Raw genomic sequence first — 413,680 nt, forward strand, 5'->3', positions numbered from 1 at the left:
GCAAAGCCGGCCAGGGCTGCGATATCTGAGGTCTCCGCCCTGTCAGGCTTTGCTCCCCTCTGTGCCCAGGTGGGACATTTCTACTTTGCAGACCGGGTGACATTTCTACTTGGTTGCAACAGCGGCAGCCACCCGGGTGCGCGCCACACTCGACTGCGACTTTTGAAACGTAACAGGCTGTTAAGAACGGACAGGACATGGTTCGCTCGGATCGGTCGGCAGGTGGTCAGCGGTGCTCATTCGGCATCATCCGGAGTGACGGAAAACTCGATATCCAGAGAAAAATCGCGTTGGATCTGCCCGCTCCAAGGCATCAGTCCGGCCAGCAGCGTCTCCCGCGGAAGCCGGTCGTGACTGACAGGTTCGATGCAGAACAGGTCAGGTCTGAGCACCGGATTGCGATGAAACTGGATAAAGGGCAACTGATCGCGGCTCTGGGTCAACGTCAGGCGCGCCGTCTGTCCCGCCGCAGCGCGGCAAAGGGAAATCGTGGCGCTCTCGCCCGGGAGAGGTTCGACAAAGGTCGCGCCGGGCAGCGCGCCGATGTCGTCGCGGCGGCGCTCACCTTGGGTGACCGTCAGCCCCGGCCCGACAAAGGTTGAGCCAAGATTGATGTGGTAGAGCGCGAATATCGCGGCCGCCCTGCCCTCAGACGTCAGCGTGACGCGGTCGCGCAACCGCAGCCGGTTCGCATGCAATGGCATCTCGATACGCCGTTCAAGGCGATAGACCGCCCGTTCGTCGCTCCTGTCCAGCACTTCGGCCGTACCGATCAGCGCCGGCGCGCCGTCCAGGCCGGTGCCGGTTTCCAGCGTCACCGATTTGGCCGGGCGAAGGGCCATGTTTCCATGCAGCGGATAGGCACGCCCGTCAGGGCCGGACCAGGGCTGGCGGATATGGTCGAACCCGCAGGTGCACAACAGCCCGCCAAGGGCGGTTTCCATCTCTCCGGCACCGGCGGGACCTATGCCGTTTGTCCCGATCCAGCCGAATGGAACCCCGTGCAGCGTGACCTGCCCCAGGTCCAGACAGCGTTCCGGCACCAGTTCGACCCGGAGTCCCGTGCGGTTGGACAGGTCCAGCACTTCGGTGTGACGGCCCGGCAGGTCGCCCGCCGGCCGCCGCACGGCCGGATCGCGGGCCTCAGACATTGCTCAGGCAGTCGCCACTTTCGGAATCGAAGGCGTGCCAATGGTCGGCCATGACCGCCGCGTGAAGATTTCCACCCTTGGACAGCCGATCCGACAGGCCCGGATCGCTGCGCAGGTCGATACGGATCGTCAATTGCCCGATTTCGCTGCCGCCCGTGACGAACGCATCCTGCCCGGTAAATTCGACGGCAACGATATCGACCGGCACGGCACCGTCGAACGGGGTTTCAGAGACGCTGAAATGCTCTGGGCGCACGCCGATTTCCACGCTCCGCCCGGCCTGGATCGCCTCGCGCAGCTTCGGCCGGGCCGCGCCTGCCGGAAGGGCAAGCTGACCCGCGGCGAAGGCGTCGCCCGCAAGGGCCGGGGGCTGGGTCAGCATGTTGATTTCGGGCGATCCGATGAAACCTGCCACGAAGCGGTTCAGCGGGCGATGATAGATATCCTGCGGTGTGCCGATCTGCTGAATCCGGCCGTGGTCAAGCAGGACGATCCGGTCGGCCATGGTCATGGCCTCGATCTGGTCATGTGTGACGAAGATCGACGTCGCGCCCAGCCTGTCGTGCAACTGGCGCAATTCCAGCCTGGTCTTTGCGCGCAGTTTCGCGTCGAGGTTGGACAGGGGTTCGTCGAACAGGAACACGGCAGGTTGGCGCACGATGGCCCGGCCCATGGCCACGCGCTGGCGCTGCCCGCCGGACAGCTGGCCGGGCTTACGATCCTCCAGGCCCTCCAGCGCAAGGATGCGCACTGCCTCTGCGACCCGCCGGGCAATCTCGGCCGCATCGACCTTGGCCATTCGCAATGCGAACGACATGTTTTCGGCCACCGTCATGTGGGGGTAAAGCGCGTAGGACTGGAACACCATCGCCATGTCGCGTTCACCGGGGTCGTTTTCGGTGACATCGGTTCCGTCGACCGTGATCGTGCCGCCATTGATGTCGCCCAGGCCCGCGATCACCCGCAGCAGCGTTGATTTGCCACTGCCGGACGGTCCGACCAGCGCGATCAACTCGCCCGACTGGATTTCGAGGTTCAGTGGCGGGATGACCTCGGTTTTGCCGTAGCTTTTCCTGACGTCCCGAAGTGTGACCTGGGCCATTGGAGGTTTCCTTGTTCAGAATTCTGCGGTCATTTGACGGCGCCAGCCAGCAGGCCGCGCACAATGAATTTCTGGCCGACCAATATCAGCGTGATCGCAGGCACAATGGTCAGAAGCGTTGCCGCCGCCATTTCACCATATCGGATCTCGAATTCCTGCGCGTAGGTCGAGATCGCCACCGGCGCGGTCATGGTGTCGCTGTTGGACAATGTCAGCGCAATTGCGAAATCGCTCCACGAGAATATGAACACCAGCGCGGTGGTGGCAATCATGCCGCCGCGTACCAACGGGAAGGCGATCTTCCAGAACACCTGATCATAGGCGCAGCCATCCATTCTTGCCGCTTGGATAAGTTCCGGCGGCAAGCTGGCCATGAAGCTCATCATCAGGAACAGCGCAATGGGCAACAGATTGACGATCTGGGTCGTGATCAGCGCGAAATAGGTGCCGGTCAGGTCGGCGCTTGCGAACATCAGGTACCACGACCCGACAAAGGTAAGCGTCGGCAACATGTTGAACAGCAACGCCCAACCCAGGATCGACCAGCGCACCCAGTTGGGCACGCGCATCACCGTCATGGTAAAGGCGGCCATGGTGGCCATGATGATGATGACGATTGTCGCGGTGCCCGACACGATTGCACTGTTGGCGAGCGCAGACGCAAAGTTGGACTGGCGCGAGAACAGCAAGGCCTCGAAATTGGACCAGGTGATCGGCGCAAAGACCGTGCCGGTGATGATATCGATCTTGTACTTGAACGCATTGGTCATCACCCAGACCATCGGCACCAGAATGATTGCGGCATACAGCCAGATCGTCAGGGTCGAGACTGCGCGGCCGAGGCTCCGGGATTTCATTGTTCCAGTTTCCGTTCGTCATTCTTGCGTTTACGGACGAGAAGCCCCCGCCCCACGATAATGGCCAGGGTCATGCCGAACAGCGTGATGACAGCCATTGCCGATCCATAGCCGACGCGATCCTGATTGAAGAAAACCCGATAGATGGAAAAGTTGACCACCTCGGTCGCAGTGCCCGGCCCCCCCGAGGTCAGAAGATAGACTTCGTCAAAGACCTTGAACGACAGGATGATGCGGAACATCAGGGTGATGACGATTGTCGGCAGCATCATCGGCACGATGACGTGGCGGATTTCCTGCCAGCTGCTGCGCACGTCCATACGGGCGGCTTCAAGCACCTCTTCGTCGATCGCTTCCAGGCCGGCCAGCATCAGGATGAACACGAAAGGGGTCCAGTGCCACACGTCGACGAAGATCACGGACGCCAGGGCAATATCCGGGTTGCCCAGCCAGTCGACGGGCGGAATGCCGAACAGCCCGAGAAACCCGTTGGCGAGGCCGAATTCACGCCCCAGCACAAGCCGCCAGACCGACCCGATCACGATGGGCGGCACGACGATGGGCAACAGGAATATCCCGGTCAAGAGCGTCCGGCCCATGGCTCCGGCCCGCTTCACGGCCAGCGCCATGGAAAACCCGAGTATCATCTGTGCAGTGACCGCGCAGACGGCAAAGATCAGCGTGTTGCGCAGACCCGCCCAGTAGATGACTTCGGTTGAGAAAAGCTGACGATAGTTTTCAAGCCCGATGAAATGGTAAGTTGAATCGCCGCCAGACCAGCGCACGTCGTAGAGGCTGGTCCCGATCAGGTTGAACACCGGGAACACCGACAGCACCACGAAGAACAGAACCACCGGCAGCAGAGAAAAGATCATCCAGCGGCGATTGCGGCGCGCCTTGCGCGGTGCGCCGCCGCGACCCGTCGGCGGTATGCCCGCCGACGGTTTGCCCGCTGTCCTAGAGTGCAGGGAGGCGGCTGACATCATAACCCTCACGCTCAAAGATCTCGGCGATGGCGTCGGCGGCATCGTTCAGCGCGGCTGCGGGCTCCAGCTCTCCGATGACCGCCTGGTTCAGCCGAAGCGCAAGCGCGTCCGACACCTCGTTGGCCTGCGGGAAGGGCAGCGCCATGACGGCATTTGCAGCGTTCTCGGAATAGGCTTCGATGAAACGGAACTCCTCGGACTGGCCCAGGTCGGTCTTGCCAAGATCCCCGCGCACCGGCACACCGCCCGCGCGGACATAGGCCGTTTGAACGTCGAGTCCCTGGAACCAGTCAAGGAAATCCAGCGCCGCGTCCTGGCGTTCCGGCGATACGTTGCCGGCGATGCCCGCGACCCAGTGGCCGGCGCTGGACGCGCGTGTGCCGGTTGGTCCGGCCGGAATCAACGTCGCCTCGATCTTGCCGGCGACCCGCGACTCGTTGGGGTTTTCGAACGACCCCCATGCGGCGATCACGCCGATTGTCTGTGCGCCCCGCCCCGTGGACATCAACTGGATCATCTCACCCTGGGCAATGGCGCCGGGATTGGGCGGCCCTGCCTCGTTTGCCAGGGTCAGGTAGACTTCCAGGGCCTTCAGAACTTCGGGGCTGTTGATGGACACCTCAACGCTCTTGTCCCCTTTCACGGTGACGTATGCGCCGTTCTGCGTATAGGCGTAGGGCGTGAAGTTGTAGACGATCGACCCGCGCGCGGCACGCGGCACAAAACCGTAGGCGTCGCCCTCGGCCTGAATCGCCTTGGCGTTGGCAATCAGCCCGTCCCAGTCCTGCGGAACCTCAAGGTTCAGCCGGTCATAGATTTCACTGTTGTAGTACAGAACCTGCACATTGCCGTTCAATGGCACGCCGAGAAGCTGACCATCCTCAGAGAATGTCCCGGTTGTGCTGTCCCAATAGGTTGTGCCGCCATAAGACAGCGTGCCGTCGCCCAGCTTGTACCCTTCGCGGATTTCTGCCAGTGGCTTCAGGTATCCGGCCGAATAGATTTCGGGCAGCCACAGCGCGTTGACGTTGACGATGTCATAGTCGCCGTCGGCCGCACGCAGGGAATTGCGGATCTTTTCCAGAAGCCCGGTGAACGGCACGACGTCGAGTTCGACGGTGTTGCCGGTTTCGCTTTCGTAGAGATCGACCATCTCGATGAAGGAATCCAGCCAAGGCGACTGGTTGATGGCGATACGCACGGTATCCGCGGCATTGGCCGCAGCGGCAAAGGTGGCGACCGCCGCTATCGCAGTCGATCCGGCGAGCAGTCTTGCAGTGATCGTTTTCATGTCTCTCTCCCTAGGTTGATTGGATCTTTCGCCGGGTTGCAGTTTTGAGATTCATCCAATCGTAGTATTCCGGCGGTGTATCGTGGCGGTCTAGAATGTCGTTGATCTGCTGTGCCAGACGATGTTCCAAGGCATCGTCCGAGAGCGGATACAACTGGCAGGGGTCGTCGTGGTTGTTGTAAATCGCAGACACGAAAGCCTCGAACTTTCGCCCGTCGAGACCTGGCGGGCGGCGGGCATCGCTGAGCGCGTCCAGACGCATCACCGGCATGCCCTTGGTGAAATCGAACCCGTTTGACAGGGTCATCGTCTTGAGCTCGCGCGGCTCAAAGAACCCGACCAGATGTGTGGGCATCAGGGTGTATTCGCCCAGCCCTTCGGATGCGATGTTTTCGGGATACCTGAAATAGGAATACTGACCGTCGGTTATGCCGATGGGCCCGCCAAACATCCCAAAGGCCACGGCGTCGCGCGCGACCCTGCCATCGGCCAGATCGAAGATATCCTCGCCGGTGACTTCGTCAGGACGCGCGACATCGTGCAAACCCAGGATCGTCGGCATCAGGTCGGGCGTCTGGGTCAGGGCATTCGTGCGCATGCCGGCGTCTTGCGGACGTGCGGGATGATGCACGATCAGCGGAATATGCGAGATTTCCTCGTAATAGGGCGTCAGGTTCTTGCCCCACCAATCGTGTTCCGACAGCAGGAACCCGTGATCGGTGGTCAGTATCAGGCAGGTGTCCTTCCACAGGTCGTACTGGTCGAAATAGTCCAGCAGCTTGCCGAAATAATCGTCGCACATGGCGACCAGCGCGGCATAGTTGGCGCGGATCGTGGCGATTTCCTCGGGGCGTTCCGCCACAGGCGCATAGTGTGGCCAATCGAGTATCGGGCCATCACGGTCGGTCTTGAACGCGTCGTGAAACCGCTTCGGGGCATGGAACGGTTCGTGCGGGTCGAAACACTCCAGTTGCAGGAACCAGTCATCCGCACTGCGGTTCTGGTCGAGGAAGTGAAACGCCCGCTCGAAACACTGAGGGCCGGGGAAATCCTGCTCCTCGCGGATGAATTCGCGATTGATCTGGTTTTGCAGCCGCTTGGCGTTTTGCGGCACGTCATAGTGACGCGTGTCGTATTGCGCGCGGAAGCGTTCAATCGGTGGTTCCACCATGGCGACCCACGGGTCGTTTTCCTGCCCCCGCACGAATTCCCATGTCTTGAAGCGCGAATGATAGGTGGCGCCGCCATCCTCGAAATAATGGAAATGGTCGCTGATCAGATGCGAGTGAACGCCGGACAGGCGCAGCATTTCGGGCATCGAGTTGTCGAACGGTTCCAGCGGCCCCCACGAGCGGTGCATGAAGTTCAACCGCCCCGTATGCATGTCACGCCGCGCGGGCATGCAGGGCAAAGAGCCAACGTAATGGTTGTCAAACGACATCGCACGCCGGGCGAACCTGTCGAAATTCGGAGTGGCCAGCTGCGTGCCGCCGTAACAGCCCATGGCCGTACGGTTGAGCGAATCGAAAAGTACAAAAACTGTGCGCATATTGCCTCCCCTGTCATCAAGAGTAGACAAGCCCGAAGCGCCTCGCTAATACATTTTTTGATAAGGGGTATGTGGAAAGTTGATAATGCACGGTATTGGCCGGCTCGATCATTTTCTTGCCGTAGTGACGGCCGGCAGCGTCCAGGCCGCCGCACGCACGCTGAACATCAGTCAGCCGGCCCTGTCGCGGTCGATCCGGCTCCTCGAGCAGTCGTTGGACACGATCCTGTTCGAACGCTCGACCAAGGGCATCACGCTGACGTCGGCGGGCACTGCGTTTCTGGCCAAAAGCCGTGAGATTGCGCAGACCTGGGACGAATCCCTGATCGAACTCAACGCGATCACATCGGGCGCGGCCGGCAGTCTGCGTATAGGCATGGGCCCCACCTATGCCCTGCTCGTCGCGCCCCAGGTCGTGGAGGGGCTGACACGGCGTTTCCCGAACATGGTCGTGAGCTTTGAAATCGGTGTGGCGAGCCAGTTGCTGTCACAGGTCGAGAGCGGCCAGCTGGCACTCTATCTCGGCGCGATCGACGAAATCCCGATGCAGAACGTCGACCATGTGGTTCAAGTCGAGCTTTCGGCGCATCGAAACGTCCTGGTTGCATCGCGCGATCTGGTTCTGCCCGAGGACAGGCTAGACCGGCTGAAACTGTTGGGACAGATGCGCTGGATCGGGCTGACCTATGACCAGAGGTTGCGCGATGCGGTCAGGCAGCTGTTCGTCGGCGCTGATCTGCCGGTGCCGTCGTTCTCGATCAACACCCATTCCTTGCGCATGGCGCTGGACCTTGCCGCGCAGCCGGGATTTGTCACCGGCATTCCCGAACCGATCCTGCGCCATCACGACACCGGCCGCATCCGGCAGCTTGAGGTTGCGGGCTATGACTGGAAGGTCCGCACAGGCATCACCTATCGCCGGTCACTTGAGCGGCTGGAACCGTTCCGCTGGCTGAAGTCGGCCCTGATGGCCTGAAGCCGCCATTTCGGGCCCCTCGCCCCTGCCCGGCCCAGCCATGCAATGCGCCGTCCTGTCTTGTCCGACACAATGTCTGGCACAGCCAGCCACGGCGCGGCAGGAGGTGATCGGCAAAGCGCCGACGAAAGAAACCCCGGAACCGAGGCTTGGGCAGGCCCGCGATTGCCCCGATCACGGGATCTGGTCCGCTTCGCGTTCGGGGTTCTCTTCCTGAATGCGGCCCCTCATCCAGTCCAGGAACTTGATCAGGGTCCGCGAGGGGGCAGAGTTCTTGGGCCAGGTCAGGAAATACCCTTCGCCGCTATAACAGGCCAGATCGCCAAACGGAGCGACAAGATTGCCGTTCTGCAGCTGGCGCTGGACAAAAATCTTGACCGCCAGTGCGACCCCACTGTCCATCGACGCCGCCTCGTAGGCCAAGGCCGAGCTTTCGAACCGGATGCCCGGCTCCGGGTCGACATCGGCCCCGACGCGCTTGATCCATGCGGCCCAATCCGTCGGCCGGGCCATGGAATGCAGCAGGCGCACGCGCGACAGGTCGTCGGGCTCTGAAATGTCATGTTGTTTCTGGTACTCAGGCGTGCAGATCGGGATGAGTTCCACCTCAACCAGTTTTTCCGAATGCAGCGCTGGCCAATCGCCCTTGCCCGCGCGGATCGCGGCATCGAGGTTCTGGCTTTCGAAATCGACCGGGGCAATCGAAGAGCTCAGGCGCACCTCGATCCGGGGGTGCTTGTCGTGAAAATTCGTCAGGCGCGGAATGAGCCAGCGTTGGGAAAATGTCGTGTAGGATTGAATCGCCAGGATGTCGCGCCGCCCGCGCCGCGAGACCCGCCGCGACGCCGTGGCGATATCCTGGAAAGCATGAGTGATGCCTTCATGCAGTTGACGCCCCTCGTCAGTCAGCTCGACACCCCGATGCAAACGCCGGAACAAGGCCACGCCAAGGTAGTCTTCCAGCGTCTTGACCTGGCGGCTGACGGCAACCTGACTGACATTCAGTTCTTCAGCGGCCAGCGTAAGGCTGCACAGCCGTGCGGCGACCTCGAAGGTCCGCAGTGGGTTGAGAGGTGGAATAGGGCTCGTCATGTTCCGTTGCGCCGATAACGATGCCTCACGCCGTGGTTTGATGCGGCGTCAAGAGTCAGCAAAAGAGTCCCTGGCCCGCGCACGCCTTCCATTCGCCTGAACAGATGTCTACACCGTGCCGGGGTCAAAAATCTATAGCCGTTCCAGCGCGATCGCTATGCCCTGGCCGACCCCAATGCACATTGTCGACAGCGATCTTTCGCCCGGTTGCAGGTCCAGCATCGCGGTGCCGGTGATCCGGGCTCCCGACATTCCCAGCGGATGTCCCAGTGCAATCGCCCCGCCATTGCGGTTGACGCGCGGGTCATCGTCGTCGATGCCGAGGTCGCGCAGCGTCGCCAGCCCTTGCGAGGCAAAAGCCTCGTTCAGCTCGATCACGGCAAAATCCTTCTGCGACAGCCCGAGCCGCGCCATCAGCTTCTTCGAAGCGGGCGCGGGACCGAAACCCATGATGCGCGGCGCGACCCCGGCGGTGGCCCCGCCGAGAACCTTGGCAATCCGGGTCAGGCCATACCGCTCTGCGGCCGTCTTTGTGGCAAGGATCAGCGCCGCCGCGCCATCGTTGACACCCGACGCATTTCCCGCCGTGACGGTCCCGTCGGCCTTGACGAAGGTCTTCAACGCCTCAAGGTCCGCCAGCGTGGTTGCGGGACGCGGATGCTCGTCGCGGGTCACCACCACCGGGTCGCCCCTGCGCTGGTGGATGGTGACCGGGGTGATTTCCTGCGCAAGCCGTCCGCTATCCACAGCCGCCCGGGCCTTTTGCTGCGAGCGCAGGGCAAAGGCATCCTGGTCGGCGCGGCTGATGTTGAAATCCTCGGCCACGTTCTCTGCCGTCTCGGGCATGGATTCCACCCCGTATTGCGCCTTCATCAGCTTGTTGACGAAGCGCCAGCCAATCGTGGTGTCATGCAGCTCGCCGGCACGAGAGAAGGCTGCGGCGGCCTTGGGCATGACAAATGGCGCCCGGCTCATGCCCTCGACACCGCCAGCGATCATGACCTCGGCCTCGCCCGCCCTGATGGCACGGGCGGCGGTGATCACAGCATCCATTCCCGACCCGCAGAGGCGGTTCATGGTGGTGCCGGGCACGCTCTCAGGGAAACCGGCCAGCAGCAGGGACATGCGGGCAACGTTGCGGTTGTCTTCGCCCGCCTGGTTCGCGCAGCCAAGGATCACCTCGTCCACCGCGGCCAGGTCCAGCCCGGCATTGCGCTCGATTAGGGCCCGAAGCGGAACGGCACCAAGGTCGTCGACCCGGACCGAGGAAAGCGCGCCGCCGTAGCGGCCGATGGGAGTGCGGATGTAGTCGCAGATGAATACGTCGTTCACGGGAAATGTCCTCGCAGAGGGGACCCGGCGCCGATGAGGACGCCGCCGGGAGAGTCGGGAAGATTGGGATCAATCCAGAACGATCAGGCTGTCACCCGCCCGCGTGCCCTGCCCTTCGGGAAGAACGAAGACCGGGTTGATTTCGGCCTCGCACAGACGGTCGCCCAGCGTTTCCGCCATCGAAGAAAAGGCGATCATCGTGTCGATCAGCGCCTCGATGTCGGCCTTGGGGCTGCCGCGGAAACCTTTCAGCAGCGCACCCGCCTTGATCTCGTCGATCATGTCGCGCGCGCTGGCGCGATCGAGCGGCAGCAGCCGGATCGCCGCATCCTTGTACAGCTCCGTGGTCACCCCGCCCGCACCCAGCAGGGCATAGGCACCGAGCTGGGGATCGCGGTTGAAGCCCAGGATCATCTCGACCCCGCCCGTGACCATCTCCTGGACCAGAAAGCCGTCGACCCTGGCAGTGGTGGCGGCGCGGACCCGCGCCAGCATCGCCTCGCATTCCGCGCCGACGTCCGGGGGGGCGACGTTCAGCGCGACGCCACCGATCTCGGACTTGTGCAGAATTTCGCTCGACAGGATCTTGATGACCACCGGTCCGCCAAGCGCCGTGGCCTTTTCGGCAGCCTCTTCGGGCGTTGTCGCGGTGACTTCGCGGGTGACGGTCACACCGAAGCGCGCAAAGAGCTTTTTGGCCTCGGCCTCGTTCAGGGAACCCGGCGCGATGTCGCTGCAATCCATATCCCTGGCGTTCGAGGCCCCGTCCTGCCTGGAGCTGGTCCGCGGGGCGAGAGATTGCAGCGCCGAGGCGCAGCTTTCGGGCGCAGCGAAGGCGGGAATGCCACGTCCATTGAGGGTGCGCACGATACCCGGTGCATCCGGGCTGACATAGGCGAGGATGGGCTTGTCAGTCAGGGCCAGCGAGTCAAGCACCGGCTGGGCGACCAGATCGGGCTGCGCGATGGAGGAGGACCCGACCACGACGACGATGGCGTCGTAGCTGGGGCTTTCCACCAGGATCTTCAGGATCGACCGGAACAGGTCGGGGCGCAGCCCGGCCAGCGTCACGTCGATCGGGTTGCGGTCAAGTTCGGCCTCCTTGAGGTCCAGCGCCTGCAGCTTGGTCCCGGTGTCCTTGTCCGGCGCGGGCATGTCCAGGCCGCCGAGCCCGACATTGTCCGCGACCACGGTGGCCGCGCCGCCGGTGGAGGTGACGATGGCCACACGGCTGCCTTTCATCGGGCGACCCTGAGCCAGGGCTGCGGGGATATCGAGCAGGTCGGCAAAGGTTGTGGCGCGAATGATGCCAAGCTGCTTGAACAGGGCGTCATACACCTCGTCCGCCCCGGCCAGAGCACCCGTGTGCGACACCGCAGAGCGTGCGCCGGATTCCGAGCGGCCGACCTTGTAGGCAACAATGGATTTGCCTGCGGCAATCGCCTTGGCCGCCGCGCTGCGGAACCGGGTCACGTTGCGGATGGTTTCAAGATAGAGCGCCACGACATGGGTGGAGTCATCCTCGGCCAGCGCTTCGAGAAAGTCGGAAACCTCAAGGTCGGCTTCGTTGCCGGTCGCCACCAGCTTGGAAAAGCCGATACCCCGCGCCACGCCACGCGACAGGAGCGATCCGAGGATGCCGCCCGATTGCGACAGCAGCGCGATCTTGCCCGCCGGGATATCGTCGACCTCCATCGCGCCCGAGGCGGTCAGCGGGATGCCGTCGGTCAGGTTCACCAGGCCGATGGTGTTTGGCCCGAGGATGCGCATGTCGCCGGCGGCCTCGCGCAGCTGCTCCTGCCGCTTGCGGCCTTCTTCGCCCGCTTCGCCGAAACCGGAGGCAAGGACAACCGCCATCTTCGTGCCGCGTGCGGCCAGGTCTCGCACGGCGTCGATCACCCGATGAGCGCCGACCAGCACGAGTCCCAGATCGGGCGCTTCGGGCAGATCCGCGATGTCGGCATAGCTTTTCAGCCCGGCGATCTCCTCATAACGGGGATTGATCGGATAGATCCTGCCCGCAAAGCCCCGCTTCTGCAGAAAGGCTATGGGCCGCCCGGTCAGCTTGGCCGGATCGTTCGAGGCCCCGACAACGGCAACGCTGGCGGGATTAAGGATGGCTTGCATGGTCGACATTGCTGCGTCCCTTATTTCGTCAGCTTGTTCAGGAAATCCTCGACCGACTTGCGGTGCTCGGCCGTTGTGTAACAGACCGCCTGCGCTTCGCGACCCAAGGCAAAGATTTCGTCGTCGGAGCGCTCGAAGGTCTTGTCGATGATTTCCTTGGTGAGGGCGATTGCCGTGGCAGACCCCACGGTCAGCTCCTTGGCCCAGGCGTGGGCCTGCGCCAGCAGCTCCTCAGGGGCGGCGACACGGTCGATCATGCCGATGGCCAGCGCCTCGTCGGTCTCGACGATCCTGGCCGAAAAGATCAGTTCCTTGGCCTTGGACAGACCGACCCGGCGCGGCAGGAAGTACATGCCGCCGCCATCGGAGACGAGGCCGCGCTTGACGAAGCTCATCGACATCTGGGAGCCTTGGGCCGCGATGATGAAGTCGCAGGCCAGAGCCATGTCGAGGCCCAGCCCGAAGGCCGCGCCGTTCAACGCCGCGATCACCGGCTTGGTGACGCCGTGAATGGCGGCGACGCCGCGATGCGTGCTTTTCTGCCGCTTCCAGCCGTTGAACGCCACCTCGCCGGTCGGAGCGTCGAGCCGCGCCATCATGCCGCCGATATCGCCGCCCGAGCAAAAGCCCCGGCCTGCGCCGGTCAGGATGATGGCGCGCACCTCTTTGTCCGCATCGGCCGCGGCAAAGGCCGCAATCAGTTCGGCCCGCATCTGGTCGTTGATCGCGTTGCGCTTGTCGGGGCGGTTCAGCGTGATGGTCGCGATCCCGTCGTCAAGCGACACGGTGATGAACTCTGGCAGGGAAACTGCGGTGTCCATGGGTATTCCTTCTCGTCTGTCCGCAGCCGCAGCCGCGATTTCACGTGTTATGCCTTGACCCTTCTGGTGACGGCATCGGGCAGGTCGGTGCCGTCGAAGATGGTCTTGCGCAGGCGTTCAAGTTCCGAAGCGGTCAGGATCGGCGCGACCAACTCCTCGTACTTGGCCTCCAGATCGGTGCGAGAGATCGGGTTGTCCGGATCGCCCCGCCGCGAGGGCTGAAAATGGGTCCATGACCGCCCGTCCTTCAGCGTGACGTGCAGGCGCGCCATGCGTTTGCGGGGATATTCGGCGGCCAGATCCTCGGCACGGTCGACGGTGATGCGGGCCATCAGCGCGCGAATGTCGGGATTGCGCAGGGCCTCGGGCTCGAAGGCGGCCAACCGGACACCGCCCAGCACCATCTGCGCCGAGAGACAGTATTGCGCGCTGAACCGGGCCTCCTGTGCGACCTGCGGATCGGGCCGGTCGCAGATGTCCTTGGTCGGCCCGTAGCCTTCGATGCGGATCGCCTCGATATCCCCGGGGCCAAAGCCGTGCGTGCGGCGCAGGATGTCCAGTGCGTCGAGTGACGGAAAGATGTGCCCGCAGCAGCCATGAATCTTGACCGTCATGCGGGTGATCGGGGTCCACTCGCCCGCCCCGTCAAAGGCCGCGCCCCAGTTGCCGGTCCCGTCGCTGGTCGCCGCGGCATAGCCCCTGGGGCCGTCGAGACTGTCCCGGGCGCCGGTCGCACCGGCAGCAGCGGCATAGGCCGCAAGGATGCCCGCGTCGGCAGCATGGCCGGGATGCATGGCCTTGACCATGCTTTCGCCTTGCAGGTTCTGCTGCACGCCCCCGGCAAAGCTGGTCGCGATGGCGATTGCATTTGCGATCCCGGCGCGGTCGCAGCCCAACAGCATCGCGGCGGCGGCGGCTGATCCGAACGTCCCGACCGTGCCGGTGATGTGCCAGTTCACATAATGGCTGGGTTGCAGCGCCATCGCCACTCGGCAGCCGACCTCGTACCCGCCGATGACCGCACGGTCGAACGCGTCGCGGGACGCCTCCAGGTCCTGCGCAACGGCAAGCGCGGCGGCCAGGGTGGGGGATCCGGGGTGATAGCCGCCGTCACGAAAGATATCGTCGAATTCCACCGTGTGGCTGGCCGAACCGTTGATGAAGGCGGCGCTGCGCGGATCGATCCTGCGTTCGCCTGTATAGCACCACGCCTTGCCGCCGGACCGGCCAAGCCCGCTGGCGGCCAGCAGCGTCGCGGGCCGTTGCATCGTTCCGGGCAAAGTCGTCGCGAACCAGTCCAATGTCGCGCAATGCACCGCGTCGCGGACCTCGGCGGTGACGGGGGCGTCGATCCAATTTGCTGCAAGATCCGCCAGTCGGTCGATTGCGCGCGTCATTGTCCCGCCATGTCCCCGGCATCCGGATGCGGGGCCTGAAGCGCCAGGCCGGCCAGACACAGCGCTTCGATCTCGTCGTCGCCCAGTCCGATGGAGCGCAGGATGTCGGACGTCTGCGCGCCGACCGGCTGCGGCGGCAGGCTGACCCCGGTTTCGGACTGCGACATTCGAAAGGCCACCGAAGGCACCCGCAGCCCCTCCAGGCGACCGCTCGGGTCGGCGAGCTGCAGGAACTGCGCGCGTGCCTCGGCCTGGGGGTCGGCAAGGGCCTCTTCAAGGCGGCGGATGCGGGACGCGGGGACGCGGCGTTCGTTGAAGAACTCTTCCCAATAGGCGGCGGGCATGGTTTCGATGATGGAGGCCAGCACCTCGTGCTCGGTCTTGTAGTCGTCGATCCGGGCAAGGTTGTCTGTCTTGACCAGATCCTCGCGCCCCAGACCGACCCAGAGCCGCCGCTGCTGACGCAGGTTCGATGCGGCGATCATCAGCGGCCCGTCGGCGGCGTGGTACATGCCCAGCGTGGCAAAGGCGTAGGCGTTGCCCTTTGCCTGCGGATGCTTGCCAGTCCACAGGAAGTCCGTCGCCGGGGCGGTCATCAGCGTCATCGCAACATCCAGCATCGACACCTCGATGTGCTGACCTGTCCCCGAGCGTTCACGCTGGTACAGAGCCGCGGATATCGCAAAGGCCGCGGTCAGGCCGGTGGCATAGTCGACAACGGGCGCGCCGCATTTCAACGGGCGCTCGTCACCGTGCCCGGTCATGTCCATGATCCCTGAAAACGCCTGGATCACGTTGTCATAGCCGGTCTGATACCGGCGGGGCCCGGTGGCGCCAAAGGCCGAGACCGAGCAATAGATCAGGCGCGGATTGGACGCGGACAGGTCTTCGTAGCCCAGACCAAGGTCCGTAAACGCACCGGGGCGATAGTTTTCGACAAAGACATCGGCCGTCTCCACCAGACGCAGCAGGGCCTCGCGCCCGGGCCGGGATTTCAGATCCAGGGCCAGAGCCTTCTTTCCGGCACCCTGTGCCAAGAAAGCCGTACCCATCGCCGCACGCACGAGATCGCGGTCGGTGCCGTTGAAGCGCGCCTGATCGGGGTCGTTGGGCGCTTCGAGCTTGATCACCTCGGCGCCCAGTAGCGCCATCTGATAGCTTGCATAGGGTCCGGCCAGAACATGGGTCGTATCGATGACCCTGAGGCCGCTGAACGCGCCAGACATTTCGTCGTCCTGTTTGATGCAGATTGGCCCCCGCCCGGGAAAGCCGGGCGGGGTTGTGCGTGACTCAGTTCGAGATGAGGCCCGCGGCCGTGAGCTGCTGTTCAGCCAGCGTGGTCAGGTTCTTGACGAACTCCGAATATTCGACCGGACCGAAATCGCTGTCTTCCACACCCGATGCGCGGGCATAGGTCTGGTAGCTCTCGGTTGCCATCGCCTTGTGGATGGCATCGGCGATCTGCTGTTGCAGCTCAAGCGGCATGCCCTTGGGGCCGAATACGCCGCGGACTTGCAGCCAGTTGGTGTCGACGTCGTAGCCCTGTTCGCCAAAGGTCTGCATGTCCGGCAGCGTGCCAAGGCGCTTTTCGCCAAGAACGCCGAGTCCCTTCAGGCGGTCGGCCTCGAAGAACTCCAGAGCCGGCCCGAGGTTGGACACGCCGATATCCACATGCCCGCCCAGGACCGACGCAATGATATCCGGGGTGGATTCAAAGGCGACCCAGTTGAACTTCACACCGGCGGCCTCTTCCAGCATGGTCATACCGATATTCTGCATCGATCCGACCGGACCGAAGCCGCCGATGTTGACTTCGCCGCCATTGGCCTTGGCCAGGTCGACCAGATCGGTGATCGAATTCAGCTCTGAATCCTTGGCCACAAAGAACAGGATCGGATCGATTTGCGAAAGGGCAATCCATTCGAAATCATCGGGCGAGAACGTGCCGCGCAGGTTGGTGAGCATCCCGGTGAAATGCGTGACCGTGTTGACGCCCAGGGTCAGGCCGTCCGGCTTGGCCGCGCGCACCTTGGCCATCTGCGTGGCGCCCCCGCCGCCGGGTGCGTTCACGACAACGACCTTCTGGCCGATGAGCGGCTCCAGCTCCTTGGCAAGGGTGCGGGTGTACACATCGACGCCGCCGCCGGGTTTCGTGTGCAGGACGAATTCGACGGGCCCGTCCGGCGCCCAGTCTTCGGCTGCGGCGCCTTGGGCCAGCCCCAGGGCCAGAGTCGCGGCGCAGGACACGCTCAGCATCAGTTTCTTGAGGTTCGAGATTGTCATGTTTTCCTCCCATAGCAGTCTTAAGATTTGTGGCGCTTTCGCACTGGTTCAGTTTCCGTTTTCCCGTTGCCCGCGTGAACTGAGGGTTTGTCAGGCAACGGGGACTCGAAACTTGGTCAAAGGGCCGCGGCCTTTGCGCGGCGCGCGCGCAGTTGCGACAGGCCGGGCAGAGCAAAGGCCAGAATGGCAATCAGGATCAGGATCACGGTCATCGGCGAGGTGTAGAAGATGTCCCATTCGCCCTTGTTCGAGATCAAGGCGCGGCGGAAGTTGGTTTCCATCATCTCGCCCAGAACCAGCGCCAGGATGATCGGGGCCAGCGGAATTTCCAGCTTGCGCAGGATGTAGCCAAGCACCCCGAATGCCGTCATCACGTGGACCGGGAACATCGTGGTATGCGATGCATATGCGCCGACGTAGCAGATGCCCGCAACGATCGCCGCGATTGCGGGTCGCGGGATATTGGCAACGCGCGCCCAGATCCTTGCACCGGCCAGACCGATCAGCACCATGATCGGCACGCCGATCCAGAGCGAGACAAACACAGTGTATGGGATTTCGGGCGACTTGGTGAACAGCAGCGGCCCGGGCTGGATGCCCTGAACCATCAGCGCACCGATCATGATGGCCGTCGTCGGCGACCCGGGAATACCAAGCGCCAGCAACGGGGCCAGCGCGCCGGCCACGGCAGAATTGTTTGCCGCCTCTGAAGAGGCCACGCCTTCCAGGGATCCCTTGCCGAATTTTTCGGGCGTCTTGGACAAGCGCTTGGACACCGCGTAGGACACGAAGGACGCGATGGAAGCGCCTGCGCCCGGGATCACGCCAATTGCATACCCCAGCACCGAGCTGCGGAGGATCGCGGTCTTCAGCCCCAGGATGGCCTTGACCGGAAGGGCCAGAAGACCGCCAATCGGCGTGCTCTTCAGTTTTTCCGAGGGGCCGTCCTCGATCATGAACAGGACTTCCGACAAGGCGTAGAGGCCGAGCAATACCGGCACCAGCGGAAGCCCTTCGAAGAATTCCGGGTTGCCCATGGTAAAGCGCGGTGTGCCGGTCTGCACATCCAGCCCGATTGTCGCCAGGGCCAGGCCGATACCCATCGCGACCGTCCCCTTGAGTGGCGAGCCATCCGACAGGCCGGCAACCAGGCTCAGGCCGACGAGCGCCAATGCGAAATATTCACCCGGCCCGAAACGCAGGGCGAATTCCGACAGCGGCACTGCGGTAATGACAAGCAGGAGGGTCGAGACGAATATGCCCGCGCCCGAGGACAGGATCGAGACGGTCAGCGCCTCGCCCGCGCGGCCCTGCTGGGTCAGCGGGTAGCCGTCCCAGGACGTCGCCACGGCTGCGGCCGTACCCGGCGAGTTGATCAGGATCGCCGTGATCGCCCCGCCATATTCGGCTGCCGCGTAAAGCGCGACGAGGCCGACGATAGAGACCACCGGATCCATTCCGTAGGTGAACGGGATCAGCAGGGCAACGCCGAGGCTGGGACCGAGACCGGGGATGGCCCCGATCAGGTAGCCCGCCAAGGCGCCGAAAACGAGGGCGAACCACACCATCGGGTCGCCGAACGCGGAAAAGCCGATTGCAAGACTCTCAAACATGTTTGTTCCTCAAGGCAGGTTGACCGCAAGCGCCAGGTTGAAGACGACGTAGATGAAGGCGCCCAGGGCAAAGGGCACGCCGATCAGGTGCAACGGCCGCCGCTCGCCGCAGGCCAGCATGGTCAGGAAGGCAAACATCAGAACGCTCGGCAGCGTGCCCAGCTGTTCGAAATATATCGACTGGAGAACGAGCAGCCCCACCGTCGCCAGGACGTACAGGGGCCGGCGGACCGAAACCCATGTGACGGGCACCGGATCGAGAACGCGCACGACAGCGGAAACGGCCACGGCGACAATCGCGATCAGCGTCGCGACCGCCAGCAGCGTTGGAAAGCCCCCGGCGCCGATGTCGATCTGGTTCAGCGGCGCCGGCAGCGCTCTAGCCTGAGCGTAATATTGCCAGAAGACGGCCAGCAGGGCGGCGCAGCCTATCAGGTCCAGCACCGGCAGGGAGCCGCGCACCACATCCCAACGCAGCCGCCATCCAAGGGCTTTCTTGTAGTCTTCCATTCGATCCTCCCTCATCAACGCCCGGACAGGACGTTGACTGAACTCCTTGCCGCCAGTTTCTCAAATCGGCATCCGGGTCGTGAACTGAGTATTTGTTTGCCTTGCTGTCACTTCGCTTTGGCCTTGGTGCGAGCCGAACCGGCGCATGGCTGCCGTCAGCCTGGTGTGCCCGCCATGTACATCGGTCCGCCCCGGTGGCGCGGAAAGCCGTAGCCGGTGATCATCACCACATCGATGTCGCCGGGCGTTTCGGCGATCCCCTCGTCCAGGACCGCCTGCCCCGCGCGCTGCATCGTCGACAGGATGCGCTCCATGATCTCCTGTTTGGTGAATGCCTTGCGCGTGCGGCCTGCCCTTGCGCTTTCCTCTTCGAGGATCCGCGTGACCTCCGGGTCGATTTCGGCCTTGCCCGAGCTGTAGTCATACCAGCCCTTTCCCGCCTTGCGCCCCAGTCGCCCGGCTGCGCAGAGGCGGTCGGCGATATGGGCATAGCGCTCGGAGGGATCGCGATGCGCGGCGCGGGCCCGGCGCCAAGCCCATGCGATGTCCAGTCCGCTCATGTCCTGAACGGCGTGAATCCCCATAGCAAAGCCGAACGCCTGCATTGCCGCGTCGATCTCGTGCGGCAGGGCACCCTCTTCCAACATGAACTCGCAGTCGCGCCGGTAGGACGCCATGATCCGGTTGCCGATGAACCCGTCGCACACCCCGGCGACCACCGGGATCTTGCCCAGAAGCCTGGCCAGGGCACCGCCCGTCGCCAGAGCACGCGCGCCGGTTGCCTCGCCACGCACCACTTCAAGCAGCTTCATGACATGAGCGGGCGAGAAGAAATGCAGCCCCAGAATGCGCGCAGGATCCCGTGTCGTCCGGGCCAGCTCGTCCACGTCCAGATAGGAGGTATTGGTGGCAAGGACCGCTTCCGCTGGCATCACGGCGTCCAGCTTCGCGAAGACCTCGCGCTTGATGTCCATGTCCTCGAACACCGCCTCGATCACCAGCGGACAGTCCGTCAGCGCCGCATAGTCCGTGCCGGTCCGCAGCAGGGCAAGAGCGGACTCCCCCCCGGATGCTGCGACCGCGCCACGCCTGACACTGGCGGCAATGGTTTCGGCCACGCGGGCCCTGGCGGCAGCGGCGGCCGTGGCGTCGCGCTCGATCAGGCGGACCTGCGCACCCGCCAGCAGCAGTGCCGTGGCGATACCCGCCCCCATCGTGCCGCCGCCAATCACGCCCACGGACGACAGGTCGGCCGCCGCCGCATCCGCCTGTTTCAGGGCCCGCCCCGCCGCGCGCTCGGCAAAGAAGACATGTCTGAGGGCCGCGGCCTCGTCCGACGCGGCCAGCCGCAGAAAGCGGTCCCGCTCTCCTGCAAGCGCCAGGTCGACCGGCTCCTGTGCCGCGCATCTGAGGGAGGCGAGCGCTTCGAGTGGCGCCTGCGCACCACGGCTGCGCCTGCGCAGCTGTGCCTCCTGCGCGGACCAGTCGATGGCTTCGCCCGCCACCAGGTCGCGCAGAAGCGCCGGATCGGGTCGCCCCGTTGCGGCCAGTTCATTCGCCATGGCGGCGGCCTCGGCCAGAAGGTCGCCCGTGGCCAGACGGTCGATCAACCCGGTCTCAAGGGCCTCTTGCGCGCCAATCGGCTTTCCACCGGTGGCCAGTTTGATTGCGGTTGCCATCGGGACCAGACGCGGCAGGCGCACCGTTCCACCCGAACCGGGAATGATCCCGATATTGACCTCGGGCAGGCCGAGCTTGGTGTCGGGCGAGGCGATCCGGGCGTGGCAGGCCATCGCCACCTCCAGCCCGCCGCCAAGCGCCAGACCGTTCATGGCGGCCACCCAGGGCACGGTTGAATCGGAGATCGCCGCCAGCACATCGGGCAGGAACGGCGCAACCGGCGGCTGGCCAAGCTCGCGAATGTCGGCCCCGGCCACAAAGCCGCGACCGGCGCCGCTCAACACCACCGCCCGGACGCCGGCGTCCCGCAGGTGCAAGACGGCGTCCTGCAATCCCTGACGGACGGCACGACCCAGGGCATTCACCGGAGGATTGTCGATCGTGACCCAACCAAGCCTGTCCCTGATGTTCACAGCCACGTCAGCCATGCACTGCCCCTCCTGCGCAAACGCCACCACCCGGCGGATTGTGCGTGTATACTGTGCAGCCGGTTTGCCGTGACCAAACCATTGGTTGGGTTCAGGCCAGCCCTGGATGAACTATGCTGTGAGCATGTTGCGCACCGCCGGAACACACCGCAGGACGGTTCCTGGCTCTGCAAGAGGACACAGCACCATGGGTGGTTCAGACCAACCGCAAACCGGCGACCCGGCCCTTCGCACCATCGCGATGTCGACTGGCCCCGACCCTGCCGGCAGGCCCGGTCCTGTCCCGAACGCGCCGAATACGGTTTAGCGCGGCCACCGACCTGCCACCCCATCCGGGCCGCCCTGAACCGGTGGCTTCGAACGGCTGTGCACCTGAAACACCCCCAAGACTCCCAAGGACTTCGCTGTGTCGCCGCGCATCAAGACCCTGCTTTCCCTTTCCGCACTTTACCTGGCAGCCGCTTGCGCCGGGTGGGTCTTCGCCTGGCTGGGCATCCCCCTGCCCTGGATGATCGGACCGCTTGTCCTGTCGGCAACGTTGTCGATCTCGGGCTTTCTCAAGGTCATGGTTCCGGTCAAGACGCGTCCGTTCGGTCAGATGGTCATTGCCGCGCAGGTGGGTCTTGCATTCACGCCGGCCGCGCTGGCCGCATTGCTGAACCTCGCTCCGGTCATGATCGGGACTGCACTTGCGTCGGCGGTTTGTGCCGGCATGATTGCCGTCCTCGTGGCGCGCACCACGCGGATCCGTCTGTCGCAGGCGTTCCTGTCGACATTTCCGACAAGCCCGGTCGAAGCCGCGATCATGGCCGAACGTCACGGGTGCGACCCCGCGCCGGTCATCCTTGCACAGACCACGCGCATCGCGGCGGTGGTGATCCTCGTGCCGATCGCGGTGTTTGCATTGGACGGCTGGCCTGACCGTTCCGGCGCGGTAAGCGGCGGCAGCTTCGATCCGATTGGCAACGGGTTCCTGGCGCTGCTGGCCCTCACGGGTGCGTTGCTCTTCAAGCGTGTCGGACTGTCCAACCCCTATTTCCTGGGGCCGCTGACATTCTCGGCGGCGGCCAGTGCCATCGGTCTGCACCCCGCGGCCTTCCCGACGGAACTCCTGTCCCTCGCGCAGATCGTCCTGGGAACCTGGCTGGGCAGCACCTTTCGGCACGACCTGTTCCTCAATCAAAAGCGCCAGTTGTTTGCGATCATTGCAAGCACGCTGGTGTTGCTGGGTCTGGTTTCCGGGATTGCGGTCGCGATTGCCCTGTTGGCCAGTCAGCCGTGGGAGGTCCTCGTTCTGGGGGCCGCGCCCGGCGGTGTCACCGAAATGGCGCTGACGGCCAAGTTCCTGGGGATCGACCTCGCCCTTGTGACGGCCTTTCAGCTGACCAGGATCTTTCTGTTCATGTCGAACATACCGTGGATCATCCGCATGATCGACGCCTACGAGCAGCGGAGGGAGGCGCGCAGGTAGACCCGGGAGGATCTCAGTCGCGGCGTGCGCGCATGCCGCCATCTCCGCCGATTTCCGTACCGGTGACAGAACCGGCTTCTTCCAGCCCCGGTTCCCGCCACCGCACACGGTGCTTGACGGTGCGGTCCGCCCGGCGACCTAGCGCAGGTCCACCCCGTCCAGGTCACCCGGTGTCAGCCGGTAGCGGATGACATTGCCTTCATGCAGACCCGCGATCTGCTCGCGGACATAAGCGACAACATCCGCCCGATCCGCATCGGGTATGCCAGCGGCCAGGGCCATCGCGTCAACCGCATCGTTTCGGAAGGCCTTGAATTCGAGAACGCAACGCCGGACCGCGGCACGGACAAAGTCCCGATAGGCAAGGGCTGCCTTTTCCGGGCTCTCGACCTCGGCGCGGAGAATTCGGTACTTTTCGGCGGACGCCAGGTACGCGTCTACGTAGACCTCGCGCAGCAGCGCCACGTTGTTCAGTTCATAGACCCCGATCAGCCCGTCGACATAATCGCCGTCGTCCATCGTCGTGAAGGACATCGGCGCAAGATCCGACTTCAGCAGCGGGATGTTCGAAGCCACGCGCGAGGTGCGCTTGTTCACGTCGGCAAAGGCCTGCAGATACGGGATGTGCACCAGGAGGAAGAACGACTGTTCGAACGGATCGGCGATCCGGGCCGCCTTGTGCAGCAGGATGTCGAATTCCTCTGCGATCGTGACCGCATCGTCGAGCGGCCGATAGCTGGAGTGCGAGATCGCGACCGGCATCGCCCGCAATCGGCCCGACATCGCCGGATCCGCCAGCAGACCGTCTGAAAGCAGCGCATGAATCGCGAACAGATCGGCACGCCGCAGCGCGATCGCATCGAGATTGTCGACCACATGCTGGATGGCGTCCTTGTGGTTGAGGATCATCAGGGCTTCTTTCCGATCCTTTCCCGCAGCTTCTTCGCCAAACCTGATCAGTCGCTCGGTCTGCAGAATATCGTAGGTGTTGCCCTCCATCCTGGACGACGCCCAGCTGAGATCGACCAGAAGCTGTTCGAGGATCCGGCGCGCATATGTTCCGGCCGGAAGCGCGCCACCCTGCGGACGGCCAGCCTCCAGCAGTCTGTCGCGGTCCGGTGCGGACAGATACCAGGTCTTTCCCGGGACATATGCGTCCAGAAATTCCGGTCGATAGGACACCGGCGCGCGCCTGTTGTAGGGCGTCGACAAATGCGCCCGGACGACCGCACCACCGGCAAGCCTGTATCCCGTCGCCCTGCCCTTGCCGGATACCTCGAGGCGACCGTCCTCCACCATGCGCCGCAGGAGACGCCATATGGTGGTTTCGCTCACATCCTGCGCGACACCCTTCCGGATGGCATTGCGTCCGGCGCCCGGGTTCTCTCGGACAAAGTCGAGGATGTCTTGATCCGACAAGGCCATGAAACGATATCCCGCAAGTATGAGACGATTATAGCATTGATACACCTACATTTTTCATGGGCGCAAGGTTTCGTTTCACGGATTTTGCAACGATACGGACGGCAGGATGCAGAAGCGGCCATCACCGGAAGGGTGAAACGACTATCATATTGAAATTATGTGTTTTTCCTGACCTTCGGCTGAATCGTTGCACAGCGCATGAAACGATAGCCCGGGACCGCATGGCGGGCTCCGTTGCATCGACGTGTCCGGCGCGCACCACGGGCCGCCCCCTCGCCCGTTTCAGGCAGCTTGCGGAAAGGGTTTGGCCACGCAGTCGACCTGATGGGCAACCCCGCTCCCGCAGGTCCCGAACTGGCGCTTTCGGATCCTGCGGAAGGGCGTCTGCCGTCATGCCGCGCTCGGCCAGCATATCCATGTGCGACACCAAATGGCGACAGCACCGGCGAAGGGCCATCCGGACGATCTCTTGCCGACACCGATGCCGTTTGACCAGGACACTGCGCCACGCCATCGGCCCCTTCATCTTCACAAGCAAGCAGAGACGGCGATTTCCGCCGAGATCATGCAACGGACCCTTTAGTTGGCGGAGGCGTGGATCTCGGTGATCGAGCCATAGATCATGTTGCGCAGGATCCCGCGGAGGCCGGCGCTCTTCCTGGGCGCCTGAAGCATCCAGATGACAAACATGTCCTCCGCCGGGTCGCCCATCATGTAAGTCCCCGCCGAACCGCCCCAGAAGAAGTCGCCGGGATTGCCGTTCAGAACGCCGCCGCCCGCCTCGCGACGCACCGCGACGCCCAGGCCAAAGCCGTAGTCGCGACCGGGAATGTCGAACTGGCCCTTGGCAATATCGCCAAGCTGGTCGGTCAGCATGTACTTGACCGTCGCGGGTGACAGCAGCTGCACCCCGTCGAAGGATCCGCCGTTCATCAGCATGGCCATGAACCTGGCATAGTCCTGCGCCGTGGAGACCAGCCCGCCGCCGCCGGTTTCAAAGGGCCGCGTTTCCCGGGGATCGAAAACGGCGATGTTGCCGATCATGCGGTCGTCGTCGAACGGCTCGGCGATCAGGGCCTGGTCCGCGGGATCGTCGATGCTGAACCCCGTGCGCGTCATGCCGAGCGGGTCGAACACCCGGGCCTTCATCACCTCGCTCAGTTTTGCGCCCTCGATTACCTCGATCACGGCCCCCAGCACATCGGTGGCGCGGCTGTATTCCCAGACCGTTCCGGGCTGATGCTCCAGCGGCAGGCTGCCGAGCACCTCCGCCACCTCGCGGTTGGTCTTCTCGCCATTGCCGGGGTTCTCGGCCTTCAGGGCGGCGCGGGCCGGGCCGGTTCCGAAGAAGCCGTAGGTGAGGCCGGCCGTGTGCCGCATCAGGTCCAGCACGGTGATCTTCCGTCTGGCGGGTTCGGTCCGGACGCTCCCGTCGGCGGCGGTGGTGGCGACGGTCATCTCCGCGAATTCGGGAAGGTATTTCGACAGCGGTGCCGCCAGATCCAGCTTGCCTTCCTCGACCAGCATCAGCGCCACGACCGAGGTCACCGGCTTTGTCATCGAATAGATGCGAAAGATGCTGTCCGTGGTCATCGCCTCCCCCTCCGGGCTGCGCTTCCCGAGGGCCGAGAGATGGGCGATCCTGCCGTCCCGGGCGACCAGAACCACCGCGCCGGGAAAGGCTCCGGCGGCAATCTTGTCTTCCAGCAGGGCGTCGATGCGGCCGAGTTTTTCGGCAGACATGCCGACCTCTGCCGGTTCCGCCATCGGCAGGTCCGCGGCCAGCGTGGCGGTCGCGATGGCAAACACCGCTCCCGCGGCCGCAAATCTGATTGCAGCTTTCATGGTAATTCCTCCATCTGGTTGTCCGCCGCTGCCTCCCGCAGGGCGGTGTCGTGCAGCCGTCAGTCGGCTGTTCTGCCACCGGCCTCTGCCGGATGTCTGCGCCGCCAGGCGAATGCGGCCGGAAAGCACGCGAGGATCAGGCCGAAGATCGACACCTGCGTCGTGCTGAGGCCCATCACCCCGCCGAAGGGGGCTGCGACAAGCAGGCCCGCCAGGGCGAGCACGACCCGCATCGCAATGGCGACCGCACCGGACCCGAGCGTGCCGACGAAGGCCAGGTAGCCCTGCATCCCGGCCGCGATGAGCCAGACGCCGAAGAACGCGCTGATGATCGCGGGGACGACCTCTGCTGCGGGCCCCTGCCCGATCAGCGCCGGGTTCAGGACGAAGAAGAACGGGATCACGTAGATCACCACGCCAAGCCGCGTCGCCTGCCACGCCGCCGCCATCGGGTTGGCCCCGGCAAGGGTGGCGGCGGAAAACGCGCCAAGCGCCACGGGCGGGGTGATGAAACTGACCATCCCCCAGTAGAGGATGAACAGGTGCACGGCGAGTTCGTTGAGCCCCGCCTGAACCAGCGCGGGCGCCAGAACCACGGCCAGGAAGATGTAACAGGCGGTGACCGTCATCCCCATGCCGAAGATGAAGGACGTCAGCGCGCCCATCAGCAGCAGCATCGCGGTCGAACTGCCGGCGGCATGAACCAGCTCGTTCGCCAGCGGTCCGGTGAGGCCGGTCGCCTGGAACGCCCCCATGATCATGCCGATGCCGAGGAGGATCGAGACGATTTCGGCCAGGGTTCTGCCGACGGAGACGATCATGTCCACGAGCCCGCCCGCCGTGAACCTGTCCCGCCGGCTGACCTGATTGAACAGCAGCAGCAGGGCAACGGAATAGAACGGCGCGGTCGTTTCCCACCTGTAGGCCGTCATCAGGAAGATGAGCAGCGCGAAGACCAGAAGGTAGGGCCAGCCGTCCCGCATCACGCCGCCCAGCTTCGGCAGGTCCGCCCGCGACAGGCCGGTCAGGCTGCGGCGCGCCGAATAGGCGTCGATCTGGACGAAAAGCCCGAAGTAATAGAGCGCGGAGGGGATCGCCGCGGCGATCATGATGTCGACATAGGGCATCCCCAGCCACGAGGACATGACGAAGGCCGTGGCCCCCATGATCGGCGGCATCAGCACGCCCCCGGTGGAGGCGCAGGCTTCGGTCGCGGCGGCGAAACGCGCGGTGAAGCCGCTGGATTTCATCGCAGGGATGGACACGGCGCCCGTGGTCAGCACGTTCGATATGACCGAACCCGACATCGACCCCATGAAGCCCGACGCGAAGATCGACACCTTGCCCGCCCCGCCCCGGTACTGGCCGACCAGTCCCAGGGCGAGATCGTTGAAGAACCGTCCGCCCCCGGTGAACTGAAGCACCGCGCCGAAAAGGATGAAGCCGATCACCAGCGTCCCGAAGGCCTGCATCGGGATGCCAAAGGAGGCCTCTGCCGAGATCATGAAATAGGGGACCACGTCCGTGAAGGGCTGGGTGAAGCCGCTCAGCGGATCGGGCACGCTGCTTGCGAAGGTCGGGTAGAGCGAGAAGACCAGCACCACGGCAAAGAGGATCAGGCCCCCGGCCCGGCGTGTGCCTTCTAGGATCAGAAGGTAAAAGACGATGGACATCCACATCGCCGTGTCCGGCGCGGCATATTCCCATCCGTTCTGCTGGCTGGTGTCCGAGTTGGCGGCGAAATAGCCGCCGACGATCAGCGTCAGGATGGCCAGGATCCAGTCGTACCACGGAATATCGGCGGACCGGCGCCCCGTGATCCGGAACCCGAGGAAGGTGACGGACAGGAAGATGCCCGCAAGAAGGTAAAGGTACGTCCCCTCAAGGAACACGAAACCGAACCGCAGGTTGAACAGCTGCTTGATGGCCAGCAGGATCGCGGCAGTCGTGACGATGCCGATGTACCACCGGGCGGGGCCGGTGAAGGTCAGCCTTTCGCTGACGAGCTCCTCTTCAAGAACTCTTGCCGTACGGTCGGTAACCGCGCTGTCGCCCATTGTCGCAATCCTGCCCGTGGAGTCTGGCCGATGTCAGGCCCGGGCGGGGATCTGCCCCGCCCGCCTGCTCAGAAGGCGACCTGAAAGCCGCCGGCCTTCAGCGCTTCGCGCCGCTTTTCGGGCCAGGCCGCGTCCCAGTCGGCGGGGCCGGCGGCCTTGAGCTCTTCCCAGGCGGCGGCAAGGGTGTCCTGGCGGGCGATCAGCATGTCGTTGTGCGCCTGCGCCGCGTCGGTCCAGGCTCCGGCTTCCTTGTAGTAGCGGATCGCGCCGGCGTGGTAGGGAATGACCCATTCGAATTGCTGGAACTTCATCGCCCAGCCCTCGATCCCCGGTGTCTTGCCGGAAAAGGCGGGAAGCAGTTCGAAGATGGCCTTGGTCATGTTGTAGACGAGGTCTTCGTCGGTATCGTCAAGGCCGATGAGGATCGGATAGGGAAAGGCGGCCATGTCCCGGCCATCGGTTCCGTCGATATTGGCGCCGACCGTCCCGCGCGACTTGATGTAGTAGGGCGCAACCTCTGTCAGCCGGGCGAATGCGGCGTCGTCGGACGGATCGAAGGGCGGCCAGTAGAGCCCGCGCGGGCTTGCCGCCGCCTCGTAGGTCACGCCGGAATTGGTGGAGGAAAAGGCGACATCGACGGTCCCGTCGACCATGCCCTTCCACGCCGCACCAAAGCCGCCGAATTCCACGATGTCCACATCGCCCCAGCCCAGCCCGCCATAGGCCAGCCAGGATGTGGTGTTGGTGTTCAGCGCCGGCGCGCCCTTGATCTGCGCGACGCGGAGCCCCTTGATATCGGCATAGGTGAACCCCTCGCAATCGGGCTTGCCGACCTTGTCGCAGGCCTCTCTCGCGACACCGACCGACATGGCGACGCCGCCGCCCGAGTTGGTGCCAAGCACGCGGATCTTCTGCGGCCCCCAGTTCTCCGAGCCAAAGTCCAGCACGCCCTCCTGGGCAAGGTAGACCCCGATCCCGTTCAACGAGAACTGGACCTTGCCCTGACGCAGCGGCTCCATACGGGATACGTCATTGCCGGCAGGCAGGATCCGCAGGTTGATTCCGGCCTCGTCCTGAAGCGCGGCGCCCATGGCCACGGCTTCGTTATACCCGGCGGATCCGGTTCCGTAGGCTGTCCAGGCGACCTGGCCGGGCAGTTTGAAATCAGCGGCATGCGCGCCGGTTGCGGCCAAGCACAGCGTGGCAGCCTGGAATAACTTTTTCATGATGTCCTCCCTTGGTGTCCAGCGTGTCAAGACGCCGGTTCCAAGGCCGAGCCTTGCACATTGCCAACCGAGCTTCAAACCAAATTTCTATTTATTAGTTCGTTGTCTTGTATCGTTCCAATTATTGGAACAAGTATCGTGAGTACAATGGTCCGCTGGCCCTGACAGGCCGCAACGTCGCACCGAAATGTCGGGGGGTGTCAGCTCAGCGGTGTCGCCAGTTTGAAGACGCCGGAAAGACGCATGGACGCCGCCGCCTCGGCCAGCCTGGGGCCAAAGTCGTTTTCGAAATATTCCGCAACCGCGCGATAGCGTGGGACGGCGCAGGCGATGGCGACATACAGGCCGTCTTCTGTCCGCCCGATCGGTGCGCCGGCTGCAACCAGTTCCGGCCGCCAGTCGCCATAGGACACGCAGAAGCCTTCCGCCCGGCACCGGGCGACGGCTGCTTCCATGACCGGACGGGACTCGTCGAGGTCCTGTCCGTGGATCGCGCGGATCTCCTCGATCTTGGCGCTGTAGTCCGTGTCCGACAGCATCGACAGGATGGACCAGCCTAGCGCGGAATGGTGCAGCGGCCCGGATTGCCCGATATCGGGAACATGCGGCCAGCCGGGCGGGAGACCGGCGGTCTGGACATGCACGAAGGAATCCCCGGACATCACGCCGATGGAGGCATTGCCAGAGCACATCTCGGCCATCTCGCGCATGGGCCCCACGACATTGTGGCGCCAGGGCATCGTCGCCAGGACGGGATAGTTGAGAGAAAGCAGACGGGGCGCGAGGCGGAAGGCGCCTTTCTGTGTCTTCCGCAGATAACCGAGATGCAGAAGCGTCTTGCACAGGCGCGATACCGTGGGGCGTTTCAGACCCATCCGCCGCGCGATCTCGGCATTGGACAATTCCTGGTCGGAGGCAGAGAAGCACTGAAGGATTTCGATCCCGCGCATCAGCGTCGATGACATGGATGCGTCGAGCTCGGCGTCCTGCTCCGTCGCCTGATCCTTCGACCTGTCCTGTCCTCTTGCCGCGTTCATATGATCCCTTTTTCCTTCAACTGTTCGATACGAGAGTCATCGAGACCAAGAAGGTCTTTGTAAACATATTCGTTGTCCGCCGCGATACCCTTGGCGGCCCAGCGAATCTTGCCCGGGTTGTTGCGGAAGCGCGGGACAAGACCCTGCATGCGGACCTCTCCGAAGTCCTCGTCCGCGACCCGGGCGATGGTGCCGCGCGCGATGAAATGCGGGTCGGCGAAGATCTGGTCGATGGAATAGATCGGCGCAAGCGTACCGCCCGTCGCGCGAAAGGCCGCCACCACTTCGTCCTGGGTGTGGGACGCGATCCAGCCGCCGAAGATGCGGTCCAGTTCCGCGACATTGGCCACGCGTGAGGTGTTGTCGGCAAAGCGCGGGTCGTCGATCAGGTCGGGGCGACCGATGGCCCGGGCGTTGTTGGCAAAGGTGCGCGCGGTGCTGCCCGCCACGGTCACGTAACGCTTGTCCGAGGTCAGGTAGACGTCGGAGGGGGCGGAATAGGCATTCCGGTTGCCTGCCCTTTCGCGGATCGCGCCAAGCTGGTCGTATTCGATGGCCAGCACCTCGATGATGCGCAGCAGCGCCTCGGTCAGGGACAGGTCGATTTCCTCACCCTGCTGGTCGCCCTGCGCCACCCGCCAGAGCGCGGCCATGATCGCGAAGGCGCCGAACAGCCCGCCGATCGGGTCGCCGATGGGGTAGCCCGTGTGCATCGGCGCGCGGTCGGCATCGCCGGAGATGGCGGTCAGCCCGCCCATGGCTTCGAAGATCCGGGCAAGGCCGGACATCTGCCGGTAGGGGCCGTCCTGCCCGAAACCGCTGAGGCGCAGGATCACCAGCTTGGGATTTGCCTGCCAGAGCGTTTCGACATCCAGCCCCCATTTTTCAAGCGTCCCGGGGCGGAAGTTCTCGACCAGCACGTCGGTCTTCGCGACGAGGTCCAGGAACAGCTCCTTGCCCTCTTCGCGGCGCAAATCGAGCGTGCCGAAGTATTTGCCCCGGTTGGTGACCTTCCACCAGAGCGACTTGCCCTCCTTCAGCGGCGGGAATCCACGCAGCCCGTCGCCCACGCCCGGCAGTTCCAGCTTCACCACCTCCGCCCCGAAATCCGCCATCATCGTGGCCGCCATCGGCCCGGCGATGATCGTTGCGATATCCAGCACGCGCAGCCCGGCAAGCGGCCCCTGTCCCTTGGTCTCCGACACGGTCAGTCTCCTCAATTGCTAAAATCCGCATAACATTTCATTCTATTAATTCAAATGAATTTATGTCTTGATCTACTATGTGGTCATTCTCTCGGGGGAAAGGCATCGCGTCACGCAGGAGGGGGCCGTGAAGAACCGTTCCAGAACAAAGGCGTCCTGATCTCCGGGACCAGCCTCGGGATCGGTCGGCCGATCGCGCTGACCGCTGCCGATCAGGGTGCAGCCCTGCCGGTCGCCCCCGACGGCCCCGGGACGCGGAACGCGATTGGCCCGGACGTCCAGGCCGGGTTGCAAGGGCGGATGCTGAACGCCGCGCCCGATGCGGGGATATGAGCCGTCGTCCTGACCGGCGCCGGCGGAGTCTTCCCTTCCGGCGGCGATGTCATGGTGCTGAAAGCCAGCGGCGCGGCCGGGCGACTTCTTGTGTCCGTCTAGGCCTCTCGTGCGGCCGGCGGGGCAGCTTGCAGGCGGGCCATGTCAGGCGCGATGGACCGCAGGTCGCTTGAGCCGGCGATGACCGACTCCAGCGCGGCGCCAACCGAAAGGACGCCCAGATCGTCGTATCGTCGACCCACGATCTGCAAGCCGAAGGGCATCCCGTTGGCGTCCCGCCCGCAGGGGATGGTGAGCGACGGACAACCCGCCAGCGTCGAGGCATAGGCCAGTGCGAGCCAGTGGTAGTAGGATTTTGTCGGCACTCCGTCGATTTCGACCGGATACAATTCATGCCAGTCGCGCGGCCCGATGCAGACTGCCGGGCTGAGGATGTAGTCAGCCGTTTCGAAATGCGCCAGCCAGCGCAGGGCATAGCGTTGTTGCGCGATGAAGGCGGCGGTCACCTCTTCGGGTTTCAGCGCCAGCCCCTCCTCAACGTTGGCCGTGACGTTCGGCCCGATTTCTCCGGGATGCCTGTTAACGAGATCGCGGTTCTGGCCGAGGAACAACAGGCCGCGCAGGGTCGAAAAGATCCGGTCGGCATCGTGGCTGTCGGGTGTGCCGGGGTCGAGCATCGGCAGGTCGGCGGCAAGCGCTGTCACGATCCTTGCAAAGCAGTCCCGGATCATCGACTCGGTCGGCGCGAAACCGAAATCGGGGGTGAAGGTGAAGCGAAGTCGGGACAAATCTGCAACCGGCAAGGCTGCGAAGCTGGCCGAGTCCCAGGCCGTGCGGCCACCGGCCACGGCAGTAAAGGGATCCCCGGCATCGGCGCGGGCCTGCACCGACAGCAACAGTGCAGCGTCTTCGACCGTGCGGGCCATCGGCCCGATGGTCGAAAGTGGGATCAACCCCACCGCCCGGCTGGCCGCGGGCACGACACCGGGGCTTGGGCGAAAGCCCACCACCCCGCAAAATGCCGCCGGGTTGCGCAGGGACCCGCCGGTATCCGATCCGGTCGCCAGCGGCGCCATCCTCGCGGCGAGAGCGGCCGCCGAACCGCCTGATGATCCGGCCGAGCTGCGCGTCAGGTCGTAGGGGTTCTGCGTCACACCATAGACCCGGTTGCGCGTATTGGCCCCGGCGCTGAATTCGGGGCAGTTGGTCTTGCCGAACGGGATCGCCCCGGCCGCCCGCAACGCGCTGACCATGACGTCATCGTTTTCGGGGATGTTGTCGCGGAACAGAGTTGATCCGAATGTTGTCGGCAGCCCTGCCACGTCGACCATGTCCTTGACCAGCAACGGCAGGCCCGCCAGAGGTCCCTCGTCCCCCCGGATATGTCGGGCCGCGTTGCGGGCGCGCGGCACGTCCATCGCCACGATCGCATTGACGGCCGGGTTTGTTGCATCGATCTGCTCCAGGCAGTCGTCCAGCAGTTCCAGGGCGGACAAGTCGCGGCGCTGCAGAAGACGGCGCGCTTCCATCGCGGTCAGCTCTCTGGGCTTCATTGCGGCACTCCCGCGGCTTGGGTATCCCCCGCCGGGGCCAGCGCTTTCAGCCCCGCGATGAGAACCTCGACATAGAAGTCGAACCCGCCATCCAGTGGCGCCGTCGCGCCGTTTTCCCACCGCAGAATGAACGACCGGTTCACCATCAGGTCTTTGTGCGCGGTCAGCACCGGATGGTCGTCCGGGTCGATCCTCGCCACGATCCCGGACATGCGCTGCATCCAGTCTTCGACATCGTTGTCGAGCACCATCGCGAATTCCTGCGTCACGAACCCGACCATCGTCCCGATCACCGAATTGTAGGCGGACACCAGCGGTTCGCCGGAATACCCCGCCTCCGACAGCTTCTTCAGCACGCCCTCGACCATCGTCAGGTCAACGCTGGCGTTGGACAACAGCTGCACGCCGATCAGCGGCGCGACGTTGGGATGGCGCCGGATCACCGTACGGTAGCTGGTGATGAAACTGCGCAGCCAGGGCTCCCACGGCAGGTCCCTCGGCGGCACGACCTCGGACAGCACATGGCCGATCACTTCGACCACCAGCGCGTTCCGGTTCGGCACGTGCCAGTAGAGCGCGGTCGGATAAACGCCCAGTGCCTTGGCCACGGCACGCAGGCTGAAAACGTCCAGCCCCTTCTCGTCGATCAACTGCAGGGCGGTTGCCACGATCCGCTCACGCGACAGCGCGGGTTCCTCGTCATTCCGGGCGCGCTTTTTCCGGCGGGCGCCAGAGGGCTGATAGACATCCATGTCGAAAATCCTGCGTCGTGACACCCGCGCCGGACTGCCGGTCGACAGGGTTTCGCACCATTAGTGACCGCTTGGCAGACCAAATACAAGGCATCGATGTACAACGTTCATGTACGCCGTACAATTTTATTGAACGCTGTACATGAAAGGGCTAGCGTCCGGTCAGCCAATCACGCGCACGGAGGTCGGGGCACGACATGACCGCAAGGGGAATCCACGACGCCGGGCGTGCCTTGAGCCGCCTTTCAGGCCACCGGAGCGGAGGCGTGCGATGATCCTGCTGCTGGCCATTGCCGCGTTGCTGCTGGCTGGCGGCGTGGCGCTGTCCTACGTGATCGGGGCGACGGCGGTGCTGAGCTTCGTGGCGGCAGATCGCACGATGTTCCTGGCCGCGATCCCGCAGAAGATCGTCGCCCACATAGATAACTTCACCCTGATGAGCATGCCGCTCTTTATCCTGGCGGGCGAGATCATGAACCGCAGCGGCGTGACCCAGGCGCTGCTGCGCCTTGCCATGCTGATGTTCGGCGGGCTTCGGGGCGGGCTCGGCCATGTCAATGTAGCGACCAGCGTGTTCTTCGCCGGGATCTCGGGATCGGCGGTGGCGGATGCCGCGTCGCTGTCGAACATGCTGGTGCCGCAGATGCGCAAGGAAGGCTATCGCGACACCTATGCGGCGGCCATCACGGCGGCCTCCTCGGTCATCGGGCCGATCATCCCGCCGTCGATCGTGATGATCTTCTACGGCGCGCTCATGGGCACCTCGGTCGCGGGTCTCTTTGTTGCGGGCTTCCTTCCGGGGCTGCTGCTGGCGGCGGCGCTGATGCTCTTGAACGCCGTCTATTCCCGCCGCGAAGGCTATGCCAGCCAGTCCACACCCATGTCTGACAAACGCGCCGTGATCCGCGATGCGCTGCCCGCGCTGCTGATCCCGGTCATCATCATCGGTGGCATCGTATTCGGCATCGTCACCCCGACCGAGGCCGCCACACTGTCGGTTTTCTGCGCGCTGATCGTCGGGAGGCTCTACGGGCCGTTTGACCGGGCGGGGCTTTTTGCCGCCTTCCGCCGCACGGCGGTCCTGTCCGGCTCGATATTCCTCATCCTCTCCGCCGTTGCCGCCTTCGGCTATCTGGCCGGTCTGCAACAGCTTCCGACCCGGATGGCGGAATGGCTGATCGGGCTGGGGTTCGACGGCTGGACATACCTGCTGTTGCTGAACGTGGTGTTCCTGATCGCGGGCATGTTCCTTGAGGTCCCCGTGGCGCTCGCGCTGTTGGTGCCGTTGCTCGCCCCGACAGCCGTGACGATGGGCGTGGACCCGGTGCACCTCGGAATCGTCATCTGCCTCAACCTGACCATCGGCATGGCCTCCCCGCCCTTCGGCGCCTGCCTGATCATTGTCTCGACCGTCACCGGAGTCGGCTACTGGCGGCTCTGCCGGGCGGTCATCCCCTTCGTGCTCGTCGAGATCGTGATCCTGCTGATCGTCACCTATGTGCCCGGCATCTCGATGGTCCTGCCGCGCCTGTTCGGGTACGCGGGATGAGCGCGCTGCTGACACTGTCCCGCCGCCTGAAACGGTGCGACGACGCGCTGAACGCGGCCGTCACGGTCGCCTGCGTTGCCTGTTTCGTCATAATGCTGCTCACCGTCGCGCTGCAGATCCTGTCGCGCTATGTGCTGGCTTCGCCGCCGTTCTGGACCGAGGAACTGGCGCGATGGAGTATGGTCTGGGGCGGTCTCCTCGGCGCGACGGTGGCATTCCACGAAGGCGCCGATCCCAAACTCTACCAGCCGCCGCTGCGCCGGCCCTGGGTCCGGGTCGCGCAAGCGGTCGCGCGGCTTGCCGGGGCATGGATCTTTCTGGGCACGGTGCTGTGGTTTTCTGTCCCGTTCCTTGCGCGTCAGGCCCAGCAAGTCTCTGAGGGTCTCGGCATTTCGCCCGTCTGGGTGGCGCTCGCCGTGCCGGTCTCGGCGGTGGTGATCTGCCTTCACGCCCTGGCCCTGGCGCTGACCGCTCCGTTTCTGCCGCCCCCCATCAACCACGATCCGGAACAGGATCTTCACTGACCACAGGAGAGGTATCAATGCATTTCAACCGAACTCTGACCGCCGCGCTCGCTGTCTCTGCCGCGCTGTTGACCGGCGCCGCCCCCGCGGCCGCGCAGTCGGTCAGCCTGGCCTACGACACGCCGCCATCCTATGACGTGCAGCCGTCCTACCGCTGGGCCAAGAACTTCACCGACAAGCTGGCCGAAGCCGGGTTCGAGGTCGAGACCTTCGCCAACAACTCAATCGGCGGCGAGGCCGAGCGGTTCGACCAGATGCGGTCGGGTCTGCTGAATGTCGACATGGGCGGCTATGCCTTCGGCATCCAGCTGGTGCCCGAAATGGAGGTCATCCGCCTGCCCTTCGTGTTCGACAGCATGGAGCACCTGAGCAACTACCTGAAGACCTCGGGCTTCATCGACGAGATGAACGAGAAGATGAAAGGCTCGGGCGTGCACGTGCTGGCGATCATCCCGCTGACCGGGTTCGCCGGCTTCTTCAACAACAAGAAGCCGATCGCCACCTTGGCCGATTTCGACGGCATCCGGATGCGGGCCCTGGACGCGTCTCAGTTGAAGCTGATCGAGGCCATCGGGGCCAACGGCGTCGTCATCCCCTTCAGCGAGGTTCCGGCCGCCTTGCAGACCGGCGTGGCCGACGGCTACATCAACCCGGTCAACGTGCCGCTGACCTTCGGTCACGGTGACCTGCTGAAGTACTACACCGATTCCGGCATGTTCGTCTCGGTCCGGCTGGCCATGGCCTCGGAGTCGTGGTGGGATGGCCTGTCGGACCAGGACAAGGCCAAGGTCGACGCCGCCGTCGCCTATGCCGATAACGATCTCATGACCTGGACCACCGGCGCGGTCGAAGTCGAGAAGCAGAAACTGCGCGATGCGGGATTCGAGGTTACCGAACTCAGCCCCGACGCCCGCGCAGAATTCGTTGCGGCCACCGCCTCGGTCGTGGACCAACTCGATATTCCGAACAAGGACGTCTATCTGCAGGCGATCGAAGCCGCCAAACCCTGATCGACCGCGCCGGCTGCGGCGGCTCCTGCCGCCGCACATCCCGCGCATGCCAGACCTCACGACCGGAGACCGTACCGTGCAAGCCCAGGAACTTCCCCCCGCCCTTGCAACCGCGCTGGCCGGGGCCGAGGCGGCCTATGCCCGCAGATGCGCCGGCAGCGCCGCCGCCAATGCCCGCGCCGCCCGTGTCATGCCTGGCGGCAACACCCGCACCTCTCTGTGGAACGATCCGTTCCCGTTGTGCGTCGCATCTGGCGAAGGCTGCCGGATCACCGATGTGGACGGGCACACCTATGTCGATCTCCTGGGCGAATTCACCGCGGGCATTTACGGCCACACACCGCCCGAACTGGCCGCCGCCGTCGCCGCCGCGCAGGCGGACGGCATCAACCTGTCCTCCCACAACACGCTCGAATCCAGGCTGGCCGAACTGCTGGTCGCCCGGTTCCCGTCGTTCGACCTCGTCCGCTTTGCCAACTCCGGGACCGAAGCGAACCTGATGGCGCTCGCCACCGCCAAGATCGTCACCGGGCGCGACCGGATCGTGGTCTTCGAAGGCGGCTATCATGGCGGCGTCCTGACCTTCGGCGACGGCGGATCCCCGGTGAACGTGCCGCACGATTTCGCCGTTCTGCCCTATGACGACAGTGACGCCGCGACGGCGTATTTCGCTTCCCACGGCACCAGCATCGCCGCCGTGCTGGTCGAACCGATGCTGGGCGCGGGCGGCTGCCGCCCGGCCTCTGCCGCGTTCCTGGCCTCGCTCCGGCGTTTGACGAAAGACACCGGCGCGATCCTGATCTTTGACGAGATCCAGACCTCGCGCATGGCCTACGGCGGCTACCAGGGCCGGTTCGGCCCCTGCCCCGACATGACGACCATCGGGAAATTCTTCGGCGGCGGGCTGGCCTTCGGTGCCTTCGGCGGGCGGCACGACATCATGTCCCGGCTCGACCCCCGGCGGCCTGACGCCATCGGACACGCCGGAACGTTCAACAACAACACGCTGACAATGGCCGCCGGGATCGCCGCCATTGAAACCTACCTGACAGCCGATGCCCTGGACGCGCTCTTCGACCGGGGCGAGACGGTCCGGGCACGCCTCTCGACCCTCTTCCGCGACCGGCAGGCCCCCTATTCGGTCAGCGGCCTGGGTTCGATCATGAATATCCATGGCCACGGCGACCGCGCCACCGACACCGCGCTGCGCCGGTTGATGCAGTTCGACCTGCTCGAGGCCGGGTATTATATCGCCGCGCGTGGCCTCATCGCACTCAGCCTGCCTCTGGGCGAGGGCGAAATCTCGGGTTTCGTCGACTGCGTCGCGGCATTTCTCGACAGGCGCAGCGACGCGCTGGCCGCGGCACATCTGCGGACTTGACGGACCGACCCATGATCGTCTTCGCCTGAGACGCCGCCTTGTCTCGGTTCCTGCCCTCGCTCGAACCCGACGGGGGCAGCATTGCGTTTCAAGCGGGCTTGCGCAATTGCAGGTGCCGCCCAGCCAGCGGGATCAGCCCGCCTTGCGCGCGATGTCGGAAATGGCTGCAATCTCGGTATCGCTGCTCGAAAACGAGGTCACGAAACGCACGAGAACCTCATGATCCAGGTCGACCCGGTCCGGCAGAACCGCATCGTCGTACCATTCGGCAAAGCCAATTCCCGCATCGGCCAATTGCGCGCCTGTCTGGCGGGGCAGCACCGCAAAGACCTCGTTCGCCTGCGGTGGCAGGGCAATGCGCACCCCGCCTATAGACAGCAAGGCCGTGGCCAGCTCCTGTGCCCGCGCGTTGGCATGACCCGCCAGCGCCAGCCAGTGATCATCTTGCAGCCATGCCCCGAATTGGGCGCCCAGAAAGCGGCCCTTGGACACCAGATGGCCACTGCGTTTCATCCGTTCGGGAAAGCCCCGCGCGAGTGTCTTGTCAAAAAAGATGACGGCCTCGGCGGCGACAGCCCCGTTCTTGGTGGCCCCCAGACACAGCACATCCACCCCCGCCCCGACAGAGATGTCGGCCGGGTGACATCCCAGATGGACCACCGCATTGGCAAAACGCGCACCGTCCATATGAACACGCAGCCCCGCATCACGCGCCACGTCGCACAATGCGCGCACCTCGTCCGGCGCGTAGACCTGACCGTTTTCGCTGGCCTGTGCGACAGACAGGACCTGGGGGCGGATATTGTGCGGTCCGTCGTCCGGCATGGCGCGGATGTGCGCGGCAAGGCCCTGTGCCTTCAACCGCACATCAAAGGGCGCCACCGGCATCAGACGCATACCACCTGTCAGAAACTCGGGCGCTGTTGATTCATCGCGCAGGACATGCGCCTGATGATGGCACAGGATCGCCCCCCAGGGATCGCCAAGCGCAGATAGCGCCAGGCAGTTTGCCGCCGTCCCCGAGGTGACGAAATAGGCGACAAGATCGCAATCAAACACGTCGCGCAGCTTGTTTTCCGCATGTTTTGTGGCTTCATCGGTGCCATATGACGCGCCATTCTGGCTGAACTCGCGGATCAGTGCATCCAGCACAGCGGGCGATGCGCCAGATCGGTTGTCGCTGCCAAAATTCATGACGGTCTGCTGCCTCCCTGCAGGTGCGCTGCGTCACGAATATACTAAATGAATAGCGTTGACAATTTGTATAGGACGCATAGATTGAGACCATGCGAATAATCTTCCAAAACTATGTCCCCGTCGCCGACAGCCTTGCGGCCCTGCTCAGCCCCCACGCCGAGGTGGTTCTGCATGATCTGGAAACCGACACGGTGGCCTATATCGTCAATCCGATCTCGGGGCGTAAGGTTGGTGACCCATCCGAGACCGCGATGGACGAGAATATCTCGCTTGATCTGGATGTGATGGGCCCCTACCCCAAGATCAGCCGCGACCTGCACCGGATGAAGTCGACGACAGCCGTGCTGCGCGACGAAAACGGCGCGGCAACCGGGCTGTTCTGCGTCAACCTCGATGTCTCGCGCTTTGATGCTGCGGCCGAGATGCTGCAATCCCTGATCGGGATTCCTGAACAGGCCGATCAGCCATCGGTTCTGTTCGAAACCGACTGGCGTGAACAGATCAACACGCGCATCTACGAGTTCCTGCGCGAACGGCGCACGTCGCTCGAAGCGATGACCCGTGACCAGCGCACCGAGATGATCCAGGATCTGGATGCCGACGGAGCCTTCAGCATCCGCAACTCGCCGACCTATGTGTCACAACTGCTGGGGATTTCGCGGGCAACGCTGTACAAGGCGATGCGCCCGGCCCGTGACAAGTCCAACGATCTGGGAAGCGGGCTGTGACACCGCGTCTGGTCTGGTCCGGCGCCCAAAACGATGCAGCGCAACAGGCCGCGCGCATTCTGCGCAACACTCACGGGCGCGCGGCCGACCTGCTGCCGGACGACCTGCGGAACTCGACCACCATCACCGCCACGATCAACGGCGCAGGTCCACTCTTGCTGAAACTGGAAAACCTGCTGCCAACCGGATCGTTCAAGGTGCGCGGTGCCATGACGACTGTCCAGGGCATCCCCGCTGTTCTGCCTGCGGTACAGGGCGAGGTTTTCACCGCCTCGTCCGGCAATCACGGGCTGGCGGTCGCCTATGCGGCGGCGCGCAACGGGCTGGCCGCGACCGTGGTGCTGCCAGAGGACGTGTCGCTGGCCAAATACGAAGTGGTGCGCCAGATCGCGACGCGCACCATCATCTACGGCGCGGATTGTCTGAGCGCCGAGCGTCACGCCGCAAGCCTCGCCGCGCGCAACGGTGCCACGTATATTTCCCCCTACAACCACCTTGGCGTCCTGCTGGGCCATGCGACGATCGCCGCGGAAATCGTTCGCGATTACCCCGATGTGACGGATGTGTTCGTCTCGGTCGGCGGCGGCGGGTTGTTTTCCGCCCTGGCCGTCGTGTTGCAGCATCTGCGGCCCGATATCCGGCTGCACGCCTGCTTTCCCCAGAACTCGGCGCCGCTCTACTGGCGCAAGGTGCCCGCCGCCCTGCGCAGCCATGAGCCGACCCTGGCCAGTGCCGTGGCGGGCGATATCGACCCCGGCAGCATCACGATACCGCTGTCGCTGGACCGTCTGACCAGTTCCGTCACCTGCACCGAGCCCCAGATCGCGGCGGCGATGAAACGTCTGATGACCGATTGCGGGCAACGCGTCGAAGGGGCCGCCGCCCTAGCCGTCGCCGGGTGGCAAAAGCTGTCGCAGACCCGGGACATGCCGCGCCCGCTGGCCGTGATGTGCGGCGGAAACATCACCGAAAGCCGCCACGCGAAAGCGTTGGAACAGATCGCCACGCCCTAGCTGCGCATGCCCCCTCAGGAGAGCCGAATGGAAACCGCGAACTTTATTGACGGCAGCTTTGTCCCCGGAGGTGGCGACGGGATCGAGCTGATCAATCCGCGCACCGGTACGGGCATCGTGACCGTGCCGTCCGCCAGCGCCGAGCAGATCGATGCGGCTGTCATGGCGGCGCGGCGCGCCTTTCCGGCATGGTCGCAAACCACCCCGTCCGAGCGCGCCACCCTGCTGCTGCAGATCGCCGACCGGATCGAGGCGGATGGCGACAGGCTGGCCGGGCTGGAGGCACTGAACTGTGGCAAGCCGTTGCATTGCGTGCGTGACGATGAAATCCCCGCCACCGCCGACTGCTTTCGCTTTTTCGCAGGCGCGATCCGGTCGATGAGCGGCCCGTTGGCCGGTGAATATCTCGCTGGCCACACATCCTTTGTGCGCCGCGATCCGGTCGGCGTGGTGGCCGCGATTGCCCCCTGGAACTATCCGCTGATGATGCTGGCGTGGAAGCTGGCCCCCAGCCTTGCGGCGGGCAATACCGTGGTGCTGAAACCGGCCGAACACACACCGCTGACCGCGCTGCGATTTGCCTCGCTGGTGGCTGACATTCTGCCCAAGGGCGTGTTGAGCATCCTGACCGGCGACGGCCCCCACGTGGGGGCCGCGCTGATCGGGCACCCGCAGGTCGACATGATTTCGCTGACCGGCGACGTGGGCACCGGCAAGGCCGTGCTGAACGCCGCCGCGACCACGATCAAACGCACGCACCTTGAACTGGGCGGCAAGGCCCCCGTGCTGGTCTTTGACGACGCGGATATGGATGCGGCGGTCGACGCGATCCGCAATTTCGGCTTTTACAACGCCGGTCAGGATTGCACCGCCGCCTGTCGCATCTATGTGCAAAGCGCGGTTCACGATGCCTTTGCACAAAAGCTGGCGGATGCGGTCAAGACCCTGCGATATGACTGCCCCGACGATGCCGACAACGAAATTCCCCCGCTGATCACGGCAAGACAACGCTACCGCGTTGACGGCTTTGTCCAGCGTGCCCGCGCGCGCGACGGGGTGACCGTGCTGTGCGGCGGTTCAGTGGCCGATGGCAAGGGCCACTATTACCAGCCGACGGTGATCAGCAATGTCACCCAAGACGACGAGATCGTGCGCAAGGAGGTGTTCGGCCCCGTGGTGACGGTCGTGCGCTTTGACGACGAAGCGCAGGCGATGGACTGGGCCAACGACACCGATTACGGCCTGGCCTCGTCGGTCTGGACCCGCGACGTGTCACGGGCGATGCGGGTGTCGAAAGGGCTGCGGTTCGGCTGCACCTGGGTGAACACCCATTTCATGCTGGTGAACGAGATGCCTCATGGCGGGCTCAAGGCATCGGGCTATGGGCGGGATATGTCCCTGCATGCGCTTGAGGATTACACGGCGATCCGGCACATCATGATAGCGCATTAGGATGTCCCGACGCGATCCGTTGCTGCCGGTCTGGTCCCATGCCTTGCCTGGCTGGCTTGACCCGCAACGCGAGGAACAACCGCAAGAGATTCCTGACACGCCCGCCGCCAGCCTGCTTGCCCTGAAGGCCAGATCGGGCGGTTCAGGGCCGCAGGTCGATGCAACCACATTGCCCGCTGCCGAAGGCCGGGCGCTGGTCGCCAGGCGCGCGCGGGTCTGGAATACGGATCTGCCGCCGATGCAGCGCTGCGAATATGTTCTGCCCCCCGCCCGGGCCAATGCCGCCCCATGTCGCGTGGTGGTGCTGACGCCGGATAGTCCTGCGCCGGGCGCGACCCTGATGATCCCCGGCGGTGGCTTTGCCTTTGGTGCGCCTGAAACCGATGAACACGCCGGGCGCAGCCTGGCGCAAGCCGCCGGCATGTCCGTTGTCCTGCCCGACTACCGCAAAGCGCCCGAGCACCCCTTTCCCGCAGGGCTGCTTGATGTGGCCAGCGTCTGTGTGACCCTTGCCAAGCAGCCTGAAACCATCGGCTGCACCGCAGGTCCGGTGCTGGTGGGCGGCGATTCCGCCGGGGCCAATCTGGCCATCGCAACCCTGCTGCTGGAACGGCAGATACCCGCCGCGGGATTGCTGCTTTACTACGGCATGTTCGCGCCGGGGCAGCAACGTGCCTCGCACCTGCGCTTTGCCGATTACCCCGGCTTCACCGCGGGCAAGCTGCAGCGGTACACCGAATGGTATCTGCCCGATCCCGCCCGGCGCAGCGACCCGCTGGCCGCGCCGCTTCACGCCAGCGATACCGCTTTGACGACCCTGCCGCCGGTGCACATCTTGGCGGCCGAATTGGACCCGCTGTTGTCTGACAGTCTGGCCCTGTGGCGCAGGCTTCTGGCCCTGGGACATTCCGTGCGGCTGGATGTGGCACAGGGGATGCCGCACGGCTTTTTGCAGATGTCGCAACATCTGCAAGATGCGCGACAGGCCCTGACCCTGTGCGGGCATGTCGCGCGGGACTTTGCCTCAGGTCTGTGACACCTGCCGCGCCAGTGCGGTCCAATAGGCGATGCCGTGCGGGATGGCCTCGTCGTTGAAATCATAGGTCGGCGCGTGCAGCGCATCGCCGCCCGCGCCTTTTTCAACGCCATTGCCGATCAACATGAACGAGCTGGGCACCGCCTGCGTCAGATCCGAAAAATCCTCGGCCCCTGTGGTCATCGGCGCTTCGTCCAGATCGCGACCCAGGGTTCGGACAGCCGCGCGGGCAATCTCGGTGGCCTCGGGATCGGTGACCAGCGGGCGCGCTTCCCATTGCGCGTCCAGCTTGACATCACAGCCATTGACCAGCGCGACCCGCTCGGCGAGGGCGCTCAGCGCGGTGTCGATCAGGTCGCAATTGTCCTGGGTAAAGCAACGCATGGTGCCGGTCGCCTTGACCCGCGCGGGCATCACGTTGGACGCGTTTTCGTTCCCCCCTTGCACCGATCCAAGTGTGAGAACGATCGGATCGAGCGGTGCGAAACCGCGCCGGATCACGGTTTGCAGGCCGATGGTGAATTCCGCCAGCGCAAGTGTCAGATCGGCTGCCAGATGCGGCCTGCCGCCGCCATGCCCGCCGGTTCCGGTGAAAACGACCGAGAAGATGCCCGCGGCCGCCATCATCGGGCCGGTGCGGGTTGCGAATGTGCCCACAGGCAGGCCCGGCGCATTGTGCAGGCCAAAGGCCATGCCACAGGGAAACCGCGTCAGCAGCCCGTCGTCGATCATGCGCTGCGCGCCGCAATAGCGCTCTTCGGCGGGCTGGAACACGAAATGAATGTCGCGCGTGACCGCCGGATCGTCCGCCAGCGCCCGCGCCGCCCCCAGCAGCATCGCCGTGTGACCGTCATGGCCACAGGCATGCATGACCCCGGCAGTGCGCGACGCATGGGCCACGCCCGAGGCTTCCTCGATGGCCAGCGCATCCATATCCGCGCGGAACATGATGGCCGGCTGATTTCCCCCGCGCCGCAAGGTGCCCACGACCCCGTGGCCGCCAATGCCGCGCGTCACATCCAGCCCGCTTTCTTGCAGATGACGGGCGACGACATCGGCTGTGCGTACCTCGTCCAGCGACAGTTCAGGGTGGGCATGCAGATCGCGGCGAACCTCTGTCATGGCGGCGCACAGCGCGTCGATGTCGGGCAACATTGTCATGTCGGTTCCTCTTGATGAAGCTTCCACGCCACAAGATAGACAATTTGTATAGTATTGACAATTGATAAAGCCTCATGCACCTTCTGCTCATGCCGGGCTTTGCAGACGGCACAAGGTCATCAGGTTCCGAAAGAGGAATGAATGCTCGAATCTCTGACATTGTTCGGTTTCGGACCCGACAGTTGGGGCCCGGCCATGCTGCGCGCCGCGGCAAACACCGTGGCCGTCGCCGCGGCGGGATTTGCTCTGGGCGGCAGTCTGGGCGTTCTTGTCGCCTGGGCCAAAATTGCCGGAAACGCGCCTGTGCGGTGGCTGGCCGCGGGCTACACGACCGTGCTGCGCGGCATCCCCGATCTGCTGGTGATCTATCTGTTCTACTTCGGGTCGGGCCTGTTGCTGACGCCGATTGCGCAAATGTTCGGGGCCGAGGGCTTTGTGTCGCTTCCGGGATTTCTGGCAGGCATGGGTGCCATCGGCGTTGTCTCGGGCGCCTATCACGCCGAGGTCATTCGCGGCGCCTTCTATTCGGTCAAGACCGGAGAGCTTGAGGCCGCAACCGCGATAGGCATGCCGCGCCTTTTGAAATTCCGCCGCATCACCCTGCCACTGGTCGCGCGTCATGCGCTGCCGGGTCTGGGCAACGTCTGGCAGATGGTGCTCAAGGAATCCGCGCTGATTTCGGTGACCGGACTGGTTGAAATCATGCGGCAGGCCCAAATCGGGTCCAGTTTCACCCGCCAGCCTTTCACCTTCTACTTCGCGGCCGGTGTGCTGTTTCTGACCATCACGATCCTCAGCGGGCTGATCTTCAACCGGCTCGAACACCGCTATTCGAGAGGAAGGGCCTGAGCCATGGATTTTGAGTTTCTCAGCCAGACCTTTGTCGCCCTGCTGCCCGGCATTCCCGTCACCCTCGAACTTGCCACGCTGTCGCTGATGCTGGGGGCCGGTCTGGCACTTGCCTTTGCGGTGGTCCGCGTGCGCCGGCTCAGACCGCTGAACTGGCTGGTGATCGGCTATGTCTATGTGTTTCGCGGCACGCCGCTGCTGGTGCAACTGTTCATTATCTACTACGGGCTGGCACAATTCCCGGAAATCCGCAGCAGCTTTGCCTGGACCTATCTGCGCGAGCCTTATTGGTGCGCGCTTCTGGCCCTGGCGCTGAACACCGCCGCCTATGGCTCTGAGATCCTGCGCGGCGCCTTGCTGTCGGTGCCACGCGGTCAGATCATGGCGGCACAGGCCTGCGGCATGTCAGGCTTCCTGCTGTTCCGGCGCATCGTTTTTCCGATCGCCCTGCGCCAGGCCCTGCCCGCCTATGGCAACGAATTCATCCTGATGATCAAGGCGACCTCGCTGGCGTCGCTGGTCACGCTGGCCGATGTCACCGGCATCGCCGCCCGGATCATCGCCGAGACCTATCGCCCCGTCGAAGTCTTTGTCGCCGCCGGCACGATCTATCTGGCGATCTCCTACGGCCTGATCCTGCTGGTCCGTGTGGCCGAAACCCGCCTGAACCCCGATCGACGCGATCCAGCCCCGGTGGCAGGCGTCGGCGCGGCCCGAAAGGAAGTGACCCCGTGAACCAGATGACCCCGCCTGCGCAACCCGATCCCGCCCTGCCCCCCGCCGTTTCCGTGCGCGGCCTGCGCAAACGCTATGGCAAGCTCGAAGTGCTCAAGGGCATCAACTTCGACGCGCATCGCGGCGAGGTGGTGTCGATCCTCGGGTCGTCCGGTTCCGGCAAGTCCACATTGCTGCGCTGCATCAACATGCTGGAGATTCCCGAAGCCGGCACCGTCACCGTCGACGGCACCGAAATCGCTCTGGTGACCAGGCGCGATGGCGGGCGGCGGCCTGCGGACCCGCGTGCCATGGACCAGCTGCGCGCGCGGATCGGCATGGTCTTTCAGGATTTCAACCTGTGGTCCCACAAGACGGTTCTGGGCAATGTGATCGAGGCCCCCACCCATGTCCAGAAACGCCCGCGTGCCGAATGTATCGCCGAGGCGCGCGCACTGCTGGACAAGGTGGGCATCGCGGACAAGGCCGACCAGTATCCGTCGCGCCTGTCCGGCGGCCAGCAACAGCGCGCGGCCATCGCCCGCGCCCTTGCGATGAACCCGGCCGTCATGCTGTTCGACGAACCCACCTCGGCGCTTGATCCCGAGCTGGTCGGCGAAGTGCTGCGGGTGATCCGCGCGCTGGCCGAGGAGGGGCGGACCATGCTGATCGTCACCCATGAAGTCAGCTTTGCCCGCGACATCTCGGACACGGTCGTCTTCATGAACGACGGCGTCATCGAGGAATCCGGCCCCCCCGAAGAGGTTTTTGCGGCCGGCAACAACACCCGCCTTGCGCGGTTCGTCGAGGGGTGAAGGCCCCCAAAACCGGCCCCGTCGAAGGGCCAACCCAACACCGGAGGAAGACCACCATGAAAGTCACGCGTCTGACGCAGGGCACGGCTGCGGCTTTGATCGCACTTTGCGCACATACGTTCCTGCCCGCTCAACTGCAGGCACAGGAGAAATCCTGGGACACCATCCGCATCGCGACCGAAGGGGCCTTCCCTCCGTTCAACCTGACCAGACAGGACGGAACGCTGGACGGGTACGATGTCGATCTGTCCAACGCCCTGTGCGAACGGATGAAGGCCAAATGCACCATCATCGCCCAGCCCTGGGACGGGATCATCCCGGCGTTGAACGCCGGCAAATACGACGCGATTGTCGCCGCCATGTCGGCCAATCCCGAACGCGCCAAGGTCGTATCGTTCACCATTCCCTATGCCGCAGGCGGTGTGACCTTTCTGACCAGCAAGGACAACAGCCTGGCCGATGTCCCCTATGTCGACACGCTGATCCGGCTGCAGGACCCCAAGGACGCAGACAAGCTAAAGGCAGCATTGGCCGAATTGAACACCGCTTTTGCGGGCAAGGTGGCCGGGCTGCAGGCCTCGACCATCGCGACCGAGTTCTTTCACAAATATCTGCCGGACGTGAAAATCCGCGAATACAAGGGCAACGAGGCCGAGCTGGACCTGGCCGCCGGACGGGTCGACATGATCATGGCGTCGCTGATGTACCTCAGCGATTTGGTCAAGCAGGACGGCAGGGAAAACCTCGTGCTGTTCGGGCCCCGCTTTGGCGGCGGCCTGCTGGGTCAGGGAGCCGCCATCGCTGTGCGGCAGGACGACGACGCTCTGCGTGAAAAGCTGGATGCCGCATTGGAAGAGCTGAAAGCCGATGGCACCATGAAAGAGATTTCCATGAAATGGTTCGGCTTTGATGTGACGCCCTGAACCTTCGGCGCAAGATCGCCGCGCCCGCATAGGACGCGGCATGTGCAAAGCAGGACGTCCCGGGCCGAAACCGCCCGCCCCCTGCGGCCCGCAACATGTCACGCGGCGCGTCGAAAGCCGCGCAAGGGGGCTGGCGCAAGGTCCGGGGGCGGGTCACCAGAGACGGGCCCGTTGCAGTAGCGTCTTTGCCTCACACCAAGGGCCGCTCCGCGCTCCTTTCAGGCTGCCCCGGGTCCCGGGACGGCCGTTGCTCCCGCCGATGACCTTGGCATGGCTGTGCGCTTTGTCCGTGACGATCGTCAGCGGATGATACGGGCGGATCGCCTCTCGCGCTTGTTTCAGACAAGCCCTTGCCGCCCGCGCCATCGACCCCTCCGTCATCACAACTTAGCGGAAACAGCGACCCTGCCGCGTTGATGCAGCGGGCCCCTAGTCCAGCGGCACGGTCATCTTCTTTATGATCTGGCCGGTTTCGGGACGAACCCCGCGCCACCAGTGGAATGCTTCTGCAGCCTGCTCGACCAACATTCCCAGGCCATCGGCGATGTGGGCGGCCCGGGACAATCGCGCGAACGAAAGGAACGGGGTCAGGCCTTTGCCGTAGACCAGATCATAGGCCAGGCAGTCCTTGCCAAAAACCTCGGGCGGGATGTCGGGCAACTCTCCGAAAAGGCTCGCAGCCGTGGCGTTGACCACCAGGTCAAAGCTCTCCTCCCCCAGATCCGCCAGCGCGCAGGTTTCGATCCGGCCGCGCCATGCTTCGGTCGCCCCAAGCGCGCTTGCCTCTTCCAGCGTCCGGTTCGACACCACAAGCCGCGCCGGCCCCGCGTCCAGGAACGGCTGGATGGCGCCCCGGGCCGCCCCACCCGCGCCCAGCAGGAGCACGGATTTCCCCGCCAGCGGAACGCCGAGGTTGACCTCGATATCCCGCGTCAGTCCGACACCGTCGAAATTGTCCGCGATAATCCTGCCACCCTCGAACTTCAGGCAGTTTGCCGCCCCCGCCAGCGCAGCGCGGTCCCGGCAGTCATCTGCCAAGGCGCACGCGTCGAGCTTGAACGGAGCCGTCACATTGGCGCCCGCCCCGCCCTCCTGCATAAAGCCGAAGATCGCGTCCTGAAACGCACCCGGCTGCGCCTCGATGGCGCGATAGGTCAGGGTCTCTCCGGTCTGTCGTGCGAAGGTTTCATGTAACCAGGGCGACTTGCTATGCGCCACCGGATTGCCAAAAACTGCGTAGGCGTCAGGCATGGCTCTGCTCCTTCTGTTCAGACGTCGAATGGATCGAAGAGGCCGGTCGCGCCCTTCAGCATCCCGCGCGCCATGACGGCGCGGTGGATCTCGGACGCGCCGTCAAAGATGCGGTACACGCGGGCGTCGCGGTAATATCGTTCTATCGGCAGGCCCTTCGCATAGCCCAGCCCGCCGAAAATCTGCATCGTGCGGTCGACGACGCGCCCAAGGGCCTCGGAGGCCTGGACCTTGACCGCAGAAATCCGTTCGCGCGGATCGAGGCCGCGGTCGATCTCGGCCGCAGCCTGCCACAGCGCAAGCCGGGCCGCGTTGATCTCCATCGCGCTGTCCGCAAGCATCTGCTGCACCATCTGGAAGTCGCCGAGCCGCTGGCCGAACTGCTTGCGTTCCCGGGCATGATCCAGAGCCATCCGCAGGATATGCGTCGCCTTGCCCACGGCCCGCGCCCCGACCTGTGCCAGCCGGACCCGTCCCAGGACGGACAGGGCCAGCTTCAGCCCCGCCCCTTCCTGCCCGAGCAGATGCTCCGGCCCGAGCGCCACATCGTCAAACGCCAGCTCAAGGTGGCTTGTGCCGCGCAGCCCCATCATCGGCTGGTCGGCGCCGGGGCGAAATCCGGGCATGCCCTTGTCGACCAGAAACAGGGAAATCCCCTTTGCGCCCGCCTGCGGATCGGTGACGGCAGAGACGATGAAGAAATCCGAATGCGCGCCATCCGAAATGAAATGCTTGGAACCGGAAAGCCGCCACCCGCTGCCGTCCCGCACGGCCCTTGTCTGGATGCCCGCCGCGTCCGATCCGGCGCCCGTTTCTGTGAACGCGATCGAGCAGGTGCGCGCTCCGGTAACGCAGGGCTTCAGCCAGCGGTCGATCTGCGCGCCCTCGCAGGACAGAAGCACCTCGTAGACATTGCCGAAGGCCCGGCGCACAAGGATATCGGTCGTATGCCCGAATTGCTCCTCGACCAGCATGGTCTCGAAGGCAGACAGACCGCCCCCGCCGAACTCCTGAGGGATATTGGTTGCATAGAGCCCCAGGGCGCGAGACGCCTCATAGATCCTGCGCGCATCAGCAGGGTCGAGCGCGCCGCGATCCTCGACGTCCTGTTCCAGAGGGCGCAGCTCACGGGCGATGAAGTCGCGCACCGTCTTCACCAGGAGACTTTGTTCGTGGGTCAGTGCAAGGTCCATTGGTGTTCCCGATCACTTGCTTGAGACATCCGCCGCGAGGGGCGGACTGTCAGCGTTGCGGCATGCCCTTCGGCCTCAGCAGCTGCTTTTGCGCCGCGGTCCGGAATGGGGCGTTGGGTGCGCCATAGCCGTCATACGCCCCGACCCGCTGCACGATCTCGAAGAACAACCCGCTGGCGAAGGGCCGGCTGTAGAACTGGTAGAACGCCCCTTGCGCGGTTTCGTCATAGAGGATGTTGAGCGATTTCATCTCGTCCAGGCGCCCGGGCTCCAGGCTGAAACGGGCCCGGAGATCGCCATAGTAGTTCTCGGTCAGAACAAGCGGGTCGAAGCCCGAGTCCCGCATCCGACGGGCCGTCGAAAAGATGTCACCGGTGGCAAAGGCGACATGCTGAATTGCGCCCCCGAAGCTGTCGGCCAGAAAGTTGCCGACCAGCGTGCGATGCGTGTCGGCACCGTTCAGGGTGATCCGCACCGCACCGTTGGCTGACTTCATCGCAACGCTGCGCACCAGACCGTCGGGATCCACCACATCGACGATCTCCGAACGCGACATGTCGAAGATCGAGGTGTGGAACAAGGCCCAGCTCAGCATGTCCTCGTAATGCATGGTCTCGGCCAGGTGATCGATGCGCGACAATCCGGCGTCGGGTGTTGCGGCGACGACGGGGCGCCGGAACTCGACCGACCAGACATCCGCCAGATCGCTCGTGTCATCAATGAAATGCATCACACTGCCACCGACGCTGCGGATGGCGGGGATGTCCATTTCGCCGGGCCCGACGCTCTGATTGAAGGGCGTGGCACCCAGGGCGCGCGCACGTTCTGTGGTGGCCCCGGCATCGTCAACCCGCAGGCCCACGTCGCAAATGGTGGTGCCGTGCATGTTATAGGCCGAACTGGCGAACCCGGTTGTCTCCTGGTTGAGGATCAACCGAATATCGCCCTGTTGCCAGAGCGTGACCGCCTTGGACACGTGATCGCCCAGATGAGAAAACCCCATGCTGCGGAGCATGCCGGCCAGTTGCCCGGCCTCTTCTGCACGTGTCGCAAATTCCACGAACTCGACCCCGCCCACCCTGGTACGCGCGGGCATCGGCGGGATGTCGACAAGCACGTCCGGCTCGGACCGCCGCACATCGTCCATCAGCACGTGCAGGGCCCGGTAGCCGTCCCGCGCGATCCCCTCGGGCTGGGCGCCCCTGAACTGATCGTTGAAGATTTCAAGGCTGACAGTGCCGTCATACCCGGTGGCCGCGACCGCGCGCATGAAGTCCTGCACGCGCAGATCGCCCTCTCCCGGCATGTTGCGAAAATGGCGGGACCAGTAGAACAGGTCCATGCTGATCTGCGGCGCGTCGGCCAGTTGCACGAAGAAGATCTTGTCGCGCGGGATGCGGCGTATCGAGTCCGGGTCGATCTTGCGGGCGAGCGTGTGAAAGCTGTCGAGGATGAGGCCGATATTCGGGTGATCGGCGCGCCGCACGATTTCCCAGGCGTCCCGGTGATCGTTGACGTGCCGCCCCCAGGCCAGGGCCTCGTACCCCACACGCATGCCGAACGTGGCGGCAAGCTCGCCCAGCTCAGCGAAATCCTGGGCGGCCCTGTCTATTCCGCCCAGAGCGTTTGGATGAAGTGACGAGCAGACCAGCATGAGGTCGGCCCCCAGCTTGCGCATGGTCTCGAACTTGTAGCGTGCGCGGTCAAAGGCCTTCCTGCGTTGGTCCCCGACCAGCCCTTCGAAATCCCGAAACGGCTGGAACAGCAGGATCTCCAGCCCGTGATCCCGGATCATGGTGCCGATGTCGCGCGGCGAGCCTGCATCCGCGATGAAATCCTGCTCGAAGATCTCGATCCCGTCGAACCCGGCCCTGGCGATGGCGGCGAGCTTTTCTTTCAGGGTCCCGGACACCGATACCGTCGCTATTGCTGATTTCATGACCGGGTTACCCGAGGTTGTTGCGTTGCAGTGAATGCGAAAGCTGTCCTGGCCGCCCGTGGCGGCCTAGGCGTCGACGCGTCGCGGCGAGAACAGTGCCCCCTGTGCCTCCATCGCCTCGATCTCACGCTCCGAGAAGCCCAGTTCCGCGGCGATCTCGGCGTTGTGCTGCCCGAGATCCGGCGCGATCGAGGGCGTGGCCTTCTCGCAGGCCGAAAAGTTGAACGGCAGGTTCGGCAGGCGGATCCTGCCCAGTTCGGGGTGATCCTGTTCGAGGATCATGCCACGCGCGGCGATCTGCGGATCTGCCATCACCTGATCTATGGTCTGCACCTGCGCGGCGGGCACACCGGCGGCCTCCAGCGCGGCCATGCAGGCGGCCACCGAGGGCTGCGCCCCGGTCCAGGCCCGCACAAGCCCGGTCACCTCTGCGCGGTGCGCGTTGCGCCCGGATGCGCTGTGGAAGCGGCTGTCGGCGGCCAGGGCCTCGCCGCCAACGAGCCGGGCGAGTTTTGCCCAGATCTCGTCGACCTGCGCGGCGATCACCAGGTAGCCATCCGGCGCGGGAAAGGCACCGTAAACGGTGGAGTCCGGCTGATCGGAGCCGGCCCGGACCGGCATCACCTCGCCGCCCGACAGGCTGTAGGCCTGCACCGCGAAATCATGCATCGAAACCATGCAGTCATAGAGCGCGAGGTCGAGGTGCTGGCCCTCGCCGCTGCGTTCCCGCCCGAACAGGGCAGCGCAGATCGCGGCAACGCCGTGGGCGCCGGTGTACATGTCGGCCAGCGGCATCCGGAACAGCGGCGGCGCCTCGCCCGGCGTGCCGACCATGGCCATCGCGCCGCTCTTGGCCTCGGCGATCAGGCCGAAGCCCGCACGCTCGGCATCCGGCCCGGTCTGGCCATAGGCGGAGACCGAGCAGTAGACGAGGCGCGGGTTTATCCTGCTGAGGTCGTCATAGCCCAGCCCGAATTTCTTCAGCGCGCCGGGGCGGTAGTTCTCGACGAACACATCGGACGTCTTCACCAGCCGCTGCATCAGTTCGCGGCCCTGCGCCTGCCGCAGATCGAGGCACAGCCCCTTCTTGCCCATGTTCTGTTGCAGGAAATAGCCGCTGTGATCGCCTGCGAAATAGGGGTGGCGGCGACCGGCGTCGCCCAGTTCGGGGCGCTCGACCTTGATCACCTCGGCCCCCATCGAGGCCAGCGCGCGCGACATGAAGGGGCCGGCGAGGTAGTGCGAATAATCGACGACACGGATGCCGGTGAGCGGGAGCGGTTGTTGTTTCATCGGTCTGTCCTCAGATCATGCGGCGGCGGTTGATTTCATCGGGATCATCAGCTTGTGGACGCCGGTCTGAACGACCTCGCCACGCTGGTTCACCAGTTCGGAGGCGATGCGCAGGATGCCCCAGCCGCCTTTGCTGGTTTCGCGTTTGCTCTCGACGGTGAAGCGGCAGAACAGCTCGTCGCCAATCGCAATGGGCAGCTTGAAATCCCATTCCCAGCCCAGCGACATGCCGGGCACGAAGCGCAGATCGGCCTGTGTCTTCAGCCCGTCGGTCAGCGACAGGCCAAGCAGCCCGTGCGCCACGCGCTGGCCAAAGGAGGACTGGCGGGCAAATTCCTCGTCCGTGTGCACAGGCGTGTGGTCGCCGGTGAGGTCGGCGTAGCTCATGATCATCTCGCTGGTCATCGTGACCTTGGGCGAGGTGCCGGTGGCGCCGGTCTCGACCTCGTCGAAATAGAGTTCGGGGATGGTCTCAGCCATGGTGGCCTCCGTTGTGATGCGGTGCTCCAGCCCTTTCACCGCGGCCACGAGGGTCGCGTTGACGGGGGTCGCAATGTCATGTTGCGCGCCGTACCGGACGACGGCGCCGTGGATGAAGTCGATCTCGGTGCGCCGCCCGCGTTCGAGGCTTTGCAGCATCGAGGCCTTGAACCCCGATGGCAGCCCATCTGCGGCCATTGCCCAGGGCTGGCCCGGATCGGTGAAGTCGAGCCGCGCCCCGGCGGCGCGGGCGACGGCGATGCCCTCGGCGACCGCTGCGCGCGCGCATTCCTCGACCTCGGGCACCGCATAGAGCGGGCCGTAAGAGAGGCCGGTCAGCGCACTCAGCCCACTGGTGGAGATGTTCACCAGCAGCTTGTTCCAGGCGAGATCCCTGATGCGGGCGCTGGCCTCGCAGGCCAGCCCGGCCCCGGTGAAGGCATCCGCCACGGCGCGCATCCGCCCGGTCACCTCGCCCTCGGCGGGGCCGATGAAGGTTTGCCGGCCCGCCGTACCGCCAATCACGACGCCCGGCTCTGTCATGGTGCCGCCAACGTATGTCTTGCCGAGGAGCACCCGGTCGGGCGTGGCGAAGGGGGCCATCAGCTCTTCATGGCCCATGCCGTTCTGCAAGGAGAGCAGCAGGGTGTCCGGCCCGATTGCGGAGCGGGCGCCGGAGAGGGCGGCGGCGGTGTCGAAGCTCTTGACCAGCACGATCAGCAGATCGACCGGCGCATCGGGGGCGCAAGTCGTATCGGCCCGCACCCCGATCACCCGCCGCCCGGCCTGGCCCAGATCAAGCGTGAGGCCATTGGCGTTCAGCCGGTCGACCAACGCGCGGTTGCGGTTGACCAGCAGCACCTCGTGCCCGGCCTCTGCCAGCAGCCCGCCAAAGACGCAGCCCAGCGACCCCGCACCCAGAATGGCAATGCGCATTGCTCAGGCCTCTTCCATGTGGCCGCCGAGGAAGAGCTGGCCCACCCGCGGATCGGCAAGCAGCGCGTCGGCTCGGTCGTGCATCCGGGTCTGGCCCAGTTCCAGAACAATGCCGAAATCCGACATCGCCAGCGCGGCCTTGGCGTTCTGCTCGACCATCAGGATCGTCACGCCGTCGTCGCGCAGCGCCTGAAGCGTGCGAAAGACCTCGGCCACGAGGTTGGGCGACAGCCCGATGGAGGGCTCGTCAATCAGGATCAGCTTAGGGTCCAGCAATAGGGCGCGGGCCACCTCAAGCTGCTTCTGCTGCCCACCCGACAGCTCGATCGCCTTGCGGTCGCGGAACTCGCGCAGCATCGGGAACTGGTCCATCACCTTTTCGATCCGCGCCCGCACCGCCGACTGGTCGCGCGCGGTGATCCCGCCCAGTTCGAGGTTGTGATAGACCGAAAGCTGCGGCACCACGTTGCGCCCCTGCGGCACGTAGGTGACGCCCTCGCCGATCATCTGTTTCGGCGTCCTGCCGGTCACGTCGCGGCCTTCCAGCAGGATCTGGCCGGAATGGACGTTGAGCAGCCCGAAGATCGCCTTGAAGACGGTGGATTTCCCGGCCCCGTTCGGCCCGATGACGGTGGTGATCGTGCCTTTCGGGATCTCGAACTCCACCCCGTTCAGGATGGTGATCTTGCCGTAGCCGCCGTAGAGGTTTTTCAACTGCAACATGGCTCAGCTCCCCAGATAGGCGTCGATGACGGTCTGGTTGGCGCGGATCTCCTCGGGCGTGCCCTCGGCGATGATCGCGCCTTCGGCCAGCACCACGATCCGGGTGCAGAGCGACATGACGAATTCCATGTTGTGCTCGATCACCACAAAGGTCGTTTCGTGCTCGCGGTTGTAGGTCTTCAGCCGCTCCTTGAGATGGCCGAGCATGGTCAGGTTGACCCCGCCCGCCGGCTCGTCGAGCAGCACCAGCGCCGGGTTGGCCATGAAGGCCATCGCCGCATCCACCAGCTTCTGCTGTCCGTAGGACAGGCTGCCCGCCAGCTCGTCGCGCAGGTGGCCAAGCCGGAAGAACGAGATCATCCGGTCGGCCTCTTCCGTCAGCCCCGCGTCGGAGGGGCCGAAGAGGCGGCTGAACATGCTGCCCCTGTGCTCCTGCCCGGCAAGGATCAGGTTGTCGAGCACGCTCATCTCGGGGAAGACCGAGAGCTGCTGAAATGTGCGCCCTACACCCAGCTTGGACAGCTCGCAGGCGCGCTTGCCCGCCACGTCCTGGCCGGTCACGGTGACCCCGCCCGCATCGGGCTTGAGCTGGCCGAGCACGCAGTTGAACAGGGTGGACTTGCCCGAACCGTTCGGCCCGATCAGCCCCAGCACCTCGCCCTTGTAGACATCGAAGCTCACGTCGCGCACGGCGTGGATGCCGCCGAAGCTCTTGGAGATGTTGCGGATCGAAAGGACGGTCTCGGTCACAGCTGGGCTCCTTCCTTCAGATCGCCGCGTTCGGCCGGTTCGCGCGAACGGATCGCAGCGATCCCGCGCGAGAGCAGGCCAAGCAGTCCGCTCGGGCAGACCACCATCAGGAAGACCACCAGCGCGGCATAGATCATCAGATAATAGGCTTCGGCGAAGCGCAGGAATTCGGGCAGCATGATCACCAGCCCGGCCCCGAGGAACGGCCCGAAGAAGTAGCCCGAGCCGCCCACCACGACCATCAGCAGGATCTTGAGCGAGATGATGAGCGTGAAGGACATCGGGTCGATGTACTGGACCAGCGGCGCCATCAGCGCGCCCGACAGCCCGCCGTAGGCCGCGCCGATGGCGAAGGCGAGCAGCGTCACCAGCCGGGTGTCGACCCCGAGCGAATTGGCGCGGATCGGGTTTTCGCGCAGCCCCTTGAAGGCCCGGCCCCAGGGCGAGTTGACCAGCCACCAGAAGCTGAGCGAGGCCAGGATGAAAACGCCGAGCGTGAAGAAGTAGTAGCGGGTGCCGTCCATCAGGCTCAGACCCGCCACCGAGGGGCGCGGCACACCGACGAGGCCATAGATGCCGCCGGTCAGCCACTCCTCGTTGCGCATCACGAGAAAGGCGAGCGTGGTGAAGGCCAGGGTGACGAAGGCCAGGAAGTGGTTCTGCACCCGGAGCGCCGGGTAACCCAGGATGAGGCCGACCACGAAGCACAGCCCCATGCCGACCACGACCGAGGCGATCCAGGGCAGGCCCGCCATCGTCATGAGCGCGGTCGAGTAGGCACCGATCCCCATGAAGGCGGCCTGCGCAAGGCTGATCTGCCCGGCATAGCCCAGGGTCAGGTTCAGCCCCATCGCGGCCACGGTGAACACCAGCCAGGACGACAGAACGTAGGTTCCATAGGTCGCCTGGGTGAAGGGGGCGATGATCAGGCCGGCCAGAATGGCGACCAGCCCCAGGATCTTGAGCTGTTTCATACCGTGCGGCCCTCCGAGGTGCCGAGCAGCCCCTGCGGGCGCAGCAGGATGATGACGATGAGAAGGATCATCGGGCCGGCGATCCGGTACTCCGACGAGAGGTAGGCGGCCGAAAGGTTGTCGATCACCCCGATCAGCAGGCCGCCGACCAGCGCGCCGCGCACCTGGTTGAAGCCGCCGACGATGGCCGCGAGAAAGGCGACGAGGCCGATCGGTTCGCCGTTGGAAAACTTGGCGAGGTAGATCGGCGAGATCAGCACCGAGGCCAGCGTGGCGAGGGCGGCGTTGATCATGAAGGTATACAGCACCATGCGCTGCACGTTGACGCCCAGGATCTCGGCCACGCCGGGGTTCTGCGCCGTGGCCTGCATCGAGCGCCCGGTACGGGTGCGGCCCAGAAACAGCTGGAGCGCGATGATCGCGACGGCAGAGACGGCGAGGTTGCCGATGTCCTGATGCGAGATGACTGCGCCGAAGACATCGAAGGTCTGTTCCGAGAACAGCGCCGGAAAGGTCTGGGCCTCGGCCGAGTAGAACTCCTTGACCAGCTCGCGCATCAGGATGGCCAGCGCGATGGTGGCCATGACGATGGGCAGATGCCCGTGCGGCAGCATCGGCTGGATGACAAGGCGCTTGAAGACGAAGCCAAGCGTGAACACCGCCACCGCCAGCCCGAAGCCGATGGCGATGGGAAACGGAAGGCCAAGCACCCGGGAGCCGATGAGGATGAAGAAGGCCGGAACCATGACGAACTCGCCCTGGGCGAAATTGATGGTCTGCGAAGCCTGCCAGAGAAGCGTGAAGCCGATTGCGGCAAGCGCATAGATCGAGCCGGTCGACAGGCCCGAAATGATGAGCTGCAAGAAGTCGGACATGGGGATGACCTTTTCTACGAGTAATCCTGGCACAGGGGGGCTGGATGCCGGCCGCCATGTGGCGACCGGCAGGCGCGCACCCCAACTGCGGGAGGGTCAGTTTGCGGGGAGCATGTCCTTCACGATGGTCTCGTCGCCCTGCACTTCCACGAGGAAGCTTTCGCGCGACACCTCGCCGGTTTCATCCCAGCTCACGTTCAGCAGGATGTTGGGCACGTCCTCGACCGTGATGGTCATGTTGTGCAGGGTGTCGGCCACCTTCTGACGGTCGAGTTCACCGGCGCGTTCGATGGCGGTCGCGGCGGTGTAGATCGCCACGTAGCCCTTCATCGCGTTGTGATCGGCCTTGTAGCCATAGCGATCCGAGAACCGTTTTGCGAAAGCCTGGATCTCGGGGTTGGGAGCATCGACCGTCAGGCCGACATGGCCCATGATGCCGTCGGCCGCACCCTCGGACAGCTCGATCACCTTCTGGTTCAGCAGAGTGGTTTCGCCGATGATCGGAGCCTCGACATTCTGCTTGCGCAGCTCCTTGAGCAGCCGGGCGCTCTCTTCTTCGTGCAGGTAGACAAAGATCGCATCCGCATTGGCGGACTTGAGCTGCGTCACGTCGGAGGCAAAGTCCGCCTGGCCGACTTCGCTGGAGACATCGGCCACCACCTCGATGCCGCGGGCCTCCATCTCGGCGACGAAGGCGTCGTGCCCACCCTTGCCGAACTCGTTGTTGACCCAGCTCACGGCAACCGACTTGGCGCCGAGACCCTCGTCGAGATAGGCCGCGATCTTGGGCATCGACTTCTGCGCGCCGAAGCTGGAGCGGAAGACGTAAGGGTTGCCCTTCTGGGTGATCGAGGGCGACTCCGACCCGACGATCTGCGGAATGCCCTGCTGCATCGTCACCAGCATGTTCACGATGGTCGAGGACGAATAGACCGTGCCCAGGATCAGGAAGGCACCGTCGTCGATGGCCTTTTGCACCAGCGCGCGCGAGGTCTGCGCGTCTGTCTGGGTGTCGTAGGTGTCGATCTCGAGCTGCATGCCCAGCACGCCGCCGGCCGCGTTGATCTCGTCGACGCCCATGTTGATGGCGTCGGTCCAGGCATTGCCGACCGTGGCGCCGGGGCCCGACAGCTCGGCCACATTGCCAAGCTTGAGGGTTTCGGCGCTGGCCGCGCCTATGATGCCGAAGGTGGCGAGCGCCGTGGCAAGGGTGATTGTCTTGAACATGGTCTTCCTCCCATATCTGCGCCGGGCCGCCGCGAACCTCGATCCGCGGTTATCGTCCCGGCCCTCCCCGCAGATTGCTCTGCGTTGTGTCTCGACACCGATTGGCGGCACCGATTGACATCCAGATAGACAGACAGGACCGGCCTGTCGGAATAGAGCGAAGCGCGCTTCGATGCATCAACGCCAAAAAATTACATCAGAACTTGCGGAAACGACGAGTTGATGCATCAAATCGCGCCTCTCCTGCGCAGAGGCCATCACGCCAAATGGCGCGGCGGCTCAGCCGTGCTCTGAAAGAATCATCTCTCTGGAGCCGCGGATGTCGCGCACGTTTTCCTTCATGATGATCTCGGACGGGGCCCGCTCCGGCTCGATTGGCAGGCCGGCATGGAAGTTGCCGATCGCACGCATCGCCATGTCACTGATGCGCATCATGTTCTGATGCACAACGGCATCCACCGTACCGGCAAGCAGCGCGTTGCGCGTCAGGGGTGTCAGGTTGAAAGCGACATAGGCCATGTCCTGTGCCCGGTTTTTCTCAAGGAGCGCGCGTTCGATTCCCCGGTTGCCAGCGCCCAGATTGCAGATCGAGGTGAGGTCGGGATGGCGTTCGAGCAGGTCCAGCGCCCGGCCATAGAAGGCGGCAGGATTGTCGCCCATGGTGATGACATCCAGCACCGTGATGTCAGGAAATTCCTGCCGGAGCAGCGTGCGCACCCCGCTCTCCCGCTCCTCGTGGCTGCGATAGAGCGTATCGCTCATGAAGATCGCCGCCTTCCCGACGCGCCGTGATATATGCCCCATCAGCGCCCCGGCGGTTCGGCCGGCGGCGCGATTATCCATTCCGGCGTAAAACACCACGTCGGCATCCGGCAGAGGGGTCAGGATCGAGACCACCGGAATCTTCCGTGCCGCCAGGTCGTTGACCTTGTCGCGGATGAGCGGGTGCTCGATGGGCTCCATGATCACGCCGTTGGTCCCATCCGCCAACGCCTCGTCAAGGGCGGCGGCCAGTTCCGGCACCTTTGCCTTTTGCGCGTGGCGCATGCGCAGGGTCACGCCCAGGTTGCGCGCGGTGCGCCGCAGTCCTGTGATGAGCATGTCCTTGGCAAAGCCTGGTTGCCCCCCCAGCATGACGTCCAGGGTGAACCCGGTCAGTTCCGGCGCCATCACCTGGGGCCGCCCGCCACTCTGGCTGAGCCATTGCGCCGCCTCGAGCACCTTTCGGGCGGTCTTTTCCCGCACGCCGGGCCGCTGGTTGAGAACGCGATCGACCGTCGCCGTGCTGACACCAGCATGCAGGGCGATGTCGATGATGCGGGCTTTGTGATCGGTCACGCCGGTCTCCTGATGCATCATTGCAGAACTTGAACCATCATTTCTGACTTTTCCGACAATTCCAAGCCGCCTGCGATGCTTCACACGGTGACACCACCACGGGGCTTTCGCATCTTTCGGCGGATCGCCACGCGAACGTCGGCGCCCGACAGTTGGAGGAACAGAATGCCCGAAACGATCGCAACCGATGCCATCGAACATTTCGCGGACCAACTCGCACAAGCCTGGGTCGATCGCAGACCCATCGTGGATGCCCCGCCCGTGCTTCTGACAGACCGCCAGGACGGCTATCGCGTGCAAGACATGATGGCGCGCCGCATTGGCGAACCCGTGGTCGGCTGGAAGGCGGGCGCCACCAGCGAGGGGATGCGCCGGCGTGACGGGCATGACGGGATCGTCCCGGGCAGGGTGTTTTCCAGCGGGCTCTTCGTGGGCGCCGCGCACAGGCTGGATGCCGCCAGCTATCCCGGGGGCATGCTGGAGCCGGAGTTTGCCTATCGCTTCCTCGAAAGCCCGGGGCTGCGCACGGACTGGACAGCAGAGGATCTTGGCCCCCTCGTCGCGGCGCATGTCGCCATCGAGATCATCGGCAGCAGGATGGCCCCTGCCCTGCCCCCCGAATGCCGCGGGACGGCGATGACGATTGCCGACAACGGCAACGGCTTCGCGCTCGTCATCGGGCCAGAGATCGCGACCGACGCGGAATATGATCCGCTGCGGCATCCGGTCGATCTGCGCATCGACGGCGGCCCCCCCGCCAGAAACTCACCGCCGGACATCCGGGCCGACCCGCTTGCCGCCCTGGCCGATACCGTGAACCTTCTGGCCGCACGAGGGATCAGCCTGGACTCCGGAAACTTCGTGACCACCGGTTCGGCCACCGAGACGCTCCCGGTGCAGAAAGGAAGCACCGTCACCGCCGACTTCGGCGGCCTGGGGACCATCCGTCTGACATTCAACTGAGCGGAGCCCGCCATGAACAACCATATCTCAACCGAACGGCGCGGCCGTGCGCTCTGGATCACGATCGAACGCCCCGAGGTGCGCAACGCCCTGAATCCGCCAGCCCATCGGGAGCTTGCGGCGGCCTTCGATGCCTATGCGGCGGATGACGCGCTTTGGGTGGCGGTGCTGACCGGCCGCGGAGACAGGGCCTTTTGCGTCGGTTCCGACCTGAAGCACCGCGTCGAGGCCGGCTCGAACGAGACGCCTGACACAGGCTTCGCGGGTCTTTGCGAGCGTTACGATCTGGACAAGCCGGTCATCGCGGCGATCAACGGCGATGCGCTCGGCGGCGGGCTGGAGACTGTCCTTGCCTGCGATCTGGCTGTCGCCGTCGACACCGCGCGCCTCGGCCTGCCAGAGCCGCGCGTGGGCCTCTGTGCGCACGGCGGCCTACATCGCCTGATCCGTCACCTGCCGGGAAAGACCGCCTCGCGCCTTGCGCTCACCGGCAAACTGTTCAGCGCTGCGGAGGGCAAGGCCATGCATCTCGTGAACGAGGTGGTGCCCCGGGACGCATTCGAGGCCTGCGTGGAGGCGCTGGTGGAAGAGGTCACCGCCTGCGCGCCGCTGGCCCTTCGCGCCACCAAGCAGATGATGCAGCGCGGCCTGTCCGCGCCCGACGTCAAGGCCGCCTTTGCGGGTGACTATCCGGCCTATCGCCATATGCTCGCCTCCGAGGACGCCCGCGAGGGGCCGCTCGCCTTTTCGCAGAAGCGCCCGCCGGTCTGGACGGGCCGGTGATCCGGTGCGCGACCGGGCAAGTGGAGGAGCAAGACGATGACGATCATCGAGAACCAGGCCGCCGTCACGCCCGCCGTCCTGGAGGTGATGCGCCGCACCGGGGATCCCCGCCTGCGGGAGATCATGGAAAGCCTGGTGACGCATCTGCATGCCTTCGTCCGCGAGGTGCGGCTCAGCGAGGCAGAGTTTCAGCAGGCCACGCGGCTGCTCAACACCATGGGCCAGCAGACCACCGAGAGCCATAACGAATTCGTCCTGATGGCGGGCTCGCTCGGGGTGTCGTCGCTGGTGTGCCTTCTGAACAATGGCGACGGGGGGACCACGGAAACCACGCAATCGCTGCTCGGGCCGTTCTGGCGGATGCACCAGCCGGTCACCGCGCAGGGCGGCTCCATCGTGCGCTCCGATACGCCCGGGCCGCGCCTCTATGCCGAGTTCAGCTTTGTCGACCCGGAAGGCGCGCCGGTGGAGGGCCTGGAGGTGGACATCTGGCACGCCTCCCCCACCGGGCTTTACGAGAACCAGGACGAAAGCCAGGCCGACCACAACCTGCGCGGCAAGTTCCTGACCGGGCCGGACGGCACCGTGCGGTTCCGCTCGGTGCGCCCCATCGGCTATCCGATCCCGACGCAGACCACCGTGGGCAAGCTGCTCGCGGCGCAGAACCGCCACCCCTACCGGCCGGCGCATGTGCATGTGCTGGCCTTCAAGGAAGGCTACAAGACACTGATCAACCAAACCTACGTGGACGAGACGGAGTATCTGACTTCGGATGTGCAATTCGGCGTCACCCCGGCGCTGGTCGGCCACCTCGAACGCCACAGCGAGCCGCACCCGGAAGATGGCGAAATCGGCGCGTGGTACACCCTAGCTCACAGGCTACACCTGGAGCACGGAGAGGCCCGACTGCCGATCCCGCCGATCAGGTAGGGCAACCCACCGTCAGCGCGCCGCGATATGGACCGGCCCGGCGTGGTCAAGAGCGTTTGGCCCGTTTCACCGGCCCTGCGCCGGTCTGCGATGCGGCGCCGGCAGCCGGGCGATGACTGCCGGGACGGGATTGTGGACCCCGCCGATGCACCTGGCGACTGCGTTCGCAGCCCTCCGCCGTGAGGTCCGGCGCCACGAGATGGGGGCGCCCCAACTCATCCCCATGACTGGCGCTCTTGATATTCAATAACATTATCACTGTCGGGTTCGGACATCATGGTGGAACGGGATGCCGGATCCTCTCAGCGGCCCTTCACGACTGCGCAAGGTTACCTGCGCGCCACGCCAACTGTCAGACGCCTGTCGCCCGCTCCAGCGTGTCGCGGAACCTGTACCAGCCTGTGACAGCCGGCAGGAACCACGGTGTCTCGCGGTAGAAGGGCACGGTCGGAAAGTCGAGGTCCCAGAAGGCCGATCGCTCTTTCCCGGCCATGCCGCGTCCGGCCATATGGCCTAGGTAGCTCTGCATCGCGACGCCGGAGCCATTGCAGCCGAGCGCGTGGACAATGCCCTCATGCGCGCCCAGATGCGGCAGGAGGTCGAAGGTGAATGCAATCCGCCCGGACCAGGCATAGCGGATGGGAATGCCCTTTGTCTGCGGAAAGACCTCGTGCAGCCGTGCGGCCAGTTCCCTGGCCACCAGCGCGGCGTCGCGCGGACGCAGGCTGGCGCGCCCGCCAAAGAGGATACGGCGGCGGTCGGGGGTCGGACGGAAATAGCTGAGCAGCCGGCGACTGTCGACGGCGGTGCGGCCTTCGGGCAGCAGCTCGTCGATCAAGCCTGCGGGCAGTTCGTCGGTGACGATGATGTAGCTCGCGGCCGGGATGACCCGCCGCCGGACCCAGGGGCGCAGCCCGTCGGAATAGCCGTTTGTGGCGATAAAGACCTGTTCGCAATCAATCGTGGCATCGCCGGCCCTGACGCGGAAGCCGCCCGCGCGACGCTCCACGGCGCTCACCCGGCGGTCGCTGCACAGATGCGCGCCTTCGGCTTGGGCCAGATCGACCAACCCCTGGACATAATGGCCCGGATGCAGCTGCCCCGCACGGTCGATGGTCATCACGCCGTGGTAGAGATCGGTGCCGATGGCCTGCCGCTGCTCCGTCCGTTCCAGAAGCCGCGCGCCATCGCGGCCAAGCTTCTGCGACTTTGTCCTGAAGGTCCTGAAATGACCGGGGAGCGAGGCGCAGACGACGCGACCGGAGCGCCGGTACCGGGCGTCGCGCGCCAGCTCTCCGACCCGGTGTTCGACAAAATCGAAGGCGGCGGCGGCCTCGTCCCTCAGGCGGTCAAAGACGCCTGCGGGCAGGCGGCTTTCCAGCGGGGAACGGACCTTGGACGTCGCGGCCGACTTGCCCAGGTTCACCCCGCTTGAGACATGGCCGGCATTGCGGCTGCTGGCGCCGTGGCCAAAGGCCTCGGCCTCGATCACGGTGACATCGACTCCTGCGCGGCGCAGGGCGATGGCGGCATTCAGGCCGGTGAAGCCACCGCCGACGATCACCACGTCCGACCGGGCAGGCGGATCGTTCGGCAGGCTGCGCGGCGGGGCCTCTTCCCACCAGAAGGGGGTCTTGATCAACTCGGTCATCAGTCACGCTCCACGAAGAACTGGATGCCGATCACCCGGTCTAGGATGAAGACCATCGCCGAGGTGAAAAGGACAAGGGTGGCGGAGACGGCGGCGATCACCGGGCTGGCGCTTTCCAGCACTTCGGAGAAGACCTGCACCGGAAGGGTCATCACGAAGGGTCCGACAAGGAAGAGCGTCACCGTCACCTCGTCGAAGGAGATGATGAAGCTGAAGAGAAGCGAGGTCACCAGACCCGGTCGCACCGCGGGCAGCGACACCAGCCAGAAGGTGCGCCACGGCCTGGCGCCGAGGCTTGCCGCCGCCTCCTCCAGCGCCGGGTCGGCTTTGCGCAGGGCGGCCGCGACGGGGCGGTAGGCGTAGGGCACCGTGAGGATGCAATGCACCAGAACCAGCCCGGCAAAGGTTCCCAGCCAGCCGAGACCTGCCAGCGTGACGATCATGATCACACCGATGGCCGCGTGGGGAAAGATCAATGGCGTCAGCAGCAGGGTTTCCCAGGCCGTGCCAAAGCGGATGCGATGGCGCACGACCGCCCAGGCCGCGGCCAGCGACGCGGCCGTGCTGACCAAGGCGCCGATCAGGGCAAGGAGGGCCGAGGTGCCCATGACGCTCAACCAGTTGGCGGAGCCCAGGAACTCCGCGTACCAGCGCAGTGACAGGCCCTTGATCGGAAACGAGAGATAGCCCGCCGAGGTGAAGGAGGAGAGCACCACGATCACGATGGGAAGCGGCAGGAACATCAGGACGAGGATGGCGATGGCACGGGTCATCAGAGGTCACCTCCGTCCGAAAGGCGCCGTGTCAGATGACGTTCGAGGATCTGCAGCGGCAGGACCACTGCCAGCGCCGTGGCCAGCAGGACCGTCGCCAGGGCGGCGGCCTTGGGATAGTCGAAAAAGTGCATGACCTCCTGAAAAATCTCGGTGCCGATCATGGTATTGCCAAGGCCGCCCAGAAGCAGCGGCGTCACGATCGCGCCGGTCGACATGAGGTAGACCAGCGTGATCCCGGTCAGCACGCCCGGCAGCGCCAGCGGCAGCACGACGGTGCGGAAACTGTAGGCGGGACGACCGCCGAGGCTCATCGAGGCCTCCTCCAGCGAACGCGGGATCTGCAGCAGCACCGACAGGATGGCAATGATCATGAAGGGCAGCAGCACATGCACCAGCCCGAGGATGACGCCGAAGTCGTTGTACATTAGCTTGAGCGGACGGTCCGCCAGCCCGGTCGCGGTGACGATCCCGTTGACCAGCCCCCGCGGCCCGAGGATCACGACCCAGCCATAGCTGCGCACCACGATGGAGACGAGCCAGGGAAAGATGATGAGCAGCAGCAGGAAGTTCCGGTTGCCGCGATAGCGCGCCACGAAATACGCGGTCGGAAAGCCGATCAACACCGAGACGAGCGTGGTCAGCGCCGCGATGCGCAGGGTCCGCCCCAGCATCGCGACATAGTCGGCGCGGTGGAGAATGTCGGAGTAGAGCGACAGGTCGATCTGGCCGTCGATCACCATGGAGGAGGCGATCAGGCGGACCAGCCCGACGGCGAAGACGCCCATCAGCAGGGCCGACGGTGCCAGCAGCAGCGCGATGCGGAAAGGTCTTGGCAAGGAATATCCCCCGAGGCAGGAGCCTGTCCGGCCCGGTCGGGTGCCGGGCCGGACCGGATCAGAGACTGGCGAGCATCTGGTCGATTGCGGCGACCGTGTCCTTCTGGTGCTCTGCGATGTAGCCCCAGTCGGGCTGGTAGAGCCGCGCCTTGAGCGCCGCATAGTCCATGCCCAGCTTTGCCTTGATGTCCTCGGGCGCGACGGCGTCGTTGTTCGCCGGGATATAGCCCGAGATCGCCATCCCCCGCTCCTGCGGGGCGGCGCCGGCGATGTAGTTCAGCCAGTTCGCCACCTTTTCGCGATCCGCCACGCCCTTGGGGGCGACGACGACATAGGGCAGCAGCAGCGCGCCCTCTTCGGGGATGACGATCCTGACGTAGTCGACGCCCGCCTCGTTCAGCGACCAGACGCGGACGGAATAGAAGGGCATGGCCGCGACTTCCCCGCGCTCCAGCATGGTGTTCTGCTGCGCGAGAGAGGTCGCCACGTTCAGCACGTTGCGCGCCATGCCCTCAAGCAGCTTCATTCCGCCTGCGGTGTCGTATTCATCCCCGCCCGCGGCCTTAGACAGGATCGTAAGGTCGTAGGTCGACAGATAGATCGGCCGTGTCATGCCAAGCCGCCCGGCCCATTTCGCGTCCTCCAGGTTCTTCCACGAGCTGAAGTCATCGACGGAGGCCTCGTTGGTGTTCACGGCGATGCCGTAATAGGCGAAATAGGGCGTGATGCCGGCAAGGCGGCCGTCCTCGGTCTTGAGCCAGTATTTCTCGTCGATGTTCCGCATGTTCGGGAGTTCGTCGATGCTGAAGGTCTCCAGCACGCCGTCGCGCATCATGTTCACGCCCTGAACGAAAGTGCCGATCCCGCTGTGGTACTGCGGGTTGCCGGCCTGGGCGCGGAACTGGGCTTCGGGGTTGGGAACCTCGACGATGCGCACGCCGATCCCGGTTTCCTTGGTGTAGGGGGCCGCGAAGGCGCCGGTCCAGGTGTCGCCGACCCCGCCGCCCCAGGAGGCATGCAGCAGTTCCCCGGATTGTGCCATCAGCCGGGACGGGAGGGAGAGCACGGCCGCCGCTCCGGCGGCCCCGAAGAGGGTCTGGCGTCGAGTAAAGGTCATGTCGTGTCCTCCTTGTGGGTTTGAATGCCCCGGTCAGGCCGGGATCAAAGTGATTGCGTCGTCCTGCCAGCCCGCCGACACGGCCATGCCGGGTGCAAGCGGATGTCCCTTTCCGGGCTGGAACGGCACCTGGGCCAGCAGCGGCCCGGCCCGGGAGTCCAGTTCATAGGTGATCGTGGACCCCGAGAAGCTGTGAGACCGGATCGTGGCCGGCACCATCAGTTCGTCCACCGCGCCAAGCCGGACATGTTCGGGCCGGATCGACACCGCCAGTCGGGTGCCGCAATGTCGCGCTTCGGCCCCGGCGGGGATGGCAATCCGCGTGTCCGTCCCGTCAAGGTCCAGCGCCGCCCGATCGCCCGACACGACAGACACCGACCCGCGCAGGAAATTCGTCTCGCCGACGAACCGCGCCACGAATTCCGTCCTGGGCCGGTGGTAGACTTCGACGGCACTGCCGTATTGCTCGACCCGGCCCGCGTTCATCACGGCGATCCGGTCGGACATCGACAGCGCCTCTTCCTGGTCGTGGGTGACGAAGATGAAGGTGATCCCGGTCTCGCGCTGGATGCGCTTGAGCTCGCCCTGAAGCTGGCGGCGCAGTTTCAGGTCGAGCGCGGAAAGCGGTTCATCCAGCAGCAGCAAATCCGGCGCGGTGACAAGCGACCGCGCCAGCGCGACCCGCTGCCGCTGCCCGCCGGAAATCTGTCCGGTCCGGCGATCCTCGAACCCTTCAAGCCCGACCATCGCGATCATCTCGCGCGTGCGGCGGTCGAGGTCCCGGGTCCGTTTGCGGGCCCGCAGACCGAAGGCCACATTGTCGTAGACGTTCATATGCGGAAACAGCGCAAGGTTCTGAAACACCATGCCGATTTCCCGCGCATAGGCCGGATCGCGCGACATGTCCCGGCCCCGCATCAGGATACGGCCCGAGGTCGGCGTCTCGAACCCGGCGATCATGCGCAGCAGGGTCGATTTCCCGCAGCCCGACGGACCCAGAAGCGTGACGAATTCGCCCTGTTTCACCTCGAGGTTGACCCGGTCGACGGCATGGGTGCCGTCGAATGCCTTGATGACATCATCGATCTGCAGGATGGCTTGGTCGTGTCCGGCGTCAGGCAAGGTCGGGCTCCGTTCCTCTCGACCGCCGTGGCGACCGGGTGTCGTGTGGGCCCAGTTTGCGGGGCGAAACCCCCGCCAAGTCAAATATCAAGTCGGGATGACATCATTCCCGTTTGGAATATTGAACCGCCTTAAATCCGGCCAGTTCAACCCAATGCTTTTTATGAGGTTTTCCAGAATTGAAATCCATAACTGGCGGTAATGTTTTTCTCGTCATTAGCAATTTGTCCTGGTGCCGGGCATCTGGCTACCAAGGTTTGAGACAGCGCAATCCGCGTGCCCCAAGCCAAGGTACAGGACCAGAAGATCCCGATGACGACCGTGCCGATTACACGTCCCGACCAATCCGCCGCCGAACGCCGCGTCGCCATCGAGTCCACAGATCTGCCCCGCACGGTCCCGCACCTTCTGGACATGGCCGCAGCGGAGTCCGCTGACAAAATTCTGTGGGAGTTCTTCGACGAAGGTACGGAGGCCTCTTATCGCCGGGTCCGCGACGACAGCCTGAGGTATGGCGCGCTGTTCGCCGCCTTGGGCATCTGGCGCGGGGACCGTGTCGCCGTCATGTTGCCGAACGTGCCGGAGATGCCGCTGACATGGCTCGGCCTGGGCCGGATCGGGGCCGTGATGGTGCCGGTCAACACCCGCTATTCGGCAAGGGAGCTCGCCTATGTCGTGGAAGACTCCGGTGCGCGGCTGCTGCTCATCCACGAAGACCTGACCGATGTCCTCGCCGATGGCGATCTGGCCGCAGAGGTCGTCATCGTCGGCGGGGCGGAGTGGGAAAAGCGGCTGACGACGGCCAATCCTGCCGCCTGTCCGTCGCCTGCGCTCGACCGGGACGACCTGCTCAATATCCAGTACACCTCAGGCACGACGGGCCTGCCCAAGGGATGCCTGCTGTCGCATCGCTACTGGCTGACGACCGGGCTTGTGAACGCTTGGCGCGACGGTCGGCGCTTCGGCCGGATCCTGGCCACAACGCCCTTCAGCTACATGGATCCGCAGTGGCTTCTGCTGATGGCGATGTATCAGCGCGGCACCCTCGTGGTCGGCCGGAGGCAGAGCGCGACGAAATTCTCGCGCTGGCTGTCGGAACACCGGATCGAATTCTGCCTCTTCCCCGAGGCTGCCAGCAAGCAGCCCCCCGCGCCGCACGATGCCGACAACCCGGTGATCCGCGCCAATATCTACGGTGTCCGTCCCTCGGCCCATGCCGAAATCGAGGCGCGTTATGACCTGACCGCGCGGGAAGCCTTTGGGATGACGGAAATCGGCTCCGGCCTCTACATGCCGATGGAAGCGGAGGACATGATCGGGTCGGGCAGCTGCGGCATCGCCTCGCCGTTCCGGGAAACGCGCATCGTGGACGAGGCGGGCCGCGACCTGCCGGACGGCGAAATCGGCGAACTGCTGATCCGCGGCCCCGGCATGTTTCAGGGCTATTACCGGAACGACGAGGCGACGGCGGCCGCGCTTAGGGACGGCTGGTTTCACACCGGCGATCTGTTCCGCCGCGACGCGCGCGGGTTCCATTTCATCGTGGGACGCAAGAAGGACATGATCCGCCGCTCCGGCGAGAACATCGCCTGCCGCGAGGTCGAGGCGGTGCTGCGCGACATGGACCAGATCGAGGAAGTGGCCCTGATCGCCGTTCCCGACGACATGCGCGGCGAGGAGGCCAAGGCCTATCTTACCCTGCAGAACGGCCACGTGCCGGATGCGGATCTGATCGACCGGATCGTCGCCTATGCCGACGGCCGCCTCGCCGCGTTCAAGATCCCCCGATACTTCGAATTCATCGACACGATGCCGCGCACCACCTCGTTCAAGGTGGCCAAGGCCGATCTGGTCAAGGCGCGGACCGACCACAGGGTCGGCGCCTTCGACCGCGTCGACCGGGTCTGGCGCTGAAAGGATACTCATGATCATCGACTATGGCGCGACGCCCCCGATCAAGACACTCTCGCTTGGCGATGGCAGCCATCTCACCAATTACCGGCGGGTCTACGCCTCGTCCGAAAAGGCCGCCGCGCGGGGCGAGGTCGACCTGGATGAATGGTTCGCCGAATGCGACAGTGCCGGGATTGGACTGACCGTGATCAAGGCCCGCGACGTGGAAACGACCTTTGGCGGGCGTGTGACAAACGAAGCGGTGGCCGAAGCGGTCGCCGCCCATCCCGGGCGGTTCATCGGTTTTGCGGGCGTCGATCCCAACAAGGGCATGACCGCCGTTCGCGAGCTTGAGCATGCGGTGACACATCTCGGCCTGCGGGGCCTCAACCTGCAGTGCTTCGAAAACCGCCTCGCGATCGACGACCGCCGGATGTATCCGCTCTATGCCAAGTGTATCGAGCTCGACATCCCGGTGAACATCCATGTGGGCGTGAACTTCTCGCTCAAATCCTCGCCGGATTTCGGCCGGCCCGAGATGCTTGACCGGGTGCTCTGCGACTTTCCCGAACTGCGCGTCTGCGCCGCCCCGCCCGGCTGGCCCTGGGTGCAGGAGCTTCTGTCGGTCGCCTGGCGCCACCCCAACCTGTGGATCGGCCTGGTCGCGATGCGGCCCAAGCTGCTGAACGTCGACCATTCCGGCTACGGCCCCCTGCTGCAGTACGGGCGCACCGTGCTCAAGGATCGCATGATCGCGGGCACGGCCTGGCCGATGCAGCCCATGCAGCGCGTGATCGAGGAGATCCGCGCGCTGCCCGTCGAACCCGAGATCGCGGATCGCTGGCTGGGCGGCAATGCCAGGGCTTTTCTGCGGCTCTGAACGGCTGGCGTCCGCAAGACCAAGCGCTAGGGTGACCTGATATGGGGAGGACCAAGAATGACCGATGATGAACTCTGCCGGATGACGGCAACCGATCTGCTGCCCGCGCTCCGCGCGGGCGAGGTCAAGGCGGCCCGGCTGATGCGCGCCGTGCTCGACCGGATCGAACGGCTGGACACACAGACCAATGGCATCGCCCATGTCGATCCGGAGGCCGCGATGGCCGAGGCGGAGGCCCGGGATGCCGCACTGGCCGGGGGCGGAACGCCCGGCGCGCTGCAGGGCATACCGGTCACGGCCAAGGACCTGCTGAAGATGAAGGGCCTGCCGGTGGAAATGGGGTCCTTTGCCTACAAGGGCGTGATCGCCGACGCGGATGCAGAAGCGATCGCCCGGCTGCGCCGGGCCGGGGCCATCCCCTTTGCCAAGACCGCCACCCCGGAATTCGGCCACAAGGTGCTGGCGGACAGTCCGACCAACGGCGTCAGCCGCAATCCCTGGGACCTCAGCCGCAGCTGCGGCGGGTCTTCGGGCGGGTCGGGGATCGGGGCCTCCATGGGCTTCGGCCCGCTGCATGTTTCCTCCGACGGGGCCGGATCGGGGCGCATTCCCGCCTCGGCCTGCGGTGTGACCGGGATCAAGGCCACATGGGGTGCGATTCCGCATGAGACGACGACGGATGTCTTCGGCTCCTTCACCTGCATCGGCGTGATGGCGCGCTGCGTCTCGGACCTGGCACTGGGCCTGAACGCGATGAAGGGACCGGACCGCCGCGATCCCTGGACCTTCGGTGGCACGGCGGATCCGATCTCGCTGCCCGGGGATCCCGTTGCGGCGCTCAGGGGGCTGAAAATCCGCGTCGTCATGCGCACCGTGAACGACTGGGTCGATCCCGAGATCGAAGCCGCCGTCCGGGCCGCGGTCGACGCCCTCGTCGACGCCGGGGCGCAGGATGTGGGCGTGATCGAGGACCCGGTCTACGACAACACAAGCGCATTGGTCTACATGCGCGCCTATCAGTACGCCCGCTTCGGCCACCTTCTGGACAAGCACGGCGACCGGATGGACCGGACCGCGCGGATGTCCCTGACGCCCGGCCCGCAGCACACCTACGATATCCTCGCCCGCGCGATGAAGGCGCGGACCGACATCTTCCACGAGGTGGAGCGTCAGTTCGACGGCGCGGATATCTACGTCACGCCAACCATCGCGACACCGTCGCTTCCGGCCGATCAGAAACAGGACGAGCCGCTGATCGTCGACGGGGTGGAACGTGGTCCGCTGCGCGAGGCATGGTATCCCTATACCGTACCGCAGAATGCCAGCGGTCACCCGGCGATGTCGGTCCCGGTGGGCATGTCCAGCGGCGGCATCCCGATCGGAATGCAGATCGTCGGCCCGTGGCACAGCGAGGCCCGGCTTCTGGCGGTCGCCGCCGCGGTGGAACGCCTGATGCCCTGGGCCGACAGATGGCCGCCCGCCGCGCGCTGAACCGGTTGCGCACCAGTCCGGCCCGGGTCTTGGCCCAGGTCGGGAAAATCTTTGTATCTCAGCGGTCTGCCGTTACAATCGGATGACGGAGAGCGGACAAGATGCGGATCACACACAGACAGCTGGAAGCCTTCATCCAGTTCATGGAAACCGGCACGGTCACGGCGGCGGCAGAGCGGATGTTTGTGACCCAGCCCGCCATGAGCAAGATGCTGGCCGGGCTTGAAATCGACCTCGACCTGACGCTCTTTCACCGCGAGAAACGCCGCCTGATCCCGACGGACGAGGCGCGGCTGCTGTACAAGGAGGTGCGGCGGCTCTTTGCCTCGCTGGCCGACGTGGAACGCTTTGCCGAGGACCTGCGCACGTTCCGGACCGGTGAGTTGCGGATCATCACTGCCTCGACCATCGGGCTGACGCTGGTCGCGGATGCGCTGGCGGAGTTCTCGAAAGAGAACCCGGATGTCGACGTGCTCATGGACATGTCCTCCAACGTGGGCCCGGATGTGCTGGCCGCGAATGTGGACATCGGGTTTTCCGTCACCCAGTTGCAGCACCCGGCCCTGAAGATCGAACCGTTGTTGCATGCGAATTCGGTCTGCATCGTGTCAAAGGATCACCGTCTGGCCGGGCGCAGCCGCGTCGGGCCGAAGGATTTCGAGAACGAGGAGTTCATTTCCTTCACCCGTGACAGCCGCATGCGGCACATCACCGACGGCGTTTTCGAACAGTACAGGGTGATCCGGAAGATGCGGATCGAGGTTTTCGCTTCTGCCGAGGCCAACGCGCTCGTCTCGCGCGGGGTCGGCGTCGCGATTGTGGAACCGCTCGGCGTGCGGCAGCGGTTCTGGCCGGATGTGGTGGCCATTCCCTTCGATCCGGCGATCGAATTCACGTTTTCCGCCTTTCGACCCCGCGACCGCATCGCCTCGCCCCTGGCGAACCGGTTCATGCAAATGCTGCGTCGGCAGATCGTCGACATGCATGCGGGCACGTCCTATCTGCCCGACTGGATGGAGGTGCGGCTTCCCGGCCAGGCGCGGATCGCCGAGACGCAGAACAGATCCGGTTGAGCTAGGCGCCCCCTGCCCGCGCGGCGCGCAGTGCGGCATCGACATCTTCCACAGTCGTGTCGAAGGCGGTGACAAGACGTGCCCGCACCATGCCATCGCCGTCCGGACGCGCCGAATAGCGCACGCCGGCGGCCCTCATTGCGGCATCCACGGTCCGGCCGAATCGGGCGAAGACCATGTTCCCATCAACACGGTTGAGGACGGCGACCTCCGGGAGCGCGGCCAGACCCTCGGCCAGCCGCGTCGCGGTCGCATTGGCCCGCGCCGCCAGGCGCAGCCACAGCCCGTCGCCGAACATGGCCTCGATCTGGGCAGAGACGACGCGCGTCTTTGACAGCAGGTGACCGCCCCGCTTTCGCCGGTAGCCAAAGTCCCGCGCCAGTTGAGGATCGAAAAAGATCACCGCCTCTGCCCCCAGGCCGCCGTTCTTGGTCGCGCCAAGGGACAGGACGTCCACACCGGCGCGCCAGCTTGCATCTGCCGGGGTGCAACCGAGATAGGCAACGGCATTGGCAAATCGCGCCCCGTCCATATGCACGCGCAGGCCCGCCCAATGGGCAACTGCGCTGAGTGCGGCGACCTCTGCCGGCGAATAGGCCGCACCGAGTTCGCTGATCTGAGCGATGGAAAGTGCGGCGGGCTGGACCGCATGGACATCCCCCGCGCGGCCGCCGGTCAATGCCCGGTCCAGCGTCCCCGGATCGACCAGCCCGTCGGCATGATCCAAAAGACGCAGTGTCGCGCCGCCGGTAAAGAACCCCGGCGCGCCGCATTCGTCCACGTCCAGATGGGCCGATCGCGCGGCATAGACCGACCCCCAGGGCGGACAGATCGTTGCCAGCGCCAGCGCATTCGCCGCTGTGCCGGTCGCAACGAAAAAGACCTCTGCCTCGGGTGCCTCGAAGAGTTGGCGGATCACCTCGACCGCCCGGGCCGTGACCGCGTCATGGCCATAGCTCCGGTCCCGGCCCTTCTGCGCGGCGATCATGGCTGTCAGCACCTCGGGCGCGGCCCCGGCGCAATTGTCGGACATGAAATCCGGGGTCGGCGCTGTCACCGCTTGCCCGCCCGGGTGCGGTCCTCCTGCCCCAGCACCCGCGGCATCAGCGCCAGAAGCTCTGCCGTATAGGGATGCTGCGGCGCCTCGAACAGCTGCTCGGCGGGCGCAAGTTCGACCAGTTCGCCCGCTTTCATCACCCCGATCCGGTCGCACATCTGGCGGATCACGGGCAGGTCGTGGCTGATGAACAGAAGCGTCAGGCCCAGCTCGTCCTGAAGGTTCTTGAGCAGGTTGAGGATCTGCGCCTGGATCGACACGTCCAGAGCCGAGGTCGGTTCGTCACAGATCAGGAAGCGCGGGCGCGTGGCCAGGGCGCGCGCGATGGAGATCCGTTGACGCTGCCCGCCTGAGAACTCGTGCGGATAGCGGTTCGCCGCCTCGGCGCCGAGGCCGACATGATCCAGTAGGTCCGCGACAATGCCGTCCGCCTCGGCTTGGCCAGAGGCAAGGCGATGGTGGCGTATCGGTTCACTGACAATGTCGCTGACGCGCTTGCGACGATTCAGAGACGAAAAAGGATCCTGAAAGATCATCTGGATCTGCTGACGCATCGCGGGCGAGATCGGGCGCGCCTCCGGTCCCGCGATCTCTGTCCCGTCGTAGCGGATGCGCCCGTAGCTTGGATCGTAAAGCCCGGCGATCATCCGGGCCACGGTCGATTTCCCCGACCCGCTTTCCCCGACCAGGCCAAAGGTCTCCCCCCGCCGGATGTCGAAACTGACATCGCGCACGGCCGTGAAACTGCGCCGCCACGCGGGAATTATGGACCGGTTCTGAGCAAAACGCATGGTCAGGTGGTCGACCTGCACCAGCGCCTGGCCTGTCGTGTCGCCCGCGCCGGACCGACGGCCCAGCCAGTGCGTGCCAAGGTCGATGACCGTCCGGTCCGCGCGGTCCGCCCCGGCCTCGTGGTAATCGAGCTGGGGAAACCGGTCCAGCCGGACATCGGCGCGCGGCACCGCTCCCAGCAGGCTCTTGCTGTAGGCGTGGCCCGGATGGCCCAGCACATCACCCGTCCGTCCGGTTTCCACCACCCGGCCCCGGTACATGACCGCCACCCGGTCCGTGACTTCTGAGATGACGCCCATGTCATGGGTGATGAAGATCGCACCCAGGTTCCGGTCACGGCAGAGCCTGCGCAACAGCGAGAGGATCTGCGCCTGCACAGACACGTCGAGCGCCGTCGTCGGTTCGTCGCAGATCAGCAGGTCGGGATCGGCACAGAGCGCAAGGGTGATCACCACCCGCTGGCGCATCCCGCCAGAGAACTGGTGGGGGTATGCGTTCAGACGGCCCTCCGGGTCAGGAATGCCGACCTCTCGCAGCAGCTCGACCGCGCGGGTCATGGCCTGCGTATGGGACATGTCGCTGTGACGGCAGATGGTTTCGGCGATCTGGTCGCCGATGGTCAGCAGCGGGTTCAGGCTGGTCATCGGGTCCTGAAAGATCATGCCGATCCTTCGGCCTCTGATGCGGCGCATCTCCGGCTCGGACAGCTGGTCGATGCGCTGGCCGTCGAACCAGACTTCCCCGCCGGCAATGCGTCCGGGCGGTTCAAGCAGGCCAATGACGGCATTGCCGATGGTGGACTTTCCTGCGCCGGATTCCCCGACGACGCCAAGGATCTCTCCACGCTCCACGCTCAGGTCGATGCCGCGCACCGCCTCGACCGTACCCCGGCGGGTATCGAAGTGGATTTTCAGGTCTTTGAGGTCAAGAAGGCTCATCAGGTCATCCCAGTGTCGGGTTCAGCGCGTCGCGCATCCAGTCGCCCACGAGGTTCACCGTCAGGACGAGAAGGGCGAGGGCCACGCCCGGAAAGATCGTGATCCACCAGGCGCCGGAGAACAGGTAATTGGTGCCGTCGTTGATCAGCGTCCCGAGGGACGGCTGCGTCGCCGGAACACCCACGCCGAGGAAACTGAGCGTCGCCTCGGTCAGGATCGCGCCGGACAGGTTGAGCGTGGCGATGACGAGGATCGGGCCCATCACATTGGGCAGGATGTGCCGGAACATAATCGCCAGCTGGCCGATGCCGATCAGCCGGGCGGCCAGAACGTATTCTTGCCCCCGCTCCACCATTGTGGAGGCGCGCACGGCCCGCGCGAACTGCACCCAGTTGGACAGGCCGATCGACAGGATCAGGACCAGGATCGCCACCTTGTCCATCGTCGAAGGCGGCGCGACCGCGCGCAGGATTCCGTTGATCAGCAGCGCGACAAGGATCGTCGGCAGGGACAGCTGGACCTCGGCGATCCGCATGATGATCGCGTCGATCAGCCCGCCCCGGTAGCCGGCGATCAGTCCGAGCGTGACACCGATCAGAAGCGACAGGGCCACGCTGACGACGCCGATGAAGATGGACATGCGGCTGCCGTAGAGGATCGTCGACAGGATGCCGCGGCCGATGGCGTCGGTGCCCAGCAGGAATCGGGTGTCGCCCCCTTCCTCCCACGAGGGGGGAAGCATCGAGTCGAAGATGTCGATCGACCCCATGTCATAGGGATTGTGCGGCGCGACGAGGGATGCTCCGACCGAGGCGAGGATCATCAGCAGCGCCACCACGGCGGCGGCCACGGTCACCGGCGAGGACAGGAAGCTGATCGCCAGGTCGCTGTGCCGGATGCGATGCCAGCGCGACGGGACGGGCTTGGACAGGGTCTCAGGCATGGGCGGTCCCCTTCAGGGCGTTCGACCGCAGCCGGGGGTCGATCGCGTAATAGGCCAGATCGGTGATCAGGTTGATGACCACGAAGAAGAACGCGATCATGATGAGGTAGGCGGACATGACCGGGATATCGACCTGCTGGATCGCCTGCAGGAACAGCCGTCCCATGCCGGGCCACTGAAAGACGCTTTCGGTGATGATGGCGAAGGCGATGACATTGCCAAGCTGCAGGCCGATCACCGTGACCACCGGCATCAGCGTGTTCTTCAGCGCGTGGCGGAAATTGATGGCCTGGGTTCCCAGCCCCCGGGCGCGGGCGAACTTGATATAGTCGGTGCGCATCACATCCAGCATCTCGGCCCGAACCAGCCGCATGATCATCGTCGTCTGGAACAGGGCCAGCGTGATTGACGGCAGGATCAGCGACTGCAGGCCCGAGGTCGTAAGGAACCCGGTGCGCCAGAAGCCGCCCAGCACGGTCACCGTCTCGCCCCGTCCGAAGGACGGCAGCCAGCCAAGGATCACCGAGAAAAGGTAGATCAGCATGATTCCGATCAGGAAGGTGGGGATGGAGATCCCGACAAGCGACAACGCCATCAGCGCCCGCGCCCCGCGCCCGAACCGGTGGAGCCCGGTGTAGACGCCAAGGGGAATGCCGATCAGGATCGACAGCAGCACCGAAAGCCCGGCCAGTTCGAAGGTCGCTGGCAGGCGTTCGGCGATCAGCGCGCCGACGGGCCGCTTGTGGAAATAGGACACCCCGAAATCGCCGTGCACGGCGCCGCTGATGTAGCGCCAGAACTGCACGGTGACGGGATCATTCAGGCCCATGACCTCTCTCAGCCTCTCGATCTCGGCCTGCGAGGCATCCTCGGTGATCATCTGGCGGATCGGATCGCCGACAAAACCGAAGAGGGAAAAGGCAACCGCTGCCACGAGGAACATTACCAGTAGGGATTGGGCCAACCGGCCCGAGACATATCGGATCATGCCCGCCTCATTTGCCTGAAGGGGGCCGGAGCACCTGAGCGGCGCTCCGGCAGCGGGCGGCGCGGGAGGCGCGCCGCCGGACGGGGATCAGCGGGTGATCCTTGCCGTCTTGAATTCGAAGTCATCGTCGGGTCGCTGCACGACCTCGACACCCTTGCGCACACCCCAGACCACGGCCTGCTGATGCAGGGGAAGGTAGTAAACCTCGTCATGAACGATCTGATAGGCCTCCTCGATCAACGCATCCCGCTTGGCCTGATCCGTCTCGCTTTCCACCGCCGCGATGATTTCGTCGATCCGCGCGTTGGAGAAGTCGCCGTTGTTGATCCGGCCCCGGCCAGAGGCCTCGTCCCACGTGCCCATGAGGTTGAAGAGCACGGAGTAACTGTCGAGACCGCCGGGCGTCCAGCCCATCATGTACATCGCAAATTCCTGCACCGGGCGGCCGACGACCTTCCAGTATTGCGACACGTTCATCGTCCGCAGGTCCACATCGATCCCCACCCGCGCCAGCATCGACGTGACGGCCTGGCAGATGCGCTCATCGTTGACATAGCGGTTGTTGGGGCAGACCAGCGCGGTCTTGAAACCGTCGGGATAGCCCGCCTCGGCCAGCAGCTTGCGCGAGGCATCCGGGTCATAGGGATAGCGCTGCATCTTCCCCGCGGGCGCGAACAGCAGCGGAGAGATCAGCGTGGCCGCCGGTTCCGACAGCCCGTTCATGATTTTCTGCTGGATGCCGTCGATGTCGATGGCCTGATAGATCGCCTGCCGGACGCGCTTGTCCTTGAACGGGTTGCCCTCCGGCTCGGTCTGCAGGGCGTCGTCGCGCCGCTGGTCCATGCCCAGCATGATCGTCCGCAGCTCGGGCTGAATCAGCACCTCGGTATCGGCATTGTCCTGCAGCCGGGCGATATCCTGAAGCGGCACGGGGAACATCATGTCGATCTCGCCCGAAAGCAGCGCCGCGACGCGGGTCCCGTCCTGGGTGATCGGCAGATAGACCACGCGGTCGAGGTTATGCTCCACCTTGCCCCAGTAGCCGGCATAGGGTTCAAAGACGGTCCGCGTCTCGGGCACCCGCTCGACCACCCTGAAGGGACCGGTGCCGTTCGACTGCTGGCCCGCGTAGCTTTCGATGTTCTCGACCGAATTCGACGGGACGGTGGCGTTGTTCTCTTCGGACCATTCCTTGTCCATCATGTAGATGGAGGTCCACATCTGCGGCAGGATCGGATAGGGCACGTTGGTCACGAACTCGATCGTCAGATCGTCGATCTTGTTCATCTCCTTGATCATCGACACCCGGTCGCGCAGGAAGGAATACTTGTTTCCGACCCGCTGCATCGAGAAGATCACGTCATCCGCGTTGAAGCTGTTGCCGTTGTGGAAGGTCACGCCGTCGCGCAGTTTGAAACGCCATGTCGTCGGGTTCACCACCTCCCAGCTTTCGGCCAGGACGGGTTCAAGCTGCATGTCCTTGTCGCGCCCGACGAGGGGTTCATAGACGTTGCCGAGGATCGACAGCGGCAACGCCCCGGTCGTGCCGTGGGGATCGAGATTGGCGATGGCGGCCTGCGACGACCAGCGCAACACCTTCTCTTGCGCCGTGGCCTGTCCGGCGAGGGCGCAGACGGACAGGATCGCAAAGGCCGATGCTGCCAGCTGTTTCGTGAATTTCATTGGGTCCTCCCTTTTCATGCGCTCAGCTGTCTTGGCGCAGTTGATCCTCGACAAGGGCAGCGAAATAGGACGCCCCTATCGGCAGAATGTCGTCGTTGAAGTCGTAGGCGGGATGATGCAGGCCCGGGTCCTCGGCCGTCCGGCCCGCCCCGATGTGCACATACGCCCCCGGAAGGACGGCCAGCATGTCGGCGAAATCTTCTCCGCCCGCGGTTGGCGGCACGTTCCGCAGGATCTCGCTGTCACCCAGAACCGCGCTCAGCACGCGGTCGGCGGCGGCGGATTCCTCGACCCCGTTCACGGTCGGCGCGCAGCCCATCCGGTATTCAAGGTCGATCTTCACGCCATAGACCGACTCCATGCCTGTGCAAATCTCGTGGATACGCCTGCGAATGGTCTGGCGAACCGCTTCGCTGAACGTGCGGATCGTGGCGTGAAGCTCTGCCGTCGGCGGCACCACGTTCACCGCGGTCCCGGCATGAAACTGCGTCACGTTCACCAGCGCCGTCTCGACCGGGTCGATGTTCTTGGTGACCACATGCTGAAAGGCGGTGTGCAGCTGGACACCCACGGAAATCGGATCGTTGCCCGCATGGGGCCGCGCGCCATGCGTGCCCTTGCCGGTGATCACGATCTTCATGCCGTCGACCGCCGCCATCACCGCACCGGGCCGCACGGCGGCCTTGCCGAACGGAAGGGTCGGCGCATTGTGCAGGGCCCAGACGGTATCGCAGGGAAACGTGTCGAACAGCCCGTCCTTGATCATCCGCTTCGCACCGGATCCCTTTTCCTCTGCCGGCTGGAAGATGAAGACCACGGTGCCCGAGAAATTCCGCGTCTCGGCAAGGTACCGGGCCGCGCCCAACAGCATGGTGGTGTGCCCGTCGTGGCCGCAGGCATGCATGACGCCGTCGCGGGTCGACCTGTGCGGCAGGTCGGACAGCTCCTGCATCGGGAGCGCATCCATATCGGCGCGCAGCCCGATCGCGCCCGGGCCGTTGCCCTGCCGGAGAATGCCCACCACACCGGTGCCGCCATAGCCCCGGTGCACCTCGATCCCCCAGCTCTCAAGGCGCTCGGCCACGCGGGCCGATGTCCGCTCTTCCTCGTAGTTCAATTCCGGATGGGCATGAAAGTCACGGCGCCAATCCGTCATCTCGTTATGGAAGTCAGCTATCTGTGGTATGATCGACATGGGCCAGCCTGTGCTCCTCGCGGATGCTGCAATTAAGGTTACATCCGAGCGTAGCCTCCGGGAGTTGCGAGTAAAAATAGCGATTAGCGGGCAATCCATAACTGTAGCTCATGGACTTGCCCCGCACCCGTTGCGAGCGCGCTCATAACCGCAGGTTCTGATCTGATGACCCGGTTTCATTTGCCGCCGGCAGGGGGCCGGACACATGCTGCGGACATCATGAAGGATGCCCGCTGATGCCCTATGACAAGACGTCGATGCCAGACACGCCCCCGCCCGAAGGGACGACGATCATCCCCGACATTCCGTTTGGAGAACATGAGCGGCAGCAGCTGGATCTCTACCTGCCACCCTCGCCGATGCGGGGAGTCGTGGTCTATATCCACGGCGGCAGCTGGTTGAAACGCGACCGGAAGATCGTGCGCGCGTGGTACCTGATCGAGGCGGGTTATGCCGTGGCGAGCCTGGGCTACCGGCTGTCCCAGCACGCGCCTTTTCCGGCGCAGATCCAGGACGTGAACGCGGCGCTTGCGCTTCTGACGCGGATCGCACCGGCCCATGATCTGGATATGGAACGTCTCGCTCTGCTGGGCCTGTCGGCGGGCGGACACCTCGCCGCGCTGGCTGCGCTGGCGCGGAACGAGCGCGATTTTCATCCGCCCTGCGGTCTGAAGGTCCGCGCCGTTGTCGACTATTACGGGCCCTCGAACCTGATCACCCTCTGCGCCGGCGTCGAGACCGTACTGGACCGTCCGGTGACGCAGCTTCTTGGCCGCTCGGTCTTTGCCGATCCGGTGGCGGCTCTCAAGGCAAGCCCGGTCAGCTACTGTTCCTCCGACAGCCCCGCCTTCCTGCTGATCCACGGCGATGCGGACACCGTCGTACCGGTCACCGAAAGCTACAACCTCATGGGGCGGCTCATCTCGGCTGGCGCCACGGCGCAGATGATCCATGTCCCGGGCGGCGGTCACGCGACCCCGAACATGCACACGCCCGAGATCAACGACCAGATCGTCGCCTTCATCGACCACCACCTTGCCGACTGACGGGCCCCGCTGATGCGGGGCCCGTTCCGTCATCCCGCCGTCTGATCGGCATCCTCGGCGGTCAGCCAGCGCTGCGCGATCCGGTCCCAGGATCCGGCACGCGGATCGGCCCCTTCGGGCAGGATGTCCTTCTTGCGGATCTTGTTGGACACCGTGCGCGGGAATTCATCGAGATAGGCGATGAAGCGCGGCGTCTTGAACCTGGCCAGCCGCGACGCGCAGTGCTCGATCACGGCCTCCGGCGGGACGTCTTCGGGCCGCGTCCCCTCCGTCAGGACGAGGTAGACCTTCACCTCCTGCCCGCGCATCGGATCCGGGACGCCGACCGCCGCGCTTTCCATGACGCCCGGCATGGCGTTCATCACGGCCTCGACCTCCTGCGCCGCGATGTTCTCTCCCGACCGCCGGATCATGTCCTTGATGCGCCCGACGATCTGGTAGAACCCGTCCGCATCCTGCCGGAACAGATCCCCGGTCCGGAACCAGCGCCCGGAAAACCCCTCTGCATTCGCGTCCGGGCGCTTGTAGTAGCCCCAGAGCAGGCCACGACCCGCAACCCAGAGCTCGCCGATCTCGCCCTGTGCGACATCCTTCCCGTCCTCGCCGACGATGCGCGTCTCGCGAAAAGCAGAGGGCAGCCCGCAGACCCGCTGATAGGCCTTTTCCCCGGCCTCTTCAGGCACCATCAGGCCACCCCCGATCTCGGTCATGCCGAAGCTTTCGCGGGCGATACAGCCGAAACGCCGTTCCACCTCGCGCCGTGCCTCCTCGCGCCAGCCGAAGATCGACACGAAGCGCAGGCTCAGCGCCTTGTCCTTCGGACCCTCGGGCCAGGCCTTGAGCACGGGTTCGGGGAAGATGCAGTAGTGGATCTCTTCCTCCACCAGATAGTCATAGGCCCGGCTGATGCTGATCCGGGGCGCGATCTTGGCCGTGCCGCCCAAACGCATGGCCATCAGGAACTGCCATTGCGGGTCCATGTAGTAGAAGGGCGCCCAGATCAGCACATTGCGGACATGGCCCGACGCTCCGCGCCAATGCGCGGCGAGCGAGCCGAGCAGCACCCAGTAGTCATGGCTCAGCATGCAGCCCTTGGGAAAGCCGGTGGTGCCCGAGGTATATTGCAGGTTCAGCATGTCGGTGCGCGAGACCTCGGACGGGGCCACGAAATCCGGATCGCCGGCGGCCAGCAGCGCCTCCCAGCTCTGGCCCGCCTCCCGCGTGCCGCCATGCACGATGATGCGCGAGGGGGAGAGCAGCGGCGGCAGCGTCTCCATCCCCTCAAGCGAGGGCAGCGCGCCCGCGTCGATCACGACGAACTGGGCATCTGCGTCGGTCAGCACAAAGGTCAGTTCCTGCTGCGTATAGCCGATGTTGACCGGGATCATCACCGCACCGATCCGCCCGAGCGCGGCCCAGGTCAGCGGAAAGGCCGGGACGTTCGGCAGCATCACCGCGACATGCGTGCCCTTGCGGATCCCCTGCCGAAGGAGGGCAGAGGCCAGCCTGCGCGTGGCATCCGCGAAGGCGGCATAGGTCATCGTCTCCCCGCTCTCCAGCCATTTGGCCAGGATCGCCTCGCCATGCTCCGCCGCCGCCCGGTCGATGAAATCGCCCAGTGTTTCGGGATAGGTCTCGGCCTCTGCCGCCGCGCGGCGGTCGCGCATCGCGGCGCGGCCGTAGTCTTCGCTTGTCATGGAGGTCTCTTTTCAGGTTTTGGCCAGCGGCAGGGACTGGTGTTCGCCCCGCGCCATCAGCGCGGCCCGTTGCAGCCGGTAGAGATGCGCGGTCAGGTTCAGCGCCTCGGCCCGCGGCAGGTCCATCGCCTTCTTGGTCACCTCCATCTCGACCCGCACCGAAATCGGCGGCAGGGCGGCGATGCGGTCGGCCATCGCGCGGGCGCGTGCCATCAGCTCCTCCGGCGCGACGATCTCGTTGTAAAGGTCGTGTTTCAGCGCGTCTTCCGCCGGCATCCGTTCTCCCAGAAGGACCATCTTCATCGCGACGGCGGGCGGCACCTGCTTGGCAAGCTGGGTCGACCCCCCTGCCCCGGCCATGCCGTATTCGATTTCGGGCAGGCCGATGAAGGCGCCGGGCGTGGCCACCCGGATGTCGGTGAGATTGAGCATGTAGATCACCCCCATCCCGACCGCCGGACCGTTGATCGCCCCGATGATCGGCTTGTACCGCTCCATCGTCCGCAGCTCTCGTTCCCAGCCCGGGCGCAGATGGGCCTCTTCCTCGGTCGAGGGGAAGAAATGCGCCGACATGGCCTTGCCCTGATCCTGATGCCCGTGCGGGTTCTTGATGTCGTCCCCCGCACAGAAGGCCTTGTCCCCCGCGCCGGTGAGGATACCGACATGCAGGGACCGGTCGGCGCAGAAATCCGAAACGGCGTCGTAAAGCTCCTTGTGCATTTCCGGCGTTAAGGCGTTCACCTTGCCGTTTTCGATGGTGAAGGTCGCGACGGCTCCGTCTTTTTCGTATCTGATACCCATTGGGTCCTCTCGGCTTGTGACAATTCAGGGGGCAAGGGTGCGCAGGGCGCGACGGCGCAGGGTCTCGGCGCAGGCCATGGCGATGGTGGTCACGACGATCAGCAGCCCTGACACCGCCGCGACGACCGGGCTGATATCCAGCCGCAGGTCGGCCCAGATCCGCATGGGCAGCGTCTCGCTTCCCTTCATCAGGAACTGGGCGATGATCAGCTCGTCGAAGCTGACGAAGAAGGCAAAGATCGCGGCGGCGACAACGGCCGGGATCAGCGGCGGCAGGGTCGCGACGCGAAAGGCGCGGACCGGTCCGGCCCCCAGCACGCGGGCGGCCCGCTCGATGGTCGGGTCGATCTGCCGGATCGCGGCAGAGGTGATCAGCACGACGAAGGGCATGGCGACCGCCGCATGGGCAAAGGCCAGCGCGACCTCGTTGTCCGTCAGTTTCAGCCGCAGGGCCAGGATGAAGACACCAAGCGCGATGAAGATATGCGGTATCACGATCGGCACCGTCGCGGCATAGGTCAGCGGCCCCTGCGCGCGGCGTGGCGACCGGCTGATTGCCAGCCCGGCCAGTGTGCCCGCCGTGGTCGCGATGACCGTCGACAGCACCGCCACGCGGAAGGAGGTCACCGTGGCCGCGACCCAGACCGGGTCCGACACATAGGCCCTGTACCAGCGCAGGCCGAAACTCTCGGGCGGAAAGCGCAGGAACTCGCTGTTGCCGAAGGAAACGGGGATCACGATCAGCACGGGGAAGATCATGTAGATCACGATCAGCCAGAAATAGGCCGTGAGGCCCCAGGACGCTTTCAGCCCCTGCATCTCAGAGCCCTCCCTTCAGGACACGCCGCGCCAGCAGACGGCCTGCCCCGCGCAGCAGGACGATCATGGCGACGGTCAGCACCAACAGCACGACGCCAAGGGCTGCGGCAAAGCTCCAGTTCAGGCGCTGGACCTGAAATTCGATGAGGTTGGCGATCATCGTGTCCTGTCGCCCGCCCAGAAGCGCCGGCGTGATGAAAAACCCCATGGACAGCATGAAGACGATGACGAGGCCCGTCAGCGTCCCGTCGAGGCTGAGGGGCACGAAGACCCGCGCAATCGCCTGCCGCGGCCGGGCGCCAAGGACCCGCGCGGCGCGGATGAGGTCGAAGTCGATCTCGGTCATCGCGGCGTAGCAGGTCAGGATCTGGATCGGCAGCAGGATCTGTACCATCGCCGCCAGAACGGCGCCGGAGGTAAAGAGCATCTGCACCGGTTCCTGCGCCAGCCCGAGCGCGGCGAGGGCCTGATTGACCAGCCCGTCCCGCCCCAGAACGACGATCCAGGCATAGGTGCGGATCAGGATCGACATCCACATCGGGATCAGGATCAGGAACAGCAGCAGGGTCTGGCGCCGGCTGGGCTGGAGGTTGATGAAGAAGGCCACGGGATAGCCAATGACCGTGCACAGGACGGCCACGATCAGCGACACCCGGATCGTCCGCCACATCACGTCCAGATAGACCCCGCGGTCCACCAGCCGCTGAAAGTGCTGCATCGTGAAATCCGGATCGAAAAGGCTGGCCCGGAACAGATCAAGCGACGGCGCCAGGATGAACCCGGCCAGCAGCACGGCAGCCGGCAGGAGCAACCACAGGATCGGTCGGAGTTTCATGCGCTGACTTTCCAGGTTCGGATGACGGGCCCGGAGGGGAGCAGCGGCGCCGCCCCCTCCGGACAGGATCACTCAAGCAGCCATTCGTCGAAGCGTTCGCGGATGCGGTCGATATTGGCCGCCCAGAATTCGTCATAAGCCACGAACTGAACCTCTGCGTTGGCCGGATAGGTGGGCATGTTCCGCGCGACCTCCTCGGACATCTCGTCGAAGAGGCCCGGCGCGAAGTTCGGATAGGGCAGCTGCCGGACATACTGGATTTCCAGATCGGGCCGCATGGTGCGCACCCGGATCCAGTCATGCGCTTCCTTGTAGTTCGGCGCGTTCTTGGGGATGCCGACATAGCTCGTATGCAGGGCGCCGCCGTTCCAGACGATCTCTGCCGGGATCCCGCTTTCCTGCAGCTTGGTGACCCGCCCGTTGTAGGTCGAGGAATAGAAGACCTCGCCATCCGACAGAAGCTGCACAGATTGCGCGCCTGAGGTCCACCAGACCGGAATATACGGCTTGATCTCGTCCAGTTTGGCAAAGGCGCGATCCAGCCCCTCGTCGGTGCCCAGGACGTCGTAGAGGTCCTCCTTCGCGACGCCGTCAGCCAGCAGCGCGAATTCCATCGTGTATTGCGGCTGGCGGTTCAGCGACCGTGGCCCGGGAAAGGTCTCCACATCCCAGAAATCCGCCCAGCTCTGCATCTTCTTGCCTTCGGGCGTCTTGTCCAGACGCTGTACCAGCACCGTGGAATAGGCGGCGGCGACCACCCCGAATTCCTTCTTGGCCTTGTCGGGAAGCTGGTTGTCGGGGTCGAGCAAGGCATAGTCGATCGGGGCAAGCAGCCCTTCCTGCACACCGATCGGATAGTTCGATGCCGACACCTCCATCGCGTCGTAGAGCATATTGCCGCTGGCCAGCATGGTCCTGACCTCCAGCATGATGTTGCTCTCGGCGGCGATGAACTTCGTCGTCCAGCCGGTGTCCTCCTCGAAGGCCGGGATGAACACCTTCTCGGTGATCTCCTTCACCACCCCGCCGGACCCGGCGATGGTCAGGACCTTGTCCTCGGCCGCCGCCGGTCCTGCCAGCGAAGCCGCGATGGCCGCATGCAGCACAAATCTCGTGTAGTTCATGTCAGTCCTCCTTGTTGGGTTTCACGCCACATCGAGCGCGACCGGAACGGCGTCGCCCGGATCGAATCCCAGCCGGATCTGATCGCCGCTTTGCATGAGCCGGGTGCCGGGGCCCCGGTGGTCCTGGAAAATGAGGGGGGCGCCGTTCGGCGACGTCGCCTCGTACTGGACATGGTCCCCCTGAAAGATCACCTGCGTCAGGCGCGCGTCGAAGGTCACCTGTCCCTCCTCTCCGCCCCCGACCGGATGGATCTTTTCGGGGCGCACGGACAGGCCGGTCTTTTGCGGGTCCACCCCGTCGACCGGGGCGACCTCCATCCCCAGCTCTTCGATATGCCAGCGTCCGGATCCGCCACCTATGCGGAACAGGTTCGTGCGCCCGATGAACTCCGCCACATATTGAGAATTGGGCCGGTCGTAGATCTCCTGCGGCGTGCCGACCTGCGCGATACGGCCCTCCCGCATGACGGCAACGCGGTCCGACAGGGCCAGCGCCTCTCCCTGATCGTGCGTAACGAAGATGATCGTGCAGCCGATCTGCGCGTGGTAGCGCTTGATCTCCAGCTGCATCTGCTCGCGCAGTTTCAGGTCCAGCGCGCTGAGGGGTTCGTCCATCAGCAGCACCGGCGGGTCGAAGATCACGGCGCGCGCAAAGGCGACCCGCTGACGCTGCCCGCCCGACAGTTCATTGGGCATCCGCTGCGCGAAGTCCTCAAGATGCACCATCCTGAGGACCTCGCGCACCTTGTCGGTCAGCTGTGCCGCCCCGACGCTCCGCAGCCGGAGGGGGAAGGCGACGTTCTCGAACACGGTCAGATGCGGGAACAGCGAATAGCTCTGGAACACCATGCCGACGTTGCGCCGCTCGGGCGGCAGCTTCACGACCGAACGCTCGCCGATCAGGATGTCGCCCTCCGTCGCCTCGGCGAACCCGGCAAGGATATTCAAGGCAGTCGTCTTGCCCGAACCCGAGGGCCCGAGGAAGGTCACGAACTCTCCCGGCTCGACGCTCAGGTCGAATTTGTCCAGCGCTGTGACCCTGCCGTATCGCTTTGAAACCTGGCGGAAGCTCAATCCGGCAACAGACATGTGATTTTTGCCCTCGACGTAATATGACATCAATGTCATTTATGACGATACTGTCATTTATTAGTGAGTCAACGGGGTTCTGCGCCATTCTTGAAACAACCGCAGGGCTGTCGGATAAGGTTGATATGGAACCAGTGGACGCCCCCAACCTCATCGAGATTCTCGATGCCCGTGCCGTTCAGGCGCGTCATCGGCCCAAGCGCCAGCGCACACGGCTGAGCCTGCTGGCCGCGACGGCGCACGAGCTGGAAGAAAAGGGTTACGAGGCTCTGACCATCGACGGCATCGTGCGGCGGGCCGGGCTCGCACGGGGGACCTTCTACCTCTACTTTCAGAACCGTGCAGAGGCCGCGACGGCAGTGCGCCGCAGCTTCACGGCCACGTTGCGCAAGTTCCGCCCGCGCGGCGCGGCCAGGCTCTCCCGTTGGGAGGCGATCTATCGGATGAACCGGTTCTACGTCGCGTTCTACGCCCGCAATGCCCGGCTTCTGGCCGGCACCGGCGCGCTATTCCACGAACGACCGGACCTCATGCGGTCGCGGGATGCGATCAACCACAGATGGGCGCTCATCCTCCTGCGCGACATCCGGCGTCGCGAGCCGGACAGCTGGTTGCAGCAGGTCGACGAAACCCAAACGCTGCTGGCCCTCCGCTTTGTCATCCTGATGACGGACGAGGCGCTAAGGCTCGTCTACATCGACCCGCCCCCCCGGATCAGCGCGCTGTCCTGCTCGGAGGTGCAGGTCACGGAGACGCTCACCGTTCTGTGGTACAACTGCCTTTACGCCGACATACCCCGACAGGCCTGAGTCCGGGACCCGTCAATCCTTGTGCCGCAATGGTTGTTCGATCAGTCGACGACGGCAGTGTGGCCAGAGCCGTCCCTCCACCGGCTGCCGGGCGCGCCCAAAGTCTGCTGCGCCAGTTGGCGGCCCGGCCTCAGACGTCGATTTGGCCGCCCCTGCGCCCCCTACCGGAACCCATGTGCAAGCAGGGCTTGCCGCAATGCCTGCCTCCGGTCCTCGTTCTCGAAGGGGAACGCGGCAAAGAAATGATCGATCGAGGCATCCGGGCGCCGGAGGCGGGTCTGACCGGCCCAATAGGCGGCCTCGTTGCCTTGGCCGGCGATCTCGCACAGGGCCGAGGCGACCGCGGCGATCAGGTAATGGGCGCCGGGCTGCCGCGCGCCGCGCACGGCCCAATCCGCGGCGGAGTCGAGGTCGTCGACATGGAAATGGGCGAGCCCGGTGGCCGACTCCATCCCGTAGCGAAAGGGGTCGAGCGGGCTCAGCGCCATCGACCTGCTCAGGTCGCCGATGGCGCTTTCCCCCTTGCCGGCCATGACGTCGGCCCAGCCATGTGCGTAATGGCCCTGGGCAAAGCTGGGACTCAGGGCCGTGGCACGCCCGATCCAGGCCTGTCCGGCCTCCGGATCGCCGGTCAGCCAGTGCGACCGCCCGTAGTTGAAGTTGACGAAGGGGTCGTCGGGATCGAGCGCCAGCCCCGCCTCGGCATGGGCGCGGGCATCGGCGATGGCCCGGTCCCGGTCCGACCCATAGCGCAGGAACGCCGCCTGGAAGCGGGTGAAGGATCGCGCGCCATAGGCCCGGGCGAAGTTCGGATCGAGCGCCAGAGACCGGCCGAAGTAGACGTCCGCCAGAGCATTGTCCGCCTGGTTGAAGCGATACATATGCAGAATCCCGGTATGGTAGAGGGCCCAGGCGTCAAAGGCTTCGGGGCCGCGCAGCCGCGCGATATCGGCTTCGTTGCGCGAGACCTGCAGTTCCAGCACCGAAGTGACAAGGCCGACAACGTTCTCCCTCAGCGCGTGAATGTCCTCGATCCCGCCAGACAGCCGTTCGGCCCAGACCACGTGACCGCTTCGCGCATCGGTCAACTCGATCGTGAGCGAGATCTTCCAGTCGAACATCTCGACTGCGCCCGACAGGATATAGCCGACGCCAAGCGCGGCACCTATCGCCTCTATATCAGCCGCGTCCGACCGGAACCTGAAGCTCGACCCGCGCGCGATGACCTTGAGCCAGTGCAACCGTGACAGGGTCGCGATCAGTTCCGCAGGGAGTGCGTCGGGAATGGCGCTGTAGGGCCCGTCCAGACCTATTGGCGTGAACGGCAGGATGGCGATGGCGGGGCGGTTGTCCTTGGGCGGCGGAAGGGGGGCGGATTCCGGGCTGGCAGGCACATCGGACATAACCATCGCCGGGACGGCCGCAACCTGGACATCGCCGACAAAACGGAAGCCCCGGCCGTGGACCGTCCGCACCAGGCGCTGCGCGCTGCCGCTGTCCCCGATGGCCTTGCGAACCGACTTGATGGCCGAGGAAATCGCGGAGTCGCTGATGAAACGCCCGTTCCAGACCTTCTCGACCAGCTCTTCCTTGGGAATCAGGCGGTCGGCGTTTTCCACAAGGTAAGCCAACACCAAAAACGTCAACTGATCCGCAGCCACGACGGTTTCCCGATTGCGCAGCTCTCCGGCAGCGAGATCGAGCGTGAAATCGTCGAACCGATACTTCAATCGCGTGTCCCGGCAATATCTCAAGGATTTCCCACGATCTTCCCATGACCTTGCCAAGCGCACAAGGGCCGAGCGGTTTAGCACGGTTTCATCACACGGCCCGACCGGCCAAGGCACAGCAAGGAACCGCAATCATGACGATCATGCCCGCAGAGGTCCGCCCCGAAGCACCAGCAAGCCCGCTGGTCGATTTCTGGAACGAGGTCCTCGCCCCGAAATTCATCCGTTACCGCCATGTCCTCGTCGGCGGCCTGTCGCGCCATTCCGAGGCGGTCTTTCCCCGTCTCGACATCCGGAAAGGCGAGCGCATCCTCGATGTCGGCTGCGGTTTCGGCGATACCGCGATCCGGCTGGCAGATGCCACGGGGCCCGAAGGCGCGGTGGTGGGTGTCGATTGCTGCCAGGCCTTCCTCGATCACGCCTGGCACCTCGCCGAACTGAGTTGGACGCCGAACGTCCGCTTCGCCTGCGCCGATGTGGAGCGCGGGATTGACCAGCCTCAGTTCGACATGGCCTTCGCCCGTTTCGGAACGCAGTTCTTCATGAACCCCGTCGCCGGTCTGCGCGCCATTCGCTCCTGCCTGAGACCGGGTGGACGGCTGGCCCACATCGTCTGGCGCGACCGGATCGACAATCCCTGGGTCTTCGAAGCCCGCGACGTCGTCCGCCGCTTTCTGCCCGCTCCCGGCGACGATGCGCTGACCTGCGGTCCGGGGCCGTTCTCAATGGCGGACGAGGCCGTGACCCGCGCCCAGATGGAGGCCGCCGGCTTCACCGACATCCGCTTCGAACGGATCGACGCCAAGGTCGAGGTCGGCCGCGACATCGCCGACGCGATCGCCTTTCAGCTGGCCATCGGTCCGGCCGGCGAGACCTTCCGCGCAGCCGGCGCGCTGGCCGAAGAGAAACGCCCCGAGATCGAGGCCGCGCTGGCCGCGATGTTCGACGGCGTCATCGCGCGGGAGGGCGGTCTTTGGATGGACAGCTCATCCTGGCTGATCACGGCGACGACCCCCGCCTGATCCTCAACTCGGATCACCGGGCTCCGGCTCAGCCGAACGCCCGCAAGAGCCACCCCCGGCGCGGTCCCCGACCGGTCCGCGCCAATACCCTGACACGACCAAACCAAACCCGACCAAAGGAAAAGAGCTATGAAACCCCCTCTCCTCGCGCTGGCCTTCGCGGCCTTCTCCGCGACCACCGCCGTTCAGGCTGACGACATGCACAGCCCCAAACCGTTCACCGCAGACGGTATCACATACGCACCCGCCCCGCCGGTCCTGCCCGCCGGAGCCGAGATTGCCGTGCTGTCCGGCAACCCCTTCGCCGAAGGCCAGTTCGTTCTGCGTCTGAAGTTCCCCGCCGGGTATGACGTGCCGGCCCATACCCATTCGGGCGATGAGCTGATCACGGTCATCACGGGCGAGTTCAACGTCGGCCACGGCAAGAAGCTCGACCGCGACGCGGGCACGCTGCTGACCGCCGGCGGCTTCGTCGAGATGCCTGCAGGCCACCCGCACTTCGCGTGGACCACCGCCGAGACGATCGTGCAGATCCACGGCCCCGGTCCGTTCGACATCACCTACATGGACCCGGCGGATAACCCTGCCGGCCAGTGAACCCAATGGCTTCCGTGGTGTCACGGCATCGCGGAGCCGCAGGAGCCACCTCATGAAACATTACCGTTTCGATCTGACGACCCCCGGTTTCGGCAAGGGCTTTTCGCGCCTGCGCAATCTGCTCGGCCCCGAAGTTTTTGTGGACTGGTTCGTCAGCCGCAACCTCATCCGGCCGAAACTGGACGGCATGACCCTCCCCACCGACCAGGCGGATCCGCGTCCGCTTTCTCAATCCCAAACCCAAAAGGAAACGACCATGAACACCGCGACCCAAACTGCCAACAACGGCGTGAACACCGAAGCTCTCATCGGCGCCCGTGGCGCGTTCGAGCAAGCGCCCCAGGCCGCCCAATTCACCTTCCGGTCCAGCTGCGACTGGGTGGAAGGCACCTACAACGTCAATACGCTGAACGGCTACTTCGGCCTTGGCCAGGAGCATGAGCGCGAGAGGACCTTTCGCATCGAAAGCGATCACCCGGCGGTCTTCGCCGCGGCGGATCGGGCGCCGACCCCGCCGGAAATCGTGCTGTCCGCACTGGCAAGCTGCCTGACCGGCGGCGTGGCCTCGGTCGCCCAGCACCGTGGCATCCAGCTGAACGCCGTGCGCGCGACCGTGGAAGGTGACATCGACGTGCAGGGGATCCTCGGCATGGATCCGGACATCCGCAACGGGTTCAACGCCATCCGCGTGTCCTTCGACATCGACGCCGAAGCCTCGCGTGAGGATATCGCCGCCCTCGTCGCCCAGTCCCAGAAGCGCTCGGCCGTGTTCGACCTGCTGACCAACCCGACGAACGTCGCCGTCTCCCTGGCGTGACGTTCCCCCTCCGCCTGCCGGCTCCTTCCCCCGGCAGGCGGACCATTTCCCCGGAAAGATCAGGACAATGCCCCGCATCTCCACCGTCATCATCGGCGCCGGCCAGGCCGGACTGGCCATGAGCCGCTGCTTGAGCGAAGCCTCGGTCCCTCACGTCGTGCTCGAGCGTGGCGAGATTGCCAATTCCTGGAAAACCGAAAGGTGGGACAGCCTGCGCCTGCTCACGCCCAATTGGCAGAGCCGCCTTCCGGGCCAGAGCTATTCCGGGCCCGACCCGGACGGTTTCATGACCATGCCGGACCTGGTCCGCTATCTTGAAACCTACGCCGACGTCATCCGCGCCCCGGTCGAGGACCGCACCCGCGTGACCTCCGTCACCCGCGAGGCCTTCGGGTTCCGGGTCGAGACGGATCGCGGGCCCTGGACCTGCGACACGGTCGTGATGGCATCCGGTGCCTGCAACATCGCCGCGGTGCCCCGGCTGGCCGCCGGTTTGCCGCCGCATATCGCCCAGACGACTCCGCTGGACTATCGCACCCCCTCGCAGATCGCCCCGGGCGGCGTCCTGGTCGTCGGGGCGTCGGCGACCGGCGTGCAACTGGCCAGCGAACTGCGCCGGGCGGGACACGAGGTTGTCCTGTCTGCCGGTGATCACATCCGTGTCCCGCGCAGCTACCGGGGGCGCGATCTGCACTGGTGGATGGATGCCACCGGCCTGCACGATACGCCCCTGGACGAGGTCGACGACATCGACAGGGTCCGGCGGGTGCCCTCTCTCCAGCTGGTTGGCGGAAATGACGCCAGGTTCACCGATCTGAACGCCCTTCAGGACGCAGGCATCGAGATTACCGGCCGCCTCGTTGGCCTGCGCGACGGGGTCGTCAGCTTCTCCGGCGCGCTCGCCAATTGCTGCGCCATGTCCGACCTCAAGATGAACCGCCTGCTCGCCACCTTCGATGCCTGGGCCGAGACCGCGCGCCTTCCGGCGATGCCCCCGCCCGAACGGTTCGTCCCCACGCGCGTTCCGGCCAGCCCCCGCCTGTCGCTGGACCTGCACTCCGGGCGCATCGGAACCGTCCTATGGGCGACCGGATTCCGGCCGGATCACGGCTGGCTGCACCTGCCCGTCTTCGACCGCAAGGGACGGCTTGCGCATGCCAAGGGGCTGGTCGCGCCCGGTCTTTACGCCCTCGGGCTGCCATTCCTGCGCCACCGCAACTCCGCCCTGCTGGACGGGGTCGGCCGCGACGCGGCGTTCATCGCCGAACATATCGTTCAATCCCGCGCAAACCGCGCCGCCTGAAAGGAAACGACCCATGACGACATCCGACCGCACCGCACGGATCCGGGAGGCTCAGACCCTCGTCATCAAGCGGATGAAAGCCGACCCCGCCGCAGCCCGCTCGACCATCGTCACCACCGGCCGTATCGACGAGGGCCTGACCTGCCACGTCGAGCAGGGGCGCTTTACCGCCGTTGCCGATCTCGGCCGCGGCATGGGAGGTGATGCAGAGGGGCCGTCCCCCGGTTTTTATGGACGCGCGGCGATCGTGGGCTGCGTCGGGATGGGGGTCAAGATGCTCGCTGCCCGCGAGGGGCTGGTCTTCGACTCCATGACGATAACGGTAGAGACGGATTTCGATGATGCCGCCCTCTTTGGCCTGGGGAATTCGAGCGCCGCTCCGCTGGTCACGCGCATCGAGATCGAAATTACGTCGGACGCAGATCCGGCGCAGGTGTCGGATTGCGTGGGCCGGGCACTCGAAATGGACCCCTGGTTCCTTGCCCTGCGGGACGCGCAACTGGTGCAGCCGAGGACGACGCTCCGCCGGACCTCTCCGCAAGACATCGGCGACTTGGGCACGGGTGCGAAGAGTGATGCAGACAGGACCGCGCCCGCAATGGCAGGCACGGATGCGCGACAGCGCGACTCTGCAGAGCATGGCTAACCCGTCCTGTGAAACGGTACGGATCCGTTGCATGAACGGCTGAGGACTGCTTTGACGTTCGCACCGTCCGAAAAAAGGTGGATTCCGCCGGTGACAGGATCGATGAGATTAGGCCGCTGAACTGGGCACAGCGGACCCCTGTCCGCAGTGCGGGAAGAAGCGGACTCTCATCTGCGCCTCTCAAGATCCTCCCACTCGGTCTTCAGCAGGGCATAGACAAATTCGTCGCCCCATGTCCCGTTGAAACGGTCGTTTTGCAGAAAGTGGGCTTCGCGACGCAACTTCAGTCTTTCGACAACCCCGACCGACCCTTTGTTCAAAGGGTCGAGCCGCGCGAAGATGCGGTGGAATCCGCACGGACCAAACCCGAAATCGAGCATAGCCCGGACTGCTTCGGTGGCGTATCCAGCCCCCGCATAGGTTGGATTGAAAATGTACCCGACTTCTGCTTGCAGAGCCGCCTTGTTCGCCATCTTCAAAAGGACTTCCCCCAGCAGCGAAGAATCCTGCAGCCGGATCACCGCCAGCCGCAATGTATCGCCATCTTTTTCCAGACAGGGAGACATGGCGGCTGTGAATTTTTCGTCACGCGCGTCTTCATTGGGGACAGGGGCGTAGAGGAACCGGTAGACCTCAGGCCGCGTGTGATAGGCATCATAGGCAGGACGATCGGAAGGCTCGAAAGGGCGAAGCGCAAGGCGTCCGGACAGAATGGGCAAGCGGGTCTGGATGTTCATTGGGCCTCACTCCATATGTTCAAAGCATACCGTATCTACGAGGGACCGTTGCATGAACGGCTGAGGGCTGTACTTGTCCTCGTTTCGCACGCCTGTCACGCCGCCTTCTGGGACAGTTTGGTGGCCAAGGCGATCTCGCCACTCACCTTTGCATGGCTGTGTGCCTTGCCGGTGACGATTGCCAGCGGCTGATACCTCCGAGCGGTGTCTCGTGCTTGGCGCAGAAATGCCCTTGCTGCCCTGGCATCACGCCGTGCCGACAGGCGGAAATCGTTCGGCTGGCCGACCTGATCCACAGCCCGCCAAAGGAAGCGCCAGCGTCCACCCACGCGCAGGCAGGGCCACCCCGACCGGCACGCGGATGGATGCGAGGCCGCCATCCGCACCACTGACCGTTCAATGATGATTGATTGAACTGAGATGGAAAATCCCTGCCTCTCGGCATGAGCCGGGCACATCACACGCGCGCATCCTCCGGTCTGGCGGCAAACCCGCGGCCGGTGAGGGTGCCCGTCGCGATCACCTTTCCGGCGGGCGCGAGCAGCCTGCCCTCGCACATGGTTTGGAACCGGCCCCGGTCGGCAGGTCGCACGCGCGGTCCGGCAGGGTATGCGGGGTCGACGGACCATCGCACGGATCGCCGAAACCGCCTTCGGCCCGGTCGAAGGATCAGGCCGGATTGTTTGTTTGCAGCGTCCGAAGCGTCACCCAAGATTGACAATCAAAAACAATCATGAATGCTTGTTATGAGCGTTGCGCCCCGGCGCGGCGAGGGAGACGCGTCCCGTGGCCAAGGGGTCGGGACCACCAGCCAGAAGCGAGTTGAGACCTTGACACCGACGCAATCCGCCAGCCCCGACCGGCTCTGTGACCTGATCCGGAATGTTCCCGCCGATGCGCCACTGTTCCTGCTGCCGGGGCAGGCTAATTACACCTACGGAACCCTGCGCGAAGAGAGCGCGCGGCTGGCGGCGGTGTTTCATGCCCGTGGCATCGGCAGGGGCGACACTGTCGCTCTCTGCCTCGGCAACCGGCCGGAATGGATGGTGACGGCCTTTGCCGCATGGCAGATCGGGGCGGCGATCCTCGCGCTGAACCCGCGCTTCGGCGCCAAGGAGATCGGCGATCTGATCCGCCGCACCGGTGCCCGGGCGCTGGTCCTGGCCCCCGGCTATCGCAACGGCGCGGTGGCCGACACCGTGTCCCGCGTCACGGACGAGAACCGCGCGAGCCTTGAGCTTGTGCTGTCGGCCGACGGCGCCTCGCCCGAGGGGCTGGTGCCCGGCACCGAAACGCTCATCTTGTCGGACCTGCCCGACGCGCCCGCCGTCGAGGTCCTGGCCGAGCCGGGTGATGCCTGCCTCTACCTCGCCACCTCGGGAACGACGAGCCTGCCCAAGATCGTGCGCCACATCCAGGACCGGGTCGTGCGCCACTGCCGCAACGCGGCCGCCGCGATCGGCTACGGCCCTGACAGCCGGACCGTTCTCGCCATTCCCTTCTGCGGCGGCTACGGCTTTGCGGTTGCGATGACCTCCATTGCCAGCGGCATTCCCATCGTCCTGCAGGATGCCTTCGACCCCGAAGAGGTCTCGCGCCAGATCAACGAGCTGGGCGTGACCCACGCCATGGGCACCAATGACATGCTTGACCTGCTGTTGAAGGTCACGCCGGGCGACCGGCCCTTCCCCGGGCTGAAGATGTTCGGTCACGCGAACTTCACCCCCGGCCTGACCGAGCTGCCCCCCGAGGCGGAGCGGCGTGGCGTGCTGATGCGCGGGTTCTACGGTCTGTCCGAGACGCTCGCCTTTGTCGCGGCCCGGTCGGCCGATGCACCGCTGGCCGAACGGCAGGAGGGCGGCGGCACTCTGACCACGCCCGGAGCCCGTCTCAGGATCGCCGATCCCGAAACAGGTGCCGAACAGCCCGAGGGCGAGGCGGGCGAGGTGCAGATCCTTTCGCCCAACGTGATGGCGGGCTACCTGAACGACCCCGCCCGGACCGCAGCCGCCTTTACCGGGGACGGCTATCTCCGCACCGGCGATCTCGGGGTGCGGGGGCCGGGCGACAGCTTCACCTTCCTGACCCGTATGAACGACATCCTGCGTATCGGCGGCTACCTTGTCGCGCCCGAGGAGATCGAGGCGGTGATCAAGGAAGACCCGGCCGTCGCACAGTGTCAGGTCGTCTCGGTCACCCTGAAACAGGGTCCCCGTCCCGTCGCCTTCATCGTGCCCGCCACGGCCGCGACGCCGGACCACGCGGCATTGACCGAACGGTGCAGGTCGCAGCTTGCGATCTACAAAGTTCCGGTCCGCATCTTCGAGATCGCCGAGATCCCCGTGGTCGACGGCCCCAATGGCCTGAAGGTCCGCAAGAACGAGCTGCGCGACATGGCCCGCGAGAGCCTGTCGGACGAGCTCGCCTGATCCGCGACCCAGGCCCCGGGGAGCGGCAGCCCGGGGCCTGCATCCGTCGATCAACGCCCGGTGCAGACGGGTGACCCGTTGCGGGCGCCAGGCCAAGGGCGAGACGCCGCGGGTACTCGGGGGCCCCGGCCCTGTGGGCATGGCGGCGAGAGATATCGGACGCTTGGGCCGCGAAATGCACCGCCTGCTGGCCCGAGCCGCACTTGCGGTCGATGGTGGTCGAGGGGACCGAGGCGGGAAAGCCAGCCGCCAGCAGCGCCCAGCGTCCGGGGGTGGCGGATTGCTCGCCGACCTGGCTGACGCAGCCGATCAGCACGTCGTCCACGCGGGCCGGGTCGATACCGTTGCGCTCGACCAGGGCCTTGAGGACCTGGCCCAGCAGGTCGGATGGGTGCAGGGCGCTCAGGCAGCCGCCCTGCTTGCCGCGCCCCATGGGCGTGCGCAGCGCGTCGACGATGACGGGGTGTCTCATGGTGTTCTCCGTTTTTGGCCTGATCCGGATCGCGGGGCCAGTCGCCCCGCGCCCGGACCTCGAAGGATCAGACCGGCATCGCCGCCAGGCGCGGCGCATCGGCCGGGGTGTCGCATTCAGGTCCTGCACGGCCGTATGGGCGTCGTGGACCGCATCGCCGATCCGGCACACGTCGCGGCAGCCGCCGAGCCTCCGTACGTCGCGGCCATGATCGATCGGTCTGGCAGGGTCAGCGTACCGATGCGCCCGGGCCGGACCAGGGCGGGAAAGGCGACCATCAGGCGCCGCCTTTCATCAGGGACCGCCCGATGATCAGCTTCTGCACCTCGGACGCACCCTCGTAGATCCGCATCGGGCGGACATCGCGGTAGATCTGTTCGACGATCGAGCCATGCGCGACGCCAAGCGCCCCGAAGAGTTGCACCGCCTGATCCGCCACCCGCTGCGCCGCCTCGGTCGCGCCCAGCTTGGCCATCGCCACGGCATCGGAATGACGGCCTTTGCGGGTGTCCCGCAGCCAGGCCGCGCGATAAACCAGAAGACTGGCCTGCTCGGTGTCGAGCGCCATATCGGCCAAGGCCGCCTGAACCGTCGGCATCTGGCCCATGGGCTGGCCGAAAAGATGCCGCTCCCGCATCCTTGCGACCGTCGCGCCGAGCGCGCGGCGGGCCATGCCGACCGCCGCCGCACCGACCGAGGTCCGGAAGATGTCGAAGGTCTTCATCGCGGCCTTGAACCCCTCGCCCGGCGTCCCGATCATGTTGCCTGCGGGGATCCGGCACTCCTTGAACGCCAACTCGCCGATGGGATGGGGCGCAATCATCCGCACCTCAGGCCCGACGGACAGGCCCGGCGTATCCGCATCGACCATGAAGGCCGACAGGCCGCGCGCGCCGGGCCCCTCGCCCGTACGGGCCACGACGATATAGTGATCCGCCGCCCCGGCGTTGGTGATCCACCGCTTTGCGCCGTTCAGCACGAAGACGTCGCCATCCCGCGTCGCCGTTGTCTCGAGCGCCGCCACATCCGAGCCGACATTGGGCTCTGTCACCGCGAAACCCGCGATCTTCTTCCCCGCCCGGCAAGGGCCCAGATAGGTCTGCGCCAACGCCGTCGAGCCCGACAGCCAGAGCGGCGCCGTCGCCAGCCCCTGCATGACGAAGACGCTGTCCACGAGCGCCGACCGGAACCCCAGGGCCTCGCGGATCAGGGACAACGCCCGCACGTCGACGCCGGGCGCGGGATCGTCCGCCTCTGGGACGACGTAGTCGAGGAACCCCCACTGCGCCATTTCGGCCGCCACCGCCCGGCATTCCTCGCGGAAATAAGGCGAGCCGTCCTCCGCCGGCTCCTTGGCCTGTGCCACCCAGTCCTCCAGCCGGGCGCCAAGCGCGCGGTGCCGCTCTTCGAAAAACGGCAGATCCGGCATCGTCCAGCCTTCGGTCATTGTGGTGGTCCTCCCTTGGGAGCGCCGCGGCCAAATCGGCGCGCAGTATGCCATAACAAACAATCATGACTTATTTTTTTTGACAAGGCACGTCAAGCGCAGCCAAAATGCAGGAACGAAATCGGCCGGGTATCCGCCCCCCAGGCAAGGGGCTTTCCAGACATTCGCATTGAAGATCAAAGCCCACTTGCCCAGTGGGCGGGTTAGAAAGCAAAATGGCCGAACGACAGTCAATCGGGACCAGATCCTTGGGGCGACGCGCACGCCCGCAACAGTCCGGACGAAGGAGACAAGAAACGTGACCGAGAAAAAGGCGCCCCGCCGCGCCCGCGGCGGCACCGGCGGCCCGGTGACCAAGCCGCAGCAGGAACGAAGTGCGGAAACGCACGAAAAGCTCATCAGGGCCGCCATCGCTGTGCTGGGCCAGCGCGGCTATGCCAATTTCTCGACCTCTATGGTCGCGGAAAAGGCCAAGGTGTCGCGCGGGGCGCTGCAATACCACTTTCAGACCCGCGATGACATTCTCGTCGCCGCCCGCGATCATGTCGCGCGCGAACTGAACCTGCCGTGGACACCGGACGAGTTGCAGAAAAGCCCGGTGGACGAACGCATCCGGATGATCATCCGGCATTACTGGGCGGTGATCGGGTCCAAGAACTACATCGCCGCGCTGGAGATCCGACTGTACGAACGATTCAACCGCGGGATGCACAAGACACTTCTGGAACGCATGAACGTGCTGACCGAGGAGCGCAATATCGAATGGCAGGCGATCTTCTCGGACACCGGGATGCCCAAGACTCAACTGATCCCCTACCGGCTCTACATGCTCGACAGCCTGCGCGGCCTTGCCCTGAGGCGCATAGAACAGGGGACCAGCGTCGATGTCACGCCCCAGCTCGACATCCTGACGGAACTTCTGATTGATCGGCTCGACACCAAAAACAATCAAGCTTGACCGATTTATTATGCTGTGACAATTTCCTCTGCGCCAGGCGCGGGCGACGCCGGGTTGCGCATGTGCGCGCCCAGCCTGTCCCCGATCAGACCATGCCACGCAGGAGGAGAATGATTTGGCACTGACCCACGCACAGCAATCCGCGAAAATTCTGCCAACCGCCGATCCCGACTGGCTGGCGCTGCATTCCGAAGAGATCCGCGAACCGGCCCTGCCGATCGTCGATCCGCATCACCACCTCTGGGACCTGCCCCGCGTGCCGCGCTACCTGCAGGAGGAATTCTCGGCCGACCTGACCGCGGGACACAACGTCATCGCCACGGTCTTTGCCGAATGCACCGAGGGCTACCGCGAGGACGGGCCGGAACGGCTGAAACCGCTGGGCGAAACCGAATTCGTCGTCGCCTTTGCCCAGGACGCGGCGAACGGACCCGCCGCCGACCGCGGCGTCTGCCGCGGGATCATCGGCCGGGCCGACCTTCTCGAAGGTGCCTCGGTCGAGGAGGTCCTGCTGATGCACCGTGAGCTGGGCCAGGGCATGTGGCGCGGCATCCGCCAGTCCACCGCCTACGACGAGTCCGGCACGGTGCGCACCACCGCCCGCACGCCCCCGGCCGGTGTGCTGATGGATGCCAAGTTCCGCGAGGGCTTCGAAAGGCTCGTCGCCCTTGGCATGACCTTCGACAGCTGGGTCTACCACCCGCAACTCGGCGAAGTGGCCGACCTGGCGGCCACCTACCCCGACGCGAACATCATTCTCGACCACGTGGGCGGGCCGATCGGCGCCGGGGCCTACGAGGGCAAGCGCGACGAGGTCTTTGCCGTCTGGAAGAAGGGCATCCAGCAGGTCGCGGCCCAACCCAACGTCACCTGCAAGATCGGCGGCCTGGGCATGAAGCTCGGCGGCTTCGGCTTCGAGACCCTGCCCCGCCCTGCCCCCTCCGAAGAGCTCGCCCGCGCCTGGGGTCCCTATGTCGAGACATGCATCGAGGCCTTCGGGCCCGAACGCTGCATGTTCGAAAGCAACTTTCCCGTGGACATGATCACCTGCACCTACGCGACCCTCTGGAACGCCTACAAGCGCATCACGGAACACTACTCGGACAGCGAGAAGGCCGCGATGTATGCCGGGACAGCGCAGCGCGTCTATTCGGTCTGAAGGGGGCACCGGCATGCAGGGCCCCCTGACAGGACTGACCGTCATCGAGATGGCTGGGATCGGGCCGTGCCCCCTGGCCGGCCAGCTGATGGCCGACCTGGGCGCGGACGTGATCGTCATCGACCGTGCGCCCGGGGGCGAACGGCCCAACGACGTGAACAACCGCAACAAGCGCAGCATCGCGGTGAACCTCAAGGCGCCGGGGGCTGCCGGGCTGGTGCTGGACCTCGTTGCCGGCGCGGACGTGCTGATCGAGGGCTTCCGCCCCGGCGTGATGGAGCGCCGGGGTCTGGGCCCCGATGTCTGCCTCGCGCGCAATGCCGGGCTGGTCTACGGGCGGATGACAGGCTGGGGTCAGGCCGGTCCGATGGCGCAGATGGCCGGGCACGACCTGAACTACGTCGCACAGACCGGACTGCTGCACATGATGGGGAACGCCGACCGCCCCCCTGCACCGCCCCTGAACCTGGTGGCGGACTATGGCGGCGGCACGATGTTCCTGCTGCTCGGCGTGCTCTCGGCCCTCTGGGAGCGGTCCCGCAGCGGCCAGGGCCAGGTGATCGACGCGGCGATGATCGACGGGGTCGCGGCGCTTGGCGCGGTGTTCGCCGGGATGACCGCCACCGGCATCTGGTGCCCGGGCCGCGAAGCCAACCTGCTCGACGGCGGCGCGCCCTATTACCGGGTCTACGAGACCCGCGATGGCGGGTTCGTCTCGGTCGGAGCGATCGAGCCGCAGTTCTTCGCGGAACTGGTTGAGAAGGCCGGCATTCCCTCGCAACTCGCCGCCCGGCGTGACGACCGCGACAGCTGGCCGGAACAGCGGGCCGCCTATGCCGCGATCTTCGCCGCCCGCAGCCGCGACGACTGGGCGGCGATCTTCAAAGGCTCCGACGCCTGCCTCGTCCCGGTCCTGACCCCGGACGAGGCGATGGCCCATCCCCACGCGACCGCCCGCGGATCCTATGTCGAGGTCGGCGGCCTCAGGCAGGCCGCTCCGGCCCCGAGGTTCGGACGCACGCCTGCACCCGCGCCGCGCGCACCCCGCCCGGCCGGGAGCGATGGCGCGCAGGTTCTCGACCGGTTCGGCATCGGGCCGGAGCGCCAGGCGCAGCTCCTCTCGGACGGGATCGTGATCCCGCCTGCCCCCTCCTGACGCATCCCGGATCGCGCCGGCAAGAAGGGCCCCGCCGTCAGGGCGGGGCCTGCATCGTTGCGCTGCCGTCAGCCACGGATGGCACGAAAAAGACCGGCCGCCCGAGAGCGACCGGCCGAATACGTCCCGGGATCGGTATCGGTCAGGACACCGAACCGACGCTCAAGCCGCCGCAGATATAGAGGTTCTGCCCAGTGACGAACCCTGCCCCTTCGGACAGGAAGAAGGCGATGGTGGCCGCGATCTCCTCGGGCTTGCCGACGCGTTTCATCGGCACCTTGGCCATGAACTTCTCGCGCGCCTCCGAGCCGACAGGCTGGAGAGAGGCGAACATCTCGGTCTCGAACGGGCCGGGAGAGATGACATTCACGGTCACACCGTCCGGCGCCAGCTCCAGCGCCGCGGTCCGAGCGAGCCCGGTGAGCGCCGCCTTGGAGGCAGAATAGGTCGACCGCTCCGGCTTGCCCAGCGAGGCGCGGCTGCCGATCATCACCACCCGGCCGAACTGCGCCGTTCGCATGGCGGGGATCATCGCCTGCATCGCCCAGATCTGGGATTGCAGGTTGACCCGGACCGTCTGGTCGAACCCCTCGTCGGTTACCGCTTCAAGGGCCTTGGCATCCACATAGCCGGCATTTGTCACCAGCCGTGTCGGCGCGAACTCTTGGGCGATCTCGGCAAATACGTCTTTGCACGACGGATCCGACAGGTCGACCTTCCGGAAGGTGCCGTCGAAATCCACCGGCTCTGTCCGGGCGAGGCCGATCACGTGATAACCCTGTCCGGTGAGATACGCAGCGGTGGCGGCCCCGATGCCGCGACTGACCCCTGTCAGAACCACGCTTGGTTTGTCCATGTCCTACTCCTTGCTTGTTACTCTGGCCGTCACATTTGCGATGGCAGCCAGAGGCTGATTACCGGGAAAAAGATCAGGAGCGCGGTGATGACGATCTCTGCCGCCAGGAACCACATCACGCCCTTGAAGATCGTTTCGACGGGGATGTTCGGGTCGACCACGCTTTTGACCACGTAGACGTTCAGGCCCACGGGTGGAGTCAGCAATCCGATCTCGATCAGCTTGACCACCACGACGCCCATCCAGATCAGGTTGAGGTCCATCGCATCGTAGACCGGCAGCAGGATGGGCAGCGTCACCAACATCACCCCGATCGGGTCGAGGAACATCCCCAACACGAGGTAAAGCACCACGGTGAAGCCTATCACCATGAAGACGGTCACCTCGCCTTCGGTCACGATCCGGCCCATCGTCTGGGGCAGGCCCGCCAGCACCAGGAACTTGGACAGCAGAGCGGCACCGACGGCGATGATCAGGATCGAGGCGGTGCTGTTCACGGCGTCGCGGATACTGTCGCGTATCACCTGGAGGGTGAGCGTTCCCCTCAGCGCACAGATCAGCAGCGCGGCCACAGCACCGATGGACCCCGCTTCGGTCGCTGTCGTGAAGCCCGAATAGAGCAGCCCGATGACCGCCCCGATCAGCACCGGGATCGGCCAGACCGAAACGAAGGCCGACAGGCTTTCGCGCAGGGTCGGGCGGTACTCGGACCGCGGTGCCAGCTCCGGGTTGATCAGGACCCGGATCACCACGGTCGCCCCATAGACAACCGCCGTCAGGATCCCGGGCAGGACACCGGCGATCAGCAACTGGCCGATCGGAACCGCAGTGTACCAGCCGTAGATGATGAAGGCGACCGAGGGCGGGATCATCGCCCCGATCGTGCCAGCCGCGGCAACCGTGCCGGTGGCCAGCCCCGGGTGGTAGCCGCTCTTGAGCATCTCAGGCACCGCGATCCGCCCCATGGCCGCGGCTGTGGCGAGGCTTGACCCCGAAGCAGCCGCGAACATGGCGGATGCAAAGTTGGCCGCGATGGCCAGCCCTCCGGGCAGCCGCCCGAACCAGATCCGGCAGGCCGCGAACAGCGATGTGGTCAGCCCGCCGCGAAAGGCGATGGTGCCCATCAGAAGGAACATCGGGATCGCCGAGAGCGACCAGTGCGCCGCAAAGTCATAGGGCAGCTTCCCCACGACGACCCAGATCGTGTCCAGCCCCCGAAGGGCCGCGATTCCACCCAAAGACGTCACGATCAGCGCGACGGCAATCGGGACACGGACGATCAGCAGGATGAGCAGCAGGCCAAGAAAGACCAGGGAAATGGCGGTGCCGGACATGGGTACCTTTCAGGATTTCAGAGGTATGGCGTCGCGCAGGCGACCGTCAGTCGATCGCGCCGTGACGGGTTCCGTCATCCTGCGGATCGGGCCCGACCAACCGGTCGCGCAGGGTCCGGACCAGGACGACCAGCGCCGCGAGGGCGGCGAAGGCAAACCCTGTGGCGGCGATCCAGCGCGTCGGCCAGATCAGCAGGTCGAAGAAGACGACATCCATGAACTCGCCCCGCAGGGTCTGTTTCCAGGCGTATTTGGCTGCGCTGACCGCGATCAGCCCCATCGCTCCAAACGCCAGCAGTCGGGCGAAGGCATCCATCACGCGACGCCGCGACGCCGACATTCGCGCGGTGAAGACTTCGACGAAGACCATGTCGCGCGACAGCTCGAGCGCTGCGAGCGGCAGGAAACTGACCGCCACCATGTAATAGCTCGAAACGATCTCCAGCGTGCCCGTCAACGGCTTGTTGAACAGCCCGCGCAGCAGCACGTCGAGAAAGATGTGCACCATCATCGCCACCATGCAGGCCCCGGCCACCGCGAAGGCGATGGCCGAGGCGATGCGCACGGCACTGGCAAAGGCTTTGCCGATCGTGTTCATGCCGATCTCCTGCAGCTCCGGATCAGAAGCTGACCTTGCCGTAGATGTGCTCGCGCAGCAGCTCTTCATAGCGGGCCAGCTCGGGCGCGTCGGTGCCCAGCAGGTCGGTCCACTTGTCCAGGATTGTCAGGAAGGTGTCGAGGTTCTCGCCCGGCGACTCGACGCCTTGCTTGACGGCATCCTCCAGGCTCACCTCGCGCGCGGCGACCTTGGCCGTGTCGATCGAAGCTTTCAGGTCTTCGCCTGCTTTGGTGTAGACTGTGCCGTTATCCAGCGCCTTCTTCTTCGAGGTCTCAGAGCTGTCGTAATAGGCCTGCACGTTCTGGGTAATGTAGCCGGGCATCTTGTCCAGGATCAGCGCGCGCTGATCCTCGGGCAGCTCGTCCCAGACGTCGCGGTTCACGACGAAGCTGTGGAAGCCGTGATAGGTGCCCATCGGGAGGTCGACGACCGTGCTCACCACGTCGTAGAGCCCATAGTCCTCCATCGCGCTTTCCGGTGCGAGTGCACAGTCGATCTGACCGCGTTGCATCCCCTCGTAGACGTCGTTGAAAGGGATGTTCACCGGCGCGGCACCCCAGGACACAACCAGACGGCTCCAGGGGCCTGCGGCCTTGATCTTCTTACCCTGCAGGTCCCCCACGGTCGAGATCGGGCCATTGCACAGCAGCTTGTAGGTCGAGGTCGACTGGAACCCCAGATTGGTCACCCCCATCTTGTCGAGGTCGGACTGGCAGCCGGGGCACTCCAGCATGGCGTATTCGGCCATCGCGGCCGCCATCACCCAGGAACTCTCGCCTTCGAGTGCCAGGCTGGAGGCGATCACCGTGTGCGGCAGGTCGCCCGGCACATAGACGTCGGTCACCAGACCGGCATCGATCAGACCGTCACTGATGAACGACAGCGTCGCCTTGCCCGAGGCCACCGCGCCGCCGGACAGGACGTCGATGCCAAGGTCGCCTCCGGTCGCTGCGCTCAGGGCTTCGCCCAATGCTGCGGTGTTCTTCGTCACCTGGTGCGTGCCGGGTTGATAGGTGTTGTATTTCAGTTCCTTAGCCACGCCCGCGACGGGCATGACGACCAACGCCGCGGCCAGGCCACAGATGGCGGAATTCACAAGAGTCATCAGGTTTCCTCCCTTTCATCCGGGCAGACATTGCCGTCGCACCGGGTGATGTTCCTTTGCAGCCGGTCCGCCCTCCAGCGGGATTCTGGTTGCCAAAACAATCATTCATGAATTATTTGTATCGTCAATCTAAAAGCACCCGGACACCTCGGTCCGCCCGACTCGGGTACAGTCTGGGGCTTGCGTCCGAAGAAGATGAATCATTGACTTCAAACGTGCCGGATCGTCGGGGAAGAAAGGAACACTGATGCAGGACATCGTTCTGGACATGGGCGGAAAACTCTTCGCGGAACATGCGGAAGCCGCGTTCCATGCTCACCCCAAGGATACCACGGAAGGCGCGGCCAGCTGGATGCCCGGGCTCTGGGCGCAGGTCGGGGAACTGGGCCTGCCGCTGGCGCTCCTGTCCGAGGAGCATGGCGGTTTCGACCTGCCGGCCGCAACCGCCATGGGCCTGGTCCGCCTGGCCGCCGCGCATGCGGTTCCCCTGCCCCTGGGTGAGACGATGATCGCCAACTGGCTGCTGGCTCATGCCGGACTGCCGCTGGCCGAAGGCCCCGCAACCCTGGCACTGGGCCCGGAGCTTGACGGCGACAGGCTGAACGGCCCGGCCGCCCGCGTCGCCTATGGCCGCCATGCCGCGACCGTCGTGCTGCTGGCCGGTGACAGGCTGGTCCGCACCGACGCAGGCACCGTGACCGAAGCCTCACACAATGTCGCCGGAGAGCCGCGTGATACGCTTGTCTTCGCGGGCGAAGTCACCTCGGCCCCGGCTCCCGTCAATAAGCAGAACTTTCGCCTTCTGGGCGCGCTGTTGCGGGCGCAGGGCATGGCCGGAGCGCTGGAGGCGGCCCTGTCGATGACCGTGGACCACGCCAACAGCCGCGAACAGTTCGGGCGACCGCTGGGCAAGTTCCAGGCCATCCAGCAGAGCCTCGCAGTCATGGCAACCAACGTGGCTGCGGCCGGCGCCGCGGCCGTAATGGCGACTGACTTGCTCTCCGACGCCCTGGCGGGTACCGGGGCCTTCGCCACCGCCGCGATGGCGGCCAAAATCCGTACCGGAGAAGCCGCTGGCATCGGAGCGTCTATTGCCCACCAGACGCATGGGGCCATCGGCTTCAGCCAGGAATACCGCCTGCACCCCCTGACACGCCGCTTGTGGGCCTGGCGCGACGAATGGGGCCGCGAGGCAGAATGGTGCGAAACCCTCGGCACCGAGGTCTGCGCCCGGGGGCCTGATGGCTTCTGGCCCTTCCTCACAAGCACCGGATCCGCTGCATGAGCGATTTCCTGACCTTCCCCGCCCCGCCCGCCCTGCCCGGCCAGGACGATCTGCGCCGGGACGTCCGCGCCTTCCTGGCCGAAACGCTCGGACCGGATTTCGGAGCCACGGACCAGGCCCGAAGCTGGAACGGCCACGATCCCGAATTTTCGCGCAAGCTGGGTCGCCAGGGCTGGCTCGGGATGACCTGGCCTACCGAATACGGCGGCGGCAACCGCTCGCCCCTCGAACGCTATGTCGTGATCGAGGAGCTTCTCGCCGCCGGCGCGCCGGTGGCCGCCCACTGGATCGCCGATCGCCAGTCCGGCCCCCTGTTGCTGCGATTCGGCTCCGAGGCGCAGCGCCGCGACATCCTCCCCCGCATCGCGGCCGGTGAATGCTACTTCTGCATCGGGATGAGCGAGGCGGGCAGCGGGTCCGATCTGGCCGCCGCAAAGACACGGGCGCGCAGGGATGGCGACGAATGGGTGCTGAACGGCACCAAGATCTGGACCACTTACGCCCACCACGCCCATTACATGATCGTCTTCTGCCGGACCGGCCACAGCGAAGACCGCCACGGCGGGACCAGCCAGTTGCTGGTCGATCTCTCCACCCCCGGCATCACCATCAGCCCGATCCTGGACCTTGCCGGAGAGCACCACCTGAACGAGGTGCAATTCGACAACGTCCGCCTGCCTGCCACGGCGCTTCTGGGGCAGGAGGGCCAGGGCTGGGATCAGGTGATGGGCGAACTGGCCTTCGAACGCTCGGGGCCGGACCGTTTCCTGTCCTCCTTCGCCCTGCTAAACGACCTGGTTCGCGTTCTGGGCACCGCGCCCGATCAGGCCTCGGCCCGCGCTGTGGGGCGGATGGCGGCGCATCTCATGGTATTGCGCCACATGTCGCGCTCGGTCGCGGGCAAGCTGGCCCGCGAAGAAAACCCGACCCTTCAGGCCACGATCGTCAAGGACCTCGGTGCCCTGATCGAACAGGAGATCCCCGAGATCGCGCGCACCCTCGTCCCGGTCGAACCGGTGCCCGGGCCGCAGAACGACTTTGCCTGCGCACTGGCCCGCACGCTGATGTCCGCGCCCAGCTTCTCGCTGCGCGGCGGCACCCGGGAAATCCTGCGCGGGATCATCGCCCGTGGCCTTGGCCTGCGCTGAACCGCATTCCATTTTTTTCAGAAAGGACCCAAATGACCCTCGTACTGAGCGAAACCGACGAGCAAGGCATCGTCACGATGACCCTGAACGACCCGGAGACCCGCAACGCGATCTCCGATCTTCCGATGATCGAGGCGCTGGAAGAGGCGGTTCATGCCGCCGAGGCCGACCCCCGGTCGCGCGTGATCATCCTGACCGGCGCGGGCAAGGCATTCTCGTCCGGCGGAAACATCAAGAAGATGGGCGCAGGCGGCGGGCTGAACGACCCGCTGCCCGCCAAGACCCGCGCCAACTACCGCACCGGCATCCAGCGCCTGCCGCAGATGTTCGAAGCGATGGAGCTTCCCGTCGTCTGTGCCGTGAACGGCGCGGCCATCGGCGCCGGCTGCGACCTGACGCTGATGTGCGACGTGCGCATCGCGGGAGAGCACGCCAAGTTCGCCGAAAGCTTCGTCAAGCTGGGGATCGTGCCCGGCGACGGCGGCGCCTGGCTCCTGCCCCGTGTGGTCGGGTGGTCCCGGGCCTGCGAGATGGCCCTGACCGGCGATCTCGTCGATGCGGAAGAGGCAAAGGCAATCGGCCTGGTGTCGCGCGTCGTCCCCCAGGGCAAGCTGATGGAGACCGCCCGCGACGTTGCCCTGCGGATCGCAGCCAACCCGACCCATGCCGTCCGGCTGACCAAGCGGCTGCTGCGCAAGGCCGGTCAACAGAGCTTGTCCGAAATCCTCGAAACCTCGGCCGCCTACCAGGCGCTGGCCCATGCCACCGCCGACCACGAAGAGGCCGTCGCCGCCATGCTGGAAAAACGCCCGCCCGTGTTCAAGGGCGTCTGACCCGGCCCGCACCGGCCTGCGGGAAAGTGGACGGAGGCCGCTGTCACCTGTCCGGCAAGGAACGGCCCACCGTCGCCCTGCCTGGCCCGAACTCCGTCGATATGCTGGTCTGCCTGATGGCGGTACATGCGGGCGGCGCGGTGATCGTGCCGCTGAACGGGCGCAATGCGGGCCCAAAGCTCGACGCCCGGATTGCACGCACCCGCCCGGACATCGTCGCCGTCCATCCGTCCGACGCGCCGTGCGCCAGCGGGCGCGTGCCCATGCGGGCCTCTTGCCCCGCCGGGTTCTCAAGGTGACCCCGCAACGGTCCCTGCATTGGTCAGGGTCCGCAACAATGCCCATCCGCAGTTCGCCGGTCCCGGCGATAGGATCACCCGGGCATCATCGACAGGCTCCGCACCAGCTCCAGCGAATTGCGGCTGCCGAAGCGGGCCATAAGGCGGCTCTTGTGGACATGCACCGTGCGGGGCGAGATGTTGAGCCGCCGGGCGATTTCCTTCGCGGTCAGGCCCTCGACCAGCAGCATGCCGACCTGCCGTTCGCGCCGCGACAACGGCACCACTGCCCGCTCGGCCGACAGGTCCGAAAACGACCAGACCGCGCGCGCCAGCGGGTGCGCGGTGTCGATCGCCTGGCCCCGGACGCGGCACCAGAACAGCTCTCCCGACTTGCGGCGCATGATGCGTTCGTCGGCATATGCCCCGGTGTCGCCCAGGGCGCGGGTCCAGTGCTGCCCGGTCAGGTCGAAATCGTCGAGCGAGGGATAGAGCGCGGCCAGCGACTGCCCCACCAGCGTCTCCGCCTCGTAGCCGAAGATCGCCGCGAACCGCCGGTTGCAGCGCAGGATCACGCGATCCTCGGAATAAAGCAGCCCGACCGGCGCGTGGTCGAAGATCGCGGTGTCCAGATCGGCACGGGTCACGGTTGGCCCCAGATTAGGTAACCTTGCGGAATAGGCATCCATGCGCGTCGCTGTAGCATGGGGGCCCGCAAGGAGGAAAACCAGATGCAACCATGTATCGTCGGCTGGGGCCATACCAAATTCGGCGCCCTGAAAGAGCAGAACCTCGAAGACCTTATCATCGCCGCCGCAGGCGAGGCGCTGGAACATGCCGGCGTCCCGGCGGCGGATGTCGACGGGATCTGGCTGGGCCATTTCAACTCGGGCATGGTGCCCGATGCCTTCGCCTCGTCGCTGGTGCTGGGGCTGGACGACGACCTGCGTTTCACGCCCGCCACCCGGTGCGAGAACGCCTGCGCCTCGGGATCTGCCGCGATCTACGCGGCGCTGGACGCGATCCGCGCGGGCACGACGAAAATCGCACTGGTGGTCGGGGTCGAGAAGATGACATCGCTCGACACCGCCGGGGTGACCGCCGCGCTGGCGGGCGCCTCCTACCAGAAGGAAGAGGCCAGCGTCAGCTTCCCCCAGATCTTCGGCCGGATCGCCGGGCAGTATTTCCAGCGCTACGGCGACCAGTCCGCGGCACTGGCCCGGATCGCCTGCAAGAACCACGAGAACGCCCTGTCGAACCCGCTGGCCCACATGCAAAAGAAGGTCAGCTTCGATTTCTGCAACGCGGTGTCCGAAAAGAACCCGATGATTGCCGCGCCCCTGCGGATGACCGACTGTTCGCTGATCTCGGACGGGGCGGCGGCGCTGGTGATCGTGGCGCCCGAACTGGCCGGGGAGTTCCCCCGCGCGGTGCGGTTCCGCGCGACCAGCCAGGTCAATGACTTCATGCCCATGTCTCGCCGCGACATGACCGAGCTGACCGGCGCGAAGATGGCGTTTTCAAGTGCCTTCGGCACGGCAGGCGTGAGTGTCGGCGACATCGCCTTTGCCGAGGTGCACGACTGCTTCACCATCGCCGAACTGCTGATCTACGAGGCCATGGGGCTTGCCCCCAAGGGCCAGGGCTCCCGCGTCGTCGAGGACGGCTCGACCCTGCGGGGCGGGCGTCTGCCGGTGAACCTGTCCGGCGGGCTCAAGGCCAAGGGGCATCCGGTGGGCGCGACTGGCGTGTCGATGCATGTGATGGCCGCCCGGCAGCTGAGCGGCGATGCCGGCGACATGCAGGTCCCCGATGCGGGGCTGGGGCTGGTGTTCAACATGGGCGGATCGGGCGTGGCCAACTACTGCTCGATCCTGGAACCCGCGACATGAACCCGGCGGAATGGCTGGCCCGCACGGCGCGGGCAAGACCCGGCGCCCCCGCCCTGCTGAAGGGGCACGAGGTGGTCGCTGACTACGCCGCCTTCGCCCGGCAGGCTGCCGGGCTTGGGGCGGCGCTTGTGGAACGCGGGATCCGTCCTGGCGACCGGGTGGCGATCTTCCTGCCCAACACGATCGAGTACCTGCCGATCTTCTTCGGCATCCTGTGGGCCGGCGCCACCACGGTGCCGATCAACGGCAAGCTGCATGCCAGGGAAGCGGCCTGGATCGTCTCGCATTCCGGCGCCAAGATCGTTCTTGCCCGCGACGCGGGGCTGGATAGGGAATGCTCTGCCACCCGCATTGACCCGGCAGACCCCGCGTTCGCCGCCATGCTGGCCCATGCGCCGCTGGACCAGCCGGTGGCGCTGGCGCCCGATGACCCGGCGTGGCTGTTCTATACCTCGGGCACGACGGGTCGGCCCAAGGGCGCGGTGCTGAGCTGCGGCAACCTGCTGGCGATGTCGATGTCCTACCTCGCCGATGTCGACGAGGTCGGCGCCGACGATGCCGCGCTTTATGCCGCGCCGATGTCGCACGGGGCCGGGCTTTACAACCTGATCCATGTCCTGCGCGGCGCGCGTCACGTGGTGCCCGTCAGCGGCGGCTTCGATCCGGCCGAGATCTTCGACCTGGCCGCCGGGCTGGGCAACGTCTCGATGTTTGCCGCACCGACCATGGTCAAGCGCATGGTCGATCACGCCCGGCGTAGCGGCGACACCGGCACCGGGATCAAGACGATCGTCTACGGCGGCGGGCCGATGTACGTCTCGGACATCCTTGGGGCGCTGGACCTCTTCGGGCCGAAGTTCGTGCAGATCTACGGCCAGGGCGAGGCGCCCATGACCATCACCGCCCTGTCGCGCGCGGATATCGCCGACAGCGCGCATCCCGACTGGAGGCGGCGGCTCGCCTCGGTCGGCCGGGCGCATTCGGTGGCCGAGGTTCGCATCCTCGACGCCGAGGGCAACCCCCTTCCGGTCGGCGAGGTGGGCGAGATCGCGGTGCGCGGTCCTCAGGTCATGCAGGGCTACCTGAACGACCCCGAGGCCAGCGCGAAGGCGCTGCGCGACGGCTGGCTGCTGACCGGCGATCTGGGTCACCTGGACGCCGATGGCTATCTCACGCTGCACGACCGGGCCAGGGACATGATCGTCTCGGGTGGGTCGAACATCTATCCGCGCGAGGTCGAGGAGGTCCTGCTGACCCACCCCGAGGTCAGCGAGGCCTCGGTCGTCGGCATGGCGGATCCGGAGTGGGGCGAGATCGTCATCGCCTTTGTCGTCGCCTCGGGCGCCCGGCCCCCCGAAACGGCCGATCTGGATGCGCTCTGCGTCGGCTCCATCGCCCGGTTCAAGAAGCCGAAGCGCTATGTCTTCGTGACCGAGCTGCCCAAGAACAACTATGGCAAGGTGCTCAAGACCGACCTGCGCGCGCGGCTTGAAGCTCCGGCCGCTTCGGATACAGCCCCGGCCGACAGTTGAGACGCGGAACCGGCGGCCGGCCCCGACGGGGCCTGCGCGCCTCTGCCGTCAGGCCGTCCGCCCCGCAACTCTAGGAAAATCAGACGCTTCAGACATCCGGCGCCTTCAAGAAGTATGGTTGATCCATATTTAGTTTTAAAGCTACCGTAGAGACCGATAGGCCCGATTCCGGGCCGGACTGGGGCAGATGATGCATGAGCTGATCCAGGACCGTCACGACGGTATCCTGACCCTGACGCTGAACCGGCCGAACCGCGGGAACGCGACGACGCACCCGATGATCCGGCAGCTTCGGCTGTGGCTGGAAGAGGCCGCCGTGGACCCCTCCGTGCGCGTGGTCGTCCTGCAGGGCGCAGGCGCGTCCTTCTCGGTCGGCGGCGATGTCGCGGCGCTCAGCCATGCGGATGTCGACGACCCTGTCGTTGCCCGCAACCAGGATCACCCGGCCTGGCACGACACCGAGCTGCGCAGCGACAGGATCCGGCTGAACAGCCGCGCGGCCGAACTGCTCTATACCATGCCGAAGCCGACCATCGCGGCGCTGCGCGGGCACGCAATCGGCGCGCCTCTGGGCATGGCGCTGGCCTGCGACTTCCGCCTTGCCTCCGACACGCTGAAGCTGAGGACGGGCTTCGCCGGGATCGGCCTTTCGGGCGATTACGGCGTGTCCTACCAGCTTCTGAAGCTCGCCGGGCCGACCCGTGCGCGCGAGATCCTGATGCTGAACGAGGTGCTGGACGCCGAGGCGGCGCGGCGCGACGGCCTTGTGGGCCGCGTCCTGCCCGATGCGGAGCTGGACGACGCCGCAAGAGCGCTCGCGCAGCGCCTGGCCGAGGGGCCGGGGCTGGCCTACCGCCATATCAAGTCAAACCTCGTCGACGCGGAGACTGCAAGCTTCGGCGCCGCGCTCGACATGGAATCCCTGCGGCAGGCGCGCGCCGTCTATTCCGGCGACGCGCAGGAGGCCATCGCGGCCTTTCAGGAAAAACGCCCGCCCCGCTTCCGGGGGTATTGAGCACATACGGCACCGCCCCGCGCCTCGCGGGACAGGCCGACGGGAGGAGGAGACCCAGATGGCGAAATGGTTTGACGGCAGCGACACGATCACCCTGTCGGTTGCCGATGCGGTGGCGACGGTCACCCTGTCGCGCCCCGACAAGCGCAACGCCCTGACCCTGGCGATGATGCAGGACCTGCGTGCCGCCCTGCTCGAGGCCGACGACCGCACCGACGTCAACGCGATCCTGCTGCAGGGCGCCGGGCCGGATTTCTGCAGCGGCTACGACATTTCCGACAATTACGACCGCATGGCGCGCGAGGCCGGGATGGCCCAGTCCTATCGCAAGGGGTTCGGCGCCAGCATGGACGACGACATCTGGCGGATGGAGCGCAACCAGGAGCTGCTGCTGACCGTCGTGCAGATCCACAAGCCGGTGGTCGCCAAGATCCACGGGCGCTGCCTGGCCGGGGGCATGGACCTCGCGCTCTACTGCGACATCGTCATCGCCGGGGACACCGCACAGATCGGCTTTCCCGCGACCCGCGCCAACGGCACCCCGCCCAGCCAGATGTGGAGCTATCACCTCGGGCCCCAGTGGGCGAAGCGGATGCTGTTCACCGGCGACAGTCTCAGCGGGCGTGACGCTGCGGTGCTGGGGCTGATCATGGACAGCTATCCCGACGACACCCTGGATGCCGAGGCCGACGCGCTGGTGCGCCGCATCGCGCTGACCGATGCCGACCTGCTGGCCGCGCACAAGCGGATCGTCAACCTGTCGCTGGAGCTGCGCGGCGCGAACACCATGACACGCCTCGGGCTTGAGATGGATGCGCGGGCGCATCTCAGCAGCGGCCCGCGCACCCGCGCCTTCCGCGAGACGATGGAGGCCTCGGGCCTGCGTGCCGCGCTGCACGCCCGCGACGATGACTACGGTCCCTCGATGATCCGGCTGGGGGCGGCGCGCAGGGGCGGCGTGGAATGACCGGGCCCGGCGCAACGGGGCGGCTGCCGCTGCAGGGCATCCGCGCGATCAGCCCGCCGCGCGGGCCAGCAGCATCCGGCCGCTTTCGGCCCTGGCCGGACCGGCGAGGTTCATCAGGTTGGCGCGCTTGAGGAAGAAATGCGCGTCGAACTCCTGCGTGAAACCGATGGCGCCGTGCACCTGGATGTTGGCCTCGCAATTCAGCCAGGCATAGTCGCGCGCCACGAGGCGGGCGGCGCTGACCTCGGCCGGCGCCATCGGCGTGCCAGCATCCAGCATGATCGCGGCATAGCAGACCTGGGCACGCAGGGCCTCGGCCCGGGTCGCCATCTCGGCGCAGATATGCTTGATCGACTGGAAACGCCCGATCGGCTGGCCGAACTGTTCCCGCGTTCCGGCATAGTCCGTCGCGCGTGCGGCGGTTTCCTCGGCGATGCCCAGCAGGACCGCCGCGGCGCAAAGCTCGGCCAGGTCGACCAGCGCGGGATCCTCGCACCGGCGCACGCCGTTGCCCGGGGCGATGAAGCGGTGCAGGGTCAGGCTGGGATCGGCCGAACCGCGCGGCTCCATCGACACGGCGCGCGCGTCGATCAGCTGCAGGCCCGAGGCGTCCCACGACAGGAAGACGTCGGCGCCCTCGGCCTGGATCACCCGGCCCGACCCGTCGCCGGCGGCGCCAAAGGCCAGCGCGGCACGGCTGTCGCCGGCCAGCAGGGCATCGCGCAACGGCGCGTCGTTCAGCGCATCCGCCGCCCTGACTGCAAGGATCGTCGCCAGAAGCGAGGGCGTGACCAGCCCGCGCGCCGCCTGTTGCAGCAGGATCGTCTCCTCGACCGGGCCATATCCGATGCCGCCCCGATCCCCGGGCAATCCCAGGCCGAACCATCCCTGCCCCGCCATCAGGGCCCACTTGTTCAGATCGCCGCCGCCCGACGGGGTCGCCAGCCGCCTGAGCGGGAATTCCCGGGTGACGAGGGCTTGGATGGACGAGGCCACCTGTGACTGCTCGTCGGAATATGTCAGGTCGATCATGAGGCTGTCCCGCGTGGTGAGTGGCATGTCGGCGCGCGCTGTGGCGCACAAGTATCTTTTATAATACTACCAGCCCCGAGGCAGGCAACACGGAACCCGAGAAAGCCGAAAATCTTTCTAATTTTCTCAGCTTCCGTTGATATTGTCCGATGGGTCGACAAAGATGCAATCACATCACTTTTACCGGTAACCGTGCCGGACCAGGGAGGATAGCATGGAATACAGGGAAACCCCGGACGACCGGCAGTTCCGCGAACGGGCCCGGACGTGGCTGGACGAAAACATCCCGCGCGAACCGCGCCCCGCCTCCGGCGCCGCGCTCAAGGCCTTTGACCGGGACTGGCACCGGCGGCTCTATGACGGAGGCTGGGCGGGCATCACCTGGCCCGAAGGCGCGGGCGGCCCCGACCTGTCGCTCAGCGAACAGCTCACCTGGTTCGAGGAATGCGCCCGGGCCGATGCGCCGACGGCCGGGATCCACTGGCTTGGCCTGGCGCATGCCGGCCCGACGATCTTTGCCGTCGGGTCCGAGGCGCAGAAGGCGGCCTATCTCGAACCGGTGCTGAAAGGCGAACACGTCTGGTGCCAGGGCTTCTCGGAACCGGGCGCCGGATCCGACCTGGCCGGGCTCAGGACGCGGGGCGTGGTGGACGGTGACGACCTGGTGGTCAATGGCACCAAGATCTGGACGACCTTCGGCCAGTACGCGGATTTCCAGGAACTGCTGGTCCGCAGCGACCCCGAGGCCGCCAGGCACAAGGGCCTGTCGTGGATCATCTGCCCGATGGACACGCCCGGGATCACCATCCGCCCGCTGACCACGATGGCGGGCGAGACCAAGTTCTGCCAGATCTTCTATGACGATGTGCGCATTCCGCTGGCCAACCTCGTCGGCGGCCTCGACAACGGCTGGAAGACCGCGATGGTGACGCTCGGCTTCGAGCGGGGGCCGTCGTTCCTGCCCGAGCAGCTGCTTGCCGAACGGGCCCTGGACCGCCTGATCGAACGCACGGCGCGGCTGGCCGGAGGACGTGACCGGATCGACGCCGTCGCCGCCGACAAGCTGGCCACGGTCAAGGCCGAGATGATGGCCATGCGGTCGATGACCTACATGCATGTCTCGCGCGCCAGGAAGGACGGCGCGCTTGGCGCCGTCTCGTCGATCAACCGGCTTTACAGCTGCGAGGTGATCCGCCGCGCGGGCAAACTGACGCAAGAACTGCTGGGTGAGGCCGCTTTCGACACCGAGGTGTCGGACGGCGTGTCGTCCTTCGACTACTACGACACGTTCCGCTACGGCATCGCCGCCGGCACCACCCAGGTACAGAAGAACATCATCGGCGAACGGGTCCTGGGCCTGCCGCGATAGGCCGGGCGTATCGGCTTCCGGCCTGGCGGACTGATCCCGCCGGACCGGACCCGGCCCCTTTGTTCAGGCGGTTTGCGGCGTCGGGCTTGCGCGGTCGCGGAACACCCGGATCAGGGCCAGCCCCGCGACAGTCGGCACCACGCCCAGCATCAGCCCCGTCGCGCGGTCGATCCCCAGGATCGCCACCAGCGGCGCCGCGATCAGCAGGCCGCCGACCACCACCAGCACCCGGGCCAGCAATCCGATGGCATGATGGCGCCGCTCGACATGGCCGACACCCAGCACGTGCCCGTCCAGCGCGCCTGCAATCAGGGTGACGCCGACGGTGGCCTCGGCCAGCCGGAAGAGGATCGTCGCCGTGTCGCCTCGCAGGATCAGCGCCGGTTCCAGCACGAAGAAGAACGGCACAACGTAGATGACCGAGCCGAGCCGCATGGCCGCAAAGCCGGTGCGTATCGGGTTCGCCTTGGCGATGGCCGAGGCCGAGAAGGCCGCCAGCGCCACCGGCGGGGTGATGTAGCTGAGCATGCTCCAGTACAGCACGAAGAGATGCGCCGCCATCGGGTCCAGCCCCGCCCGCGCCAGTGCCGGCACCAAAGCGATGGCAAGGAAGATGTAGGCCGCCGTCACCGTCATGCCCATGCCCAGCACGAAGCAGGCCACGGCCCCCATGATCAGCAGCATCAGGGTCGAACCGCCCGCCAGGTGCAGCAGGTCGTTGGCGATGGTGCCGGACATGCCCGTCACGGCCAGCGCGCCGACGATCAGCCCGATCCCGCAGAGGATCGCCACCAGTTCGGCAAAGAGACGCCCGACCGCCCTGAGAAACCCCATCGCCTCGGCCAGACCCCAGCGGTTGTGCGGAAAGATCTGGTTCAGGAGCAGGACAAAGGCGGTGGCGATGAAAGGCGCCGTTGCCTCGCGCTGGAGGGAGACGATCATGTAGATCAACACGCCCATGGCTATGAGGTAGTACCATCCTTCGGCCAGAACCTTGCCGAGCCGCGGCAGCTCGACCCGCGGCAGGCCCTTCAGCCCGTTGCGCGCGGCATAGGCGTCGATCTGCACGAAGAGCGCGAGGAAATACAGGAAAGAGGGCACGATGGCCGCGAAGACGACGTCGGCATAGCCCACGCCCAGGAACTGCGCAATCAGGAAGGCGGTCGCCCCCATCACCGGCGGCATCAGCACCGCCCCGGTCGAGGCGCAGGCCTCGATCCCGCCGGCGTAGTGCGGCGCGAAGCCGGTGCGTTTCATCGTGGGGATGGTCATGGTTCCGGTGGTCAGCACGTTGGTGATGACGCTGCCGCTGATCGACCCCATCAGGCCGCTGGAAAAGATCGCGACCTTGGCCGGGCCGCCCCGCACGGTGCCGAGCAGCGCGAAGGCCAGGTTGATGAAAAACGGCCCGCCCCCTGTCTGCTGCAGCGCGACGCCGAAGATGATGTAGCCGATCACCAGGGTCGCAAAGGCCGCCAGCGGGATGCCGAACACGCTTTCCGTGCTCATGACGTAAAAGATCGCCGTGTCGCGGACCGACACGCTGGCCGCCGAGATCGGGCCCGGCATCACGCCCGCCACCAGCGGATAGATCGAGATCACGGCGGCGATGATCGTGATGACAGTGCCCCCGACCCGGCGCAGCGCTTCCAGAACCAGGACCCACAGCAGGATGCTGACCCAGATCGCCGGTTCCGGCGCGACGTATTCCCAGCCTTCGCTGCTGACGCGCCGGGCGTTCCAGACCATGAAGGCCATGCACCCGAAGGTCAGCAGGCAGAGCACGGTGTCGAGGCCGACCTCCCAGCCCGCGCGGCGCTTGCCGCGCAACGGCCAGATGACAAAGACCATAGGCAGCGAGAAGAAGACGCAGAGGTAGTAGAACTGGTTCAGGATGATCGTGTAGCCCACAAACAGCCTGAGATTGTAGATGAAGTTCAGCGCCAGGGCGCAGAGCACCACGGCCGTGACCGCCGCCGCGATGCCAGCGGCACGTGCGGGTCGGGCGGCATCGTGGTGGACGCCGCCCTGTTCTTCGGTTGCCGATACCATGGCGCCGGTCGCGTCAGAGCTTGGCGGCGTCGAGGGCGGCCTGGCGGGCCTTGAGCCAGCCGGCCTTGAAGGCCTCGTCATCGTCGGGCGCGCTGGCGGTATAGTCGGTCCAGGCCTGGGCGAGGACCTCCTGGCGTTTCAGCAGCATGTCCTGATGGGCCTGGGCCTCGTCCGTCCACATGCCCTGTTCCTTGAAGTACGCCACCGCGCCCTCGTGGAACGGAAAGACACCGTCGAACCGCTGGCGATCCAGCTTCCAGCCGGCGGGTGCCGGGGCGGCCTCGGCATAGGCGTCATAGTCGTCGGCCATGAAGCTGGTGACGTCATGGGCCAGGCCTGGCGCATAGTCCGGCTTCACGATCAGGATGGGATAGGGATAGATCGCCCCGGCATGCGGGTTGTCCGCCGACATGGTGGCACCGACGGTGATCTGGTGCGCGCTCAGGTAGGGCGCGACGGCCTGCAGGCGGGCCCAGCCTTCGGTATCCTCGGCCGGAAGCGGGACGTAGTAGATGCCCCGCGGGCTGGTCTGAAGCTGCATGATCGTCGGTGTCGCGACCGATCCCGCCGCCATCAGGTCGGCCTGGCCGGATCCGATCGCCTCGACCCCCTGGGTATAGCCCGGGATTTCGACCCGTTCGACATCGTCCCAGGTCAGGCCGGCGAAGGCCAGATAAGCGGTCGTGATCTCGTTCTGCGAGTCGCTTCCGGGAATGTAGACCACGCGCTTGCCGGCGATGTCGGCGGCATCCTTGATGCCCGACTTGGCCGAGCTGAGCGGCGCGAAGCCGTAATCGCCATAGCCCGCGCGCAGCACGCGATAGGGTTGCGGACCCCAGTCCCGGCTGGCGAAATCGCCCAGCCCCTCGACCGCGGAATAGGCGCCGATCCCGCAGATGCAGAGATCGGCCCGGCCTGCCTTGAGCGGCAGCAGCCGCGCCACGTCGTTCTGCCCCGGCAGCACGCGCAGGCTGCTGCCGTATTTCGTCTGCAGGACATTGCCGAAGGCGACGGCATGGGCATAGCCCATGGCGCCCGTCGGATAGGCGCTCCAGACCATCGTGGCGGGGAACTCCAGCTCCTGCGCCGACGCTGTCATCGGGGGCAGTGCGGTCATCGCGGCCGCGAAGACCGCAAGCTTTGTGAACTTCATCGTTTTCCTCCCTGAGCGACCCGATCCGATGCGGGCCATACAGTCCCGTCGCGATCTCGAGTCGCAACAAGGATTAAATATAGACCTACCATACTTTACCGACTTGAGCCAAGTATTCAGTAGGTTTTGGGCATGCCCAACACCTGCTCTCCCAGGTACGAAAGGATCATGTTCTCCGAGATCGGCGTGATCCTGAGCAACCGCGCCTCGCGGAAGTACCGTTCGACATGAAACTCGGAGGCATAGCCATATCCGCCCATGGCCTGCATCGCCCGGTCGGCAGCCATGAACCCCGCCTCGGCCGCCAGGAACTTGGCCATCGAGGCCTCAGGCCCGCAGGGCAGACCGTTGTCGTAGAGCCACCCGGCCTTCATCGCCATCAGCTCGGCCGCGTCCAGTCGCATGGCGGCATCGGTCAGCGGGAACTGCACCGCCTGGTTGGACCCGATGGCCCGGCCGAAAACGGTGCGATCTTTTGTATAGGTGACCGCCTTGGCCAGCGCCGCCCGCCCGACGCCGATCGCCTCGAATGCCACGAGAATGCGCTCGGGGTTCAGCCCGTCGAGCAGCAGCTTGAAGGCGCGCCCCTCCTCTCCGACCATGTCCGAGGCCGGCACGCGGTAGCCGTCGAACACCACCTCGTTCGTGGTGACGGCATTGCGTCCCATCTTGCGGATCGGCCGGATGTCGAGCTCTGCGTGCCGCAGCTCGGAAAAGAACATCGTCAGGCCGTGGTAGGGATTGCCCTCGCGCGCGCGCGGGGCCGTGCGCGTCAGGATCAGCACCCGGTGGGATTCCGAGGCGGTCGTCAGCCAGGTCTTGCGCCCGGTGATGACGTACCCGTCGCCGTCCCGCACGGCACGGGTGCGGATATTCGACACGTCGGTCCCGAGGTCCGGTTCGGACACGCTGAGGCAGACGCGGGTGTCGCCCGACACGACATGCGGCACATGGGCGCTGCGCATCGCATCGGTGCCGTGCTTCACCACCGGGTTGATGCCGAACATCCCGATATGCACCGCGCTGGCCCCGTTCATCGCGGCGCCCGAGGCCGCGACCTCCATCAGGACCAGCCCCGCCTCGACGATACCCAGGCCCGACCCGCCCAGGGCCTCGGGGATGGCCGTGCCAAGGAACCCGGCATCGGCAAAGGCCCGGTAGAACTCTTCCGGATATGTGTGTGTCTCGTCGTGCTCGGACCAGTAGGCATCCGGGAAGGCGCGCATCATCTCGCGCACCGCGCCCCGGATCGCCGCGTGGTCCTCGGAGGGGCGAAAATCCATCAGCCGGCGCCGTCCAGCCTGGCGTAACCGTTGTTCAGCACGACCTTGTCCCGCTGCAGCGACGTCGCGCGGAAGCTGGCGGTGCCGCCATCGCGCCAGATCTCGATCTTCAGCGTCTCGCCCGGATAGACCGGGGCCGAGAACCGGGCGGCGATTTCCCTGAGGCCCTGCGCGTTCCAGTCCAGCACATGTTCCACCAGCGCCCGCCCGGCCAGGCCAAAGGTCGCCAGCCCGTGCAGGATCGGCGCCTCGAACCCGACCTTGGCGGCAAGTGCCGGGTCTATGTGCAGGGGGTTCAGGTCGCCGGACAGACGATAGATCAGCGCCAGTTGCGGCAGCACCGGCACCTCGGCCGTCACGTCCGCGGGACGGTCGGGGATCGGATGCACGGCCGGCGTGTCGCGCGCGGGCGCGCCCTCGACCCCGCCATCGCCGCGGCAGAAGGCCGTCATCTTCACGGTCGCCAGCAGATCGCCGGTCGCCTCGTCATGCAGGTCACGGTCCAGGTAGATCAGCGCGCCCTTGTCGGCGCCACGGTCGATCACGTCGCGCACGGTCGTCGTTCCGATGACGGTGCCCGCAACCGGCAGGGGCTTGTGGATCACCAGCCCCTGTGCGCCATGCACCAGCCGCGAATAGTCGATTTCGAGCGGGATATCCCGCATCGAGCGGAACGCCAAGGCCACCGGCATGGTGGGAAAGGCGGTCAGCTTTTCCTCCCACAGGTAGGCCAGCTGGCCGGGATCGGTCGGCGCGTCACCCAGGCCCAGCCCGAGGGCATAAAGGATCGTGTCGCGCGCATCGTAGGTCTGGCGGGCCGGGTCGATCTTTAGCGCGAGGGCGCGATCATAAGGTATCACGTGACGGTTCTCCTGGCGGGGTCAAAGGGTCGCGGCCGAGCCGAGCAGCAGGGTCGCCTGGCTGGACAGCACGCCGCCGTTGCCATGCGACAGCGCCACGTTCACATCGTCGACCTGGCGGTCCCCGGCCTCTCCGGCGATCTGGCGGCAGGCCTCGACCATGGTGAAAAGGCCGTACATCCCCGGATGCACGCAGGACAGGCCGCCGCCGTTGGTGTTGACGGGCAGCGTGCCGCCCGGCGCGATGGCGCCGCCCTCGACAAAGCGCCCGCCCTCGCCCTTGGGGCAGAACCCCAGGTCTTCGAGGAAGAGGATGACGTTGATCGTGAAGGCATCGTAGAGCTGCAGCACATCGACATCCGACGGCGCCAGCCCGGCATGGGCGAAGGCGCGCGGCCCGGACTGCGCCGCCGCCGTTACCGTCAGGTCGGGCATGGCGGCGATGTAGCGATGCGTCGTCGCGGCCGCACCGCCCAGCAGGTAGGCGGGCGCGTCGCGCAGATCCCTGGCGCGGTCGGCACGGGTCATGACGACCGCCGCCGCACCGTCGGTGACAAGGCAGCAATCCCGGACGGTCAGGGGCGAGGCGACCATGGGGGCCGAGATCACGTCGTCGATGGACAGGTCGCCGCGCTTGTAGGCGTCGGGGTTCAGGTTCGCCCACTTGCGGGCCGCCACCGCGACCTCGGCCAGCTGTTCGCGGGTGGTGCCGAACTCGTGCATGTGCCGCCGCGCGGCCAGCGCATAAGAGGCCGGAAGGTTGGGCCGGTAGGCGGTTTCGTAGGGCGACTCTCCCGGCGGGGCCGGATAGCGCCGCGTGTTGGTCCGCGTGTTCGACCCGTAGGTGATCAGCGCCACGTCGCAAAGTCCCGCATCCAGCGCCAGCGCCGCCTCGATGGCGTGGGACAGGAAGGCCGACCCGCCGGTGCGGTTGTTGCCTGTGACCTTGGGGTGGATGCCGTAGTATTCCGCCAGCGAAAGGCCCGAGAGCATGTCGTCCGGCAGCGCCACGTAAAGCGCATCGACATCGGCCAGCGTCAGCCCCGCGCTGTCGAGCGCCAGGAGCCCGGCCCCGGCGGCCAGGTCCATCGAGCTCTGCCCCGGCGCTTCGCCCATGCCGTGGGTGGCCCAGCCGACCATCGCGGCGCGGCCCCTTGGAAAGCGTGCCTCGGTCATTGCTCTGCCTCCCCTTCCGCGACAAGACGGAAGACCAGCAACGGGTCGCCGCCTTCGGGTGTCTCGATCTCGGCCCGCACGGCCTGTCCGATCCCGGGCGTGTCGGCGCCCGGCCCGACAAGGCGCGTCATCAGGCGCGGACCCTCGGCCAGGTCGACGAGCGCGATGTTGTAATCCGGCGCATCGCCGCGCTGCGTGACCACAGTAAAGCTGTGCACGGTGCCGGCGCCGCTCGCCTCGACCCATTCCAGATCGCGCGCGCCGGTGCCGGGCTCGGCAATGCGTGGATAGAAGACATGGCGCCCGCTGCTGCGGCTGCGCTGGATCATGAACCGGTTCTCGGCAAGGAATGCGCGGAACTCGGCTTCGGGGTTCGGTTGGTTCACGGCACCCTCCGTTGCGACGCGTTCAGGTCGAAATGTGGTAGCCGCCGTTGACCGAGATATGCTGCCCGATCACGTAGGAGGCGGCATCGGACAACAGGTAGCAGATCATCGAGACCGCCTCGTCCGGCTGAGACCAGCGGCCCATGGGGATCTGCGCCAGCGTGTTGTCGCGGAATTTCTCGCCGCGGACGACCTCGGTCATCGGGGTCTCGACCACGCCGAAACACACGGTGTTGGTGCGGATCTCGAACTTGGCCCATTCCCGCGCCGCGCTCATGGTCATGCCCATCAGGCCGGCCTTGGCGGTGGCATAGTTGATCTGGCCGATGGACCCGCGCTTGCCCGCATCGGACGAGACGTTGACGATGGCGCCGGGCGCCTGTTCGCCGTCCTTGGCGCGCTGCAGCAGGTGCGATCCGACCGCCTGCAGAAACAGGTACGACCCGGTCAGGTGCACGTCGATCACGTCGCGCCACTGTTCGATGGCCATCTTGTGGATCATCGCCGGGCGCGTGATGCCGGCGTTGTTCACCAGCCCGTCGACGCCGCCCCATTCCCCGACCATGCGCTGCACGACGGCAGGCGCCAGATCCGGTTCGGCCACGTTGCCGGCGATCCCCATGGCCGCGTCGCCGTGGGCGGCGGCAAAGTCCTGCACCGCCGCCTCGTTCAGGTCGACGGCGGCAACCTTCGCCCCCAGGCCGATGGCCATTTCCGCAGCCGCACGGCCGATGCCCTGCCCTGCGCCCGTGACGATGATGCGTTTCCCTTCGAGGGACACCAGGTTCTTCATGTCTTGCTCCTTGAAACCCCGGGCGCCTGTCAGCAGCCCTTGAAATCCGGCTGCCGCTTTTCCAGAAAGGCCTTGCGGGCCTCGGCGTGATCCTCTGTCAGCGCAAGGCGCAGCTGTGCCGCCTTTTCCGCCTCCAGCAGGTCGTCCAGCGACTGTGGCGCGGCGCCCAGCAACGCCTTCGTTTCGGCGATGGCAAGCGGTGCCACCGCGGCATAGCGTTCGGCGCGGGCCACGGCCGCATCTACCGCGCCGCCCTGCGGCACGACCTCGTCGACGAGACCGAGGGCCAGCGCCTCGTCGGTCTGGATACTGCGGGCCGAGAACAGGATGTCCCGGGCCACGCCCGGCCTCAGGCGCATCGGCAGGGTCCAGAGCAGCCCGCAGTCCGCGACGAAGCCCACCTTGCCGAAGGCGGCGCCGAACCGGGCGCCCTCGCCCGCCACCACGACGTCGCAGGCCGCCGCCAGCGACAGGCCGGCGCCGAAGGCCGCGCCCTCGACCGCAGCGATCACCGGCTTGGGACCGGAGATCAGCAGCCGGACCGTATCATGCAGGATCTGCAGGCGGCCGGACGCGATCTTCTGGTCCGACGTCATCTCGGTGATGTCCCCGCCGGCCGAGAAATCGCCGTCGGCGCCGGTCAACACGATGGCGCGCACGGACGGATCCGCGTGCAGCGCGGTGACCTGTTCCAGCAGTTCGGTGCGCATCTGGGTCGAGATCGCGTTCTTGCGGCCCGGAGAGCTGAGCGTCAGCACCGTGACAAGGCCGCGGGAGGTTGGGATGACCTGGGGCAATTCGCTATCCGTGTTATGCAAAAATATACTGTAGGACTATCTTTGGGTAAACATTGAGTCAACATGACTTCGCCACGGTGGCCGGCCTCAGCCCGAGGCGGCGCGCGGCCGGTTCAGCGCCTGCAGCGCCTCGGCGCATTCGGCATCGAGCCGGTCGACCAGCTCTGCCACCGCGGGCACGTCCGAGATGGCGGCGACGCCGTGGCCCGCACTCCAGATATCCTTCCAGACCTTGGCCTTGGAGCCGGAGTCCGAGAATTTCATCCCCGCCCCGGCGGAGCCCGCCACCTGCAACGGGTCAAGCCCCGCCGCCGCTATGCTGGGCGCCAGGTAGTTGCCCGACACGCCGGTGAAGTAGGACGAGGTCACGATGTCCGCTGTCCGGGATGCCACGATCATCTGCTTCTGCGCACCGGGCGCCGTCGCCTCCTGCGTGGCGATGAACCGGGTGCCCATGTAAACGAGGTCGGCCCCCAGAGCGCGGGCCGCCACGATGTCCCGCCCGGACGAGATCGACCCGCCCAGCACGATCAGCCCGTCGAACTGCTGCCGCAGCTCGCTGACAAAGGCAAAGGGGTTGAGCGCGCCGGAATGCCCGCCGGCCCCCGCACAGACGGCGATCAGGCCGTCGACCCCTTCGCCGATGGCCTTTGCCGCGTGGCGCAGGTTCGTAACATCGTGCAGGACGAGGCCGCCGTAGCCGTGCACCCGCTCGACGATCCGGCGGGACGGACCCAGCGAGGTGATGATGACGGGAACCTCCTGCCGGACGCAGGCATCGAGGTCATGGTCCAGCCGGGCGTTCGTCCGGTGCACGATCAGGTTGATCCCGAAAGGCACATCCTTGCCCTCGGCCTTCAGCGCGTTCCGGATCCCGGCCAGGGCAGGCTCCAGCTCCTCGGCGTGGCGGATGCTGAGCGAGGGCATGGTGCCCACGATCCCGGCGCGGCATTGCGCCAGCACCAGCTCGGGCCCCGAAACGATGAACATGGGCGAGCCGATGACCGGCAGGCGCAGGCCACGGAACATGTCGCGCGGGAGGCCCATCACAGGACGGACCTGTCCCGCAACGCCTTGAGCGCCGCCGCGTCATAGTTCAGCACCCGGCCCAGCACGTCGTCGGTGTGCTGGCCCAGCGTCGGCGCCGCGTGATCGTACCGCACGGGCGAATCGGACAGGCGGTAGGGGCTTGCCACATTGGGGATGTCGCCGCCCGTGCTGTGCGGCACGCTGACCTTCATCTGCCGGTGCTTGACCTGCGGATCCTCGAACACCTGATCCATCCGATAGATCGGCCCGCAGGGCACGCCGTGCGGTTCGAGGAAGTCGATCCACTCCAGCATGGTGCGCTTCATCATCTCGGACTCGAGCTGCGGGATCAGGTCGTCGCGGTTTTCGATCCGCCCGGCGCCGGTGGCGAACCGCGGGTCGCTCACCAGGTCGCCGCGCCCGATGGCGTTGCAGAACTTCTCGTACTGCGACTGGTTGCCGATCGCGAGGATCAGGTTGCCCTCGGCGCAGCGGAAGACCTGGTAGGGCACGATATTCGGATGGGCATTGCCCAACCGGCGCGGCATGCGATCCCCGATCAGGTAGTTCAGCGCCTGGTACGAGGTGAGCGAAACCACGCAATCCAGCAACGACATGTCGATATGCTGGCCACGCCCGGTGCGGTGGCGCTGTTCGACGGCGGCCAGGATCGCGCTGGTGGCGAAGGTGCCGGTCAGGATGTCGCCAATGGCGATGCCCACCTTCATCGGCCCGCCGCCCGGCTGGTCGTCCGGGTTGCCGGTCATGTCCATCAGCCCGCTCATGCCCTGGAGCACGAAGTCGTAGCCCGGAAGCCCGGCATAGGGGCCGTCCTGTCCGAAACCGGTGATGGAGCAGTAGATCAGCCGGGGATTGACCTGCGCCAGCGACGCGTGGTCCAGCCCGTAGCGCGCCAGCGTCCCGGTGCGGAAGTTCTCGACCAGGATATCGCATTCCGCCGCCAGGGCGCGAATGATCTCTTGCCCCTCGGGGTTCGAGAAGTCGATGGTCACCGATTTCTTCCCCCGGTTGGCAGAGACGAAATAGGTGGAATCGAAGGTGTCCCTGCCGTCCGCATCCTTCACGAAGGGAGGGCCCCAGGCGCGGGTATCGTCGCCCAGGCCCGGACGCTCGACCTTGATCACCTCGGCCCCGAGATCGGCGAGGTTCTGGGTTGCCCAGGGTCCGGCAAGCACCCGGCTGAGGTCCAGGACCCGCAATCCCGTAAGGCTTCTGTCCAGCTGCATCTCGTCTCCCCCCCCGCAGGAATCATCCAGGCGCCGGCAGCAGCGCGCCCGTCTGGCGCGGTGCACGGCCGCCACCGGTCACGTACCAAAAGTATTATCAATAGTTCTTCACTGGCAAGACAATTAAAGTGTGTAATTTCATGTATTTGAAGGATCACATGTCAACAAGATACGCGTGCCACCATGACGGGTGTGGTCATTTACCTGCATATATGTCTAACTTTGGGGAAGGCCTCCGACGGGGCGGCACCGACGACCGGGGATGACTTCATGAACGCCACATCGCACCCTCTTCCGTGGGAAACGCTGGACATTCCGGTGATGGCGGCGCCCATGTTCATCGTCTCGACACCCGAGCTTGTCATCGCCCAGTGCCGCGCCGGGATCGTCGGCACCATGCCCGCCCTGAACATCCGGGACGGCGCGGGGCTTGGGGACGAGATCGCCCGCATCCGCGAGGCGATCCCCGACCGCCGCCGCTTCGGCATCAATGTCAGCCTGCGTCGTGACAACCCGCGCCGCGGCGCGGACATGGCCGCCTGCATCGACGCCCGGGTGCCGATCGTCATCACCTCGATGGGCGTCGACCCGGATTTCGCGGGGGCGGTGCGCGGCTATGGCGGGGTCATCCTGCATGATGTCACCACCATCCGGCACGCCGAAAAGGCGCTGGAGTCCGGTGTGACCGGCCTGATCGCGGTGGCCAACGGGGCGGGCGGGCACGGTGGCCGCCTGAACCCGATCGCCTTCGTTCGGGAACTGCGCGGCCTTCACCACGGGCCGCTTGTCCTGGGCGGCGGCATCGCCGATGGCGCCGGGGTGCTGGCCGCGCGCGCCATGGGCGCCGACCTGGCCTATATCGGCACGCGGTTCATTGCCTCGACCGAGGCGAACGCCCCCGACGCCTACAAGCAGGCCCTGCTGGACGCCGCCGCCGCGGATATCGTCTATACCCCGCATTTCTCGGGCGTGCCGGCGAACTACCTTGCGGCCTCGATCCGGGCGGCCGGCCTGTCGGTCGACGCGCTGTCGGTGTCCGGCAAGGGCCCCGGCATGGACGCGCCGGATGCCCCGCGCGCCTGGCGCGACATCTGGGGGGCCGGACAGGGTGTGGGGCTGGCGCAATCTGTCATGCCTGTGGCCGAGATCGTCGCCGAGATCCGGCGCGATTACGCGGCCGCGCTCCGGTCCCTGTCGGGCGCATCGGACGCCAGGGCCACGATGGAAGGTGCCAAGGCATGAATGACACGGCACAGCAGGACGCCCGCCCGCTCGACGGGATCCGCGTGATCGAGATGGCGGGGCTGGGTATGGGTCCGCTTGCCGCGCAGACGCTCGGGGACTACGGCGCCGAGGTGATCAAGGTCGAACCGCTGGAGGGCGACCTGTTCCGCAGAACCTCGCCCCGCAGATCGGCAGGGATGGGGCACACCTTTTTGCAGTTCAACCGGAACAAGCGCAGTATCGCCGTCGACGTGAAATCGGCGCGCGGCAGCGACCTCGTGCGGCGGCTGGTCGAGGGGGCGGATGTCTTCCTGTCCAACACGCGGTCGGCCGCGCTGACCCGGCTTGGCCTGGACGGGGCGAGCCTGCGCGCCCGGAACCCGGGCCTGGTGTACTGCCTGTGCAACGGCTTTGCCGATGGCGGGCCCTATGCCGGCCGTCCGGCGGCGGACGACACGATCCAGGCCATGTCGGGGCTGGTCGACCTGCAGAACCGGGCCGGCGGCGGGGCGCATTTCACCGCGACGGTCGTGGCCGACAAGGTCGTCGCGCTGACCATCGTGAACACGGTGCTGGCGGCCCTTCTGCGGCGCGCGCGGACCGGCACCGGGATCGCGGTCGAGGTGCCGATGTTCGAGACAATGGTGGCCTTCGTGCTGCCGGAACACATGGCCGGCGCGGCCTACGACCCCGCTGAGGGCGGGACCGGCTATGCGCGCCTGCTGAACCCGAACCGCGCGCCCTTCGCCACCAGCGACGGGCAACTCTGCGTGCTGCCCTATACCGACCAGCAATGGCAGAGGTTCTTTGCCCTGATCGGCCGGCCCGAGCTGGCCGAGGACCCGAGGTTTGCGACGCTCGACCAGCGGGCCCTGCATTTCGAGGATGTCTACGGCATCGTGCGCGCCGCCCTGCCGCAGAAGACGACCGCCGAATGGATCGCGCTGCTGGAACGGTCGGATATCCTCTACGGGCCGGTGAATACGGTCGAGGACCTGCTGGCGGACCCGCACCTGGCGGCCCGGAACATGTTCCCGGAACACGATCACCCGACCGAGGGGCGCATCCGCCTGCTGGGGTTTCCGGTCAGCGCCTCGGCCCCCTTCGCTGGTCTTGACAGGCTGCCGCCCCGGCTGGGCGAGCACGGCGCCGCCATCGCCGCCGAGGCCGGTCTGGGCGGCGACGAGATCCGGGCGATGATCCGTGACGGAGAGCTTCTTGCCCCGCCGGACTGAAGGCGCCAGAGCCGAAAGCCCCCGGTCCGCGCCGCGAAACGAGATTGTGGTTTCCTCCGGGGAAAGACTAGAGATAGATCAATGGAAGCTTCGGAGCCGCGGGGAGGCGGCGGGCCACGGCGGCACATCCGCCCGGCCCTGCCGGCGCACGGCGCCGCCTGAGCGGAAAACGGACGGGAGGACCTGTAGTTGAGACACCTGCGATTCATGATGAGCCGGATCGAAGTGGTTCTGGGGACCCTGGCGGCATTGATGCTTCTGGGGATCATGGTCGCCATGTGCGCCGACACCTTCATGCGCTACGCATTCACCGCGCCGATTGCCGGCGTGCAGGACCTGGTCGGACGCTACCTGATGGTCGCGGCCTATTTCCTGATCCTGTCGCTCAGCTACACGGCCGGGTCGCAGGTCAGGATCGACTTCCTGAACGTGGCTCTGCCGCCGCGGCTGCGGCACCTGATCGAGGCGGTGACCTGCGCGGCGACCGCCGTCCTGTTCGCGCTGATCGGCTGGCTGGCCGGATCGCGGTCGCTGGTCAGCCTGGAGCGGGCCGAGATCATGCCGGGCCCGATCCCCTGGCCGGTCTGGGTGACAACGGCTGTGGTTGCCTTCGGAACCGGCCTTCTGGTGCTGCGGCTGATCCTGGATGCCGTCGGGCATGCCGCCGCCGTCCTGGGCGCGCGCGACGCGCCGCCCCTGCCTTCGGCCGAAGGGGGGCACTGATCCCATGCTGGTCTTGCTGATCACAATTCTGATGCTGGGGCTGCTGGTCCTCGGGATGCCGGTGGGCTTTGCCATGGGCGTGGCCGGCGCGACCGGACTCTATGCGCTCGGGGGCACACGGTTTCTCTATGCCATCCTCGACACCACACCCCTGTCGACCGTCGGCGTCTACGAACTGGTGACCATTCCGATGTTCCTGCTGATGGCCGAACTTGTCCTGTTGAGCGGTGTGACCGACGACCTGTTCAAGGCCGCCGCCGCATGGCTCAGCCGGATCCGCGGCGGCCTGGCCATGGCGACATCGGTGGCGGGTGCCGGTTTTGCCGCGATCTGCGGATCCTCCACCGGATCGGCGGCCACACTGGCGGCGACGACGATTCCGTCCATGCTGCGGCAGGGTTACGATGCGCGACTCGCCAGTGGCGTGGTCGCCATCTCGGGCACGCTTGCGATCCTGATCCCGCCCTCGGTCGGGATGATCGTCTACGGTTTCATGGCCGAGGTCTCGATCGCCAAGCTCTTCGTCGCCGGGGTCCTGCCCGGGATGCTGGTGATGTTCACCATCATCCTGACGGTGGCGATCCTGGTGCGCATCGACCCCGACGCCGCCCCGCCGGTGCAAAGCGTCCCCATGCGCGAGCGGTTCCGGCTGCTGACCGGGGTCATCCCAACACTGGTACTTTTCGGCTTCGTGACCGGAGCGATCTACAGCGGCGCCACCACCCCGACCGAAGCCTCGGCCGTTGGCGCCGCCGGGGCCTTCATCCTGGCGCTGGCACGCGGGCGGTGGCAGTTCGGGCTTTTCGCCCATGCCTTCCGGCGGGCCGCGATGACAAGTTGCATGATCCTGACGATCATCCTGGGGGCGCATATCTTCGGCTACTTCATCACCATCACCCGCCTGACGCAGGACATCATCTCCTACGTGGCGGCGCTGGAAGCCAACCGGTGGGTCATCCTGCTGATCATCCTGGCCGGCTATGTCGTGCTGGGCATGATCATGGACCAGATGGCGATCCTGGTTCTGACGGTGCCCATCGTCGTGCCGCTGGTCGACAGCCTGGGGTTCGACCTGATCTGGTTCGGCGTGGTCTTCATCATCGTGGCCGAGATCGGGCTGGTGACGCCACCGCTGGGGCTGAACTGCTTCGTCGTCGCCCGCTATGCCGAACGCCCGCTGGGCCAGGTCTTTCGCGGCACCTTCCCCCATGTCATCGCCCATTTCATGGTCATCGCGATCCTGCTGATGTTCCCGGCGATCGTCTTGTGGCTGCCCAGCCGGATGTAGGCCGAAATCACGGTTTAAAGCGCTATAGTTCTGCTTTTAGAACTTGCGGGGCCGGATCGCGCTCAATATCCTTGAATGGATGGCGCGCGGACAGGCGCGCCGATGGGAGGAGAACACGATGATGACCGCTAACCTGACTATTGTCGGCGGCGTGGTGCTGGCCGGTGCGATGCTGCTGCCGGGGCTGGCCACCGCACAGGACTACGACCCGATCACGCTGAAGCTGGCGGACTCGTTCCCCACGACCCATGTGATTTCGGAGGAAGGCGCACAGTACTTCATGGATCAGGTCAAGACGCTGTCGGACGGCAAGATCACGATCGAGTATTTCCCGGCCTCGCAACTGGGCAAGGCAGGCGACTTCCTCACCCTCCTGCAGACCGGTCTGGTCGATATCGCCTATGTGCCGCCGGCATACGTGTCGGAAAAGATGCCGCTGTCCGATGTCGGCAGCCTTCCGGGCCTCTTCTCGGATGTCTGCGCGGGCAGCAGGGCCTATCGCGAGCTGGCAACCGAAGGGCCGGTCGCACAGAACGATTTCCAGGACCAGGGGATCCGCCCCCTGTTCGCGACGCCGCTGCCCCCCTACCAGATCAGCGGCCCGGATGTTCCGGTAAACTCGCTGGACGACCTCAAGGGCCGCAAGATCCGGTCCACCGGCGCGGCCACCAACCTGGTTGTCGAGGCCCTGGGCGGGGTGCCGGTGAACATTCCCGGCGCCGAGACCTACGAGGCGCTGGACCGGGGCACCATCGATTTCAACCTCGGGCCCTACAGCTCGTACAAGGGCTATGACCTGTACGACCAGACCAACTTTGGCACCGTCGGCTTCGGGTTCGCCAACATCATCATCACCTATTCGGTCAGCCAGGAAACCTTGGACAACCTGCCCGAGGCGGCCCGGGCCGTCCTGACCGAGGCGGGAACGGCGACCTCGGATCACCTGTGCAGCGCGCTGGAGACCGAGAACGACACCGCCATCAAGGAGATGACCGACCTCGGCGCCAAATTCTACAAGGCGACGCCGGAAAGTCTGGCGGATTTCGCCGAGAAGGCGAAGACCATCCAGCAGAAATGGGCCGAGGGGCTGGACGGACGCGGGTTCAAGGGCACCGAAACGCTGGAAGCCATGAAAGCGGCCCTGTCGGAATAAGGCCGCCGCGCGTCGGGTGATCCCGCCGCACGGACGGACACAAGGGCCGGGAGGTGTCGTACCGCCCGGCCCTTTTCATGCGCCGCCCGTGCAAGGGCGCACGGGGTCAGGTGCTGGTAAAGCCGCCATCGACGGCCAGCGCCGCGCCGGTGACATAGGCCGAACGGTCGGACATCAGCCAGACCGCCTGATCGGCGATCTCTTCGGGACGGGCCAGCCGCCCGATGGGTGTCTTGCGCGCGATAGCTTCCAGCTTGTCCGCGCTGCTGTGCGCGATCAGGGGCGTTTCCACGTAGCCCGGGCAGATCGCGTTGACCCGGATCCCGGCCCGGCCATAGTCGATGGCGGCCGATTTCGTCAGCCCGATGACGCCATGCTTGGCCGCCGCGTAGTGCGATGCCATCGGCATGCCGACCAGCCCGGCGATCGAGGCCATGTTCACGATGGACGCCCCCGCGGTCATCGCCACCAGCTCGTGCTTCATGCAGAGCCACACGCCGGTCAGGTTCACGTCGATCATCAGCCGCCAGGACTCGTAGTCCAGTTCGCCGGTTCTCAGCCCGGTCGACCCGGTCTCGTTCGATCCGATACCGGCGTTGTTCAGCGCGGCATCCAGCCGGCCGAAACGGTCGACGACGCCCGCGACCATCGCGGCCACGCTGTCCCGGTCCGCGACATCCACGGCCAGGGCCTCGGCCGTCGCGCCGGATTGCGCGATCTCTTGGGCCAGGGCGCGGGCGCCATCCAGGTTGCGGTCCGCCAGGGCCACAAGGGCACCGTCCCGGGCCGCCGCCCGGGCCGTGGCAGCGCCGATCCCCGAGGCCGCGCCGGTGATCAGAACGATCTTTCCCGCCAGCAGCCCCTGCCCCCCGCCCTGCATGTCGGGTTGCCTGTCGCTCATCTGTTTGTCCTCCTCGCGGTCCGGTTGGCACGCAGGATAGCCGGGTTTCGGCCGGATGACCTGTCCCAAGGGAAGTGACCGGACACCCCCGCCGTCAGCCGGCCGCCACGCCCATACCGCCCGAGACGCCCAGCGTCTCGCCGGTAATGTAGCCGGCCTCGCGCGAGGCGATGAAGGCGACTGTAGCGGCGACCTCCTCGGGCGTGCCGAGGCGGCGGGCCAGGGTCGCGTTCTCCATCGCCTGCAGCAGCTTGTCGCCGCCGTCCTGCACCGCGCGGCGCAACAGGGGCGTGTCGATGGGGCCCGGAACGATGGTGTTGCAGGTGATCCCGTAGCGGGCGTTTTCCATCGCCAGCGACTTGGTGAAGGCGATCAGCCCGCCCTTGGCCGCAGAATAGACGGACCCGCCGCGCGAGCCGAGGCGCCCCGCCTCGGACCCGATGTTGACGATACGGCCGAACCCCTTCTGCTGCATCGCGGGCAGGGTGGCATGGGTCACGGCAAAGACCGCTTCGAGGTTGATCAGCAAAAGGCGGCGCCAGTCCTCCTCGGTCGTCTGGGTGAAGAAGGCATGCTGGTCGACGCCCGCATTGTTGATCACGATGTCAAAGGGACCCTGTTCGGCGATCAGCTCGCGCAGGCGGGCAAAGTCGGTCAGGTCCACCGCGGCGACCTGCGCGCCGCCGCCGCAATCAGCGGCCAGGGCGGTGGCGATGTCCGGGTTGCGGTCGAAGATCGACACCCGCACGCCCTCGGCCGCCAGGCGTCGCACGATGGCGGCGCCGATGCCCTTGGCGCCGCCGGTGATCATGGCCGACAACCCGGCCAGCCGGGTGTTCAGGTCCATGTCATTCACCCCGGAACACCGGGGCACGGCGTTCGATGACGGCCTTCAGCCCCTCCATCGAATCCTTCGTGCCCGACAGCGACGCGGTTTCCCGCGCCTCGTCCGGCAGGGCGGATTCGAATCCGCGCGCCAGCCCGTTCCACATCAGCCGCTTGGTGGCCGACTGCGCCTTGGGGGCGCCTGCGGCCAGCAGGCGCGCGGTCTCCCTCACCTCCTCGTCGAGCCGGTCGTCGGGGACCATGCGCGTGACAAGGCCGATGCGCTCGGCCTCCTCGGCCTCGACGATGCGGTTGGTCAGGACCATGTCCATCGCCCGGCGGAAGCCAACGATCTTGGACAGGGTCGCCGTGGCCCCGGCATCGGGCGACATGCCCACCCGGGTCGCACCGGCCATGAATTTCGCGCTTGCCCCGCAGATCACGATGTCCGAAGCGCAGACCAGCCCCAGCCCGGCCCCGCCCGCGGCAAAGCCGTGCACCCGGGTCACGACCGGCACCTCCAGGTTCACCAGCGCCGAGACGCAGACCTGCAGATAGGCCGTGGCCATGCGCAGGTAGTGCGGCAGGTCATCGCCCTTTGAGACGAAGTCCTTCACGTTGCCGCCGCCCGAGAAGATCTTGCCGTTGCCCGACAGGATCACCGCCCGGACGCGGGCGTCGCCGTGCACCCGCATGACGACATCCTGAAAGACCTTCATCAGGTCGACGTCAAAGCCGTTGCCCGTTTCGGGCCGGTTCAGCGTGACATGCGCGATGCCCGCGCCGTAGCTCAGCAGCACCGGTCCTTCGCCGACCAGCGTGTCCGTTTCGCCTGTCATGGGCTCCTCCCCTCCTTCCCCGGTCAGACGAGGAAGGACAGCGTGTAGATCGCCTTGTTGTTGTTGATCAGAACGACCTTCTTGTAGGCCATCCGCAACTCTCCCCCGACCCGCCGCAGCGAATACTCGTTGCGCGAGGCCCACATGGTGTCACCACGCATGTTGGTCTCGAAAATCTGGCTGTTGCACATCACCTTGAGGTCCTCGCTGTCGGACTTCAACAGCTCGAAGTTCGAGATCACCCGCGCCAGCTGTGACGGCGGTGTCTGCGAATGCCTGCGCCCGGTCTTGAGCTGCCGCACCCGCAGCGCGATGCGCGAACGGTTGTCGTAGATCAGCGACATCTGCCGCTCCGGATCCGTATCGGTCCCGTTTGCCGGCACCCAGTAGAGCGCGTCATCTGTCCACAGGGCCTCCCACGCGTCGTAGTCGTGGATGTCCTGAAGCCGCGCCTCGCGAAAGATGAACTGCTGCACCTCGTGGTAGAGCTCGGGGTTGAACGCCTTTTCATAGACGCGCGGCTTGCCGACCCATTCCTTGAGGATGTCGGGGCCTTCGATCTCGGCTGCTTCGGTGCTCATTTGTCTTCCATCACTTCGCGGTAGTGTTCCCAGATCGCGCGCGACGGCAGGTCGTCGGTCGAATGACCGATGCGATAGCCGTCCTCGTCGCGCCGTTCGCGGTGTTCGCCGCGCTTGAGGAACAGGTATTCCGGTTCGCGGATTTCCAGGCCGCGCTGGTTGCGCTCGTACATCTCGGTGTCGTCGGCCAGCAGGAAACCCGCCGGCCCCACGGATCCCATGGTCTGCTGGCGTAGCCGGCGGTTGATATCGGGCGCGCCCTTGAACTGGATCGCGGTCGAATGCTGGATCGACTCACTGGCCGAGACCGGCTCGATGACGAAGATCTGGATCTCGGCGATGAAGAGGTTCGGAAAGATCATCGTGTGCGGCGTGCCGTCGATCATGATCTGGCGCGCACGGTCCGCGCCATAGGCCTCGTTCATCTGGGCGACATAGTCGGGCAGGCGCTCGGGCGTGGTGCCGAACCACGACATCGGCTTGTCGCGGCGGCGGAATTCGGGGCGCGGATCGACCTCAGTATGGCCGTTGCCCAGGTCGCGGGTCACGGCCACGGCGTTGTCACCGTAGAGGTCGCCGATGGCACTGTCCGAGACCGAGAAGATCGAGGAATGCACGAAGGCCGGGTGATAGCCGTCGCATTCGTTTTCCAGGATGAACTTCCAGTTGGCGCGGGTGCGGTGCTTGAGGAATCCCGCAGTGATCTCGATCTCGCCGGTCGGGGAATTGTCGCAGAGCTGGTCGATGCAGCGTTTCGCCCCGGCCAGGTGTTCCTCGATCGTCGGGCCCTCGGGGGCCATCGAACCGAAGATGAAACCGCGGTAGTTCGCGATCCGCGTGACCTTGCCCAGGCCAAGCTGCGACTTGTCGGTGCCCTTGTAGCCCTCGGGGAAGGCATAGTTGATCAGCTCGCCGGTGTTGGCGAAGGTCCAGGAATGATACGGGCAGGTGAACCGCGCGCGGTTGCCGCGTTCCTGCACGCAGACGGCATTGCCCCGGTGCGGGCAGCGGTTCAGCAAGAGCTGGATCTCGCCTTTCATGTCGCGGACCATCAGCACCGGCATCGGGCCGATGGACTTGGTGACGAAGTCGTTCTTCTGCGGCACTTCACTTTCGTGACCGATGTAGACCCAGGTGCGGAACCAGATCTTCTCGACCTCTTCCTTGAAGATGCCCTGGTCGTAGTAGAGCGACCCGTGAACCCGGCCGGGCTGGATCAGCTCGTCCCACTTCGGTTTGAAGCCTCCGTCCATCGTCTCTCCCTCCCCGGGTTGCCTGCCGACATCTGCGTGCGGATTTTGATAAAACCGGACAGCCATCCTAATAATTGCCGACGGGCGCCAAGTCAATGCCGTGCGACGGGCCGTTCCGGCGCCGCCTAGCGCCCTGTGAACCGCGGCTTGCGGCCCTGGAGGAAAGCCGCGATGCCCTCGGCCGCGTCCTCCGAGGCAAAGACCTGGTTCTGATAGACCGCCTCCCGCTCCAGCGCCGCGTCGGCGTCGCGCTCTTCCCTGAGGATGCGTTTCGACAGCCTGAGCGCGACCGTGGGCCCGGCCGCGAGCGAGGTGGCCAGCTCCTCGGCCCGGGCATCGAGCTCGTCATCCGGCAGCACCTCGGCGCAGAGCCCGAGGGACAGCGCCTTGTCCGCCGACAGCAGCCGGCCGGTCAGGATGAGGTAGGCCGCGCGCTGGTATCCCAGCGTCTCGCGCAGGAACAGGTGCAGCCCGGCGTCGCTCATTATGCCGATATTTCCGTAGGGAGAGCCAAATCGCGCCGAGGATCCGCCCAGCACGATGTCGCATGTGGCGGCGATCCCGAAGCCACCCCCGACGCAGGCCCCCTGTACCGCAGCGATCACCGGAACGGGCACGTTGCGCAGGGCACGCAGGGCCGGGTTCACCAGGCCGTCGATGATCGCAAAGGCATCGGCCTTGTCCGGTTCGATCTCGCTGATGTCGAAGCCCGAACAGAAGGCCCCGCCCGCGCCCCGAATCAGAAGCGCCCTGGCCCCGCTGTCGGTCACGCGCGCCGCGGCCGCGCCCAGGGCCGCCCAGTCCTCGCCGCGCAGGGCGTTCTTTCGATGGGGCCGGTTCAGCACGATCTCGGCCAGGTCGCCCCGGAACTGCAGGTCCACTTCCTTCATGGCGCCATCGCCTCCCCTATTACTGAATAAACCGGCTAGCCGTTCGTCTTATCTAGCAATGACCCATCCGATGTGCAATTTGTAGGACCGTCCACCGGGGCATGCACCCCCGATCAGGCACGAGGAGGACTCGCCATGAACATCACCCGCAGCTCCGACCAGATGGAAGCGGGCTTTCGCCTGAACGACCCCGTCTTCGTGACCGAGGACCTGGTGATGCTGCGCGAACAGGTGCGCCGCTTCGTCGAGCGTGAGGTCGTGCCCAACGGCGAGGCCTGGGAACGCGAGGGCAGGATCCCGCGCGAGATGTACCTGAAGCTGGGCGAGATGGGCCTGCTGGGCATGCAGCACGAAGAAGCCTATGGCGGGACCGAGATGGGCTCCCTCGCCTCGGTCGTTTTCGGAGAGGAACTGTCGCGCTCGACCTTCGGGGGGTTCACCGCCTCGGTGACCGTGCACACCGACATGTCGGCCAGCCACATCACCCGGGTCGGCACACCCGAACAGAAGGCGCGGTTCCTGCCCGACATCATCGCCGGCAAGACCGTCTGCAGCATCGGCGTGACCGAGGCCGGCGCCGGGTCGGATGTCGCCGGGCTGGCCACCCGGGCCACGCGCGACGGTGACGACTGGGTGATCAACGGCACCAAGATGTTCATCACCAACGCGGTCTATGGCAACCTCGTGATCCTGGGGGCGCGGACCGACGGGCCCGGCTCGGGCGCGCGGGGGATCTCGCTGTTCCTCGTGCCGACGGACACGCCGGGCTTCAAGGTGGCCGCCAAGCTGGACAAGCACGGCTGGCTCTGCTCGGACACGGCCGAACTGGCGTTCGAGGACATGCGCCTGCCTGCCGATGCGATGCTGGGGGGCGAGAACCGGGGCTTTCACGCGATCATGAAGGGGTTCGAACACGAGCGCCTGATGATCGGTGCCTTCTGTGCCGGCGAGGGGGCCAAGGCGATCGAGCTGACGCTCGACTACGTGCGCACCCGCCGGGCCTTCGGCAAGACGATCTGGGATCAGCAGGCGACGCGGCAACGCCTGGCCGACCTCGCGTCCAAGGTGGCGATGATCCGGGCGCTGACCTACCAGACCGCCGCCGCCAAGGATGCGGGCCAGCCGGTCAGCCGCGAGACGGCCATGATCAAGTCCGTGGGCCCCGAGATCCTGCACGAGGTGGTGCACGGCTGCCTGCAGTTGCACGGCGGCACCGGCTACATGCGCGGCACCCCGATCGAACGCATGGCGCGCGACGCCCGGATCCTGCGGATCGGCGGCGGCGCGACCGAGGTCATGCTGGAAGAGGTCGCCAAGCGGATGTGACCCCGGCGGCCCGGCGCCTGCCTGGCGCGCCGGGCCGGACCGCGTCAGGTCAGCGTGCCGTCCGCCCGCATGGCGGCGATCGCCTCGGCCGAAAAGCCGGCGGCCGCCAGAATGGTTTCGGAATCGCCGCCGGGGGCACGCGGGCTGCGCAGCGCTCCGGCGGGGGTCCGGTCGAACCGCGGCGCGGGTGCGGCCTGCATGATCCCGTCCTGCCGGACAAGGACTCCCCGCGCGCGCATATGCGGGTCGGCTTCGGCCTCGTCCAGCGTCAGCACGGGCGCAACGCAGGCATCGCCGCCGTCGAACAGGGCCACCCATTCGTCGCGGGTCTTGGTGCGGAACACCTCGGCATAGGCGGCGCTGAGGCGGGGCCAGGTGTCCTTGTTCATCTGCTCGTGCGGGGGCACATGCTCCAGCCCTGCCTTCGCGCACAACTCGGCAAAGAACTGCGGTTCGATCGGACCGACGGACACGGCCTTGCCGTCGGCAGTCTCGTAGCAGCGGTAGAAGGGCGCCCCGCCGTCCAGCATGTTGCGCGCGCGTTCCAGGTCCCACAGGCCCTGGTGGCGGAACATGTGAAAGACGCTCATCATCGCCGGCACACCGTCGACCATCGCGGCATCGACCACCTGCCCCCTGCCCGAGACCTGCCGTTCCAGCAGGGCCGCCAGCAGCCCGAAGATCAGGAACATCGTGCCGCCGCCGTAATCGGCGGCCAGGTTCAGCGGTGGCACGGGCGGTCCGCCGGCCGGTCCGATCGCGGCCAGCGCGCCGGTCAATGACAGGTAGTTGATGTCGTGCCCCGCCGTCTGCGCCAGCGGCCCGGTCTGCCCCCACCCGGTGATGCGCCCGAAGACCAGGCCCGGGTTGCGATCAAGGCAGACATCCGGGCCCAGGCCCAGCTTCTCCATCACGCCGGGGCGGAACCCCTCGATCAGGGCGTCGGCCCCGGCGATCAGCGCCAGCGCCGCATCGCGCCCGGCGGCGGACTTGAGGTTCAAGGCGACCGAAACCTTGTTACGCCGGTTGATGTCGCTGGGATCGGCCGGGCCCGAGGCACGGTCGATCACGATCACCTCGGCCCCGAGGTCGGCCAAGAGTTGCCCGGCCAGGGGCCCCGGCCCGAGGCCCGCCATCTCGACCACCTTGATATGCGCCAGGGGTCCGGTTCTGTTCATGTTGTCCTGCCTTTCCGGGGTATCCGAGTCGTCGGGCCGCGACAGCCCAATAACATAACGTTCGTCCGGTTTTTATATCGCCGGATCGGGTCGACGGCAATGTGCGCGGCAGCGAAAGCGTGGGCCGGTTGATGCGCCCTGCGCGCCGCCGCCCTGCGCAACGCGGTGCCATGTCCCCGCCTACCCCATGTATGCTTGGCGATTCTGCCGCCGTGGCAAAAACCGAAGCGATTCGCGGTATTCGCGGCCCGACCGCGCCCGGTCGCCCGGTCTGCCCCTGCGGGCCGCCCGGGAAAGTCGCGTTTTCCCCGTGCAATTAACCGAACACTCCGCAGGTTTTTCACCCAAGGCACTTGATCGGTAAGCGATATGTGATACTCAAGTAAAAAAACCGGTCGACTGGACGGTAATTGGGGAGAGCGGCACGCCCGGGCGATCCGCGATCACCCCGAAGGGAGGAGAAACGACATGACTCGGCCATTCACGGGCGCAATGTCCCTTTCGGTCGAAGGCGGTGCCGCATGATGGCCGGCCCGGTCGCACCAGCCGGTCGCACCCGGATCGCCCCGCCCCTGCTGGAGATCCGGAACGCCCAGATCATCTATGACAACGCGGTCGAGGCCGTGCGCGACGTGTCGCTCTCGGTGCCCGAGGGCAGCGTCGTGGCGCTTCTGGGATCGAACGGCGCGGGCAAGTCCACGCTTCTCAAGGCCGTCACCGGCACGCTTCACCTGGAAGAGGGCGTGCTGACCAAGGGGTCCGTCCATTTCGCGGGCGAGGATATCGGCCACGCCCGCACGGAACGTATCGTCGGCAACGGCATGGTGCTGGTCCCCGAGGGCCGCCGCCTGTTCGCCAACCTCACGGTCGACGAGAACCTGACCATGGGCGCGCACCTCAAGTCGACCGCCGAGATGAAGCGCCTCAAACAGATGGTGATGGAGCTCTTTCCCCGCCTGGCGGAGCGGCGCAGCCAGATATCGGGCTACCTGTCGGGGGGCGAACAGCAGATGGTCGCCGTCGGCCGCGCCCTGATGGCCGAGCCGCGCCTGCTGGCGCTGGACGAGCCGTCGCTGGGGCTGGCCCCGCTGATCATCGACTCGATCTACCAGACCATCGGTCGCATGCGGCGCGAGATGAACATGACGATCTTTCTGGTCGAGCAGAACGCCAGCCGGGCGATGGAAATCGCCGACTATGTCTACATCATGGAAAACGGCCGCATCGTTCTGGATGGCCCGGCCGAAAAGATGCGCACCAACCTCGACGTGCAGGAATACTACCTCGGCTTCTCGGGCGGGGACGGCGCACGGAAGAGCTTCCGCGACGTGAAACATTACAAGCGGCGCAAGCGGTGGCTCTCGTGACGCAGAAACTGCTTCAACTCAGGGACGTGACCAAGAGCTTCGGTGGCATCCAGGCGGTCGGCGGCGTGACGCTCGACGTGAACCGGGGCGAGATCGTCTCGGTCATCGGGCCGAACGGGGCGGGCAAGACGACGCTCTTCAACCTGATCTCGGGGGTACTGCCGGTCAGTTCCGGTTCGATCTCGATCGAGGGGCAGGACCTCGCCCGCGTGCCGGGGCACCGCTACGTGCGGCTTGGCATCGGGCGGACGTTCCAGAACCTTGCGCTGTTCAAGCACGGCACGGTGGTCGACAACATCCTGGTCGGGCGGCACTGGCGGATGAAGACCTCGGTGCTGGAGGCCGCGCTGCATTTCGGCCGCGCCCGCCGGGAAGAGATCGCGCACCGCCAGAAGGTCGAGGAGATCATCGACTTCCTCGAAATCGAGCACATCCGCGACAAGGTCGTGGGCACCCTGTCCTATGGCCAGCAGAAGCGCGTCGAACTGGGCCGCGCGCTGGCCACCGACCCCAAGGTCCTGCTGCTGGACGAGATCGTCGCCGGCATGAACCAGGAAGAGACCGAGGATATTGCCCGCTTCATCCTGGATATCCGGGACGAACTGGATATCGCGATCCTGCTGATCGAACACGACATGCATCTGGTGATGGACATTTCCGACCGGGTGCACGCGCTGAACTTCGGCAGGACCATCACCGAGGGCCGCCCGCAGGAGGTTCAGAGCCATCCGGGCGTGATCGAGGCCTACCTGGGCCACAAGACTGAGGATGCCGCGCCACAGGACGCGCGCGCCGCCGGAGGCCTGGCATGAACGATCAATCGCGCGCACCGCAGCTGGACGTCACGCAGCTTTTCGACGACGCGAAGGGCCGCCTGTCCCCCGATTTCGATCCTTTCGCCGTGGACAATCTGCGCAGCGGCACAGGCACCCTGCCCCGCCTGCTGCGCGAACATGCGCTGCGCCACCCCGGCCAGCTGGCCCTGCGCGAAAAGTCGTTCGGCGTCTGGCGGCGGATGGACTGGGCGCAGTACCACAGGCAGGCCCGCCGCTTCGCATTCGCGCTCCTGTCGGTCGGGGTCCGGCGCGGCGACCGGATCATCATCGCCTCGGAAAACACGCCCGAATGGTATTTCTCGGATCTCGGGGCCGAGATGATCGGCGCCATCCCGGTGGGGGTCTACCCGACGAACCCCTGGCCCGAGCTGCAGTACATCGTCCGCCACTCGGCCGCGCGGCTGGCCGTCTGCGGCGACCAGGAACAGACCGACAAGGTGCTGGACGCCCAGGCCAACGACGGCGGCCTACCGGACCTGGAGCATGTGCTCTGCGTCGACATGAAGGGCCTGCGCGACTACCGCCAGCCCTACCTTTCGTCGTTTGAAAGCTTCCTTGAAAGGGGCGACGCCCATGCCGCGGGCCTGCCCGACGCCGAGGCGATGCTGGACGCGATGATCGAGGATACCTCGCCCGACGACGTGGCGCTGATGGTCTACACCTCGGGCACCACCGGTCCGCCCAAGGGCGCGATGATGACCCATCGGAACATCATCTATTCCACCTACAACTACGCCCGCGCGGTCGGCGCCGATACCCGGCGGATCGAGGCGGTCGGATACCTGCCGCTCTGCCACGCGGCCGAGCGGTGCTATTCCATGGCGATGTTGCTCTGCGTCGGCGGGACGGTCAGCTTTGCCGAAAGCATCGACACGGTGAACGAGAACGTGCGCGAGATCGCCCCCAGTTTCATGGTCGGCGTGCCCCGCATCTGGGAAAAGATGAAGGAAAGCTTCGAATTCCGGCTAAAGGAAAGCGGCCCGGTGCAGAAGCGCGTCGCCGGCTGGCTGATGCGGCAGGGCCGCAAGCTGGACGATGCCCGGCAGGCCGCCGACGGCAAATTGACGCCAGCGCAATCGGTCTGGGCCTGGGTGCTGCACTGGGCGCTGTTCCGCAACATCCAGCGCTACATGGGGCTGGACCGGACCTATCACCGGCTCTGTGCCGGGGCGGCGGTCTCGCCCGAGACGATCCGCTTCTTCTCGATCATCGGGCTGCCGCTCAGCCAGGGCTACGGCATGACCGAGGTCGCGGGCTGCGTCTTCGTCCAGACTCCGGGGCATTTCCGGCTGGGCGGCTGCGGCCTGCCGCTGGAGGGCACGACCTACGAGGTGGCCGAAGATGGCGAGATCCGCCTGGGCGGCCCGGCGATCTTCAAGGGCTACTTCCGCGATCCCGAGGCAACGCAGAAAACGATGCAGGGCGACATGCTGCTGTCGGGCGACATCGTGACCGTCTTCGACAATGGCGAGATTTCGGTCATCGACCGCAAGAAGGCGATCATCATCACCTCGGGCGGCAAGAACATCGCGCCGTCCGAGATCGAGAACGCCCTAAAGGACAGCCCCTACATCAAGGAAGTCATCGTCACCGGCGACGGGCGCAAGTTCCTCGGCGCGCTGATCCAGATCGACTACGACAACGTCGGTCTGTGGGCCAGCGACCGGAACCTGTCCTACACGACCTACAAGTCCCTCAGCCTGCTGCCCGAGGTGCGCGAGCTGGTGCAGGGCGCGGTGGACGAGGTCAACACCCGCTTCGCCCGGGTCGAGAACATCCGCCGCTTCGTGATCCTGGAAAAGGAACTGGACCACGACGACGGGGAACTGACGGCCACGCAGAAGGTCCGCCGCTCGATCATCGACACCAAGTTCGGGAAGGAACTCGAACAGATCTACGGAAAGGTCCCGGCATGAACTACCTGGCCGAGCTGCTGGCCTCGGGCCTGGCCGTCGGGGCGGTCTACGGGCTGATCGCGATGAGCTTTGCGATCATCTACAAGTCCACCGGCCTGCTGAACTTCGCCCAGGGCGAGATGGGCATGATCATCGCCTATGTCGCCTGGTCGATCTCGACCAGCGTCGACGGCAACCCGTTTATCGTCGCCCTGGGCTCCATCGGGTTCGCGGTGCTCTTTGCGCTGGCGGTCGAGCGGATCGTCATCCGCCCCATGATGAGCGAGCCGATCCTGTCGCAGATCATGGTGACGATCGGGCTGTCGGTGATCTTCCGGTCCGCGATCATCCTGATCTGGGACGGGCTTCCGCACAACATGGCCATTGCATCGGGCAACCAGCTTGTCGACCTGGGCGGCGTGCGGGTGCGCGCGGCGCAGATCGCGGTCCTCGTGGCGCTTTTCGCGGCCATCGCGGGGATGTGGGCCTTCTTCCGCTACTCGCGCTTTGGCGTGGCGATGCGGGCGGTGGCGTCGGACGACGCGACGGCGCAACTCATGGGCGTCAGCAGCGGCAAGGTGCAGATGGCGGCCTGGGCGGCGGCGGCGGTGCTGTCGGGCGTGGCGGGCGTGCTCTTCGCCATCGCCTATGAGCTCTCGCCCAGCCTTTACGCCCTCGGCCTCAAGGCCTTCCCGGCGACGATCCTCGGCGGGCTGGACGCGGTCATCGGCTCGGCCGTCGGCGGCCTGATCATCGGCGTCACCGAGAACCTCGTCGGCGGCTACATCAGCTCCGGCCTCAAGGAGGTCGCGGGCTTCGTCATCATCATCCTGATCCTGATGGTCCGTCCCTACGGCCTGTTCGGTGAGAAACGTATCGAGAGGCTCTGATGCGCAGCGGCTATTACAAGGAAACCATCGTCGAGCACATCAACCTGACGGATTCCACGCTGCAACGCGCGTGGATCGGCATCGGGCTGCTGCTGGTCATCGCGGCGCCGTTCCATTTCGAATTCTACGGCCTGTCGCTGATCACGCTGATGATGATCACCGCCATCGGGGCCATGGGCCTGAACGTGCTGACGGGCTGGACGGGGCTGATCTCGCTCGGGCAGACGGCCTTCATGGTGCTGGGCGCCTATGCCTATGCCATCAGCACCGAAAGCTGGGGCTGGCCGCCGCTGCTGGGGTTCGTGCTGGCGGGCATCGTTCCTGCCATCGCCAGCGTCATCGTCGGCGTGCCCTCGCTGCGGCTGACGGGGCTCTACCTCGCCATCACGACGCTGGCCTCTGCCTTCATCGTGAACCACCTGGTGCTGGAATTCGACGGGCTGACCAACGGATCCTCGGGCATCTTCGTGAACCGGCCGGTGATCTTCGGCTACGCTTTCGATACCGACGCCAAGTTCTATTACCTGACCGCGGGGTTTGGCATCCTGACGATCCTCGCCTGCCTCAACCTGCGCCGCTCGCGCATCGGGCGGGCGCTGATCGCGATCCGCGACAACGACAACGCCGCGCGGGTGATGGGCATCGACCTGCGCGCCTACAAGCTCTACGCCTTTGTCGCCAGCTCATTCATCGTCGGCATCTCGGGAGCGCTCTACGGCATCTTCCTCAGCTTCGTCACGGTCGACGGGTTCCCGTTCCTGCTGGCGATCGAGGCGCTGGCGATCCTGATCGTCGGTGGCATGGGCAGCATTGCGGGGGCGATCCTCGGCGCGGTCTTCCTGGTCGGCCTGCCCGAAGTGACCTCCTTCGTCTTTTCCTGGATGGGCAGCAGCGCGCAGTCGCTCCTGTCGACCAGCGCGCACGAGATCAAGGGCCTGCTCTACGGGCTGATCATTATCCTCTTCCTCAGGCTGCAGCCGCACGGGCTGATGGGCCTCTGGCAGGACGCCAGGCGGACATGGACGCTCTGGCCACTAAAGTATTGAATTCATTCACTAGGGAGGAGTAACATGAACTACGTGAAAGGACTTGCAGCCGCCGCGCTGCTGGCCTTGCCCGCGGGTATGGCCACCGCCGACCAGGGCGTCACCGACACCGAGATCCTGCTGGGCGAGGTCGAGCCGCTGACCGGCCCGCCGGGCCTGCTGGGTGTCGCGCACAACCTGGGCGTGCGTCTTGCGCTGGCCGAGGTCAACGCCAAAGGGGGGATCGGCGGACGGCAACTCAGGCTGATCGCCGAGGATGACGGCTATGTCACCTCGCGCACCATCCAGTCCCTGCGCAAGCTGATCGGGGTGGACAAGGTCTTTGCCCTGACATCGCTTTCCGGGTCCGGCCAAGCGCTCGCGTCGATGCCCATCATCAAGCAGTCGGGCATCCCGGCCATGGTCCCCATCGGCCCCCTGCCCCCGCTCTACGAACCGCCGTCGGACAACATCTTCGTCGTCGGGCAAAGCTACACCGAAGGGATGCACCAGCTCGCGCTCTACCTCGCGAAGGAATACCCGGGCGCCAAGTGGGGCATCATCCTTCAGGACGACGACTACGGCAAATCCCTGGGCGAAGGCATCGAGCAGGCCCGGGAAGAGGCCGATATCAATGTCGTCTTCGAGACCGAATATGCCCGCGGGCAGAAGGACTTCGCCTCGGAGATGCTGCGCGTCAAGGACGCGGGCGTCGAGGTCCTGATCGCCGGAGGCATCATCTCGGAAAACATCGCCATGGTGAAGGAAGCCGAGAAGCTGGGCATCACCCCCGTCATCGCCACCTTCTGGCCCGGCCGCGTGCCCGAAGTCCTCAAGGCCATCGGCCCGGCCAGCGACGGCATCTATGGCGTGGACTACGTCGCCCCGATCCAGTCCGAGGCCGGGCAGGCATTCCTCGAACTGGCGCGCAAGTACCTGACCGAGGACGAGGTCGCGCGGGTGAACCGCTACACCATGACCGGCTATTCCTCGACCCGGGCGCTGATCGAGGCGATGAAGGGCTGCGCAGACGATCTGACCTGGGCCTGCACCATCGAAAAGCTGGAAACCAACCCGCCGATCGACACCGGCGTGATGGATCCCATCGGTTTCGGCCCGGACAACCGGTTCTCGAACTCGGGCGTCACGATCATGCGCGCCGATTACGAAACGCTCAGCTTCGCGCCGGTTGGCGAGTGAACCAAAGGGGCCGGCGCCTGACGGGCGCCGGCCCGCACAACCAGGGGGCAAAGACGGCATGAGCCAGACCATCGTCACTGCCGGAGCCGGACAGGGCGGGTCCAAGGCCACCGCCGGGACGTGGAGGCCTGCGGCTATCAGCGCGCGGAGCTGTTGAAATCACGCAAGACAATGTCTGCCTGACGGGACTGCGTCACGATCACGCAAAACCCGATCACGCAAGGGAGGAACACATGGCCGAAGCTTACATCGTCGATCACTGCCGCACGCCGCGCGGTATCGGCAAGGTCGGAAAGGGTGCGCTGGCCGAGCTGCACCCGCAGAACCTCGGGGCGCATGTCCTCAGGGCGCTGCGCGACCGCAACGACATCAGGACCGAGACGGTCGACGACGTCATCTGGGGCTGCTCGAACCAGCAGGCCCGGCAGGGCAACGACCTGGGCCGCATGACCGCGCTGACGGCGGGCTACGACGTGCGCGCCTCGGGCGTGACGCTGGATCGGTTCTGCGGCTCGGGCATCACCACGGTGAACTTCGGCGCCGCGACGATCATGGCGGGGATGGAGGACACGGTGATCTCGGGCGGGTGCGAGATGATGTCCTACAACTACTCCGCCCCCGAGGCACGGCGGACGAAGCTGCTGGACGGCGACAACACCGACCTGCGCAACCTGCATCCGCAGATCAGCCAGGGGATCTGCGCCGACGCCATCGCGACGATCGAGGGCATCTCGCGCGATGCGACCGAGGAACTGGCCATCGAAAGCCAGCGCCGCGCCGATCACGCGATCCGCAACGGCTATTTCGCGGGCTCTCTCGTGCCGGTCAGCGACGCCGGGGGCAATGTCGTGCTGGACCGCGAGGAATACCCCCGTCCCCAGACCACGCGCGAGGGGCTGGCGGGGTTGAAACCCTCGTTCGAGGCGGTCGCGCGCCATCCCGTCGACGAGGACGGGACGACCCAGCTCGACCTCATCCACAGGGCGATGCCGGGGCTCGAGATCGACTTCATCCACCATGCCGGCACCTCGTCCGGGGTGGTCGACGGGGCGGCGGCGATCCTGATGGCGTCCGAGCGCGCGGTGAAGGCCAACGGCTGGACGCCCCGCGCCCGCATCGTGGCGATGGCCAATGTCGGCGACAGCCCCGAGCTGATGCTGAACGCGCCCGTCCCGGCGGCGAAGAAGGTGCTGGAAAAGGCCGGGCTGACCCTTGACGACATCGACCTCTTCGAGGTGAACGAGGCCTTTGCCGTGGTGCCCGAGAAGTTCATCCGGGACCTGAACATCGACCGCGACAAGATCAACGTGAACGGCGGGGCCATCGCGCTCGGCCATCCCATCGGGGCGACCGGGGCGATCCTGATCGGCACCCTGCTGGACGAACTGGAACGCCGCAATCTGAGGCGCGGGCTGGTGACGATGTGCGCCGCCGGCGGCATGGCACCGGCCATCATCATCGAACGGGTCTGACACTCCCGTAGATCGCGAAATCCACACACCGCCGCCCGCGCCGGGCGACGGACAGGGGGTCTGTGCCCGCAACCAACCCCCGGCGCAACAAGGGCTTGGGCCGGGTCACGTCCCTCGGGCGGGGACACACATGACAGCCGCTTCGGCGGTACGCTCGGCACAGGCCACGGCATCGTCGCGAGGGCTTTCGGACCTCCGCGACACGGGCGCCACGGGCCACACGGTACGGAGGGCCGCAACGATGAAAACCGACTTGGCAGACAACCTCGCCACGGCGAAGCGCGACATTGCGGCAGGGCGCTGCGTGCTGGTGCATGGCGCCAACGGCACGCGGCGATCCGCCGTGATGGTCGCCGCCGGAACCCGCGCCGACGCCGCCTGCGTCAACCTGATCGCGAAACACGCGCGCGGGCTGATCTGCCTGGCACTGACCCGCGCCGAGGTCGACCGCTTGGGCCTTCGGATGCAGCCCCGGCGCAGCGGCCTGCCCGCCACCACCGGCTTCACCGTCTCGATCGAGGCCGCCGTCGGCGTGACCACCGGCATCTCGGCCGAAGACCGCGCCCGGACCATCGCCGCCGCCATCGACCCGGCCAGCGGCCCCGAGGCGCTGCACACGCCCGGCCATGTCTTTCCTTTCGTCGTCGCGGATGCCGGCGTGCTGGAACGCCCGATGCTGGCCGAGTCCGCACTGGACCTCGCGCGGATGGCGGACTGCGGGCCCTACGCGGTCTTCTCGGAGGTACTGGACGACAGCGGCGAGCTGGCCGACATCGACCACGTGCGCAAGCTGGCGGCCCTGATCGGTGTGGCCACGCTGGACATCGACGAGGTCATCCGCGACCGCCGCCGCACCGAGCGCATCATCGCGAGAAGCCATTCGACCTCGGTCGACACCGAGGAAGGCGGAGCCTTTCGCCTGCACATCTACCGCAACCTGATCTCGGGCGCCGAACACATCGCGCTGGTCAAGGGCGATCCCGACGGGGCCGAGCCGATGCCGGTGCGGATCCACGGGCTGAACGTGACCGACGACCTCCTCCGGTGGCGCAACTTCGGCCAGCCCGACCACCTGGGCCGTTACCTGGCTGCGGCGGACCGGGCCGGGCGCGGCATCATCATCCTGATCCGCGAACATTACAGCACCACCCTGGTCGAACGCTTCATCGCCCGCGAGCGCGAGGAAGAGAGCGGCTATGGCCGGACCGAGCTGGTGGACCTGGGTGTCCCGGCGCAGATCCTCGGCGACCTTGGCGTGCGGGACATCATCCTGCTGTCCGGGGACGAGACCGCATTGCACAACCTGCGAGGCTTCGGGATCAACTGTGTCGCCACCCGGCCGGTGGACGATGCGTGACGCGGGCGGCATCCCGGGCCTGCCCCTGTGGCGGACCGACGGGCTGGGCCCCGCCCTGGCGGATTTCCTGTCGGCCCAGGCCGGCGCGCCGGTCGCGGTGACGAACCTGCGGCGCTTCACGGCGGGGCTGTCCTGGGTGACGGTCGCCTTCACCATGACACCCTCCGACGCTCCGGCGCGGGACCTGATCCTGCGCATCGGCGACCCGAACGGGTTGCTGGCCCCCTATTCGACCGAACCCGAGGTCCGCGCCTTCACCGCCTTGGCCGGGACGGACGCCCCGGTGCCCGGCGTGCTGTGGCACAGCGACGACCCCGAGGTTTTTGGCGCGCCCTTCATGATCGTGACCCGGATGCCGGGCGAGACACTGCTGCCGCGCTGGCCCGGCCTGGGCGACCAGGCGCCCTACCCCCATGCCGAAACGGTGGCCGAGGATTTCGCCCGCCACCTGGCCACGATCCACGGCTGCCCCTGGCGGGGCACGTCGGCCGAGGCGCTGAGCCCCGGCGTGACCGCCGACACCTGCACCCATGCCGAGATCGACCGCTGGGTCCGCCACGCCTCGGGCCCCTCGGGCGGACTGGAGGACAACGCCATGCGCTTCGCCGCGGGCTGGCTGCATGCCCATGCCCGCCCGGCCGGGGCGGTGACGCTGCTGCACGGCGATTACCGCGTCGGCAACTTCCTGGTGGACGGCGGCCGCATCACCGGGCTGCTGGACTGGGAACTGACCCACCTGGGCGACCCGCACGAGGACCTCGCCTGGGCCTCGCTGCGCACCTTCGGCGGGACAGCCACGACGCTGTCGGGCCTGCTGGACCTCGACCGCTTCCACATGACCTATGCCGCCGCCTCGGGCCGCAGGGTCGATCCCGGGCTGATCCGGTATTTCCACGTGCTGGGGCAGTTCAAGATGGCCGCGATGCTGATCGGGACGGAACAGCGGCTGATGGCGGGCGACGTGCACGACGTGCGGCTGGCGGTCATGGCGCTGCAGAAATCCACCACCCTGCTGGGGATGCTGAAGATGATCGAGGTCGCCTCATGAGCCTGCCGCTGAAACTCTATCTCGATGCCGTGCGCGCCGCGCTGGCCAACGAGGTGCTGCCCCATGTCGCCCAGGACCACGCGCGCAGCCAGCTTCTGGGCGCGATGGACGTGATCGACAAGCTGACCGCGCTGGCCGACTGGTCGCCGGAACTGACGGCAGAGCAATCCGCCGCGCTGGCCGAGGGGCTGGCCGGCATGGGCACCGCGCCTGTGCGGGACGAGGACCCGCGCGCCCGGCTGGCCGCGCAGGAGGCCACGCTGCGCGCGGCGATCGACAGCTTTTACGCCGCGGCCGGCCAGGACGACCCGACCACCGAGGCCGCCATCCGCAAGACCCTGCAGGCCTACCTGGCCGCCGAGCGGTCGCGGATCGCGGCCGCCAACTACTCTGCGATGACCTGAGGAAAGGGCCGAGATGCTTTCGGAACAGGACGACAACATCGGTCACCAGCTGCCGACCACCTTCAACCACGTGGTGTCGAGCGACGACCGCTGGACCGAGCGCTACTGGTACTCGGGCGCGCCGATCGACAGCGGCGACGTGCTGCTGGACATGGGGCTGGGTTGGTATCCCAACAAGAACGTCATGGACATGTTCGCGGGCATCACCGTGGACAACGTGCAGTACAGCTATCGCGTGTCGCGCACGCTGGGGTCGACCCCGCTGGAGACCGCCGCAGGCCCGCTGCGCTACGAGATCGTCGAGGGGCTGAAGCATCACCGCATCACGCTCGGGCAGAACGACTCGGGCCTCAGCTTCGAAATCGACTGGCTGGCCAGCTTTGCCGGGCTGGAGGAACACCAGAGCTTTCGCCGCAAGCGCAACCGGGTGGAAGAGGACCTGATCCGCATGACCCAGTTCGGGCGGATGCAGGGCTGGATCCAGCTGGGCGACCGGCGCATCGAGGTCACGCCCGACACCTGGTACGCGCAGCGCGACCACTCCTGGGGCATCCGGTCGGTCATGCAGACCGACATGATGTCGAACGACAGCCTGCCGGCCTACAAGGATTTCTTCTGGTTCTGGCTGACCTACCAGTTCGAGGATTTCGCCATGTCGCTGTTCCTGAAGGAACGCGAACCGGGGCACCCGTTCTTCCTGTCGGGGCTCGAGGTCGACAAGGCCGGTGAGGAACGCGAGATCACTGCCATCGAACATGACATCGAATGGGCCGACGACCCGCTGGGGCAGACCTGGTCGGGGGGCACGCTGCTGTTGAAATACGCCGACGGCGGCACGCGCGAGCTGACGCTGCATCCCCAGCCGGCGCGCTTCTTCCTGAAGGGCGGCGGCTATGGCGGGCATCGCGGCTGGAACCACGGCGACAACAAGGGGCGGCTGCACAGCGACCACTACGTGTGGGACCTGTCCGACCCCGAAATCCGGCGCCAGGCCCGGCAGCTTGGCGATCACTTCACCAAGGTCACCTGCGACGGCCGCACCGGCTATGGCATGAGCGAGTACGGCGTGGCCCGGGGATATCCGAAATACGAGATTGCCCAGAAGCACGAACCGCTATGACCGGGTGCCGTGCGACCCCGGGCCATCCGTGACCGTATTCGGGAGGAGACGATGCGCTTCACATCCGCACTGACCAGGGCCGTCCAGATACGCGGCCGCTACCCCGCGACGATCTTCGCCGACCGCACCCGGACCTGGGCCGAGGTCGGCGACAGGGTCCGGCGCTGCGCGGGCGCGTTGGCGGCACGGGGCCTGGGCACAGGCGATCACGTCGCCATCCTGGCCCTGAACAGCGACAACTACCTGGAGGCGTTCTACGGCATCGCCTGGGCCGGCGGTGTGTCGGTCCCGCTGAACACCCGCTGGTCGCTGGCCGAAACGGTCTTTGCGCTCAACGACTCGGGCGCGCGGATCCTGCTGGCGGATGCGAACTTCACCGAAGTCCTGCCGTCCATCCTGGCGGACACCAGGGTCGAGACGATCATCTGGCTGGACGAGGGCGCGGCACCGGATGGCACCCTGCCCTACGAGGCCCTGCTGGCCGATGCCAGGCCCGCCGCCGACCGATCCGGGTCGGGCGACGACCTGTGCAGCATCTGCTACACCGGCGGCACGACCGGGCAATCGAAGGGGGTGATGCTGTCGCACACCAACCTGGTGATCGCCTCGGTCAACTGGATCGCCTCGCTGCATTTCAGCGACGAGACGGTTTTCATGCACTCGGCCGGGTTCTTTCACCTCGCCGGGTCCATCCCGTTGTTCGCGATGACCATGGCGGGCGGCACGAATGTCTGCCTGCCCAAGTTCGATGCCGAACTCGGGATGCGGATCATCCAGACGCACAGGGTCAACTACTGCCTGTTCGTGCCGACGATGATCAACATGATGCTCAACCACCCCAACGTCGACGACTACGACCTGTCCAGCCTGCGCTACATCGAATACGGCGCCTCGCCGATGTCGGAAAGCGTGCTGGCCGCCGCGTTGAAACGGTTGCCGGACTGCACCTTCATCCAGGGCTACGGGCTGACCGAATGCACCGCTCTGGCCCTGTCACTGCCCTGGCGGTTCCACTTCGACGGGCCCGACTGGACGGAGAAGCGCACCGTCACCGGCCGCGCCGCCTATGGGCTGGAGGTCAGGATCACCGCCCCCGGCGGCGGGGCCGAACTGCCGCGCGGCACGCACGGAGAGATCGCCCTGCGCGGCCCGCAGATCATGCTGGGCTACTGGAACCGGCCCGAACAGACGCGCGAGGCCTTCACCGACGGATGGCTCTGCACCGGCGACGGCGGGTTCATGGACGAAGACGGCTTCGTCACCCTGACCGACCGGGTCAAGGACATGATCGTGAGCGGCGGCGAGAACGTCTATTCCAAGGAGGTCGAGAACGCCGTCTTCAAGCATCCGGCCGTGAAGGACTGCGCCGTGATCGCCATCCCGTCCGAGGACTGGGGCGAGACGGTGCATGCCATCGTGGTCTGCAAGGCCGGCCAGCACCTGTCACTGGAGGCGCTGCAGGACCACTGCCGCGGACTTCTGGCGCACTACAAGTGCCCCCGCAGCATGGAGCTGATGGACAGACTGCCGGTCTCGGCCGCCGGCAAGACCCTGAAGGCCACGCTCAGGGAACCCTACTGGAAGAACGCCCGCAAGATGGTGGGCTGATGCCACCCCCGGATGAGAAGGACGCCATGCCCCTGCCAGCCCCCGTTGCCCGCAAGGAAAACCACCTTCGGACCCTGTCCTATCAGGTGTTCGAGAGGACCGATGGCCTGTGGGATATCGACGCCACGATCCGCGACAGCAAGAGCTATCCCTATTTCGACCATGTCCGGGGCCGGATGGCCCCGGGGGACTACATCCACAACATCGCGGTCCGCCTGACCTTTGACGAGGGCTTCGGCGTGCATGCGGTCGTGCCCAGCTTCGACGATGTGCCCTATCTCTTCTGCCAGGGCGGCGGCGACAACGCGCACCGCCTGGTCGGGGCGAACCTGATGACCGGCTGGCGCCGCAGCCTGAGCGAGGCCCTGGGCGACACCGGGGGCTGCACGCATCTGCGCGAGATGCTGCAGAACTGCGCCACCGTCGCGTTCCAGGCCATTTCCGCGGCGCGCGAGGATCGCAGCCAGGCCCGCAGCCTGGACACGCACGAGATCGAGGCGCGGCCGCCCTATATCGGGCGTTGCCATGCCATGGCCGAGGATGGGCCCGTGATCGCCCGGTACTTTCCGCAATTTCACATCCCGACCGGCGACGACTGAGACGGCGCGCGACCCGCCGGTCGATTGAACGCACATCCGGATCACTGATCCTTCGCGACAGGACAAGGCCATGACACTCAGGACACGCCTCACCGACCTTCTGGGCATCGAGCATCCGATCGTGATGGGCGGGCTGACCTTTTACGGTCGGGCCGAACTGGCCTCGGCCGTGTCGAATGCGGGCGCGCTCGGGATGCTGACGGCCCTGACCGCCGGCTCGCCCGAGGCGCTGGCGGCGGAAATCGCCCGCTGCCGCGAGATGACCGACCGCCCCTTCGGCGTGAACCTGACCCTGTTGCCGACAATCGATCCGATCCCCTACGACGCCTACCGCGCGGCCATCATCGAGGGCGGGGTCAAGGTGGTGGAGACCGCCGGCCGCGCACCGACCGATCACATGGCCGACTTCGGGGCCGCCGGGGTCAAGGTGATCCACAAATGCGCCTCGGTCCGGCACGCGCTGGCGGCGGAACGGATGGGGGTCGACGTGATCTCCATCGACGGGTTCGAATGCGCCGGCCATCCCGGCGAGGATGACGTCGGCGGCCTGGTGCTGATCCCTGCGACGGCCGACCGCGTGTCGATCCCGATCATCGCGTCGGGCGGGTTCGCGGACGGGCGCGGGCTGGCCGCCGCGCTCATGCTGGGGGCCGACGGCATCAACATGGGCACGCGGTTCTGCGCCACGCAGGAGGCCCCGGCCCATCCCGGGATCAAGCGCCTTTTCGTCGAAAAGGACGAGCGCGACACCAACCTGATCTTTCGCAGCCTCGGCAACACCGCCCGTGTCATGCGCAACCGGATCTCGGACGAGGTCGTGACCCGCCTGTCCCGCCCCGGCGCGGCCTTCCCCGAGGTGGCAGAGCTTGTCGCCGGCACGCGCGGCCGCGCGGCGCTGGTCGGCGGCGATCCGGAGGGCGGCATCATCTGGGCGGGCCAGGTCATGGGCCTGATCCATGACCTGCCCACCTGCCGGGACCTTGTCGCGCGCATCGTGGCCGAAGCCGGCAGCCGCGCAACGACCCTGGCCGCCATGACCGGAAAGGGGGAGACGTCCGATGCCAGGGCCTGAACTGCCGGCCACATGGACACCACGGCCGCAACGCGGCCCGTCCGGCCTCCAGATATCCACCAACTGCTGGCTGGGATGTTGCAGCAAGCGCGTTCTGCTGCTACGCGCGAGACACCCGAATGAAAAACCGAACATCCGACGTATAAATGGCCCGCACCCAATCCAAAGACTACTTCGACATCCGTCAGGGGATCCTGCGGTCCGCTGCACGTCTGTTTGCCGAGAAAGGGTTTTCGACGACCACGATCGTCGACCTTGCCAACGCCTGCAATTCGTCGCGCGGCGCGCTCTACCACTACTTCAACTCCAAGGAAGAGATCCTGAACGGGATCATCGGAGAGCATGTCAGCACCATGCTCGAGGATCTGAACACCATCGCCGAGGCCCGGCTGGAGCCGCAGGCGCACCTGCGCGCGGTGGTGCGCAAGATCATGGAGCTGAACGCGGTCAACAACTCGGAACAGATCGTGCTGCTGAACGACTGGAACCAGCTGGACGACGAAACCCGCGCCGAGATCGGCGCATCGCAGCGCAAGATCATCGCCATTGTGCGCGACGCGCTGGCCCGGGTGGATACGGCGCATCGCATGACGCCCAAATTCGCCACGACCTACGCGATGTCGCTGCTCGGCTCGATCAACTACACCTATGCCTGGTACGACCCCAATGGCGTGGTGACGCCGCAGGACTATGCCGACCAGGTGGTCGATGTCTTCCTCAACGGGTTTCTCTCGAAGGACGGGTAGCGTCCGGGCGCTCCGGGGCAACCACATGACGACACGACCGATCGACAAGGTCCGCGACCGGATCGCCGCGACCATCGGCACATGGGGGCGCGGAACCACGCTGGACGAGATGCGCGACGGTTTTGCCACGCTGGTGTCGGGCGGGCGCCGCCCGGTGTGCCTTGCCGCCGATGCGGGCGGCATCCCCGCCGTGTGGTTCGGCCAAGGCGACGGGGTTGTCTTCTACTGCCACGGTGGCGGCTACCAGATGGGCTCCATCGCCTCGCACGGGGCGCTGATGGCCGACATCGCCGCCGCATCGGGCACCCGGGTCCTGGGCTTCGACTACCGCCTGGCGCCGGAACACCGCTTTCCCGCCGCGCTGGAGGATGCCGTCGCCGTCTACCGCTGGCTGCTGGACCGGGGCACCGACCCCGCGCGCATCGCCTTTGCCGGCGATTCCGCCGGGGCGGGCCTTGCCATGGCGACGATGCTGCAGGCGCGGGACACCGGCCTGCCCCTGCCCGCCGCTGCCGCCTTCCTGTCGCCCTGGATCGACATGGAAGCCCGGGCCGAGACCTACGACAGCCGCGCTGAGCTGGACCCGCTGACCCAGCGATTCAAGGTGCAGATGATGGTGCGGACCTACATGAGCCGCGATGGCGACCCTTCGGTGCCGCTTGCCTCGCCCGTCAACGGGGACCTTGCGGGCCTGCCGCCGATGCTGGTGCATGTCGGCGATCACGAGACGGTGCTGGGCGATACCCTGTTGCTGCGGACGCGGGCCGCCGCCGCCGGCGTGAAGGTCGAGACGGTGATCTGGGACGAGATGATCCACCACTTCCAGGTCTTTCCCGAGCTGCCAGAGGCCCGCGCCTCGATCGAGCAGATCGGCAACTGGCTGAAGGCCCGGATCGGCTGAACCGACCGGGCGGCCCCTGCTTTCAGATCGCCGCCCGCTTGCCCTGCCAGTAGGGCTCCCGCAGCTTGCGCTTGAAGATCTTGCCGCTGTCCTCGCGCGGGAGGCTGTCGTGGAAGATCACCGATTTCGGCACCTTGTAGCCCGTCATCTTCTGCTTCAGCCAGTCGCGGATGCTGTCTGCATCGGCGCTTGTCCCCGGCCTGAGTTGTACCGCCGCCATGAGGGATTCCCCCATCTCGTCGTCGGGGATGCCGAAGACGGCGCAGTCCTGCACGTCGGGATGCGTCAGCAGGGTCATCTCGGTCTCGGCCGGGTAGATGTTCACGCCGCCAGAAATCACCATGTCCTTCTTGCGGTCGCAGAGGTAGAGCGCGCCCTCCTCGGTCACGTAGCCCACGTCGCCCAGGCTGATCATGCCGTCGATCTCGCATTCGGCGCGGGCGTCGGGGCGGCCGACATAGGTGAAATCGCCGAAGGCCTCGTTGTGGGCATAGATCTCGCCGACCTCGTTCGGACCCAGCCGATTGCCATCCTCGTCGACGATGGCCCATCTGGTGCCCTCCAGCGGGACACCGACCGAACCGGGGTACTTCAGCCATGTCGCGGAATCGCAGGCGAAGGAGATCCCCTGCTCCGTCCCGCCGTAGATCTCGTGCAGCACCGGGCCGAACCAGTCGATCATCCGGCGCTTGACCTCGATCGGGCACGGCCCGCCGGTATGGGTGACCTTGCGCAGGGAGGACACGTCGTATTTCGCGCGCACCGCCTCGGGCAGTTTCAGCAGGCGGACAAAGACGGTGGGCACGGTGGTGATGTTGGTGATGCGGTGCTTTTCCACCAGCCGCAGCACGTCCTCGGCATCGAACTTCGGTTGCAGCACGGCGATTTCCGCCTCGTCCACCGCGGCCCGGCCGGCCGAATCGGGCGCGGCGTGATAGAGCGGGCCCAGCACCAGCACACGCGCCCCGGGGCCGATGCCGTAGGCGTCGAAGATGAAGCGCCGGAACTCGGCCATCTGCTCGGGCGTCATGGTGGGCTTGCGCACCGCCTTGGGCCGCCCGGTGGTGCCCGAGGTATAGAGGATTGCCGCAGGGGGCACCCGGGACGGGCCGTCGTAGGGTGCGAAGCCCTCGATCCAGTCGCCCCAGACCCTCGCGTCCTCGAACACGTTCAGCGCCTCCTGCGTGGCGGCACAGGTGTCGGCGGTCTTGCCTTCGACCGGAACCAGCAGCACCGGCAAGCCGCCGGGGATCGCGTCGCGCACACCCAGCAGGATATCGGAATGCCCGACGATGGCCTTGGGCCGCGCGTCCTTGATCACGTAGTCGATCTCGTCTGTCTTGTTGTGCCAGTTCAGCGGCACGGCATATCCGCCGGTGCCGCCGATGCCCCGGCTCGCCTCGAAGAAGGCGATGGTGTTGCGCATCAGCAGGGCCACCGGGTCCTCGGGGCCGATGCCAATGGAAAGAAAGGCGCTGGTGGCCTTCAACCCCGTGGCGAAGAGCGCATCGCGCGCCACCACCTCGTCTCCAATGATCACGACATCTTTCAGCATGCAGCTCCTCCTCCCGCCTGCGGCGCGGTGCCAAGGAACCGACCGCGCCACCCTGAGCACGCGATGAGGCTATGCAGCGACAGGGGTGCCGCCGTCCCGTGATGCGGGGACAACCGCCGCCAGGGCGCAATTATTTAAATGGCCATTGAATTTGACGGGTCCGGGCGCGACACATCGCGGGCCCCCGGCCCTGGCCCTGCAGCGCCCCGAGGGGGGGTCACGGCCGCAGGCTAGTCAACACCATGTCGGTCAGGAAATCGGAATAGCTGCGGCGCTGGACATCATCCATCGTCTCGACCCCGAACAACACGGGCAGGGATTTCCGGCGGGCGAAGATGTGGTCGCTTGCCCCGACGATCAGCATGTAGAGATGCATCACTGAAACCTCGCGAAAAAGCCCCTCGGCCACGCCCTGGGCCAGGACCTTTTCGTAGAACCTGACGATGGGCTGCGAGAATTCCCGGAAAACCGCCTCGGTCTCGCCTTCGGGGGCCAGGTCCGACAGGTGCCGGAACAGCGCATTGACATAGGGCGCCTGGTAATAGGCATTCACGAGCCCGCGGATATGCGCCGCCAGCTTGCGATCCGCCGGCATATCGAGCCCGGCGAGTTCCGTCAGTTGCGCGACGGAGCGATCCGTCCCCCGCCGCATCAGCGCGCGCAGCAGGCCGTCCTTGCCGCCGAAGTGGTATTGCACCACGGCCGGGCTCTGCCCCGCGCGTTCGGCGATCTCCATCACCGAGACGTCGACGGAATCCTTGGCGATCATCGCCTCGTGCGCGGCGTCGAGCAGAAGCTGCCGCGCGTCGCCGCGCCGGGCTGTCTCCTGTTTCGAGGGGCGGCCCCGCCTGGAACGGGGTTTTTCGTCCGTGGCCCGTGGCCGGGGGCGTGCCGCCGTCATGCTGCCTGACGCACCGTCTGGTTCTCCTGATCCGATGACGGCACCAGGCCGTCCGCTTGCCGGATAGCAATAATTGAATCAGAAGACAATAAATCGACGCGCGCGCAGAAGGGAATGGCCGGCCCGGCGGCCTTGCAGATCGTGCCAAGGGCAGTCTGGCCCGGGCCGCCACCCTAACCCGCAGGCATGCCCGCGCGCCGATAGTCCAGCGCCTGGCCGACGGCGACCCGCGCCGATTCCGCGCAGGCCTGGGTGCCGCCGTTGCCGTAGTCCTTGACCGCGTCGCCCACGCACCAGAGCCCGGGGATCCCGGTTGCGACATCCATGTCATGGCCCGCGCCGGACCGCTGGGCCGGCCAGTCGTCGCGCATGACACGGATCGACAGCATCTTGACCCTATCGTCGAAACCGGGGAACTGCTCGCGCAGATCCTCATGGGCCAGTTCTACCTCCGCCGCGCTGTCGAAATCGCCGATGGCGGGGCGCGGCACGGCATAGGCCACGTACTGGTGCCAGCCCTCTGGCGCCAGTTCCGGGCAGGTCGCGGTCAGGTTCGCCATGTTGCACAGCCGGTTGTTCCGGGTCCGACCGAACGTCATGATCCCCGGCGCCCGCGGCATCAGGTCTTCGCGCGCGGCAAAGTTGAACACGATGTTCGCCGCAGGTTTCAAGACCTCCCGGGTCTGGCGCAGGTAGTCGTCGCCCAGCACTTCGGCACCGACCAGCCCCACAAGGGCGCGTGGCCCGCCGTTGAAGATGATCGTCTCGGCCTCGACCCGGATGGGTTCGCCGTTCCGCCGGATGGTCACAGAGGCAGCACGGCCGTCCCTGACCTCGATGGTTTCGGCCGGGCTGGACAGCCAGACCTCTCCGCCCAGCCGTTCGACCGCATCGGCCAGGGCCTGCCAGGCGCCCATCGTGCCCTCTGGGTGGAAGCCGAATTTCTTGAACGCGCCCTTCTGGGTGAAATAGGTCAGGAAGGCCCGGGCCGGGATCTCGTCGGCGTTCATGGCAAAGATCGCGGCGCAGAGGTTGCGGAACACGGCGTGCACGGTCTGGTTCGACGTGTAGCGCTTGAGCCAGTCCTCGGTCGACTCGCGCCCGTCGGGCATGGAGCCGGTGCGGGCCCTGGCGAACTGGTCCAGCACGCGCGAGGCCTGCTTGGTCAGCCCGTTCAGCAGAAGCCCCAGACCGCCCCGCCGGACATCGACGATCTTGCGGTCGATGTAGAACACCGTCGCCGGCTCGGGCTCGCGGATGTCGAGCCTTGCGCCGCACAGCTCGAAGGTCTCTTCGAAGACGCCACCGGGCTCCAGCGCGATGGCGCCCATGTTCACGCGGTGACCGTCGATGATCTCGGTCCCGGCCCGGCCGCCAAGGTAATCGTGGTCATCGATCAGCAGGGTACGCTGGCCGGCCGCCGCCAGCCGCGCCGCGGCGTGGCAGCCGCCCGCCCCTGCCCCGATCACCACGGCGTCGAACTTCTGGGTATTGGTCATGACCGGCGCTCCCCCTCCTGGAATGCAGTTGGCCTGCCCGAAGATTAAACCGGACATTCGTCCTATTAATTCCACGCCAGCGAGCGTGACGCAATAGATACATCGCCCGCGCGGCATTCCGGCCGCGCGGCGTGACGTTCCGTCAGAAAGGGTAACGGGCGGTGCGGATCAGCCTTCGGTGGCTGTCACCGTCATGAATTTGCCGTTGGTCGCGATGGTCTTCAGCTCGCCCCGCCGCACGAGGCGATTCACGTGGGCCAGCGTCTCGGTGAAGGCGAAACTCATCTGATGCGGGTCCAGCTTCTGCGGGAAAAGCACCGGAACCAGCGCCGCCGCCGATTGCGGACCTTCCTTGCAGGCCTTGCGGATCCGCTCGCAGCGCTCCTCGTGGTGGGCCTCCAGCTCGGCGCAGCGATGATGCAGGCCGTGGAACGGCCGCCGGTGGCCCGGCAGCACAAGCAGGTCACCGGGCAGTTCCGACCGCATGTAGCGCAGCGAGCGCAGGAAATGGCCCAGGGGATCGCCGTTCGGCTCTCCGGTGAAGACGCTGACATTGGGCGAGATCTTTTCCAGCACCTGGTCCGCCGCGAAAAGCATCCCCTCTTCCTCGCAGTAGAGCATGACCATCTCGGGCGCATGGCCATCCCCGGTCAGCACGCGGAAGGTGCGGCCGCCGATATCCAGAATGTCGGCCAGCAGCAGGCGGCGATAGAGCATCGGCAGGTCCGACACCCGGCGCAGGTACTCGTTGCCCTGGATCGCGACGACGCCCGCGACCTCTTCGGTCATGCCGTGCTGGAGGTAGAAATCGAAGGTGTGCCGCGTCATCCGTTCGTGACCGCCCAGCGAGATCACGCGGCTGCCCATGAAGGTGGAATAACTGGTCAGAAGTTCCGCATCGAACTTGTCGCACATCCAGCCCGCCAGGCCGATGTGGTCGGGGTGGAAATGGGTGATGATGACCCTGGTGATGGTCTTTCCGGCCAGCGGCCCCGCGAACAGACCTTCCCAGACCGCGATCGCCTCGTCCGTCTGGATGCCGGTGTCGATCACCGCCCAGCCGTCGCCGTCGCGCAGAAGATAGACGTTCACGTGGTCCAGCCGGTAGGGCAGCGGGATCCGCGTCCAGATCAGCCAGTCGCGGATCTCGATGATCTCGCCGTATCCCGGCATGTCCTCGTAGGGAAAACTGAGCCCGCCCGCCTGGATGGATGCGCTGTTCGACATGGTGTCTGTCCTTCCGTTTCCGCTGGCCACACCGAAACGCCGAATGCGCCGTGGTTGCAAGCCCGAACCCTGCACCGGCGTTGGTGCCATGTGTGCAAGTGCAAGGCACCCGCTTGCCGATGCACGGTCAAGAGTCATCCGTCCGGATCATTCCCCGCCACGGCGCTGCGGCAGGTTTCCGGTCAGAGCAATTCGTACACCTCGTACCCCGGACCCTGCGCCCCGTTCGACCCGATCCCGACCGCGACGATATCGTTGAGCCAGGCCACCCGCGCATCCGTGGCGGCCTCGAACTGCACAAGCGTCCGGAAATACATCTCCTCGGCGCCGGCCGACCCGCCGGCGGCCATGCGCCGGCGCACGTCCTCGGGCGCGATCAGCCGGCCCGTGTAGGTCATGTACAGCGTGTCGCCATCGTCGGTGCGCAGCATCAGCCGCACGTCAAGCGCCAGGCCCTTGTCCGGACGCTGGCGCGGCCAGTCGCCGCCGCCGGGCAGGACCGCTCCGCTCAGCCGATCGCCGCTGAAGCGCCCGCCGGTCACGATCCCGGCGCGGCGGGCATAGCCCTCGGGCACCTGCCCGACGATCTGCCGGGTCACGGCCACATCCATGCGGAACAGGTGCCGGGTCCGGGGTTCGGGGCGCGCGGGTGTCACCGGACGATCCGCCTCAGGCCTCGGCCGCGACAATGATGCCGTCGCGGGCCATAGCATCGATCTCTCCGTCGCTCAGCCCGGCACCGTTCAGGATTTCCCGCGTGTGCTGGCCCAGCTTGGGCGCCTCGCCGATGGACAGCGACGCATCGTTCCACACCATCGGGTTGGCGACGGCGCGGGTCCGGCCCTCTGTCGGATGATCCCGCTCGACGACAAGGCCCGAGGCCAGCGTCTGCGGATCGGCCAGCAGGCTTTCGATCGTGTTCATCGGGGACACGGGAATGTCGAGCCGGTCGAAGAATTCCATCCAATGCGCCGTCGGTTCCTCGATCAGGATCCCGGACAGGAAGGCGGACACCGTGTCGATATGTTCGACCCGCGAATTGAGAGAGGCAAAGCGCGGATCGTCCAGGATGTCCTCGCGCCCGATGGCCGGAAGGAAACGGCGCCAGTGGTTGTCGTTATAAACGGCCACACAGATATAGCCGTCGCGCGTCGCAAAGGGGCGCCGGTCGGGCGACAGCAGGCGCGGATAGCCGAGCGCGCTGCCCTGCCCGACCGCTGTGGCGCCGTAGAGATGATCGCCCAGCACGAGCGAGGCCAGCACCTCGAACATGGGCAGCTCGACCTTCTGCGCGGTGCCGCTGCGCCGCGCTGCATGCAGGCCGATGGGAATGGCGATCGCGGCATAGAGCCCGACGATGCGGTCCGCGACGTTGACCGGCACGAAGCGCGGCTTGCTGGCACCGGCGCGCGCGAACAGCGCCGGCAGGCCGCAGGCGCCCTGGATCAGGTCGTCATAGGCCGGGCGGTCCTTGTAGGGGCCATTCTGGCCATAGCCGTACAGGTTGCAGTAGACGAGCGCGGGGTTGATCGCCTTCATCCGTTCGAAATCGAGGCCCCGCCGCTGCGCGACCTTGGGGCGGAGGTTGTGGATCAGCACGTCGGCCCCGGCGATCAGCCGGTCCAGGGCATCGCGGCACCGCGCGTCGCTCAGATCAAGCGAGACGGTCTTTTTCCCCCGGTTCAGGTTCATGAAGAGCGGCCCCATTCCGGGGGTCACGCTGGGCCCGATATGACGGGTGGTGTCGCCGATGATCGGCTCGACCTTGATGACCTCTGCGCCGCTGTCGGCGAGGATCTGGGTGCACAGCGGCCCCATCAATACCGTGCTCAGGTCCACGATCCGGACACCGTCCAAGGGTTTTCCCGCCGAATTGCCTGTCACCGTATTCTCCTCCTCTGTTTGCCTGTTCGGACCGTTCCGTCAGGCCGCCGCCTGCGCCGTATCCAGACCGCGCAACGCGAAGCGATGTGCCAGCGGGCCCAGCCTTTCCGCCTTGGGGTCGGATGCCGTGCCTGCCAGCGCCCGGTCCGCGATTCCGACAAAAATCACGGCGAAGCGGAACAGGGCGAAGGCGGTGTGAAACGGTGTCAGCTCTCCGGCATCGCGGGCATGGGCCTGGTAGCGCTCGACGAATTCCTGCTGTGACGGGATGCCGAGCGTGGCCCGGTCGAGGTCGAGCGCCCCGCCGTATTCGTCGGATGCCGTGTGCCAGGGCATGCAGCAGAACCCCAGGTCGGCCAGAGGGTGGCCCAGCGTCGAGAGTTCCCAGTCGAGCACGCAGATCACGCGCGGCTCGGTCGGGTGGATCAGCATGTTGCCGACGCGGAAATCCCCGTGCGAGATCGCGATACGACCGTCGTCTTCAGGCTTGTTCGCCTCAAGCCAGTCGCGCAGGCGGTGCAGCTCGGGTGTGCCGCCAGATGCGGACTGCTCCAGTTGCCGCCCCCAGCGGGACATCTGGCGCGAAAAGTAGTCGCCCGGCCGTCCGTAATCGCCCAGCCCGACGTCTTCGGGCCGGACGTTGCGCAGCCGGGCCAGCGTTTCCGCCAGCGACAGGTAGATGCCCCGCCGTTCATCGGGGCTGAGCCCGGGCAGGGCCGCATCGCCAAAGACGCGCCCCTCGACCCGTTCCATCACATAGAAGGGCGTGCCGATCACCGTGGCGTCGGCCTCGAACGCCAGGACCGGCGGCACCGGCACCTCCGTCCCGGCCAGCGCGGCCATCACCCGGTGTTCGCGGTCGACCGCATGAGCGCCCTTCAGGATGGGGCCCGGCGGTTGCTTGCGCAGGACCAGCCTGCGGTCGCCCCAGTCCAGAAAGAAGGTCGGGTTCGACTGCCCGCCGCTGATCCGCGACAGCTCGAACCGGTCCTCGGGCCCCAGCAGGTCCGAAAGCCACCGGCGCAGCGCGCCCGCATCGAATTCCAGTCTGGTCACCTCAGCCATGCGGGATACCACCGCCCACGGGCCAGGACCAGAAGTCCCGGTCGAGTTGGCCCAGGTGCCGGTTCAGCACCATCTTGTGCACTTCGTCCGCCCCGTCGACCAGCCGCGCCTGCCGGGCATAGCGATAGATCCACTCCAGCGGCGTGTCCCTGGAATAGCCGCGCGCACCGTTGATCTGGATCGCTACATCCGCGGCCTTGTGCACCAGGTTCGCCACGTGGATCTTGGCCATCGAGACCTCTTTCTGGGCATGGCTGCCGCGGTCGATCTCCCAGGCGGCCTTCATCACCAGCATGCGCCCGATCTCGATCTGCATCGCCAGATCGCCGAACATGAGCTGAACGCTTTCCCGGTCGGCCAGGCGGATGCCGAAGCCCTCACGCCGGTTGGCATATTCGGTGGCGATCTCGACGCAGCGCTTGGACAGGCCCAGCCAGCGCATGCAGTGGGTCAGCCGCGCGGGGCCAAGCCGGGTCTGCACCACCTTCATCCCGCGCCCCTCCTCGTACAGAAGGTTGGCATGCGGGATGCGCAGCCCGTCGAAGTCCAGCTCGCAATGGCCGCCGTGTTCCTCCGGGCCCATGATCTCGATTCGGCGCAGGATTTCCCAACCGGGATCGTCGCGGTGGAACAGGAAGCAGCTATGCCCCCGCCGGGGGTCGTCCGAGGTGCGCGCCATAAGAATGAAATGTGTCGCGGCCTCGGCCCCGGTGATGAACCACTTGCGCCCGTGCACGACCCAGTCGTCGCCATCGCGCCGCGCCCAGGTTTGCATCATTCCGGGGTCGGACCCGCCGCCCGGATGCGGCTCCGTCATGATGAAGGACGAGCGCACCGCGCCACTGGCGATCGGGTCAAGCCACCGGTCTTTCTGCGCCTCGGTCCCCAGCTGTTCCAGGACCATCATGTTGCCGTCGTCCGGCGCGGCGGAGTTGAAGACCACAGGCCCGAAGATCGACCGGTTCATCTCTTCGTAGCAGACGGCCATCCCGGCCTTGCCCAGGCCCCGTCCCCCGCGCTCGGGGCTGAGCTGCAGGCACCAGAGACCCTGCGCTTTCGCTTTTTCGCGGAGTGCCTGAAGCGGGCCCTCGGCGATGTTGCCGTGGGCGTCGTAGCTTTCCGGACGGGACTCGTGCGGGATGATCTCTTCGGCGACAAATGTCACGATCTCGCGGCGGAGCTGATCAAGGTCGGGGGTAATCGTGAAATCCATGGCGTGCTTTCAGAGGCTGGAACAGAGGTGGCCGCCGTCGACCACAAGGGAATGGCCCGTCATGTAGGCGCCGGCATCCGAGCAGAGCAGCAGCAGCGGCCCGTCAAGGTCTTCGAGCTGGCCCAGCCTGCGCTGCGGAATGCGCCGGATCAGCGCCTTGCCGGTGTCGGTGGCAAAGAAGCCCGCGTTCAGCGGCGTTTCGACATAGCCGGGCGACAGGGCGTTGACCCGGATGCCATGCCGCGCCCATTCCAGCGCCATCGCCTTGGTCATCTGAACCACGGCGGCCTTGGTCGCGGTATAGGCCACCACCTGCCCCGCCACCCGGTGCCCCAGGATAGAGGCGGTGTTCACGATGCTGCCGCCGCCCCTTTCCGCCATTCCCCGCGCTGCGGCCTGCGCCATGAGGAAGGCGCCGCGCAGGTTGGTGCCGACCACCGCGTCGAACGACGATGCCGGCATGTCGAGCGCCGCACCCTCCCCGGTGATGCCCGCGTTGTTCACAAGGATATCGACCGCGCCCGCCCGGTCGAGCGCCTGCGCGACCGACCCTTCGTCCGTCACGTCCAGCGCCACTGCCCCGGCCTGTCCGCCGGTGGCGCGGATGTCCGCGGCCGCCTCCTCGACCTTGTCGAGCCGCCGGGCCGCCAGCGTCACATGCGCCCCGGCCCCGGCCAGCACCTGCGCGAAATGCAGGCCCAGCCCGGACGAGGCGCCGGTGATCAGCGCGCGTTTGCCGGTAACGTCCAGCTTCATGCCACTTGCCCTCGCCCCATCAGAAATTGGTCCGGTCCGCGCCCTTGAGCTGCAGCAGCGCGCGCGCCTCGTCCGGCGTCGCGATCTCCAGCCCCAGCCCTTCGAGGATGCCGCGCACCGCCGTCACCTGCTCGGCGTTCGACTTCGCCAGCCGGCCCTTCTTCAGCCAGAGCGAATCCTCCAGCCCGACGCGGACATTGCCGCCCATCAGCGCGGCCTGCGAGGCGATGGTCATCTGGTTGGCCCCGGCCCCCAGCACGGACCAGACGTAATCGTCGCCGAACAGCCGGTCCGCCGTGCGGCGCATGTGCATCACGTCTTCGGGGTGCGGGCCGATGCCGCCCAGGATGCCAAAGACCGACTGCACGAAGAACGGCGGCCTGATCAGTCCGCGGTCGATGAAATGCGCCAGGGTGTAGAGGTGTCCGATGTCGTAGCATTCGACCTCGAACCTTGTGTCCTGTTCGGAACAGGCGGTCAGGATATGCTCGATATCCGCCAGGGTATTGCGGAAGAAGCCGCTGCGGCTGCCTTCCAGGTAGTCGCGTTCCCAGCCCGACAGGTCGGTATAGCGGTTCAGCATCGGGTAGAGGCCGAAGTTCATCGTCCCCATGTTGAGCGAGGCGAGCTCGGGGCTGAACTCGACCGCGGGGCGCATCCTGTCCTCGATGGTCATGGTCTGCGAGCCGCCGGTGGTCAGGTTCAGAACCGCACCGGACTGCTGCTTGATCGCCTGCAGAAAGGGCCGGAACAGGGCCGGGTCCTGGTCCGGCTCGCCCGTGTCGGGCTTGCGGGCATGCAGGTGGATGACCGCCGCGCCGGCCTCGGCCGCCTCGACCGCGCTCTGCGCGATCTGTTCGGCCGTGATCGGCAGGTGCGGCGACATCGAGGGCGTATGGATGGATCCCGTGATGGCGCAGGTGATGACGACCTTGCGGCCGGATTTCGCGGATTTGCTCATGACACTCCTCCGTTGCTTGCCTGGCCCCGCCATCCGGACGCGGGCGTCCCTGGCGGTGACCGGGCCGGCCAGCAGCCGCCCCAACTAGTCCTATAGTAGATACTTGTTTGCCTCGCCAGCACTCTTGCGACTATCCCCCCGCAGGGTGACCCACGGTTTCGCCGGACTGCGAAAGTGCAGCCCATACCAATGCCGCGCCCGCGGCCCCGTAAAACTCCGTTGTCAGCAAAGGGAAATCGTCATGCGCCGCCAGCCTACCGCCTGTGCCGCCACCTGCCGCGCCAGGCGGCGGGAACCCGAGGGACTCCAATAGTCCTATCAAAAGGTATTATCTGGCCTCACAAGATGCCTGACGCCCCGCGCCAAACCACCATCGCCGAAAGGGACCCGCCGATGACCGAGAACCTCAAGATTGTGCTCAGGAAACGGCCGGACGGCCTGCCCCGCCGGTCGGATTTCGACTTTGTCAGAGAGCCTGTGCCCGAACCCGCCGAGGGCGAATTCCTGATCCGGCACGAATACGTGGGCCTGTCGCCCGCCGCGCGAATCCGGATGGATGACCGACCGTCCTACGCGCCGCCCCTGAAACTCGGAGAGGTCGTCTATGCCGGTATCGCCGGAGAGGTGGTGAAGTCCCGTCATCCGGATTTCAGGGTCGGCGACAAGGTCAACAGCTTCGGCGGCTGGCAGGCCTGGTCGATCAGCGACGGCCGCGGCGCCGAGGTCTGGGACACGGCGATCGGCACCCTGCCCAACTCCCTGGGCCTTTTCGGCCTGTCGGGCAACACGGCCTATGTCGGACTCATGGGAATCGGCGACCCGAAACCGGGCGAAACCGTCGTCGTTTCGGCCGCCTCGGGCGGCGTCGGGTCGCTGGTCTGCCAGATGGCCCGGATCAAGGGCTGCCGCGTGGTGGGCATTGCCGGCGGGCCCGAGAAATGCGGCTTCGTCACCGGGGTGCTGGGCGCGGATGCCTGCATCGACCACCGTTCGCCCGATTTCGCCGCCGAACTGGCCGCCGCCTGCCCCGACGGAGTCGACATCGACTTTGAAAATGTCGGCGGCCCGATCCGCGATGCGGTGCTGGATCTGATGAACCGGCACGGGCGCGTCGTGCTCTGCGGGCTGATCGCCGAATACAACGCGTTGGCGACATCCACCGGCCCCAGCTGGTTCCGTATCCTGCACAAGTGCCTGAAGGTGCAGGGCTTCCTGCTGCGCGAGTTCCCGGAGCTGCGCCAGCCCTTCCTGCGCGACATGTCCGAATGGAACCGCTCGGGCCGGATCGTCTACCGCGAGGATATCCGCGACGGGCTGGACCGCACGCCCGAAGTCTTTGCCGACATGCTGCAGGGCCGCAACTTCGGCAAGACGATCATCCGGGTCTGATCCGGCGCGGCCCGGTCAGGCGATCGCCGCCAGCCGGTCCAGCAGTGCGGGATGCGGCGCGGGAAAGTCCAGCGCCGCCTCGATCGACGCGGCGGCCGCGATCAGCGCGCGGTCGTCGTATCGCCGCGCCATGATCTGCAGCCCCACCGGCAGGCCCTCCGCCAGCCCCGCCGGGACCGAGATAGCCGGCTGGCCCGTCATGTTCGCCGCCAGGACATAGGCCGTGGCCGACCAGCGGGTATAGGTGCCCTCGTGGTAGGGATGGTCGGCGGGCGGCGCGGTGTCCAGCATCGTGGGGGTGATCAGGAAGCGGTGCGCCTCGTGGAACTCGGCCAGTTCGGCGGTCAGGGCCAGCTGGTCGGTCAGGCCATTCCAGATCGCCTCGGGCCCGATGTCCATGCCGCTCTGGCCGATCTCGACCAGACGGGGATCGACCAGATGCAGCCGGTCCTGCGGCAGCGAGCGGACAGCCTGCGCCATGCTGGCCAGCCAGAAATCGCCGAACCGCGGCTCCATCGGGGGGATGACCGGGCCGACCTCGACCACGTCGGCGCCGGCCTCGCGCAGGCGCTGCACCGCAGCTTCGATGACGGCCAGCGTCGCCGCCGCGGGCTCGGCCCCCGCGAAGCCCGGGGCATAGGCCAGGCGCAGCCCGCCCAGGGGACGCGGCCCGGACGGCACCCAGGACCGCGCATCGTGCGGCAGCCCGAGCGGATCGCGGCGATCCGGGCGGCGCATGACATCCAGCATCAGCGCCGCATCCGCGACACTGCGCGCGACCGGCCCCTCGACCACCAGCCGCGCGGCGGGGCCCGCCTGCGGACGGAAGGGCACGGTGCCGTTGGTCGGCTTGATCCCGACCACGCCGCAATAGCTGGGGGGCATCCGCAGGGATCCGCCGCCGTCGTTGCCATGAGCCAGCGGCCCCAGCCCCGCCGCCACCGCCGCCGCGCCGCCCCCGGTCGACCCGCCCGAATTGCGCGACAGGTCCCAGGGCGTGCGCGTGGCGCCGTTCAGCGGCGATTGCGTCAGGCTCTTCCAGGCGAATTCCGGCGTGGTCGTCTTGGCGAAGATCACCGCACCCGCCCGTCGCAGGTTGGCCACCGACGGCGAATCCCCGGCGGCGAGCCTGTCCGCGTCCGACAGGCGGGAGCCCTTGAGCGTCGGCCAGCCCGCAACGTCGACGGTGTCCTTGATCGTCACCGGCACGCCATCCAGCGGGCCCAGGGGCGCACCGTGCTGCCAGCGTTCCGCCGATGCCGCGGCCGCGTCCAAGGCCTTGTCGAAGCGCACCGTCTGGAACGCGTTGAGCGCCGGGTTCAGCCTGTCGGCCCGGATCTGCAGCGCCTCGATCACGGCGACGGGCGACAGGCTGCCCTGCCGATAGCCCTCCGTCAACGCGGTCGCAGAGGCCCAGTCGATGTCGTCCATGTCGGTTACCTTCCTGTCGCGCCGGGCCGCACTCCGGCAGCCGCCTTGCCTCTGTCCTAGCGCGCCATCCGCCCCGGCCTGCCCCCTTTGCGGTGACGCAAACCCGGGTGACGCCTGTCCGCACCAGCCGGAGCGCCTTTACCGATTGCACATGCGAAACGAAAAGGACTATTTATAGGTCAACCTCAACCATGCAGCCACCCTGAATGGACACTCCTCTCATCCCGGTGCCGGGCCGACCTGCGCCGGGTCCGCAACCGTCCATCCTGTTCCTCGCCGCGCTGGCGGCGCTCGCGACGATAGGGATGCACATCTTCATTCCCGTGCTGCCCGAGGTTGCCGCGGATTTCGGCACGACCACCGCGCAGATGCAGATGACCATCACGGTCTACATGGTGGGCCTCGGCACGGGCCAGGTGATCTACGGCGTTCTGTCCGACCGGTTCGGCCGGCGTCCCGTCCTGCTGGGCGGTCTTCTTGTCTTCGTCTTCGGCCTGCTGCTGGCGGTGCCGGTCACCTCGTTCTGGCTGCTGCTTGCGGCACGCTTCATCCAGTCGGTCGGCGCCTGCGCCGGGCTGGTGCTGGGGCGCGCGATGATCCAGGACAGTTCGGAAGGCGCCGGCATTCCCGCCCGGCTGGCCGTCGTGACCATGGTCATGTCGATGACCCCCATGCTGGCGCCCCTGCTGGGCATCGCCATCGCGGGCATCGCGGGATGGCGCGCGGTCTTTCCCGTACTGGCCGCGCTGGTGCTTGTGCTGATCCTAAAGGTCCTGCCCCGCATTCCCGAAACCCACATGAACCGCGGCACGCCCGAAACCTTCCGGCAGCTGTTCCGGGGCCTGCTGCGCCTCGGCACCAGCCGCAACTTCGTCGGCTTCGCCCTGTGCGGCGGTTTCCTGACCATCGGCGGCTTCGTGATGCTGGGCGCTCTGCCCTATTTCGTGAAAGACGTGATCGGCGCGGGCGATGGCACCCTGTCGATGCTGTTCCTGCTGGTGGCCAGCGGTGTGACCGGCGGGTCCATCGTGTCGCGCGTCCTCAGCCGGTGGGTGACGCCGCTCGGCATGTGCCGCATCGGGTGCAGCATCGCCGTCCTGGCCAGCGCCGCGATGATCTTCGCGGCCACCCGCGACACGCTGAGCCTGCCGGCCATCTTGCCGGCCTTCATCCTCGCGACGCTCGCGGCGGGGCTGGCCAGCCCGAACGCGGTCGCGGGATGCATGGCCAGCGCGCCGGGCCGGGCCGGGACGGCCTCTGCCGGCTACGGCCTGTTCCAGATGACCGTCGGCGCGCTGCTGACCGCGGCGCCATCGCTCATCGGCAACCAGTACCCGCCGACCATGGCGGGGCTGCTGTGCCTCACCTCGGCGATGGCGCTGGCGGGCGCACTGTTCGTCGTGCGCGGCCCGGGCCGTCGAGCGGCCTGACCGCGCCCGGTTTTCCGGGCTGTCCGCCCCCATGTCCCCCTGCCGCAGGACAGCGTAGCGCCGTCAATCCCCGAGACTGACGCCCGACACCGTCTAATGTTGTCCAAGGGAGGAAACCATGAAACTCAGACAAGCTGTCCGCACCACGCTGGCCGGGGCCCTCACGCTCGGGTTCTCTACGGCCGCGATGGCGCAGGACGTCACCATCCGCTATTCCAACTGGCTGCCCAACGGCTTCTGGCTGAAGGAAGAGGTCATCGCCAACTGGATCGACCAGGTGGCCGAGGTCACCGACGGGCGCGTGGTCGTGGAAACGATGCCCAAGGTCGTCGGTTCGGTCCAGGGTCAGTACGACGTGATCCGCGACGGCCTGGCCGATCTGAGCTGGATCGTCACCGGATACACGCCCGGCCGCTTCCCTCTGATCGAGTTCGGAGACCTCGGCCTGCAGGGCGAGAAGGCCGGCGTGATGGCCCCGGCAATGGACCGGATCTACCGCGAGCAACTGGCCAGCTACGATGTTTTCGAAGGGGTCGAGCCGCTGTCGGTCCTCGTCATCTCGCCGCTGCAGATGGTGCTGAAGGACAAGGTGATCAACAGTGTCGATGACCTGAAGGGCCTGAAACTCCGATCGTCCTCGAACACCCTGACCGCCGCGATCGAGGCCGTCGGAAGCGTGCCGATCCTGAAATCCATGGCCGAAGTCTACGAGATGCTGTCTTCGGGGACCATCGACGGGCAGATCACCAATCTCAACTCGGTGATCGGATTCAACGGCCTCGACCTGACGAACTCGCAGTATTACATCCCCGGCGGCATGTCGAACGCGGTCATCCTGTGGGGCCTGAACAAGGACACCTGGAACCGCATCTCGCCCGAGGACCAGGAGGCCATCCGCGGCATTTCGGGCGAGGTATTCGCCGGCAATGTGGGCGCCGAATACGACACGCAAGACGCCGCCGCGCTCCAGCAGATGAAGGAAGCCGGCTACACCCTGACCAGAGCGTCCGACGCCGACATGGAGGCATTGCGCAGCAAGCTGAAGCCGATCGAGGATGCCTGGATCGCGCGGGCCAAGGAAGCCGGGCTCGAGAATGCCGAAGAGATCCTGAAGATGTACAAGGAAGCCGGAAGCGGCGCGATGTGATCGCCGCACCCGCAGGGACGAACCCGAACGGGGGCCGGTTGCCGGCCCCCGTCTTTCATCCTCACCCGTCGCCCGGTCGGCCGGGCCGGAGCAGCGCCATGACCCAGATGAACGCGATCCTGATCCACCGCAACGGCGGGCCCGAGGAAATGGTGCACGCCACCCTACCCCGCCCGGTGCCCTCGGCCGGACAGGTGCTGGTCCGGCACACGGCCATCGGTGTAAATTTCTCGGATATCAACGTGCGGCGAGGCGGGTTCTACACCTCCATCCTGTCCGACAGCGACCAGGCCTTTCCGCTCGTGCTGGGCAACGAGGCCGCCGGCGTGGTCGAGGAAACGGGCCCCGGCGTGACCGGGTTCGCGCCCGGCGACCGGGTGGCCTATGCCGGAATGCACGGGCAGTTCTTTGAACAGTCCGGCGCCTATTGCGACTGTCGTGCCGTACCCGCCGACCGGCTGGTGCCGGTGCCCGACACTGTGACCGACCAGCAGGCGGCGGCGGTGCTTCTGAAGGGCAGCACGGCGTCCCTGATCATCAACCGCCTGCGCAAGCCGGCGCCCGGCGATGTCGTGCTGGTCCATGCCGCGGCCTCGGGCGTCGGCGCGCTGCTCGCCCAGTGGGCGCATCACCTGGGCGCGCGCGTCATCGGCACCGCCGGATCGGACGCAAAGGCCCGGATCGCGCGGGACAACGGCTGCGAGGCGGTCGTGCTCTACAAGCAGACCGAATTCACCGATGCGGTGTTGGCGCTGGCACCCGGCGGCGTGGACATCGTCTATGACGGTGTGGGCGCCGACACGTTCCACAAGTCGATTGGCGTCGCCGCGCCGTTCGGGACGCTGGTCAATTACGGCAATGCCTCAGGACCGGTGTCGCCGCTGGATATCCAGCGGCTGGCGATGCGGTCGCTGTCGGTCGCGCGCGCCGGTGTCACCGGGCACATTGGAACCGCGGACGACCTGCGCCGGGTCGCGGCAGAGCTGTTCGAACTGGTGGCCGCGGGCGCGTTGCGGCCGAGGGTGCACCAGGCAATGCCGCTGCGCGATGCCGCCGAAAGCCACCGGATGGCGGAAAGCGGTCAGGCGGCCGGCGCGCTGCTCCTGCTGCCCTGACGGGGCGGCGTCATTTCATCAGGTGGGTGATGTCGCGCTGCGTCTCGTAGCGCGAGCCCAGGTAGGTCAGCTTGCCCACGTAGAGTACCGTGCCTTCGACATCGGCACAGATGCGGGTGATCCGGGCGACAGGCGTCAGCTGGGCACATCCCAGCAGGCGCGACTCGTCCTCGTCGGACATGCCCACGGTCACCTTCTCTTTCCAGACGGAGACCATGTCGCGACCGTATTCCGACACCAGCCGCGCCACCTTGATCCGCTCGAAGGCGCCTTCCGGGAAGCGGTCGAACAGCTTGCGGGCGATGAAATTCTTCGACACCGAATAGGTCGACCCGGCGTCCATGTCGGCCTTGCTGATCAGCCAGTACGCATCGGACAGGCGACCGAAGAACAGGTCCTCGCGCGCGGGCATCCCGGGTTCGGAGGAAAACACCTTGAGCCGGAAATCCGGCGTGTCCCGTTCGACCGACCCGACGGACATGAAGATCGGCTGCGTCTTAGCGTCGTAGATGACCGTCGTCCGCCGGCCGCGATGGCTGGACAGCAGCCCCTCGGCCGAAAGCATCTGGATCGCCTGACGCGCGGTGACCCGGGCAACCTCGTATTCCTCGGCCAGCTCCTCGAGCGTGGGAATGGGATCGCCGTAGGCCCAGACCCCCGCCACGATCTTGCGCCGCAGGATTTCCGCCAGCTGCGCGTAAAGTGTCACCGGTCCCGCCTTGAGCAGGGAAGATTGCGTCTGGTTTGTCACGTGGCCTGTGCTCTTTTGGTAAGTCCTTGAATGATACTTATCGCACACGGTGTCACAGAACAACGTCTGATGTACTGCCGTGCCGTCGGGTTCTTTTTCACAATGGAAAGCCGATGCGGGACAACCCGCAAAGCCGCCGGAAGTCCGAAGATTGCTTATCGTCGACAACCATTGCCGGCAAGGCGGGCTCTTGCATTGAAATCCCGCCGGACCCGCAACCGATCACCGTGCAGGTGCGGCATTCGCAGGTGTATCCGATAAAAGATATAAAGGACGAACTACCACTCTTTTATTGCATCCGAAGCCTGCGCTGGTAGGCTTGGCACAGGTCCGAAGGCAGGTTGAAAAGGGGTCGCACGATGTTCAAGCCACTAGCGGGAATGCGGGTGCTCGACTTCAGCCGCGTGCTGGCCGGGCCGCTCTGCGCGCAGTACCTCGGCGATCTCGGGGCCGATGTGATCAAGGTGGAAACCGTCGGCGACGGCGACGAAAGCCGGACATGGCCGCCGTTCCACAACGGCATGGCCACCGCCTACATCACCGCGAACCGCAACAAGAAGAGCATGGCGGTCAATCTCAAGCACCCGGACGCAGCCGAGATCGTCGCCCGCCTGGTGCGCGACTGCGACATCGTGGTGGAAAGCGCCGCCACCGGGGTCAGCCAACGGCTGGGCGTGGACTACGACACGCTGTCCGCCATCAACGACAAGCTGATCTACTGCACAATCTCGGGCTTCGGCCGGACCGGCCCGATGAAGGACGCGCGCGGATACGACATGATCCTGCAGGCCTACAGCGGAATGATGAGCGTGACCGGCGACGCGACCTCGGGCGCGATCCGGATCCCGTTCTCTCCCATCGACCAGGCGACCGGCTACCATGCGGTGATCGGTGTGCTGTCGGCGGTGATCGAACGCGGTCGCAGCGGCAAGGGCCGGTTCATGGAGGTCTCGCTCTACGAAACGGCGGCGAGCTTCCTGGGCTTCATGGTGCAGGCCTATCTGGAAACCGGCACCCTGCCACAGCGGAGCGGATCGGGCCACGCGGGCATCGCGCCGTACCAGGCCTTCGACTGCGCCGACAAGCCGGTGCTGGTCGGGGTGGCGAACGACAAGCTGTGGCGCCTGTTCTGTGCCGAATTCGGGCGCCCCGAACTGGCCCGGGACCCGCGCTTTCTGCGCAACCGCGACAGGGTGCTGAACCGGACCGAGGTCGTCGCCATCGTGCAGGAACTGGTCGGCGCGCTGCCCTCGGCCGAGGTGCTGCAAAAGCTGCTGGCTAACGGCATTCCCTGCGCCCCGATCAACACTTTCCAGGACCTGCTGAAGGATCCGCAGGCGACCCACCGCGCGATGATCCAGACCATCACGGGCGAGGGTTTCGACGGCATGAAGGCCGTCGCCATGCCGATCCTTTTCGGCGGAGCGGAACGCAGCATCGGCACCGCCCCGCCCAGGCTGGGCGCCCATACCGCCGAGATCATGGCCCGGCTCGGCTATGACGCGGCGACCATCGAACGGATGCAGGCCGACTGCGCGATCGGGTGCCTCGATGCCGCGGCGGCCGCGGTCTCCTGAACCCCGCGTGGCAGGCCGGCGGCACAGCGCCCCGGCCAGCCGATGTCCGGTCCGCAAACCGCCCTAACGGAACCCCGGCAGCGCCCCGCCGTCGGCCATATGCTCGACCTCCTCGGCCGTCAGGCCGAAGTCGCGCAGCACCTCGGCGGTATGCTCGCCCAGCCGGGGCGCGAGCGAACGCGTCCGGCGTGGCAGGTCGCCACCGAAGATCGGACCGGGCAACAGCAGGTCGGTGCCGTCCGGCAGGACCATCGGGTCGACCACACCGGCCTCGGCCAGCGAGCGATCCTCCAGCAATTCGGGCAGGGTCTGGACCGGGGCGGAGGGCACGCCCTGTTCCTCCAGCGCCGCGCTCAATGCGTCCCGGTCCCACTCCGCCGCCAGCACGGCCAGCCGGGCGTTCACGGCATGACGGTTGGCGACCCGTTCGGCCAGCGTGGGCCAGGGTGCGGCCTCGCCCCGCCCGCGGTCGAGAACCGACCACAACCGCGCGAAGAGCCGGTCGTTGCTGGCGGCCAGCAGGATCGGGCCGGTGCGCGTGTGGAATGTCCCGTAGGGCACCAGCGAGATATGCCCCGAGCCATAGCGCTGCGGCACGCTGCCCCCCAGGCTGTAAGAGGCGATCTGGAAATTCATCAGGTTGACGGCAGACCGCAGAAGCGCCGGTTCGACATAGCTCCCTTCGCCGGTGCGGTCGCGCTGGCGCAACGCGGCCAGCACCGCCACGGCCGAGGCCATGCCGGTCGACAGGTCCAGCACGCTGGGTCCGCAGCGGACCGGGTCGCCGTCGGGTTCGCCGGTCAGGCTCATGACGCCGGAATAGGCCTGCATCGTCGCCTCGTATCCCGGCAGGCGTTCGTCGCGCGTGCCGGTCGGATGCGCCCGGACCGAACAGTGGATCAACCCGGGATTGGCACGGGTCAACTCTGCGCGCCCCAGGCCCAGCCGGTCCATCCCGCCGTGGCGGAAATTCTCGATCAGCACGTCCGCCCCGGCTGCCAGCCGCAGCAGAAGCGCGCGCCCCGCATCGGTGCCGAGGTCGAGGGCGATGCTGCGCTTGGAGTGGTTCAGCGCGGTGTTGGCCCCGCTGTATTCCCCCTTCACCGGCGGCCAGCGACGGGTCTCGTCGATCTGGTCGGGGTGTTCGACATGGATCACGTCGGCGCCCAGGTCGGCCAGGATCGCCCCGGCGAAGGGCCCGGCCAGCACCCGGCTGAGGTCGAGCACCCGGATCCCCGTGCAGGGCAGCGTCGTTTCGGTCATCTCCCGTCCCTTCCCGTTCAGTCCGCGCGGTAGCGGTCGGCCATGGCAAGGATGGTGCGGGCGCGGCGCATCATCGGCTCGTCCACCATGTCGCCTTCGAAGAGAAACGCGCCCCGGTCCCCGACAGCGGCCAGAAGACGGCGGCTGCGGTCGACATCCGCGTCGCTGGGCATGAAGGCGGCGCGCACGGTGGCGGTCTGGGACGGGTGGATCATGAACTTGCCGACGCAGCCTAGCGTCGCCGCCTCGCGGGTGTCCCTCTCCAGCATCGTGCCGCCGTCCGACAACTCTGCCGTGACGGTGTCATAGGCCGGCACCCGGGCGGCGGCGGCATGGATCAGCATGGTGTTGCGCGCCTGAAGCAGGATCGGCAACAGGGCTCCGGCGTCGTCGCGCACGGCGCGCATTCCCATATCGGCGGCCAGGTCGTAGGGGCCCCAGCTTACGCCCGCCACGGCCTCGTGCGACAGCAGCTCCGGCAGGGCCAGAAGGCCCCGGGCGGATTCGATGGTCACGATAATCGCCGGCGGCGTGGCGCCGGTGCCTGCCACGGCGTCGATCTGGGCCACGGTCTCGGTCTTGCCGATGACGACCGCCCGGGCACCGGCCGCCAGGATCGCGGCGGCATCGGCCTGCCCGGTCTCGGTCGCCGGATCGTTGATCCGGATCAGCACGTCCGTCGACACGTCGCGCAGGTAGGCGCAGACCGCGTCGCGCGCCGATGCCTTGGCATCCGCCGCGACGGCATCTTCCAGGTCGAGCACGGCGATATCCGCGGCGGCGGCCGCCTTGGCGAAACGGTCGGGCCGGTCGCCGGGGCAGAACAGGATCGAAGGTCCGAAGATGGTGGTCATGCTGGTCCTTTCAGACTTCCGCCGCCGCGCGCAGCAGGTCCTCGCGGTGATCGGGGTGGGCGATGCCGGCCAGGGCCTCGGCCCGTTCGCGCATCGACTTCCCGCGCAGGTCGGCGGTGCCGTATTCGCTGACCACGACCTGGGTCAGGGTTCTTTGCCCGGTGACCGGTCCGGGGGCGAGGCGGGGCACGATACGGCTGCCGCCCTTCTTGGTCGCCGAGCGGATGGCGATGACCGACAGGCCGCCCTCGAACATTGCCCCGATGGCGAAATCCGAACTGCCGCCGGTGGAGCCCACCTGACGCCCCCCCAGGGTTTCCGAGTTGGTCTGCCCGTAGAGGTCGATCTCGAGCGCGGAGTTCACCGAGACGAAATTCTTCACTTTCGCCAGTGCGGCGGGGTCGTGCGTCTCGAAGGCGCTGGCCATCTGCAGATCCGTGCGCCTGTCGGCCCAGCGGTAAAGCTCGGTCGAGCCGATGACCTCGCCGATGATGCAGGCCGGGCCCTCGCCGCCGCAGGCGCCGCTCTCGATCAGCTCGACGCCCGGGTCCGACAGTTGCGAAAAGATCGTCAGCCCCTTGCGGTTCATCGCCTTCAGCTCTCCCAGCATCGCCGTCGGGATCCCGCCGATCCCGAACTGCAGGGTGGCATTGTCCGGAACCAGCCGCGCCGCGTTCTCGGCCACCAGCCGGTCGGTGTCGTCCCCGCTCCGGTGCGGGAACGGGATCAGCGGGTGATCCACCTTCACCAGGATATCCAGCTCGGAATCGTGCACCAGCGCACTGCCGCCGGTATAGGGCATGTTCGGATTGACCTCGGCCACCACCAGCCTGGCACTGCGCAGCATGGGCAGCTGCTGACCCACGTGAATCCCCAGGCTGTGATACCCCGAGGCGTCGGCCTCGGAGACCTGCACAAAGGCCACGTCGATATCCGCGGCCATCAGCATCCGTGCCGTCTGGGTCCAGTTCAGCGGCAGGTAATCCGCCTTTACGTCCCGCGCCGCGCCGCTGAGCAGCGTGCCCGGCATGAACCAGGTCCGCAGGCGGAAGGCCCCGGCATTGTCGCCGGTCAGGAAGCCATAGCCCGTCAGCAGCATCCCCGTCAGGATCGTCACGTCGGTCAGCCTGTCGCCCCGCTGCCAGAGCGCGGCGGTCAGGTCGGTCGGTTCCGCCCCGATGCAACCCAGCCCGACGGTCATGCCCGATGTCACCACGTCGACGGCATCCTCGACGCTGCGCCATTTCGATCCGCTCATGCCGTCACCTCCGTTGCACCGGCCCGGAACCGCGCGAGCGATCCGGCCTTCATCACCTTGCCCGGCACGGGGTGGCCGACGATCTCTTCGGCCAGCCGGGCGGCCGCGATGGCGCGGTCCAGGTCGACGCCGGTGTCGATCCCCATCTCGTGGCAGAGAAACACCAGATCCTCGGTCGCGATATTGCCGGCAGCCGCCCTGTTGCCCGCGAAGGGGCAGCCGCCCAGCCCGCCGATGGAACTGTCGAAACGGGTGACGCCCAGCTCCAGCCCCGCCACGGCATTGGCCAGGCCCAGGCCCCGGGTGTCGTGCAGGTGCAGCGCCACGGGCACGTCGGGCCAGTCCTCGCGCACCGCGCCGACCACGCGGCGGACAAGCGCCGGGTTGCCCGCACCGATGGTGTCGCAGAGGCAGATGTCGGTCGGGCGCTGGCCGCTTTCGGCCAGCATCTCCATCAGGTTGCGCACCGTGGTCCGCACCTTGTCCACGGGCACGTCGCCCTCGAAGTTGCAGCCGAACGCGGTGAAGACGTAGAGCGGCCCCGGCCCCAGACCCGCCGCGTCATAGAGGGCCCGCATCTCGCGCTGATCATGCAGCCCGGCCTCGGGCGTGCGGTTGTTGTTGCGCAGCAGGAAGGTGTCCGACGCGCTGCCCGACACCACGGGCCGCAGGGCGAACGGCGTGGCCTGCGCTCGCCGGAACCCCGAGGCGCTGAGCCAGAGCGCGCCGTATTCCACCCCCTCGCGCATCGCCAGCCGGGCGCCGATCTCCTCGGCATCCGCCATCTGGGGCAGCACCTTGGGATTGACGAAGGACGCGCAGGTGACATGCCGCAGCCCGGTGTCGGCCAGCGCATCGATCAGGCGGATCTTGTCGGCCACCGCGATGCCGGGCGGTTCGCTCTGAAAGCCCTCGCGGGGGCCTTCCTCCAGTATCTCGATGCGGGCGGGAAGGTCTGTCATCGCGTCGCTCCCGCGTCACTTGCCGGGCCAGTCCGGCTTGCGCTTCTCGTTGAAGGCGGCAAGGCCCTCCTTCGCGTCCTGGGTCATGCCGAAGATGCCAAGCTGCGCTTCCATGAAGGTCAGGGATTCCTCGACCGTCATGTCCCGCGTCGCCCGCAGGGCGTACTTGCCGCGCCGGATCGCGGTCGGCGACTTGTCGATGATCCGCCCGACCAGCCAGTCGGTCTTGGCGTCCAGCTCCTCGGCCGGGACGGCGTAGTTGATCAGCCCCATCTCCTGCGCCTCCTGCGCGGTGACGGGTTCGCCGGTGATCGCCATCTCGTCGAACTTCCGCGGCGGGATCAGCCGTTCCAGCAGCGCGGCGACCTGCACGGGGAAGAGGCCGATCTTGACCTCGGGAAGGCCGAACAGCGCCTTGTCCGAAGCGACGGCCATGTCGCACATCGCCAGCAGGCCCATGCCGCCGGCCAGGCAATGGCCGTTCACCCGCGCCACAATGGGCGCGTCACAGGCCCGCGCCACCCGCAGCAGGCGGGCAAAGGGCGTGCGCGGTTCGGAGGGGTCGAACCCGAAGGTGTCCGAGCTGGGCTTGAGGTCGCCCCCGGCGCAGAACGCCTTGTCGCCCGCGCCGGTCAGCACGATGGCGCGGATGGTGCGGTCGTGCATGTTCTCTTCCAGCGCGACACGCAGGGCGTCCATCACCTCTTCGTTCAGCGCGTTGCGTCGCGCCTCGCGATTGAGGGTCAGCTTCAGGACTGTGTCCTGCCGGTCCACCAGCAGATCGGTATAGCTCATCTCAGGTCCTTTCCCAGTCTTGGTCGGCCCGGCCCGCCGCCCAGTCGTCGAGCAGCGTGGCCAGGTCGGTCTCGGTGTTTCCTTCGGCCTGCATGCGCTGCCCGGCCATCGAGCCGAACCGGGGTGCCGCCAGCGGCAGCACCGCGCCGTCTGCCGCGCGGGCAAAGCTGGCGCGCGCCTGCGCCTGCGGATGGTCGATCGCCTCGTCCAGGGTCAGCACGGGGCTGAGACAGGCGTCGCGCCCTTCGGCCAGGGTGACCCATTCGTCGCGCGCGCGGGTCGCGAAGCGCGCCGCGAAGAGGCGCCGCCCCTCGGGCCAGCGGGCCTTGTCGTGCTGCGGTGGCAGATCCGCGGGCGCGAGGTCCAGCACCTCAAGCAGCGCGGCATAGAACTTGGGCTCGATCGCGCCGACGGCGACATGGCGGCCATCGGCGCAGGAGTAGGTGTCGTAGAAGAACGCCCCGCCATCCAGCAGGTTGGTGCCCGGCGCCCCGAGGTGCCCCTGCCCATGCCAGGCGTATTGCTTGGCCATCAGGGTGGCGGTGCCGTCGACCATCGCGGCGTCGATCACCTCACCCCGCCCGGTCGCCCTGGCCTGCCAGAGCGCCGTCATCAGCCCGAAAAGCAGCGGCATGGTCCCGCCGCCGTAATCGCCCACAAGGTTGATCGGCAGGCCGGGCCGCCCGCCCTCGCCCACGATACGCCCCAGGGCACCGGCCACGGCGATGTAGTTGATGTCATGCCCGGCCTCCTGCGCCAGCGGACCGTCCTGACCCCAGCCGGTCATCCGGGCATAGACCAGCGCGGGGTTGGCCGCGTGGCAGTCGGCGGGGCCGAGGCCCAGCTTTTCCATCGTGCCGGGCCGGAACCCTTCCATCAGCGCATCCGCATGGGCCACGAGGTCCAGCAGCATCGCCCGGCCCGGCCCGGACTTGAGGTCAAGCGTCATGACCCGGCGCCCGCGTACCACCGGATCCGGGGTCGCCGCGGCGCCGGCCCGGGTGATCCGCACGACATCGGCCCCGAACCCGGCCAGCAGCGTACCGGCCAGCGGCAACGGGCCAAGCGCCTCCATCTCAAGGATGCGCAGCCCGGAAAGTGGGCCCGATGGCGGTATGCTCGTCTCCCCGGACATGGCCGCGCCGGGATCAGTAGGAGCGCGGCAGGCCAAGCACATGCTCGGAGACGTAGTTCATGATCATCTCGCGGCTGACCGGCGCAATGCGGGGCAGCATGATCTCGCGCAGGTAGCGTTCGACGTTGTACTCCTTGGCATAGCCAAAGCCGCCATGCGTCCGAACCACCTGGTCGCAGGTGGCAAAGGCGGCGTCGGCGGCAAGGTATTTGGCCGCATTGGCCTGCGCCCCGCAGGGTTGGCCGGAATCGTAGAGCTTGGCCGCCAGCCAGACCATCAGGTCCGCCGCTTCCAGCGACATCCAGCTTTGCGCCAGCGGGTGCTGGATCGCCTGGTTCTGGCCGATGGGTCGGCCGAACACCGTGCGGTCATTCGCGTACTGGATGCCGTGCGCCAGCGACCGGCGGCCAAGGCCGATGCATTCCGCCGCGATCAGCACCCGTTCGGGGTTGAGGCTGTCCAGCAGCATGCGGAAGCCCTTGCCCTCTTCGCCGATGCGGTCTTCCTCGGGGATGACGAGGTTGTCGATGAAGATCGCGTTCGAGTTGACGGCGTTGCGGCCCATCTTGTCGATCTCGCGCACCTCGATCCGGTCGCGGTTGAAATCGGTGTAGAACAGCGTCATGCCGTCGGTCCGCTTGGCGCAGTCCTCAAGCGGCGTGGTCCGGGTCAGCAGGAACAGCTTGGTCGCCTGTTGCGCCGTGGTGGTCCAGACCTTGCGCCCGTTCACCACGTAGTTGTCGCCCTGCCGGACCGCCCGGGTGGTGATCGCGGTGGTGTCGAGGCCGGCGTCGGGCTCGGTCACGCCAAAGGCCACCTTGTCCTCGCCCCGCACCAGCGGGGGGACGATCCGGGCCTTCTGTTCCTCGGTGCCGTAGATCAGCACGGGATGCGGGCCGAAGAGGTTGATGTGAAACGTCGAACAGCCCGAGATCGCGCCGGCCGAATTCGCCACCGTCTGCATCATCAGCGCAGCCTCGGCCACGCCCAGACCCGCCCCGCCGTATTCCTCGGGCATGGTCAGTCCCAGCCAGCCCTGGTCCGCCAGAGCCTTGTGGAATTCGTGGGGGAATTCGTGCTTTCTTTCCTTCTCGCGCCAGTATTCGTCGTCGAACCCGTCGCAGAGCTTCTTGATCGCGCGCTGGATATCGGCGCGTTCTTCGGTCGGTTCCAGTCCGACGGGAAGCGCTTCGGACAGCAGATTGACGTTCATGTTCAGGATACTCCCAATTGGCGCAGTCAGAACGCCGCGATGGCGGCGCGGAAAGTCGGTTCGGTCTTCGCCACGCACTCAGGCCGTGGCGAAACGGCCCTTGCGGCCGTCGAGATAGACCATCGGGTCGAGTTCGGCGTCGGCGCGGACGGCCTCGACCTGTCCGACGAATATGGAATGGGTACCGTAGCGCCACCGCTCGGCCACACTGCAGAAGATATTGGCCTGGGCATCGGCCAGATAGGGCAGCCCGCCCTCCTCGCGCCAGTCGCCAAGGGAAAACCGCGCCTCGCCCTTCAGCTCTCCGCTGAAGGCGCCCAGCAGGTCGCTGTGCGCGCCGCCCATCAGGTTGGCGCAGAACCGTCCCTCGGCATCCAGGGGGTCATGGATGCTGGCGCCGGTGTTCACGCAGACAAGGATGGACGGCGGCTCGAAGCAGAGAGAGGTGACCGATGTCGCGGCCATGCCGTGCCGCCGTCCATCGCGCAGCGTGGTGACCAGGCAAGGCGTTGCCGCCAGCCGGCGCATGGCCTTGCGGAAGGCATCGCCCACGGCGGGCGAGTCCCCGGCGGCCAGGGGCCATTCCACATGCGCCCTGATCGCCGCGCCGTCGGCACTGACCCAGCCCATCGGCCGGGCCTTGTCCAACATCAGTTCGAACCGGGCCAGCCAGTCGGGGTCGGCCGGCCCGGCGGCGCGCAGCCAGGTGCAGGACACCCAGGCGGTGTCCGCGTCATCGAAGGTCAGCGCGGAGCGAAGATCGGCTCCGAGCGACGCGAACCCCGCCGCAGGGCGGTCAGACATCACCACCTTGAACCGCTTGAAATCGTTCGCCTCCGCGAGGGCCGCGGCGTTTCCGGTCACGTGCACTTCCATGACGTCGTCCCTTTACTCCCCGGCCTTGCGATGCGCTTTCTTCTCGGACTGCTCGGCTTCGTGCTGGGCGAATGCCGCATCTGACGCGGTCTTGCGCCGATCCTGGAAGTTCGTGTTCTGCTCGATCATCCAGTCCTGGGTCGCGCGGCGGTTGGCGTTGGTCTTGGCGAAATGCGGCATCACGTACCGGGCGTAAAGCTCATAGGATTTCCGCGTCGCCGCGGGGTCGGCCCAGTCGACATGCTGCGCGAGGAAGACGCCGAATTCGCCTTGCTTGCCCTGCATCCGCTCGATCATCTCGATGGCGTCGTCGGGGGTTCCGATCACGGCGCGCTTGGACTCCACCAGCTTCTTGGGCAGTTCCTTGCCCTTCGCCTTGAACGGGTTGGGCGAGACCAGCTCGTAGTAGTCGCCCCATTCGTCGAGCCCCCATTCGACGTTCTTGAACGCCTGTTCGCGGGTTTCGGCAATGTGAATCGGCGCGACCAGCCGCAGGTTGCGGCGGTCCATCGTGTTGCCGTACTCGGCCGCCGTCTCGCAGGCGATCTGCCAGTTGGTATCCAGCACGTTGAACCCGCCGGAATCCGACGCGGCGACGCAGAGCATGGACGCCCCGTACTTGCCCGCCGCCTTGCCGCCCGAGGGCGTGCCGGCGCTTGCAACGGCGATTTCCGGCAGGGGCCGGGTATAGGGCAGCAGGTGCGCACGTGCGTTCTGCAACGTGTACCATTCAGATGTCTCGGTGACCTCCTCGCCCTTCAGCAGGCGGATGATCACGTCCAGCGCCTCCAGCATCCGGTTGCGAGTCAGCTTGGGTTCGATCGCCTGCATATGCGCGTCGCCCATCAGCAGACCCGGGCCAAAGCCGAAGCTGACCCGGCCCTGCGTCTGGTGATCCAGTTGCGCGATGCGGTTCGCGACCATCAGGGGATTGTGATAGGGCAACGAGATCACGCCGGTGCCGAACCGGATTCGCGTCGTGGCCTCGGCGGCCGCCGCGATGAAAAGCTCGGGCGAGGCGATGATCTCCATCCCGCCGGAGTGGTGCTCGCCCACCCAGACCTCGTTGTAGCCCAGGTCTTCCCAGAGCTTGCAGTACTCGATGTCCCTGCGGAGGAGCGTTGTCGGGCTTTCCCCGATTGGGTGATACGGTGCCAGAAAGATCCCGTGGCGCAGCTGAATATCCGACATTTCCTCTCCTCCGGAAGCGTTTTGAACGCCATGCGCATCGCGGCATTCCCGGACGATGGCTATGGTATGGCTAAGTGATGGTCAATAGTACTTTTCGGGAATCAGCCGGCACTTCGCGAAGAAGTTCCGGCAGGGTTCCCAGGGTCTCAGTGGCCCGAGTTGCGTTCGGCCCGTCGTTTGCGCGCCAGGTTGATCATCGCCTGGACGACGTCCTCGCCGTTTTCGCGCGCCTCGCGCTTGGCGGTGGTCCAGAGCTTGAAATCTTCCTCGGCCGTGTCGGTGTGATTGTTCCAGTCCGCATCGAGCGGCGTGGTGATCTCAAGGCGGACGCCGTTGGGATCATAGAAGTAAATCGACATGATGATGCCGTGATCCGTGGGACCCACGATGTCGATGTCGTTCGACTTCAGCCACTCGTACCACTCCATCAGCTTCTCGGTGCTGTCGACTTCCAGCGCGATGTGCGTGAACACGTCATAGGCCGGGTGGGTCGACTTGGCCGGTGCCGGCAGGCCCGGCGCCTCGAAGAAGGCAAAGGTCGATCCGTCCTTCATCTTGAAGAAGACGTGAAAGTAGGGAAACGCGTCGCCGGTCGAGGGCACCGCGTCGTCGATCACCGTGCTTGCGATCTCCATCCCCATGATGCGGGTGTAGAAGTCGTACGTGGCCTCGACGTCGTGGGTGACCCAGGCCGCGTGGTTCAGCATCATCGGCGTCAGGCCGGGGTTGCGGGGCTGCAGGTCTGCAGGGCGGTCTGTCTGGAGTTCCGCATTTGCCATGACTTACCTCGTCTCCTTGATATCCGTATGGGTCCATCTCTGAAAATCAGGCTAGCATCGGGGCTTTCCGGCACTTGTCCCCCCTGATGGTACGCCGCCTGTGCGGCAGGCCTCAGCCGTCGAAAAGGCCCCGCTCGCGCAGCCACGACAGCTGCGTGTCGATCGCCTCTTTCAGGTGCTCGGGCTGGCCCGCGTAATAGTGCGAACCGCCCTTGATCACGTGGTAGGTCTTGTCGGCGCTGGCGGCGGCGGCGTGGATGGCCGGCGTGTGATAGGGCGGCACGGCATCGTCGGCGCTGTTCTCGATCGCCAGGAACGGCACCTTGATCCTGGCGGCATTGGCGACGCCATCGGCATTGCTGTCCGCGACCGACCACTGCGACAGCCAGGACCGCAGCGTCGCGAAGCGGCCAAGCGCCACAGGCCCCGAATTCACCGTCTCGGGATTGCCGAGGTAGCTGGTCCCGGGCGTGCGGTCGTTGGGATCGAGCGTGGGGTCGATGAACCGCGGGTCGGCAAAGGTGCGGTGCGTCAGGAACGGGCGCTCGACCTCGCCGGTGCCGCGCGATTTCAGGTCTTCCAGCGTCTCCAGAACGGTGGCCCGGATCCGGTCGACGCGGGCGCGCTGCGCGGTGCGGTAGCGCTCGATGTAGGCGGCGCTGAAGGGCGGCTTGTGCGGGTTGGCCGGGTCGTAGATGTCGAGCTCCGGGTCGCGCCTGTCGGGGTTCATCTCGTCCAGCACCGAGGGGTCGATATTGTCCAGCAGCAGCCGCGCGCGCGAGATATGGGCGGCCTGGAACACCAGCGCATCGGCCGGGATCAGGCCGGCGCCCTTCACGTTCACCGGATCGCCGGCGGGGGTATGGGTGATCGAGGGCGCCTCGGCCTCGGCCTGGTACATCAGCGTCAGCGAACCGCCGCCGCTCCACCCGACCAGGACGACCTTGCTGTAGCCCAGCACCTCCTTGGCGTGGCGGATGTAGGCGCCGAGGTCCAGCAGCACCTTTTCCATGATCAGGGCGGTGTCGTTCTTGGCATAGCGGCTTGCGGCGCACAGCACGTGCAGCCCCTGCGCCACCAGGGCACGCGGCACCGGCAAAAGCTGCAGGGTCGAGGCCGGGTGCATCATCACGCAGAGCGTATCCGACGGCCGCCCCTCGGGCGTGATCAGGATCCCTTCCAGGTTCACATTGCCCTGGTTTCCGGAAAATCCATAAGTTTCAACGAACTGGCTGTTGTCGGCATAGTGCAGGTGCAGCCATTGGAAATTGAGCTCATAGGGGGGGCTGGTCATGGTCGCTCTCCGGAAATCATGGTGCGGGAACCTTAGCCGGGCACCCCTGCGGCGATGTCCCCCGCGCGTGTTACAGGTGCCGGTCCCTGCGCGCGGGGGCAGCGCGCCCCCCTGCCCCCGGTAGTCTGGGCCGGTTGCAACAGGATCGGAGAGGGCCCCGTGCTGGACACCGTGCAAGACCCCGTGAAAGACTACGACGCCATCGTTATCGGATCGGGCGTGAGCGGCCTGACCGCGGCCATCGTCGCCGCGCAGGGCGGGCTGGACGTACTGGTGATCGAAAAGGCCAAGGTCTTCGGCGGAACCACGGCCTATTCCGGCGGGGTCGCCTGGATCCCCAACAATCACCTGATGCACCGTGCCGGGCTGGAGGACAGCCGCGAGAAGGCCGAGACCTACCTGCGCGCGGTCCTCGGCAACTATTACGACGAGGCCAAGATCGACGCCTTCCTGGAATACGGCCCGAAGATGCTGGAGCACATGGAGGCGACGACGGAACTGGAGTTCCTGGTCGCCCCCACCCCGGATTACGAGCCCGACAAGCCCTGTGCCTATCACTCGCGCGGGGTTCTGGTACGCGAATTCGACGGGACCAAGCTGGGCGATCACCTCAAGCTGCTGCGCCAGCCGCTGGATACCCTGACGGTGCTGGGCGGCATGCAGGTGGCGGGCGCCGACATCACGCCGCTGCGCACCGCATTCCAGAGCGGGGCGAGCTTTGCCTACACGACGAAGACCGTCCTGCGCTATGCCCGTCAGAAGGTCACGCACGGGCGGGCGACGCGGCTGGTCAGCGGCAACGCGCTGGCGGGGCGGCTGCTGAAATCGGCGCTGGATGCGGGCGTGACGCTCTGGAACGACTGCCCGGCGCTGGAACTGCTGAAGTCCGGCGACCGGGTCACCGGCGTTCGGGTCCGCCGCGCGGGGCGGGAGCTGGCACTGACGGCCCGGCGCGCGGTCGTGCTGGCCTCGGGCGGGTTCGGCGCGAACGAGGAGCGGCGAAAGGAATTCATGCCGAACCCCGCGCATCACCGTTCGATCCAGCCGGCCGAGAACGTGGGCGACGGCGCCACGATGGGCGAGTCGGCGGGCGGCACGCTGGTGCGTGACAACCCGATGAACGCGATCTTCATCCCGATCTCGGAACATCGGGGGGCGGATGGCAGGATGCAGCGCTTTCCGCACATCATGATCGACCGCTACATGCCCGGCTCCATCGCCGTGAACCAGGCGGGCGAACGCTTCGTGAACGAGGGGCTGTCGTACCAGCATTACGTCACCACCATGCATGCCGAAGGGATGGACCGGTCTTTCCTGATCGGCGACCGGACCTTCCTGCGCCGCTATGGCATGGGGCTGGTGCGCCCCTTCCCCTACCGCATCGGCAAGTGGCTGAAGAACGGCTACCTGACCGAGGGGCGCACGATCGAGGACCTGGCCGGCAAGCTGGGGATCGACCCGGCCCGGCTGAAGGCCACGGTCGAGCGGTTCAACGGCATGGCCCGCAAGGGGGCCGATGACGACTTCGGGCGCGGGGCGGATGCGCATTCGCGTTTCCGGGGCGACCAGACGGTCAAGCCGAACCCCAGCCTCGCCCCGCTGGAAACCGGGCCGTTCTATTCCATCACGCTCTACCCCGGCGACCTGAGCTCCGTCGCGGGCCTGGACACGGATGCGCGGGCGCGTGTGCTGGGGCAGGACGGCAGGCCGATGCAGGGGCTTTATGCCGTCGGCCTCGACATGAACTCGATGACCAAGGGGATGTACCCGGCCGGCGGGTCCAGCCTCGGGCCGGGGCTGACCTTTGGCTATATCGCCGGTCTGGATATCGCCGCACTGCCCTGACGGGACGGCACGCGCGACGGCCCGTCAGCCGCCGGTGACGCTGGTTTCCGGCATCGCGGCCATGCGGTCGCGATGCGCCAGGTAGATGCCGCTGGCCACGATGCAGCCGCTTCCGACGATCATCCACAGGTCCGGCAGGTCGCCGAACAGCACGAACCCGTACAGCAGGACCCACAGGATCTGGGTGTAGAAGTAGGGGGCCAGCCCCGAGGCCGTGCCCTGCCGGTAGGCGTGCACGGTCAGGATATGCGCGATGGCCCCCAGCATCCCGACGCTGCCCAGGTTGAACCAGGTCCAGAATCCCCCCTCGACCCGCAGGAGTTCCGGCGCAAAGGGGGTCAGCACCACGGTCAGCAGAACCGCCGGGATGAACATCAGCGTGTCGGTCCGTTCGGTCCGGGTCAGCACACGGGTGAGAATGGTGAAGACGCAGTAGGACAGCGTGGCGCAGAGCGCATAGAAATGCCCAGGGTTGATCTGCTGCGACCCGGGGCGGGTGATGATCAGCACGCCCAGCATGCCGAGCGCCACCGCGAACCAGCGGCGCGGCTCGACCGTTTCGGCCAGGGCCAGGCGGCCGATCACCATGGTGAAGATCGGAATGGTGAAGACGATCGAGACGAATTCGAACAGCTGCAGGTGCATCAGGGCGAGGTAGGCGAAGACGCCTGCGGTCAGGATCATCGCGCTGCGGACGACATGCAGGCCCCAGCGTCGGGTGCGGTAGCAGCTCGGGTTGCGCCAGGCGCGGAAGATCACCGTCACCGTCACAAGCTGCACCATGTAGCGCGCCCAGAGGATGAACGGCACCGACGCCCCGGCCAGGACCAGTGTCTTGGCCATGGCGTCGGTTGTGGAGTTCAGGAAGGTCGCCGCAATCAGGCACAGGATCGCCGGTCCGGGCACGGCCGGCGAGACCGGGAAGGGCGTCGCTCCGCGTGTGTGGGTCACGAGTCCGATTGCCACTTCTGGACCATCAGCGCCTGCGACAGCCCGCCGTCGCAGCAAATCTCCTGCGCGGTGATGTAAGAGGCCATGGGCGAGGCAAGGAAGACGGCAAGGTCCGCGATCTCGCGCGGGGCCCCCATCCGGCCCAGGGGGATGCGCTCGGCCCGGGCGGCCTGCGTCTCTCTCGTCATGTTGGCCAGCAGCAGCGGGGTCAGGACGGATCCGGGGCTGATGACGTTGACCCGCACGCCGTGCTCGGCCCATTCCACGCCCATGGTCCGGGACAGATGGATCAGCGCGGCCTTGCTGGTGCCGTAGGACCCGCCGTTGGCATAGGCCCGCCCACCCGCCAGGGACGAGATGTTCACGACCGAGGCGACGGGGCTGGCCTTCAGCAGCTGCAGGGCGCTGCGGGCGAGCATCAGCGCGCCTTCGACGTTGACCTCGAACGAGCTGCGCCATTTGCCCAGGTCCGCGTCCACCAGCGGCTGCGGTGCGATCACCCCGGCCGAATTCACCAGCATGTCCAGTCCGCCATAGGCGCTTTCGGCCTTGGCCAGTGCCTGGTCGATATCCTCCTGCTTGCAGACGTCCATGCCGACCGCGGTGGCCTCTCCGCCCTCGGCCTTGATCGCCCTGGCGACGCCGTCGGCCATGTCAGGGCGCAGGTCGGCGACGATGACACGCACGCCGTTGGCAGCAAAGGCATGGGCGATGGCCTCTCCGATGCCGCTGCCGCCGCCGGCGACAAGGGCCACCCGCCCCTCCAGCGTCGAGGTTCTCATCCAGTCGCGGCGCAGGGCCTTCGGATCGCGGTCGTCCGTCATCTATGGTCTCCGGTCATGGGAATGCGGCGCGGGCTGCCGGTGGTGGCGCCCGCGCAGGGTCAGAACAGCAGGTGTGGCAGGAAAAGCGCGATGGCCGGGAACAGCGCCACCAGCGCCACGCGGATCAGGTCCACCCCGATGAAGGGTATGATGCCACGGATGATGCGCGAGATCGGCACCTCCGGCGTCACGCTGCGCATCACGAAGAGGTTCACCCCGATGGGCGGCGTGATCAGGCCGAGCTCGCACAGGATGACCAGCAGGATGCCGAACCAGACCGGGTCGAACCCCAACCCGGTGACCACCGGAAAGAACAGCGGCACCGTCAGCAGCACCATCGAGATCGACTCCATCAGCATGCCGAGGATGATGTAGATCACGCAGATCACCAGGATCACCAGCGCCGGGGAGAAGCCCGAGTTGGTGACGAAGTCCAGCAGCGCCCCGTGCGCGCCCGAGTAGTTCAGGAACTCGGTAAAGAGGCCGGCGCCGATGATAAGCGCGAACAGAACGGCCGTGGTTTCGGCGGTGTCGACCAGGATGTCCAGGAACTGCGCCATCCCCAGCTTGCGCCGCGCCAGCGCGATGACCAGCGCCCCGAAGGCGCCGAAGCCCGCCGCCTCGGTCGAGGTGAAGAAACCCGAATAGATGCCGCCGATCACCACTGCGAACAGCAGCACCGCAGCCCAGATGTGCGACAGGGACGCGATCCGTTCCGACCAGGGCGCGCGCTCTGCGGCGGGGGCGATGTCGGGATAGCGCCAAACCGTCCAGCGCACCGCGACGATGTAGAGCACGATACCCAGCAGCCCGGGGATCAGCCCCGCGGCATAAAGCATGCCGATGTGCGTTTCGGTGATGATGCCGTAGATCACCAGCAATACGCTGGGCGGGATCAGGATGCCCAGCGTCGCGCCCGCGGCGACCGAGGCCGTCGAGAGCCGGTCGTCGTAGCCGTACTGCCGCATAGATGGCATCGCGACCTTTCCCATGGTGACCACCGTGGCGACCGAAGATCCGCAGATCGAGGCAAAGCCGCCGCTGGCCACCACGGTGGCCACGGCCAGTCCGCCCTTGCGCGCCCCCAGGAACGACTGCGCCGCGCGATAGAGTTCGCGCGAGATGCCGGTGCCGGCGACGAGGTTGCCCATCAGGATGAACAGCGGGATGACGACCATCGAATAGGTCATCGTGCTGTCCTTGGACACCATCGCCAGCATCGACGACGCCGGACGCCAGCCCACGAGGTAGGCAAAGCCCAGGAACCCGATCACGCCCATGGCCAGGGCAATCGGGACACGCATGAATATCAGGGCGAAGGCCGCCCCGAATCCGACGAGTGCCACTTCCATATTTCTACCCTCCGGGTCGTTTGTTGTCTTGGGCGCCGCGGCGACGGCCTCAGCCGTTGGTGCCGCCGGACGCCAGGTTCGCCGCGTCGACGTCGCGTTCGGCAGGACGCCGCGCGCTCGGTCGCCACAGGTGGCGCACACCGATCGCCAGAATGCAGACGGCCGTGATCGCGGCAAAGACCGCCATGCCGTAGACCAGCGGCGCGATCGGCAGCTTCAGCGTCGGGGTCAGGTCGTTGTACCGGGCGGTGCTGTCGCCCAGGTGCCACAGGCGCCAGGCCATCATGCCGAAGAAGAACACCCCGACGACGATGCCGGTTATCGCCTGCGCCGCCTTGAAGATACGGCTGGGCACGAAGTCGAAGAGGTCGACCACGATGTGGCTCTGCCGGATCGCGATCAGCGGCAGCATCAGGAAGACGATGGCCCCCAGCGACAGCTCGGTCAGTTCGGCGGCGCCGTTGAGCGGGCGGTTGAAGAAGTTCCGCCCGATCACGTCGATGAAGGTCAGCATCATCAGAAGGAACAGAAGCACGGCCGCGACGAAACGTATGGCCTTCTCGATTTGGCGTAGCACGGCGGTTCCTCCCGTCCCGGATCAGTTCGAGGGTGCGGATTCGGCGTCGCTCACCCGGCGGCGGAACTCGGCGAGCACCTCCAGCGGGTTTTCCATCCCCTTCTCCCTGGCGCGGGCGGCCCATTCCTCTTCCAGCGGCCTGGTCGCTTCCTTGAGTTCGGCCAGGAAGTCGTCGCCGATGGTCTTGACCGTCATGCTTTCCTTGGCTTCCATCTGCTCCATCGCGATGGCACCCGCATTGGCAAAATCGTCGGCCAGTTCCTGGGCCAGTTCGTCACCCGAGATCGCCCAGATCGCCTTCTGGTCCTCGGGCGAGATGCGGGCCCAGCTGTCCTCGTTCATGATCATGCCAAGCGCGGCGCTGAACAGGCCGCCGGGGATGATCGTGTAGTGCTTGCCGAGGTCGAGCATGTTCATGTTGATGACCGTCTCGGGCTGGGCCAGGCTGCCGTCGATCACGCCGGTGGACATCATCTCGTAGGCCTCGTTCGAGGACTTGAGGATCGGCACCGCGCCAACCGCTTCCAGCATCGAGGTCGCATAGGGGCCCGAGCTGCGCAGCTTGACGCCCTTGAGATCCTCCATCGAGTTGATTTCTTTCCCGACGGTCACGATGTTGCCCGGTGCGTTCGAGATCATGGTCATCACCTTGACCCCGTCGAATTCGCCCAGCGGTTCGATATACTCCTTGTAGATGTCCCAGAAGATCGGGCCGAAGGTGCTGGGATCGTTGCCGACCCAGGACATCTCGCCCATCTCGGACAACACGAAGCGGCCGGGGGTGTAGCCGGTCACGATGAACGACACGTCGGCCAGGCCGTCGCGCACGACATCGAACTGCCCCGCTGCGGTACCGACCATCTTGGGCAGGGTCTGGACCTTCACGCGGCCCTCGGTGACCTGCTCGATCTGCTCGAACCAGGGATACATCACCTCGGTGTTGACGTGGTGCTGCGCCGGCAGCCACGACGAATAGCGCAGGGTGACGTCTTCGGCATAGGATTGCCCCGCCGCCAGGCCGAACAGCGCGCCTGCTGCTGCAATTTGCGTGATCTTCATCGTGTTACTCCTCCTGTGCGGGTGGCCGTGTCGTTGAGTCTGGCCGACCCACCGAAAACCTGACCTCATTTGAGAAGACGGGGGCCGACGCGTCTGTCCCTATCTATGTGACAGCTTGCGACGGGGGCCTTGTCCCCGTGGGCGGGTGCATGGCCGGCCGCGGCGCACCCCTAGGCTCGCCACAGGTGAGGGAGCGGGACAGGAGGCCAGTGTGACCAGGATCGCGGTCGTCTATGACAGCAGCACGGGACATGATCACGCCATCGGACAGGCCGTCGCCGCCGGGGCGGACGGTGTCGGTGCCGAGGTCCTGGCCGCAGCCGGGGTGCAGGGCCAGCGCATCGCCCGTTTCGCCGCCGCCCTTGCGGGCCTGCGCGGCGCGCCGGACTAGGCCCCAGATGCGCGCCGGGACGGATCATCGCACCGCAGCGCACCGCCTACCTCCGGGGTGGCAGTTCACGCTATCTGCGGTGGTTCTGTTCCTGGCGCTCTTCGGCAGCCACCTCGCCACGCCGCTCTACCCGATCTGGCAGGCGGATTTCGGGCTGTCGAACACCGACATCGCGATCATCTTCGCGGGCTACCCGGTCGGTGTCACCTTCGGACTGTTGCATGGCGGGCGGCTTGGCGACCAGCTGGGGCGCAAGCCGCTGACCCGGGCCGGGCTGCTGACCATCCTTGCGGCCAGCCTGTGCTACCTCTGGGCCGGCGGCTTCACCAGCCTGCTGGTGGCGCGCCTGCTCAACGGTTACGGCATCGGCCTGCTGAGCGGCCCGGCCGTGGCCGCCATCGTCGAACTGCACCCGACCCGCAACCGCGGCAGCGCCTCGCGCATCGGGGCCATCGCGACGCTCAGCGCCCCGGCCGCGGGCATGCTGACCGCGACGCTGATCGCCCATTACGCCACCGGACCCACCGCCGTGGCCGCGCCCTACATCATCTTCGCCGTGCTGCTCACGCTGGGCCTGATTCTGACCGGGGGCTATCGCGAGACCATCCACCCAGAGGAAAAGCAGAGCCTGCGCAGCGCCTCTTTCCGGCCCCAGGCCCTGCGGGTTCCGCCCGGCATCGCGCTGCCCTTCGCCTATGCGGCCTGCGTCGCGGTCCTGACCTGGGCCAATACCGGGCTTTGGCTGTCGCTCGGCCCCAGCATCATCCCGGCGCTCATGCAGGGCGCGCATCCGATGACCGGCGGCCTGGCGGTCGTGGCCTTCCTGACCACCGCCGGGATCGTCCAGCTTGGCGGCGGCTGGCTGGGCTACCTGCGCGCGATCGTGGTCTCGCTGATCCTGGTGATCGCCGCGCTGACAACCGTGCTGGCATCGCTCCACGCAGGCGGCGTCGCGGGCGTGGCGCTCGGCATGCTGCTTGGCGGGACCTCCCAGGGCCTGGCCTGGATGGGCGTGGTCGAACTGACGAACCGGATCGCCCCGGACTGGAGCCGCGCGACCGTGCTCTCGGTGCTCTACATCTGCTGCTATTTCGGCTCAGTGGTGCCGGTCCTGCTGACGGGGCTGGCGGCAGATGTCTTCGGCCTGTCTCGGGCCTTCGGCGGCCTGTGCGTCCTGTCGATGAGTTCGGCCGTTGCGCTGCTGATCTGGACGGCACGCCTGCGCAGGGTCCTGCCGGACCGGCACGAGATTTTGCCGGATGTCCCCAAAGGCGTGGACAGGACGGCATCGGCGGCTCCGCCAGACTGACCGGAACCGACCCGCGTCCCGACCCGGAGAACCCACATGACCGACAGGCCCTATTCCGGCCCCCTCAAGGGGCTGCGCATCCTCGAGATCGGCCACTTCATCGCCGCCCCCTTCTGCACCCGTGTCCTCGCCGATCTGGGCGCCGACGTGATCAAGATCGAACCCCCCGCGGGCGATCCCGTGCGCAAGTGGGGCGCGGCGGTCGAGGGCCGGTCGCTCTGGTGGTCGGTGCATGCCCGCAACAAGCGGTCCATCGCGCTGAACCTCAAGGCGTCCGGCGCGGTGGATGTGGTCCGCCGGATCGTCCGCGACTGCGACGCGGTGGTCGAGAACTTCCGCCCCGGGCAACTGGCCCGCATGGGTCTGGGCAATGACGTGCTGCGGGCCGACAACCCCGGTCTGGTCATCGGCCATGTCTCGGGCTTCGGCCAGGACGGCCCCTACCGCGACCGCGCCGCCTTCGGCGTGGTGGGAGAGGCGATCGGCGGCCTGCGTTACCTGTCGGACCACGCGCCGGGCACCTCCGACCTGCCCCCGGTGCGGGCGGGGGTCAGCATCGGGGATTCGCTGGCCGGGCTTTATGCCGCGCTCGGCATCGCGGCCTCGCTCTGGCAGCGCGACCGGACCGGGGGCGACGGGCGCGGGCGCACGCTGGACGTGGCGCTGACGGATTCGGTGCTGAGCATGATGGAGGGGATGCTGCCGGAATACGGAGAACTCGGCCGCATCCGCCAGCCCTCGGGCTCGCGCATTCCGACCGCCGCGCCGTCCAGCGCCTATCCCTCGCGCGATGGCAAATGGGTGGTGATCGCCGGCAATTCCGAGCCCCTGTTCCAGCGCCTGGCCGGGCTGATGTACCGGCGCGACCTGATCGACGATCCGCGTTTCGCCGACAACCCCGCGCGGGTCGCGAACGTGGCCGCGCTTGACGCCATCATCGAGGGCTGGACCCGCCAGCACGACGCGGCTGCGCTGCTGTCCCTGCTGGAACAGGCGGACGTGCCCTCGACCAAGATATACGACGCCGCCGATTGCGCCGCCGATCCGCAATACGCGCTGCGCGGCATGGTCCGGCAGGTCGAGGACCCGCACCTTGGCCGGACACTGACCCATCCCGGCATCGTGCCCTTGGTCACAGACGACCCGGGCGACATCCGCTGGTGCGGCCCGGACATCGGCGAACACACCGACGAGGTGCTGACCGGCGCCGGCTACACCCCCGAGGCCATCGGCGCCCTGCGCGCGGACCGGGTGATCGCATGACCGACAGCGTGACCATCGTCGAGGTCGGGCCCCGCGACGGGTTCCAGGGTATCGGCCCCTTCATCCCCACGGCGGACAAGATCGCCTACCTGCAACGCCTCGCCGCCGCCGGGCTGCGCGAGGTCGAGATCGGGTCCTTCGTCAGCCCCCGCGCCCTGCCCCAGATGGCCGACACTCCCGAATTGCTGGCCGCCTGCGACGGTATCCCCGGCCTCTCCCCCCGCGTCCTGGTGCCCAGCGAAAAGCACATGCTCAGGGCGCTGGACAACGGCGCGCGGTTCCCGACCTTCGTCCTGTCGGTCTCGGAAAGCCACAACCGCAACAACGTCCGCCGCCACACCGACGAGTCGGTGGCCGAGTACCTGCGCCTCGTCGCGACCCTGCCCCAAGGCACCGACATACGGCTGGATCTTTCCACCTGTTTCGACTGCCCGTTCGAGGGGCGCATCCCCGAAGAGGCGGTGATCGCCCTGCTCGGGAAACTGGTTCCCGCCCTGCCCGGCGCCGAGATCTGCCTCTGCGACACCACGGGCAAGGGCGAGCCGCAGCAGGTCGAGCGGCTGTTCGGCATGGCGCGCGAGGCCTTTCCCCAGGTGAAACGCTGGGCGATGCACGCGCATGACACCTATGGCCTGGGGCTTGCGAATGTCTTTGCCGCGTATCGCAGCGGGGTGCGGATCGTCGACGCCTCCTTCGCGGGGCTGGGCGGCTGCCCCTTCGCGCCCGGTGCCACGGGCAACGTGGCGACGGAGGATGTCGTCTGGATGTTCCACCGCATGGGCGTGGCCACCGGCATCGATCTCGACGCGCTGATCCCCGTGGCCTGCGACGGCACCGGAATCCCCGGCGGGCAAAGCGGCGGGCGGGTGCGCGCCGCCATGACCGCCGCCTGCGGCTGAAGGGTCAGCGGATGCGCGAGGCCGCGTGCATCCGGTCGCCGAACATGGCCGACCATTGTTCGGGCGTCAGCTCGGCCCGGACCCGGGTGTAGAGGCTCCGGTTCTCGTCCATCAGCGCCGCGCGGGCGGCGGCGACGGCGGGCCGCGCCGCGATCCGGTCGTGCCAGTCCGACACGGCGGGCAGGTCGTCGAGGCCCAGCCCGATCAGCCCAAGCCCGCCGATCCACGGAAAACAGGCGATGTCGGCAATGCCGTAGACACCGGCCAGGTACGGGGCTTCGGCCAAGCGATACTCCATCACGTGCAGCAGACGCTCGGCCTCGCGACGGTACCGCTCGATACCGTATGTCTGGCCCTCGGGCGCGTAGCGGACGAAGTGATGCGCCTGCCCGTGCATCGGCCCGAGGCCCGCGATCTGCCAGGCCAGCCACTGCTGGCACAGGCTCCGCCCGCGCAGATCGGCGGGCATGAACCGGCCGGATTTCTCGGCCAGGTAGGTCAGGATCGCGCCGCTTTCAAAGACGCTGAACGGCGGGCCGTGATCCACGGGCGCATGATCCACGATGGCGGGCAGCTTGCAGTTCGGGTTGATCCGCCGGAACGCCGGTTCCAGGTGGGTGCCCGCGAACATCTCGTACCGCACCAGCCGGTAGGGCAGTCCGGTTTCCTCCAGCATGATGGCGATCTTGAGGTTGTTGCCCGTGGCGACGCAGTGCAGGTCGATCACCGGATCAGTCCACCCTGACGACGATCTTGCCGAAATGCCCGGCCTTGCGCAGCAGGTCGTAGGCCGCCTGCACCTCGTCCATCGCAAAGACATGGCCGATGGCGGGCCGCAGCCCGTGCCGCGCCACCGCGCGGTTCATCGCGTGAAACTGCGCGCAGCTGCCGACGGTCATGCCCTGCAACCGGGCGGATTTCCCGATCAGCAATCGCGGCTGCACCCCGGCACCGTCCTGCGCGACAAAGCCGATGGCGATCGCCGTGCCACCGATCCGCAGCGATTTCAGCGAACGCTCCAGCGTGCCCGGTCCGCCGACCTCGACCACCGCGTCGACCCCCTCGCCGCCGGTCAGGCGCAGGACCTCCTCGTGCCAGTCGGGCATGGCGCGGTAGTCGATGATCGTCTCGGCCCCGAGCTCTGCCAGCTTCGCGCGTTTTTCGGCGCTGCCCGACAGGATGATCGGCCGCGCCCCGGCCATGAGCGCGAACTGCAGCGCATAGACCGACACCCCGCCCGACCCGATGAGCAGGACCGTCTCTCCCGGCTGCAGGCCCGCGACCTCGAACAGCGCGTTCCACGCGGTCAGGCCGGCGCAGGGCAGCGTCGCGGCCTCTTCGTCGGTCAGATGATCGGGCACCGGGATCGCGGCATGGGCCGGCAGCAGGGCGTATTGAGCCAGCATCCCGTCCATGTTCGCCCCCAGCGAACGGGCCCGCGCCGCGGCCGTGATCGGCCCCGTGATCCAGTCGGGGTAGAAGGCACCCGCCACCCTCTGCCCGACCGACAACCCCGAGACACCGGGGCCAAGCGCCGCGATCTCTCCGGCGCCGTCCGACAGCGGGATCACCACATCGGGCAGCGTGCCGTAGATGTAATCCATCACCAGCAGGTCGCGGAAGTTGAGCGAGGTGGCCCGCACCCGCACCAGCACCTCGCCCGGACCCGGTTCGGGCACCGGGCGCTCGGCCACCTGCAGCGTGCCGCCGCCGGTGGCGGTCAGCAGCTCGACCGCTTTCATCTGTTTCATACCTGTGCCTCCGGCCCTGTGCTTCAGTCGATGAAGAGCCCGCCGTTCACCGCGATTGTGGTGCCCGTGATGAAACCGGCCAGCGGCGCGGCCAGGAACGAGGCCGCATGCGCGATCTCGTCCGGGTGTCCGACGCGGCCCATCGGGATCGCGTCCATCAAGGTGTACTTGGCGCCATCAGTTGTGGCGCCCGTCGCCTTGGCCAGCATCGGCGTGTCGATCGGCCCGGGGGCGATGGCGTTGACCGTGATGCCCTGTTTCGCCAGCGCCCGGGCGGCAAAGCGGGTCAGGCCCAGCACGGCGGCCTTGGAGGCAGAGTAGTTCACGCCCGACTGCAGACCGCCGGTCTGCCCGGCCATGGACGACACGGTGATCACCCGCCCGTGCTCCACCGGCGTCGTGCGGCGGCGGCGCGAGAATTCCCGCACGCAAATCATTGTGCCGCGCGCATTCACGCCCATGGTGAAATCCCAGTCCGACAGCTCGGTATCGGCAAAGTCGGGCGCGGTCGCCATGCTGCCGTTGCCCAGCGTGCCGGCGAACTGCGCCAGCACGGAAACCGGCCCCATCTCGCCCTCGACCGTGTCGAATAGGGCGCCGACGGCGGCCTCGTCCGTCACGTCCAGCGCGAACCCGCGGTGGCCCGATCCGGGCAGCCCGGCGGCGGCGGCTTCGGCGGCGGGGCCGTTGAGGTCGGCAACCGCGACGGTCATCCCGTCCTCGGCAAAGCGGCGGGCGGTCGCGAGGCCAAGCCCGCTTGCGCCCCCGGTGACCAGGGCAAATCTCATCGTCGTCATCCTTATCCTGCGGTCCCGCGACGGGCCGCGCCTCAGGCCTGGGTCGCTTCCCAGGCCGCGATCATCTCTTCACTGACGTAGACCGAGGCGGTCTGCCCCCCGTCCACCGCCAGCACCTGCCCCGTCACGATCCGCGCCTCGTCGCTGGCCAGGAAGGCCACGGCCGAGGCGACGTCGCCGGGGTCGCCGGTCAGTCCCATCGGCATGGTGCCAAGCACCAGCGCCTTGAAGCGTGCGGTTTCCAGCCGCTCCTCGGTGCCGGGCGTTCGGATCACCCCCGGCGCCACTGCGTTGACCCGCAGCCCGCGCGCGCCGTAGGTCGCGGCCATCTGGCGGGTCAGGCCGATCACCCCCGCCTTGGCCGCCGTGTAGGGGCCGAAGCCCATGTAGCCCGACAGCCCGATGGAGGAGGCGATGTTGACGATGTTCCCCCGGCTTTCGAGCAGCATCGGCAGCGCATCGCGCGACAGCCGGAACATCGCCCGCAGGTTCACGTCGAGGTAGAGGTCATAAAGGTCGTCGGTCGTGTCGTGGACCTGCGGCGCATTCCCGAGGCCTACGTTGTTCACCAGGATATCGAGACCACCAAACGCCGCCCGGCAGGCCTTGAGGATGCGCTGCGGCGCCTCGTCGGCCGTGGCGTCCTGTACCAGCGTCTCGGCCCCTGCCAGCCTGTCCAGACCGTCGGCATTGCGGTCGACGGCAAGCACGCGGCAGCCCTCGGCCAGCAGGCGCGTGGCGATGCCGTGGCCCAGCCCCCGCGCCGCACCGGTGACAATGACGGACCGTCCCGCGAGACCCCGCATCAGATGCGGCCCGCCATCCAGTCGTCGGCATAGTCCTTGCCGATCTGGACGGTCTGGTTGTCGAACATCAGGATGCGCGTCGCATCCATGTCGAGGAACGCGCGTTCGTCCGCCAGCATCTCGGTCTGGAAGTAGTCGAGCGCGTGCAACTCCTTGCGGGCGTCGAGGCTGGGAAACCAGACCTCGGAAAACCCGTCGTAGTCCAGCGGGCCGACACCCGGCCAGCCCTCGCCGGGAACCATACGGTGCTGGACGTAACGCTTGATGTATTTCCCGACGTCCGGAATGCCGGCGATCAGCGGGCCGTGCACGTCGCGCCAGTGGGCGTGGAACTGGTCCAGCGTCAGCCCCGGCTTCCGCTTGTAGAACCCCAGTGTGATGATCATGTCGCCTCCGCCGGATGCCGTCAGTATGCTGACGCGAGTCCTGCCATGTTCCGCACCGCGCCAAGGCCCCTCGGCGCGGGGACAAGACCTTGGACAGGATCGTCAGCTCCCGGCCATCCACTCGAAAGCGTAGTCGGTGCCGATCTGCACGACCTGCCTGTCCATCATCAGCAGCCGGGTTGCGTCCATGTCGAGGAACTCCGCCTCGTCGGGCAGCATGATCTCTGTCTGGTAGGGCTGGGCGTGCATCTCCTTGCGCGCCTCTTCCGAGACGAACCACGCTTCGGAAAACCCGTCGTAGTCCAGCGTGCCGACCCCGGCAAAGCCGGTGCTGGGCTTGATGTGGTGCTGCACGTAGCGCTTCAGGTAGGTTTCGACATTCGGGGTCGCGGCGACCAGTGGGCCATGTACCTCGCCCCAGTGCCTGTGGAATTCGTCCAGCGTCAGGCCGGGCTTGCGCTTGTAGAAACCCAGAAGAATGAGCATGTGCAGGTCCTTGTGTGGTCAGGGCGCGGAGTCGTCGGAGACGACATCGGGAAGGTCTGTGAAAATCCAGCGCGACAGTTCCAGATTGACCCGGTCCGGCCGCTCCTGCGCCATCCAGTGGCCAGAATGTACGATCCGCTCGGTCAAACGGGTGCAGCTGTCCCGCATCGGTTCGGCCAGGCGCGAGTCGACCGCCTCGCAGGTGACATCGTAACGCCCGGCCAGGAACAGCACGGGCATGTCCAGCCGACCGTTATTCACTGCTTCCAGCGTGTAGGCCTTGTTGGCATCGTCGTTGCGGTAGTAGGCATTCGGGCCGAAGAACCCGTTGCGCGACAGTGCCTCGACATAGATCGCGCGGTCCAGATCGCTGATCACCGCCGCGTCCCGTTCGACATCCGGCGCCACATCGGCACCACCGAACCAGCCGCCGTTGGCGAAGATGTCCGCATGCGGACTGCGCTGGCCCAGCCCTTCGGGTTTGCCTCTGCGGAAGAGCGCCCGGACGGTCCGGTCCGGATCCGCCTCCATCACCGACGTCGCGCGGTCGAACTGTTCGACGTAGAAGCGCTGGTAGGCCCACTGGCCGTAGCGATCGCGATCCTCCGGATAGATCGTGCGGTCGACCAGCGGCAGCAGGTGCTCCATCCCGAATTCCAGCGTCCGGTAGGGTACGCAAAGACCCGCGACGGCGTGGCATCTGTCGGGATGATGGCTGGCGACGGACCACACAGCGGGCGCGCCCCAGTCATGTCCCACCCAGATCGCCCGGTCGATGCCCAGTGCATCGGCAAGACCGACGAGGTCCCCGACCTGGTGGCGCAGGCTGTAGGCGCCGAATTCGGCATAGACGCCAGAGCGGCCATACCCGCGCATGTCCGGTGCGATCGCCCGGAAACCCATTGCGCCAAAGTGGGTCAGGATGTGACGCCAGCTCCATGACAGTTCCGGCCAGCCGTGCACGAAGACGATCGGGACGCCATCCTCTGGCCCGCATGCCAGAAAGAAGACCCGGTGATCGCCGATGAGGTGCGTGCCGGGCAGGATTTCTTGCGACATGGTTTCGCGCCCTTTCGTCTGGCCTGCTGCGGCCCCTGCGGCCGGCGATCCGACCTGTTGGCGAAAACCTCTCACCCGTTTCATTGCTTCCCTGCCCCCTCCCGCGGGGACAGCTGGGCCCGGTGGTCGGCGTCAGGGATCGAAGACAGGCGAGACATGGCGGAGAGGTGCGCACGGATGTACCGGGATGTGGTTTCCATGGATGAACCGGGCTTCAGGCAGCTGCTCGAATTGGAGCCGGACAGACCGTTCGGCATGCTGAACATGTTGGCCTTCCGGCCAATCGCGCTCTACACGCCGGACGATCCGGAATACGGTGCGCCCGAAATCACCGGAGAGGCGGCGTTTCGCCGGTACGTCCGGGAAAACGCCCGCAACCCCGTCCGCGCCCCGGGCGGTATGGCCTGGCAAGGTCAGCCGCTGGCCAGTCTCATCGCTCCGCCCGCAGAACGATGGGATCTGGTCTTCGTGAGGACCTACGACACGGTGTCTTCCTTCGTGGAGATGATCTCGTCGCCCGACTACCGCAAAGCCTGGCGACACCGCGCGGCGGCAGTGGCGGCGTCCCGGTTGATCGTCTGCGCGCAGGACGATCTGCTGTCGATATGGGCCGGCGGATAGCGGTCAGGAGAAATGCAACCCGCCGTTGATGTCGAGCACCGCGCCGGTGGTATAGCCGGCGGCGGCCGAGCACAGGAAGGCCATCGGCCCGCCGACCTCGGACGGGTCGCCCATCCGCCCCATGGGCAGGCGCGACAGGTCGAAGGGCTGGCCCGAGGCGCGCAGCATCGGCGTCAGGATCGGCCCGGGCGCCACGGCGTTGACCGTCACGCCATGCGGTGCCGCCTGACGGGCGAAGTAGCGCACCAGCGACTGCACCGCGCCCTTCGAGGCGACATAGGCCGGTTCCACGTCCAGCGTGGTGCCGGCGTTGCGCCCGGCCTGCGAGGCGATGATGGCGACGCGGCCCCTGCCCCGCGCCATCATGGCGGGCAGCACGGCGCGCAGCATGTTGATGGGCCCCCGGACGTTGGCCTGCATGATCCGGGCGTAAAGCGCGTCCCATGCGCCATCGTCCAGCCAGTCGCCCTTGGCATAGACGCCGCTGCATTCCGCATAGGCGTCGAGCGGGCCGAGTGCGGGGATCAGGCTCGACACCCTGTCCCGGTCGGTGGTGTCGATGCGGACCGCCCGGACCTCCACCCCGGCGTCCCGCAGGTCGGCGGCCAGGTCCGACGGCGTTTCGATATCCGCCAGGATCAGCCGGGCGCCAAGGGCGGCACAGGCCCGTGCCGTGGCCGAGCCGAGCGCGCCCGCCGCGCCCGACACCAGCACGGTCTGCCCGTCGAGGGCGAAGGGATGTGCCAGGCTCATGCCGGTGCCCCGATGCGGTTCCGGATCATTGCGCCGCCACCTCTGCCGCCCCGGGCGCCGCCTTGGGCGCCTGCCGCAGCAGCGCGGTCAGGACCTGGTCCAGCACCGCCCCGGGATCGGCCACCGGCCCGACCGAGCGCCAGGCGACATGGGTGTCGGGCCGCACCAGCAGGGCACCGCCCGCGCCGATCTGGGACTGGATGGACCAGTCCCTGTCCACGTCGGTGAAATCCCTGCCCGCGACGACCGCCCGGAACGGAATGCCGCAGCGCGCGGCGACGGCACGCCCGGCCTCGGCCCAGGCGTCACCGTTCGGACCCGCGATCAGCACGAAATCCCCCCGCCCCGCCAGGTCGAGGGTCGAGAGCACCTTGCCGTCGCGCTCGATCCAGCAATGCGGCAGGCGGTGTCCGGGGCGTGTCGTGGGCACATAGGTCCGACCCAGCGGATCCGGCACCGGCGGCTGCGTGCCGTCGGCCACGACGGCGCCCTGATCGTAGCGGAAGCCGAGCTCCAGGTCATGCGCCTGCCACTCCATCTCCTGCACCTTCAGCACCTGCTTCAGCCGGGCGCGGCGGGTGCGGCCCTCGTCGTCCTCGGCAAAGAACCTGGCAAAGTTCCGGCGGCTGGTCTCGCCATCCCCGCGCACGAGGCCGATGGCGCCATCCGTCAACGGATGGTTCTCGAAGGTCATCAGCGCCCAGCTCACGTTGCGGGCGGCGACGGGGCGGCGCTCGGCCTCGTAGCTGTCCAGCAGCGCGGGATCGGCGCGGCCCGCCAGGACCTCGCGCAGCTTCCACGCGATGTTGTGGGCATCCTGGATGGCCGAGTTCAGGCCCAGCCCGGTGGTCGGCGGATGCCGGTGCGCGGCATCGCCCGCCAGAAAGACGCGGTCAAAACGGTAGCGGTCCGCCAGCACGCCCTCGACCTCCCAGTGACCGATGCCGATGATGTCGGGATCGAGGTCGGGCAGCTTCATCAGCTCGCGCATGCGCGGCAGCAGCGAGGCCTCGTCGAACCGCGCGGGATCGTCGGGACGGAACGAGAAGTGGAACATCCATTCCTCGGAATGCCGGTCGAACCGTGTCGGGCCCAGCTTGCCCAGCACACCGCTGGTCCAGGACCCGCCGTCGGGGTTCACGAACCATGTCGTCATGGCATGGTCATCGTCCCACCACTGCGACAGGTCCGCCCGGAAATAGACCGTGACCATGTCCACCATCTTGCGCCGACCCTCCAGCCGGCTGCCCACGATGGGCCCGACCGTGCGACCGCCGTCGGCGGCGATCAGGTACTGCGCGCGCACGGTCTTGTCCTGCCCGGTGGCGAGGTCGCGGATCACGGCGGTGACGCCGTCGCGGTCCTGTTCCAGCGACTGCAGCTCGTGCGAGAACAGCAGCCCCCCGGGATTGCGGCGTCCGGCCTCGTCGTTCAGCAGAGGTTCCAGCCGGACCTGGGGATAGAGGCAGCTTTCGCAGGGGCTGTGCCGCCGGTAATCGGTCAGCGACCCGCCCCCGAAGGAATCCACGCTGTGGAAGGTCCGCCGGTCCAGCGGCCCGTCGCCGCCCAGGGTCGTGCACCAGCGGATGCGCTGGATGCTGTCGAGCGGCATCGCCCGCTGGTAGACCGCGCCATCCAGGCCGAACTGGCGAAAGACCTCCATCGTGCGCTGGTTGATGTAGCGCGCCTTGGGCAGCGTTCCGGTCACGCCGCGCCGTTCAACCAGCAACGACCGGACCCCAAGTTCGGACAGCGCGATCGAGGCGGTCAGGCCGCAGCCACCGGCCCCGACGATGAGAACGGGAATTTCGATGTCGGGCAATTCGACCTCCGGGTATAGCAGCCGGGCCTTGTCGTTCAGGGCCGCCCGGACCGGTTCGGCGACCTGCCACGTCGATTAATTGTGCCCGCTCGTCTAGACTGTCCCCCAAATGCGTTACACCGGGCGGGTCCTGACAGGGAATGATGCAAGGTGTCAAAGACACATACTTTCCAATGAGCGGCGGATGAATTCGAACGATCAAACCTGGGACAAGGACGAGGCCGACGCTCTGATCGAGCGGATGAAGCTGGCCGAGGATCACGTTTTCCGGTCGGAAGAGAACATTGCGCGGCTGTGCTCTGTCATCGCCAACCGGACAAGCTGGATCATGCAGTCGATGTATGGTGAACGCTTCGGGCTGACCGTGCTGGGCTGGCGGATCCTGGCCATCCTCGGCTCGCAAGCGCCGCTGCCCGCCAAGACGATCGCCGAGATGGTCGCGACGGACCAGGTGACCATCAGTCGGGCGATCGACCAGCTGTCGATCAAGAAGCTGATCCGCCGCCGCGTCGACCCGAGCGACCGGCGCCGCCAGCTGATCCGGCTGAGTGACCGGGGCGTGGAGGCCTATCGCCAGATCATCCCGCTGTTCATCGCGGCCGAGGATGCCCTTCTCAGCCCGCTGTCCGCTTCGGAGGCGGCGGAACTGCGGCGCCTGCTGACCATCGTGACCAAGCGGGCCGAGGCCCGCCTGTCGGAAAACACGCCCTGGCAGGAGGTCCTGACCGAGTTCGGATCGCCCGCCAAAAACGCCGACTGAGTCCCGCCCTCAGGGACAGCACGGCCCGGCACAGCGCCTAGGCTGGCCGCAGTCCGCCTGGGCGGCACATCAAACGCAATCGCAAGAGGAACAGCATCATGCAAACCGACTGGTTGGGCCTGGGCGGCAGGGTTGCCGTCGTCACCGGCGGCAGCGGCGGGATCGGCAAGACGATTGCCGCGTCGCTGGTCGGGGCCGGCTGCAAGGTCGCCATCCTGGACATCAACGCGGACGCAGCCGCGGCCACGGCCAGCGACCTGTCCGCGAATGGCGCAACGGTGATCCCGGCGGCAGCCGATATCTCGGACCGCGACAGCGTGCAGACCGCCGCCGACAAGATCGCGGCCGAGTTGGGCGCCTGCGACATCCTGGTGAACAACGCGGCGCTGGTGCGGAACGGGCCGCTGTCGTCCCTGTCGGTTGCCGACTGGAAGGCCTGCATCGACGTCAACCTGACCGGTTTCTTCATCTGCTCGCAGGTCTTCGGCCAGCAGATGATGGCCGGATCGGGCGGCGCGATCGTGCATGTCTCGTCGATGGCCGGGCTTCACCCGCAGCCCACCAGCGGCGCCTACAGCGTCAGCAAGGCCGGCGTGATGATGCTGTCGCGGAACATCGCGCAGGAATGGGGGCCAAAGGGGATCCGCTCGAACGTGGTGAGCCCGGCGATGGTCATGACCCCGATGTCCGAGGTGATCTACCGCGATCCTGCCGTACGCAAGAAGCGCGAAGAGATCGTGCCCGTCGGCCGCATCGGTGCGCCGCAGGATATCGCGGATTCCATCCTGTTCCTCGCCAGCGACCGCGCCGGTTACGTCAGCGGGCAGGACATCCTCTGCGATGGCGGCTGGAGCACGGTGCTGCTGAAGACCGTGCCGCGCCCCGGCTTCGACCAGCCCGACGACTGAGAGCTGCCTGCAGGTCCCCCGGTGGCACGACAGGGCCGCCACCGGGTGAAACGGGCCGAACCGGCAGGCGGCATGTCCGCCCCCGGGCACGCGGACCTGGCCCCGATACAGCGAAAAGGGCGCGTGCATCGCGGCACGCGCCCTTTTTCTTGATCCGGCTCCGCAGTGGCCGCGAACCCGCCGCGCGTGGCGGTGTCAGGCCGCCTCGGCCTCGGCCTCGCCCGACCTCATGCCGGTGTTCACCCAGGCGTTCCAGGCATCCAGGTACCACATCAGCAGTTCGCGCTGGCTGGCGATGCCAAGGCGGCTGTAGGCGCGCTTGCGGTAGGTCATGACGCTTTCCTTGCCGATGCCCAGGTCGTCGGCGATGGCACAGGACGACAACCCGTGCAGGATGCGCGAGCAGACCTCGCGTTCGCGGCGCGACAGCTTGGACATGTTGACGACGCAGTCCTCGATCATCTCGCGCGAGGCCAGGGCGGGCGTCAGATCGGACTTCTGCTCAAACAGTTCGGTATGGCGCGAGATGATCGTCAGCAGCAGGGCCGCCACGCGTTCCAGCTCCGGCATGCGGTCGGCGTCGAGCGCCTCGCGGCCGGCACGGCGCAGCAGCTTCATGCAGATACCAGCGGTGTTGAGCCGGGCATAGACCAGGACGGTTTCGCAGTCGTCCTCGGCGCTGGACGGACGTCCGGCACCGGCCACTGAAGTGATAGGCTGGATCACGCGGATGCGCACCGAATCCCCTGCCGTGGCGAGGTGCCGCTTCACCTCGTGCACATTGGCGCGCATGGCGCGGGACAGGCGGCATTCGGGCGAGGCCGCGCTTGCGACCTCCAGCAGGCGGTAGTCGCTCAGCCGGTAGCAGGCAACGAAGTCCACACCCACCAGGCGATGCACGACCTCCAGAAGGGAGTCAGGGAAGTTTAAAGTTCCAATGTTGGATATAATATCAATCAGATCGACCGGAACCGCGAACGTGGCCGCGGAATCGAAATCGGATGTGGTCTGCTTGTTCATCTTTGTCCTCCCTGCTTACAGCTCTCGTGAGCCGTTCTCCCTGACCAAATACATACTTTCACTCAGAAATCATTGCAATCCTCAACTAATTTGCGACGCCAAGTAAACGTAAAGTCTTATATTACATACTTTTTTGGCATTCCAGACTAAATCCCTTGGGAAGCTGCCGGGCGGACCTGCGCGAATCGGGGCCTCCGTCACCCCCTGCGCAGGCCGACTCGCCCCCCTCCATGCAAAAAGGCCGCCAGCAATGCGGCGGCCTTTCACGGCATCTGTCCCTGTCGCGTCAGGCAGTCAGAGTTGCGGATCCGCGACCCGGACGACCATGCCGTCCATCTCCTCGCTCATGACAAGCTGACAGCTGAGACGACTGTTCGGCTCGCGCTCCATCGCGGTGAAATCCAGCATCTGGTCCTCGGTCAAGGACATCTCGGGCGTCTTGGCAAGATAGGCGTCATCCAGCACGACGACATGGCAGGTGGCGCAGGACATGCCACCGCCGCAGTCGCCGACGATCCCCTCGATCCCGGCGGCGGTGGCCGCCCGCATGATGCTGTCACCGACCTCGACGTCGAGGTCGATCCGCGAGTCGTCCGGATTGATCAGGGTAACCTTTGGCATTCATTCTCCTTCTGGGGTTGGATGTCAGGCGACCAGCCGCAGCGGCAGCCGGTCCAACGTCCTGAGCGTGTTGATCGGTCTGTAGGTGGCCTCGCCGTCCAGCTCGATCCGGGACAGCCGCGACACCAGCGCCTGCAGCAGGATCTCGGCCTCGAGCCGGGCGATGTTCTGGCCGATACAGATGTGCGACCCGGCCCCGAGCGCGAGGTGCACGCCGGTGCTGCCCCGGTCTATGTCATAGGCGGTCGGGTCGGGGAACCTGCGCGGGTCCAGGTTGGCGGCCCCGATGAAGCAGCCGACCTTGACGTCGCCCTTCAGGGCCAGCCCTTCGACCTCGATGTCCGCGACCGTGGTGCGGTGGATCAGCTGCGAGGGGCTGTCGAGGCGGATCGCTTCGTCAAAGGCCGCCTTGGCCTTGGCGGGGTTCTCCTTCAGCTTCGCCCATTGCTCGGGGTTCTGCGCCAGGCGGTAGAGCGTGTGCCCGATCCCCGCGATGGTGGTATCGGTCCCGGCCCTGAGGAACGAGCGCACCTGCACACCGGCGGTGCCCTCGGGGAACCCGCCGTCGTCCTCGGCGGCATAGATCTTTTCTCCGAACCCGCCCTTCACCATGCTCTCGCGCGAGAAATACTGTTCGTAGTTCTCAAGGTGCGGACCAGCGGCCTCGACGGACTTGCGCGTCAGATCGTTGTAGGGGCCGATCTGGTTGAAGTTCATCTCGCCGATCAGCGGAAAGGCTTCGCGCGGCATGTCGATGCCGAGCGCGTCGGGAAAGACCTTCAATATGAAGGGCTCCACGATGTCCTTCATCGCCTCGACCGAGCCACTGGCAATGATCGCGTCCGCCTGCGCCTCGGCAACCCGGGTGAAATCCTCGCGCCACTGGCGGATGATGATCGGCGACAGGACCTTCTGGAGCGTCTTGCGCACGTTGCGGTGCTCGGGCGGGTCGATCTCGGCGATGGGGCTCGGGGTGCGCCAGGCGCCGGGCTTGCGGATGTCCGACATGCCGATCCCACCCGTGCTGGTGAACCGGGCATAATCCGACAGCGCGGTCTGGACGAGGTCGTAGCGCCCGACCGCGTACATCTCGTAGCGGGTCAGGTAGACCACCGGCGCGGTTTCGCGGATCGCCTCCTGTACCGCCTCGGGGGCGCAGAGGTTCCCGGGCGTGAACGGGTCGATGTCCAGCGCCGGCGGGGCTGTCATGGTCGAACCGGATGTCATTGGCTTGGCCTCCCTCCCCGGGCGGATGATCCCGGGGTCAATTCATGCCGCGACAAGACGGAGCGGCAGGTTCTGCAACATACGCATCTGGTTGATCGGCTTGTAAACGGGTTCTCCGGCCAGCTCGATCCGCTTCACCCGCCGGGCAAGCGCGCCCAGGATGGCGGCGGCCTCGGCCCGGGCGATCATCTGGCCGATGCAGATATGCGCCCCGATGCCAAAGCCCAGGTGGGTCCCGGCCGAGCGGCGCTCGATGATGAAATCGTCCGGGTTCTCGAACTTGCGGGGGTCGCGGTTGGCGGCGCCGAAGTAGACGCCGACCTTGGTGTCGGGGCGCAGCTTGACGCCGGACAGCTCGACCTCGCCATAGGTCGTCCGGTAGGAGACGTGGAACGACGGTTCGAGCCGCAGCGCCTCTTCGAAGGCGAGGCCCGCCTTTTTCGGGTCGGCGTGGATCAGGTCGTACTGCCCGGGGTTTTCGGCCAGCTTGCAGAGCGAATGCCCGACACCGGCCATGGTGGAATCCGCGCCGCCGCCGACCAGGGAACGGGTCATGTTCGACGCCAGCCCCGCCTCGGGGAATTCGCCGCGATCCTCGGCCTCGAACAGGGCGTGGGCAATGGACTCCGGCCGGACCCCTTCGCGCTGGCAACTGTGCTCGAACCAGTCGAGGTAGGGCTGCGCCTTCTGCATCGCCTGTTCGTACAGTTCGTTCTGTGGACCGGACTGGTTGAACCGCATCTCGCCGATGGCCAGGATGTTCGGCCGCGGAAGATCGATGCCGACCGCGTCGGGGAAGACATCGAGGATATAGGTTTCGGCGATATCCGCGACCCCGTCGACCTCGCCCTTTTCGACCAGCTCGTCCGCCAGCACGGCGGCGCGTTCCTCGAACTTTTCCTTCATCTTGCGGATGGCAATCGGCGAGAGATAGCGGTTCAGCACGCTGCGGATTTCGGTATGACCCGGGGGATCGTTTTCCAGCATCCGGTTCGGCACGCGGAAATCGCCGGGCTGGCGGATGTCCTGGATGCCGATGCCGCCCTTGGCGGTGAAGGCCTCGTGATCCTTCAGCACCGTGGCGCATTCCTCGTACCGGCCGACGGCATAGACGTCGTACTTGGGGATCAGCGCGATCGGACCGGCCTCGCGCAGGCGTTCCTGAAAGGCGTAGGGGCTGCGCAGAACCTCGGTGTCGTAAGGGTCGATATCCAGAACCGGCGCCTGGTTCCGATCGCTTTCCATGACGGCTTGTGACATGCCGGGCCTACCTCGCTGCTACCTGCGCGCCGTGGCACGCGTGGGATTTGCACCAGCGGTATCACCCGGAGCCTTGGCCCGGTGTCCCCCTGTCTGGGGAATACCCGGACGCCTGTCCGGGTGATGGTCCGGGAAACCGCCAGCCGGGGATCCCGCCGCATGTACTATGAATTCCGTTTCTACGCCGTCGCCCCCGGCCGCCTGCCCGACGAGATGGCGCTGGTGCGCAGCGTCGCGGTCGACGGCGCGCCGGACGGTGCGGCGCACAGCCTGTGGGATCGCTACGGCGTGCCGCGCCCGGTCGGGTCCTGGATCACGCTGACCGGGCGCAACCGGCCCGGGTTCCTCTACGTGGTGCCCTGGGACAGCCTCGATCAGCGCGACGCGCACCTGCCCCGGTTCTGGACCGATCCGCTCTGGTCCGCGCGGCGGGCCGAGCTGACGGGCGGGCACACGCTGGTCAACGATATCGAGACGACGATCTATACCGCACTGCCCGAATGGGCCGCACTGCGCGACCCGGCCCCCGCGGCGCCGGTGCCGGGGGTGCACGAACTGCGGGTCTACGACCTGGACACCGGCACCCAGCCCGAGGCGCAGCGCGTGCTGGGCGCTGTCGATCTGCCCGCCGCCATGTCGCTGGGCGCCCGGGTCCTGGGCCTGTTCGGCATGGTGCTGGGCGCAGACCGCCCGCGCCTGGCGTGTCTGCTGGCCTGGCCGGACATCCGGACGCAGATGCAGGCCGCCGAGGCGCTGGACCGGCACCCGGATGTGGTGGCGCAGCGCGCGGCCGAGATCGCGGCGCGCGGCGGCGTCATCTACGACCGGATGGACCAGTACCTGTTGCAACCGATGGCATGGAACATGCCGCACACCAACCTGGGGGCCACGACATGACCGCCGATCTCGCCCCGCCCGTCACCATCGATGCCTATTACGAGCTGCGGCTCTACGAGATGCTGCCGGGCCGCATGGACGGGTTCCTGCCGCTGATGGAGGAAACGGCGATCCCGCAGTTCCGCCTGCATGGCATCCCGCGCCCTCTGGCCATCTGGCAAAGCCACACCGGCCCCATGGCCCCGCTCTATGCCTACCTGATCCCGTGGCGCTCGCTGGACGAGCGGATGCGCTGCTGGACCGCCTTCTACGGCGACCGGCTCTGGTCCGAGCGCACCGCCGCGAATTTCGCCGACGGCCCCCGGCTCAGACGGACGCATGTGCTGATCCTGCGGCCCGGGCCGGGCTGGGACGGGCTGGCCGATCCCGACCGCACCGGCCCGCAGGGCGGGGTGCACGAACTTGCGCTGCACGACCTCGACAACGACAATCCCGGGCTCGGGCACGCGGCGCTGACCGGGACCGACCTGCCCTACCTGCAGGCGCGGGGCGGGCACGTGCTGGGCAGTTTCGCCACCTGGTACGGATCGCGCATGAACCAGGCGGTCACCCTGACGGCCTGGCCCGACGCGGAAAGCTGGCGGGCGGCCACTGTCGCGCTGCAGAGCGATCCGGATGTCGCCCGGCGCCACGACGCCGGACGCCGGGCACGCGGCACGACGCTGCTGCGCGGCAGCGCGGTGCACCTGATGCGCCCCCTGCCGGGATGGGAGCCCGAGGCGAACCTCGGGCGGATCTGACCCCGGCGCCTAATCCGGCAGGACGCGGACACTGGCACTGGCGATACGCCAGTCGCCCGCCACCCGGCGGAAGCCCCAGGTATAATGTCCCATCATCGCCACCCGGCCGGCGCCTTCGCGCCAGTCGGTGATCAGCGCACGGCTGATCCCGTGGGCCGTTTCGTCATCCGCCCCGGCGGTGATCACGATATCCGTCATCTGGTGCCGGAACCGCCGGTTGAAGCTGTCGATGATCGAGGACTGGATCATCTGGCGCAGCGCCTCGGGCCCGCGCTTGGTCTCCTGCGGCAGGCCCGACCCGCCCTGGCTGGCGGGTGGAGAGTTCTCGCGCGTCCAGCTTCCGTCTTCGGTGAAGAGCGCGACAAACCGGTCGAGCTCTCCGGCATCGGCGGCATGGGCGTAGCGCGCGATCAGGGTGCGCAGCGCGATGTCGTCCTCTGCCGGAACGCGCGGGCCGTCCAGGATCCCGTCCCGCGTCATTCGGTATAGACGCCCTGCGACAGCAGGGTCTTGCTGGCATAGTCCCCGCCCTGCCCGCGCGTCAGGAAGCCGGCTGTCATACCGCCGTCGACCGGCACGATGGCCCCGCTCATGTAGCTGGCGGCATCGCTCATCAGCATCAGCGCCACGGCCCCGATCTCGTCCGACTGGGCCATCCGGCCCAATGGCGTGCGGTCGAAGACCACGCGGTCGATGTACTTCTGGGGCATGTTGGCGCGCAGCAGCGGCGTGTCGACGAAACCCGGCATGATGGCGTTCACGCGGATGCCGTAGCGGCCCCACTCCAGCGCCAGCGACTTGGTCATGCCCGCGACCGCATGCTTGGACGACACATAGTGCAGCCGCCCCGGATGCCCGCCCAGCCCGTCGATCGAGCCGACATTGACGATGCTGCCGGCGCCCCGCGCGATCATGTGACGCGCGAATTCCCGTGCCGCCAGGAAGACCCCGTTCACGTTGATGTCGAGCACATCGTCCAGGTCAGCCACCGCCAGCGTCTCGGCCGGCGAGGTGCGCGAGATGCCCGCCGAGCTGAAGAGCCCGTGCACCGGGCCCAGGTCGGCCTCGACCGCGTCGGCGGTGCGGGCCATCGCGGCCTCGTCCCGCACATCGAGCGCATAGCCCTGCGCCGCGACGCCAAAGCCCTTCAGCTCTTCGACCGTCTTGTCGATATTGTCCTGGTTGATGTCCAGCACGGCGACCTTTGCGCCGTCCTTGGCCGCTGCCAGCGCGGCCGACCGGCCGATCCCCGACGCGCCGCCGGTGATGGCGATGACCCGGTCCTTCAATCCATAGTTCTGCATTCTCGGGCGTCCTTCCGCTGATGATCTGAGCCTTTGGCCAGGACGCTACGGCGATCCGGGTGCTTGCCCTGTCCCCGGCCTCGGGGACCCGGTGCGCGGCGGTCCGGGCGGATGATCGGCCAGGAGAATGCGGAGGAACACCATCATGGCCCGGATCGACACGCGGCACCTGCTGACGATGCGCTGCGACGTGGACAGCACCAGCCACCTGGGCGCCGTGCCACAGGGATATGAGCGGCGGATCGTGACCGTCAGCGGCGGCACCTTCGAGGGGCACGACCTGCGCGGCCGCATCAGGCCCGGCGGCGGGGATTTCCTGACCATCCGGTCCGACGGGGCCTATCACCTGGACGTGCGGCTGGTGCTGGAAACCGACGGCGGAGAGCTGATCTACATGACCTATATCGGTCGCCGCAACGGCCCGCCCGAGGTCATGGCGCGCTACAAGCGGAACGAGGCGGTCGGCGCGGACGAGGATTATTTCCGTACCATCGTCCAGTTCGAGACCGCCGCCCCGCGCCTGCTCCGGCTGAACGACCTGCTGGCCGTCGGCACCGGCAGCCGTACCGCCCAAGGGCCGATCTACGAGATATTCGAGGTGCTCTGACCCCTCAGGCCGCCGCGCGCAGCACCGCCAGCACCGACGCGGCGTCGGGAAAGGCCCGCCCGCCGGTCTGCAGTTCGGGCGCGGTCATGACCTCCCGCGCGGCGGCCTCCAGCGCCGAGGTATCGGCCCCGGCGGCGCCAAGCGTCGCGGGCAGGCCCAGGTCCTGCGCCAGCGCGGCCACGGCATCGCCCAGCGATCCGCCCGGCGCGCCCATGGCATCGGCCAGCGGCGCGTGCAAGGCGGCGGCCTCGGCCCCGGTATGGCGCAGCACATGCGGCAGCAGGATGGCCGAGACGACGCCCTGCGGCAGCCCGCTGTCGCGGATCACCGGCCGCCCGATGGCATGGCTGGGCCCGTGCGGCACGCCCATGGCCGCCCCCCGGATCGCCAGCCACGCGCCAAGCTGGCAGGCCTGCCGCGCCTCCAGATCCGTGCGGTCGCGCCGGACGGCACGCAGCCCCGCGGTCAGCAGGCGCAGCCCCTGCAGCGCATCGGCATCGGCCAGCGGCATCGCCCCGGCCGAGGCGCACCATGTCTCGATCGCGTGATCCACCGCGCGCAGCCCCGAGGCGAACCACAGCGCGTCGGGCGTTTCCAGCGTCGCCGTCGGGTCGAGGCAGACGATATCCGCCGCCAGGTCGCTGTGCCGCACGATCTGCCGCCCGCCGCCCGGCAGGGCAAAGCCGGCGGCGGGGGTGTATTCCGCCCCCGAAAGCGTTGTCGGGACCGAGATCATGTAGGGCCGCGGAGAGGCGGTGGTGGTCGAGGTCTCGAGCCGCGGCAGGTCGTCCTGCCCGGCGACGTTGTTGGTCAGCAGGATGCGGGCGGCCTTGGCGGCCTCGGCCACCGAGCCGCCGCCGACGGCGACCATCGCCTCGGTCCCCTTGTGACGCAGGGCGGTGGCGATGCGCAGCACGTCGGCGGCGGGGGCATCGCGGCGGATGTCCATCAGCCGGTCGGTGCAGCCATCGCCTAGGATCGCGCTGCAGCGTCCACCCGCCGCCCCCTCGCCCGCGACCGAGGCGGCCGAGACCAGCACGGTCTGCCGGGCCCAGAGCTCGCTCAGCGCGCGGGGCAGCATCTCTTCCAGCGGATCGCCGTAAAGGACGATCTGGCGTTGCGGGGGACTGTATCGCCCTTTGAACATCGGGTACTCCGTCGGGTGTCGGTTGGGTCAGCCCTGCGGCCTGACGCGCAGCCCGGTCGGGGCGCGAAAGGCAAAGGCGGGGTGGAAAGTCATCGGCCCCGGCGCGGCCAGCCGCATGGCGGGGAATGCGGCGGTCAGCTCTTCCAGCATGACCCGCACCTCCAGCCGCGCGAGAGACGCGCCCAGGCAGACGTGGATGCCATTGCCGAACGTCAGGTGCCTGCGCCCGTTGCGCCGGTCCAGGCGGAAGGCATCGGGGTCGTCGAAGACCTCGGGATCGCGGTTGGCGGCGGCAAAACTGACGACGATCTGCGAACCGGCAGGGATGTCGATCCCGCCAGGTTTCACGTCGCGCAGCACCCGCCGGCGCCAGTTGGCCACCGCGCCGTACATCCGCAATCCTTCCTCGACCGCCGCCGGGATCAGCGCGGGATCCGCCACCAGCGCCTGCCAGAGGCCGGGCTCCGACAGGAGCGCGTGAACCGTGCTGGTCGACTGGCTGGTCGTCGTCTCGTGCCCGGCGAAGAGCAGCCCGAAGGTGGCCGAATTGATCTCGTTCATCGTCAGGCGGCTGTCGTCGCCATCGCGCAGCTGCAGCAGGGCGCTGATGAAATCGTCGCCCGGGCGGTCGACGCGGGCCTGCACCAGCGCCACCACGTAGTGCCAGAATTCCAGCAGGTTGCGCGCGGCGGCCATCTGGGCCGCGGCCCCGGTTCTGGAAAAGCCGAGCATCAGCCGGTCGGTGGCCCAGCCCTTGACCCGCGCGGCATCGGCGTCGGGAATGTCGAGCAGGCGAAAGATCACCCGCGCGGGCAGTTCCCAGGTCATCGCGCGCAGCAGGTCGACCTCTGCCTGGCCGCAGATTCCGTCGATTGCGGCGCGGGCCAGCCTGCGCACCTCGGGCTCCAACGCCATCAGGCGGTGCATGTTCATCGCCTGCGCGGCGTAGGTGCGGATCCGCGTATGCCGGGGCGGGTCGCAGTTGACCTGGATGCCCTCAAGCGCATAGCCGCCCCCGGACAGGAGGTCGAGCGCCTCGGGCGGCAGCGGGGTGATCGGTGTGTTGGCGTTGCCGGCCGAAAAGGTCGCGGGGTCCTGCAGGATCGACAGGACGTCGGCATGCCGGGTGACGACCCAGGCGTCGATCGCGGGGGCGTAGAACACCGGCTCGGTCGCCCGGGCCCTGCCCAGCACCTCGTGCATGCGCAGGCTGTCGAACGGGTCCCAGTCGTGACCGATGCTGCCCGCCGGGCATTCCGCTGGCGGCAGGTCCCAGACCCTGGCGAGATCGCTCATGACGTGATGCCTCCTGCGCGGCAGAGGATGCGCGCCCGCCGGGGCGGACGCGCATGGGACAGTGTCCGGATCATTCCGGCGCGAGCATCAGGTCGCCATCCTTCACCACCAGGATTGCGGCGCCGTAATGCGGGTCGAAGTCGTCGTCGTCCATTGTCCAGGTTCCGTTGCCCAGGATGGTCGGCACGTCGCGCAGACCGGCCAGCGCCTCGCGCACCTTCGCGCGCGTGGGCTCCGGCCCGGCCCGCTTGATGGCTTCGACCGCCAGGTCGGCCAGCGCATAGCCCATGGCCGCCCAGTTGTCCGGCAACTCGCCATAGGCCTCTTGATATGCGGTGACGAAGTCTGCGTTGCCCTCTGTCTCGGCCTTCAGGAAATAGTCCGCGATCACGATAGAGCCCTCGGCCGCGCCGCCGGCAGTGTCGATGAAGGCGGGCGTGGCAAAGGACGACGGGCCGACCAGCGGCACGTTCATCGGCAGGCCCGCCTGACGCAGCTGAACAACCACGTTGCCGCCGACCTCGGCCGGGGCGGCGACGAAGAAGGCGTCGATGTCCGAGCTGGCCAGACGGGTCGCGATCGCCAGGAAGTCGGTGTCCGACGACAGGATCCCGTCCTCGGACACGACGTCCACATCGGTGCCGTCGAGCCCCTTGATGAAGGCGTTCTTCTGGCTGACGAAGCCATCGTTCGACCGGTCGAAGATCACCGCGACCTTCTTGATGTCGGTCTTGCCTGCCACATAGGCGGACAGCTCGCCCAGCATGTCGTCGCCGACCTGCTGCACCTTGAACGACCACGGCCCGGCCTCGACGATGCCGCGCGACGAGCCGATGCCGAACAACGCGACCTTTTGCTCGTTCGCGACCGGCGCGCCGGCCGTACCTTCCAGGCTGGTGGTCGGCCCGAGGATGATCAGCAGGTCGTCATTCTGTGCCAGCCGGCTGACCAGCGTGATGGTCTGGCCCTTGTCGCTGGCCGAGTCTCCTTCGACCACCTCCAGCGTGACGTCACCCAGCTCGCCGCTTTCGTTGGCGTGCTGGATGGCCAGTTTCATGGCGTTCTGGATCGGCACCCCGCCAAAGGCGTAGGTGCCGGTCAGCGCGTTGATGACGCCGACCTTGTAGGTTTCGGCCTGGGACATGGTGGCCCCGGCCAGAAGGATCGCCACCGAGGCGAACTTGAGGGTCTTGAGGGGTTTCATTCTTTCCTCCCTTTTGTCCGGATTTCGCGTGGTTCGCCGGTGTCCGGTTGAACCGATTGCATCAGACCGGGTCTTCGGCCCGGCCCAGGTAATGGTCGACGACCAGCGGATCGTGGGCGAGATCGGCCGCCACGCCCCGCATCACGACGCGCCCCTGTTCCAGGATCGCCGCGTGCCGCGCCGTCTCGAGCGCCAGTTTCGCGTTCTGTTCGATCAGCAGGATGGTCAGCCCCTCGCGGTTCAGGCGCAGGAGGGCGTCAAAGACCTCGCGCACAATGACCGGGGCCAGGCCCAGGCTCGGCTCGTCCAGCACCAGGATACGGGGGGCGCCCATCAACGCCCGGCCGATGGCCAGCATCTGCTGCTGCCCGCCCGAAAGCGACCCGGCCAGCTGGTTCCGCCGCTCGGCAAGCACTGGGAACAGGTCGTGCACGTGGTCCAGTTCGGACCCGCCCCGCCCGCTGCTGGCGATGCGGCCGAGCTCGAGGTTTTCGCGCACGGTCAGCGGCGCGATGACCTGACGCCCCTCGGGCACCTGGATCAGCCCGGCCCTGGCGATCCGGTGCGCGGGCATGCCCAGCAGGTTCTGCCCCTCGAAGGTCGCCTGTCCGGCCTGGGCCGGGACGATCCCGCTGAGGGTGTTCAGCAGGGTGGACTTGCCCGCGCCATTTGGTCCGATCAGAGCAAAGATCTCGCCCTGGCCCACGGTCAGCGACACGTCCTGCAAGGCGCGGATCCCGCTGTAGGAAACGTTCAGGCCCGAGACATCCAGCATGCTTCAGCTCCCGAGGTAGGATTCGATGACGCGTGGATCGTTGATCACGCTTTCCGCGTCGCCCTCGGCGATCAGCCGGCCCGAAGCCAGCACGCAGACATGATCGCAGAGCCGCCGCACGAACCGCATGTTGTGCTCGATCAGCAGGATGGCCACGCCGTCGTCGGCCACCTCGCGGAAGATGGCCGCCAGCTTGTAGGCCTCGGCGTCGTTCATGCCCGCGACCGGCTCGTCCAGCAGCAGCAGCCTGGGTTCCGTCGCCAGCGCGCGCATCATCTCGATCCGCCGCTGGTGGCCGTAGGACAGTGACCCGGCGGGCCAGTCGGCCATCGCGGTCATGCCGAACCTGTCCAGCAGCTCGTCCGTCCGTGCCAGCAGGGCGCGGCGTTCGCGAAAGGCCGAAGGCAGGCCCAGCAGGTTCGCCAGCGTCGAGGTCTTCTCGTGCAGGTGGAACCCGGCCAGCACGTTGTCGCGGACGCTGGCATCGCGCACCAGCCGGATGTTCTGGAAGGTCCGCGCGATGCCCATGCGCGACAGCTCCTGCGCCTCGCGGGTGCTCACGTCCTCGCCATCCAGCAGGACCTGCCCGCGCGACAGCTTCAGCAGGCCGGCGATCATGTTGACGACCGTGGTCTTGCCCGCGCCGTTCGGTCCGATCAGCCCGGTGATCCGGCCGCGTTCGGCGCTCATGTTCAGGCTGTCGACCGCCGGAAGGCCGCCGAAATCCCGGCCGACACCCTGTAGCGCCAGCATGCTCATGACGTGACCTCCGCCGCATCGGCCCCGGCCTGCCCGCGCGTCAGGGCGCGGCGGCGCAGCCAGCCCCGCGTCGTGTCCACCACGCCGCTCGGCAGGAAGGTGATCGAGGCCATCAGCAGCGCCCCCTGCACCACCGAGCGGTAGTCCTGGAACCCGCGCAGCAGCTCGGGCAGGCCGGTCAGGATGATCGCCCCGACGACCGGGCCAAAGACCGACACGCGCCCGCCCAGAACCACCATGGCCAGCAGCATCACCACCATGTGGAAGCCGAATTCGTTCGGCGTGATCGAATAGCTGGAAAACGCGTGCATCGCCCCGCCCAGCCCCGCGATGGCCCCTGACAGCACAAATGCGATCATGTGGTGCTTGCGGACCGAATAGCCCAGGGACACCGCCACCGTCTCGTCCTCGCGGATGATGTCGAAGCCGCGCCCGATGGCCGACAGGCCGATCACGTGCAGGACATAACCCACGAAGACCACGGCGATGGCCGCCTCGGTCAGGTGCACCGCCTTGGGGATCGAGTTGATGCCAAGCGCCCCGTCGGTCAGGGCGGTCCAGTTCAGCGCCGTCGACAGCACGATCTGCACCAGCGCCAGCGTCGCCAGCGCCTGGAACACGCCACGCAGGCGGGCCAGCGGCACGGCGGCCAACGCGCCGAAGATGCCGCCCGCCACCACGGCGATGACCACGCAGACCACCGGCGGTACGCCGTACCGGGTCGCCAGGATCGCCGCAGCATAGGCGCCGACGGCGGCGAAGGCCGCACTGCCAAGCGAAAAGACCCCCGCGCGCAGCGGAATGTACTGGCTGAAGGCAAGAACCATGTTCAGCAACGCCAGCTCGAAGAGCGGTTCATATCCGGCGAGACTGCTCATTGCCGTGCCACCCGCGCCGCGCCGCCATGCACGCTGCCGAAGAGTCCGGTCGGCCGGGCCAGCAACACCAGGAACAGCAGCGAAAAGACCACCACATCGGCCAATCCGGCCGAGAGGTAGGACACCGTCAGAACCTGCACGATGCCGATCAGCAGCCCCGCGACCAGAGCGCCGGGTATGCTGCCCAGCCCGCCCAGGATGATGACCACGAAGGCCCTGAGCAAGAGCGGCTCGCCCATCATGAAATGCACCGAGTTGAAGACCAGGCCGATCAGCACCCCGGCGACGCCCGCCAGCGCTCCCGACAGGAAGAAGACCTGGAAGTTGACGGAAAACGGATTGATCCCCAGCAGGCGCGACGTGCTTTCGGAATAGGCCACTGTGCGGATCTGCCGCCCGGCGCTGGTGCGCTGCAGGTACCAGACCAGCCCCACGACCATCAGGATGACGATCCCGATGATGACCAGTTGCAGAAGCTGCACCCTGAGGCCGAAGACCTCGTAGATGCGGATGGGGAAGGTGTCGAAGGGAAAGCGCATGACCCGTGTCGCGGTCATCTGCTGCGCCAGCGACAGCAGGATCAGGTTCGCCCCGATCGACGACACGATGGCCGAGAATTCGGGCGCCTTGCGTTTTCGCAGGGGCCGGAAGGCGACCCAGTCCAGCAGCACCGACAACAGCCCGCCCGCCAGCGCGCCGATGGCCAGCGCGGCGATGAAGGGCAGGTCGAGCATGGTGGCCGCGAAGAGACCGGCAAAGGCCCCCCACATGAAGACCGCCCCATGCGCCATGTTCATGATGTGATTGACCCCGAACAGGAGCGTGAAGCCGAGCGCGAAAAGCCCGTAGACACTTCCCACCACCACTCCGTTCAGCAATTGCTGAGCCAGCATACGTTCCTCCCCGGGTCAGTCCTGCCCTCGCGCTCTGGGCCTGTCCGACCCTATCTCATGGCCGGCACGGGCAGGCGTAACCGCTCCGGGGGACAAGTGTCCGAATGAGCGGCGCGTGACACAAAATGGCTTTGCGGACGTGGCCACTGGCCGGTCGGTCGGCAGGTGCCGCAGCCTGCCCGACGCCGGGAACGGGCGTCGGGTCGCAGGCGGCTCGTCGGCACCCGTGGTCGGAAGATGGCGCGATGCGGACAGCCGCGGGCCGGCGATACCGTCGCGCCGTCAGCCCTGCGAAAGCCGTGCCAGCCGCGCCGGAAGCTCGGCCATCAGACGGGCGCGGTCGGCATCGGACATGGCGTTCCAGGTGAAGACCTCGCGCACCGTGCGACCGCAGCCCTCGCAGAACCCGGCCTCGGGGTTCTGCCGGCAGATGCGGCGGCAGGGGGATGGCGGCAGGCCCGCGCGGTCGCGCATCTCGCCCATCACGCGGCCTTTCCGGCAGTGCCGGCCCGGGTTCTCAGTTGCCGGGGCATCGCGACCAGCAACAGCGCGCCAAGCGCCACCAGCAATACCGCCGCCACCGCGAACAGCAGGCCAAAGCCCGCCCGGTCGATCATCTGGCCACCAACCTGCACGCCGATGGCCTGGGCCAGGAAATAGCAGGTGGCAAAGATCGCCATGGCCGAACCGCGCATGTCGGGCGCCATCTCGGTCGCCATGGTCTGCATCGTGTTGTGCAGCATGTAGAACCCCAGCCCCAGCAACGCGATCAGCGGCGCCGTGACCCATCCGACGGTATTCACCGCCAGCCCCAGGTAACAGGCGGCCACGATCAGGGTTCCGACGAATGGCAGCCTGCGGTTGCCCAGCAACGCGTAGAGCCGCCGCGACTGGCTGACATAGACCAGCCCGCCGATGCAGAACGTGGCGAGATAGGCGCCCACCGTGGCGAAATCGAACCCGAACCGGACGTTCAGCGCGGCGCCCACATAGGTGAATGCGCCGAACATCGCCAGGGCCTCGAGCGAGACGGCGAACAGCACGAAACGGACCACCGGATCGCCCAGAAGCCGGCGATAGCTGCGCAATGCCCGGCGCACCGCGCGGTCGCCGCCCGGGCCGCTGCCCATGTCGGCCGCACCGCGCCGGCGCGCGGTCATCAGCCCGGCAATGGCGATGACATAGACGGCCGCCAGCAGCAGAAAGGTGCTGCGCCAGCCGAACATCTCTCCCATCACGCCGCCACCGATCTGCCCGGCCAGAAGGCCCAGGATCTGGCTGGACATGAAGCGGGCCAGCACCGGCTGGCGGTCCTCGTGGGGGATGGCGTGGCCGACCCAGGCCAGCGACAGCGGCACGATGGCGGCCGCCGAGACCCCGGACAGGAACCGCGCCACCGCGATGCCGTGGAGCGTTCCGCTCAGCGCACAGGCCAGCGTCGCGACGCTCGACGCCATGCAGGCCCAGAGGATCACGCGGAAGGCCCCGAACCGGTCGCCCAGCGGGCCAAAGACGACCTGGAACGCGCCGTAGGCCACCGCATAGGCCGTGGCGACAAAGGCGACCGATCCGATGGTCGTGCCGAATTCCAGCGCCATCTGCGGCAGGATCGCGTCCATCACGCGGTTGGTCGCCGCCGCCGCAAAGGCCGCCATCGCCAGGAACACGATGACATGGCCGGCCTGTGGCGGCGCGCCTGCTTCGGCTTCGGGCAATGCCATGCCGTCACCTGCTCCTTGCTCCGGGATCGCTTGGATATCAGTCTGGTGACGTGGCCCGGCACGGTATGTCCCCAGACGGGTTACGCCGGTCCGGCCCCCGGCAGAGGATAACGGCCAGGTCACGGAAGGAAAGGCCGCCCGATGCTTTACGAACTGCGCCAGTACCTGGTGGACCGGGGTCGCACGATTCACAATCACCGCCGCATGCACGATCACCTGCCGCCCCTGCTGGCCCGGCACGGAGTCACCGTGGCCGGACGGTGGGATGCGCTGGCGGGGCCGCGCTATCCGATGTTCTGCTACATCATGGAATGGACGGACCACGCCGAGCGGGACGCCGCCTGGGGATCCTTTTACGCCGATCCGGAATGGGCGCGCATCCGGTCCGAGACCAACGACGGATTCGAGATGATCCAGGAGAACCGGCTGCAGTTCCTCAAGCCGAACGCGGCGCTGTGCCCCGACGGGCCGTCGTTCACCGGGCCGGAAAGCCTGCACCAACTCGTCGTGCACAAGACGGCCATCGGCCGGACCGGAGAGGTCAACGCCTTTCTCGCCGACACCTGGCTGCCGCACGTGCAGGCGGCCGGCGCCGGCGTGATGGGGGTCTGCGACCTGCTGAGCGGGCCGGACATGCCCGCCGTCGTGATGTTCCTGAACTGGGAGAACGAGGCCGCCTGGCGGCGCGGCTGGCGCGACTTCACCCTGGGCGCGCCGATGGTCACAGCCTATGACGCGCAGCGGGCCGAACTGGGGATGACCCTGCTCGACCGGGGCGAGGTCGTTCTGATGGAGCCCCTGCCCGGCCTGCCACCCCAGGCGAAACTGCGCACCGCGCCGGCCTGAGCCGCCGTGCGGGGCTGTCCCTCATCGGGGGACAGGGATATTTAAACGCGCGGTGAATAAATCCTCCTGCGGCCTTTGACGCTGGGTCACCGTGCCGCCAGTCATGCAGGCGGCCCGCGACGGCCGCTTCAACGGGAGGACCAGATGCTTTCACACACCTACAGGGCCATCGCCCTCGGCGGCGCGCTGCTTGCCGGCGGCGCGGCCCATGCGACCGACCTGCGCTATGCCACCGGCTTCACCCCCGGTTCGACCGGGGCCGAGAATGCCGTGCGCACCGCCGAATACCTGAACGAGGTCTCGGGCGGCGCCATGACCATGGTGCCCTATGTCCAGTCGCTGCTGAGCTTTGGCGAGATGTCGGCGGGCGTGCGTGACGGGGTGGCGGATGCGGGCTTTGTGCTCGTGCCCTACAGCCCGGCCGAGTTCCGCAACACCGCCATGATCGCCGACCTGACGATGCTGTTCACGCTGATGGGCACCGGCGACCGGGGCGGGCTGGCCTGGACCGGCGCGCTGACGGAATACGTGATGCTCGCCTGCCCCGCCTGCCAGGCCGAGATGAAGGCGCAGAACCAGGTCTATACCTCGACCTCGGGCACCGAATACGCGCTGATCTGCGATGCCACGATCGACGGCAAGGCCGATCTGCAGGGCCTGAAAATCCGCGCCCCCGGCGGCAACTGGAGTCGCTGGGCCGAGGCCTTCGGCGCCGTGCCGGTGCAGCTGAACATGGCCGAGACATTCGAGGCGATGAGCCAGGGGATCATCGACTGCACCATCTCGGGCATGACCGAGATCACCGACATGGGCCTGACCGAGGTCACCAAGACGGTGCTGACCGACGTGCCCGGCGGCGGCTTCGGCGGATCGGCGATGTTCAACATCAATCTCGACGTCTGGTCGGCGATGTCCGAGGACGAACGCAGACATTTCGTGCGGGCCGCGAACTTCGGCGGCGCGGACCTGTCCTGGGGCTATCACGAGAACAACCTGAAGGGCCGCGCGGCGGCCGAGGCCGCCGGCATCACCGTCAAGGAGGCCGACAGCGACCTGGCGGACGAAACCGCCGCCTGGGTGCAGCAGGACATCGACGGCATCGCCACCCTCTACGCCGAGAAATACGGGCTTGCGAACACGTCGGGCTCGATCGAGACCTTTCTCGGCATCTTCGAGAAATGGACCGGCCTGGTCCAGGATGTCGACAGCGCGATGGCCCTGTCGGATCTGATCTGGGACGAGGTCGGCAGCAAGGTCGACTATTCCACCTACGGCATGTGATCGCGCGGGCGCCCGGAGCCATCCCGGCGCCCGACCTGTGCCTCCCTGCGCAGCCCTGTGCCCCGGCGGGGGGACACAAAAATTATCCGCTCATTCAATAATTGATCCGACAGCCGTCGCAAACACAGCGATTGCGCGCGGCGGTCGGGGACAGACCACACCGGTCAGGGAGGAAAACATGAACACTATCAAGTTGCGACTGGCAGCGGCGACGGCCCTAGGGCTGGTGCTTGCGGCCGGGTCGACGGCCCAGGCGGCCGAGCTGCGCTATGCCACGGGATTCGGCCCGAACAGCACCGGGGCCAATGCCTCGAACGCGGCGGCGGACTACCTGTCCCAGATCACCAACGGCGAGATGACGATGCAGGTCTTCCCGCAGTCGCTGCTGGGTTTTGCCGAAATGAGCAGCGGCGTGCGCGACGGGATCGCGGATGCGGGCTTTGTTCTGTTCCCCTACTTCCCGGCCGAATATCGCAATTCCAGCCTGATCGCCGACCTGAACATGGTGCTGACGCTGGAACAGACCGGCGACCGGGGCGGGCTGGCCTGGACCGGCGCGCTGACCGAATACATCGTGATGCATTGCGACGCCTGCCGCGCCGAGATCGCCGAGCAGAACCAGGTCTACACCTCGACTTCGGCCACGGAATACAATCTGCTCTGCAAGCCCGAGGTGAACACCGAAGCCGACCTGAAGGGCCTGAAGATCCGCGCCCCGGGCGGCAACTGGAACCGCTGGGTCGAAGCCTTCGGCGCGGTGCCCGTCTCCCTTCCCTTCGCCGAGATGTACGAGGGCATGAGCCAGGGCATCATCGACTGCTCTATCGCCAGTTTCACCGAACTGGTGGACCAGGGCCTGATGGACGAGGTCACCTCGATCGTGACCGACGTGCCGGGCGGCGCCTTCGGCGGGTCGGCCATGTTCAACATCAACCGCGACGTCTGGCAGTCGATGACGGCGGGCGAACGCGAAAGCTACATGAAGGCCGCCAACTATGGCGGGGCGATCACCTCGTGGGAGTACCGCGCCAACAACGCGGCCGCACGCGAGAAGGCCATCGCCGCCGGGATCGACGTGCACGAGGCCGACCAGGCGCTGCATGACAAGACGATGGATTGGATCCGCAACGACATCGCCACGGTGACCCAGCTCTATTCCGAAAAATACGGCGTCGAGAACACCCAGGAATCCGCCGACGCCTTCCTGGAGATCTTCGGCAAGTGGGCTGGCCTGGTCGACGGCATCGACAGCGGCGAGGCGCTGGCCGACCTGATCTGGCAGGAGGTCGGCTCGAAGGTCGACTTCGAGACCTACGGCATGTGAGCCGCGGCCCCCGCCGCCGTCGCGGCGACGGGAGCCCCTTTCGAACGACAATATTGGATAGGCTAAATGACCAGGCTCGGCCGGATAATCTCTCGCGTGATCTCGGTGCTGTCGATGGTGGGCACGCTGCTGCTGCTGGCCATGGTGCTGCACATCACCTGCGACGTCGCTGCCCGCTACCTGCTGAACAAGCCGCTCCCGGGCACGATCGAGATCATCATCAACTACCACATGATCATCATCGGCTTCCTCTCTCTGGCCTTCACCGAAGAGAAGAACCGCAACATCTCGGTCGAGCTTGTCGCCGACCTGCTGCCGCAGGGCGTGCAGAAACGGCTGGACGTGCTGGCCAGCTTCGCGGCGGTGGTGGTCTTCGGCTTCCTGACCTACCGCAACTGGATCGAGGCCATGAAGAAGTTCGACATCAAGGCCTACGTCACCCAGGGCAGCACCGACATCCCGATCTGGCCCGCCTATTTCGTGGTTCCGCTCGGCTGTGCGCTGGTGACGATCGTCGCGCTTTACAAGCTGGCCTGCGGCGTCACCGGCGCGACCTCGGGGCTGGATACCAGCCTGGACGAGGTGGATGAGGTCACCGCCCCAGGAGAAGCGGCATGAGCAACGTCGAAATCGGCTTTTCGGCGCTCGGGATCCTGTTCGTCCTGCTGGCGATGCGCATTCCCATCGGGCTGTCGCTCATCATCGTGTCGTTCGGCGGCCTCTGGGTGCTGATCGGCTGGCGCGGGGCCTACGGCTCCATCGGGATCGTGCCCTACAAGTTCACGGCGAACTGGGTGCTCAGTTCCATCCCGATGTTCCTGCTGATGGGATACGTCGCCTACCACGCCCAGCTGACCAAGGGACTGTTCCAGGCGGCCAGGGTCTGGATGGGCGCGCTGCCCGGGGGGCTTGCGATCTCGGCGGTCATGGGATCGTCGGTCTTTGCCGCCGTCACCGGGTCCTCGCTGGCCTGTACCGCCGCCATGGGCCGGATCGCCGTGCCCGAGATGCTGCGCAGCAACTACCACCCCGAACTGGCAACCGGCACCGTCGCCATCGCCGGCACGATCGGGGCGCTGATCCCGCCGTCGATCCTGCTGATCCTCTACGGTGTGATCGCCAGCCAGCCGGTGCCGGACCTCTTCCTTGCCGGCCTCGGCGTCGGGATCATCAGCGCCATCGGCTACGTGTTGGTCGTGCTGCTGCGCGTGGCCATCGACCCGACGGTCGCGCCCCCGGTGCACAGCGATTATTCCTGGCGTGACCGCTTTGCCGCGCTCGGGGACACCTGGCCGATCCTGCTGGTGATGATCTGCGTCTTCGCGGGCCTGTTCGGCGGCGTCTTCACCGCGACCGAGGCCGGGGCGCTTGGCGCTTTCTTCGCCTGCCTGGTCGGGCTGGCCAAACGCACCCTGACCTGGCCCAGGTTCAAGGCCGCCGCGCTGGAATGCCTGCTGACCACCAGCGCGCTGATCGTCATCGGCATCGGCGCCAGCCTGTTCACCCGGTTCCTCGCCATCTCGGGCGTGGGCACGGTGATCTCGGCCACCATCCTGGGCGTGTCGGACCAGGCCATCGTGATCCTGCTGCTGATCGTGGTGCTCTATCTGCTGATCGGCTGCTTTCTGGAACCCGTCGGGGCGCTTCTGCTGACCCTGCCCATCGTCCTGCCGATCGTGACCAACGGCGGCTACGACATGATCTGGTTCGGCCTGCTGCTGGTGAAGCTGCTGGAAATCGGCATGGTCACGCCCCCCATCGGGATGAACGTCTTCGTCATGAAGGGCGTGGTCGGCGACCAGGTGAAGCTGACCGCGATCTTCAAGGGCGTGGGCTGGTTCATCGTCATGGACCTGGTCGTGGTCGCCGCGATGATCGCCTTTCCGCAGGCGGTGCTGTGGCTGCCCAACCTGTTTCTCAACTGATCCCGCCACCGTGTGAAACCACCGCGCGAAATCTAGGACACAAGACATGATCACAGTGAATACCCTGCAGGACCTGCTCGACCTGAAGGACAAGACCATAGGCCCGTCGGACTGGCTGACCGTCACGCAGGAGATGATCGACGGCTTCGCCGAGGTCACGGGCGACACGCAGTGGATCCACGTCGACGTGGAGCGGGCGAAACGCGAAAGCCCGGCGGGCACGACCATCGCGCACGGGTTCCTGCTGCTGTCCCTGCTGGGAAAGCTGCAGCCGATGATCTTCACCGCGAACGCCAGGCAGATCCTGAACTACGGGATCGAAAAGCTGCGCTTTCTCAACATGGTCCGCTCGGGCACGCGCATCCGCCTGTCGCAGCAGATCGTGGGCATCGAAGAGGCCGGCAAGGGCCACAAGACCACCACCCGCGTCACCATCGAGGTCGAGGGCGAGGAGCGCCCGGCCATCGTGGCGGATCTGGTGTTTCTCTACTTCTTCTGACGCGGCGCGCCGCGATTCAAGAGCATCGGGAGGGATGACGACGTGACAGCAGCAACCGACAGCACCACCTTGGCGCGCAACCGGACCTATCCGACCTATGCGGCGATGCTGGCCGCCCATGCGGACACCCTGGGCGAGCGCACGGCCTTCTGGTTCGAGGACGAGACCTGGAGCTTTGCCCAGTCCCTGCGCCGGGCGAACCGGGTGGCGCAGGGCTTGATGGCCGAGGGGCTGGAGCCCGGCGCGCGGATCAGCTTCATCGGCAAGAACGACTCGCGCTACTTCGACATCCTGGGCGGCTGCGCGATCTCGCGCCACGTGCTGGCACCGATCAACTGGCGTCTTGCCCCGCCCGAGATCGTGGACCTGCTGATGGATTTCGACATCCGCATGATCTTCCTCACCGCCGAGATGGCCCCGCTGGCCGAGGTCATCCGCCGCGAATGCCCCGGCGTGCGGCGGATCATCGGCATCGGTACTGAGATCGAGGGCGGCCCGGCTTTCGACGACTGGATGGCAGACCAGCCCGATCAGGCGCTGGCCTCCTGCCCCGAACCGGACGATATCCTGCTGCAGATCCATACCTCGGGCACGACGGGCCGGCCCAAGGGCGCGATGCTGACCAATCGCAACGTCATGGCGCTTGGCGCCCATGTCGATGCGGGGGACGTGGGCGAATGGGGACATGACGACATCAGCCTGGTGCCGCTGCCCCTCTTCCATTCCGGGGGCACCTGCTATGCGCTCTACAGCATCTACTCGGGCGGCGGCACCTACATCACGCGCGAACCGCATCCCGACCTGATCTTCGAGGCCTGCCGCCGGCAGAGGATCACCAAGGCCGGTTTCGTGCCCGCCGTGATCCAGATGATCCTGAACCATCCCGATTTCGACAGGACACATTTCACCTCGCTGCGGTGCGTCTACTACGGCGGCGCCCCGATCACCGCCGCCCTGCTGGAACAGGCGATGGACGAGATGGGGTGCGGCTTTCACCAGCTTTTCGGCATGACGGAAAGCTCGACCGCCGGCACCTCGCTCTTTCCCGAGGATCACGACGCAAGCCGGCCCGAGCTGCTGAAGTCCTGCGGCCGGCCGCAATCGGACACGCAGATCCGCATCGTCGACGGCGACCGAAAGGAACTGCCGCAGGGCGAAACCGGAGAGATCGCACTGAGGACGCCCTGCATCATGGCGGGTTATCACAACCGGCCCGAAGCCTCGGCCGAGGCGATCGTCGACGGGTGGTACTATACCGGCGACATGGGTTACCTGAGTGCCGAAGGGTATCTTTATATCCGCGACCGGCTGAAGGACATGATCATCTCGGGCGGAGAGAACATCTATCCCGCCGAGATCGAGCAGGCGCTGGCCAAGCATCCCGACATCCTGGAATCCGGCGCCATCGGCGTCCCGTCCGAGAAATGGGGCGAGGAGGTCAAGGCCTGCGTCACCCTGCGCCCGGGCGCGACCCTGACCGAGGCCGAGGTGATCGCGCATTGCCGCACCCTGCTGGCCGGCTACAAGTGCCCCAAGTCGGTCGATTTCCACGACGCCCTGCCCCGCAACGCCAACGGCAAGATCCTCAAGCGCGTGCTGCGCGAGCCCTACTGGGCCGGCGCCGCCCGGCAGGTCGGCTGAACGGGAGTCCATACCTGGTCGGGACCTCCCGCCCGGCCGGGAACCTTGCGGGGGTTCGGATCTTCCGGACCCCCGCCATGTCAACCCAGCCCGCGCGGAGCCCGTCATGACCTTTTCCACCATCGCCTACGAGATCGAGGACGGCATCGCCCGCATCTGCCTGAACCGTCCCGACAAGATGAACGCGATGAACAACGCCATGCGCGACGACATCCTGGCCGCGCTGGACCGGGCCATCGGCGACGACGCGGTGCGGGTGATCCTGTTCCACGGCGCGGGGCGGATGTACTGCGCCGGGGCCGACCTGTCCGCCGGGGCGGCCACCTTCGACTACGACGGCGCGGGCGGCACCGGCCCGGTGCGCCAGGACGGAACCATCGACTACGCCCACCCCGAGGTGCGGGACGGCGCCGGGCTGATCACGCTGAAGATTTTCGACGCACCCAAGCCGGTGATCGCCGCCGTGCACGGCGCGGCGGTCGGGGTCGGTTCCACCATGCTGGCCGCGATGGACGCCCGTTTCGCGGCCGACGACACGCGCTTCGGCTTCGTCTTCACCCGGCGCGGCATCGTGCCCGAGGGCGCCTCGACCTGGTTCCTGACACGGATCGTGGGCCTGCCGACCGCGCTCGACTGGTGCCTGAGCGGGCGCGTCTTCCCGGCCTCCGAGGCGCTGGAACGCGGGTTCGTCCGCTCGCTCCACCCGGCGGACGAGGTGCTGGACGCCGCCCTGGACTATGCCCGCGACCTTGCGGCACAGACGGCCCCGGTGTCGGTCGCGCTGACCCGGCAGATGCTGTGGAAGATGGCCGGCGCCGCCCACCCGATGGAGGCGCACAAGCTGGACAGCCGGGGCGTCTATGCCCGGGGCCGCATGGCCGACGCCCGCGAAGGGGTATCGAGTTTCCTGGAAAAGCGCGACGCGGCGTTCACCGACCGGGTGTCAGCCGACATGCCCGACTACTACCCCTGGTGGGACGAACCGCCCTACGACTGATCGCGGGCGGCCCGGGGGTTTCAGGCGGCGCGCAGGTCCGACAGGCGCGCAAAGCGGGTCTGGTGATATCCCAGGTCGCCGAACATCGGCTCGAAGGCCAGCAGGCGCTTGAAATACTGGCCGACGGCGGATTCCTGGCTCATGCCCATCCCGCCCTGCAGCTGGACCGCGTTGCGCCCGACGTAGCGCGCCGACTGGATGCACTGCACCTTGGCGGCAGAGACCATGCGCATCCGGACCTCAGGCGCCTCGTCCAGCGCGGCGGCCGCGCCCAGCGACATCGCCTCGGCGGCGGACAGTTCGCCTTTCATCTCGGCGATGCGGTGGCGCAGGGCCTGGAAATTGCCGATCTCGGTGCCGAACTGGCGGCGGGTCTTGACGTGCTCCACCGTCAGGCGCAGCGCGGTGCGCATGGCGCCGACCGCCTCGGCGCAGGCATAGACGGTGGCCAGATCGAAGGCGGCCCCGACCGCCGCGCGACAGCTCTCGCCCGCGTCCCCGACACGCTGCGCCGGGGTGTCGTCGAAACCGACATCCGCGCCGCTGCGCTCGTCCACCAGCCGGTAGGCATTGACCGACATCCCGGGCGCGTCACGTGCGACCAGGGCCAGCACGGGCGCTCCGTCTTCCGAGGCCAGCACCAGCAGGCGATCGGCCAGCGGCGCGTCGATGACGACGATCTTGCCGCCGGTCAGGCGCAGGCCCGTACCGTCCGCCACGGCACGCGTCCGGCCGCCGAAGGGATCGAACCGCGCGGCGTGTTCGGCATGGGCCACGGCCAGCCGCAGCTCTCCGCCCGCGATTGCGGGCAGCAGGGCCGCCTTCTGCTCGGCATCGGCCAGCCGTCGCACCAGGTCCGCGCCCAGCACGGCGGTCGACAGGTAGGGATCGACGACAAGGAACTGCCCCAGCGTATCGGCCACGATGTGCAGATCCAGGGGCCCCATGCCGATCCCGCCGTCATCCTCGGGGATCAGCAGGCCGTGAAGACCCAGCCCCGCCAGCCCCTGCCAGCTTGCCTCCGACCCCGGCGGCCAGGCGGCCGTCAGGCGCTTCCATGCGGCGGCATCGTGATGGGTGGCCAGCCAGGATTGCAGGCTGTCGCGCAGCATCGCCTGTTCCATGCTCAGGGAGAAATCCATCGGTCACACCTCGGCGTAGATCAGGTTGGCAAGGATGTTGAGCTGGGTCTCGGAGGACCCGCCGTAGATCGTGGCGGCACGCAGGAACAGCATCTCCTCCATCTTGCCCTGCGCCACTTCCGGCGCGGGGGGAGAGATCTGCGACCCGTCCTGCTGTGGATGGTAGGCCAGGCCCGCATAGCCCATGGCCTCGACGCTCAACTCGGTCACCGCCTGGATCAGGCGGCTGCCGCGCAGCTTGAGGATGCTGGCGGACTGCATGTTCTGGACACCGCTGTCCATTTCCCACGCGACCCGCAGGCCAAGCTGTTCCAGCGTCGCCATGTCGATTTCCAGCGCCGTCATCCGGGACCGGAACCCGGCGTCGTCGGCCAGCGTCCCCTCGCCCGCCGGCATCGCGCGCGCGATCTGCCAGAGGCGGCGGATACGTTGCTTGGACCGGGCGATCTCGGCGATGTTGAAACGCTCGTGGCCCAGCAGGAACTTGGCATAGGTCCAGCCCTGCCCCTCCTCGCCGATCAGGCTGTCGGCCGGGATGCGGACGTTGTCGTAGAAGCTCTCGTTCAGGCTGTGGCCCCGGTCGATCGAGATGATCGGACGCACGGTGACCCCCGGCGTGTCGGTCGGGAAGACGAAGAAGGAAATGCCCTTCTGCGGCTTCACCTCCGGATCGGTCCGCGCCAGCAGGAACAGCATGTTCGAATGATGCGCCATGCTGGTCCAGATCTTGTGACCGTCGATGACATAGTCGTCCCCGTCCCGCACCGCCCGGGTGCGCAGCGAAGCAAGGTCCGACCCCGCGCCCGGCTCGGAAAAGCCCTGGGCCCAGAAGTCTTCGCCCTTCAGGATGCGCGGCAGGTACTGCGCCTTCTGCGCCTCGGTGCCGTAGGTGTAGAGCACCGGCCCGATGATCTGCACCCCGTGCCCCATCATCAGCGGCAGCGGCCCGTCGAGCGCGCAATATTCCTCGTCGAAGATGAAGCGCTGGATCGCGGACCAGCCGGTGCCGCCGTATTCCACCGGCCAGCCCGGCGCGGCCCAGCCCTTGTCATAGAGGATGCGTTGCCAGCGGCGCATCGGTTCGGGGTCGATGTGGAACATCCGGCGCGCGGTGTCGCGGATGTCTTCGGGCAGGTTGTCCCGCAGGAATTCGCGCACTTCCATGCGGAAATCCTGGTGTTCCTGCTTCAGCTTCAGATCCATGGCGCGCCTCCTCTGCCGGGCCTGGGACGGCGGGCGCCGGAACGCCCGCCGGATCGCTCACGATGCCAGCTTGTCCAGCCGCTCCTGGATCTTGCCCTCGGCCCCCGGGGTGCAGGGATCGGCCTTGGACAGGTCGCTGATCTCGGCGAAGTTCTCGGCGAACTGCTCGATCGTGACGCCCGCCTTGGGGTCGAGCTGCACGCCGCGCGTCTCGAACATGTGCACCCGGCCATAGCCTCCGGCTGCGGCGGTGATGGTGGCGCCTGTCGCCTCGCATTCCTCCGAGCACAGATAGGCCACGGCGGGCGAGACCAGCTCGGGGCGCAGCTTGGCCATGAAATCCTCGTCCATCCCGAGGTTGCCGGTCATCCGCGTCAGCGCCCCGGGCGAGATGCAGTTCACCTTGACGTTCTTCTTGAACCCCTCGATGGCCAGCGTGTTCATCAGGCCGATCATGCCCATCTTGGCCGAGCCGTAGTTCGACTGGCCGAAGTTGCCGCTGGTCCCGGCGATGGAGGTGGTGAAGACCATCCGCCCGAAGCCCTGTTCGATCATGTGCTTCCACGCGGCATGGGCGCAGTAGAGCGTGCCGAAGTAGTGCACGCCGAAGACGAATTCGAAATCGTCCAGCTCGGCCTTGGCGAAGCTCTTGTCGCGCAGGACACCGGCGTTGCAGATCAGGATGTCGATCCGGCCCCAGGTGTCGATGGCGGTCTGGACGATCGCGGCCCCGCCCTCGCGGCTGGCCACGCTGTCGTAGTTGGCGACCGCCTCGCCGCCCGCCGCCTTGATCTCGTCCACCACCTGGTCGGCGGGGGACTTGTCGCCGCCCTCGCCGTTCACGGCGCCGCCCAGGTCGTTCACCACCACCTTGGCCCCGCGCGAGGCCAGCAGCAGCGCGTGTTCCCGGCCCAGCCCGGCGCCGGCGCCGGTGACAACGGCCACCTTGCCATCAAATCGGATCATCCTGTCGTCTCCTTGTTGTCTCGTGAAAGCGTCGCCCGGCACGTCAGGGTGCGGCGGGGGTGAACATGGGGGTCGGAATGCCGTCCCGGTCGGCAAAGAGCACGGTCACCGCATCGTCGATGGCGATGGCGTCCAGGTCGCAATCCACGATATTGGTCATCATGCGCGGGCCCTCTTCCAGCTCGACATAGGCCAGCGCATAGGGTGGATCGGCCCGGCGGAAGACGCTGACCGCATAGATGCGGCCCCGGCCCGAACAGGCCTTGAACGCGACATTCTCGCTGCCGCAGAACGGGCAGAGCACGCGAGGGTAGTAATGCGGTTCGCCGCAGTCGCGGCATTCCGCGATCATCAGCGCACCGTCTTCGGTCTGCCACTGGGGCGCCGCGTCACGGGCGGGGCGGGTGGTGTCGCCGTCTTTCATCTTGCTCACTCCCTTTCCAGGATCAGCGTGGCCGAGCCGTGGCGCGAGCCGAGGTAGCCCCCCGTCCCGTGCGCCAACGCAAGGTCGCAACCGGGCACCTGCACTGCCGGATGCGCCTCGCCGCGCAACTGGCGGACGGCCTCGATCACCTTGGTCATGCCGCCGCGGTTGCCCGGGTGGTTGCTGCACAGCCCCCCGCCGTCGGTGTTGAACGGCAGCTTGCCCTGCCCCGAGATCAGGTTGCCGTCCTGCACAAAGCGGCCCCCCTGCCCCTTGTCGCAGAAGCCGAGATCCTCCAGCGTCATCAGCACGGTGATGGTGAAACTGTCGTAGATCGAGACGTACTTGATGTCCGCCGGCGTCACCCCCGCCTGGCCAAAGGCGATCGGGCCCGAACGCACGGCGCCGGAATAGGTCAGGTCGGTCTTGCCGCCGTTGAGGTGCTTTACCGCCTCTCCCGATCCGCGCACCTTGACCAGCGGACGGTTCAGCGACTTCGCCACTTCGGGCGAGACCACGACCAGCGCCCCGCCGCCGTCGCTGATCACGCAGCAATCGAGCTTGTGCAGCGGTTCCGAGATCATGGGGGAATTCACCACCTCCTCGACCGTGACCACCTGCGGCAGCATGGCGTTGGGATTGTGCTGGGCGTGGTGCGAGGCCGCGACCTTGATCCAGGCGAGCTGTTCCGAGGTCGTGCCGAATTCGTGCATGTGGCGGGCCGCGCACATGCCGTAGAGGTTCGGGATGACATGGCCAAAGGGCAGCTCGTAGGGCACGTCGGGGCAGTTCGGGTCATCGTAGAACGCCCCCTCGCCCTTGTTCGGCTTGCCGGTGCGCGGCTTGCCCGCCAGCGTGATCACGGCGACCGAACATTTCCCCTCGGCGATCGCCTGCGCGACATGGCCGACGGCCAGCACGTAGGACGACCCGCCGGTGTCGGTGTTGTCGACATAGGTCGGATGGATCCCGAGGTATTCGGTGATGCTGAGCGGGCCCAGCCCCGGCGCGTCGCTGGCGCAGAAGAAGCCGTCGACATCCTGCAGCGTCAGGCCCGCGTCGTTCAGCGCGCCCTTCACGTTCTCGGCGTGCAGCTGGATCAGCGTCTTGTCCACGGCCTTGCGCGTCGGGTGTTCCCACGCGCCGGCGATATAGGCCTTGCCTGTCGTACTCACGTGTCGGTCTCCTTGATCATGTCGCCCGGATCATTTCGCCTGCGCCGCCGCCTTGCGGAAATCGGGCGCGCGTTTCTCGGTGAAGGCGCGGACGCCCTCGGCGAACTCCGGCCCCAGGCTGGCGGCAAGCTGCAACTCGTCCTCGAGGTTCAGCTGATCCTCAAAGCTGTTGCGGTCGGCGTCCCAGTAGAGCTTGCGGATCCGCGACAGCCCCCCGACCGGGCCGTCGGCCAGCGTCTGCGCGATCTTCATCGTCTCGGGCATCAGCTGATCCGCGTCGAAGACCCGGTTCACCATGCCCCAGTCGAGCGCCGTTTCTGCCGGCAGCTTCTCGGCCAGCATCGACAGTTCGCGCGCCCGCGCCATGCCGACGAGGCGCGGCAGGAGCCAGCTTGACCCGCTGTCGGGCACCAGCCCGATCCGGGCGAAGGCCTGCAGGAAATAGGCCTGACGCGAGGCGGTGATGATGTCGCCCATCAGCGCGATGCTCATCCCCGCGCCGACCGCAGGCCCGTTCACCGCCGTCACAAGCGGCACGGGGCAGTCCCGCAGGGTGCGCAGCATGGGGTGGTAATATTTCTGCAGCACCGCCTCGGCCCGGTTCGGGGTGGCGGCGTTGCCATCATCGCCGCCCGACAGATCCGCGCCCGAGGAAAACGCACGCCCCGTTCCGGTCAGCACGATGCAGCGCGCGCCCTGCCTGCCGGTCAGGTCGAGCACCCCCGCGCCGATGGCGGTAACGGTTGCGGGGTTCAGCGCGTTCAGCACATCGGGCCGGTTGATCCTGAGGATTCCGACCGCGCCGTCCATTTCCGCGGTGACAACTTCCGGTTTCATGCCCGCACCTTTCCTGTCGCGCCACCGGCGAAACGGCCGTGGCTCGATTGGACAAGACCCCGCCGGGCTGCATCCGGTCGCCCCCTGACGAGGGGACATTCCAAATAAATTGAATGGTGAATTAATTTATACGACCCAGCCCCGGGCGCAGCATCGCGGCCCGGTCAGCCCCACAAGGAGACAGCATGCCCAAGCCCTTCTGGACCCCGCACGACAGCGACCTCAGGCTGCCCCTGATCGGATCGCCCATGTTCCTGGTGTCCGGCAAGGAGCTGCTGATCGCCCAGTGCCGGGCCGGGATCGTCGGCACGATGCCCGCCCTGAACGCCCGTACGCCCGAAATCCTGGACGGCTGGCTGAGCGAAATCCGCGATGCCCTGGCCACGCCGCATCAGGGCCGGACCCCCGCGCCCTGGGGCATCAACCTGATCGTGCACCGCACGAACCCGATCCTGGACCAGCACCTGGAGCTCTGCGTCAAGCACGAGGTGCCGGTCGTGATCACATCGCTGGGATGCCGCCCCGAGGTGAACGAGGCGATCCGCGCCTACGGCGGGATCGTCCTGCATGACGTCACCAACATGGAACACGCCCGCAAGGCCATCGACCGGGGCGCCTCGGGCCTGATCGCGGTGGCGGCTGGCGCCGGAGGGCATGCCGGCACGGTGTCCCCGATCGCCATGATCGAGGACATCCGCCGCATCTGGGACGGACCGCTGGTGCTGTCGGGGGCCATGTCCAGCGGGCGCGGGATCCTGGCGGCACAGGCCTTGGGGGCCGACATGGGCTACATGGGGACCGCGTTCGTGGTGGCCAGCGAGTCGCTGGCCAAGCAGGCCTATCGCGACATGATCGTCGGCGCCGAGGCGGCCGACATCTTCTACACCGACCGGGTGTCGGGCACCTACGCGAACTTCCTGGCCGAAAGCCTCGTGCGGGCGGGCATTCCGCTGGACAGCGCCCCGGTCGAGCGCGAGATCGGCGTGATGGATGAGTTCAAGGCCTGGCGCGACGTCTGGAGCGCGGGCCACGGCGTCGGCCCGATCCGGCGCACCGAACCGACCGAAGCCATCGTTGCCCGGCTGGAACGGGAGTACCGCGAAGCCGCCGCCCGCATCGGCGCCATGCAGCCTGAACCCGCCTGAGCGGGTCGCACGATTGCCAGGACAAACGGACGGCGGGCCAGGAGGCCCGGACGAGCGAGCGACCGCGACCGCCCGACGAAGGGGACGTCCTGCAACGACGCGCAGAAGCGGCGCGGCACGCGGCTGATCTGGCTGGACATGGTGTGGCCCGCACCCCGGGCCGGTCGCAACGGCCGCCCTGCCGTCTTCCCGGATGCGGCGATCCGGTTTGTTTGATGCTGAACCTGCTGTTCGTCCTGCCGGCGAGGCAGACGACCGGGGTCTGCACCAACGCCCGCCGGGTCCGGAAACCGGCGTGGCCCCGAAGTCCGGTCAAGCCTGTCGGCCCCCAGCCTTCCCCTGCTCAGACCATCTTGCCCGGGTTCATGATCCCGTCAGGGTCAATCGCCGCCTTGAGGCGCTGCATCAGCGCGTAGGCCGCTCCGTGCTCGGCTTCCATGTATTTGCGCTTGCCGGTGCCGACCCCGTGTTCCCCGGTCACCGTACCGCCCAGGGACAGCGCGATCCGATTGATTGTCCCGGCCAGATCCTGCGCGGCCCTGAGGTCCGCGGCATCGTCGGGATCTACCAGGATGACGAGGTGGAAATTCCCGTCGCCCACATGCCCGGTCAGGGGCGCGACAAGGCCGGAGATCCCGATTGCCTGCTTGGTGCGATGGATGCAGCGCGCCAGCTCCGAGATCGGGACGCAGCAATCGGTGACAAGACCGCTGGCGCCGGGACGCAGGGCTTTGGCGGCGAAATAGGCCTGATGGCGCGCCGCCCAGAGCCGGTTGCGGTCTTCCATGCGCGCGGCGAACTGGAAATCCGTCGCCTCGAAGCCGTCGGCGATTTCGCGAAAGGTCTCGACCTGCTCTTTCACGCCGGTTTCGCTGCCGTGGAATTCGAGGAAGAGGTAGGGTGTTTCCTGCAGTCCAAGGTCGGAGTGGAGCAGGTTCATCCCCCTCATCTGCACTTCGTCCAGCAGCTCGATCCGCGCCATCGGGAGGCCGCACTGGATGGCCATGATCACCGTGTCGACGGCGGCTGAAATGGTCGGAAAGGCGCAGGTCGCGGCGAGGATGCTTTCCGGCAGGCCATGCAGGCGCACGGTCAGTTCGGTGATGATGCCGAGCGTACCTTCGGAGCCGATGAAGAGATGGGTAAGGTCATAGCCGGAGGCGGATTTTCGGGCCCGGCTGCCGGTGCGGATGATCTCTCCGTCCGGGAGGACAACTTCGAGCGCCAGGATATTCTCGCGGATCGTCCCGTAGCGCACCGTGTTCGTCCCCGAGGCGCGGGTCGAGGCCATGCCGCCCATGCTGGCATCCGCGCCGGGATCGACGGTGAACATCAGCCCGGAGGAGCGCAGCGCATCATTCAGCTGTGTCCGCGTCACGCCGGGCTGCACCACCGCGTCCAGGTCCTTTTCGTGAATGTCGATGACCCGGTTCATCCGGCTGAGGTCAAGGCTGATGCCACCGCTGACCGGGATCACCTGCCCCTCCAGCGAGGTGCCCGTGCCGTAGGGGATGACGGGACAGCCGTGACGGGCGCAAATCTTCACGATCTGCGACACCTCCTGCGTCGAGCCCGGAAAGACGACGGCGTCCGGCAGGTGTTGCTCGGCATATCCTTGGTCGCGACCGTGGGCGTCCAGGATCGACGGGCCGGTCGACAGGTGTTCACCGAGCAGTGCCCGCAACTCCTCGATCGCCGCGCTGTTTCCGGGTCTGAGAGGCTTGTTCATCATGCGCCTCAGACTTCGGGGGGCGGTGTCGCCGAGGGCGCGCCCATGTTCATGGCGACGGCTTTCCCGCCGTAGGCTTCAATCATCGCGTCCTGATCCGCGAAGGCGAGATCGTTCATCGCCGCCGGATCGCAGATCTTGCGCAGCTCGTTTTCCATCTCGGCAAGGATCGCCGCGCAGTCCGGGTCCTCCGCCCGGTTCCGCGTCTCTTCGCGGTCTTCCGCCAGGTTGAACAGCTCTGGCCGGAATGTGTGATAGTGGATCAGTTTCCAGTCGCCCTTGCGGATCATATAGGCAGCCGAAACGGCGCCCACGGCGTGGTATTCGCTGAAGATCACCCGGTCGCGGTCCTCCGATTCGCTGGCGATGTCATAGAGCGACCGCCCGGGCCGGTCGCCCTCAAGCGACGCGCCGAAGTGGTCGATGATGGTCTGGGAGACGTCGAGCAGGCTGACCGGCGTGTCGCAGATACCTGCGGCCTTGCCCGGTTCGGCCACGATAAGCGGGACGGCGACCGACTCCTCGTACATGTTCGACTTGCCCCACAGCCCGCGCGCCCCGACGTTGTCGCCGTGATCCGAGGTGTAGATGATCGTGGTGTTGTCGAGCTGGCCGTTCTCCTCCAGCGCCGCGACAAGTTGGCCGATATTGTCGTCAAGGAAGGTGCAGAGCGCGAAATAGCAGGCCGCCGCCAGCTTGCGTTCGTCGTGATCCTTGAAGCCTTCATCACCGGCGAGCGCGTGATTCTGCTTCTGGACCCACGGGTGGTTCACGAAGCCGTCCATGGTGTGCAGCTTGAAGGGCGGCAGGCTGTCCGGCGGATACATGTCGAGGTACTCCTGCGGCACGATCAGCGGGAAGTGCGGCGCGACAAGCCCAACATAGAGGCACCAGGGATCAAGCGGGCGCCTGGCGGCATCGGCGAACCAGTCCCGCGCCCGGTCCACGACGGCGCAATCGTATTTGGTATAGGCGCTCTCGCCCGGCCCGATGTAGGGGCCCAGCATGCGCCCTTCCTTGCGGACCCGCTCATCCTCGCGGCGGATGGAGCCCCAGACCATGCCGTGCCCGCCGACCACCTGCATCGGGATGTGTTCCACGTCGAACCCCGCCGGGTCTTCTTCGGCCCGGTAATGCAGCTTGCCGATGGATTCGACCCGGGTGCCGCTGTCCTGAAGCGCATGGCCCCAGCCCCGCGGCTTGCCGGTGTAGGGCATCGCGTTGTCCCAAAGGCGGATGTCGTGGACGTAGCGGCCAGAGGCAAAGGCAGCCCGGGCGGGAACGCAGATCGGCGAGGGCGTATAGGCATTGGTGAACCGGATGCCCCGCGCGGCAAGCTTGTCGAGGTTCGGTGTCTTGACCAGCGGATGACCCGCACAGGACAGGGCCCGCGACTGGTGCTCATCCGACATGATGACGAGTAGGTTCTGGGAACGTGCCACGGGGTCAGTCCTTGTCTTTATTCAGAAAGTCGATGGTTTCGGCAGCCTTGGCGAGCGCGTGGATCGCGGGCAGGATCATCTCGCGCTGCGCGTCGGTCAGTGCGGCCAGCAGATGCGCCTGCCGGGCGTCCAGTTCCGGAGCCAGCCGGGCATGGGCCGCGATCGCCTTGTCGGTCAGGATGACCTCGAACTGGCGATGGTCGAAGGGGCAGGGCCGGGTGGTGACATAGCCTTCGTCGATCAGCACGTTCACCGTCTTGCTGAACTGGCCCTTGTCGATCCCCGAGCTTTTGCGGACGGCGGTGGACTGGGGCGGCAGGCCCATGGCCACGATCCGGATGATCCGCCACTGCGCCAATGACAGCGTCCCGTGCCGCGACAGAATGGCCCGGGCCTGGGCGGCCAGCTTGCCGCTCAACTGGGTGATCTGGAACGGCAGGAGCAACGCCAGGTCCAAACCGCCTGTTGTCTGCTCCAGCGTCTCGCTTTGATCGTTCACCGCCAAGTCCTCCCGCCCCAAGTTCAGTTCAAGAAAGTGGACATGTCAACCTTTTCGTTGACATGTCCACTTTCTTGGGTGACCCTCCCGCCAATTCACCAGGGAGGAGAAGATGAAAGACATATTCAAGCCGCTCGCAGTTGCGGCTGCTGTTCTTGCCATGCCCGCCGCTGCCGTCGCAGAGGGCTGGACCCCGCCCGGACCGATCACCATGATGATCGGCTTCGCGGCTGGCGGTGGCGCAGACACCCAGGCGCGCCTTGTCGCGCAGGGTCTTGAGGCGAAATATGGCTGGAAGGTTCTGCCCCAGCAGGTCGACGGCAACAGCGGCCTGAACCTCGTGGCCGAGCTGGTCAATGCCCCGACCGACGGCACCGCAATCGGCATGGTGGTGTCCGAGTCGCTGACCTACAGCATGATGGCCGCCGGAAATCCCGATCTGCAGATCGACAAGTTCACCGCGCTGGCGACCACGGCAAGCTTCCAGACGGGCCTCGTCGCGATGGCCGAGGGCAATTTCAATACCTGGGACAAGGTTGCGGCGGCTGCCAAGGCCGGCGAGCAGATCCGTTTCGGCACTGCCTCCGATCGTCAGGCCGACGTGGCCTACCTCTTCGGCAAGGCCGCGGGCATCGACTTCAACATCGTTCCCGTCAAGGGCGGCGCCGGCGTCATGAACGGCCTGCGCGGCGGTGACCTCGACATCGGCTGGGTTGCGGGCGCACAGTCCAAACCGGTCACGCAGGGCGAGATGGTCAACATCGCCTCGGCCATTCCTGCCAAGCTGAAGGACAGCCCGGACGCGCCGCTGGTCACGGACCTCGGCAGCAAATACGTGCTCGACGGGTACTTCATGTTCGTCGCGCCCGGCAATATGGACCCGGAGGCCCGCAAGGCCCTGGGCGACGCGATCCGTGACGTGCTGAACGACCCCACGACCGAGGCAAACGGCCTTGTCACCAAGGTTTTCGGCGGTCCGGACGTCATCACCGGCGAGGCCCTCGATGCCAAGATGAGCGAGATGAACACGGCTGCGGCGACGATGCTGAAGGACGCAGAGTCGAACTGACCGGAGCAGACCGGAGGAGACCCTCATGCACCGCAATACCGCGGATCTGGCCCTGGGTCTCTGCGTTGTCGTTCTGGCTCTGCTGGCGATCTTCGCCTGGGTGCCGAACGACACCGCAACCGGGATCATCCAGAAGATACGGGGCCGTCAGTCCATCGGCGACGCGATGGCCCCGACACTCGCCGCGCTGCTGATTGGCCTGTCCGGCCTCCTGATCACGCTCGAGTCCCGACGCAAAAGCGCGCAAGAAGGGCCTCACGTATCGCTGTTCAACCTCGGCTTTCTGGCGATCCTGACCGGCATTTTCCTCGCCTCCGTCCTGCTGATGCGCTGGTCCGGGCCGCTGCTTGTCGGCCTGTTCGGACCAGAGGGCGCAGTCTACCGGGACCTCCGGGACACGATGCCCTGGAAACTCAGCGGCTTCGTGATCGGCGGAACCTTCCTTGTCGGCGGGCTGATCTCGCTGATGCAGCGCCGCGTCAGCTGGACCGCCGTGTGCGTGGGCCTGCTGACCGCGGGCCTCCTGATCGCTGTCTTCGACCTGCCGTTCTCTGACATCCTGCTTCCACCGAACGGCGACCTATGAGCGAAGTTCTGAACTATATCTGGCTCGGCGTCCTCGCGGTCTTCACCGGCCCCGACCTGTTCAGCCTCTTCGGGATCGGCATTCCCGTCGCGCCCATCATGGTGCTTGGCGGCCTGCTCACCGGCATCGCGGTCGGGGCGACGCCGGGCCTTGCCGGGCCCATGGCGATGGCCATTTCGCTGCCGATCCTGATCTCGATCTTCGGGTTCACCCCGGACGCGCTGCTGCCTGTCTTCGGGTTTCTCATCGGGATCATGAAAGGCGCCACGGTCGGCGGCGCGGTGCCCGCGATCCTGTTCAACATGCCGGGGACGCCCGACGCGCTGATGACCACCCTCGACGGCTATCCGATGGCGCAAAGCGGCCAGCCCCGCCGGGCGCTGCGGATTGCGCAGCTGTCCTCGGTCACCGGCGACACCTTTTCCGACATCGTCCTGTTTGTCTGTGCACCGTTCCTTGCGGTCGTCGTCGAGGCCTACCTCGACCTGCCCGAAAAGACCGCCCTGCTGATCCTGTCGATCACCTTCATTGCCGCCGTCATGGGAAGCTCTGTCGGCAAGGGGCTGCTTGCCGTGGGGCTTGGCCTTCTCGCATCCTTCGTCGGCACCGGGCAGTCACTGACACCGCGCCTGACTTTCGGCGTGCCGGAACTGTCCGGGGGCTTCCCCCTCGTGGCCGCCATCCTCGGCGTTCTCATCGTCGGCGAGATCTTCAAGGGGATCGAGGACCTTGTCCGCGGCGGAAATTCCGGTCGCAAGGGCGCCCAGACCCTTGCAGAAGGCGTCAAAGACCGCCTCCAGCCCGGAGATATCCGCCGCATCGCCCCCTATGTCGGACGGTCCGCGCTGATCGGCACCATCATCGGCGCCTTGCCCGGCGTCGGATCGACCCTTGCCGCAACCCTCGGCTATTCCTACGCGACCCGGCGCCACAAGGCCAGGAAACAGCCGGAGGACACCGCCTTTGGTGCCGGAGCACCCGAAGGCATCGCGGCAACCGAAGCTGCGAACTCTGCCGTGTCCGGTGCCAACCTCATCCCCGTGCTGTCGCTCGGCATCCCCGGCAATGCGGCCGCGGTCTTCCTGATCCTCGCGGCAGACAGCATCGGCGGCTTCAATCCCGGCCCAGCGGTCTTCCGGTTCACCACACCCGAAGTGAACCCGGAACTGGTCATCGCCTTCGGCATCTTCACCCTGATGTCCATCGGCAACCTGTTGAACTGGCTGATCGGCGGCAGCTTCATGCGCTCCATGGGGGTACTGGCCCGCATTCCCCAGCACATCCTTCTGCCTGTTGTGCTGCTGATCACGCTGACGGCGATCTACGTGCAGGAGACAAGCCTGTTTGCCCTCTGGGTGACCTTCGGCTTCGGGATCCTCGGCTACCTCTTCCGGCGCAGCGACATCCCCGTCCTGCCCTTCGTCATCGCCTTCATCCTCGCACAACCGCTGGAACAGACGGCACGCGAAGCCTTTGCAGCCACCGGCGCGAACCCGTGGTTCCTCTTCAGCAGCGTCACGTCGGCCGTCTTCATGCTCGCAAGTCTGGCGGCGGTTGTCTTGCTCGGCCGGAACCGGATGTGAGGCATCTTGCCAAACATCCCCACAGCCTTGCGAATGACCTCGGCGCCTCTTTGCCGATCATGGACGACGGGCCGCGTCATGCGGCCGCCACCCTGTGAATCGCCACGGTTCATCTCATTGGGCGTGGACTAGGTCCGCCACATTTCGAACGCCTGAGGCAACGGCACGACCCGCCGCCCCGGACCGGACTTCGCTGCAAGGTCCGCTGTCATGGGCCCCGGGCGATCAGTCCCGAAACAGGTAGATCGGCGAGGTCCAGGCCTGGTTCCCATCCTCGAGATTGACGCAAAGCCAGACCGGCGTATCGCCGGCCTCACCAATATCGACCTCGGCCTCGAAGGTGGCGGAACGGGGCAGCGGACCGTCGGGCAGACGCTGCCCCACCAGTTTGCGCGCCAGGCCACCGGCGTCCAGCGTCACCGGCTCCACACCCATGTCAGCGGGGTTCAGGGACAATGTTCCGTGGTTGGTGGTGACGTCCAGCGTCGCGCCCGTCCCGCTGAGCCACATGTCGCAGCCCATCCGGTTGCCGGTTGTGATCGTGTCGAAGATCGCGCTGTTGGAGCCGACCTGTCGCAGAGGCTGTTCGGGGTTGAGCAGATTGACGGGCGAAAAGCGACGGATCCTGCCATCCGCGACCTGTACCCGCCCCTGCCAGCGCGTGTTGCGCCCGCGGCCACGGTACTCGGCACCCGACCACATCAGGCGGAGGCGGCTGCCAAGGTCCTCTTCCCCGTAGCCGCGCCAGAGCGTGACCACATCGCTGGCGCGGCGCAGCTCGATGCTCTCGATCCCGACCGGCGCCTCGACCGCAACCGAAACCCGGGCGGTGTTGCCCGTGACCCGGACGATATCCCCCATGATGCAGGAGGTGACCTCTTCGGTTGCGCAATCGGGCTGCGCCAGCGGGTTGCGGTGGAACAGCGTGCCGCCCCCGGGCAGCGCGGCGGTGATGTCGATCGCCAGCCGCGGGCCGGAGGTTCCGTAGGTATGGCGGCGGCGGATCGCCTCGAACACGCTGTCGCGGGTGTTCTCCTGCATCAGAAAACAGGTCAGCCCGCCGTAGGCCCCAAAGAAGGAGGCGCCGGGATAGGACGCACCGGGCCGTCCCTTGTGACCGTCCGAATTCGCCACCACACCGACACGGCGGCGCAGCGGGAAGCCGTCGGTCAGCACCCATTCAAAACTGCCCCAGGCGGAATGAACCTCGACCGCGGCTTCCAGCTTGGGGTCGTGGTCAAAGAAGATGTTGGCGTAGCGGCCACCGACATGGGCGTACATCACGGTATCGACCGGCTCGTCATGCAGTTTCGCATAAAGGTCGGTCAGCGTATGGGCATCGCTATCCAGATCGTCATGCTCGTCCACCAGGGCGTGCGAGCAGCGGTAGATGCGGGCCCCTTCGTCGCGGAAGAACACGTTGTGATCGCCACCCACGGCGGTGTTGCCGGACCATTCGTAGCCAGGCAGGACGGTGAAGACACCGGGCTCGTTCAGCTCTGCGGTCAGCCGGTTCAGCTTGTCCCAGAAGGCGGGCTTGATCTGGAAATCGTTGGCCTGATGAGAGGTCACGTCAAGGAAGGACTTGTTCCGCGCGAAGTCAAAGTAATGCTCGATGGAGTTGGTGCCGACCGTCTCTCCGGTCTGGCCGTGCAGGTCGCCCCAGTAGTGGGCCTGACCTTCGCGGATCTGCAGCGGTCCGGCCTCAACGACATGCCCTTCGGTCGATGTCAGCGTCAAGGTCAGCACGCCCTCTTCCGCCACGCTCAGGCCCTCGATACGCAGCGCGCCATTGTCAGGCGCAAAGTCGATCTCGGCCGGGAGACCGGCCACCGGGACAGAGCTTTCGACGGCGAAGCGCGTCGGCCCCTGCGCTGTCGGATTGCCCCAGAGGTCTTCGGCCTTGAGGCCCATAACGAAACTCTCGCCGGGGCGGCGGCGCGTCGGCAGCACGCCCAGATAGCGGTGCAGCGGCCCTGCCTCCACCGTGAATTCCAGCCGCGTGTCCGGCAGCGGGATGAAGTTGCCGGTGGCCTGAACGTCAGCCAGCACGCGGAACACCCGCGCGCCTTCGTAGAAGGTCGACATCAACAGCCCCGGCGAACCCTGGGACGTGTCGCCAAGTGTGATCTCGATTGTCTCGCCCGGCTTCAGGTAGCCACCGCGCTGATAGATCGTCAGCGTCTCGTTCCAGGGGCGCTGACCGCCATTGCGGTCGTACTTGAGCATAAGCTGCCCTTCGCCCGAAGATCTCACGCTGACATAATTGGGCGCCGTGGGGTCGGTGGTCTGCAATGCTCCCGCATCCGAGATCAGCCGCAGCGCAATCCGGATTGCGCCGGTGTCATCCAGGCCCAGCTTGCCGGTGACATAGGTGATCTTGAACGTCTGATAGCTGCGCACTTCGACGCGCGCAGGTCCCTCCAACATGGCGGTGCCGAACAGGGCCGGATCGGTGCCGGGGATGGTCTTCAGCCGGGACTCGCCGATCAGATCGGGGTCAACATCGCTTTTGACGGTCATGGGAACTCCTGGGGCTTCGTGGCTGCTTGCAGTTAAACTACATAGTATTTTCCCAAGACATCCACTGGATTCTGCAACACGGGCCGATTCGCGACCTTCTGGCGCCAAAATCAACGTGGCCTTGCTGGAATAGACAGCACAGCAGGCCCACGATTTCCGTGAATCCGCGTTTTCTTGGCCCGACATTCGCAAAAAGGTTGCCGGATGGGCATCACACCTTGCAAAACTATAGAGATATTAATTCCACCAACAGGAGCTCACATGCTGACGAAGTTCATCCGGGCAACCTGCGCCGTTTTCGCGCTTGTACTGCCGGGGGCCGTTCAGGCCGCCGATTTCCCCGCCAAACCCATCACGATGATCGTCCCCTACCAGGCTGGCGGATCCATCGAAACAATGGGACGCGTCTTTGCCGAAGAGATGGGCGGCGCCCTCGGGACCAAGATCATCCTGAAAACCCAGCCCGGCGCAGGCGGAAAGATCGGCACCACGGCGGCCTCGAAGGCTGCCGCCGACGGCTACACCATCCTTTTCGCACCGGACCTGACCGTCATGTGGCCGCCCATTGCGGAAGAGGTCGAATACAGTCTGGACAGCTTTGACCCGATCGCCACCGTGGCCGAAACGCAGATGGCCATCGTCGCGTCGAAGAAATCCGGGTTCAAAACTCTCAACGACCTGATCGCGGCGTCCCAGGGCGACTCGCTCAGCTATGCCGACCAGAACGCGATTTCACGTGCCTACATCAACTTCATCGCCAAGAAGGAAGGGCTCGACTGGATCGCCGTGCCGACCAAGGGCGGCGGCGAGATGGTGCCCTTCCTGCTGGGCGGCAAGGTGGATTTCGCCTGGTCGGGCGGCGCACATAACCGCTATCTGGACGACATGGTCGTTTTGCTGGGCATGACGTCCGAACCGCTTCTGGCGTCGCCCGACGTGCCGCTGATGAAGGACGTCTACGGTGTCTCGATGCCGGCAGGCGCATCCATCTGGGCACCGGCCGGCCTGCCGGAGGACGTCCGCGCAGCGCTCACCGAGGCCGCCGTCACTGCCGCCAAATCCGACGCCTTCGTCGACTTGCTGGTCAACAAACTGAGCTTTCCGACGGCAGAGCTTACCGGTGATGACCTCGATGCGGCGCTGTCCGAAGTCGATGCCAACCTGCGCACCGTCTTCGAGAGCACCAAATAATGAGCGACGCCGCACAGCTTGATCGGGACGCCTCAGGGCGTCTCGATTTCCTCGTCGGTCTCGTCGCGCTGGTCGCGGCGGGTCTGGCACTGGTCTGGGTGATCCCCGCCCAGGTCGAGATGCCGGCGCAGACCGATCAGCTGTCGCCGCGATTCTTCCCGAACCTGTCGGCCCTCGTCGTCGCGGTCTTCGCGCTGGCCCTGATGGTCCGGAACAGGCACTGGATTTTCGTCCGACCCCGCCACGACGGATTTCGTATCCTGCTGGAGACAGCCTGCTGGGCGGTCTGGGCCACGGCGACCATGGTTCTGCTGACACGTTTCGGGTTCGTCGTCGCCGGCAGCCTGTCGACATTCGCCGCCATGATCCTGGCGGGACAGCGCCGCCATCTGATCTGGTGCGCCCTCGGGTCGGCCACGCTGGCCTACGGCCTGGATCAGCTTGCCTGGCACGCCTTCTACATTCAGCTTCCCTGAGGGAACGGCCATGATCGATACTGTTCTGAGCGCCTTCACCCTCGCGCTGGACCCAATCAACCTGTTGTTCATCGCCTTGGGCATCATGCTGGGCATTATCATCGGCGTTCTGCCGGGTCTGGGCAGCGTGACGGCAATGGCGGTGCTGATCCCGTTGACCTATTACATGTCCCCCCTGGCCGCGATTGCCTTCCTCGTCGGTGTCAACAAGGGCGGGACATCGGGCGGCGCGATCCCGGCCATCCTCATGAACTCTCCCGGCTCGCCCGAGGCGGCGGCCACCGCATGGGACGGCTATCCGATGGCCCAAAAAGGGCAGGCGTTCCGGGCGATGAAATTCGCTCTGTTCTCTTCGGTGACCGGCGACACCATCTCGGATATCCTGCTGATTGTCCTGGTTGTCCCCTTTGCCGCCTTTGCGTTGCAGTTCGGGCCGGTGGAATATACCGCCGTCCTGCTGTTCTCCTTTGCCCTGATCGCGGGGATCGCCGGGGACAGCCCGCTGAAAAGCGGCATGGCGATCTTTATCGGCATCTTCCTGTCGACTGTCGGGCTTGATCCCGTCTCCTCCACCCCGCGCTTCACCTTCGGCACGATCGCGCTCTACGATGGATTCTCGCTTGCCGCGCTGGCCATCGGCACCCTGGCGCTCGGCTCGGTCGTCATGCAGATCTCGGATCTGTCGACCGGGCGGGCCAGGGACGACTTCGGCGCGAACCAGGCCGACACGCCCGAGGGCCGCCGTCTGCCCGCGCGAGAGTTCTTTTCGTACTGGCGCACCCTGATCCGGGGCGCCCTGACCGGCTCCCTCGTCGGAATGTTGCCGGGGCTGGGCGTGACGCTGGCCTCGTTCCTGTCCTATTCCGCTGCGCGCCGCGCTTCGAAGAACGGCCACAACTTCGGCAAGGGCGAGCCCGAAGGCATCATTGCCACCGAAAGCGCGAACAGTGCCGTGGTCGGATCGAACCTGATCCCGACCATCGCGCTCGGCATTCCGGGCAACATTGCCGCCGCACTGCTCATCGGGGCACTGACCATCCACGGCGTGGTGCCGGGCCCCTTCATGCTGCAGATGCACGGAGACCTGATTTACGGGCTTTTTGCCTCGATGATCATCGCCAACGTCATCCATCTGGTCATCGGACGCGCCGGTCTTTCCCTCTGGGCGCAGTTCGCCCGCGTGCCGCGCCGGCTGATCCTGCCGCCGGTGCTGATGTTCTGCATCTTCGGCATTTTCCTGCCCTCCCAGTCGGTTTGGGACGTCGGCGTTGTCATGGCCTTCGCCGGTATCGGCATGCTGATGACCCGTGTGGGGGTCTCGGTGGTTTGCCTTGTCATTGGCTTCCTGTTGGGCAGTATGTTCGAAACCTCGCTTCGCCAGGCACTCCTGCTTTACCGCGCGGATGGCTTGGCCGTCCTGGCAAGCCCGATTGCAGCCGTGTTCCTGATCCTGACGGTGTGGGTCGTGGTCCGGGCAGCGCAGCGCGCCCGGAAGCAGCCATCGCAACAGGACGCCGCCGCATGACGGAACAGACCGACAAGACCAAGGAGCATCCGGGGCCATCCGCGCCCGACCTCTGCGACACGCTGCTTGCGCGCATGGCGGTCGAGCGCGCGAACAACCCGCGTGAAACCAAGCGGTCGGCGCTGCGTCAGGCGTTCCTGTCAGTCTTTCGTGACCAGCTTGTCGGCCCCGGCGACCGTCTGCCGTCCGAGTCGGAGTTGGCACAGCGCCTGTCGGTGTCCCTGGGAACCGTGCAAAGCGCGCTTGGCCAGCTTCAGGACAGCGGGCTGATCGTGCGCCGCCGTGGCGACGGGACCCGGGTCGCGGATGCCGACACGATGAGCCCGCAGATCTGGCATTTCCGCTTTCGCGTCGCAAAGACAAATCGGTCCCTGCGCATCACCGACACCAAGGTGGAAATCCTGCGCACCAACGAAACCGGATCGTGGAGCACGCATCTGGGTGAAGGCGACCACACCCTGATCCGGCGCCGCATTTCGGGGGACGGCGTCAAGCTGGGCGCCGAGATGTACCTGCCGCCGGATCTGTTCCAGATCGACGATATCGAGTTGAGCGAACTGCAGGGCGTGAATCTTCGGACCTACCTCGAAGCTCAGCTTGGCCAGCGCGCGCGACTGGTGACAACCCAGGTGTCCTTTGTGGTGCTGCCTCTGCGTCAGGCCGCCATGTTCGACATGCGCCCCGATTCCACGGCGTTCAAGGTCGAGGCTCGGACCGTGCTGGCCGATGGCCGCCCATTCTATCATCAGACCATCTATGCCCATGCCGACGACGTCGTGCTGGAATTCTGATGGCGCGGCAGGCGCTGGCGGCCGTCAGAACGACATTTCCAGCCGCACCATGTCGCCGCGGTACGTGACCAGGCCGGAATAGAGCAGGTCGCCCCCGGGTGTCGTCAGGGTCCGTTCCAGACATCCGACCGGCGCATTCAGCGGAATGCCCAGCAGGCGCGAGACCTCCTGATCCGCTGAATCCAGCGTCAGGGTCTGCTGCCGCACCAGCGACTCGGCTTCGGGATAAAGCCTGCGTAGCAACGGCAGGACCATTCGGTCCCTGAAGCCGTCGGGATCCAGATCGAACACCCGGCGCGCAAGGCGGATGTCGACGATGGCATAGGGCATGTCCCCGCGGCTGTGCAGCCGCTTCATCCAGACGCAATCGCCCTGTCCCGGAAACTGGGCAGCGGCGTCGAAATCCAGCAACCGCGCGTCGCGGTCCGACTGGTCGATCGGGCTGGGCATGGATTGCCAGTCAACCTGAAGGTTCAGCCTTTCGCGTCGGCGCGCGTCCTCAGCCACGAAGGTGCCGACACCGTGGCGCGAGACCAGAAGCCCCTCGCCCCGCAGATCGGCCACCGCCTGGCGTATCGTGATCAGGGAGACTCCGAAATCCGTCGCGAGGCTTTGCAGGCTGCCCAGCTTGTGCCCGGCGGGCCAGGCGCCGGAGAGAATTTTCTGGCGGAAGAGTTCGGCAATCTCGAGATAGAGCTTGCCCTTCGTCCTGAGTTCAAAGTCCATCGCCATCCCCTGGGCTTCCCTTCCCCTAACGCCCCCGACCCCTGCTGACCAGCATGGCCGGGAATTTCCCGGTGGATTTGAAGTGCGGCCTTTCAACCGGTCCACACCCATGTCATATAGAGTGCATAATCATATAATGACTAGAGTCGGAATCGATCTCCTTGCATTCCGTACCCTGCCCAACCCCGGAGCACCGGACGATGACAGACACCCCCCTTGAGCGCCGTCCGCGCGGCGCCTGCCTTGCCCGGCTTGCCATTCTTGCGGACACCCATATCCGCCTGCCCGAGGATCTGCCGCGCGCCCAGTGGACCGCCAACAAGCTGGCCAACGACCGCAGCCTGCGCGCGCTGGAACAGATCGCCGCTGCCAGGCCCGACTGCGTGTTGCACATGGGGGATGTCGTCAATCCCGTCCCCTCGGACCCGTCCTACCCCGCGGTCAGCCGCTTTGCCGCAGGGTTGATGGCGCCTTACGGTTTCGAGATCCAGGTCGCCCCCGGCAATCACGACGTGGGGGACAAGCTGGCGTTCGTGACCCCGGCCCACGGCATCTCGGAAGACAGCGTTGCCCTGTTCGAGAAACTGGTGCGTCCGAACTGGTCCGCCTTCGACGTGGGCCCGGTGCGCACCCTGATCATCAACGCCTCGCTGATCGGATCGGGCCTGCCGCAGGAAGCGGCGCAATGGGAATGGCTTGAGGGCGAGCTGGCGGCCAGTTCCGACCGCCGTCTGTTTCTTGCGACCCACTACCCGGTCTTCATGTCCCGCCCCGACGAAGGCTCGCTTTACGACAACATCGAGCCGGACGGCCGCGCCCGGCTTCTGGCCCTGTTGAAACACCACGCGGTCGAGGCCGTTTTCGCGGGCCATGTGCATAATTTCTTCCACCACATCCTGGGGCCGACGGAATTTCACGTGCTGCCCTCTCCCTCCTTCGTCAGGCAGGATTATGCAGAGCTTGCACCGGTCGCTCCGGACACGGCCGGCGGCATGGAAGGCGGGCGCAACGACACGGCCAAACTGGGCTGGGCCATGGTCGAGATCTTCGAACAGGGTCATGTCGTGCACATTCACCGCAGCGAGCAGCCGCAGGACGCGGGGCAGACCAGACCGGCCCGCAATGCCCCGAAATTCCATCCCGAAGGGCAGCCCGGCGTTCACCTGCGCCATGCCTGGGCGGAACCGGACACCATCCCCCTGAACGGCCCGATCGAGCCCTTCACGCGCCGCAGACAGCGCAACGACTATCCGCTGCTCGCCCTGCAGGAGATGGGTGCGCGCGACGTGCACATCCCCCTCTCCGATCTGGACGATCCGCTTTATCTGCAACGCGTTATCGACCTTGGCTCGCTGGGATTCCGCTTCACCTGTTTCAGCCTTGGGGTTCCTGCGCCTGCATTGGCCGAAAAAGCGACCGCCCTGCCCTGCGTATCGGCGTTGGAGGTCATCCTGCCGTGGCGCACCATCGCCGACTTCACCGCACCGCTCGCCGACCTGCGCGAGGTCTGGGACAGGACCCTGACGGTCGCCTGCACCGTCTCTGCCTCGGACCATCGCGAGGGCGGGTCCGAGACCAGCTATCAGGTCGCCTTCGGCTTCGACCACTCCGAATTCGACCTGCTGACGCAGTTCCATGAACAGACCGGCGCCGCATTGAACCTCGGCTACAGTTTCCGGCTGGGCGAGTCCCAGGATGTTCTGTCCCACGGGCGGGACATCGCGGGTTTCGCCGAACGGCTGCAGCTGCCGGCCTTTATGCACGTCACCTTGGGCGGCAATCATCCCGGCCAGATCCAGCGGAGCGAGGCACAGGTCACCGCCCGCGTGGTGGAAGCCGCCGTGCTGGCAAAGACCACCGGGCTCAAGGTGTTTCTTGATCGGTTCACGGATACCGACCGATCCTATTTTCCGGGGTTCGGTCTCTGCGACCGTCTTTGGAACCCACGCCTTCCGGGGCGCGCGCTGGCGGCCGTCACCCGTCTTCTGGCAGACCAACCGGCGGCAGAGCTCCTCTCCACCGACCGGATCGGGACGGCCCGCGTTTGTCGCCTGTCTCTGGGCGACCGGATCGTGGAATTTGCCCTGCCTTCCGATGGCGACATGCCCGACGGCTTTGCCCCCCTGGTCGCCGATGCGCCGGGCCTGCCCGGCTGGCGCGGGCTCGACACACCTGCCGAAATCACGTCGCTGGAAGCAACCAAATGACCCATATCCTTCACCGCAGCACCCGCGAAACCTTTGAAACCGCCCTGTCCGGCGAGGGCAGCTGGCTGACCCTGAAGGCCGGGGGCCGCGTTCTGGACGCCGCCGGCGGGGCCGCCGTCACCTGCATTGGCCACGGCAACAGGCGTGTCGCCTCCGCCCTCGCGGAACAGGCGACGCGGCTCACCTATGTCCACACGGCGTTCTTCACCTCCGAACCGGCCGAGGCGCTGGCGGACCTGCTGACCGACGATGGCCATTTCGCCCGCGCCTTCCTGGTCTCTTCCGGGTCCGAGGCCATGGAAAGCGCGCTGAAGATGGCGCTGCAATACCATGTCGAATGCGGCGCACCGGAGCGGACCCGTTTCATCGCCCGCAGGCAGAGCTATCACGGCAACACCTTTGGCGCGCTCTCGGTCAGCGGCCATACAGGCCGCCGTTCGATTTACGAGCCGGTGCTGTGGGACACGGTCAGCCATGTCTCGCCCTGTTTTCCCTATCACGAACAGGGCACGCAGGAAGACGATGACGCCTATGTCGCGCGGCTCGCCCAGGAACTGGAGGACGAGATTGTCCGCGTTGGTCCCAACACCGTCGCCGCCTTTGTCGCCGAGACCATCGTCGGCGCGACATCTGGCTGCGCGACGGCGTCGCCCGGCTATTTTGCCGCCATGCGTGCCGTCTGCGACCGTCACGGTGTCCTGATGATCGGGGACGAGATCATGTGCGGCATGGGCCGTTCGGGCAAGCGCCACGCCTGGGAATACGAAAACTACCGGCCCGACATCCAGACGGTCGCCAAAGGGCTGGGCGGCGGTTACGTCCCGATCGGCGCCATGCTGATCAACGACCGGGTGCACGACGCGCTGGCCGCCGGCTCGGGCGCCTTCGTGCACGGGCATACCTATCAGGCCCACCCGCTGGCAGCGCGCGGTGCGCTGGAAGTGCAGCGCATCATCCGCGAGGAAAAACTGGTCGAGCGGGTCGCGACCAATGCCGACCCCCTGCGCACCCGGCTGGTCGAGGCGCTCGGCAACCGTCACAGCGTGGGCGACATTCGCGGCCGCGGTTATTTCCTGGGCGTAGAATTTCTGGCCGATCCGGAGGCCCGCATCCCTTACAGCAGTGAGGCAGGATTTTCGGCACGGCTGAAGGCCGCCGCCCTGTCCGAGGGGCTGGCGCTCTATCCCAACGGCGGCACCATCGACGGCAGGACCGGTGACCACGTCATCGTCGCCCCGCCCTTCAACGCGACCGAGGATGAGCTCGACTATATCGCCGAGAAACTGTCGGTCGCCGTCGCAAAGGTCGAAGCCGCCGTTCAGGCCTGAGGCGGTGCCGGTTTGGTTGATTTGTCAACCAAACCGTGACATCAACAGGCTGAGGTTTAGCCCATAAGGGATGTGCGATGTCCAAGCCCCTGTTTCCAAGCCGCCGGACATCCGGAAACCTTCTGTTCCGCTTTGCCGTCATCTCGGATACCCATCTGCGCCTCCCGCAGGACGGCCACCTGACACCGTGGAAAAGCCAGGCAAAAGGTGTCGAACGGGCGGAAAAGGCACTGATGCAGATCGGCAAGGTCAGGCCCGACTTCCTGATCCACCTGGGCGACATGGTTCAGCCCGTACCGCACATACCCAGCTATGCCGAAACGGCGGCCTTCGCCCGGCAGCTGTTCGACGCGCAGCCCTACCCGGTGCATTACGTCGCCGGCAACCACGACGCGGGGGACAAGATCACCCCCGTCACCCCGGCGCATGCCACTGACGCGCATTCGATTGCAGCCTATGGAGCGGCCTTTGGGGACGGATATTATGCCTTCGACCACGGGCCGTGCCGCTTTGTCGTGTTGAACACCACGCTGATCGGGTCCGGCTTGCCGGAAGAGAGCGCCCAGATGGAATGGCTCGAAGCGGACCTTAGGGCCAATGCGGGCAAACGTCTGTTCTTCAACATCCATTACCCGATCTTTGTCGGGACGGCGGATGAACCGTCCTATTACGACAATGTCGAAGAGCCGGGCCGCACCCGCCTGCTGGCGCTGCTGACGGAACACGCGGCCGAGGCGGTCTTTGCCGGTCATGTCCATACCCCCTTTTTTCACGGCATCGGGTCCACCGATTTCTATTCGATGATCTCGACGTGTTTTGTCCGGCACGACTACGCCGAGATGTTCCACACCACCCCGGCAGAGGAATTCGGTCGCAACGACGAACCCAAGCTCGGCTGGGCCGAGGTGGAGGTCTACGAACAGGGGCATTCCGTCACCTATCGCCGGATGATGACCGCGGACGCCCTGGCCCCGGCCCTCAGCGTGCGGGCCGGGCGCAGCGCCAGTCTGGGTGTTCAGCTTCGGACCGCCTGGGCCGACCTCAACCCGATCTCGATCAACGGGCCAGTGGACGAATTTGTCCGCCGCCGTGTCCGCAACGACTATGTTCTACTGGCTTTGTGGGAAACCGGCCTGCGCGATCTGCGGGTCCCGTTGGACGACATCGCGGACGACGCGACATTCGAGCGGCTTTGCTGGCTGGTCTCGATCGGGCATCGCCTGACCTGTTACACCACCCGGACCGACCCGCCGGAGGCGACGCTGGCCGGGCGACTGTCCCACCTCGACGCGCGTACCGAGCTGATTGTCGAATGGCTCCGCATTGAGACGCTGAAACCCGCCATCGCCGCCTTCCGCGCCTCTGTCCCGGGAGAGGTCGCGCTGGCCTGTACCGTCAGCGCCTCGGACCACCGCAAGGATCGCTATACCGGCGGATATGTCCCGATGTCCTTCGGGTTCGACCCCTCGGAAACCGACATGCTGCTGCAATTCCATGCCGACTTCGGGGCACGGCACGACCTCGCCTATGCTTTCCGTTTCGGACCGGAGGTTTCGGCCATCGACGGGGGCGAAAGCATCGCGGCTTTCGCCCGCCGCACCGGCACCCGCGCCACGGTGAACCTGGTCCAGATCGGCCCGGATCCCGCGGCGATGCCGGAGCGCGAAGCCGATGTGATCTGGCGGCTCTGCGAAGGCCAGCTGGCAGGCGCCGCGCATCCGGACATCGTGTTTCACTGCGACACGCTGATCGATCAGGACCGTGGCTACTTCCCGCGCAAGGGCCTCTATGACCGCCGCCTCAATCCCGGGCCGCAGGGCCACGCGGTGCGCAAACTCGCCCTGTGGCTGAATGCGCGCGGGGCCCCGTCGGATTTCGAAAAGACGACGGATGGCCTGGCCTTCACAATCGACGGCGCCCCCTGCAGGCTCATCCGCGCAGGGGATCGCATCGTCGTCGCGGATTCGAACGGGACAACGGCGCTTGCCGGATAGCCGTGACTCATGCTGCGCACAGAAAAACGGTGCATCCCGACCCCGGGATCAGTGCCGGGACTATGCGTGCGGTTGAACGGGTAGCTCTGTCTTGCGGCGCGTAAGAATGTCGGACGACACAAGATAAGACGACGCGACATGGCTGCATACCAGTCTGCGGGTCAAATCAACATCCAAGTCGAGTATCGCGTCGGCGATCTGACGATGCTCGCTACGAGAGGACGCCAGCCGCCTGCTGTCCTCTCGAAAGTTGGCTGTTCTCCAGGCGAAAGTCCGCATGCTTAGCTCGTCCAGCGTCGCGGCAAGTGTCATGTTTCGGGCGCCTAGCTTGATTGCCTCGTGAAACTGCCTGTTGATGTCGCTGTATGTCGTCGGGTCGTCGCAGGCATCGCCGCTCTCGACAATCGCCATAAGCTGGCGGCGTTCGATTTCACTCATGCGTTTGGCTGCAAGTGCGGCGAGAGCGCTCTCTATCTCGCCGGTGGCCTCGAACAGTTCCGCAAGATCTTCAGGTGTCATCTCGCGCACGAAGTAGGCCCGTCTGGTGCCACGCTCGGCAAGGCCTGCCTGGGCCAGCCTGTGCAGTGCCTCCCTCACCGGGGTACGGGATACACCGAATTTCTCAGCTAGCGAGTGTTCGACAAGTGGTTCGCCCGGGGCCAGCTGGCCGGCCATGATCGTCTCTATCAGGCTCTCGAAGATGCAATCTGCTGCACGAATAATCATCAGTCAACCGGTCCAGTCGTTCTGTGCCCTTTTAGCTTCCTTTTGTATACATGTCATTGCAAGCTTCAACCACATGATCCCGAACAACTGGGAGGGTTCGGTCGAAAAATGCCTCAAAACCGGCGTGAGGTGGGCGAACTGGGGGAAACCCAGCGTAAGTATTAGTCGGTCGAAACCAACAAGGGAGGAGACAATGACAACATGGAAACCCAAAAATGGAACCGATCGACCACAAAAAAGTTCTTGCCGAACGTCTTTCTGCGCGTTTCGGACGTAGAACAGTTCTCAAAGGCCTTGGTGCAGGACTTCTGACAGCCGCAACGACCGGTGCACCTTCTCTTGTGCGCGCACAGCAAAGCGGTCACATCAAGATTGCGTCCATCAAGGTCATTGATACGCTGGATCCCCACTTCACCGGCTTTCTGTCTTCCATTCAGATCATCAACAATATCCATAACGGTCTTCTCAAGATCGCATACGATGGCAAGAACGTCACCTTCGAGCCCGACCTGGCGGAAAGCTGGGATATCGAGGACGACAAAGTTCACGTCTTCAAGCTGCGCGACGGCGTGAAATTCCACGATGGGACACCCTGTGATGCAGAAGCCGTCAAATTCTCTCTGCTGCGCGTCAAAGAAGGCGAACCCAAGTCTCCGCACGCGTGGAAACTGGCCCTGCTGGAGAATATCGAGATCGTCGACCCGCTGACGATAAAGCTAACATTCTCGCAGCCTTACGCCTTCCTGCCTGTCGCCTTGAACGGCTCGACCGGGCGTGCGGGCACAATCGTCAGCCCCGCTGCCGTACAGAAATACGGCGCCGACTATGGCCGCAATCCCGTTGGGACCGGGCCATTCAAGTTTGTGTCCTGGAAAGAAAACGATGCGATCGAACTCGAAGCAAACCCCGATTACTTCGAACCCGGTCTGCCAAAGCTTGAGCGCGCCACCTTTGTTCTGATGAACGAGGCGTCGACTGCGCTTGCGGCATTGTTCTCCGGCCAGATTGACGGCATGACCGATTGCCCCATGCAGCTTGTCGATCAGGTCGAAGCATTCCCGAAGGCAACCCTCTACGGTGAAATTGAGGGCAATTACACGTTTGTCGGAATGAATTGCAAACGCAGCCCGTTTGACGACATCAACCTGCGCCGTGCCGTTGCCTGGGCCCTTGATCGCGACACGATCGTGAAACAAGCCTACTTTGGGCGGGCGCAAAAGGCGTATACGCCGATTTCCCCGCCGATGACCGAATTCTTTGATCCCGACATCGCGACAAGCGGCCGTGGCCAGTGGTTCGATCTGGAAAAGGCCAAATCCTACCGTGCGAAAGCGGCCAACCAGGGCGAAATCGAAGCCGTGTACATGATGGCGGAACGCGGACCTGTCGGCACCCGTGTCGCCCAAACTGTGGCTCCGATGCTGGCCGAAATCGGGATCAAGGCGAAACTGGAACTTGTAGAGCCCGCAACCTGGGTGAAGCGCCGCAACGCATCCGACTTTGATTTCTATGACTTCGAATGGGTTGCAGATCTCGACCCCGACGAAACGCTGTATCCGGAATTCAAATCAGACGGGGCATGGAACTTCGGCGGTTGGGTGAACACCGACTTTGATGACCTTTGCGCGCAAGCCCAGGTCGAGCTGGATCCGGCCGCGCGGCGCGCCTTGTACTACAAGGCCGAAGATCTTCTGATGGATGAAGCCGGCATTGCCGTCATGGCCCACATGCCGATCTACAAAGTGTTCTCGACCAAAGTCGAGGGCTTCCAGTACATCCCGGCCGACCTTGTGAACCTGCACACCGTGAGTATCGGCTAATGCTCTTCAAGGCACTGGGGAAAATCGCACAGACATGTGTTGTCCTGTTCGTCGTGTCGGTCGCCAGCTTCGGACTTCTGAAGCTGGCTCCGGGCGATCCAATTCAGATCATGCTCGGGTCGGAATACTCTCAGGAGAGCTACGATTCCTTGAGGTCTGAACTGGGGCTGGATCAACCATTCCTCGTTCAATACGCGGATTGGGCGATCCAGTTTGTACAGGGCAACTGGGGCACATCCTATGTCGCACGCGCAGAGATTTTCACCTATGCCTTCAAGGAGGCGTTGCCTGTCACGCTGACCCTCGCCTCCTTTTCCCTTGTCTTTGCAATTCTCGTCGGTGTTCCCCTGGGCGTGCTGTCGGCCATCAAGAAGGATACGATCTTTGACGCCGGATCGGCTGTACTTGCCCTGACAGGGACGGCATTTCCCTCGTTTCTCTTGGGTATCCTGCTGATCTGGTTTTTCGCGGTGAAGCTGCAGCTCTTTCCCGTGATGGGCTATGTTTCCCCGTGGGAGAACTTCTGGCTCGGCATTTACCACATGATCCTGCCTGGCCTGACGCTTTCGACCTACTTCATCGCGATGATCACCCGCCTGACCCGCGCGACGCTGATCGAAGTGTTGGAGCAACCCTATATCGCTGCGGCCCGCGCTCGCGGCGAACCCAATTGGCGTGTGGTCTGGGTGCATGGTGTCCGCAACATCGCCATGCCGCTGGTTACGATCCTGGGCCTGCAACTGGGCGTGCTGTTGCAGGGGACCGTTCTGACAGAAACGGTGTTCAACCTTCCCGGTGTCGGGCAGATGCTGACTTCGGCTGTTCTTGGGCGCGAATACCTTGTGGTCCAGGCTGGCGTCATGATGACGGCCGTCTTGTTCATCGGCGTCAACCTGCTGGTCGATTTGTCCTATCCCTTCCTCGATCCGCGACTGAGGACCAGCAAATGAGCGTCCAAATGACCAAAGGTGTCGCGGCTGCGCCAATTGCAGCGACCCCTTCGCCCTCTGCAAAATCCCGTCGATCCGTTTTCATCCGGCGGCCTTTCTTTACCGCGGCCCTGCTTGTCGCGGTGGCTTATGTGCTCGCTGCCATCTTCGCGCCCCATGTCGCCCCGTTCGATCCGGTAAAGCAGGATTTCAACGTGATGATGAAAGCGCCCTCTGTGGTGCATTGGATGGGGACGGACAGCTACGGCCAGGACATCCTGTCGCGTGTCATATTCGGTGCACGATATGCGCTCATCATCGGCATCTTCTCTGTCATGATCGGCGCGGTTGGCGGCCTCGTCATCGGGCTGGCCGCCGGTCTTTCCGGTGGATGGGCCGAATGGGGCCTGATGCGCCTGATCGACGCCATCCTTGCATTGCCCTCGCTGATCCTTGCCGTCGCATTCATCGCGATCCTTGGTCAGGGCGTGGACAAAGTGGTCATCGCGGTAGGGCTTTCGATGATCGGGCCCTTTGCGCGCACGGTACGCAGTGACGTGATGCAGGTGCGTGTGCAGCTTTTCATCGAGGCTGCTCAGCTGATGTCCATTTCCTACCTGCGCGTGGTTGTTCGCCATGTCCTGCCGAACGTGATTTTCCCGCTCGCCGTGCAGGTCACGATACGTGTGTCAGAGGCAATTCTGGTTTCCTCGTCCCTCTCGTTTCTGGGTATCGGCGTGACGCCCCCGACGCCTGACTGGGGCCTCATGATCTCTGAGGGGCGCGATTTTGTCAGCTTTGCACCCTGGATGTCAGCAATGCCCGGTTTCGCTCTGGCCCTGCTGCTGATCGCCCTGTCGATTGTCGGCGACGGGGTACGCGAAGAGTTTGACCCCAAACTGGGGAAAGAGTCATGAACGACACGGCCCTATATCATGTCCTGTCGATCAAGGATCTGACTGTCTTTCGGGGGGCGGCCAAGATCCTGGATCGCGTCACACTTGCACTTGCACAGGGTGAAACTCTGGCCTTGGTCGGGGAAAGTGGAGCCGGGAAATCGACCATCGCCACCGCGATCATGCGCTTGCTTGAAAATGCGAGGGTCACGGGGAGCGCCACCCTGGCTGGCGAAGGCGACCTTCTAACCCTGTCAGAACGGAAAATGGTGAAGCTTCGCGGCCGCCGTCTGGCAATGATTTTCCAGGACGCGGGGACTGCGCTCAACCCTTCATACACTGTCGGACGACAGCTGAGCACGACCCTGCAACGCATTCACGGGCTGTCAAAGTCAGACGCCCGGAAACAAGCGATAGACCTGTTCACCTCTGTCGGCATCAACGACCCGGAAGGCCGGATGTCCGCCTTTCCTCACCAGCTGTCAGGGGGCATGCAGCAGCGTGTCATGGTGGCGATCGCATTGGCAGGCAGCCCTGATCTGCTTTTGGCCGACGAGCCGACCTCGGCTCTGGATGTCACGATCCAGGCGCAGATTGTTCGGCTGATCCTGAAGCTGACCCGTGAACGCGGCGCAAGTTGTGTCTTTGTCTTGCACGACCTGGCCCTTGCGAGTCAGGCCTGCGACAGGATCGCGGTGCTGTATGCGGGGCAAGTTGTCGAAAGTGGCCCGGCGCGCGATGTGCTCGAACGCCATCGCCACCCATATACCAAGCAGCTCAAATCCTGTGTGCTGGAAATTGGCGCCAAAGACCTGGTGGCACCCGAAGGCACCGTGCCATCCCACGATCAGATGCCGAATGGCTGCCGGTTTTGCACGCGCTGCCCACGCGCGGTGGCGCGGTGCGCAGATGAAACGCCCCCTCTCGTGCCAGCGCGGCCGACCGCGACAGGCCCCCTTGACCACCATATCGCATGTTGGAACCCGGAATGATCGTGCAAACCTTGTCCGAAACCAAGGCGCCCGTCACCGAGCAGCCCATCTTTGAATTGATCGAGGTTGAGCAGGTGTTCGAGGTCCCCAAACCCGGGCGATCCCTTTTCAGTCGAGAAACGGTCGGGCTGCGTGCCCTGGACGGGGTTCGGCTCAATATTCGCAAAGGCACATCCCTTGCAGTCGTCGGCGAAAGCGGGTCGGGCAAGTCTACCCTGCTTCGGGTGCTGTTGGGGCTGGACAGGCCGACCGGAGGGCGCGCGCTGTACCGCAGCAAACCAATTCTGGAAGGACGGGCGACCGGTGTCGAATTCGCGCGCGATGTTGCGATGGTCTATCAGGATGCCCGCGGATCGCTCGACCCGCGCATGACGATTGGCGCGCTCATCGCCGAGCCGCTGCGGCATTTCAAGATCGTGCCGCGTCAGGACGAGGCCGCGCGCGTGTCGCAACTGCTTGATCGTGTGGGGCTGCCTGCTGACGCTGCCGATCGGTATCCCTCGGGGTTGTCAGGAGGACAGGTGCGACGCGTTGCCATCGCGCGGGCTCTGGCTTCGGAACCCTCGGTCCTCGTTGCCGATGAAGCTGTTTCAGGGCTCGACGTATCGACGCAGGCGCAGCTGCTGATCTTGCTGCGGTCATTGCAGCGGGACATGGGCCTGACACTCATCTTCATTACGCACGATCTTGGCGTTGCGAGCTTTCTGTGTGAGGAAATCGCCATCATGTACCTTGGCCGCATCGTCGAAACGGGTCCGACCGATGCGGTTCTCGATGCGCCGTCTCATCCTTACTCCGCAGCCCTTCGTGCGGCAGCTCCGCAGTTCTTCGAACCGCTTTCAGAGCCATTGTCAGGTGAAATCCCAAGCCCCCTCAACCTGCCGGCGGGATGCCGTTTTTCCACACGCTGCCCGAAGGTGCAGGACAATTGCCGCCTGAAGGATCCGCAGTTGGGCAAGCTCGGCCCCCGGCGCGCTGTCGCTTGTCTGCACCCTTTGGAGCAGCAGTAACCCTTCCCTCTTCCCATGATGCCGGATCATCGCGAGCCCATGCCCGGCGGTGCCAACTACAGGAAACCCTTGATGTTTGACTTCTTCTCTGCCCGCCGCCCCAGCACGCTGGCGTCTTCAGCGATGATCGCAACCTCCCATCCGCTATCGACCTCAGCTGGCCATGAAATTCTGACCAAAGGGGGAAATGCGGTAGATGCGGCGATTGCCTCGGTGGCGGTGCAATGCGTCGTCGACCCCTTGATGACCGGAATAGGTGGAGACTGCTTCGCGCTCTATGCGCCAAAAGGCGGCAAAGTGAAGGCACTTAATGGATCCGGGCGCGCCCCGGCCGCCGCAACGGTCGCCGCGCTGAAGAATGCGGGTCTTACGGATGAGATCCCCCAGACAAGTCCGCATTCGGTCACGATTCCGGGCGCCATTTCGGGGTGGTGCCTGCTCCACAAGGATCATGGGTCGCTCCCGATGGAGCACCTGTTTGAGCGCGCCATCGCTTACGCCGAAAACGGCTACCCTGTGACACCTCGCGTTGCGATGGATTGGGCTGCCAACGCGCATATTGTTGCAGGCGATGAACATGCGGCAAGACTGTTTCTGCCCAATGGAAAAGCGCCCGAGGCAGGTGAAAAGCACGCCCAGCCCCTGCTGGCTGCACGCCTGCGCGACATTTCAAAAAAGGGTGCGGCAGGATTTTACGAAGGAGAGGTGGCAGCTGTAATGGCAGCCCATCTGCAATCTCTTGGCGGTTTGCACACCGAGTCGGATTTTCATGAAGGTCGGGATCAGGCGCATTGGGTTGAACCGATTTCCGCGCGCTACGGCGATCATGACGTCTATGAATGCCCCCCGAACGGCCAAGGCCTGGCGGCCCTGTTGATTCTGCGCATCTTGTCGCGCTTTGACATGGGCAAGGGCCTGTCCGACGCCGACCGCATCCACCTGCACGCCGAGGCGACAAAGCTTGGATACCATCACCGCGATGCATTGATCGCAGACCCTGCGCACTGTCCCGATGTGGTTGAAACACTTCTGTCGGATGAAGTCGTCGACGCATTGGCCTCGCGGATCGACATGCGCCGCGCCTTGCCACCCACGCTTTGGGATGAGCCCGAGCACAAAGATACGATCTATCTGAGCGTGGTTGATGCACAGGGAAATGCACTGTCTTTCATCAATTCAATCTTCCACGGCTTTGGTTCCACTCGTCTGGACCCGACCACAGGTGTTCTTTTCCATTCGCGAGGTGCGTCCTTCAGGCTTATTGAAGGTCATCCCAACGCCATCGCGCCGCGCAAACGCCCCATGCATACGATCATTCCCGGAATGCTTTGCAAGGATGGCGTGGCGGTCATGCCCTTCGGAGTGATGGGCGGGCACTATCAGGCCGCGGGCCACGCAGCCTTTTTGTCTGGCGTGCTGGACCTGGGAATGGACATACAGGAAGCCATGGATGCACCGCGCAGCTTTGCGCATGACGGTGTGTTGGATATTGAACCGAGTGTCGCCTTGGAAGTGCGCGAGGATCTGACTGCGCGTGGGCATGTGCTGGCCGTACAGAAATCCCCGATCGGCGGTAGCCAGGCAATCCACATCAGCCCCGAAACAGGCTTGCTGTCGGGTGGCAGCGACTCCAGAAAAGACGGGATGGCGTTGGGATTTTAACGGCATTCCTTCCGATTGCAGGGGCTCAGAGCGCGAAGGCACCGAGGTCTTTCGGCATCTGGGCCCCGAATTGCCCCCATTCTGACATCTCCGGTACGGCTCATTGACGGCCTGGACGATCTCCAGGCGGCCATTGCCCGGCGTTCGACGCAGCATCTGATCTGGGACCCGACTCTCCCGCAAAGGAGCCGTTGCATTGGGGTCAGAACCCCGGCCGCAGGCCGAGATCACGACGCCCTCCTCCGTTCATCGCGCAAGTTTGCGACAATGCCGCCGAGAGTCAGGATTGGCGTCGGGATCGCCACTCTTTCATCAGATCGGTGCGGCGTTTTGACATCCTGTCCTGCAGCAGTTCGCGGCCCTGTATCCGGTCCGTTCTAAAGTGGCGGAAGCCGCGACTTGCCTCGCACCAGCCGACAAGGACTCGTCCGCTGGAAAAGTAGCCGATGGCTATCGGCCAGATGATCCGTTCCGAAACCGTCTGGTCCGGCTTTTGATAGATGATCCGCAGCTTTCGTTCGCGCCGGATGGCATCCCGAAGGTCGCTCAGGTCTTCCTCGGCGAGCCTGTCCGAAGGCCCCTCGCCAATTCCAAAGGGTATTGCCGAGGCCGCGTCCAGCGCCGCCTCTGGCACCACGCGTTCGACTTTGGCGAGCACCTGCTTCGACGCCTGCGAGAGTGGCCTGTCGCCGAAGCCCGAAACCCACTTCATTCCCAGCATGAGGGCCAGCATCTCTTCTTCGGAAAACATCAGGGGTGGCAGAAAGAAGCCCTTGTTCAAGACATAGCCGACGCCCGGCGAGCCCTCGATATCCGCGCCTTCCGCCTGAAGCGTGGCGATGTCCCGGTAGAGAGTTCGGATGCTTGTCCCCAGTTCCCGCGCAAGTTCGTGGCCGCTGACCGGCGTTCGGGACTGCCGGAGAATCTGAAGCAGGTTGAGGAGCCGGGCGGTTCGCATGACATGCGGGATACTGCCATTTTCTGTCACAGGCAACGATTAGGACGGAGTGGTCACCAACCAAAGAGTTTACACCATGATGACTCCGAACCTGATCATCCTCTACGTTTCAGACCCGCTGGAAAGCGCGAGGTTCTACGAAAAAATCCTTGGAAAACCTGCCAAGGGCTTTCCGACTTACCAATGTTTCGAGTTTGACGGCGGCTTCATTCTCGGCCTCTGGTCGACGAGCGCCAGAAACTTCGTGTCCGGTGGCAACGGGCACAGATCGGAACTGGCCTTTCAGGTGAAGTCCGACGACATTGTCCGGCACCTCTACAGCACATGGAAGGCCGACGGCGTCGAGATCGAGCAGGACCTGGCAGAAGCGGTCTTTGGGCTCACCTTCGTCGCACTGGATCCGGATGGCCATCGCATCCGCGTGAACCTGCCCGACGACTAAGAGACGCCGGATGGCACCTGGTGCCGTCCGGCCCTCACGGCCAGTCGGCGAACCCGCGGCGCAGCTTCTGGATTTCCTCGCTGTTGGCGCGGGAGATCACCGCCCGGTAGGTGCCCGGCGCCATGGCCGTCCGTCGCTTGAAGAAGTGGCTGAACCGCGAGGCATCCACAAAGCCAAGGTCGTCGGCGATCTTCTTCAAGGGATGGCCGGAATTTTCCAGCCGGGCCTTCGCTTCGGCGGTCAGCCGTTCATGCACCAGTTCGGCCGGGGTCCGGCCCGTCTCGCGCTTGCATATGCGGTGCAGGCGGTCGTATTCGACACCCAGACGATCGGCGTATGTCGCGATCTGCCAATGCTCCCGGTAATGCAGTTCGACGAGGTGACGGAACTCCCGAAGGGTGTTCGTGGTCTCGGTCTTGGCGCTGGTCACGTCCGGGCTGTGCACCCTGAGGGCCGCGATCAGCAGCAGCCTGAGGAAGGCCGAGAGCGACATCTGCGACCGGCGCTCGGGCGACTCCAGCTCGTGTTCGAACCAGTCGAACAGCGTTTCGATCTGCGGCACGTCCGGCGCGATGGACAGCCGGGCGCGGAAGGGGCTTTCAACCAGCATCCGAAGGTGAACGGACTCGGACCGGGCGCCGATGGCGTCCATGAGGATGCTGTCGCTGAGACCAAGCAGCCGCGCGGCGGACCCGGCCCTGAGCGTCAGATCGGGTCGCTCGACCCCCGGCCAGAACGCCAGCGCGGGGCCGGTCAGCTCCGATCTGCCCTCTCCGACAATCAGGCTGCCCTGATGCAGGAAAAGCAACGTGCCGAACCCCTCAGGGATTCGCCGCCGCAGAACCCGATCGTGCAGCGCCTCGCGCTCGTCCTGAAGGGTCACATAGTCGCTTGGCATGACTGAATCCAATTTTCCGACAAGTAATGCCCATTTTTGAACATTCTATGCCAATTTTTCGAGAGCTACAAGAACAGCACGGAGGACGGGTTTCGGCCCGAACATGTATGACACCACAGCTTGCCCCAAAAAGATCGGCCACGGATCAAGTGGTTGTGCGCCGCAACCCGGCGACCGGAGAGATCGTGAGCCAGGAGCCCGCCCACGATCTGGCGGCCTGCCGGCGCTTCACGGCGCGCGCCGCCGCGGCCTTTCCGTCGTGGTCTTCGGCTCCGGTTGCTGTGCGCTCCGAGGCCCTGATCAGGATCGCGTCCGAAATCGAAACCATGCGCGACAAGTTCCGCCGCGCCATGATCGAAGAGATCGGAGCCCCGGCGGCCTGGGCCGACCATAACGTGACCTTTGCGGCCCATCTCCTGCGATATGTCGCGGAGGCGGCGCAGGACCTTGGGAAACTGCATCCGATCGGATCGGAACAAGGTTGCGAGAGCTGGGCCGAACGGGTGCCTTGCGGGGTCTGCCTGGGGATCGCGCCGTGGAACGCGCCGCTGATCCTTGGCGTGCGGGCCTTCGCCGTGCCGATTGCCTGCGGCAACACCGTTCTTCTCAAGGGCAACGAAATCGCGCCCCGGACATATCGCCTGATCGGCGAGGCCGTCGCCGGTGCCGGTCTGCCCCGGGATGTGGTTCAGGTGTTCCTCTGCCCGGCGGAAGACAGCGAAAGCATCGTCGACGCGCTGATCGAGAACCCTGTGGTGCGCCGGGTGAATTTCACCGGCTCCACGCGGGTCGGGCGGCGCATTGCCAACCTGTGCGCGCGACACCTCAAGCGCCCGCTTCTGGAACTGGGCGGGCAGGCCCCGATGGTGGTGCTTGAAGATGCCGATCTGGACGCCGCCGCAGAGGCCGCTGTGCGCGGCGCCTATCTGAACCAGGGTCAGATCTGCATGTCGACCGAGCGGCTGATCGTGGCCGAAGCTGTCGCAGACGACCTCATCGCCAGGCTGGAGGCAAAGCGCGCCGCCCTTGTGGTTGGCGATCCCGCCTTGCCCAGCACCGACCTGGGGCCGGTCGTTGGCATCGAGGCGGCCGATCGTCTGGCAGGTCTTGTCGGTGATGCAATGTCCCAGGGGGCGCGGTTGATCGGGGGTGGCGGAACCCGAGACGCCTTCTTCGAGCCGACCCTGATCGACGGCGTCGAACCCGGCATGCGGCTGTACATGGAAGAAGTCTTTGGGCCGATCCTGTCGGTGACCCGCGTGGCCTCGGACCACGAGGCGGTCACCGTCGCCAATGACAGCGAATACGGGCTCTCTGCGGCCGTATTCTCGCAGGATCCGGACCGGGCGAAACGCATCGCGCGCCAGATCCATTCCGGCATCTGCCACATCAACGGCTGCACCGTGGACGACGATCCGCGCGCGCCGTTCGGCGGCGTCAAATCCAGCGGATACGGGCGCTTCGGCGGGAGCTGGAGTTTCGAGGAGTTCACGGAACTTCGCTGGATCACCAGCACACACGACCCCTGAACAATCAGGGACAGAGGGAGGACGCAGAGACATGACAGACAAGATAACCAGACGCGGGATACTGGCCGGCGCGGGCGCGGTTCTGGGCAGCTTTGCCCTGGGGCGAAGCGCAGCCCTGGCGCAGTCCGGCGAGACACTGAAGATCGGCTTCGTCAGCCCCGTCTCGGGCCCGCTTGCCGGGTTCGGGCAGACTGACGGCTATGTGCTGCAGCAGGCCCGCGCGGCCCTTGCCAAGGGCGTCACGATCAACGGCACCGGCTATTCCGTGGAGATCCTGGATCGCGACACCCAATCCGATCCGGCCCGCGCGGGGCAACTGGCGCGAGAGCTGATCAATTCAGGCGGCGTCGACCTGATGATCGCGGTCTCGACACCTGAAACGATCAATCCGGTCTCCGACGCCTGCGAAGCGGCGGGCGTGCCCTGCATATCGACTGTCATGCCGTGGGAGGCCTGGTATTTCGGCCGCGGGGCCAAACCGGGCGAGGAGAGCCCGTTCAAATACGGCTTTCACTTCGGTTTCGGCGTCGATGAATTCTTTCGAGCCTATGTCAGCCAGTGGGAGTTGATCGGAACCAACCGGAAGGTCGGTGTCATGTATCCCAACGATGCCGACGGCAACGCCGTGCGGGCCATCCTGGCACCCAGGCTTGAAGCGGCGGGCTATACCATCGTCGATCCCGGAGCCTATGAGACCGGCACCTCGGACTATTCCCGGCAGATCCGGATGTTCCGCGACGAAGGTGTCGAGATCTTCAACACCTTCCCGATCCCGCCCGATTTCGCGGCCTTCTGGCGCCAGGCGGCGCAACAGGGGCTGCACCGTCAGATCAAGATCGTGCAGGTCGCCAAAACCGGGTTGTTCCCCTCCGATGTCGAGGCACTTGGCGGTCTGGGCGACAATATCGCCTCGGCAGCCTACTGGCATCGCGATTTCCCCTATGTCTCTCCCGCAACCGGCCTGACCGGCGCAGAGCTTTGCGATGGCTACGAGGCCGCAACCGGACGGCAGTGGACGCAACAGCTTGGCGCGAGCCTGTCGGCCATCGACGTCGGCATGGCGGCGCTTTCTGCCGTGGCGAACCCCAAGGACAGAGAGGCCATCGCCGCCGCCCTTCCGGGGCTGAAGGCCGAAAGCATCGCGGGTCCTGTCGATTTCTCCTCCGGTCCGGTCAGGAACGTGGCGCATGGGCCGATCATCGGCACGCAATGGCAGAGGAACGGCAACCGCTTCGACTATGTGATCACCGAGAACGCCACCGATACGAATGTGCCGGTGACCGGCACGCTCCGGCCCTATAACTAAGGGCCGCTTGAGATGACGCCCTCCCCCGTTCTGCGTGCCGAAGGTCTGTCGATGGCATTTGGTGCGTTCAAGGTTCTCGACCGCGTCTCGCTCGATGTGTTCGGGGGTGAGATCGTCGGCATTCTGGGGCCGAACGGCGCCGGCAAGACGACCTTCATGAACCTGCTGACAGGGGCCTACCGGCCCACAACCGGGCGGGTGCATGTCCTGGGAGAGGACGTGACCCATCTGGCCACGGCCGACCGGTGCCGCCGGGGCATCGCCCGGACGCATCAGGTGCCGCGGCCCTTCGGCGGGATGACGGTATTCGAAAACGTTCTGGTCGCCGCCCGGAACGGTCGTGGCGATCCTTCGGGTGATCCGGTCGGGCTCGCCTGGCAGGTGCTGGAGCACACCGGCCTTGCCGGCGTGGCCAATCGCAAGGCGGGGTCCCTGGGACTGCTCGACCGAAAGCGGCTGGAACTGAGCCGCGCCCTGGCGACCGGCCCCCGGGTCGTGCTTCTCGACGAGATTGGCGGCGGGCTTACCGATGCCGAGGCGGACCGTCTTGTCGCCCTCATCCGGGACATTCAGCGCGACGGGGTCACCATTGTCTGGATCGAACACATCATGCGTCTGCTGACGGAATGTTGCACCCGCATGATCTGCATGGCCGGGGGCGCGGTGATTGCAGACGGCCTGCCCGGCGATGTGATCGACGCCCCGGCGGTCCGGACGGCCTATTTCGGGGCGGCGGCATGAGTACGCTGGACGTCAGGGACATCCGGGCCAGCCACGGGCAGCTCGTCGCGGCGCAGGGCATCTCGTTTCGGGTCGAGGCCGGCAGGATGCTGTTCCTCGCCGGGGCCAACGGGGCGGGCAAGACAACGCTGCTGCGCACAATCGCCGGGGATCACCGCCAGGACGGCGGCACGATCCGATTGTCGGGCGTCAACGTCACGGACATGCCCGCACACATGCGGGCGCGCGCCGGCCTGTCACTGGTGCCGGAGGGACGCCGGCTCTTCCCGCAGATGACCGTGCGCGAAAACCTCCAGCTCGGCGCGTCCACCTCTCGCGAAGGACCCTGGTCAGTGGAGGCGATCTATGACGCTTTTCCGAACCTTGAAAAGCTCGACAGGTCGCCCGCCGGAAAGCTGTCGGGTGGTGAGCAGCAGGCGGTGGCCATCGGGCGCGCCCTTATGGGCGACCCCGTTGCCATCATGCTCGACGAGGTGTCGCTTGGCCTGTCTCCGGCCGCGGTTGAGCTGGCTTACCAGGCCCTTCGCAAGGTCAGAGATGCGGGCATTGCCCTGCTTGTCGTGGAACAGGACCTGACCCGCGCGCTCGCCTGCGCGGACGAGCTGATCGTCATGTGCGAAGGGCGGGAGATGCTGCGCTCCCTCCCCGGGGAGACCACGCTCGATGCACTCGTGTCCGCCTCCCTTGGTCATGGCAAGAACGAAGAGGTCGCGGCATGAGCGCGCAGATCATCAACGCCGTCCTTCTGGGCGGATATTACGCGGTGCTGGCAACGGGCCTCGCTTTCATGTTCTCGGTCATGAACATCATCAACCTTGCCCACGGCAGCCTGATCATCCTGTCCGCCTACGGGCTTTACATCGCGGGCCATATGCTCGGCATACCCCTGGCCCTTGCGGTCCCGCTGGTCTGCGCGGTAATGTTCGGGCTCGGCTGCCTCCTCTATCGCGGTGTGCTCGCGCGGGCCTCCGCCGGGAGCGAGCTGTTGCCGCTTCTGGCCACCTTCGGCCTCGCCATCATCCTCGACAATCTGCTGTTCCAGGTCTTCGGGGCCGACACCCTGTCGCTTGCGCCGCTGGTGGGCGATCTCAGCTGGGCCTCGGTCGAACTGCCCGGCGATATCTGGGTCGGACAGCTCAGCGTCTACATCCTGATCGCCGCTGTTGCCGTGATCGGGGTACTGGAGGTCATCCTGCGCCGCACGGCCCTGGGCCATCGGATCCAGGCGGTCAGCCAGGACCGGGCGACGGCCGCGCTTCTGGGCATCGACACCGGCAGGACGGCGGCCATTGCGACCGGACTCGCCCTCGCGGTTGGCGTGATCGCGGCGGCGGCGCTTGGGCTGCGCAGCGCATGGGGGCCTTACGCCGGCGCGGCACAGCTGCTTTTCGCCTTCGAGGCAATCGTGATCGGCGGCGCGGGATCGCTTTGGCGCGTCCTCGCCGGGGCGATGCTGCTTGCCTTCGCCCAGTCCGCCGGCGCGGCGGTCCATCCGCAGGGCTTCCTCATCGGGGGGCATCTGGCCTTTCTTGTCGCCGTGTTCTGGCGCCTGCAGGCATGGCGCGACCGGTTGTCCGCACTCGGCAGCGCAAGGACGGCAGCATGACCGATCTTACCATTACGCGCAGCAGCACGACCTCGCGCATCACGCTCGGGCTGCTTGTCGCGGCGGGTCTTGCCCTGGCCGCACTGCCGTGGATCAACGGCGTCGGTGGCAGCGGGCGTGCCGTGGCGCTGCTGGTCTACGTCCTGCTTGCCGTCATGTGGAATGCACTTGCCGGATTTGCCGGTCTCGTCTCCATCGGGCAGACCCTGTTCTTTGGCGTCGCGGCCTATGCCACCATCCGGCTGAGCGATGCGGGGATCGACCCTTTTCTGGCAACGATCCTCGCCACGCTGATCGGTGCCCTGCTGGGCTATGTCACATCGCTTTTCATGGTGAGCCTTTCGGGCGGTGAGTTTGCCATCGGCATGTGGGTGCTGTCGGCGCTGGCGCATCTCTGCGTCAATCTCGACCCGCTCATTCAGGGCGAAACCGGCACCTCGCTCATCGCCCTCAACGCCTATGACGTGGAAACGCGGGCGGCGCTGACGCTGTGGCTGGCGCTGGCCTTCACCGCTGTTTTCATGGCCGCGCTGATCCTGCTGCTGAGGTCCTCGACAGGGGCAGCCATCACCGCGATCCGCGATGACGAGATCGCCGCGCGGTCCGTCGGCGTGGATGTCCTGCGCACCAAGCGCATCGTCTTTGTCCTGGCCGCGACCGGCACCGCCGCGGCAGGAGCCCTCTGGCTGACCTCCAACACGAGCTTTCAGCCCAAAGCGTTCTTTGGCGTGCACTGGACGGCCTACATGCTCTTCATGGTCCTGGTCGGCGGCCTGGGGCGCATCGAAGGTGCCCTGATCGGCGCGGTCCTGTTCTTCGTCATCGAAACGCTCTTCGGGGCCTATGGCGCCTGGTACCTCGTCGGCCTGGGCGCGGTTGCCGTCCTCTTTGCCCTCGTCCTGCCCAATGGACTCTGGGGCTGGATCGGCCCCCGCCTGCCCGGAGAGGCCATCCCGACAGGATATTTCGTTCACAAGAAGGAAGGGAGGACCCAGCATGTTGATGGGTAAGACTGTGGTTGTCACCGGTGCCGCATCCGGCATCGGGCAGCGCACGGCGGAACTGGCGCAGGTCATGGGGGCAAACGTGTTTTCCGTCGACCGCAACAAGCCGGACCGCCCGGTGGGACATTTCGTGCAGGCCGACCTCGGGTCCGAAGCGGGGGTCCGCGCGCTGGTGGAGGCCCTGCCCTCCGGTATCGACGCCCTGGCCAATGTTGCCGGGCTGTCCGGCACGCCGGGGCGTGCGCCGACCATCGCCGTGAATTTCCTGGGCCTGCGCGCGCTCTCGCTGGGCCTCGCCCCAAAGATCAACCAGTTCGGATCCGTCATCAACGTCGCTTCCATCGCGGGCTTCGGCTGGCGGACAAATCTGGACCGCGCGAAGAAGGCCGTGGCGGTTGAGGGGTTCCCGCAGGACGTCGAGGCATATTGCGACGACCACGACATTCACAACGAAACGTCTTACCCAGATTCCAAGGAGCTTCTGCTGCTCTGGACCTATCAGGCGGCGCATCTCCCGGTCTTCAAGGGCCGCTATATTCGGGTCAACGCCGTCAGTCCCGGTCCCGTCGAAACGCCGATCCTTCGCCAGTTCCGCGATGTCCTGGGCGACGCGCGGGTGAACAGCGACATCGACCGCGTGGGCCGTCCCGGCACGGCAAACGACATCGCACCGGCCATCCTTTTCCTCGCCTCGGACGGGGCGCGTTGGATCAACGGCACCAACCTGGCCTGTGACGGCGGGCTCGAAGCCTCGGTCATGGCCGACGCGATGGATTTCTGAAGGAGCACCAGACCATGAGCCTACCACTTTTGATCGGCGGCCAGGATGTTCCTGCAACCGGCGGCCGGACATACGACCGGATCGACCCGGTGACAGGCGATATTGCCAGCACGGCCGCAGCTGCGTCCGTCGCGGATGCGATCACGGCAGTAGACGCAGCCGCGGCCGCCTTCCCCGACTGGTCCCGGACCGGGCCGGGACAACGCCGCGCCCTGCTTCTGAAGGCTGCGGATGCGCTAGAGGCCATGACGGGCGAAATCACCGCCGGGATGATCGCGGAAACGGGGGCCACCGGCCCCTGGGCCGGGTTCAACTGCATGCTGGCGGCGGGCATGCTGCGCGAGGCGGCCTCGATGACCAGCCAGATCACGGGCGAGGTAATCCCGGCGAACAAGCCCGGCTCGCTCGCCATGGCGCAGCGGAAACCGCTTGGCGTCTGTCTGGGCATCGCGCCCTGGAACGCGCCCGTCATCCTTGGCACCCGCGCCGTGGCGATGGCCATCGCCTGCGGGAACACGGCAGTTCTCAAGGCCTCCGAACTGTGCCCCGCGACCCATCTGGCGATCGGCCAGGCGTTCCGCGAGGCAGGCTTTCCCGATGGCGTTATGAACGTGATCACCAACGCCCCCGAAGACGCGGCCGAGGTCGTGGCGGCGCTTATCGCCGCCCCCGCCGTGCGCCATGTAAACTTCACCGGGTCCACGAAAGTCGGCCGCATCATCGCCGTCACGGCGGCGGAGCATCTGAAACCGGTCCTGCTGGAACTGGGGGGCAAGGCGCCGCTGGTGATCCTGGACGACGCCGATCTGGAGGGGGCGGTGAACGGCGCCATCTTTGGCGCATTCATGAACCAGGGCCAAATCTGCATGTCGACCGAACGCATCATCGTGCATGGGGGCATCGCCGACGCATTTGTCGAGGCGCTTGCGGCCCGGGCGCGCAGCCTTCGCGCCGGCAATCCGCGCGACGCGGTGGTCCTGGGATCGCTCGTGACCCTTGAGGCGGCCGAGAAGATGGACGCCCTGATCGCCGACGCGACGGACAAGGGCGGCAAGGTCATCGCCGGGGGCAGCCGATCCGGGGCCGTGGTCGCGGCGACGCTGATTGACGGCGTCACCGCTGCGATGCGCCTTTACGGCGAAGAGAGCTTCGGACCGGTCAAGCCGATCATCCGGGTCAAGGACGACGCTGATGCGATCCGCGTCGCCAATGACACCGAATACGGCCTGGCAGCGTCGGTCTATTCGCAGGACATCGGGCGGGCCATGCGGGTCGCGGACCAGATCGAAAGCGGCATCTGCCACATCAACGGGCCGACCGTCGGTGACGAAGCGCAGATGCCGTTCGGGGGCGTCAAGAACTCGGGCTATGGCCGGTTCGGCGGAAAGGCCGCCGTTGAGGCCTTCACCTCGGTCAGGTGGGTCACCATCGAAGACCCGCACCAGCACTATCCGTTCTAGGGGCCTTCGAATGCCGGGTCTGGCCCGGCGGCCCCGACAACGCAGGGATCGACATTTTCCGCCTCGATGAGGCGGGAAAGACAGTGGAGCACTGGGACGTTCTGCGGGACATGCCCGCCACCAGCGCCCACGTGAACGGGATGTTCCAAGGACCTCATCCCGTTTTTCTTGACCGCAGATATTTCCAAGGGAGGAAAGACAATGGCCGGACGTTTGGACGGAAAGGTAATCCTGTTGACAGGCGCAGGGGGCGGACTCGGGTCCGCTCAGGCGCGATTGATGGCGCGGGAAGGCGCGAGCGTGATGCTCGCCAACCTGCCGGAAGACCCGATCATCGCGGCGGGCAAGTCCCCCTCGGGGCTGTGGGACACCGCCCAGAAGGTCGCCGCCGACATTCGCGACGCCGGCGGCAAGGCGGAGGTCGTCGCCCTGGATGTCACCCAGGAAGACCAATGGAGCACCGCCGTCGAAAAGACCGAAAGCACCTTTGGCAGACTGGACGTTCTCTCCAACAACGCGGGGATCTACTACCATGCCGGTCTGCTCGACCACACGGTCGAAAAGTTCCACCAGATCGTAGGCGTCAATCAGCTCGGCGTTTTGCTGGGGATGAAGACGGCGGTCCCTGCAATGCGCCGTGCGGGCGGCGGGTCGATCATCAACTTTGCATCCATCTACGGGATCGCGGGCGCCGGGGTTTCGACAGCCTACCAGTCCACCAAGGGCGCGGTGCGGCTGATGACGAAATCCGCCGCGCTGGAATTCGTCGCCGACAACATCCGGATCAACGCGATCTGCCCGGGGATGTTCGACACCAACCTGTTCGAATCCTCGGTCCCGAAAGAGGCCTGGGAGCCGTTGGTCGATCTCGTACCGATGAAGCGCTTCGGCAAGCCGGACGAAATCGCCTATGGCGCGGTCTTCCTTGCCTCGGACGAAAGCTCCTTCATGACGGGCAGCGATCTGGTCATCGACGGGGGGTATACCTGCCCCTGACCCGGGCATCTTGGCGTCGCCGGGGGGCTGAACGGCAGCGCCCCGGCGGCGTCGCCCTGAGTAACGATCCGGGGAGGCGGGTCCCCGGTACTGCCAGCGATCCGCCCCGGCATCCGGCTGATCAGCCGTCATACGTCTCCCGCGAGGCCATCACCCTGGCAAAATTCTCTGCCGCGAAGGTCACCATGGGCTTCAGGACGCGCAAAAGCTCCACCCCTAGGTCCGTCAGCTCGTAGCTCACCGCGATCGGCGGGCCGTGATGCACTGTCCGGGTCAGGTAGCCGTCCCGCTCAAGCGTGCGCAGGTTCTCTGTCAGCACGCGCTGCGACACATCCCCGATGGTGCGCTTCAATTCACCAAACCGCAGCGCGCCGTCTTCCAGCGCCAGTACGATGAGGGTCTGCCATTTGCCGGTGACCTTCGACAGGACATTCCGGATCGGACACAGGCGTCCGTCTTCGTCAGTTGCAACGGTTACGGGAAGCATACCGGGTTCCTAATTAGTGCGTAATTGATACCTAGTTCGATTTGGATACCAATGCGACATCGTCAAATCAACTTGATTCGAAAGGACAAATCATGACCCCGACCGAAGTCGTCATTGCTCTCGTCACCGCTGCCTTTGTGGACTTCAACCCGGACGCGGCCCGCGACCTGATGAAACCGGACTACATTCAGCACAACCCCGCCGTGCCGACGGGGGCAGAGCCGCTCCTCGGCGTCCTGCCGGCGCTCAAGGACAGCGGCTTCACCGCCGAACCGCATCGCATCATCGCGGAGGGCGACTTCGTGGTCACGCACGCCACCTACGGCAATGCCCAGGTCTTCGGCGCCGACACACTGGTGGCGTTCGACGTCTTCCGCATCGAGGATGGCAAGGTCGCCGAACACTGGGACAACCTTCAGCCCCTCGCCGGCCCGAACCCATCCGGGCGCACCATGACGGACGGCCCGACAGAGGTCACGGACCTCGACAAGACCGAGGCGAACAAGGCGCTTGTCGTCGAGTTTGTCAAAACGGTCCTGCAGGGCGGCGACGCATCGCACATCACCGACTACATTTCGGTCGATGGTTATGCCCAGCATAACCCGCAGATCGCCGACAACCTCGACGGGCTTGGCGCGGCGCTCGGCGCCCTCGCGGACCAGGGGATCACGATGGTCTACACGGAAACCCCGCTGGTCGTCGCCCAGGGCAATTTCGTCTTCACCGGGTCCGAAGGCACCTTTGGTGGCGAACCCACCGCCTTCTTCGACCTCTTCCGTGTCGCCGACGGCAAGATTGTCGAACATTGGGACGTCATCCAGGCGATTCCGTCCGAAGCCGCGAATGACAACGGGAAGTTCTAAATCCCGCGCGCTCCGCTTCGGATTGGATTGCGGAAGCCGCGCCATGTCCGGCGAAAGTTGCCTGCGCCAGAGAACGACGTAGCGCGGCCCGGCGAGCCGGACATGCCAGCCAACGCCCCGGCCTCCTCGACCCAGCACTTTGGGGCTTGGGGCCGGGCCCGCAGGTTCGGCGCCGATGTGGCGATCCGGGCAAGCGCCCGGACCAGCCATCGGCATGGCACGCCACGGCCGGGCATGCCGGTGTCAGGCCGCCGTGAAATCGCGCACGAAGTCGGTCGCGGGCCGCGCGCGGATCTCGGTGGGCTTGCCCACCTGTTCGATGCGGCCCATCGACATGATGACAACCAGATCGGCCAGTTCCATCGCCTCTTCCTGATCGTGGGTCACAAAGACGGTGGTCAGACCCGTGCGGTCGTGGATCTCGCGCAGCCCCTGGCGCAGTTCCTTGCGCACCTTGGCGTCGAGCGCGCCGAAGGGCTCGTCCAGCAGCAGCATGCGTGGTTCGATGGCCAGCGCCCGGGCCAGGGCCACGCGCTGCCGCTGGCCGCCCGACAGCTGGTTGGGGTAGCGCCCCCCGATCTCTGGCAGCTGGATCAACTCCAGAAGGCGGTTCACGCGGCGGACGATCTCGGCCTCGGCCGGGCGTTCCCTGCGCGGCCGGGCGCGCAGGCCATAGGCGATGTTCTCGAACACCGTCATGTGCCTGAAAAGCGCGTAGGATTGAAAGACGAACCCCGCGCGGCGGTCCTGCACGCTCAGACCCGTTGCATCCAGCCCGCCGAAGAGAACCCGGCCCGAGGTGGGAAACTCGAGCCCCCCTAGCACGCGCAGAAGCGTGGTCTTGCCGGACCCCGAAGGCCCGAGCAGGGCCACCAGTGCGCCCGACGGGATTGACAGCGACACCGGGTGCAGCGCCCGGGTGGTGCCGAATTCCTTGGCCAGTTCCTCGATCTCGATATTCATGGGACGGTCCTTTCTCAATGACGTCGCGTGGCCGCCAGCAGTTCCGCATGGCGCCATTCGAGCAGGGATTTCAGGAGCAGTGTGAGAAGCGCCAGCATCGCCAACACGGCGGCCAGCGTGAATGCCGCGACAGAGAGGTATTCGTTGTAGAACATCTCGACCATCGTCGGCATGGTCGCCGTCTCGCCCCGGATCTTGCCCGAGACGACGGCGACCGCGCCGAACTCTCCCATGGCGCGCGCGTTGCACAACAGCACGCCATAAAGCAGCGCCCAGCGGATATTGGGCAGCGTCACCGTGAAGAAGGTGCGCCAGCCCGAAGCCCCCAGCGTCAGCGCGGCCTCCTCCTCGGTGCGGCCCTGTTCGATCATCACCGGGATGATCTCGCGCGCGACAAAGGGGAAGGTCACGAAGAGTGTCGCCAGCAGGATGCCCGGGAAGGCAAAGACGATGGGCATGTCATTGGCGATCAGCCAGCCGCCGAGCGTGGAATTGGCCCCGAAGAGCAGCACCAACATCAGGCCGGCGACGACGGGCGAGACCGAGAATGGCAGGTCGATCAAGGTGATCAGGAATGCCTTGCCCCGGAAATCGAACTTGGTGATTGCCCAGGCCGCCGCGATGCCGAACGTCGCGTTGAGGGGCACCGCGATGGCCGCGATGGTCAGCGTCATGCGGATTGCGGCCTGCGCGTCGGGCAGGCGGAGCGCGTCGATGACCCCGACCCAGCCTTGCCGCAACGCCTCGACGAACACCGTCACGAGCGGCGCGAAGAGAAACAGCGCCACGAAGACCGCGGCAAGGCCGATCAACAGATACCGGGCCAACGGCGGTTCGGTGGTGACGGGCACCGGACGGGTAAGGGCGATATCAGACATTTCCGATTCTCCGTCTGCTCCAGACCTGAATGGCGTTGATGGCAAGCAGCATGGCGAAGGAGACAACCAGCATGGCGATCCCGATCGCGGCGGCCGCATCGTAGTTGTATTCCTCAAGCCGGATCACGATCAGCAGCGGCGCGATCTCGGTGAGGTTGGGAATGTTGCCCGCGATGAAGATCACCGAGCCGTATTCCCCGACCGACCGGGCGAGCGCGAGCGCGAATCCGGTCAGCAGCGCGGGTGTGAGCGTGGGCAGGATCACCCGGCGCAGCGTATGGGTGCGGCGGGCGCCGAGTGTGGCGCTGACCTCTTCCAGGTCCGGCTCCAGCTCCTCGATTACGGGCTGGACGGTGCGCACGACGAAGGGCAGCCCGATGAAGACGAGCGCAACCCAGATCCCGACCTCGGTATAGGCGACCTGCAGGCCAAAGGGCGCAAGTGCCTGCCCGAAGACGCCGTTTGGCGCGTAAAGTGCGGTCAGCGCGATCCCCGCCACCGCGGTAGGCAGGGCAAAGGGCAGGTCGACCGCCGCGTCGACAAAGCGCCGACCCCAGAAGCGGTAGCGCACAAGCACCCAGGCAAGCAGCAGCCCGAAGACAAGGTTGAAGAGCGATGCGATCAGCGCCGCGCGGAAGGACAGGGTCAGCGCCGACCAGATGCGGCGCGAGTTGACCATGTCCCAAAGATCGGCCGGACCGATCATCAGGCCACGACCCAGAAGCGCCCCGATGGGAAGCAGGACCACGATGGACAGCACCGTCATCATGATCCCGAAGCTCAGCCCAAACCCCGGAAGGGGTGAGGGCGAACGGAGAATGCCCGCCCTCATGGCCTATTCCTCGTAGATCTGGTCGAAGATGCCGCCTTCGCCGAAATATTCGGTCTGGACGACAGGCCAGCCGCCGAAATCGGCTATGGTGACGAGCTCCAGCTCGGGAAAGCGCGCGATATCCTCTGCCGCGGCCTGAGACGTGTCCCATGCGCGATAGTAGTGGCGGGTCGCGAGCGCCTGCGCCTCGGGGCTGTAGAGGTGCTGCAGATAGGCCTCGGCCGCCGCGCGCTGCGCATCGGATGTGATGTTGCCATCGACCAGCGCCACCGGCGACTCGGCGAGGATCGAGACGGAAGGCACGACGATGTCGAACTTGTCCTCTCCGAGACTTGCCAGGGCGAGAAAGGCCTCGTTCTCCCAGGCTAGCAGCACATCGCCCACGCCACGCTGGGTAAAGGTCGTGGTCGATCCCCGCGCACCCGTGTCGAGCACCGGCACATTGCGATAGAGCGTACCGACGAACTGGGCCGGGTCGAGACCGTTCCGCCCGGCATAGGCCCAGGCGGCAAGGAAATTCCAGCGCGCGCCGCCCGAGGTCTTGGGGTTGGGGGTTATGACTTGCACGCCGTCGGCGACAAGATCGTCCCAGTCCTGGATGCCGCGCGGATTGCCCTCCCGCACGAGGAACACGATGGTCGAGGTATAGGGCGAGGAATTGTGCGGCAGGCGCGTTTGCCAGTCTGCAGGCAGCAGGCCCGTGCGCTCGGAAATCGTATCGATGTCAGCCGACAACGCCAGCGTCACCACGGTGGCCGGCAACCCGTCGATCACGGCCCGCGCCTGCGCTCCCGCCCCGCCGTGGGACTGTTGGACGGCGACCGGGGCGTTGCCCTGCGCCGCCCACCATGCGTTGAAGAGCGTGTTGTATTCCCGATAGAACTCGCGCGTCGGGTCATAAGAGACGTTCAGGATCGCGACGTTGTCCTGGGCCTTGAGGGTGGCCGTACCCGTGAGGGTCAGGCCGATGGCCGCGACCGCCGTCAGGATGCCGCTGCGCAGATACGCACCCGTCAAGGTCTTGCGGAGCGCGCCGCGGAGGCGACCCGCATCACTCGGGTGAAGAGGCGTGACCGGGTGCCCCGACAGCCGCGCATGGCCCGCGTCGATTTCGATCCGGCCATCGTCGAGACTTCGGAGGAAGGTGCCCTGGGCGAGCGAGTGCCCGCCAATCCGGATGGTATGATACATGGCCTGTCCTTTGCTGATCGCAGTCGAACTCTGGTGCCAGGTCAGCGGGGCAACGGCTCGGGAGGGGTCATCCCTGCCCGGGGCACGCCACCAGCGCCACCTGACACCTAAATAACGACAGACTTAATCGTGATTAGCAAAGGAAGAATCACGCTCTTTTTAGTCGTGATTTTGGAAGATCATTCTCCGGCAGGGTGGTCCGGCACCGCGAAGCCCTCCAGTGGCCGCGCATCCTGCTGTAGATCGGCGACCGTGAGCGACTCGATCATCAGGATATAGGTGGCGTAGAAGCTGCCGAAGACAGCGCGCACCCGGCAGGTCTGTTCGTCCTTGCAATCCTCGCAGCGCTGGTAGGCATTGCGCGACAGGCAAGGAAGCGGGGCCATCGGCCCGTCGATCAGGCGGAGTACCTCGGCGAGCGAGACCCGCCTCGGCTCCTTGATCATCTCGTATCCGCCATTGCGCCCGCGTCGGCTGCCGATCAGACCGGCGCGTTTGAGATCCAGCAGGATGTGTTCGAGAAAGCGCTTGGGCGCGCCCGAGCGCTTCGCGATCTCCTCGATGCTCAGAGCGGCGCCTTCACCAGACGTTTCATCGGCAAGCACCATGAGTGCCTTGAGTGCATACTTGGTCTTGTGGGTGATCATCGGCCGTAAATGGTTCTCGAAAGTGCGACTAACAAGATCAACTTTATCAGGTTTCGGGCACAAAGCGAGGGCCACCGCGTAAACACGATAAAGATGATCGACATTTAGAAGAATTGTGGCATCCTTCTCCCGACTCGGTGGTGACAACCCTGAACGACCGGAGAGGACGCGCGATGACATTCGATCGGATCGACCTGAAGATTCTCGACATTCTGCAGCGCGATGCGACCGTCCCGGTGGCCCGCATCGCCGATCAGGTCGGGCTGTCGCAGACGCCCTGCTGGAAGCGTATCCAGAAGCATGAAGAGGCCGGCGTGATCCGCGCCCGCGTGGCCTTGCTGGACCCGGATGCGCTTGGGCTTTCGCTGACAGCCTTCGTGATGGTGGAAGCGTTCGAACATACGGCGGAATGGCGCAGAGAGTTCCTTGCCGTCACCGAGGCGCTCGAACCGGTTCGCCACATCTATCGCCTCGCCGGAACCCATGATTTCATGCTCCGGGTGGTGGTGGCCGACATGCCCGCCTTTGACGCATTCTACGAAACCCTGACATCGAAGGCCCGGTTGCGCGGCGTGAGTTCGGTTTTCGCATTGGAGCAGGTCAAAGGCAGCACGGCACTGCCTCTGTCGGATCTGATCGCCAATTCCAGCTAAGGATGTGGCGCACCGGCTTGACTGCACACCGGGCGTGTCGTGGCCTCACGACAGGCGTGCACTGATTGCCTTCTGTCCCAAAGCCACCCCGAACAGCGCAGCAAGGGGAGCACCTTGAACCGGATTGCCGTCCAGCTCCGTCTGGTGGTCTTGGATAGATGCGATGCCCGGTCGGAGACCCGCATGGGACAAACCCGGACGTATGTGACAGAGCCCGCCGGGCAAAAACGCCACATCCCCCGGGGTTTCGCGTCGAATCGAGATGTCCCAGGCGGTCAATTACTGTAAGTTGCCCAGGTCGTTCGGGTTGTCGGCTGACTTAAATGTCCTGTCGCAAGGTTGGTTCACGGCGGCGCTTTCCTTCACCAAATAGCATTCAAACCGCCCCGCCTTGCCGGCCCTCATTTTGTCCAATAAGTTTGCCTTATCGGTCATAGCGAACTATGCTCGACATCATGTCGGAACGCACCGAGACATCGCGCCCAGGGACGGCAAACGAGCCGCTGCCCGACGCGGAGGACGAGGGGGGATCGCCGCGGCGGCGAAGCCCTGGCCCTGCCTTCCCATGTGGCAGGCTCCGGCGCGCTGGATCGCCTTGTCGACACCGCCCGCGATTGCGCACGCGCGGCGGCCTCGGACAACACGCTCAAGTCCTATGCGGCGGACTGGGCGCATTTCGCGCGCTGGTGCCGGATGAAAGGCGCCGCGCCGCTTCCACCGTCGCCCGAGATGACCCGCCGCTACCAGCGCAGTCGAGACCGGTTCCGCGTGAACCTGACCAAGGCCGCAGGGCTTTGACCACGAGGCTGAAGACGACCCGTTTTTATGCCCCGAACAGGCTATGCGCGTGATTACAGACGATCAGATCCCCCTGCCCGGGCACCTCGGGTTTTTGGGGCCCCTATGGCAGGCAGGCTGCCCTTGTTGCTCTGCCATGACCTTTCAGAATCACTGCGCTATGCAAGTTGGAACCGCGGAAATATCCTGTAAACGCTTAAGGTTAGGTCACGCGGGCAGGAAATCTGTTGCAGCAGCCCGGCCTGGCGAAACGCAGTCTTTTCCTTTTATGATCAGCACGTTAGAGCGGCCAGTCGGCGGGCACCATTTTTGGTGTTCCGTATAACCTTAGTACCAAATTTAGATTCTTCTTGCCGGACTCAGGCGTTCGTGGCATTTCCATTCTGACGGCAAAACGCGTCAGACGCGGCTTCGACCGTCAGAACGATAAAGAGCCTTAGCAAAGGCCATGACAGGCGACAGTATATGGATGATCGAAACACGGGCTACGCGCAAGGCGTAGGCTCTTCCGACATCGGGGCGTTCGCAGACAGTCTTGCCGAGTCTCTTGACCGGCAGATGAAGGTTGCGTTCGAACCCGAAGAGCGAAAATCCCTGCGCCGTTTCAGCTCCACCGAGGTCGCTGAACTGCTGCGCGTGAGTACGTCGAACCTGCGCAACCGCCACAAGGATGGCAGTTTCCCGGAAGTCCACACTGACGGGCGCGGTCACAGATTTTATACCGCCGAAGAAGTCGACGCGCTCCGCAACATCCTGGCGCGGACCGGGAAGAACGCCGAGGCATACCGCCCCGGTCGCCGAGAGGGCGACCGCCTTCAGGTCATTTCGGTTGTGAACTTCAAGGGCGGCAGCTCGAAGACAACGGCTACGATCCATTTGGCACACCGGTATGCCCTGCGCGGCTATCGGGTGCTTGTGCTGGACCTCGACCCGCAGGCCAGTCTGACAACCTTTTTCGGTTTCCGGCCCGAGCTCGAATTTGCCGACGGCGGAACGATCTATGACGCCTTGAGGTACGAAGATCAGGTTCCGCTCTCGGAGGTCATCCAGAAGACGTACTTCCATAAGCTCGACATGGTGCCGGCCGGCTTGATGCTGTCCGAATACGAGACCGAGACAGCGAACGCCCTGGCGCGCAGGGTTCAGCCGATTTTCGCGGAACGTCTTGCTCTGGCGTTGGAGGAAGTCGATTCCGAGTATGACATCGTCCTGATCGACTGCCCTCCGCAGTTGGGCTTCCTGACATTGACGGCATTGGCAGCGTCAACCGGCCTTCTCGTGACGGTGGTTCCCGGCATGCTCGACATCGCGTCGATGAGCCAGTTCCTCAAGCTCGCTTCGGAAACGGTCAGGGCCGTGGAGGAGGCGATCGGGCGGCAGGTCACCTGGGACTTCGTGAAGTTCCTGATCACCCGCTACGAGCCATCGGACGGGCCACAGACACAAATGGCTGGCTACCTGCGCTCTATCCTCGCGGGCCAGGTCATGACGGAACCGATGCTGAAGTCGACGGCCATATCCGACGCCGGCATGACCCAGCAAACCATCTACGAGGTGGACCCCAGCCAGCTCATTCGCAAGACGATTGACCGGGCAGTGACCAGCGTGAACAGCGTTGCCGACGAACTGGAGCAGACAATCCAAATGGCCTGGGGGCGTCGCTGATGGCCCGCAACATCTTCAACCAACCTCCGAAAGACGAGAAAGAGTCGCTTGCCCCCTCCCCTGCCCCGGCCAAGTCCGCGAAACTCCCCGGCTCGGTTGGCGGATTGCGGGATTCCCTGCGAGAGATCACGGCCAACTCGATCCGCGATATCGAGCCCGACCGGATCGACATGGACGGTCTCCGGGATCGCCTGATCCTGGAAGACGGAGGCATTGACGATCTCGCCGAAAGCATTCGCAAGCATGGTCAGCAAGTGCCGATCATGGTCCGCCCCTCGGACCAACCGGACCGGTATCGCATTGTCTACGGCCGTCGCAGACTTGCCGCCATTCGACGGGTTGGCGGAACGGTCAAGGCAATCGTTCGAACGCTCGATGACGATGCCTCTCTGATCGCGCAAGGCCAGGAAAACAACCTGCGGCTGGATCCGTCATTCATTGAAAAATCATTATTTATCAAAGAGATGCAGGAAGCAGGTTACAAGCCGGGCGTCATTCAGGACGCCTTGGGCCTGACCCGGCAAGGCGTGTCGAACCACCGTGTGGTCATCGAGCAGCTGCCCGACGAGCTTGTCCGGCTTATCGGCCCGGCTCATGGCGTAGGTCGACGCCAATGGGGCGATCTGGCTGCGCTGGCAGAGAAGGTGCCGCTTGTCGACGTTGCGCGTGCGACACTTGCCGCGCTCCCTGATAGCACTCCAAGCTCTGACAGGTTTCAGGCTGTCTACGTCGCTTGCTCCAGCAAGGCACGCGGCGCGGCCAACCAGGGCACCCGTGGCCAATCGACCGTGATAAAGGACAAAAACGGCAGCCAAGTCGGCACAGTGTCCGTCGATGGCAAGTCGATCGCTATCAAGGTCACTCGCAAGGATAACCCGGAATTCGGCCAATGGCTTGAAGAGCGCGCGGAAACCACGCTGCGGCAGCTTTTCGAACAATGGCGGAATGAAAGAGGCTAGGGGCACCAGACCCCCGGCCGCAACCATAAACACGAGCAGAGGAGAAAGACGAAGGCCAGAAAGAAAAGAGCCCCCCAAGGTTTCCCCCGGAGAGCCCTCATCATCTGATTAGCACCTGTGATGTAGCAATCTCCGACATACCAGTCAAGAGTCACCGATTCGGTGGACGTCTTTTTATTGCCTTTTCTCGCCTGAGGCAGCGGGAAGAGCCGGGGAAGTTGTGGGCCGCACAGGCCGTCGTTCAACGAGCATGGCATTCACAAAACTCACCGTTCAACCCTTGGGCGCGGGCGGGGGCACCCCCGCCACGTCCACACCTGAAACTGACATCTGGGCAGTCTTTCGCGCGCTCAGAGACACGCGCAGCCTGTTTGGTCTCCGTCCCGGGCATGTTCAAACGCTGCAGGCAATGCTCAGCTTTCTCAAGCCGGGGCATGGAGACACGGTATTCGCGTCCAACACCGAGATCTGCCGCCGGATTGGCGGGATCGACGAACGAACCCTGCGCAGGCACATTGATCGTTTTGTCGAACTCGGCTTCATGACGCGCCACGACAGCCCAAATCGCAAGCGCTACCGGGTGAAGTCGTCGCAAGGTCAATCCATCAGCTACGGCTTGTCGCTCGCTCCCTTGCTGGTGCGTGCGAGCGAGCTGCTGGCGGCCGCCCAAGAGATGGAGAATGCGCGCCGGGACCGGGTGTTCCTGCGAAAGCAGATCCTGACCAGGCTTGCGCAACTCGACGAGTTTGACCCCGAAAACGAACACACTCTTCAGATCCGTCGAATTCTTCGGAGGAAGCTCTCGATCACGGAATATCGTGCCCTGCTCGACGTACTGGAAAGTGATTGCAAGCAGCTGTCCACCGCGGTGGACGCACCGGATACAGTGCAACTGCCCGCCAATGACGGACAAATTGTCCGGCACCATTCTAAGTCTGAAAAAGAACAAAAAGACTTAGAAAGCCCGAGCTCCACGGAAGCCCCTGCCCTGCAAACGCTCACATCCGTTTGCGACCAGGCAGCATCCTTCGCTACGAGGCCGCTTGGAAGCTGGCCCGACGTGGAAAGCCACGCCAGGACACTCGCACCAATGATGGGAATCCACGAAAGCACCTTCGAACAGGCGGCGATGAAAGTCGGCTCTCAAAAGGCATCCTGCGCCATCTTCATCATTCTCCAGATGGGCACCCGTATCCGTGACTTCGGAGCGTATTTCCACAGCATCACGCTTGGTCGCAGGGAAACCGACTTCAATCCGTCGCGCCTGCTGGACAGGCTCTCTCAGTCAGGGGCTGTTGCAGCGTGACGTCCACCGCGGTGGACATGTCGTGAGACGGAGAGGGGCTGAGGAAAAGATGCCTGGAAGTGAGATCGGGGAAATGGCTTCCGCCCTCCGGCGTGGAAGCATTCTGATGGCGAAAGCTGCCGGGAACGTCATCCTGTCCCCCTCCCGGACTATTCCCTTTGCCAAGTTCGTGCCGAGCCAATCCACTGTCCGGCGCATCAAAGTGGACCTTCTCGCTGATGGAACGTCTTTCCCAGACCTGACGCCATTGGTGACGCCGCGTTTGAAACCCGCCGCCGCGGCCCCTGCCCTGCTCTCCATGCCCTGTGGCTACAACCCCGGCATAGGTCAGCAGCCCGGAGATCCGGCACCTGAGACGGATGGTGAGGACGCTGGACACGCCCGGCTGTGTGCCGAGTATCAGGCGCTAGACAAAGGGTACGAGGGCAGGGATGAACTCCCCGGTGAGACGGACGCGAATCTTGGCACACCGGACGCGGCTACGGACCAGCTCCAAGCCCAGCCCTTGGTCTTCGCCAGAGAGGAGATCGCAAGGGCAGGGGCCTTTGTGGCGCTTGATTGCCTTGGCGGGCTGTCGGTCCGAAGGGGCTTTGTGCTGAGCATGGATGAGGCCGGGCAAGACGCCCATGTCCACCGCGGTGGACAGGCGGCAGACGGGCAGGGCGCTGAACTTTCAGATGCCAGCATATCGGATGGCATCGGCCCCGGCACGCCGTTCAGATCTGCGTGTCAAGCGCCTGGCGCGACCGTGCCCAAAGGCGAGAACGGGTGCTGCCTGAAGCCTTGGCCGGAAAAGCTGGTCATGGAACTGACGGCGCAACTCCCCGACCACCGTAAGACGGGCAAGATGGCGACCGAGGCCAAGCACCTGCCGAGGGCTCGCAGCCGCCACGATCTGGCGGGGAAGGGCAGGGGCGTCCAGGCCTCCCCAGTCCGATCAGGCCGAAGGGGCCGACCTTCCCGACGTCCAATCTGGCGATCTGTCGAACCGTGGAGGACAGTCGGTACATCGGCCTGTCAGTTGCTGAAACCGGCGTCGCGATGCAGCCCAGCCCGTTGATGCACCAGAAAATACCTGGCTCCGCTCGGATCGGCCTGCTCTAGGCCCTTTATCACGGCTCAGGTCGTTCGCTTCCAAGGCCCATTTGCAGGAAGCGCATCAAGGCCCGACGGAATTCCTCCTGGTTCGCCCGGTCGACCCGTCCTCCAGAAATGCGTTCTATCCGGTTGGCCGATCCGACGGCGCAGAGGGCCATGACGACGGCATTGCTCATGAACTCGTAGCGCCAGAACATTTCCTCTTCCGGCGTGTCCGGGGCCGCGCGGGCGAGGGCCTTGACGAACAGCTTTGCCATGGGATCGAAATACGTCTTCGAAACCTTCAAGGTCCGCTCCGATGGCGACAGTCGGTGGTGCACGATGAGCCGGGCCAGCAGCAGGCCTTCGACCTCTTCACCGTCCGCGAGATAGGGTTCGACGAATATCCGGATAATCCTGTCGGTCGACGGGCGCTCGTCTGCCGCGAGACTGTCGATATAGGCCTTGAGATTGCTTGTCCGCTTCTTGTTCGCAGCCTTCGCGATCCGTTCAAACACTTCCTCTTCAAGGGACTCCTTGGAACCGAAATAGTAGCTGACGGCCGCAACGTTCACGTCGGCTTCGCCGGTGATGTCCCGCAGAGAGGTCCCGCCCGGGCCGTTCCGCGCAAGCACCCGCTTTGCGGCCGCGAAGATGCGTTTCTTGGTGTCGGAGTCCTTGTCGGAGGTGGTGTTCGCGCGTGCTGTCATGCGGGTGCAACTTCTGGAATGGGGGCGCCGCCTTGCGAGGGCGCCCTGACTGCGTACAGGCCCGAGGGGCGGATGGTTGTCATGACACCAGGTTCGCCCACCGGACCCCCGTCATTTGAAAGCCATGGGATTGATGACTCCACTGACCGACCCCGGAATATTGAGGGGCGCCGCGGTGAAGAAGAACTCGTATCGTCCATCGGCGGCGCAGTGATCGGCCAGATCCTTCAGATAGAAATTCTCGCCCATCGTCAATCCCATCATGGGTATGACGATCCAGTGCCACGGCTGGGAAATACCTGGCGAATTGTTCGGGCGAACCTCGCACCCCCAGGTATCGAGGGCAACGGCAGCGACCTCCTTGGCGTGCAACCATTCAGCCGTTTCGAACGCCAGCCCGGGAGAGTCGCCGCCACCGTAGTTGCCCCAGCTGCCGAGTTGCTGGCGGTGTTCGAGGTTCCCCGTCCTGACCATGAGGAAATCGCCGCGCTGCACCGTCACCCCCTGACGGGCAAGCGTGTCGTCCAGGATGTCATTGGTGATCGCGAAGCCTTCCTCCAGGACGTCAACGCCGAGGGCCCGGGCCACGTCGATCAGAACGCCACGACCGGCGAACCTGTCCTTTGCCTTTTCGATCCCGCATTTCCGCGCCCCGAAGCTGCTGACCTCGGTGGCGGGATAGCCGTTGTACATCCGGTCGCCGAAGAAGACATGGCTCAGCGCGTCCCAATGGGTCGCGGACTGAAGCGGCATGATGATCCAGTCGTCCGCCCCCCGCAGGCCCATGTGGTCAAGCGCCCCTGCTACGGCATCGGTGCCGGTCATCCGCATCAGGTGGATGGGGTTCGTCCGGATCTTGCTTAGGGTCTGGGGGCCGTCCTTCTCGAACGGAAGCCCGAGCGAAAAGCGCGCGCCCTCGGTCACCAACTGCGCCGCTTCGGCGACCATCCGGGGCGTGACAAAGTTCAGGGTTCCGATCTCGTCGTCGTCACCCCATCGACCCCAGTTCGACAACCGCCTGGCGTAATCGTCAAGATCGGCTTTCGTAATGGCATGCGGGTTGCCCCGCGCGAAGCGTTCCTGTCTTTCAGACATGTGTTCACGAGCCTCATGTTTGGGGCGAGGGGCCGAAACCATCCTCAATTTCAGGCATCCGGGGGTGGCGCGATCACCCTTGTCACGCCACCTGTCGAATAATTTAAAAGCTTGATTAAAGCAACTGATTTACATATACGACCGGGGTCATTCTGCGTCAATCCCGGGGAGGCTTCGGACGGATGGGTAAAGGGATCTCGGGCGGCTACAGGGTTGTCGCATTGGAAGAGCATTACGGGGACCCGCATGTCAGACAGGCCCTTGGCCGGCCGGAATCGGCCCTGACCCGGCGCCTGGAGGAGTTCGGGGCCGCGCGGCTGCAGGACATGGACCAGACCGGGATCGACGTGCAGGTGGTTTCGCACAGCGCCCCGGGGTTCCAGGCCCTGACCGGCGCCGAGGCCGTGGCCCTGGCCAGGACTGTCAACGACAGGCTGGCCGATATGATGGCCGTCGCACCCGATCGTTTTGCCGCTTTCGCCAGCCTTCCGACCGGTGACCCCGAGGCCGCCGCCGACGAGCTGGAGCATGCGGTGGTCGACCTGAAGTTCAAGGGCGCCAACATCAACGGCCTGACGCAGGGTCGATTCCTTGACGAGCCGGAGTTTCGCCCGCTTCTGGCCAGGGCGGCGGCATTGGGCGTGCCGATCTACCTTCACCCGTCCTTTCCCCATCCCGAGGTGTCGCGGATCTATTATGGCGACTACGCCCGGACGCATCCGATGTTCGAGACGGCAGGGTGGGGGGCGACGGTGGAAACCGGCACGATGGCCATGCGCCTGGTGCTGAGTGGCGTCCTGGACGAACATCCCGGGTTGCAGTTCATTCTTGGCCATCTGGGGGAAGGCATTCCCTATCTGATGGAGCGGATTGACGAGACACTGGCGCGCGACACGCCGATGAAGGACTTCCGCCGCTACTTCACCAAGCATTTCTCGGTCACCACCAGCGGCTTCTTCTCCGACACCGCGCTTGCCCTGTGCATTGCGGAGATGGGGATAGATCGGGTGATGTTCGCGGTGGACTGGCCCTATGTGTCCAACAGGGCGGCCGTCGACTGGTTCTCGAAGGTCGACATCGACGAGAGCGCCAGACACAGGATCCTGAGCGCGAATGCGGCCCGCCTTCTTGGCCTGTAACAGGGAGCGGGGCCAGTCCCGGCCGGCGGCGTCCGGACTGTCGCGCGCCGGCCCGAGTATCTGGCCCGTGTCCGGCGCGCCGACGATGTGCCGTTCTATTTTATCGCGATCGGATTGATCGGGCCACTGACCGAGCCGGTGACGATCAACGCCGGAGCGGTGAACAGGAAGTCGTAGCGACCGTCCGCCGCGCAGCTATCCGCGAGATCCTTCAGAAAGAAATTCTCGCCCATGGTCAGGCCCATGATGGGGATGACGATCCAGTGCCAGGGCTGGAAGAAGCCCGGCGAATTGTTGGGCCGCACCTCGCATCCGAAGGTATCGACCGCAACGGCCGCAACTTCCTTTGCATGCAACCATTCCGCCGTCTCGAATGCCAGCCCCGGCGCATCGCCACCGGCATAGTCGCCCCAGGTTCCGGCCTGCAACCGGGACTCCATCATCCCGGTCCGCACCATGAGGAAGTCGCCCCGGCCGACGGCCACGCCCTGCCTGTCGGCCACATCGTCCAGCAGATCGTTGGTGATGGGAAACCCCGGTTCGAGCTCGTCGACACCCAAGGCGCGGGCGACGTCGAGCAGCACGCCGCGGCCGATGAACTTGTCCTTCGTCTTCTCGATCCCGCACCGTCTGGCGCCGTCGGACGAGACATCCGTGATCGGGTAGCCGTTGTACATGTGGTTGTCGAAAAAGATGTGGCTGAGGGCGTCCCAATGGGTCGAGGACTGCATCGGCATGATGATCCAGTCGTCCGCACCCCGCAGACCGGCCTCGTCGCGCAGACCGGCCGCGCCGTCCACGCCGGAACGCCGCATCAGGTGAATGGGATTGAGCCGCCCGAACCCCCCGGTCTGGGGACCTTTCTGATCGTAGGGCAGGCCAAGCGAAAACCGCTGGCCCGTCCTGACCAGCTGGGCGGCCCGGACGACCATGTCCGGCGTGACGAAATTCAGCGTCCCGATCTCGTCATCCTCGCCCCACCGTCCCCAGTTCTTCAGCTTTGACGCATAGTGATCCAGATCGGCCCGCGTGATCGTTCGGGGATTGCCCCGGGCATGGATGGTTTCGGTTTTGTGCAAGGTCTGCATCCTTCTGTCCTACACGCCTTGTGTCGATGGGTTTGAGGGTTCGGTCTCGGGGTGATGTCCGGTCTCTGACGGCACGGCCGGCGCGCGGGTCCGCCCTCATCCGGAGTTCAGATGACAGGCCGACTTGTGCCCCGGGGCGATGTCCGTCAGCTCGGGTATCTGCGACTTGCAGATCTGCATGCTGTGAGGGCATCGCGTGTGGAACGGGCATCCGGTCGGCATGTTCAGCGGCGAGGGCAATTCGCCCTTCATCGCCTCGAAACTGCTGCGCCGCTTTTCGATCTTCGGCACGCTTTTCAGAAGGGCCTGGGTATAGGGGTGGTTCGGCCGCGCGAACAGGTCTTCGGTTCGCGCTTCTTCGACCACCCGGCCCAGGTACATCACGATCACGCGGTCGGAGATATGTTCGACCACGCCGATGTCGTGGCTGATGAAGAGATAGCCGAAGCGAAACCGCTCGCGCAGTTCCAGGAACAGGTTCAGCACCTGCGCCTGGATCGACACGTCCAGCGCCGCGATCGCCTCGTCGCAGACAATCAGTTCCGGGTTCACCGCCATTGCGCGCGCCAGGCCGATGCGCTGACGCTGGCCGCCCGAGAACTGATGCGGAAACCGGTCCATGTAGGACGGGTCCAGCTTCACCTGGGTCAGCACATCGCTGACGTAATGCGTCAATCCCGTGCGGGTCGTGAGGCCGTGGAACAACGGTGCCTCGCCGATGATGTCACGGACCCGCATCCTGGGGTTGAGCGAGCTGTACGGGTCCTGGAACACCATCTGCACCTTCAAGGCGAATTCCGCCGCATCCCGGGCAGAGAGGCCCGCGACCGGCCGGCCCTTGTAGAGGAGCTGACCGCTCGATGGCGGCATGACGCCCGCGACCATGCGGCCCAGTGTGGACTTGCCGCAGCCGGACTCGCCCACCAGGCCGACAACCTCTCCGGCAGAGATCGTCAGGTCGACCGCGCTGACCGCACGAACGACCTGTTCCTTCGCGTTGCTCAGCCCCGCCCTGACGGCCAGCCTCTCCAGCAGGTCGATCGGCTGGCGGAAGACGCGAGAGATCCCCTTCGTTTGCAGGAGGGGAGGGGGGGCGCCGTTCGAACTGGCGCCCGGTGCCTTCGACATAGTGTCCAGCTGCATGTTCGCCTCCCTAGTTCACGGGGTGATGACAGCGGGAAGAATGCCCGGCGCGCGGTTCCATCACCTCCGGTTGCTGAAAGCAGATCTCGGTTGCACGCCCGCAGCGCGTCCGGAATGCGCAGCCGGCAGGGATATTGGCGAGTGACGGGGCGGTCCCGGGGATCTGCCGCAAGGGCCTTCCGCGCTGGTTGCGGCTTGGAAGGGACTCCATAAGCCCGCGGGTGTAGGGATGCATCGAATTGTCGATGATCTCGTCAACCGGACCCATTTCGACGATCCGGCCCGCATACATGACCGCGACCTCGTGGGCGAGGCCTGCGACCACCGAGAGGTCGTGCGTGATCCAGATCAGCGCTGTCCTGCGGTCCGAACACAATCTCTGCATCTCGAACAGGATCTGGCTCTGCGTCGTCACGTCGAGCGCCGTGGTGGCTTCGTCCGCCACGATCACGTCGGGTTCGTGCAGCATCGCGGCGGCGATGACCACCCTTTGCCGCATCCCGCCCGAGAACTGGTGAGGATAGGCCTTCATCCTTTCATCCGGCGAGGGCACGCCCACCTGACCGAGGATGTCGCGCGCATGCGTCCAGGCATCGCGCCAGGGCATCTTTCGATGCGCGAGGATCCCTTCGATCAGCTGCGTCTCGATGCGCAGGACCGGGTTCAGCGTCATCATCGGGTCCTGAAAGATCATCGCGATGCGCGACCCCCGGATGTGCCGCATCTCTTCCTCCGTCACTGCGAGGATGTCGTGGCCGTTCAGCAATATGTTGCCCCGGGTGATCCGGCCGGGACTTTCGATCAGCCGCATGATTGACAGGGCCGTGACCGACTTGCCCGAACCGGATTCTCCCACCAGCCCCAGAACCCGGCCGGGATCGACATCGAAGGACACGTCGTCGACCGCTGTCAGCTCGCGGCCATCGGCGTCGAATTGAACGCAGACGTTCTGCACTGAAAGTGTCGGAACGGTCATCGGTGGGACTCCATCATGCGATCCTTCAGGCTCTAGTCGGGCAGTTTCGGGTTGAAGAGTTCACGCAGGCGGTCGCCGACGAGGTTGACCACAAAGGTGAAGAGGACCAGCACCAGCCCCGGGAACAGCGCGATCCAGTAGCGGCCCGACATCATTTCACCGAAGCCGTTGCTGATGAGCAGGCCGAGTGAGGGCTGCGTGACGGGAACGCCGATGCCCAGGAACGACAGTGTCGATTCAAGCAGGACGGCGCGCGCAATCAGGATCGTGAAAAGCACCGTCACCGGGGTCAGGCAGTTGACCAGCAGGTGGCGCAGAAGGATGCGCCTGGTCGGCAGAGCCAGGCAAATGGCCGCGTCGACGTATTCTTTCCTGCGTTCGACCAGGGCCGATGCCCGGACCAGCCGCGCGAAATAGGCCCAGTAGACGACGATGATCGACAGGATCAGGTTGCCCACCCCCGGGCCCGCCGTTGCCATCAGAACCAGGGCCGACAGCAGCGGAGGGATCGAGATCTGCGTGTCGGCGATCCGCATGATCACGGTGTCGAGCGCACCGCCGTAGAAGCCCGAAAGAAGGCCGATCACGGTTCCGATGGCAAAGGCTGTCGTCGTCGCCGTCAGCGCCACGAAGACGGACAGCCGCAGCCCGTAGACGATGGCGCTGAGCATGTCGCGGCCCTGGGCGTCGGTGCCGAGCCAGTGGCGGTAGCCGCCCGAGGATACGGAGCCGGGCGCAAGCCGGGAGTCCATGAAGCTGACCTGCGTCAGATCATAGGGATCCTGCGGGACGATGCCGGGGCCGATCAGGCACAGGAACAGCAGCAGGACCAGAAGGCCGAACCCGATCCTGGCCTGTGTCGAGGCAAGGAAGCGACGCGCGAAATTCCAGATGGTCCGGTCCGCGACCGCCGAGGGCGAGATGGGCGCAGGTGTTGGCTGGACGTGATCAGTCATGCGCGCCTCCCAGACGGATGCGCGGATCCACGATGCCGTAGAGTATGTCCACGATCAGGTTGACCAGGACAAAAATTGACACCGTGAGCATCATGTAGGCGACGAGCACGGGCCGGTCGAGCGTGTTAATGGCCTCGATGGCCAGCCGCCCGATACCCGGGTAGCCAAAGATCTGTTCCACGACCAATGCACCGGTGAGCAACTGGGCAAGTTCGGCCCCCTGAATGGTGATGATGGGGATCATGATGTTCCTCATCGCGTGAACCCAGATCACGCGCCGTTCGGATACGCCCTTGGCGCGGGCGAAGCGGACGAAATCCGTTGAAATCACTTCGAGCATGTTGTTGCGCGCCATGCGGATCAGCAGGGCCAGGTTGAACAGCGCCAGGACCACTCCGGGCAGGACGAGGTGGCGCAATCCGCTCCAGGTCAGGGCGAAGGAGACGCCGAAGAGCGAGACGGTTTCGCCGCGGCCGGTCGATGGCAGCCATCCCAGATAGACCGAGAAGACCATGATCGCCATCAGGCCGATCCAGAATGACGGGAGGCTGAAGCACAGGATCGAGGACGACATGATGAACTTGGCGAGCCGCGATTTGGGGTAGAGGCCTGCGAAGACCCCAAGCGGCAATCCCAGAAGGGAGATCAGGAACGAGAAGATCGTCAACTCGACCGTGGCGGGCAGCCGCTGGAAGATCAGCTGCGAGACCGGCAGGGAGGACATGAACGATGTGCCGAAATCCAGGTGAACGGCGCGCCCGACAAACGTCAGGTACTGCACGTACAAGGGGCGGTCCAAGCCGAGCGTGCGCATCGCGGCTTCGCGCTCTGCCGGCGTGGACATGTCGTTTGCGATCAGGTCGACAGGATTTCCGATCAGGTAGACCGCGAGAAAGGCGATGATCGAGACGATCCAGAGCAGGATGACGCTTTGGACCAGACGCCGGATGATGAAGATCGTCATGCGCATCTCGCTTGGTTGCGCCGAGCGGAGACCGGATGCTCCGCCGTCGGGCGATGTGGGTGGGCGAAACGAGAGCGCCCACCGTTGCGTCGAACGGGCCGGGATTTCGGCCTGCGACCTAGTTCGGCGTTGCGTCCATCGCAAAGATGTAGCGATCCGGGCGCGCGTGATAGGTGATGTCTGACCGTGCGGCCATCAGGTCCACGGTCATCCAGAGCGGCACGACGATGTTGTCCGAGACCGCGATCCGGCTCGCCTCTGCAAGGGTCTTGGCCCGTGCCGCGCGATCCATCATGGCAACCGAAGCCTCGATCAGCTTGTCCACTTCCGCATTGGAATAGCGGGTCGGGTTCAGGGCGCCGAAATTGCCCTCGCGGCTATGCAGGACCGAGGTGTACATGACGTCCGCCTCGGATGAGGGGTTCGAGTAATAGACCATGAGGGGGCCCAGCTTGCGCTGCTGGCGGAGCGCTTCCCACGCGGGGTAGGGCGCGCGAAAGACGCTTGTCGGAATGCCGATCTGGGTCCAGGACTGCGCGATCGCCTCGACAGCCGCGTCCGAGTTCGGGAACGCGGCGTTCCATGTGCTCAGGACCATCTTGAACTTGTTCGGCCCCCAGCCGGATTCTTCCAGCAACTGTCTGGCCCTGGCCGCGTCGGCAACCCAGGGCTTGATCGCCTCGTTGTAGCCGAGATAGCCCTCCGGGACATATTGACCGTTGATCTGGGCCAGGCCCTGCAGGATGCTCTGCTTCATCTGCGCGGTAGAAATGGCCAGCTTCAGCGCCTCGCGGACCTTGGGGTCGCTCAGCGGGTTCGTGGTCAGCGGGTTGCCGTCGATGTCGGACATGTGCGTGCCCTTGAGGGGCTCGTCGGTCACATCGAAAGTGTAGTAGATGATTCGCGAGGTCGCGGTCTTGATGACGCTGACGTCGCTGTTCTTCTCAAGCCGGTCCAGATCGTTTGGCGGAACCGACTCGATCAGATCGACATCGTTGGACAGGAGCGCCGCCACCCGGGACGCCGCGACCGGCATCATCTTGAAGATGACCTTGTCCCACGGCTCCTTCTTGCCCCAGTAATCGTCGTTGCGTTCGACGACAGTCGATTCCGCGGGCGAGAACGACACGAATTTGTATGGCCCGGTGCCGATGGTCGCGGCGCCGGTATTGTAATCCGCCGTCGTCGCGGCCTCGCCGTTCTTCTTGGAGATGATCAGAATGAAGGACAGGTCGAGCGGCAGGCCCGGCGCTTCGCCTTTCGTGTGGATCCTGAGCGTGTGGTCGTCGACCTTCTCCAGCCGCTCGATCGACTTCGTATAGGTCTTGAAGCTGAGCAGGGCATTGGGAACGTTCGGCGCGCGTTCGTAGGAAAAGATCACGTCGTCCGTCGTGAAGGGCGTGCCGTCGTGGAACCTGACGTTTTCGCGCAGTTTGAATTCCCACGTCGTCGGGTCCACCAGCGACCAGGATTCCGCCAGCTGCGGTTGCGGCACGCCTTTGTCATCGCGTTTGACGAGCGCTTCGAAGATATGGCTGTTGACCATATTGTTCTTCGGACCCGTATGGTAGTGCGGGTCCATCGAGTTGGTGGGCAGATCGAAACCGATCCGGAGATCCTTGGACAGCGCCAAGGAAGGCTGCATCAGGCACCCGACGGCAGCGCCGATGGCAAGCAGCCTTAGGCCTTTGACAAACATCATCACACCTCCCTGAAAGTTGTCAGCGGGCGGCAGTCATGGCGCTGCGCCCCGGCGGCTGTCTCATCACCCACCATCTGAACACGTGTTTAATCCGTGACCTGACCTTGAGTCAATCTTGTGATTAAATCAAGTGATTTAATTTTGCCAGTCAGCCTCGCGGACCGGTCTCCGACCAAGGGTTCAATATGTGCCTGGGACTTGGCCAAGGCGTGGTGAGTGAACGGCCCGGCTGCACAATCCGGGCTGCTGGCCTGTTGCCAGTCACGCGTCAGGACGGCTCGACAGCTGCGATCAGGTCCACTTCGACCATGAAATCGGGGTGGGCGAGCCTGGTGACGCCAATCCCGGTGCTGGTCGGCCGCGCGTCCCCGAAATAGTCGGGAAAGTCCGGGTCGCGAGAGACGCGATACCATTCTTCGAAATCGGTCAGATACAGCTTGCGGACAACGACATCCGACCAGGTGGCGCCGACGGCGTCGAGCTGGATCTGGAGTTTGTCCATGACGAAGCGGTATTGCGCCTTGAGGTCGCCGGGCGCGAAACAGCCGAAATCATCGGTCTGTGGTGTCTGGCCCGAGAAGAAGATCAGCTTTGTTGGCCCTTCGACCGTGATGATCCGGTTGAAGGCGGGATGTTTCATGACGCCCGGCGGGTTGATGCGTTCTTTCCTCATGAAGCGACCTCTTCCACCCCGATGGTGCGCGCGTCAGTGAAAGCCGCGCTCGGCGAGGGCGCGCAGTCCCGCCGCCGACTGACCCGAAATGCCCATGCGCGCGGCATCGCGATAATCCTTTTCGTAGGCGTTCGCCGTGATCATCGCGACAAAGGCGATCAGCAGGTCGATGGTCGGCGTCGCGACACCGACCGCAGCGCCGAGTGCCGAGATGGGGACCAGGCCGCAGGGGACGTCCTCGGCAAGATAACCGCTTTCGAACGATACCGGGGATCGTGTCGGCTGATAGGGGCCGTCTGGTGCGCTCGACAACGTCTTGAACATGTCGACGAGAGAAGTTGATGAAATTCCATAACATTTCTCGTACCACCGGGCGAGCGTCGGGACCTCGACCCCAAGCTCCCTCCCGATGGCGCGGCATTCGTCGCTGACGAGGCCGTACATGCGTTCGACAATTGGCGTGACGCCCTCGCCATAGAACAGGTGCCGGTCGCCCCTGTCGATCATCCCGGCGTTCACGGCGCAGTTCGCCACGTGCAGGACCGCGTTCATGTTGCAAAGGCCGGTTGCAAAAATCGAAGATGCGGGGACCACCCCCGGTATCAGGGAGCTTAGGACCGGCAAGACCTTGTCGATGTCCTGAGAGGGCAAGGTCGCGACCTGGAGCCACTTCTTGCTGGTGATGAATTCCACCTTCGCCGGCGCGCGCAGCCAGTAGGCCGAAGGGTAGTTGTCCATTTCGGCGAGAAGCACCCTTGCCGTGCAGCCCGCCTGATCGAGGGCCCTGCGAACGACAAGAGAGCCGCCCGTGTTGCCCGAGATCAGCAGGATGATCTGCCCGTCCTTCAGGTGGGGTGCGAGCGTCGTCGCCGCCGCTTCCTGGCCCCGGCCGCCGGTGCAGACGATCACCAGTTCGGCCCCCTTCGCCGCGTCTACCGGATCCGTGGTCAGGTGCGCAAAGCGTGCCAGCCCTTCGCCGACGACTTCCACGCCGCCCTGTGCCTCCAGGGCCTTCAGGCGCTCGGGGTTCGTGTCGCAGATCGTCGGCTGCAGGCCCAGTCGGCCGAAATCGGCCAGCAGGTAGAGCCCGCCGTATGAAGCGCCCAGAATTGCTACCTTCATTGTTGCCATCTCATCGGTTGTCCACAAAACGATGCAAGCGCCTGCCGGCGCGGGGGTGTCCTCGCACGCTGGGGCCCGCTCATCGCCTACCGTAGAAAACGCGTGTATGAAACACAAGATTTAATCAGATGATTTAGCTTTGGCCGATGCCGCGCAGCCGAGTGGCGCAGCGCCCGGGCCACAAGACCCGGCCATAGCTGAAGGGGTGCGAAGCCTGGGGGGCGGTCCGGTCGTTGCCCTGATCGGGTGGAGAGGCGGGCCGGGGATGCCCCCGTGCCCGCGATGTGGGTCACTGGCCGGACAGTGACATCTCGTAATACTGGTTAGTGTAGATATCGGCCATGTTCACATCGACCTTCGCACCGGACATGAGTTCCATGAAGTTCAGGATCTTCACGATACTGTCCTCGCGGATCTTCGCATTGGCCGGGAAGCTGCCGACCGTCCCGTCCCAACCGGCCTCGAAGATCGTGTCGTCCATATCCTTGAAGAAGGTGCGAACCGACGCCTTGGCCTCTTCGGGGTTGTCGTGGATCAGGGCCAGCGCCTTGTCCATCGCCCGCAGGACCGCTGCGGCGGTGTCACCATGCGTTGCCAGCCAGTCGGTTGAGGCCGACATTGCCACATACTGGATACCGGCGACGCCCTCGTATTCGCCGCGGGTGAAGTCGATCAGTTTCACGGCCCCGAAATTGTCCATCGCCAGGCGGTCCGACGGCGGGGTCGCCATGAAGCCGTCGATGCGCTTGCGTTCGAATGCCGCCAGCACCGCCGAGGTGTCGCCGACGGGGGTGATCGTCATGTCGCGGTCAGGCTGCATTCCGGCATAGCGGACAAGGTTCTGCAGCAGGTAGTCGGCCGCGCTGCCCGCCGCGTTTGTCGCGATGCTGTGGCCCTTCAGCTTGCCGATCTTGTCCTTGACCGACATGTCCTGCGTGATCCCGAGGTCCTTGGCCACATCGCCCTGAACCACCAGCGACGCGACGTATTCGGTCGACAGGGACCCGAACAGCGTGACCCCGATGCCCTTGGTGAAGGCGGTGATCGGCGTGGCGGGGAAGCCAAGCGCGATCTGGGCGTTTCCGGCCTCGACCGCCGCAAGGGTTGCCGGACCGCCCTTGACGGTGATCGCCTCGGCGTCGATGCCTTCGTCTGCAAGGTATCCGCGTTCCCGGGCGATGTAGAGCGGGGCCCAGAGGATGACATCCCCGCTCTGCGCAAAGACGACCTTTTCGTCTGCCCTGGCCGGAATCGCGACGGACAGAGCCATCGCAGCAGCTGCACCAGCGCTCATCATTGTGGTCAACAGTTTCATATTTCCCTCCCTTGGTTGATCTTGGCCCGTGCCGGGGCGCGGTAACGTGTCCACCCGTTGCGGTGGGGTCAGATCGCGACCTCGCGGGCATCTTCCATCTGGCGCCACGGCATCAGGGAGCGTTCCAGCGCCTTGATGCCCATGTTCAGCAGGACGCCGAGTGTCACGATCGCGACGATGGCGGCAAAGGCGCCTGCCGTGTCGAATTGTGCCGTCGTGCGCGCCACCAGGTAGCCGAGGCCGCGGTTGCCGGCGATGATTTCCCCGACAATCGCGCCGACCAGCGCGTAAGGAGCCGACAGGCGCAGGCCGACGAATACCCAGGTCAGGGCCGCCGGGATGATGACCATCCGGACGACCTGCCGCTCGGTGGCGCCCATCAGGCGAAAGACGGTCTGCTGTTCCGGGCTGACGCTGCGCACGCCGGAATAGGTGTTGAGGAAGACGACCAGAAAGACGACCGCCGCGGTGAAGATGATCTTCATCGACATGTCGATGCCGAACCACATCACGAAGAGCGGGGCGAGGGCGATCTTGGGCAGGCTGTAAAAGCCCATGATGAACGGGTCGAGCACTTCGGCCAGTCGACGCGCGCGTCCCAGAACCAGCCCCACCACGATCGCGACGCCGCTGCCCAGCAGGAATCCGGCAATCGCTTCGAAGGCCGTGATCCTGGCGTGCCGGAACAGTTCGCCCGAGGCGATCAGCTCCGACAGCCGCCCGGCCACCGCGACGGGCGAGGAGATATAGACCGGCGACACCAGCCAGCCGGAAGCCACCTGCCAGAGCAGCAGGAGGCCGACACCGAAGACAAGACGGTAGAAATAGAGACTACGTTTCATGACTGATACGGCCTTCCCTGGATTCGCGGGTCACCAGATCCCAGAGCTTGGCCGCGATCCGACCGTAGTCGGGGTTCTGGCGAAGGGTCATCAGGTCCCGGTCGGCTGGCAGGTCGATGTCGACGACCTGGCGAATACGTCCGGGCCGCGCCGTGAAGACGGCGCATTTGTCGCCAAGCGCGGCCGCCTCGTCCACATCGTGGGTCACGAAAAGGACGGTCTTGCCCAGGCGTCGGGCAAGCGACCTCAGCTCTGCCTGCATGGCAAGCCGCAACTGTGCGTCGAGCGCAACGAAGGGTTCGTCCAGAAGCAGGGTTTCCGGATTGTAGGCCAGCAGCCGTGCCAGCGATGCGCGCTTGCGCATGCCGCCCGACACCTGTGTCGGATAGGCGTTTTCGAAACCTGTCAGGCCAACCAGGTCGATCAGCTCCATCGCCTTCGCAGTCGCGGACCTGCGTGGCATCCCGGCAATCTCGTAGGGCGCCCGCACGTTGGCCAGAATGCGGCGCCAGGGCAGCAGGTGGTCGTTCTGGGTCATGTAGCCGGTCCGGAGGTTGAGCCCGGACACCTGCGCGCCGCGATAGGTGACGGTGCCGCGGGTTGGCTTGTAGATGCCGGCCAGCATGTTCAGCAGCGTGGATTTGCCACAACCTGATGGCCCGAGAATTGTCAGGATATGACCCTCCTCCAGGGTCAGATCGACGCCTTCGACGGCCACAAGGGTGCCATCCCCCTCGGGCGCGGCGAATGTCTTCTGGATGCCCGCAAACGAGACGAGAGCGGGCAGGGGCGGCGAGATGTCGGAATCCATATGCATCAGTTCGGTCCCGTTCCGCCCGGGCCCTCAACTGTAACGGATCGCGTGTCAGCCATGGCCTGCCCCTCCTCCTGGACACATCAAGTAAACACGTGTTTATATTCGAATCCAAGACCGTCATGTGTCAAGGGCCAATAAATATTGATCGAAAGGGGTCTGAATGATCGCGCGCGTCAAAAGGCATTTCGACATGAAAACACAAGTTTGCCATCCGGGCCGCCCGCGCCGCCCAAACCGCGTGCCGGCGCCTGACTGACAGTTCCCGGTCCAGGCGATTCGGGTTCCCGAAGCGTGTGTTTGGGGTCGTTACGACCCTGGAATGGCAGGCAAACACGTGTTTTATCCGTATTGACCTTTGAGAAATCACATGCCTATTTTATGATGATATTAAGTAAACGCTTGTATGATGTGGTGCGAAGCGCGACCGCGACATTCGCGCCACGGACGGCAAGTGGCCGAGAGGGAGAGAGAGAATGACGGACCGCCAAAGCTTTCAGGACCTGCTGGATGGCAAGCCGGACCTGGTCGATTACTTCTACAACGATGCAAAGCCTTGGCACGCGTCCGCGGCGCCGGGCGGGCCTGTCCCGCCGGCCTACAGCAACTGGCGCGACGAGCAGCTGGCGACGGCCGAGACCGCGGCCCTGCTGCACCAGACCTACATCCTGCCCGCCCTCTACCTCAAAGGGCCGGATGCGCTGAAACTGCTGTCCCGGATCGCCGTCAACGGCTTTGCGAATTACGGCTTCGACCGCGGCAAGCAATTCGTGGCGGTCAGCCCGAACGGCTACCTGATCGGCGATTGCATCCTCTACCGGCATGGCGAGGAAAGCTTCGAACTGGTCAGCGGCGCGCCGGTTCTCAACTGGGTCATCTACCATGCCGAGACGGGTGGTTACGACGTCGAGACGGTCCTGGACGAATCCCTGAACAACAATCCGACCGGGCGCCGTCGCCGCTATCGGTTCGAGATCTGCGGCCCGAACGCGAAGGAGATCTTTGCGAGTTGCATCGAGGGGGAGATGCCGGACATCGGCTTCTTTCGCTTCGCCCGCGTGCGGATTGCGGGCAAGGACGTGATGGTCCTGCGCCACGGCATGACCGGATCCTATGCCGTGGAATTGTCAGGCCCCTACGATGACCAGGATGCCGTGCGTGACCATATCCTGAAGGTGGGTGAGGGGCCCGGGCTGAAACCGATGGGCATGACGGCCTATTACGGCGGATCGCACGGCGGCTGGATTCCCTATCCGGTGCCGGGCATCCTGACCGATCCGGCCGCCGCCGACTACCGGCGATACCTGCCGGCCCACACGTTCGAAGCGGGCTATCAGCTCGGTGGCAGCTTTGTCGGGTCCGATATCAGCGACTATTACGCCACGCCTTATGACTTCGGTTACGAGAAGATCATCAAGTTCGATCATGATTTCTTCGGTCGCGAGGCGCTGGAGAAAATCCCCGACGATGCAAAGCGCAAGAAGGTGTCGCTGGTCTGGAATCACGACGACATCATGAAGGTCCTCGGATCGCAGTTCGGGAAACGCTCGCGGTACAAGGCGATCAACTTTCCCTCGCTCAGCTATGCCTGGAAGCAGTGTGACGAGGTGCGCAACGGCCGGGGCGACCTGGTTGGGCTGTCGCTGAACGTGTCCTACGTCTGCACCTATGGCGAGGTCGTCTCGATTGCGCTTCTGGAGCAGGGTCCCCATACCGCCATCGGCACCGAGGTGCTGATAACCTGGGGAGAGCCGAACGGAGGATCGCGCAAGCCGCAGGTGGAACGGCACGAGCAGACCACCATCCGCGCGACAGTTGCGGAGGTGCCGTTTCAGCACGATATCCAGCGGAATGTCACCGCCCGCTGACACCGCGTCCGCTCCCGGCAGGTCCAGGCCCGCCGTATTCGAGGATGGATGAACGTGATCCGACACTACGCGCTCAAGATCAACGGAGAAGAGACGCCGGTCGAATACGACGACGGCGCGCCGCTGCTCTTCGTCCTGCGCGATGCCCTTGGCCTGACGGGGACGCATTATGGCTGCGGAACGGAAAGCTGTGGCGCCTGCCGGGTCGAGGTCGACGGAAAGCCGGTGTTCGCCTGCACCTTTCCGGCCGAGGCGGCCGAAGGCTGCGACATCCGGACCATCGAAGGCGTGCCCGAGGACGACCCTGTCCTGCGCGCCTTCGTCGCCGAACAGGCCGGGCAATGCGCCTATTGCATCCCCGGCATCATCATGACCGCGCGCATGCTGCTGCGTGACACGCCCGATCCGTCCCGCTCGGATGTCGCCGCGGCGTTGACGCCGCATCTGTGTCGCTGCGGCGCGCATGTCCGTATCGTCGCGGCCGTTCTGCGCGCCGCGAAAGCGGGGGCAGGGGCATGACCGACCTGCCGCCGGCACTGAAGGCAAACCCCGTGCTGTCCACCTGGATCGCGGTCGAACGTGACGGCACAATGGTTCTAAGGTTCGGTAAGGTAGAGCTGGGGCAGGGCATCGTCACGGCCTTTGCCGGGATCGCGGCCGGGGCCCTGTCGGTGCCGCCCGACCGGATCCGGGTGCAGGCACCCTCGACCGCCACGCATCCCGACGACGGGATCACCGCGGGCAGCCTGTCGGTCCAGCGGTCGGGAAGCGCGGTGCAGGTCGCGTGCGGCATGGTTCGCGCGCTCTTCGTCGCCGCGGCGGTCCGGCGCCTGGGTGTGCCGGAGGCCGGGATCACAGTCTCGGAGGGCCGCTTTCATGTCGATGGCCGCGATACGGGGCTGGGTTATGGCGACCTGAGCCAGGATGTCGATCTGTCGGTCTCTGCGACCGACCTCCCGATGCCGCCGGTCCGCGACCCCGTCCCGATGGCGCGGCTCGACCTGCCCGGGAAGATGCGGGGGAGGGGGTTCATCCATGACCTGCGGCTGCCGCACATGCTGCACGCCCGCATGTTGCGGGGATCGTCCGCGCCCGCACCCGAGCTGAGCGACGGGGACATCGGGGCCGGATGCCGGCTGATCGAGCGCGGGCGCTTCCGCGCGATCGTCGGCGAGCGGGAATTCCCGGTGGAACGGGCTGCCGCGCGGCTGAGGGCGCCCGATGCGCCTCTGCCCGCCGCCTATGACGGCGGGTCCGGGGCCGAGTTCGGCGCGGAACCTCCACGACGCAATGCCACCCGCCGGATCGCGGCGACCTACCACCGGCCGCACCTTCTGCATGGCTCCATCGGCCCGTCCTGCGGCGTGGCGCTCTGGATGCCGGGGGAAACGCCGGCGCTCAGGGTCTGGACCCATTCCCAGGGCATTTTCCCGCTGCGCCGGGCCCTGTCGCAGGCCATGACCCTGCCGCCAGAGACCATCGAGGTGATCCACCTGCCCGGCGCCGGATGCTATGGCCACAACGGCGCCGACGACGCGGCGGCGGATGCCGCCTTCCTGGCGCGCGAACTGCCCGGTCGCCCGGTCCGCGTGCAGTGGTCGCGCGCGGATGAAATGCTTTTCGCCCCGGTCGGGCCGCTGATGTCGGTGGCTGTGTCGGCGGATGTCGACGAGGCGGGCGCGCTTCAGGCCTGGCATGCGGTCGTCAGATCGCCGACCCACAGCGAGCGGCCAGGCACCGGCCCCGGCAACCAGACGCTGGCCGCGCTCGAAGCGACCGGGATGACGAAGCCGGCCTCCGAGGATGTGCCCGACGCGCTTGGCGCGGGCGCCCTGCGCAACGCGCAGCCCGGCTACGACATCCCGGCGGTGGAGGTGCTCCGGGACTTCGTCGCGGATCCCGGGATCAGGACTTCGGCACTGCGCGGGCTCGGGGCGCATGCGAATGTCTTCGCCATCGAAAGCTTCATGGACGAACTGGCCGATGCAGCCGGGCGCGATCCGGTCGACTACCGCCTGTCGCACCTGTCTGAGCCGCGTGCGCGCGCGGTGGTCGAGAGGCTGGCCGCCGCATGCCGCTGGCATGAGCGTGGCACCGGCGGGGAGGGGCGTGGACTGGGCATGGCCTACTGCCGCTACAAGAACAGCGCGGCCTGGGCCGCAGTCGCGGCCGAGGTCAGTATCGCCGAGGAGGTGCGCGTGAACCGGCTCTGGGCGGTTGTCGACGGCGGCGCCCTGATCGACCCGGACGGTGCGCGAAACCAGATCGAGGGCGGGATGATCCAGGCGCTCAGCTGGTGCCTGCACGAAGAGTTGCTGCCGACCCCGGACGGCTTACGCCCGTCACTCTGGGACGACTACCCGATCCTGCGGTTTCCGGAGCTGCCCGAGATCGACCTGCAGTTCATTCTGCAGGCCGACGCGCCTCCGCTCGGGTTGGGCGAGGCGATGGTCGGGCCCACTGGCGCGGCCGTTGCCAACGCCGTGGCGCACGGCCTTGGCATGAGGGTCCGGCGCTTGCCCTTGTCGCACAACAGGCTCGCCGAGGCGGCACTGTCGATGTGAGGCCGGGGGCCGCGCCGCCCGGCCTATCCCCGGCGGCGCGCTGTTTCGATCCAGTCTGCGGATGTCGCGATCCCGCCCAGCGGAAAGACGTGAACCTGTTCCAGCCCAAGGTCCGGACGTTCGACCGACATCCGCGCGATGTCCCGGGCCAGCTCCGTCGGCTCGAAGGGGCGCGCCAGCTTGCGCAAGTCGCGCGCCCGTTTCTGCAAGACCTGCAGCGAGGGGCCGACACCGCAGGCGATGGCATATCTGATCAGGGTCGCCAGACGGGCGGGCCCTGCAAGCCCGACATGGATCGGAAGCGTCACGCCGCGCTGCCGTATCGTGGCCGCCCAAGAGCCGAGAGAGCGGGCATCGAACAGGAACTGCGTGACTATGGCCATTTCGGCGTCCGTGCGTTCCGAATAGGCCTGTTTCCAGTCGAGGGCCGCCAGCGCGTTGCGCGCGGTGTCGTCGGGGTCGATGTCGCGGTTCGCCTCGGGATGCCCGGCCACATGCAGCCTGTCGAATCCCAGGCGGTCGAAGATGCCGCTGTCCAGAAGCTGGACGGACGACTGGAATGGTCCCGCAGGTACACGCCGGCCACCGGCCAGGACGAGGGCCCCGGTCACGCCGGCCTCCTCGCGGTAACGGGTCATCCAGGTGCGGAAGCTCTGTGCGTCGGGGATCGAACGGGCGGTGACATGGGGCATCGCGCAAAAACCCGCGTCGGTCAGGCGCCGAGCGGCGCCGATCATCTCTTCGATGGGGGTTCCGTCGATGCAGGCGATGTAGACCCGGCCCCCGCGGGGCAGGCCCGTGTCGAGGTCATCGATCTTTGCAAGTGTCCTGGGCAAGACCTCAAGCGACGCGGATGCGGTCATCTGTGCCAATCTCGCGCTGATCGCCGCTTGGTTCCGTCCAGGGCCGGAGACATCGTAGAGCATGTTGCACCTCATCGTCCCGTCGTTGCCAGGCGTCGCCCCGGTCGGCCGATACCGCTGTTTTGGCTCCGTTGGGGAAGGCCATGTTTTCGAGCTTCAGCGCCGCCGCCGAGACGATCCCTCTGCAGTTGTCGCGGGACAGGGCGCGGCAGAGCGCATTTGTTCCGGTCACGACCTGTGACCGGCTTGCGTTGGAGGGCGCCCTTGCGCACCGGAACATAAACACATGTTTATATTATTGGGGTCGGCCCGTCAACATGGATGGAGTGCCCCTGACATGGCTCATCCGGCTGCCGAAAGTTTCCGCCCATTAAATGCAAGGAATCCGCAGGTTTTGTGGGGCTATGGCAACGTTCTTTGACGGTATGTCCTGGGCGGACCGTGATCAAACCGTCATCGGTGGTTTGCTCACATCGTGTAAACATATGTTTGATTGTTGGCCCGGTGTTTTCCCAAAATGACATCCCGACCGGCGCCCTTGCAGGTCGGGAGCCCTATGGGCGAGCCGGGAGCGTCGTGAAGGGGCCGTTCAGCGCACGCGCTCGAAAGAGGAGATGAGATACCGGGACAGGGACTGTCGCAGCATCGCCGAGTTCGACACGTCGATCTCGCCGTCCGAGATGCGCTGGATCCGGTTGTTTTCCTTGCGTTCGGTAATCACCATCGTGATCGTCGCCGTCATGAAGAAATAGCGCCAGTACACTTCGGCATGTGACAGATGGGGGCAGGCCTTTTCGAGGGCGGATACGATGGCGTCGGTCCAGGGATCGAAATGCCTCTCCACGACTTCGGAGAATCCTTCCAGCGGTTCGAGCCGGCTCTTGAGCATGAACCAGGCCAGTATGCGCCCCTGCTTTTCCACGCCCTGGCCGATGTAGGCGCTGAGGAAAATCGAGATCAGGTCCTCGATCTGCGGGTTCGTCTCTTCGCCGAGCCCTTCCAGATAGGCGTTCAGTTCGGCAAGCCTCTCGCGATTGGCGCGTTCCGCGACCCGGTCGAACACCGAAAGCATCAGGCCGTGCCGGGACCCGAAATGGTAGCTGACCGACGCAAGGTTGACCCGCGCAAGGTCGGTGATCTCGCGCAGGTTCACGTCGTCCAAGCCCCGTTCGGCGAACAGGTGTTCTGCTGCCGACAGGATGCGGCTGCGGGTGTGGAAGGCCAGGGAAGGATCGCTTTGGTCGGTCATTATACGGTATGCGTCAACAAACCACCCTCGTGTCAAGACCCCGGTTCCCGATGGCTGCCTTCTCCGGGGTCATGAGGCGTCCAAACAATGTTTCACATTCACGAGCCTGCCCGCGATGCGCTGCCGCGGACAGGCGCGACGCCTACCGCCGCGGGCCGATCGTGTTCCGCAGGATGCCTATGTTTTCGATCTCCAGCTCGACCTGGTCGCCGGGTTCCAGGAACCTGCCGTGTTCCAGCCCGCAGCCATCGCCCAGGGTGCCGGACCCGATCACTTCGCCGGGGTACAGGGTTTCGTCGGTCGATATGTGTTCGATGATGCGCTCGAACGAATGATGCATTTCCGATGACCGCCCGTCGGCCAAGGTCTCGCCGTTGAGCCGCGCCTGCATCCTCAGGTCGTTGTAATTGCCGATCTCGTCAATCGTGACGATGCAGGGGCCCAGTGCGTTGCCGGTATCGAAATCTTTCCCCTTGGCCGGCCCCAGGCCGCCGACGGTCTCGCGGAACTGTTTGTCCCGGGCGCTGAAATCATTGAAGATGGTGAACCCGAAGATGTGGCCGGGCGCGTCCGACGCCGAAATGTCGCGGCCCTGCTTGCCGATGATGACGGCCATTTCCAGTTCGAAATCTAGGTGCGTCTCGCCTGCCGGCCAGCGCACTTCCGCCTCGGGGCCGGAAATCGACAGCCGGTTGCACTTGTAGAAAATCGGCTGCTCGAACCAGACCGGCGCAACCTCTACATCCCGGGGATCCAGTCGTGCCGGAATGCGGCCGAAGATATGCGTATTGGCCCGGGCCTGGCGAATGTGTTTTTCGAACCCGATGGTGTCCCTCATCTGGGTCGGGCGGGGCAGGGGGGCGCAGATGACGATCTTGCCGTAGGGCAGGCGCTCTGCGCTCGAAATGGCATGGTTTGCCGCAGCAATGGCCGCCTCGCCGCCTTCGATCAGCGCGAGCATGGAGGCGAAAGCGGGATCGGACGCCGGAGTCAGGACTGCGACTGTTCCGTCGCCCTGCATCGCGCCGATTTCTTCCCCCGCTTCGGGGGCCCGTTTGAATGTTACCAGCTTCATCCGCCATCCTTTCAATGCTCGACGTTCCCGCGGGACCCGCCGCCTGTATTTTAGGTGCCGCTGATGATAAAAACAAGTGTTTAACTATGCCTCGTGTTGAGGCAATGTTGCCCGGCGAACCGAAGGATGAAGGTAAGGGAGCGGGACAGATGATAGGCAAGCACAGGGTCATCGCACTGGAAGAGCACTATGCTGACGATCTTACGGCAATTGAGGGTCAGGCCCTGATAAACAAGCTTTCGGACGTGCATGACATACGCCTCCCCGAGATGGACGCTGCGGGCGTTGATGTCCAGATTCTCTCAGCCGCGCCGCCGGGCATGCAGCGGCCCGATGCCTCCGCCGACCTTGCGCTGCAGGCCAACAACCGTTTAGCTCTCTTGACGCAAGAGGCGCCAGACCGGCTCATGGCCTTTGCCGCGCTGCCGACCGCATCCCCCTCTGCCTGTGCGGACGAACTGCGGCGCGCCGTCGGGGATCTGGGTTTCCGGGGCGCGCTGATCAACGGCACCACGGGAGGAGGCTTTCTGGACGATCCGGCCTATCTGGACATGTTTCGCGCCGCGCAGGACCTGGGGGTGCCCATCTACCTGCATCCCGGTCAGGTGGTGGACGCGGTGTCCCGCGCCTATCTGGCGCCTTACGACACGTCTCATCCGATGTTCGCGCACGCCGCCTGGGGCTTCACCATCGACACCGGCACACATGCCATGCGCCTTGTGCTGAGCGGCCTGTTTGACGCCTGCCCTGACGTTCAGATCATCCTCGGGCATCTGGGCGAGGGCATTCCCTACCTGATGCCGCGGATCGAGGAGGCGCTGTCCCGCAACACCCCGATGAAGAACTTCTCGGAGGTGTTCACCCGGCATTTCCACGTGACCAGCAGCGGATTTTTCTCGAACCGGTCCCTGCAGCTCTGTATCGACGTGATGGGCATCGATCGGGTGATGTTTTCGGTCGATTGGCCCTATGCGTCGAACAGCGCCGCGACGGACTGGGCCTCACACCTGGACCTCGGGGACGACGGGATGTCGCGTTTCCTGCACCGCAACGCCGAGGCGCTTTTGCGGCTGTAGATGCGGGCGCGCCCGACGGATGTTCGCCGGGCGCCGGTCCGTCATTCGTCAAAGATGGCCACGGCGCGGGTCCAGCCGGCGGATGCGTCTTTGACATGGACCGGGAAGCACGCGATCTCGAACCCCGTCGAAGGCAGCTTTTCGAGGTTCGACAGCTTCTCGATCTGGGAATAGCCGATGTTGCGGCCCGCGCGATGGCCTTCCCAGATCAGCGAGGCATTGCCGCTCTGGCGTACGCGTTCCCGCGTGTGCGAAAAGGGGGCGTCCCAGCTCCAGGCGTCGGTGCCAACCATCCGGACGCCCTGCTGCAACAGCCACAGCGTCGCCTCGTGCCCCATGCCGCATCCGCTGTCGAGGTAGTCGTCCTGCCCGTAGCGTAGCCCGGCGCTGGTGTTGACGACCACAATCTCGAGAGGAGACAGCCTGTGCCCGATCCGTTCGAGTTCGGCAATGACGTCGGCGCGCGTGGCGACATAGCCGTGGTCAAAGTGGCGAAAATCCAGTTTCACCGCCGGCTGCATGCACCATTCCAGGGGAACCTCGCCAATGCGCAGCGACGGGCGCCCGCCTTCGACAAGATCCTCGTCCATGCGCGGGAAGTAGTGGTAGGGGGCATCCACATGTGTCCCCGTGTGAGTGGTCAGGTGGCAGGTCTCGACCGCTGCATAAAGGCCCTCGGGCAGGGCATCGACCCCGACGCCGAAGAATTCCGCGATGTTGGGGGCCGTCTGTGCATGGTCGCGATAGGTGATCTCCGGCCGCGAGGCGGGCGGATCGCTCTTGATGCCGCCCTGCAGTGGCACGGAGATATCGACGAAGCGTCTCATGATTCAAAATCCTGTTTGAGTCTTTGCTGCGGTGGTCAGCATTGTTTGGTAACGGGTTGGATTATTCAAGCCTTTACAGCTATCTTTTGCGCTTGACGGTGGCGATTCCGGTTTTTAAACTCCTGTTTAATGTAGAGGGAACGCGGTCCGGTTTGCCGGTGAGCGCGACGGGAGGTTGCATTGAAGACGGGAACAGGCCGTATCGGCGGTGGGGTGGTTGTCATCACCGGCGCCGCACAGGGCATCGGCCGCAGGTATGCGCTGGCAGCAGCCGAAGCGGGGGCATCGGTCGCGATCTGTGACCTTGCCGACGTTTCGGGCGTGGTGAAGGAAATCGAGGCCCTGGGCGGTTCGGCCTATGGCGCCCGGGTCGATATCACCCGGCCCGAAGAGGTGTCCGATTTCGTCGACGCGGTCGAGGCCGGGCTTGGCGGGATCACCGGGCTGGTGAACAACGCGGCGCTTTTCGGGCGCCTGCAACCCATGGATTTTGACGACATTCCTCTTGAGGAATTCCGGCAGGTCATGGACGTGAACGTCACCGGCAGCTTCATCGTGACGCGGGAGGTCGCGCGCCGGATGAAGCCGAGGAAGGCCGGGCGGATCATCAACATCTCGTCCTCGACGGTCATCGTCGGCAGCGCGGACCTGATGCACTACGTCGCGTCCAAGGGCGCTGTCGTGGCGATGACCCGTGTGTTCGCGCGGGCGCTCGGCCCCCACGGGATCGGCGTCAACACGATCATTCCGGGGTTGGTGTCCTCGGACAACGTTCTGTCCAATGACTCCTTCGCCGGGCTGGTCGACTTTGCGGCGGCGCGCCGCTGCTTCGCGCGTCCGCAGCAGCCGGAGGACCTGATCGGCGCCGTGTTGTTCCTGCTGTCAGAGGACTCGAGCTTCATCACGGGGCAATCCCTGATTGTCGACGGTGGCGCGCTGTTCCAGTGACCGGTCCCGCGATGTGCCATGAATCGGCGCGCGGGGCGGTCGGCGAGATCAAGGAAAGGTCTGCAGTCTTGAAACGTATTCTCATAAAGAACGCTGCCGTGGCTTCGGTCGATCCAGCCATCGGCGAACTGCCTGCCGGCGACATACTGATCGAAGGGGAGCGGATTCTCGACGTCCGCCCCGGCCTGGTCGCGGATGCCGACGAGACGATAGACGCGACCGGCTGCATCGCCATGCCGGGCATGATCGACGCGCACCGCCATCTCTGGGAGGGCGGCTTTCGGGGGGTGACCTCCGATTGGTCTATCCTGGATTTCGTCGGCAATGTCCGTTTTCTGGCGGCGTCGTTCTTTCGCCCGGAAGACATGTACGCCACCGCGTTGCTCGGCTCTTACGAGGCGTTGAATGCCGGCGTGACCACGGTTGCCGACTACTGCCACAACGTGCGCAGCCCGGATCACGCCCACGAGACGCTGCGCGGCATCCGCGAGGCCGGCGGGCGCAGCGTCTGGGGCTTCGGCTTCGTGTCGCTCGCGCATACCGGTCAGGCTTTTTCAAACGAGGACCGGCTGGCCTTCCTCAAGACGCTCAAGGCAGAGCAGTTCGCATCCGATGACAGTCTGGTGCGGCTCGCGATATGCCCGCGCGAGGTGTCCCTCTGGGGGGACGACCTGGCCAGCGTGAAGGCGCAGTTCGCCTTCGCCCGCGAGGCCGGGATGCAGATCTTCATGCACAACAACGCCCTCGGCAATCCGCGCTACGTCATGAAGCTGGCAGAGCACGACCTGCTCAGCGACCGGCTGACGCTGGTCCACATGGGATCCACGGATGCGGATGAATGGGAGGCCGTCGGCGCCGCCGGGACCTCGGTCTGCTTCACGCCCGAGACCGAATATCAGATGGCCATGGGCTGGCCGTCCAGCGCCGACGCCGCGCGCGCCGGCGTGAACATCTGCATCGGCACCGACATGACGGCGAACAACAGCGCCGACATGTTCTTTCCCACGCGCATGTTCATGCAGGTGGAACGCAGCATGCTGTCGCAGAAGATGGGGCCGGAGCCTTTCATCGGTGCGCCGATCTCTTGTGCCGAGGCGCTGGAATGGGCGACGATCAAGGCCGCGCGCGCGGTCGGGCTGGCGGATGTTGCGGGCTCTCTGACCCCGGGGAAATATGCCGATATCGTGCTGCTGCGGGCCGATGGCCCGTCGATGGCAGGGTGGGACCGGCGCAAGCCGGCCACCGCCATCCTGCAGCAGGGCGGGGTCAATGCGGTCGATACGGTGATCGTGGGCGGCAGGTTCGCAAAACGCGATGGCCGGCTTCTTGCCGATACCTCGCGGGCGGTCCGCATGCAGGAAGAGACCGTGGCGCGGGTCCACGCGCTGGCCGTCGATAACGGCGGGTTCGAAGCCGATCTCGAGACCATCCAGCGCCGCATGGCGGGATGAGCTCAACTTCTGGCCCGGGACGTTCGATCGGGGCCAGCCAGACAATCCAGGGAGGAACCGGAACCATGAAACGCGTACTTTTTGCAGGGCTTTCCGCCTTGATGATCGGCCAGGCCGCAGAGGCCCGAGATCTCAGGGCCGCGCCGGCCACGCCACCGTCCTCGGCGGTGATCTCGGCCATGTACAACAAACTTGCCGAATACCTTCCCGAAGAGTCGGACGGGGCGCTGAACCTCCAGATTCTCGGCATGGAAATCGTCGACTACAAGTCGGTCCTTTCGGCGCTGCAAAGCGGGCTGGCCGATGTCGCCAACGTGCTGCCTGCCTTCTTCAGCAGCGATGTGCCCAACACCGCAATGACGGTGCAGCTGGCGCTGATGAACCCCGATCCCTTCGTGATGAGCTCGGCGTTGACGGAATATGCCGTCACCTGCGAGGAATGTCAGGCAGAGTTCAAACGGGCGGGGATGGTCTACACCGGTTCCGCCTCCACCGACCCGGTCATCCTGCTGACAAGAAAGCCGATCAACAGCATCGAGGACGTCAAGGGCCTTCGCCTGCGCGTGCCTGCCGGGTCCTACGGCCGGTGGCTCAAGGAATTGGGGGGGATCCCCGTCGACATGACCCCGCCGGACCAGTTCGAGGCGATGTCCCAGGGGGTGATCGACGGAACGGTCGTGTCCCCCATCGAAATCACGACCTACAACCTGAGCGAGGTCGCCAAGTTCCTGATCGAGCTGCCCGTGGGCCTGTATTTCACCACGGCAACCGCGGCCATCTCGACGCGGACCTGGGGTAGCCTGTCGATGGACGAGCGCGCCGCCTACATGCGTGCAACCACGCGCTCTCTGGGTGACCTCAACGCGGCCTGGGGATACGATATGCCGGCCGGGGCAAGGGAAAAGGCCGTGTCCAACGGTGTGCAGTTGATGCAGCCGCCTGCGGCGCTGGTCGAGAAGACGGACGATTTCCGCAAGAGAGAATTCGACATGATGGCCGAAACCGTAACGTCGACCTACGGCATCACCGACGCAGAGGCGAAACTGAAACGGTTCGGGGAACTGGTCGAGAAATGGACGGAGATCGGCAAGGACACCGACCGGACAGCCGAAGCCATGGCCGCGCGGGTCACCGCAGAAGTCTGGGACAAGGTGGATCTTGCCACCTACGGCCAGTAAGGCCGCAAGACCGGCGGGCGGGGAGGGACGGAGGATGAGAATTCTGGCGCGCTTGTTTGCGGCGGCCTCCGTCCTGGGTGCAGCGGCTCTGATGTTGATGGCGATACATATCGTCGTCGACACGGTCCTGCGCACTGTCGGAAATCCCGTCTACGGCACGGTCGAGATCGTGGCGGGATACTACATGCCGGTTCTCGCCTTTCTGCCGCTGGCCTGGGTGATCAACCGCGAGCGGATGATCGTGATCGAGGTGTTCGGCGGCCTCTATTCCGAACGGATGATGCGGCTGAACACCCTGGTCGTCTCGCTGATCTCGGGGGGGCTGATCGCCCTGCTGGCCTATGCCACCTGGCAGGAGGCCATGGGCAAGATGGCAACGCGCGCCTTCATCATCTCCGTCGATCTGAAGCTGCCGATCTGGATTGCCCATTTCTTCCCGCCGGTCGGGCTGGCGATGGCAGCGCTCGCCTACTTCGCCATCGTGGTCCGGCTCGGGCGCGGGCTTGTGCGGGACCAAACAGGGAAAGAGACGCCCAATGAACACTGAAGTCGGCTTTGTCGGCCTGGCCGTCCTCTGCGTGCTGCTGCTCGTGCGCGTTCCGCTGGCTGTGGCCATGGCCGGCGTGGCCTATGTCGGCACCGGCTACATGGTCGGCTGGCCGGCGGCGCTGAGCACGCTGGCCACGACACCCTACAACTTCACCGCAAGCTGGACGCTCAGCGCCATCCCGATGTTCCTGCTGATGGGCTATGTCAGCTTCTACGCGAACCTGACCAACCGCCTGTTCGATGCGGCGCGGGTCGTGTTCCGCATGATCCCGGGCGGCCTGGGGATCGCCTGCATCATGGCGTGTTCGGGCTTCGCGGCTGCCTGTGGATCCAGCCTGGCGGGCGCGGCTGCCATGGGTCGGATCGCGATTCCCCGCATGGTTGCCCAGGGATACCATCCCGGCATCGCATGCGGCCTTGTTGCCGCCGGTGGCACCCTGGGTGCGCTGATCCCGCCGTCGATCCTGATGATCCTCTATTGCGTTTTCACCGAAACAGCGGTGACGCCTGTCTTTCTGGGCGGCATATCGGTCGGATTGCTCACGGCCTTCGGCTACTGCGTGGTCATCTACCTCGTTGCGCTCTTCCGGCCCCACCTCATCCCCAGGGAGGCGCAGGACAGGGACGGCACGACCACCGGTCAGGCCCTGGGCGGCGTCGCCCCCATCATCGCGCTTATCCTGCTGGTGTTCGGCGGCATGTTCGGCGGACTGTTCACGGCGACGGAGGCCGGGGCCGTCGGGGCTGTCGGTGCAATCCTGCTGGCCTGGTTCATCGGACAGCTGAACACCGGCAGTTTGCTGGAGGCGATCCGCGAGACGCTGGTGACCTGCAGCGCCCTGTTCTTTGTCGGAGTCGGGACCGTCCTGTTCACCCGGTTTCTGTCGCTCAGCGGCGTTACGGGACTGATCGGCAACGCCTTTTCGGACGCCGGCATGAGCTACTGGCAGATCATGCTGATCATTGTGCTCATTTACCTGGTGCTGGGCATGTTCATGGAGCCGCTCGGCGCGATGCTTGTGACCCTGCCGATCCTGCTGCCGATCCTCGAGGCGAATGACCTGAGCCTGATCTGGTTCGGGGTCGTGGTCGTCAAGCTTCTGGAAATCGGGATGATTACCCCGCCAATCGGCATGAACGTCTTCGTCATCAGATCCGTCGCGTCAGACTACGCATCGCTGAGCCAGATGTTTGCGGGGGCCGTTCTCTTCATTGTCTCGGACATTTTTGTGCTGGCCGCGATCATCGCCTTTCCGTCGATCGTCCTCTTCCTGCCAAGGCTACTAGGCTAGGGGTTATGTCTCCAAAGGCATGTTCCTGTCGGATCGCCCCATGTCACGCCATCCCTGCACACTTGGTCGGGCCGACATTCGGTCGTGCCATGCATGCAGATGGCCAAGGTGCGACGGGATCGTCAGTTTGACGATATCCGCAAAAATGAAGGCGGCGACGACGGTTATGTCCGCCATCGAAAACGTCTCGCCCGCGACATTGGGGCGCTGCGAAAGGACCTCGTCGAAATATCGCGCCCCGCGCAACGCCTTGTCGCGCATCCGCTCGCCCCATTCGGCATTCTGGTAGAGCTCGACATCGGGCCCGAGACCAGGGGTCGCGTGATGGAAGTAGACGCTGATCGGGTCCAGGAATTCGATCTCGGCGCGCTTGTTCATCATGTGGATCACACCCCGTTCCCGCGCCGTGGTGCCGGTGAGGCGGGGCCGGTCACCAAGATGATCAAGGTATTCGGTGATTGCGGTGCATTCGGCAATGAATGCCCCGTCTGCAAGTTCGAGGACGGGCAGGGTGCCCGAATAGTTCTTCGCCAGAAACTCCGGCCGCTTGTGGGCGCCGGTCCTCAGGTTCACTTCGACAAAACGGACCTTGTCCTGCAAACCCAATTCCGCCAGCGCGATGCGAACACGGGCAGGAAAGGGCCCCCGGTTGAAATCATGGATCGTCATCATTGGGATTTGCGCCTCTACCTACCACTTGGTAGGCACTTTGACATGGCTCGCCGCAGAGTCAATCCTGCACCATGCAAGAGAATTGAAAGCGATAGGTCATGTCCAACACCACCAGGGAGAAGATCCTCTCGACAGCTCGAACGCAGGTGCAGGCGCATGGCTATGACGGTTTGAATTTCCGGGACCTTGCCGCGACGATCGGCATCAGGGCGCCCAGCCTCTATCATCATTTCCCGAGCAAGGCGGCCCTCGGCGCCGCCGTGGCGCGGCGGTATTGCGAGGATGTGCAGGCGGCCCTCGACGCAATTTCGCAAGAGCATGACACACCGCGGGCCTGCCTGCTGGCCTATCCGGGGATATTCCGAAAGGCTCTGGACGGCGACAATCGCATCTGCCTGGCAAGCTTTCTGTCAGCCCAGAGCGATGACGTTCCCGAAGAGGTGCAGACAGAGATCCGCGAGTTTATCAATATCAACGTGACATGGCTTGCCGGGAAGCTGTCCCAGCTTGAGCCCGAGACCATCGCCATGCGGCGCGCCGATGCCATCTACGCGGCGGTCGCAGGGGCGCAATTGACGGCACGCGGGTTGGGCGGTTTGCCCCGGTATGATGGCATTATCGCAAGCTATAGAGCCGTCGGTCTGCTACCGGCGTGACACGATCGCACCCGGGCCAGCGGCACCCGGGCCTTGTCAGAGAAGGGCTGTCTTGTCCGTGCATCTGATCGTGGCGTGGCCCGCAGCGGATGGCGGCCCGCCGGCCTGTGCCAGGCTTCACGCCTTGCGCGGCTCAGGCCGGGTCCAGGGCCTGTCGGGCCGTTGCGCTCATGTCCTAGGTGCGTCGCGCACCCGGACCCACATCCCGGAACGCTTCGCTCAGCCAGGACCGCATGTCGGCATCCACGTCCTCGTCGGGTTCGAGTGTGAACCGGTGCGTGATGACTGTCTTTGTCGTGGCAAAGGCTGCTTTCAGGTGCTGGTGCCTGACCTCTCGCAGCAGGTCGATCGAGCACTCCAGATACTTGCCCTTCACATATGCGGTCGCAAAGGTCCGCGTGCTTTTCCAGGCAACCATGGTTCTGGAAACCTTCTCGGTCACGCCGTCGCCCGCGGCCAGTGCCGCGTCCCGAAACGCCATGAACACGGGAACGGCGTCCTGGTTCTTGTCCGCAAGATACTGTTCGACTTGAGGCTTTGTCATACCGAAAACCTAGCGCCCGCGCCCCGAAGGTCGAGCGGCAGCATCCTGCGCCGCAAAGCCAATCTTCGTCGCGAGTCCGTCTTCGAGGTTCATCCAGGCGACGGTGTCGTCGGACATCGCGTCGACGTCGGCGGGAAACTGGGTGCCGGACACGATGGCTCCGTATCTCCCGATGGCCGGGTAGCTGGCGGGGGAGGAGAGGCCCCCTCCCCGCCAAGGGTTCAGCGCAGGAAGCGCTTTTCGATCCGCTTCACCTCGTCCATGTCCTGAAGGCGGAAGATCTCCGAGACGGGCACGATCTCTTCGTTCACCGTCTCGATCCCGCCTTCCGCGATGATCTGCGCAAAGACTTTTTGCATCCCGGTCACGGCGGCGCGGATGGCGTGGTTGCCGTAGATCAGCATCCCGATCTTGCCGTGCGCGCGCGCCCGGGCCTCCGTCATCTGGGGATAGGCCGTCGGCACGATGACGATGGGCACGGAGCCGGACCAGGTCGCGATGAAGCTTTCGATTTCGTCCGGGGTCTCTTGCTTGGAATGGATCAGGATCATGTCGGCGCCAGCGGCCTCGTAGGCACGGGCGCGCTCCAGCGCCTCGGCCTCGCCGCGCCCGGCGATCAGCGCCTCGACCCGCGCGATAATCAGGAAATCCGGATCGCTCCGCGCGCTGACCGCGGCCTCGATCTTGCCCTGGTTTTCCGGGATCGGCAAAAGATCCTGACGACCGCCGGCAATCAGCGACGTGACCTTGGGAAAGGCCTTGTCCTCGATCACCACGGCCGAGGCGCCCGCTGCCTCGAACTGCTTCACGGTGTGGATGACATTGACCGCATTGCCATACCCGGTGTCGATATCGGCAACGATCGGCAGGGACGACCGGTCGGCCATCCGGCGCATGTTGTCCAGATGCTGGGTCATCGAAACAAGCGAGACGTCCGCGAGGCCCAAGGCCGCCGAAAACTCGAACCCGCTGGCCCAGATGGCGTCGAACCCGGCTTCTTCCACCAGGCGGGCGGACATTGGGTCATGGGCTGCCATGACGCGGGCCATCCCGCCAGAAGAGATGATCTCTCGCAGCGACTTGCTGGTGTTTCTCATTGTCGGGTCTCCTTCCCTTGTGGGGATCAGGCTCAAGCGGCCAGTTTTGCGACGGCGGCGCCAATGGCGCTGCAGGCGTGTCGCAGGTCTTCCTCGGAGGATGCGTAGGAAATGCGGATGAAGCCGTCGGCCAGGAAGCCCGAACCGGGCACCACGGCGACGCCGGCCTCTTCCATAAGGTACATGGCGAAATCCATGTCTGTCGCGATCCGCCTGCCAGAGGGTGCCATCCGGCCCAGCAGTGCATCGCAGGCGGCGAAAACATAGAAGGCGCCATCGGGTGTGCGGCAGCTGAGCCCATCAATCCCGTTGAGCAGGTCGACCACAAGGTCTCGTCGCGCCCGGAAGGCCGTGCGGAAGTCCGGCAGAAAGCTCTGATCGCCGGTCAACGCCTCAAGCGCGGCATATTGCGCAATCGAGCAGGTGTGCGAGGTCGACTGACCCTGCACGGTATTCATCGCCTTTACCAGCTCCAGCGGGCCAGCCGCATAGCCCACGCGCCAGCCGGTCATCGCATAGGATTTCGACACGCCGTTGACTGTCAGGACCCGGCCTGCCAGATCGGGTGCGACCTCGGCCATGGTGGCAAAGGCGGCCTCGCCATAGACGAGATGTTCATAGATGTCGTCGGACAGGACCCAGACATCAGGGAAGTCGCGCAACACGTCGGCCAGCGCGGCGAGGTCGGCACGGGAGTACACGGCGCCGGTCGGGTTCGACGGCGAATTGAGCATCAGCCACTTGGTGCGCGGGCCAAGCGCCGCCCGCAGCGCCTCGGGCTTCAGGATGAAACCGTCGGCGACATGGGTTTCGATCGCAATGGGCGTACCACCGGCCAGCTTGACCATCTCGGGATAGGACACCCAGCACGGCGTCGGGAACACCACCTCGGATCCCTCGTCGAGGCTTGCCACCAGCGCATTGAACAGAAGCTGTTTGGCGCCACACCCCACGGTGACCTGATCGGCCGAGAAGGTGAGCCCGTTCTCGCGCCGGAACTTGTCCGCCACCGCCTCGCGCAGCGGCGCGATCCCGGCCACCGCAGTGTATTTCGTGTGCCCGGCCGCGATTGCATCGGTTGCGGCCTTGCAGATGTTGGGCGGGGTGTCGAAATCCGGCTCGCCCTGGCTGAGCGTGATGATGGACCGGCCTTCGGCCCGAAGGCTCGCCGCCAGTGCGGTCATGGCCTTGGTCTGCGACGGTTTCACCGCCGCCAGTTTCGAGGAAAGAATTCCCATAGTCTTGTCTTTGCCTTTTGGAGGTAGGGGTGCGGGCCCGCGAAAGGCCCGCATTTGGGGATCAGCCGCGTGCGGCGGCCCACAGTTCAAGCAGGTGCTCGCGCGCGTCGCCCGCATCGGTCTGATCGACGTCGATGACCTTGATGTCCTTCATCAGTGGCAGGCCGCTGGCCGCGATGGACTCGTCAAGGTCGCCACGCGAGGGCCGGCGGAAGGTCAGCTCGAAGAGCTGTTGCTGAAGGCCGTGCGACAGCAGGATGTCATAGACCCGCTTGGCGTCGTCGGGGTTCGGGCCGTCCTTGATCAGGGCCATGCCTTCGGGCGACAGGAAGGTGCCATCGGTCGGATAGGTCAGCGAAATCTCGTCCTGTCCGCCCGCGACATAGCGCTGCGCTGCGTATTCCATGGTCATGCCGACCGGGTATTCGCCCTGGGCCACCGCCTTGTAGACGCCGCTGGTGCTGCCCTGCACCTCGACCACATCGGCCAGCCTTTGCACGCCCTCTTCGCCGTAGAGCCGGTAGATGCCGTAAAGCTGGGCATAGGCAGAGCTGGAATTGGCGGGATCGGCCATCGTGACCTTGCCTTCCCAGGCCGGGTCCATGAGGTCCTCCCATGTCGAGGGCGCCTTGCCGTCGAGAACGTCGGCATTCACCATCAGCACCATCACATGGGTGTTGGTCCCTGTCCAAGGAACGTCCTTGGCCTGAAGTGCGGGCAGAAGGCTGTCGGCCTCGGGCGTGGCGTAATCGGTAAACAGCTCAGAGAATCCCGCGAGGGTCGAGAAACCGCTGCTCCAGAACAGATCGGCGGCGGGGGCGGATTTCTCGGCGTCGATCCGGCGCAGCAGCGACCCGGAGCCGCCACCGATCACGTTGACCTTGATGTCGGGCGCCTGTTCGGCCAGCGCATCGAGCACCTGCGCCACCGCGTCCTCGCTGTTGGAGGTATAGAGGTTCACGTCCCCCGCCTGCGCGGCACCGGAGAGAGGGACGGACAGCGCGACGGAAAGGGCAAGCAGAGAGATACCGCGGAAATAGGTCATGGTCTTCGGTCCTTTGGTCAAGATGAGAAGAGGCGTAATTTCATCACCTTGATCCCGATGAAGACCGGAACGAGGATGATGATCATGTTGATGACGCCGAAGGCCGAAGCCCGCGCCATCAGATCCGAGGAAATCAGGCGAAAGATCTGGATCGGCAGGGTTTCCTGCCCGGCCTGATAGATGACGACGCTGGCGCTCAGCTCGGCCACGGTGGTCACCCATGTCAGGATCGCCGCCGCCGCGATGCCGGGCGCCATCAGCGGCAGCACCACGTTGCGCAGGGTGCGCATCGGCGGCACCCCGAGGCTGACGGAGGCCTCTTCGAGCGAATTCGAGATGTTGTGCAGGTTGGACGAGGCATTGCGCACACCGAAGGGCAGGCGCCGCACCATCATGGCGAGGACCATGAGAATGGCCGTCCCGGTCAGCACCACCGGTCCGCTGTTGAATCCCTGCGCCAGTGCGATCCCCAGCACCGTGCCCGAAATGGTCAGCGGCAGCAGCAGCAGGTAGTCCACTGCCGGGCTCATCACGTTGCGCTTCTTGATCAGCAGATAGGACACCAGCGTCGCGAAGATGACGCCAAGCACCGTGGCGAGCGACGCGAATTTCAGCGAATTGCCGATCACCGACAGGTTGAAGTTCCAGATGCGCTGATAATGCTCCAGGGTGAACTGCCCCCAGTACAGCACCGGGCCGCGCGAGACCGTGAAGGATCCGACCAGCACCACCAGCGCGGGCAGCAGCGACAGCAGGATGATGATCCCGGCCAGCCCCGAGACGACAACGGATTTCCAGCCGCGCAGCCTGGCCCGGGGCGGCGTGCGCCCGGCAACCATCTGGTAGTTGCGCCTGGCCAGGTAGCGCCTCTGGAAGAACAGCACCGACGCGACCAGCAGGATCGAGACCGTTGCGAGGGTGGACTGCATGGTGGGGTTGCCCCCGAGTTCGCTGATGAAGCTGCGGTAGGTCATGACCGAAAGCAACGTCACCCGCTGCGCCAGCGCGATGGAGATCGCGAAGTTGCCGACCGCCAGCGTGAAGACGATCAGCCCCGAAGACAGGACCGCCGGCAGGATGGTCGGAAACACCACCCGCAGATAGGTGGGCAAAGGCGCTGTGCCGAGGCTCTGCCCGGCCTCTTCGAGGCTGTGATCCACCCCCCGCAGCGCCGCCAGCGCGGCCAGGAAAACGTGGACGTAGAACGTGAGCGTCATCACGTAGATCAGGCCGAACCAGCCGTAAAATCGCGGAAATCTCACGCCGATCAAGTCGAAGAGATTGGTGACGATCCCGTTGTTGCCGAACACCATGACCCAGGACTGCGCCGAGATCAGCTCGGGGATGATCAGGACCGACAGGGGCAGCAGCATGATGATATTGCTGAAGGGGATTTCGTAGCGGGCAACGACGAAGGCGAGGAAGACCCCGACGACGGTGCAGGTGCACGTCACGACGATGCCGAGGATGACGGTGTTCATCAGCGCCTCCAGGTAGCGCCCCTTGGTGAGAAAGGTCACGAACCCGTCCAGCGAAAAGCCGCCGCCTTCGCCGATGAAGCTGCGCGCCAGAACCCCCAGCACGGGGTAGCCGACGAAGATGAGAAGAAACCCGAGGGCGAGGGCGGTCAGAAGCCCCCAGGGCAGAAAGCGGTTCACGAGTCTGCCTCCGGCACGAAGACACATGTGTCCCCGAGGCTCACGATCACCTCTTCGCCGCGTCCGATCTTGGCCGCGCCGGCTTCACCGAAAGCCTCCACCTGAAGGTCCCGCCCGTCCGGCAGGGCGACGCGATAGCTCGTGCGATAGCCCTGGAACTGCATCGAGACGACACGCCCGGAAAGCTGGCCATCGCCCGGGGCGCTGTCGGGGGCCGCCGCAGGCCTGATCCCGAGGTTCTCGGGACGTGCCACCATCAGATAGCGCCCGTCGTCCGATTGGCGCATGATCCGCCCGGCCGCCTGTGTGCCGAGGACCCGGAACCTGTGCAGGCCGCCTGCGTCCTCGCCAAGACGCTCGGCCGGCAATAGGTTCGCCGAGCCGACAAAATCCGCGACATAGGCCGTTTCGGGATTGCGGTAGACATCGACGGGCGGGCCGCATTGATCGATGCGGCCGTTTTTCATCACCGCGATCTCGTCGGACATGGCCAGCGCCTCTTCCTGATCGTGGGTCACGAAGATGGTCGTGGTGCGCGTTTCGAGCTGGAGCGAGCGGATCACGTCGCGCATCTGGACGCGCAGCGAGGCGTCGAGGTTCGACAGCGGCTCGTCCATGAGCAGCACCCGCGGCTCGATCACCAGCGCGCGTGCAAGCGCCACCCGCTGGCGCTGACCGCCGCTCATTTCGCTGGGCAGCCGGTCGCCCAGCCCGGCGAGTCCCACCCGTTCCAGATATTCGGAAACCCTGGTGCGGATATCGCGCGGTGCGACCCGCCGTGCCCGCAGGCCATAGGCCACGTTTTCCGACACGGTCTTGTCCGGGAACAGCGCGTAGTCCTGGAAAACCATGCCGACACCGCGTCTGTGCGGCGACACCTGTGTCATGTCATCGGAGCCGAACCGCACCTGGCCGGATGTCGGAGAGACGAACCCGGCGACGATCCGCAAGAGCGTGGTCTTGCCGCACCCGCTCGGGCCGAGAAGCGTGAAGAAGGTGCCGTCGGCGATCTTCCGGTGCACGCCCTCCAGGACACGGACGTCACCATAGGACTTGTTGACATCAATCAAGGACAGTTCTGTCACCAGATCACCCCGCTCCTGGCTCGACGGACGAAGCCTGACGGGTCCGTCTCTTGCGGTGAGCTTAAGGCGGCGGTAACCGGCGTTTCTAGCGCGTTCGACTAACTCTTTCGTTCGTTTTTCTTACGAAGACACAGTCTTGTCGCATAAAATAAGCACAATATTTGTGCAGATAATAAGTTTTTGTTACATTCCGTGGGCTGCGATGCGGCAACGCGGCTTTCAGCCGACGCCGCGGGGCGGGGCATGTTCAGGAATACAGTTCCCACTCGACATCCTGCGGCGGTGTCTCGCTGCCTGTTGCGTCCTGCCTGAGCCAGCCGATGAAACGTTCGATGTTCCGCAAGTTCCGGTTCTTGGTGTCGTGCAGGGCATAAAAGCCGGAGCCGACTACGAAATGCTCGGGGAAAAGCGCCACCAGCCGGCCCGCAGCCAGTTCATCCTCGACAAAGACCCGTGGGCACAGGCAGATCCCGGCACCGCTGCGTGCCGAGGCGAGGCCAAGGAAGATGTGATCGAAGATCTGGCCGGAAAGCGTCTGGCTGGTCTCGATGCCGGACTTTCGGAACCAGTTGGGCCAGGCCGAGATCCTGCTCTTGATATGAAGCAGCTTGTAGCGGAACAGGTCCGAGGGGTGTTCTGGCGGTTCGCTCTCGACCAGGGCCGGCGCGGCGACGGCAATTGTGACGTCGTCGAGAATCCGGGTGCATTCCATTCCCGTCCTCTTCATCGGAAACCGGCGGATGATGATATCGCTGCTGTCATATTCCTTGCTGAGAACATCTGTGGTCGATGTCTCTGTCCGAACCTCCATCTTGGGAAACTGGCGCTGGAATTCCGCAACGCGCGGCACCAGCCACTGGACGGAAAATGTCGGGGTCGCATTGACGCTGATACGGTTCACAATGGGCGAGACGGAAAGATTTTCTGACGCAACGGCGATCTGATCGAGGCTCTCGGTCAGATCCTGCAGGAAGGTACGCGCCTTTGGAGTCAGCTCGACCCCGTTCCCCTTCTTGCGAAACAGCTTCTGGTCGAAATGCTGCTCCAGTATTTTGATCTGCTGGCTTATCGCGCTATGGCTCACGTTCAGTTCGGCGGCGGCCCTGGTTACGCTTTCGTGGCGCGCGGCCGCCTCGAAGGCGTGGAGAGCTTTGAGCGGGGGCAATCTGCGCATGGTGCCTGTCTCTTTTGCTAACATGTCCGTATGTGCGGCATGGTAGGGCCGGCCACTGGAGTCCGCCATCAATCTCGTGGAGGCCCCGGCCCGTTACTCCCTGTAATACCCGAGGGAGGTCGATATGCCCTCTGCCGCCTCCAGAATCGCGTCGAGCTGTTCCGGGTGTGGTTGGGGCGGCAGATACTGCACGAGGTCGACGATGCCCACGGCGCCAAGGACCGCGCCGCTGGCGTCGAAGAAGGGCGCCGCCAGAGCGTTCAGCCCGATGGCGGATTGGTTGGGCGCTGTCGCCCATCCCTGACTGCGCACCTTATCAAGTTCCTGCAGGAGCGGCCCGAGCGTGACAATTGTTTCGGTCGTGGTGGCAGTCATGGGGCGCTCCAGCACGGTCTGGCGAAACTCCGGATCCGCATGTGCCAGCATCACCCGCCCCTGAGCGGAGTTGTGAAACGGCAGAAGCGAGCCGGGCTTTACCCCGATCTCGATCGGGGAGCGTCCGGAAATGGCCATCACAATGCGCGCGCCGCTGTGCTCGAACTGGGATAGAACACTGGATTGCCCGAGCGTTTCGCGGAGCTTGCTCAGATGCGGCTGCGCCAGTGCCGTAAGGTTCGAAGCTTCGCTGACGCGACGCCCCAGCGAAATGAGGCGGCTGCCCACGCGGTAACGGCCCGTTTCTTCGGATTGCTCGACATATCCCTGTTCCAGCAGAGTGCGCAGTTGCCTGTGCACGCGCGTCTTTGTGGTGCCCAGTTTCCCGGCCAGCTCGGTGACTCCCATCTCCCCTTTCGCATGCGCCAGGGCTTCGAGCGTCCGCAATGTCAGCACGGCGCCCTGGTTACCTTGTCCGCCGTCACCGCTGATCTTGGGCATGGGTATCACTCCGGTCGTCTGGATCATCCTCAGTACAGCCGCTTGACAAGTGAGCGGTCAATGGCGATACCGTGTTACGGTGATCATAATCGTGTTTCATCTAACGAAACACAAGCAAATAATTCGGGGGAGGTGATGCCGGTGAGGGGAGAGAGAAATTTTCGCCAGCGCGTGCTGGCGGGTGACCGGTTGATCGGCACATTCATCAAGACGCCCACCTCTCATGCCGCCGAGATTCTGGCGCAGGAGGGGTACGATTTCGTCGTGATCGACGAGGAGCACGCGCCCTTCAATCCGGAGACGACAGAGAAGATCCTGATGGCCTGCCACCATGCCGGCATTGCCGGAGTCGTCCGCGTTGCCGATACGGGGCAGATCCTGCGGGTGCTTGATTGCGGCGCCGATGGCGTGCTTGTGCCCCATGTCGATAGCGCGACGCGGGCGGGTGCCGTTGTGGCCGCGGCCCGCTACCGTGGCGGGTCGCGCGGATTTTCCAACACGACGCGGGCAGGGCAGTTCGGGAAAATCGGCATGGCGGACCACATCGCGGCGCAGGATCACGGCATCGCGGTCATTGCCATGATGGAAGATGTCCCCGCCATCGCCTGCATTAACGAAATCGCGGCGGTGGACGGGATCGACGCCTTCTTCATCGGACGCGGCGACCTGACCGTTGCCTTCGAGGCGGACAGTGCTTCGGCCCCCGACGTTGTCGCCGCCGTCGAGGCGATCACCGGGGCCGCAGGGCGCGTCGGGCGGAAGGTTTTTGTGTTGTCCGGCACACCACAGGACGCAAAGGCGCTGTCGGGGCAGGGCGCGACCGGGTTCATCCTCGCATCCGACCAGGGCCTTTTGAGAGAAGGCGCGAAAGCCGCGATGGACCGCTTTTCCGCCGCTCTGGACTGAATTCAGGGAGAGAGAAATGTACGACAAGAATGACCCGCGCGCGGCGCTGACGCAGCAGTCTGCTGGCGGACCGGCCCCGACAGGGCTGATCGCAGAGCCCCAGATGGGGTTGTTCTACAAGGCAGAGCCTGCCGAAAGCGGACCGGGCGGCCAGACATGGTTTACGCGCGGCAAGAACTTTGTGCTGAGCTGGACCGACGGGGCGAAAGGCGGCGTCTTCGCGCGAAAGGACCAGCCTGACGAGTATGTCGTGCTGTTGCCCGAGGCCGGAGCCAGGATCGCCTGGAACGGTGAAACCGTCGATGTGCCCGGGTTTTCGATCGCCTTCGTTCCCGCCGGCGACAGCACGGTCGAACTTGTCGACGGCGGCCCGATGTGCCGTCTGTTCACGATCAAATCCGCAGACCTGATCCCGCTCTGCACCAACAGCGGGGCCTATTCCCGAAGCCGACCGCATATCCCGGAATTTGCGCCCTGGCCCGAACCGCCGGCGGGTTGGAAAGTCCGACACCATTCGTTGGAAGTCCCGCAGGAGTCCGGCCGCTTCGGCCGCATTTTCCGGTGCACGACCTTCATGGTGAATTACCTGGACCCGAACGACGGCCCGCGCGACCCGCACGCCCTGTCGCCGCACCACCATGACGACTTCGAGCAATGTTCGCTTGCCGTGGCGGGGTCGTTCATCCACCACCTGCGGTGGCCCTGGACCATCGACATGGACGACTGGCGCGAGGATCGGGCGGACCATGTGCACTCGCCCTCGGCCTATGTCATCCCGCCGCCGGTGATCCACACGACCCGCGCGATGGAGCCGGGGCGCAACCAGCTTGTCGATATCTTCTGCCCGCCGCGCGCCGACTTTTCGGCCAAGGCCGGATGGGTGCTGAACGCCGACGAATATCCCGTGCCCCAGAGCGCATAAGGGGGAAACCATGCAAGACACAGTGCACAAAGAGCAGGACCGCGAAGCCGAGGTCAGCGCCCTTCTGAAGGGCGCGGTAGATCTGCATTGTCATTCGGGCCCGGCGGCGATGCCGCGCATTCTGGATCATCACGAAGCGCTGCTGGACGCCGACGAGGCCGGATTTCGCGCGCTGCTTTTCAAGGACCATTTCTATCTCGGGGTGTCGCATTGCGCCATGCTGGAGAAACTGGTGCCCTCGGACGTGAAGCTCTATTCCGGGCTGGCCCTGAACAATGCCAACGGCGGCATAAACCCGCATGCGGTCAGTCACGCGATCAACATCGGGGCAAAGATCATCTGGCTTCCCACGCTGTCCGCGCAGAACCACCTGGACCAGGCGGAAGGGCAGGGCAAGACCTTCCCCAAGACCGCCAAGCGCATGTTGCCGCCCGAGGGCCTGTCCGCGGTGGATGGATCGGGCCAGCTTACAGACGCGGTAAAGCAGGTGCTGGACCTGATTGCAGAGGGCGACATCATCCTTTCGGGCGGGCACCTTCCGGCGAGCGAACTTGTCATGATCTTCGAAGAGGCCCGCAAACGCGGCGTCAGGAAGATGCTGGTCAATCACCCCACCTACATCGTCGGCGCAAGTGACGATGACATGCGCGCCATGGTCGAACTCGGCGCCTATATGGAACACTCGATCGCCATGTGGAGCGAGGGAAAGGGCAAGATTTTCGGTCCCGATGAGCTGGCCCACTACATCGAGGTGGCAGGCGTCGACAGAACCGTCCTGTCTTCGGATCTTGGCCTGCAGGGCGCGCCGCGCCCGATCGAAGGATTCCGCACCATCGTCCGGATGCTGCTGGACCTTCAGGTCAGCCATTCGGACATTCGCAAGCTGGTTGGACACAACGCAGCCGGATTGCTCAACCTGGCGTGATGCCGGGCAACGGAGAAAAGACCGTACCAATAAACAGGGAGGAAGACATGACCAACGGATTTACGAGACGTGAGCTGATCAGGACCGGCGCGGCCGCAGCGGCCGTGACACTGGCCACACCGAATCTGACACGCGCGCAGGCCATGAAGGTGCGGCTTGGGCATGCTGCGAACGAGATCCACCCGGGCCATATAGCCGCGCTCGAATTCAAGACGTCATTGGAAACCCTTGTGCCGGGCGCTTTCGACCTGCAGATTTTTCCCAACCGCCAATTGGGCGATGACCGGCAGAACGTGGAAAGCTGCGTTGCCGGGACGCTGGAATTCTGCGGCGGGAGCGGCTCGACGATTTCTATCGTCACCGGACAGGTCTCGCTGGATGCCTACCAGCTGCCGTTCCTCATCAAGGACTACGACCATTTTGCGAAACTGGCGCTGAGCGCCGAAGGGGATGCGATCAACGAAAGCCTGATGGACGGCGGCATCCTGGGCCTGCAAACCACGGATATCGGCCAGCGCCATTTTGCCAGCGTGTCCAAACCGGTGCGCTCGACCGCGGATTTTGCCGGGCTGAAAACCCGGATCGTGCCCCTGGAGCTGCACAAGATCATCTGGGAAACCGTTGGCGTCAGCCCCGTCGGCCTGCCTTATGGCGAAGTCTACGGGGCGCTGGAAACCGGCACCATCGACGCCTGCGAGATCAACGTGTCCTCGATGCTGGGCGAGAACCTCTGGGAGGTCGCCAAGCACTTCACCCTGACCGGCCATTATCCCTGGCACAACGTCACCTGCGTGAACGGCGCCTTCTTCGAAGGGCTGTCGCCGGAACTGCAGGAGGCGATCCGCACCGCCGGCAGAGACTCCGTGCAGCCGACGCTGGACTATACGGCCAGGCAGGATCTGGACGGGCGCGAAGAGCTGAAGGCGAAGGGCGTCGAGATCCTCGAACTGGAGGGGCTGGAGGACATGAAGGCCCAGGTTTCGCCAATCGTGGAGCAATGGAGCGCGAAATCGCCGCTGATCGCCGATTTCGTGACCGCCGCGCAAAACTCCGCCTGAACCCGGCAGACCGGAGCGATGAACGTGAGCAGCGCCAAGGATCCTCCGGCTGTCCCGCGGTGGTTCCGGTGGTTCGGGGTCTACACCCGAACCATCGAGGGCCTCGCCGGGGTCAGCATGGCGATCATCCTTGCGGTGATGATCGCGCAGGTGGTCGCACGATACCTGTTCTCGGGTTCGTTGATCTGGGCGGAAGAGCTCTGTCGTTATCTGTTGCTGTGGCAGACGTTTCTTCTGCTCGGCGTCGCCTACCAACGTGGAGAGTTCGTGATGCTGGACGTGCTGCCCTACATGCTCGGGCCACGGGCGCGGCTGATCCTGAAATGCGTGACGGCGGTGCCGATCCTGATCTTTCTCGTGGTGATCGTCGATCAGGGATTTGACTATGCATCCCGCTTCGACCGCCAGAAGATACCCGCGCTGGATTTCATCTGGTCCTCCCTCACCGGGAACAATGCCGGGGTTTCGGTGACATGGGTCTATGTCTCGGTGCCGGTCGGCGCTGCCCTTCTGGCGCTGCATGTGACGGCCGACCTGGTCGTTTCCGTGCTTCGGCATCGGGCGCTGGATGACAGAATGCCCCCGGTGACCGACATCGAAGGACAGCTGTAAGATGGGCGGTTTCTTCGGAGCCTTCGCCCTGTTGCTGGTGACCGGCGTGCCGATCGCGCTTGCCCTTGGCATCGGCGGAATGACCTTTCTCTGGCTGTCGGGAAACGGCGGCATGATGCTTCAGCTGCCGCAGCGGATGATGGCCGGGGTGGATCAGTTCGTACTCCTGACGATCCCGCTGTTCCTGCTGGCCGGCACGCTGATGAATGTCGGCGGCATCACCGACCGTATCGTGACATTTGCAAAGGTCTGCGTCGGGCACCGGCGCGGCGGCATGTCGAATGTCACCGTCCTTTCGGCGGGGTTCTTTGCGGGCATATCGGGAAGTGCGAACGCCGAAGCCGCGGCGCTCGGGTCGATCCTGATCCCCACGATGAAGAAACAGGGCATACCGGCGGCCTATGCGGCGGCGCTCGTCGGCGTCAGTTCGATTGTCGGCCCGATCATCCCGCCGTCGATCACCATGATCATCTACGGCGTTCTCTCGGGGACCTCGATCGGGCAGCTGTTCATGGCAGGGGTCGTTCCCGGTGTCATGCTGATCTGCGGGTTCCTGTCCTATGCAACATGGAGGGCGCGGCGCGACAACTTTCCGGTGTCCGAGCGTGTTCCGATGGCAGCGCGCGGCCGGGCCATCCTCGACGCGCTGCCCGCGCTGTTCCTTCCGGTCATCATCATCGTGGGCATCAAGGGCGGCATCTTCACCCCGACCGAAGCCGCCGCCGTTGCCGTCGCCTATGCGCTGATCGTGGGCACGATCTACCGGGACCTGACCCCGGCGCGGATCTGGACGGCCCTGATCTCGACGGCGGTGGTCTCGTCCTCGATCCTGTTCATCACCTCGATGGCCTCCATCGTGGCCTTCGTCTTTACCCTGGAGCAGGTGCCGGCGCGGATTACGGAATCCATCCTGACGATCACCGAAAACAAGATCGCGATCCTGCTGCTGCTCAACGTGTTCCTGCTGATCCTCGGAATGTTCCTTGAACCGATTTCCATCCTGATCCTGACGATGCCCATCCTGCTGAAGCTCGGCGGGCTGATCGGGATGGAACCGGCCCACTTCGGTGCCATGGTGGTGCTGAACGTCGTGATCGGCATGGCAACGCCACCGGTCGGCATTCAGCTTTTCATCGTGGCTGCGGCATCAGGCGAACCCCTGCCGCGCATTATCCGCGAGGCGCTTCCGCTGATCGCGATATGCCTGGTGGTACTTATGCTTGTTGCCTTCGTACCTGCCCTGACCTTGGCGCTGCCGAACGCCTTCATTCCCGTCCGATAGATCAAGAAGGAAAGCGCCGATGCCCAAGACCCGCAAAGTTATCGTGACCTGTGCCGTCACGGGGTCCATCCACACCCCGTCGATGTCGCCCTACCTGCCGGTGACACCTCAGGACATCGCCGATGCCGCCATTGGCGCGGCCGAGGCCGGGGCCTCGATCGTTCACCTGCATGCAAGGGACCCGCAGGACGGCGCGCCGGACCAATCGCCCGAACGCTTTGCCGAGTTCCTGCCGATCATCAAGCAGCGCACCGATTGCGTGGTGAACATCACCACCGGTGGTGCGTCGACCATGACGATAGAAGAGCGCCTGCGCCCGGTCGCCCAGTTCAAGCCCGAAGTGGCCTCGCTGAACATGGGGTCGATGAATTTCGGGCTTTACCCGATGCTGGACAGGTTCCCGGATCTGGAACACGCATGGGAGCGCGCCTACCTCGAAGGATCGCGCGACCGCATCTTCCGCAACACGCTGGGCGATATCGAAAACATTCTGACCACCTGTGCCGAGAACGATACGCGGTTCGAAGTGGAATGTTACGACATCGGTCATCTCTACACCTGCGCACATTTTGTCGAACGTGGATTGATCAAGCCGCCCATCTTCATCCAGAGCGTCTTTGGAATCCTCGGCGGGATCGGCGCGCATCCCGAAGACGTCACGCATATGAAGCGCACGGCGGACCGCCTGTTTGGCGAGGATTATCAATGGTCCGTGCTTGGCGCAGGTCGCAACCAGATGCCCGTTGCCTTGCAGTCGGTTCTGATCGGCGGACACCTTCGCGTCGGTCTGGAGGACTCGCTTTGGGCCGGGCCGGGGCGGCTGGCGAAATCCAATGCCGAACAGGTGACGCTGGCGCGGCAGATGGTGGAGTCGCTCGGAATGGAGGTCGCAACACCCGACGAAGCGCGGGACATGCTGAACCTCAAGGGCGCCGACAGGGTGGCTTTCTGAGCGCCCGGACGCGCCCGGATCGCGCAGGCGGCCGCACCGGCCAACGCATCGGACCGTCAACGGAAAAAGGGGAACCGGATTGCAAACGCTCAACGGACAGGTCGCCTGGGTTACGGGCGCGTCACGCGGTATCGGCGCGCAAACCGCAAGGCTGCTGGCCAGCCGCGGCGCGGCCATTGTGGTCGGCTACGGGAACGCACAGGCAGAGGCCCGGACTGTGGCGGAGTCGATCATCGCAGCCGGGGGACGTGCGGTGATCTCCGGAGGTGACCTGAGACAGAGGGAAACCGCCGAAGCCGCAGTCAGGGCGGCCCTGGACAATTTTGGCAGGCTCGACATCCTTGTGACAGCGGCGGGCGTAAACCACTGGGGCGGGGTCGAGCAGATCACCGAGGAGGAGGTTTCCGACGTCATCGAGGTCAACCTGCTCGGGACGCTTCTGTCGATCCAGGCCGCAGTTCCCGGCATGAGCGACGGCGCGCGCATTGTGACGGTCTCTTCACGGCTCGCACAGAACCCGCAGGCCGGTTCGGCGCTATACTCGGCGTCCAAGGCGGCGGTGATCGCCTTGACCGAAAGCTGCGCCAAGGAACTCGGCCCGCGCGGCATCCGCGTCAATTCGGTCGCGCCCGGACTTGTCGAAACCGACATGACCCGCGAGGCCGTCGCGGCGCGGGGGGCTTCGGTTGCGCAGCAGACCCCGTTCGGACGCATCGGCCAACCCGAGGATATCGCGCGCGCCATCGCCATGCTTGTCTCTCAGGACGCTCAATGGATTACCGGCCGGACCTTGCGGGCGGACGGTGGCCTGACATAAGGCCAATCGTTCCTTGCGCAAGACGGACGAACGCATCGCGATTGAGGAGCTGATGGCGCGTGAGTGGCGGCGCGCGCCCGACTGGCCAAGCGCCAAGGTTTCCGAGGCCGCCATTGCACCTGTCGACGCCAGTGACGACGCGGTGCCCGCGATGCGCGCCGCCCGGTTGCCTTTGGCCCGCGTCGTTCTCGTGACCTGCGCCAGTGCGAAGCGGGTCCGTCAAGCGCACTGCCCGCGGTGATCATGTCGACCGGGTGCCGTTGGCTGCGCCGGCCGGGCAGGTGTCGGGCCGGCGGTGCGGACTGGCCCCCGCACCGGCCGGGCGCATCAGCGTGAACAGACGAAGGCGGCGGCGTCCGTCATCTCTCCCTCGCCCCTGTACTTTGGCCATGCCGGGTAATCGCACAGCGGTCGCGTGCGACCCGGCACCCCCACGGTATCGGTCACGATCTCGCCCTGCGGGGCGATATCCTTTTCGCGCCACTGTTCCAGTGCGGTCAGGCTGTCCCAGGCCGCATTGAAATCGCTGCTGACGGCATGACCGTATCCCGGCACTTCGTAATAGCGCACGAACTCGTCAACCACTTCGGGACCCATCCGGGCCTGAAGGCGAAGGTAGTACTGCTGGGTTGCGCGCGTGCTGACCAGAACGTCCGACAGCCCGTGAGCCAGCAGGAGTTTGCCACCGTTTTCGTGAAACCCGTCCAGATCGACCCGTGTATCCAACAGAGTGCTGAGTTCGCTGATACGGGTTCCCCACGCCCCGGGATTGGCGGGGTCGAGCGTCAAGCTATCGAAGTCGGGGTCGCGAGTGACCGAATACTTGATCCACTGGTCGAGCAGGAAGCTCACATAAGGTGTGGAGCGTTCCATGGGGGTCGCAGGCTGCGTCGTGCCGAGGGCGAGGAAGGTCACGATGGGCTGGATAGACGCGGTGCGGTTGGTCAGGCCCAGATCCGACCCCCAGACATTGTATCCGGGATACTGCTTTTCGCCGCTGGCCAAGGGAAAGTTGAACGTCACCCCTTCGTTCAATGCTTCGAGTGCCGTGATCTGGGCCTCTGTCAGACAGCCGTCTTCGGCGGTCTGGCCGGGCTGGCACATGACCGGTTTGCCATTCATCTGCGCCGTGCGGGGATCGAAGGTGGCGTTGCAGAGCGTCTGGTTGCTCACAAGTCCGTCCCGCGCCCCGTCCAGGTCATCGCAGGCCGCCATTGCAGCATCGAAGATCAGTTGGCGTGCAGGGGTGTCCGGATAGGCCCCGGGCTGTGCCAGCGCGCGCGAGGCCGCCTGACCGCCAAGCAGGGCGGCGACGTCGTTCCAGGCCGGGTACCATGCAATCGCACCGTCCCAGTCGTCCGGCCAGCGGGTGATCGCGGCCAGGGCCTCGCGTCCTCCGGTCGAACCGCCTGCGAAATAGTGCTGGTCGATCTCGCGTCCGTAGTGAGCCTTGATCAGGTACACGGCCGCATCGCGGGTTTTCTTCAGCGCATCGCCCCCGAAATTGCGCTCTGCTTCCTGGTTCAGGGCAAAGGCGCCGTCCTGCGACTTGAACTCGTTCGCCTGATGGCCCGAGTCGCTGGCAAAAACGGCATAGCCGCGGCCGATCGGCCTGGGCTGATCGCTCGGTCCCGCCGGCACGTTGCCAAGGACATTGGGAACAGAGCCGTTGAACCCCCCGCCACCCATCATCAAGACCTTGCCGTTCCAGTCGACCGGCAGTGCGACATTGAACAGGATATCCGGGGCCTCGGGATCGACCGGATGGATCGCGCCCGAAACAAGGCAGTGCGCCGGCACCTGCGCCGCCGCTTCGCCTGACGCCGCGACCTCTTCCACGGCGGTGACCTTGGCCCCGGTCGTCTTCATGCCGATCTCTTCGGCGGGGATCATGGTTCCGGTCAGATCCTTGCAATGCGGCGGGGTCGCCTGAGCGAGCGTCGGGCCGGTGCCAAGCAACAGTGCCGTGGCCGACCAGGCGGCCAGTTTGAGATATGACATGGTTTCCTCCCATTCAGTCTTACGTCCTGCCCCCGACTGTCGTCGGCTTTGCGGAAAGCTCAATGTGCGAAGGTCACATCGCGGCGGGCAATTGCTGTGGGGCAAGTCCGTTCGATCCAGAGATTCGCGGGGAGGCCGTTGCCACAAGATCGGGCCATCCGGCCACCGGTCTGCGCAGCACTCGGCCGAGGAAATGTCATTTCCCGCCATATCGCGCCTGTCGATATGTCTGTTGGCAACATATGCAAGGGATCGGCCATTCACTACTCCTTCCGTCACCGGATCGAAAAGCCGGATGAGGGAGGACCCATGACCTACTGTGCCGCTCATTGCGGCTCGTGTCACCTTGCGCGGACACGATGCCTTGGCTGACAGCACGACCCTGTTCGCGGGCCTGCGGGACAGAAACCGCTTGCTCGAAACCGTCGTCTTCGCCGTCACACTGGCGCTGGTCGCGATATTCTCGCTCACCGTGGACGGGTTTGCAGCCCGTGGCAATCTGTCGGTGATCCTGTCCAACTCTGCCTCTCTCTGCATTCTCAGCTGCGGCATGGCGGTCGTGATCATTTCGCGAGGACTCGACCTGTCGATAGTCGCGGTCATGGTGGCAGGGGCCACGACCTATGCCACCTGCGTCCAGGCCGGCCTCGGCGGCGGGATGGCGCTGGTTGTCACCGCTCTGGTCATCACGGTCGTGGGGGCCATCAATGCCTGGCTGATTGCCTTTGCAGAGCTGCCGGCGATGCTGGCGACCCTCGCGTCGGCCATGGTGGTCACCGGCCTGTTCCGCTTTGCCATTCTGCAGGGCGAGTTTCTGATCCTGCTGCAGAAATCCAACCCCGCCGTTCAGATCCTGACATCGGACATCCTGCCCGGCGTGCCGGTGACAACCGTTGCCATGATGGCCGCCCTTGCAGCGACCTGGGTCCTGCTGAACCGCACCATCGCCGGAGAGGTAATCTATGCCATGGGCGACAACTTCCTTGCCGCGCGGCTGTCGGGTCTGCCGGTGCGACCGGTCACGATCCTGATTTATGTCTGGGCGGCATTGATGGCCATGGTGGCGGGGCTGCTGGTCTCGTCGGCGAGCGGGGCCGTGGATTTCCGCACGGTCACCAACGGGACACTCCTGTTCGACGTGATCCTCGTCGTGGTGCTGGGAGGCATTCCGCTGCGTGGCGGACGCGGGGGGCTGCGCAACATCATACTTGGCGTCGCGCTGATCGCGGTCCTGCGCAATGGCATGACACTGATGAACGTCACTACCCAGATGCAGGATGTCATCAAGGGCGTCGTGCTGCTGATCGCCGTGGCGGTCGAGAATTTCCTGAATCCCCGCGACATCGAAACCGACACGGTCGGCGATCTCTAGACGGCATCTTTACATCATCAGAGGAGGAGACATCGTGAGACTTACCATCAGGAGCGTTGCGGTCGGGCTGACCACCGCCGCCATTCTGGCCACCGGCCTGCCGGCCATCGCGCAGGACAGCGCAACCGAAGGCAAGAAGGTCATCTTTGTTCCCATCACCATGGGGATTTCGCTGACCGAGGCCTGGGCCCGCCGGATGCGCGAACATGCCGAGGTCGGCGGCTACAGCATCGACGTGCGCGATGCGGCCTTTAACACGTCGATCATGTCGGAACTGCTGGCCAAGGCCATCGCCGACAAACCCGACATGCTGGTGGTCCACAACCCGACCGTCCAGCTGCTGGCCCGCCAGATCAAGCAGGCGGAATCCCAGGGCATCCCGGTGCTGCAGATCAATCTTCAGTCCAACCAGCCCTCGACCGCATTTGTCGGTGCAAGCTGGGAACGGATCGGCCGCGAGATCGCCGAGGACATCGTCGCCGAATGCGGAACGGGGACCGGCAAGTCCGGCAAGGTTGCGGTGATTCCGGGCCAGCTGACCGCGGCCGACAGCGTCATCATGAACGAGGCGGCGTTCAAGGTCTTCGAAGCTGGCGGGATCGAGGTCGTGTCGAACCAGGCATCCGACTGGGAGCCCGAGAAGGCCCGCCAGATTACGGCGACAGTCCTGCAGCAGCACCCCGATCTCTGCGCCATCTTCGGGCATTGGGACGTCCACACCATGGGGGCGGGCAATGCCGTCAAGGATGCCGGCAAGGCCGATGACGTGCTGGTCTACGCCACGGGGGGTGGTGACGACGTGACCTGCAAAGCGGTCGAAGATGGCATCCTCGACCGGGTCTGGAGCTATGACGCCGACGGGCAGGGCCGGGATGCGGGGACGCTGATCGACCTGATCCTTCAGGGGGCCCGCAATCCGGACGGCATGATGAAGGCGGAAAGCCCGCTCAAGATCATCAAGGCAGGGGCGGATTTCGACCCGACGCTCTGCTTCAAGCTGTGAGGCAGGCGTGACGCAGGCAATGAAACCTGTTCCGGACGGTGCGATGCGCCGTCCGGTCCCTGCTGCGGCGATCGATTTTGCCCGGCTCCCCCGGCAGCGGGTGCCGCGGCTGGTGTTGTCGCCGCGCCGCATCCTGTCGGACGTGCTGATGCGGGGCTGGATCGAGAGCGCGATCCCCTTCCTGGCGTTTCTCGTCGTGGTCCTGACGATCCTCGCGACCACGGATGGTTTCTTTGCGTCGTCCAACCTGATGACGATGGCGCAATACCTGCCTGACGGCGGGATCGTCGTTCTGGCGCTGCTCATCGTGGTCGCCGCAGGGGGCATCGACCTGTCGGTCGGGTCGAATTTCGCGATGACGGCCTTTGCGGCGCTCTTTGCGTTCCACATCCTCGAACTGCCGGTCTGGGCCGTGCTGCCTGTTTCGGTTCTGATCGGGGCGCTTGTCGGGGTTCTCAACGGCACTCTGGCCGGGCTGCTCGGCTGCGGGGCGCTGCTGACCACGCTGGGGACCATGATCACGGTACGGGGCCTCTATACCCTGGCGTCGCAATCGCAGCTTGTCGCCATTTCAAGCTCTGCGCGGATGGACGACACATGGGACTATATCGGGTTCGACCGGTTTGCCGGTCTGCCTGTCGGTTTCTGGGCGTTCGCCCTTGTCGCGGTCACCGTCTTTTTCATGTACCGCCAGAGCCGGTTCGGCTGGCACCTGCTTGCCGTCGGCGGCAACCGCAAGGCGGCACGCAACGGCGGGATCGGAGTCAAGCGTACGGTCTTCATGGCCTATGTGCTGGCCGGTGCCCTGGTCGGGCTGTCGGGTTTTCTCTACGCCGCGCGACAGAACAGCGTCGGATCGGACACCGGTATCGGGATGGAGTTCTTCCTTCTTACGGCGCTTGTTCTCGGGTTGGGCGGCTTCACCCCGGGGCGGGGCGCCGTGGTGTCGGTGATCATCGGCTTCCTGACGATCTACTTTCTGAACAACGCGATGATCAACGCCGGATTCCGGGGCGATTTCGTTCAGTTCACCCAGGGCATGATCATTCTTCTGATCCTCGCCATAGATGTGCGTTTCAAGAAGAACCTGAACCGGCTTGTGGCGTCCTCCTACCTCGATCCGGTGGCGAGAAAGCCCGAGCCGGTGCAAGGCACCGACGCGCTGATGCCGGATCGCATCGTGCCCAAACTGGCCGAGGCGAAGATCCTCGCCGCCGGCAAGATCGACGGTCCGGAGGATGTCATTCTCGACAGCGCCGGCAATCTCTACTGCGGCACCCGCGATGGCAGGATCATGAAACTGGCCGCGCCGGATCACCGCGAGGTGACGGTCCTGGTCAAGATTGGCGGGCGACCGCTTGGGCTGGCATTCGATGCGGACGGAGCGCTGCTGACCTGTGTGGCCGGCATGGGCCTGGTGCGCGTGGCGATGGACGGCACGCACGACCTGCTGACGGATCAGACCACGCGCAGCCTGTTTTCGGTTCAGGACGACACCACGATCCGGATGGCGGACGATCTCGATGTGGCGCCGGACGGGGTGATCTATTTCTCCGACGCGACGAAACGGTACGACATGGAAAACTGGGCGATGGACCTGCTTGAGGGGCGCCCGAACGGGCGGCTCCTCTCGTATGATCCCAAGACAGGCCGGACCCGCACGGTCTGTGACAACCTGCTGTTTCCGAACGGGGTCTGTCTGGCACATGACAGGCGGCATCTGCTGGTCGCCTCGACATGGGACTGTTCGGTCCTGGCCTTCGACCTGCAGAACCTGAAGGCCGGGCCGCGGGTGCTTGTGTCCGGTCTGCCGGGCTATCCGGACAACATCAACCGTGCGTCAGACGGCGGCTACTGGCTGGCGCTGGCGGGCATGCGCAATCCGGTCATCGACCTTGCGATGACACATCCCGGGCTTCGGCGCAGGATGACACGCCGGGTGCCGCCGACCAACTGGCTGTTCGGCAACCTCAACATCGGCGGGGTGCTCAAGCTCGATGGCACGGGCCGGGTGCGGGACGCCTATTGGGACCGGCCCGACGGACCGCTCTACATGATAACCTCGATGCGGGAACATCAGGGCGCGCTCTATCTGGGCGGGGTGACGAACGACAAGATCGGACGACTGGACTTGCCGGGTGCGGACCCGGCCTGGACCGGACCGGGCAGCTATGCGGGTCAGGGAACATGAGCTTTCTGCAAACCGTGTTCGGCCGCGGCCGACCCGCGCGCCAGACGATGACGCTGGAAGGTGTGCTGGGTCCGAACCAGAGGCTGGAGGAAGCGCGGGCGCGCCTGACCCAGCAGGGTCGCGCCGTGGCGGTCGCCACCGACGGTGCGCTGCTGCTGGGTGACGGAAACAAGCTGACGCGCATCGCCGACTGGGAGGGCGATTGCGATGTCGTCTACAGGGCAGGGGCGCTGATCATCGCCCTGGCGGTGTCGCCCGCAGGCGCGGTGGCGTTGTTCGGAGAGGGCGGAACCTTTGGTGTTCTGGCCCCTGACTTCTCGGTGGCCGACTGGGCGTCGGGCAACGGCCTGATCGCACCGACGGATGCCGCGTTCCTGTCCGAGGACGAACTTGTCGTCGTCGACAGCGGCATCCGGGGCGGCGATTTCCTTGCCCGGGCAGCATGGGAGGAGGCCGAAACAGGGTCGGTCGTGTCGATCGCCCGCAACGGCCGGCGGCGCGTGATCCGGGACGGTCTGCACGCCCCGGCGGGTCTCTGCCTCGACCCGGCCGGCCGTATTCTTGTCACCGAACTTGAACGTGCGTGCATCCGGGACGCGGTGAGCGGAGAGGTGCTCAGAGCCGGGCTTCCGGGATATGCCGCGCGGCTGAGACAGCGGCCGGGGGGGTATCTTCTGTCGTGCCTCGCCCGGCGCGATCCGCTGATCGAATTCCTCAAGACCGAAGAGGCCTTCGTGCGCGAGATGAAGGCGACCATCGCGCCGGAGTCCTGGATCGCCCCGCGCATCGACCCGAGGTTCAGCCATGCATTGCCGATCGAGATGGGCGCCACCCGGCTTTTCGGCGCGGTGAAAGCCTGGGCCCCCAGTTTTTCCTACGGGCTGGTCATCGAACTGGACAGGGACCTCAACCCGACGGGCTCCCTCCAGTCGCGGGCGAACGGAAGCCGGCATGCCATCGCCGACGCCGTGCACTGGAACGGTGCGACGGTCGCGCTGAGTCTTGCGACCGGCGAACTTCTTCTGGCGGAGGACAGATGACCCAAGCGCCCATCATCCGCGTGGAATCGGCGAGCAAGTTTTACAGTGGCATCGCCGCGCTGGAGGAGGTGACATTCGACCTTCATCCCGGTGAAATCCACGCGCTGGCCGGCGAGAACGGCGCGGGCAAATCGACCCTGTGCAAGCTGATTGCAGGGGTGACCACGCCCAGCACCGGCCGCATCTTCGTCGACGGCGAAGAGGTCAGTTTCGCCAATCCCAAGGACGCCACGGAACGCGGGATCGCCATGGTATTTCAGGAAACCAGCCTGGTGCCGCAGCTGACCGTCGCGCAGAACATGGTGCTGGGCCGCGAGAAGCCGTTGAACTCTGTTCGGAGAGTCCGCAACGCGGCGCGGCAGGTGCTTCAGAGCCTGAATTTCAAAGTGGACCCGACGCAACTGGCCGGTTCCCTGTCGACCGCCAAGCGGCAGATGGTGGAGATTGCCCGCGCGGTGCTGAACGAGGCCCGGGTGGTGATCCTCGACGAACCGACCGCCGCGCTCACGCCCGAGGAAACCGACCACCTTTTCGATTTGGTGAAGCAGCTCCAGAAGCGGGGGGTGGCGCTGATCTTCATCTCGCACGCGCTGGAAGAGGCTCTGAACCACGCCGATCGCATCACCGTCCTGCGCAACGGCAGGCTGATGACGACGGGACCTGCAAAGGATTTCGACCGCGCCGCCCTGATCCGTCACATGATCGGCGACGACCTTGTCGAAACGGCGGCGAACCGGGGACCCGCCCGGGCCCGCGCGGCGGCGCCGGTGCTTCAGGTCGAGGACCTGCGGATGGGCAGCATGGTCAACAACATGTCCTTTTCGGTCTTTCCGGGCGAAGTCACCGGGATCGCGGGCCTCATCGGGTCCGGGCGCAGCGAGGCCGCGAAGGTCGTCGTCGGCCACACAAAGCGCAACCTCGACGGCGGGCGCATCTGGCTGGACGGGAAAGAGGTCCGTTATACCGCGCCGTCGCAGGCCATTGCCGACGGGATCGCCTATGTGAGCGAAGACCGGAAGTACGACGGTTTCTTCGACACGATGAGCGTTGCGCGGAACATAGGCCTTGGCTGGCTGGCCAAGTTCCGGGGGCGCCAGGTCCTGATGCCGAAAGAGCGGCTGCGGTCGGTGGCAGATCACTGGCGCGACAGGCTTGCGATTCACGGCGCCGAGGGGGGCAAGCCGGTCGTCTATCTCTCGGGCGGGAACCAGCAGAAAGTGGTGATCGCAAAGTCGCTGGCGCAGGAACCCCGGCTGGTGATCTTCGACGAACCGACCCGGGGCGTGGATGTCGGAGCCATCGCCGAGATCCGGAGGATCATCCGGGGGTTTGCGGACAGCGGGGCAGGGGTGATCCTGATCTCGTCCTACCTGCCCGAGATCCTCGATCTGTCGGATCGCATTCTGGTCGCCAAGAGCGGCACCATCGTCGCCGAATTCGCGCGGGACGAGGCGACCGCTCAGCGCATTCTCCACGCGGCGATCCACTGACGATGCGACACCGGGGGAGGGCGCTTGAAGAGTGACGGCAACCCTGTGATCCTTTCCGGGGCCCTGGAGGAGGGGCCTCGAATGACGACCGAGATGATCTCTTCGCTGGCACAGGTTTTCGAGACGCTGGCGACAGGTGCCAGCCACGCCGAATTCGACATTGCGCTCGACCGCCTGAGAGGCATCGCGGCGCAGGTCGGTCGCGCCGAGGACTTTGACCGGATCGACAATGCGATGAACCGGATCCGCGCAGAGTTGCGGGATCGCGTGGCGGTGGAACACGGGCTCAACCTGCTGATCGAGACGGCGCACGATCTGAGCGGGACGCTCGGCACCGATGCGCTGATGCGGCTTATCGTCAGCCGGACCCGCGCCCTGGTCGGGGCGGACCTGGGCTGGGTCACCGTTCAGAACCCGGTCAGCCGGGAATTTGTCAGCGTGCACGCCGAGGGTCAGCTTTCACCCAATGCCCGCGTGATGCGCAGCCATGCGGACTTCGGGATTGTCGGGTCGATCATGCAAACCCGCAGCTATTTCCACACCACCGACTATCTCAACGACAAAAGCTTCCGCCATCTTCCTGACCTCGACGACTGGATGCGCCAGGAGAATGTCGTCTCCCTGACCGGGTTTCCGATCCTCGTGGGCGACCAGGTGCTGGGCTTTCTGTTCGCCGCCTACCGCTACAGCCGCAAGGTTTCGGGGCGGGAGCTTTCGATCCTGGGATCGTTCGCGATCCACGCGGGGACGGCGATGCGGAACGCGGAAGCATTCCGTGTCCAATCCGAGGCGCTGGCCGAGGCGGAAGCCAGCCGCACGGCGCTGATCGATCACATCAAGCGGGTCGAAGCCTCGGCGGCGGCCCATGACGAGATGGCGACCCTGCTGGCCACCGGCGCGGACCAGAGCCAGTACCTGCAACAGATGGCAAACCAGGTCGACGGCGCAATTTTTCTGTACGACCGCAATCTCAGGGTGCGGGAGGAATTTGTGTCGGTCCATTATCGCGGCTCCTTTGCGGACCGGCTCCGCTCGGACCGGGCATTGATTGACGGTCTGTCGCCCGGCGGCAACCGGCCGCTGCGGGTCGCGCGGGCGCATCTGCTGGCCGAGGCCGAGGACGAGCAGTGCCGCGCAATCCCGCTCCTTGGAGGTACGCGGCACTGGGAGATGCTGGTGATCTGCAACAACGGGCGGCTGGACGACATAGAGGTCCGCAACCTCGAACGGTCGGCGGTTGCCCTGGCCATCGCAAAGCTCTGGGCCGAGAAGCGGGAGGCCGAGGAGGTTGTCGCGACATCGACCCTGATCCGGCACATCACGCATGTCTCGCCCCCGGATCCGGCAAGCGTCACTATCCTACGTGATCGCTTGAAGGTCGGTCTGGGCGATCCCGTCCAGATGGCGCTCCTGGTCTTTACGGGCCTCGGCCGGTCCGATCTGGACCAAACGGTGAGAGACTGTGCAACACGCCATGCCGTCCTGGTCGACGAACTGGGGGGCGATACGCTGGTCATTGGCGGCCCCGAGGCACTCAACGCTTTTCTGTCGGCTCTCGCCCGCCGCCGCGAAGGGTGGCAGGTCGGCGGTATCCGCTCGACCGCCGTTGCCGATCTGGCCCGTCTTGCCGACCAGTATACCCGACTGCGTGAAGCGCTTGCCGTGCTGAGCGCGATCCGGCCCATTACGCGGGTGCTGCGACAGGAAGAGGTCAGCCTGTTCGCCCGCATCTTCGAAGCGCGCAACGCCGCCGATCTGGCACGCCACGCGACCGGTATCCTGGCGAAGATCGAGGGGCATGGGCCGACCCAGGGACCGCTGCTGAAAGAGACGCTGCTGAGGTATTTCGAGAACCAGTTCAATGCCAGCCGCGCCGCCGATCAGCTGGGTATCCACGTCAATACCATCCGCCAGCGGCTGCAGACGCTGCGTGAACTGACCGGAGGCTGGGACGATCCTGTTCACGCGCTTGAACTTCAGGTTGCGCTCAGGCTGGACGCGATACTGACCGGGTTGGGCGAATAGGGACGGGGTTCGCTTGCCGCCGTAGTCCGGCCAGCGCTTTTTGAGGACGGCCGCGAAGGTGCGGCCCAGCGTCGGCGTCCCGCTCGCCGGTTGCCGGGGCAGACTGCGGGCAAGCCCTGGCTTGCCCCGCCGTGGGCGCCGATGGCAGTGCGGGTCGGTCCCCCGTCCGGCGTCTGAACGAGGGCGCGCCTGTGCCGTCCAGCCAGATCTGCGGTGAGCCCGGTGGTGACGAATTTTCCCCAAGGTTGACGACGGTCACGTCAATCTGCGACGCGTGCGGGCGTGTCCGGCCCGCTATCTGGCTTCACCCAGCCCGTCGCCCGTGCCGTGCCGTGCTTGATGATCTCGTCCCGGGCGTCTTTCGGCATCCCGATGCAAGCCTTAGGGCCAGGCGGACAGGGCCTGTTCGGCGACCCCCTCCAGAGCGTCACGCCCGAAACCTGCCTTGGCCTGGACAGCCATTCCGTGAAGAACCGCCATGAGATAGGCAGCGAGCGCCGCCGGTTTGGCCGATTGCGGCAAGTCGCCTTCCGCCCTGGCGCGCTCAAAACGCTCGACAAAGCGCAGTTGGCCCGCGGCCCGGGTTTCGATGAGCGCCTGGCGAATGGACTCCGATGCGTCGGACGTCGCCAGCGCGCCGTTGATGTTGAGACAGCCCGTATGGTCCGGATACCGCGTGTTCAGATCGGCGGTGCTGTAGAGCATATGCGCCGCCACCTCTCGCGCCGTCGGTTTGGCCAGAGCCTCGGGGATGTGGGTGAGATAGTGCTCGTTGTAGTGGGCAAGGGCCAGGTTGAAGAGCGCTTCCTTGTTGCCGAATGCGGAATAGAGCGCCGGCCGCTCGACCCCTGTGGCCTCGGTGAGGTCGGTGTAGGACGCGCCCTCGTACCCCTTCCTCCAGAAGACGCACATCGCGGCATCCAGCGCTTTTTCGACGTCAAACTCCCGATGTCGTCCCATGACCTTCTCCCGGATGGCGTAACGCGCAGTGTGGAACCGCTTGCCCGGCACTGTCCTGTTTCATAACGGCCAGTAGCGTAACGGTCGTTATAGGGCAAGCCTTCACATCGACCGGCGCGAGTGAATACGCCACACGAACCCGGCCGGGCAGCCCGCCGGGTTCCGTCGATATCGGCCCCGCGCTGCCGTTGACAGGGCAGGCGGTCGCTCAGGGCATTCCGCTGGCTGGCCCGCCGACCGATGCCCTAAGCGCGGAAATTGGTGCCCGGGATTCAAACGCCGGCACAGATGCCGTAAAGACGCTTCGCCGCAACCTGGTCCGTAAGCGCGGGCCATAATGTCGAAAGCGAATGGCTTTCGGAATAGCTGGTCTGTGTTTCATGCCGCGTGTGGGGCCAATCGCTGCCCCAAAGCACGTGATCTGGATGCAGCAAGTCCAAAAGATTTTCGGCATGTGGCCTGATGTCGAACGGCAGGCGATAGCGTGCCGAGAATTTGAAAAACACCCCTTGTCGTTCCTGCAACCGTGAGACGGCCCTGATCAGAGGGTCCTCGGCCGGGTCGGGCTCGGACGGCAATCCAAAATGATCGATGACAAGGTCAACACCCGCATCGGCGAGGCGGGGCAGAAGCGGCGCAAGCCGTGGACCCTCAAGGTGCACCTCCAGGTGCATGGAGTGGTTGCGCAGGGCGCCGAGAAAGCGCTGCACCGCGGGCGAGGTCACGTCGGGTATCGCAGCGCCCCCGACGAGATTCCATCGCACGCCGCGCACGCCGGCTTTGGCCAGTGCCGCCAGCTCTGCATCCGAAACATCCAACGAAACGACCCCGACACCCGCGAAGCGTTGACGGTCGAGTTTCGCAAGCGCGGCGCGCAGTTCCGAGTTGTCAGTGCCAAGGAAGCTGACCTGCACGATCACGCCGCCCGTCAGGCAATGATCCGAAAGATGTCCCAGCCAGGCCTCCAGCGGCGCCGCGCGCTCCGGTACGTAGCGCGCGCCGGGTACGGCGCAGACCTGTTCGTAGACATGGGCATGGCAGTCGAACTGGATCATCTGGTCTCCCTTCAAGTCATATATATGACTGGTTGACTATATCGGTCAATATCTCTATTGCTCGATCCGGGAGGACGATCATGGCGAACGGATTCACAGCGACGGATACTCGGCTGCCTGCCTATGCGCGCTTGCGGGACACGCTGAGCGCACGGATCGCACGAGGTGATTGGACTCCCGAGACGCCCATCCCGTCCGAGGCGCGGCTGGCGCGTGAATTCGACGTTTCGGTCGGCACCGTCCGCAAGGCGGTCGACGGTCTTGTCGAGGAAGGGCTCCTCGAACGTCGGCAGGGGTCCGGGACCTACATGCGGGCGCCTTCGTTCAACGCGACGCTGTTTCGTTTCTTCGCCATTCGCGACAGCGACGGATCGCCGTCGCCCATCCCGTCCAGCCAGCTGATCCTGCGCAGTGTGGCCAAGGCCCCGATTGCCGCCGCCGAAGCGCTTGGCACACAGGATGTGATCAAGATCGTCCGCTTGCGCAGCCTGTCCGAACAGCCCGTGCTGTTCGAAGAGATATACATTCCACGCGCCCGCTTCGACGGCTTCGAGAAGCTGCCCGAAACCGTGCTCGGACCGCTGCTCTATCCGATCTACTTCGAGCATTTCGGCGTGCTGGTGAAACGGGCCGCCGACGAGGTGTCCTTTGGCAGAGCCACCGACACGGTCGCGCAGCAGCTTTGCATGACCCCCGGCGACCCGCTGGCGATCATCGAACGCACCGCCTTCGACATCGAGGACTGCCCCGTCGAGTGGCGCATCGCGAGCGGCAATGCGGCGGGCTTCCGCTACCGCAGCGAAATCACCTGAACCAGAAAGACCGACAGAAAGGGAGAGACCATGACCATCAAAGCAACCTTCACCGGCTTCGCCGCCGCGCTCGCGCTCGCGACGCCCGCACTGGCCGATTACCCCGAACGTACCATCGAGCTGACGATCCCGGCCGGCGCCGGCGGCGGCACCGACACCAGTGCCCGCAAGCTGGCCCTGCTGCTCGAAGAAAAGCTCGGCACGTCGATCGCCGTTCTGAACGTCAGCGGCGGCGGCGGGTCCGTCGGCGCGTCGCAGTTCATGCAGGCCGCCCCGGACGGCTATTCGCTCTTCGCCACCTGGAACAGCCCGCTGACCACCGTGCCGCAGGTTCAGGACGTGGCCTATTCGCTGGACAGCTTTACGCCGATCGCCTCGACCTCGGAAACGGCCTACACGCTCTGCGTCAAGGCGGACTTCCCCGCAACCACCGGCGAAGAGTTCCTCGCCGAACTGGATGCGAACCCGGGCAAGTACACCTATGGCAACGACGGCATCGGCGGCACGATGCAGCTTGCCGCCGAACGCATCTTCCAGGCCAAAGGCATCGAGGCGGTCGCGATCCCGTTCGGGGGCGCTGGTGAGACGCTGCAGAACTTCCTCGGCGGCCATGTCGACATCTACGGCGGCTCGATCTCGACCGTCCTGCCCTATGTCGAAAGCGGCGAGGCCAAGTGCCCGCTGGTGACCTCGGCCGCCGACGTCCCCGCGCTGGAAGGCGCATCAGGGCTGGCGGCTCTTGGCCTGGCAGACAAGGAAACGCTGCTGTGGCGCGCCATTCTCGGCCCCAAGGGCATGGACCCCGCGATCGTTGCGAAACTGGCCGACACCATCGAGGAGGCCGTGAACGATCCGAGCTATGTCGAATTCCTCGCGACCAAGGGCGAAGTCCCGAACGTGGTCAAGGGTGACGCCCTGGGGGCACGCCTGCATTCCGAGTTCGACGCCCTGGCCGAAGTGTCGAAGGGCCTGGGTCTCTGAGCGATGGAGAAGCGTCAGGATATCGTCACCGGTCTGCTGTTTGCGGGCTTGGGCATCGCCGCGGCCTGGATGGCAACCGGCTACAAGGGGGCGAGCGGCATCTATCCGATGACGCTTGGCCTGATCCTGACGCTTCTCGGCGCGCTTGTCGCGCTCAAGGCTGTTCGCTCTGGCCGGAACGAAACGCGCGCGCTGGTCGACGCCCCGGCGCAGATGATCACCGCGTCCGTGGTGGCGGCCCTTTACGTGGCGGCGGTGGTGCCCTTCGGCTTCTTCACCGCCTCGTTCCTCGTGATGCTGGCGATGCCCTTCGCCCTTGGGTTCCGGAAACCGCTCTATGCGCTGATCGTCGCGCTGGCCTTTGTCGCGCTGGTCTACCTGGTCTTCTCCGTGCTGCTGGAAAAGCCCTTGCCCCGCGAGGCGGTCCTGTCCCTCATGGCGCGGGGGGGCTGAGATGGAGTTCTACACCAACGCCCTGACCAGCGTTCTGGCGTGGGGGCCGCTCGGCGCCATGATCGGTGCCACGTTGCTCGGCGTGCTGATCGGCGCGCTGCCGGGGCTGAACCCGGTCATGGCCATCGCGCTTCTTCTGCCGCTGACCTATTCCATGGACCCGCTGATCGCACTGGGGATGGTGGCGGGCATCTACAACGGGTCGATGTACGGCGGCGCCATCCCGGCGATCCTGCTGCGCATCCCCGGCACGCCCGCCTCCATCGCGACGACCTTTGACGGCTTCCCGATGGCCGACCGGGGCGAGGCGTCCAAGGCGCTCAAGATCGCCTGCTGGTCCTCGGCCATCGGCGGCATCGCCAGCGCCATCGCGCTGATGACAATGGGCCCGCTTCTGGCGCGGCTCACGCTGTTCTTCGGTCCGGCGGAATACTTCTGGATCGCGATCTTCGGCATGGCCTCGGTAGGGGTCATGGTGGGTTCGGACCCGGTCAAGGGCATCATGGCCGCCGTCCTGGGCCTGCTGATCGGCACGATGGGCATCGACAACCTGTCCGGACAGGCGCGGTTCACCTTCGGCCAGACCTGGCTTCTGGGCGGGCTCGACCTCGTGGTGGTTCTGGTCGGGCTTTACGCTCTGCCGCCGGTGCTGCAGCTGGCCGAAAAGCGCGACCTGGTCGGCCTGTCGTCGGGACAGCTGAAACTGAAGAGTGCACCCTTTGAAAAGGGTGAGATCCGCGGGCTGATCCCCACGTGGCTGCGGTCCTCGGGCATCGGGATCCTTGTCGGCATCCTGCCCGGCGCGGGCGGCAACATCGCCGCCTTCCTCAGCTACAATGCCGCCAGGAACGCGTCGGACGATCCCGCGAGTTTCGGAAAGGGCAATCCTCAGGGGGTCGCCGCCGCCGAATGCGGCAATAACGCGGACAATGCCGCATCGATGATCCCGGCCCTGTCGCTGGGCATTCCGGGCAACGTTGTCGCGGCGCTTGTCCTCAGCGCATTGACCATCCACGGGCTGCAACCCGGCCCGCAGCTGTTCCACCAGAACCCCATTCTCGTCGGCGGCTTCATGATGGAGATGCTGATCACCTCGGTCCTGATCTTCGCCCTCGGCGGCATGGTTGCCACCCGGGTCTTTGCCCAGTTCCAGCGGCTGCCCGGCGTGTTGCTGGTGCCCTCGATCCTGATCCTGATGTGCGTGGGCGTCTACGTCATCAACGGCCGCATGGTCGATCTGTGGGTCATGCTGGCGGCGGGGCTGGCGGGGTATTTCCTGGAAAAGGTCAACGTGCCGCTGGCGCCGGTCATCCTGGGCATGATCCTTGGCCCCATGGCCGAACAGAGCGTGCGCCGGGCCTTGCTGATCAGCCGGGGCGACGCCACAGAGCTTTTGACGCGCCCGTTGTCGGCTGCGCTGGCGGTCATGACGCTTCTGGTGATCCTCTGGCCGATTGCAAAATCGCTGCAGCGGCGGCGCAAGGCGAAACCGGTCTGAGCCGCGCCGTTCATGCAGGGATGCCTTGCGGTCCGCGAGCCGCAAGGGGCCCGATGAGGCGTCCGTGAAGGACCGGCTGACAAGCGTTGTCAGGATCGGAAAGCACGGTGCACGGCACGGATGTCACCGGCCATGAAACGCGGTGACGGAGGTTGCGTTCTGCCAGGGTGTGCCAGGGCACGGAGCCCGCTGGCATCCCGCCCGCCGGTCCGTCCGCCGTGGGCCCTCGGCCCCGGCCGCGCGTTTACCTGCGACGCCTGAACAGCAGCGGGACCAGAATGACCAGAAGAACGATCCGGGCAAAGTGGTGGATGGCGACAAATGCCGGGTCATACCCGAGCGCAAGGCCGATGGCCGCCATCGCCTCGACCCCGCCGGGCGCATAGGCGATCCAGATCTGGCCCCAGGGCAGCCCCGTCAGCACCGCCGTCAACGATGCGAAAGCCAGCGACATGGCGACCGTCGTGCCGATCAGCATGGCCCCCGCACGCGCCATCGCAAGCAAGGCGCGCGGCGAGATCGCGGTCAGCCGCGTGCCGACGGCGGTGCCGGTGACCACAAAGGCCGCGAAGATCACCCAGCCGGGCGCCGGGCCCTGCGCCAGCCCGGTGACATGGGCCGACGCACTCAGGATCATGCCGATCAGCAGGCAGGCGGCGGGCAGGTTCCGGCGCGCGGCGGGAATGCCGATGCCCAGCGTGGCCCCCGCAAGCGCGACCAGCGGAACCGTCCCCATCGGTGCAGGAGCGGACAGCAGGCCCGGCTGCGCATCCAGCGCGGAGGCGATCGGCGGCACGACGGCCACCAGCACGAGCAGGCGCATGACCTGCAGGATGGTGATCGCCGTGACGTCGCCGCGTCCCTCCAGCGCGATGGCGATTGCGTTCGACATGGTGCCGGGCGAACTGGCCAGCAGGGCGGTTTCGGCGTCCATGCCGAAGACCCGGCGCAACAGGGCGGCGCCGCAGAGCAATGTTGCCACCAGCGACAGGGCCAGCACAAGCAGACTGACCGACCAGGATCCGATCTGCTGCAGCGCATCGGCCTGTACCCCCGCGCCCAGCGATATGCCGATGACCGCAAAGGCCACGTCGCGCAGGCGTTGCGGGATCGCCATCGCGACGCCGCAGGTCGCCGCAACGGCCACGGCGATACTGGACCCGATCAACCCCGCGGCGGGCAAACCGGCAAGGGCGGCGCACACGGCGCCGCCCGTTCCGATCAGTCCTGCGGTCAACGTCTTCTTGACCTCAGGGGTCATCTGTCAGCTTTCGCATGTTGTTCCGGACCGGCCCGCGCGCGGCGGGCCGGCGCAGGCTCAGATATCGGCTTCGGCCATCTTGCGCGCGCGGCGGCCCATCCAGACCGGCACGGCGACGACCAGAAGTGCAAGCGCGTAGAGCAGCAGGCTTTTCCAGTTGTCCACCAGGATCATCCAGTCGCCGCCAGAAATGGACAGCGCGCGGCGCAGGTTGTTCTCGAACAGACCGCCCAGCACGAAGCCGAGGATGACGGGCGCGAGCGAGAAGTCGAGCTTGCGCAGGAACCACCCGAAGATGCCGAGCCAGGTGATCATGAACAGATCGAACGGGTTGCCGACGATGGAGTAGATGCCGACGAAGGCCAGGATCGCGATCAGCGGCGTCAGGTAGTGCTGCGGGATCGTCAGCATCCGGGCGAAAAGCCCCACCAGCGGCAGGTTGATGATCAGCAGGGCGACGTTGCCGATATACATCGAGGCGATCAGACCCCAGGCGATTTCGGGCCGTTGGGCGAACATCAGCGGGCCGGGCTGGATGTTGAACATCAGCAAGGCGCCCAGCAGGATCGCGGTGGTGCCCGAACCGGGAATGCCCAGCGTCAGCATCGGCACCATCGCACCGCCCGCGGCCGCGTTGTTGGCCGCTTCCGGGGCGGCAAGGCCGCGCACGTCACCGGTGCCAAAGGTCTTCTGCCCCTCCGCACCCGCCATCCGCTTTTCCGTGCCATAGGCCACGGCCGAGGCGACCGACGCGCCGGTGCCGGGCAGGACGCCGATGAAGAACCCGATCAGCGAACAGCGCAGGATCGTCCATTTGGTCCTGGCCAGATCCGCCCAGCGGACAAAGCTCTTGTCCACCGGCAGGGTCTTGAGCTTGCCGCTGACCTGCTGTTCGACCAGGTGCAGCAGTTCCGCCATGCCGAACAGGCCGACAACCACGATCAGGAAATCTATCCCGGCCAGGATGTCGGGCAGACCGAAGGTGTAGCGCGCCACACCGGTGTTGCTGTCGATGCCGATGGTGGCCAGCATCAGGCCGATCAGCGCGCCCAGCAGGGTCTTGACCGTGCTCTTGCCGACCAGCGAGGCGAGCGAGGCAAAGGCGAAGACCATCAGGGCGACGTAGTTGGCGGGCGAAAAGGTCACGGCGAACTGCGCCAGCAGCGGGCCGAACAGCGACATCAGCACCACGGCGATGGTGCCACCGACAAAGCTTGCGACCGCCGACAGGGACAGGGCGCGCCCGGCCTCGCCCTTCAGGGCCATCGGGTGGCCGTCCAGCGTGGTCATGACGGCGCCGGAATCCCCCGGCACGTTCAGCAGGATCGACGAGATCCGCCCGCCGTATTCCGCACCGTAGTAGATGCCCGCCAGCAGGATCAGCGCGCTTTCGGGCGGAAAGCCCAGGCCATAGGCAATCGGCAGCAGGATCGCCACGCCGTTGATCGGGCCAAGCCCCGGCAAGGCGCCGATGAGAGTGCCGGCAAAACAGCCCAGCAGGACCAGCATCAGGTTGAAGGGCATGAGCGCGACACCGAAACCGGTCGCCAGCCCCGAAAGGACGTCGCCCATCAGATCGTTCCTTCAGAAAGAGAATAGGCCTGCGCCAGCAGATCGGCGTCGGGCAGGTTCAGGTCGAGGATCTCGACGCAGAGCAGCCAGCCGAGCACACCGGCACCCAGGCCGAACAGCCCGGCCCTGATCCAGGCCGCGCCCAGCATCCGCGCCACGATCGTGCCGAACAGGATGGTGGACAGGATGAAGCCGAGCGGCTCGTAGAGCTCTGCATAGGCGAAGAGCAGCACGACCATTGTGCCCAGGCGGAACCACGTCCGGCCCGCGACGTTCAGGTGCTCGACATCCGGCTTCCACAGCACGCCGAGGATGCACAGCACCGCGACGACAGAAAGGATCTGCGGCCAGCTTTCCGGGCCGAGGGGGTCGTATTGGAACGGGGCCTTGATGATGGTGAACGCGATGAACCCGTAGGCCAGCGTCACCAGAAGCAGAAGGCCGGCAAAAATCCGGTCAGCCATGGCAGCACCTCTGAGCAGGAAATGGAAAAGGGACGGCGCCCCGCGACGGGGTGCCGTCCCTTGGCGCGGTTACTTCTGGATCAGACCGGCTTCGGTCGCGATCTCGCGCAGGGTCGCCATGTTGGCATCGACCCGCGCCTTCAGCTCGTCACCGGCCAGGTTCAGCGGCAGCAGGCCCTTTTCGGTCTGCACCTGCTCCCATTCCGGGGTGGCATAGGCGGCTTTGAAGGCATCGACCCAGGTCTGGTAGTCAGCGTCCGACACGTCCTTGCCCATGTAGAAGCCGCGCATGATCGTCCATTCGACGTCAAAGCCCTGCTCCTTCGCGGTCGGGACCTCGGCAAAGGCACCACCCAGGCGCTCGTCCGCCATCACGGCCAGCACGCGCATGTCGCCCGCTTCCATGTGCGACGCCATTTCGCCGACGTCACCGGTGTAGACTTCGATCGACCCGCCCAGAAGGGCTGCGATGGCATCGCCGCCGCCGTCGAAGGCGACGTAGCGCATCTTCATCGGCGACGCGCCGGTTTCACGGACCAGCAGCGCGGCCTTCATCCAGTCCTGCGACCCGACGGAGCCACCGGCGCCCACGACAACGCTGGACGGATCCGCGGCCAGATCGGCCATCAGTTGTTCGAGCGAGGTGTACTTGCTGTCGGCCTTCACGACGACCGCGCCGAAATCCGCACCGGCGGTGCCGACAAAACGCACGTCGTTCTCGGTGAATGCACCGTATTTGCCGGTTGCGATGTTCAACAGCGAGCCGGTCGAGAAGGCAACGATGGCATTGGCGTCGTCGGTGCGGGTCGTGTTGAACAGGTTAAAGGCCACGGCGCCGATGCCACCGGGCATGAAGGTCACCTGCATCGGCGCGCCGAACTGCGCGGCAAGGCCGGTCTGCGCGACACGGCAGGTCAGGTCGAAACCGCCGCCGGGCTGGGCCGGTGCGACACATTCGGGGCTGTCGACTTCGGCGGCGGCAAAGGTCGGCAGGGTCAGGCTGGCGGCCATCAGTGCGGCGGCGCAGAAACGGTTCAGGGTCATTGGGGGCTCCTCCCATTGAGACGTGTGTGACGGGACGACGGGCGCCCCCAACCGTCTCTTAACCTGTCAGCCTGTCGCCTTGCTGTGGCCTGGCTTTCGCGATCCTGACCTATCCCTGTCACCAAGCTGACAAGCTCTGGCATGGCTATGCCCGGTCTTCGTAAGCCTGTAGATTGCCGTCATGCGGATGCTTTTGGTGGAAGATAACGACGACCTTGCCGAGACGATCATTGATCGCCTGCGGTCCGAAGGCCATTCCATCGACCGCGAGTCGAACGGCGATCAGGCCAACAGCCTGCTGCGTCATGCCCAATTCGATATCGTCCTGCTCGACATCAACCTGCCCGGGCGCAGCGGGTACGAGGTGCTGCGTTCCATGCGCGCCCGCGACGACCAGACTCCGGTCATCATCCTGACCGCGCGCAGCCAGATCGACGACCGCGTGTCGGGTCTGGACGCGGGTGCCGACGACTACATGGTCAAGCCTGTGGATTTCCGCGAACTCTCGGCCCGCTGCCGCGTGCTGGCCCGGCGCAAGGCCGGAAACGCGAGCAATGTCTTCACTGCGGGCGATCTTGTCTTTGACCGGGGTGCGAAACGGGCGACCGTCCGGGGGCAGGACGCGGAATTGCGCGCCCGCGAGATCCAGTTGCTGGAAATCCTGATCGGAAACCTTGGCCGGATGCTGACCAAGGAGGAAGTCGCGGACAAGCTTTACAGCTTTGACGAGGCGCCCAGCCTCAATGCCGTCGAACAGATCGTGGCGCGGCTGCGCAAGAAGCTGGAAGGCACGCCGCTGGTGGTCAAGACGGCACGCGGGCTGGGATACATGGCCTATGTCGCCGAAGAGTGACCGCAGCTATTCGCTGCAACGCCGCCTGCTGGCGGCGATGGCGATGGGGTTCTCGGCATTGCTGCTGATCATATCGGTCCTGCTGTGGAACTATGCCCGCGATGCATCCAACAGGACCTACGATCTGCTGCTTGCAGGTGCGGCCCTGTCCGTGCTCGACCGCGTGTCTACCGGCCCGTCCGGCATCACCGTGGATCTGCCCTACTCCGCGATGGAGATCCTGGGCCTTGCGCCGGAAGACCGCGTGACCTACCGCGTCTTTTCCGACCTTGAGGGCGAAATCACCGGCACGCCGAACCTGCCGGAACCGCGTGACACGCAGCTGAGCGCCGCACCCGTATTCTATGACGCGGATTTCGGCGCGCCGTTTCGCTTCGTGCAACAGGGGCGACAGCTGACCACGCCGACGGGGCGGGTCTGGGTGGGCGTGCAGATCGGGCAGACACGGGCGGGACGCTCGGCCCAGCAACTGTCGCTTTTCGTGAACGGCATGGCGGGGCTTGCCTGCGTGTCGCTGATCGGGCTGGGCTTCGTATGGGTCGCAATCCGCGTCGCACTTGCCCCGCTGCGCCAGCTGGCGCAGGCGCTGCAGAACCGCGATCCCGCGGATCTGTCGCAGATTGACGGCGCACCGCCCCGCGAAATCCGCGGGCTGCTGGACGCCATCAACGGTTTCATGCGCAGGCTGCATTCCAACCGGACCCTGACCGAGACCTTCATAGCCGATGTCGCGCACCAGACCCGCACCTCGTTGTCGGCCCTGCAGGGTCAGCTGTCTCTTGCCGGGGATGCGACGTCGTTTGACGATATGGCCGTGCGTGTGCAGAAGGCCGAAAGTCAGGCGCGCCGCACGGTCCGTCTGACCAACCAGCTGCTGACCCAGGCGATGGTCACGCACCGCTCTGAAACCGACATGCTGAAACCCGTCGCGCTCAAGCCCATCGTGACCGAAGTTCTGACGGACATGCTGCGCGACAGCGACATGCGCGGTGTCACGGTGACACTCTCCGCAGACAGCATCGTGGCGGGCGACGACCTTGTCCGGGGCGACGCGATCTCGATCCGGGAGGCGCTGTCGAACCTGCTGGAAAACGCGCGGCGCCACGGGCCGGCCGACAACACGATCGATGTCACGCTCGAGTCCACCGGGCCGAACCACGTGTCGCTGATCGTCGAGGATGCAGGCCCCGGTATCGCAGCCGCCGACCGCGCCCGCGCAACGGAGCGGTTCACATCCATCGCCAAGGACACGGCGGGATCGGGCCTGGGCCTGTCCATCGTGCGCGCCGTCGCCGAGAGCCACGATGCCCGGCTGGTGCTTGGCACCTCGCCCGCCGGCGGCTTGCGCGCCGAAATGCGTTTCCCCCGCATGCTGTCGCAGAAGACCGCCCGAGCCGTTGGCGCGGCCATGATGGTGATGCTTGCGATCTGGATCGCCCCGCTTCCGGTCGCGGCACAGGAGAACGTGTCGCTGAATATCGCCAGCGCAACCGATACGGCCGCGATGACCCAACTGATGGAACGGTTTGAAAGCCTGAATCCCGGGGTCACCGTCAGCTATCGCGAGTACCAGACGGTCGACCTTCACGCAGCGGTCATGGCTGCCAGCCCGGCGGAAATGCCCGACATCGTCATCAGCTCTTCGATGGATCTGCAGGTCGACCTGGTCAATCGCGGTTTGGCGCTGCCGTTGTCGATCCCGGATGTCGTTCAGCTTCCGGATTGGGCGGTCTGGCGGTCAGAGCTGTTCGGTTTTACCTTCGAACCCGCGGCGATCGTCTACAACGTCGAGCTGATCGCGCCCGGCACCCTGCCGCAGGAACATCGGGAACTCATCAACTACATCCGCAGCAACGAAACAGGCCTGAACCGGAAAATCGGCATCTATGATTTGCGCCGCTCGGGCATCGGATACCTCTTTGCGACGCAGGACGTGGTGCAGGGGCTGCAATCGTCGCGCATGACCGAGGTTCTGACCCGCGCCAACGTTCGAAAATTCTGCTGTACCTCCGAGATGATCGCCGCGACAGCCAAGGGCGATCTTGCCCTGTCGATCAACACGATCGGGTCTTATGCCCTGGCGGCTGCCGCGCAGGACGACCGTATCGGGGTTCACCTGATGAGCGACTACAACCTTGTGATGGCCCGAACCGCCTTTGTTCCGAAGGATGCGCAGCACCCGGACATGGCGGAACGGTTCATCGCCTTTCTGCTGACGGAGGGACAGACAGTTCTGGCCCGGGAATCCGAACTGATACCGCTTCTTCCGACTGCGGACACGTTTGCGGCGGGTCATTTCGATCTGCGCGACTTCGCCGGAAGCTTTCTGCCGATCAAGCTGGGACCCGGCCTGCTGACCTTTCTGGACGCGCGCAAGAAGGCGGAGTTTCTGGAAGGCTGGGACACCACGGACTCGGGGTTCCCGCCGGACTGACCAGTCCTGCCATCTGAGGTGGCGATCACTGCGGAGGCCGTCCAGGGTCGCGCGGTCCCGCAAGCCGCCCTTCGCTGTGTCGAGAGTGCCCGGAGCGCCGGTTTCCCGGTGACGGGTCGCGGGCCAAGGCGCACCCTGACTGCGCCTTGGAAACCGGGATGACCGGATGTCAGTTGCCACTGAAGAAGTCGTTCAGCAGCTGTTCCGTTCGCTCCGGGCATTCCGACGCCAGCCAGTGGCCGCAACCTGCAAGGCTTTGCCCGCGCAGATCCGTGGCAGCGTTTTCCAACTGCAATTCCAGCAGGTTGCCGGTGCTGATCAGGCCGGCCCCGGCGATGTCGGCTTCGGCAGTGCCTTCGCCTCCAAGCCACAGAACCGGCATGTCCAGCTTGTTGCCTGCCTCGAACCATGCCCTGTTCGCTGCCGCGTCCCTGTCGAATGCGCGGTAGTAGTTGAACCCCGCATGCATGGCGCCCACTGCGGTATAGCTGCGCAGGAACTCCTGGATGTCCGCCTCGTCGAAACCGCGGGGATTGTAGGTGAACCCGCTCCAGAAAATGTCGAGAAAGATGCGCTCGCGGCCCTGGGTCAGCGCTTCCGGCAGGTCCGGCACCGCGTTGAATGCGAAATGCCAGGGGGCAAGCGCCTCGGAATAGGGCATGCCCATCAGGGGCACGTCGAGGATGGCGAGGCGCTGGACCATCTCGGGGTGATTGCGCGCAATGGCAAAGGCGACCTGTCCGCCCAGATCGTGCCCCGCGATGGAAAAGCGCGTGAGGCCAAGCTGGCGCGCCAGGGCGACGATATCCTCGCCGATGACATCCTTTTCATAGCCACTTTCCGGGCGGGTGGAGTCGCCGAGACCACGGGTATCGACCGCGATGACGTCAAAGGTCTCTGCCAGCCCCGGCATGATCTTGTGCCACTCCCACCATGTTGTCGGCCAGCCGTGCAACAGGATCAGCGGCTCCCCCTCGCCGCCCCGCACATAGTGCAGACGGACATCCCCGACGGCGGTGCGATGGTGCCGGAATCCGGTGTCAGCCCCCAGGCTTGGGGTCAGTTCCAGCGTTGCTTCTGTCGCGGAGGAAGCGTCGGCCGCCTGCGCCCATGCGGGCATGGTGGCGCCTGTGGCAAGCAACAAGCCGAGCGCGATGGCATGCCTTGTGAGTGGTGTCATGGTCGGTTTCCTTCATCGGACTATGGAGTGCGGGGCCATGCCAGAAGGCATCAGATGCCGCGCAGGTGACCCGTGGGTGTTATTGTAACAGTCGTTACAGTAACGGTCGGTATCTTATGGGATCTGCCGAGTCAACGAAATCGTAACGGCTGGTATGAAACGGCTGGCGGGGGCGACCGCCGCCGAGGCCACAGCAACAGACACAAGCGCGGCACCGTTGTCCGTCCTCGACCAAGGCGTCACGTGCGACTGCGCCTGTCGCATCAGTCTGGCAAGAGCGACCGGCCCGCCAACCGGCATCCGCCCGAACATGCCAGGCACCGGGACCTCCCGTGCCATAACCGCGCTTGCCGGGCAGCCCATCGACCTGTGGCGAACTGTCCCCGGGGCCGTCTCCGTTCCGTCCCGGCGGTCCGCGCGCCCGGTTATGCGGGAAAAGGCCTGCGCGGGATGCTGTCGCCTGACCGGGGTCTTATGTGAAATTTGTTCACAAAAGACTGTCCAGCTTTGCCAATTGTGCGCAGGTCGCGTTGCGTCTCAACTTGGCTGACAGCCCGAAAAGGGCGGTAGCGCGGGGGAGGAGGAACCCCTGCGACCAACTTGGAGGAAACCAATGTTCACACCCGCACTGTTCCGCAATGCGACCCTGACCATCGCGATGACCGTGATGAGCGGGCAGGCCGCTCTTGCCGACACCTACATGCCTTCCTGCTATATCCCGGCCAAGGGGATCGAGACCACTGTCAGCTACGAAGGGCGCGAAGGCCCCTACCGCATCGCCCTGGTCAATGGCCATACCGGCATCCCGTGGCGGGAACAGATGATCAAGACCACGCGGGCCTGGGCCAAACGTCCCGAAAACGCCAAGAACATCGCGGAACTGAACGTGGTGTCGACCGGCGGCGACGTGGCCGCCCAGATCGCCGCCATAGATAACTTCATCCAGGCCGGTTACGACGCCGTGGTATTTATCGCGGTCAACCCGACCGCCTTTCAGGCGGTGATCACCCGGGCCGAGCGCGCCGGCACGGTTCTGGTATCCTTCGACAACCCGGTGGACAGCGAGCGCGTGCTGCGCATCACGCCGGAATGGACGGAGTTCGAGGGCGAGATCAAGACGCAGTCCGTCGTCAACCAGATGGAGAAACCCGAAGGCAAGGTCCTGATCGTCCGGGGGATTCAGGGCAATTCCACCGACCGCGACCGCCAGGTCGGCGTGGCGCGGGTTCTGGCGAATTACCCCGGCATCGAGACGGTCGAAGTGGTCGGCAACTGGGACACCGGGACGGTCCAGAAGGTCACGACAGACGCCATCGCGGTGCATGAACATTTCGACGCCTTCATCTGTCAGCATGGCTGCCGCGGTGTGACCAATGCCATCGCGGCAACCGGGCATCCCATCGTCCCCGTCGGCGGCGATGCCGAGAACGGCTTTGTGCTTGGCCTGGTCAGGAACCATATCCCCGGCATCTCGGTCTCGACCTCGCCCGGTCAGGGTCCGATTGCCCTGCGCGCGGCAATTGCGCTGCTGCAGGGGGAAACGCTGCCCTCGACGGTGAACCTGCCCACGCCCTATGTCGAGACGGCCGACATGGTCGAAGGCGTAAACTACTTCCCGGATCAGCCCGACACCTTTGAAACCGTCACCGGCTATGCGGTCTGCGGAGAGGACATGGTTCTGTCGCCCGACGAGATCAACGCGCAGACGATTGACAACAACTGAGGACGATCACGGCTCGGGCTGACGGTTCCACGTCGGCCCGACCGGATTGTGGGGAGGGAAACGATGGGAGATCCCATTCTGGAGCTGTCGGGCGTCGGAAAACGCTACGGCGGAATTGTGGCGCTGGACAGTGTCGACTTCAAAGCCCGTTCGGGTTCGATTCACGCCATCCTGGGGGAAAACGGGGCGGGCAAGAGCACTCTGATGAAGCTGCTTGCCGGGACGATCCGGCCGAGCGAGGGCCAGATGAAGGTCGACGGTGCGCCGGTGGACTTTCGCTCGCCCACCGAGGCCGCGCGGGCCGGTGTCGTGTGCATTTTCCAGGAACTGTCGGTCATTCCCGATCTGTCCGTCGCCGCCAATGTCTGCCTCGCGGATCCGCCAAGGACCAGGTTCGGGCTGATCGACCGCACGCGGCAGATACAGATCGCACGCCGGATCTTCGCGGATATGGGGGTAGGGCAGGATATCGACGTCGATGCACGCTGTTCTGAATTGCCGCTGTCCAAGCGGCAGCTTGTGGAAATCGCCAAGGCGCTGGTGCGCAATCCCCGCATCCTCATTCTTGACGAGGCGACATCGGCATTGACCGCATCGGATGTTCAGCCCGTGATGCGGCTGTTGCGCAGGCTGCGCGATCAGGGCGTGCTGATCCTGCTGATCTCGCACCGGATGCACGAAATCGACGAGCTGGCCGATACATGCTCGGTCTTCCGCAACGGCCGGCATGTCGAGACCTACCGCAGCGGCGCGCGTACCGACCAGCAGGTGGTGCAGATGATGATCGGCCGCCCGATCGAACAGATCTATCCGCAAAAGAGCGACCCCGCGACCTTTGGACCGACACGCCTGCTGGTCGACAGGCTAAGCTGGACTGACCGGCTGAAAAACATTTCGTTCGAGCTCCGCGCGGGCGAGATCGTCGGGCTTGGCGGTCTGGACGGTCAGGGCCAGCAAGAGATACTAGAGGCGGTGTCCGGGCTGCTGATCGGTGTGGAGGGAACTGTCACGCTCCACGGCGGCGACGGGACCACCGGGACGGGCAGCTTTGCGCTGGTATCCGAAGACCGGAAAACCGGGGGGCTTTTCCTGCCGCTGTCCGTCGGGCGCAATCTGACCGCGACGGGGCAGGGGGCGTTCTCGCGCTTCGGCATCGTCGACCGCAAACGCGAACAGGCCTATGCCCGGGGTCTGGTCGACAAGCTGCAGATCAAGGTCGGCGATCTTGACAGCGCCGTGGAAACCCTGTCGGGCGGGAACCAGCAAAAGGTCGTGCTGGCGAAATGGCTTGCCGTCGATCCCGATATCCTGCTGCTGATCGACCCGACGCGGGGGATCGATGTCGGCACCAAGCAGGAGATCTATCGCCTGTTGCGGGATCTGGCTGCCGCCGGAAAGGCGATCCTGATCTACTCCACCGATTATGACGAGCTGATCGGGCTCTGTGACCGCGCGCTCATCGTCTATGACGGGCAGATCGCGGCCAGCCTCGAAGGCGCGGCGCTGACCGAGGAAAACATCCTGTCGAGCGCGCTTCGCCTGGGCGTCACATCCCCTGCCATGCAGGAGGCCCGCGCATGAACGTCTTTCTCGCCCGGCACGGGCGGCCCCTGATTTCGATCACCATTCTGGTGCTGCTCTTCACCTATTTCATTTCGATCCATCCCAGGGGGCTGACTCTGGGTGTGGTCACCGCATGGTCCAACCAGGGCACGGCGCTTGCGCTGCTGGCGGTCGGCCAGACCATCGTGGTCATGTCCCGGGGCATCGACCTGTCCATCGGCCCGATCCTGGCGCTCAGCAATTGTGTCGCCTCGCATCTGGTGGACGGGACTCCGGCCGAGATCGCGCTTGGCGTCGTGGCCGTCGTTCTGGTGGGCACCGCCTGCGGAACACTGAACGGGCTGGTTGTCGTCTTTGGGCGCTTGCAGGCGATCATCGCGACACTGGCGACGGGCGCGATCTTTTCGGGGCTGGCCCTGATCGTGCGCCCGATCCCCGGCGGCTCCATCGACGCGGCATTTGCCGACGTGATGACATGGACCGTCGCCGACACCATTCCGGCGGCCTTCCTCGTCATCGCGGGCAGCGCGCTGATCTGGTATCCGATCCGCAAGACCCGGACGGGGCGTACCATCGTTGCCGCGGGGTCGCTGGAAAACGCGGCCTATGCGTCGGGCCTGCCGGTCCGCCGGGCCAAGGTGCTCGCCTATGCGCTGTCGGGTTTCTTCGCGTCGCTCGGCGGTCTCTATATCGGCTTTCAGACTCTGTCGGGCGATCCCTCCATCGGGCTGTCCTATACGCTGAACTCCATCGCAGCGGTGGTCATCGGCGGCACGGCCCTGACCGGAGGGGTCGGCTATGTCATCGGCTCCATCGCCGGTGCGCTGATCCTCAGAACCATCGGCAGCCTGATCTTCTTCAACGGGATCGACCCGCTGGCGCAGCCGTTCTTCGAAGGGATGGTGCTGTTGTCGGCGGTCGCCTTCGGATCCCTCCGCCTGCTGCGGATCACCCATCGACTGGAGATGTTCAAATGAGCGACGTGAGCGTGACCAAGGCCAGGCCCAAGCTGCCCGTCGACGGGCCGACGCTGGCGAACATCCTTGCGATCCTGGCCCTGCTGGTCATTGGCGGCCTGCAATATCCGCAGTTCTTCTCGCCGACCTACCTGGCCCAGCAACTGCAGACCGGCGCCTTTCTGGGCATCGTCTCGGCGGGGGCGATGCTGGTCATCCTTCTGGGCCATATCGACCTGTCCGTGCCCTGGACGATGACGGCGGGGGCGACGGTCGCCACCGCCGTTGTCGGCAGCGATCCGCAGCCCTGGATCAGCGAGACGGGGCTGCTGGCCGGGCTGCTGGTGGGGGCGACCATCGGGCTGGTCAACGGCATCGGGGTCGCGATCCTGCGCATCCCCTCGATGATCTGGACGCTGGCGACCAACAACGTGATCCTGGGCGTGCTGGTCTATTTCTCGGGCTATTACGCCCGGGCCAGCCAGCCCTCCACCCTGATGACCTGGTTCGGAACCGGCAGGACGGCGGGCCTGCCCAACATCCTGATCGCCTGGGCCGTGGTGTCGCTTGTCGTGCTGTTCGTGCTGCGCAGAACGACCTATGGGCGCAACATCTACATGGTCGGCACCTCCGAGGTGACCGCCTATCTGACGCGGCTGCCGGCGCGGGGCGTGATCGTGGCAAGCTTTGTCTTTGCCGGGCTGTGTTCGGCCTTTGCGGGCATGTTGCTGGCCGGCTATGCCGGTCAGTCCTACCAGCGGATGGGGGACCCCTATCTGCTGCCGGGGATCGCCGCGGTCGTGCTGGGCGGCACCAGCCTGTTCGGCGGGCGGGGCAATTATTCGGGCACGGTGGCCGGGGCGATCCTGATCACCTTGCTGGCCTCGGTCCTGTCGATCATGCAGGCGCCCGAGGCGCTGAAGCAGATCGCCTATGGCGTCGTGATCATCGTGATGGTCGGCTTCTACAGCCTGCGCGACACGCGCAGCTGAGCCGGGGTGTCAAATCAGTTCCGCGCCGCCGCCGGACCCTGCGGCGGCGCGCGATCCGGCGGAGCACCGTGCAGCTAGGTCCGGGTCTGGGTCTTGATCGCGGCGATGACGAAATCCAGGAAGACCCGGATGCGCGAGGCCAGGTGTTCCTGGTTCACGAACAGGGCATGAACAGGCTCTCGGTCGCCGGGATTGAAATCCTCCAGCACGGGGACGAGGCGGCCGGCCTGAATGTCCGGCATCACGTGAAATTCGGACAGGCGGGCCAGGCCAAGCCCCGCGATGGCGAGGCGGCGCATCGTCTCACCATTGTCCACCTGGATATTGCCGCTCACCGGCTGGTCGATCCGGGTGGGGGTGCCCTTCTCCATCTCCTGAAAGGGCCAGATGTCCAGGCTGCGCTTGAGGTTGAAGTTCAGGCAGTTGTGCTGCTTCAGGTCGTTGGGATGCTTGGGCATGCCGAACTTTTCCAGATAGGCCGGCGCGGCCACGACATGGCGGGGGCTTTCCAGCAGCTTGCGCGCCTTGAGCGACGAATCCACCAGCTTGCCCGTGCGGATCGCCACATCGGCGCGTTGATAGATCAGATCCACCGGCAGGTCGCTCTGCACCAGGTTCAGCACGATGCCGGGATAGGCCGCAAGGAAATCGGGGATGATCGGCTGCAGGCAATGTTGCGCGAACGGGATGTTGGAATTGACCGACAGGATACCGCTCGCATCGTCGGAGGCATGGGTCACCATCCGCTCGGATTGTTCGATGTCGCAAACGATCTTGTGCGCCCGGTCATAAAAGACCTCGCCTTCGCGGGTGAGCTGGAGACCGCGCGTCGAACGCACCACCAGCGACACGCCCAGCCGGTCCTCAAGCCGCGAGATGAGCTTGCTGATCGCCGAGGGCGTGAGGTGCAGCGCACGGGCCGCCGCGCTGAAGTTGCCGTATTCGACAACCCTGACGAACACTTCCATTTCGCCGCCTCTGTTCAGCATCGCAGACCCTTTCCCGGGTGATCCCCACAGTTCCCACTTGTGAAACGAATTCAAAAATCATGTGCCAGATAGCTCTCATGTTCACAAGTGAGAAATGTGCGAGTTTCCGCGGGACCAGAATGCCACCCGGCAGATCGCGGAACTTTAGGGAGAGACAGATGGATTTTGGCTTGGACGGAAAGGTCGTCGTGGTGACGGGCGGCAGCTCGGGCATCGGGTTCGCGACCGCCAAGAGCTTTCACGACGAAGGTGCGATCGTGGTGATCAACGGGCGCGACGAGGCAAAGCTTGCGGCCGCAACGGCCGAGATCGGGCCGCGCGCCAAAGGGGTCGTGGCCGATCTGACAACCGCCGAGGGCACGCAGGCCCTGCATGCATTCGCCGAAGGATTCGGCCCGGTTGCGGTTCTGGTGAACAACATCGGGCGCTTCGACGTGGAGGAGTTTCAATCCATCAGCGACGAACGCTGGCACGAATATTTCGACATCAACGTGATGACGGGCATCCGCATCACGCGGCCCGTCCTCAAATCCATGCTGGAACGTGACGCCGGATCGGTGATCTTCATCGCCTCCGAGGCGGCGATCCGCTCGATCCCCTTCATGGTGCATTATTCGGTGACGAAGACCGCGCAACTGGGCCTGTCGCGGGCGCTGGCCGAGATGACCCGCGGCACCAATGTCCGGGTCAACACCTACCTGCCGGGGCCGACCGCAACCCAGAGCGTCAGAGACTATTTCGAGGAAATCGCCACCGAGCGGGGCGTTTCCTTCGACGAGGTGATGAAGGGCTTTTTCGAAAACGATCAGCCCGGATCGCTGATCCAGCGGCTTATCGACCCCGAAATGCATGGCCGGGCGATTGTCCAGCTGGCCACGAATACCGCGATGAATGGCACGACGCAGCGCGCCGACGGCGGCGCCATCCATTCGATCCTGTAGACCCTCAAGCCAAGAGAATTCCCATGTACGAGAAAAGAGCTCTAGTTGTCGGGGCCACCGGCATCGTCGGCCTGAACGTGGCCGAACACCTGTCCGATCTGGGAGGCTGGGAGATCCACGGCCTGTCCCGGCGGCCCCCGCTCGGGTCGTCCTTCATGACCAGCCACAAGGTCGACCTGCTGGACCGCGAGGCGGCCATCGCGGCGCTGTCCGATCTGGCGCCAACGCATATCTATTACTGCACCTGGACGCTTGGCCGGAACGAGGACGAGAATATCCGCCTCAACAGCGGGATGCTGCGGACCGTTCTGGACGCCTTTGCCGGCAAGTCCTGTGTCGAGCATGTCGCCGTCGTGACAGGCACCAAGCACTATCTCGGCCCGTTCGAGGACTACGCAAAGAACACGCCGGTGACCCCCTTCCGCGAAGACGCCGCGCGGCTGGAAAAGATGAACTTCTACTACGCGCTGGAAGACGTGGTGATGGAGTATGCCGCGCGGGCCGGTTTTGGCTGGTCGGTGCATCGCTCGCACACCATCATCGGCTACGCGGTCGGCAACCTGATGAACATCGGGGCCACGCTCGCGGCCTATGCGTCGATCTGCAAGGAAACCGGCGCGCCCTTCGTGTTTCCGGGCCATCCCACGGCCTGGAACGGGTTGAACGACATCACCGACGCGCGTCTGCTGGCCAGGCAGATCGTCTGGGCTTCGACAGAGCCCAATGCCCGCAACGAGGCCTTCAACACCGCCAATGGCGACGTCTTCCGCTGGCAGAGGCTGTGGGCCGAAATCGCCGCCTATTTCGATATTCCGGTGGGCGAATATCCAGGCGTCTACAACTCGCTCGACGAGCGGATGAAGGACATGGGGCCGATCTGGGACGGCCTGGTCCAGAAGCACGGGCTTCAACCTATCGCGCTGGACCGGCTGGCCTCTCCCTGGCACACGGACCTCGACCTTGGCCGGCCGATGGAATGCGTGAACTCGATGAACAAGAGCCGCAAGCTGGGCTTTGACGGGTTTCAGGACACGACGCGCTCCTTCGTCGACGTGTTCGACCGTCTGCGCCGGGAACGGGTCATCCCATGACCCCGGACACCACCGACACAGCGGCCAGCGGGGCGCCCGAGCCGCCCGCACATTGGAGCGCCGACCTGCGCGAGGAATACCTCGCCGGGGGGCGGGACAACGGCAGGGTCGGCAAGGTGCTGCTGTCGGAAACCGCCCGGGTGCGGGTCTGGGCGCTCTCTCTCGCGCCGGGCGAGCGGGCCGGGTTCCACCGCCATCAGCTCGATTACTTCTGGACGGTGCTCGGGCCCGGCCGTGCCCGTTCGCGCTATGCGACGGGCGCGGTCTGCGAGACGGATTACCACGCCGGGATGACGCGGCATTTCGCCTTCGCCGCGGGGGACTGCATGATCCACGATCTGGAAAATATCGGCGAGACGACCCTGTCGTTCACGACGGTCGAATTCCTCGACAGCGCCAACCCGCCCCTCCCGCTGGGTTGAGCATCGCCGCCGCCCGGGGTCGATACCGGGCGGCGGCGGTCTTGTTACGAGGCGGACCCGACGGGCGCGGCCCCGAGGATCCCCGCCAGCCGGGCAAGGGTGCGCGGGCTGGACCGGACCTGCCCGCATTCGACCTCGGTGATCCCGTCGACCGCCAGCAGGGCGGTGCGCACGGGGCCGACAAATGTCATGGCGATGTTCGGGCAGGCACGACACGCCCCCACAAGCTGGACCTGCACTCTGCCCTCCTGCCGGCTGTCCTCGACCACACGGATATCTCCGCCGTGGCCAAGGATCAGCGGCCGGACCATGTCGAGCGCCTGTGCAAGCTGCTGCTGATCAATCGCCATCAGACCAGACCCAGTTCGCGTTTCTTGACCTCTAGGTCGATGCCCAGACCCCGCGCGAAGGACTTGCCCAGGATGTTCTCGCGCATCTCGCGGGTGATTTCCGGATAGCCGTAATTGTCCTGCAGTTCGTCTGGAAACTGCATCGTGGCGACGGTGTCGATATAGGTCTGGACATGGGGCCAGATGAAGGCCTCGGACCCGTAACAGATGCGGTCCGAACCGACGTAGAGCAGGGCGTCACCCAGCCGGTGCAGCATCTTGTGCGGCTGCAGGTAGTACTGATTGAACCAGAGCGGCAGGATCAGGTACATGTTCTCGAACCGGCTGGCGATCGAGATTGTCTCGTCCACATAGGGGTCGCCCAGATGGTGGATGCCAAAGTTCAGCTCGGGAAAATCCGCCGCCGCATATTGCAGATCGTTGGGGCGAAAGGCCTCGACCGGGCCCAGTTCCAGCGGAAAGCCCTTGTGGAACTGCACCATCTTGATGCCAAGCTCGATGGCCTTTTCCCACAGCGGATAGGCGATGTCGCGGTCGTCGGCTCGCCAGCTGCAGCCGCGTGACTGGTACTGGTAGAACTTCATCGACACGGCGCCCAGCTCGGTGACCTGGCGTTCCATCTCTTGCAGCGCAAAGTCCAGGCCCTGGTAGACGGGATCGACACCGCCGGTCAGCACGATGCGCTGCGGATTGGACTCGACCAGCGCATGGCTCAGCTCGACAGGGCCAAGGCCCGCGCGCCAGTGGGCGAACAGCGGAACGGAGCAGGCACAGGCCATGTCCGTATCGGCGTTTTCGAACAGCATCTTGTTGCCCCAGTCGAGATCGGGGTTCGAAAAGGTCTCGACCTCGGGGGGCGGTCCGCGCCGTCCGGTCAGATTGATGAAACCCGTCAACTGGTCACGAAGGATGCGCACGCGCCGCCCGTCCTGGCCCTTCTTGATCTGGGTGTCGCTGAAATCCTGACAATGCACAGCCGCATCAAAGACGAACATCCCGTCCTTCATCACGTTCCTCCCGAAAGTAAGACATGGCGGCAGCGCCGCCCCAGCCGAGGCTAGCAGCGCGGGTGACGCGCGAGAGAGCGAAGAAACACCACGACTGATGTGAATTTATTTCAAATCTGGGCCCCCGGTTTTTCCGCTAGAGACAGGGCACTACTCGGGAGGATTTGATGACGACCGCCACGACACCGCATGCCACCCCGGCGCTTTCGGCCGATACCCGCTTTGCGCCCGATGCCGAGAGGGTTCGGCTGTTGAAGGACAGGGCCAGGTTCAGCCGCCTTGAAACCGTCCGCCTGATCGAGATCGCGAAAGTCGGCCATTACACCTCGGCCTTTTCGGCGGCCGAGCTGTTCTCGGTCCTCTACTACGACGCGATGCGGCTGTCGGATGACCCGAACTGGGCAGACCGCGACCGGTTCATGATGGGCAAGGGACATGCCGCCGTGGGCCTGTTTCCCATCCTCGCGGACCTTGGATATTTCGGGCGCGACATTCTGGACGGATACACCCGGCTCGGGAATCCGCTGGGCGATCATCCCGACATGACCAAGGTGCCGGGGATCGACTTCTCATCCGGATCCATCGGCCACGCCCTTTCAGCGGGCTGCGGCATGGCGCTGTCGGCCCGGATGCAGGGGCAGGACTATGTCACCTATGTCATGATCGGCGACGGCGAATTGCAGGAAGGCCAGGTCTGGGAAGCGGCTCTTTTCGGGGCGCATTACGGTCTGTCCAACCTGGTCGGGATCATCGACCGCAATGGCTATCAGCTTGACGGCGCGGTGGACGACGTGATCGGCGTCGAACCCATCGTCGACAAATGGCAGGCCTTCGGCTGGGAGGTCCACGTGGTCGACGGGCATGACGTCACCGCCCTGGCGACCCTGTTCCGGGCGCTGCGTGCCGATGCGGCCCGCACACGGCCGGCGATGGTTGTCGCCCGGACCGTGAAAGGCAAGGGCGTGTCCTACATGGAGACGGACCCGGGCTGGCATCTCGGCTATCTCGACCCGGGCGATGCCGAACGCGCGATTGCCGAAATCAACGCGATGGAGGCATGACCATGTCCGCAAGACCGCAATCCGCGAACAGCTGGCAATACCGCGCGCTCAACGCGCTGACGCCGGGCCTCGATCACTTCTCCGATGCGCTTCTCGATGAAATCGCGGCGGGCGTTCCGATTGTCGCCGGCACGGCGGACCTTCAGTATTCCAACGGTCTGGAGAAATTCGCACGCCTCGCGCCGGACCGCTTTGTGCAGTTCGGCATATCCGAGCAGAACATGGTCTCGGCGGCGGCGGGAATGGCCGCTTGCGGCCAAAGCCCCTATGTCGCGACATTCGCCTCTTTCCTGGCGCTGCTGTGCTGTGAACAGATCAGGATGGACGTGGCCTATTCCAAGCTTCCGGTGCGGCTGGTCGGCCATCATGCGGGCATCTCGCTCGGCTTTTACGGCACCTCCCATCACGCGACCGAGGATCTGGCGATCATGCGCGCGATTGCCGGGCTGGCGGTGGTTGCCCCCTCCGACGGCAATCAGCTGCGCTCCCTCATCCGCGCGGCGCGGGACTGGGCCGGGCCGATCTATTTCCGGATCGGCCGGGGGCGCGACCCCGAGATTTACGGCACCCCGCCGGTCCTTGAGATCGGCAAGGGGATCGAGCGCAGCACCGGACGCGACCTGACGATCATCGCCACGGGATCGACCGTGCATCCCGCCGATCTGGCGGCCAAGGCGCTGACGGAGGCGGGCCATTCCGTCGGTCTGATCGACATGCACACCGTCAAGCCGCTCGACGCCGCGCTGATCCGCGATGTTGCGGGCCGGACCGGCCAGATCCTGACGGTCGAAGAGCACAATGTGCTGGGCGGCCTTGGCGGCGCGGTGGCCGAGGTGCTGGCGGATATCGGCGGCAGCGTCAGGCTGACACGGCACGGAATCATGGACGAATACAGCCTGATCGCGCCGCCGACGCATCTCTATCACCATTACAGGCTCGATGCCGGGGGGATCGAGCAGGTCGCGCGGGGGCTGCTGTCGTGATCCCCGGGCTGAAGGACCCCGGCCTGTTTCGCACCCAGGCCTTCATCGACGGCACCTGGACGGATGGCGCGCCCGACACCCGGATCAGCGTGAGCGATCCGGCAACGGGCGGCGGGATCGCCCTGGTCGCCAGCGTATCGGTCGCGCAGGCCGCGCAGGCGCTCGACAGCGCGGCGGCGGCCTGGTCGGCGTGGCGCGCGCAGACGGCAAAGGCCCGGGCGGATGTCCTGTTGGACTGGTATCGCCTGGTGCTGGAGGCACGCGAAGACCTCGCCCTGATCCTCACCTCGGAGCAGGGCAAACCGCTGGCCGAGGCCCTGGCCGAAATCGACTATGGCGCCTCGTATATCCGCTGGTTCGCGGAAGAGGCGCGGCGGATCAACGGCGCCATTCTGCCCGGCCACCGCAGCGACGTGCTGTTGTCGGTGCGCAAGGAACCGATCGGAGTGGTGGCGGCCATCACGCCGTGGAATTTCCCCAATGCGATGATCACGCGAAAGGTGGCGCCCGCACTGGCCGCCGGATGCCCGGTTGTGCTGAAACCGGCCTCGGCCACGCCGCTCAGCGCACTGGCGCTGGCCGAACTCGCGCGGCGGGCCGGTGTTCCGGCGGGCGTGTTTTCCGTGGTCCCGTCGCGCGACTCCGCTACCATCGGGACGCTGTTCGCCACATCCGGCGTGGTGCGGAAACTGACGTTCACGGGCTCGACCGAAGTGGGCCGCCTGCTTCTGGCGCAGGCCGCGGGCACCATCAAGAAATGTTCGATGGAACTGGGCGGCAATGCGCCGGTCCTCGTGTTCGACGACGCGGACATACCGACGGCGGTGCAGGGTGTTCTGGCGGCCAAGTTCCGGAACGCCGGCCAGACCTGCGTCTGCGCGAACCGCATCTATGTGCAGAGCGGCATCTATACCGCCTTTGCCGCCGCGCTGAGCGATGCCGTCAAGGGATTGACCGTCGGCGATGGCAGGCAGGCTGGCATCGCAATCGGGCCGTTGATCGACGAGGCCGCCGCCCGCAAGGTCGAAACGCTGCTCGCCGATGCCGTAGGGCAGGGGGCCAGGATCGCCGTTGGCGGCCAGCGCGCGGGCGCGGGCGGAACGTTCTTTCAACCGACGGTCGTCGCCGAGGTCACCGCGGCCATGCGTCTTGTGCAGGAAGAGATATTCGGCCCCGTCGCCCCCCTGGTGCGGTTTGCGACCGTGGAGGAAGCCATCGCGCTGGCCAATGCCTCCGATCACGGTCTGGCCGGGTATCTGTTCTCGCAGTCGCCCGCCACGATCGAGCGGATCACCAATGCCGTCGAGGTTGGGATGCTTGGGATCAACACGGGGGCGATCTCGACCGAAGTCGCGCCGTTCGGGGGTGTGAAACAGTCCGGCCTGGGCCGCGAAGGCGCGCAGCTTGGCATGGAGGACTACCTGGAAACGAAATATGTCTGTCAGCAGTTCTGAGGTCCGGCGGCTGCCTGTCAGCGCCCGGCGGCGACAGCACCTTCGTTGCCGGGCGGCGATCCGGCCCGGGCCAGATCATGCGGCTTGACCATGTGACGATCCGGACGGCGCATCCGGCCGAGACGCGCGATTTCTTCCTCGCGGTCTTCGATCGGCTTGTCGAAAGGCCACGCCCCCGCGCCATCCAGCGCATTCCGGGCCACTGGCTCTTTTCCGAAGGCGACCCGATCCTGCACATCATCGGCGTGCCGGGCACCGACGTCGATACCGCGTCAGAGGCCTGGGACCATGTGGGCTTTCGGCTGACGGGCCATGACGCGTTCTGCGCCAGGCTGAACCAGCTGGGCATTGCCTATTCGCGCATGGCCCTGCCCGAACTGGAGGAGCGCCGGATTTTCCTGCGAACCCCCTTTGGGCCAGTCATCGAGGTGGTCTTTCGCGACGCGTGATTGCGGCCGCCATCCCGCCCGTGCCCCGTGGCCCGGCGGCCAGCGGGCCGTGGCTCACGTCGCGCCGCCGATCCGTTCCTTGAACCGGGCCCAGGCCAGGGCAGGGGTCACGCCTGCGGGCCAGAAGGGCTGGAAGGGGATCGTCTTGATCGGGCTGGTCGGAAAGACGGGGTCGTGTGTGTCGCCCGCAACCAGCATCGCCGCCAGCTCTCGCCCCATGGCCGTGGCCATCGCGACGCCCCGGCCGTTGAACCCCACACAGGCGAACCCGGTTTCGCCGTAACGATGCACATGCGGATAGTGATCCTGGGTCAGGGCGACCCGGCCGTTCCAGCCGTATTCCCACCCGACCTGTCCGATCCCGGGCCAGAGCCGTTCGGCATAGCTGGCCAGCGAGGGAAAGGCACCGGGGCCGTTCGCATCCCCCATCCGGCCACGTCCGCCAAAGATCAGCCGGAGGGAGGCATCGACCCGGTAATAGGTCGTCACCGGGCCGACCTCGAACAAGGACTGCCCGCCCGCGAGGAGCCTGGCCGCCATCTCTTCGGGCAGGGGCGCCGAGGCGAGGATCGAGCTGAATACCGGGATGACCGAGCGGCGCAGGCGCGGGACCAGCCCGTCGGTGTAGCCATTGGTGGCAAACAGGACCTTCCTGGCCCGCACGCGGCCCTCGCCGGCGGTCAGGGTCCAGTGTCCACCCTGCTCGTCGGCCTTCACCACCGGGCTGTTGGACCAGATCGCAACCCCCTGGGCGCGGACCGCCGCCGCCAGCCCCCGGGCGTATTTCAGCGGATTGATCTGCCCGCCCTTGGGATCGAACAGACCGCCCGCATAGGAGGGCGTGCCAGTCGCATGGGCCATATCCTCGGCGCTCAGCAGCTCGCAGGGCAGGCCGTGGCGCCCCATCTGGCCCGCAAGATCGCGAAGCTGGGCCATGTGGATGTCATCCGTCGCCGCGCGAAGGGTGCCGCCGCGCCTGATGTCGCATGCGATCTGGTGCGACTCCACCAGTTCGAACACCCGGTCCGGCGCGTCTTGCGAGAAACGCACCGCCCAGGGACCGAACCGGGCGGCCACCTCGTCGGGCCCGTGTTTCAGACCCGGGTTGATCTGGCCGCCATTGCGCCCCGACGCCCCCCAGCCCGGCTCGTTCGCCTCCAGCACGACGCAGTCCACCCCCATCTGGGCAAGGTGCAGCGCGGTGGAAAGGCCGGTGAACCCGGCCCCGACGATGGCGACCTCGCAGGTCACCTCGGCCCGCAGCGGCTCGCGCTCACGTTCGGTGCTGCGTGCCTCTTCGGCGTAGAGAGAGCCGGGCATCGGTCGGCCCGGGCGAGTGGTGACAAAATCGACGAGCTTCATAACCTGTCCTGTGCCTGCACGGGTGCCGAGGGATCTCTGGCGGCCGCATCGGGAACTTGCACCAGGCATATGAAGTTTTCCACGAGATTCTTCACAATTTCATTTCCTGTAGCGCAAACGCGCCAAACCCTCTACTTGTGACAATACCTCAGGGAGCGGCACAAGCCGCAGGGAGATGTGAGCACGTGCCATCCAGTCCGAGCAAGACCGCCGCGGCCTCGCCTCTCTCGACGCTTGCACCGCATTCCCGCCCCCGTATGGACGAGGCGGCCTTTGCCCGGTTGCGCGACCGCCGCAAGATGCGGCGGCTGTCGCTGAAGACCGTCGCGGAATCGGCGGGGATCTCGATCGGGATGCTCAGCCAGATCGAACGCGGGATCAGTTCGCCCAACTTCTCGACCATCAAGGCGATCTGCGCCGCGCTCGAAATGCCGCTGGACTGGCTGTTCGACCCGGCCAAGGGCCAGCACGAGGTTGTCGTGCGCGCCAACGAGCGGCGCGAGATGAACCTGGGCGAGAACACGATGGCCAAGTCGCTGCTCACGCCCGACGGCGTGCGCGGCATCCAGATGATGCTGATCACGATTCCGCCCGGCATGAGTTCCACCGCCGAGCGGATGAACGAGGGCTACAAATGCGGCGCCGTCCTGACCGGATCGCTTGGCCTGAGCGTGTCAGAGGAGGTCAGCATCCTGAACGCGGGCGATTCCTTTGCCTTTGCCGCCAGCAAGACGCATCAGTACTGGTGCGAGGGCGACGAACCGGTCGAACTGATCTGGTGCGTGTCGCCGGCGATCTACTGACACCTGCCCGCCGGCGAACCCGGTGGCCTGTTGCGGGTGTCGCGGATCCGCCGGGGCCGAACCCGACCCTCCGGCAGACCCCGGGGTGACCCCTCGCGCCACCGCCCGGTCAGCGCAGTGCGCCACGGCGCGTCCTGTTGGCGGTTTCACCTTTGGAATCCACTCAAAACAGTTGTGCCGGGATGCGGCTACCCCCGCCCGCTCAGGCGCGTAGGCTGCGGCCACCTTGTCACCAGTCGCGTGACCGAGGTCCTTGAAACGACTTCGCGAGAATAGAGATGGCCATGACGAACAGCCTCAAACGAACCATATGCGCCTGTGCCTGCGCCCTGGGTGTGGCAGCCGCTCCGGGCACGGTATCCGCCCAATCGAACACCGAATCCGGCTGGGTCACCACATGGTCGGCCAGCCCGCAACCGATATGGGAGGGGAATTTCCCGCTCCCGACCCTGTTGCCGTTCAATCTGTGGCAGCAGACCCTCCGCCAGCCGCTGCGCATCTCGCTGGGCGGCAAGAGCTTTCGCATCGTGCTGTCGAACGAATACGGGCACGACCCGCTGCCGGTCGACGGTGTCTCTGTCGCCGTCTCGACAGGCGGCGGGGCGATCGACCTGTCGACACATCACGCGGTGACCTTTTCGGGGCAGGGCGCATTCGTGATCCCGGCCGGCGCGCCCATGGTCAGCGATCCGGTGCCGATGGAGGTCGCCAGCCTGTCCGAACTGGCCGTTTCGATGCATTTTTCGCGCCCGACCGAAATCCGGACATTTCACTGGGATGGCCAGGAAACCTCGTACCTCGCCCCCGGCGATCAGACGGGGGCCGCCGAGATGACCGACGCGGCGGAACTGCCCACCCGGATTTTCCTGAGCGATATCCTTGTCGAGGCGAACCCCGAGGTCCGTGGCGTCGTGGCCTATGGCGACTCGATCACGGATGGCGCCGCATCGGGCCCCGATCTCAACGCGCGCTGGCCCGACTTTCTGGCCGAGGCCCTTGTGGGATCGAATGTCGCCGTGGTGAACGCCGGCATCTCGGGGGCGCGGCTTCTGCACAGCAAGATGGGTGAAAACGCGCTGGCGCGGTTTGACAGGGACGTGTTGTCGCGACCGAATATCCGGACCGTGGTTCTGTTGATGGGCATCAACGACATTTCCTGGCCAGGTCAGGCTTTTGCCCCCGACGATCCGTTCCTGACGCTGGACGCGCTCAAGGCGGCCTATGCGCAGCTGTCCGCAAGGGCACGGATGAATGGCATACGGCTGGTGGTCGGAACGCTCACACCCTTCAAGGACGCGCTGAGCGGGTCCCCTCTTGAAGGCTATTACAGCCCGGAACGTGACAGGCTGCGCCAGGAGCTCAACAGCTGGATCCGGTCCTCGGATCTCTTCGACGCGGTTGTCGATCTTGACCGACTGGTCGCCGACCCGGACGATCCGGACCGGATCCGTGCCGATCTCCAGGCCGATCACCTGCATCTCTCGCCCGAGGGGAACAGGGTCGTGGCCGCTGCAATGTCGCCGGACGTTCTGTTTGGCGAAGACGCGGCGAAGTAGCGATGCGCCAGCGGCGGCGGGACTGTGGGGGCCGGTCGGGACAGTGCCGGGACCTTTCGGACCCGGGTCATGACCTCCAAAGCAGAGGTAAAATCAGATTGGCGTCCGCAGATGCGGGCGCTGAACCTTCCAGGCCATTGCCAGATCGTCATGCGCGACAGCGCGTTCCGGAACCCCGGCCTCGCGGGTCGGTGCACCGCATGCCTTGGGCCGTTCCTGGCGGCGGAAGGCAAATGTCTTGGCCCCCCGGTCTTTGGCACGTCTGAACCGCAGGCCTTGGCCGCTTGCGCCAAATGCCCCGGTCAATGAGCTGCGGTTGCCCTCCATCGCGGTGAACCGCATGAGCGCGGGGCAGGGCTGGACCCTCTCACACAAGCTGACCTTGTCCGATCCCCGGAATGGCCGGTGAACCCGGAGGCCGGGGCCCGGGTGACCGGCTCATGCCGGATGCGCGGCCCCGGGCCGCCCGGGCGCGGCAGGCAGCATGCCATTGTCCCGATACCAGGCGACTTCGGCGGCAATCGTCTCTTCCATCGGGCGGAAGGACAGGCCCAGCACTTCCCGCGACTTGGCCGGATCAAATCGGCTGCGGTCGAATTCGCGGCGCATGTTGCGCACGGCCGCCAGGCTCAGCAGCGCGGGGCGGCCTGTCAGGCGGGCGACGGCCTCCTGAACCCCGGCGATGAGCCATAGGGCCGCAGCCGGAATGCCCCGCCCGGGCGCGGCAACCCCGGTGGTCCTTTCGTACAGGCGCATCAGCTCTGCCATGGTGACATGCCGCCCGGCGGCCAGGTAATGCTCCCCCCGGCCTCCATGCCGCAGCGCGAGGATCTCGGCTTGCGCCACGTCGCGCGCATCGACAAATGCAAAGGTCGCGGGGGGAATGCCGGGCAGCTTGCCCCGCATGAAATCCAGCGTGAACTGACCCGCCGCCGTCGGCCCGCGGTCGCCCGGCCCGTGCATCCAGCCCGGCATGACAAAGACGCCAAAGCAGTCGGGATGCCGGTCCAGATGCGCCATGACGACACGGTCCGACAGGATCTTGGAGCGATAGTAATCATCCGCCCCCTCGACGGGGCGTTTCATGCTTTCGTCCACCAGTTGACCCTTGCCGCCGTCCACCACGGCGATGGAGCTGGTGTGCACGATCTGGCGGATGCCGGCGCAATACGCCGCCGCCATCAGCTGCCCGGTCGCGTCGACATTGATCGCCTTGAGCTTGTCCCAATGACGGCCACCGTAATAGCTGTCGCGGAAATAGGCCGCGGTGTGAAACAGCGTGTCGCATCCGGCCAGGGCCGCCGCAAATCCCGGTACGTCCTCCATGTCGCCCTGCACGATTTCAAGCCCGTCCAGGGCCCCGAACTGCTGTCGCGCCTTTTCGGCCGAGCGTGCCAGGCCGCGCACCTGAACCCCCTCTGCCAGAAGCGCGCGGACCAGGTTGTTGCCCAGAAGCCCGGTCGCCCCGGTGACAAAGGCAACTTTGGTATCGCGTGCCATCATCTCAGCCCGGGTCCTGACCAAGCGTCTGCATCAGGGTGACGCGGTCGTAAAACACCTCTTCATGCGTCGCATGTGTGTCGTTGAAGGTGAAGAACCCGGCAAAGCGGAACCGGAACGGCTTCCCGTTTGGCGGGATCAGGTGGTCCCCGATGGCCAGGGACCCGGTGAAGGTGCCGGTGAACATGGCCGTCATCGCCATATGCCGGTCGTTCCAGGCGACGGGCGACATCTCGACCGTCACATCGGGAAAGGCGTCGAACAGGGCCTGTTCGCGCGCCCGGGTCCCTTCGTGGCCGCGGGTTTCCGTCATCGGATCGACGAAGTGAAAATCTTCGGACATCAGGGCAAGCAGCCCGTCCAGGTCCCGTGTGTTGAATGCGGCGGTGGCGCGCTCGGCGAAGTTGAAGGGAATGTGCATCTCGTATCTCCTCTGCCACGCCAATCTAGGGCAGGGGGCGCGCTGCAAGAACACACGGCAATGGACAATCGTTTTGCGCAGACGCAAAATGAACCATGACCGATTGGGACGATCTTCGCGTGCTCCTCGCGATTTCGCGGCGGGGCAGTTTCCTCCAGGCCGGGCAGGCTTTGGGCATGGCGGCTTCGACCCTGTCGCGGCGCATCACCCGGCTGGAGGACGAGATCGGTGAACCCGTGGTCGAACGCGGCGTCGAGGGCCTGCGCCTGACGGCACGGGGGGCCGCCCTCGCCGTGACGGCGGAACGTCTGGAACGCGAACTCCAGCAGCAGACCGTCAGCATCAGCGGAGAGTTGTCCGGCGGTGTGACAGTCACGGCGGGCGACGGATTCGTGCCGGTGCTGACGCGGGCGATCGACCGCTATGTCGGCCTGCATCCGCGCTGCACCGTGGATCTGCTGGTGGATTCGACGCTCACCAAGGTCGCGCGGGGCGGGGTCGATATCGCGGTCCGGACCATTCACCTGGGGGAACCGTCGCTGATCTATTCCAAGGTGGCGTCGCTGTCATTCGGCGTCTACTGCGCCCCGGACCATGCCAGCCGTATGGGCGAACACGCGCGGCCCGAGGATGCGCGGATGATCGACCTGTCGCCGCCATTCGATCAGACGGCCCACCTGCGCGCCGCGCGGGCGGCCGGGTTCGTATCGGTGCGGTTTCGGGTCTCGTCGTTCTCGGCCCAGCTTGAGGCCTGCACCAGCGGCTATGGCGTGGCGGTTCTGCCCGACCTTCTGGCAAATGGCCTGGTGCAGCCCTTTGGCCAGGTCGTATTGCCGCCGTTGGACGTGTTCCTGGTCACCCGGCCCCAGGCCCTGCGCCAACCCCATCTGCGCGCGTTCTTCGACGTGCTGCGCCATGCCCTGCGCGAGGAAGGAGAGCGGGCGGGCTGAGACCGGCAAGATCAGACAGGTTCGCGGTGCCGCAGCGCGCGCCGCCAATGCCGGTGCGACCAGCCCGACAAGGCCGCCGGTCCTCAGACCCCGGCCATTGCCGCGGCCAGGGCGTCCAGGTTCGCCGCGTCCTTCACGGCGTCACATGCCGCGATCAACGGCGCTGCAACCAGTTCGTTGCCGCAGGCCAACCGCAGCTTTGCATCAATGTCGCTGTCGGTGAGCGGCTGCCCCAGACTGCCGCGCGCCTGTTCGACCTGGCGGCTCAGCCGCGTGCCGTCACTCAGCTCGACCGTCACGCACGCGCCGTTCAGGCTGTGGGACTCATCCACAAGGACCGAGACCTTTCGCCCCAACGCTCTGACAGCGGCATCGGCAACGGCGGCGTCGCTGAACTCTTCCGGCCCGGCGCGGCCGGTCAGCAGGGCCACGGCAGCGGCGTGCTGCGCACTCACCTGCGCCATGTTGCCTGACGTGGGTGCGGGCCGGTCCGTGCGTGTTTTCAGCAGCGGATGTCCGGCCAGCTCAACGGCGCGGATCATCTCTGCCCGCCCGGCCAGGTCCGCGTGCAGGTCAATGCATGCGTCCAGCACCGGGTTGAGGACGACGCCGCAGGGATAGGGTTTCAGCGCCGTGTCCAGCATGTGCCAGCGCACCCCCAGATCGGCCACCAGCGCCTCGGGGTGGACCGCGCCGTTGCCCAGCACGTCGAGAAAGCCGAACCTCAGGCCAAGCGGATCCGCCGGCCCGTCCAGCCCCTCGCCGGCGAGCATCGCGGCCAGCAGCCCGTCCCGCGCGGCCCCGCCGACGCCAAGCGACTTGGCCCCGGTGCCCAGCGTTCCGACAAAACCCGAGGCGCGGGTCATCGCGCCGCCAAAGGCCCATTCCGTCTGCTCGGGCGACAGGCGCAGCAGCCGCGCCGCGCCACCTGCGGCACCGAATACGCCGCAGGTGGCGGTAATGTGCCACCCGGCGGCGTAGTGCTGGGGGGACAGAACATCGGCGAAACGGCAGGCGACCTCCATCCCGGCGGCAAGCGCCGACAGCAGCTCTGTCCCGCTGCGGCCCCGGTCGATGCCTGCCGACAGGACGGCACCGGCCACCGGCGAGGTCGGGTGCAGGATCGAGGGGATATGCGTGTCGTCGTAATCCAGCGCATTGGCCGCCGCCGCAGTGTACCACGCGGCCCAGAGCGGATCGGCGACCCCCGCCGCCCCGGCCAGCGGCACGCGGCCCGGGGTTCGCACCGCCATTGCGGCCATCTTGCGCATCGAGGCCAGGCCGGATGCCGCCATCGCGCAGGCCAGCGCGTTTTTCAGCGCGAGCGCGGTGAAACGCAGCACCTCGTCCGGCGGGGTCGCCTCAAGGACGAACTGCGCCAGCAAGCGGCTCGGGCCGGGGCCGGTCTGTGTCATCTGGTCCTCCTCGGGGGCGATCGCGGGGACGGTAGAGGCCTCCCTTACCCCGGTCAATATCGTATGACCGTATGACCAAGATGGGAGATTCCCGCTTGTCGTGCCTGAAAGTTCGTCATACCATCATACGAAATCAGGAGGAAACCGGCCACCGCATGCGCCGGAGCAGGGGCCGAGGGAAACGATGCTCGACGAGACCGTACCGATCACCCATATCGACCCGTTCGAGGTCGAGGTCATCAAGAATTCCAACGCGATCATGGGGCGGGAACTGTCGCCCGCGCCGATCCTCTGGCTCGAGAAATACGGCACCTACATCACCGGCCGCTACGACGTCACGCAGGCGCTGCTCAAGGACTGGCGGTCCTTCACCTCGACGGTGAAGGCCTTTGGCAACCGCGAATATATCCGCACCCTGATGGTGCAGGAGGATCCGCCCGATCACAGCGACCACCGCAAGGAGATGATGAAGCTCTTCTCGCCGGTCGCGCTCAGGGAATACGAGGCATATTTCAACCAGCAGGCCGAGATCATGGCCGACGAGATCGTCGCCAGAGGCGAGGTGGACGGCATCGCCGATATCGCCTCGCGCTTTGTGCTCAAGGTGTTTCCGGACATCCTCGGCGTGGTCGACATGGACCGGCAGATGCTGCTGCCCTGGGCCGAACTTGCCTTCAACTCCACCGTGCCGGGCAGCCCGCTTTACAAGGAAAACCTCGAGCGCGCGGGCCACACGATCCAGTGGTTCGAAGAGCAGATGCGGCGCGAGAATGTCACGCCGGACGGGATGGCGGGCCAGATCTACCGGCTCGGCGACGAGGGCCGCCTGACGCCCGAAGAGGCGGCGATCATGGTGATCGTGGTCTTCAGCGCCGGGTTCGACACCTCGATCCTCGCCATCGGCAACGGGCTGAAATACCTGGCCGACAATCCCGACCAGTGGCAGATGATGCGCGACAATCCCAAGCTCGTGCGCACCGCCTTCGAAGAGACGATCCGCATGGATCCGCCCTCGCGCCTTCTGGGCCGGGGCGTGAGCGAGGATATGGAATTTTTTGGCGTCGACCTCAGGAAGGGCGACAGGATCGCCACGGTGCTGGGCGTCGCCAACCGCGACCCGGCCGCCTGGGAGGATCCCGACCGTTTCATGGTGGATCGCAAGCGGGTCCTGGGCCACACCTCCTTTGGCATGGGAATCCATGCCTGCGCGGGCCAGGCGCTTGCCCGGATGGAATTCGCAGCCATCGTCGGCGCGCTCGTCCGCCGCGTGGAGCGGATCGAGCTGACCGGCGCGTGCACCCGCAAGGTCAACAACCAGGCCTCCGGCTGGGATCACGTGCCGCTGCGCCTGCATCCGGGCTGAAAGCGGCCGCCGCCACCAGGCCCCGCCGGGTGGCCCTCACACAAGCCGCAGGTAAGAGACAATCGCGCGCGCTGTGCCGCGCTGCGCCAGGCGCAAGCGCAAGTCGTCGATCGCCTCGGTCACGGTGACGGGGTCCGAAACGCAGCGGAACCGGATCGTGACGGTGCCGCCATCGTCCGCAACGGACTCGATTTCGGCGCCGACCGCTGTGAGGGTGCGGCGCACTTCGCCGGACAGGTCGGTGTGGCTGGCCGGTTCCACCTAGGCCGCCCCGTATCTGCCGCAGGTGACCGCGAGGGCCGTGGCCCGGGCGCAGACGGCGCGGAAAGCAACGCCGTTCACGCGACCGCCCCTTCCGTGCCGGGCTCTGCCTGTTCGGCCTCTGCCTTCATCAGGTCGTTCATCTTCCAGCGGAACATCGACAGCGCCGCATCGGCCGAAACCGGGACCATCTTGACATAGGGGTCCAGGCTCAGCGTGCGGCTCTGCGCCTCGATCATCTCCTTGTCCTCGTCAAAGGCGCGCAGCGTCAGTTGCATCGCATGTTCGGCCTGCTCTGCGCTGCCCGTGCGCGACGAGGGACCGTTGGTAAAGAAATAGCGCGCGGTCGTGTCGGTGATCGGCAGGATCAGCTGGCAGGTGCAGGAGGCCTCGATCGGGTCCACCCCGTCCGGCGCCTGATCGCCGCAGCGCTCGGCGGTCCCGGCGGGGTAGGTGCCCGATGTCATCAGCAGCGCGCCGGGGACGAGGAAATCGTAAGTCATCCAGCGGTCGGTCTTGCCGCTGCCCCCCTTGAGCGAGGTGCGCGGCATCGGCATGTCCCGCAGCCAGCGGCTGATCCGGACACCGCGGTCCAGCTTGGAAATCCGCGGCCGCGTCAGCGCGAAAAGCGGGGAATCCCCAAACGTGTTCTCATGCACATAGGACAGATGCGAGAAGTCGAGCAGGTTGTCGTTGATCAGCATGTAGTTCGCGTCGTAATCCAGATGCCCCCGGCGGAAGATCCAGGCGGGATCGTCCACCGCCCGAACCGGCGGGATCAGATCCGGGTCGGCGCTTGCCGGGTCGTCCATCCAGATCCAGACCCATCCGCCGCCTTCCGTGACCGCATAGCTGCGCACACAGGCATGGGGCGGGATACGGTCCTGGCCGGGAATCTCGATGCAGCGGCCGGTGCGGTCGAATTTCAGCCCGTGATACATGCAGCGCAAGTCATCGCCCTCGATCCGCCCGATGGAAAGCGGCGCTGCGCGATGGCAGCACCGGTCCTCAAGCGCGACCAGCCTGCCGGCGGTGTCCCGGTAGAGCACGATCGGCGCGTTCATCACCATGACCCTGTGCTTGTCGCCGGCGGCGATCTCGTCCGACCAGGCGACCATGTACCAGGCCCGTTTGACGAATATGCGCTCCATAGCTTCCTCCCTCGCTGTGCGGGGCAGGCCCGCAGGTGTTCGCCCGTCGCCCGGCTGTCGTGAAGGCCGCGCAGGCCCGCAGCAGGTTCGGGTCGACATGCCTCGGGTCCGGCGTCCTGCTCCGGCGGCCGTGGTCAGGACAGGCCGTTGCGCACCAGCCAGTGCTCGATTGCGGCGGCGATCTCGTGGCTGTTCCGCTCCAGCATCATGGCATGTCCGTTGCCGTGGATCCCCTCGTCTTCGAGCCGCATATGGGCGACATCCGCCCCGGCCTGGGCCAGGAAATCGACCATCCCGTGATTGTCGGCGGACATCCAGGAGGCCTCGGCGGTCACGACCACGATGGGAAAGCCGCAGAGGTTGGGCAGGCGCCGGGCGGGTTCGGCCTGGACGCGACAGGGCACCGCGCCCTCGAACGGTGCGGGCCGTTCCTCGGTCGCGATATCCCCGGGGTGCGCGGCGGGCGGGTCGAAGGTCATCGGCGCGGCGGTGATCCCCCAGGCGAGCCGCCCGCTTGGCCGGTCGGCAAAGGGCGGACCCACGGGTTCCACCGCGACGATCCCCGCCACAAGGCCCGGGCGCGCATCCGCCATCAGCCAGCCGGTCGGCCCGCCCGCGCTGTGGGTCAGCAGGATCGCGGGCCCGATCAGGTCCAGCAGCGCGGCACCCGCCGCCTGGCAATCCGTGTGGCTCTGCCCGATATCGGCGGCCATGGGGCCAGCCCCGGCAAAGAAGGTATCGAACGCCGGATCGCCCAATTGCCCGCTGCCCGGCCACTGGTTGTGCAGTGCGGCACTCGGATATTGCCCGGGCTCCGCCTCGGGCCGGGAAAACAGCTTTTCGATGAAGGCGGCGACCGGGGGCGGGCCCATCTCGCCCTGCACCGCCGGGTGATGCGGCGCGCGGCCGTGACCGGGGCGGTCCACCACATAGACGGCATAGCCGCGCCGGACGAACCAGTGCACCCAGCCCTCGCCGCCATCGGCGGTGCCGAGATAGTCGAGCCCCTGACCGCCCCCGCCATGGATCATCACGATGGGCAGGGCGTGGCGCAGATCGGAGGGGATCCAGTATTCCACATACATCTGCCCGCGCAGCGCCTTGCCACCTGGCAGATCGACAGGCTGCGCCCCGGTCCAGAAGAACCCCTGCGCGGCAAGGCGCAGCTCTGCGCCTGCGCTGGCGTGAAGATCGGCGGGGCGGAAGGATCGGGTCATGGGCCTGCTTTCGCACGGACGGACAGGGACCGCACTGGGACGGGAACCGCCCGGTGCGGCGCACGCCGTCACACGGTTTCGGGCAGTGGCGGCGCTGTTTCGAGCGTCTTGGTGAACATCGCGCGTTCCCGGGCCACGTCGGGATGATCCGTCAGCTGGCGCATGCCGATCAGCGCCTCCTCCAGCGCCTGGCCTCCGCCATTGGCGTGATAGATCATCCGCTTGTTCTTTACCGCCTGGGGCGAGGCGATGTTGTCGAACTTGTCCTTCCGCTCGGCGCTCCAGCGGTCCAGCGCATCGTCCGTCGCGCCGTTCATGATGATCGCCGCAAGCGTGGGGTAGAGCGCGAAGGTGTCGAACAGCCCCGAGGTGAGGCCCAGCCCGCCCGTCGGGTTCGTCGCATGGGCTGCGTCGCCCGCAAGCACCACCCGCCCCTTGCGGAAGGTCGGGGCCGAGCGCTGGTGCATCCGGTAGGGGCTGGCCAGCTTGACCTCATAGCTCTCGTTGCCGGGAAGGAGGCGCGAATAGGCCTCGGGGAGGCGCTCCATGAAGGTCTCTTCGGGAAGCGAGGCGTCTTCCATATAGGTGCAGCGCCACAGGCCGTCATTGTCGATCTTGGCGATGATCGCCCCGTCCCGGTCGTCGATCACCATCATCGAGCGGGCATAACCGAACTTCTCGAAATCGTAATAGAGGTTCGTCGCCACGAAGCGTTCGGGCCAGGTCATGCCCTCGAAGGGCAGCTCCAGCAACTCGCGCACCGTGCTGGCGGCCCCGTCGGCGCCGATCACGTATTTCGCGCGATGCTCGACCGGGCCGCCTGGTGCCTCGGCGCGGACCGTGACGCCCTCGGCGTCCTGGGTCAGTCCGGTGACCTTGGTGTCGAATTCGACCTTGGCATTCGCATGGTTCGACAGGCGCGCCATCGCGATCTCGGCCAGCTTGTTCTGGCCCATATGCAGGTTGTTCGGGTGGCGGACATGGCCTTCCAGCACATTCAGGCTGAAAAAGATCTTCTCCTGCGTCTTGTGCACGAGATAGCAGTAATCCTGCTTCTTGAACCCGATCCGATAGGCATCGTCCAGGATGCCCAGCTTCTCGATCCCGTCGAGGACCGACCAGTGATAGACCATGGCGCGCGGCGAATCCTGAATGCCCGGCGCGCGTTCCAGCAGGCGCACCTTTACCCCGGCCCGCGCCAGGCCCAATGCGTTCAGGAACCCGGTCGGGCCGCCGCCGACGATGATGACGTCATCCATTTCATATCTCCCTTACTGCCTGCGTGGCACACCCGGGGCCGGTCGGACCCGGGGCGATCTTGCGGATCAGAGCAAGCCTTCCTCGGTCAGGACCTTCCGCGCGAGGCGGAAGCATTCGACGCCGCAGGGCACGCCCCCGTAGATCGCGACCACGTGGATGATCGCGCGGATCTCTTCCTTCGAGACGCCGTTGCGGATCGCGCCGCGGCAGTGGGTCTCCCACTCCTGCGCGCGGGCCAGCACGCCCAGCATGGCCAGGTTGATCATGCTGCGCGTCTTGACATCGATCGTCTCGTCCCCCCAGCCGAAGCCCCAGCACCACGAGGTCATCGCCTGCTGGAACGGGCGCGAGAAATCGTCAGCCGCGGCCAGGTTCTTTTCGACATATTCGGGGCCAAGCGTCGCTTTGCGCTTTGCAAGCCCGGCTTCAAACAGGTCTTCCAGACCCGACTCGAAGAAATCTTCCATGTGGTACTCCTTTGCTGGTATCGCGCCTGCGCGGGGCGGCGCCGGGTCAGTCGGTCGGGTCGGCGTCAAGGCGAATGGCGACCCCTTCGGCCCCTGGCCCCGCCGGCGGGTAAAGCGTCATCTTGCGCGGATCGTGCCCGGGTATGACGCCGGAGCGATCCGTGGCGAGGGCATAGATCCGGTTGTAGCCCTCAAGCGTGTCGGCCAGGCTGTGCAGGATCGGAAAGGCACGGCCCTGTTCCATGTTGGCGTAATAGTGGCTCGCATCCGAGGCGAGCACCATCCAGCCGCGCCGGGTCCAGACCCGGACAACCTGCAGGCCCATGCTGTGGCCGCCCACGTGGTGCAGCTCCAGCCCCGGCGCCAGTTCAGACACTCCGTCATGAAAGGTGACGCGCCCGGCATAGACCTTGCGCACCATCTCGACGACGTCGGCTTCCTCGAACGGGTGGCGCATCGCGTCGTGGCACATGCAGCGGCCCGTGCAATAGGCCATCTCGCTGTCCTGCAGGTGATAGCGCGCGCGGGGGAACAGCGCGTGGTTTCCAGCATGGTCGAAATGCATATGCGACAGGATCACGTCGCCCACCGAGTCCGGATCGACGCCCAGCCGGGCCAACGCCTGCCCCGGATCGTTCACCAGCTCGCGGTTCCGCTTGCGCGCGATTTCGGCGTCAAAGCCCGTGTCCAGCACGAAACTGCGCGACCCGTTGCGGATCAGCCAGATGAAGTAATCCATCGGCATCGGCCCGTCATGCGGATCGCCGCCCAGGAAATTCCCGGCGACGGTCGCCTTGGCGTTGTGGCCGTAGCGGATCGCGTAGATCTCGTAAGGGGTCATCCGGTCTCCTCCCGGCCCGGTCGGGCCTATGCCCCTTCGCGCTCCTTCGCCCGAAGGGAGACCCCGGCGCGCGATTCCGCAAGCTCTGCGATCCGGCAAAAATCGCTGTCGGGGCCAAGTTCCTCAAGCGCCCTGTCCCATTCCGCCAGCACCGCCGAACAGGCCGCGACGTCAAGGCCGAGTGTCTTGGCCGTTTCGACAAACAGGCGCACGTCCTTGCTCATCAGCCCGGTGGTGAAGCCCGCGTCGAAGCTGCCGGTCAGCACCCGGTTGGGATACTTGTCCATCGTGGCGGTGTTGCGCCCGCTGCTGACATTGATCACGTCCAGCATCACCTTGGGATCGAGGCCCGAGCGCACGCCCATCGACAGGGCTTCGGCCGTCACGGCCATGGCGGTGGCGGACAGCATGTTGTTCACCAGCTTCATGGTCTGGGCCAGACCGGCGCTGTCGCCGATATAGAACGGCTTGCCAATCGCCTCGAAGGGCGCGCGCAGGTCATCGAAATCCTGACGCGGGCCCGAGAACATGACCGAAATCGTGCCCGCCACGGCGCCCGAGACACCGCCGCTGACCGGAGAGTCGAGCCAGCGCACATTGCGCCCGGCCAGGTCGGCGGCAATGGCACGCGAGGCTTCCGGGCCGGTGGTCGACAGGTCGACAACCCGCACCAGCGCGCGGCCTTCCAGGCCCTGCGCGACGCGGCGCACCACATCGGGCGTCGGCAGAGACAGGAAGATCGTGCCCACCCGGTCCGCCAGCTCGCGCAGCGAGTCCACGGCCGTGGCGCCATTGTCGACGAAACGCTGTGTCGCGGCGGCGTTGGTGTCATGGACGACCAGCGACAGACCGGCCGCCTGCATGCGTGCCGCCATCGGGGCGCCCATGTTTCCCAGACCGACAAAGCCAAGTTCTTCCTGCATGGCGTCCTCCCTCTCCTGCTGCCTCGACATCTCCGCGCCACGGGGTCGGATCGGGCCAACAGGTGGAACGGCGTCAAGAGTATGGATAGTATGGGTATTACCGTAACACAATCCTAAAACGGAAAATGCCGCGCCCCGGTCGGCGGTTTGCCCACCGTCCTGCCGGGGGGGTCAGCCGGGCATGTTCTTGAGGGCCACCGCGGCGGCGTTGCGGACATGTTCCACCGCCAGGCGGCGTGCGGTTTTCCCGTCGCGGACCATCATCGCGTCCACGACCGCGCCGATTTCTTTCACCGACTCCTCCAGCCGGCCCGCCTGCTGCAGCGATGTCGCCCGCAGAAGGACGACCTTGGAGTTGAGATAGCCCAGGCTCGGCCCGATCGCGGTGTTGCCCGACCCTTCGAAGAGGCAGGCGTAAAAGTTGTTCTTGGCCTCCAGCCGCACCAGCCGGTCGGTGGTGTGGACCGCCGCCTTGATCTGCTCGAACGCCACTTTCAGCCGCGCGCGGGCCTCGTCATCCGCGCTTTCGGCAAAAAGCTCGCTCGCCAGCCCTTCGAGCTCTTCGCGCACGCGATAGAGATCCTCGGCCTGTTTCCTGGTCAGCCGGGCCACGATTGGCCCGCGATGGGGCACGATGTCGATCAGCCCCTCGGTTTCGAGCTGGCGCAGCGCCTCGCGCACAAGGGTGCGGCTGACCCCGGTGAGTTCGCATAATTCGCGTTCCGGCAGGCGCTGGCCCCCCACGAAATGACCCAGGGCTATCGCGTTCCGGATGTTTTCGGTGACGGTATGGCGCAGGGGGGCCGCGACACGTTCGGCCTTCATTTCAAACTTGGCGGGTGTGGTCTGGCTCACGTGATCTTCCGGCCTATGGTTGCATAATCATACAATATCAGTGTTCCCGGTTCGTTGAAATGGCCTGCAAGCATGGCGGGTCAGGCGGCCGACCAGCCGCCGTCCACCGGCAGGGTCGCGCCCGTAATGTCATCGCCGGCGGGCGAGCAGAGCAGACGGATCATCGCCGAAACCGCCGCGGTGCCCACGAAACGGCCCGTCGGGTTGCGCCCGATCAGATATGCGGCCTGGGCCTCCTCCATCCCGATCCCCTCGGCGCGCGCCTGCGCGGCGATCCTGTCCAGGATGGCCCCGGTGGGCAGGGTGCCGGGGCTGACCGCGTTGCAGGTGATCCCCGTGCGCGCCAGTTCCACGGCAAGCGCGCGGGTCATCCCCAGCAGTCCCGTCTTGGTGGTGACATAGTCGACGCGGTTGGCAGCGCCCCGCTGGCCGTAGATCGACGAAAGGTTGACGATCCGCCCCCATCCCCGCCGCTTCATGCCCGGAACCAGCAGGCGGGCCAGATGGAACGGCGCCGAAAGGTTGACGGCAAGCGCAAGGTCCCATTCCGCCGGGCTGTATTCCTCGACCGGGTGGAAATGGCGCACCACCGCGTTGTTGATCAGGATGTCGATGCCGCCGAACCGGTCCTCGGCCGCCGCGACCAGCCGCTCGATGGCGGCCAGGTCGCGCAGGTCGGCGGGGTGGAACAGGGTCTGAACCCCTGCCTTGCGGGCGAGATCGGCGGCGATCCCCCTGCCTGCCTCGTCCGCAGCGATCCCGGTCAGCACGACCCGCGCGCCTGCCGTGGCCAGGTCCTGCGCTATGTCGAGGCCCAGCCCCGCATCGGACCCGGTGACAAGGGCCACGCGACCGCTGAGCGGGCCCGCCATCAGAACCGCGCGGCGGGGAGCGACGCGCCGCCGTCGATGGCGATCTGCTGGCCGGTGACAAAAGAGGACGCATCCGAGGCGAGGTAGAGCGCAAGCGGCTTCACCTCATCCGGCAAGGCCACACGCCCCATCGGAACGCCCGCGGCAAAGCGTTTCTGAACCTCGGGATCGCGGATATGACCCTGACCGATATTGGTCACGAAGGGGCCGGGCGCGATGGCGTTGACGCGGACATTGTCCTGCGCCAGCTCGATTGCCGCGGCGCGGACCAGCTGCGCGGCACCGGACTTGGCGGCGGCATAGCTTGCGTTCAGCGCCGGCGCGGGGCGCAGGGCCGAAACCGAGGTGGTGACGACGATGCTGCCCGTCCCCCTTGGCCGCATGTGGCGCGCCGCGGCCCGGATCGAGTAGAACACGGCGTTCAGGCTCAGGTCGACGACCTTCAGCCAGGGCGCGTCCTCTGCCGCCTCGATGCGATGCGCGTCGACCCTTTCGCCGGCGGGGGAGAGGGTGGCAAAGCCCGGGCCGGGGTCGATCCCGGCATTGGCGAAGACGATGTCGAGCCGCCCCTGCCGGCCGGCCACCGCGTCAAAGGCCGCGTCGAGCGCGGCGCGGTCGGTCACGTCCAGCTGCGCGCCCTGCACGTCGTGCCCTTCGGCCACCAGCCGGGTGACCTCGCGCTCCAGCGCCGCCGCGTCCATGTCGAGCAGGGTGACAGAGGCGCCATGCGCCGCCAGCACTTCGGCAAAGGCCAGGCCAAGCCCGCTTGCCCCGCCGGTGACGATGGCGGCCCGGCCCGCGACCGAAAACGTGTCGGCGAGGTTCATGTCATCCGTCCTTCCCGGCCCCAGGCCGTCATTGTCCCAGCGAGGGAAGCCACAGCGTCAGCCCGGGGATCAGGATCAGCAGGGCGATCTTGATCACGTCGGCCAGAACGAAGGGCATCACGCCGCGATAGACTTCGGACAGCTTGGCATCCGGCGCGACGCTCTTCATCACGAAGAGGTTCAGCCCGAAGGGCGGCGTCACCACGCCAAGCTCCACCAGCATGACCATCACGATGCCCCACCAGACCTGATCGTAGCCAAGCCCGGTGATGACGCCCGCCATGGTCGAGGCGGTGATCATCATGATCGTCATCGAATCCATCACGCTGCCAAGCAGCACGAAGAGGATGGCAATCAGGAACAGGATGACGAGAGGGGGCAGGCCGGTGTTCAGCAGATAGCCCGTCACCACCGGCGCGACGCCGGTCGAGGCCATGAAGAAGGTGATGACAAGCGCCCCGATGATCACGAAATAGATCATCGAGGTCGATCGCGTCGTCTCGGATGCGACCCGCCAGAAGGACCCGCCCGACAGCTTGCCGCGCCAGAGCGCGACGAGGAAGGCCAGGATGGCGCCGACCGCCGCGGCCTCGGTCGCGGTGAAGATGCCGAAGAAGATGCCCCCGATCACCAGCGCGAACAGCAGGATCGCCGGCCCGCAGGCCAGAAGCGAACCCCAGAGTTCGGCCCGGTCCCAGGCGGACCGGCTGGGCGCGGCGGCCGGGTTGAAATAGACCTGCAACGCGATGGCCGACATGTAGAACAGGATGGTCAGCAGGGCAGGGACAAGCACCGCGATATACATCGTGCCAATCGATTCCTCGACCAGCAGCGCATAGACCACGATGGCGGTTGAGGGCGGGATGAGCTGCCCCAGCGTGCCGCCTGCGGCGATGCTGCCCGTGGCGAGGGTGCGGGCATATCCGCGCGCCTGCATCTCGGGATAGGCCGCGCCGCCGATGGAGGCGACGGTCGCCACCGAGGAACCGGTCAGCGCCCCGAACCCCGCGCAGCCGCCCACGGTCGCCATGGCAAGGCCGCCACGGAACGGCGCGAAAAGGGCATGGGCAAAGCGGTAGATGTCGCCCGACATGCCGCTTGCCACGGCAAAGCCGCCCATCATCAGGAACAGCGGAATGATGGCGAGATCGGCACTGGTCAGCAGCTCCGATGTTTCGGAGGCGGCGATGTTGACCGCGGTGTCGAAGCCGAAGGTGCCGGTGATCCCCAGCCCCGCGCAGAACAGCATCGCGGCGGACAGCGGCACGAAGAAAAGGATCATGATCCAGAGCAGGACAAAGACGCCAAGCGCCGCCGTCAGCATGCTGCCAAGCAGATAGGATTGCAGCGACAGGACGCCGAAATACGCGCCCAGGCAGACCGCCGCGCCGATCAGCGCCGCGATCACGACAGCGCCGAACCGGCCGGGCAGGCGCGTCGCCTCGTCCAGGAAGACAAGGAGCTGCGCCGGAATGGTGAGCACCAGCAACGCCGTCACGGCGGCCATGAAGGGCCAGGTCGGCATCTGCAGGATTGTCGTGATGATGCCGCGCTCGCGCATGGTCATCGTGTGTTCGATCATGCCGATGAACAGCAGGACCAGCATGACGAGGTAGATGGCCGAGCCGATCGCCCTGAGCCAGTTCACCACCCGTTCCGGCAGCACGGTGTCGAGGATGTCGATCTGCAGTGTCGCGCGGTCCGAGATGCCGCTGGCCAGCACCGCCGCGATGGCCACCGAGAAGAGCATCGTGAAGACTTCGTTTGACCCGGCGAAAGGCGCGTTGAAGATCGCGCGCAGGATGATGACGTCGGCGACGGTGAACAGCGCCACCGCAAGCATCAGCACCACGCCCGCCGAGGCGATGGTCCGGTTCAGGGCCGCCAGGGCGGCGTCGGCCCCGGCGACATAGGGATGGGCCTGCATCGCGGGCCGGGGCATGGAAGCCGTTCCCGCATCCTGTCGTTCTGTGTCCGAAGACATCATGACCGCTCCTCCCCCTGTCGGCGCGATGCCGGAACCGCATCAAGGCGGCCGCGCCGGACGCGGCCGCCTCTGTCATGCGAACCCGGAGCTCAGTACTGCGCGGCGGCTTTCTTGTATTCCTCGGTATAGACCCTGAGGATTTCCGCGCCGTTCGGGGTTTCGGCCGCCCACTGGTCAGCCACCTTGGCGAGGGCGGCGTCCCACTTGGCCTTCTCCACGTCCGAGAGTGTCACGAAGTGGTAGTTCTTGTCGGCTTCCAGATAGGCGCGGTTGGACTCGTCATAGGCCCGCTGGCGCATGCCGTTGTCGATGGACCCTTCAAGGCCCGACACCGATTCCAGGATCTTCTTGGCCTCGTCGCTGAGCCCGTCGTAGAAATCCTTGTTCATCACGAAGGCGGCCGGAACCATGCCGAAAAAGACGTTGTCGACCTGATAGCCCGTCACCTCGCCCAGCTTGAAGCCGACGATGGTCACGCCATTTGCCACGCCGCCCTGCACCACGCCCTTGGACAGCGCCTGGTAGGCTTCCGAGAACGGGATCGCGATTGGCGAGGCGCCGAGGTTGGTCAGCGCGGCGGCCGAGTTCTTGTCATTGGCGCGGACCTTCATGCCCTTCACGTCGTCCATGCTGTCGACCTCGGTCTTGGAGATGAAGACGTTGGCCGGCACGGTGACGAGGTTCAGAAGCTTCACATCGTCATATTCGCCCTTCAGCAAGCCCTTCTCGTACAGCTTCCAGAGCGCGACCGAGCCCGCGACCACGTTGTCACCGGTCCCGGGAACGGTGGTCACATGGGACCCGGTGAACGGCAGCCCGGTCGGCGGCAGCACGACGATGCCCATATCGGCCACCCCGTCGACGACGCGGTTCCAGACGTTCACCGCATTCGCAAAGGGCGGCGGAAAGGCCTGCACCCTGAACTCGCCCTTGGCCCGTTCGTTGAGCTCGTCGATCCAGGGGCCATAGGCCACCTTCATCAGGCCGCTGTCGGCCGACAGGGCCGTCGCGAACTTGATCAAGGTTTCGGCCTGCGCCGCCGAGCCAAGCCCGAACGACACCGCGCCGGCCAGGGCCAATGCGCCGAGCTTGCCGGTCAGCCGCGTGAAATTAGTAGTGATGGACATTGAATTCCTCCCTTTTTCGGGCCGCGATAAGACGCCACCCGTTCCTCACCCCGTTCCCTGAGGGACGTCTGGTAGATTATTGTATGATGATACTACCAAAGTTGGAAAGCAAGGCAATACTCTCTCGGTCCGCCGGCGTCAACCTTGAGAGGGGCCCGTTCGGCAGGGGGAGGTGTTCCGGCGGGACGGCCAGCCCGGACATGCCCGGCGGCTCGATACTGCTCGGCCCCGGCCTGGCAATCGGCAGGATCATCCGGCGATGATGGCCGCCTGCGCCGAGGGCGTGGGGCATCCGATGGGCCCCGGCCAGATCGACGGGCCGGCGCCGTGCGTCCTGCAGGGGCGCCACATCCGAGTCTCGCGCCACAGGACGGGTGGGTTCGCTGCGCGGGGTAGGCACCGGAATGATCGTGACCCGGTCGCGGCGTGGGACGGGATCGCGCGCATTGTGTTCGGCCTCACGCGCGATCATCTGCCCGATCGGCATGTCCTCCGACAGCATGAAACGCGCGACAGGGCGCCGGGGCTTGCACGCCGGGGTCGCGCGTCATTCGACGGGCCTGCAGTCAGGGGCGGGGCCTCACGCGCAGGCACGGCGCAGGCAAGCGAAGGGGCCAGGGGGCAGCGCCTCTTGCCCCGTGCATCGTACAGCGGCCCGGCGATCAGGTCAGAAGGCCGGGTTCCCTGCGCAGGATATCCGCCCAGATGGCATAGCCAGAGGCGTTCAGATGGATGAAGTCGCCCTCGTAATACCGCCCGATGGGCCGGCCATTCTCGCCGATCAGCCCGGCAGAGGTTGCCACGAAACGGGCGTCCGGGCGGCCTTCGCACCACTCGCGCTGCAACGCGTTCAGGGTGTCGACCTCATCGGCATAGATCCAGCGCGTCGGGCTTTGCTTGGTTTCCAGCACGAACAGCTGCGCCTGGGGAAAGGCGGTGCCGATCCGGTCCTGCAGCTTCAGGAAATTGGCAAAGGCCGATGCCCCGGTGAGCCCGTCATTGGCGATGTCGTTCTCGCCGAAATAGAGCACCACCTTGGCCGGGTTCAGTGGCGCCAGAAGCGTGTCGAAGTAATGCAGCCCCGACAGGTAGGTGCCGCCGCCAAAGCCGAGGTTCACGATGTCGAGCGAACCGAGATCGCGGTTCACCGATGGCCAGAGCCGGAACGAGGACGAGCCGTAAAAGGCAATCGGCCGCTCGGGCAACCCGCCCCGTGACAGCCGGGTCAGCAGGCCGGTGACGTCGTCTTCGAAGCGGTTGGTCCGGATGTCTTCGGGCGCTTTATACATGGGTGGGCTCTAGCTCGGGTTTGACGGGATTGGCATGGTGGCAGGCCACGATGCGCCCTTCGGCGTCGGGTTTCAGCGCGGGCGTGAAGCGGCCGCAGACCTCCATCGCCACGGGGCAGCGGTCGCGGAAGGCACAGCCCTGCGGCAGATGGATCGGGCTGGGCGGATCCCCGTCCAGCGGCGCGCGTTCGCGGCGCTGCGAGGGATGCGGGCGCGGCACCGCTTCGAGCAGACCGCTGGTATAGGGATGTTTCGGGTTGTTGAGCACATCGAAGGTCTTGCCCGTCTCGATCACCCGCCCGAGGTACATGACCGCCACCCGGTCGCTGACATGGGACACCACGCCGATGTCATGCGAGATGAACAGGAGCGACAGGTTCATCTCGTCCCGCAGATCGCAGAGCAGGTTCAGAACCTGCGCGCGGATGGACACGTCGAGCGCGGAAACCGGCTCGTCCGCGACCAGCAGGCGGGGTTCCAGCGCCAGCGCGCGGGCGATGCCAAGGCGCTGCCTCTGTCCGCCCGACATCTCGTGCGGGTAGCGTTCGGCGTAATGCGCGCCCAGCCCGACCCGGTCCAGCAGGTCCAGCACCCTGGCGCGGCGCTCGTCGGGCGTGCCGACCTTGTAATTGTCCAGCGGCTCGCGGACGATGGCCTCGGCCGTCCAGCGCGGGTCGAGCGAGGAGGTCGGATCCTGAAAGATCATCTGCACCGCCTTGCGATGCGCGTGCAGCCCCGCGCCGCGCAGCTGCGTCAGCTCTTGTCCCAGCAACCGGGCAGAACCGGAATCCGGCCGGTCCAGCCCCATGATCAGCCGCGCAAAGGAGGATTTGCCGCAGCCGCTTTCCCCGACAAGCGCAAGGGTTTCGCCGGCCGCGATCTCCATCGACACGCCGTTGACCGCATGGACCTTCTGCTTGCCCCCGATGGGGAAGTGCCGCACCAGGTCGCGGGTCTGCATCACCATGTCCCGGCTCATCGTGCCGTCTCCTTTTTCGGGGCGTCGAAGGCGCCGACCGGCTGGTCGCAGCTGGTGACATGCCCCGGCGCGACCTCGCGCCAGTCGGGCGTGCGGTCCAGGCAGGACGGCGCGGCAAAGGCGCAGCGGTCGGCAAAGTTGCAGCCCTGCGGCAGGTTCGAGAACTGCGGCAGGGATCCGGGGATCTCCACCAGGCGCTTGCTGGCCGTCTGGCCGGGGTGAAACTCGGCCGTGGCCGACAGCAGCCCGGCGGTATAGCCGTGCGACGCCCGGTCGAAGATATCGAAGACGCTGCCCTTTTCGACCAGCGACCCGGCATACATGACCGCCACGTCATCGCCGATCTCGGCCACCACGCCCAGGTCGTGGGTGATGAAGATGATGGCGGTGCCGAATTCGCGCTGCAATTCCCCCAGCAGCCAGAGGATCTGGGCCTGCACCGTCACGTCCAGCGCGGTTGTCGGTTCATCCGCGATCAGCAGCTTGGGCCGGCAGATCAGCGCCATGGCGATCATCACCCGCTGGCGCATGCCCCCCGACAGCTCGTGCGGATAGGACGTCATCCGCCGTTCGGGATCGGGAATGCGCACCCGCTGCAGGACCTCCAGCACCCGGGCATCCTGATCCGCGCGGCTGAGGTTTTCGTGCAGGAACACCGCTTCGCGCAGCTGGAAACCGATGGTCAGCGCCGGGTTGAGCGAGGACATCGGATCCTGAAAGATCATCGCCATCTTGGTGCCGCGCAGCTCGGCGAACCGCGCCTCGTCGCAGGACAACAGGTCGATGCCGTCCAGCTCCATCCGGTCGGCGGTGATCCGGGTGGTCTTGGCCGGGTGCAGACCCATCAGAGAGGTCGCCGTCACGCTCTTGCCGGACCCGGATTCCCCGACAAGACACAGGGTCTTGCCCGCTTCGAGGTCGAAAGAGACGCCGTTCACCACCTTTGCCTCGCCATTGGCGCCGAAGCTGACCGACAGGTTGCGCACGCTGAGAAAGGGTTGTGTCATTATGGCCGTCTCTTTGTCAGGCGCGGGTCAAGCTGATCGCGCAGCTGATCGCCCAGGATATTGATCGAAAGCACGAGGATCGACAGCATGATGCCCGGAAATGCGATGATCCAGGGCGCCAGGCGGAAGTAATCCTTGCCGCTGGCCACCACGTTGCCCCAGCTTGGCACATCCGGTGGCGTGCCGACGCCGAGGAAGCTCAGCGCCGCTTCGCTCAGCACCGCGGCGGCGCAGACATAGGTGGCCTGCACCATCAGCGCGCCGATGGCATTGGGCACGATATGCTGCAGGATGATCTTGTGCGTGGCCGAACCGACCGAGACCGAGGCCATGACAAAGGGCAGTTCGCGGATCGACAGCACCACGCTGCGCAGCAGCCGGGCGGTACGCGGGATCTCGGGCACGGCAATCGCGATGATCACCGTCACCAGCCCGCCCCCCAGCAGCGACACCAGCGCAATGGCCAGCAGGATGCCGGGGATCGCCATGAGCCCATCGGCCACCCGCATCAGCACCATGTCGGCCCAGTGGAAATACCCGGCGATCACGCCAAGCGCCCCGCCCACCAGCAGCACCAGCGCGGCGGTGGTGACCCCGACGATGACCGAGTTGCGCGCCCCCGACACCGTGCGGGCAAAGATGTCGCGGCCCAGGTTGTCGGTGCCGAACCAGGCCTCGGCACTGGGCGGCTTGAGCCGCATCATGGGGTTCAGCTCGTTGCCATTGCCCAGGATCATCGGCCCGAAGACGGCCATGCCCAGGATCATCAGCAGGAAGAACAGACTGATGCACACCGGGATCGTCAGCCATTCGGGCCCGCGTTTGCCGGGTGCAGTGATGCTTGCGACACTCATTGGCGAACCCTCGGATCAAAGAGCGCATAAGACAGATCGACCAGCAGGTTGATCGCGATCAGCACGAAGGAAAAAGAGATCAGCACGCCCTGCACCACAGGATAGTCCCGGGTCAGGATCGCATCGACGGTCAGCCGTCCCATGCCGGGGATGTTGAACACCGATTCCGTGATCACGACCCCGCCCAGAAGCGCTGCAAAGCTGGTCCCGATCACCGTCACCACCGGCACGCCGATGTTCTTGAGCGCATGGACGATCAGCACCCGCCGGTTGCGCGCGCCCTTGGCGCGGGCGGTGCGGATGTAATCCTCGGACAGCACTTCGAGCATGGTCGCCCGGGCGATGCGCGCCACAAGCGCCGAAAACAGGAAGGCCAGTGTGATCGCGGGCAGGGTCAGGCTGCGGATGCAGGCCAGGAAACCGTCGGCCAGGGACTTGTACCCCTGCACGGGAAACCAGCGCAGCCGCAGGGCGAAGATCTCGACCAGGGCATAGCCGATCACGAAGACCGGCACGGAAAACCCGATGACCGAGGCGATGACCAGCGCGCGGTCCAGCGTGGTGCCGGCGCGCCAGGCGGCCCAGACCCCCATCGGAATGGAGATCAGGATGGACAGGACCATGGTGTAGATCGCCAGGATCGCGGTCGGCTCGACCCGCTGGAGGATCAGCGACATCACCGGAAAGCCGGAATAGACGGATTCCCCGAAATTGAGCGAGGCGACATTCCCGAGGTACAGCCAGAGCTGTTCCAGCAGGGGCCGGTCAAGCATCAGGCGCTGGCGGATTTCTTCGATCTGTTCGCGTGTCGCGTTTTCTCCGGCAATCATCGCGGCGGGATCGCCGGGGCCGATGTGCAGGAGCAGGAACACGGTGACCAGGACAACAAGGACAACGGGAACGACCGACAGAAGCCGTTTGAAAACGAAGGAATTCATGGTGCCTCCTGAAAAGACGGGCCGGTCACAAGGGCCGGCCCGCCGCAGTTGAGGGGGAGGTTATTCGGACTTTTCGATGTTCCAGTAGACCTGCAGCGGGCTCTGGATCAGGCCGTCGAGCTTGCTGCTCCAGGCGGAGACGCCGGAGTACTGGCCCATCGGCACGAAGGTCACGATCTCGTTCGAGCGGTCCTGGATTTTCACCGCGGCCGCCTTGCGTGCCTCGGCATCGCCCGCCAGCAGGAACTCGTTCCAGTTGGCTTGCAGTTCCTCGTCGCAGGGCCAGCCGACAAAGGCGTTTTCACAGGCGCCCGTGACATAGGGGTTGGTCAGGGGATCCATCATCGCATCGCCGCCGAATGCGGTCAGGAACATGTTCCAGCCGCCCTCGGCCACCGGCCCGTTGTTGTTGCGGCGCGAGAACATGGTCGCCAGGTCGATCTGGCGGTCGTCGACGACAAAGCCGCCCTTTTGCAGCTTGTCGATCAGGACGATGCCCATGTCGCGCTGGAACTGCTGGTCGGTGGGGTGCAGAAAGGTGATCGGCGTGCCGTCATATCCTGCCTCTTTCAGCAGCGCCTTGGCGCCTTCGTAGTCCTCGGTCATGTAGCGTTCGCTGTTCACGTCCGTCGCATAGGGCGCACCGCACATGAAGATCGACGGGCAGATCTCGTAAAGCTCGTCATGATCGCCCAGCAGGGTCAGCATGAAGGCTTCCTGGCTGAGCGCCAGTTGCACGGCCTGGCGCACCTTGATGTTGTCCAGCGGAGGCTGGGTGTGGTTCAGGACGATCTGAACGCTTTGGCCCAGCATCGGGCGGGGGCCGTATTCGATGCTGTCGTCCCCGTCGAGCAGGGCGATGGCGTCATAGGGAACGCCGGTCAGCATGTCGATTTCGCCGGCCAGCAGTGCGTTCAGCGCGCTCATGCCGTCGGGAATGGTGAGGCGTTCGATCCGGTCCACCTTGGCCAGCTTGCCACCGGCCAGGTTGCTGGGGGGTTCGTCGCGCGGCGCGTAGTCGTCGAATTTCTCGACCGCGAAGACCACGCCGGGCTGCCAGTCCGCCAGTTTGAACGGGCCAGAGCCGGTCAGGTCGGGCAGCTTTTCCCCGATGGGCGTCTTGGCCAGGCGTTCGGGCATGATGAAAAGCGGGTAGGCGGTCATGCGGCCCAGACCGTTCAGCAATTGGCCGAAGGGTTCGGTCAGCACGATCCGCCAGGAGGTGTCGTCAATGGCTTCGATCTTGTCGAGACGCTTCTTGATCTGCAGGCCCAGGCTGTCCTTCGACATCCAGCGCTCGATCGAGGCGATGACATCGGCCGTGGTGACCGCCGCGCCGTCATGGAACATCAGCCCGTCGCGCAGCGTGAATTCATAGGTCTTGCCATCGTCGCTGACCGAATAGTCGCCAACCATCTGCGGCTGGACTTCGAAATTGGCGTCAACGGCAAACAGGGTGTCCCAGATCAGGTAGGACATGTCGCGCATGGGGTAGTTGGTGCTCAGCAGGGGGTCCATCTGCTGGATATCCCCGACATCGCGGATCTTCAGCACGCTTTCAGCCTGCGCAAGTCCGAACGACGCGCAGGTCATCAGTGCCGCCAAGCTGGCGGTTTTCATGAATTTCAACGGTTTATCCTCCCAATGGGTCTACCTCGGCTTTTTGCCGCGGCCTTCCTCGGACTGGTGCGAATTGCTTCCAACCGGCACCGAATGTAGGATTGGTAAAAGCGTTTGTGTGCGCGCGTCAATCCCTTGTATGCACGAGAAGCAGACAAGCACACATTGAGAGGTGTCTTGCATCATGTCAAAGAAGAACACTCTGCGGGATCAGATCGAGGAAGCGATCCTGTCCGGCAAGTTTTCTCCAGGTGAGCGGCTGGAGGAAAAAGTGCTTGCGGAACAATATGGAGTGTCGCGCACACCGGTACGCGAAGCGCTTCGACAACTGCATGAGACGGGCCTTGTCGAAGTGCGCGAACGGCGCGGCACGGTGGTGCGGGAAAATTCTCCGACCGAGCTGGTGAACATGTTCGAAATGATGGCGGGGCTGGAATTTCTGGCCGTTCGTCTGGCAACCAGGCACATGACCGAAGACGATCGCGCGCGAATCCAGGCGGCGCACGAGGCCTGCCGGACCGCGCGGGATATCGGGACGGATGCCTATTATTACGAGAACGAGGCCTTCCACCAGGCGCTCTACCGGGCCAGCGGCAATCCGTTCCTGGAACAGCAGGCCACGGCCTTGCACCGCCGCTTGCAACCCTACCGCCGCCTGCAGCTCCGCTCGATCAACCGGGTGTCGCAATCCTTTGAGGAACACGAGGCCATCGTGGCGGCGTTGTTTGCCGGCGATGCGGAGGGGGCAGGCAATGCCGTCTGGAACCACGTCGCCATACAGGCCGACAATTTCCGCGTGTTGTTTCCCAACGGCTAGGGCCGGGATTGAGGACCGGCAGATGACGAGTGCTGTGGGGGCGATAGCCGAGAGGAAGACATGGGGCCGCCGCCTCAGGTCAATGCCGGGGTGCTTGTAAGGGCGCCGTCCTCGACACCATGCGCCGCTGAAGAGCCCATGCGTTGCGCATGGCCCGCCAGAAGGTGCAGCAGATCGGCCGGTTCGGCCCGCGTCAGCGCGCTGTTTCAGTGCAACCGATCCGGAGGGGCAACAGACCCCACGATGCCCGTGGGAGCCGCCTTTACCAGCTGTTGCCGCGCAAAGGCCGCGGCCCTGTGCAGTGGATCGTGGTCGCTCAGAGATTATTTGTGACATAATCATGATTATTAGAAATGCGGCTGTACGCGCAAAGTTAAAATGTCCCACATCTGCAAAGTAGAAATGTCACACTTCCCTGTTGATCAAGCAGGATTGGAGTGTGTCCGTGGGAATGTTGATCATGAGCGAGCGCGAGCTGAAC

At 65.6% G+C, this 413,680-nt stretch carries 380 protein-coding genes and 2 pseudogenes; 168 read left to right on the forward strand and 214 right to left on the reverse strand.

The features are described 5' to 3' along the window. Positions 1-236 precede the first annotated feature (236 nt). The 6 genes from GLS40_RS08145 to GLS40_RS08170 are packed head-to-tail and all read right to left on the reverse strand — an operon-like array spanning position 237 to position 6,936. Positions 237-1,151: a DUF4432 family protein gene (locus GLS40_RS08145; protein WP_160382269.1), complete on the reverse strand. Its 915-nt coding sequence runs from the start codon at positions 1,149-1,151 to the stop codon at positions 237-239. Next, on the reverse strand, positions 1,144-2,253 hold the full coding sequence (locus tag GLS40_RS08150; protein ID WP_160382270.1) for an ABC transporter ATP-binding protein: 1,110 nt from the start codon (positions 2,251-2,253) through the stop codon (positions 1,144-1,146). Before GLS40_RS08150 ends, GLS40_RS08145 begins: the two co-directional genes overlap by 8 nt. Positions 2,254-2,282: 29 nt before the next feature. Beyond that, positions 2,283-3,110, reverse strand: a complete 828-nt coding sequence (locus GLS40_RS08155) for a carbohydrate ABC transporter permease (protein WP_160382271.1) — start codon at positions 3,108-3,110, stop codon at positions 2,283-2,285. After that, positions 3,107-4,093: a carbohydrate ABC transporter permease gene (locus GLS40_RS08160; RefSeq protein WP_160382272.1), complete on the reverse strand. Its 987-nt coding sequence runs from the start codon at positions 4,091-4,093 to the stop codon at positions 3,107-3,109. Before GLS40_RS08160 ends, GLS40_RS08155 begins: the two co-directional genes overlap by 4 nt. Beyond that, complete coding sequence (locus GLS40_RS08165; RefSeq protein ID WP_160382273.1) at positions 4,068-5,387, reverse strand: ABC transporter substrate-binding protein; 1,320 nt, start codon at positions 5,385-5,387, stop codon at positions 4,068-4,070. The genes GLS40_RS08160 and GLS40_RS08165 overlap by 26 nt, the downstream gene beginning before the upstream one ends. 10 nt (positions 5,388-5,397) lie before the next feature. Beyond that, positions 5,398-6,936, reverse strand: coding sequence for a sulfatase (locus GLS40_RS08170; protein ID WP_160382274.1), 1,539 nt, complete (start codon positions 6,934-6,936; stop codon positions 5,398-5,400). Between the two features lie 85 nt (positions 6,937-7,021). Here GLS40_RS08170 and GLS40_RS08175 point away from each other — a divergent pair, with 85 nt between their 5' ends. Further along, positions 7,022-7,912: a LysR family transcriptional regulator gene (locus GLS40_RS08175; protein ID WP_160382275.1), complete on the forward strand. Its 891-nt coding sequence runs from the start codon at positions 7,022-7,024 to the stop codon at positions 7,910-7,912. A gap of 174 nt (positions 7,913-8,086) precedes the next feature. On the opposite strand, the gene gcvA is transcribed toward GLS40_RS08175, so the two are convergent. The 10 genes from gcvA to GLS40_RS08225 all read right to left on the reverse strand — a co-directional run bounded on the left by gcvA (position 8,087) and on the right by GLS40_RS08225 (position 21,195). Continuing rightward, the gene (gene gcvA, locus GLS40_RS08180) at positions 8,087-9,004 is read right to left on the reverse strand and encodes a transcriptional regulator GcvA (RefSeq protein ID WP_160382276.1); all 918 of its coding nucleotides are present in this window, start codon (positions 9,002-9,004) and stop codon (positions 8,087-8,089) included. A 132-nt stretch (positions 9,005-9,136) separates the two neighbouring features. Continuing rightward, a complete protein-coding gene (gene pcaF, locus GLS40_RS08185) occupies positions 9,137-10,336 on the reverse strand; it encodes a 3-oxoadipyl-CoA thiolase (protein WP_160382277.1) in 1,200 nt (399 codons plus the stop codon). A 69-nt stretch (positions 10,337-10,405) separates the two neighbouring features. Beyond that, complete coding sequence (locus GLS40_RS08190) at positions 10,406-12,472, reverse strand: acetate--CoA ligase family protein (RefSeq protein WP_160382278.1); 2,067 nt, start codon at positions 12,470-12,472, stop codon at positions 10,406-10,408. 11 nt (positions 12,473-12,483) lie between these two features. After that, positions 12,484-13,284 carry an enoyl-CoA hydratase/isomerase family protein gene (locus tag GLS40_RS08195; protein WP_160382279.1) on the reverse strand — a complete coding sequence of 267 codons (801 nt, stop codon included), beginning with the start codon at positions 13,282-13,284 and terminating at the stop codon, positions 12,484-12,486. 47 nt (positions 13,285-13,331) lie between these two features. After that, positions 13,332-14,681 carry an MmgE/PrpD family protein gene (locus GLS40_RS08200; RefSeq protein WP_160382280.1) on the reverse strand — a complete coding sequence of 450 codons (1,350 nt, stop codon included), beginning with the start codon at positions 14,679-14,681 and terminating at the stop codon, positions 13,332-13,334. After that, positions 14,678-15,907, reverse strand: coding sequence for a CaiB/BaiF CoA transferase family protein (locus tag GLS40_RS08205; protein ID WP_160382281.1), 1,230 nt, complete (start codon positions 15,905-15,907; stop codon positions 14,678-14,680). Before GLS40_RS08205 ends, GLS40_RS08200 begins: the two co-directional genes overlap by 4 nt. A gap of 64 nt (positions 15,908-15,971) precedes the next feature. Beyond that, positions 15,972-16,964 carry a tripartite tricarboxylate transporter substrate binding protein gene (locus tag GLS40_RS08210; RefSeq protein WP_160382282.1) on the reverse strand — a complete coding sequence of 331 codons (993 nt, stop codon included), beginning with the start codon at positions 16,962-16,964 and terminating at the stop codon, positions 15,972-15,974. A 116-nt stretch (positions 16,965-17,080) separates the two neighbouring features. Beyond that, positions 17,081-18,577: a tripartite tricarboxylate transporter permease gene (locus GLS40_RS08215; protein WP_160382283.1), complete on the reverse strand. Its 1,497-nt coding sequence runs from the start codon at positions 18,575-18,577 to the stop codon at positions 17,081-17,083. 9 nt (positions 18,578-18,586) lie between these two features. Next, complete coding sequence (locus GLS40_RS08220) at positions 18,587-19,087, reverse strand: tripartite tricarboxylate transporter TctB family protein (RefSeq protein WP_160382284.1); 501 nt, start codon at positions 19,085-19,087, stop codon at positions 18,587-18,589. Between the two features lie 155 nt (positions 19,088-19,242). Then, the gene (locus GLS40_RS08225) at positions 19,243-21,195 is read right to left on the reverse strand and encodes a 3-hydroxyacyl-CoA dehydrogenase NAD-binding domain-containing protein (RefSeq protein ID WP_160382285.1); all 1,953 of its coding nucleotides are present in this window, start codon (positions 21,193-21,195) and stop codon (positions 19,243-19,245) included. A 406-nt stretch (positions 21,196-21,601) separates the two neighbouring features. On the opposite strand from GLS40_RS08225, the gene GLS40_RS08230 reads away from it, so the two are divergent. Then, on the forward strand, positions 21,602-22,666 hold the full coding sequence (locus GLS40_RS08230; RefSeq protein ID WP_160382286.1) for an AbrB family transcriptional regulator: 1,065 nt from the start codon (positions 21,602-21,604) through the stop codon (positions 22,664-22,666). A gap of 138 nt (positions 22,667-22,804) precedes the next feature. Here GLS40_RS08230 and GLS40_RS08235 read toward each other — a convergent pair whose 3' ends face one another. The 8 genes from GLS40_RS08235 to GLS40_RS08270 all read right to left on the reverse strand — a co-directional run bounded on the left by GLS40_RS08235 (position 22,805) and on the right by GLS40_RS08270 (position 34,099). Next, positions 22,805-24,091 carry a Fic family protein gene (locus GLS40_RS08235; RefSeq protein WP_160382287.1) on the reverse strand — a complete coding sequence of 429 codons (1,287 nt, stop codon included), beginning with the start codon at positions 24,089-24,091 and terminating at the stop codon, positions 22,805-22,807. A gap of 579 nt (positions 24,092-24,670) precedes the next feature. Continuing rightward, positions 24,671-25,936, reverse strand: a complete 1,266-nt coding sequence (locus tag GLS40_RS08240) for a serine hydrolase domain-containing protein (protein WP_160382288.1) — start codon at positions 25,934-25,936, stop codon at positions 24,671-24,673. A 59-nt stretch (positions 25,937-25,995) separates the two neighbouring features. Then, positions 25,996-27,993 carry a TRAP transporter permease gene (locus GLS40_RS08245; protein ID WP_160382289.1) on the reverse strand — a complete coding sequence of 666 codons (1,998 nt, stop codon included), beginning with the start codon at positions 27,991-27,993 and terminating at the stop codon, positions 25,996-25,998. A 68-nt stretch (positions 27,994-28,061) separates the two neighbouring features. Beyond that, complete coding sequence (locus tag GLS40_RS08250) at positions 28,062-29,219, reverse strand: TAXI family TRAP transporter solute-binding subunit (RefSeq protein ID WP_160382290.1); 1,158 nt, start codon at positions 29,217-29,219, stop codon at positions 28,062-28,064. 200 nt (positions 29,220-29,419) lie between these two features. Next, on the reverse strand, positions 29,420-30,256 hold the full coding sequence (locus tag GLS40_RS08255; RefSeq protein WP_160382291.1) for an IclR family transcriptional regulator: 837 nt from the start codon (positions 30,254-30,256) through the stop codon (positions 29,420-29,422). Beyond that, the gene (locus GLS40_RS08260) at positions 30,253-31,461 is read right to left on the reverse strand and encodes a CaiB/BaiF CoA transferase family protein (RefSeq protein WP_160382292.1); all 1,209 of its coding nucleotides are present in this window, start codon (positions 31,459-31,461) and stop codon (positions 30,253-30,255) included. The genes GLS40_RS08255 and GLS40_RS08260 overlap by 4 nt, the downstream gene beginning before the upstream one ends. Positions 31,462-31,892: 431 nt before the next feature. Next, on the reverse strand, positions 31,893-33,347 hold the full coding sequence (locus GLS40_RS08265; RefSeq protein ID WP_160382293.1) for an amidase: 1,455 nt from the start codon (positions 33,345-33,347) through the stop codon (positions 31,893-31,895). Continuing rightward, positions 33,344-34,099 carry a TetR/AcrR family transcriptional regulator gene (locus tag GLS40_RS08270; protein ID WP_160382294.1) on the reverse strand — a complete coding sequence of 252 codons (756 nt, stop codon included), beginning with the start codon at positions 34,097-34,099 and terminating at the stop codon, positions 33,344-33,346. The genes GLS40_RS08265 and GLS40_RS08270 overlap by 4 nt, the downstream gene beginning before the upstream one ends. A 271-nt stretch (positions 34,100-34,370) precedes the next feature. Here GLS40_RS08270 and GLS40_RS08275 point away from each other — a divergent pair, with 271 nt between their 5' ends. From GLS40_RS08275 to GLS40_RS08290, 4 genes are all read left to right on the forward strand, one after another. Then, positions 34,371-35,648 (forward strand): TRAP transporter large permease, encoded by a 1,278-nt coding sequence (locus GLS40_RS08275; RefSeq protein WP_160382295.1) that lies wholly within the window; start codon positions 34,371-34,373, stop codon positions 35,646-35,648. Continuing rightward, positions 35,645-36,172 carry a TRAP transporter small permease gene (locus GLS40_RS08280; protein ID WP_160382296.1) on the forward strand — a complete coding sequence of 176 codons (528 nt, stop codon included), beginning with the start codon at positions 35,645-35,647 and terminating at the stop codon, positions 36,170-36,172. Before GLS40_RS08275 ends, GLS40_RS08280 begins: the two co-directional genes overlap by 4 nt. Before the next feature lie 17 nt (positions 36,173-36,189). After that, entirely contained in the window at positions 36,190-37,182 is a 993-nt protein-coding gene (locus GLS40_RS08285; protein ID WP_160382297.1) for a TRAP transporter substrate-binding protein, read from the forward strand. A gap of 76 nt (positions 37,183-37,258) precedes the next feature. Beyond that, on the forward strand, positions 37,259-38,563 hold the full coding sequence (locus GLS40_RS08290; protein ID WP_328598886.1) for an aminotransferase class III-fold pyridoxal phosphate-dependent enzyme: 1,305 nt from the start codon (positions 37,259-37,261) through the stop codon (positions 38,561-38,563). Positions 38,564-38,695: 132 nt separating this feature from the next. On the opposite strand, the gene GLS40_RS08295 is transcribed toward GLS40_RS08290, so the two are convergent. Next, entirely contained in the window at positions 38,696-39,757 is a 1,062-nt protein-coding gene (locus GLS40_RS08295; RefSeq protein ID WP_160382299.1) for a threonine aldolase family protein, read from the reverse strand. A 92-nt stretch (positions 39,758-39,849) separates the two neighbouring features. Here GLS40_RS08295 and GLS40_RS08300 point away from each other — a divergent pair, with 92 nt between their 5' ends. From GLS40_RS08300 to GLS40_RS08315, 4 genes are read left to right on the forward strand one after another with little or no spacing between them, the layout of a single operon-like run. Further along, on the forward strand, positions 39,850-40,488 hold the full coding sequence (locus GLS40_RS08300; protein WP_160382300.1) for a helix-turn-helix transcriptional regulator: 639 nt from the start codon (positions 39,850-39,852) through the stop codon (positions 40,486-40,488). Continuing rightward, positions 40,485-41,501 carry a pyridoxal-phosphate dependent enzyme gene (locus GLS40_RS08305; protein ID WP_160382301.1) on the forward strand — a complete coding sequence of 339 codons (1,017 nt, stop codon included), beginning with the start codon at positions 40,485-40,487 and terminating at the stop codon, positions 41,499-41,501. The genes GLS40_RS08300 and GLS40_RS08305 overlap by 4 nt, the downstream gene beginning before the upstream one ends. Before the next feature lie 27 nt (positions 41,502-41,528). Continuing rightward, positions 41,529-42,953, forward strand: coding sequence for a gamma-aminobutyraldehyde dehydrogenase (locus GLS40_RS08310; protein ID WP_160382302.1), 1,425 nt, complete (start codon positions 41,529-41,531; stop codon positions 42,951-42,953). Position 42,954: 1 nt separating this feature from the next. Next, positions 42,955-43,989 carry an alpha/beta hydrolase gene (locus GLS40_RS08315; protein ID WP_160382303.1) on the forward strand — a complete coding sequence of 345 codons (1,035 nt, stop codon included), beginning with the start codon at positions 42,955-42,957 and terminating at the stop codon, positions 43,987-43,989. On the opposite strand, the gene GLS40_RS08320 is transcribed toward GLS40_RS08315, so the two are convergent. After that, positions 43,978-45,150 (reverse strand): amidohydrolase, encoded by a 1,173-nt coding sequence (locus GLS40_RS08320; RefSeq protein ID WP_160382304.1) that lies wholly within the window; start codon positions 45,148-45,150, stop codon positions 43,978-43,980. The genes GLS40_RS08315 and GLS40_RS08320 overlap by 12 nt on opposite strands. Before the next feature lie 141 nt (positions 45,151-45,291). Here GLS40_RS08320 and GLS40_RS08325 point away from each other — a divergent pair, with 141 nt between their 5' ends. From GLS40_RS08325 to GLS40_RS08340, 4 genes are read left to right on the forward strand one after another with little or no spacing between them, the layout of a single operon-like run. After that, complete coding sequence (locus GLS40_RS08325) at positions 45,292-45,999, forward strand: ABC transporter permease (protein ID WP_160382305.1); 708 nt, start codon at positions 45,292-45,294, stop codon at positions 45,997-45,999. Positions 46,000-46,002: 3 nt separating this feature from the next. Further along, on the forward strand, positions 46,003-46,734 hold the full coding sequence (locus GLS40_RS08330) for an ABC transporter permease (protein ID WP_160382306.1): 732 nt from the start codon (positions 46,003-46,005) through the stop codon (positions 46,732-46,734). A gap of 5 nt (positions 46,735-46,739) precedes the next feature. After that, a complete protein-coding gene (locus tag GLS40_RS08335; protein ID WP_160382625.1) occupies positions 46,740-47,528 on the forward strand; it encodes an ABC transporter ATP-binding protein in 789 nt (262 codons plus the stop codon). A gap of 56 nt (positions 47,529-47,584) precedes the next feature. After that, a complete protein-coding gene (locus GLS40_RS08340; RefSeq protein ID WP_160382307.1) occupies positions 47,585-48,451 on the forward strand; it encodes a transporter substrate-binding domain-containing protein in 867 nt (288 codons plus the stop codon). 429 nt (positions 48,452-48,880) lie between these two features. On the opposite strand, the gene aroE is transcribed toward GLS40_RS08340, so the two are convergent. From aroE to GLS40_RS08395, 11 genes are all read right to left on the reverse strand, one after another. Further along, entirely contained in the window at positions 48,881-49,702 is an 822-nt protein-coding gene (gene aroE / locus GLS40_RS08345) for a shikimate dehydrogenase (RefSeq protein WP_160382308.1), read from the reverse strand. A gap of 17 nt (positions 49,703-49,719) precedes the next feature. After that, positions 49,720-50,895: an acyl-CoA dehydrogenase family protein gene (locus tag GLS40_RS08350; protein WP_160382309.1), complete on the reverse strand. Its 1,176-nt coding sequence runs from the start codon at positions 50,893-50,895 to the stop codon at positions 49,720-49,722. Positions 50,896-50,944: 49 nt separating this feature from the next. After that, positions 50,945-52,834: a bifunctional sugar phosphate isomerase/epimerase/4-hydroxyphenylpyruvate dioxygenase family protein gene (locus GLS40_RS08355; protein WP_160382310.1), complete on the reverse strand. Its 1,890-nt coding sequence runs from the start codon at positions 52,832-52,834 to the stop codon at positions 50,945-50,947. A gap of 66 nt (positions 52,835-52,900) precedes the next feature. Continuing rightward, on the reverse strand, positions 52,901-54,127 hold the full coding sequence (locus tag GLS40_RS08360; RefSeq protein WP_160382311.1) for a CaiB/BaiF CoA transferase family protein: 1,227 nt from the start codon (positions 54,125-54,127) through the stop codon (positions 52,901-52,903). Positions 54,128-54,142: 15 nt separating this feature from the next. After that, positions 54,143-55,543 carry a 2-dehydropantoate 2-reductase gene (locus GLS40_RS08365; protein WP_160382312.1) on the reverse strand — a complete coding sequence of 467 codons (1,401 nt, stop codon included), beginning with the start codon at positions 55,541-55,543 and terminating at the stop codon, positions 54,143-54,145. Positions 55,544-55,546: 3 nt separating this feature from the next. Further along, positions 55,547-56,266: an ABC transporter ATP-binding protein gene (locus GLS40_RS08370; RefSeq protein ID WP_160382313.1), complete on the reverse strand. Its 720-nt coding sequence runs from the start codon at positions 56,264-56,266 to the stop codon at positions 55,547-55,549. A 3-nt stretch (positions 56,267-56,269) separates the two neighbouring features. Then, positions 56,270-57,016, reverse strand: coding sequence for an ABC transporter ATP-binding protein (locus GLS40_RS08375; RefSeq protein WP_160382314.1), 747 nt, complete (start codon positions 57,014-57,016; stop codon positions 56,270-56,272). Further along, on the reverse strand, positions 57,013-57,990 hold the full coding sequence (locus tag GLS40_RS08380) for a branched-chain amino acid ABC transporter permease (RefSeq protein WP_160382315.1): 978 nt from the start codon (positions 57,988-57,990) through the stop codon (positions 57,013-57,015). Before GLS40_RS08380 ends, GLS40_RS08375 begins: the two co-directional genes overlap by 4 nt. Continuing rightward, the gene (locus tag GLS40_RS08385; protein ID WP_160382316.1) at positions 57,987-58,865 is read right to left on the reverse strand and encodes a branched-chain amino acid ABC transporter permease; all 879 of its coding nucleotides are present in this window, start codon (positions 58,863-58,865) and stop codon (positions 57,987-57,989) included. The genes GLS40_RS08380 and GLS40_RS08385 overlap by 4 nt, the downstream gene beginning before the upstream one ends. Positions 58,866-58,961: 96 nt before the next feature. Beyond that, positions 58,962-60,092: an ABC transporter substrate-binding protein gene (locus GLS40_RS08390; RefSeq protein ID WP_160382317.1), complete on the reverse strand. Its 1,131-nt coding sequence runs from the start codon at positions 60,090-60,092 to the stop codon at positions 58,962-58,964. Between the two features lie 279 nt (positions 60,093-60,371). Further along, on the reverse strand, positions 60,372-61,430 hold the full coding sequence (locus tag GLS40_RS08395; RefSeq protein ID WP_160382318.1) for a LacI family DNA-binding transcriptional regulator: 1,059 nt from the start codon (positions 61,428-61,430) through the stop codon (positions 60,372-60,374). 165 nt (positions 61,431-61,595) lie between these two features. On the opposite strand from GLS40_RS08395, the gene GLS40_RS08400 reads away from it, so the two are divergent. The 3 genes from GLS40_RS08400 to GLS40_RS08410 are packed head-to-tail and all read left to right on the forward strand — an operon-like array spanning position 61,596 to position 64,106. Continuing rightward, positions 61,596-62,393: a 2-keto-4-pentenoate hydratase gene (locus GLS40_RS08400; RefSeq protein WP_160382319.1), complete on the forward strand. Its 798-nt coding sequence runs from the start codon at positions 61,596-61,598 to the stop codon at positions 62,391-62,393. A 12-nt stretch (positions 62,394-62,405) separates the two neighbouring features. Continuing rightward, on the forward strand, positions 62,406-63,176 hold the full coding sequence (locus GLS40_RS08405; RefSeq protein WP_160382320.1) for an enoyl-CoA hydratase-related protein: 771 nt from the start codon (positions 62,406-62,408) through the stop codon (positions 63,174-63,176). Positions 63,177-63,212: 36 nt separating this feature from the next. Next, positions 63,213-64,106 (forward strand): dioxygenase family protein, encoded by an 894-nt coding sequence (locus GLS40_RS08410; protein WP_160382321.1) that lies wholly within the window; start codon positions 63,213-63,215, stop codon positions 64,104-64,106. 352 nt (positions 64,107-64,458) lie between these two features. Here GLS40_RS08410 and GLS40_RS08415 read toward each other — a convergent pair whose 3' ends face one another. The 5 genes from GLS40_RS08415 to GLS40_RS08435 are packed head-to-tail and all read right to left on the reverse strand — an operon-like array spanning position 64,459 to position 69,608. Then, positions 64,459-65,757, reverse strand: coding sequence for an NAD(P)/FAD-dependent oxidoreductase (locus tag GLS40_RS08415; RefSeq protein ID WP_160382322.1), 1,299 nt, complete (start codon positions 65,755-65,757; stop codon positions 64,459-64,461). Beyond that, positions 65,757-66,530 carry an ABC transporter permease gene (locus tag GLS40_RS08420; protein ID WP_202076021.1) on the reverse strand — a complete coding sequence of 258 codons (774 nt, stop codon included), beginning with the start codon at positions 66,528-66,530 and terminating at the stop codon, positions 65,757-65,759. The genes GLS40_RS08415 and GLS40_RS08420 overlap by 1 nt, the downstream gene beginning before the upstream one ends. After that, positions 66,530-67,369, reverse strand: a complete 840-nt coding sequence (locus tag GLS40_RS08425; protein WP_202076022.1) for an ABC transporter permease — start codon at positions 67,367-67,369, stop codon at positions 66,530-66,532. The genes GLS40_RS08420 and GLS40_RS08425 overlap by 1 nt, the downstream gene beginning before the upstream one ends. A gap of 58 nt (positions 67,370-67,427) precedes the next feature. Continuing rightward, a complete protein-coding gene (locus tag GLS40_RS08430) occupies positions 67,428-68,486 on the reverse strand; it encodes an extracellular solute-binding protein (protein ID WP_160382323.1) in 1,059 nt (352 codons plus the stop codon). A 33-nt stretch (positions 68,487-68,519) separates the two neighbouring features. Further along, the gene (locus tag GLS40_RS08435; protein WP_160382324.1) at positions 68,520-69,608 is read right to left on the reverse strand and encodes an ABC transporter ATP-binding protein; all 1,089 of its coding nucleotides are present in this window, start codon (positions 69,606-69,608) and stop codon (positions 68,520-68,522) included. Positions 69,609-69,920: 312 nt separating this feature from the next. Here GLS40_RS08435 and GLS40_RS08440 point away from each other — a divergent pair, with 312 nt between their 5' ends. The 4 genes from GLS40_RS08440 (at position 69,921) to GLS40_RS08455 (ending at position 74,945) form a co-directional block, all read left to right on the forward strand. After that, positions 69,921-71,522: a class I adenylate-forming enzyme family protein gene (locus tag GLS40_RS08440; protein ID WP_160382325.1), complete on the forward strand. Its 1,602-nt coding sequence runs from the start codon at positions 69,921-69,923 to the stop codon at positions 71,520-71,522. A 10-nt stretch (positions 71,523-71,532) separates the two neighbouring features. After that, positions 71,533-72,381 (forward strand): amidohydrolase family protein, encoded by an 849-nt coding sequence (locus GLS40_RS08445; protein WP_160382326.1) that lies wholly within the window; start codon positions 71,533-71,535, stop codon positions 72,379-72,381. 57 nt (positions 72,382-72,438) lie between these two features. Next, on the forward strand, positions 72,439-73,872 hold the full coding sequence (locus GLS40_RS08450) for an amidase (RefSeq protein ID WP_160382327.1): 1,434 nt from the start codon (positions 72,439-72,441) through the stop codon (positions 73,870-73,872). Between the two features lie 101 nt (positions 73,873-73,973). Further along, positions 73,974-74,945 carry a LysR substrate-binding domain-containing protein gene (locus GLS40_RS08455; protein ID WP_160382328.1) on the forward strand — a complete coding sequence of 324 codons (972 nt, stop codon included), beginning with the start codon at positions 73,974-73,976 and terminating at the stop codon, positions 74,943-74,945. A gap of 1 nt (position 74,946) precedes the next feature. On the opposite strand, the gene GLS40_RS08460 is transcribed toward GLS40_RS08455, so the two are convergent. From GLS40_RS08460 to GLS40_RS08485, 6 genes are all read right to left on the reverse strand, one after another. Beyond that, complete coding sequence (locus GLS40_RS08460; RefSeq protein ID WP_328598887.1) at positions 74,947-76,002, reverse strand: threonine aldolase family protein; 1,056 nt, start codon at positions 76,000-76,002, stop codon at positions 74,947-74,949. Next, positions 75,999-77,732, reverse strand: a complete 1,734-nt coding sequence (locus GLS40_RS08465) for a dipeptide ABC transporter ATP-binding protein (RefSeq protein ID WP_160382329.1) — start codon at positions 77,730-77,732, stop codon at positions 75,999-76,001. The genes GLS40_RS08460 and GLS40_RS08465 overlap by 4 nt, the downstream gene beginning before the upstream one ends. 4 nt (positions 77,733-77,736) lie before the next feature. Beyond that, positions 77,737-78,675, reverse strand: a complete 939-nt coding sequence (locus tag GLS40_RS08470; protein WP_160382330.1) for an ABC transporter permease — start codon at positions 78,673-78,675, stop codon at positions 77,737-77,739. After that, complete coding sequence (locus GLS40_RS08475) at positions 78,668-79,663, reverse strand: ABC transporter permease (protein WP_160382331.1); 996 nt, start codon at positions 79,661-79,663, stop codon at positions 78,668-78,670. The genes GLS40_RS08470 and GLS40_RS08475 overlap by 8 nt, the downstream gene beginning before the upstream one ends. An 87-nt stretch (positions 79,664-79,750) precedes the next feature. Beyond that, positions 79,751-81,346 carry an ABC transporter substrate-binding protein gene (locus tag GLS40_RS08480; RefSeq protein WP_160382332.1) on the reverse strand — a complete coding sequence of 532 codons (1,596 nt, stop codon included), beginning with the start codon at positions 81,344-81,346 and terminating at the stop codon, positions 79,751-79,753. Between the two features lie 22 nt (positions 81,347-81,368). Next, entirely contained in the window at positions 81,369-82,541 is a 1,173-nt protein-coding gene (locus tag GLS40_RS08485; RefSeq protein ID WP_160382333.1) for a M20 aminoacylase family protein, read from the reverse strand. Positions 82,542-82,777: 236 nt separating this feature from the next. On the opposite strand from GLS40_RS08485, the gene GLS40_RS08490 reads away from it, so the two are divergent. Beyond that, complete coding sequence (locus GLS40_RS08490) at positions 82,778-83,587, forward strand: alpha/beta hydrolase (RefSeq protein WP_160382334.1); 810 nt, start codon at positions 82,778-82,780, stop codon at positions 83,585-83,587. Positions 83,588-83,616: 29 nt separating this feature from the next. On the opposite strand, the gene GLS40_RS08495 is transcribed toward GLS40_RS08490, so the two are convergent. From GLS40_RS08495 to GLS40_RS08520, 6 genes are all read right to left on the reverse strand, one after another. After that, positions 83,617-85,284, reverse strand: a complete 1,668-nt coding sequence (locus GLS40_RS08495) for a class I adenylate-forming enzyme family protein (RefSeq protein WP_160382335.1) — start codon at positions 85,282-85,284, stop codon at positions 83,617-83,619. 12 nt (positions 85,285-85,296) lie between these two features. Next, a complete protein-coding gene (locus GLS40_RS08500; RefSeq protein ID WP_160382336.1) occupies positions 85,297-86,085 on the reverse strand; it encodes an enoyl-CoA hydratase/isomerase family protein in 789 nt (262 codons plus the stop codon). A 24-nt stretch (positions 86,086-86,109) separates the two neighbouring features. Further along, a complete protein-coding gene (locus tag GLS40_RS08505) occupies positions 86,110-86,904 on the reverse strand; it encodes an ABC transporter permease (protein ID WP_160382337.1) in 795 nt (264 codons plus the stop codon). Between the two features lies 1 nt (position 86,905). Further along, on the reverse strand, positions 86,906-87,739 hold the full coding sequence (locus GLS40_RS08510; RefSeq protein ID WP_160382338.1) for an ABC transporter permease: 834 nt from the start codon (positions 87,737-87,739) through the stop codon (positions 86,906-86,908). Positions 87,740-87,807: 68 nt separating this feature from the next. Beyond that, positions 87,808-88,863, reverse strand: coding sequence for an ABC transporter substrate-binding protein (locus GLS40_RS08515; protein WP_160382339.1), 1,056 nt, complete (start codon positions 88,861-88,863; stop codon positions 87,808-87,810). 21 nt (positions 88,864-88,884) lie between these two features. Continuing rightward, on the reverse strand, positions 88,885-89,952 hold the full coding sequence (locus tag GLS40_RS08520; protein WP_160382340.1) for an ABC transporter ATP-binding protein: 1,068 nt from the start codon (positions 89,950-89,952) through the stop codon (positions 88,885-88,887). 125 nt (positions 89,953-90,077) lie between these two features. Between GLS40_RS08520 and GLS40_RS08525 the strand changes: the two genes are divergently transcribed. Next, positions 90,078-90,761: a TetR/AcrR family transcriptional regulator gene (locus tag GLS40_RS08525; protein ID WP_160382341.1), complete on the forward strand. Its 684-nt coding sequence runs from the start codon at positions 90,078-90,080 to the stop codon at positions 90,759-90,761. A 161-nt stretch (positions 90,762-90,922) separates the two neighbouring features. Here GLS40_RS08525 and GLS40_RS08530 read toward each other — a convergent pair whose 3' ends face one another. After that, positions 90,923-92,491: a winged helix-turn-helix domain-containing tetratricopeptide repeat protein gene (locus tag GLS40_RS08530; protein ID WP_160382342.1), complete on the reverse strand. Its 1,569-nt coding sequence runs from the start codon at positions 92,489-92,491 to the stop codon at positions 90,923-90,925. A 134-nt stretch (positions 92,492-92,625) separates the two neighbouring features. Here GLS40_RS08530 and GLS40_RS08535 point away from each other — a divergent pair, with 134 nt between their 5' ends. The 5 genes from GLS40_RS08535 (at position 92,626) to GLS40_RS08555 (ending at position 96,876) form a co-directional block, all read left to right on the forward strand. Beyond that, a complete protein-coding gene (locus GLS40_RS08535; protein WP_202076023.1) occupies positions 92,626-93,513 on the forward strand; it encodes a class I SAM-dependent methyltransferase in 888 nt (295 codons plus the stop codon). Between the two features lie 129 nt (positions 93,514-93,642). Continuing rightward, positions 93,643-94,110, forward strand: coding sequence for a cupin domain-containing protein (locus tag GLS40_RS08540; protein WP_160382343.1), 468 nt, complete (start codon positions 93,643-93,645; stop codon positions 94,108-94,110). A gap of 52 nt (positions 94,111-94,162) precedes the next feature. Beyond that, positions 94,163-94,927, forward strand: coding sequence for an OsmC family protein (locus GLS40_RS08545; RefSeq protein ID WP_202076024.1), 765 nt, complete (start codon positions 94,163-94,165; stop codon positions 94,925-94,927). Between the two features lie 67 nt (positions 94,928-94,994). Next, on the forward strand, positions 94,995-96,230 hold the full coding sequence (locus GLS40_RS08550; protein WP_160382344.1) for an NAD(P)-binding domain-containing protein: 1,236 nt from the start codon (positions 94,995-94,997) through the stop codon (positions 96,228-96,230). A gap of 13 nt (positions 96,231-96,243) precedes the next feature. After that, the gene (locus GLS40_RS08555; RefSeq protein ID WP_160382345.1) at positions 96,244-96,876 is read left to right on the forward strand and encodes an OsmC family protein; all 633 of its coding nucleotides are present in this window, start codon (positions 96,244-96,246) and stop codon (positions 96,874-96,876) included. Between the two features lie 167 nt (positions 96,877-97,043). Here GLS40_RS08555 and GLS40_RS08560 read toward each other — a convergent pair whose 3' ends face one another. Together GLS40_RS08560 and GLS40_RS18215 are read right to left on the reverse strand one after the other, a co-directional pair. Next, positions 97,044-97,613, reverse strand: a complete 570-nt coding sequence (locus tag GLS40_RS08560) for a GNAT family N-acetyltransferase (protein WP_160382346.1) — start codon at positions 97,611-97,613, stop codon at positions 97,044-97,046. Positions 97,614-97,708: 95 nt separating this feature from the next. Beyond that, positions 97,709-98,242, reverse strand: a complete 534-nt coding sequence (locus tag GLS40_RS18215) for a DDE-type integrase/transposase/recombinase (RefSeq protein ID WP_328598888.1) — start codon at positions 98,240-98,242, stop codon at positions 97,709-97,711. Between the two features lie 201 nt (positions 98,243-98,443). On the opposite strand from GLS40_RS18215, the gene GLS40_RS08570 reads away from it, so the two are divergent. Further along, positions 98,444-100,042, forward strand: coding sequence for an AMP-binding protein (locus tag GLS40_RS08570; protein ID WP_160382348.1), 1,599 nt, complete (start codon positions 98,444-98,446; stop codon positions 100,040-100,042). 172 nt (positions 100,043-100,214) lie between these two features. Here the strand turns inward: GLS40_RS08570 and GLS40_RS17955 are convergent. Both GLS40_RS17955 and GLS40_RS08580 read right to left on the reverse strand, forming a co-directional pair. Beyond that, positions 100,215-100,613 (reverse strand): annotated as a pseudogene (locus GLS40_RS17955) (thiolase family protein); the annotation flags it as partial. A 178-nt stretch (positions 100,614-100,791) separates the two neighbouring features. Beyond that, positions 100,792-101,961 carry an acyl-CoA dehydrogenase family protein gene (locus GLS40_RS08580; protein ID WP_160382350.1) on the reverse strand — a complete coding sequence of 390 codons (1,170 nt, stop codon included), beginning with the start codon at positions 101,959-101,961 and terminating at the stop codon, positions 100,792-100,794. A gap of 298 nt (positions 101,962-102,259) precedes the next feature. Between GLS40_RS08580 and GLS40_RS08585 the strand changes: the two genes are divergently transcribed. The 3 genes from GLS40_RS08585 (at position 102,260) to GLS40_RS08595 (ending at position 105,234) form a co-directional block, all read left to right on the forward strand. After that, a complete protein-coding gene (locus GLS40_RS08585) occupies positions 102,260-102,919 on the forward strand; it encodes a TetR/AcrR family transcriptional regulator (RefSeq protein WP_160382351.1) in 660 nt (219 codons plus the stop codon). 115 nt (positions 102,920-103,034) lie between these two features. Continuing rightward, a complete protein-coding gene (locus tag GLS40_RS08590; protein WP_202076025.1) occupies positions 103,035-104,078 on the forward strand; it encodes an amidohydrolase family protein in 1,044 nt (347 codons plus the stop codon). A gap of 13 nt (positions 104,079-104,091) precedes the next feature. Further along, positions 104,092-105,234, forward strand: coding sequence for a CaiB/BaiF CoA transferase family protein (locus GLS40_RS08595; protein ID WP_160382352.1), 1,143 nt, complete (start codon positions 104,092-104,094; stop codon positions 105,232-105,234). A gap of 142 nt (positions 105,235-105,376) precedes the next feature. On the opposite strand, the gene GLS40_RS08600 is transcribed toward GLS40_RS08595, so the two are convergent. Genes GLS40_RS08600 through GLS40_RS08615 form a run of 4 tightly spaced genes read right to left on the reverse strand, consistent with a single transcriptional unit; the run spans position 105,377 to position 109,148 of the window. Then, positions 105,377-106,090, reverse strand: a complete 714-nt coding sequence (locus GLS40_RS08600) for an SDR family oxidoreductase (protein ID WP_160382353.1) — start codon at positions 106,088-106,090, stop codon at positions 105,377-105,379. A gap of 29 nt (positions 106,091-106,119) precedes the next feature. Further along, complete coding sequence (locus tag GLS40_RS08605; RefSeq protein ID WP_160382354.1) at positions 106,120-107,424, reverse strand: TRAP transporter large permease; 1,305 nt, start codon at positions 107,422-107,424, stop codon at positions 106,120-106,122. A 46-nt stretch (positions 107,425-107,470) separates the two neighbouring features. Next, positions 107,471-108,022, reverse strand: a complete 552-nt coding sequence (locus tag GLS40_RS08610; RefSeq protein WP_160382355.1) for a TRAP transporter small permease — start codon at positions 108,020-108,022, stop codon at positions 107,471-107,473. A gap of 22 nt (positions 108,023-108,044) precedes the next feature. Next, the gene (locus GLS40_RS08615) at positions 108,045-109,148 is read right to left on the reverse strand and encodes a C4-dicarboxylate TRAP transporter substrate-binding protein (protein WP_160382356.1); all 1,104 of its coding nucleotides are present in this window, start codon (positions 109,146-109,148) and stop codon (positions 108,045-108,047) included. A gap of 247 nt (positions 109,149-109,395) precedes the next feature. On the opposite strand from GLS40_RS08615, the gene GLS40_RS08620 reads away from it, so the two are divergent. Genes GLS40_RS08620 through GLS40_RS08635 form a run of 4 tightly spaced genes read left to right on the forward strand, consistent with a single transcriptional unit; the run spans position 109,396 to position 112,713 of the window. Beyond that, positions 109,396-110,433, forward strand: coding sequence for an acyl-CoA dehydrogenase (locus GLS40_RS08620; protein ID WP_160382357.1), 1,038 nt, complete (start codon positions 109,396-109,398; stop codon positions 110,431-110,433). Further along, positions 110,430-111,581 carry an acyl-CoA dehydrogenase family protein gene (locus GLS40_RS08625; protein WP_160382358.1) on the forward strand — a complete coding sequence of 384 codons (1,152 nt, stop codon included), beginning with the start codon at positions 110,430-110,432 and terminating at the stop codon, positions 111,579-111,581. Before GLS40_RS08620 ends, GLS40_RS08625 begins: the two co-directional genes overlap by 4 nt. 32 nt (positions 111,582-111,613) lie before the next feature. Then, the gene (locus tag GLS40_RS08630; RefSeq protein ID WP_160382359.1) at positions 111,614-112,414 is read left to right on the forward strand and encodes a crotonase/enoyl-CoA hydratase family protein; all 801 of its coding nucleotides are present in this window, start codon (positions 111,614-111,616) and stop codon (positions 112,412-112,414) included. 26 nt (positions 112,415-112,440) lie between these two features. After that, positions 112,441-112,713, forward strand: a complete 273-nt coding sequence (locus tag GLS40_RS08635; protein ID WP_160382360.1) for a hypothetical protein — start codon at positions 112,441-112,443, stop codon at positions 112,711-112,713. Between the two features lie 74 nt (positions 112,714-112,787). Here GLS40_RS08635 and GLS40_RS08640 read toward each other — a convergent pair whose 3' ends face one another. Beyond that, positions 112,788-113,381, reverse strand: coding sequence for a LuxR C-terminal-related transcriptional regulator (locus GLS40_RS08640; RefSeq protein WP_160382361.1), 594 nt, complete (start codon positions 113,379-113,381; stop codon positions 112,788-112,790). 42 nt (positions 113,382-113,423) lie between these two features. Here GLS40_RS08640 and GLS40_RS08645 point away from each other — a divergent pair, with 42 nt between their 5' ends. From GLS40_RS08645 to GLS40_RS08660, 4 genes are all read left to right on the forward strand, one after another. Beyond that, positions 113,424-114,584 (forward strand): acetyl-CoA acetyltransferase, encoded by a 1,161-nt coding sequence (locus tag GLS40_RS08645; protein ID WP_160382362.1) that lies wholly within the window; start codon positions 113,424-113,426, stop codon positions 114,582-114,584. Beyond that, positions 114,581-116,116 (forward strand): AMP-binding protein, encoded by a 1,536-nt coding sequence (locus GLS40_RS08650; RefSeq protein WP_160382363.1) that lies wholly within the window; start codon positions 114,581-114,583, stop codon positions 116,114-116,116. The genes GLS40_RS08645 and GLS40_RS08650 overlap by 4 nt, the downstream gene beginning before the upstream one ends. 187 nt (positions 116,117-116,303) lie before the next feature. After that, the gene (locus GLS40_RS08655; protein WP_160382364.1) at positions 116,304-117,131 is read left to right on the forward strand and encodes an enoyl-CoA hydratase-related protein; all 828 of its coding nucleotides are present in this window, start codon (positions 116,304-116,306) and stop codon (positions 117,129-117,131) included. A gap of 58 nt (positions 117,132-117,189) precedes the next feature. Then, positions 117,190-118,098 carry a crotonase/enoyl-CoA hydratase family protein gene (locus GLS40_RS08660; RefSeq protein WP_160382365.1) on the forward strand — a complete coding sequence of 303 codons (909 nt, stop codon included), beginning with the start codon at positions 117,190-117,192 and terminating at the stop codon, positions 118,096-118,098. A 48-nt stretch (positions 118,099-118,146) separates the two neighbouring features. Here the strand turns inward: GLS40_RS08660 and GLS40_RS08665 are convergent, their stop codons facing one another. After that, entirely contained in the window at positions 118,147-119,130 is a 984-nt protein-coding gene (locus GLS40_RS08665) for an acyl-CoA dehydrogenase (RefSeq protein WP_160382366.1), read from the reverse strand. A gap of 214 nt (positions 119,131-119,344) precedes the next feature. Between GLS40_RS08665 and GLS40_RS08670 the strand changes: the two genes are divergently transcribed. Continuing rightward, positions 119,345-120,499, forward strand: a complete 1,155-nt coding sequence (locus GLS40_RS08670) for an acyl-CoA dehydrogenase family protein (RefSeq protein WP_160382367.1) — start codon at positions 119,345-119,347, stop codon at positions 120,497-120,499. A gap of 63 nt (positions 120,500-120,562) precedes the next feature. Here the strand turns inward: GLS40_RS08670 and GLS40_RS08675 are convergent, their stop codons facing one another. The 10 genes from GLS40_RS08675 to GLS40_RS08720 form a co-directional block, all read right to left on the reverse strand. Next, positions 120,563-122,551 (reverse strand): TRAP transporter permease, encoded by a 1,989-nt coding sequence (locus GLS40_RS08675; RefSeq protein WP_160382368.1) that lies wholly within the window; start codon positions 122,549-122,551, stop codon positions 120,563-120,565. A gap of 13 nt (positions 122,552-122,564) precedes the next feature. After that, on the reverse strand, positions 122,565-123,704 hold the full coding sequence (locus GLS40_RS08680; protein ID WP_160382369.1) for a TAXI family TRAP transporter solute-binding subunit: 1,140 nt from the start codon (positions 123,702-123,704) through the stop codon (positions 122,565-122,567). Positions 123,705-123,820: 116 nt separating this feature from the next. Then, complete coding sequence (locus GLS40_RS08685; protein WP_160382370.1) at positions 123,821-124,987, reverse strand: acyl-CoA dehydrogenase family protein; 1,167 nt, start codon at positions 124,985-124,987, stop codon at positions 123,821-123,823. Next, on the reverse strand, positions 124,987-125,847 hold the full coding sequence (locus GLS40_RS08690) for a MaoC/PaaZ C-terminal domain-containing protein (protein ID WP_160382371.1): 861 nt from the start codon (positions 125,845-125,847) through the stop codon (positions 124,987-124,989). The genes GLS40_RS08685 and GLS40_RS08690 overlap by 1 nt, the downstream gene beginning before the upstream one ends. Before the next feature lie 21 nt (positions 125,848-125,868). Continuing rightward, complete coding sequence (locus tag GLS40_RS08695; protein WP_160382372.1) at positions 125,869-127,023, reverse strand: acetyl-CoA acetyltransferase; 1,155 nt, start codon at positions 127,021-127,023, stop codon at positions 125,869-125,871. Continuing rightward, the gene (locus tag GLS40_RS08700; protein WP_160382373.1) at positions 127,020-127,409 is read right to left on the reverse strand and encodes a Zn-ribbon domain-containing OB-fold protein; all 390 of its coding nucleotides are present in this window, start codon (positions 127,407-127,409) and stop codon (positions 127,020-127,022) included. Before GLS40_RS08700 ends, GLS40_RS08695 begins: the two co-directional genes overlap by 4 nt. 22 nt (positions 127,410-127,431) lie before the next feature. Beyond that, positions 127,432-128,202, reverse strand: coding sequence for an SDR family NAD(P)-dependent oxidoreductase (locus tag GLS40_RS08705; protein ID WP_160382374.1), 771 nt, complete (start codon positions 128,200-128,202; stop codon positions 127,432-127,434). 29 nt (positions 128,203-128,231) lie between these two features. Next, complete coding sequence (locus GLS40_RS08710) at positions 128,232-128,999, reverse strand: enoyl-CoA hydratase/isomerase family protein (protein ID WP_202076026.1); 768 nt, start codon at positions 128,997-128,999, stop codon at positions 128,232-128,234. Positions 129,000-129,086: 87 nt separating this feature from the next. Then, positions 129,087-130,046 (reverse strand): NAD(P)H-dependent flavin oxidoreductase, encoded by a 960-nt coding sequence (locus GLS40_RS08715; RefSeq protein WP_160382632.1) that lies wholly within the window; start codon positions 130,044-130,046, stop codon positions 129,087-129,089. Continuing rightward, positions 130,046-131,275: a CaiB/BaiF CoA transferase family protein gene (locus tag GLS40_RS08720; RefSeq protein WP_235905838.1), complete on the reverse strand. Its 1,230-nt coding sequence runs from the start codon at positions 131,273-131,275 to the stop codon at positions 130,046-130,048. Before GLS40_RS08720 ends, GLS40_RS08715 begins: the two co-directional genes overlap by 1 nt. A 270-nt stretch (positions 131,276-131,545) precedes the next feature. On the opposite strand from GLS40_RS08720, the gene GLS40_RS08725 reads away from it, so the two are divergent. From GLS40_RS08725 to GLS40_RS08745, 5 genes are all read left to right on the forward strand, one after another. Further along, positions 131,546-132,517, forward strand: a complete 972-nt coding sequence (locus GLS40_RS08725) for an NAD(P)H-dependent flavin oxidoreductase (protein ID WP_160382376.1) — start codon at positions 131,546-131,548, stop codon at positions 132,515-132,517. Further along, positions 132,514-133,734 (forward strand): CaiB/BaiF CoA transferase family protein, encoded by a 1,221-nt coding sequence (locus GLS40_RS08730; RefSeq protein WP_160382377.1) that lies wholly within the window; start codon positions 132,514-132,516, stop codon positions 133,732-133,734. The genes GLS40_RS08725 and GLS40_RS08730 overlap by 4 nt, the downstream gene beginning before the upstream one ends. Before the next feature lie 189 nt (positions 133,735-133,923). Beyond that, positions 133,924-134,457, forward strand: coding sequence for a TRAP transporter small permease (locus GLS40_RS08735; protein WP_160382378.1), 534 nt, complete (start codon positions 133,924-133,926; stop codon positions 134,455-134,457). Between the two features lie 4 nt (positions 134,458-134,461). After that, positions 134,462-135,745, forward strand: coding sequence for a TRAP transporter large permease (locus GLS40_RS08740; protein ID WP_160382379.1), 1,284 nt, complete (start codon positions 134,462-134,464; stop codon positions 135,743-135,745). A 118-nt stretch (positions 135,746-135,863) separates the two neighbouring features. Next, the gene (locus tag GLS40_RS08745; protein ID WP_160382380.1) at positions 135,864-136,898 is read left to right on the forward strand and encodes a TRAP transporter substrate-binding protein; all 1,035 of its coding nucleotides are present in this window, start codon (positions 135,864-135,866) and stop codon (positions 136,896-136,898) included. Positions 136,899-137,004: 106 nt separating this feature from the next. Here the strand turns inward: GLS40_RS08745 and GLS40_RS08750 are convergent, their stop codons facing one another. The 6 genes from GLS40_RS08750 to GLS40_RS08775 form a co-directional block, all read right to left on the reverse strand. Then, positions 137,005-137,799, reverse strand: coding sequence for an SDR family NAD(P)-dependent oxidoreductase (locus GLS40_RS08750; protein WP_202076028.1), 795 nt, complete (start codon positions 137,797-137,799; stop codon positions 137,005-137,007). 94 nt (positions 137,800-137,893) lie between these two features. Then, the gene (locus tag GLS40_RS08755) at positions 137,894-138,646 is read right to left on the reverse strand and encodes an SDR family NAD(P)-dependent oxidoreductase (RefSeq protein WP_160382381.1); all 753 of its coding nucleotides are present in this window, start codon (positions 138,644-138,646) and stop codon (positions 137,894-137,896) included. Between the two features lies 1 nt (position 138,647). Further along, positions 138,648-139,463, reverse strand: coding sequence for an enoyl-CoA hydratase/isomerase family protein (locus GLS40_RS08760; RefSeq protein ID WP_160382382.1), 816 nt, complete (start codon positions 139,461-139,463; stop codon positions 138,648-138,650). A gap of 23 nt (positions 139,464-139,486) precedes the next feature. Next, on the reverse strand, positions 139,487-140,044 hold the full coding sequence (locus GLS40_RS08765; protein WP_160382383.1) for an aromatic-ring-hydroxylating dioxygenase subunit beta: 558 nt from the start codon (positions 140,042-140,044) through the stop codon (positions 139,487-139,489). Continuing rightward, positions 140,041-141,297 carry an aromatic ring-hydroxylating oxygenase subunit alpha gene (locus tag GLS40_RS08770; RefSeq protein ID WP_160382384.1) on the reverse strand — a complete coding sequence of 419 codons (1,257 nt, stop codon included), beginning with the start codon at positions 141,295-141,297 and terminating at the stop codon, positions 140,041-140,043. Before GLS40_RS08770 ends, GLS40_RS08765 begins: the two co-directional genes overlap by 4 nt. Before the next feature lie 125 nt (positions 141,298-141,422). Beyond that, positions 141,423-142,187, reverse strand: a complete 765-nt coding sequence (locus GLS40_RS08775) for an enoyl-CoA hydratase/isomerase family protein (protein WP_160382385.1) — start codon at positions 142,185-142,187, stop codon at positions 141,423-141,425. Positions 142,188-142,322: 135 nt separating this feature from the next. Between GLS40_RS08775 and GLS40_RS08780 the strand changes: the two genes are divergently transcribed. Beyond that, the gene (locus GLS40_RS08780; RefSeq protein ID WP_235905839.1) at positions 142,323-143,513 is read left to right on the forward strand and encodes an acyl-CoA dehydrogenase family protein; all 1,191 of its coding nucleotides are present in this window, start codon (positions 142,323-142,325) and stop codon (positions 143,511-143,513) included. 44 nt (positions 143,514-143,557) lie between these two features. Here the strand turns inward: GLS40_RS08780 and GLS40_RS08785 are convergent, their stop codons facing one another. Next, positions 143,558-144,691 carry a CaiB/BaiF CoA transferase family protein gene (locus GLS40_RS08785; protein ID WP_160382386.1) on the reverse strand — a complete coding sequence of 378 codons (1,134 nt, stop codon included), beginning with the start codon at positions 144,689-144,691 and terminating at the stop codon, positions 143,558-143,560. 521 nt (positions 144,692-145,212) lie between these two features. On the opposite strand from GLS40_RS08785, the gene GLS40_RS08790 reads away from it, so the two are divergent. The 16 genes from GLS40_RS08790 to GLS40_RS08865 all read left to right on the forward strand — a co-directional run bounded on the left by GLS40_RS08790 (position 145,213) and on the right by GLS40_RS08865 (position 162,231). Next, entirely contained in the window at positions 145,213-146,058 is an 846-nt protein-coding gene (locus GLS40_RS08790; protein ID WP_235905840.1) for an ABC transporter ATP-binding protein, read from the forward strand. Beyond that, complete coding sequence (locus tag GLS40_RS08795; protein ID WP_160382387.1) at positions 146,055-146,870, forward strand: ABC transporter ATP-binding protein; 816 nt, start codon at positions 146,055-146,057, stop codon at positions 146,868-146,870. The genes GLS40_RS08790 and GLS40_RS08795 overlap by 4 nt, the downstream gene beginning before the upstream one ends. Then, the gene (locus GLS40_RS08800) at positions 146,867-148,810 is read left to right on the forward strand and encodes an AMP-dependent synthetase/ligase (RefSeq protein WP_160382388.1); all 1,944 of its coding nucleotides are present in this window, start codon (positions 146,867-146,869) and stop codon (positions 148,808-148,810) included. The genes GLS40_RS08795 and GLS40_RS08800 overlap by 4 nt, the downstream gene beginning before the upstream one ends. Further along, on the forward strand, positions 148,807-149,679 hold the full coding sequence (locus GLS40_RS08805) for a branched-chain amino acid ABC transporter permease (protein ID WP_160382389.1): 873 nt from the start codon (positions 148,807-148,809) through the stop codon (positions 149,677-149,679). The genes GLS40_RS08800 and GLS40_RS08805 overlap by 4 nt, the downstream gene beginning before the upstream one ends. Next, complete coding sequence (locus GLS40_RS08810) at positions 149,679-150,725, forward strand: branched-chain amino acid ABC transporter permease (protein ID WP_160382390.1); 1,047 nt, start codon at positions 149,679-149,681, stop codon at positions 150,723-150,725. Before GLS40_RS08805 ends, GLS40_RS08810 begins: the two co-directional genes overlap by 1 nt. A gap of 24 nt (positions 150,726-150,749) precedes the next feature. Next, a complete protein-coding gene (locus GLS40_RS08815; RefSeq protein WP_160382391.1) occupies positions 150,750-151,904 on the forward strand; it encodes an ABC transporter substrate-binding protein in 1,155 nt (384 codons plus the stop codon). A gap of 233 nt (positions 151,905-152,137) precedes the next feature. Continuing rightward, entirely contained in the window at positions 152,138-153,376 is a 1,239-nt protein-coding gene (locus GLS40_RS08820; protein ID WP_160382392.1) for an acetyl-CoA C-acetyltransferase, read from the forward strand. A 241-nt stretch (positions 153,377-153,617) separates the two neighbouring features. Beyond that, positions 153,618-154,733: a 3,4-dihydroxy-2-butanone-4-phosphate synthase gene (locus GLS40_RS08825; protein WP_160382393.1), complete on the forward strand. Its 1,116-nt coding sequence runs from the start codon at positions 153,618-153,620 to the stop codon at positions 154,731-154,733. After that, positions 154,726-155,781: a phosphotransferase family protein gene (locus GLS40_RS08830; protein WP_160382394.1), complete on the forward strand. Its 1,056-nt coding sequence runs from the start codon at positions 154,726-154,728 to the stop codon at positions 155,779-155,781. Before GLS40_RS08825 ends, GLS40_RS08830 begins: the two co-directional genes overlap by 8 nt. Further along, positions 155,778-156,185, forward strand: a complete 408-nt coding sequence (locus GLS40_RS08835) for a hypothetical protein (protein ID WP_160382395.1) — start codon at positions 155,778-155,780, stop codon at positions 156,183-156,185. The genes GLS40_RS08830 and GLS40_RS08835 overlap by 4 nt, the downstream gene beginning before the upstream one ends. A 13-nt stretch (positions 156,186-156,198) precedes the next feature. Further along, complete coding sequence (locus tag GLS40_RS08840) at positions 156,199-157,305, forward strand: DUF7064 domain-containing protein (RefSeq protein WP_160382396.1); 1,107 nt, start codon at positions 156,199-156,201, stop codon at positions 157,303-157,305. A gap of 51 nt (positions 157,306-157,356) precedes the next feature. Continuing rightward, positions 157,357-158,913 carry a class I adenylate-forming enzyme family protein gene (locus GLS40_RS08845; protein WP_160382397.1) on the forward strand — a complete coding sequence of 519 codons (1,557 nt, stop codon included), beginning with the start codon at positions 157,357-157,359 and terminating at the stop codon, positions 158,911-158,913. A 26-nt stretch (positions 158,914-158,939) separates the two neighbouring features. Next, the gene (locus GLS40_RS08850; protein WP_160382398.1) at positions 158,940-159,512 is read left to right on the forward strand and encodes a DUF2889 domain-containing protein; all 573 of its coding nucleotides are present in this window, start codon (positions 158,940-158,942) and stop codon (positions 159,510-159,512) included. A gap of 70 nt (positions 159,513-159,582) precedes the next feature. After that, positions 159,583-160,584, forward strand: coding sequence for an NAD(P)H-dependent flavin oxidoreductase (locus GLS40_RS08855; RefSeq protein WP_160382399.1), 1,002 nt, complete (start codon positions 159,583-159,585; stop codon positions 160,582-160,584). A 146-nt stretch (positions 160,585-160,730) separates the two neighbouring features. Then, on the forward strand, positions 160,731-161,330 hold the full coding sequence (locus tag GLS40_RS08860; RefSeq protein ID WP_160382400.1) for a TetR/AcrR family transcriptional regulator: 600 nt from the start codon (positions 160,731-160,733) through the stop codon (positions 161,328-161,330). A 25-nt stretch (positions 161,331-161,355) separates the two neighbouring features. Then, on the forward strand, positions 161,356-162,231 hold the full coding sequence (locus GLS40_RS08865; RefSeq protein WP_160382401.1) for an alpha/beta hydrolase: 876 nt from the start codon (positions 161,356-161,358) through the stop codon (positions 162,229-162,231). Positions 162,232-162,253: 22 nt separating this feature from the next. Here the strand turns inward: GLS40_RS08865 and GLS40_RS08870 are convergent, their stop codons facing one another. The 10 genes from GLS40_RS08870 to GLS40_RS08915 all read right to left on the reverse strand — a co-directional run bounded on the left by GLS40_RS08870 (position 162,254) and on the right by GLS40_RS08915 (position 173,292). After that, positions 162,254-163,786, reverse strand: a complete 1,533-nt coding sequence (locus tag GLS40_RS08870; protein WP_160382402.1) for an AMP-binding protein — start codon at positions 163,784-163,786, stop codon at positions 162,254-162,256. Between the two features lie 217 nt (positions 163,787-164,003). Then, positions 164,004-164,687 (reverse strand): TetR family transcriptional regulator, encoded by a 684-nt coding sequence (locus GLS40_RS08875; protein WP_160382403.1) that lies wholly within the window; start codon positions 164,685-164,687, stop codon positions 164,004-164,006. A 173-nt stretch (positions 164,688-164,860) separates the two neighbouring features. After that, on the reverse strand, positions 164,861-166,186 hold the full coding sequence (locus GLS40_RS08880; RefSeq protein ID WP_160382404.1) for a phytoene desaturase family protein: 1,326 nt from the start codon (positions 166,184-166,186) through the stop codon (positions 164,861-164,863). A gap of 168 nt (positions 166,187-166,354) precedes the next feature. Next, the gene (locus GLS40_RS08885; RefSeq protein WP_160382405.1) at positions 166,355-167,413 is read right to left on the reverse strand and encodes an MBL fold metallo-hydrolase; all 1,059 of its coding nucleotides are present in this window, start codon (positions 167,411-167,413) and stop codon (positions 166,355-166,357) included. A 182-nt stretch (positions 167,414-167,595) separates the two neighbouring features. Then, complete coding sequence (locus GLS40_RS08890) at positions 167,596-168,069, reverse strand: DUF3237 domain-containing protein (protein WP_160382406.1); 474 nt, start codon at positions 168,067-168,069, stop codon at positions 167,596-167,598. 13 nt (positions 168,070-168,082) lie between these two features. Next, a complete protein-coding gene (locus tag GLS40_RS08895; RefSeq protein WP_202076029.1) occupies positions 168,083-169,297 on the reverse strand; it encodes a CaiB/BaiF CoA transferase family protein in 1,215 nt (404 codons plus the stop codon). A gap of 39 nt (positions 169,298-169,336) precedes the next feature. After that, positions 169,337-170,362 carry a phosphotransferase family protein gene (locus GLS40_RS08900; RefSeq protein ID WP_160382407.1) on the reverse strand — a complete coding sequence of 342 codons (1,026 nt, stop codon included), beginning with the start codon at positions 170,360-170,362 and terminating at the stop codon, positions 169,337-169,339. Then, positions 170,355-171,575 carry an acyl-CoA dehydrogenase family protein gene (locus tag GLS40_RS08905; RefSeq protein ID WP_160382408.1) on the reverse strand — a complete coding sequence of 407 codons (1,221 nt, stop codon included), beginning with the start codon at positions 171,573-171,575 and terminating at the stop codon, positions 170,355-170,357. The genes GLS40_RS08900 and GLS40_RS08905 overlap by 8 nt, the downstream gene beginning before the upstream one ends. 9 nt (positions 171,576-171,584) lie before the next feature. After that, entirely contained in the window at positions 171,585-172,331 is a 747-nt protein-coding gene (locus GLS40_RS08910; RefSeq protein WP_160382409.1) for an SDR family NAD(P)-dependent oxidoreductase, read from the reverse strand. 19 nt (positions 172,332-172,350) lie between these two features. Beyond that, positions 172,351-173,292, reverse strand: a complete 942-nt coding sequence (locus tag GLS40_RS08915; RefSeq protein WP_160382410.1) for a BKACE family enzyme — start codon at positions 173,290-173,292, stop codon at positions 172,351-172,353. A 393-nt stretch (positions 173,293-173,685) separates the two neighbouring features. On the opposite strand from GLS40_RS08915, the gene GLS40_RS08920 reads away from it, so the two are divergent. Then, positions 173,686-174,681 (forward strand): NADP-dependent oxidoreductase, encoded by a 996-nt coding sequence (locus tag GLS40_RS08920; RefSeq protein ID WP_160382411.1) that lies wholly within the window; start codon positions 173,686-173,688, stop codon positions 174,679-174,681. Positions 174,682-174,696: 15 nt separating this feature from the next. On the opposite strand, the gene GLS40_RS08925 is transcribed toward GLS40_RS08920, so the two are convergent. Then, complete coding sequence (locus GLS40_RS08925; RefSeq protein ID WP_160382412.1) at positions 174,697-176,112, reverse strand: amidase family protein; 1,416 nt, start codon at positions 176,110-176,112, stop codon at positions 174,697-174,699. Between the two features lie 206 nt (positions 176,113-176,318). On the opposite strand from GLS40_RS08925, the gene GLS40_RS08930 reads away from it, so the two are divergent. From GLS40_RS08930 to GLS40_RS08940, 3 genes are all read left to right on the forward strand, one after another. Beyond that, the gene (locus GLS40_RS08930; RefSeq protein ID WP_160382413.1) at positions 176,319-177,542 is read left to right on the forward strand and encodes a Bcr/CflA family efflux MFS transporter; all 1,224 of its coding nucleotides are present in this window, start codon (positions 176,319-176,321) and stop codon (positions 177,540-177,542) included. A gap of 118 nt (positions 177,543-177,660) precedes the next feature. Further along, on the forward strand, positions 177,661-178,689 hold the full coding sequence (locus GLS40_RS08935; RefSeq protein ID WP_160382414.1) for a TRAP transporter substrate-binding protein: 1,029 nt from the start codon (positions 177,661-177,663) through the stop codon (positions 178,687-178,689). Between the two features lie 98 nt (positions 178,690-178,787). Then, a complete protein-coding gene (locus tag GLS40_RS08940; protein WP_160382415.1) occupies positions 178,788-179,804 on the forward strand; it encodes a quinone oxidoreductase family protein in 1,017 nt (338 codons plus the stop codon). Between the two features lie 10 nt (positions 179,805-179,814). Here the strand turns inward: GLS40_RS08940 and GLS40_RS08945 are convergent, their stop codons facing one another. Then, positions 179,815-180,555, reverse strand: a complete 741-nt coding sequence (locus GLS40_RS08945) for a GntR family transcriptional regulator (protein ID WP_160382416.1) — start codon at positions 180,553-180,555, stop codon at positions 179,815-179,817. A 359-nt stretch (positions 180,556-180,914) separates the two neighbouring features. Here GLS40_RS08945 and GLS40_RS08950 point away from each other — a divergent pair, with 359 nt between their 5' ends. Beyond that, complete coding sequence (locus GLS40_RS08950; RefSeq protein WP_160382417.1) at positions 180,915-182,132, forward strand: CaiB/BaiF CoA transferase family protein; 1,218 nt, start codon at positions 180,915-180,917, stop codon at positions 182,130-182,132. 63 nt (positions 182,133-182,195) lie between these two features. Here the strand turns inward: GLS40_RS08950 and GLS40_RS08955 are convergent, their stop codons facing one another. From GLS40_RS08955 to GLS40_RS09005, 11 genes are all read right to left on the reverse strand, one after another. Continuing rightward, positions 182,196-183,395, reverse strand: a complete 1,200-nt coding sequence (locus GLS40_RS08955) for a CaiB/BaiF CoA transferase family protein (protein ID WP_160382418.1) — start codon at positions 183,393-183,395, stop codon at positions 182,196-182,198. 17 nt (positions 183,396-183,412) lie between these two features. Next, positions 183,413-184,249, reverse strand: a complete 837-nt coding sequence (locus GLS40_RS08960) for an HpcH/HpaI aldolase/citrate lyase family protein (protein ID WP_160382419.1) — start codon at positions 184,247-184,249, stop codon at positions 183,413-183,415. Positions 184,250-184,259: 10 nt separating this feature from the next. Then, positions 184,260-185,507, reverse strand: coding sequence for an acetyl-CoA hydrolase/transferase family protein (locus tag GLS40_RS08965; RefSeq protein ID WP_160382420.1), 1,248 nt, complete (start codon positions 185,505-185,507; stop codon positions 184,260-184,262). Continuing rightward, positions 185,504-186,469, reverse strand: a complete 966-nt coding sequence (locus GLS40_RS08970; RefSeq protein ID WP_160382421.1) for a hydroxymethylglutaryl-CoA lyase — start codon at positions 186,467-186,469, stop codon at positions 185,504-185,506. The genes GLS40_RS08965 and GLS40_RS08970 overlap by 4 nt, the downstream gene beginning before the upstream one ends. A gap of 15 nt (positions 186,470-186,484) precedes the next feature. After that, positions 186,485-187,264 carry an enoyl-CoA hydratase/isomerase family protein gene (locus tag GLS40_RS08975; protein WP_160382422.1) on the reverse strand — a complete coding sequence of 260 codons (780 nt, stop codon included), beginning with the start codon at positions 187,262-187,264 and terminating at the stop codon, positions 186,485-186,487. 1 nt (position 187,265) lies between these two features. Next, positions 187,266-188,399: a CaiB/BaiF CoA transferase family protein gene (locus GLS40_RS08980; protein WP_160382423.1), complete on the reverse strand. Its 1,134-nt coding sequence runs from the start codon at positions 188,397-188,399 to the stop codon at positions 187,266-187,268. Positions 188,400-188,412: 13 nt separating this feature from the next. Beyond that, a complete protein-coding gene (locus GLS40_RS08985; RefSeq protein WP_160382424.1) occupies positions 188,413-189,612 on the reverse strand; it encodes an acyl-CoA dehydrogenase family protein in 1,200 nt (399 codons plus the stop codon). A 78-nt stretch (positions 189,613-189,690) separates the two neighbouring features. After that, a complete protein-coding gene (locus tag GLS40_RS08990; RefSeq protein ID WP_160382425.1) occupies positions 189,691-190,488 on the reverse strand; it encodes a flavin reductase family protein in 798 nt (265 codons plus the stop codon). Between the two features lie 12 nt (positions 190,489-190,500). Next, on the reverse strand, positions 190,501-191,679 hold the full coding sequence (locus GLS40_RS08995; RefSeq protein ID WP_160382426.1) for an LLM class flavin-dependent oxidoreductase: 1,179 nt from the start codon (positions 191,677-191,679) through the stop codon (positions 190,501-190,503). Positions 191,680-191,825: 146 nt separating this feature from the next. Beyond that, positions 191,826-192,458, reverse strand: coding sequence for a VOC family protein (locus tag GLS40_RS09000; RefSeq protein WP_202076030.1), 633 nt, complete (start codon positions 192,456-192,458; stop codon positions 191,826-191,828). A gap of 112 nt (positions 192,459-192,570) precedes the next feature. Continuing rightward, complete coding sequence (locus GLS40_RS09005; protein ID WP_160382427.1) at positions 192,571-193,752, reverse strand: alpha/beta hydrolase; 1,182 nt, start codon at positions 193,750-193,752, stop codon at positions 192,571-192,573. Between the two features lie 159 nt (positions 193,753-193,911). On the opposite strand from GLS40_RS09005, the gene GLS40_RS09010 reads away from it, so the two are divergent. Further along, positions 193,912-195,597 carry an FAD-dependent oxidoreductase gene (locus GLS40_RS09010; RefSeq protein ID WP_160382428.1) on the forward strand — a complete coding sequence of 562 codons (1,686 nt, stop codon included), beginning with the start codon at positions 193,912-193,914 and terminating at the stop codon, positions 195,595-195,597. A 24-nt stretch (positions 195,598-195,621) separates the two neighbouring features. On the opposite strand, the gene GLS40_RS09015 is transcribed toward GLS40_RS09010, so the two are convergent. From GLS40_RS09015 to GLS40_RS09035, 5 genes are read right to left on the reverse strand one after another with little or no spacing between them, the layout of a single operon-like run. Then, positions 195,622-196,548, reverse strand: coding sequence for a DMT family transporter (locus GLS40_RS09015; protein WP_160382429.1), 927 nt, complete (start codon positions 196,546-196,548; stop codon positions 195,622-195,624). Continuing rightward, on the reverse strand, positions 196,545-197,372 hold the full coding sequence (locus GLS40_RS09020; protein WP_160382430.1) for an SDR family NAD(P)-dependent oxidoreductase: 828 nt from the start codon (positions 197,370-197,372) through the stop codon (positions 196,545-196,547). The genes GLS40_RS09015 and GLS40_RS09020 overlap by 4 nt, the downstream gene beginning before the upstream one ends. A gap of 59 nt (positions 197,373-197,431) precedes the next feature. After that, complete coding sequence (locus tag GLS40_RS09025; RefSeq protein WP_160382431.1) at positions 197,432-198,724, reverse strand: TRAP transporter large permease; 1,293 nt, start codon at positions 198,722-198,724, stop codon at positions 197,432-197,434. Positions 198,725-198,773: 49 nt separating this feature from the next. After that, positions 198,774-199,301, reverse strand: coding sequence for a TRAP transporter small permease (locus GLS40_RS09030; protein ID WP_160382432.1), 528 nt, complete (start codon positions 199,299-199,301; stop codon positions 198,774-198,776). Between the two features lie 21 nt (positions 199,302-199,322). Next, on the reverse strand, positions 199,323-200,360 hold the full coding sequence (locus GLS40_RS09035) for a TRAP transporter substrate-binding protein (protein ID WP_160382433.1): 1,038 nt from the start codon (positions 200,358-200,360) through the stop codon (positions 199,323-199,325). Positions 200,361-200,571: 211 nt separating this feature from the next. Between GLS40_RS09035 and GLS40_RS09040 the strand changes: the two genes are divergently transcribed. The 4 genes from GLS40_RS09040 to GLS40_RS09055 are packed head-to-tail and all read left to right on the forward strand — an operon-like array spanning position 200,572 to position 204,222. Beyond that, positions 200,572-200,751 carry a hypothetical protein gene (locus tag GLS40_RS09040; RefSeq protein WP_160382434.1) on the forward strand — a complete coding sequence of 60 codons (180 nt, stop codon included), beginning with the start codon at positions 200,572-200,574 and terminating at the stop codon, positions 200,749-200,751. A gap of 7 nt (positions 200,752-200,758) precedes the next feature. Further along, positions 200,759-202,060 (forward strand): MFS transporter, encoded by a 1,302-nt coding sequence (locus tag GLS40_RS09045; RefSeq protein ID WP_160382435.1) that lies wholly within the window; start codon positions 200,759-200,761, stop codon positions 202,058-202,060. Positions 202,061-202,096: 36 nt separating this feature from the next. Further along, entirely contained in the window at positions 202,097-203,323 is a 1,227-nt protein-coding gene (locus tag GLS40_RS09050; protein ID WP_160382436.1) for a CaiB/BaiF CoA transferase family protein, read from the forward strand. Beyond that, on the forward strand, positions 203,320-204,222 hold the full coding sequence (locus tag GLS40_RS09055; RefSeq protein WP_160382437.1) for a hydroxymethylglutaryl-CoA lyase: 903 nt from the start codon (positions 203,320-203,322) through the stop codon (positions 204,220-204,222). The genes GLS40_RS09050 and GLS40_RS09055 overlap by 4 nt, the downstream gene beginning before the upstream one ends. A gap of 4 nt (positions 204,223-204,226) precedes the next feature. Here GLS40_RS09055 and GLS40_RS09060 read toward each other — a convergent pair whose 3' ends face one another. The 7 genes from GLS40_RS09060 to GLS40_RS09090 form a co-directional block, all read right to left on the reverse strand. Continuing rightward, positions 204,227-204,949, reverse strand: coding sequence for a glutathione S-transferase N-terminal domain-containing protein (locus GLS40_RS09060; protein ID WP_160382438.1), 723 nt, complete (start codon positions 204,947-204,949; stop codon positions 204,227-204,229). 4 nt (positions 204,950-204,953) lie between these two features. Continuing rightward, entirely contained in the window at positions 204,954-205,973 is a 1,020-nt protein-coding gene (locus GLS40_RS09065; RefSeq protein ID WP_202076031.1) for a zinc-dependent alcohol dehydrogenase family protein, read from the reverse strand. A 23-nt stretch (positions 205,974-205,996) separates the two neighbouring features. After that, on the reverse strand, positions 205,997-206,761 hold the full coding sequence (locus GLS40_RS09070) for an SDR family NAD(P)-dependent oxidoreductase (protein ID WP_160382439.1): 765 nt from the start codon (positions 206,759-206,761) through the stop codon (positions 205,997-205,999). Positions 206,762-206,802: 41 nt separating this feature from the next. After that, on the reverse strand, positions 206,803-207,576 hold the full coding sequence (locus GLS40_RS09075; protein WP_160382440.1) for an SDR family NAD(P)-dependent oxidoreductase: 774 nt from the start codon (positions 207,574-207,576) through the stop codon (positions 206,803-206,805). Continuing rightward, entirely contained in the window at positions 207,576-207,962 is a 387-nt protein-coding gene (locus GLS40_RS09080; RefSeq protein ID WP_160382441.1) for an EthD domain-containing protein, read from the reverse strand. Before GLS40_RS09080 ends, GLS40_RS09075 begins: the two co-directional genes overlap by 1 nt. Before the next feature lie 102 nt (positions 207,963-208,064). Then, positions 208,065-208,448: an EthD domain-containing protein gene (locus GLS40_RS09085; protein ID WP_160382442.1), complete on the reverse strand. Its 384-nt coding sequence runs from the start codon at positions 208,446-208,448 to the stop codon at positions 208,065-208,067. 18 nt (positions 208,449-208,466) lie between these two features. Beyond that, the gene (locus GLS40_RS09090) at positions 208,467-209,507 is read right to left on the reverse strand and encodes an alpha/beta fold hydrolase (RefSeq protein ID WP_160382443.1); all 1,041 of its coding nucleotides are present in this window, start codon (positions 209,505-209,507) and stop codon (positions 208,467-208,469) included. Positions 209,508-209,684: 177 nt separating this feature from the next. On the opposite strand from GLS40_RS09090, the gene GLS40_RS09095 reads away from it, so the two are divergent. After that, positions 209,685-210,128 carry a DUF1330 domain-containing protein gene (locus GLS40_RS09095; protein WP_160382444.1) on the forward strand — a complete coding sequence of 148 codons (444 nt, stop codon included), beginning with the start codon at positions 209,685-209,687 and terminating at the stop codon, positions 210,126-210,128. 3 nt (positions 210,129-210,131) lie between these two features. Here GLS40_RS09095 and GLS40_RS09100 read toward each other — a convergent pair whose 3' ends face one another. Both GLS40_RS09100 and GLS40_RS09105 read right to left on the reverse strand, forming a co-directional pair. Next, positions 210,132-210,881, reverse strand: coding sequence for an SDR family NAD(P)-dependent oxidoreductase (locus GLS40_RS09100; RefSeq protein WP_160382445.1), 750 nt, complete (start codon positions 210,879-210,881; stop codon positions 210,132-210,134). A 25-nt stretch (positions 210,882-210,906) separates the two neighbouring features. Then, a complete protein-coding gene (locus tag GLS40_RS09105) occupies positions 210,907-212,703 on the reverse strand; it encodes an FAD-dependent monooxygenase (RefSeq protein WP_160382446.1) in 1,797 nt (598 codons plus the stop codon). Between the two features lie 184 nt (positions 212,704-212,887). On the opposite strand from GLS40_RS09105, the gene GLS40_RS09110 reads away from it, so the two are divergent. Together GLS40_RS09110 and GLS40_RS09115 are read left to right on the forward strand one after the other, a co-directional pair. Beyond that, complete coding sequence (locus GLS40_RS09110; RefSeq protein WP_160382447.1) at positions 212,888-213,463, forward strand: MarR family winged helix-turn-helix transcriptional regulator; 576 nt, start codon at positions 212,888-212,890, stop codon at positions 213,461-213,463. 98 nt (positions 213,464-213,561) lie between these two features. Further along, a complete protein-coding gene (locus GLS40_RS09115) occupies positions 213,562-214,371 on the forward strand; it encodes an SDR family NAD(P)-dependent oxidoreductase (protein ID WP_160382448.1) in 810 nt (269 codons plus the stop codon). A 195-nt stretch (positions 214,372-214,566) separates the two neighbouring features. Here the strand turns inward: GLS40_RS09115 and GLS40_RS09120 are convergent, their stop codons facing one another. From GLS40_RS09120 to GLS40_RS09135, 4 genes are all read right to left on the reverse strand, one after another. Next, on the reverse strand, positions 214,567-215,391 hold the full coding sequence (locus GLS40_RS09120) for a helix-turn-helix transcriptional regulator (protein ID WP_160382449.1): 825 nt from the start codon (positions 215,389-215,391) through the stop codon (positions 214,567-214,569). A gap of 294 nt (positions 215,392-215,685) precedes the next feature. Continuing rightward, positions 215,686-216,012: a 2Fe-2S iron-sulfur cluster-binding protein gene (locus GLS40_RS09125; protein WP_160382450.1), complete on the reverse strand. Its 327-nt coding sequence runs from the start codon at positions 216,010-216,012 to the stop codon at positions 215,686-215,688. Positions 216,013-216,036: 24 nt separating this feature from the next. Beyond that, entirely contained in the window at positions 216,037-217,239 is a 1,203-nt protein-coding gene (locus GLS40_RS09130) for a cytochrome P450 (RefSeq protein ID WP_160382451.1), read from the reverse strand. A gap of 42 nt (positions 217,240-217,281) precedes the next feature. After that, positions 217,282-218,499: a cytochrome P450 gene (locus tag GLS40_RS09135; protein ID WP_160382452.1), complete on the reverse strand. Its 1,218-nt coding sequence runs from the start codon at positions 218,497-218,499 to the stop codon at positions 217,282-217,284. 159 nt (positions 218,500-218,658) lie between these two features. On the opposite strand from GLS40_RS09135, the gene GLS40_RS09140 reads away from it, so the two are divergent. Then, the gene (locus tag GLS40_RS09140; RefSeq protein WP_160382453.1) at positions 218,659-219,396 is read left to right on the forward strand and encodes an NIPSNAP family protein; all 738 of its coding nucleotides are present in this window, start codon (positions 218,659-218,661) and stop codon (positions 219,394-219,396) included. Next, positions 219,393-220,136, forward strand: coding sequence for an NIPSNAP family protein (locus GLS40_RS09145; protein ID WP_160382454.1), 744 nt, complete (start codon positions 219,393-219,395; stop codon positions 220,134-220,136). The genes GLS40_RS09140 and GLS40_RS09145 overlap by 4 nt, the downstream gene beginning before the upstream one ends. Positions 220,137-220,145: 9 nt before the next feature. On the opposite strand, the gene GLS40_RS09150 is transcribed toward GLS40_RS09145, so the two are convergent. Together GLS40_RS09150 and GLS40_RS09155 are read right to left on the reverse strand one after the other, a co-directional pair. Further along, positions 220,146-220,616, reverse strand: a complete 471-nt coding sequence (locus GLS40_RS09150) for a nuclear transport factor 2 family protein (RefSeq protein WP_160382455.1) — start codon at positions 220,614-220,616, stop codon at positions 220,146-220,148. Beyond that, the gene (locus tag GLS40_RS09155) at positions 220,613-221,440 is read right to left on the reverse strand and encodes an SDR family NAD(P)-dependent oxidoreductase (protein WP_160382456.1); all 828 of its coding nucleotides are present in this window, start codon (positions 221,438-221,440) and stop codon (positions 220,613-220,615) included. The genes GLS40_RS09150 and GLS40_RS09155 overlap by 4 nt, the downstream gene beginning before the upstream one ends. 145 nt (positions 221,441-221,585) lie before the next feature. Here GLS40_RS09155 and GLS40_RS09160 point away from each other — a divergent pair, with 145 nt between their 5' ends. Then, positions 221,586-222,047, forward strand: a complete 462-nt coding sequence (locus GLS40_RS09160; protein ID WP_160382457.1) for a DUF3237 domain-containing protein — start codon at positions 221,586-221,588, stop codon at positions 222,045-222,047. A gap of 4 nt (positions 222,048-222,051) precedes the next feature. On the opposite strand, the gene GLS40_RS09165 is transcribed toward GLS40_RS09160, so the two are convergent. From GLS40_RS09165 to GLS40_RS09205, 9 genes are all read right to left on the reverse strand, one after another. After that, positions 222,052-223,194 carry an iron-containing alcohol dehydrogenase gene (locus GLS40_RS09165; RefSeq protein WP_160382458.1) on the reverse strand — a complete coding sequence of 381 codons (1,143 nt, stop codon included), beginning with the start codon at positions 223,192-223,194 and terminating at the stop codon, positions 222,052-222,054. 27 nt (positions 223,195-223,221) lie between these two features. After that, on the reverse strand, positions 223,222-224,490 hold the full coding sequence (locus tag GLS40_RS09170) for a cytochrome P450 (protein ID WP_160382459.1): 1,269 nt from the start codon (positions 224,488-224,490) through the stop codon (positions 223,222-223,224). Positions 224,491-224,560: 70 nt separating this feature from the next. Continuing rightward, the gene (locus GLS40_RS09175; protein WP_160382460.1) at positions 224,561-225,694 is read right to left on the reverse strand and encodes an ABC transporter substrate-binding protein; all 1,134 of its coding nucleotides are present in this window, start codon (positions 225,692-225,694) and stop codon (positions 224,561-224,563) included. A gap of 61 nt (positions 225,695-225,755) precedes the next feature. Next, a complete protein-coding gene (locus tag GLS40_RS09180) occupies positions 225,756-226,469 on the reverse strand; it encodes an ABC transporter ATP-binding protein (protein ID WP_160382461.1) in 714 nt (237 codons plus the stop codon). Positions 226,470-226,472: 3 nt separating this feature from the next. Next, positions 226,473-227,228 (reverse strand): ABC transporter ATP-binding protein, encoded by a 756-nt coding sequence (locus GLS40_RS09185; RefSeq protein ID WP_160382462.1) that lies wholly within the window; start codon positions 227,226-227,228, stop codon positions 226,473-226,475. Beyond that, positions 227,225-228,106 (reverse strand): branched-chain amino acid ABC transporter permease, encoded by an 882-nt coding sequence (locus GLS40_RS09190; protein ID WP_160382463.1) that lies wholly within the window; start codon positions 228,104-228,106, stop codon positions 227,225-227,227. The genes GLS40_RS09185 and GLS40_RS09190 overlap by 4 nt, the downstream gene beginning before the upstream one ends. Further along, positions 228,103-228,999, reverse strand: a complete 897-nt coding sequence (locus tag GLS40_RS09195) for a branched-chain amino acid ABC transporter permease (protein WP_160382464.1) — start codon at positions 228,997-228,999, stop codon at positions 228,103-228,105. The genes GLS40_RS09190 and GLS40_RS09195 overlap by 4 nt, the downstream gene beginning before the upstream one ends. A gap of 282 nt (positions 229,000-229,281) precedes the next feature. Continuing rightward, complete coding sequence (locus tag GLS40_RS09200; RefSeq protein ID WP_235905865.1) at positions 229,282-229,482, reverse strand: DUF1289 domain-containing protein; 201 nt, start codon at positions 229,480-229,482, stop codon at positions 229,282-229,284. Then, on the reverse strand, positions 229,482-230,720 hold the full coding sequence (locus GLS40_RS09205) for an MFS transporter (RefSeq protein WP_160382465.1): 1,239 nt from the start codon (positions 230,718-230,720) through the stop codon (positions 229,482-229,484). Before GLS40_RS09205 ends, GLS40_RS09200 begins: the two co-directional genes overlap by 1 nt. A 141-nt stretch (positions 230,721-230,861) precedes the next feature. Here GLS40_RS09205 and GLS40_RS09210 point away from each other — a divergent pair, with 141 nt between their 5' ends. From GLS40_RS09210 to GLS40_RS09245, 8 genes are all read left to right on the forward strand, one after another. After that, positions 230,862-231,566, forward strand: a complete 705-nt coding sequence (locus GLS40_RS09210) for an NIPSNAP family protein (RefSeq protein ID WP_160382466.1) — start codon at positions 230,862-230,864, stop codon at positions 231,564-231,566. A 144-nt stretch (positions 231,567-231,710) separates the two neighbouring features. Then, positions 231,711-232,847, forward strand: coding sequence for a type 2 periplasmic-binding domain-containing protein (locus GLS40_RS09215; RefSeq protein WP_160382467.1), 1,137 nt, complete (start codon positions 231,711-231,713; stop codon positions 232,845-232,847). Positions 232,848-233,025: 178 nt separating this feature from the next. After that, positions 233,026-234,171, forward strand: coding sequence for a C4-dicarboxylate TRAP transporter substrate-binding protein (locus tag GLS40_RS09220; protein WP_160382468.1), 1,146 nt, complete (start codon positions 233,026-233,028; stop codon positions 234,169-234,171). A gap of 66 nt (positions 234,172-234,237) precedes the next feature. Continuing rightward, positions 234,238-234,789 (forward strand): TRAP transporter small permease, encoded by a 552-nt coding sequence (locus tag GLS40_RS09225; protein ID WP_160382469.1) that lies wholly within the window; start codon positions 234,238-234,240, stop codon positions 234,787-234,789. Then, positions 234,786-236,096, forward strand: coding sequence for a TRAP transporter large permease (locus GLS40_RS09230; protein ID WP_160382470.1), 1,311 nt, complete (start codon positions 234,786-234,788; stop codon positions 236,094-236,096). Before GLS40_RS09225 ends, GLS40_RS09230 begins: the two co-directional genes overlap by 4 nt. A 46-nt stretch (positions 236,097-236,142) precedes the next feature. Next, the gene (locus tag GLS40_RS09235) at positions 236,143-236,595 is read left to right on the forward strand and encodes a MaoC family dehydratase (RefSeq protein WP_160382471.1); all 453 of its coding nucleotides are present in this window, start codon (positions 236,143-236,145) and stop codon (positions 236,593-236,595) included. 42 nt (positions 236,596-236,637) lie between these two features. Next, positions 236,638-238,236 carry a long-chain-fatty-acid--CoA ligase gene (locus GLS40_RS09240; RefSeq protein ID WP_160382472.1) on the forward strand — a complete coding sequence of 533 codons (1,599 nt, stop codon included), beginning with the start codon at positions 236,638-236,640 and terminating at the stop codon, positions 238,234-238,236. Positions 238,237-238,342: 106 nt separating this feature from the next. Beyond that, positions 238,343-239,233 carry a crotonase/enoyl-CoA hydratase family protein gene (locus GLS40_RS09245; protein ID WP_160382473.1) on the forward strand — a complete coding sequence of 297 codons (891 nt, stop codon included), beginning with the start codon at positions 238,343-238,345 and terminating at the stop codon, positions 239,231-239,233. Positions 239,234-239,253: 20 nt separating this feature from the next. Here the strand turns inward: GLS40_RS09245 and GLS40_RS09250 are convergent, their stop codons facing one another. Genes GLS40_RS09250 through GLS40_RS09275 form a run of 6 tightly spaced genes read right to left on the reverse strand, consistent with a single transcriptional unit; the run spans position 239,254 to position 244,980 of the window. Then, positions 239,254-240,375: an acyl-CoA dehydrogenase family protein gene (locus GLS40_RS09250; RefSeq protein ID WP_160382474.1), complete on the reverse strand. Its 1,122-nt coding sequence runs from the start codon at positions 240,373-240,375 to the stop codon at positions 239,254-239,256. A 3-nt stretch (positions 240,376-240,378) separates the two neighbouring features. Then, positions 240,379-241,578 (reverse strand): acyl-CoA dehydrogenase family protein, encoded by a 1,200-nt coding sequence (locus GLS40_RS09255; RefSeq protein ID WP_160382475.1) that lies wholly within the window; start codon positions 241,576-241,578, stop codon positions 240,379-240,381. A gap of 57 nt (positions 241,579-241,635) precedes the next feature. Beyond that, entirely contained in the window at positions 241,636-242,544 is a 909-nt protein-coding gene (locus GLS40_RS09260) for an SDR family NAD(P)-dependent oxidoreductase (RefSeq protein ID WP_160382476.1), read from the reverse strand. Positions 242,545-242,587: 43 nt separating this feature from the next. Then, positions 242,588-242,968: a Zn-ribbon domain-containing OB-fold protein gene (locus tag GLS40_RS09265; protein WP_160382477.1), complete on the reverse strand. Its 381-nt coding sequence runs from the start codon at positions 242,966-242,968 to the stop codon at positions 242,588-242,590. 5 nt (positions 242,969-242,973) lie between these two features. Then, positions 242,974-244,143: a thiolase domain-containing protein gene (locus tag GLS40_RS09270; RefSeq protein WP_160382478.1), complete on the reverse strand. Its 1,170-nt coding sequence runs from the start codon at positions 244,141-244,143 to the stop codon at positions 242,974-242,976. Positions 244,144-244,173: 30 nt separating this feature from the next. Next, complete coding sequence (locus GLS40_RS09275; protein WP_160382479.1) at positions 244,174-244,980, reverse strand: enoyl-CoA hydratase-related protein; 807 nt, start codon at positions 244,978-244,980, stop codon at positions 244,174-244,176. Positions 244,981-245,165: 185 nt separating this feature from the next. Here GLS40_RS09275 and GLS40_RS09280 point away from each other — a divergent pair, with 185 nt between their 5' ends. Then, a complete protein-coding gene (locus GLS40_RS09280) occupies positions 245,166-246,125 on the forward strand; it encodes an NAD(P)H-dependent flavin oxidoreductase (RefSeq protein ID WP_160382480.1) in 960 nt (319 codons plus the stop codon). A gap of 343 nt (positions 246,126-246,468) precedes the next feature. On the opposite strand, the gene GLS40_RS09285 is transcribed toward GLS40_RS09280, so the two are convergent. From GLS40_RS09285 to GLS40_RS09295, 3 genes are read right to left on the reverse strand one after another with little or no spacing between them, the layout of a single operon-like run. Continuing rightward, on the reverse strand, positions 246,469-247,857 hold the full coding sequence (locus GLS40_RS09285) for an FAD-binding oxidoreductase (protein WP_160382481.1): 1,389 nt from the start codon (positions 247,855-247,857) through the stop codon (positions 246,469-246,471). Positions 247,858-247,862: 5 nt separating this feature from the next. Continuing rightward, a complete protein-coding gene (locus GLS40_RS09290; protein WP_160382482.1) occupies positions 247,863-249,296 on the reverse strand; it encodes a sulfatase-like hydrolase/transferase in 1,434 nt (477 codons plus the stop codon). Between the two features lie 4 nt (positions 249,297-249,300). Next, on the reverse strand, positions 249,301-249,795 hold the full coding sequence (locus GLS40_RS09295) for a MarR family winged helix-turn-helix transcriptional regulator (RefSeq protein WP_160382483.1): 495 nt from the start codon (positions 249,793-249,795) through the stop codon (positions 249,301-249,303). 112 nt (positions 249,796-249,907) lie between these two features. On the opposite strand from GLS40_RS09295, the gene GLS40_RS09300 reads away from it, so the two are divergent. From GLS40_RS09300 to GLS40_RS09310, 3 genes are read left to right on the forward strand one after another with little or no spacing between them, the layout of a single operon-like run. Continuing rightward, positions 249,908-250,864, forward strand: coding sequence for a tripartite tricarboxylate transporter substrate-binding protein (locus GLS40_RS09300; protein ID WP_235905842.1), 957 nt, complete (start codon positions 249,908-249,910; stop codon positions 250,862-250,864). 25 nt (positions 250,865-250,889) lie between these two features. Next, the gene (locus tag GLS40_RS09305) at positions 250,890-251,450 is read left to right on the forward strand and encodes a tripartite tricarboxylate transporter TctB family protein (protein WP_235905843.1); all 561 of its coding nucleotides are present in this window, start codon (positions 250,890-250,892) and stop codon (positions 251,448-251,450) included. After that, entirely contained in the window at positions 251,447-253,033 is a 1,587-nt protein-coding gene (locus GLS40_RS09310) for a tripartite tricarboxylate transporter permease (RefSeq protein ID WP_160382484.1), read from the forward strand. The genes GLS40_RS09305 and GLS40_RS09310 overlap by 4 nt, the downstream gene beginning before the upstream one ends. A 225-nt stretch (positions 253,034-253,258) precedes the next feature. Here the strand turns inward: GLS40_RS09310 and GLS40_RS09315 are convergent, their stop codons facing one another. Further along, positions 253,259-255,556 carry a DUF3604 domain-containing protein gene (locus tag GLS40_RS09315; protein WP_160382485.1) on the reverse strand — a complete coding sequence of 766 codons (2,298 nt, stop codon included), beginning with the start codon at positions 255,554-255,556 and terminating at the stop codon, positions 253,259-253,261. A gap of 261 nt (positions 255,557-255,817) precedes the next feature. Here GLS40_RS09315 and GLS40_RS09320 point away from each other — a divergent pair, with 261 nt between their 5' ends. The 4 genes from GLS40_RS09320 to GLS40_RS09335 are packed head-to-tail and all read left to right on the forward strand — an operon-like array spanning position 255,818 to position 259,539. After that, on the forward strand, positions 255,818-256,747 hold the full coding sequence (locus GLS40_RS09320; RefSeq protein WP_160382486.1) for a tripartite tricarboxylate transporter substrate binding protein: 930 nt from the start codon (positions 255,818-255,820) through the stop codon (positions 256,745-256,747). After that, positions 256,747-257,223, forward strand: a complete 477-nt coding sequence (locus GLS40_RS09325) for a tripartite tricarboxylate transporter TctB family protein (RefSeq protein ID WP_160382487.1) — start codon at positions 256,747-256,749, stop codon at positions 257,221-257,223. The genes GLS40_RS09320 and GLS40_RS09325 overlap by 1 nt, the downstream gene beginning before the upstream one ends. Positions 257,224-257,233: 10 nt before the next feature. Continuing rightward, positions 257,234-258,748: a tripartite tricarboxylate transporter permease gene (locus GLS40_RS09330; protein ID WP_160382488.1), complete on the forward strand. Its 1,515-nt coding sequence runs from the start codon at positions 257,234-257,236 to the stop codon at positions 258,746-258,748. Then, a complete protein-coding gene (locus GLS40_RS09335; RefSeq protein ID WP_160382489.1) occupies positions 258,745-259,539 on the forward strand; it encodes a GntR family transcriptional regulator in 795 nt (264 codons plus the stop codon). Before GLS40_RS09330 ends, GLS40_RS09335 begins: the two co-directional genes overlap by 4 nt. A gap of 24 nt (positions 259,540-259,563) precedes the next feature. On the opposite strand, the gene GLS40_RS09340 is transcribed toward GLS40_RS09335, so the two are convergent. Then, positions 259,564-260,265 (reverse strand): GntR family transcriptional regulator, encoded by a 702-nt coding sequence (locus GLS40_RS09340; protein WP_160382490.1) that lies wholly within the window; start codon positions 260,263-260,265, stop codon positions 259,564-259,566. Between the two features lie 200 nt (positions 260,266-260,465). On the opposite strand from GLS40_RS09340, the gene GLS40_RS09345 reads away from it, so the two are divergent. The 3 genes from GLS40_RS09345 to GLS40_RS09355 all read left to right on the forward strand — a co-directional run bounded on the left by GLS40_RS09345 (position 260,466) and on the right by GLS40_RS09355 (position 265,794). Beyond that, a complete protein-coding gene (locus GLS40_RS09345; protein ID WP_160382491.1) occupies positions 260,466-262,472 on the forward strand; it encodes a metallophosphoesterase family protein in 2,007 nt (668 codons plus the stop codon). Next, positions 262,469-263,800, forward strand: coding sequence for an aspartate aminotransferase family protein (locus GLS40_RS09350; protein ID WP_160382492.1), 1,332 nt, complete (start codon positions 262,469-262,471; stop codon positions 263,798-263,800). Before GLS40_RS09345 ends, GLS40_RS09350 begins: the two co-directional genes overlap by 4 nt. A gap of 77 nt (positions 263,801-263,877) precedes the next feature. Continuing rightward, on the forward strand, positions 263,878-265,794 hold the full coding sequence (locus GLS40_RS09355; RefSeq protein WP_160382493.1) for a metallophosphoesterase family protein: 1,917 nt from the start codon (positions 263,878-263,880) through the stop codon (positions 265,792-265,794). Positions 265,795-265,854: 60 nt separating this feature from the next. Here GLS40_RS09355 and GLS40_RS09360 read toward each other — a convergent pair whose 3' ends face one another. Further along, positions 265,855-266,520, reverse strand: a complete 666-nt coding sequence (locus tag GLS40_RS09360) for a GntR family transcriptional regulator (RefSeq protein WP_160382494.1) — start codon at positions 266,518-266,520, stop codon at positions 265,855-265,857. A gap of 215 nt (positions 266,521-266,735) precedes the next feature. Between GLS40_RS09360 and GLS40_RS09365 the strand changes: the two genes are divergently transcribed. The 6 genes from GLS40_RS09365 (at position 266,736) to ggt (ending at position 273,829) form a co-directional block, all read left to right on the forward strand. After that, positions 266,736-268,340, forward strand: a complete 1,605-nt coding sequence (locus GLS40_RS09365; RefSeq protein ID WP_160382495.1) for an ABC transporter substrate-binding protein — start codon at positions 266,736-266,738, stop codon at positions 268,338-268,340. Next, positions 268,340-269,290 carry an ABC transporter permease gene (locus GLS40_RS09370; RefSeq protein WP_160382496.1) on the forward strand — a complete coding sequence of 317 codons (951 nt, stop codon included), beginning with the start codon at positions 268,340-268,342 and terminating at the stop codon, positions 269,288-269,290. The genes GLS40_RS09365 and GLS40_RS09370 overlap by 1 nt, the downstream gene beginning before the upstream one ends. An 8-nt stretch (positions 269,291-269,298) precedes the next feature. Then, complete coding sequence (locus GLS40_RS09375; RefSeq protein ID WP_235905844.1) at positions 269,299-270,186, forward strand: ABC transporter permease; 888 nt, start codon at positions 269,299-269,301, stop codon at positions 270,184-270,186. Continuing rightward, on the forward strand, positions 270,183-271,157 hold the full coding sequence (locus tag GLS40_RS09380) for an ABC transporter ATP-binding protein (RefSeq protein WP_160382498.1): 975 nt from the start codon (positions 270,183-270,185) through the stop codon (positions 271,155-271,157). Before GLS40_RS09375 ends, GLS40_RS09380 begins: the two co-directional genes overlap by 4 nt. Then, positions 271,154-272,167 carry an oligopeptide/dipeptide ABC transporter ATP-binding protein gene (locus GLS40_RS09385; RefSeq protein ID WP_160382499.1) on the forward strand — a complete coding sequence of 338 codons (1,014 nt, stop codon included), beginning with the start codon at positions 271,154-271,156 and terminating at the stop codon, positions 272,165-272,167. The genes GLS40_RS09380 and GLS40_RS09385 overlap by 4 nt, the downstream gene beginning before the upstream one ends. 72 nt (positions 272,168-272,239) lie before the next feature. Then, entirely contained in the window at positions 272,240-273,829 is a 1,590-nt protein-coding gene (gene ggt, locus GLS40_RS09390) for a gamma-glutamyltransferase (RefSeq protein WP_160382500.1), read from the forward strand. Positions 273,830-274,109: 280 nt separating this feature from the next. Here the strand turns inward: ggt and GLS40_RS09395 are convergent, their stop codons facing one another. Further along, positions 274,110-274,787 (reverse strand): helix-turn-helix transcriptional regulator, encoded by a 678-nt coding sequence (locus GLS40_RS09395; protein ID WP_160382501.1) that lies wholly within the window; start codon positions 274,785-274,787, stop codon positions 274,110-274,112. A 76-nt stretch (positions 274,788-274,863) separates the two neighbouring features. On the opposite strand from GLS40_RS09395, the gene GLS40_RS09400 reads away from it, so the two are divergent. Further along, positions 274,864-275,229, forward strand: a complete 366-nt coding sequence (locus GLS40_RS09400) for a VOC family protein (RefSeq protein WP_160382502.1) — start codon at positions 274,864-274,866, stop codon at positions 275,227-275,229. Positions 275,230-275,263: 34 nt separating this feature from the next. Here the strand turns inward: GLS40_RS09400 and GLS40_RS09405 are convergent, their stop codons facing one another. After that, the gene (locus tag GLS40_RS09405; RefSeq protein ID WP_160382503.1) at positions 275,264-276,127 is read right to left on the reverse strand and encodes an AraC family transcriptional regulator; all 864 of its coding nucleotides are present in this window, start codon (positions 276,125-276,127) and stop codon (positions 275,264-275,266) included. Between the two features lie 107 nt (positions 276,128-276,234). Between GLS40_RS09405 and GLS40_RS09410 the strand changes: the two genes are divergently transcribed. The 9 genes from GLS40_RS09410 (at position 276,235) to GLS40_RS09450 (ending at position 285,550) form a co-directional block, all read left to right on the forward strand. Beyond that, entirely contained in the window at positions 276,235-277,656 is a 1,422-nt protein-coding gene (locus tag GLS40_RS09410; protein ID WP_160382504.1) for an aldehyde dehydrogenase family protein, read from the forward strand. Positions 277,657-277,687: 31 nt separating this feature from the next. Continuing rightward, positions 277,688-278,962, forward strand: coding sequence for an ABC transporter substrate-binding protein (locus GLS40_RS09415; RefSeq protein ID WP_160382505.1), 1,275 nt, complete (start codon positions 277,688-277,690; stop codon positions 278,960-278,962). Between the two features lie 51 nt (positions 278,963-279,013). Next, entirely contained in the window at positions 279,014-279,703 is a 690-nt protein-coding gene (locus tag GLS40_RS09420) for an ABC transporter ATP-binding protein (RefSeq protein WP_160382506.1), read from the forward strand. Continuing rightward, complete coding sequence (locus GLS40_RS09425) at positions 279,700-280,422, forward strand: ABC transporter ATP-binding protein (RefSeq protein WP_160382507.1); 723 nt, start codon at positions 279,700-279,702, stop codon at positions 280,420-280,422. Before GLS40_RS09420 ends, GLS40_RS09425 begins: the two co-directional genes overlap by 4 nt. After that, a complete protein-coding gene (locus GLS40_RS09430; RefSeq protein ID WP_160382508.1) occupies positions 280,419-281,309 on the forward strand; it encodes a branched-chain amino acid ABC transporter permease in 891 nt (296 codons plus the stop codon). Before GLS40_RS09425 ends, GLS40_RS09430 begins: the two co-directional genes overlap by 4 nt. Next, entirely contained in the window at positions 281,306-282,319 is a 1,014-nt protein-coding gene (locus GLS40_RS09435) for a branched-chain amino acid ABC transporter permease (RefSeq protein ID WP_160382509.1), read from the forward strand. Before GLS40_RS09430 ends, GLS40_RS09435 begins: the two co-directional genes overlap by 4 nt. Continuing rightward, on the forward strand, positions 282,312-283,094 hold the full coding sequence (locus GLS40_RS09440) for a coniferyl-alcohol dehydrogenase (protein ID WP_202076035.1): 783 nt from the start codon (positions 282,312-282,314) through the stop codon (positions 283,092-283,094). The genes GLS40_RS09435 and GLS40_RS09440 overlap by 8 nt, the downstream gene beginning before the upstream one ends. A 14-nt stretch (positions 283,095-283,108) precedes the next feature. Next, positions 283,109-284,554 (forward strand): aldehyde dehydrogenase, encoded by a 1,446-nt coding sequence (locus tag GLS40_RS09445; RefSeq protein WP_160382511.1) that lies wholly within the window; start codon positions 283,109-283,111, stop codon positions 284,552-284,554. A gap of 201 nt (positions 284,555-284,755) precedes the next feature. Then, entirely contained in the window at positions 284,756-285,550 is a 795-nt protein-coding gene (locus tag GLS40_RS09450) for an SDR family NAD(P)-dependent oxidoreductase (RefSeq protein WP_160382512.1), read from the forward strand. A gap of 121 nt (positions 285,551-285,671) precedes the next feature. Here the strand turns inward: GLS40_RS09450 and GLS40_RS09455 are convergent, their stop codons facing one another. Next, a complete protein-coding gene (locus GLS40_RS09455) occupies positions 285,672-286,037 on the reverse strand; it encodes a winged helix-turn-helix transcriptional regulator (RefSeq protein WP_160382513.1) in 366 nt (121 codons plus the stop codon). Positions 286,038-286,129: 92 nt separating this feature from the next. On the opposite strand from GLS40_RS09455, the gene GLS40_RS09460 reads away from it, so the two are divergent. Then, a complete protein-coding gene (locus GLS40_RS09460) occupies positions 286,130-286,900 on the forward strand; it encodes a nuclear transport factor 2 family protein (protein WP_160382514.1) in 771 nt (256 codons plus the stop codon). Positions 286,901-287,143: 243 nt separating this feature from the next. Here the strand turns inward: GLS40_RS09460 and GLS40_RS09465 are convergent, their stop codons facing one another. The 5 genes from GLS40_RS09465 to GLS40_RS09485 form a co-directional block, all read right to left on the reverse strand. Then, positions 287,144-287,863 carry a sulfate/molybdate ABC transporter ATP-binding protein gene (locus GLS40_RS09465; protein WP_160382515.1) on the reverse strand — a complete coding sequence of 240 codons (720 nt, stop codon included), beginning with the start codon at positions 287,861-287,863 and terminating at the stop codon, positions 287,144-287,146. Positions 287,864-287,877: 14 nt separating this feature from the next. After that, complete coding sequence (gene cysW / locus GLS40_RS09470; RefSeq protein ID WP_160382516.1) at positions 287,878-288,741, reverse strand: sulfate ABC transporter permease subunit CysW; 864 nt, start codon at positions 288,739-288,741, stop codon at positions 287,878-287,880. After that, positions 288,734-289,573, reverse strand: a complete 840-nt coding sequence (gene cysT, locus GLS40_RS09475; protein WP_160382517.1) for a sulfate ABC transporter permease subunit CysT — start codon at positions 289,571-289,573, stop codon at positions 288,734-288,736. Before cysT ends, cysW begins: the two co-directional genes overlap by 8 nt. A 3-nt stretch (positions 289,574-289,576) precedes the next feature. Beyond that, complete coding sequence (locus GLS40_RS09480) at positions 289,577-290,764, reverse strand: sulfate ABC transporter substrate-binding protein (protein WP_160382518.1); 1,188 nt, start codon at positions 290,762-290,764, stop codon at positions 289,577-289,579. A gap of 179 nt (positions 290,765-290,943) precedes the next feature. Then, the gene (locus GLS40_RS09485; RefSeq protein WP_160382519.1) at positions 290,944-291,411 is read right to left on the reverse strand and encodes an RrF2 family transcriptional regulator; all 468 of its coding nucleotides are present in this window, start codon (positions 291,409-291,411) and stop codon (positions 290,944-290,946) included. Between the two features lie 173 nt (positions 291,412-291,584). Between GLS40_RS09485 and GLS40_RS09490 the strand changes: the two genes are divergently transcribed. The 5 genes and pseudogenes from GLS40_RS09490 to repC all read left to right on the forward strand — a co-directional run bounded on the left by GLS40_RS09490 (position 291,585) and on the right by repC (position 296,792). Next, positions 291,585-292,064, forward strand: coding sequence for an Lrp/AsnC family transcriptional regulator (locus GLS40_RS09490; RefSeq protein WP_160382520.1), 480 nt, complete (start codon positions 291,585-291,587; stop codon positions 292,062-292,064). Between the two features lie 549 nt (positions 292,065-292,613). Then, a pseudogene (locus GLS40_RS09495) lies at positions 292,614-292,808 on the forward strand (integrase); the annotation flags it as partial. A 519-nt stretch (positions 292,809-293,327) separates the two neighbouring features. Further along, on the forward strand, positions 293,328-294,527 hold the full coding sequence (gene repA / locus GLS40_RS09500; RefSeq protein ID WP_160382521.1) for a plasmid partitioning protein RepA: 1,200 nt from the start codon (positions 293,328-293,330) through the stop codon (positions 294,525-294,527). Further along, positions 294,527-295,486: a plasmid partitioning protein RepB gene (gene repB, locus GLS40_RS09505; RefSeq protein WP_235905845.1), complete on the forward strand. Its 960-nt coding sequence runs from the start codon at positions 294,527-294,529 to the stop codon at positions 295,484-295,486. Before repA ends, repB begins: the two co-directional genes overlap by 1 nt. A gap of 250 nt (positions 295,487-295,736) precedes the next feature. Further along, the gene (gene repC, locus GLS40_RS09510) at positions 295,737-296,792 is read left to right on the forward strand and encodes a plasmid replication protein RepC (protein ID WP_160382522.1); all 1,056 of its coding nucleotides are present in this window, start codon (positions 295,737-295,739) and stop codon (positions 296,790-296,792) included. Between the two features lie 1,112 nt (positions 296,793-297,904). On the opposite strand, the gene GLS40_RS09515 is transcribed toward repC, so the two are convergent. Together GLS40_RS09515 and GLS40_RS09520 are read right to left on the reverse strand one after the other, a co-directional pair. Continuing rightward, on the reverse strand, positions 297,905-298,579 hold the full coding sequence (locus tag GLS40_RS09515; RefSeq protein ID WP_160382523.1) for a TetR/AcrR family transcriptional regulator: 675 nt from the start codon (positions 298,577-298,579) through the stop codon (positions 297,905-297,907). A 111-nt stretch (positions 298,580-298,690) separates the two neighbouring features. Further along, entirely contained in the window at positions 298,691-299,674 is a 984-nt protein-coding gene (locus tag GLS40_RS09520; RefSeq protein ID WP_160382524.1) for a cyclase family protein, read from the reverse strand. Between the two features lie 182 nt (positions 299,675-299,856). Here GLS40_RS09520 and GLS40_RS09525 point away from each other — a divergent pair, with 182 nt between their 5' ends. After that, a complete protein-coding gene (locus GLS40_RS09525) occupies positions 299,857-300,813 on the forward strand; it encodes an amidohydrolase family protein (protein ID WP_160382525.1) in 957 nt (318 codons plus the stop codon). A gap of 95 nt (positions 300,814-300,908) precedes the next feature. On the opposite strand, the gene GLS40_RS09530 is transcribed toward GLS40_RS09525, so the two are convergent. The 11 genes from GLS40_RS09530 to GLS40_RS09580 all read right to left on the reverse strand — a co-directional run bounded on the left by GLS40_RS09530 (position 300,909) and on the right by GLS40_RS09580 (position 312,411). Then, complete coding sequence (locus GLS40_RS09530) at positions 300,909-301,892, reverse strand: cyclase family protein (protein ID WP_235905846.1); 984 nt, start codon at positions 301,890-301,892, stop codon at positions 300,909-300,911. Between the two features lie 105 nt (positions 301,893-301,997). After that, the gene (locus GLS40_RS09535; RefSeq protein ID WP_235905847.1) at positions 301,998-303,044 is read right to left on the reverse strand and encodes an ABC transporter ATP-binding protein; all 1,047 of its coding nucleotides are present in this window, start codon (positions 303,042-303,044) and stop codon (positions 301,998-302,000) included. 10 nt (positions 303,045-303,054) lie between these two features. After that, the gene (locus GLS40_RS09540; protein ID WP_160382527.1) at positions 303,055-304,020 is read right to left on the reverse strand and encodes an ABC transporter ATP-binding protein; all 966 of its coding nucleotides are present in this window, start codon (positions 304,018-304,020) and stop codon (positions 303,055-303,057) included. A gap of 32 nt (positions 304,021-304,052) precedes the next feature. Continuing rightward, positions 304,053-304,976 carry an ABC transporter permease gene (locus GLS40_RS09545; protein ID WP_160382528.1) on the reverse strand — a complete coding sequence of 308 codons (924 nt, stop codon included), beginning with the start codon at positions 304,974-304,976 and terminating at the stop codon, positions 304,053-304,055. Further along, the gene (locus GLS40_RS09550) at positions 304,969-305,940 is read right to left on the reverse strand and encodes an ABC transporter permease (protein ID WP_160382529.1); all 972 of its coding nucleotides are present in this window, start codon (positions 305,938-305,940) and stop codon (positions 304,969-304,971) included. The genes GLS40_RS09545 and GLS40_RS09550 overlap by 8 nt, the downstream gene beginning before the upstream one ends. 118 nt (positions 305,941-306,058) lie before the next feature. After that, entirely contained in the window at positions 306,059-307,642 is a 1,584-nt protein-coding gene (locus GLS40_RS09555; RefSeq protein WP_160382530.1) for an ABC transporter substrate-binding protein, read from the reverse strand. A gap of 268 nt (positions 307,643-307,910) precedes the next feature. Beyond that, on the reverse strand, positions 307,911-308,315 hold the full coding sequence (locus GLS40_RS09560; protein WP_160382531.1) for a RidA family protein: 405 nt from the start codon (positions 308,313-308,315) through the stop codon (positions 307,911-307,913). Between the two features lie 33 nt (positions 308,316-308,348). Next, positions 308,349-309,437: an NAD/NADP octopine/nopaline dehydrogenase family protein gene (locus GLS40_RS09565; RefSeq protein ID WP_160382532.1), complete on the reverse strand. Its 1,089-nt coding sequence runs from the start codon at positions 309,435-309,437 to the stop codon at positions 308,349-308,351. Positions 309,438-309,726: 289 nt separating this feature from the next. Further along, positions 309,727-310,752, reverse strand: a complete 1,026-nt coding sequence (locus tag GLS40_RS09570; RefSeq protein WP_160382533.1) for an ABC transporter substrate-binding protein — start codon at positions 310,750-310,752, stop codon at positions 309,727-309,729. Positions 310,753-310,820: 68 nt separating this feature from the next. After that, on the reverse strand, positions 310,821-311,594 hold the full coding sequence (locus GLS40_RS09575; protein WP_160382534.1) for an ABC transporter permease: 774 nt from the start codon (positions 311,592-311,594) through the stop codon (positions 310,821-310,823). Beyond that, positions 311,584-312,411: an ABC transporter ATP-binding protein gene (locus GLS40_RS09580; RefSeq protein ID WP_160382535.1), complete on the reverse strand. Its 828-nt coding sequence runs from the start codon at positions 312,409-312,411 to the stop codon at positions 311,584-311,586. The genes GLS40_RS09575 and GLS40_RS09580 overlap by 11 nt, the downstream gene beginning before the upstream one ends. Before the next feature lie 473 nt (positions 312,412-312,884). Here GLS40_RS09580 and GLS40_RS09585 point away from each other — a divergent pair, with 473 nt between their 5' ends. Genes GLS40_RS09585 through GLS40_RS09595 form a run of 3 tightly spaced genes read left to right on the forward strand, consistent with a single transcriptional unit; the run spans position 312,885 to position 316,840 of the window. Continuing rightward, positions 312,885-314,276: an aminomethyl transferase family protein gene (locus GLS40_RS09585; protein WP_160382536.1), complete on the forward strand. Its 1,392-nt coding sequence runs from the start codon at positions 312,885-312,887 to the stop codon at positions 314,274-314,276. Between the two features lie 54 nt (positions 314,277-314,330). Next, complete coding sequence (locus GLS40_RS09590) at positions 314,331-314,795, forward strand: (2Fe-2S)-binding protein (RefSeq protein ID WP_328598889.1); 465 nt, start codon at positions 314,331-314,333, stop codon at positions 314,793-314,795. Continuing rightward, positions 314,792-316,840 (forward strand): molybdopterin cofactor-binding domain-containing protein, encoded by a 2,049-nt coding sequence (locus GLS40_RS09595; RefSeq protein WP_160382538.1) that lies wholly within the window; start codon positions 314,792-314,794, stop codon positions 316,838-316,840. Before GLS40_RS09590 ends, GLS40_RS09595 begins: the two co-directional genes overlap by 4 nt. Positions 316,841-316,863: 23 nt before the next feature. Here GLS40_RS09595 and GLS40_RS09600 read toward each other — a convergent pair whose 3' ends face one another. The 3 genes from GLS40_RS09600 to GLS40_RS09610 all read right to left on the reverse strand — a co-directional run bounded on the left by GLS40_RS09600 (position 316,864) and on the right by GLS40_RS09610 (position 320,027). Next, on the reverse strand, positions 316,864-317,703 hold the full coding sequence (locus GLS40_RS09600; protein WP_235905848.1) for a methylenetetrahydrofolate reductase: 840 nt from the start codon (positions 317,701-317,703) through the stop codon (positions 316,864-316,866). A 589-nt stretch (positions 317,704-318,292) separates the two neighbouring features. After that, entirely contained in the window at positions 318,293-318,952 is a 660-nt protein-coding gene (locus GLS40_RS09605; protein ID WP_160382540.1) for a TetR/AcrR family transcriptional regulator, read from the reverse strand. A 142-nt stretch (positions 318,953-319,094) separates the two neighbouring features. Continuing rightward, positions 319,095-320,027, reverse strand: a complete 933-nt coding sequence (locus tag GLS40_RS09610; protein ID WP_160382541.1) for a fumarylacetoacetate hydrolase family protein — start codon at positions 320,025-320,027, stop codon at positions 319,095-319,097. Between the two features lie 14 nt (positions 320,028-320,041). Here GLS40_RS09610 and GLS40_RS09615 point away from each other — a divergent pair, with 14 nt between their 5' ends. Next, the gene (locus tag GLS40_RS09615) at positions 320,042-321,103 is read left to right on the forward strand and encodes an amidohydrolase family protein (RefSeq protein ID WP_160382542.1); all 1,062 of its coding nucleotides are present in this window, start codon (positions 320,042-320,044) and stop codon (positions 321,101-321,103) included. Positions 321,104-321,144: 41 nt separating this feature from the next. Here GLS40_RS09615 and GLS40_RS09620 read toward each other — a convergent pair whose 3' ends face one another. Then, positions 321,145-321,930, reverse strand: coding sequence for a cyclase family protein (locus GLS40_RS09620; RefSeq protein ID WP_160382543.1), 786 nt, complete (start codon positions 321,928-321,930; stop codon positions 321,145-321,147). Between the two features lie 180 nt (positions 321,931-322,110). Here GLS40_RS09620 and GLS40_RS09625 point away from each other — a divergent pair, with 180 nt between their 5' ends. The 5 genes from GLS40_RS09625 to GLS40_RS09645 all read left to right on the forward strand — a co-directional run bounded on the left by GLS40_RS09625 (position 322,111) and on the right by GLS40_RS09645 (position 327,348). Next, a complete protein-coding gene (locus GLS40_RS09625) occupies positions 322,111-322,878 on the forward strand; it encodes an SDR family NAD(P)-dependent oxidoreductase (RefSeq protein ID WP_160382544.1) in 768 nt (255 codons plus the stop codon). Between the two features lie 68 nt (positions 322,879-322,946). After that, entirely contained in the window at positions 322,947-324,329 is a 1,383-nt protein-coding gene (locus GLS40_RS09630; protein ID WP_160382545.1) for an amidohydrolase family protein, read from the forward strand. 65 nt (positions 324,330-324,394) lie between these two features. Further along, positions 324,395-325,507, forward strand: coding sequence for a C4-dicarboxylate TRAP transporter substrate-binding protein (locus GLS40_RS09635; protein WP_160382546.1), 1,113 nt, complete (start codon positions 324,395-324,397; stop codon positions 325,505-325,507). Positions 325,508-325,541: 34 nt separating this feature from the next. Further along, a complete protein-coding gene (locus GLS40_RS09640; RefSeq protein ID WP_160382547.1) occupies positions 325,542-326,054 on the forward strand; it encodes a TRAP transporter small permease in 513 nt (170 codons plus the stop codon). After that, on the forward strand, positions 326,044-327,348 hold the full coding sequence (locus GLS40_RS09645) for a TRAP transporter large permease (RefSeq protein WP_160382548.1): 1,305 nt from the start codon (positions 326,044-326,046) through the stop codon (positions 327,346-327,348). Before GLS40_RS09640 ends, GLS40_RS09645 begins: the two co-directional genes overlap by 11 nt. A gap of 3 nt (positions 327,349-327,351) precedes the next feature. On the opposite strand, the gene GLS40_RS09650 is transcribed toward GLS40_RS09645, so the two are convergent. Next, positions 327,352-328,020 carry a glutathione S-transferase gene (locus GLS40_RS09650; protein ID WP_235905849.1) on the reverse strand — a complete coding sequence of 223 codons (669 nt, stop codon included), beginning with the start codon at positions 328,018-328,020 and terminating at the stop codon, positions 327,352-327,354. A 98-nt stretch (positions 328,021-328,118) separates the two neighbouring features. On the opposite strand from GLS40_RS09650, the gene GLS40_RS09655 reads away from it, so the two are divergent. Then, entirely contained in the window at positions 328,119-328,676 is a 558-nt protein-coding gene (locus tag GLS40_RS09655; protein WP_160382549.1) for a TetR/AcrR family transcriptional regulator, read from the forward strand. A gap of 175 nt (positions 328,677-328,851) precedes the next feature. On the opposite strand, the gene GLS40_RS09660 is transcribed toward GLS40_RS09655, so the two are convergent. The 9 genes from GLS40_RS09660 to GLS40_RS09700 form a co-directional block, all read right to left on the reverse strand. Next, complete coding sequence (locus tag GLS40_RS09660) at positions 328,852-329,220, reverse strand: DUF5655 domain-containing protein (RefSeq protein ID WP_160382550.1); 369 nt, start codon at positions 329,218-329,220, stop codon at positions 328,852-328,854. A 9-nt stretch (positions 329,221-329,229) separates the two neighbouring features. After that, positions 329,230-329,373, reverse strand: coding sequence for a hypothetical protein (locus GLS40_RS09665; RefSeq protein ID WP_160382551.1), 144 nt, complete (start codon positions 329,371-329,373; stop codon positions 329,230-329,232). A 68-nt stretch (positions 329,374-329,441) separates the two neighbouring features. Further along, the gene (locus GLS40_RS09670) at positions 329,442-330,317 is read right to left on the reverse strand and encodes an isocitrate lyase/phosphoenolpyruvate mutase family protein (protein WP_160382552.1); all 876 of its coding nucleotides are present in this window, start codon (positions 330,315-330,317) and stop codon (positions 329,442-329,444) included. A 32-nt stretch (positions 330,318-330,349) separates the two neighbouring features. Then, positions 330,350-331,555 carry a pyridoxal phosphate-dependent aminotransferase gene (locus GLS40_RS09675; protein ID WP_160382553.1) on the reverse strand — a complete coding sequence of 402 codons (1,206 nt, stop codon included), beginning with the start codon at positions 331,553-331,555 and terminating at the stop codon, positions 330,350-330,352. A gap of 61 nt (positions 331,556-331,616) precedes the next feature. Beyond that, a complete protein-coding gene (locus tag GLS40_RS09680) occupies positions 331,617-332,600 on the reverse strand; it encodes an extracellular solute-binding protein (protein ID WP_160382554.1) in 984 nt (327 codons plus the stop codon). Between the two features lie 17 nt (positions 332,601-332,617). Beyond that, positions 332,618-334,258 carry an ABC transporter permease gene (locus GLS40_RS09685; RefSeq protein WP_202076037.1) on the reverse strand — a complete coding sequence of 547 codons (1,641 nt, stop codon included), beginning with the start codon at positions 334,256-334,258 and terminating at the stop codon, positions 332,618-332,620. Continuing rightward, positions 334,255-335,343 carry an ABC transporter ATP-binding protein gene (locus GLS40_RS09690; RefSeq protein WP_160382556.1) on the reverse strand — a complete coding sequence of 363 codons (1,089 nt, stop codon included), beginning with the start codon at positions 335,341-335,343 and terminating at the stop codon, positions 334,255-334,257. The genes GLS40_RS09685 and GLS40_RS09690 overlap by 4 nt, the downstream gene beginning before the upstream one ends. A gap of 247 nt (positions 335,344-335,590) precedes the next feature. Next, positions 335,591-336,517, reverse strand: a complete 927-nt coding sequence (locus GLS40_RS09695; RefSeq protein WP_160382557.1) for a LysR substrate-binding domain-containing protein — start codon at positions 336,515-336,517, stop codon at positions 335,591-335,593. A gap of 93 nt (positions 336,518-336,610) precedes the next feature. Continuing rightward, a complete protein-coding gene (locus GLS40_RS09700; RefSeq protein ID WP_160382558.1) occupies positions 336,611-337,393 on the reverse strand; it encodes an IclR family transcriptional regulator in 783 nt (260 codons plus the stop codon). 141 nt (positions 337,394-337,534) lie between these two features. Here GLS40_RS09700 and GLS40_RS09705 point away from each other — a divergent pair, with 141 nt between their 5' ends. The 9 genes from GLS40_RS09705 to GLS40_RS09745 all read left to right on the forward strand — a co-directional run bounded on the left by GLS40_RS09705 (position 337,535) and on the right by GLS40_RS09745 (position 345,108). Beyond that, positions 337,535-338,299, forward strand: coding sequence for an HpcH/HpaI aldolase family protein (locus GLS40_RS09705; protein ID WP_408003728.1), 765 nt, complete (start codon positions 337,535-337,537; stop codon positions 338,297-338,299). Between the two features lie 16 nt (positions 338,300-338,315). Further along, positions 338,316-339,221 (forward strand): cupin domain-containing protein, encoded by a 906-nt coding sequence (locus tag GLS40_RS09710; RefSeq protein WP_160382559.1) that lies wholly within the window; start codon positions 338,316-338,318, stop codon positions 339,219-339,221. A gap of 10 nt (positions 339,222-339,231) precedes the next feature. Beyond that, the gene (locus tag GLS40_RS09715; RefSeq protein WP_160382560.1) at positions 339,232-340,146 is read left to right on the forward strand and encodes a DUF6282 family protein; all 915 of its coding nucleotides are present in this window, start codon (positions 339,232-339,234) and stop codon (positions 340,144-340,146) included. A gap of 47 nt (positions 340,147-340,193) precedes the next feature. Further along, positions 340,194-341,204 (forward strand): TRAP transporter substrate-binding protein, encoded by a 1,011-nt coding sequence (locus tag GLS40_RS09720; RefSeq protein ID WP_160382561.1) that lies wholly within the window; start codon positions 340,194-340,196, stop codon positions 341,202-341,204. Positions 341,205-341,228: 24 nt separating this feature from the next. Then, positions 341,229-341,816 (forward strand): TRAP transporter small permease, encoded by a 588-nt coding sequence (locus tag GLS40_RS09725; RefSeq protein ID WP_160382562.1) that lies wholly within the window; start codon positions 341,229-341,231, stop codon positions 341,814-341,816. A gap of 1 nt (position 341,817) precedes the next feature. Next, on the forward strand, positions 341,818-343,098 hold the full coding sequence (locus tag GLS40_RS09730; RefSeq protein WP_160382563.1) for a TRAP transporter large permease: 1,281 nt from the start codon (positions 341,818-341,820) through the stop codon (positions 343,096-343,098). 19 nt (positions 343,099-343,117) lie between these two features. Beyond that, entirely contained in the window at positions 343,118-344,050 is a 933-nt protein-coding gene (locus GLS40_RS09735) for a BKACE family enzyme (protein ID WP_160382564.1), read from the forward strand. 79 nt (positions 344,051-344,129) lie between these two features. After that, the gene (locus GLS40_RS09740; RefSeq protein WP_160382565.1) at positions 344,130-344,867 is read left to right on the forward strand and encodes an SDR family NAD(P)-dependent oxidoreductase; all 738 of its coding nucleotides are present in this window, start codon (positions 344,130-344,132) and stop codon (positions 344,865-344,867) included. Positions 344,868-344,880: 13 nt separating this feature from the next. Beyond that, a complete protein-coding gene (locus GLS40_RS09745) occupies positions 344,881-345,108 on the forward strand; it encodes a hypothetical protein (RefSeq protein ID WP_160382566.1) in 228 nt (75 codons plus the stop codon). Positions 345,109-345,194: 86 nt separating this feature from the next. Here the strand turns inward: GLS40_RS09745 and GLS40_RS09750 are convergent, their stop codons facing one another. Continuing rightward, a complete protein-coding gene (locus tag GLS40_RS09750; protein ID WP_160382567.1) occupies positions 345,195-346,868 on the reverse strand; it encodes a tannase/feruloyl esterase family alpha/beta hydrolase in 1,674 nt (557 codons plus the stop codon). Positions 346,869-347,232: 364 nt separating this feature from the next. Between GLS40_RS09750 and GLS40_RS09755 the strand changes: the two genes are divergently transcribed. The 6 genes from GLS40_RS09755 (at position 347,233) to GLS40_RS09780 (ending at position 355,989) form a co-directional block, all read left to right on the forward strand. Continuing rightward, positions 347,233-348,240 carry an ABC transporter permease gene (locus tag GLS40_RS09755; RefSeq protein WP_160382568.1) on the forward strand — a complete coding sequence of 336 codons (1,008 nt, stop codon included), beginning with the start codon at positions 347,233-347,235 and terminating at the stop codon, positions 348,238-348,240. Positions 348,241-348,274: 34 nt separating this feature from the next. Beyond that, on the forward strand, positions 348,275-349,243 hold the full coding sequence (locus GLS40_RS09760) for a sugar ABC transporter substrate-binding protein (RefSeq protein ID WP_160382569.1): 969 nt from the start codon (positions 348,275-348,277) through the stop codon (positions 349,241-349,243). A 19-nt stretch (positions 349,244-349,262) separates the two neighbouring features. Beyond that, a complete protein-coding gene (locus tag GLS40_RS09765) occupies positions 349,263-351,434 on the forward strand; it encodes an ABC transporter permease (RefSeq protein ID WP_160382570.1) in 2,172 nt (723 codons plus the stop codon). Next, entirely contained in the window at positions 351,431-352,474 is a 1,044-nt protein-coding gene (locus GLS40_RS09770; protein WP_160382571.1) for a hypothetical protein, read from the forward strand. Before GLS40_RS09765 ends, GLS40_RS09770 begins: the two co-directional genes overlap by 4 nt. Continuing rightward, positions 352,471-353,964 carry a sugar ABC transporter ATP-binding protein gene (locus GLS40_RS09775; RefSeq protein WP_160382572.1) on the forward strand — a complete coding sequence of 498 codons (1,494 nt, stop codon included), beginning with the start codon at positions 352,471-352,473 and terminating at the stop codon, positions 353,962-353,964. The genes GLS40_RS09770 and GLS40_RS09775 overlap by 4 nt, the downstream gene beginning before the upstream one ends. Positions 353,965-354,045: 81 nt before the next feature. Further along, positions 354,046-355,989, forward strand: a complete 1,944-nt coding sequence (locus GLS40_RS09780; protein WP_160382573.1) for a helix-turn-helix domain-containing protein — start codon at positions 354,046-354,048, stop codon at positions 355,987-355,989. A 381-nt stretch (positions 355,990-356,370) separates the two neighbouring features. Here the strand turns inward: GLS40_RS09780 and GLS40_RS09785 are convergent, their stop codons facing one another. Continuing rightward, on the reverse strand, positions 356,371-356,949 hold the full coding sequence (locus GLS40_RS09785) for a TetR/AcrR family transcriptional regulator (protein WP_160382574.1): 579 nt from the start codon (positions 356,947-356,949) through the stop codon (positions 356,371-356,373). Positions 356,950-357,221: 272 nt separating this feature from the next. Next, entirely contained in the window at positions 357,222-358,004 is a 783-nt protein-coding gene (locus tag GLS40_RS09790; protein WP_160382575.1) for an amidohydrolase family protein, read from the reverse strand. Between the two features lie 80 nt (positions 358,005-358,084). On the opposite strand from GLS40_RS09790, the gene GLS40_RS09795 reads away from it, so the two are divergent. The 4 genes from GLS40_RS09795 to GLS40_RS09810 are packed head-to-tail and all read left to right on the forward strand — an operon-like array spanning position 358,085 to position 361,748. Continuing rightward, positions 358,085-358,816: a GntR family transcriptional regulator gene (locus GLS40_RS09795; RefSeq protein ID WP_160382576.1), complete on the forward strand. Its 732-nt coding sequence runs from the start codon at positions 358,085-358,087 to the stop codon at positions 358,814-358,816. A 30-nt stretch (positions 358,817-358,846) separates the two neighbouring features. Beyond that, positions 358,847-359,797 (forward strand): tripartite tricarboxylate transporter substrate binding protein, encoded by a 951-nt coding sequence (locus GLS40_RS09800; RefSeq protein WP_160382577.1) that lies wholly within the window; start codon positions 358,847-358,849, stop codon positions 359,795-359,797. Between the two features lie 3 nt (positions 359,798-359,800). Then, positions 359,801-360,250, forward strand: coding sequence for a tripartite tricarboxylate transporter TctB family protein (locus GLS40_RS09805; RefSeq protein ID WP_160382578.1), 450 nt, complete (start codon positions 359,801-359,803; stop codon positions 360,248-360,250). A 1-nt stretch (position 360,251) separates the two neighbouring features. After that, the gene (locus GLS40_RS09810; RefSeq protein ID WP_160382579.1) at positions 360,252-361,748 is read left to right on the forward strand and encodes a tripartite tricarboxylate transporter permease; all 1,497 of its coding nucleotides are present in this window, start codon (positions 360,252-360,254) and stop codon (positions 361,746-361,748) included. 244 nt (positions 361,749-361,992) lie between these two features. Here GLS40_RS09810 and GLS40_RS09815 read toward each other — a convergent pair whose 3' ends face one another. From GLS40_RS09815 to GLS40_RS09830, 4 genes are all read right to left on the reverse strand, one after another. Next, the gene (locus GLS40_RS09815) at positions 361,993-363,009 is read right to left on the reverse strand and encodes an AbrB family transcriptional regulator (RefSeq protein ID WP_160382580.1); all 1,017 of its coding nucleotides are present in this window, start codon (positions 363,007-363,009) and stop codon (positions 361,993-361,995) included. A 57-nt stretch (positions 363,010-363,066) separates the two neighbouring features. Beyond that, entirely contained in the window at positions 363,067-364,581 is a 1,515-nt protein-coding gene (locus tag GLS40_RS09820) for a tripartite tricarboxylate transporter permease (protein WP_160382581.1), read from the reverse strand. Beyond that, the gene (locus tag GLS40_RS09825) at positions 364,581-365,045 is read right to left on the reverse strand and encodes a tripartite tricarboxylate transporter TctB family protein (protein WP_160382582.1); all 465 of its coding nucleotides are present in this window, start codon (positions 365,043-365,045) and stop codon (positions 364,581-364,583) included. The genes GLS40_RS09820 and GLS40_RS09825 overlap by 1 nt, the downstream gene beginning before the upstream one ends. Positions 365,046-365,114: 69 nt before the next feature. Beyond that, positions 365,115-366,089 carry a Bug family tripartite tricarboxylate transporter substrate binding protein gene (locus GLS40_RS09830; protein ID WP_160382583.1) on the reverse strand — a complete coding sequence of 325 codons (975 nt, stop codon included), beginning with the start codon at positions 366,087-366,089 and terminating at the stop codon, positions 365,115-365,117. A 187-nt stretch (positions 366,090-366,276) separates the two neighbouring features. Between GLS40_RS09830 and GLS40_RS09835 the strand changes: the two genes are divergently transcribed. Beyond that, positions 366,277-366,942: a response regulator transcription factor gene (locus GLS40_RS09835; RefSeq protein ID WP_235905873.1), complete on the forward strand. Its 666-nt coding sequence runs from the start codon at positions 366,277-366,279 to the stop codon at positions 366,940-366,942. After that, the gene (locus tag GLS40_RS09840; protein ID WP_235905850.1) at positions 366,926-369,376 is read left to right on the forward strand and encodes a sensor histidine kinase; all 2,451 of its coding nucleotides are present in this window, start codon (positions 366,926-366,928) and stop codon (positions 369,374-369,376) included. Before GLS40_RS09835 ends, GLS40_RS09840 begins: the two co-directional genes overlap by 17 nt. Before the next feature lie 169 nt (positions 369,377-369,545). On the opposite strand, the gene GLS40_RS09845 is transcribed toward GLS40_RS09840, so the two are convergent. Continuing rightward, positions 369,546-370,556, reverse strand: a complete 1,011-nt coding sequence (locus tag GLS40_RS09845) for an alpha/beta fold hydrolase (RefSeq protein ID WP_160382585.1) — start codon at positions 370,554-370,556, stop codon at positions 369,546-369,548. Positions 370,557-371,169: 613 nt separating this feature from the next. On the opposite strand from GLS40_RS09845, the gene GLS40_RS09850 reads away from it, so the two are divergent. The 4 genes from GLS40_RS09850 (at position 371,170) to GLS40_RS09865 (ending at position 375,790) form a co-directional block, all read left to right on the forward strand. Then, positions 371,170-372,279 (forward strand): sugar ABC transporter substrate-binding protein, encoded by a 1,110-nt coding sequence (locus GLS40_RS09850; RefSeq protein WP_160382586.1) that lies wholly within the window; start codon positions 371,170-371,172, stop codon positions 372,277-372,279. 63 nt (positions 372,280-372,342) lie between these two features. Then, positions 372,343-373,860 carry a sugar ABC transporter ATP-binding protein gene (locus GLS40_RS09855; protein WP_160382587.1) on the forward strand — a complete coding sequence of 506 codons (1,518 nt, stop codon included), beginning with the start codon at positions 372,343-372,345 and terminating at the stop codon, positions 373,858-373,860. Further along, entirely contained in the window at positions 373,857-374,819 is a 963-nt protein-coding gene (locus GLS40_RS09860; protein ID WP_160382588.1) for an ABC transporter permease, read from the forward strand. The genes GLS40_RS09855 and GLS40_RS09860 overlap by 4 nt, the downstream gene beginning before the upstream one ends. Then, positions 374,816-375,790, forward strand: a complete 975-nt coding sequence (locus GLS40_RS09865; RefSeq protein ID WP_160382589.1) for an ABC transporter permease — start codon at positions 374,816-374,818, stop codon at positions 375,788-375,790. Before GLS40_RS09860 ends, GLS40_RS09865 begins: the two co-directional genes overlap by 4 nt. A gap of 74 nt (positions 375,791-375,864) precedes the next feature. Here the strand turns inward: GLS40_RS09865 and GLS40_RS09870 are convergent, their stop codons facing one another. Further along, positions 375,865-376,758 carry a LysR family transcriptional regulator gene (locus GLS40_RS09870; protein WP_202076039.1) on the reverse strand — a complete coding sequence of 298 codons (894 nt, stop codon included), beginning with the start codon at positions 376,756-376,758 and terminating at the stop codon, positions 375,865-375,867. A gap of 179 nt (positions 376,759-376,937) precedes the next feature. Between GLS40_RS09870 and GLS40_RS09875 the strand changes: the two genes are divergently transcribed. From GLS40_RS09875 to GLS40_RS09885, 3 genes are read left to right on the forward strand one after another with little or no spacing between them, the layout of a single operon-like run. Then, positions 376,938-377,720 carry an SDR family NAD(P)-dependent oxidoreductase gene (locus tag GLS40_RS09875; protein ID WP_160382591.1) on the forward strand — a complete coding sequence of 261 codons (783 nt, stop codon included), beginning with the start codon at positions 376,938-376,940 and terminating at the stop codon, positions 377,718-377,720. A 23-nt stretch (positions 377,721-377,743) separates the two neighbouring features. Beyond that, positions 377,744-378,811, forward strand: a complete 1,068-nt coding sequence (locus tag GLS40_RS09880) for an SDR family oxidoreductase (protein ID WP_160382592.1) — start codon at positions 377,744-377,746, stop codon at positions 378,809-378,811. Then, complete coding sequence (locus GLS40_RS09885) at positions 378,808-379,233, forward strand: cupin domain-containing protein (protein WP_160382593.1); 426 nt, start codon at positions 378,808-378,810, stop codon at positions 379,231-379,233. Before GLS40_RS09880 ends, GLS40_RS09885 begins: the two co-directional genes overlap by 4 nt. A gap of 44 nt (positions 379,234-379,277) precedes the next feature. Here the strand turns inward: GLS40_RS09885 and GLS40_RS09890 are convergent, their stop codons facing one another. Beyond that, positions 379,278-379,583, reverse strand: coding sequence for a NifU family protein (locus tag GLS40_RS09890; RefSeq protein WP_160382594.1), 306 nt, complete (start codon positions 379,581-379,583; stop codon positions 379,278-379,280). Beyond that, positions 379,583-380,590, reverse strand: coding sequence for an amidohydrolase family protein (locus GLS40_RS09895; RefSeq protein ID WP_160382595.1), 1,008 nt, complete (start codon positions 380,588-380,590; stop codon positions 379,583-379,585). The genes GLS40_RS09890 and GLS40_RS09895 overlap by 1 nt, the downstream gene beginning before the upstream one ends. A 167-nt stretch (positions 380,591-380,757) precedes the next feature. On the opposite strand from GLS40_RS09895, the gene GLS40_RS09900 reads away from it, so the two are divergent. The 4 genes from GLS40_RS09900 (at position 380,758) to GLS40_RS09915 (ending at position 384,537) form a co-directional block, all read left to right on the forward strand. Beyond that, positions 380,758-381,651 carry a transketolase gene (locus GLS40_RS09900; protein WP_160382596.1) on the forward strand — a complete coding sequence of 298 codons (894 nt, stop codon included), beginning with the start codon at positions 380,758-380,760 and terminating at the stop codon, positions 381,649-381,651. Between the two features lie 2 nt (positions 381,652-381,653). Continuing rightward, positions 381,654-382,634, forward strand: coding sequence for a transketolase family protein (locus GLS40_RS09905; protein WP_160382597.1), 981 nt, complete (start codon positions 381,654-381,656; stop codon positions 382,632-382,634). Beyond that, positions 382,631-384,088 carry an NAD-dependent succinate-semialdehyde dehydrogenase gene (locus GLS40_RS09910; RefSeq protein ID WP_160382598.1) on the forward strand — a complete coding sequence of 486 codons (1,458 nt, stop codon included), beginning with the start codon at positions 382,631-382,633 and terminating at the stop codon, positions 384,086-384,088. Before GLS40_RS09905 ends, GLS40_RS09910 begins: the two co-directional genes overlap by 4 nt. 77 nt (positions 384,089-384,165) lie before the next feature. Continuing rightward, positions 384,166-384,537, forward strand: a complete 372-nt coding sequence (locus GLS40_RS09915; protein ID WP_160382599.1) for a VOC family protein — start codon at positions 384,166-384,168, stop codon at positions 384,535-384,537. Positions 384,538-384,591: 54 nt separating this feature from the next. Here the strand turns inward: GLS40_RS09915 and GLS40_RS09920 are convergent, their stop codons facing one another. Next, on the reverse strand, positions 384,592-385,899 hold the full coding sequence (locus GLS40_RS09920; protein ID WP_160382600.1) for an NAD(P)/FAD-dependent oxidoreductase: 1,308 nt from the start codon (positions 385,897-385,899) through the stop codon (positions 384,592-384,594). Positions 385,900-386,084: 185 nt separating this feature from the next. On the opposite strand from GLS40_RS09920, the gene GLS40_RS09925 reads away from it, so the two are divergent. Together GLS40_RS09925 and GLS40_RS09930 are read left to right on the forward strand one after the other, a co-directional pair. Beyond that, positions 386,085-386,702 (forward strand): helix-turn-helix domain-containing protein, encoded by a 618-nt coding sequence (locus GLS40_RS09925; protein ID WP_160382601.1) that lies wholly within the window; start codon positions 386,085-386,087, stop codon positions 386,700-386,702. A 284-nt stretch (positions 386,703-386,986) separates the two neighbouring features. Then, the gene (locus GLS40_RS09930) at positions 386,987-388,258 is read left to right on the forward strand and encodes an SGNH/GDSL hydrolase family protein (protein WP_160382602.1); all 1,272 of its coding nucleotides are present in this window, start codon (positions 386,987-386,989) and stop codon (positions 388,256-388,258) included. Positions 388,259-388,696: 438 nt separating this feature from the next. On the opposite strand, the gene GLS40_RS09935 is transcribed toward GLS40_RS09930, so the two are convergent. Both GLS40_RS09935 and GLS40_RS09940 read right to left on the reverse strand, forming a co-directional pair. After that, positions 388,697-389,761 (reverse strand): SDR family oxidoreductase, encoded by a 1,065-nt coding sequence (locus GLS40_RS09935; protein WP_202076041.1) that lies wholly within the window; start codon positions 389,759-389,761, stop codon positions 388,697-388,699. A 1-nt stretch (position 389,762) separates the two neighbouring features. After that, positions 389,763-390,179, reverse strand: a complete 417-nt coding sequence (locus GLS40_RS09940; RefSeq protein ID WP_160382603.1) for an ester cyclase — start codon at positions 390,177-390,179, stop codon at positions 389,763-389,765. Positions 390,180-390,274: 95 nt separating this feature from the next. Here GLS40_RS09940 and GLS40_RS09945 point away from each other — a divergent pair, with 95 nt between their 5' ends. Beyond that, positions 390,275-391,129 (forward strand): LysR family transcriptional regulator, encoded by an 855-nt coding sequence (locus GLS40_RS09945; protein WP_160382604.1) that lies wholly within the window; start codon positions 390,275-390,277, stop codon positions 391,127-391,129. Positions 391,130-391,212: 83 nt separating this feature from the next. On the opposite strand, the gene GLS40_RS09950 is transcribed toward GLS40_RS09945, so the two are convergent. Next, a complete protein-coding gene (locus GLS40_RS09950; RefSeq protein ID WP_160382605.1) occupies positions 391,213-392,544 on the reverse strand; it encodes an MmgE/PrpD family protein in 1,332 nt (443 codons plus the stop codon). Positions 392,545-392,728: 184 nt separating this feature from the next. On the opposite strand from GLS40_RS09950, the gene GLS40_RS09955 reads away from it, so the two are divergent. Then, positions 392,729-393,907 (forward strand): cytochrome P450, encoded by a 1,179-nt coding sequence (locus tag GLS40_RS09955; protein ID WP_160382606.1) that lies wholly within the window; start codon positions 392,729-392,731, stop codon positions 393,905-393,907. 36 nt (positions 393,908-393,943) lie between these two features. Here GLS40_RS09955 and GLS40_RS09960 read toward each other — a convergent pair whose 3' ends face one another. The 18 genes from GLS40_RS09960 to GLS40_RS10045 all read right to left on the reverse strand — a co-directional run bounded on the left by GLS40_RS09960 (position 393,944) and on the right by GLS40_RS10045 (position 412,382). Next, a complete protein-coding gene (locus tag GLS40_RS09960) occupies positions 393,944-394,168 on the reverse strand; it encodes a hypothetical protein (protein ID WP_160382607.1) in 225 nt (74 codons plus the stop codon). 77 nt (positions 394,169-394,245) lie between these two features. After that, complete coding sequence (locus GLS40_RS09965) at positions 394,246-395,319, reverse strand: aromatic ring-hydroxylating dioxygenase subunit alpha (RefSeq protein WP_160382608.1); 1,074 nt, start codon at positions 395,317-395,319, stop codon at positions 394,246-394,248. Between the two features lie 134 nt (positions 395,320-395,453). Further along, the gene (locus GLS40_RS09970) at positions 395,454-396,536 is read right to left on the reverse strand and encodes an alpha/beta hydrolase (RefSeq protein WP_160382609.1); all 1,083 of its coding nucleotides are present in this window, start codon (positions 396,534-396,536) and stop codon (positions 395,454-395,456) included. Positions 396,537-396,604: 68 nt separating this feature from the next. After that, on the reverse strand, positions 396,605-397,795 hold the full coding sequence (locus GLS40_RS09975) for an FAD-dependent oxidoreductase (RefSeq protein WP_160382610.1): 1,191 nt from the start codon (positions 397,793-397,795) through the stop codon (positions 396,605-396,607). 66 nt (positions 397,796-397,861) lie between these two features. Beyond that, positions 397,862-398,263 carry a carboxymuconolactone decarboxylase family protein gene (locus tag GLS40_RS09980; protein WP_160382611.1) on the reverse strand — a complete coding sequence of 134 codons (402 nt, stop codon included), beginning with the start codon at positions 398,261-398,263 and terminating at the stop codon, positions 397,862-397,864. Positions 398,264-398,309: 46 nt separating this feature from the next. After that, the gene (locus GLS40_RS09985; protein ID WP_160382612.1) at positions 398,310-399,104 is read right to left on the reverse strand and encodes an N-acyl homoserine lactonase family protein; all 795 of its coding nucleotides are present in this window, start codon (positions 399,102-399,104) and stop codon (positions 398,310-398,312) included. Positions 399,105-399,130: 26 nt separating this feature from the next. Further along, positions 399,131-400,057, reverse strand: a complete 927-nt coding sequence (locus tag GLS40_RS09990) for an NAD(P)-dependent oxidoreductase (protein ID WP_328598890.1) — start codon at positions 400,055-400,057, stop codon at positions 399,131-399,133. A gap of 141 nt (positions 400,058-400,198) precedes the next feature. Beyond that, positions 400,199-400,882: a GntR family transcriptional regulator gene (locus GLS40_RS09995; RefSeq protein WP_202076042.1), complete on the reverse strand. Its 684-nt coding sequence runs from the start codon at positions 400,880-400,882 to the stop codon at positions 400,199-400,201. A gap of 80 nt (positions 400,883-400,962) precedes the next feature. After that, positions 400,963-401,754, reverse strand: a complete 792-nt coding sequence (locus GLS40_RS10000; RefSeq protein WP_160382614.1) for an SDR family oxidoreductase — start codon at positions 401,752-401,754, stop codon at positions 400,963-400,965. Beyond that, on the reverse strand, positions 401,754-402,581 hold the full coding sequence (locus GLS40_RS10005; protein ID WP_160382615.1) for an SDR family NAD(P)-dependent oxidoreductase: 828 nt from the start codon (positions 402,579-402,581) through the stop codon (positions 401,754-401,756). Before GLS40_RS10005 ends, GLS40_RS10000 begins: the two co-directional genes overlap by 1 nt. Positions 402,582-402,609: 28 nt before the next feature. Further along, complete coding sequence (locus GLS40_RS10010) at positions 402,610-404,523, reverse strand: TRAP transporter large permease (RefSeq protein WP_160382616.1); 1,914 nt, start codon at positions 404,521-404,523, stop codon at positions 402,610-402,612. Positions 404,524-404,657: 134 nt separating this feature from the next. Further along, entirely contained in the window at positions 404,658-405,695 is a 1,038-nt protein-coding gene (gene dctP, locus GLS40_RS10015; protein WP_160382617.1) for a TRAP transporter substrate-binding protein DctP, read from the reverse strand. 662 nt (positions 405,696-406,357) lie between these two features. Then, on the reverse strand, positions 406,358-406,984 hold the full coding sequence (locus GLS40_RS10020) for a GDSL-type esterase/lipase family protein (RefSeq protein ID WP_160382618.1): 627 nt from the start codon (positions 406,982-406,984) through the stop codon (positions 406,358-406,360). Next, entirely contained in the window at positions 406,977-407,963 is a 987-nt protein-coding gene (locus tag GLS40_RS10025; RefSeq protein WP_160382619.1) for an ABC transporter ATP-binding protein, read from the reverse strand. Before GLS40_RS10025 ends, GLS40_RS10020 begins: the two co-directional genes overlap by 8 nt. Continuing rightward, positions 407,960-408,970, reverse strand: a complete 1,011-nt coding sequence (locus GLS40_RS10030) for an ABC transporter ATP-binding protein (RefSeq protein WP_160382620.1) — start codon at positions 408,968-408,970, stop codon at positions 407,960-407,962. Before GLS40_RS10030 ends, GLS40_RS10025 begins: the two co-directional genes overlap by 4 nt. Then, positions 408,970-409,824: an ABC transporter permease gene (locus GLS40_RS10035; RefSeq protein ID WP_160382621.1), complete on the reverse strand. Its 855-nt coding sequence runs from the start codon at positions 409,822-409,824 to the stop codon at positions 408,970-408,972. Before GLS40_RS10035 ends, GLS40_RS10030 begins: the two co-directional genes overlap by 1 nt. Then, complete coding sequence (locus tag GLS40_RS10040; RefSeq protein WP_160382622.1) at positions 409,821-410,762, reverse strand: ABC transporter permease; 942 nt, start codon at positions 410,760-410,762, stop codon at positions 409,821-409,823. Before GLS40_RS10040 ends, GLS40_RS10035 begins: the two co-directional genes overlap by 4 nt. Before the next feature lie 60 nt (positions 410,763-410,822). Beyond that, positions 410,823-412,382, reverse strand: coding sequence for an ABC transporter substrate-binding protein (locus tag GLS40_RS10045; protein ID WP_235905876.1), 1,560 nt, complete (start codon positions 412,380-412,382; stop codon positions 410,823-410,825). A 184-nt stretch (positions 412,383-412,566) separates the two neighbouring features. Here GLS40_RS10045 and GLS40_RS10050 point away from each other — a divergent pair, with 184 nt between their 5' ends. Further along, complete coding sequence (locus GLS40_RS10050) at positions 412,567-413,199, forward strand: GntR family transcriptional regulator (RefSeq protein ID WP_160382624.1); 633 nt, start codon at positions 412,567-412,569, stop codon at positions 413,197-413,199. Positions 413,200-413,680 lie beyond the last annotated feature (481 nt).

The organism is Pseudooceanicola pacificus (genome assembly GCF_009789075.1).
Classification (GTDB): domain Bacteria; phylum Pseudomonadota; class Alphaproteobacteria; order Rhodobacterales; family Rhodobacteraceae; genus Pseudooceanicola; species Pseudooceanicola pacificus.

Excerpts from the sequence above, each read along its gene's own strand:
- GLS40_RS08175 (WP_160382275.1), top strand. The coding sequence starts at position 7,022 with ATGCACGGTATTGGCCGGCTCGATCATTTTCTTGCCGTAGTGACGGCC.
- GLS40_RS09260 (WP_160382476.1), bottom strand. The coding sequence starts at position 242,544 with ATGATCCGATTTGATGGCAAGGTGGCCGTTGTCACCGGCGCCGGCGCC.
- GLS40_RS09795 (WP_160382576.1), top strand. The coding sequence starts at position 358,085 with ATGGCGAACGGATTCACAGCGACGGATACTCGGCTGCCTGCCTATGCG.
- GLS40_RS08615 (WP_160382356.1), bottom strand. The coding sequence starts at position 109,148 with ATGACTCTTGTGAATTCCGCCATCTGTGGCCTGGCCGCGGCGTTGGTC.
- GLS40_RS09315 (WP_160382485.1), bottom strand. The coding sequence starts at position 255,556 with ATGACCGTCAAAAGCGATGTTGACCCCGATCTGATCGGCGAGTCCCGG.
- GLS40_RS09050 (WP_160382436.1), top strand. The coding sequence starts at position 202,097 with ATGACCGACAGGCCCTATTCCGGCCCCCTCAAGGGGCTGCGCATCCTC.
- GLS40_RS08810 (WP_160382390.1), top strand. The coding sequence starts at position 149,679 with ATGCGCAGCGGCTATTACAAGGAAACCATCGTCGAGCACATCAACCTG.
- GLS40_RS08235 (WP_160382287.1), bottom strand. The coding sequence starts at position 24,091 with ATGGCCTTGTCGGATCAAGACATCCTCGACTTTGTCCGAGAGAACCCG.
- GLS40_RS09360 (WP_160382494.1), bottom strand. The coding sequence starts at position 266,520 with ATGATTATTCGTGCAGCAGATTGCATCTTCGAGAGCCTGATAGAGACG.
- GLS40_RS09900 (WP_160382596.1), top strand. The coding sequence starts at position 380,758 with ATGACGACCGCCACGACACCGCATGCCACCCCGGCGCTTTCGGCCGAT.
- GLS40_RS09085 (WP_160382442.1), bottom strand. The coding sequence starts at position 208,448 with ATGCTCATTCTTCTGGGTTTCTACAAGCGCAAGCCCGGCCTGACGCTG.
- GLS40_RS08930 (WP_160382413.1), top strand. The coding sequence starts at position 176,319 with ATGGACACTCCTCTCATCCCGGTGCCGGGCCGACCTGCGCCGGGTCCG.
- GLS40_RS08505 (WP_160382337.1), bottom strand. The coding sequence starts at position 86,904 with ATGCAGGGGCTGAAAGCGTCCTGGGGCCTCACGGCCTATTTCTGGCTG.
- GLS40_RS09545 (WP_160382528.1), bottom strand. The coding sequence starts at position 304,976 with ATGACTGATCACGTCCAGCCAACACCTGCGCCCATCTCGCCCTCGGCG.
- GLS40_RS09150 (WP_160382455.1), bottom strand. The coding sequence starts at position 220,616 with ATGACGCGGGACGGGATCCTGGACGGCCCGCGCGTTCCGGCAGAGGAC.
- GLS40_RS09655 (WP_160382549.1), top strand. The coding sequence starts at position 328,119 with ATGTCCAACACCACCAGGGAGAAGATCCTCTCGACAGCTCGAACGCAG.
- GLS40_RS09410 (WP_160382504.1), top strand. The coding sequence starts at position 276,235 with ATGACACCACAGCTTGCCCCAAAAAGATCGGCCACGGATCAAGTGGTT.
- GLS40_RS08400 (WP_160382319.1), top strand. The coding sequence starts at position 61,596 with ATGCCCGAAACGATCGCAACCGATGCCATCGAACATTTCGCGGACCAA.
- GLS40_RS08550 (WP_160382344.1), top strand. The coding sequence starts at position 94,995 with ATGCCCCGCATCTCCACCGTCATCATCGGCGCCGGCCAGGCCGGACTG.
- cysT (WP_160382517.1), bottom strand. The coding sequence starts at position 289,573 with ATGAGGGCGGGCATTCTCCGTTCGCCCTCACCCCTTCCGGGGTTTGGG.
- GLS40_RS08830 (WP_160382394.1), top strand. The coding sequence starts at position 154,726 with ATGCGTGACGCGGGCGGCATCCCGGGCCTGCCCCTGTGGCGGACCGAC.
- GLS40_RS08165 (WP_160382273.1), bottom strand. The coding sequence starts at position 5,387 with ATGAAAACGATCACTGCAAGACTGCTCGCCGGATCGACTGCGATAGCG.
- GLS40_RS09310 (WP_160382484.1), top strand. The coding sequence starts at position 251,447 with ATGAGCGAAGTTCTGAACTATATCTGGCTCGGCGTCCTCGCGGTCTTC.
- GLS40_RS08455 (WP_160382328.1), top strand. The coding sequence starts at position 73,974 with ATGCGGATCACACACAGACAGCTGGAAGCCTTCATCCAGTTCATGGAA.
- GLS40_RS08280 (WP_160382296.1), top strand. The coding sequence starts at position 35,645 with ATGAGCGCGCTGCTGACACTGTCCCGCCGCCTGAAACGGTGCGACGAC.
- GLS40_RS08955 (WP_160382418.1), bottom strand. The coding sequence starts at position 183,395 with ATGACCGAAACGACGCTGCCCTGCACGGGGATCCGGGTGCTCGACCTC.
- GLS40_RS08535 (WP_202076023.1), top strand. The coding sequence starts at position 92,626 with ATGACGATCATGCCCGCAGAGGTCCGCCCCGAAGCACCAGCAAGCCCG.
- GLS40_RS09605 (WP_160382540.1), bottom strand. The coding sequence starts at position 318,952 with ATGACCGACCAAAGCGATCCTTCCCTGGCCTTCCACACCCGCAGCCGC.
- GLS40_RS09660 (WP_160382550.1), bottom strand. The coding sequence starts at position 329,220 with ATGACAAAGCCTCAAGTCGAACAGTATCTTGCGGACAAGAACCAGGAC.
- GLS40_RS09535 (WP_235905847.1), bottom strand. The coding sequence starts at position 303,044 with ATGCAGCTGGACACTATGTCGAAGGCACCGGGCGCCAGTTCGAACGGC.
- GLS40_RS09320 (WP_160382486.1), top strand. The coding sequence starts at position 255,818 with ATGCTGACGAAGTTCATCCGGGCAACCTGCGCCGTTTTCGCGCTTGTA.
- GLS40_RS08760 (WP_160382382.1), bottom strand. The coding sequence starts at position 139,463 with ATGACAGGCGAAACGGACACGCTGGTCGGCGAAGGACCGGTGCTGCTG.
- GLS40_RS09160 (WP_160382457.1), top strand. The coding sequence starts at position 221,586 with ATGGCCCGGATCGACACGCGGCACCTGCTGACGATGCGCTGCGACGTG.
- GLS40_RS09825 (WP_160382582.1), bottom strand. The coding sequence starts at position 365,045 with ATGGCTGACCGGATTTTTGCCGGCCTTCTGCTTCTGGTGACGCTGGCC.
- GLS40_RS09370 (WP_160382496.1), top strand. The coding sequence starts at position 268,340 with ATGCTCTTCAAGGCACTGGGGAAAATCGCACAGACATGTGTTGTCCTG.
- GLS40_RS09860 (WP_160382588.1), top strand. The coding sequence starts at position 373,857 with ATGAACGTCTTTCTCGCCCGGCACGGGCGGCCCCTGATTTCGATCACC.
- GLS40_RS09205 (WP_160382465.1), bottom strand. The coding sequence starts at position 230,720 with ATGGCATTGCCCGAAGCCGAAGCAGGCGCGCCGCCACAGGCCGGCCAT.
- GLS40_RS10030 (WP_160382620.1), bottom strand. The coding sequence starts at position 408,970 with ATGACACAACCCTTTCTCAGCGTGCGCAACCTGTCGGTCAGCTTCGGC.
- cysW (WP_160382516.1), bottom strand. The coding sequence starts at position 288,741 with ATGTCTGATATCGCCCTTACCCGTCCGGTGCCCGTCACCACCGAACCG.
- GLS40_RS08545 (WP_202076024.1), top strand. The coding sequence starts at position 94,163 with ATGAAACATTACCGTTTCGATCTGACGACCCCCGGTTTCGGCAAGGGC.
- GLS40_RS09250 (WP_160382474.1), bottom strand. The coding sequence starts at position 240,375 with ATGGATTTCTCCCTGAGCATGGAACAGGCGATGCTGCGCGACAGCCTG.
- GLS40_RS09100 (WP_160382445.1), bottom strand. The coding sequence starts at position 210,881 with ATGAGCCTGGCACATCCCTTCGCCCTCGACGGGCAGACCGTGCTGGTG.
- GLS40_RS08340 (WP_160382307.1), top strand. The coding sequence starts at position 47,585 with ATGAAAGTCACGCGTCTGACGCAGGGCACGGCTGCGGCTTTGATCGCA.
- GLS40_RS09460 (WP_160382514.1), top strand. The coding sequence starts at position 286,130 with ATGACCCCGACCGAAGTCGTCATTGCTCTCGTCACCGCTGCCTTTGTG.
- GLS40_RS08600 (WP_160382353.1), bottom strand. The coding sequence starts at position 106,090 with ATGGACAAACCAAGCGTGGTTCTGACAGGGGTCAGTCGCGGCATCGGG.
- GLS40_RS09820 (WP_160382581.1), bottom strand. The coding sequence starts at position 364,581 with ATGGGCGACGTCCTTTCGGGGCTGGCGACCGGTTTCGGTGTCGCGCTC.
- GLS40_RS08925 (WP_160382412.1), bottom strand. The coding sequence starts at position 176,112 with ATGGACGACATCGACTGGGCCTCTGCGACCGCGTTGACGGAGGGCTAT.
- GLS40_RS08255 (WP_160382291.1), bottom strand. The coding sequence starts at position 30,256 with ATGAACGCGGCAAGAGGACAGGACAGGTCGAAGGATCAGGCGACGGAG.
- GLS40_RS09620 (WP_160382543.1), bottom strand. The coding sequence starts at position 321,930 with ATGAGACGCTTCGTCGATATCTCCGTGCCACTGCAGGGCGGCATCAAG.
- GLS40_RS08495 (WP_160382335.1), bottom strand. The coding sequence starts at position 85,284 with ATGACAAGCGAAGACTACGGCCGCGCCGCGATGCGCGACCGCCGCGCG.
- GLS40_RS10020 (WP_160382618.1), bottom strand. The coding sequence starts at position 406,984 with ATGTATAAAGCGCCCGAAGACATCCGGACCAACCGCTTCGAAGACGAC.
- GLS40_RS09350 (WP_160382492.1), top strand. The coding sequence starts at position 262,469 with ATGACCCATATCCTTCACCGCAGCACCCGCGAAACCTTTGAAACCGCC.
- GLS40_RS09215 (WP_160382467.1), top strand. The coding sequence starts at position 231,711 with ATGCTTTCACACACCTACAGGGCCATCGCCCTCGGCGGCGCGCTGCTT.
- GLS40_RS10025 (WP_160382619.1), bottom strand. The coding sequence starts at position 407,963 with ATGAGCCGGGACATGGTGATGCAGACCCGCGACCTGGTGCGGCACTTC.
- GLS40_RS08285 (WP_160382297.1), top strand. The coding sequence starts at position 36,190 with ATGCATTTCAACCGAACTCTGACCGCCGCGCTCGCTGTCTCTGCCGCG.
- GLS40_RS09170 (WP_160382459.1), bottom strand. The coding sequence starts at position 224,490 with ATGAGCGATCTCGCCAGGGTCTGGGACCTGCCGCCAGCGGAATGCCCG.
- GLS40_RS09980 (WP_160382611.1), bottom strand. The coding sequence starts at position 398,263 with ATGGAAGATTTCTTCGAGTCGGGTCTGGAAGACCTGTTTGAAGCCGGG.
- GLS40_RS09480 (WP_160382518.1), bottom strand. The coding sequence starts at position 290,764 with ATGTATCATACCATCCGGATTGGCGGGCACTCGCTCGCCCAGGGCACC.
- GLS40_RS08655 (WP_160382364.1), top strand. The coding sequence starts at position 116,304 with ATGATGCATGAGCTGATCCAGGACCGTCACGACGGTATCCTGACCCTG.
- GLS40_RS08920 (WP_160382411.1), top strand. The coding sequence starts at position 173,686 with ATGACCGAGAACCTCAAGATTGTGCTCAGGAAACGGCCGGACGGCCTG.
- GLS40_RS08975 (WP_160382422.1), bottom strand. The coding sequence starts at position 187,264 with ATGAGCTATACCGATCTGCTGGTGGACCGGCAGGACACAGTCCTGAAG.
- GLS40_RS08475 (WP_160382331.1), bottom strand. The coding sequence starts at position 79,663 with ATGATCCGATATGTCTCGGGCCGGTTGGCCCAATCCCTACTGGTAATG.
- GLS40_RS09610 (WP_160382541.1), bottom strand. The coding sequence starts at position 320,027 with ATGAAGCTGGTAACATTCAAACGGGCCCCCGAAGCGGGGGAAGAAATC.
- GLS40_RS09420 (WP_160382506.1), top strand. The coding sequence starts at position 279,014 with ATGGCATTTGGTGCGTTCAAGGTTCTCGACCGCGTCTCGCTCGATGTG.
- GLS40_RS08355 (WP_160382310.1), bottom strand. The coding sequence starts at position 52,834 with ATGAAATCAGCAATAGCGACGGTATCGGTGTCCGGGACCCTGAAAGAA.
- GLS40_RS08515 (WP_160382339.1), bottom strand. The coding sequence starts at position 88,863 with ATGAACTACACGAGATTTGTGCTGCATGCGGCCATCGCGGCTTCGCTG.
- GLS40_RS08240 (WP_160382288.1), bottom strand. The coding sequence starts at position 25,936 with ATGAAAGCTGCAATCAGATTTGCGGCCGCGGGAGCGGTGTTTGCCATC.
- GLS40_RS09330 (WP_160382488.1), top strand. The coding sequence starts at position 257,234 with ATGATCGATACTGTTCTGAGCGCCTTCACCCTCGCGCTGGACCCAATC.
- GLS40_RS08155 (WP_160382271.1), bottom strand. The coding sequence starts at position 3,110 with ATGAAATCCCGGAGCCTCGGCCGCGCAGTCTCGACCCTGACGATCTGG.
- GLS40_RS09570 (WP_160382533.1), bottom strand. The coding sequence starts at position 310,752 with ATGAAACTGTTGACCACAATGATGAGCGCTGGTGCAGCTGCTGCGATG.
- GLS40_RS08640 (WP_160382361.1), bottom strand. The coding sequence starts at position 113,381 with ATGGATGCCTATTCCGCAAGGTTACCTAATCTGGGGCCAACCGTGACC.
- GLS40_RS08365 (WP_160382312.1), bottom strand. The coding sequence starts at position 55,543 with ATGCGCATTGCCATTCTGGGTGCGGGGTCGCTGGGCTGCGTCTTTGGC.
- GLS40_RS08990 (WP_160382425.1), bottom strand. The coding sequence starts at position 190,488 with ATGGAAGTGCACGTGACCGGAAACGCCGCGGCCCTCGCGGAGGCGAAC.
- GLS40_RS08480 (WP_160382332.1), bottom strand. The coding sequence starts at position 81,346 with ATGAAATTCACGAAACAGCTGGCAGCATCGGCCTTTGCGATCCTGTCC.
- GLS40_RS08995 (WP_160382426.1), bottom strand. The coding sequence starts at position 191,679 with ATGTCGGATATTCAGCTGCGCCACGGGATCTTTCTGGCACCGTATCAC.
- GLS40_RS08485 (WP_160382333.1), bottom strand. The coding sequence starts at position 82,541 with ATGTCGATCATACCACAGATAGCTGACTTCCATAACGAGATGACGGAT.
- GLS40_RS08950 (WP_160382417.1), top strand. The coding sequence starts at position 180,915 with ATGTTCAAGCCACTAGCGGGAATGCGGGTGCTCGACTTCAGCCGCGTG.
- GLS40_RS09485 (WP_160382519.1), bottom strand. The coding sequence starts at position 291,411 with ATGATCACCCACAAGACCAAGTATGCACTCAAGGCACTCATGGTGCTT.
- GLS40_RS09805 (WP_160382578.1), top strand. The coding sequence starts at position 359,801 with ATGGAGAAGCGTCAGGATATCGTCACCGGTCTGCTGTTTGCGGGCTTG.
- GLS40_RS09190 (WP_160382463.1), bottom strand. The coding sequence starts at position 228,106 with ATGAGCAGTCTCGCCGGATATGAACCGCTCTTCGAGCTGGCGTTGCTG.
- GLS40_RS08630 (WP_160382359.1), top strand. The coding sequence starts at position 111,614 with ATGACCCTCGTACTGAGCGAAACCGACGAGCAAGGCATCGTCACGATG.
- GLS40_RS09950 (WP_160382605.1), bottom strand. The coding sequence starts at position 392,544 with ATGACACAGACCGGCCCCGGCCCGAGCCGCTTGCTGGCGCAGTTCGTC.
- GLS40_RS10045 (WP_235905876.1), bottom strand. The coding sequence starts at position 412,382 with ATGAAAACCGCCAGCTTGGCGGCACTGATGACCTGCGCGTCGTTCGGA.
- GLS40_RS09220 (WP_160382468.1), top strand. The coding sequence starts at position 233,026 with ATGAACACTATCAAGTTGCGACTGGCAGCGGCGACGGCCCTAGGGCTG.
- GLS40_RS09775 (WP_160382572.1), top strand. The coding sequence starts at position 352,471 with ATGACCCAAGCGCCCATCATCCGCGTGGAATCGGCGAGCAAGTTTTAC.
- GLS40_RS09265 (WP_160382477.1), bottom strand. The coding sequence starts at position 242,968 with ATGAAAGACGGCGACACCACCCGCCCCGCCCGTGACGCGGCGCCCCAG.
- GLS40_RS09890 (WP_160382594.1), bottom strand. The coding sequence starts at position 379,583 with ATGGCGATTGATCAGCAGCAGCTTGCACAGGCGCTCGACATGGTCCGG.
- GLS40_RS09335 (WP_160382489.1), top strand. The coding sequence starts at position 258,745 with ATGACGGAACAGACCGACAAGACCAAGGAGCATCCGGGGCCATCCGCG.
- GLS40_RS08695 (WP_160382372.1), bottom strand. The coding sequence starts at position 127,023 with ATGACCGAGGCACGCTTTCCAAGGGGCCGCGCCGCGATGGTCGGCTGG.
- GLS40_RS09785 (WP_160382574.1), bottom strand. The coding sequence starts at position 356,949 with ATGGGACGACATCGGGAGTTTGACGTCGAAAAAGCGCTGGATGCCGCG.
- GLS40_RS09165 (WP_160382458.1), bottom strand. The coding sequence starts at position 223,194 with ATGTTCAAAGGGCGATACAGTCCCCCGCAACGCCAGATCGTCCTTTAC.
- GLS40_RS08210 (WP_160382282.1), bottom strand. The coding sequence starts at position 16,964 with ATGACAATCTCGAACCTCAAGAAACTGATGCTGAGCGTGTCCTGCGCC.
- GLS40_RS09055 (WP_160382437.1), top strand. The coding sequence starts at position 203,320 with ATGACCGACAGCGTGACCATCGTCGAGGTCGGGCCCCGCGACGGGTTC.
- GLS40_RS09185 (WP_160382462.1), bottom strand. The coding sequence starts at position 227,228 with ATGAGCATGCTGGCGCTACAGGGTGTCGGCCGGGATTTCGGCGGCCTT.
- GLS40_RS09285 (WP_160382481.1), bottom strand. The coding sequence starts at position 247,857 with ATGATGAACAAGCCTCTCAGACCCGGAAACAGCGCGGCGATCGAGGAG.
- GLS40_RS09140 (WP_160382453.1), top strand. The coding sequence starts at position 218,659 with ATGTACTATGAATTCCGTTTCTACGCCGTCGCCCCCGGCCGCCTGCCC.
- GLS40_RS09850 (WP_160382586.1), top strand. The coding sequence starts at position 371,170 with ATGTTCACACCCGCACTGTTCCGCAATGCGACCCTGACCATCGCGATG.
- GLS40_RS08330 (WP_160382306.1), top strand. The coding sequence starts at position 46,003 with ATGGATTTTGAGTTTCTCAGCCAGACCTTTGTCGCCCTGCTGCCCGGC.
- GLS40_RS09970 (WP_160382609.1), bottom strand. The coding sequence starts at position 396,536 with ATGACCCGATCCTTCCGCCCCGCCGATCTTCACGCCAGCGCAGGCGCA.
- GLS40_RS08670 (WP_160382367.1), top strand. The coding sequence starts at position 119,345 with ATGGAATACAGGGAAACCCCGGACGACCGGCAGTTCCGCGAACGGGCC.
- GLS40_RS09225 (WP_160382469.1), top strand. The coding sequence starts at position 234,238 with ATGACCAGGCTCGGCCGGATAATCTCTCGCGTGATCTCGGTGCTGTCG.
- GLS40_RS08405 (WP_160382320.1), top strand. The coding sequence starts at position 62,406 with ATGAACAACCATATCTCAACCGAACGGCGCGGCCGTGCGCTCTGGATC.
- GLS40_RS08755 (WP_160382381.1), bottom strand. The coding sequence starts at position 138,646 with ATGGACCTGAACACCCGGCTGGCCGGGTTGTCGGCCATGATCACCGGC.
- GLS40_RS08440 (WP_160382325.1), top strand. The coding sequence starts at position 69,921 with ATGACGACCGTGCCGATTACACGTCCCGACCAATCCGCCGCCGAACGC.
- GLS40_RS09815 (WP_160382580.1), bottom strand. The coding sequence starts at position 363,009 with ATGACCCCTGAGGTCAAGAAGACGTTGACCGCAGGACTGATCGGAACG.
- GLS40_RS08875 (WP_160382403.1), bottom strand. The coding sequence starts at position 164,687 with ATGACGGCGGCACGCCCCCGGCCACGGGCCACGGACGAAAAACCCCGT.
- GLS40_RS08215 (WP_160382283.1), bottom strand. The coding sequence starts at position 18,577 with ATGTTTGAGAGTCTTGCAATCGGCTTTTCCGCGTTCGGCGACCCGATG.
- GLS40_RS09800 (WP_160382577.1), top strand. The coding sequence starts at position 358,847 with ATGACCATCAAAGCAACCTTCACCGGCTTCGCCGCCGCGCTCGCGCTC.
- GLS40_RS08160 (WP_160382272.1), bottom strand. The coding sequence starts at position 4,093 with ATGTCAGCCGCCTCCCTGCACTCTAGGACAGCGGGCAAACCGTCGGCG.
- GLS40_RS09385 (WP_160382499.1), top strand. The coding sequence starts at position 271,154 with ATGATCGTGCAAACCTTGTCCGAAACCAAGGCGCCCGTCACCGAGCAG.
- GLS40_RS09905 (WP_160382597.1), top strand. The coding sequence starts at position 381,654 with ATGTCCGCAAGACCGCAATCCGCGAACAGCTGGCAATACCGCGCGCTC.
- GLS40_RS08770 (WP_160382384.1), bottom strand. The coding sequence starts at position 141,297 with ATGGACGGAGGCTTCAAACCGAAGTGGGACGAGCTGATCCAGCCCGGC.
- repB (WP_235905845.1), top strand. The coding sequence starts at position 294,527 with ATGGCCCGCAACATCTTCAACCAACCTCCGAAAGACGAGAAAGAGTCG.
- GLS40_RS08625 (WP_160382358.1), top strand. The coding sequence starts at position 110,430 with ATGAGCGATTTCCTGACCTTCCCCGCCCCGCCCGCCCTGCCCGGCCAG.
- GLS40_RS09355 (WP_160382493.1), top strand. The coding sequence starts at position 263,878 with ATGTCCAAGCCCCTGTTTCCAAGCCGCCGGACATCCGGAAACCTTCTG.
- GLS40_RS08445 (WP_160382326.1), top strand. The coding sequence starts at position 71,533 with ATGATCATCGACTATGGCGCGACGCCCCCGATCAAGACACTCTCGCTT.
- GLS40_RS08420 (WP_202076021.1), bottom strand. The coding sequence starts at position 66,530 with ATGACCCGTGCCATCGCCATCCTCGTCCTGATGTTCCTGCCGCTTCCC.
- GLS40_RS09210 (WP_160382466.1), top strand. The coding sequence starts at position 230,862 with ATGCTTTACGAACTGCGCCAGTACCTGGTGGACCGGGGTCGCACGATT.
- GLS40_RS09245 (WP_160382473.1), top strand. The coding sequence starts at position 238,343 with ATGACCTTTTCCACCATCGCCTACGAGATCGAGGACGGCATCGCCCGC.
- GLS40_RS09305 (WP_235905843.1), top strand. The coding sequence starts at position 250,890 with ATGCACCGCAATACCGCGGATCTGGCCCTGGGTCTCTGCGTTGTCGTT.
- GLS40_RS08935 (WP_160382414.1), top strand. The coding sequence starts at position 177,661 with ATGAAACTCAGACAAGCTGTCCGCACCACGCTGGCCGGGGCCCTCACG.
- GLS40_RS09935 (WP_202076041.1), bottom strand. The coding sequence starts at position 389,761 with ATGATGGCACGCGATACCAAAGTTGCCTTTGTCACCGGGGCGACCGGG.
- GLS40_RS09445 (WP_160382511.1), top strand. The coding sequence starts at position 283,109 with ATGAGCCTACCACTTTTGATCGGCGGCCAGGATGTTCCTGCAACCGGC.
- GLS40_RS08370 (WP_160382313.1), bottom strand. The coding sequence starts at position 56,266 with ATGTTGCAGTTGAAAAACCTCTACGGCGGCTACGGCAAGATCACCATC.
- GLS40_RS08910 (WP_160382409.1), bottom strand. The coding sequence starts at position 172,331 with ATGAAGCTGGACGTTACCGGCAAACGCGCGCTGATCACCGGCGCCTCG.
- GLS40_RS09090 (WP_160382443.1), bottom strand. The coding sequence starts at position 209,507 with ATGTCGCAAGAAATCCTGCCCGGCACGCACCTCATCGGCGATCACCGG.
- GLS40_RS08900 (WP_160382407.1), bottom strand. The coding sequence starts at position 170,362 with ATGGCTGAGGTGACCAGACTGGAATTCGATGCGGGCGCGCTGCGCCGG.
- GLS40_RS09700 (WP_160382558.1), bottom strand. The coding sequence starts at position 337,393 with ATGCCCAAGATCAGCGGTGACGGCGGACAAGGTAACCAGGGCGCCGTG.
- GLS40_RS08750 (WP_202076028.1), bottom strand. The coding sequence starts at position 137,799 with ATGAGCGACAGGCAACCCGACATGCAGGGCGGGGGGCAGGGGCTGCTG.
- ggt (WP_160382500.1), top strand. The coding sequence starts at position 272,240 with ATGTTTGACTTCTTCTCTGCCCGCCGCCCCAGCACGCTGGCGTCTTCA.
- GLS40_RS08860 (WP_160382400.1), top strand. The coding sequence starts at position 160,731 with ATGGCCCGCACCCAATCCAAAGACTACTTCGACATCCGTCAGGGGATC.
- GLS40_RS18215 (WP_328598888.1), bottom strand. The coding sequence starts at position 98,242 with ATGGTCCGTCGACCCCGCATACCCTGCCGGACCGCGCGTGCGACCTGC.
- GLS40_RS09670 (WP_160382552.1), bottom strand. The coding sequence starts at position 330,317 with ATGAGAAACACCAGCAAGTCGCTGCGAGAGATCATCTCTTCTGGCGGG.
- GLS40_RS08610 (WP_160382355.1), bottom strand. The coding sequence starts at position 108,022 with ATGAACACGATCGGCAAAGCCTTTGCCAGTGCCGTGCGCATCGCCTCG.
- repA (WP_160382521.1), top strand. The coding sequence starts at position 293,328 with ATGGATGATCGAAACACGGGCTACGCGCAAGGCGTAGGCTCTTCCGAC.
- GLS40_RS09595 (WP_160382538.1), top strand. The coding sequence starts at position 314,792 with ATGACCGACCTGCCGCCGGCACTGAAGGCAAACCCCGTGCTGTCCACC.
- GLS40_RS09840 (WP_235905850.1), top strand. The coding sequence starts at position 366,926 with ATGTCGCCGAAGAGTGACCGCAGCTATTCGCTGCAACGCCGCCTGCTG.
- GLS40_RS10000 (WP_160382614.1), bottom strand. The coding sequence starts at position 401,754 with ATGGCGGGCCCGCTCAGCGGTCGCGTGGCCCTTGTCACCGGGTCCGAT.
- GLS40_RS08915 (WP_160382410.1), bottom strand. The coding sequence starts at position 173,292 with ATGAGCAAATCCGCGAAATCCGGCCGCAAGGTCGTCATCACCTGCGCC.
- GLS40_RS09070 (WP_160382439.1), bottom strand. The coding sequence starts at position 206,761 with ATGAGATTTGCCCTGGTCACCGGGGGCGCAAGCGGGCTTGGCCTCGCG.
- GLS40_RS08270 (WP_160382294.1), bottom strand. The coding sequence starts at position 34,099 with ATGGATGTCTATCAGCCCTCTGGCGCCCGCCGGAAAAAGCGCGCCCGG.
- GLS40_RS08520 (WP_160382340.1), bottom strand. The coding sequence starts at position 89,952 with ATGTCTGTTGCCGGATTGAGCTTCCGCCAGGTTTCAAAGCGATACGGC.
- GLS40_RS08470 (WP_160382330.1), bottom strand. The coding sequence starts at position 78,675 with ATGCCTGAGACCCTGTCCAAGCCCGTCCCGTCGCGCTGGCATCGCATC.
- GLS40_RS09195 (WP_160382464.1), bottom strand. The coding sequence starts at position 228,999 with ATGCTGGCTCAGCAATTGCTGAACGGAGTGGTGGTGGGAAGTGTCTAC.
- GLS40_RS09870 (WP_202076039.1), bottom strand. The coding sequence starts at position 376,758 with ATGGAAGTGTTCGTCAGGGTTGTCGAATACGGCAACTTCAGCGCGGCG.
- GLS40_RS09975 (WP_160382610.1), bottom strand. The coding sequence starts at position 397,795 with ATGGATGACGTCATCATCGTCGGCGGCGGCCCGACCGGGTTCCTGAAC.
- GLS40_RS09650 (WP_235905849.1), bottom strand. The coding sequence starts at position 328,020 with ATGATGACGATCCATGATTTCAACCGGGGGCCCTTTCCTGCCCGTGTT.
- GLS40_RS08225 (WP_160382285.1), bottom strand. The coding sequence starts at position 21,195 with ATGGCTGACGTGGCTGTGAACATCAGGGACAGGCTTGGTTGGGTCACG.
- GLS40_RS08390 (WP_160382317.1), bottom strand. The coding sequence starts at position 60,092 with ATGTTCAAGACAATCACCCTTGCCACGGCGCTCGCCACCTTCGGCATC.
- GLS40_RS09600 (WP_235905848.1), bottom strand. The coding sequence starts at position 317,703 with ATGACCGCATCCGCGTCGCTTGAGGTCTTGCCCAGGACACTTGCAAAG.
- GLS40_RS08295 (WP_160382299.1), bottom strand. The coding sequence starts at position 39,757 with ATGAATTTTGGCAGCGACAACCGATCTGGCGCATCGCCCGCTGTGCTG.
- GLS40_RS09045 (WP_160382435.1), top strand. The coding sequence starts at position 200,759 with ATGCGCGCCGGGACGGATCATCGCACCGCAGCGCACCGCCTACCTCCG.
- GLS40_RS09940 (WP_160382603.1), bottom strand. The coding sequence starts at position 390,179 with ATGCACATTCCCTTCAACTTCGCCGAGCGCGCCACCGCCGCATTCAAC.
- GLS40_RS09875 (WP_160382591.1), top strand. The coding sequence starts at position 376,938 with ATGGATTTTGGCTTGGACGGAAAGGTCGTCGTGGTGACGGGCGGCAGC.
- GLS40_RS09635 (WP_160382546.1), top strand. The coding sequence starts at position 324,395 with ATGAAACGCGTACTTTTTGCAGGGCTTTCCGCCTTGATGATCGGCCAG.
- GLS40_RS09990 (WP_328598890.1), bottom strand. The coding sequence starts at position 400,057 with ATGTCGAGGCAGCAGGAGAGGGAGGACGCCATGCAGGAAGAACTTGGC.
- GLS40_RS09710 (WP_160382559.1), top strand. The coding sequence starts at position 338,316 with ATGTACGACAAGAATGACCCGCGCGCGGCGCTGACGCAGCAGTCTGCT.
- dctP (WP_160382617.1), bottom strand. The coding sequence starts at position 405,695 with ATGTCCATCACTACTAATTTCACGCGGCTGACCGGCAAGCTCGGCGCA.
- GLS40_RS09920 (WP_160382600.1), bottom strand. The coding sequence starts at position 385,899 with ATGAAGCTCGTCGATTTTGTCACCACTCGCCCGGGCCGACCGATGCCC.
- GLS40_RS09735 (WP_160382564.1), top strand. The coding sequence starts at position 343,118 with ATGCCCAAGACCCGCAAAGTTATCGTGACCTGTGCCGTCACGGGGTCC.
- GLS40_RS09405 (WP_160382503.1), bottom strand. The coding sequence starts at position 276,127 with ATGCCAAGCGACTATGTGACCCTTCAGGACGAGCGCGAGGCGCTGCAC.
- GLS40_RS08595 (WP_160382352.1), top strand. The coding sequence starts at position 104,092 with ATGCAGGGCCCCCTGACAGGACTGACCGTCATCGAGATGGCTGGGATC.
- GLS40_RS08850 (WP_160382398.1), top strand. The coding sequence starts at position 158,940 with ATGCCCCTGCCAGCCCCCGTTGCCCGCAAGGAAAACCACCTTCGGACC.
- GLS40_RS09110 (WP_160382447.1), top strand. The coding sequence starts at position 212,888 with ATGAATTCGAACGATCAAACCTGGGACAAGGACGAGGCCGACGCTCTG.
- GLS40_RS09720 (WP_160382561.1), top strand. The coding sequence starts at position 340,194 with ATGACCAACGGATTTACGAGACGTGAGCTGATCAGGACCGGCGCGGCC.
- GLS40_RS08680 (WP_160382369.1), bottom strand. The coding sequence starts at position 123,704 with ATGAAGTTCACAAAGCTTGCGGTCTTCGCGGCCGCGATGACCGCACTG.
- GLS40_RS08465 (WP_160382329.1), bottom strand. The coding sequence starts at position 77,732 with ATGAGCCTTCTTGACCTCAAAGACCTGAAAATCCACTTCGATACCCGC.
- GLS40_RS09645 (WP_160382548.1), top strand. The coding sequence starts at position 326,044 with ATGAACACTGAAGTCGGCTTTGTCGGCCTGGCCGTCCTCTGCGTGCTG.
- GLS40_RS08410 (WP_160382321.1), top strand. The coding sequence starts at position 63,213 with ATGACGATCATCGAGAACCAGGCCGCCGTCACGCCCGCCGTCCTGGAG.
- GLS40_RS08780 (WP_235905839.1), top strand. The coding sequence starts at position 142,323 with ATGAACATCACCCGCAGCTCCGACCAGATGGAAGCGGGCTTTCGCCTG.
- GLS40_RS09125 (WP_160382450.1), bottom strand. The coding sequence starts at position 216,012 with ATGCCAAAGGTTACCCTGATCAATCCGGACGACTCGCGGATCGACCTC.
- GLS40_RS09380 (WP_160382498.1), top strand. The coding sequence starts at position 270,183 with ATGAACGACACGGCCCTATATCATGTCCTGTCGATCAAGGATCTGACT.
- GLS40_RS08145 (WP_160382269.1), bottom strand. The coding sequence starts at position 1,151 with ATGTCTGAGGCCCGCGATCCGGCCGTGCGGCGGCCGGCGGGCGACCTG.
- GLS40_RS08325 (WP_160382305.1), top strand. The coding sequence starts at position 45,292 with ATGCTCGAATCTCTGACATTGTTCGGTTTCGGACCCGACAGTTGGGGC.
- GLS40_RS08560 (WP_160382346.1), bottom strand. The coding sequence starts at position 97,613 with ATGAACATCCAGACCCGCTTGCCCATTCTGTCCGGACGCCTTGCGCTT.
- GLS40_RS09835 (WP_235905873.1), top strand. The coding sequence starts at position 366,277 with ATGCTTTTGGTGGAAGATAACGACGACCTTGCCGAGACGATCATTGAT.
- GLS40_RS09550 (WP_160382529.1), bottom strand. The coding sequence starts at position 305,940 with ATGACGATCTTCATCATCCGGCGTCTGGTCCAAAGCGTCATCCTGCTC.
- GLS40_RS08880 (WP_160382404.1), bottom strand. The coding sequence starts at position 166,186 with ATGACCAATACCCAGAAGTTCGACGCCGTGGTGATCGGGGCAGGGGCG.
- GLS40_RS09945 (WP_160382604.1), top strand. The coding sequence starts at position 390,275 with ATGACCGATTGGGACGATCTTCGCGTGCTCCTCGCGATTTCGCGGCGG.
- GLS40_RS08170 (WP_160382274.1), bottom strand. The coding sequence starts at position 6,936 with ATGCGCACAGTTTTTGTACTTTTCGATTCGCTCAACCGTACGGCCATG.
- GLS40_RS09340 (WP_160382490.1), bottom strand. The coding sequence starts at position 260,265 with ATGGACTTTGAACTCAGGACGAAGGGCAAGCTCTATCTCGAGATTGCC.
- GLS40_RS10010 (WP_160382616.1), bottom strand. The coding sequence starts at position 404,523 with ATGCCCCGGCCCGCGATGCAGGCCCATCCCTATGTCGCCGGGGCCGAC.
- GLS40_RS09560 (WP_160382531.1), bottom strand. The coding sequence starts at position 308,315 with ATGAGGAAAGAACGCATCAACCCGCCGGGCGTCATGAAACATCCCGCC.
- GLS40_RS08265 (WP_160382293.1), bottom strand. The coding sequence starts at position 33,347 with ATGAAGCCCAGAGAGCTGACCGCGATGGAAGCGCGCCGTCTTCTGCAG.
- GLS40_RS09845 (WP_160382585.1), bottom strand. The coding sequence starts at position 370,556 with ATGACACCACTCACAAGGCATGCCATCGCGCTCGGCTTGTTGCTTGCC.
- GLS40_RS09025 (WP_160382431.1), bottom strand. The coding sequence starts at position 198,724 with ATGGAAGTGGCACTCGTCGGATTCGGGGCGGCCTTCGCCCTGATATTC.
- GLS40_RS09005 (WP_160382427.1), bottom strand. The coding sequence starts at position 193,752 with ATGACCAGCCCCCCCTATGAGCTCAATTTCCAATGGCTGCACCTGCAC.
- GLS40_RS09680 (WP_160382554.1), bottom strand. The coding sequence starts at position 332,600 with ATGACCTATTTCCGCGGTATCTCTCTGCTTGCCCTTTCCGTCGCGCTG.
- GLS40_RS08720 (WP_235905838.1), bottom strand. The coding sequence starts at position 131,275 with ATGCAGCTGGACAGAAGCCTTACGGGATTGCGGGTCCTGGACCTCAGC.
- GLS40_RS08200 (WP_160382280.1), bottom strand. The coding sequence starts at position 14,681 with ATGACGCGCGCAATCGACCGACTGGCGGATCTTGCAGCAAATTGGATC.
- GLS40_RS09865 (WP_160382589.1), top strand. The coding sequence starts at position 374,816 with ATGAGCGACGTGAGCGTGACCAAGGCCAGGCCCAAGCTGCCCGTCGAC.
- GLS40_RS09515 (WP_160382523.1), bottom strand. The coding sequence starts at position 298,579 with ATGACAGCACGCGCGAACACCACCTCCGACAAGGACTCCGACACCAAG.
- GLS40_RS08940 (WP_160382415.1), top strand. The coding sequence starts at position 178,788 with ATGACCCAGATGAACGCGATCCTGATCCACCGCAACGGCGGGCCCGAG.
- GLS40_RS08725 (WP_160382376.1), top strand. The coding sequence starts at position 131,546 with ATGAACGCCACATCGCACCCTCTTCCGTGGGAAACGCTGGACATTCCG.
- GLS40_RS09035 (WP_160382433.1), bottom strand. The coding sequence starts at position 200,360 with ATGAAGATCACGCAAATTGCAGCAGCAGGCGCGCTGTTCGGCCTGGCG.
- GLS40_RS08775 (WP_160382385.1), bottom strand. The coding sequence starts at position 142,187 with ATGAAGGAAGTGGACCTGCAGTTCCGGGGCGACCTGGCCGAGATCGTG.
- GLS40_RS09395 (WP_160382501.1), bottom strand. The coding sequence starts at position 274,787 with ATGCGAACCGCCCGGCTCCTCAACCTGCTTCAGATTCTCCGGCAGTCC.
- GLS40_RS09895 (WP_160382595.1), bottom strand. The coding sequence starts at position 380,590 with ATGAAGGACGGGATGTTCGTCTTTGATGCGGCTGTGCATTGTCAGGAT.
- GLS40_RS09450 (WP_160382512.1), top strand. The coding sequence starts at position 284,756 with ATGGCCGGACGTTTGGACGGAAAGGTAATCCTGTTGACAGGCGCAGGG.
- GLS40_RS08620 (WP_160382357.1), top strand. The coding sequence starts at position 109,396 with ATGCAGGACATCGTTCTGGACATGGGCGGAAAACTCTTCGCGGAACAT.
- GLS40_RS08800 (WP_160382388.1), top strand. The coding sequence starts at position 146,867 with ATGAACGATCAATCGCGCGCACCGCAGCTGGACGTCACGCAGCTTTTC.
- GLS40_RS09415 (WP_160382505.1), top strand. The coding sequence starts at position 277,688 with ATGACAGACAAGATAACCAGACGCGGGATACTGGCCGGCGCGGGCGCG.
- GLS40_RS08350 (WP_160382309.1), bottom strand. The coding sequence starts at position 50,895 with ATGGACCTTGCACTGACCCACGAACAAAGTCTCCTGGTGAAGACGGTG.
- GLS40_RS09750 (WP_160382567.1), bottom strand. The coding sequence starts at position 346,868 with ATGTCATATCTCAAACTGGCCGCCTGGTCGGCCACGGCACTGTTGCTT.
- GLS40_RS09810 (WP_160382579.1), top strand. The coding sequence starts at position 360,252 with ATGGAGTTCTACACCAACGCCCTGACCAGCGTTCTGGCGTGGGGGCCG.
- GLS40_RS08310 (WP_160382302.1), top strand. The coding sequence starts at position 41,529 with ATGGAAACCGCGAACTTTATTGACGGCAGCTTTGTCCCCGGAGGTGGC.
- GLS40_RS08855 (WP_160382399.1), top strand. The coding sequence starts at position 159,583 with ATGACACTCAGGACACGCCTCACCGACCTTCTGGGCATCGAGCATCCG.
- gcvA (WP_160382276.1), bottom strand. The coding sequence starts at position 9,004 with ATGACGAGCCCTATTCCACCTCTCAACCCACTGCGGACCTTCGAGGTC.
- GLS40_RS08805 (WP_160382389.1), top strand. The coding sequence starts at position 148,807 with ATGAACTACCTGGCCGAGCTGCTGGCCTCGGGCCTGGCCGTCGGGGCG.
- GLS40_RS09280 (WP_160382480.1), top strand. The coding sequence starts at position 245,166 with ATGCCCAAGCCCTTCTGGACCCCGCACGACAGCGACCTCAGGCTGCCC.
- GLS40_RS09325 (WP_160382487.1), top strand. The coding sequence starts at position 256,747 with ATGAGCGACGCCGCACAGCTTGATCGGGACGCCTCAGGGCGTCTCGAT.
- GLS40_RS09955 (WP_160382606.1), top strand. The coding sequence starts at position 392,729 with ATGCTCGACGAGACCGTACCGATCACCCATATCGACCCGTTCGAGGTC.
- GLS40_RS09095 (WP_160382444.1), top strand. The coding sequence starts at position 209,685 with ATGTACCGGGATGTGGTTTCCATGGATGAACCGGGCTTCAGGCAGCTG.
- GLS40_RS08245 (WP_160382289.1), bottom strand. The coding sequence starts at position 27,993 with ATGGGCGACAGCGCGGTTACCGACCGTACGGCAAGAGTTCTTGAAGAG.
- GLS40_RS08220 (WP_160382284.1), bottom strand. The coding sequence starts at position 19,087 with ATGGAAGACTACAAGAAAGCCCTTGGATGGCGGCTGCGTTGGGATGTG.
- GLS40_RS09675 (WP_160382553.1), bottom strand. The coding sequence starts at position 331,555 with ATGGGAATTCTTTCCTCGAAACTGGCGGCGGTGAAACCGTCGCAGACC.
- repC (WP_160382522.1), top strand. The coding sequence starts at position 295,737 with ATGGCATTCACAAAACTCACCGTTCAACCCTTGGGCGCGGGCGGGGGC.
- GLS40_RS08905 (WP_160382408.1), bottom strand. The coding sequence starts at position 171,575 with ATGGATTTCACGATTACCCCCGACCTTGATCAGCTCCGCCGCGAGATC.
- GLS40_RS08820 (WP_160382392.1), top strand. The coding sequence starts at position 152,138 with ATGGCCGAAGCTTACATCGTCGATCACTGCCGCACGCCGCGCGGTATC.
- GLS40_RS08815 (WP_160382391.1), top strand. The coding sequence starts at position 150,750 with ATGAACTACGTGAAAGGACTTGCAGCCGCCGCGCTGCTGGCCTTGCCC.
- GLS40_RS10040 (WP_160382622.1), bottom strand. The coding sequence starts at position 410,762 with ATGAATTCCTTCGTTTTCAAACGGCTTCTGTCGGTCGTTCCCGTTGTC.
- GLS40_RS09790 (WP_160382575.1), bottom strand. The coding sequence starts at position 358,004 with ATGATCCAGTTCGACTGCCATGCCCATGTCTACGAACAGGTCTGCGCC.
- GLS40_RS08645 (WP_160382362.1), top strand. The coding sequence starts at position 113,424 with ATGCAACCATGTATCGTCGGCTGGGGCCATACCAAATTCGGCGCCCTG.
- GLS40_RS08250 (WP_160382290.1), bottom strand. The coding sequence starts at position 29,219 with ATGAAAAAGTTATTCCAGGCTGCCACGCTGTGCTTGGCCGCAACCGGC.
- GLS40_RS09880 (WP_160382592.1), top strand. The coding sequence starts at position 377,744 with ATGTACGAGAAAAGAGCTCTAGTTGTCGGGGCCACCGGCATCGTCGGC.
- GLS40_RS09615 (WP_160382542.1), top strand. The coding sequence starts at position 320,042 with ATGCTCGACGTTCCCGCGGGACCCGCCGCCTGTATTTTAGGTGCCGCT.
- GLS40_RS09540 (WP_160382527.1), bottom strand. The coding sequence starts at position 304,020 with ATGACCGTTCCGACACTTTCAGTGCAGAACGTCTGCGTTCAATTCGAC.
- GLS40_RS08865 (WP_160382401.1), top strand. The coding sequence starts at position 161,356 with ATGACGACACGACCGATCGACAAGGTCCGCGACCGGATCGCCGCGACC.
- GLS40_RS09455 (WP_160382513.1), bottom strand. The coding sequence starts at position 286,037 with ATGCTTCCCGTAACCGTTGCAACTGACGAAGACGGACGCCTGTGTCCG.
- GLS40_RS08960 (WP_160382419.1), bottom strand. The coding sequence starts at position 184,249 with ATGACCACCATCTTCGGACCTTCGATCCTGTTCTGCCCCGGCGACCGG.
- GLS40_RS08835 (WP_160382395.1), top strand. The coding sequence starts at position 155,778 with ATGAGCCTGCCGCTGAAACTCTATCTCGATGCCGTGCGCGCCGCGCTG.
- GLS40_RS09155 (WP_160382456.1), bottom strand. The coding sequence starts at position 221,440 with ATGCAGAACTATGGATTGAAGGACCGGGTCATCGCCATCACCGGCGGC.
- GLS40_RS09885 (WP_160382593.1), top strand. The coding sequence starts at position 378,808 with ATGACCCCGGACACCACCGACACAGCGGCCAGCGGGGCGCCCGAGCCG.
- GLS40_RS09135 (WP_160382452.1), bottom strand. The coding sequence starts at position 218,499 with ATGTCACAAGCCGTCATGGAAAGCGATCGGAACCAGGCGCCGGTTCTG.
- GLS40_RS09065 (WP_202076031.1), bottom strand. The coding sequence starts at position 205,973 with ATGAAACAGATGAAAGCGGTCGAGCTGCTGACCGCCACCGGCGGCGGC.
- aroE (WP_160382308.1), bottom strand. The coding sequence starts at position 49,702 with ATGCCTGACGCCTACGCAGTTTTTGGCAATCCGGTGGCGCATAGCAAG.
- GLS40_RS08685 (WP_160382370.1), bottom strand. The coding sequence starts at position 124,987 with ATGGATTTTCGCCCCTCCGAGGACCACGCGGCGATCCGGGGCGCGGTG.
- GLS40_RS08985 (WP_160382424.1), bottom strand. The coding sequence starts at position 189,612 with ATGAACGTCAATCTGCTGTCCGAAGCGCTTCCCGTCGGACTGGAACCG.
- GLS40_RS09465 (WP_160382515.1), bottom strand. The coding sequence starts at position 287,863 with ATGAATATCGAGATCGAGGAACTGGCCAAGGAATTCGGCACCACCCGG.
- GLS40_RS08380 (WP_160382315.1), bottom strand. The coding sequence starts at position 57,990 with ATGAAACAGCTCAAGATCCTGGGGCTGGTCGCCATTCTGGCCGGCCTG.
- GLS40_RS08745 (WP_160382380.1), top strand. The coding sequence starts at position 135,864 with ATGATGACCGCTAACCTGACTATTGTCGGCGGCGTGGTGCTGGCCGGT.
- GLS40_RS09695 (WP_160382557.1), bottom strand. The coding sequence starts at position 336,517 with ATGCGCAGATTGCCCCCGCTCAAAGCTCTCCACGCCTTCGAGGCGGCC.
- GLS40_RS08540 (WP_160382343.1), top strand. The coding sequence starts at position 93,643 with ATGAAACCCCCTCTCCTCGCGCTGGCCTTCGCGGCCTTCTCCGCGACC.
- GLS40_RS08870 (WP_160382402.1), bottom strand. The coding sequence starts at position 163,786 with ATGCTGAAAGATGTCGTGATCATTGGAGACGAGGTGGTGGCGCGCGAT.
- GLS40_RS08360 (WP_160382311.1), bottom strand. The coding sequence starts at position 54,127 with ATGAAACAACAACCGCTCCCGCTCACCGGCATCCGTGTCGTCGATTAT.
- GLS40_RS09520 (WP_160382524.1), bottom strand. The coding sequence starts at position 299,674 with ATGTCTGAAAGACAGGAACGCTTCGCGCGGGGCAACCCGCATGCCATT.
- GLS40_RS09235 (WP_160382471.1), top strand. The coding sequence starts at position 236,143 with ATGATCACAGTGAATACCCTGCAGGACCTGCTCGACCTGAAGGACAAG.
- GLS40_RS09565 (WP_160382532.1), bottom strand. The coding sequence starts at position 309,437 with ATGAAGGTAGCAATTCTGGGCGCTTCATACGGCGGGCTCTACCTGCTG.
- GLS40_RS09200 (WP_235905865.1), bottom strand. The coding sequence starts at position 229,482 with ATGGGCGAGATGCGCGACCGCGCGGGCCTGCCGCCATCCCCCTGCCGC.
- GLS40_RS08415 (WP_160382322.1), bottom strand. The coding sequence starts at position 65,757 with ATGACCGAGTTGATCAAGACCCCCTTCTGGTGGGAAGAGGCCCCGCCG.
- GLS40_RS08195 (WP_160382279.1), bottom strand. The coding sequence starts at position 13,284 with ATGGACACCGCAGTTTCCCTGCCAGAGTTCATCACCGTGTCGCTTGAC.
- GLS40_RS08665 (WP_160382366.1), bottom strand. The coding sequence starts at position 119,130 with ATGATCGACCTGACATATTCCGACGAGCAGTCACAGGTGGCCTCGTCC.
- GLS40_RS08845 (WP_160382397.1), top strand. The coding sequence starts at position 157,357 with ATGCGCTTCACATCCGCACTGACCAGGGCCGTCCAGATACGCGGCCGC.
- GLS40_RS09020 (WP_160382430.1), bottom strand. The coding sequence starts at position 197,372 with ATGACGGACGACCGCGATCCGAAGGCCCTGCGCCGCGACTGGATGAGA.
- GLS40_RS09985 (WP_160382612.1), bottom strand. The coding sequence starts at position 399,104 with ATGACCCCTTACGAGATCTACGCGATCCGCTACGGCCACAACGCCAAG.
- GLS40_RS09585 (WP_160382536.1), top strand. The coding sequence starts at position 312,885 with ATGACGGACCGCCAAAGCTTTCAGGACCTGCTGGATGGCAAGCCGGAC.
- GLS40_RS09365 (WP_160382495.1), top strand. The coding sequence starts at position 266,736 with ATGGAACCGATCGACCACAAAAAAGTTCTTGCCGAACGTCTTTCTGCG.
- GLS40_RS08765 (WP_160382383.1), bottom strand. The coding sequence starts at position 140,044 with ATGAGCACCGAAGCAGCCGAGATCGAAGGCCCCGACATCCTCAAGGAA.
- GLS40_RS09915 (WP_160382599.1), top strand. The coding sequence starts at position 384,166 with ATGCGGCTTGACCATGTGACGATCCGGACGGCGCATCCGGCCGAGACG.
- GLS40_RS08490 (WP_160382334.1), top strand. The coding sequence starts at position 82,778 with ATGCCCTATGACAAGACGTCGATGCCAGACACGCCCCCGCCCGAAGGG.
- GLS40_RS09555 (WP_160382530.1), bottom strand. The coding sequence starts at position 307,642 with ATGATGTTTGTCAAAGGCCTAAGGCTGCTTGCCATCGGCGCTGCCGTC.
- GLS40_RS09180 (WP_160382461.1), bottom strand. The coding sequence starts at position 226,469 with ATGCTGGATGTCTCGGGCCTGAACGTTTCCTACAGCGGGATCCGCGCC.
- GLS40_RS09130 (WP_160382451.1), bottom strand. The coding sequence starts at position 217,239 with ATGACATCCGGTTCGACCATGACAGCCCCGCCGGCGCTGGACATCGAC.
- GLS40_RS08500 (WP_160382336.1), bottom strand. The coding sequence starts at position 86,085 with ATGGGTATCAGATACGAAAAAGACGGAGCCGTCGCGACCTTCACCATC.
- GLS40_RS09765 (WP_160382570.1), top strand. The coding sequence starts at position 349,263 with ATGAAACCTGTTCCGGACGGTGCGATGCGCCGTCCGGTCCCTGCTGCG.
- GLS40_RS08825 (WP_160382393.1), top strand. The coding sequence starts at position 153,618 with ATGAAAACCGACTTGGCAGACAACCTCGCCACGGCGAAGCGCGACATT.
- GLS40_RS08450 (WP_160382327.1), top strand. The coding sequence starts at position 72,439 with ATGACCGATGATGAACTCTGCCGGATGACGGCAACCGATCTGCTGCCC.
- GLS40_RS08840 (WP_160382396.1), top strand. The coding sequence starts at position 156,199 with ATGCTTTCGGAACAGGACGACAACATCGGTCACCAGCTGCCGACCACC.
- GLS40_RS08705 (WP_160382374.1), bottom strand. The coding sequence starts at position 128,202 with ATGAAGAACCTGGTGTCCCTCGAAGGGAAACGCATCATCGTCACGGGC.
- GLS40_RS09930 (WP_160382602.1), top strand. The coding sequence starts at position 386,987 with ATGACGAACAGCCTCAAACGAACCATATGCGCCTGTGCCTGCGCCCTG.
- GLS40_RS09525 (WP_160382525.1), top strand. The coding sequence starts at position 299,857 with ATGGGTAAAGGGATCTCGGGCGGCTACAGGGTTGTCGCATTGGAAGAG.
- GLS40_RS09490 (WP_160382520.1), top strand. The coding sequence starts at position 291,585 with ATGACATTCGATCGGATCGACCTGAAGATTCTCGACATTCTGCAGCGC.
- GLS40_RS09230 (WP_160382470.1), top strand. The coding sequence starts at position 234,786 with ATGAGCAACGTCGAAATCGGCTTTTCGGCGCTCGGGATCCTGTTCGTC.
- GLS40_RS09640 (WP_160382547.1), top strand. The coding sequence starts at position 325,542 with ATGAGAATTCTGGCGCGCTTGTTTGCGGCGGCCTCCGTCCTGGGTGCA.
- GLS40_RS08740 (WP_160382379.1), top strand. The coding sequence starts at position 134,462 with ATGCTGGTCTTGCTGATCACAATTCTGATGCTGGGGCTGCTGGTCCTC.
- GLS40_RS09075 (WP_160382440.1), bottom strand. The coding sequence starts at position 207,576 with ATGCGGGGTCTCGCGGGACGGTCCGTCATTGTCACCGGTGCGGCGCGG.
- GLS40_RS08970 (WP_160382421.1), bottom strand. The coding sequence starts at position 186,469 with ATGACAGACCTTCCCGCCCGCATCGAGATACTGGAGGAAGGCCCCCGC.
- GLS40_RS09080 (WP_160382441.1), bottom strand. The coding sequence starts at position 207,962 with ATGATCATCACACTGGGGTTCTACAAGCGGAAGCCGGGGCTGACGCTG.
- GLS40_RS09255 (WP_160382475.1), bottom strand. The coding sequence starts at position 241,578 with ATGGATCTGAAGCTGAAGCAGGAACACCAGGATTTCCGCATGGAAGTG.
- GLS40_RS08315 (WP_160382303.1), top strand. The coding sequence starts at position 42,955 with ATGTCCCGACGCGATCCGTTGCTGCCGGTCTGGTCCCATGCCTTGCCT.
- GLS40_RS09345 (WP_160382491.1), top strand. The coding sequence starts at position 260,466 with ATGACAGACACCCCCCTTGAGCGCCGTCCGCGCGGCGCCTGCCTTGCC.
- GLS40_RS09715 (WP_160382560.1), top strand. The coding sequence starts at position 339,232 with ATGCAAGACACAGTGCACAAAGAGCAGGACCGCGAAGCCGAGGTCAGC.
- GLS40_RS09400 (WP_160382502.1), top strand. The coding sequence starts at position 274,864 with ATGATGACTCCGAACCTGATCATCCTCTACGTTTCAGACCCGCTGGAA.
- GLS40_RS08790 (WP_235905840.1), top strand. The coding sequence starts at position 145,213 with ATGATGGCCGGCCCGGTCGCACCAGCCGGTCGCACCCGGATCGCCCCG.
- GLS40_RS08190 (WP_160382278.1), bottom strand. The coding sequence starts at position 12,472 with ATGTCGACCATGCAAGCCATCCTTAATCCCGCCAGCGTTGCCGTTGTC.
- GLS40_RS08605 (WP_160382354.1), bottom strand. The coding sequence starts at position 107,424 with ATGTCCGGCACCGCCATTTCCCTGGTCTTTCTTGGCCTGCTGCTCATC.
- GLS40_RS09830 (WP_160382583.1), bottom strand. The coding sequence starts at position 366,089 with ATGACCCTGAACCGTTTCTGCGCCGCCGCACTGATGGCCGCCAGCCTG.
- GLS40_RS08965 (WP_160382420.1), bottom strand. The coding sequence starts at position 185,507 with ATGAGCGGATCGAAATGGCGCAGCGTCGAGGATGCCGTCGACGTGGTG.
- GLS40_RS08510 (WP_160382338.1), bottom strand. The coding sequence starts at position 87,739 with ATGAAACTCCGACCGATCCTGTGGTTGCTCCTGCCGGCTGCCGTGCTG.
- GLS40_RS08335 (WP_160382625.1), top strand. The coding sequence starts at position 46,740 with ATGACCCCGCCTGCGCAACCCGATCCCGCCCTGCCCCCCGCCGTTTCC.
- GLS40_RS09730 (WP_160382563.1), top strand. The coding sequence starts at position 341,818 with ATGGGCGGTTTCTTCGGAGCCTTCGCCCTGTTGCTGGTGACCGGCGTG.
- GLS40_RS09855 (WP_160382587.1), top strand. The coding sequence starts at position 372,343 with ATGGGAGATCCCATTCTGGAGCTGTCGGGCGTCGGAAAACGCTACGGC.
- GLS40_RS08675 (WP_160382368.1), bottom strand. The coding sequence starts at position 122,551 with ATGGTATCGGCAACCGAAGAACAGGGCGGCGTCCACCACGATGCCGCC.
- GLS40_RS09965 (WP_160382608.1), bottom strand. The coding sequence starts at position 395,319 with ATGGAGCGCATATTCGTCAAACGGGCCTGGTACATGGTCGCCTGGTCG.
- GLS40_RS08980 (WP_160382423.1), bottom strand. The coding sequence starts at position 188,399 with ATGTCCGGGGAGACGAGCATACCGCCATCGGGCCCACTTTCCGGGCTG.
- GLS40_RS09115 (WP_160382448.1), top strand. The coding sequence starts at position 213,562 with ATGCAAACCGACTGGTTGGGCCTGGGCGGCAGGGTTGCCGTCGTCACC.
- GLS40_RS09580 (WP_160382535.1), bottom strand. The coding sequence starts at position 312,411 with ATGCATATGGATTCCGACATCTCGCCGCCCCTGCCCGCTCTCGTCTCG.
- GLS40_RS09430 (WP_160382508.1), top strand. The coding sequence starts at position 280,419 with ATGAGCGCGCAGATCATCAACGCCGTCCTTCTGGGCGGATATTACGCG.
- GLS40_RS09375 (WP_235905844.1), top strand. The coding sequence starts at position 269,299 with ATGACCAAAGGTGTCGCGGCTGCGCCAATTGCAGCGACCCCTTCGCCC.
- GLS40_RS08385 (WP_160382316.1), bottom strand. The coding sequence starts at position 58,865 with ATGTCCGACTTCTTGCAGCTCATCATTTCGGGCCTGTCGACCGGCTCG.
- GLS40_RS08275 (WP_160382295.1), top strand. The coding sequence starts at position 34,371 with ATGATCCTGCTGCTGGCCATTGCCGCGTTGCTGCTGGCTGGCGGCGTG.
- GLS40_RS09300 (WP_235905842.1), top strand. The coding sequence starts at position 249,908 with ATGAAAGACATATTCAAGCCGCTCGCAGTTGCGGCTGCTGTTCTTGCC.
- GLS40_RS08320 (WP_160382304.1), bottom strand. The coding sequence starts at position 45,150 with ATGACAATGTTGCCCGACATCGACGCGCTGTGCGCCGCCATGACAGAG.
- GLS40_RS09575 (WP_160382534.1), bottom strand. The coding sequence starts at position 311,594 with ATGAAACGTAGTCTCTATTTCTACCGTCTTGTCTTCGGTGTCGGCCTC.
- GLS40_RS09780 (WP_160382573.1), top strand. The coding sequence starts at position 354,046 with ATGACGACCGAGATGATCTCTTCGCTGGCACAGGTTTTCGAGACGCTG.
- GLS40_RS10035 (WP_160382621.1), bottom strand. The coding sequence starts at position 409,824 with ATGAGTGTCGCAAGCATCACTGCACCCGGCAAACGCGGGCCCGAATGG.
- GLS40_RS09145 (WP_160382454.1), top strand. The coding sequence starts at position 219,393 with ATGACCGCCGATCTCGCCCCGCCCGTCACCATCGATGCCTATTACGAG.
- GLS40_RS09275 (WP_160382479.1), bottom strand. The coding sequence starts at position 244,980 with ATGAAACCGGAAGTTGTCACCGCGGAAATGGACGGCGCGGTCGGAATC.
- GLS40_RS08785 (WP_160382386.1), bottom strand. The coding sequence starts at position 144,691 with ATGAACAGAACCGGACCCCTGGCGCATATCAAGGTGGTCGAGATGGCG.
- GLS40_RS09175 (WP_160382460.1), bottom strand. The coding sequence starts at position 225,694 with ATGAAACCCCTCAAGACCCTCAAGTTCGCCTCGGTGGCGATCCTTCTG.
- GLS40_RS08150 (WP_160382270.1), bottom strand. The coding sequence starts at position 2,253 with ATGGCCCAGGTCACACTTCGGGACGTCAGGAAAAGCTACGGCAAAACC.
- GLS40_RS08885 (WP_160382405.1), bottom strand. The coding sequence starts at position 167,413 with ATGTCGAACAGCGCATCCATCCAGGCGGGCGGGCTCAGTTTTCCCTAC.
- GLS40_RS08555 (WP_160382345.1), top strand. The coding sequence starts at position 96,244 with ATGACGACATCCGACCGCACCGCACGGATCCGGGAGGCTCAGACCCTC.
- GLS40_RS09770 (WP_160382571.1), top strand. The coding sequence starts at position 351,431 with ATGAGCTTTCTGCAAACCGTGTTCGGCCGCGGCCGACCCGCGCGCCAG.
- GLS40_RS08715 (WP_160382632.1), bottom strand. The coding sequence starts at position 130,046 with ATGGGCCTCCCGCGCGACATGTTCCGTGGCCTGCGCCTGCCGGTCATC.
- GLS40_RS10050 (WP_160382624.1), top strand. The coding sequence starts at position 412,567 with ATGTCAAAGAAGAACACTCTGCGGGATCAGATCGAGGAAGCGATCCTG.
- GLS40_RS08730 (WP_160382377.1), top strand. The coding sequence starts at position 132,514 with ATGAATGACACGGCACAGCAGGACGCCCGCCCGCTCGACGGGATCCGC.
- GLS40_RS08300 (WP_160382300.1), top strand. The coding sequence starts at position 39,850 with ATGCGAATAATCTTCCAAAACTATGTCCCCGTCGCCGACAGCCTTGCG.
- GLS40_RS08580 (WP_160382350.1), bottom strand. The coding sequence starts at position 101,961 with ATGACCGAAGGCTGGACGATGCCGGATCTGCCGTTTTTCGAAGAGCGG.
- GLS40_RS09120 (WP_160382449.1), bottom strand. The coding sequence starts at position 215,391 with ATGAACAAGCAGACCACATCCGATTTCGATTCCGCGGCCACGTTCGCG.
- GLS40_RS09435 (WP_160382509.1), top strand. The coding sequence starts at position 281,306 with ATGACCGATCTTACCATTACGCGCAGCAGCACGACCTCGCGCATCACG.
- GLS40_RS09000 (WP_202076030.1), bottom strand. The coding sequence starts at position 192,458 with ATGGCAAATGCGGAACTCCAGACAGACCGCCCTGCAGACCTGCAGCCC.
- GLS40_RS09440 (WP_202076035.1), top strand. The coding sequence starts at position 282,312 with ATGGGTAAGACTGTGGTTGTCACCGGTGCCGCATCCGGCATCGGGCAG.
- GLS40_RS08430 (WP_160382323.1), bottom strand. The coding sequence starts at position 68,486 with ATGACCTTTACTCGACGCCAGACCCTCTTCGGGGCCGCCGGAGCGGCG.
- GLS40_RS10005 (WP_160382615.1), bottom strand. The coding sequence starts at position 402,581 with ATGAACCTCGCCGACACGTTTTCGGTCGCGGGCCGGGCCGCCATCGTC.
- GLS40_RS08650 (WP_160382363.1), top strand. The coding sequence starts at position 114,581 with ATGAACCCGGCGGAATGGCTGGCCCGCACGGCGCGGGCAAGACCCGGC.
- GLS40_RS08205 (WP_160382281.1), bottom strand. The coding sequence starts at position 15,907 with ATGTCTGGCGCGTTCAGCGGCCTCAGGGTCATCGATACGACCCATGTT.
- GLS40_RS08660 (WP_160382365.1), top strand. The coding sequence starts at position 117,190 with ATGGCGAAATGGTTTGACGGCAGCGACACGATCACCCTGTCGGTTGCC.
- GLS40_RS08525 (WP_160382341.1), top strand. The coding sequence starts at position 90,078 with ATGGAACCAGTGGACGCCCCCAACCTCATCGAGATTCTCGATGCCCGT.
- GLS40_RS09425 (WP_160382507.1), top strand. The coding sequence starts at position 279,700 with ATGAGTACGCTGGACGTCAGGGACATCCGGGCCAGCCACGGGCAGCTC.